The sequence below is a fragment of the Paraburkholderia kirstenboschensis genome, from assembly GCF_032806925.1.
In the GTDB taxonomy this organism is placed as follows: domain Bacteria; phylum Pseudomonadota; class Gammaproteobacteria; order Burkholderiales; family Burkholderiaceae; genus Paraburkholderia; species Paraburkholderia kirstenboschensis.
This window is the reverse complement of sequence record NZ_CP136512.1, coordinates 2133357-2594729: the sequence shown is the minus strand read 5'-3', so window position 1 is coordinate 2594729 and position 461373 is coordinate 2133357. Positions and strand designations below refer to the sequence as shown.

Below are 461373 nucleotides of genomic sequence, written 5' to 3'. Positions count from 1 at the left end.
TGCTGTCGGAGAACAGCACGCGCCCGTTCAACATTACCTCCGATATCGGCGTGAAGGTGCCGATTCCGTGGACAGCGACGGGGCGCCTGTTGCTCGGACATCTGACGGATGACGACGTCCATGCGCTGATTCCAGACGAAGACTACGTACTGGATGACGGTCGCCGCATTGCATGCGACGACTTCATACGCGACGTTCGCGACGCGGCAGCGCGAGGCTATTGCTGCACGGAGGGTCTTTCGATGTCGTTCCGGCTTTGCATGGCCGCGCCTGTGCGCGATCGCACCGGCCTGCCCATCGCCGCGCTGTGCTTCATGACGGGGCGCGACACCGATCCCGGCAAGCGTGCCGCAATGCTCGACGATCTGATTACCTCCGCAAGATCGTTGTCGCAGCCATCCATGCGCACCTGAATCCGTCCGTCGGATCGGGTCCCTCAACGTCCCTCTCCGACACGTGCTCGATGAACTGAGCAAGGGTCTCGACGTGTTCCCATCACGCGCAGTGGTTTCACAGGCAGCTCCACTGAAGGCACCACCCTTCGTCAGCGAGTGCACTGGAAGCTCGCCGCAGCGTTCACATCGCCGCCGATGTACTTCGGCCACAGTGGATACCGGCACAATGGGCGCGTCCTCCCGAGCGTTGCCGCGTTAAGGTCGCTCATGGCCAGCGTTTCAGGCGCCTTGCCACTGCCGACCCATTGATCGAGTGCGGAGAGCGAATCGATGGCGGGGTGAAACGGCCCCGTGCCATGGCCGACGCCCGGCATCAGATAAAACCGCACGAAGCCGTCGACCGTTCCTTGCCCGAAACGTTGCACCAGGCCGATGTAATAGTCGGTGCTTGAATCGGTGCTCACGATCTCGTCGGCAAGACCGTGCGTCATGATCAGCTTGCCTCCTTTCGCGACATAGGCGCTCAGATCGGTGCTCGTTGCATCGGTCAGCGCCGACACCGCCTGCACGCGCGACTCATACGTACCAGGATTGACTGGATCGAACGTCAACGAGTCGAACGTGGGCACACGCGTGACAAAGTACTTGACCCATTGATCGCCCGTCACCCACTGGTTCGCGTCCCTCTTGCCCGCAGGATTCGCAGGCACTTTAGACTCGCCGAGATCCCGTGTCGTGTACGGCCCCGCGAACACCGAACCCGCGAGGATGTTGTACCCAGCGTAATGCGTCACGCCGTTCGCAAGCGGATAGGGCAACTGCAACGGTGCTGCGATGGTCTGAACAGTCGCGATCTGCGCATCCGACAGACACGTGTCGCCCGAGTCCGCACCGTTCGCGCAACGCACGGACGCCAGCACCGTCGCCGATTGCGCCTTGCACGCCGCCACGTTCGAAACGATGCCGTCGGCCACGCCGTCGAGCGCATCACACGCGCTCATCACGGCGTTCTGCAGCAGCACCGTTTTTGCAACGTCGAGCCACCCCGCACCGCTGTTCAGGTAAAGCGCGCGGCCCAGCACGACATTGCTCAAACGCAAGCCCGTATAGTTGAGCGCCGGGCGATTCACGACGATGCCGTCATAGTCCGCGGGCCAGCGTTGCGCTTCGCTCAATCCGTCGCGACCGCCTGTCGAACTGCCGAAGAAATAGGTCTTGTCGGGCGCGCTCGCGTAACGCTTCCTGATGAGCGCCATCGCGACGTCGTGCGTCTTCTTCAGGCTCAGGCCGCCGTAGTTCGCGAGCGATTCGTCGTTCGCCGCGAACTTACCGTCAGTGATGCTGGAACTCTGATGCCCGGAATCGTCGCCGAACGTCGCGTAGCCGCTGGCAAGGGGCGTCGGCGTGCCGGTTGGGGCCATGTCGAGCGGATCGACGCCGGTAATCAGGGCGCCGTCGAAACCGCCGCCGCCATAATGCAGCGCCTTGTGGTTCCAGTTGGTCGGCAGATTGACCTGGAACCTGATCGATGGGGCCGCTGGATCGACGGGTGCGATGGCGCCATTCACCTGGCAATATTCACCGCTGGTCTCCGCCAGCGTCGTGCTGGCGATCGTGGCGCCGCCGGTCGGCTCGGCAATCGAAGATGCCGGAATCGACAGGCCGTTCAATGCCGCGCATTGCGTGGCCGCTGATGGCGGGGGCGGCGAGCTTGCCGAAGCGCCGCCGCCCGAACCATTGCCGCCGCAGGCGCTGATGCAAAAGCTGAGGGCGAGCGCCCACCACAACGGTCTGTTGTTCATCGTCGTCTCCTGGTTGGATTGATTGCTATTCGAGTGCGCCGCCTTGCTGCTCGACGCGACATTCGGCGAGCCGCACGGCGGGGCCAAACAATGCGCGCACGCCGGCCTGCGACACGAACATCGCGTCGCCACTGTGCGCCGCGCCTTGAACTTCATGTAGCTCATGCCGCAACTGCGGATGCCGTGCGCGCAGATACGCGTAGTAGGCCCGGCCGCGCGCGAGGCGGTGCGGACCTTGCATCATTGCCTCGCACGAGCGGTCGAGAGCCGGATGCGCCGGATCGTTGTCGTGCGTGCCGAGCAGATAGGTCACGTCGTGATCCACATAACGACGTTCGAGCGATTGCGCGTCGAGTCCGTCGGCATAACGAGGAAGTTGTTCGGTGCCGTATTTCCATTCATTGAATCGGGCGCATGCAGCTTGATCAAACGCGCCCGGCATGTCCTCACGATGCGGCCGCCAGGCGTCGAAGTACACATACGACGAAGGATTCGCAATGACATAACGCACCTTCACACCGCGCGCGCGACTGGCTGCTGCGGCGTCGCTGAGTATCGCGTGCCGATGCGCGACCTGCGCACCGCCGGAATGCCCTGCAATCACAATCTCCCGCAACTTCGGATAGCGGCCGCCCTGCTCGTTCTGCACGTAATGTTGGATGAGCGCATCGAGCACATCGAATGAGCTGAGCGGCGCGGGACCGATTGCGTCGAGTCCGCCCATCCACGCGGTCCATTCCCAATGCAGACAGTCGTCCGCCAACCGATGACGCTCGACGTCTGCCGTTGCGAGAAACTGCGGCACGGCAAGTATCACGTTGTTCGCATCGAGTGTGGACGAATTGAGCGCACGCTGCGTCGACCGGAGGTAAGCGTCGGCGTCCCGCAGTCTGCCGTGCAGCATCACGACGACCTGCGTCGCCTCCGCCGGCTCCGCGCTGCCGCCCGTGAACAGCGGCACTTTTGCTTTGCCGCGTGACGTGGAAACGGTAAACCGCTCACTGGCCACAATCTTCACAGGCACTTCGTTACGTGGCCGCACCTCATGATTCGAGGAAAGATTCATCGCGGCACTCACGCTCCGTCACCCGGCCACAACTCGGGTTCGCGGCACAAGCGCCGCCCGGACGCCGTCAACCCGACCAGCAGCAAGGAGACGATGCCGGCAAAGATCAGATACCACGCCGGCACCATGCGCGAGCCAGTGACGTCGATCAATGTCGAAACCGTGAGCGGCGCGAGGCCACCGAACAGCGTGACGGCCGCGTTGTACGACAGCGCCACACCCATCGAACGCGTGACCGTCGGAAACAGCTGCGTGAGCATGCCGGGGTGCGCACCTGACATGAAGCTGAGCACGACAGTCGCGATCATCTGCGCGGCGACGACGCGTTCGGGCGTCGGTGCTGCAAGCACCCATGCGAAGAGCGGATACGCAGCGCATACCCAGACGATCGTCACTGGAAAGAACAATCGATATGCGCCGAAACGGTCGGCGAGACGCCCTGCCAACGGATAACCGACAATGCCGATCAATCCGGAGATGGCCGTGCCGAACAGCGCATTCCTGAGCGGCAGGTGCAGCTGGTGCTCGACATATAGCGGCATGTACGAATGCCACAAATAATTGGTTGCGGCTCCAACAACGATGACGCCCATCGCGCACAGCGCCGCATCGCCACGCTCGCGAATGAACGTCCGCAGCGACTGGCGTGGCGCATGCCCGAGCCGCTCCCGTAGCTGCACGAATTCCGGCGACTCCCCGACTTTGTGCCGGATGTAGAAACCCACTGGCCCGACCAGCGCGCCGAGCAGAAACGGCACGCGCCAGCCCCACGACACGAGCGACTCGTGCGGCAGACGCGTGGTGAGCACAAACGAGCATAGGGACGACAGAAGCAGCGCGACGGCCTGCGACGTCATCTGAAAACTGCCGAAGAACATTTTGCGTCCGGGCGGCGCGTATTCCGTCAGCATCGCGGCCGCGGTCGCGAACTCGCCGCCGACTGAGAGCCCTTGCAGAATGCGCGCGCCGATCACCAGAAGCGGCGCCGCAATGCCGATAGCCGCGTAGCCAGGAGTCAGTCCCATCATCAGAGTACTTGCTGCCATTAGAAGAATCAGCAGCGACAACGTCTTGCGCCGCCCATAGCGATCCGCGCATGCACCGATGATGACGCCGCCCACCGGCCTCACCACGAAGCCGACGGCAAATGTCGCGAGCGTCAGCGTGATCGACACAAAGCCGTTGCCGACAGGAAAAAACACCTGTGCGATGGTCCTCGCAAAGTAGCCGTAGATGAGAAAGTCGAACCACTCGAGGCCATTACCGATGACCGACGCAAGCACCGCGCGGCGCATTTGCGAACGGCTCAGCGGCGTTGCAGTCGAGGCGGGCATGGCGGATTGCAGCATGGATTGCATGTGTCTCCTTTGGTCGTCTTCTGCCTTTTGGAGGAAGCGTACGTGCCGGTCCGGCAAATGTAAAATACATGTGAGACACGGCCGCCATATCCATTACATATACCAGAGAGACGATGGAACTCAGACATCTACGCTATTTTCTTGCCGTCGCCGAGGAAGGCCAGTTCACGCGCGCCGCCGCGCGGCTGCACATCCAGCAGCCGCCGTTGTCGCAACAGATTCAGGAACTCGAACAGGAACTGGGCTTCGCGCTTTTCATGCGGCAGCCGCGCGGCGTCGTGTTGACGGCGCCCGGCGAGACGTTCGCCGCGCGCGCGCGTTCGGTACTGCTCGAACTGGACAACGCCGTCGTCCATGCGCGCCGGGTGGCACAAGGTCAGATCGGCACGGTGCGAGTTGCGCTTACGAGTTCGGCGGCGTTTCACCCGCTCACGCCTACCGCTATTCGCAATTTTCGCAACATGTACCCAGAGGTCGCGATCGAGATGAACGAGGTAAATGCGGCGGAGATCATCGAAATGATGTTGAACGGGCGCGCGGATGCAGCCATTCTCCGCAAACCGGTCGAAACGCCTACCGGGTTGCGCTTCGAACTGCTCACCGAAGAACGCATGTTGCTGGTGCTGCCCGTGGGGCACCGGCTGGTCAGCAGCCGTGCTGTGCCGCTCAAGCAGCTCGCGAACGAGTCATTCATCTTCGTGCGCCGGCCCGGCGCGCCCGGCATGTACGCGGATTTCATCCGGGCTTGCCAGTCGAAGGGATTCGAGCCGAACGTCGTGGAAGAGGTGCCGCGCATGGTGACGGCGATCAATCTTGTGGCAGCGGGCGGCGGCGTATCGCTCGTTCCCGCGTCGATGCATCGTTACCATCAGGAAAGCGTGCGCTACTGCCGGGTTACCGGCGATCAGGCATTCCACGCGCCGTTGCATCTCGTCACCCGGCATGATTTGCAAAGCCCTGCTGCGTCGCACTTCCGTGAAGCGTTGTTGACGTTCGTCCACCAGCACCCGTATCGCGAGTGATTATGAGTTGGGCAAGCACCTGTCGATCCCGTGGCAGTCGCCCAATGGATCGCCATTCGTTAAGCGCGCCGGCCTGCATTTTGAATGGGCGGCGACCATGCTTGCCGCGCGCCACTGCATCTCGTCACCCGTTGTAACTCGCAGAGCTCGGCGGCTTCGCACTTCCGCCAGACGCTGCTCACTTCGTGCATCAGCATCCGAACCGCGATTGTGTGTTGGGCTGAGTCTCAGCGAAATCATTTCCGGGGCCACGGGTTAACGGGCTCGACTCCGTCAGGGCTCGGGTCCCCAGGCGGTACCGGTGGGTAGTCGCCTGGGTCGTGAAAGGGCCCGCGATATTTGTGCATGTCAGTTGCGCCGATAGCGAAGCGCCTCGACGACGAGCGAAAGTGCCGGCGACGATCGACGCTGACTGGCGAAAACCGACCTGCTTCCCGTTTTCGATGTCCACGGCGAAGAATGTTTCCTTAATACGCCCGGCATGAGCGCGGTCCCCGTGAACGTTCCCGGCAAGTGCATCGGTTCCTTTTCAGATCGACGTGGGGCCATTCTCCCGGCGCTCGACCGGATCTTCGGCCATACTGAGCGATAACAGGGCGGCTTGGTGCCTTGGTGCGAAAGGGACGACCCTCGTATCAGCGAATCAACCTCAAACCTCCAGGCGTTAATCTCGCTGTTGCGCTTCACCCTTGAAACCGCCCCGGGAAAACCGCGATCGGAGATGCGATGCAATTTGACAAGCAACAGGAGAGGCTCGGGCAGAGTGGCGCAACTATGCGTCCTGGTCCGCGGAGCTTATTGGCGAAGGCACTAGCCGTGGTGATAGGCGCTGCGCTGCTGGTCGTGGGGTTCGCCGTTTCGCTTGTGATGCTGGCAGTGGTGCTTGGGGCAGGGGTTGTGATCGGCGCTTTCGTCTGGTGGAAAACACGCGATCTGCGCAAACAACTTCGTGAGCAGGCAATGCGCGCACAGCAGATGCACGAACAACAGGTGCGCGAGCGCACGGGCCAGCGCATGGATAACGGCGACGTGATCGAGGATGTCGAGTTCCACGACGAGACTCGACAGAAATAAGCGCTGCATCGTGGCTTCGCATGCGCCGCCGCGTTACCGCCCGCGAGAGGGGCCGGAATCTGGCTGCGGCGCAAACTATCGATCGGGGGCGAGCGAAGTGTTGTCAGCCTATGCGTCACGATTGCAACGCTGGTGGCCCACTTCTGGCTCGAGCCGCGGCCCGGCGACGCCCGGATCCTCAGGACCTCGCCAGAGAGCCGATCACGATCGAACGCTCGCTACGCACGTTTTCGGCGTCCATTCGGGCCCGAAGTCGATATTGATCCTGATTTCGGTGCGTCGTAATCCTCTGACCTCATTCACGCCGAAGCCGCGCCGCTGCCTGCCAACGGGCCAATCGACAGCCAGTTCGAAGGCTGGCGTTATTCACCCCTACGGATCAGGGTTGGCGTTTGCCTCGACCATTAGCTGGTCTGCCAGCCGGCTTACGCGAAGCCGCAGTTGGTTTGCTGGCTGGTTTGCTGGCTGGTTTGCTGGCTGGTTTGCTGCGTGGCTTTTGCACGCTGAACGGACTAGCGCTGGACACGCTTGTGCCTTTACCCCCGGCCACAGCGCGCTGCGCCGCAGACTTGCGTTTGTTCTCGCCACTTTGCGGGCGCGGTTTTTTGCTGGCCACCTGCATGGCGCCCGACGCAGCTTGCGACACTTTGGGCTTCTTAGGCTTCTTGGGTTTTTTGATGATCTCGCCCGTCGCGCTAGTTTGCGGCACGCGGTGTTCGGCTTCAAAGCCAGGCTCTTCTTCACGGGGCAGCGTTCGCCGGATCAGCGCTTCAATCGCGGCCAGTTGCGGCGCTTCATCGGCACACACAAGGGACACCGCCACGCCGCTCGCGCCCGCGCGGCCGGTACGGCCAATACGGTGCACATAGTCTTGCGGCGCGAGCGGCAGATCAACGTTGATCACCAGCGGCAGGTCGTCGATATCCAGCCCGCGTGCAGCCACATCGGTGGCTACCAGCATATTTACTTCGCGCTTCTTGAAGCGCTCTAGCGCACGAAGGCGCGCGGGTTGCGGTTTGTCGCCATGGATGGTGTCGACCGCATAGCCCGCTTCATCCAGCATGGCGGCCAGGTAATCCACGCCATTGCGGGTTTTGACGAAAACCAGCGCGTGCTCCCATTTGTTCTCAGCCACAAGATGCATGAAGAGGTCAGGTTTGTTCTTTTTATCCACCGGCACCACCCACTGCTTGATCTTGCTAGCCGTGGCATTGGGCGGGCTGACGCTGATATTCACCGGGTCGCGCAGAATGTTCGCCACCATCGCGCGAATATCATCGGTAAAAGTGGCAGAGAACAGCAGAGTCTGGCGCTGAGCGGGCAAGGCAGCAAAGACGGCGTTGAGTTCGCGCTCAAAGCCCAGATCCAGCATGCGGTCGGCTTCATCCAGCACCAGCGTTTGCACCTGATCGAACTGCACGGCGTTCTGACGGTTGAGATCGAGCAAACGGCCCGGCGTGGCAACGAGCACATCCACGCCTTTGCGCAACTTCATCATCTGCGCGTTGATACTCACACCGCCATAGGCGGCCAGGAATCGTAAGTCCAGGCCTTTGCCGTACTCGATAAAGCCTTGCAGCACCTGCTCAGCCAGTTCACGCGTGGGCACCAGCACCAGAACACGCGCGCGGTTGCTGGACACCGCCGGGCCGCGTTGCACCAGCCGTTGCAACAGCGGCAGCGCAAAACCCGCCGTTTTGCCAGTGCCGGTCTGTGCCGCAGCCATAACGTCCTTGCCACTGAGCACAGCGGGAATCGCCTTGGCCTGCACCGGCGTGGGTGTCTGGTAATTGAGGTCCTGCACATTACGCAGCAAGGGATCGATCAGGCCAAGCGAGGCAAAAGACATTGGCGTACTCCGGGATAAAACCGCAATTCTAGCGGTTGGAGTTGGACGGAAATGGAGGTGTTGATCCCGGGCGTTGGGTGACCACCGTCGGTCGATGGATCGCGGTCGGAATCCAGCGTGCAACGAATGAGTGTTGTCGATCCCATGCGCTCGCCCGAAACCGACCCATCAGGGACAGTCGCCCCGCAAAGCGGCCGTCCGGATAGGCTCCACCGGGCGCTTCGCCAACGAAATGCCTGCCGCATTCCCTGCCCGACGATGAGGCCTCCACATGCACGGTCGATCCAGGCCTTCGCGCGACGATATCTGTGTATGCAATTCCAGTACCCGCAGCACGGATTGCCGCCGCGGCCTATTAGCGTCCCGGGCTCACTCGCCTGGTGGCGACCAAGCCTCAACCACGGAGCGCCACAGTAACCACAACGAGAGCCGAGAAGATCAGCGCCGGGGCGAGATGCCCGAACGGCTCGCGCTTGCGTATCAACGTGAAGAGCGCGCCGATCATGATGGCACCGGCCAGCGTCAGGCCTGAGCCCCGGGTTTGTTGCCCAGCAAGAAGTGCCGCACTCAACAGTTCGAGAGCGCCACAGAGCAAACGAAACCACGCCGGGTAACCCCAGCGTGCGAAGTCGCGCTTCACCGCGCCGCGTCCCGCGAGGTTGACCACCCCGGCAACCGTGAACAGAACCGCCACGATCGTCGCGAGTACCGGTTCGAAAGATGCAATGTTCAAGGCCATCGTCATGCTCTGTCGCTTTGCTGAAAGTGCTTCTGCACAGAGAGGTCCGCAATCAGGCCAGGGCCCCGGGGTTCCCAAGCAAGAACTCGCCGGGCATGCTGGCCGCTTACCGTCTGGTCGAGCGCCAGTGCGTCAGCAAATGGCCCAAGCGATTGGCGAGCATCGTCGAGCGGCCAGAGTTCGACGCGATCGGCACCAACCGAGGCCCGAATCGCTTCGCCCATTTCGGCGACGGCAACGGCATCTTCCGCGACCACGTTGAGGATCTTTCCCGTGACTTGATCGTCCCCGCTCGCCAGCCGCTCCACCGCGCTCAGATACGCAACGGCGAGATCATCGACATGCACGGCAGGCCAGTGGTTGCGACCATCGCCGACGACTCTCACATTGCCGGTCTGACGGGCCATGCCAGCAAGCATGCCGAAGACGCCGCCGCCGTAGCCGTGCACCATCGCCGGCCTGAGGATCACTGCGGCAATCGAGCGGCGTGCTGCGAGCGCCAACACGTGCTGTTCCACTGCGGGCCGCCACACGACGAGGGGTGTCGGGTTCAACGCCGATGTTTCAGTTGCGGGCTCGTCATTCGTATTGCCGTAGACCCAGGTGCCCGATGTATAGACAAACGCCGCGCCCGGACGCAAATGCGAGAGCATCGCCTCAACTGCGGCCTCGTCAGCAGCGGCGGCGGAGGCATCGTTGGTCGACGCGGCGTGCACCACGCCATCAGCGGCACCGGCAGTCGCAGCGAAAGACCGCGGCTCACGCAGGTCGCCGCCATGCAGTTTCACGCCGAGGCGCGCAAGCGCGCTGGCGCCCGCGGACCTGTCGTCGCGCACCAGCGCCCTCACCTGATGGCCGAGGCTGATTGCCTTGCGTGCGATTGCTTGCCCGATGTAGCCCGTGCCACCTGTCATGAACAGTTCCATAGCGTTTCCCTCGATGAATGTCTGCGAAGTCGATAAAGTCACACATACGAGACTGGTCAGTCTCGTTCGCGCAAATCTAAACGAGACTGGCCAGTCTTGTCAACCGCCCGGCGATCTGTTATTTATCGGGGGATGAACACGCCCTCTCTCCCCGATCTGAGCCCGCTGCAACGCCGTAAGCGGTCTGCCATCCTCGACGGCGCGAGAACCGTGTTTTTACGCCAGGGTTTCGGGCTCGCAACGATGGACGACGTCGCCGCGGCTGCGGGCGTCGGCAAACAGACGGTCTATCGCCACTTCAAGTCGAAAGAGGCGCTCTTCGTTGGTCTGGTGAGTTCGATGTGCGCTCAGGTGGGTGGAATTCTTGTCAGCGCTCAGAACGAGCAATCCGATGGCTCGCCCGACGTCGAGTTGCGCGCCTTGGGACGGGTGTTGGCACGAATCCTTATCGAGCCGGACTATCTGCGGCTTTACCGGGCCATTGTTGCTGAGGCCGAGCGTCTTCCGGAACTCGGCCAGGTGTTTTACGACAACGGCGCAAAGGTCGTGCGCGCCTTCGCGGCAAAAATTCTGCGAAAGAGATTTGATGAATCGACTGCTGCATTGCGGGCAGCGACTTTCGTTCAACTGGTGCTAGGCGACGCGTATCTGGAACTGTCGATTGGATACACGGTGCCCGATGTCGAAGCGCGCTTTGCGCTGCAGATTGACGAGGCGGTGACGGCTGCACTTCGCTAGGAGCGCTGGTATGCGCGCGCGCCCTCGGCGCATGCACGAATCGATGCACGACCTGGTGTTCATTTGTGCGCGTCAACTTCAGTCGCGCGTATTTGAACTAGACTTGGAAAACATGATTCGTGCAGGTATTTCGCCGGGCACACGGTCATGGGCGCTCGCCATATGGGCGAGGCGAAATCTGGAACGGAGTGTTAGCCATGAGTGCACCGTGCATTATCTCCGTTGCGATTACTGGCTCAGTTCCGCGCAAGAAGGACAATCCGGCTGTGCCGATCACGATCGCCGAGCAGGTTGAAAGCACCCAGGAAGCGTACGAAGCCGGGGCATCGCTCGTTCATCTGCACGTGCGTGACGAACAGGAGAACTCCAGTTCCGACCGGTCGAGTTTCGCCGCTCTTCAGGAAGGCATCCGGAAGCACTGTCCTGACATCATCGTTCAGTTTTCGACAGGCGGTCGCGGCCGTTCGTTCGAGCAACGCGGCGCGATGCTTGATCTGCGCCCTGATATGGCCTCGCTCGCAACGGGTTCTGTCAATTTCCCGACCACCGTCTATGAAAATCCGCCGGACTTTGTGCGTGCGCTTGCGCAAATGATGCTCGACTACGATGTCAAACCGGAAATCGAGATCTTTGATCTGGCGATGCTGTACAGCACAGTGGATCTCGTCCAGCAAGGACTTCTGAAACCTCCGGTGCACGTTCAGTTCGTGATGGGTGTAAAAAATGCGCTGCCTGCGCGTCGCGAAATTCTCGAGTTCGAGGTCCGACAATTGAAGGCGCTATTGCCGGATGCAACCTGGACCGCCGCTGGTATTGGACGGCATCAGTTGGAAGTCAATCATTGGACTCTCGAAATGGGTGGACACTGCCGCACGGGTCTCGAAGACAATGTGCGCTGGGACAAGGACACGCTGGCGAAGAGCAATGCGCAACTGGTGGCACGGGTGGCTTCATTGTGTGGCGAATATGGCCGGCCGGTGGCAAGCGCTGCCAAAGCGCGTGAAATGCTAGGTCTTCCGCTACCAAAGCCTAAGAAACTGCACCCTTGATAACTGGAGCTATCGGGGTGGCTTCCTAGAACGTGTGCCGAATGCCGACGGCAAATGTGTTGCCGATGGGATGGTCGCTCAGCTTGTCCATCGAGTAAATCGCGTAAATGTCCGTCTCTTTCGAAATAGTCCGACGCCCAAAAACGGTGACGAGTATCTGGTTGAGGCGGCGACTTACCTGGTCGGCGCAGAGGGCGATCCTTTGTTAAAGCAGTCCACGATTGCTTTTTCAAAGCTCGATGGGATTCCACTGGTCTCTTTCTGCCGCCCCAACAGCTGGCGCGATCGACTCGAGCAAATTGCCGGTGAACATCGGATCTCCCTCAACTTCGCGGCAGAAGCGGACTCTTTGAGTCTGCAGGCGCATATCGTGGCCGATGGCGGAATCTATGCGTTGCTCGGACCTTACGCCATCGCCAATCTTAAGAAGGAATGCCGGCTGCAGGCATCGATGGTGGTCGACCCTCCAGTGCCTCGCTTCATTGCGCTTGCCATGTCTCCACACGGCGAACTGACGCTCGCTTGCCGCACGGTCATGCAGCTCACCAAGGAGATAGCGCGTTCGCGAAGGTAGTGCCGATCAAGCGCGGATCAGACGCTTGCCCACGGGGAGAAAGTCGCTTCATGAACCGACCACTTTCTCAAAGCGCGACTCGTCTACGATAACAGCGGCGTGCCCGGACGGCTCCATGTCATGGGCGCGCAAGTGATTACTTGCATGTTCCGTGGGGCCTACCCATGTCGAATCGGTTACTTGCCTGCACCGGTGGACGGAACGCAGGTTAGCACGAGAATTCCGCCGTCATCATTCGCGGCAGATCTGACCGCTGCTTGATGAAACTCTCCCGACCCGCAAGACCATTCGGCAACGAAATCGGCTTTGCAAGCATTTCGACTACGAAAGCCCGCCGGCAACGAAACCGGATAGCGGCAGGTATCGACGGCGTTACAGTGTCGGGCCAACGCACGAGTCGAATTGCCATGATGAGCGCCACAATTCGCGCCATAGGTGCCAGATTCAATTCGTATAGGGTCAGCCAACGTGTTCATGCTCGCTCCGAAAAGACCAGCAAGCGAAAGAAGTGTGCAGATTGCTCGGATCATGATTGCCTCCAGGAGTCACAGTTGCTCCGCGAAGACGGGCCGCTAGCTGAGCGCTCGCCGGCGACGACCTGCGTCCCGCAGGAAGCACGTCGCCGAGCGCGCCATTCAAGTCTAGGTTGAAAATGGATTCCACACACTGGCGGCCGCATCGCTGTTCGGCCGATGAGAATCTTCTGTTAAGGCTTTTTGGATAACTGCCCGCGCGCGCTGTCCATCGCTCACCATCTCGCGGTCAAAGGCAAATATGAAATGAGCAATATGACGATGACGCATTGGCCGCCTCGGACCGGTCATTCGCGACCACCGACGTAGAAAGACCAGAACGCGGCGTTTGGGCGCCTGACAAAAACCCATAGCTGGACTTGCGTCATTGCGGCCACCGAGCCACGTGGCAATCGCAGCCGAATGCCTGCCACACGCCTTGTCTGCGCCCCGCGCGAGGATTCTTCCGGTTAGTGCCACAATAAGCTGGCACCAGCGTGCAGGCCAATTCTGGTTACGGAGGCGGACGTGATTCACATCGCAAACGCAGCGGCTTCGGCGACGCTGAAGGAAATCCGCGAGTCCCGGTTCTTCCGGAATTTTGCGTCGGTTCTTGTTGGCGCGATGTTAGCAATAGGTTCAGTGCAGGCTCAGTCCATTTCGTTCGACTCGTTTGCCCTCCCCTCCGGCAGCGCACCGCACGATGTCGCGCCAGAGCCTGGCGGCGCCGTCTGGTACACCGCGCAGGCGCAAGGCGCAGTCGGAAGGCTGGACCCGCGCAGCGGCAAGACTGAGCGGGTCCCGCTCGGCAACGGATCGGCGCCGCACGGCGTGATCGTCGGTCCGGATGGAGCAGCATGGATTACCGATGGCGGGCTGAACGCGATCGTACGCGTCGATTCGAAGACACTCGCTGTCACGCGCTTCCCGTTGCCCAAAGACCGACAGAACGCCAACCTGAACACGGCCGTTTTCGACAAACGCGGGCACCTGTGGTTTACCGGACAAGGCGGCATCTATGGTGAGCTCGACCCAGGAAGCGGCAGCATGCGCGTGTTCAATGCGCCGCGCGGGCCGGGTGCCTATGGAATCTGCGTCACCCCCGACGGCAGCCTGTACTTCGCTTCACTGGCTGGCAGCTACCTCGGCCGCATCGATCCGGTGAGCGGTGCGGCGCAAGTCATCGAGCCGCCGACACCGGAACAGGGAGCGCGCCGGGTGTGGTCCGATTCAAAAGGACGCGTCTGGATCAGCGAGTGGAACGCAGGAAAGGTGGGCGTGTTCGACCCGGCGGCGCATCGGTGGCGCGAATGGAAACTGCCGGGCTCCGATCCGCATGTATATGCGATATTCGTCGACGACAAAGACATCGTCTGGCTCAGCGAATGGAGCGCTAACGCGCTAGTGCGCTTCGACCCACAAACGGAACGATTCGAGACCTTTGCGCTGCCGCGCCCACACGCGAACGTACGCCAGATGATGGGCCGGCCGGGGGAAGTCTGGCTGTCCGAGTCCGGTACGGATCACTTGCTGCGCTACCGGTCCGGCGCAGCGGTTGTCGGCAACAAGTGACGCCCCAGCGACCGTTACAGTCTCCAGGCAACTCCATGACAAAGGATTCCGATCGCGATCCCGATTCCGATCCCGACAAACTGAAGGGCCCTGGTGGCATGACGCTGCGGCAGATCCACGAACAGGTGCGGAAATCCGTCAAGCGGGACCGTGAGGCCCGGGCCACGCACAACTTGCCCGCGCCTAAAACTCGATGGCAGCGGTGGATACGATACGTATGGGGCCGCAGCGGCAGACGCTAGCTGCTGATGTGAGAAGCGCCCAGAGAGCTTGTCCGCGCGTGAGTGCCAGTGATGGGCGGCGCGCGACCCCATGCGGCCGTTTATAAGCGCAAAACTTAGGTGGCCGCCAAGGGATGCTTCCCGGTCGCAACGTCGTTGCGAAGCTCAAGCGCTTATTGCAGCACGCAGTCTGCACCCACGGAAGCACTGGTCACGCTTTCAAGGTCGCCTCATGCCCTCGTGCTGCCGAGCGGGCGCATGCTGTACGTACGACAGTCCACGGCCTTTCAACTGCGCAACACCTGTCCACCTCCTTACCATCTAGAGCAGCGCCACCTGCGTTCGGTTGAGAGAACTATCGATAGGACAGTCGGTGAGATCGTGATCTGATTGAGGGAAAATACATATGTAGCTAAATTTTTTTATATGGCAACATATGTATCACTCACATCGACCGGAACAATCATGAAAGAAAAGCCGCTGTTCAGATCAGCTTGCGCGCTCGCTGCGCTTTCGCTCGTCGCGGGGGGCGAGCTACGGCCAGGGAAGCCAGCCGACGCTTGCCAAGATTCAAAGCACTAATCTGATCGCGATCGGCCATCGAGAAACATCCGTGCCGTTTTCGTATGTCGATACCAATAACAATGTCGTCGGTTTTTCGCAGGACTTGTGCAACAAGGTGATCGACGCGGTAAAAGCGAAGACGCAGCATTCTGATTTGCGCGTTCGCTTCATTCCGGTGACGTCGCAGAACCGCATCTCACTCGTGCAGAACGGCACGGTCGATCTCGAATGTGGCGTGACGACGAATCTCATGGCGCGGCAGAATCAGGTCGCGTTTTCGGACACGTTCTTCGTCGCGACGACGCGTCTGCTTACGAAGAAGGATTCCGGCATCAAGGACTTTCCCGATCTCGCGGGCAAGACCGTCGTGACCAATCAGGGCACGACGTCCGAGCGCATTCTTCGCAAGATGAACGAAGAAAAGAAGATGAACATGAGCATCATCAGCGCGAAGGACTACGGCGAAGGACGCGTGACGCTCGAAACCGGCCGTGCGGCGGCCTACATGATGGACGACGTGTTGCTCGCAGGCGCGCGCGCTCTGACGGCGAAGCCGGCGGACTGGGTGCTGGTCGGCACGCCGCAGTCGTCGGAGGCGTACGGCTTTATGATGCGCCGCGACGACCCGGAGTTCAAAAAGCTCGTCGACGAAACGATGAGCCAGGTCATGAAGAGCCCGGAGATCAGGACAATGTACGACAAGTGGTTCGCGAAGCCCGTGCCGCCGAAGAATATCAATTTCGAGTTTCCGATGAGCGAAACGGTGCAGAAGCTCTACGCCGCCCCGAACGACAAGGCGTTCGAATAACAGGTCGGCGAAATCGCTTCATTCCGCGAAGGGCAGATCCGTCTGCCCTTCGGCGCGCATTTCGAACGTGTTAAGCGTCATCGCGACGAGCGCGTAATAGCCCAGCAATCCCACGAGATTCACGACGACCGTATGACCAAAACGCGCGACGGCGGCGTCATACGTCGCATTGCTTACGCGTTTCATGTCGTAAAGCTCGGTAGCGAAATCGAAAACGACCTTGTCGTCGGCATCGGCGAATATCGGCGTTTGTCCTGTGCGCAGCGCTTCCGCCAGATCGGCGGGCAGGCCGGCGTCAAGCGCGATCGGATGATGAATGTGCCATTCCGCCTGCGAGCGCCAGCGCGCCGCGGTGACGAGAATCGCGAGCTCGGAAAGGCGCAAAGGCAGGCCCGTGTTGTAGCGGCAGAACGCGCCGAGCTTCTGCGCGTTTTGCGCGAGTTCGGGGCTGAAGATCCAGCCGAGGAACGGTCCGTTGAGATTGCCGCGCGGGCCGCTCAGGATGTCCTGCAAGACGGCCTTCTGTTCGTCGGACGCGGTAGCGATCTGGAAGTCGGGAAGTCGTTTGTTCATGATTCGATTGATGTCCGTGAGTTATTCGTGAGGCCTCGTCCACCCACGCTTTTAGCGCAGCGGCGCGCATGCCGCCTTCACGCCGATGACGCCGAGCGCGCCGTCGATTGCATCGGCAAGGCGCTCGACGATCGTCTCGATCTGCTCGCTCGACGTAATGAAGGGCGGCGCGATAAGCACGTGATCGCCGATGCGGCCATCGACGGTGCCGCCCATCGGATACACCATGAGGCCGCGCTTCATCGCCTCGCTCTTGATAACCGCGTGCAGCTTGTGCTTCGGATCTAACGGCGCCTTGCTCGCGCGATCCCGCACGAGTTCAACGCCGGTGAAGAGGCCGCGACCGCGCACGTCGCCGATGAACGGATGATTCGCATGCCGCTCGCGCAGCAACGCACGCAGTTGCTCGCCGCGCGCCTTCACGTTGTCGAGCAGCTTGTCTTCCGCGATTACCTTCTGCACTTCGAGCGCCGCCGCGCACGCCGTCGCGTGTCCGATATACGTGTGACCGTGCTGAAAGAATCCGGAACCGCCGACGATCGTTTCAAAAATCTCATTGCTGACAAGCGTCGCGCCGATCGGTTGATAGCCCGCGCCCAGACCTTTCGCGATCGCGAGGATGTCGGGCGACACGCCGTCTTCCTCACATGCGAACATGTGACCCGTGCGGCCCATGCCGGACATCACTTCGTCGAGAATCAGCAGCACGCCGTACTTGTCGCAGACCGCCCGGATCTTGCGGAAGTATTCGCGCACCGGCGGCACGGCGCCCGCAGTCGCGCCGACGACGGTCTCCGCGACGAACGCCGCGACCGATTCCGCGCCGAGTTCAAGAATCTTCGCTTCCAGTTCGTCGGCGAGACGTTGCGCAAAGGCTTCGTCGGTTTCGCCCGCTCGCTGCTCGCGATACGCGAAACAGGGCGTGACGTGATGCGCTTCGATGAGAATCGGCAGGAACGGCTCCCGACGCCATGCGTTGCCGCCGATCGCGAGCGCGCCGAGCGTGTTGCCGTGATAGCTCTGCCGGCGCGCGATGAAGTGCCGCCGCTCGGGCTGACCTTTCTCGACGAAGTACTGGCGCGCGAGCTTGAGCGCGGCTTCCATCGCTTCCGAGCCGCCCGACACGAAGTAGACGTGGCCGATATTTTTCGGCGCGGCTTCGATGAGCAGATCGGCGAGTGCTTCGGCGGGCTCGGTCGTGAAGAACGACGTGTGCGCATAGGGCAACTGCTGCACTTGTCGCTGGATGGCTTCGATCACGCGCGGATGGGAGTGCCCGAGACACGAGACAGCCGCGCCGCCGCAAGCGTCGATGTAGCGCTTGCCGGTTGAATCGACGATCTCGATGCCGTCACCGCGCACGGCGACGGGCAGCGTGGCGCGCGGCGCGCGATGAAATACCATGGTCATGGTTCCTGCCTTTCGGTGCGAATTCGGTGCGAATTGGGTATTAAGTAAGTGCGCAACATGTGATCCATAACTCCAAGATTAACACAACATATGTTGTCGCATGCGGCATATCGGAGAACGCGGTCTGGTTTCGCGTCGCGAGCGTCGCGATGGAGACAATGTCCCACGCGGTCAGCGAACCGCCGGGGCACGTGCGCACGCCGATGCGCTTCACGAGATATGCGACGGGCACCTGAAGCAGCAGGTAGCCAATGAAGAAGAGCCCCGCGCCGACGCCGTGCGCCGCTTCGGTGAGGCTCAGATCGCTCATCATCTGAAGCTTGGCGAAGCCGACACATCTCGTGCGTCGTCGCGCTCGTCGTTGCAGGGCTCGGCTGCGCGATCGTGCCACCGCTCGCGGTATCGGCGCACTTCGCGCCGAACACTCGGGCGGTGCCGAGCGGCATCGTGATGCATCGACACGTGTCGATGTGGTCCATCGCTGCCGATCTTTGCGAACTGCTGCGGGCGTCGATCGGCTAGCTTGCCGCGTAGGCGCCCTGCGAGTGCAGCTCCACTTCGGCCTGCCCCAGATTGGTAATCGCGTTCTTGCCTTCGAGCGCGAGCAGATGCGCGACGAGCATCTCGGCGAGCGCCGATGCCGCGACGAGCGATGGAAAGAACGACGGCGATTCGTGCGAGAAGATCAATGTGTGATCGGCGTTCAGCGCGATCGGGGATACGGCGCTATCGGTCAGCGCGATCAGTTTCGCTGCGCGTTCAATCGCCGCTTGCGCGACGCGAACCGCTTCGACGGAATACGGCGCGAAGCTGACGACCACCACGGCGTGCTTTTTCTCGATGCCGCGCAACTGCATTTCGAGCGTGCCGGCTTCCCCGCTGAGGAGATTCACCGATGGGCGAAAGAGGCGATATCCATAAAGCAGGCCGAACGCAACCGGATAACACGACCGAAAACCCGCGACGTGCACATGCGGCGCCTTTTTCAACGTCTTCGCCGTTTCGACGACGCTGTCGGCGTTCTGCGTCAACGCGATCTCGAGGTTGTGTGATTGCGCCTGCGCAAGATCGCGACTGAGACGGGTGTCGGAGCCGCCTTTGACCATCGAGCGGGCGCGCGTGGTTAGTGGCTCCGCCAATGCAGGACGCGCGACCAGTCATCTTCGGTAACTGGGCCGCCCTCTTCTATAAGCCCCACCTCAGCGCCGGCGTATGCACCGCGCTGTCCCAATGCTTTGTCATTTGTTCGTCGAGCATGCAAAGCGTGATCGAAGCGCCAGCCATCTCGAGAGACGTGGTCAGCGCCCCCACCTGCACACGGGCAATTTTCAGATCGCGCTTTTCGAGCCAAGCGCGCGTCGAGTTGAAGAGCAGGTAAAGCTCGCCAAGCGGCGTGCCGCCAAGGCCGTTCACCAGCACCAGCAAGCCCGCCCCCGCAGGCGGCTTCAGATCGTCGACTATCGCGGTGAGCAACTCCGCTGCAATCGTATCGGCCGATGCAAATTTCGCGCGCCGCCTGCCCGGCTCGCCATGTATGCCGACGCCGACTTCGATTTCATCGTCGCCGATCTTGAACGTCAGCGTGCCGGCTGCCGGCACCGTGCAACTGGAGAACGCGACACCCATCGAAGCCGTGCGTTTGTTGATGCGATCGCCAAACGCCTTGCATTCGTCGAGGCTCGCTCCGCTTTCCGCGAGGCTGCCCACCAGCTTCTCGACGATGACCGCGCCCGCGACCCCACGGCGCCCGGTCGTATAGCTGGAGTTCTCCACCGCGACGTCGTCGTTGATCAGGACCATCGCATTGGGCACCTCGGACATCTCCGAGGCCATTTCGAAGTTCATCAGATCGCCCGAATAGTTCTTCACGATGAACAGCACGCCCGAGCCGGTATCGACGGCCTTGGCGGCCGCCATCATCTGGTCGGGTGTCGGCGATGTGAAGATCTGGCCCGGGCACGCGGCGTCGAGCATGCCGTGGCCGACAAATCCCGAATGCAGCGGTTCGTGCCCCGAGCCGCCGCCCGAGATAAGCGCGACCTTGCCGGGCTTCAGGTCCTTGCGCCGCACGAACACCGGTTCGCGATTGAGTACGACCAGGTCGCCATGCGCCGCGGCGAATCCCGCCAGGCTCTCGGCGAGAAAATCGTCCACATGATTGATGAATTTTTTCACCGTCACGCTCCTTGTCCATTGTGTTGCGCGAGCCGCGCGCATACCGAGGCAATCATGATCTGACTGGAGCGCGCGCCCGGATCGATATGCCCGCGCGAGCGCTCGCCGAGAAACGAGGCGCGTCCCTTGGTTGCCAGCATGTCGCGCGTTGCGAGCATGTTTTCCTCGGCGACTCGCGGCAAGGTGTCGAGCACCGCTTGCGCCGCTGCGCTTTCTGCCGCCAGCTGCTCGAAGCGCTGCGCGACCGGTATCAACACGTCCATCATCGTCTTGCTGCCGACGCCGGTCTTGCCTCGTTGTCCAACGGCCTCGACTCCCGCCGCAAAGACGCGGGCGAAGCCAGCCACATCCATTGCATTGTTCGCTGACGCTTTCGCCATCCCGTTGAGCAACGAGAAGAACAATGGACCCGACGATCCGCCCACCGTGGACAGCACTTTGGCAGCCGCGATCTCGAGCGCGGGGCCGAACGCTTGCGCCTCGATCTCCGCGCGCACCGCAAGGAGCGCTTCCATGCCGCGCAGCAGATTGAAAATGTGATCTCCATCGCCGATCTGCTGGTCGAGCGAAGCGATCTCGTCGGTATGCTCCTTCAACGCCGCATACGCGGCGTCGATGCACGTCATGACCGTTTTGCCGTTCATGTCGGGATCCTCCTGCCGTCGGCATGGAAATATAAAAGGCTGCGTGGGGGCAGCGACACGCCGACCCGTTGCCCCGGCGAGAAACTGCGCTCCGTGACTGTCGTCGCGACCACGGCGGTTCCGGCGCGATCGAGAATCAGCAGATGACGCAGCGGCGAATATTCGAGCACCGTCAGATCGAGTGCATCCTGTGCGCCGCTCGCGTGGCCTTCAGACGGGTCGTGCAGCACGATGTCCTCGGGACGGATCGCGACGGTCGCCGTGCCCGCCGGCATGTGAACCGAGTCGAACAGTGCGGGCGGCAGCAGGTTGATCGGCGGGGAGCCGAGCCGTTGCGCGGCGCTGAGCGACACCGGATTGCCGTACACCTCGCGCGGCGTGCCGAGTTGCACGAGACGCCCATGATCGAGAATGCCGATGCGATCCGCGAGCGTGGTCGCTTCGACCTGGTCGTGCGTGACATAGACGATGGTCGCACCGATCGTACGATGCAGGCGCTTCAGTTCGATGCGCAACTCTTCACGCAGCTTCGCATCGAGCGACGACAGCGGCTCGTCCATCAGAAACACCTTGGGCTGCCGCACGAGCGCGCGCCCAATCGCCACACGCTGCATCTCACCGCCGGACAGATGCGTGGCCATGTTGTCGAGTTTCGCTTCCATATGCAGCATTTCGGCGACCGCGTGAACACGCGCACGCACGTCCGCCTCGCTGCTGCGCCGTCTCGGCGAGCGCAGCGGAAACGCCAGGTTGCCGAACACGGTCAGATGCGGATACAGCGAGTATTGCTGGAAGATAAATGCGACGTCGCGGTCGGATGGATGCACGCCGGTCGCGATCGCCCCGTCGATGAGCACGTCGCCCGCGTCGGGCCGTTCGAGCCCGGCGATCAGACGCAGGGTCGTGGTCTTGCCTGCGCCGCTCGGTCCGAGCAGCACGACGAACTCGCCGTCGGCCACGTCGATCGAAATATCGTCCACCGCGGCGATTTCGCCGAACCGCTTCGACACATTGCGCAACTGGATTTCAGCCATGAGCTTCTCCCTGTGCAGGAATCGTGCGAGCGGCGCCCGGCAGCAGCCGGCCGCTCTGCGCGTCGTAAAGCAGCGTGCGGTCCTTGCGAAACGACAAACCGACCGGTGACCCGGCCGGCAGGCCATCGTCTTTGCCGACCCGCACCCGCACTACGCCCAGCGCGGTCTCGACCACCAGCACCTGATGCGAGCCAAGGTATTCATCGGCGATGACCTTGCCGCGCAGCGGGCCGTGCTGATCGACCGTCACATGCTCGGGACGAATGCCCAGCAGCACGCGTTCAGCACCAGCGTGAGAGCGCGGCACCGGCACTGCTGCGCCGTGCAAATGGACTTGTTCGTCGCCGGCGTCCACCCCGCCATCTGCCGCGAGGAAATTCATTGGCGGACTGCCGATGAAATTGCCGACGAACACCGTCGCCGGAAAGTGATAGATCTCCTGCGGCGGACCGGCTTGCAGCAACTCGCCCTTGTTCATCACGACGATGTCGTCGGCCATCGCCATCGCTTCGCTCTGATCGTGCGTGACATAAACGGTCGTGGCGGCAAGTGCATTATGTAGCTTCCGCAACTCGAGACACATCAGCTCGCGGAAATCCGCATCGAGCGTGCCGAGCGGTTCGTCCATCAGGAACGCCTTCGGCTGCCGAACGATCGCGCGGCCCAGCGCCACGCGCTGCCGGTCGCCGCCGGACAGGCCGCCCGTCTTGCGATCGAGAATGTTCTCGATGCGCAGCATGTGGGCGGCGGCGTCCACGCGCGCCGCGATCTCCTTGCGCGACACATGCTCGTTCCTGAGCGGAAAGGCTATGTTGTTGCGCACGGTCATATGCGGATAGAGCGCGAACATCTGGAACACGAATGCGATGTCGCGCTGACGTGCGCGCAATTGCGTCACGTCCTCACCGTCTATCAGGATCTGGCCGGAGGTGGGCAATTCAAGGCCGGCTATCATGCGCAGCGTCGTGGTTTTGCCGCAGCCCGACGGACCGAGCAACACGACGAAGCGGCCCGCGCCAATAGTCAAACTGGTGTCGCGCACCGCGACGAAGTCGTCGAAACGCTTGTGAAGGTTGGCAAGAACGATCGTCGACATGGCGTCAGTCCGGGAAATGACTGGTCACGACAAACGCCAGCGCACCGACGAGGACCACCGGAAACGACCACGTGAACAGTGTCAGCGAAAACGGCTGCACCAGCATTGCCATGCCAAGACCGATCAGTGCGGTCGACACTGCTTCGCTGTAGCCGCGGCGCAGATAATGTCTTTGCGGCAAAACGGAGTCTCGTTTCATTTGCGCACCGCTCCGAAGGTGATGCCGCGCAACAGATGTTTGCGCAACACGACAGTGAAGATGAGGATAGGCAGCACGAAAAGCGTCGTCGCGGCCGCGACTGCCGGCCAGTCCTGCCCGCCCTCGCCAATAATGAACGGAATGAACGGCGGCATTGTTTGCGCATCGCCGCTCGTCAGCAGGGACGCGAATGCATACTCGTTCCACGCGAAGATCAGGCAGAAAATCGCAGTCGCAGCAATGCCGGTGATGGCCTGCGGCAGCACTACCTTGACGAAAGCCTGGAGCCGCGTGTAGCCGTCCACCAGCGCGGCCTCTTCGTACTCGCGTGGAATTTCGTCCATGAAGCCCTTCAGAAGCCAGACCGCCAGCGATACATTGACCGCTGTATAGAGCACGATCATGCCGACATAGCTGTCGCTCAGACCGAGCGCCCGATACATCAGGTAAATCGGAATGGCGACTGCAATCGGCGGCATCATGCGCGTCGACAGAATGAAGAACAGAAGGTCGTCGGCGAGCGGCACCTTGAAGCGCGAAAACGCATAGGCCGCCAATGTGCCGAGAAATACCGCGAGAAAGGTCGAGCCAAAACCGATCACGAGCGAATTCACGAAGCGCGGCAAAACTTTGGACGGACCGGCAATCACCATGTTTCGCTTGCGTACATCGCGCTCATACCAGGTCCGCGCGGGCGGCAGACTGGCGATGAACTCCGGCGTTTGCCGCGAACGGATCGTGAACAGGTTCACATAACCTTCCATCGACGGTTGAAACAACACGACAGGTGGATAGGCGATGGCATCTTCCTGCGTCTTGAAGCTGGTCAGGCAGATCCACAGCATCGGCAAGGTCGCGAGCAATGCGTATGTGATGACAACCGCGGCGGCAAAACGCTTGCCGCGTGGCGAAGAAGCCACCACCGAATGTTGTGCGGTAGTCGGTCTCATCGCTGTTTCACCCGGTTGAGCGCCTTGACGTAGATATTCGCCGCACCGAATACCGTCACGAACAGAATGATTGCCAGTGCGGAAGAGTAGCCTGTCTGCCATTTCTCGAAAGCGGCGCGCTTCAGCGTGATCGATACGGTTTCGGTCACCGAACCGGGGCCACCCGAAGTCAGCAGGTTCACCATGTCGAACATCTTGAAGTTCTCGATGCCGCGAAACAGCACGGCGAGCATCAGGAACGGCAACGTCATGGGCAACGTGATCGACCAGAACTGCCGCCACGGTGTGGCGCGATCCACCTCGGCGGCTTCGTAGATATAGTCGGGAATCGAGCGCAGGCCCGCGAGACAGATGAGCATCACGTACGGCGTCCACATCCACGTATCGACCATCACGATGGTCCACGGCGCGAGCGACACGTCGCCGATCATCTGAAACGAGCCGGGCGCAATGCCGGTGAAGAAACCGACAATATCGTTGAACAACCCCGTTTGCGGTTGCAGCAGAAAGGTCCAGAAGTTGCCAACCACCGCGGGCGACAGCATCATCGGCAGCAGGATCAGCGTGGTCCAGAAGCTATGGCCGCGGAACTGCCGGTTGATCAGCAACGCGAGGCCGAAACCCAATAGCACTTCGAGACCGACCGACCAGAACACGAAGCGCGCCGTTACCTGCATCGCGTACCAGATGTCTTCGTCGGTGAGAATGTCGACGTAGTTGTCGATTCCGACAAAGCGCGCCGGCACACTCGGCATATTCGACTTGAAGTTAGTGAACGACAGACGCAACGCCCAGATCAACGGAAAGATGTTGATCGCGAGCAGCAGCAGAATTGTTGGAAGGATGAACAGCCACGCAATGCTTCTGTCCGACAATCCGGTCAGACGCGTGTGCGCGCGCGCCGCCGCCGGGGACTTCAGCCCCGCCGACGAAAAAGGCTTGTTTGCCAGCATGCCTCGCTCCTTTAAAGGCATCGGCGGCGTCCGTGCAGGCGCCGCCGGTCCCGTCCTCGATACGCGCTAGTTCTTGCCTTCGGCCTTGAAGACCTTGTTCCAGTCTTTGACCAGCAAGTCCAGCGCTTCCTTGGCCGTGCCCTTGTCGGCCACCACGTAGTCATGCACGCGCTTTTGCATGTCGAGCAACAGTTCCGCATAGGTAGGTTCAGCCCAGAAGTCTTTGACGATCGACATCGACTTCAGGAACGCCGGCGCAAAGGGTGCGCTCTTCGGAAAGTCAGGCGCGTCGACCACTGACTTCGCCGCCGAATAGCCGCCAAGCTGCCACCACTTCTTCTGGACGTCTGGCTGCGCGAACCACTTGATGTACTCGAGTGCATCGTCTTTATGATCCGAATAAGCGACGACAGAAATGCCCTGTCCGCCAAGCTGCGTGTACTGCTTCGTTTCGCGCGGGTTGACGAAGAAACCGATCTTGTCGCCGCCGACATTCGGGTCTTTGTAGAGTCCGGGGAAAAATGCAAACCAGTTCATCTGCATTGCCACCTGGCCGGACTTGAAGGCGTCCAGTCCTTCCTGCATGTACGCGTTGGTCATACCGGGCGCCGTGCAGCACTTGTAAAGCGCCTTGTAGTACTCCAGTCCCTTGACCGCGCCGGGCGAGTTGACAAAGCCGTCCAGGTGATACGGCTTCTTGGGGTCCTGATACTCGAAACCGAAGTTGTAAAGCGCGTTGGTCACGCCCATTGTGATGCCTTCAGAACCGCGCTCTGTGAAGATATAGACACCGTAGACCGTCTTGCCGTCGATCTTGCGGCCCTGAAAGAACTCCGCGGTTTGCTTGAGTTCGTCCAGTGTGGTGGGCGGTTCGAGTTCGCGTTTATATTTCTGCTTGAATTCCGCGCGCAATTCCGGACGAGCGAACCAGTCCTTGCGATACGTCCAGCCCACTGCGTCCGCCATGGCCGGCAACGCCCAGTAGTTAGGCGTATTCTTCGGCCACTCCGCATATCCCACCACAGTCGCCGGCACGAAGTCGTTCATCGAAATCTTGTTCTTCGCAAAGAAATCGTTGAGCTTCACATAGTGCCCGTTGACTGCCGCGCCGCCGATCCACTGGCTGTCGCCGATGATCAGGTCACATAGTTTGCCATGCGAATTAAGTTCGTTGATGAAGCGATCCGCGTAACTCGTCCACGGCACGAACTCGAACTTCATTTTAATACCGGTTTTCGTGGTGAAATCTTTCGACAATTCAACGAGTGCATTGGCCGGGTCCCATGCTGCCCAGCATAACGTCAACTGCTTGTCCTGTGCCCGCGCGCCGGTTGCCATACCGAGTCCGAACGCGATCATGCCCGCCGCTATTACCCTTGCTGACGTAAGACGTAACATTTGTCTTCTCCTTGTCTTTCCCGGGTCTCCAACCTGCTATGGAACAGCGCCCATGCGCCGGGTGCTGTGTTTGAGCTCAGCGGATTCGGACTGCAATCCGCGTGTCGCGAGCTTCAGGCATGCGCATTCTCACGAAGATAAATTCTGGTTTCCGGCGTTGGAATGGCGAGCGCGCCACGTACGTCGTTAAGACAATTGACCGCGACGAGGCCCGACCAGTGGACGATGCCGCGCACGTCCTGGTCGAGGATCACGTCGATAGCGCGCTCGGATAACTGCGTGCGGGTCGCCGCGGTGCATTCATGGCCGATCAGAACGAGACGAGACTTGTCGCCGGATTCCTGCAATGCTTTCGCGATGCCTGAAATGCCGCCACCGGTCGCATACACGCCGACCAGATCCGGGTGACGCGCAATGAGACCCTGCGCGGCGAGACCTGCGCCGTCGTCGTCTTCAGTGAAGTCCGGTTCGGCGATCCAGCGCAGATTGCGGAAGTCTTCTTCGAGCACCTGTGAAAACCCGGTGCGCCGTTCCAGTTGATCGTGCAGGCGTGATGAGCCCGACAGGACCGCCACCGTGCCGAGCCGCGCACCGAGAAAGCGGCCCATCAACGCTCCTGCGGTGCGTCCTGCAATCCGGTTATCCACTCCGACATAGGCTGCGCGGCGACTGGCAGGCAAATCGGAGAACACAGTGACGACGGGCACCCCTGCATCGCTCGTGTCTTCGATCAGACGTTCGACCGCGGGGTAGTCGAGCGGCACGAGTACCAGCGCGTCGTAGTCGATGGCCTGCTGCGCGAAAACAATGGTGTCGCGATGAGAAGCGAAGTCGCACCGGTAGAAAGAAGGAATGATGCGGTGCTCGCGAAAGAAGCTCGCGGACAGCGCGATGTCGCGCTCGACATGATCGAGAAAGCGCGAATTGACCTGAGGAAGAACGAAGGCGACGCGATACGTGTTGATCTTAGCCGGGCGACCGCGACTCGCTCGGTCGTCGCGCAACGCCGAGAGTGCAAGATGCACACGCTCTGCCGTTTCGGGACGCACGGCCTGGTCGTCGCGCAACACACGATCGACCGTGGCAACGCTCACGCCCGCGCGACGCGCAATCATCATACGTGTAGCCGGCATGTGTCCCCTCCGCTGCCGAGCCCGAACTGCTTTGTTTAATCAAGGTAGTTTTCCCCGCGCGAAATGCAAGTTTTTTTGCAGTGGTAAACGCATCATTTTTGACGGCATCAATGATGCTGCGAGTGAGCACACGTGGCATGAAGAAATGGATTGGCTTTACCGCGCGCGAAGGCGCGGTAAAGCAGCGGATTGCAATGGAGCGGCAGTCAAGCCGGAAGACCCAACACCGTCAGTACGAACCGAAGACCGAAGAAGCACGCCGACGAGCACAGTGGCAACGCAACCATCACCGAACCGTGCCGCAGACCGATCAGGCAAGCGATCGACCAGAGGCGCGAGGCGGATCCGAGCAGGACGGCGACGCTGCGCCCGACGCCGTTCATGATCGTTCCACCACTACTTCGAGGTACTCGCTCGGCAGCACGAGCGTCGCGTCGCCGGACCGGTTGCGGCTTTTTATCAATGTCATCAGATCGTCGAGAAGCGCCGCTTGCCGCTCGCCTTCGAGTGCCCCAAATGCCTTGTTCACCGGCCCATAAAACGTGCGGAAAACTTCCACGAAATGTTCGGGCGAGCGGTAACGGAACGTGAAATGGCGGCTGTTCGCGACGATCTTCCGGGTCTTTCCTTCGAACAGTGTTTCCAGCCGCGCCTTCGTTCCCCACAGCGCCGGCGATGCCACGCCCGCAGATGGCGGAATGTGCTTGGCAATTGTCTTGAACACCTGTCCGATGAAGCTATCCGGCGTCCAGTTCGCGAGGCCGATCCGCCCGCCCGGCTTGCACACACGAGCCAGTTCAGCCGCTGCCTTCGCTTGATCCGGAGTGAACATCACACCGAACGTCGACATGACGATGTCAAACGAGGCGTCCGCGTACGGCAGCGCTTCCGCGTCCGCTTCCTGAAATTTGACGGAAAGACCTTCCGCTTGTGCGCGGGCACGGCCGGCGTCCAGCAGTGACGCGACATAATCAGTGGAAGTGACATCGCACCAACGGCGCGCGGCTGCCAACGTTGCATTGCCGTTGCCGGCTGCAACGTCGAGCACGCTCGAGCCGGCGCGCAGGTCAAGCGCTTCGCACAGAGTTTCTCCGACGATCTGCAGCGTCGTGCCGACGACAGCATAGTTGCCGGTCGACCACGCGGCCTGTTGACGGACCTTGACGGCAGCGAAGTCTGCGACGGGCGAAAAAGAAGAATCGACTGCGGACATAAACGACTCCTGAGAACCGAGGGCAGCAATGAGTCAATGCTCGGAGTTGCTGCCATTCAGATGACGCCGCGAACTTGCACTGCGAGAAGGCCCGCGCGACGATCGGGCGAATCGAACCGGAACCGCGAGATGCAATGGCTATTCGGCGACGCTGATACCCGAGCCGCCCATTTCCGCCGGCAGATCCTTCTGCTTGGGCAGACCGTCTTTCATTCGAAGGCGCGACTCCGGGTAATGAACGTGCACGCCGGGCTCATATGGGAAGTCGGCGATGACCGCGGCGTACACGTCGATCAGTTCGAGCCCGGGATGCTCGGTGAAGAGATGTCCGCCACACGACTTGCACCACTTGCGGTAGCTATGAGGCGTCTTGTTGTAAGTGCCGATATCATCGGCGCCGCGAGTAACGTGCAGTGCCTCCGGCTTCCACAGCGTGAACGCATTGACGGGCGCTCCCGACCATCTGCGGCACGATTCACAATGGCAATAGCCCATACCCGCGGGTTCTCCGCTTACCGTGAATTGCACTGCGCCGCAAAAGCATTGACCGCGATAAGTCTCTGGGTAACTCATGTCGTTCTCCTGATGGTGTAATCCGGCGCTCTACCGTTCGTTGTTGCGGATTCGCGTGAGTGCTAGTATCGGGACGCAAGCCGTATCGGTGAATGACCGGCCGTCCAGATGTTTTGCGCAGGACGCCGAAACTGATGGACGACGCCATGGATGCTCTTTCCGACGTACTTCGCCTCGTGCATCTCAGTGGAGCGGTGTATCTAAGCGCCGACTTCACTGCACCCTGGTGTGTTTTCGGCGAGGCGACCCGGGAGTTGTGCGTCTCGTTTCTGCCGCGCGCGGAGCGCATCGTCTCCTATCACCTCATCACGGAAGGAAGCTGCCGCGCACGACTCGTCGACGACCCCTCTTCCGCCATATGCGTCGATGCCGGTGAACTTCTCGTCGTGCCGCAAGGTGAAGCGCATCTAATGGGCAGTTCGCTCGAACTCGAACCGGCGCCCTCCCACGAAATGCTGTCGCAGTATCTGGAAACCACGCCGGGCGATGTGATCAGGTTGAGCTACGGTGGGGGCGGCGTGAAAACGCGCCTCATTTGCGGCTTTCTCGCCTGCGACGACACGCTGACCAATCCGGTACTGTCGGCATTGCCTCGCATGTTCAAGATCGACATGCGCAACGACGCGAGATCCGCGTGGCTGGAGTCATCGTTGAAACTCGCGGCTGTCGAAGCAGCCGAATGGCGCGTAGGAAGCGCGATTGTGCTCGGCCGTTTGTCCGAGCTGCTTTTCGTGGAAGCGGTACGGCGTTGTGTCGATGCGCTGCCTGCGGATCGCAAAGGATGGCTGGCTGGCGTCAGCGATCGTTTCGTGGGGCGATCGCTCGCATTAATGCACGCGCAACCGGCGCATGGATGGACGGTCGACGAACTTGCGCGCAAAGCGGGCCTTTCGCGTTCGGCGCTTGCACAGCGCTTCACTCAATTGCTTGGCCAGCCACCGATGCAATACCTGGCGCGCTGGCGTCTGCAAATTGCGGCACAGGCGTTACGTGACGGAGCGCAGCCGCTTACGGCTATCGCGGAACGGGTCGGCTATGAGTCGGAGGCGGCGTTCAATCGCGCATTCAAGCGGGAATTCGGCTTGCCGCCCGCGAGTTGGCGACGCAGCCACTCGACGACGGACGGCCACGATTCGTTGTCCGATACTGCCGATGCCCGTTTTCTCGCAGGCGAATGTTCGGCCGACGTCGGCGGCAAGGCCGGAGTCAGCGGAATCTCTCCTCTATGAGGCGGTTCCGGGTGCGGCGCAAGAAGCTCGTCCGGCCAATATCGAACGCCTCATGAAGCACATGCAGAGCGAGGGGATCGCGAGAATCGCCAGTTCTTTCAGCCGTTCAAGCGACCTTGCGGCGCAGCCGGCGTGCATGGAGCCACAACCCGGAAACCAGATAATAGATTGCGCCGACTGCGGCGTAACCCGCCACGCGTGAGACAGCCGGGGGCATCGACACACCGGCTTGCATGACGAAGTACGCACCTGCCAGCGCCGATTGTCCGCCGCTCAGAACCATTGCCCATTGCGCGGAGGAGCGCTTCCAGCGGCGCAGCGCAGTTCCGAGTTGCAAGAGCCCGGACAGTATCGCCCACACCCCGAAGACGCCAAGCACCCAGCTCATACTGGTTCTCAATGCCACAATGACTGCGATCGCCGTGATGACGCTGACAACAATGTTGATTGCCTGCGTGCGGCTTTCCGCCATGCCGCCGCTACGCGACATGTCGAAGTAATTGGCCAGCGCGTCCCATGCGGGATAGACGAAAAGCAGCGCCGCTGTCGCCTCCGGCGAGTGTAGCCCGACCGAAAAAGCAAGTGCGACCCAGACCGCGGAAAACGCGGTCCGCACGAAGTAGTAGCGCGTTAGCCAGCGTTCTTCGCGAACGCTATCGGCATCCATGGGGTGTTCATTCATTGCAACTCCTTTTCTGACCTTCGCTGCCGTGGCGGCTTGTCGGCGGTCATGATAGATAGCGCTCGTTCGACAGTCCGACTCACATTGGAGGCGCCAGCCCGTCCTTCTCCACGACAACCTGCAGCCCTTTGTAGGCGGCGCCTGAGCCGTGCGTTGCGACGACGAACACCTGCTTGCCCGTGGTCAGTTCGTCGCGTGTAGCGGGAATGAGCGTCACGACCGGCGCGTTCGCGGGCACCGTGACGGTGTTACTGCCGCCCTTGTACGAAAGCTTGAGGTCGCGACCGCTGGTACCCTGCACTACCGTATCGACGTTCGCGTTTGTCATCGAGCTATTCGCGCCCAGGTCCCATGAATAGTGACCCTCCGCAGTTCCGCGCGCGGCTTCGGGAAACACGAGGACTTCCTTCGCCACGAGTTTGCCGTCGGCGCCCGGCATCGCGGCGGCCCCGACGTAGGCACCAGGCTTGATATCCGAAAGCTGTACGGCTTTCACGGCATTCAGGCCCGTTGCATTGTCTACTGCAATGCTGACCGTTTCGCCGCTGCGCCGGTGTACCTGTAGCATGCCGCCTGAATACGACTGGATGGTGCCCCTGATCCGCTCAGGTTTGTCCGCATTGGGTTGAGCGAACGAGGCGTTAGCGAGCGTGAGGACAATCGCCGAAATGACGAGTTGGAACCGGAAGGACATGAATGCTCCGTATATGGTCGGGTCTGGTCGGTGGTAAAGATCGCATGTCAGGATCGCATCCCGCCGTCTTCGGCGGCATCGGTCAGATGACCGACCCTCCCCAAAACGCGGGATCGCATATGGTTATCAGTCGTTCCCAAAAGTGATTGTTCACGTGATCCCAATGATCGACGACGATGCTAGCCACACGCCGCTGCGTGTGTTCGACTCGGTGAAGGCGCTCGCCTTCATCGGCGATCTGAGCATGGGCCAGCCAACCGACCATTCGCTGCGCACTGGATGGCTCGCGGCGCGCCTCGCGCAAGCCGCCGGCATCGACGCGACAGCATGCGACACCGTCCGCGAGGCGTCGATGCTGCGCTGGTCAGGCTGCACGGCGAACGCCGCGGGCTTCGCCGACGTTTTCGGCGACGACATCGCAAGCCGCGTTGCGATGCTCGAAGGCCGCGTTGACTGGATCGAGCCGCTCGAGGCGCTAGGCGGCGTCGCCGCTGTGCTCGCGCCGCTCGCACAGATTCACTGCGAGGTGTCGGGCGAAATCGCGCGCATGCTGGGCCTCGCACGGGCGACCGAAACCGCGTTGCGCCACATCTTCGAAACGTGGGACGGCAGCGGGCTCCCCGCACGTCTCGAAGGAGTGGCAGTGCCGGTTCCCGTTTACGTGGTCGCCCTCGCGGGCGATCTGGAGGTCTTCTCCCGCACGTATGGTATGGAACGGGCGCTCGGATTGATTGCACAACGCGCCGACGCCCGCTACCCGGCGCGGCTCGTCGACACCGCCGCGCGCCAAGCGCCCTCGTGGCTGACGGAACTGGATCAGCTGTCCGCTGCGGATCTCGACGCCGCGCTGACGACGTCTCGAATGCAACAGACGACGTCGGCCGAATTGATCGCCGACGTCATCGATCTGAAGCTGCCGTGGATGACCGGCTTCTCCCGCGCAGTGGGCGCGACGGCAGCTGCAGGTTATGCGCGGCTCACACAAGATGACGCGGCGCAACGGCGCGTCTATCGCGCGGGTCTGATTCACGGTATCGGCCGCGCGGCGGTTCCCAACAATGTGTGGAACATGGCGAGAGGCTTGCCCCCGAGCGCCTGGGAAAAAGTGCGCCTCGTCCCTTATTGGACCTGGCGCGCGGGCCAGCAGGCCGGGGCGCTCGGCGAAGCAGCCGAACTTGCGTCGCATGCATACGAACGTCTGGACGGTTCGGGCTATTTTCGTGCGGCGCGCGATCCTGCGTTATCGCTCGAGGCCCGTGTGCTGGCGGCGTCGGTGGCGTGGGTCGCGTTGCGCTCGGCGCGCCCGTGGCGCGCGGCACTCTCCGCCGAAGCAGCCGCGAAGCAGTTGCGTGACGAGGCGGCAAGCGGCCGGCTGGATGCCCACGCGGTGGAGGCGCTGCTTGGTGACGGCACGGCCGTGGCTAGACGCGCAACGAGCAGGACGCCTCAAGGCGCACGCCTCTCTGCACGGGAGATCGACGTGCTGCGCGCCATTTCGCGGGGCGCGAGCAACAAGGAAGTCGCACAGGAGTTGGCGCTCAGTCCGAGCACGGTTCGCACGCACGTGGAGAGCGTGTTTCGCAAGCTCGAATGCTCAACGCGCGCGGTAGCCACGCTGAGGGCATCGGCAAAGGGCTTGCTATGATCGCTCGACTCGTGCAGCGGCTCCGGCGCTCAGGCAGGAGCCACGGCTAGCACGATATCCGGCGCGCCTCCCGCCTGTACCATGATGTAGACCACGTCTTCTTCCGTCTCGTTCTTGACGTGATGAACGACGCCCGGATCGACATTGTGAAAGTCACGCACTCTTGTGCTCTTGACGAGCCCGTCGATTTTCGTCTCCACAGTCAGCACTCCGCGGACTACGAGAAAGCGATCACTGACATGGCTGTGATGATGCCATTGTGTCTCGCCACCCGCGCGGACAGTCGTTTTAGCGACGGTGTAGCCGCTCTCCCGGAGCAAGGTTTGATATTCAACCTTGCTATTGGCAAGAGGAATGTCCTTGTCGTCCATCCTGATGATCCCGCTGAAGAGTTAGAAGAGAAAAGTCAGCACGGTGGCACAGCCCCGCCTGTTAGTCCGGCAGCGCGGATCGAGTCGCGGTGCCTACCCATGCGGGATGTGTAGTCGCCCAGCTAGCTACAAACAACCTTGTTTCAGGGCAATTGCGAAAGCCCGTTCGCGAGTGGCTTGAAGAAAAGGATCTCATGTCGGCGGCCGCAACGGTACCGGTCAAACGACCATATGCGAACCATGCTCGGCTTGTCTCTGCCGACAACAATGCGATGTTGTATTCCCGACTTCTCGCCCCGCGTGGTTACACAGCGTCTCGCCATACCACTTCGCGGCTTACAGCGGCACACTTCGCGTGCAATTCCCGCATCGCCGTTTCGCTGACCTTCGGGCACGGACAGCCGCCCTTCTAGCCCGGCGTCGGCCACTTTTCTTCAGCCGCGGCAAAAAGCTGGTTGAGTTCGTTGCCGCTCGCCGCATCTTTCGTGTAATCGAAGGTGCCGTGATCGCGTATCTCATGCGCGGCGCGCAGGAACGCGCCAAGCGCCGCGCGCGCCAGCGAGCCGCCGACACTCACGCGCCGCACGCCCATCGCGCGCAATTCGTCGACGCTGAGAAGGACGCCCTGCAAGCCCATCAACACGTTGACGGGACGCTTGAGCGCGCCGACCACGGCGGCAATTTCCTCACGCGTCTTGAGGCCTGGCGCGTACAGCACGTCGGCGCCGGCGTCCTGAAAGGCCTGCAGGCGGCGAATCGTGTCGTCGAGATCCGGACGGCCAACGAGGTAGTTCTCCGCGCGCGCGGTCAGGGTGAAAGGAAACGGCTGGGCGCGGGCCGCTTCGACGGCGGCGCGCACGCGTTCGACAGCGGCCTGGAATGGGTAGATAGGTTCGTCGGCGCGGCCGGTCGCGTCTTCGATCGAGCCGCCCACCACGCCCGCCCGAGCCGCCTGGCGGATGGTTTCCGCGCAGTCGTCAGGCGCGTCGCCGAAACCGTTTTCCAGATCGGCGCTGACCGGCAAATCGGTCGCGGCCGCGATTTCGGCGAGGTGGATCATCATCTGCGCGCGGCCCACGGTGCTATCCGGCAAGCCACGCGAAAACGCGTAGCCGGCGCTGCTGGTCGCGAGCGCCTTGAAGCCGGCCAGCGCGAGCAACCGCGCCGAGCCGATGTCCCACGGGTTAGGAATAACGAACGCGTCCTGCGCTGTATGCAGCGCCTGGAATTGAGCTGCTTTTTCGGCTTGGGTTGTCATCGCGGTGCCATTGGAGAAGCGCCGCGCCGGCACACGATGCTGGCCCTGCGGTGTGGGTTGCGCGGAAGTTTCAATGCGCGGCGAACGATGCAGGGCAGCATCGCGCGCCGCCAGTTGCCGATGCCCCGCTCAGGTTTCGAGCTTCGCATCCATTGTGATAGTGGCGTTCAGCACCTTCGACACCGGACAACCGGCCTTGGCGTCCGCGGTGGCTTTGTCGAACGCCGCCTTGTCGCCGCCAGGAATTTTGACCGCTACGTCCAGATGCACGGCGGTGATCGTGAAGCCGCCGCCGTCTTTGTCGAGGGTGACCGTTGCAGTGGTGCCGATGCGTTCCGGCGAGATTCCCGCCTTGCCCAGTTCCGCCGACAGCGCCATCGAAAAGCAGCCCGCGTGCGCAGCCGCGATCAGCTCTTCCGGATTCGTGCCGATGCCGTCCGCGAAACGCGTGGAAAACGAATATTGAGTTTCCTTGAGGACGCCGCTGTCGGTGGAAATGGAGCCCTTGCCGTCCTGCAGACCGCCTTGCCAGACTGCTGATGCCTTGCGCTTCATCGTTCTCTCCTGTTTTGCCCTGCTTCACGCGCTGCACGCCTGATAGCGATGCCCGCCGCAACGGTCCAGCCCGAATGTTCCGCGGCTTTGGCATGGGTCGCGAGTGCGGCGCTGTGTGACAGGCGCGGACCTGGACCGACCTTCATCATAGGCGCTTCCGTGTGCCAATGCCGTGACGGTGACATACGCCGCCTTGCCGCGACCGTTGCAGGTTGCTCGACGAACGGCAAGCTTTGCTGGCCGACGGCGCGCATGCCGAACACGTTCAGCGTCATCGCGACGAGCGCGTAATAGCCGGGAAGCCCAACGAGGTTGATCACCACCTTGTGCCCGAAACGCTCGACCGCCTTTGCCGAGAAACCGTCCGTTCAGATTGCCGCACGGACCGGACAAAATCTCGTCGAGAACGGCCTTCTGTTCGGGCGTGGCAGCGCCGACATCGAATGGGGGCAAACGCTCGGTCAGTGTCGGTCTCGCAAGTCGAGGGTGACTGGCTGAGACGGTCGACGGTGGATAGCGCCATGCGCTCGCTACCACTGGCGATTTCACAAAGGGCTTACATCAAGGCACGTACGCGCCTTTCGCATGCATCGACTGCTCGGCAATGCTCAACTGTTCGACGGCGTCCGCGCCTTCCAGTGCGAGCAGATGCGCAACGAGCGATTCTGCGATCGCCGTGGCCGCGACCAGCGATGGGAAGAAAGACGGGCTCTCGTGCGAGAAGATCAGCACCTTGTCCGCGTTCAGTGCGATCGGCGAAACGGCGCTGTCGGTAATGGCAACGAGCTTGCTGCCTTTTTCGAGCGCGGCTTCCGCGACGCGCACGGCTTCGACGGAATATGGCGCGAAGCTGATGACAATGGTGGCGCTATCGCGCTCCACCGTGCGAAGTTGCATTTCGAGCGTGCCGGCCTCGCCGTTGAGCAGCGAAGCTGACGAGCGGAACAACCGGTAACCGTACAGGAGCCCAAACGCGACCGGGTAGCACGAGCGGAACCCCGCCACATGAACATGCGGCGCGCGCCGCAGCAGTCGCGCCGCCTCCACGATCACGCGGCCATTGTGTGCCGCGGTGACTTCCAGATTGTGCTGCTGTGCGACGAGAAGATCGTTGGCCAGCGCGTCCTTCGACTTGACTAGCGAGCGAGCCCGGTTCGTGAGCGGTTCGGGCCGAGTGCGCACGCGCGCGACGAACAGGTTGCGCAGTTCGTTCCAGCCGGGAAAGCCGAGTTGCTGTGACAGACGCACGAGCGACGCTGGTTGCACTTGCGCACGCTCGGCAACCTTGCGCATCGACGAAACCGCGACCTCGTCCGGGTGGTCAAGCAGGAATCCCGCGCCCATCTGGAATTGCGGACTCAGTTCGGAGAACCGCGCCCGGATCAGGGCGGCGAGCTGGTCGAAACTGTCTGGCATGCGATGGCCCCGAGCAGGGTTGAGAGAATGGGAGGCGTGACAACAAATGTTACCACTGGGTGGGCCGGTTTTCGTTGTGCGCGAGAGATCACCCCGAGGTTGCAGTCGTCCATCGATTAATGCGTCACAGCATAAGACCATGCCAGTTTTGCTATCTAGTCGCATGAATGGCGAGGCGCTAGATTACGATTAGCCGCATGACGCATGCATCGAACAACCTGATTGGAAGAATGTTATGGAACTGAAACGCGCGGGCTCGCAGCCCTCTATGAAAGGCCCCGAAGAATGGTTCACGGGCACGGTGCGGATCGACCCGCTGAACGCTCCGCCTCCTCCGGCGCGAGTGTCCTGTGCAAGCGTCACCTTCGAGCCCGGCGCGCGCACCGCATGGCACACGCACCCGCTCGGCCAGACGCTGCTTGTGACGGCGGGCTGCGGCTGGACCCAATGCGAGGGCGAAACGCGCGTTGAGATCCGCGCGGGCGACGTTGTCTGGTGCCCGCCAGGCCACAAGCATTGGCACGGCGCGACATCGACGACTTCGATGACGCACATCGCCATTCAGGAAGCGCTCGACGGCAAGAACGTCAACTGGCTCGAACATGTCACCGATGAGCAATACAGCAACCCGTAACAACAGAATCCGCCAACTGTCGCAGCACATTGCCGCGGCAGGTCTCGCGATTCTTGCATCCGGCTGCGCATAAACGCAAAGGACTCAAACCATGCAACCGCCGTCCCTCGCCGACTTGAAGTCGGTTTCTCCCGCCTTCGAGCGCTATACGAACCGCGCGATGGACAATGGGCTGAGCCAACATGAAGCGTCCGAAGTGCTGACGCAATCGGCGTTCTACGCGGGATGGCCGAACGTCTTTTCGGCGATGCCGGTGTTCAAGGACGTGTTTTCAAAGCGTCCGGCATGAGGCAGCGGTGCAGCGCGTGATCCACATTGAACGGTTCTGACCGGTGAGTGCCGGCTGGACGACAGCTCAACGGCGCACCATTTTGCGTCCCCGCTTGCGCTCCCGGTGACGTTGAAGGACTTTGGCAAAACGCACCCGTTTCTGAAAAAGTGACGGCCGCCGGTATCCAGGCGATACGCGTCAATGCTGTCCGGCGTTCAGTAGCATCCAGATCTGTCTCGTCGGCGGACCGGCGAGGATTCGCGCAAACACACCGCGACACCGAAGGCACGTGTAGTGTTCCTCGGCTCGCGCATCTTTAACGGCGCCCGCACCGTTGAGCGTAAGGTCTTGATGCGGGGGTTCGGTCGCCGGCATCCCGTAGAGGTCGGCGCACCGTGCACAGGGTTGAATCCAAAGGTCCATTTGTAAGTTGTCGGTGATTTGCGAGGAGTCGCGCGGGCCGCCCATGCTCGTGGCAAAGGCTGTTCTCGCCTTGAGAAGGCGAAGCTGCGCATCCGCAAGCTTACTCGGGTGTCGAGGCTCGCGGCTTTATGTCGGTTTCCTGGCAACGGTTTCTCAGTGACGCTTCGGCGAGCCACCACTTCGCTTGCGGCGGATGACGAAGGCGCCAAGTGTTGCCGCAATGAGGACGAGCACCGTCAATGCGGTTGCTAACCCTGTCGCACTCCGAGGTTCGTGAGCGCCAGTGACAACCGCAGCGGCCGCCGGCGACGACGCCTGGCTCGCGACAGGTTGCGGAAGCGCTACGCCGGCCGCACTGCCTTGACGCACCAGAGATGCCTCGGACGTCGGCGATGCCTGCGACGCTGGCAAAGTGCCTCCGGCCGGCGGGAAAGCACCTGCATCAGATGCCGGTCCGACAGGAGCAAAATCCGTTGACGAAGCCACAGCCGGAGCAGCCACGGCGTCCGCCGCAATGGACTTCGCCATCGTTTTCCATTGCGCGAACACCGTGTCGATGCAGTGCACGTCGGTGCAAGCATTCCGTGCTTGCCGCCATTGCGCGAGTTGCCCGGATGATAGCTTTCCGCTGCTGAGCAGAGCTTGCTGCTGAGCGGCGATATCGTCGTACTCGTTATTCAGAATGGCGTGGTCGCATATGACGCGCTCTGCCGGCTGCCGGGTTGCAGCGCATTGGATGTCACTCGCCCACGCTCGCGTCGAACCGAGGGCTGCCACGAACAGCAGCAGGCCAACATACTGTCTCGAACGCACCAATCCTCCTTTAACCGATCAGGCGCATGGCGCCATTGAAACGATAACAAAGCGTTCCAGCTCGATGGCAATGAGCAACGTCATTCGGTTGAAAAGACAACCGCCGCCATGCCGTCGACCTCGGTGAAACTGCGTGCGAAGCGATACGTTTGACCGTCGATTTGCATGAGATTCACCCCTGAAGAAGTCGACTCGAGCATCTCATTGGCAAGCGCCGTGGATATCGCGCCGATCTGCTTGAGTTCTTCGCGCGGGCCCTCGGGATTACCCAGATAAACGGTGCAGAGCTCGTTCGTGTGCCGGATCATGACGACGCTGCTAGCTCCGTCAAGAGACCGTTCCAGGTATCCAGCGAGTGTCTGGAGCGCTTCCGGTTCCTGCGCTGACCGGTCGCCCAACAGGTTGTCGTCGTTCGTCACTTTTTGCCTCCCTTGCCCGATTGCCATGTGACCGTCTTGCGCCTTCTCTCCTGCTGCCATCATGGCACATCGGCGGGGGAAAGTTGTGGCGCCGTGACGTTACATTGCAACAAGCTTCTGCGACGTGGGCCGGCAGTGATGATCTGCGCGTAATGCCGTGTTACCAATCTCGCACAGCCGTTGCACCTGTGTCTGGCGGCGTCTCCTACACTTCGAGCCATGTTCACCGACACGGCACGCAACGCGTGCAAGGAGTAGCGAAAATGAATAAGAAGATTTTCGGCGTAGTACTCGGTCTGACTGCATTGGCAGCGTCAACGGCCGCGTCGGCTCACGTGGACATCGGCGTTGGGATTGGCATCCCGGTCGGAGGCTATGCGCCGGCTGAACCGGTGTACGCACCGCCGCCTCCCGTCGTGTATGCTCCCGCCCCTGTCGCCGTCGCCTACGGGGACTATGACGGCTGGAGAGCGCGTGAATGGCGTGAGCGTCGCCAATGGCGTGAACGTGAATGGCGCCGCCACGAATGGCGTGCGCACGAATGGCGCGAGCGTCATGATTGGCGCGGGTATTGAAACCGCGGAAACGGCGCCCGAAGGCGCCCGATCCGGAACATCCAACCTTTGAGTATCTTCGAATGAAAGCTAGCCCGATAAGAATCGCCCTCATTGCAACCACGCTGATCTTCGCGACCGCAGGCACGGCAAACGCCGCGGGCTGCCTCAAGGGTGCGGTAGTGGGCGGCGTCGCTGGACATTACGCGGGGCACCATGCGGTCGTCGGCGCGGTCGGCGGCTGCATGGTTGGCAGGCACCTCGCCAAACAGCACGCACAACAGCAGGCCCAACAGCAGGCCGCGCAACGTCAGGCCACCCAGGCGCAATAAGGCGTCGTCGGCTTCGTGCGCCCGCGCGAAGCCGCTTAAAGCGCGCCCCGGGAAGCCAGATTGCGATAAAGCGCGCGCACGCCGAAAGTCCATGGCGCGATCTCCGTGCTCAATCGCACGGTATTGATTAGCGCACCGAGTTCAGGTGTCGAAATGGTCACCTTGTCGCCGAGGTGATGCGTGAAGCCGCCGCCCTTCGTATCGCGGTCCTTGATCGGGGAGAACATCGTGCCGAGGAACAGCATGAAACCATCCGGATACTGGTGATGACGCCCCCATGTCTGCGCGACGAGGTCAGCCGGATCCCGACTGATTTCGCTCATGTGGCTGACGCCTTCCAGGACGAAGCCATCGTCCGCGCCTTCCACGCGCAGGGAAACGCTGGCCTTGCGAACGGAGTCGAGGTCAAACGAGTCGTCGAACAGACGCACGAAAGGACCAATGGAGCATGACGCGTTGTTGTCCTTGCATTTGCCCAGCAGCAAAGCCGAGCGCCCTTCTATGTCGCGCAGATTGACGTCGTTGCCTAGTGTCGCGCCGACAACCTCGCCACGGCTGTTCACCGCAAGGACGATTTCAGGCTCCGGGTTGTTCCACTTCGACGCCGCCAGCAGGCCGACGTCCGCCGCGAAACCCACTGCGGACATCGGCTGCGACTTCGAGAAAACTTCGGCGTCGGGCCCGATGCCGACTTCCATGTACTGGGACCATGCGCCGCGTCGTTCGAGTTCTGCCTTGAGTTTCATCGCTGCTTCCGAACCCGGCTTGATTTTCGACAGGTCGGTGCCGATGGTGGCGGCGATGGTTCCTCGAACCTCTTCGGCTTTAGCGGGGTCTCCGCCCGCCTGCTCTTCGATCACCCGCTCGATCAGGCTAACTGCGAACGTGACGCCACACGCCTTGATTGCCTGAACGTCGTTCGGTGCAAGCAAACGGGGCGCGTGCTCTTGCACTGCGCCCAGGTTTGCTTCGACCAGCTTCTCAACCGAGCCAAGCGCCTCACCCGCAACCGTCCGGGCAAACTGAGCGACGTCTTCACGGTCGAACAGGTCGGCAGTTGTCGGCACATTCGCGGTTATATCCAGCACCTCGCCGTTGCGGACTACTACGACCGACGGCCCTTCGTAAGCGGCCGTTTTGCGCCAGACGCGACCGACAAGCAGCGCCCGCTGCAAATCGTCAGGTAGATAGCGGGTGGGGTTTTGTGAAGTCATGATGAGGGTTGTCTCCGGTTCACACAGGCAGATCGAGTTGGCCGGACTGGCATCACCAATTGAATGCCAGCGCTGCCGGTTTAGTGGGAATGTCGCGGGTTGCCGCGTTCTGCTATGACTTTCAGATAGAGCGTTGCGGGCTCGAGGCATCCGCCCGTGGACAACTGACCGACAGTCTGCCGATATAGCTCTTGCCACGGTGTCTGCGCCGGCGGAATCTCGAAGCTTACTGTCTCACGACGGCGTGCAAGCTCGTCTTCATCGACCAGCACATTCACAGTCCGCGTATTCAGATCGACGCGGATGCGGTCTCCCGTTTGCAGAAGCGCAAGCCCACCGCCAATGGCCGCCTCCGGCGACATGTTCAGAATCGACGGACTTGCCGACGTTCCGCTTTGCCGGCCGTCGCCCATTGTGGGCAGCGACGTTATACCTTGACGCACAAGCTCGGCAGGAGGAGCCATGTTGACGACCTCGGCACTGCCTGGATAGCCCACGGTGCCTGCACCCCGAATGACCAGAATGCAGTGCTGGTCGATGTTGAGCGACGGATCATTGATGCGGGAATGATAGTCCTCGGGACCGTCGAATACGATTGCCCTTGTTTCAAAGGTGTTTTCTGCACCGGGTTCACTCAGATACGTGTTTCTGAATGCATCACCGACCACGGACATCTTCATGATGGCGCTGTCGAAGAAGTTTCCGGACAGCACGATGAATCCAGCGCCGTGCTTCAACGGCTCGTCGGTCGTCTTGATGACCTCGCGGTCGGGTTGAGCCGCATTGTCAGCAATAGCGCCGATGACCTCGCCCGATACGGTCAAGCAGTCACGATGCACGAGCCCGGCGCGGTCAAGCTCGCGAAGCACCGCCGGAACACCACCCGCGCGATGGAAGCTCTCGCCCAGATACTCGCCGGCCGGCATGCAATTCACGATGAGCGGCACCTTTTCGCCGACGCGCTGCCAGTCATCGAGGCTCAACTCCACGCCCATATGACGAGCAATCGCGATGAGGTGCGGCGGGCAATTGGTCGATGCGCCGAGCGCCGAAGCCACGACAATCGCGTTCTCAAACGCCGCCTTCGTCATGATTTTCGACGGCCGCACGTCGTCTCGCACAAGGTCGACGACACGCTTGCCGGTCGCATACGCCATCTGTCCTCGCTCCCTGTACGCGGCCGGAATGCTTGCACAACCCGGAAGCGACATACCCAGCGCCTCGGCGAGACTGTTCATCGACAACGCGGTTCCCATCGTATTGCAATGCCCAATGGACGGAGACGACGCGGTAACGAGTTCCATGAACCCCTCGTAGTCGATCTCGCCCGCCGCGAGCAGATTGCGCGCGTGCCAGATGACCGTTCCCGATCCCACCCGCTTGCCTTGATGCCAACCGTCCAGCATCGGACCGCCTGACAACACGATGGCCGGCATATCGACCGTTGCAGCGGCCATCAGGCAGGCGGGCGTCGTCTTGTCACAGCCTGTTGTCAGCACGACGCCATCCAGAGGAAATCCATGCAGGATTTCAACAAGCCCGAGATAAGCGAGATTGCGGTCAAGTGCGGCGGTGGGACGGCGGCTTTGTTCCGCAAGCGGGTGAACCGGAAACTCCATCGGAATGCCGCCTGCGTCCCGAATGCCGGCCTTGGTACGCGCCGCTAGTTCAATATGGTGACGGTTACAAGGCGCCAGGTCGCTGCCCGTCTGCGCAATACCGATGATGGGCCGCCCGGACTGCAGTTCCTCCCGCGTGAGGCCATAGTTCATGAAGCGCTCTACGTAAAGCGCGGTCATGTCCGCATTGGCAGGGTCGTCAAACCATTCCTGGCTGCGCAAGCGCCTGGCATTGAGCTGAGTCATGCGTTGTACTCCGTCGTGTCCATGTCGTGGCGATGTGGTGCAATCTGTCAGCGACTATCGCCATTGCTGCGACAGCGTTAGCGCCTCCGGGGCGTTCGCTGCGGTTTCCGTGCAGAGAGATCCGGTGAATCTGTTATCGGTAACATCCATTGATGTTATCACGCTGCGCCCACGCTGTGCACCAGGAAAGGTTACGCGCTTTCGCGCGAAATCACCGTGTAATCGATAGTGAACTTACGGCGCTCGGGTACCGCGCGCGGTGTGCCCGACGCGACCGACGACAGCAATAGCTGCCCCGCGCGTGAGCCGATACCGTAGGCGTCGACCGACACGGTCGTAATCGTCGGGTTACAGCAGATGGATACTTCGAAATTCCCAAAACCCGCCACTGCAATATCTGCGGGAACGCGAAGTCCGCGACGGTGGCATTGCATGATGGCGCCAAACGCGGACATGTCACTCACGCACATGACAGCATTGGTATCGGGCCATCGTCCGAGAAGAGCATCGAGCGCGGGAGCGCCGTGACTCATGGTGATAGGCGATTCGCCAAAGCGAATCACCCGGGGCTCGCCGAGCCCTTGTGCTTTCATCTCTTGCTGGTAGCCCTTCAGGCGTTCGAGACCGCGTCGATCGAGGTCGCTCGCGCCGGCCAGAAAACCGATCTTCCGGTAACCGCGGTCCTTGAGATATCGCACCATCTCACGCGCTGCCCGGGAGTTCGAAAAGCCGACCGCCATGTCGATCGGATTGGCTGGCAGGTCCCACATTTCCACCACGGGGATGCGCGAGCGCTCAAGTACTTGCCGGGTTCCTTCAGTATGCTGCGACCCGGTCAGCGCGATGCAGCGAGGCTGATATCTGAGCATCGAGCGAACCAGTCGCTCTTCGCGAGCGAGGTCGTAGTCGGTATCTCCCAGAAGAATTTGCAGCCCATGAGGCTCCAGCGCGGCGGATAGCCCACGCACGGTATCCGAGAAGTTCGAGCTCGCGAGAGACGGGACAAGCACGGCGACGAATTCCGACTTCCCGGACGACAGCGCGCCTGCCGCGGCGTCGGCCACGTAGCCGAGGTCGTCGATTGCCTGCTGCACGCGCTCCCGAGTTGCTGGCGCCACGCTGTGCCCCGCCAGTACGCGAGACACTGTCATCTTCGAAACGCCCGCGATACGCGCAACGTCCGACATGCGAGGTGGACCGGCATGCGGGTCGCTGACGATACGGTCGTTGATGCGGGTATTGCCCATCGGTCTCTGGGTGGTTTGCTTTCATGAGCGAGTCGGCGCGAACGCGGCATGACCGACTCGCAACGACTCAGCATGATACGGCAGTCGGTATGGCGCGCCTAGGTAGATTCCCCTGGCTTGCCGTTGGAGCGCGCATCATGCTACCTTCGTTACCGATAACATTTTCCCGTGCGGGAAAGTTTTGCCCGCCGATGTTATCGGTAACAGCGAGCCCGGCATTTCTCGCAGAGGACATACCAAAAGGAGACAGTCCCATGCCAACCCTTACTCAGGCAGCGGCGGCGCCCGCCGCAGCCAGCGAGGCCGAAGAACAGTTGTACCGGAAGGTATTGAAGCGCATCCTGCCGCTGCTGCTTCTATGCTACGTGGTCGCGTACCTCGACCGTGTCAACGTGGGATTTGCGAAACTACAGATGCTCGACGCACTGGGCTTTAGTGACAGCATTTACGCCGTGGGCGCCAGCATCTTCTTCTGGGGGTATTTCCTCTTTGAAATGCCCAGCAATCTTCTTCTTCACAAATACGGTGCGCGGTTCTGGATTGCACGCATTATGGTGACGTGGGGCATCGTCTCCTCGTCACTGGCATTCATCTCCCCTCTTTCGCATTTCTTCCATGTCGAGACCTCGACGATGTTCTACATTCTCCGGTTCCTGCTGGGAGTGTGCGAGGCCGGGTTCTTCCCTGGGATCATCCTGTATATGAACTACTGGTTCCCCGCCAGGCGCCAAAGCGTGGCCATGTCGGGATTCCTGATCGCTATCCCGGTCAGCCTGACGCTCGGTGGCGTCATCTCGGGCTGGTTGATGGAAAACACGCACGGTCTGCTCGGCATGGGAGGCTGGCAATGGATGCTCCTGCTAGAGGGCATTCCTTCTATTCTGGTCGCTTTCGTCGTGCTTTTCCGCATGGGGAATGGGATTCAATCGGCGACCTGGCTGACGGCTTCTGAGAAAGCTCTGCTGCAAAGGAATCTTGAACAGGAAAGCTCCAGGAAGACCCACAGCGTTGCAGCTGCGCTGAAGAGCCCGCGTGTCTGGTTGTTGACCTTTATTCTTCTCACGTTCAACACTGGCTTCTACGGCTTGGCCTTCTGGCTGCCTTCTATCGTCAAGGCTTCGGGTGTGAAGAGCACTTTGAACATCGGCCTGTTGACCGCTATTCCGTACCTCAGCGCGGTTGTGGCGATGATCTGGAACGCCTGGCACTCGCGCAAGACCGGGGAGCGCAGATTGCACGCGGCTATTCCCGCCTTTATTGGCGGCGTCGGCCTGATCCTGAGTGCGGCGTTCGCGAACAACGTTGCTCTGTCCATTGTGTTTCTGACGATTGCCACGTGCGCAATTCTTGGTCTGATGCCGATTTACTGGACGTTCCCGGGACAGATTCTTTCGGGCACCGCCGCTGCTGCCGGCATTGCACTCATCAATTCCGTTGGAAACCTGTCGGGCTTCACCGGTTCGATGATTACCAGCGTAGCGAAAGACCTGACCGGCAATATCAACAATGGCACTTATGCTCTTGGCGCGTGCTTACTCGTCAGTTGCGTCCTTATTCTGTCGATTCCGCGAAGCATGCTGAACAAGGATTCAGTCGAGCGCGCGTGAGGAAACCGTAGCGAGTGCGGTTGCGAACAAACTGACGCAGTTCACCGCCAGCGGCCCACCATACGGTGGGCCGCTCTTTTTCTGCAAGGCGTCGGAGCCACGAACCTGCGCGGGCGACGCTAATGGCCGCTCACTGCGCGCTTGAGGCTGCCGTATCGGACGCGCCCTTGCCCTGCGCGCCCTTTTGCGGCTTGCGCGTAGGCGCCATTGTCGATTGGGAACCCTTTGACGAGGACTTCGCTCCCCCGCTCCCACCCGCATTGGGCGCACTCATCCCTCCACCACCTTGGCCTGCCCCGTTCGCGCCACCTACGCCAGAACCGCCTGCCCCTACACTGGTGCCCCCGGTGCCGCCACCGCTGCCGCCACCGTCACCGCCACTCCCACCGCCACCCGCGCCCTGCGCGAACGCGGTGCCGATAGAAGCTGCCACCAGTACTGAACAGAGCATTGCTTTCTTCATTGCTTCCATGATTACCTCCCTGAGTATCGCGAACGTCCGAACCAGTCTCCAGGTCGGCGCTCCTTTCACGCACGTGAGATAGCGCCGTCGGTGCAACCCCGACATCGCGCGTCGTCGACCCATTGGCCGCGGTCGTACTTCGAATGGCCCGGCATGCACCACGTCGCATGGGCCGTAAGCGATACGCAACCGCTATGCCCGCCATGGAAAGCGGTGCGATGGCGCCGGAGTTGTGGCGGGCATGTGCAATCGCGGAGAGAAGCGCCCGAGGTCTGCAAGACGTTTGCGAGCGAGGCACGGGCGTGTCGCATCGAAAAAGCAACTGGTCGGCGCAGGTACGCCGCTTGCGCACGCTAACCGATAGGGTGGCGTGGCAACGGCGGGGCTGAGTTGCCTCACCGCTACCTTGGATATGCGGTCTCATCGACTGTTGGAATAGATCTGAAGCCCGGTTTTGCGAAGAAATAACCTTGCATGAGACTGACGCCATGGGCGATGAAAAAGTCACGCTCTCCCTTGGTCTCAATCCCCTCCGCGACCACGCGAATGCCTAAATCCTCACATATCGACAGGACGCCCCGCACAATGCGCTGACGCACGTGGTCAGTGTCGATGCCGCGTAAAAGCCCCATGTCGAGCTTGATGATGTCAGGCTGGAAATCGACCAACAACGAGAGTCCCGAATAGCCGGCTCCGAAATCATCTATTGCCGTCAGGAAGCCGAACTCCTTGTACGTCCGGAAAATGTCGACGAGATGAGAGCGATCAGTCAAATGCTCACCTTCCACCGTCTCGAAGATGATTCTCTCGATGAGAAAGCCATGGGTTCGCGCTGCATCAAGGGTGCTCCTGATGCAGACCTCTGGCTTATAGACCGCGTTGGGCATGAAATTGATGGACAGAAATGCGTCGAGACCCAGCGCGGCCGCACTGGCAATGGCGACCTGCCGGCAGCGCTGGTCAAACTGATATTTGTTTGCATCGTCGACTTGCGACAGCACCGAATAGGCAGATTCGCCATTTGGACCGCGCACGAGCGCCTCGCACGCGAACATGGTGCTGGCGCTTACGTCTACGATGGGCTGAAACGCGAACTCGATCTCGATGGGCGGGCGCGTCATGTCCCGGCACCCGGAACATTTTTGCGGCTGCTCGGCCGGGTGGTCGTGGATCTTGAGAGAGGTCATTTCGTATTTACCGTCATTGTCTGCTTCGGCGTCGAGCCGATAACGCCAGAAGGCACTGCATCTCGCCGCTCGGCGTTGAGCTTCGCTCGTTCGCTTATCCGCACGGCTTTGGACTCGTTGTCATTCTCAACCCATGCACGCACTCATGCATCTTATCGGCGGCCGGTTACCGATCTGTAGAGCGGCGTTTCAACAAAGCTGGGGCACCTCGGCAGCCCCGGCAAGTTGCCGGGATACTTGCCTCCGGTTGCGCGCTACAACCGGCACAACGGCACGCGCTCAACGCGCCCCGACGAAGAACCGCCCGTTCCCCGCCGCGCCGCCATTAAAGATTCGTGCAAATGGACCGTAATAGTAAAGACGTAGTGGCACGCGGCGTTCGAGCGGTCACGCGAACACGTAGTCGGAGAACAGCGTGAGATTCAAAGCGCCATGGCGCCCTAAACATTCCAATTTCGATCGGTCGGGGGGCGATGCTCACGCAAGCGCCACTCGCTCGTCGGCCCGCAACCAGCAGTTCCTTTCTTATTTTCTTGGTCAGTACGGTCAACGCAGCACTATACCGCTGGCAAGTTTCCTCATTGCTGTCGCCGCTGGTGTCGGCATAGGAACGCTGGTGCATCGCGCCGCCAGTGAAGCGGCGACTACCTTGCGTCTTGCACTGGCACTGGCCGCAGGCGTCGCCGGGCTCGTGGCTATTGGTCGAAAGCTCGCTTCTGACCACGCCCGGCAGCGCGCCGCCATTGCACTGGCGAGCGGGCTTCTGAATGCGAATCGCGACTGCCTGAAGGTGCTCGATACCGATGCAAAAATGCTGCGCGTGTCCGAGCATGGGGCCGCGTTGATGGAAGCGGACTCTCCAGAACAACTCGCCGGCGCGGACTGGCTCAATTTCTGGAGCGGGGACGAGCGCACCGCAGCCGAGGACGCCTGGCGCGCTGCTCTTGCGGGAACGAGCACGTCTTTCACTGGAAGTTGCCCCACGACGAAGGGACGCACCAAGTGGTGGAATTCGACGCTCTCAGCCGTTACTGATGAGAACGGCGCAGTGGTCGCGCTTCTGTGTGCTTCAGAAGACGTCACCCAGCAGTGCGAGTTGCTCAAAGCACTCCGCGAGCGCGATCAGCTCATGCATGAGATGGAGTCGCATGTTCGGCTCGTGTTCTACTCATATAGCGCGCATTTCGAACACTTTCATCATGTGAGTGCGGGCGCTGAGCCCGTGTTCGGCATTAAGGCTCACGAGCTCATCACGAGGCCCTCGGCGTGGCTCGATCTGGTATTGCCTGAAGACCTGGAGCCGTTGCTGGCGGAGATGCATCGCATCGCGTCTGCAGGGGTCGAAGGCCGCTCTGAATACCGCATCCGGCGCCCTGATGGTTGCCTGCGCTGGATCAGAAGCACGGCCTATCCCGTCCGCGATGAGTCCGGAAACGTGGTGCGCATTATCGGCGTTAGCGAGGACATCACGTCTGAACAGGAACGCCTCGCGGCGCTCGACCGTTTAGCCCACACCGATGGACTTACCGGTCTGGCGAACCGCAGCGCCCTCGTTCGGCGGATGAAAACACTTTGCACGCAGAACGTCCCGTTCGGCCTCATGTTTATTGACCTGGACCGATTCAAGGTGCTTAACGATACGTTGGGCCATACGGCCGCCGACCGTTTATTGCAGGACATCGCGAATACCATTCAGCAGGCACTGCCTTCCGACGCATGCATTGCGCGCCTCGGAGGAGACGAGTTCGCGGTCATCATCAGCGGGGAGACTGACAAGGTTGCGTTGGCAACGTTGGCGCAGTCTCTTCTCAACGTCTTTTCGTGCGACGTTCGGAAAGACAACGCTGCGCCATTCGTCACGGCATCTATCGGCATCTCTCTCTTTCCAGAGCATGGCCGGGACCACGAGGCGCTCCTCACAAGCGCGGACATCGCAATGTATGCGGCGAAAAAGGGCGGCCGCAACGGCTTCCGCTTTGCCGACAAAGCGTCGAGCGATGTACTTGGCGATTTCGAACTGGAGCGCAGCCTGCCTATGGCCCTTGCGTCCGAGCAGTTCGTCCTTCATTTCCAGGGCATTCATGAGCCCGCTTCATTGGCGGTGAAAGGCGTTGAAGCACTTGTCCGGTGGAATCATCCAACGCGAGGAATGGTCGGACCGGGAAGTTTCATCCCGATACTGGAAGAAAGCGGATTCATTGTTGAAGTCGGGGCGTGGGTCATGGATGCAGCCCTCGCGCAACTGGCAATCTGGCGCGCTGCCGGACGAAGGGGGCTTTGCATGTCGGTGAATGTGTCAGCGCGTCAACTCAGGGACGACACGATAGTCGCCGTTGTCGACCACGCGCTGCGCAAGCATGCATTGCCGCCACGTTGTCTCGAGATCGAGTTGACCGAAAGCGCATTGATGGAAAACCCGTCGCTCGCGCAGCAAACGCTCATGGCGCTCAAGCGCCTTGGCGTGCGCATCGCCATTGACGATTTTGGAACCGGTTACTCCAGCCTGCGCTATCTTGCCGATTTCTCGCCCGATACGGTGAAGATCGACCGCTCGTTTACGGCGGGGCTGGGTCGCGACGCTGCCACCGCGTCGATTATCCGGGGCATCATTCAGATGTCGCATGAACTAGGCATGCAAGTGACGGCCGAGGGTGTCGAAACGGAGGAGCAGCTACGCACCCTGCGCGACGCAAGCTGCGACCACGTCCAGGGGTATTTCCTGACGAAGCCGATGGATGCGGAACACCTTGTGGATGCCTGTCGTTCGCTGGTGATGCGTTACGGGCCAAGCTCCCTATCTCTGCTCGCGACGCAACGCAGCGACTAACCGTGGCAACTCGTTGCGTAGCCAATGACGTGAGTAACTGGTCAACGCACCTTCGACGGGAACGAGTCAGACCACTTTACGTTTGCAAGCCCACAGAACCGCGAGCGCGGCCCTCGGGCAATTCCCCATAAAGAACCGCTGTCCCCCGCCGTTAAGACAGGGAATGCAGCTCCGCCCCGCACTGACCCCAGCGGCACCATGGCAGTAAATTTTTCCGCTTCAAAGTCGATTCTCGCGGCTCCGCCCGAACTTGGCGCAGCCGTATCGCCGTCTATCCGTGCCCGGCTATTGTCGACGCTTTTCGACAACAGGTGGCCTCTGCTCATGTCAGTGGTTGCCAGCGCTTTCGTCGCCGCGGTGGCCTACGCGCGCCTGCATCAGCCGTGGGCGATTCTCTGGCTGCTCGCGGATGCGTGGATTTTGCTAGGACGCCTGAGCATCATCCACGCGTACACATCGCATAACCGGAACAACCCGCTCAATCCGCGTCCATGGGCCGCGGCGTACGCTCCGTTGTGCCTCGCTACGAGCCTCATGCTCGGACTGGGGACGATGGGATGCGTCGGCACCGCCGACACCACTCTGGCATCGCTCGCCATCATGGTCGCATCGGGCATTCTCGGGGGAGTCGCATCGAGGAACGCTGCGGTACCGCGCCTCGCCATCGCTCAGATATGCCTCGTGTCGATACCAATCGGGTTGGGCGCACTGCTCTCGCCTATCGACGGTTCCTGGATTCTCGTGCCCCCTCTGCTGCTCTACGTCGGCGCCATGATGTCTATCGTGCAGCGCCACTACAGGGGGCTCGTCGCCCTCATGATCGCGGAGCAGAATCACGCCGAACTCGCAGTGCGCTTCGATGCCGCGCTCACTCACATGCCGCATGGGCTTTGCACCATCGACCGGTTGGGAAAGGTGGCCATTGCGAATAGCCGCACCGCCCAGTTGTTCGGCGCGACGCTCGACACGCTGAAGCTGAACGTGCCGCTACCGGAGTTCATCGGCCATCTCGGCTTTGCGCAGTTCGGCGAACGGCTGCGTCAGCAGCTCACGGAAAAATGCACCGCGTGGCTGCATGAGAAACGGCACCCCCTCGCACTGGCGCTGCCCAACGGCCGCCAGTTGGAATTGACGCGAAATCCTGTCCCGGACGGCAGCGCCGTCGTGATCATCGAAGATGTGACCGAGCGCAGGCACAGCGAAGCCAAAGTGCTGTATCTGGCTCGCCACGACTCGCTTACCGGGCTTGCAAACCGGCGCGAGCTGCGCGAGCGTCTTGAGAAGATTCTTTCGAGCGCGCGCCGCGGCAGCGAGACGCGGACCGCCGTGCTGTACATCGACCTGGACGGCTTCATGCAGGTCAACGACAGGCACGGCCACACCGCCGGCGACGAAGTTCTGGAAACAGTGGCGACGCGCCTTACGCAAACGCTGCGGCATGGCGAATTTGCCGCGCGCCTCGGCGGTGACGAGTTTGCCGTGATCGTCGAAAATGCCGCGCTGCACCCGGTCGTTGCAATCGCGCAGCGAGTGATCCGTGAAATAGCGAAGCCGTACGCTCTAACGGCGGGCGGCACCATCGTTATCGGCACGAGCATTGGCATTGCGTTGGCCGAGACGCAAGAACCCGTCGACGACCTGATCAGGCGCGCCGACGAGGCAATGTACAGCGCAAAAAAGGCGGGCAAAGGCACCTACCGGATCTCGCGCGCGGATTGCGAGCCGGAACCGGACGCAGATCGGGATGCGAGCGTCGATACGGCTTGAGCGCGCACGACGCGTTGATACGGGCTCGCGTGACGGTCTCCGCCATTCAAACAGAGGCTAATGCCGTCCGTGTCGAAAACCTGGCGTCCGCAGCGCTCGCAACTCCGCAATCCGCATGCCGCTGCGCGGGCGCAACGTGCCGGGGCCTGCCGGCTGTGCCCTGCGGCGTGCAATCAAAACGGAGTATTTCCCCCTGATTGACCCACCCTTTGGGCTGGGCTATGAATTCGATATGCATATCCGGCGATGCACATGCGTACCGCCGTGCGCTATCGCCACATTCAGACGGAGGAAGCCGTCATGTCCACGAGACTCGTCGCAATCGCGGCATTGGCGCTCGCGTTCGCAGGGACAGGACATGCGCAGGGCGGCACCGCGGGCTCAGGGACCAGCCGCCCCCGCGCGGACACAAGCTCGGCGGGCGCCGCGAAGCCACAAGCGCCCGCGTCCGCGCCGGCGACCGGCAGCACGTCGCTGCCTGTCGGCTCGGGCATTATCGTTGCCCCAGACGAAGGCGCCCGGCCGCCGCGTCCCGAGGCATCGCCCGGCACGCCTGCCAATCCAAGCGGTCTGAAGAAGCCCGATTGAGCCGAGGCCGGTCAGCGGACGGAGTCAGAGGGCAATGCCAGATGACGACCGGCGACGGGCCGTAGCGCCGCGAACGGGGCGCGAACGGGCACGAACGGCGCAGGCGACGTCACAGAAGCGCCACGACCCGGACATCGCCCTGTTCGGCGGAGGCCACCACCTTCTCGCCGATGCGGCGGAATGTGATTGACACCGACGCCTCACCGACCCGAAGATCGCCAACTTCCAGCCAGTCGATGCCTTCAGGCAGCATGGGCTGCTCGATCAGCACTTCGCGGCGTTCGGCGTCGATCGTGATGCCGAGGCACGCCTCCAGCATCATGAACGGCGAACCCGCTGCCCACGCCTGCGGCAGGCAGGCGACCGGATAGGCGGTGGGCGGCTCGCCGCGTCGGCGTGGGAACCCGCAGAACAGCTCGGGCAGGCGCATGTCGAAATTGACCGCCGCCTGGAACAGCGCCTGCAACAGTCGCACCGCCGCTGCCTTGCCGCCGTAATGCGAGAGCCCGCGCGCGCAGATTGCGTTGTCATGCGGCCAGACCGAGCCGTTGTGATACGCCATGGGATTGAAACGCGACTGGCTCGCGGCCAACGTGCGCACGCCCCAGCCCGTGTGAAACAGCGTGGAGTCGAGCGCGCGCACCACCGCTTCGCCACGCTCACGCGAAGGCAAACCGAAAGCCAGCAAGTGGCCCGCATTCGACGCCATCACACGGCACAGCTCGCCGTGACCGTCGAGCGCGATGCCGTAGAAGCCGGACTCTTCCATCCAGTACTTTTCTTCGACGCACTCGCGCAGTCTCTTCGAACGCGCCTTGTATTGCGCGGCTGCGTCGTGCAGGCCGCGCAGCTTTGCATGGTGGGCCATGGTGTCAAATGCGGCGCTCGCATAAGCCTGCACTTCGACGAGCGCGATCGGACCATCGGGGAAGCGGCCGTCGGCATGAAACACGGAATCGTGACTGTCCTTCCAGCCCTGGTTCGCGAGGCCGCCGTCCGACTCGCGCTGATAGTCGAGCAGCCCATAACGATTCTTGTCGCATACACCCGCGACCCAGCCGGCCGCGCGTTCCAGCGCCGGCCACAGTTCGTCGATCAGCGCAATGTCGCCCGTGCGAGCCGCATAAGCGCCGGCCAGTACGATAAAGAGCGGCGTGGTGTCGACGCCGCCGTAATACAGTGCGAACGGCACTTCGCCGGTGGCCGCCATTTCGCCCTTGCGCATCTCATGCATGATCTTGCCCGGCGCGGCGTCGCGAAACGGCGAGTTTTCGCGTGCCTGATGCTCGGCAAGAAAACGCAGCACGCCGGCCGCGAGTTGCGGCTGCAACCAGAGCGTCTGCAACGACGTGATCACGGCATCGCGCCCGAACGGCGTGGAGAACCATGGAATGCCCGCATACGGATACGGCCCGGTCGCGAGGTCGGTGGTCAGCAAGCCGAGGTCGGCAAGCGAGCGGTCGATCCACGCGTTGAAAAGCGGATTGCTCGAACGCACGCGCGCGGTCACGCGCCGCCGTTCGCGCATGACGAGGTGCGCATCGACCAGCGCGGCGCGCACCGCGGCGCGGCCGACGCGCGGCCGCTCCGTGTCGATCTGCGACATATGCGCTTCGCTCAGCGGATGAGTCGGCGACGACACGCCGGCGCTCGGCGCGTCCGGCGTTTGTGCGACCACCTGAACCGCGATCGACAGATAGATCGACACACACGCCTGGGCCGGCAGTTTGACCGTGTAGTCGGCGCGGTCGGCGAACAGCTTGTCGGGCTGCGGCGCGAAAGCGATCTGCACATTGCGCGCCACGTCGTCGAGGCCGACGTAACCGAGCAACACTTCGTCGTTCTCGACGCGCGGCGTCTCGACGCGCCCCTGCTTCACGCGCTTCAGGCCGCGCACCTCGAACATGTCGCGAAAGTCACTGCCGAAGGAAATGGACAGCGGCACGATCGCATCGCTCGCGCCGTAGTTGGTGAGTTCGATAGCTTCGTTGAGCACCGTGCCCGACAGCACGCGCACGCGCTCGACGTGGATCACGCCCTCAGGCGTGCTGTCGCCGCCGAGCGGGGGCAACGGACGGTTGGTCAGATGCGCGGTAAACGACGTGTTGTCGCTGCTGACGCTGCCCGACAGCAGCGACGGCGCGCGGCCTCCGAACGTGAGGCGCAGTTGAGAGAGCACGCGGGTATCGTTGACGAACAGGCCGTCGTCGTGTCCGGTGATATCGCCGAGGGGATCGTTGACGATGAAGGTGTCGCCCGACTTCAGCACGTGCTGCGTAGCGCTCGCAACGTTGAGGTTTTCCGTCGGGATGAATACGCCGTCTGGCTCGGGTTCGCGGTGATCGATTCCGCCCGAGTGGGACAGGCCGCCGAGGGCTTCAGGCTGCTGCATCAGGGTCGCTCCTATGGTTCGCTGCTGCGTTTCGCTTCACTTGCGGTTGCGGCGGGTGGTGCCCGGTCGCTTCCGATTGTAGAAGGTCTGGTCTCCTCAGACGAACTTCTCGCGGGGGAGTTTCGCTTTTTTTCGATGGCACAGGACGTGCAGAGAACTCCGCGTTCGGGCGCGCGTTGCCCACACGTTGTACCCGCAACCTCGCACTCGCATGAGCTTCATGAGTCGCTGCCTTGGGACGCTAACAGCAACAATGTTTTGCTTTGGCCGGACTGAGTGCGCAGCGGCGCTTCTGCGATACTGAATTCGTGTCCTGCTTGCCCGGCGGACACATCGCTGTGCTGGCCCGCCGCGCTTAGGCGGGCCTTTTTAATCAGCTGGAAGAACAGGAAGAACCCGAATGAACGCCTCTCTTGAAACGCTTTTTCCGGACCACGTCCATAGCGAAGACAGCGCCGTCAGTGCGCTGAACCATCAGGACATCGTCGTCGCGCTGTCGGCGGCTTTGAAGACGCAGGACGTCGCGGTGCTGCACATGCTTTATCCACGCACCGACGCGCGCACGCATCGCAGCCTCGACGCGCTCGTGGATGTATTGCATGGGCACGGCCTGCACGAAGTCGCCGATCTGATCGCGCATGAAGCGCACTACCTGCTGTTCAAGGATCCGGCCAAAGCGTGGAAAGCCTTTCACGAAATCCGCAACGACTCGCTCGCGATCGGCGTGCATCTCTATTATCACGGTCTTGTTGGCGAAGCGGCGGAACGCGCGCTCGACAAGGACGCGCATCGCAAGGCGTAAGCAATCCGTTTGAAAGATCCGCCGGTCATCTGGCGTTCGTCGCGCGAATGAATTCGTCGATGTAACGATTGAAGGCCGATGGATGCGCGAGATTCATGCCGTGCGACGCGCCGCGCACCGTTTCGCGGCGTGCGTCGGGCAACCACGATTGCAGCGCGGCCGTAGTGCGCCGAAACATCTCCGGGCTTTTTTCGCCGTCTATCAGCAGCACGGGGCAACGCACCTCGGCGGCTTCCTGCGGGACGTAAGCCGGCAACGGGTCGCGCAGTTGCAGCGGCAGCGTGGCCGCGTTGTCGGTTGCCATGCGTCGAAAAGCCGGCGTGCTCATCGCCCAGAAACCGGGGCGGCTCACGGAATCCACGAACAGTTGCAGGCCCGCCTCCACGTCACCGGTTTCGATTAACTGCGCCGCCCGCGCTCGCAACGCATTCACCGTTTCCGGCACGCTTGCGGGCGGGCGTCCGGCTATCTGCAACGGCCCGCCCGGATCGGCGAGGGTCAAGGTGCGTACGTGCTGCGGGTGGCGGCGCGCGGAATGAAACGCGACGCAGCCGCCGCGCGAATGACCGACCACGTGGGCCGCTCCCATACCGAAACGCTCGATGAACTGCGCGACCTGATCCGCATGCGCGCTCCAGCTGAACGGCGCGCCAGGCTCGGTATCGGTCATCGGCCAATAGTGCGTGAGACTCACCGCTACGCAACGGTAATGCTTCGAAAGGCCGGCGAGTTGCGGCTGCCAGTAACGGTAATCGCACAGGGAGCCGTGCACGAACAGCAGCAATTCGCCCTCGCCAGCCTCGACATAGGGCATGCGCAAACCGCTTTGCAGTTCGATGAAGGCAGCCGAAGCAACGGAGGAAGCAGAAACGGATCGATTCACGGATGGTTCGCGACCGCGCCGCAACGCCGGTCGGATGAATTGAGTAGGCGGATCGAGCGCTTGCAGGAATCTGCAAGCGCAACGCGACATGTATTGTCACATAGCCGCATCATGCGCGTGCCGGTCGATACGTTCGCGGCTGGCGTGCTGCGGGAAACGCGCTGCATTGCGCGAAAGAACGCGGCAGGCTACGGTCAACTCACTCGTAAGCGAACTCTTCCAGCAAGCCGGCGGCGGCTGCCGCGCCCGCGCCGCGCACCGCGCACGTGAGCGGCTCGTCGGCCACGCGCACTTCGAGGCCGATCTCGTTCGAGAGGCGCCGCTCCAGATTGGCGAGCAGCGCGCCGCCGCCCGTGAGCACGATGCCGTTGTGCGCGATGTCGGTGGCGAGTTCGGCCGGCGCCATTTCCAGCCCGCGCTTCACGGCGCCGATCACCTGTCGCAGCGGCGCTTCTATCGCGTCGGCAATATCGTGATTGCTCAGTTGCACCGTGCGCGGCAAACCGTCGTCGACGCTGCGCCCGGTCGCGTTCATGTGCTCGGCCGGCACATCGCGCACAGCCGAACCGATGTTCCTCTTCACATACTCGGCGGTTTGCTCGCCGAGCAGCACGCCATACAGATTGCGCACGTAACTGATGATCGCCATGTCGAAGGTGTCGCCGCCCACGCGGATCGAGCCGCTATACGCGGTGCCGCCGAGCGTGATCACGCCGACTTCCGTGGTGCCGCCGCCGATATCGACGACCATCGAGCCGGTCGCATCGGACACCGGCAAACCCGCGCCGACAGCTGACGCCAGCGATTCGCCGATCAGACTCACCTTCCACGCGCCGGCCGCGACAGCCGCTTCCTTGATCGCGCGACGTTCGACCTGAGTCGCGCTCGCCGGCACGCACAGCGTGAATGCTGCGCGCCGGCTGAACAATTGCCGCGGACGTGCCATATCGACGAACTGCCGGATCATGTGCTCCGCGGCTGAGAAGTTGGCGATCACGCCATGACGCATGGGCCTTACGGCTTCCAGATTGCGCGGCGCCCGGCCCAGAAGCTGGCGCGCCTCGGCACCCACCGCCGTGACGCGTTTTGGGCCGGTTGAGTGATCTTTCTCGAAGCAGACAACGGACGGCTGATTCAGCACGATGCCGCCGTCGTCGGTGTAAATGAGGGTATTGGCCGTGCCGAGGTCTACCGTCACGGCCTGGCGGAACAGTCGGTCGAAAAGCGGGTGATGCGGCGTCGGTCTGGCCATAAGAAGGCTCTGTTGTGTCGCTCAGTAGCGTCGCCTGGTGGCGTCGCTCAGTTGCGTCGCTTGTTTGCGTCGTTAGCGCCCATGCACGACAGCGTGAAAAGTGCGCCCCCGGTCACCCCTGCCGTGAGCACTGCGCAGTCCCGCGGCCGGCGTGATTTTCGTGCTATGAGCAGTTAACGGCAAACAGATCGATATCTTTAGGGCCGCTTTTCAAACGAGCCGTATTATTCGCGCGACAAAGCGCCCAGCGTGCGCTCCAGCGCCTGCTCGCCGAGCGCGACGCCGTCCGCGCTGATCGTGTGGCCGACGCCTGGCAACGCATACGCGTCGACGGTGTAGCCGGCCGCGCTGAACGCGTCGGCGGCGTATTCGAGCTCCTGCACTGGGATCACCTCGTCTTCCTCGCCGTGAATCAACGTGAGCGGTGTGCCGTTATTCGCGGCGATGGGCGAAGCAAGCCGCCCCGAGTAGGCGACGACACATGCGGCCCCCTCCGCGCTCGTCGCCGCATGATGCAGCGCCATGATGGAACCTTGCGAAAAGCCGACGAGTGCAAGCCGTCCGAAAGCAAGCTGCCGATGCGCGAGTTCCGCTTCGAGCACGCGGCGCAGGGCTGCGTAGGCTGTCGCGGCACGCGCTTCGCGGTTGCCTTCGCTAATGTCACGCAAACTGAACCACTGACGGCCGCCGAAGCCGCCGTCGAAAGGATCGGTGCCGTCGAGCGACGTGAAGGCCACATCGGGCAAACGCTCGCTCCAAATATCTGCGAGCGGCATCAGATCGCGCGCATTGCTGCCCACGCCGTGCATCAGCACTACCAGTCCCTTGGCAGGCGCAGTCAGCGGCGCGCGCCGCCAGCCGTGTTCGAATTGCTCCCAGGCCATATTGCGTTCCTTTGCTCTCTTTGAATTGCGGTTGATGGCGGCCGCCTGCTACATCGCAAACTGCAGCAATATGCAGTCCGGTTCGGCCCTAGCCGCGAGCATACGCTGTCGGCTTTGCTCGTGCCGCGTCGGCTTGCGCGCGTCGGCGACGTCGAAAGATGAATACAGGTATCCTTTTGCGAGCATCCAGCGGGCCTGCGTCACTGTGTGCCGTTGCTTGTCGCATGTCGCATGAGCGGCACATTGGCGGCGCATTGACGACACGTTAGCGACACAAAATCGACGCATGCCCACGCAGCAGCGCAGGCGTACCGGGCGCGCCAGGTCCGTGGCACATCGATCCGGGAGAATGTCTTGAGCCAACCACCGTCCGCAGCGTCTTCAGCGCCTGCGTCCGCTCCACCCGCCCCTCCGCCGCCGCTGCAAGGCGGGCAACTGGTGCTCGCGACCATTGCCGTCGCGCTCGCCACATTCATGAACGTGCTCGACACGTCGATTGCGAACGTCGCCATTCCGACCATTTCGGGCAACCTGGGCGTTTCCGTCGACGAGGGGACATGGGTCATCACCGTGTTCGCCGCGGCCAATGCCGTTTCGATTCCGCTCACCGGCTGGCTCACGCAGCGCATCGGCCAGGTGAAGCTGTTTGTCGGCGCGATCCTGATGTTCGTGCTTGCCTCGTGGCTGTGCGGCATTGCGCCGACGCTGCCGATACTTCTGCTCGCTCGGGTTTTCCAGGGCGCGGTGGCCGGCCCGCTGATTCCGCTGTCGCAAGCAATCCTGCTCGGCTCGTATCCAAAGGAGAAAGCGTCGACCGCGCTCGCGCTATGGGCGATGACCGCCACCGTCGGTCCGATTGCGGGCCCGGCGCTCGGCGGCTGGATCACCGACAGCTACAGCTGGTCATGGATTTTCTACATCAACATTCCAGTGGGCCTGTTCGCCGCCGGCGTCACGTGGATGATCTATCGCACTCGCGAGTCGCCCACCCGCAAGCCGCCAATCGACGTGGTCGGGCTCGGCCTGCTGATCACGTGGGTGGCTTCGCTGCAGATCATGCTCGACAAGGGTAAGGATCTCGACTGGTTCGCGTCGCCGGTCATCGTGATCCTCGGCATTACCGCGCTTATCAGCTTCGCATTCTTTCTCGTGTGGGAACTGACAGAAGAAAACCCGATCGTCGACTTGCGGCTTTTTCAGCAGCGCAACTTTCTCGGCGGCACGATTGCGATTTCGGTTGCGTATGGCGTCTTTTTCGGCAATCTCGTGCTGTTGCCCCAGTGGATGCAGGAGTACCTGAATTACCGTTCCGTGGACGCCGGTCTCGTCACCGCGCCGCTCGGGATTTTCGCCGTGATTCTCGCGCCGGTAATGGGCCGCGTGCTGCCGCGCTCAGACGCGCGCATCATCGCGACAATGGCTTTCGTCGGCTTCGCTATCGTCTTCTATATGCGCTCGAAGTACGTGATCGAAATCGACACCTGGCACCTCGTGATACCGACGCTATTGCAAGGCATTCCAATGGCGCTCTTCTTCGTGCCGCTGACGTCGATCATTCTCTCCGGCCAGCCGCCCAGCAAGATTCCGGCGGCGGCCGGCCTGTCGAACTTCGCTCGCGTGTTTTGCGGCGCAGTGGGCACTTCGGTTGCGGGCAATGCCTGGAACAACCGCACGGTGCTGCATCATGAAAGGCTCACCGAACGCGCTTCCGTGAACAACCCGGTGTTCAACCAGCAGATCGATTCGACGCAGTCGCTGCTGCATATGAACACGCAATCGGCGCACGCACTATTCGATTTCACCGTGAATACGCAGGCGGCGATGATGGGCCTGAACGACATCTTCTTCGTATCGGCGGTCATCTTCATTCTGATCATTCCGCTGATCTGGATTACTCGGCCCGCGAAGGGCGGCAGTCAGGACGCAGCCGGCGCGCATTGACGGCAGCCCGGGCGCCGCAGCGGCTCTCGAAGCTCCGCGCGGCGCCGGCGTCAACACATTGCGGATGCTTGCCAGTAGAATCGCGGCTCCACAGGGTTGAGCCTCATGAACTACGCATCCATCCTCGAACAGATCCATCGCGACTTGCGGCCTTTCCTCGGCACCGGCAAAGTCGCCGATTACATTCCGCAACTTGCGACGGTCCCCGCCGACAGCTTCGGCATGGCGATCGTCACGGCATCCGGCGAAGTATTCACCACCGGCGAAGCGGACACGCGTTTTTCCATTCAAAGCATTTCGAAGCTGTTCGCCTGCACAATGGCGTTCCGGCTGCTCGGCGACGAGTTGTGGCAGCGAGTCGGTCGCGAACCGTCGGGCAACGCCTTTAATTCGCTGGTTCAACTCGAAGCGGAGCACGGCAAGCCGCGCAATCCGTTCATCAATGCGGGCGCATTGATCGTCACCGACGTGCTGTGCCGGCGCTTTGTGCAGGCGGAAACCGCGCTCGTCGAATTCATGCGGCGCTTAACAGGCGAAACGAGCATCGACTACGATTTGAGCGTCGCCCAATCGGAGTTGCAGCACGCGCACCGCAATCGCGCGATGGCGCATTTCATGGCGAGCTTCGGCAACATGGAAATGCCGCCGGAGGTCGTGGTCGATGCGTATTGCCGCCAATGCGCGATTTCCATGAGCTGCGTTGAACTCGCGAAAGCGGCACTGTTCCTGACCAATCATGGCGTGGCGCCGTCCACTGGCGAGCGCATTCTCGACACCAGTTCCGCGAAACGTCTTTCCGCGCTGATGCTAACGTGCGGCACTTACGACGCAGCCGGCGATTTCGTTTACCGTGTCGGCTTGCCGGCTAAGAGCGGCGTGGGCGGCGGAATCGTCGCGGTGTTGCCCGGAGAAATGGCAGTGTGCGTGTGGTCGCCCGGGCTCGATGCAAATGGCAATTCACTGGCCGGAGTTCTCGCACTCGAATGGTTGACGACCTACACGGGCCAGTCAATTTTCTGATTGCGAATGAGCGGCAGCGCACAGACATTCATGGTGAATTAACGCATTGCGAATAGCGCGTCACCTCTTGCTTTAAAACATTGCGCCGCGCTATTCGCTTTTTGCGTTTGCATCTTCCTGAACCGATCAGCCAGCGCGCTTGATGAGTTCGGTCAGCACTGTCTCATAGGCTGTCTTGCCGACCACATGCTCGTTGACGCCCGGTTCGAAATCGATCCAGCCCGAGTTGAAGCCGTCGATCATTTCAATGCGTGGCGCGGGCCACGCCGTGCCTTGCGCCCGAAACAGCGCCTCCCATTGATCGCGTGGCACCGCTTGCGCCTTCACGTCACGCTTTAGCACCCGCCCAAGCAGCGCCGCGATTTCGTGCTGTGTGTAGCGCTGCGGACCCTCGATCTCGATCACGCGCCGCCCCTGCCACGACTGGGCAAGCGTATCTGCAATGACACGACCGATATCGGCCGTCGCGACCATCGGATACGCGCGTTCGAGCGGCTGAAGAAAACTCGACATGATGCCGGTGTCGCGCGCCGGCGCGATGTCCCACAACGAGTTCTCCATGAACCAGGCGGGACGCATGATGGCGGTGGGCAACGGCAGGTCTGCGAGTGCCTCTTCGAGAATATGTACCTGCGTGATGAGCCCAAGGCCCGACCCACGCTGGCCGCCAACCGAAGACAACGCCGCAACGCGCTCAGGCCGCGCCTGAGTCAGCGCTTCTTTCAGTACCGCGGCTGCGGCGTGTGCGTTTGGATAACCACGCTGCGGCGCGAAGTTCGGCGCAATCATCACGAACACGCCTGCGGTGCCGCGAAAGGCTGCGGCGAGCGCATCGGCGTCTTCAAATGAGGCAATCGCCACATCGGCGCCACGCTCCTTCCACTGGGCGGCCTTCTTCTCGTCGCGCAACACAGCGCGCACTTCATGTCCCGCAGCTAACAAAGCGCGTGCCGCCGCGCCACCAACCTGCCCTGTCACACCCGTAATCGCATACATGTTCGATCGATCCTTAAATGGTAAATGCGGTAGTGCGACGCATTCTCACTGTTTAATACGCATTGCGCGATAGCATCAATATCATTTGCTCAATGACAGAACGGCATGAATATGTTTCATGGTTGTTGCGCCCGAAAACTGCATGCCTATTTACCGGACAACGGTTCAACGTTTCGCGCCGCGCTCGGCGCGGTTCGCATTGCGGTGTCTATGCTTGGTTGCAATGCAACAGAACTGATACTTCAGTCCGTTGGCATTTGAACCGCTGCGAATAAGGGGGCTTCCATGTGCGGAATCGTAGGAGCAGTGGATCGGCGCGATGTCACTTCGATGTTGACCGAAGGATTGCGGCGGCTCGAATATCGCGGCTACGACTCGTGCGGCATCGCCGTTCTTCAGCAAGGCGCGCTGCGGCGAGTACGTAGTGTCGCGCGCGTTGCGAATCTCGCCACCGAAGTTGCGCAAGCAAACTTATCCGGAATGATCGGTATCGCACATACAAGATGGGCCACTCATGGTGCGCCTGTCGCAAGGAATGCCCATCCGATCTTTTCCAGCGGCGAAATCGCCATCGTCCATAACGGCATTATCGAAAACCACGAGTCGTTGCGCGAAGAACTGAAAGTACTGGGCTACCTGTTCGAATCCGAAACGGATACAGAAGTCGTCGCTCACCTGATTCATCATGCGTGGCAAAAGGAGGCCTCGGGCGACCTGCTTTCTGCCGTGCGGCATGCCCTTGCACGGCTGCAGGGCGCTTACGCCATTGCGGTATTCGCGAGGAATGACCCGCACCGCGTTATCGGCGCTCGGGCGGGCTCGCCGCTCGTCGTCGGTCTCGGCGACCAGGGCAACTATCTGGCGTCGGACGCAATGGCGCTCGCCGGTACTGTCGAGAAGTTCATTTATCTGGAAGAAGGCGACATGGCGGAATTGACGCTGGACGGCGTGCGAGTCGTCGATCAGCGCGGCAATACCGTCGAGCGCGAAGTCAAGCTGCAACACTCGAACACCCACGCGGTGGAGCTCGGCCCCTACCGGCATTACATGCATAAGGAGATCTTCGAGCAGCCCAGCGTGATTGCCGACGCGATCGAGGCGGTGCATTCGATCTCGGCTGACTTATTCGGACTTGGCGCAAGGCACGCCTTCCGCGAAATCGACTCGCTGCTGATCGTCGCGTGCGGCACGAGTTATTACGCGGGCATGACCGCAAAGTACTGGTTCGAATCGCTTGCCAAAGTACCGACGCAGGTAGAAGTCGCCAGCGAATACCGGTATCGCAGCAGTGTCGCAAATCCTCATGCGCTAGTGGTGGTCGTCTCGCAGTCCGGCGAAACGGCCGACACCCTCGCGGCTCTGAAACATGCTCAATCGCAGGGTCACCGGCACACGCTGGCTATCTGCAACGTCGCAAGCAGCACGATGATGCGCCAGGCGCAATTCCAGCATCTAACGAGTGCGGGACCTGAAATCGGCGTTGCGTCGACGAAAGCCTTTACGACACAGCTAGTCGCATTGTTCCTGCTGGCGCTTACCCTCAGCAAGCAGCGCGGGCGCCTTCCGGCGGCGCAGGAGGCCGAGTATCTGGACCAACTGCATCACTTGCCGGCACGCCTGAACAGCGTACTCGCGCTGGAAGCACAAATCATTGCCTGGGCTGAAGCGTTCGCGCGCACCGAGCATGCGCTCTTTCTCGGGCGCGGCCTGCATTATCCGATTGCTCTGGAAGGCGCATTGAAGCTGAAGGAAATCTCATACGTACATGCCGAAGCCTATCCGGCCGGCGAGTTGAAGCACGGACCGCTCGCGCTGGTGACAAGCCAGATGCCCGTTGTGGCGATCGCCCCTAACGACGCACTGCTCGACAAGCTGAAATCGAACATACAGGAAGTGCGGGCGCGCAGCGGCCAATTGTATGTATTCGCAGACGAAGATTCGCGGATTGCGAGCGACGATGGCCTTCGGGTAATCCGCATGCCGAAGCACTACGGCTGTTTGTCGCCGATTCTCCACGTGGTGCCGATGCAGCTGCTTGCGTATCACACGGCCTGCGCGCGCGGCACCGATGTCGACAAGCCGCGCAATCTGGCGAAGTCAGTCACTGTCGAATGAGGCGTAGCGCACAGATGCACCGACAGTTTGTGTGTACAAGCAAACGGATGCATGACAACGATCGTGCATCGCAAATGCAACTGGGAATTGATTAAGCCAGCCACTACCGGCTTGATAGCGCGAGGAAGCGAGCATGCAGATTTATCCGATCAATCCGAGCTTCACTGCTGGAGCGTGCTTCGAACTCGCCGTGCAGCCGAACACGCGTTTTAGCGTCGCCATCTATCAGCAACAGGACGACGACTCGCTCACGAGTCTGTGTGGCGTGGTCGTCGCTGGCAAGAACGGTGTGACGGCAACGTTGAAGGACGGCAAGTACTTATTCGAGTCCGCGGGCAATAACGTGCGGATGCGCTTCGACGAGGACTGGAACTGGCCGACAATCACAATCCGGCCGAACATGACCGACTTGCAGACCGGCGCATATGTGGCGATCGCCTATGAAGTCGACGCCGACGGCAAGCCGGCTCACGAGCTCGGGCAGGCGTGCGCCGCGCATCGGCCGATATTCGCGGCACGTCCCTACAGCGACAGCATGGCGCTCGTGATCGCTCGTCCGCGCACTCCGACAGCGGCACTTGCGTATATCGTTCCGACGGCCACTTATCACGCTTATAACTCGACGGGCGGCGCCAGCTTCTATGACGATCGCGTCCATCGCTATCGGGCAGCGAACAAAGTCAGCCTGCGTCGCCCCGGCGGCGGGCTAGGTGCACGCCTGGGCGAACCGGTCGATCCGTACGACACGCGCTCGACCCGTCAACAGTTCGCACATTGGGACGCCAAGTTCATTCGATGGCTGCGCAAGGAAGGCATTGCTTGCGACTTCTACACGGATCTCGACCTGCACAGTGCGACTGCCCTCGACCTCACACACTACCGCTGCATGCTGAGCGTGGGTCATCACGAGTACTGGAGCGAAGAAATGCGCGCACACGTCGCGTATTTCGTCACGCAGGGCGGAAACGTCGCTGTTTTCAGTGGCAATACGTGTTACCGACCAGTGAGGTTCATCGGCTCGGAGCCGGGTCAGCTCACCGAGATGCGCAAGCTCTCGGACAACTGGGACGTACTCAAAGAGCGGATCGACCTCGATCCGCGAGTAAGCGGCAATGAAAGCAATTTGATAGGACTGACTTATAAGCACGGCGGCGGCCACTGGGGCACGTGGTCGCGCTGGCGTCGCCGATGGGTCAAATGCGAGCGTCGGGCAGTCGGCTTTACGGTCAAGCGGCCAGAACATTGGGCATTCGCCGGTACTCAGTTGCAAAAGGACGAGACGTTTGGCGCGGAAGATCGGCTCGTCGGATATGAAGTCGACGGCATGCCGCCCGAATGGACTGATGATGCGTTTGAAACGCTAGCGGTTACAGATCGGCTCGTTGGCTGGGAGATGGGCGGAGCGGGCGCGATCGGTATATTCCGTCCGCTGCTTCGTGACGGCCGCCGCAGCGAGGGAGAAGTCTTTAACGTAGGCACGACCGACTGGGCCCGCGCGCTAATGGATAGCGCAGCGAAGAGCAATGGCGTAGTCCAGCAGATCACCCGCAACGTGATCCGGAAATACGCAGGACTCGAAGCATCAAACGCGTTGCAGCGGCACTCTTCGCTGAACGAGACGCCCAGCTCCACAAAGGAGGCGGCATTGCACACCGACGCCGGTTGAGCGGTAGCGTGTGCGGAATGAAAGTACTGACCGATACACACCCGATGTTGTCGGACGGTGACACGATCGGGTAATACCTGGGCTAACTGATGCAGGGTGGACATTTATTTCGTTTTCCTACTCATATTTCTTTACGATTTATGGATGACGCTGTCTTCCCCCGCTTTTGCAGCGGATTTAGGGGCTTTTTCAGGGTAATCAAGTTGAACTTTCAACGCCTCGGCGTTCGCTCTCCCGCACTGAGCGGCACGCTATAACGCATGTCTGCGTTGTCAGCCAAGGTTGGCTGTTTGAGGCTGAATTTAGGTGAGCACGCAACCAGCCATACAGCGTATCCTTTCAATCAACTCCAACGAAGAAAGATTGCGTAAGCATCGTCCTCGACGCTTCTTCGCCCACGTCCCTATAAAGCACTGTCATACCTGACCGGCATTCAACCAATAAATCGTTAGACCTTGAACACCAGGAGACAGCATGAATAAAGTCGGCCCCGCTAGTTGCCTCCTACCAATGGATAATGCGGCACAAGTGCTTCGTCTAATTAATATGAATGCACATATAGATATCGTTTCCAGCCGTGATCTTGAAGCCGGCTTCGACGAAACGAATCTCGAAAGAGTCGCTGCCGGAAGTACTGCGCCTATTCGCCGTCGCGTACAGGGCGGCACCGATCAGCTGCAGATGCTTATTGCGCCGGATACGGATGCAACGCTTGCATCTATCGTCAGGTCCAGTCTGGATTGTCAAGACTTAATTGCGCCGGTATGGATCCTTGACCACACAGATCATGGCGCAGTGATTGCCCGACCTGCGGAAATACGCATCAGCTTTTTTCCGTACGTAAGTCCCCGAAGTTCTGCGCAGTCGGGAAAGCCGAAAAGGGAAGACGAGAAAATCCACGCTTCCGCGCAATGGCTCACCGAAAACTGTGAGCACGACATCTCGATCGCTGAGGTCGCTCAAGCCGCTGCTATGAGCGAGCGGACTTTTCTGCGCAGATTCCGGCAACAGATAGGCACGACACCCTCGGAGTATTTGCTGAGGGCTCGCCTTGAGCGCTCGTGCCGGCTGCTGGCCGAGTGCGACCTGCCCGTCGACAAGATTGCTCGCCGCAGCGGCATGGGCAACGGATCGCAACTCGCGAAGCTATTTCGCAAACGTTTCAAGGTCTCGCCAACGGAATTCCGCCGCCGCGCACGCACAGGTTCCGCCTGAGCGGGAGCGACCATGCAAGAAGGCGGTCCGTATGGCAATTGGCGTGACCTGCCGTTGGCATCGCGTGCCGAAAGGTTCGCGTTCACGTCGATATTGATTGGGTTTGCAACTGTTTATGTTTTGGCTGTGATCGTCGTTTTCGTCGCCGTGGCGATCGCATTGATTCCGCTGCGGATCGTCTCGACGATTGCAGCAGCTGTCAGGGCCGCAATGCGGCGTGAATGACGGCGTTTGAGAGGGCCGCGTATTGGCGATACGCGACAAGCAATTGGCGGCTGTACTGCCGATCAAGCGGAAGTTTGCCCAATCCGCTGTTACTACAATGCAGCTATCGCCCGACCGGCTATGTGCATTTGATAAATACATTGGGAGCCCTAATCGTGATGGATCTTGTTGAATTCTCAAGTCTGCGCGTCAATGAGAAACTCGACTACTCACAACCGTCGAAACACATTGGCCTTCTGGTGTCCCAGAACTTCTTCACGGCGACCGCGGGCGCCATTGGGGACGCTTTCCGCCTGGCTAACGCGGCGGAACTCGCCCGGGGCAAACAGGCGCCCTACCGTCTGACCGTATTGTCGGACCAGGGGGGCCTCGTCACCAGCTCCTGCGGCATCTCGATTGGCACGGAACAACTTAACCACTACAGCATCAGCGACTTTCATGCGTTCTTCGTGGCGTGCCGCGACACGACGGTGACAGCGGAGCCGACCGATCGCCTTCATTCGTGGATTACCCGTCAGGGGGCCATTGCATCGCTTCGCATCACGCAGGGCTCCAAACTCGCGGTGGTTTATAAAAACGCCTCGCGGCTGGCAGTACCCGTCGTTCTGTTCGACGACGAGGTTGCGGGCCCTCGCGCGAGCGGCGCCACACCGGCTGAATTGGCCGTCGCCCAGATAGAGCGCGATCTCGGTCCGCAGACTGCGCGCAAGGTCGCCATCGACCTGCAGACGAATGTGGTCAAGCCCACGAGGCCCCGCGAAGGCGACGCGAAATCGCTCACAACGACGAGCAAGGTTCGAGAGTCAGCGCGCTGGATAAAAGAAAACTACAGCAAGCCGATTTCCGTTGCACAGGCAGCGGATTCCGCGGCAATGAGCAAGCGCAATTTCCGGCGTCGTTTCAAACAGGAGTTCGGCATGACGCCGTTGGAGTACCTGCTGCGCACGCGGTTTGAAGTTGTCCGAACAATGCTGAGTTCCACCAACATTCCTATCGGAAAGATTGCACGGCGGTGCGGAATGGGCGACGGCAACCGCCTGGGCCGTCTTTTCAAGGAAAGGTATGGCATGTCGCCCACTGAATTCCGCGCGCAGCGGCACCTGATCCTGTAGAGCGGCTCACTCATAAGGAAAGCCACATCGCATCAGACCAATTTTTATGACTACTCCGATTCGTAAGACGCTGCTTTATCTCATTCTTATCCAGGGCGGCAACTATATCGTACCGTTGCTGATGTTGCCGTACCTGGGCCATGTACTCGGTGCAAGAGAGTTCGGTGTACTGGCCTATTGTCAGGCGGTTGCGCAATACATGGTCTTATTGACCGATTACGGCTTCAACTTCACGGCAACGAGGCTCGTCTCTGTCAGTCGTGGCGACCCTCGCGCACTGGGCGATGTCTACACGAGTACGTCGGCTGCGCGGCTCGTGCTCGTTGTGGGAGCACTTCTGCTGATCGTTGCAGGCGTGTTGTTCGTGCCGGACCTGCGAGAGCATGCGGACGTGCTGGCCGCGCTGTTTCTCGGCATCGTCGCCAACGCCGTCACACCGATATGGCTGTTTCAAGGCCTCGAACGCATGCGCGCGTTAGTCTTGCCGACGTTTCTTTCACGGCTCGTCGGCCTCGCTTTCGTGTATCTCGCCGTAAGAGGTCCTGGCGACGCGGCGCTCGCAGCACTTGGCGTGAGTCTCGGCAACGTGCTGCTCGCGATTTGTGCGCTGTGGATTCTCCATCGCAATCGACTGGTGAAACTCGTCGGTACCTCCACGAGAAAGATTGTCGACGCGTTGAAGGACGGGTTTCCACTGTTTCTCTCTTTTGTATTGATCAGCTTTTATGTGAACTTCAATTCCATCTTGCTGAATTACTTTCACGGACCGGAAGTAGTAGGCCAGTTCGCAATGGCGGACAAGATCCGCGTGGCTGCGCAAGCCATGTTCATGGTGATCAGCCAGGCTTTCTATCCGCGCATCAGCCAATACCATGCGACCGATCCACAAGCCGCGCAGCGTCTGATGCGTATGGCAATGATTGCCGTGTTTTCGACCTCGATCAGCCTTTTTATCGGTATCGAGTTGCTCGCGGCGTGGGGCATCGAAACGTGGATTGGGCCGCAGTTTCACGCGTCGATTCCTCTGCTGAGACTCGAGGCCGTGTTGCCGCCGATCATCAGCGTGGCAGTCGTATTCGGTGATCTGGGACTGCTCGCGCAAGGACGGGCGCGTTCACTTACCAATGTGTTTGTCGGCGCAACGGTTCTGCATCTTCTCTATGTCGTCCCGCTCACCCGCTACGGCGGCGCCAAGGGGACGATCGTGGCCGTGATCCTGACCGAAGTGGTCGGTGCGGTGGCCTTCGTGTGGCTGTACTTTCGCGGCGCCGCTCCCGCTTCGCGGGGTGCGGGTCTCTTACCGGTGGCGTCGCCAGCGGGTCAGGAGCCACGCGGCGCGGATGCGGGTTGAGTGCGGTTCTGGTTCATCAAACAGTCAAGGTGCCCTATGTCAGCTTTTTCCATTATCGTGCCGGCTTACAACGTGCAGAACTATCTCGACGATGCTCTCGCGAGCATCGCCGGCCAGTCCTTCACGGATTTCGAAACGATCATCGTGGATGACGGCTCCACGGATGGCACCGCCGCGATTGCGCAACGCTATTGCGATAGCGACCCGCGTTTCACCTATGTCTATCAGCCCAACCGCGGGCAATCCGCGGCGCGCAATTTGGGCACCTCGCTCGCGACCGGCACCTATGTGTACTACATGGACAGCGACGACATTATCGACACCGACACGCTGAGCGTGTGCCATCGGGAATTCAGCAATCCCGGGATCGACGCAGTCATGTTCGAGGCTGCTGTGTTCCCGAACGACGCGCCCATGTACAAGCAGGAAGTGAATGGTTATCGGCGTCCACTGGGAACAGCGACGTTGTGGTCGGAAGAGTTCGTCGTCGAGTCGTTGCGGCAAGGACGTTATTTCGTATCGCCATGCTGCTTCATTGCGCGGCGTTCGGCGATCGGAAATCTGCGCTTCCTCGAAGGAATCGTGTACGAAGACAATCACTTCTTCGCCGCGTTGCTGCTTCAGCAAAGGCTCAAGCTGGCCGTGCTGAACCAGGCGTTATTCAAAAGACGCCTGCGAATGGATTCGACGATGTTCACGACGAAAACGCTGCACCATTACAACAGCATGTACCGGCTGCTTCACGAGATGTCGGAACTGTCGTTCATTGCGCTCGATCCGCCGGCGCGCGCGAGGATCAAGCAGGAGATCATCGGCAAGACGCTGGGCGACCTGCATTTTGCAAGCGCGCTGGTCGGCCCCGATCTCAAGCTGCGAAGCATGAACGTCGCAGCGACGTGGTACGTCGCCACGCACATCTCGCCGCGTCTCTTTTCCGGGAAGCGTCTGCTGCTTGCACTCGTGCCGGAGCTATATCGGCTGAAACCGGAACTTTGATCGCTCGTGGATATGCGAGCGCCGCATTGCCACTACGGCGCATAACCAGGTGCGCCGTAAAACTTTTTGATGCCTCTTGTTGGCGAATGCGCGGACCGGGAAGCCCCGAAAGAGGTCGTGTGGACTCCGCGTGCCATCGTTAAAGTCTGAATCGTTGCCGCAGCGTCGTTGCGAGCAGTTCCATTGCGTCCGTCGTGCGGCCCCTGTCGCCGCGCATCAAAACCACATCATGGTCCTCAATGTGCGGCAGGCCGTCGAGCACCCGCATATCGCCGCTGACCCGTGCACGGTCGAGAAGCGTCACGGCCAGACCGGATTCGACACAAGCTTTGATCACCTGCGTCGATCCGCTGTCCAGGATGACCCGCCATTTCCGTCCCGCTGACTGCAATGCGCTCGTCATCGCTGCACGGTAAGGACATGGCTCCGCGTAAAGCGCCAACGGAAGCGGACGGCTGTCATCGATCACAAAGCTGGGGCTGCCGACCCAAACCGGCGTTGTCACGGTCAGTACATCCGCAGACCTGCTTTCCTTTGCTGGCTGAACGACTATCGCCAGATCGAGCTTGCCGCGACCGAGCTGGTCGCGAAGTTTGAAGCTTGGCGCCGTCTTTACTTCGAGAACTACGTTGGGCCAACTGGTTGCGAAGCCCGGCAAGATGTCGCGGATCACATGCGCAGCGTATTCGTCCGGTATGCCGAATATGACCCGACCGGCCAATCTCTTTCCCTTGATTTCTTCCACAACGCGATCGTGCGCCGCAAGCACCTCGCCCGTACTGGACAGAAGCCGTTTGCCGAGTGCCGTCAACGTGACCGATTGATTGTCGCGCTCGAGGAGCCTGCCGCCCGCGATAGCCTCTAGGCGCTGGATGTGAATGCTCACCGCCGCGGGGCTCTTGTTGACCAGCTCGGCCGCCGCGCGGAAGCGTCCTAGCCGCGCGACAGCGTGAAAGGTCCGCAGCAGATCAATGTCGAGAACGGTGCTCATTGTTTAATGGCGTTAAATGACTACGTCAGTATATTTCAATTTTCGAATGTACATCGGCGGACTAATCTGCATGGATGGCAAGAACATCGACACACAATGCAAGCTTAAAGCCCGATTTGCTCGACGCAGATCGCGTGCCGCTGCCCATGCTCGAGGCGGGGATGGTCCTGACATGGAGTTCCGGCTTTGTTGGAATGCGGTTTTCGGCGGATTACGCGCCCGTACTTCTGGTGTTGCTATGGCGGTTCATAACGCTTTCGGTCTGTCTCTTTCCCTTCGTCGCTCGGGAGATTCGAAGTGCGCCCTGGCCCGTTTTGATTCGGCAGTCGATCATCGGCGTATTCGCGACGGCAGGCTATCTCGCTGGCGTCGCGAGAGGAATCGAGCTCGGGGTTCCGACCGGTCTCGCTGCCCTCATTGCAGATTTGCTACCACTTGGCGTAGTAGTTATTTCGACCTGCGTCTTCCGTGAGCACAGCCCAAGGAGTGTGTGGGCCGGATTAGCGCTTGGCCTTGCAGGGATGCTCATTGTCTGTCGCGATGCAGTCGCGCTCGGAACAGCGCCGGCATGGGCATACGCACTACCGGTTGCCGGTATGATTTCGCTCGCAGCGGCTACGGTTTGGCAGCAACGATCAACGGCTCACGCAGGAAGTTTGAGCCCACCGGGCATGCTTTGGCTGCAAAGTGCCGTCTCCTGCCCGATCTTTCTATGGCTGCAGGCAGCGCACGGCAACGTCATGCCGATCGCAACCGTGGGGTTCGCTGCCAGCGTCGCGTGGACTGCCATTCTGGCGACGCTTGGCGGATGGGGCCTTTACTGGGCGTGTCTACGGCGGTCTTCGTCTGCTCGTGTCACGAGCGTTCTCTTTCTGAGTCCTCCGATCACGCTAATCTGGGCATGGGCGATGTTTGGCGAACCACTCTCATGGCCCATGGCCATCGGAACGGGAATTTCCGGCCTTGGGGTCCTGCTCGTTGTGCGACCCGATCGTGCGAGAGGCAGGCAGGCTGTTTGACGACGGACTTCGGTGAACCATGCTCAGCCGAAAAGCTGGCACCCCGGATGCCGATGCGATTGGGCGTCCACCTCCGGGCGAGCCTGCAAATTGGAAATCGCTCGACGCCAATCGTCGATTTGCTGCCACGCGTTAATGTCTTGCCGTGGCAGAGTTCGCCAAGTAACCGGGCGAGCTCAAGTTCCGCTTCCCGCGTCTGGAAGCCACGCGTCACAGCCGCAGAAAATCGCGCAATGCGACGCGAGGTAGGCATTCAGTTCCCTCACTGTCGCTCAGGTAAACGAAACAGTAAGGCGATCGATGGTTCACCAGTCAATTTCGCTGCTTCCTCACGGTACTCCTTCACCTTGGTCACGTCGACGTGGGAGATGAAGTAGTCGGGATCGGCACTCCGAAACACAAGGACCTTCGTAATGTCGTCGGCTTCGGCATTTCGGATCAGGGTAACCCGATCACGTACAAGCGCGGGGCCGAGCAGATTCATGGGTGGTGCGACGATTTCAATAGACAGAACAGCGCCCTCGCGGTTCACTTGAGCATTTTGAACATCATGGATGACTTCCTAAGGGCAAGATCGACTTGCAATTGACTCGGGGCCGAACGGCTGACACCTTTACACCAGTGTGACAGGCAGGACGTTTACTCACCCGTCGTCGGATTAGCGGCGTTCGAGGCACCCTCGCTCACGCAACGCTCCAAGGCGCTGATTGCTTCCTCGGCTGCCGCTACTATTTCTGTGCACTCCCCATAATGTCGAGTGTGCTCCAGGCTTTTGCACCCTCCATACCTTTTGACTTGCGCCAGATCGGTGCGAGCCTTCTTCAGGGCCGCAGCCGGTGACCCGCTGTCCTCAACCAGTTTTGCGATATCGAAGATCGTGCCTGACTGCAGTTCCACGTAGGTGGGACAAACCGGTTTCGATTGACCCTCCAGCACTAATCCGCCACAAACAGCGAAGGCGAGCAATCGTGCGACCTCACCAGTCAACTTGCACATAGCAACCTCCCGCCGCCCCATGCGCCAATGAGCCGACATTCGCACTCCTGGCGTTGAGAGTAAACAGAATCTGCGAAGCGCCAGGATGCATCACTACATCCCAGAATAGCTGGCTTAGGGCCAGTTTCCAGAGTACTTAGCCGATCGAAATACAACCGCTCGAATCCATAGACGACTTGTTATCGCAGACATGCCGAGCGCTGATGAATGGCTTCGCGCTGACGTGGGGCATCCACCGACACTCCCGCTGGCACGCCGAACTCAATTCGCCTTTTCGAGCATTCCCTGCCCGGTTTCAACACCTCGCCGTGATAAAAAGAGATCTACCGATTGCTCCGGTGGGCGCGAAAGCGGACGGAGTATAGGGAGCCGAAGCGGTCATCTATCCGGGTGCGCATCGCGGACTTTCGTGCCTCAAGCTGGATCGGGTTCGCCGGGCTGAGGCTAACCAGCTTCGTCGCTGCGCTGAATATCACGCGATCTCCATGCAGTTTGTCGACTTGGCGAGGCTAACGTCACCCAGATAAACGCTTTCGCCCAATTCACACTTGCGCCATGCGTTGCCGAGGGCGTGATGGATCTCGACCCGGTAGCCGCCACTGTCCTTTGCGAGACCGTCGAACCGGAAATCGCCGAAGTGGTCTGACACGGTTTCGCCTATCTTCTGATCGCCGACGTAAAGTGCGACGACCGCATCCGTGACGCATTCGACCACGTCTCCCAGCCGAGCGCTGACGCTGCCACCGATGAAGCAGGTTTCCCAACGCTCGATGCCGCTGTACCACACGCGTGGCTTCGTGCCCAGATTTGGCCGCAGTACCTTGAGTCCCTCTCGCTGAGCCTCATCGGCCATCGCTGCGTCATCGAGCCTGACGGTCTCGAAGACGTCGGTGGGACATGACTGCCGGCAAGGCGGCTGGGGCCAGCCCCGGTCGAGCAGATGGGCATCGAAAATCCAGGTCTGCGGCAGTTGCAGCTCATCGTTCCAGACAATCGCCTTGTACGGGCAGGACTTCACGATGTCCTTGCGGCCCCGCGCCTTGTCCGGATCGATGATGACGATGCCGTCGGCGCGTTTGCGAACGGCATCGCCGCCCACCCGCATGCAAGGGGCTTCGTCGCAGTGGTTGCACATGACCGGTAGATACGTGGTCTCGACCATATGCGAGTCGCCTTGAACGCGGCGCAGGATGCGCACTGGCCGCGGCGGGCGCGGCATAACCGGGGAAGTCGTTGCCGACGTGCTCGTCCCGAGCGGCGATGACGCAGTTCTGGCAGTTCTCGCAACGCCCGACTTTGATAATCAGGTTCAACTTGCTCATTCTGTAGTCCTTACGCTGCGCGACCGAGCAAGAACGCCTCGGCGCTTCGCCACTTCTCGACCTGCACCAGGCAGGAGTTGGGACTCATGCTGCTCGTGCCGGCGGTTTGCGGCCGGTCGGGGGTAAGCACGTTCATGCAACCGCCTATTTCGACTCGCTCGCCATCTATTTCAATCATCTGAAACTCGGCGCTCGCCTCGTACGACTTGACCACTCCCGGAGTGACCAGCGCCGAGACGTCAGCCGCGCAGATCACAGCGCCGCGGTCGTTGTACACCTTGACGAGGTCGCGATGTTCAATGCCTCGAATGGCCGCATCGGCCGGACCGAGCCTCAGTAGCCAGAAGCGGTACCCGCCAATCAGCGCGCGATGGTCCTCGACGCTGTTGACCGAGGAATTCTTGCCGTCACAGTGGGTATGGAAACTGTAACGACTGTGGGTGGCAATCAACTGCAACGGATAACGCTGAGCCAGCTCCGAGCGCAAACCCTCCCACGAGGGGATATACCGGTTGAGCGGCGGCCGCTCGGGATTGTCCGCAGTGTGTCGCTTCAGCAGCTCGGGTATGAACTCCAGCTTGCCACTCGGCGTCTGCAGGCCCATGCCGAATTTTTCGGCGAACTGGGACGGCAGCGGATGCGGCTCCTGCAGGTCCTTGCGCCGCCCCTCCGCGAACCAACGCATGTCCACCGGATGGCGCAGCTCGGGCTTCTCGGGCGGCACGACGAAATAGCCCTTGCGGCAAAACTCGCGCCACTAAATGTGATTGGGCAGATCCGACGAGTCGAAGACCCGCCTGACCCAGTCCAGTTCGCTGCACCTCTCGGTGAACACCCCGCCAAGACCCAGCCGGGTATGATGGCAGCGAAGATGTCGTAGTCGGGACGGGACTCGCCCAAGGGCTCAATGCACTTGTGCTGCAGCGTCATCACGCGATGATTGACCGTGCTAAAGCGGTAGATCATGTGGATCGGCGAATACCCGGGCATGGGATAGCTGAACGGCGCGAACTGCGTTCGGCGGGGCGATTGCCACGTCGCTGGTGACCTCCGCGTGGGAGGACAAGACCAAATACGATCGCTCGGAATTGTCGGGTCTGGTCGATCAGGCCGGCCACTATGCGACCACGCTGACGAACTCCGGATGGAGCATGACCGGAGCTTGATGACGGCAAAGGTCCGGGCGTTCGTCGACTACGCGACGTCGCATTTTGAAGCGCGCACGCCGCGGGAGTTAAACGCTCGTGGCTAGTTTTCGGGGCAACGGCGGGAACAGACCGGCGCCGGGGCGCCAGCATGAAGCGGCCTCCACGCGCGGGGCAACTCGGCCTGATTGTCTGGCACGGATGCGGACTGGGGTCGCTGGGCGATGGGCGAACGTGCCCGCCTCTACCGGCTGGTCGAAATGGTCGGCTATTGGTCGGCTATTGGTCGGCTATTGGTCGGCTATTGGTCGGCTATTGGTCGGCTATTGGTCGGCTATTGGTCAGCTATCGGTCGGCCATCGGTCGATGCGAGCGGGAGGTGCTGCACGCAACACCTCCCCACGCCGATCGCGCTGTCTCAGTGCTTACACATTCGGCGTCGCGCTTTGCGGGTCCGTCGGTGTGGCGGGATCGGGACTCTGAAGCGGCGGTGCGTAGAGGATCACGTTGGGCAGCCGCGGGTTGGCAGTGTCGGTGCTATCCCGCACGCGCGACTGGATCGTCGTGTTATCCGTCACGCCCCAGAAGTTGTTGGCGAAGTCGAGCGAATGAACCGTGGAAGCGTTGTAAGTGCCGTGAGACTCGATCACAAGGCGATTAGCATTCGGTGAATCCTTCTTGAAGAGAAACGAGTTCCGTTGCGCGACGCCGGAAGGCGCCTGTCCATTGGCCGGGAACGCGTCGATCAGCACGAGCGGGTCGACCATGTTGATGAACAGGTTGTTTTGCACGAAGACCGACGGATCGAAAGCGAAGGCCGCGGAGTCGACGAACGTATTGCCCTTCACGATCGCGGACTTGCTCAAGCGAGGGTAGCCGTTCGTGCCTGCTTCATAAGTCGTCACCCCACTGCGAACGATCGGCGTCACGTTCAGGTGCGTGGCCTGGCTGTATGTCATCGAAAACGGTGCGGCGTCGTTGATCTGCACGAACGCGTCCTGCAACACCGTATGCGTGATGCTGACCGTGCCGCCACCCGCGTCTTGCGTCAACGACGTGTTGGCAGCGGTCACGCCCAGCAGTTGGACCGGACCCTGGCTTCCCACGTTGAGCGTGCCCGCCACGTTGATGATGCCTTTAGTCGGAATCGTACCCACGCAATCGGCCGTGCAGGGCACTGAGCGGTAAGTCTCCACGACCGTATTGTCGGGTATCGTCAACGTGACGCCCGGCGCGACCCGCACCGTGCCGGCGAGCAGATATGGAGAGCCGCTCGCCGCCCACGTGGTGTCCGCGGTGATAACGGTTCCGTCAGGAATGACCGTCTTCGGCTGCACATAGACATATGCCGTGACGAGATTGCCGCTCGCGTCGGTGCAGACTTTTGTAGCGTCCGTCGTGTACGGGCCGTCTGTACATGCCTTGGGACTGGTGGACGAAGGTGCAGACGATGCCGTGGTGGCGTTGCTGCCGCCGCCTCCGCCGCCGCCACAGGCCGCGAGCAAAAGGGCGAAGAGTAAACCTGGATATTTTTTCATTTGGAGGTCCCCGTACCGCGCTTATGTTTTTGAACGTCGCTGGTGTGTACCGCGTCAGCGATTCGTGCGACGGATCTTCACACGCCGCGCCCGCGCGAACTGCGGTCTGGGACACAAAAGATCGCGATTGGCGATGTCGCTGCCTGACAGCCTCGCGCGACCTTCAGGCATTGCGTGTGCTCTCTTTTGCCTGCGGCGCGGTGACGGTCGCTTCGCCCCAGCGAGGGGGTCAACTATCCAGGGAGCAAAACATGCGAGGCATTCAATCGATGCTTGTACTTCTGGCCGCATTGGCCGTTTCCGGTACGGCGAGCGCTCAAGCGGGCGGCAACGGCAACGGCGGATCGGGCGGCGGCAACGCACACGGCGCGGCGACGGCGGCCCCGACTGCCGGCGGAGACAACACGTCCGCGCCGACCAGTACCCACTCGAGCCATCATCGTTCACACAAGCACGGCAAGCATCAGAAGCAGCCAGACTCGCAGTAATGGAAGGCTCAGCGGGCGTGGCCACGACCGCATTCCGACGCCCGCCCCAGCCCATCGCGACTGTTCATCTTAAGACCTGGTGACGCGGGGTGCGTGCGATTTCAGCGCGGATCCGGGGGGCGTTCTACAACCGATACTTCGGCGGCGGTAAGACTTATATTCCTGCCCCATGGTGAAGGCGCAACGTTCTACCAACGGTTGCGGTCGAAGCTTTTCGCGTCCGGTCAGCCGCGCGAACGGATTGACCATTGGCGCTCGTATCCCGGTTAAGACGTCGTACACATTTCCGCTCAATGGAGCGCCGTGCAACGGATGCGAGTTCGGGTGGCGCTATGTCTGGCTGGGCAGTCTGTCTGCCAGGCTAATGGAGTATCGCTCCTTCAGGTGCGGCGAGCATACGGGAACCGTCCTCTGCCGCCGCCAGCTCCAGTTTTAGCCGAGCCACGGCCAGCACGCGCAGAACATCCGTGTTGACCATCAGCTCGTCCACCGCAGTAAGCATCAAGTCGGGATAATCGCGGAACTGTGCGAGCCTCGTCAGTTGCCCTAGCATGTCAGCGCAGAGCTGCGTCACTTCGTCTGCAATGCTCTCGGACGAGACCGGCGCCCCCGGGGACATGCAATCCTCGAATCCCTCACTAGCCAAAATTTCCAGAAGGACCGTCTGATATCTGCTCATTGTTGATTTGCCTCGCTGCAAGTGCATCAACTGTAGCTTGGAGCTGCGCAAGCAATTGCCGGAACAGGAGCGCTGAACCCGCCTAATTCACCAACGCATGACCATCCGTTTGAAGTAGATGCCACGTCAGGTTGGCATTGAATGGCCGGTATGCTCGACAAACGGTCGGATTTTTGGCGCGCCTCTGAACGTCTGCAATGGCAGACACGGGTGCGCCGAAAAACAACGGGTTTTGGCGCAGATCCGCCGGCCGAACGGTCAACCGAGTGCTGATGGAATTTGTCGGGCGGCGACACGTATCTCCTGGTCGGCACGCCGCCTTTCAGTCTGCTATCACGTGGCGCCTGAAGATGTCGCGCAAGTGAAGCCTGAAGCTGTGCCGCGCCTCACTTAGCGGCGAATACCGACACCCCGCCATTGACGAACCCGTTTGCCGCGCAACCCGGACACCCTGCCGGCGATGTCGCGGAAGAGTATGGAACGAAGATAAGCCCGGTCGCCGGGTCAATCGCAATTGAATGCGCGTTATTGCCCGTATTGAGGCGGGCGACGACGCTGCGGTTGCCGGCGTCGACGATAGTCAACACGGGCGTGCATGGCGACGCGGCCGAGCAGGCGCCGTTGGTCGATGCATTGCCAGAAGAGGTCCACCGGCTCGCCGCGTTGTAGTAGCGATTGGTGGGCGCATCATATTCGAGCTGATCGCCGCCGCCTGCGTTCAGGGACGCCACGAGCGCACCGTTCGACCGGTTGAAAATCTGCATGAGCAACGGCGCGCCAGTCGTACCTTCCCGGCATCCAACCGCGATATCGCTTCCGGGCCCCAGTGCCAGCCCGGTAGGATCACAATTGCCTTCGGGGTACATCGCGACGCCCGAAAGGGTTGTGTAATTCTGCGTGCCACCGTTCGGTATGGCGCGAATCGACGCCCCCGGCAATTTCACCAGTTCACCATGAGGATTCGCCGTGCTTCCGTCAACGTTCACATAGAAGTTGTCGCTCGCGGCGTCGTACCGGCACGCTTCGAGGCCCGCGGTGGGCTTGCCTGCGAGGTCCGTGAACGTCACCTTGGCGACGACGGTCTGCGTGGACGTGTTGATGAATGTGGCGAACGGGGGCGTCTCTTCCGGGCTGGAGATCATGAAGATGCCATGCGTGGGATCCAGACAACCTTCATCTGCGCGCACGCCCGTCGCGCTAACCGTGATTTTGCTCGTCACGGCGCCCACCGCGGGATCGACCACCTTCACAGTGTTCACGTCGCCCACGTAGATGAAGTTGCCGACAGCCGTCGCGCCGTCCGGGCCCGCCTGCGAATTCGGCCCAGGGCCAAGTCCCGTGAACGCGAGAGGCCCGGTTCCCTGGATGGCCTTGACGAAGGTCTTCGACGGTATGTCGATTTGATCCAGAGATGCGTTATTCCTGTCGGTGAAAAAGTATCGGCTACCTGAAACGACTCCGATGTCGAATGAGAAGTTTACGCCTGCCTTAATGTTGGGGACCGCGATATCCGATACGTAATGCGGCCCGCTAATGTTGAGTTGATCCCCCCCACAACCTGCAATCGCGATAGCCGCAGATGCCAACAATGCATTCGTCCACATGTGCTTCGGCATCGTACACCTCCCATCATCGTCGTCGGAATCGACCTACCTCAACCGCGCGCCGGAAGAAAAAATATACGCTGTTATAGCTTAGGCACTTCTTTAAGCAGCTATCCTTATCGTTTTCCCAGGTAGTAGGTGTTGTGCTTCAGATTTCCATAAGGTTTGATAGCTCACCCTGCGCATACCCAACGTTCATGCTCGACACTGCGTGCTTCGCACACATCGCCGAATGCCACGAGGCAAAGCGGATCGGGGCCGATGATTGACGCACAGCAGTCGCTCGAATGCCGCTGTCTCGACGATGGTGAACGGCAGCGTCTGACCGACTCCGGTCGAGCGGTCAGTGCCGAAAGCGCCCTTCCGTTATAACTACGGCTACAACAGGTGATTTGCAGCCTTCGGGGATGCGGCCTCGAACACCACTGTCAATATGCCGAGTCGACCTTCGAGGAGATTTCGCCCGAGGTTGGCGGCAAGCTGGGCGAAGTCCAGTCCCATCACCACGTTTAGATTGGGCGAGGGCGGCGGCCCTGAGGCACGCAGCTGGACAAACCATGCCTTTGCGGTCTCGGTGTCGTCTTGCAATGCCAGTGTGTGGAAGCCAGCGGCCCCTTCATCGCCCATGACTTTCCCACCATGCTCGGTGCCGCAGTGGAAGGTTTAGGCCTTGCCCAGCTACCGGAGCCGATGGTCGCCGAAGGACTGCGAACCGGAAAACTCGTAGAAGTGCTGGAGCCGTTCGCGCCGGTGATACCGGGTGTGTTTCTCTACTATCCGAGCCGCCGGCAGATCATGCCGAAGCTGCGCGCGTTCATCGACCATGTGAAGAGCCGCCCTGCAGGTCAGGGCGAAGCCTCGCGTACAAGATAGCGACCGGCATTCCGGGTTGCGAAATAGAGAGTGATGTTTTCCTTTGTCCGAAGGTCATTCGGGCGAAGGCCCCTTCTGGTATGTTGCAAGTTCCGGTGTCCTTGCGTACGTCGTTGTGAGGCGAAAGCACGTCGACAGCGAACGCAGTAAAATCTCCATAACGGACTTGCAGCGCTTGCGGCAGCGCAAGACCGGAGCGCTGAGGCACACTCAACGCGCTTACTGCGCTTTAGCAGATGATCCCGACTCCCGCTTCCGCCGCACGCGTCAGTGCCGCGAGGAAAACACCGTCGGGCGTCGCGACAATCGGAATGCCGATCAGCGCTGCCGTGTAACCCGCGAGAACAAAGCCGTACCACCTCACATGCCGATACCGCACCGCCGCCGCGATGCACGCGCTCATCCAGGCGATCATGCCGAGCATGTGCAGCCCGGTCTGCTGGACGAAAAGCGCGCCGGGCACCACCCCTGCTACTGCCCCCACCGCAGTTCCGAGACTCCGGTAGAAACTCTTGACGAGCACCATCCCACTGAACGGTTGCATGAGCACAAAAACGGTGGTCATGGCGATGCGCTCGCGCAGACACCGGCAGGCAAGGCGCCGCATGTAGGGGCATACCATGCGGGCATTATGTGGACGTCTTGGGAACCTCTCTTTCAGATCGAACAACAATGAGCCGATCAGTCGAGCGGACAATGCGGCCTTTGCCGTGAAATAGAAGGATCGATGGATACCTTACAAAACATGCGCGTATTCGCGCGCGTAGTGGAGGCCGGCAGTTTCACCGCCGCCGCTCAGTCTTTCAATTCGACGACCGGCGCCATGTCACGCGCAGTGTCCGAACTCGAGGCTCATCTACGCACGCGCTTGCTGAATCGCTCCACGCGCCGTCTCGCGCTCACTACCGCAGGCGAGCGTTATCTCAAGCGATGTCAACAAATCCTTGCGGACGTCGACACAGCGGAGGAAGAAGCAAGTCGCGCCCACGAACGCCCGAGCGGTGCGCTCCGCATGCATAGTTTTGCGAGCATTGGCCAGCATTATGTGTTGCCGGCGATCTCACGCTACCGCAAGCTTTATCCGGAAGTGACTGTGGAGCTGACGTTGTCGCAGCGCATGCCCGATCTCTTCGAAGGCAGCGCGGATGTCGCGGTGATTGGAGCGTTGGCGCTACCCAATTCCGACCTCGTGTCGCTTCCGCTTGGGACGACGTTCAGCATACTGTGCGCGTCGCCCGCGTATATAAGAGCGCACGGTGCGCCGCAGCGGCCGGCGGATCTCGCCGACCATGAGTGCCTGATTCTGCAAACGCCCGCGTTCGCGCCGCACGAGTGGGTACTCGACGGGCCCAACGGCAGCGAGGCGATGCAGATCGACGGTCCGGTACAGGTGAATATCGCGGAGTCGCTAGTCGTCGCGATCCGGGAAGGGATGGGCATTGGCATGGTGCCGCTTTACGCGGCAATCGCCGGATTGAGAGACGGTACCTTGGTGCGCGTATTGCCGGACTACACGCTGCAGAAGATGAACGTTTATGCGCTGTATCCGTCGCGGAAGTTTATCGACGCAAAGACGAGGACATGGGTCGAGTTTTTGCGCACGCATTTGCCAAAGGTGATTGCCCGCGATGAGGCGTTGCTGGCAGAGATTGGCCGAACCGATAGCGGCAGCGATGTGCTGCCGTGAGGACAGCGTGCGGCGATATCCGCAGGAAGCCTCAAGGCAAGGGTTTACCCAAATCCAAGAACAATCTTCTGCAGAGAGGCCCCTTAATTTTAAGCGTCTGCTTATCTAGACTGTCATCACTGGTTTACGAACAGGGCTGTTCGTAGCAGGACCAACAAAGTCTGGAGGTAGATCTCATGAAGTCCCTTATTCAAGCCGTTGTCGTTGCCGCTGCCCTTGCAGCTCCGGTCATGTCGTTCGCGCAATCGAGTGGGTCTGTCACGCGTGCACAGGTACGCGCCGAACTGATCCAGTTGGAACAGGCGGGCTATCACGTTGGTGACGGCGACAACGCACACTATCCTGAAGCAATTCAGGCTGCTGAAGCCAAGGTTGCTGCGCAGAACGGCGCGGCAAGCGGTTACGGCGGTGAGGTGAAGGGTTCGTCGGAAGCAGGACGCCCGTCAGTGACGAAGGCGGACTGGGACGCGATGTACAGCCACCCGTAATGCATTGATTTCGGATGTGCGGGGCAAGATGCCAAAAGTATCTGGCCTGAGCATGCAGTTCGGGTGCGCAGTACCCCTGCGCACCCGAACTGCGACAGTCGGAGTTGGTGGCGTGGTCCAAAGTAGCCTGCTCGCCAGCAGGCTATCTTCGTCTTTTCCGCATCCGGCGCAGGCGCGCGCGAGATCATCTGCGCGCGCGATACTGGCCTGGCGCAAGCGGTGTCACCACCACCATCGAAGCAACGCACCGCCATCTTTGCGATCGGTGCGATCACCGGGGCGCCCCGCATCGCGGCCGTCGCGGTCCTCATCGCGTTCTTCGCAGCGGTGCCTGGCTTTCGGCAGGCCGCTTATCTTGCGAATGTACCCGGAGCTCCCCCCGGGTTCGGCAAAGAACAGATCGCCCTGCGGTCCGAACGCGAGCCCCCTGGGACCACCTATGCCAGTTTGAGTGGCAAGGCCGCCATCGCCGCCGTAAGAGTCCTGCCCGTTGCCGGCAATGGTCGTGATGATGCCGGTTTGCCTATTCACCTGGCGTACGCGGAAGTGGAAGGTATCGCTGATCGTCAGGTTACCCGCGCAGTCGAACGTGATATGTGTGGGGAAGTTCAAAAACGCGTCGGTCGCCAGGATGCCATCTCCGTTGTAACACGCCGAGCTGCCAGGCTGCGGCGCACAGCCCCCCGCGCCGGCTACTTTGGTGACAACCCCAGTCCTTGCGTCAAATCGGACGACATCTGGCGGGACGGGATCGGCCACGTACAGGTTGCCGTGCGGGTCGAAGGCCATGGTCACGATGTAGGTGTTGCCCAGGTCGACGACGGTCGAGATAATTCCTGTCCGATGGTCCACGCGCCGGATGCGGCCGACCGCCGAATCGGCAATGTACAGATCGCCTTCCCGGTTCACGGCGACATCGTTTGCATACATCGTTGCTTGCGTGGCCGGGCCACCGTCACCGCGGTTGGGCACGTCGGGAGTACCCGGGCCAGCCACCGTGGTAATGACGCCGGTGTCCCGATCGACCCTTCGCACTACATGGGCGAACGGTTCGGCAATGAATACGTTACCTGCCCGGTCGAGCGCAACCCCTGTCGGATTGTCGAGCATGGCCTGCGTCGCGGGGCCGCCGTCGCCGCTATAGCCTGCTTGCCCGGTGCCGGCAATGATAGTCACCGTTCCGGTTTCGCGATCGATGCGTCGAACAACGCGATATGTCGGTTCGGCGGTATATATGTTTCCCCATCGGTCCGCCGCGATGGCTTCGGCCTGGATTCCGGGCGCGCCTACGCCGCCGAGACCGGGGCCGGCGAAGGTGCTGATGATCTGCGCTGCGGCGGGCTGCACTACCGCGATCAGCACGAGTGCGTAAAGGGCCCGCAACATGACAGCGATGCGCGGACAGACCTGTGTTCCCTGCGACATACATCCTCCTCTTCGGTGTCACCGAATGGTCACGACTATTCAAGGAAAAGTCGTTGTCGCGAAAACCGTCGAGGCGATGCTTGCCACAATCGACGAGGCCGATCCGCCGCAGCGTCTCGTGCTCGGCAAGTCCGCCTACGAGCACATTCGTGACGCATTGACGAGGCGCCTCGCAAGCGTCGAGGCGCAGAAGGCGATCGCATTGTCTGTGATGGAAGACGCGTAACCGAGCAGCCCCGCAATATCCGCTCCTTCGAGATATTGCGGATGCCTGCTCACGCGTGGCGGGCCTTCGGGAATTTTATGCCTTTGCGTGAGACGGAGCGCTGGCCGGCATCCTTCGAGAAGCGATGACGGTCGCCAAGGAGCTCGACCAGCCGTGTCTCGCATTCCGAAATCGAGTATCCGCGCCGCTGCGAAATCATGAAGGTAAGCGGACTCATGTGCCATGCGCGCCGTTGGAGTTCGACAAGTGCTCCATTCGCGATGTCGTCCGCAACCAGATGAAGCGGCATGTGCCCCCAGCACAAGCTTCCCCTCAGCAGATCGTGCTTCGCGCCGAGGTCATTCACCAGCCACTGGCGTTCGCTGGCGACCCCCTGCTGGGTCTTTTCCGCATCGGGCTGATTGTCGGTAACGACGAGCTGGATGTGCCGGCCAAATTCCTCTCGCGGGATGGACCCCGTGATTGCGGCCAGCGGATGCGATGGCGCACAGACGGTCACCATTCGCGCTTCGCACAAATGCTGCCTTTCAATGGTACCGGGGCTCAGCTCCGGCACGTCCGTGATCGTCACCGCCAATGCGCACATACCTTCGAGAACCAGACGCTCGCCGCCCTGCATGGTCGTCATGCGCAGATTGATTGCAACCGTTGGAAAGTCCGCCTGCAAGGTGCGCAGGCATTCGATCAGGTGCGTTCGCGGGAAATACGTATCGACGGCAATCGACACTTGCGGGACCCCGGCTTCAGCAATCGAAACCGCGCGCATCTTCATTTCCTCGGTGCGCGAGATTACCCCGCGAGCGTCCGGCAGGAGGCTGCGGCCCGCGGCCGTCAGTGTCGCTCTGTGAGTGTTGCGCTCGAACAGCACCACATCAAAGGCACTCTCAAGCGCGCTGATCGCGTGACTGATCGCCGACTGTGCACGTCTCAACTCCCGTGCGGCTCCTGAAAAGCTCCCCTGGTCACAGACGGCGACAAAGGCCCGGAGTTGATTGATCGTGACGTTGTCGAGCATGGTTATCTAAAAAGTAGATGGACTGTATAGATATTTAGTCAATTGTCTTCATGAGTCAAGAGCCGGAGAATGGTCTCCTTCATGAACACATCCACGCAAGGAAATCAGATGGGACAATCGCTTAAAGGAAAAACCGCCCTCGTTACGGGGGCATCGCGAGGCATTGGCCGCGCTATCGCCGAACGTCTTGCAAAGGATGGCGCGACGGTCGCGCTGACATACAACGCCAGCAGATCTGGCGCAGACGAGGCGGTCGTGGCCATCGAACAAGCTGGAGGCACTGCGTTCGCGATCCACGCGGACCTCGTCGATGCGGCGGCCGTCCCGGCCCTGTTCGAGAAACTCGACGACGAGTTCACCAAGCGCAACGGAAGCAGAGCCCTCGACATTCTGGTCAACAACGCCGGCAACTCCGGCTGGCTCGGCTTCAACGACGCGACGCCGGACAGTTGGGATACCTTAATGGCGGTGTATGCCCGCGCGCCCTTCTTCATTGTTCAAGCCGCTCTGGACCGTCTCGCCGATGGCGGACGCATCATCAACATATCTTCCGCTGCGGCCACCAAGCCCGTGACAGCTGCGCCCGTCTACTCGATGGCCAAGGCGGCCATCAACAACCTGACGCATGCGCTCGCAGCCGAACTGGGACCGCGCGGAATTACCGCGAACGCCGTAGCGCCGGGCTACACGCGAACGGACGCGAACGCCGCCTTACGGGAGAATCCCGAACTCGTAAAGGCGGCCGAGGCCGCAATCGCGCTGGGACGCTTTGGCGAGCCTTCGGAAATCGCCGCCGTCGTGGCGTTCCTCGCTTCCGATGAAGGCCACTGGGTGACCGGCCAGACAATCGAGGCAAGCGGCGGCTACAAGCTCTGACCGCGCCGGAAACCCAAGGAGGAAGATATATGAGCTACGCAATTATCGGCTTCGGCAAAATCGGTCACGCTCTTGCCCGGGCGTTTGCCCGAAGTGGCATCGATGTATCCGTTGCAACCACGCGCGACCCGGAGAGCTTTGCCTCCGATGCGGCGTCGATCGGACCCACGATCATCCCCCGGACACTGGCGGACGCCGTCATGGCAGACACGATATTTCTGGCGATCCGTTTTGAGTCGCACCCGGAGGTCGCCAAGGCGCTTCCCTCCTGGAAGGGAAAGACCATCGTCGATGTGACCAATGCCTACGGCGTGCCCCCTGAGGCCCTGGGAGATCTGCCTTCTTCCAAGGCCGTCGCGCGAGCCTTCCCGGGCAGTCGACTGGTTAAGGGCTTTAATCACTTGCCTGCAGCCGTCCTTGACCAGGACCCGGCCGTAAATGGTGGAAGGAGAGTCGTGTTCCTCGCGAGCGACGATGACGGCGCCGCAGCGGAGGTCGGCGCGCTTGCGGGAAAGCTCGGTTTCTCGCCGATCACCCTCGGCGGGCTTTCGGACGGAGGGCTGCTAGTCCAGGCGCGCGGAAATAGTTGGGGTCAACTGATCTTTAAAAACCTCGTCACGTTCGACTGATGAATCGTGACGCAAACTTGATGCAATCCTGCCTCGTGGGCAAAGGGCTGACACAGTTCGACTGAAACGGCGGCGACGCCGGCAGTCGGCCGGTCGGCCGCGCCCCCCGGCAGGTCCGGATGCGCAGCGGACCGCCACCGAACTCCCCGCCCGCGTGCATGTGTGATGTATTGGAACCGGAGAAATTTCGATGAGCATTGAAGAGAATGTCCAGATCGTGAAAGCCTTCTTTGCAGCAATCGGCCGCGGCGATGAGCAACGTCTGCTGGAGTTGTCTGCCGAAGATATCGAGTGGATCATTCCGGGCGACAACTGGCCGCTGGCCGGTACGCGCCGCGGGCACGCAGGACTGGCGGATCTGCTTCAGACGCAATCCGAAACGGTGGAAACTTCGTTGACGCAGCCCAATGAATTCGTCGCGCAGGGAGACCGGGTTATGGTCATCGGGTTCGCCAAGGGAAGAATCATAGCCACGGGCCGAACGTTCGAGGACGATTGGGTCTTCGCCATTACCGTTCAAAACGGCAAAGTGTCGAAGATCCGGGAATATATCGACACACAAGCATTGGCGCGGGCCTCCGGGACTGAGAAGAGCGCCAAGCGCTGACCAACCGGGACCACCAAAACGTTTCGCAATGTTGATTGAAGACATTGGGCAGCGGTGACAACTTTGCCGAAGCGCGAGCTCGTTCCAACGATCTCCAGTGCTAACGGTCGGCCGTTGTCCCCGCGCAGCTTCAAGTCGCGATCACTGCCCTGAGCGGAGCGGCGTTTTAGCGACGCGACCGTGAAGCGGCGTCGTCTGAATGACTGAGTGGCGGACGATATGAATATTGGCCGTTCCCGGAAGATCCCGCCGTCACCTGGCTCGACGGCGCGGGGGCCCACAGCCACACTCAGTTCGACGTCTTCGGCGTTAGTGGTTCGAGCCCGGTCCCCTCAATCGCGGGAGCCGCGTCCGGCGATGACAGAAAACGGATCAGGGCCGCTGCGCCCGCTGGATTTTTGGCATTGGCGGAGATGCCCCCGGAAAACACCGTGTACCTTTGGACCTCCGCGGGCAAATTGCCGACCACCGTCACCCCGTCCACCGGCAACAGTTCGACGATCTGCTGAAATCCGATCTCCGCCTCGCCGTTCGCGACGACATTGGCGACCCGCTCGGATGGGATCATGCGGCTCCTGTTCGCCATCTGTTCCTGAATACCGAGACGCCGGAATAGTTCGCTGCCGATATAGACTCCGTTGGCGTCGTCCGGATAGACGATCGACTTCGCGCCGAGCAGCGTGCGCCGCAGTGCGTCAACCGAGCTGATATCCGGCTTCGGCGCCCCCTCGCGAGCCGCGATGCCAATTGCCGAGCGTGCGAAGTCCACCTTGCTGCCAGACACGACCTTGCCAGCGTTGACCTGATCGTCGAGTGCATAGCCGATCACGATCAGCACGTCTGCCCATTCGCCGCGCGCGAGTCGCACAGGGATGGCATTCGCGGCCGTGCCCACCGCAGGCCCCCAGACAGTGACCAGCGTCTCGCCGGCCGCCTGCTCGAATTGTGGACCCAGTGCGCGATAGGCTGACGCAAACGCGCCCGAAATCATCACCTTGACTTCATCTGCCGAGGCCGCGACGCTGCCCAACAATGCGCCCGTGACGCAGAATACGAGTACGTGAACCCTCAGCTTGCGGCAAATCACGGCCCGCTCCATGTCGATCGGATGACCAAGCCCAGACATGCATCAAGTCTGGACGCCACTGAAGATGTCCGCCGGCAGCGCGGCATCGCGCGCAGCACCGATGCCCCGTCAATCGGAAGTCCCTCGAGGCCGCCGTTTGCGCAATGGCCGCCGCGCACAACCATCCCTATGTGCGACGGGCTTCGTCGACGTCGCCTTCAGCGCTTTCAAGCGGGTACGAGGATTACTTCGAATAGACAGCGTCAAGCATGGCGCACGGGCGGAATTCATAGTTGACGTTATCCGCTACATATTAGCCCGTTAGCGCTATGAGCAACTTTGATTCGGCCGAGTGACAGCGCTCAGATATTGCTTGGCACGACGGTCGGCACGCGGCCCACAGCCGCCCTTCAATCCTCCGCAGTCTGATCGGCTGCTCACAGCGTGTATCTGCGCGATGACCGTCTCGTCGCTCGACCTGAGTTGCACTTGACGTTTAGATCTGAGTGAGGAGTCAGCGCAAGAGGTGTCGTCAATCGGCCCGGCTACCTCACGACTCGACAGTTGCATCTTGCTAGCGCCGCGCCGCGATCGCCAAGCTGACTTCAGGTTGTGCCGCCGGAAGGTGTGCTGCTTGACACAGGTCAACGCCACCCCGTCGGCCTCGGGTCATTCTGGAACTGGCGGCGTCGTCCCGGCAACGCAACTGGCGGTGGCTATGCCGTGCAGAAGCGCACTCGCGCGATCCATTCCGCAGACGACCGGTACTGACCGTGCGGACACGAGGCTCGTTTCTCTTTGTGCAACACCCCGCCGGTTACTATGGGATCTCGGCAAAAGCGAATCAGGCCTTGCTAACCAGAAAAATCATGGCGCCTTCCCGCGGCGAAATTGAATCGCGCCTTTACTGGGACGAGGCGGATGGTTCTGGAGCCGCGCGGCTCTGTAGAGGCTGTCCGGGTATGGGCCGCCCCTGAGCGGCACACGGCGCGCATGAGCAGGCGACAACAGAATGGAAACTGATCACGTCAATCGCAATGCGGATCTTGCGCGCGGCACGGAGCCGACATGGTCGCGGCCGCAGTCCCGTAGCGGGCTGGGGCTCTCGAGCGCCGAAGTGCAAACGCAGCGCGCCCGCTTCGGCCGTAACATTGTTGACTCGACGCAACGGCGCACCTGGCTGCAGACGCTTTGGGAGGTGCTTCGTGAACCCATGTTCATCCTGCTGCTCGCAGCAAGCTGTATCTACTTTCTGGTCGGCGACGTTTCGGAAGCGCTAACGCTGCTCGCGTTCGTGACGGCAATTGTTCTCCTCACGGTTTTCCAGAGTCATCGCACCGCACGGGTTCTCGACTCTCTTCGTGAACTGTCCGCCCCCAGAGCGCAGGTGCTTCGGGACGGGCAACGGCAACTCGTCTCGGCAGCGGAACTGGTCCCCGGCGACGTGGTTTTCGTCGATGAAGGCGCCCGCGTCCCTGCTGACGGCACGGTGACGGAAGCACATGAACTCAGCGTCGACGAGTCTCTGTTAACCGGCGAGTCGGTCCCGGTGAGTAAGGCCGCTGCACCACCCGGTCGTCCCGACACGGGCGACTCCAGCGCAATGCTTTTCTTTGGATCGATGGTAGTCCAGGGTCAAGGACGGATGGTGGTGACCGCCACGGCGCTCAACACTACGCTCGGGCGCATTGGCAGGTCGCTCACCGGGATCGCCGAAGCGCGGTCGCCGTTGCAACTGGAAACGAGAGCATTCGTCAATCGTTTCGCGTTGGCTGCAGTCGCGCTATGTCTGCTGCTGATCATGGCCTATCGTTGGCGCTACGGAGAATGGATCCCGGGTGTGCTAGCGGCGATCACGCTGGCAATGGGCATCCTTCCCGAAGAGGTCCCGGTGATACTCACCGTGTTCATGGCACTGGGCGCGCGCCGTATCGCCAACGAAGGCGTACTGACCCGGCGTATGAGCGCCATCGAGACCCTTGGCCAGACATCGGTGCTCTGTGTCGACAAGACCGGCACGCTGACGCAGAACCGGATGTCGGTTCGGGTCCTCTTCGCGCGCGGAAAACGGCAGACTGTGGATCAGGCGACGCAGCGGATCGACGAGGCGTATCACGAACTCATCGAGTATCTCGTGCTCGCGAGCGAGATCGAACCGGTCGATCCAATGGAGCTCGCGTTTCACGAGGCGGCTCGCGCCGGACTCGCCGGCACAGGACGGATTCACAACGACTGGTCGCTGGTCCATGAGTATGCCCTGACGCCCGGACTGCCGGCCATGTCCCACGCGTGGCGTACACCCGGACTCGACCATCACCCAGTCGCTTGCAAAGGCGCGCCAGAGGCGGTCTGCACCTTATGTCGCCTCAGCGATCAGGATAGACAGATGATCCTCGATCAGGCCGGGGAAATGGCGTCGGGTGGCCTGAGGGTGCTTGGCGTCGCGAAGGCGCGCCACTCACACACTGTCTGGCCGGACAAGCAGCACGACTTCGAGTTCACCTTTGTGGGATTGGTCGGTCTGCTGGATCCGGTCCGGCCGGAAATCGCAAGCGCTATCGCCCAGTGTCAGGCAGCGGGCATCCGGGTTGTGATGATCACAGGGGACTACCCGTCCACGGCACGGGCCATCGCGTCCGAGGTCGGGATCGGCACCGGGCGTATGGTGACCGGCGACGAGATCGCTGCTCTCGACGACATTCAACTTCGCGATGTCACGAAGGCGGCCGACACGTTCGCACGCGTGAAACCGGAGCAGAAGTTACGGCTCGTCAACGCCTTCCTCGAAAACGGCCACGTCGTCGCGATGACGGGCGATGGCGTGAACGACGCGCCGGCACTCAAGGCCGCGCACATCGGCATTGCGATGGGGCTGCGCGGCGCGGAAGTGGCGCGTGAAGTGGCGTCTCTCGTACTCCTTCGCGACGACTTTGCGCCAATCGTGTCCGCGATCCGCCTGGGAAGGCGCATTTACGCCAATCTGGTACAGGCACTCAGCTATACCGTTGCGGTACACATTCCAATGATCGCCGCAACGCTGATTCCGGTCCTGGCAGGCTGGCCGCCGATGCTCGCACCGGTCCATATCGTCTTTTTGCAACTTATCATCGATCCGGTTTGCTCAGTGGTGTTCGAGAACGAACCGGAGAGCGAGAATTTAATGCACTTGCCGCCGCGCCCCACCGGCACGCGGCTTCTGTCGAATCGGGCTCTCGCTCGGGCAGCCGCGGCAGGCACCATCGTTGCCGCGCTCGTCATCGGGCTTTATATGATCCTGCTGGGGCATGGTTACCAATATGTCATAGCTCGCACAATCTCTTTTGTGTCACTGGTAGCAGGCAATGTTGCATTGATCTTTGTAGTCCGCGTCTTGCCGCTGTCCAAAAGCCGTGATCGCATGCGTGTGCGCAACCGCTATCTCTGGATTGTCCTGAGTGCGTCGGCAATAGCGTTGCTGCTTCTGTTGACGATCCCCACACTGTCCCAACTTTTCGGACTGGTTGCGTTGCTCAGTCCCTGAGCGCGTAGCGTCAAAACTGACCGTCGGGAGTTCTCCTGTGACCACAATGACAGTGCTCGCCCTGGCTGTTTTCTTGCTGAACCTTATTCCGGCCTTTGCGCCTCCAACGTGGATGGCGATGTCGTGGATCGGTTTCAATCACCCCGAGCAGAATCCACTCGTGCTCGCCATTTGCGGCAAGTGCCGCCACTGCCGGACGCCTGGTTCTTGCGCAATGCTCGGGGTGGTTGGTACGCGGGCATCTGATGCGCGAGTCGGACCGGCTGAACGTCGATGTGGTCAAGGCGTGGCTCGAAAGAAGGAAAGCCGTCACGGCAGGGATATTGCTGCTCTATGCATTCAGTCCCTTTCCGTCGAACTATCTTTTCATTGCATATGGGCTGACCAGGCTACGCCTATGGCTGATCGGCGTACCCTTTTTCTCCGGTCGTCTTGCAAGCTATGCTGTCTGGACGCGGCTCGCTCAGTTAACGCACGCCTATGTAGATCCGGAGACTGACCTCGAAGGCGGCTATCTCGGCGCCTATTTCGTCGCATCACAACTGGCACTGTTGGGCATGGTTTGGGTCTTTACGAAGCTCGACTGGGCGCTCCTCCTGAACGAGCATAAGCTCCGCTTCGGCCGCGGGCATCAAGAAACCGGTGGTATGAATCTGAGCGTTGAACGTGCGCGCCGCTTGATCGCGAGCGGGCCTTTACCGCCGATGCCGCGCATGAACTGAAGTCACCTCTTGCGGCGATCAAGGCTCAGGCTCAGGTGGCACTTAACACGCAGGACCCTGAGAAGAAACGCCTCGCGATGCAGCGGGTAGTCGAGGCGGTGGGTCGGCCGCCCGCTTTGCTTCGATGCGCGACCTGCACTGCGCCGGTTGACGTACATCAACCGGCGTCGGCGCGGCGCGCTCAAAATAAGTCCTTCACCGACGGGCGGACGTCACGCTCAAATGGAGGCTGGATCATGAGCCCGACTCAGATGCAAAGCAACGCAACATCCAAAGTCAAACGGATACTTGTCGCCGTGGACGCTTCGCCGCAGTCGGCGCGCGCGGCCGAATACGTGCGCCGCATGACGCTGCCCGGCGCACAGATTCGCATAGTCAGCGTCGCTGAAAACCCCCGCACCCTCTTGCCGGTCGGCCCCATGGCGGATGCGGAGCTCCAGCTGGCGCGTGCGGAGCTGGCCCGCGATGCGGGAAATGCCGTGGCGCGGGCAAGAAGCGTATTTGCGGACGCCGGCATTAACGTCGAGTCGGACGTCATCGAAATTTCGAGGCAAGGCGGTTATACGGCCAACGCGCTGATCGATGCCGCTACCCAGTGGAACGCGGATCTGCTCGTCGTCGGTGCGCGTCAGCATCACGGCATGCTGCGCTGGATCGAAGGAACGGTATCGGAATTCATCACTGCCGAGGCGCCTTGTTCGATCCTCATCGTGCCCGCCGGCTACGAAGCGGATATCGGGCCGTCTCCACAACGGATTCTGTTCGCGCTCGACGGCAGCGCTGCATCGCTGGACGCATTGCACTTCGGGCTGCGGCTCGCCAGACCTGAATCCCGCCTTCGCGCAATTTACGTCGTCGACCGCGCAGTACGGCTGACCGACTTCGTGCCAATCCACGTTCTGCAGCAGGCGTTTATCGAAGAGGGGCATGCGGCGCTCGTGTCAGCCGCGAGCGCCTTTGCGGAACTGTCCAACCACGTCGAGACTGCGCTCGTCAAAACGGAACCGGTCAGTGATGACGTGCCGCATACCATCGTACGTGAGGCCGAACGCTGGCATGCGGACCTGCTTGTCGTCGGTACGCACGGACGGCGGGGCGTCGCGCGCTGGTTCCTCGGCAGTGTCGCCGCTCGCACCGCACGCCTCGCTCGGACGCCGTTGCTGCTCGCGCGACCAAAGTAGCGCAAACGAGCAAGGCGGTGACAATATGACCGCGCAGGAGAATGCATCACGACAGAGGCGGCCGCAGGTAACTCTTCGCCCGGTGGCCGCTTGGCGGGATATGCGCGGTCGGGAGTCAAGTTACCTGCTCGATCCCGCTTATGCAAACCGGTCCTGGTCGCCGCGCAGGAAATCGGTTTCCATAGATCGACAGAGCGGCCGAGGCAAACGTGCCCAAGGCAGCGATTGATTGTCTCTAGCCTGCACTCGAGGAAGCGGCTCTTGTATTGGGCCTTGGCCGAATACCCTTTTTGCGCTCGCGCGATGCTTTTGTCTGTTCATGGCCCCCACCTTCGTAGGCGCTCTCTTGCATTCACCGCTGGAGTGGGGCCCGCGCCGCCACCGCCACGTCACAGCGCCCGCATCGCCGCATCGTAATTCAATCCGGCTGGCAGCAAGTCGCCCCGGCTACAGCGCACAAGCGCGAATGCACGCATGCGGGGCGGATCGCCCGGCAGGTGTGCGACGTCGAATTCGATCCGATGACTACGGGGCGTCTCCTTGTCTTGCACCACGTTCATATGGTCGATCGACACCTGTTTTTTCGTCACATACAGGTGAGACGGTGGATCGGACAGCACTGCGCAGACACGACCAAGTTCCAGTTCGAGCAAGTCCGTCGGCACCCGCAGCGCCGCAAGACGGCTAGCGTTTTCCTGGATACTCGTCTCCACGCGCGCTAATTCACTAGCATCGTCTGACGGCTTGAGTCCGACGATAGCACCGACTCCGCTCCCGTTGCGCTGCAGCAGGGCGAGACGTTCCTCCAGCAGTTCCCGGCCTTTTTCCACCAGTTTGCGACGATCCGTGGCAAGCATCTCCAGTCCCGCGAGTGCAAGCTGATCGATGAGCCGCCTGCCGATTTCTTCGCGAAGTGTTTCCTCCGTGTTCCCACACATCCTCGTGCGATGGTCGCTGAAGCACAGCGTGGTCTGCGCAACGTCGTTGCGCATTGTCTCGCCCTCGAGCGCCACGCCGAGAACGTGGCGCATCGTTAATGCCATGCCCAGAACGGCATGGGCATGCTCCGAACCGGGATGATGATCGAAGTGCGCGCGCAGTTCGACAGAGCGGCTTAATGCGCGAGGAATATCAGAGGGAGTCGCAAAGAATGCGCGGATGCAGGGATCCGACGACCAGGCCTTTTCATTCGCCTCGTGCGGCGCGGGCAATGACCTGACAAGGTTGTCGACATAATCGGCTGCAATCGTCACCGCACCGGCAAGGCGCTCGCCGTAGCGCTCTGCCAGCCGTAACCGCGGATTGATCGCCAGAACGCGCTCGGCCGCTGCGTCGATCCGCTCGCGTCGCTGCCGCCCACTCTCTTCCACGCCCGGCCGAAACAACCTGTCAAAGAGGCTCATATGCTGTGCCGATCATTCACCGGAACCGAAGGTACGATCCGTCAAGATCTTGCGATCCGCGGCAGAACATGTCGTGCATGCGAGGCCGCAGGCGGCGCAGCAATTCAGCACCGACGCCGTTCAAGGTGTGCGCCACTGAGGGCCGAACGTCGTCGCCCGGGAAGTGTTTGATGCTGTCGAACTGCGGGAAGCCGTACTTGATGAGAACCGCGTTGTTACCCTCATCCGCCGGATCCGGATCCACGTTTCCACCACATAGATCTGCCATGATGACCGCCCTCAGTGAGCAATCCCCAAAGGCCAATGGCGCTCGGGGCTCGCCCAGCGGAATCCATGATGCCAGCGCGCCTCCATGCGGAAATCGGACCTTAGGCCTACAACACAAAAAGCGCCCATCGCATGGCCCGTGCGCTGTGAACAGACCGGCATCAAGAGTTTTATGACGAGTCACGCGGACGCGGTCTAGGAGCGCGGACTCGGGCCGCAAAGCGCGGAGAAGGCGACAACATGACTTCTTTCGATCCGGGACCGGCTTGGAGAAGGCACAAACACACGCCGACTGAACATGCTGACATGTGTTCACTGCGCAGTGCGGTTACCGCGGAGCCTCCTTCTTCTTTTCAGGTAAACCCGGGAGCGAAATCAGGTTGGAAGCGACAACCGTGATTACAACACCAATCAGAATTGCAAGTGCGCCATAACGAAACTCCGGGCTACGGTCATAAAGCAATCCGACGATGACGAAGTAGAGTCCGCCAAGCCAGATGGCGACTCCTACCAACGCGAACGCAACGCGTCTGTCCGATTTGTCCATCGCGATCTCCAACATGGGGCCCGCCGCCGTATTTCATATTAGTGCATCAGCCTTTGAAATGAAATTCGTCGGGTGAACTCATCACCAACAACGGGGCCGAATCGGGCACCGTTCGGACCGGTGCCTGGGCCGGTGTGGACACTTTCACGCCGATGTCTGCTGGAAGGCCCCGACTACATCCCCACCGAGACGTCCCGGCCTCGTGACTCGCTTACAGCAGACAGCAGCACGGCATCGCGTTGCGCCGCGGCAATGTGATCAATCAACGGCGACCATAAAATGCGTTGAGTCATGATGCCTCCGATCATGCATGCCGAACGGCCGGCTTGCCCGCAACCTGCTAGATGCCCGGCATCATCTGATACGGCTCGGTATGGTCCTCCACACCCTTGACACCTGGTACGTTCTGCGCCGCCACGCGAACGGCATTGATTGCCTCCGCCGACTGGAAGACGCCCCACAGGTGCACAACGCCATCGGTAACAACCATATTGCGACCAGCAAAGCCCCATTTGCGCCCCGCCAGTTCGCCCATCAGGACGGCGCGGATTTCGGCGTCCGAGAGCGTGGCGTCCGACACCGGTTCATCCGGCACGCTCGCGAGCGCCTGCACGAGATTGGCACGGCTAACGATGCCGACCACCCGCCCCCCTTCGGTCACGGGCACACGTTTGATGTGCCGTGCCTCGAGAATGCCGGCAACTTCGCCAAGCGGCGTGTCGGGCCGCACGGTCACCACCTCGGTGGTCATTACGTCGCTTACCTTGGTCGCGTGGGTCTTGACGTAATCGCGCGCCTCGTGATTCGCAGACCAGAAATCGAGCCACGACGCGCGCTTGCGCTCGTCGGTTCCGATCTCGTCGCGGCGAAGCAGATCACCTTCGCTGATCATGCCGGCAAGGCTGCCGTCCGCATCCAGCACCGGCGCACCGCTGATGCCGTTGTCGACAAAAATTTTGGCAACCTGACGAATGGTCGTGTCGGGCGTAACCGAAATGACTGTGGTGGTCATGACATCGGATGCACGCATGGGAAGCCTCCTGGAAAATGAACCGTTGAATTGAGGGGCAGACGGCGCACATGTGAATCCCTGGACGCCGGCACGCCTCTGCGCGATTTCAGATTAGGCCTGCACGACGCCCTTCCGTTTGACGTGGATCATCCCGGCGAGGCTTGCGTGCACCAGCATCTGTTCACGGTTGAATGACCCAGGTCAATTTCGTTGGATGGATGAAGCCGATACTGGACGCCACGCAACCATCGTGAGGAGAAAGGTCATGGCCCAACTTATGAAAGCTGCTATCGTCCACGAATTCGGTGCGCCTCTGCGCATCGAGGAAGTCCCCGTCCCGAAACCTGGGCGCGGACAGATTCTGGTCAACGTGAAGGCGTCGGGCGTCTGTCATACGGACCTGCACGCCGCTGACGGCGACTGGCCGGTCAAGCCGGTACTGCCGTTCATTCCGGGCCATGAAGGCGTCGGGTATGTCGCGGCGGTCGGTGATGGCGTCACCCACGTCAAGGAAGGCGATCGCGTCGGCGTGCCATGGCTCTACACGGCGTGCGGTCACTGCGAGCATTGCCTGGGCGGTTGGGAAACGCTGTGCCACCAGCAACAGAACACGGGCTACTCCGTCAACGGTGCTTACGCCGAGTACGTGCTGGCTGATCCGAACTATGTCGGGCATCTGCCTGCGTCCGTCGCGTTCGAAGACATCGCGCCCATTCTGTGTGCCGGCGTGACCGTGTACAAAGGCATTCGCGTGACGGACACGCGGCCGGGCCAATGGATCACGATCTCCGGAATCGGCGGGCTCGGCCACGTTGCGGTTCAATATGCGATTGCGATGGGCCTGCGCGTAGCGGCCGTCGACATCGCGGACGACAAACTGGCTCTCGCCCGCGAGCTCGGCGCGGAGCTGACGTTCAACGCTCTCGAGTGCGACCCCGCAGCCGCTATCCAGAAGGAAATTGGCGGGACGCACGGCGTGCTCGTGACCGCCGTCTCACGCAGCGCTTTCGCACAGGCGCTCGGCATGGTGCGCCGTGGCGGCACCGTGGCGCTGAATGGATTGCCGCCGGGCGATTTTCCTCTGCCGATCTTTTCCACGGTGCTCAACGGCATCACGGTGCGCGGCTCGATTGTCGGCACTCGAAAGGACTTGCAGGAATCGCTCGACTTCGCCGCGCAAGGTCGCGTGCGCGCGCGGATTCACCTCGACCGGCTGGAAAACATCAATCACGTTTTCGCGGAGCTGAAGAGCGGTAAGGTAGATGGCCGCATCGTGCTGAAGCTCGACTGAGCGGCGCAACTGAGCGCAATGTGGGCGGCCAGGAGAAGAGATCACTCCGGCCGACCTGGACACTGGCCAGCGTGAACGGAAAGCGTGTTCGACATCTTGAGCCAGACACAGTCCATCCCTTCGCTCAGACCCGCCAGTATCGCTTCGCGCTCCATGGGAAAAATCCTGCTGTGCATGAACTGGTGCTCGTCACATCGAAGAAACTTATCACTGGCGCTGCGAGGTGCCGGCCTACCTTCAAACGGTGGAATTGAGCGCGATCGCGGACGAGGTCGCTGCGGCCTCTCGCATGAAACCCGCTGGTTGCACGCCCGCTGATCCAGATCAATCCGCGTAGGGGCGGAGCTGACACAGTGGCAATATGGATTCGTGCAGGAGACCACGAGATGACCGCACTTCCGCAGACGGACGCCTGGTCCGTCGACGAACATCAACTGGACAGCACCGCGAGCACCGGCGAAAAGCTGCGGTTCGCGCTGCGCTATGCAGTGCTGGCGCCGTCCAATCACAACACGCAGCCTTGGCATTTCATCTTGGATGGCGACAGCGCGACGCTCTGCGCCGACCGGCTGCGGGCATTGCCGGTCGTCGATCCGTTCGATCGTGAGCTGATCATCGGTTGCGGCGCGGCGCTCTTCAACCTACGGGTGGCGCTCAGCCACTTCAGGCTCGCTTACGCTATCACGCTGTTTCCGTCGGGCCTGGATCCGGATGCGCTGGCGCATGTGCAGATCGTCCCAGATGGTCATTGTGACGCGGCACTTGCGCCGCTGCTCCCCGCGATTCTCAAGCGCGTCACGACTCGCGAAATTTTTAGGGACGAGCCGCTCCCGCTAGGTGCACTTCAACAGCTCGTCGACGCCGCCGAGGCGGAGGGTGCTGACGCCGTCTGTGTTTCGAGCGCACCGATGCGCGAAAAGCTCGCCGAACTCGTCGCGGAGGCCGATCGCATCCAGTTCGACGACCCGCGCTTTCGTCGCGAACTGGCGAGCTGGATTCACCCGCGACGCCGCGAGGACGGCATGCCCGCACTGTCGGACCGCATAACCGCGGTTCTCGATCTCGCCGCGCCGCTGTTTGCCTCAGTCATTCGCACGTTCGATCTGGGCGGGGGTCTTGCGGCTGCTCATCATGCGCTCGTTGAGGGGTCGCCACTTCTCATCTGCCTCGCTACGTCGACGGACGACGCAGCTGCGTGGCTCTCAGCCGGCCAGGCGCTCGAGCGGCTGCTGCTGGTCGCCGCAAATGCCGGCATCACGGCGTCGTATCTGAATCAGCCGACCGAGCTGAGCGCGCTGCGAGAGCGGCTGCGCACCACGCTAATGATGGACACAGTGCCGCAACTGCTGTTGCGCGTCGGCCGCGGCCGTCCGGCGGCCCATTCGCCGCGCCGGCCGCTTCCCGAGGTCGTGTCCTGAAGGGCCAACGCCTGTCCGATGAGGCTGCTATGAAGCATTTTTTCAGACTTGGCACTACCACGCCCAGTTCGACGGGTGCACGCCCTGCGAATGGCGAGGCCACACCGCGGATCGCCTTGCCGCCGCCCATGTTGAGCGGCGGCATGCCTATCATGGACGTTTTCTCGAAACGGCGCACGACTCGCCGCTTCGCCGCAACCAGTCTTGACGACGCGACGCTCGGCCAACTGCTGTGGGCCGCCAACGGCGTGAACCGAAGAGACTCCGACGGCAACGACAGACGCAGGCTCCTTCCGGTCTGGCACTCCACGAAATTGACGTCTACAAACCGCATCGCGGTTCAAGAACGTGGCGGCCATCTGTCTGCAAGGAACCAATTGCAAAGCCTTGATCTGTCCTCGAATTACCCGCCAAGCGCCATGACGCTTCCGATCAATACAACGCCTAACCCAGCCATGACCGCACCGGTCAAGAACGGTCGGCCATGGCCCGCATAGCGCCCCAGTGCCCAACCAGCGATGAACAAAAGAATGACCGCCGTGACGCGGGATGCATGCACCGCGATCTGAGTATCGCGCGTCAACAAGAAAGGTAAGACCAACGGGAATGTGGCGATGACAACAAGCAGGAAAATTGCGGCCGCAGCAGCGATGTCTTGCAGTTTGAGTATGCGGTGACCGTCGAAACTCAACGCCATCACTCTGCGCCGCATGCCGGCGAGTTCCTGCGGGCCCGTGATTGCGGCGACGTAAGCCGGCAGCGACTCTTTGATCAATGTCAGCCCGAGATCGCTGTCGGCTCCCACGATCTGTGCGGCTAGCGAGCGATTATGCATGCGTTCTGTGGTGGTTCTGACGAGGTACATCACCGCATCGACCAGGCCCCATGCCACGTTGCACCCGAGTGCCGCCGCCGTCGCAGCCCGCGCTTGTTCGTGTCCGCCCGTTCCAATCGATAGGGAACCAACAATAGTGATCGCCATAATCAGGCCGAAAAGCACCTCCGAGACTCGATCAATGGGGTCGAGCAGCCTGCTCAGCTTCAAGCTTGACATTAGATCCTCCGGCTTTACGTTGCACATCGTCGCACTAACGTGACATGCCGGTCGTGCGCCATCGGCCGGTCGCCAGGTCCGGCTGTGCCGAACACCATCCCCCCATCCCGTGTTTACGCATAACCGCAGACGGTGGTTGACGTGGGTCAGGCGAACAGATTCATGTTTCGGCGACATATGTGAATGAAGTGACCACTGCGATGAATTGCATTAAAAGCGGACGTTTTCACTGGCTTTCAAGATGACCTGAATCAAACGAATTGTCACGCGATCTCCTGGAGTAATCGTCAACGCCTGACGGAGTACCGGTGTGCATGACGAGATGTCCGTTGGCATGCCGTTACGAAGCGCTCACGCCTCGGGGAACTGACATCGCAAATCAAGCGCGAGCGACACGACGCCCCAGAAACCGCTCAGCGGCGTCGAAGGCTGCCCGCACCGCTTCATCTGCATCGGAGCTTTGCCGATGCTCGATGGGAATGAGTTCTCCGGTGCGCAGCACGAGGTCGAGGCGTGCGTCGAACAGGCGTTGGTTCGGAACGTTATCGGACATGTCAGGGCGCGCGCCCGGTACGTCGTACCCTGCATGTCCGCGGATGGCTTCCAGCGCCAGATGGCACCCGGAGATGCATCTGCCGAACCGCTCGAGACGCACCAGTTGCGCAGCCGCCTCAGACTCGATTTGCGCAGACCCCGCAAATCCGAGGTAGACGATCTGCATATCGATTCCCATACCGCCTCCGCGCGAACTGTACTTTCTGTCGACCGTTGCGGCAGCGAAAGCCACGTGGATCAGCGAGTCGATGAAACGATCATGGGCGCGTATCCATACCCGACGATTGACCTGCGTCAACGAGGTCACGGGGCCGCGCCACCGTGCGCCCCGTTGATCCAGCGCAACGCGCGTCCCCACTTCGCGGGTATGGTCTAAACGTTCACGGCCATTACATCGCGGGACCATCAAATGAATAAATCCGACTATGCCGACGTGACTGCGCTCACGCATCAGCCTCGCGACGAAGCGATTGATTTCGGCCATTTCTATCTTGTCGGCGGCGGCATTGCGTCGCTTGCGGCCGCGGCGTTTCTGATCCGCGACGCCGATGTGCCCGGCTGCCGCATCACGATTCTCGAAGCACTCGGCAAGGCGGGCGGCAGCCTCGACGGCGCGGGCACCCCGCAGGACGGTTACGTCGTGCGTGGCGGCCGCATGCTGGAAAGCAAGTATCTGTGCACGTACGATCTGTTCGACTCGATCCCCACGCTCGACGGCCGCAGCAGCGTGACCAAGGAAATCTTCGACTGGAACGAGACGATCCGCACGTCATCGAAAGCCCGGCTCGTGCGAAACGGACAGCGCGAAGACACCCCGGTCTATGGACTTGCCGAAACGCATCTGCTCACGCTCGGTCGCCTTTCGCTCGAACCGGAAGCACTGCTCGGCGATAGCCGCATATCGGAGCACTTCCAGCCGGATTTCTTCGAGACCAACTTCTGGATCATGTGGTGCACCACGTTCGCCTTTCAGCCCTGGCACAGCGCTGCCGAGTTCCGCCGCTACCTGCTGCGCTTCGCGCATATGACGCCGGGCTTCAACCAGTTGCACGGCATCATGCGCACTGTCTACAACCAGTACGACTCGATGGTGCGGCCGCTGCGCAAATGGCTAGACGAACGCGGCGTGGAATTTCGCACTGGCACGCAAGTGGTCGATCTACGGTATGACGAAAGCGGCGAACTGAACCGCGTTGCCGGTATCGTCTGCGAACGTGGTAACGGTCGCACGCAAATTCCCGTTGGCGAGCAGGACAAGGTCATCGTCACGCTCGGTTCCATGACGGCAGGGTCGAGCCTCGGCGCCACGAATCGCGCGGCGGTGTTCGATCACGACGACAGCAGCGGCGCATGGGCGCTCTGGAAGACCATCGCGGCCGGACGCAGCGAATTCGGTCATCCTTCGGTATTCGCCGATCACGTCGACGAGTCCCGGTGGCTCTCCTTTACCGCGACGCTGCATGACCCTACGCTGTTCCGCCTGATCCGCGATCTGACCGGCAACGTGCCCGGCGAAGGCGGTCTGATTACGTTCCCGCAGTCGAACTGGCTCGCGTCAATCGTGCTGCCGCATCAGCCGCATTTCATCGGTCAGCCGAAGAACGTCGAAGTGTTCTGGGGCTACGGGCTCTTCGTCGATAGGCCTGGCAACTTCGTCGCCAGGCCGATGGTCGAATGCACGGGCCGCGAAATCATGACGGAGCTTCTCGGCCATTTGCACATCGAGGCGCAGGCTCAGCGCATTCTCGACGACGCAATCTGCATCCCGTGCCTGATGCCATTCGTCACGAGTCAGTTCCTGCCACGCAAGCGCGGCGACCGGCCGCAAGTCGTGCCCGAGGGCTGGGCGAACCTCGCGTTCATCGGGCAGTTTTGCGAGTTGCCGAACGACGTCGTGTTCACCGTCGAATATTCGGTTCGCTCCGCTCAGACCGCTGTCTACACACTGCTTGGCTTAAACCGGGCCGCTCCGGCTGTGTATAAAGGTCAGCACGATCCGTACGTGGTGTACGGCGCGGCTTCCGCGCTGCGCAACCACTAACGCAACGATGTTGGTGCACCGGGCGCCGGGTCCATGACTCTCGACGAAGCACGCGCCTGCTTAAGGGGAACGCCGTGGAACTCGATGCGACAGCGCTGAAAAGTATTCGCGACACTGCTCTTGCAGGTCTTCGTGCCCTGGACAAGCCGGCGAATCAGCAAGCCCACTCCAGCGCCTTGTAATGCGCGAGATGACGTTCCAATCCGCCGACGAACAATTCGAGCGACGCCGTCGCCACGCCGCGCTGCACCTCGGCAGCCCGCACCTTGCATTGCGCGACCGGCGCCTTGCCCGCGAGCGCGCGCATTTCGTCGAAAGCGGCTTGGGCGCCGAGGCCGCCCAGGGTGCAGAAGAACCCGACGTGGCGGAACTTCGCGCGGTTCTGCAGCAGGTACGCGCGGACCGGCGCCGACACCGCGCCCGCCCAGACCGGCGTGCCCACGAGCACGAGGTCGTACCGTGACGGATCGAGCCGCGCTGGGACGATGTCGGCCGGCCGCTTGCGCCATGAGTCGACAACACAGCGCAGATATCCCAACGCTCCGCGACGCTCGCTGAAATCGCAGATTTCCTCGACGTCGGCGGACAGGGCGCGTGCAAGAGTGGTAGCAAGCATGCGCGTGGTACCGGTACGCGAGAAAAAGACGATAAGAACGCGTGGCTCGGACATGACTCGCTCCTTTGATCGAAAGCGCACTGCGCGCACTCGCGCCATGCATGTCCCGAGCATAGATGGCGACGCACGGCTGCACATGACCCAGGTCAAACCGCGCCGCGCCTGTGCCGCCGTTGATCTGTATCAACGGGACAGGCGCCATCGTTCCTAGACTCAAGCTCACCTGTCCTTGCGTCATGTTCATTCTCCCGGAGCGACCGCCATGAGCTACAAGACCATCGTTGTTCACCTCGACACGAGCCCGAACGCCCATCCGCGGCTTGAAACCGCACTGTCTCTCGCAAAACAGTTCGGCGCGCATCTGACCGGCGTATTCGCGGCGTTCTCGCCCGACCCGCGGTCCTTGTATGTGATGGCCGGTACCGCCGAGTACTACCGCGAGCATGCGGAGCGACGAGCGGAACGGCGCGCGGCACTCCAGCGGCTGTTCCATGCGGAACTTCGGCGTGCCGAGGTAGAAGGCGAATGGATCGCCGTCGACGAGTCCGCGAGCATTGCCGTGCCGCGACCTGGCCGCTGCGCCGATCTGATCGTGGCCGGCCAGGACAATCCAGGCGACGCCGAATCGTATGTCGGCGACCACTTTCCGGAGAACCTGATTCTTTCGAGCGGCCGTCCGGTGCTGCTCGTGCCGTATGCGCGCAGCGAACGGACGACGGGGAGCCGGATCCTGGTGGCGTGGGACGGCAGCCGGGAAGCCGCGCGCGCGGTGCATGACGCGCTGCCGTTCATGCGCGCGGCAAAAAACACCACGATTCTCACCGTCAACGGCATGCAAGAAGGCGCGAGCACACGGATTCCCGGCGCGGATATCGCCACCGTGATCGCGCGGCATGGCGTGCATGTTGAATTGGTCGACATTGAAACAGGAGCGGATGGCTCGGTCGGCGAGGTGCTGCTCTCGCAGGTGGCCGACGGAGGTGCCGACCTGCTGGTGATGGGCGGATACGGTCACGCACGCTGGCGCGAACTTGTGATGGGCGGCGCGACGCGCACGATTCTCAAGTCGATGACCGTGCCGGTACTGATGTCGCACTGAGCGCCGCGCCTCTTATTTCAAGGAGTGGTCGTCATGTACAAAAAAATTCTGGTTGCCGTCGACGGCAGCGAAACTTCGTCGCGGGCGCTCGCCGCCGCCGTGGATCTGGCGCGCGAGTCGGGCGCGAGGCTGCAGCCGCTTTTTGTAGTAGATGTGCCGCTGCTGACCTACGACGTGCCCGGCTACGATCCCTCGTATGTGCGCAATGCGCTCGTCGAGGAAGGCAAGCATGTGCTCGCCGACGCGGCTGCACTGATGGCCGCGTCGGGCGTCGAAGGACCGCCACGCCTCGTCGAAACCGAGTTCGCCGGCGACGACATCGCGCGTCGCATCCAGCTCGCCGCACAGGAGTTCGACGCGGACGTCGTCGTGATGGGCACGCATGGCCGGCGCGGTGTACAGCGGCTGATGCTCGGCAGCGTCGCCGAGCGCTTCCTGCGCATTGCCACCTCGCCCGTATTGCTGATTTCCGCTCGCTGCGCACCGTCCGCCAGCGCCGCCATGACCGCGGGCGACACGGTCAAGGAGCCGTCATGAACTGCGAATCCCGCTAAGACATCTCGAAGACAGCGGACACACGCGCTTCGTCTGGTGACGGGCGCCCATGGTCACACGCGTGCACAGGAACGCGTCCTCGGCGGTGTCACGCGCACCATGTTTCAGTCGATGACCACACCAGTATGAATGTCGCATTGAGCTGCACCATCCGCTGGCGCCGGTGCTGGCGGCTCGGCACTGGCATGAATCGGTCGTTTCGCCGACAATGAGCGCAACTATCGGCTTTGCGCGCGGGAGTCCACGGTCCACGTCGACTGCGGCTCCGCTCTCAACCGAAGCGCCTGCCTGTAGCGCCGCCGTGGCGGCGACGTCTTGCAGCGCAACAGATCCTTGTCTGCAGTCGTTCCAAAGAGGCGCGCATGCCCGTCAACGGTAAGACGCCCACGCCGCACACTGCGGTGGCGCACGAGCGGTTGAGCTGGTTTGCGGCGCGGCCCGCACTCGCGGCAGCCGCCGCCTTCGTCGCCGCACTGGCAGTGATGCTGGCCGCGCGGCGCTGGTTCGATCCGGTGCTGCTCATCTGCGTCGCTGCCGCGTTACTCGTTGCCACGAGCGCATTCATGCTCATGCGCGCGCGCCGGGAAGCCTCTAGCGCGCACAGCGAGGCAAGCGCCGCGATCAGTCAGTCCGGCGTGAACGAAGCGCGCATGATGGCGATCATCCGTTCGTCGATGGAAGCGATCATCACCATCGACGAACAACAGCGGGTCGTGCTCTTCAATCCAATGGCCGAACAGGTTTTCGGCTGCTCGGCAATGGATGCGATCGGCGCACCGCTTGAACGCTTCATCCCCGAGCGGTTTCGCGCGGCGCACGCCCGGCATGTCGAACAGTTCGGCGTGACGGGCGTCTCCGATAGGCAGATGGGCCGGCAACGCGTGCTCTCGGGCTTGCGCGCAAACGGCGAAGAATTCCCGATCGAGGCCTCCATCTCGCAGATTCGCGACGGCGGCGCGAGGCTTTACACCGTGATGCTGCGTGATGTCACGGAACGCGTCAGAGCCGAGGAGGCCCAGCAGCGGGCGCGCGAGGAACTGCGCGAACTGTCCGCCAATCTGCAGAAGATCCGCGAAGAGGAAAAGACGCGCATCGCACGGGAACTGCACGACGACCTCGGTCAGCAACTGACCGCCCTGAAAATGGACATCTCATCGGTCGAAGAAGCGCTGGACGGGTCCGCGAGTGAGCTGGTGCGCGACCATTTGCAGGGCATGCGCCGTCTGATCGACGTGACCGTGGCGTCGGTTCGCCGAATCGCCGCCGATCTGCGGCCGGTGATGCTCGACGACCTCGGACTGATCCCCGCAGTCGAATGGCTCGCGAACGACTTCACGAACCGCTACGGCATCGACGTCGAGCGCGACATCGAAACCGGCGACGCACGCTTCAGCCCTGCAGGCGCGACCGCGCTCTTCCGGATCGTGCAGGAAGCGCTGACGAACGTTGCGCGCCACGCCGACGCCACGCGCGTCACCCTCAGCCTGCGCGCTGGCGACGAGGGCGTCGTGCTGCGCATCGCCGACAACGGCCAGGGCGTGCGTCGTGACGGCGAACCGGCGGGCAAGTCGTTTGGTCTGCTCGGCATTCGCGAACGCGCCCACATGCTCGGAGGCGCCGTCGACATTCATTCCGCACAAGGCAACGGTTTTGCATTGAGCGTCATCATTCCAGCGGAGGCGGTGAAGATGCAGGAGTTGCAATCATGACCCGGGTCTTGCTCGCCGACGATCATGCACTCGTGCGCGACGGTCTGCGTCATATTCTCAAGGGCGCAAGCGGCTTCGAAGTGGTGGGCGAAGCAAGCGACAGCGCGAGCACCGTCGCGCTGATTCGCGCATGCGCCGCCGATGTGCTGGTGCTCGACCTGTCGATGCCGGGCCGCAACGGCGTCGAGCTGATCAAACAGATCAAGGACGAAAAGCCGGCGCTGCGTATCCTCGTGCTGACGATGCACGCCGAGCAGCAATACGCGGTGCGCGCGTTCAAGGCCGGCGCGTCCGGCTATCTGACGAAGGAAAGCGCGAGCGCCGAGCTTGTGGCGGCGGTGACAAAGGTGGCCGCGGGCGGCGTCTACGTGAGCCTTGCGATGGCCGAGCGATTCGCGCAGAGCTTGAACCAGCCAACCGACCTGATGCCGCATCAGCGTCTGTCCGATCGTGAATTCGACGTCCTCAAGCGCATTGCCGCCGGTCAGACCATCACGGAGATCGCGGCGGAGCTGTGCGTCAGCGCCAAGACCGTCAGCACCTACAAGACGCGCATTCTCGAAAAAATGCAGATGCCGCACGAAGCCGCGCTGGTGCGCTATGCAATGCGTCACAAACTGGTCAGCGACGAAGAGGACGATATCTGACCGCATTCGCAGCCCCGCTCACGGGCTAGGACGCCTGATGTAGGAAACGCCCTACAGCCCTTCTTCCCTGCCTACTCCAAGTTCGCTGCGCGCCGATTTTATTTTGAGATGGCGCAGCCGATACTTCGAGGCATGAACTCAAGCCTCAACCACCCCGCCCTGCGTGTTTTTCTCGTCGACGATGCATTCCCGGTACGGCGCCGTGTGGCCGCGCTGCTCGGCGCACTCGACGGCGTGGAAATCGTCGGTGAAGCCGAGGAGCCCGGTGCCGCCGTCGCGGGCATCGAGGCCGGCGCAGCCGATCTCGTGGTGACGGAGTTGCATCTGAACGGCGGGAGCGGCATGGAGTTACTGGCCCTGCTCGCGCAACGCATGCCGCACGTCATCGCGATGGTGCTGACGAACCGTTCCGGCGCCTGGTTCCGGCGCGCGTGCCTGACGAGCGGCGCGCAGTACTTTTTCGACAAGACTCGCGAATTCGAACTTGCGCGAAGCACGATCCAGCGGATTGCCAGTGAACATCATGCACGCGCCCTTCTTCAATCAGGAGCACATCATGTCTGACGTTGCCGCTGATCCGGTCAGCTCTCGCACATTCGTCGCGCTGCAAGTTGCACCGGCGCCGGCACAGGGAGCCGCCACCGACCGCGCGCCGCGCAAGGACGGGACGCGCTGCTCGTCGTGCTCGATGCGCCCGATGTGCATGCCGCAAGGCCTGACGCCCGAGGAATTGCAGAGAATCGAAGCGCTGATCTGCACGTCGCGGACCATCAGGCAGGGTGAGACGATCTTCCGCGCGAACAATCCGTTTCAGAGCATCTACGCGGTGCGCGCGGGGTCGTTCAAGACCGTCGTGATGCACCGCGACGGCCGTGAGCAAGTGACGGGCTTTCATCTCGCCGGCGATTCGCTCGGGCTCGACGGCGTGTGCTCCGGTCACCATAGCTGCGATGCGGTCGCGCTAGAAGACAGCAAGGTCTGCATCATCCCGTTCAATCTGCTCGAGACGATGTGTCGCGAAGTGAAGGCCGTTCAGCAGCACGTGCACCGCATGATGGGCAGCGAGATCGTGCGCGAATCGTCGCAGATGATGCTGCTCGGCACGATGTCGGCGGAACAACGCGTGGCCACGTTCCTGCTGAATCTGTCGGAGCGCCTCCGAAAGCGCGGCTATTCGCCGGCGGAATTCCACCTGCGTATGACGCGCGAGGAAATTGGCAGCTATCTGGGCATCAAACTCGAAACGGTGAGCCGGATGCTGTCCCGGTTCCAGCGCGACGGGTTACTTGACGCGCACGGCAAGGACATCCGGATCCTCGATCACGACGGCCTTACTCGGGTTTGATGGCGAGCACGGCTGCGCCCGTCAGACGGCCATCACGCAGATCGGCGAGCGCGCGATTGGCATCCTCCAACGCGTAAGTCGTGGTTTCGAGCGTAAGCCGCGTCTCGCCCGCGATGCGCATGAAAGCCAGCCCATCGTCGCGGGTCAGATTCGCGACTGACAACAGGCGCCGTTCGCCCCACAGCAACGAATAGGGAAACGACGGAATATCACTCATGTGAATTCCTCCGCAAACCACCACGCCGCCTTTCACGACCGCCTGCAAAGCCTGTGGAACGAGCGCGCCGACCGGGGCGAACAGCAAGGCCGCATCCAGCTCGTCGGGCGGCGCCTCGTCGCTGGCGCCAGCCCACGCCGCGCCCAGCCGTAGCGCGAGTTGCTGCGCCGCCTGATCGTCGGGCCGTGTGAATGCGTACACCGTGCGCTGTTGATGACGCGCCACCTGCGCGACGATATGCGCCGCGGCACCGAAACCGTAAATGCCGATGCGCCGCGCGTCGCCCGCCATGCTCAAGGTGCGATAGCCGATAAGACCTGCGCATAGCAACGGTGCCGCCTCGACATCGGAGTACTGTGCTGGCAGATGAAAGCAGTACCGGCTGTCGGCCACAGTGCGTTCGGCGTAACCGCCGTCGATCGTATAACCGGTGAAGCGGGCCTCATCGCAGAGATTCTCCCGAGCCGACAGGCAGTACCGGCAAACCCTGCACGTGTGGCCGACCCACGGCACGCCCACGCGATCGCCGACGGCGAAACCTCTGACGCCCGCGCCCAGTTCCGCTACCGTGCCGACGATTTCATGGCCAGGAATAACAGGCCGTTTGGGACGATCAAGGTCGCGATCGACCAGGTGAAGGTCGGTGCGGCACACGCCGCACGCGTGAACATCGATCAGCATCTGCCCAATGCCGGGCGTAGGGTCCCGCACGTCGTCTTCACGTAGGATCGGCGAGTCACCGTCGAAAACCATCGCGCGCATAGGAATTCCCCTTGTACTTCACCAGCCCTTGTTCGGCCTGGAAGGCCCCCGTGGGCTTCAGTCGCAAAAGCGAAAGTAACCACTGTGCATGAGCACCGGCTTTGCGCCGATCTCGTTGAGCAGGTTCCTCGCGGCGTGTTCGATGCGACGCCAATTCAGTTCGAACGCGGCGAGCAGATCTTCTTCGCGCAGTGAAGCGGCTCCGAAGTGATCCTCCAGCGCCTCGGCGGCAATTGCGCACTGCACGCGAGTGCCATCCACTTCCGCGGGGAACACGACGACGAAATCGCGCGCGCAGTACTCAGGGCACTCCTTGGGAAAATGAATCTTCATGACATCCGCCTGCTTGTAGGGCGTGTGCGGTCTGTGCGCCGCGCGCCTGTCATTAGCATAGGATCTATCCGCGGTGGGTCAAATTCGCGCGCCGTGCTCCGGTTGATCGAGGTCAATGGCAGCGCAACGCCCCACCGTAGACTGAACTCATTCCGTCGCACAGGGGCGCGCCATGAACGCCTTACCCCGCAGCTGGCGTCTGGCATGTGCCACGTTCGCGCTGTTTGCCGCCGCCACGCAGGCCGAGCCCGAGCCGGCCGCGCTGGTGGATCAGCATCACTGCTTGTTCTGCCACACGCGCGATGCGCCGTTCCTCGCGCCGTCGTTCGAACAGATCGCCGCTCGCTACCGCGATGTGCCCAACGCGCAGTTCATGCTTGAGCACAAGCTACGGCTGGGAGGTAAAGCCCATTGGGGAGACATGGCGATGCCGCTGCCGGCCGACCGCGGCGGGCCAATATCGGCGAAAGATGCACACACGCTGGTGCAATGGGTACTCAGCCAATGATCGCCCTGAAGAAAACCGCGCTTCCCGTAGTCCGGGTTAGTTGACGGCAGTTACGTTCGGAGATTGTCATGCGCCTTACAGTTCATCTCGACACATTTGATCGCGCGCATCCGATGGCTTTTGCCATCCTCTGGCTCGACAAGGACTCGCGGCAATGGTCGCGCGAGGGTCATCTCGGGCTGGAACTGCCGGAATGGGGTTCGTTGCACATGGATTGCGGCAATACGCTCGTGTGCGGCCCCAACGACGCAACACCTGTATGCGTTCTTGAAGGGTTGGATCTCAACGGTTGCGACGGTCCCTTTGAAGGCGAGACCGGTCGCGCCCAATGGTGCGCGAAGCGCGGTCGCACGCTCATGGCCGGGCACTGGCATGTCCAATGTATTGATCACGAGCAGGCAGCGCCCGAGCATGGTCTCTTCGCCGGCGGCGACGACGTTTGAATCGCTGAGCCGACCGATATCCCGCCCCTCCAATACATTACTCTGGACAACGAGAACCTGCTTTATCGCCGGCTTCTCGTGATCAATTCGTGCGAACTCGATTGGACGTTGATACGCTTGACAGGCTCGTGCGAAGCGACACTACTCACTGCCAGTCCGGCTTCTTGACACGACGTCGAATCCGCCTATCGCACTGTATTTCGCTTGCGAGGGAAACTTCCAAAGAACGAAGGCGGCGTTCATGCGCCCGCGTTGGAATCGGCGGACTCTGGCCGAGCTAACGCGCGCTCAGACAGGCGGTCCATCGGTATCGCCGGGCTCCACGCTCGGCTGCACCAGCCGATGCGTCCAACCCGTGCGGTCGTTGATCGCATCCATCACGAGTTCCGCGATGATGTGCCCCGTGGACTGACCCGTACGCTGCACGACGGCCGTGACAGTGTGAGGAAACGCCACATCCGGCGGCAGGCCGTCGTACACGATCAGCGAAGCAAGTGGCACTGACCCAGCCAGGCGCGAGCAAGGCACTCCAGGAAATCGAGACCACCTTCGGCACCACCCTCTTCAACCGCACGAACCGAGGGCTCGTTCCGAACGAGATCGGTCACTGTGTCATCCGATACGCGCGCCTCATCCATACCGATCTCTCGCATCTGCGCGAGGAGATCGTCGGCATAATGAGAGGCCATGGAGGCCGCGTCGCGGTTGGCTCCATCATGGGCGCAGTGCCGCTCGTCACGGAGGCGATCTCCTCACTGGTGGAACGGCATCCGGGAATGTCCGTCGAGATCGTTGAAGATACGAGCGCGACCCTGCTGAGCATGATCGATGCTGGAAGACTCGATCTGGCTATCTGCCGCACGACGATCAGTCAGACTCCTCACTTATACGACAGCATCGATCTTCAGGAAGAAACATTGGCTGTCGTCGCTAACGTTCAGCATCCGCTCGCCCGCGCGAAGAAACTGACACTGCGCGACCTGTCGGGATATCGTTGGGTGGTGTACCGGGCAAACATGCCGATGCGACTGTTACTGGAGCGCGAGTTTCGCGACGCCCGGATCCGCTTCCCCGTCCATCTGCTGGAAACGACCTCGATTCTGGCCACGCTCACGCTGTTGCAACTCAATCCCTCGTTCGTTGCACTGGTATCGATCGACGTCGCCCGGTTTTTCGCCGGTCAAGGCATGACGCGAAGTCTTCCGCTCGTGTTCGCTTCGCAGAGTGAACCGTATGAACTCGTTACCCGGAAAGGTGCACCCGTGTCGGCCGGGGCGCGCCTGTTAATTGACGAACTGATCGGCGCGCGTGCCGGGAAAGCATAAACAGGCAGAAAGCTTCGTGTTTAGCGGCTGAGTGCCGCGGGGCAAGTGGCGGCCCATGACGGCTCTGCTTGTGTTCAAACCTCAGTCTGGAATGCACGTCATTATCGGCCGAGCCGATTTGACGACTGGAATGGCGTCAAGTGCAGCGTCGCCGGGAATAACCTAACCTCTATGAGGCGGGCGCTCACAACCAGGCAAACAGTTTGTCGTTTCCTGGGCATTCGCGGCTTATCCGTTGGACGCCGCGGCGGTAGACTAGGAATCATGGCTTCTGAAGGGGGACGTCATGCGTCTCGTCGACTGGAACATCCAGTGGGGACGCGGTGTAGACGGCCGCGTCGACCTCGCCCGCATTGTGCGCGAGGCAAGAGCGCTGTGCGATTTCGACATCCTGTGTCTTCAGGAGGTCACGCGCGGCTTTCATGAGGGACAGGCGCAGGGCGGATTGGCAGGCGGCCCCTCTGCCGATCAGTTCGCCGAACTCGCCGCGTTGCTGCCGGGCGCGACTGTGGTCGATGCGATCGGTTCCGATCTTCCGCCTATCGGGGCCGCACGACAGCGGCGTCATTTCGGCAATGCAATCGTGAGCCGACTGCCTGTCAAGCAGGTGCTGCGTCATTCGCTCCCGTGGCCGGCCGACCCCGCCAAGCCGTCGATGCTGCGTGTCGCTCTCGAAGCGGTGATCGAAACCGATATTGGCCCGCTGCGCATCTTCAGCACTCATCTTGAGTTCTACTCCGAAGCACAACGGCTGGCGCAAGTGACGAGGTTGCACGAATTGCATAAGGAAGCGTGCGACCATGCCCGCCGTCCCGCAAAAGCGGAAAAACTGGACAGTCCGTTCGCCGACACTGCACGTCCGATGACTGCCATCGTGTGCGGTGATTTCAACAGCGCTTTCGAAAGTTCTGCTTATTGCAGGATGCTGGAGCCGATTCCCGGCGCGCCCGCCTTCGCCGACGCATGGACCTGCGCGCACCCCGGTGCCCGGCGGGCCGCGACAGTCGGTCTATATGATCACGAGCAATGGCCCGACGGACCGTTCGCATGCGATTTTGTTTTTGTCACAGAGGATTTGAAGCCGCGCATCGTGGGTTGTGACGTGGACCAGAATAGCCGCTCGTCCGATCATCAGCCGCTGTGGCTCGAATTGCGCTGATCCACGATCACGGATATGGGCAAGCCATGGCTACCGCGACCAGGGCAACAAGCGCCGAACCCCGCGGCAACCTCTCTGCAAGACGCGCGCCGGGCCTCACGTATGCAGCCAGATGACCGCTTTGCCGGAGGCGCGAGAGGGCCATACGTCTTTGGCGGGCTACGCAGGCGCTAGCTGGAGCGCAAACAAGCGCCAGCTAGCGGCGTTCAGCGTCCGGACATTGTCAAAAGACCTCGTGGTCTACACCCCGGGAACACTGATTCCTTGTAATGGGTGGCCCATTCCTACCAGACATGCGGGATGAGACGATACCGCACCCGGCTTGCGTATTCGTTGTAGCCGTAAAGATCGCGGCGCAAGATCTTTTCCTCATCAAGAAGCCTCCAGAAAAGCACCGGCAGAACTAGCGGGACGAGACAGATCGTGAGCCAGGAGCCGAGTGCAAGCGGCATGCCGATGAAAAGACAGAGCGCGCCAGCGTACATCGGATGACGAACATACGCGTAGGGGCCCGTGTCGATCACTTTGTGATCATCCGCAATACTAACGTTGGCGGCTGCATAACTGTTGACCTTCAGTACCCAGAAAATAAAGAGGAATGACAATACGATCACCATTTCCCCCACAAAGGACAGGTAAGCAGGTACAGGTGAAAGTCCGACGCGATAGTCGAGCGGAGGTAGGATGAGGAAGACAAAAAAGGCCAGGATGATGAGCGACACGATGATCTTCTGCGACCATTCTTTCTCATGCTGTGGTCCGGCATTCATGCGGCGCTCGAGAAGCGGCCTGTCGTAGAGGGCGAGATAGACGGTGAAGCCAATGGTCGAGACGGAAAAGATTGCGATAAAGAGCCATCCTTGCCAGTAGCGCCACGAACCCGCAGGCAAGAAAATGAAGGCGACGAATACAGCCATTCCCACTACTCCTCGGGCGATGGCTTTTTTGTAGAGCGGATCCATGACATGAATCGTATGCCCACCGCTTCACCCCTGCAATGCGCGGCCGCTCCCCGCATCCAACAGGAAGCGTAGCAGCCAGTAAGCCGCGTCTCTGCGAACCGGGCCTCGGCGGGACGTCATTGACCGCGTGGTAATCGAGAGCCGCCTCGCGGAAGCTCACTGTTTCTGACTGCCTGGTCATGGCTGCGGTACTCGGATCAGGACTGACTGGACCGTCAATGAGTGTGAGGGCGAGGTGTGACGTCGTTCGAAGGCGTGGGAGCAGTCGGTGCCACATCGAACGACTCCAGTGCATCAATGCTCGTATCGGTGCGATCGAGCATCGCGCGGGCCTTGTTCATATCAAGCGCCCCTTCCCATCGGGCTACCACGATGGTGGCGACGCCATTGCCGATCAGGTTCGTAACTGCCCGAGCCTCATTGAGGAAACGGTCGACGCCGAGCAATAGCACCAGTCCGGACACAGGGATTTTGTGCATGGTGGCCAGCGTTGCTGCCAGCGCGACGAACCCTGCTCCTGCTACACCGGCAGATCCCTTGGACGTCAGCAACATCACGCCAAGCAGCAGCAACTGGTCCCAGATCGTCAGGTGGATGTTCATCGCCTGAGCTATGAACAGCGCGGCCATGGTCAGGTAGATCGCCGTACCATCGGCATTGAAGGTGTAACCAGTAGGCAACACCATCCCGACGACAGGTCGTGAGCACCCGAGCTTCTCCATCTTGATGAGCATTTGCGGCAGGACCGCTTCCGTTGAAGCCGTACCGAGGGTAATGAAAATTTCGTCCTTGATGTAGCGGAGGAACTTCCACAGCGACAGCCCGCTCAGCCGCATCACAAGTCCAAGGAAGACAACCACGAAGATGGCACACGTCAGATAGAGGCAAGCCATCAATTGCCCGAACGACGCCAGCGTGCCGATCCCGTATTTGGCAATAGTGAATGCCATGCCGCCAAAGGCGCCGATTGGGGCCACATACATGACGATCCGAACAACGCCAAACATGCCGTGAAGGAACATGTCGAGCATGTCGACGAACGGCGCCGTGCGGGGACCGAGCTTGGCGAACGCGATTGCAAGCAGCACCGAGAAGAAGATGATCGGCAAGGTATCTCCATTCGCAAATGCTCCGACAATGCTGTTCGGAACGATGCTCATGAAGAACTCGAGCAATCCATGCTGACTTGCCGCATGGGTGTACGTTGCAATGGATGAGCTGTCGATATGAGCGGGATCAATGTTCATCCCACTGCCGGGCCTGACGATGTTTACGACGACGAGACCCACTATCAGCGCAATCGTCGATGCGACTTCGAAGTAAACGACTGCCTTGACGCCCACCCGGCCCGCCTCATGAAGGTCAGTCATTCGCGCGATACCGACTACGACAGAGGCGAAAATGATCGGGGCAAGCAGCATCCTGATCAGTTTGATGAACAGATCGCCGAGCGGTTTGAGTTGAGAACCGATGTCAGGATAGAAGTGGCCGACGAGGATGCCGGCGATAATGCCTATCAGGACCTGAACGTAAAGCCTGGAAAGAGATTTTCCGATCTTTGAAACCCGCATGACTGTCTCCTATGCGTGGCGTCTTTTGATGAAAGTCAGGTTGATACACTCCGCAGCGTTGGTTACCGCCGCGGAGTGTGCGAACCGATTTCGCCTGCGTTCCCTATGCCTATTTTTATGAACGCCACGCCGACTCTTTTGTCGGCGCGTTTTGCCGCGAGTTAGCCTGTTAGTGGCTTATGCGGACAGCTTTTTCATTTCGGCGTAGAGATCGGCCTTTCCTTCGAAGCCGATGCCAGGCAGATCGGGCATCGTGATGTAGCCGTTTTCCACCTCTACGCCGTCGGGGAATCCGCCGAACGGCTGGAACAGGTCCGGATAGGATTCGTTGCCGCCCAAACCGAGGCCGGCCGCGATATTCAGCGACATCTGGTGGCCACCGTGCGGAATGCAGCGGCTCGGCGACCAGCCGTGTTGATGCAACATATCGAGCGTGCGCAGATATTCCACGAGGCCATAGCTCAGCGCGCAGTCGAATTGCAACCAGTCACGATCCGGGCGCATGCCGCCGTAACGGATCAGGTTGCGCGCATCCTGCATCGAGAACAGGTCTTCGCCGGTCGCCATCGGTTTGTCGTAATAGTTGCGCAGCGTTGCCTGTAATTCGTAGTCGAGCGGGTCGCCTGGTTCTTCGTACCAGAACAGGTCGTATTGCGAGAGCGCTTTTGCATACTGGATTGCCGTGTCGAGGTCGAAGCGGCCGTTGGCGTCGACGGCAAGTTTCTGTCCGTCGCCCAGCACGCTCAGAATTGAGTCGATGCGGCGCAGGTCTTCGTCGAGCGAAGCGCCGCCGATCTTCTTCTTCACGACCGTATAGCCGCGATCGATGTAGCTGCGCATCTCGTCTTTCAGCTTCTCGTGGTCCTGCCCCGGGTAGTAGTAACCGCCCGCCGCGTACACGAAAATCTTGCGATCTGGCTGGCCGTTACCGTAACGGTCAGCCAGCAACTGGAACAGCGGCTTGCCTTCGATCTTCGCCACCGCATCCCAGATTGCCATGTCGATCGTGCCGATTGCGACCGAGCGCTCGCCGTGACCACCCGGCTTCTCGTTCATGAACATGGTCGCCCAGATCTTGTGCGGATCGAGGTTGTCGCCGGCGTCGTTGACGAGCGTGGCGGGATCGGCTTCGAGAATGCGCGGAATGAAACGCTCGCGCATCAGCTTGCCCTGGCCATAGCGGCCGTTCGAATTGAAGCCGTAACCGACTACCGGTTTTCCGTCCCGGATGACATCCGTCACGACGGCGACGAGACTCAGCGTCATCTTGCTGAAGTCAATGTAGGCATTGCGGATCGGGGAGCTAATCGGAATGGTCTTTTCGCGGATTTCAACGATTCTCATGACACGGTCTCCTGAGTTTGGGCACGTATCGGATGCATCTGGCTGCAATGGAAGCTAGGTTATCCGCGAAATCAGGCGTTAGAATTCGCTTGGATTCATTTCATTTTTTACTTTCGGTGAATAATCGAAATGGCAACTTACGCGGCATCCGATTTCGAGTTTTTCATCCTCCTCGCCAGGCTAAAAAGCATGTCGGGAGCGGCGCGTGCGCTCGACCTCACCCCGCCAGCGGCGACCAAACGCCTGGGGCTGATCGAACAGAAGCTAGGGGCGCGGCTGATCAACAGGACAACGCGAAGTGTCAGCCTCACGCCGGAAGGTGAGACCTACCTGCGCTACGCGACGCAGATCGTCGGACAGGTCCGGCAGATGGAAGATGAAATATCTGGGGCTAGGTCGGACCCTCATGGTCTTTTGCGGGTCAACGCAACGCTCGGCTTCGGACGCACGACCATCGCGCCGCTGGTATCTGACTTCGCGAAGCGCTATCCCAATGTCGAAATCCAGTTTGAAGTGACTGACCGGCCCATCGATCTCGTTGAGGAAGCGTTCGATGTGGCCATCCGTTTCGGCGAGCTTCCCGACAGCCGGCTTAGCGCCCGGCGCATCATGAGCAACCGTCGTTTCCTCTGCGCGTCTCCAAAGTACCTTGAGCGTTTCGGGACACCGGAGCGCGTGGAGGACCTGGTTCGGCACCGCTGCATCATTCATCGCCAGAACGACGACGCCTACGGCGTCTGGAGGTACATACAGGGCGATCACACCGAAGCGCTGAAAGTAAAAGGCGCGCTTTCCAGCAACGATGGCGATATCGCGCTGCGTTGGGCGCTCGACGGGCACGGGATATTGATCCGTTCCGAATGGGATCTGGCTAAGTACCTTCAGAGCGGCCGGTTAAAACTGGTGTTGGCGGATACACTACTGCCGTCCGCCGACCTGTTTGTCTACTATCCCAGCCAGCGAAACCAGACTGCACGCGCGCGAGCCTTCATTGATTTTCTGATCGACCATTTTCAGGCGCCGTTCATCCCGGTTGAAACGGGCGCTTTGATTTACGCTCAAAAAAAGAGAGCGCCCCGCAAGCCATAAGCCGTCCCTCGCGGTATGCGCGACGGTCCGTTATACGAAGAAGGATCTAAGCGCGATTCGTCATCAACAGTAGCGTTTCGCCATCCTGCACGACGTTGCCAAGTTGATTCAGCACGCTCAGCCTCAGCGTCGCGATCCCCCGGTCAATGCGTTTTGTCACGCGTTTGCCGACGACCTCGACATCGACCTGAATTCGGTCGCCAATAAGAAGCGGCGCGCGAAACGACCAGTTCCAGCTCAATGTCGCAAGTGCGCTCATGCGGACCGGCGAGCGCGTCTTCAGGCCATCGGTGAGTGCCAGGCCAAGCAGTCCGTGCGCGATCCGGCCGGAGAATCCCGCCTGCTGCGCGGCGACGTCGTCCAGATGGATGTCGTACATGTCGCCCGAGACGCCGGCGAAATTTACGATATGCGTTTCTGTCACCGTCATGCCGGACGTGACGAAATGGTCTCCTATCTCGATGTCATTCAGGTCATACATCCCCGGCGTGAGCAAACGCCCTCGCTGTACGGAGTCTCTTTCGTTCCGGGATTGTGTCATGTCTCTCTCCTTGTACGATCTGGTTTCGGTGTGCGCGCCGAGGCTGCAAAGTTTGTTGGGAGTGGGTGAATCAAGAGAGGCGATGCAACCTGTTCTCCATCAATTTCGATTCGAGATTCTCGCTCATCGATCATAGTCCGAGCGTTTGCATGACGAGCCGCATGCGCTGAACCGCGAGAGCGGGATCGCGCAGCAGGCGGGCTGCATCCGCGAGACGGAACACGTCCGCGAGATAGAGCGGTGGACGCGCCCCGTGATGACCGCCGAGCATGAAGAAATGCGGCTGAAACCCGTTCAGATAGGCGAGAAAGACGACACCCGTTTTGTAGTACTGCGTCGGCGCGCAGAATATGCGGCGCGAGAGCGCAACCGTCGGTTCAAAGATGCGCTCGTAACGGATCCCGCTGGCGTCGAAAAGCGCGTTCATCAATTGCGGCGTCTTCACCTGCGTCACCGGACTGCCGACGATGCCAAAGAGCCGTGTCGATCCGTCGATCTGAAGAGCTTGCAACTCGCGCTTCACCGCTGGCGCTCCGCGAACTCTGCAAGACGCGGATGGCATGGCCAGCACTGCGACGCCATATCGGCATCGAGACCCATCGGCTCCGGACGGAACAGGCGCTCGTCCATCAGCTTGAGATCCGGCGAGATGACAGGACGGAACGCCATATGCGCGAGCACGTCGCGTTCGAGATCGATGCCGGGTGCGATCTCGATGAGTTGCAGCGCGCCGTCGACGGCGCGAAACACCGCGCGCTCGGTGACGAAGAGCGTCGTCTGCTTGCGCTCCTGCGCAAACGGCCCGCTATACGACACCTGCTGCAGCTTCGACACGAACTTGCGATGCGCGCCTTCCTTGAGTATCTGCAGCTTGCCGCCTTCGCACGACACTTGCAGATTGCCCGCCGTGAACGTGCCGCCGAAGACCATCTTGCGCGCGTTCTGGCTGATGTTGATGAAGCCGCCCACGCCGATCAGCTTGTTCGCGAAGCGGCTGATATTGACGCTGCCCTGCGCGTCGATCTCGACCGCGGAGAGAAACGCAATGTCGATGCCGCCGCCATCGTAGAAATCGAACTGATACGGCATGTCGACGATCGCGCTGTAGTTGCGCGCGGCGCCGGCATCGAGTCCCGCCGCGGGTGCGCCGCCGATCAGCCCTTGCTCGTTGGTGAGCACGATGTGATGCAGCACGTCCTCCTCCGCCGCGACCAACCCGATGCCCGTGCACACGCCCGAACCGACGTTGCACACCGCGCCCGGGCTCAGTTCCATCGCGAGACGCCGCGCGATGATCTTGCGTTCGTCGAGCGGCAGGCGCGGAAAGCCACCGAGCGGAATGCGCATCTCGCCGGTGAACGACGGATCGTAGGCCGTCTGATACGTCACCGGCTGATCGGCTTCGACGACGACTGCATCGACGAGCATGCCGGGAATCTTCACCGTCTTCGCGGGCAAGGTTCCGCGCTTCGCAAGCCGCTTGACCTGCACGATCACGAGGCCACCGTTGCGCCTGGTCGCCTGCGCCATCGAGAGCATGTCGCCGAACACGGCCTCGTGCTCCATCGACACGTTGCCGTCCTCGTCCGACGTCGTGCCGCGCAGGAACGCGACGTCGACCTCGAACGGCTTGTAGAACAGCCACTCGCGGCCTTCCAGTTCGATCAGGCTCACGAGCTTGTCGTCGCTCGGCGCGCCCTGCAGACCGCCGTCGTTACGCGGATCGACGAAAGTATGCAGTCCGACATGACTGATGAGCCCTGGCCGGCCCGCAGCCATCTCGCGCGTGAGCTGCGAGAGCGCGCCCTGCGGCAGCGTCCACGCTTCGACCTCTTTGTTCAGCGCCATTTGCGCGAGCGCCGGCGAATCGACCAGCGTGCCGCACACCACGCGTTTGAGCAAGCCCGCATGTGCGAGACGGGACGCGCCGCGCTCACCGCGATCGCCGAGACCGACCGGATGCACCGACGTGATCCGGCGCGGCTCGCCTTGCGCGAGGAAGCGCCGTTCGAGCGCCTCGATCAGCGCTTCCGGCACGGCGTGTCCGCTTCCCGATCCGCCGATCATCAACGTATCTCCATCCTTCAACAACGATGCAGCCTGGTCGGCGCTCAAAATTTGCATGTTCTTTACTCCGTTTCAGTCTGTTTATGCATGCGCGATGCGCCCCTTCGACGCATCCCGATCTTTCAGGCTCTCAAACTGCCGGGCGCGATTCCTGGAACACGGGATGATCGTCCCGATGTCGCGAGAGGTGTTTGCCGAGCAGCGCGGCGATCAGCGTGAGCACGCAGAAGACGGCGAGGAACACCATCACGTAGGTCGGCTTGCCGTTCGCGTATGCGACGAGCGCAGTCGCGATGAAAGGCGTCGGTCCGCCGATGAGCGCGCCGGAAAATTCCCGGCACATCGCGATGCCGGAGAATCGATACTGCGTCGGAAACAGATTCGACAGGAACGCGCCCTGCGCGCCGCACGTGCAACCCCAGCTGATGCCGTAGACGGCACTCATCGCGATTGTGGCGCGCACGACGTCCTTCGAATCGATCGCATGAAACAGCGGCCACACGAGCGCGAGCGCGATCATCGCGCCGGCCGCGAATACGTTGCCGCTGCCGTACTTGTCCGCGAGCATGCCGCCGACGGGCGCGCAGAACAACGAGAAGCCCAGCGCGATGATCAGCACGACAAGGCTGTCCGACCTGGCCATGCCGACGGTGTTCGTCATGTAGCTCAGCGCGAATGTGTTGAGCACGTAGCTGAGCGCCTGATGGCCGCCCATCGCGAAGAAACCGCACACCAGCTCGCGACGGCTGTTGCGGAACAGGTCCGCGACCGGCACTTTCTCCGCTTTGGCCTTCGCGCTCGCCTTTTCCATCGCGGCGACGTATTCGGGCGTCTCATCGAGCTTCGAGCGGATGTAGATCGCGACGCCGAACAGCGCGAGCGACAGGAGGAACGGCACGCGCCACGCCCACGTGAACAGGATGTTCTCCGGCACGTACGAGATCAACAGGAAGGTGGCGATCGCGATCATCACGCCGAAGTTGGTGGCCGCGTTCGGAATCGACGTGAAGAACGCGCGCCGGTTCGGCGGCGTGTACTCCGCGATCAGCGTGATCGCGCCGGCTAGCTCGGCGCCCGCGCCGAAGCCCTGCATCATGCGCAGCAGCACCAGCAGGATGGGCGCGATCACGCCCGCCTGCTGCCAGGTGGGCAATATCCCTAGCCCAACCGTGGCCGCGCCCATGATCGTCACGCAGAGCACGAGCGCCGGCTTGCGGCCGTATTTATCGCCGATATGCGAAATGACGATGCCGCCGAGCGGCCGGATGATGAACCCGACTGCGAACGTCGCGAACGCGGCGAGCGTGCCGGCCAGCGAAGACAATTGCGGAAAGAACAGCTTGTTGATGATGAGGCCCGATGCCGCTGCATAAAGCCCATAGTCGTACCACTCGATGATGGTGCCGAGCGTCGACGCGAACACGGCGCGCCGGATGTTCCTGCGGTCTGCTTTCTGCGCATGTGCTGCTTGCATGGCGCTGTCTCCTGCTTCTCTTTGGTTTTGTGCGACGCCGCGCTGTTACGGCGTTCGTTGACGCATTGCGTTGCGGATCAGGATCGGCCCGAACGGCGGTCGAATGCGTCGGCGCCCTCCTCGTAGTTGCCCGAGGCGAAGCAGAGCGACGTCAGCTCGTTCTCGTAGCGAACGCCCTGTTCGACGCTCATCGAAAGCGATGCGCGCACGGCCGCCTTCACCGACTGGGTCGCGATCGGGCTGAACTCGGCCATCTTGCGGCACAGCGCCATCGCGGTATCGACGACGGCCGCATCGGCGACCACCATCTCGACGAGACCGATGCCGCGCGCTTCGTTCGCATCGATGGTGTCGCCGGTCAAGAGAAGGCGCATGGCCTGCCCGTAGCCGACGAGACGCGGCAGCATTTGCGACGCGCCGCCGCCGCCCACCCAGCCGCGCACGACTTCGGGTGCGCCGAACTTCGCGCTCTGTCCCGCGACGCGGACATCGGCGCCGAGCATCATCTCGAGTCCGCCGCCGAGCACCCAGCCCTTCAGCGCGGCGACGACGGGCTTGGTGAAGTCGCGGATCACCATCGCGTAATCGGTGCGGGCGCGAAATTCCCATGCCGTGCGATACGTCTTGAGCGAATGCAGATCGCTGCCCGCGCTGAATGCGCGCTCGCCTTCGCCGCGCAGCAGTACCGCGTGGATCGCGTCGTCGCGCTCGATGTCCTGCCGGATGGCGACCAGCGTCTGCGTCATTTCGGGCGTGATCGCGTTCATCTTCTCCGGTCGATTGATGACGATCTCGGCAACCGCGTCGTGCCGGCGCACCACGATTCGATCCTGCATCCTGCCTCCTTTTTCGACTGTCGTAGCAGTCATGTCTCATTCGAGTTTTCCCTTATACTTACTTACTAGTAAGTACTGGTCAAGCGACATTAACATCATTGCCGAACGGTAGGCAACGAAATTTTCGAGGAGAAGGAACATGGCGCGCGCGCAGTCGTTTGCGGAAGGGGCCGAAGGGGCGATCGATAACCGGCGTCGTGTAAAATCAGCCGCGCTTTCCGCATCATCCAGGTCCAATGCTTCGCCCCGCATGAGGCCAAATCCATACCCCAATCCTCGCCGAGGTGAACCGTTGAGTCAGAACGACAAATCGAACTCCGCATCGAGAAAGTCCCCGATGTACGACAGCATCAAGGACCTGGCGAAGAAGCTCCTGATCGCGCACGGCTATCACAAGACGACGTTTGGCGTGATCGCCAAGGAACTCGGCATCACCACGACCAACATCCACTATCACTTCGGCAACAAGAACAGTCTCGTCGAGGAAGTGGTGAAGGAATACGTGGCGGGCGCCATCGAAGGACAGAAGAAGATCTGGCTCGACGAAACCCTGTCGCTGCAAGAAAAAGTGCAGGCCGAAGTCGCCTATAACCGCAACCTGTTCCGCAAATACAATCCCGGCGGCAGAACGCGCAAGCCGTGGAGCCTGATTGGACGTCTGCGTCTGGAAAGCGATGTCCTGACCGACGAGGCGCGCGCGGCGCTCGCTGGCTTCACGACCGAAATCCACCGGGCCGTCGAAAGCGCCGTCGAGCATGCGAGCCGCACCGGCGAGCTGAAGCGCGACACGCCGAAGGAAGACCTGATCTTTCTGCTGACCCATCTGGTCGACAGCCTGTCGGTGTTCGCGCAGGACGCGGGCGGCTTCGAGCGCGTCGAACAGTTCATGAACTCTTTCTCCATCGTGGTGCTCGCGAAGTACACCAAGTGATTTTGCTCCGCCGACGTGCATCGGCGGCTGGACAATTAGATCGATCTACCTTATTGTCCTCCAACGGAGACGAAAAATGAACGAGACCGGCTTCAATATCGCCGTGGTGGGCGCGGGCATGGCATCCGCGCCGCATCTGGCGAGCCTTCTGGCATTGCAGGATCGCGCGACCGTACGCCATGTCGTCGCGCGTTCGGAGGAGCGCGCAGGCGCGTTCGCGCGTCAGTTGCCGCACGCGCGCGTGACGCTCGATCTCGACACCGCCCTCGCCGACGAACACGTCGATGGCGTACTGCTGCTGACGCCGCCGAACACGCATCTCGAACTCGGCGCCAGGATTGCGGCGGCCGGCAAGCATCTGCTGGTCGAGAAGCCGATCGATGTCACCACGTCCCGCGCGCGCGAACTGGTCGCGCTATGCGAAGCACGCGGCATCGTCGCGGCGGCGGTGCTGCAACATCGCACGCGCGACGCATCGCGCAAGCTGCGTGAACTGCTCGACGCACGCGCGCTCGGCGAGATTCACAGCGCGAGCATCGCCGTGCCGTGGTGGCGTCCGCAGTCGTATTACGACGAAGCGGGACGCGGCACGCTGGCCCGCGACGGCGGCGGCGTGCTGATGACGCAAGCCATTCACACGCTCGATCTTCTCCTCTGGCTGGCCGGCGTTCCGGACGAAGTCTTCTCCTACGCGATCACCAGCCGTGCGCACCGCATGGAATGCGAAGACACCGTGGCGGGCGTCATGAAGTATCGAAACGGCTGCGTCGCGTCGCTGCACGCAAGCACGGCCATCTTTCCCGGCTTCCCCGAACGCATCGAAATCGCCGGCAGCAATGGCAGCGCCACCCTCGCCGGCGGCAGGCTCATCGTGCAGTTCATGGACGGCGCCGTGCTCGAAGAAGGCGAAACGGCTTCCCTCGGTTCCGGCGCGAACCCGATGGCTTTCTCGCATCACGGGCATCAGGCCGTCATCGCCAATTTCATCGACGCTGCCGCGCACGGAGCCGAACCGGTCGCCTCGCTGCGCAGCGCGCTCAACGTCCACCTGCTGATCGATGCGCTAATCGCGTCGTCGGCCGATCATCGACCCATGTCCGTCAACCCAGGCTCATCATCATGACTTCCGCACTGAATGCCGCCGTCGCCGGAGACACGCGCCTTTTCGCCATCGTCGGCGATCCGATCGCGCAGGCCCGCTCGCCGCTCGTCTTCAACGAGATTTTCCAGCGCATGGGCGTGAATGCCGTGCTCGTGCCGATGCAGATTCCGGCCGCGTCGCTCTCGACGGCCATCGCCGGGCTGAAGACGATCGGCAATCTCGATGGCATCGTCGTCACGGTGCCGCACAAGATCTCGATGACCGGCCTCGTCGACCGGCTGCTGCCGATCGCGCAGAAAGTGGGTGCGATCAACTGCATGCGCCGCACGGAAACAGGCGAATGGGCCGGAGAGATGTACGACGGCGAAGGCTTCACACGCGGGCTGCGCAAACAGGGCCACGAGCCGCGCGGCATGTCGGTGTTTCAGGCGGGCGCGGGCGGAGCCGGCAAGGCGCTGGCGCATGCGCTCGCGAGCGCGGGCGTGAAATCGCTGCAATTGATCGACGTGGATCGCGCAAAGCAGGACGCGCTGATCGCGGAACTGGCGCAGGCCTATCCGGCGCTGACCGTCTCGGCCGGAAGCGCCGCACCCGAAGATGTGGATATGGTCGTCAACGCGACGCCCTGCGGCATGGCGGCGGGCGATCCGCTGCCGTTCGACGTCGCCCGGCTGGACCGCCGCGTACTGGTGGCCGACATCATCATGAAGCCGGAACGGACTCGACTGCTGCATCAGGCCGAAGAGCGCGGCCATCGCATTCATCTCGGTCGGCACCTGCTGGAGAATCAGGCGGAAATCGTCGCCGGGTTTTTCGGCTTGAAGCGCGCTGAGCACGCGTAAGCATGACCGACCGGAAACGGGGCCTTGCGGCCGATTCAGATACACTCCGGGCATACGACTCATCGACCGTTCCAATGTCCCGAGGCAAACCAGGTTCTCCCGTCACACTGCTGGATATCGCCAACGATCTCGGCCTGTCCAGAGCAACGGTCTCGCTCGTGCTGCGCAACAGCCCGCGCATTTCCGAAGCCACGCGCGAGCGCGTGCTGGAAGCGTTCAAGCGGAAGGGCTACGTCTACAACCGCCACGCGGCGGGCATGCGCAGCAATCAGACGAACACGGTCGGCGTCGTCGTCAACGATCTCGCCAATCCCTACTTCACGATGCTGGTCCGCTCCATCGAGGCCAGCCTGAGCACGCAGGGATTCATGACGCTGCTCGGCAATACCGACGAATCGCTCGAACGGCAAAGCCGCTTTCTGGACACCGTGCGGCAGCACAACATCGACGGCCTCATCGTCTGTCCGACCGAATCGACCACGGCCGCCCAGATGCGCCAGGTGCTGGCGTGGGGCATTCCGTGCGTCTTCGCTTCGCGCTACGTCGCCGGACTTCAGACCGATTACGTCGGCGCGGACAATCGCCGCGGCATGGCGCTCGCAACCTCGCATCTGATTTCGCTTGGGCATAAACGCATCGCGATGATCGGCGGCGTCATGCGCGCCTCCACCGGCAGCGACCGCGCCGAGGGCTATCGCGACGCGCTGCGCGACGCGAAGATCAAGCTCGACGAACGACTGCTCGTGCCGTCGCCGCTGACGCGTCACGACGGCAAGCGCATCATCACCGAACTGCTCGCGCTTAAGAATCCGCCCACAGCGGCGGTGTGCGGCAACGACATCGTCGCGTTCGGCGTGATGCTTGGCCTGCGCGCACACGGCATCGAACCGGGCGCCGACTTCGGCGTCGTGGGCTTCGACGACGTGCCCGAAGCCGAGCTCTGGGAGCCGCCGCTCACCACGGTCCAGGTCTTGCAGGACGACATCGGCCGCGCCGCCGCCGATCTGCTGCTCAAGCGCATGACGGAGCCGTCGCGCACGCCTACGCGCATCGTCTCGGAGCCGGTTCTCGTCATCCGCGGAACCTGCGGCGCTCGCAAATAAGCGTTCGCGTCCCGAACGCGCGCCGTTCGGGTTTCCCTTAGAAAAATCCGCTTGCACCGTCTCCGCACAACTTTTACCCTGTAGTAGATCGATCTAACACGCTCTCGCAGTCGTGCGCAGCAGTGTCTTCGGTGCCGCCTTCGTCGCAGTTCAATATGGATATCAGAACCATAGGAATCCGATATATGCGTGACTACCTTCTCTCTCGCCGCAAACTGTTGATGCTCACGGCGGCGTCCGCGGCCGCGGGCTGCCTGCCGCGCTTTGCCAGTGCGGACAACCAGACGATCCGCATCGGCGATGTCGTCGACCGCCACAATCCGGAAGTCATCACCGAGAATCTGATGGCCAAGCGTCTGAAGGAAACGACCGGCTTCGACGCGCGCGTGTTTCCGGACGGCGTGCTCGGTTCGCACACGCGCATGAACGAGCAGTTGCGCAACGGCACGCTCGAAGTCACGGTCACGAACGTGGCCGATCTCGAAGGCTACGACAAGCGTCTCGGCCTGTTCGCGATGCCGTTCGCGTTCCCCGACCGCAAATCGCTCTTCGCGGCGCAGGACGGCGCGCTCGGCAAGGCCTACGCGGGCATTCTCGACAATCTCGGCTTCGTGCTGCTCGGCTGGTTCGACTCCGGCCTGCGCAGCGTCTACAACCGCACGCGCCCGATCAACGAACCCGGCGATCTGAAAGGCCTGAAGATCCGCACGCAAGGCAACCAGATCATGATCGCGACGTTCAACCAGCTCGGCGCGCAGGCCACGCCGCTCGACACGACGCAGATCTATTCCGCGCTGCAGCAGGGTGTCGTCGATGGCGCCGAGAACTCGGTCACATTCTTCGTGCAGCAGCACCACAGCGAAGTGGCGAAGTACTACTCGTACACGAACCACTTCTTCTCGATCGATCCGATGCTCGCCAGCAAGAAGTGGTTTGATTCGCTCGACCCGAAGAAGCAGGACGCTGTGAAAGAAGCCGCCGCGCAGGCGCAGCAGCACGAGCGCGACCTGTGGCTGGCTTCGGATGCGAAATATCTCGCCGAAGCCAGGAAGAACGGCGTCGCGTTCAACGACGCGAACCTTCCCGCATTCCAGGCAGCGGTCAAGCCGATCTACACGAAGTACCGCGCGAACTTCGCCGAACTGGGCAGCTACCTGCCCGCCCTCGGATAACTCCAGCCAGAGGTTCCCCGACATGAAACCCGATTCACGTTCGCGCGTTTCCCGGGACAGCATCAACAACACTGCGGCGTTGTGCGTGCTCGCAACCGTCGAAGACATGCTGATAGCGGTCCTGGTTTTCGCAGTCTTCTGCGTCGTGCTGGCGGGCATCCTGTCCCGCTTCGTCTTCCACGTCTCGCTGTCGTGGAACATCGAGGTCAGCGTCACGCTGATGATCTGGATGACCTTCATCGGTATCGCGGTCGGCGTGCGCGACAAGGTGCATGTCGCCTTCGAACTTTTCGAAGACAAGCTGAGGGGCCGCTGGCTCGTGCTCGCCTCCTTTGTCCAGATGCTTCTGATGGGCTTCCTGCTGGTCTCGCTCGCCTGGGGCGGCTGGCAATTCATGCAGCTCGGGCTCAATCAGATGACGCCGAGCGGCATCCCGCAGTGGCTTTCGTTCGCCGCGATCCCGGCTGGCAGCGCGCTGGGCCTGCTGCACCTGCTGGCGCACGCATGGGACCTGGCCGTCAATGTCGATCTGGATACCCGGGCGCAGCACGGCCACGGCCACGGTCCTACCGAGACGAGGGCGCAATGATTCTTACCGTCGGACTACTCGCGCTGTTCGTCGTCGCCGGCGCGCCGATCATCGCGTCGCTGGGCGCGGTCGGCACCATCGACGGCCTGATGCAAGGCCTGCCGCTGACCAACATCGCCCAGGCGATGTATCACGGCGTCGATTCGTTCACGCTGCTCGCCGTGCCGCTGTTCATCCTCGCTGGCGAGATTCTCTTTCACTCGGGCTCGGCGGCCCGCCTCGTCAACTTCATGAACCTGCTGGTGGGCCGCGTGCCGGGCGGGCTGGGCGTCTCCGCCGTCGCCTCGACGATGGTTTTCTCCGGCCTGAGCGGTTCGGTCAACGCCGATGCCGCCGCGATCAGCTCCGCCATGCTGCCGTCGATGGAAAAAGCCGGCTACCGCAAGGAATGGTCGTCCGCGATCATCGCGGCGGCGGCCGGGACCGGCATTCTGATTCCGCCGTCGATCACGATCATCGTGCTGGCGACCGTCGCGAACATGTCGGTGACGAAGCTGTTTCTCGCGGCGACGCTGCCCGCGATTCTCGTCGGCGTCACGAAGATGTGCATCATCATGTACCGCGCGCGCTCGGAGCCGCCGGTGGCGCCTGTGCATTTCAGCGTGCCGGAGCTCGGCCGCGCCTTCGTGCTCGCGATTCCCGCGCTGGGCGCGCCGATCATCATCCTCGGCGGCATCTTCATGGGCTTCTTCACTGCGACCGAATCGGCGGCGGCGGCGGTGGCCTACGTGACGATCATCACGCTTGTGCAGCGCTCGATTCCGTCTCGCGCGTGGCTCGGGATTCTGATCAAGGCCGGCCGCACGAGCGCGATCGTGCTGTCGCTGGTCGGCGTCGCGCAGATCCTCGGCTACATGCTCGCGTACAACTCGGTGGGCGAGCAGGTGGCCGAGTTCGCGTCGCATCTGACCGGCAACAAGATCGTTTTCACAGTGTTCATCATGGTGGTGTTCTGGCTGCTGGGCGCCCTCCTCGACGGCATCCCCGCGCTCATCCTGCTGATTCCACTGTTTCTGCCGATCGCGCAGGAGGCCGGCTTCAGCGACATCCACTTCGCGATTCTCGCCATCGCCATCGTCGGCATCTCGCTCGTCACGCCGCCGATCGGCACGGCCTGTTTCATCGTTACCGGCGTCGCCAACATCAAAATGGTGAATCTGGTGCGGCCCATGCTGCCATTCATGGCCATCATGTTCGTGACCATCCTGCTACTGGCTTTCGTGCCGGCGTTCTCCGAATGGCTACCTCATCTCCTGTATTGACGCCGCGCCGCGAACGGCCGCTGGCGCTCGTCACGGGCGCGCGCCGGGGCATCGGCGCAAGCATCGCGGCCGAGCTGGCGCAGCGCGGCTTCGACCTCGCATTGATCGACATCGACGACGACGGCGCGAACAAAACACTTGCGGCCGTCGAATCGCACGGCGCCCGCGCGCGCTTCTACCAGCACGATCTGGCCGATAGCGCCGCCCATCGCGCGCTGGTCGAACGGATCGTTTCGGGCTGCGGGCCAATCGCCTGTCTGGTCAACAACGCGGGCGTGTCCGCCGATCAGCGCGGCGATCTGCTGGAACTCGGCGAGCGGTCCTACGACCGGGTCGTCGATATCAACATGCGCGGCACGTTCTTTCTCACGCAGGCGGTGGCGCGCCACATGGCCGCGAGCGCGACCGCCGACGCGCGCAGCATCGTCACGGTGTCGTCGGTCAGCGCCGAACTGGCATCGACGGAGCGCGGCGAGTATTGCATGTCGAAGGCCGGGCTGGGCATGCTCACCAAACTGTTCGCGCTGCGCCTCGCTCCGCTTTCCATCGGCGTGTTCGAAGTGCGGCCCGGCATCATCCGCACGCCGATGACGGAAGGCGTCGCGGCGCGCTACGACGAACGCATCGCCGACGGCATCGTGCCGATGCGGCGCTGGGGCGTGCCGCAGGACGTCGCTTCGGCCGTGGCGGCGCTGGCCTCGGGACAGATGGCGTTCGCCACGGGCAGCGTGCTCAACATCGACGGCGCGCTGTCCATTCCGCGCCTCTGAGTCTCCCCGCACTCTCACGTTCAAACCAATCCAATCATCGCGACATGCACACCATCCAACTGCCGACGCCTGCGGGCGCGCTGGAACGCTACACGCTCACGGGCACCCCGCTTCAGGACATCCGCCCCGCCGCTCCCTTCAATCGCATGGCGCTGTCGGCCGCGCACGTCGTCGCCGATCCGTTCGCGGACGTCGATCCGTCCAGTGGCGGCAAGATCGACTGGGACAAGACACTCGACTATCGCCGCTATCTGGCCGGCCTCGGGCTGGGCATCGCCGAGGCGATGGACACCGCGCAGCGCGGCATGGGCCTGAGCTGGCAAGAATCGCTGCAACTGATCCGCCGCACGCGCGCCGAGCTCGCCGACAGCCGCGTGCCCATCTTCAACGGCTGCGGCACGGATCATCTCGATCCCGCATCGGTCGATTCTCTCGACGCCGTCGTCGATGCCTATCTGCAGCAGGTCGACGCGATCCAGACCGCGGGCGGCCGTCTGATTCTGATGGCCAGCCGGGCGCTTGCGCGCGTGGCCCGTTCGCCCGACGACTATGTTTCGGTGTATCGCCGCGTGCTCGCGCAAGTGGATCAGCCGGTCATCCTGCACTGGCTGGGCGACATGTTCGATCCCGCGCTCGCCCGCTACTGGGGCACCGACGATCTGAGGGCCGCGCGCGACGTGGCTTTGCAGGTCATCACGGAGTCCGCGGCCAAGGTGGACGGAATCAAGGTCTCGCTGCTCGACAAGCAACGCGAGATCGACATGCGCCGTCTCCTGCCGGCCGGAGTGAAGATGTACACCGGCGACGACTTCAACTATCCCGAGCTGATCGCCGGCGACGAGCAAGGCTATTCGCACGCGCTGCTCGGCATCTTCGACGGCATCGCGCCTGCCGCTTCCGCCGCCCTGAGCGAACTGGCGGCGGGACGGCGCGAGCGCTTCCTCGAGATTCTCGCGCCAACCGTGCCGCTGTCGCGCCACATCTTCCGCGCGCCGACCCGCTTCTACAAGACTGGCATCGTGTTCCTCGCCTTCCTGAACGGGCATCAATCGCACATGACGATGCTGGCCGGACATCAGGCGATGCGTCCGCTTCCGTATTTCGTCGATCTGTTCAGGCTCGCCGATGCGGCGGGTCTGCTGCGGCAGCCCGAACTCGCGATCGCGCGCATGAAGACGTTCCTCGCCTGCTACGGCGTAGTGCAGGACTGAGGAGACATTGATGGGACAGATTCTTTCGCGCCGCGACGACGCCGTGCTCACGCTGGAGCTCAGTAATCCAGGCAAGGCCAACGCGCTCGACTTCGCGATGCTGGCCGCGCTCGACGAGCACATCGCGCAAATCGATCACGACGACACCGTCCGCGCGGTCGTGCTGCGCGGCACCGCGGGCGGCATCTTCTCTTCCGGCGCCGATATCCGCGAATGGTCGGCGCTGGACCCGCAAGCATTCGCGACCGAATGGATCGGCGAAGGCAACGCGGTGTTCCGGCGCTTCGAGCGGCTGCGCTGCCCGACCGTGGCCGTCATCGAAGGACTGTGCTTCGGCGGCGGCCTGGAGCTCGCGCTGTGCTGCGATCTGCGGCTGGCGGGCACCGGCGCGCGGTTGCGCTTTCCGGAAGTCGCCATCGGCGCGATTCCCGGCTGGGAGGGCGGCGACCGCTTGCAGCGCATCGCGGGCCGAGGGCGCGCGCTCGAAGCGGTGCTGCTCTCGCGCGAAATAGACCCGTCGACGGCGTTGCAGTGGGGCATCGTCAATGCCGTGTGCGCGCCGCAGGACATCGAAGCGCAATTGCAGGAATGGACCGCGCGCCTGTGCGGAATATCGCCGCGCGCCGCCGCGCTCGCCAAATCCCTGATCGTCGATGAGAACAAGGATCCGCACGCGGCCTATCCCGCGGCCGCGCTCGCGGTCCGCACCAGTCCCGACGCGGAGCTCGGCATCCGCGCCTTTTTCGCGAAGACGGCCGCCGTCTTCTGACTCCACACCGCCATGAACATACTTTTCCAACGCACCCATCAACGCGCTTTCGGCACCTGGCCGCTGAACGGCCAGCAACTGAAGGACGCGCTGCGCGACGCGGTCGAGACCGGCTATCGCGCGATCGACACCGCGCAGCTCTACGACAACGAAATCGGCGTCGGCTCCGCGCTGCGCGCGATCGGCATTCCGCGCGACGAGTTGTGCATCATCACCAAGATCGCGCCCGCCAACGATTCCGACGAACGTTTCATGCCGTCGCTGCGCGAAAGCCTCGACAAGCTGAAGATCGATCAGGTCGACGTGCTGCTGCTGCACTGGCCGCCCGCGGACGGCGATGTCGCGCCTTCGGTGCGCCGCCTCGAAGAAGCGGCGCGCGCGGGCCTGACGCGCCATATCGGCATCAGCAACTTCAACGCCGCGATGATGCGCACCGCGAAAGCCGCGACCGCGCTGCCGCTCGTCACCAATCAGGTCGAGTTTCATCCGCTCCTGAACCAGCGCGTGCTGCTGGAGACCGCCATCGAAACGGGCATTCCGCTTTCGTCCTACTGCTCGGTCGCGCGCGGCGAGATCTTCAAATATCCGCTCTTCGACGAGATCGGCGCGCGCTACGGCAAGTCGGCCGCGCAGGTGGCGCTGCGCTGGATCGTTCAGAAAGGCGTCACGATCAACACCATGTCGACGCAGCGCCGGAACATCGAGGCCAACTTCGACGTGATGGACTTCACGCTGTCCAGCATCGACATGCATCGCATCGACGCGCTGAACGCAACGAATTACCGCATCGTCAATCGCGAACGGGTTCCGCAAGCGCCCGCGTTCGACTGATAAGGACAAGCTCATGAGCCATCCCCTGCTCTTCGACCAGATCGAACCCGGCCTCGCCTTCACGACGTCGGGCATCGTCGTCACCGAGAGCCACGTCGTGCAGTTCGCCGGCATCTCAGGCGACTTCTTCGATGTCCACATGGACGACGAATTCGCGCGCGGCGTCGGCTTTCCCGGCCGCGTCGCGCATGGTCTCTTGTGCCTCGCGATGGTCGACGGCCTCAAGAACCGCGCAACGACGCTCTTCGCCGCGATCGCGACGCTGGAGTGGACGTATCGCTTTCACAAGCCGGTGCTGATCGGCGACAGGATTCAGGGCCGCATCCGCGTGCTGGACAAGCGCGCCACGCGCCGCTCCGATCGCGGCATCGTGCGTCTGCAGGTCGAAGTGCACAACCAGGACGGCGTGCTGATCCAGGACGGCATCAACGTGCTGATGGTCCGCGCGGGTGCACGGACGGGCAACGAGGAAAAATGAGATGAAGTGTGCAAACCTGACTGATGCGGATTTCATGGCGGCGGCGATCTTCGATGGCGCGACCGTCGTGCTGAGCGGCTCGGGTGGCGGACTGGTCGAAGCCGATCACATCACCGAGGCCATCGAGCGGCGCTTTCTGGCGACGGGTCATCCGCGCGATCTCACGCTGATCCACGCGCTCGGGATCGGCGACGGCGTGAAGAGCGGCATCAGCCGTTTCGCGCACGAAGGCATGGTGAAGCGCGTCATCGGCGGTCACTGGACCTGGTCAAAGCCGATGCAGAAGCTCGCGCGCGAGGAACGCATCGAGGCTTATACCCTCCCCGCCGGCGTGATCCAGACGCTGATCCGCGAAGCCGGCGCGGGCCGTCACGGTCTCGTCACGCACATCGGCCTCGATACCTTCGCCGATCCGCGCCACGGCGGCGGCCGCGTCAACGCCCGTGCGCGCGAGGATCTCGTCGAAGTCGTCACGCTGGGCGGCAAGGAACTGCTCTGGTACAAGCCGTTCGCGATCGACTTCGCGATCGTGCGCGGCACCACGGCGGATATGCAGGGCAACCTGACATCGCGTGAAGAACCCGCCGATATCGACGCGTTCGCCGCCGCGCTCGCCGCGCACAACAGCGGCGGCCGCGTGTTCGCGCAGGTGCGCGACGTCTCAGCCACGCCGATCACGCCGGCGCGCGCGGTCACCGTGCCGGGCGTGCTCGTCGACGATATCTGCGTGTACGCCGATCAGAAGCAGACCACTGCCGCGGGCTACGACCCGACCATCAGCGGCGAGCTGCCCGCGCCCGAGACGCGCACGCAGCCGCCGCTGCCCACGGGCATCCGCTACATCATCGCGAAGCGCGCCGCGCAGGAGCTGGAGCCCGGCGCGTGCGTCAACTTCGGCTATGGCGTGCCCGACGGCATTCCCGCCGTGGCGCACGAAGAAGGGGTGGACATCAGCTGGACCGTGATCGAACAGGGATCGCACAACGGCGAACTGCTCGGCGGCGACCTGTTCGGCGCCACGCGCCACGCGAGCGCGATCCTCAAGTCCAACGACCAGTTCGATCTGTTCAGCGGCGGCGGCATCGATATCGCCTTCCTCGGCATGGGCGAGCTGGACGCGCAAGGCAACGTCAACGTCTCGTGGCTCGGCGAGAACATCGTCGGCCCCGGCGGTTTCGTCGATATCACGCAGCGCACGCGCAAGGTCGTCTTCTGCGGCACCTTCGAGGCGAAAGGGCTGGAAGTCGAGCTGGAAGACGGCGAAGTGCGCATCCGGCGTCACGGCGCGGTGCCGAAGCTGGTTAAGCAAGTGCGCCATATCACGTTCAGCGGCAAGCGCGCCCGCGCGGACGGCCAGCACGTGATCTATGTGACCGAACGCGCCGTCTTCGAACTGACGGCCGACGGCTTGCAACTGATCGAGTTGGCGCCGGGCGTGGATCTCGTGCGCGACGTGCTCGAACGCATGCCCTTCGAAGTCGCGCTGCATCCGTCGCTGCGTGTCGCTGCGGCCAGCGCCGGCTAAACGCAAATCGGAGAGATCGATGGACTTCACGCTCAGCGACACGCAGAAGATGATGATCGAGACGGCGCGCCGCTTCGTGCGCACCGAGTTGCAGCCGCTCGAACAACAAGTGGAAGACGAAGGCGCCCTCGCGCCCGAGATCGCGCGCGGCTTGCAGACGCGCGCCCGGGCGCTGGGCCTGTATGCGGTGAACATGCCCGCCGAACTCGGCGGCGGCGGATTGAGCACGGTCGACTCGATGTTGTGCGAGGAGCAGTTCGGCCACAGTTCCGACATTCTGGTGCGGCGCGCCTTCGGCAACGTCTACGACGCGCTCCTGGCGTGCGAGGGCGAGCAGATCGAACGCTGGCTCAAACCCGCGATTGCCGGCGAGCGCACCTGCGGCCTTGCGATCACCGAAACCGGCGCGGGCTCGGACGCTCAGGGCATCAAGACTACGGCGCGCAAAACCGGGCGTGGCTGGATGCTGAACGGCAGCAAGCACTTCATCAGCGATGCGCAATGGAGCGACTTCTTCCTGGTCTCGGCACGCACCGGCGAGAAAGAAATCTCGCTGTTCGCGGTCGACAAGAACCTGCCCGGCTTCGCGCTCGGCCGCGACCAGCAGATGATGGGCCTGCGCGGCACGCCCCACCACGAGCTCATTTTCGACGACGTTCCGCTGGACCCGATGACCCTGATCGGGCGCCAGGGCGAAGGATTCAAACTGGCGATGAACATGCTGGGCCGCGTGCGCCTCGCGCTGATCGGCGCGCGCGGCATCGGCAAGGCTGCGCATGTGCTTGAAATGATGATCGAGTACGCGGGCGAGCGGCGCCAGTTCGGCACGCGCATCGGCGATTTCCAGATGATCCAGCAGGTCATCGCGGACAGCGTGATGGAGATCAACGCGGCGCGGCTGATGCTGCTCAACGCCGCCAGCATGATGGACGCGGGACAGGACGCGCGCGACTGGGTTTCGATGGTCAAGGTGCAGGCCTCCGAGACGCTCGGCCGCGTGGTCGACCGCGCGGTCCAGGTCTTCGGCGGCATGGGCTTCTGCAAGGAGCTGGCCATCGAACGCTATTACCGCGATGCCCGCGTCTATCGCATCTTCGACGGCACGTCCGAGATCCATCGCGGCATCATCGCGCGCAATGCGATGAAACGCGGCGCGGCGCTGTTCGACCTTCATCGCTAAAACGGGAATCCTTCATGAGCAAAGTCATCACGGCGGACGCGGCGGCGCGACTGGTGCGTACCGGCGATGTCGTCAGCATCAGTTCCTCAAGCGCGCTCGGCTGCCCCGACAAGGTTCTCGCGGCCATCGGCGAGCGCTTCGAGCGCGAGGGACAGCCGCGAGATCTCACCACGCTGAACCCGATCGCCGCGGGCGACATGTACGGCGTCAAGGGTATCGACCATCTCGCCCGGCCGGGCCTGCTCGCGCGCACGCTGGCGGGCTCGTATCCGAGCGGCCCGTCGTCGCTGCCGATGCCCAACGTTTGGCGCATGATCGTCGACAACGAAATCGAGGCCTACAACATTCCGAGCGGCATCCTGTTCGACATGCACCGCGACGCCGCCGCGAAGCGTCCCGGCGTGCTGACCAAGGTCGGCATGGGCACGTTCGTCGATCCCGACTTCCAGGGTTGCGCGATGAACGCCGCCGCCGCCGCGCGGCCGGTCGTGCGCAAGGTGTCCTTCGACGGCGATCACTGGCTCTACTTCCCTGCCATCGCGCCACGCGTGGCGATCATTCGCGCGACCACCGCCGACGAAGCGGGCAACCTCGCCTACGAGCACGAAGGCGCGCTGCTGGGCGGCATCGATCAGGCACTGGCCGCGCGCAACAACGGCGGCATCGTGATCGCGCAGGTCAAGCGCGTGGTGAAAGCCGGCACGCTGCGGCCGCACGACGTGCGCGTGCCGTGCAATCTGGTCGATTACGTCGTCGTCGATCCGGACCAGTGGCAGACCACGCTGACGCCTTACGATCCGTCCATCAGCGGCGAAATCACGCTGCCGATGGATGCGTTCGCGCCAACGGCGTGGGGACCGGAGAAGGTCATCGCCCGACGCGCCGCGATGGAACTCGCGCATGGCTACGCGGCCAATCTGGGCTTCGGCATTTCCGCCAACGTGCCGCGCATCCTGCTGGAAGAAGGCCTGCACGGCGAAGTGACGTGGGCCATCGAACAGGGCGCGGTGGGCGGCATGCCGCTGCTCGGCTTCGCGTTCGGCTGCGCATCGAATGCGGATGCGATAGTCGCGTCGCCGAATCAGTTCACCTATTTTCAGGGCGGCGGCTTCGACGTCGCGCTGCTGTCCTTCCTGCAAGTCGATGCCGACGGCAGCGTGAACGTCTCGCGGCTCGCATCGAAACCGTATCTGACAGCGGGCTGCGGCGGTTTCGTCGATATCACCGCGCACGCGCGCCGAATCGTGTTCTCGGGCTTTTTCACCGCCGGCGCGCAGCTGGAAGTCGGCGGCGGCAGGCTCCGCATCGTGAAGGAAGGCCGCACGCGCAAGTTCGTCCGGACGGCCGAACAGATCACGTTCAGCGGGCGTGTCGGGCGCGAGCGCGGCCAGCGCGTGACGTATGTCACCGAGCGCTGCGTCGTCGATCTGCTCGACGACGGCCTGACGGTGCGCGAGATCGCGCCCGGCGTCGATTTGCAGCGCGACATTCTCGATCAGGCCGAGGTCGCGCTGAAGGTCGCACCGGATCTGCGCCAGATGGATGCGGCGCTTTTCATCGACGCGCCCTTCGGACTCCGGCTCAAACCCCGCGAAAATCGCCATGACTGATCGCTTCGTTTCCATCGTCCGCGATGCAGCCGTCGCCACCGTCACGGTGGACCGGCCATCCAAACTCAACGCGCTGACGCCCTGCATGCTGGACCAACTCGAAGACGCAGCCCGCGAACTCGAGGCCGACAATGAAACGCGCGTCGTCATCCTGACGGGCGGCGGCACGAAGGCATTCTGCGTCGGTGCCGACATCAACGAATGGGCCGCGCTCAAGCCGCTCGACATGTGGCGCCATTGGGTGCGCCGGGGCCATCAGGTCTTCGACCAGTGGGCGCGGCTGCGCCAGCCTGTGATCGCGGCGATCAACGGTCATGCCTTCGGAGGCGGGCTGGAACTGGCGATCACCGCCGACGTGCGCATCGCGTCCGAAGCGGCCGCTTTCGCGTTGCCTGAAGCGTCGATCGCAACCTGTCCGGGCTGGTCCGGCACGCAGCGGCTCGTGCGGATCATCGGCGCGGGCCAGGCGAAATATCTGGCCCTGAGCGGCGAGCGCGTGACGGCCGCCGATGCACAGGCGTGCGGCCTCGTGCATGAAGTCGTGCCGCACGCGCGCGTGCTGGAACGCGCGCATTGGCTGGCGCTGGCGATGGCTTCGCGCGCGCCGATATCGCTGCAACTGACCAAGCAGTTGATCAACGCGGCGAGCGGCGAGGAAACCGGCTCGACACTGGAAGCGATGGCGGGCGCGCTCGCGGCCAGCACCGAGGACGCGGCCGAAGGCATCCGCAGCTTTCAGGACAAGCGAGCGCCGATCTACGTCGGACGTTGAGAGGTAGCGTAAATCAGCAGCACTCGAACAGGCGCTCGCGGCAGATGCGCAAGGTTTCATCGGCGGGGCGCGCCCACCAGTCGAGCTTCGAGAAAATCTCCACTTCGACGGGGCCGTCATAGCCGATGGCTTCTACCGCCGTGCGCAGTCGCTTGAGATCGATGACGCCATCGCCCATCATCCCGCGATCCTGCAACGGGTCGCGGGTTTCGACGAGCCAGTCGCACACGTGCAGCGCGAGGATGCGTTCGGCGGCGCGGGTGAGGGCCGGCATCAGCGCCGGATCCCACCAGACGTGGTAAGCATCGATAGCCACGCCGAAATGCCCCTCGCGCGACGGGTCGAGCCGGTCGCACCAGTCCAGCGCCTGATCGAGCGTGTTGAGCAAGCTGCGATCGGCGGCGTAGACCGGATGCAGCGGTTCGAGCGCGATGCGCACGCCGGTCTCTTTCATCGTCGGTCGTAAGGCGGCGAGGCCATCGAGAATCTGCTCGCGGGCATCGTCGATGTCGCGCGAACCGGGCGGCAATCCGCCGACGACCGCGACCAGCACCGGCGCACCAAGCACGGCGGCGGTCTCCAGCGCTCGACGGTTGGAATCGATCGCGGCGCGGCGGCCGGCGGCGTCGTTCGCCGCGAAATAGGCCGTGCGGCAATACGCATTGACCTTCAGGCCCGCCGCGCGGATCGCGCCGGCGGCGGCCTGCGGCCTGTTCTCGTCGATTTCCTGACGCCACGGCGTGATCCAGCCGAAACCCTGGTCGGCGATGCGGCCGGCCGTCACCTCGATCGGCTCGCGATAGCCGAGCGTGCCCGTGTTGATGCAGCAGAGATCGCCGCGTCCGTTCAAGTCGCGCATGGTGTTCCTCAAAAGCGTTGGATCATCAGGCCGCCGTCGACGCGCACTTCCTGCGCCACGGTATAGGGCAGGAGGCCCGCCGCCATCGTGCGGATCACGCGCGCCACGTCTTCCGGCTGGCCCCAGCGCGGCGTCGCTGTCATGCCTTCGCCGATGAGCTTGTCGTACTTGGCCTTCGACGGCGCCGTCATCTCGGTCAGGATCAGGCCCGGCTGCACCTCGAACACGCCGATATCGTGAGGAGCGAGGCGCAGCGCGAACAGGCGCGCCGCCATCGACAGTGCGCTCTTCGACATGCAGTATTCGCCGCGCTCGATGGTGGCGACCACCGCGTTCGACGACGTCACGAAAACGATGCTGCGCGCACCCTCGCCCGCCGGCTTCTGCGCCACCATCCGCCGGGCCACGGCCTGCGTCAGAAAGAAGGTGCCGCGCGTGTTGATGTCGAGGCAGCGGTCGTAGCTTTGCGCGCTCACGTCGAGCAGATCGCCGCGGCTGAGCACCGAAACGCCGGCATTGTTGACGAGACAGTCGACGCCGCCGAAGCGTTCGACGATCGCGTTCAGGACGCTCGCGTGTTTATCGATATCGCCGATATCGAGATCGAAGCTCACGCAGACGCGGCCCAGCGCTTCGACTTCGGCCGTAAGCGTATGAAGCCGCTCTTCATCGTCGAGCGCGATGGCGGCGATGTCGAAGCCTTCGGCGGCAAGCGCCAGCGCGGCGGAACGCCCGATCCCGCGCGACGCGCCCGTTACCACGGCAGTCCTTGTCATGTTCATGTCTTCAGCAGTTGGCGCGCGATGATGACCCGCTGGATCTGATTCGTGCCTTCGTAGATCTGCGTGATCTTGGCGTCGCGGTACAGGCGTTCAACTTCGTAGCCGCGGATATAACCGCTGCCGCCGAAGATCTGGATCGCATTGCTGGTGTGCTGGACGGCCGCATCGCCGGCGAAGCACTTGGCCATCGACGCCGCGGCGGTCGCCTCGATGCCCGCGTCCAGCTTCGACGCGGCGGAGCGCACGAGCAGCCGGGCCGCTTCGGTGTCCTTGGCCATGTCGGCCAGCATGAACTGGATCGCCTGAAACTCGGCGATCGCCTGGCCGAACTGCTTGCGCATCCTGGCCTGTTCGACGCTCGCTTCCAGCGCAGCCTGCATGATGCCCACAGCGAGCGCCCCGATGCCGACGCGTCCTTTCTCGAGCACGCTCATCATCATGTGAAAGCCGCGGCCTTCGGTGCCGAGCAGCGCGTCCGCCGGCAGTTTCACGTCGTCGAAATGCAGTTCGCCGACCTGCGACGCGCGCTGGCCCAGCTTGTGTTCCTTGGACCCGCGCGACACGCCCCGGGACGCGCAATCGACGATGAAGATGCTCATTCCGCGCTTGCCCGCGGCGGGATCGGTGCGCGCCAGCACGAGCGCGACGTCGGCGACCGGCGCATTGTGTATCCATAGCTTCGAGCCGCTGAGCGACCAACCGTCGCCATCGCGCACGGCAGTCGTCTTCACGCCGGATACGTCGCTTCCCGCGCCCGCCTCGGTGATGCAATACGCGCCCTTTAACTCGGCGCGCACGAGCGGCCCGATCCAGCGGTCGATCTGCGCCGGCGTGCCGTGCTTGCCCAGCAAGGTGCCGAGCAACTCGACGAGACCGCACTGGTCCGCGACGGACGAATAGCCGCGGCTGATCTCCTCCATCACGATCGAATATGCGAGGCAATCCAGCCCCGCGCCACCCATGGATTCCGGCACCGTGATGCCAAACAGCCCGGTCTCGCCCATCTGCCGATAGATGTCCGCCGGAAAGCTCTCGTCGCGGTCGAGCGCCTCGACCTGCGGCCGGATGACCTCGTTGGAAAAGCGGCGAGCCATGTCGGCCACTTGCTGGTGCTCGGTGGACAGAATCAACTCGTCTCTCCATGGCGGCAGCGTTTCGAAGCCGCGATACGGTTATGGCAACGCCGGCGCATCAGCCTCGATGGATCGCCGACCCGGTCACGAAACTTTAAGCTAGTTAGATCGATCTAGCAAGTGTCCGTCAACGGCGTTACGATTGGGGGGCAAGGCTTCATCGGGCTCTACCGTCCGTACGAAGACGCGGCAAACCACCGGCCAAGGATTCACGACTGTTATGCAACCCTCTGACAGCCGGCGCGGCCTCATTAGGTGGAGACGGAAAGAGTCTCCGCCTGACGCCATTGATAACCGTCGTGTGGCCCGAGATTTGTAACGAATGGCATCCGCAGGTCAACAATCTCGTGGATGCCCGTACGCGGCCAATATTTTGGTTTCGGCAGCAGTCAGCCGATAGCCATTGGCCGTCGCGCAGGCTCCGGAGCACGCCCGCCCTCCTACAGAGCTTGATGGCGGTCGTCCGATGGCTTGTGCAAGCGGTTTCTCACAGGAAGCAAATGCGACAGTCGGCCGGCCGCCGCGCTCGCACTGCGCGCGTGAACCAAAACGTGAAGCCCGAAGCGCAAAGAAAGCGGCGACCATGACTGGCCACCGCTGTGCTTTAACGTCGTGACAACATCGAACTTACGTACCGCCGATCATGCGATCGAACGGCAATTCCTCGACCGCCAGGTTCGGCTTCTGGAACGAGACGCTCATGCCGCGCCGCTCGCGGTCCGAATGAAATCCAGCACTCGCGGCCACGGCGCTTCCTTCGCGTGCAGCTACTAACGAGCTTGAGCACATAGCGTGGAGTCCTGTCATTTTTGCGGTTGCCTGCGAACGGAGGGATCGGCGGCGACACGTTCCGCCGCAACGCGTTTGAGCGTGGTTCGATCGACCTTGCTGGTCGACGCGAGCGGAATCGCGTCGACCAACCACACGTGACGCGGATGTTGATATGCAGGCGCGTGCCGGAGCGTAAAGCGCTTGACGTCCTCGGCGGCGAGCGAAGCGCCCGCCTTCAGCACGACAAACGCGACGGGTTTGGTCCCTTTGATATCGTCGGCGACGGGCACGACGCAAGCCTGCTGGATCGACGGATGACGTTCGAGCACGGCCTCGACTTCGCCTGGAAAGATGTTCTCGCCACCCGATACGAACATGTCGTCGCGCCGGCCGACGAACGTGTAGAAGCCGTCGGCGTCGCGTTGAAACACATCGCCGGTCCGGTAGAAGCCGTCCGGCGTGAACGGCCGCACGAGTTCCGGGCGGTTGTGATACCCGTTCATCAGGCCAGGGCTACGCATCTGCAATTCGCCCTCCTCGCCGGCCGGTGCGCCGTTTTCGTCGGCGAGCCGCAGATCGACGAGCGGATGCGCAAAGCCCACCGCGCGCGGCGGCGTCGGCAAACCGCCCGGATGCGGGCCGAACACCACCGGACCGCCTTCGGTCGTCCCATAGGCGTTGATGACTTTGGCGTTCGGCAGCAACTCGTGGATCTGCTCCAGCAGCGCGTCGCTGACCGGCGCCGAGCCCATCCGCACATAGCGCACCGACGAGAGGTCGGTCTGCGCGAGCAGCGCGCGCTCCTGCAGCATCATGGCGATCATCGGCGGTACGGACGTGAGCCACGTACAGCGCCACGCATCGATCGCCTGGATGTAGTGACGCGCGTTGAACTGCGGCAGCAACACGGTCGTCGCGCGCGCGGCCAGCGCCAGAAACCCGAGCGCCAGCGCATTCATGTGGAACAGCGGCGCGGCAATCAGCAGGCGCTCGTCGTGCAGCGATTGCGCGGCGAGCCGCGTCTCTACGACCCACAGATGGCTCCGATGCGAGAGCACCACGCCCTTCGGACGACCGGTCGAACCCGACGTGTACAGAATCAGCGCGGCTTCGTCCGCTGTTGGAATGTGGGCGTCGAACGGCACGGCAGGCTGCGTGTCGCGGTAGCCGGTGAACGCGGAGAACGTGACGGCGTCGTCGGGCAACGGTGTTCGCTGCGGGTAGTCGAACACCACGCGTTGCAGTCCGGGCGGCACGTCCGCTGCGCGCGGCGGATCGGAGAACACGACGCGCGCGCCGCTATCGGCGATCACGTCCGCGATCAACGCGCGGGGAAACTTGAAATTCACCGGCACCGCGACCAGCCCCGCTCGCATGACACCGAGCACGGTCGCGATGTATTGGGCAGAATTCGCGGCCAGCACCGCAATGCGCTCACCGTGCGAATACGCCGCACTGAGACTGCGCGCGACGGCGTCGGCCATCGCATCGAGTTCGCCGAAGCTGTAGTGAAGCGGCGGCTGCCCTTCCTCGAGGTCGATCAGCGCGAGCGCGTGCGGGTCCCGATCGCGATCGATCAACGCGCCGAGATTGAGCGGAAAAGTCATCGAACGAATTCCAGCAACGTGTCGAAGCGTGGAAGCGCCACCAGCGTGCGACTCGATTGCGTCGACGTCGGCAAACCGGCCGCCACCGCACGCTCGCCGATCTCATGCCATTGCGGCGTGCGAACCGTGATCGCCGCATAGCGCGGCTCGCGCTTCACCACATGCCCGGCGAGCGGAGCAAACCGCGCGTCGAACTCATCACGCGTGTGGAAGACTAGTTCGAAGCCCGGCGCGAGTGCGCCTAAACGCGCGTACGTGTCCGCCGTTGCGCCGGTCAGATGCAGGCGTTCCAGCGCGTACGCGCCGTTCGGATGCGCGCGCCACTCGTCGCGAAACACGAGTTCGGGCGTCAGATGCTGGCAGAAGTACACGCGGCCGCCGGGCAACTGGCCCGGCGTGAGCCGAACTGTCGTGAACCGCGCGTCGCCGAACGGCGGCACGGGGCGCGAGAAGGTCTGCGGCGGCGTGGCTTCGAGACCGGCGTCGCGCAACGCGGCGAAGGTCGCGTCGGGATCGTCGATACGAAACACGAGACCGTCCGCCCCGAGCGGGCTCAACACGATTTCTTCGCGGATCGTCTTGCCGTGCGCCGGCAGCCCGATCAGTTCCAGGTAGTGGTCGTCGGGGTCGCCGAACACGAGCGCGTGATTCAGCGAGCCGAGCGTGTGATAACCGCGCGGCGTCAGCGTAAAACCGAGCTGCTCGAATAGAGTCTGAGCCGCGTCGGTATCGAAGCGCGTGTTGACGACGAGATGATCGAGCTTCAGCATCAGCTTTTCGCTGGCTGCGGCGCTGCGGTTGCCGTGGTGGAATACACGCCGCGACCGCTCGCGACGAGCTTGCCCTCGGCGTCGTACACATGGGCTTCGGCCGTCGACACCTGGGAGCCGAATTTGATGAGCTTGCCCTTCACGCGCAAATCGCCCGGCAGCGCCGCGCGATGATAGTCGACGCGCAGATCGATCGTCGGCACGCCGCGGCCGGTCTTCGACACCAGCGCCCAGTCCGCCGCCAGATCGACGAGCGCTGCAAGAATGCCGCCGTGCGTGTAGCGCTTGTCCGGATTCACGACCCACTCTTCGCGCCACGTCGCGCCCAGTTCGATCTCGCCCTCGGCCACCGCGATCACCTTCAGGCCCAGCCACTCATGAAAAGGCGCGCGGCGCAGACGCGCCTCGATCTCGTGCGGCGCCGGCAATGTCGTTTCGCTCATAGTGTTTCCTTCGGATTCGGACGATGTTCAGGGATTGACGACGACCTTGCCGAGCACTTCGCGGTCGCGAATCAGGCGCAGGCCTTCGGCGGCTTCTTCGAGCGGCAGCACGCGATCGATCGACGGCTTGAGCTCGCCCCTCGCGATCTGGTCGAGCAACGCGCGCAGGTTGTCGTCGTAGAAACTGTTCGAGCCGAGCACCTTCAGCTCGAAGCTCCAGATGTAACGCAAATCTTCGGCGGGCGCGTGGCCCGCGGTCGCGCCGCACACCAGCAGCGTGCCGCCGCGTTTCAGGCATTTCAGCGACGGCACCCACGTTTCGCCGCCGGTGAAATTCACCACCGCGTCGACACCGCCTTCGTAGCTGCGGCGCTGCGGCTTGCCGTACTGGCCGACGGCCCACTTCGAGAAATCGGTGGTCTTGTAGTTGACGACATGGTCCGCGCCCAGCACCTTCAGTTGCGCGGTTTTTTCGTCGCTGCCCGCGCACGCGATCACTTCCGCGCCGAGTTGCTTCGCGAGCAGCAGCGATGCCGTGCCCACGCCCCCGCTCGCGCCGAGAATCAGCACGCGGTCGCCGGCCTTCACCGTGTTGTGCGTGATCAGCATCCGGTGCGCAGTGCCGTAGGCGACCGGCAACGCGGAGGCGTCGTCGAAGCTCACCGCGTCGGGCAACGCGATCAGCTGTTCGGCCGACACCGCGCAGTACTGCGCCATCCCACCGTCGAGCATTTCGCCCATCAGCCCTTTTTCGCGATCCAACGGATTCACGAGCACGCGATCGCCCGTTTTCCAGCCATCGACGCCCGCGCCGACCTCCACGATCTCGCCGGCCATATCGAGGCCGACCACGACCGGCAGCGGCACCTTGATGCCCGGCATACCCTTGACGGTGAAGACGTCGTGATAGTTGAACGACGACGCCCGCACGCGAATCACGACGCCGCCGGTCGCCGCGCCGGGCACGGCCTTATCGGTAACGACGCGCAGTTGGTCGAGATCGCCGTGCTCGTTTAGCACGAGTGCTTTCATCGTCGAAGGGATGGGTGAGGCCATGATCTGCTCCAATGGGTTCTACTGAATAGTTATTGAATCGATTTCGATGCGATGTACGGTCCGGTGATGAACAGATCGTCGGGCAGCCTGCCTTTGATCACACCGCCGTCGACGAAAATCTGATGCTCGCGCTTCAGCGTATCGAGATCGATCGGCTCGAAGGTCACGCGATTGATGTCCGACCAGCGCACGGCGTAAGCCTGCGCGTCGTTGGCCGGCAGATTCGCGCTCTTCTGCAGGATCGCCGCCACGTCGTTCTGATGCGTCGCGCCCCACTGCAACGCGCTGCGCAAGCCGGCGATCAACTTCGCAACGTCTTGCGGATGCTTGTCCAGATAGTCGGCGCGGATCGCGCTCACGCCGATATACGGTGTCGCGTCGGACTTCGTCAGCTTCTTCCATTGATCGCTGAAACTGCCGAGCCGGCGAACCTTCAGCTCCTGCAATTGCGCGATCGTCACCGAGCGCAACGCGGCCGCGTCCACCTGCTTCTGCACGAGGAATTGCGCGAGGCGGCTTTCGTTGCCCGGCACGAGCGAGAAATCGCCGCTCCTGATGCCGTCGTTGCCTTGCAGCACTGCGGTCGCGATGGCCGCGACCGAACTGCCCGCCGGCGACATCCCGACCTTCTTGCCGCGTAGCTCCGCAAGCGTCCTGATCGGCGAATCGTCCGGCACGACGAAATCCACATCGGCGGGTTGCGTGGCCAGCACGATCTTCAGCGGCACGCCTTCGGCCGCCGTGCTGAAGACCGCCGCCGCCGGCGCGGCGAACGCAAAATCGATCGCATTCGCGGCGAGCGCGCGGTTCGGCGCATTCACATCGGCAAAGCGCACGAACTGCACGTCGAGGCCGCGTTGCTGCAGGAATTTCTGCGCTTCGAGCACCGCGCCGAAGCCGAGGCTCACGCCGCTCGTCCAGTAGCCGACGCGGATCGGCTCCGCCTGCGCTGTTTGCGCCGTTTGCGCGGCCCCGAGCACTGCGCCCGCTGTGAGCGCCGCCGACAGCACCGCACGTTTCAGCAAAGGAATACGTTTCATGGTCTATGCCCCGTCATGGTTAAGCTGTTTTTTTCCAGCGGAAGAGCCGCCGTTCGAGCGGTTTGAGCACGCCCGCTTCGAGTGCGAGCATCAGCACGACGAGCGTCACGGTCCAGGCGAACACCTGGTCGGTCTGCACGAGATCCGCCGCCTGACGCAAGCGGTAGCCGATTCCGTTCGACGAGCCGATCGTCTCCGCGACCAGCGACACGCGCCAGCCGAATCCGAACGCGAGCCGCGCGCCGGCGAAGAAGTGCGGCAGGATGGTCGGCAGAAAAATCTTGCGCATGATCTGCGCGGACGTCATCCGGAAACTGCGCGCCAGTTCGACGTGCTGACGATCCACCGTCAGCGCGCCTTGCCAGACGTTGGTCAGGATCAGCGGCATGGCGGTCATGAACACGACGAAGATCGTCGTCGCGTTGGAGATGCCGAACCAGATGATCGCGAATACCGCCCAGATCGCCGAGGACACCGTATTCACGATCGACAGCAACGGCTCGAAAAAACGCGCCGCGCGCGGACTCGAACCGAGCACGATGCCGAGCGGCGCACCGACGATCGCGGCCAGCACGAAACCCGCGAGCACCCGGTACAACGTGATGCCGAGATCCTCGAAGAAGGTCCCGCTATGAAGTAGCGCGATGAACGCGGTGCCGACCTTCGCGGGTCCGGGCAGCACGAATTGAGGCATCCGCAACGACGCGAGCCACCACGCGGCGAGCAGCAGCGCGACCAGCACGGCGCGCTGGGCGACGAGCGCAGCGAAAGAACGGGACAACAAGCCAGACGACGCAGTGGACATGGTTCAGATCAGCAGACGGAGTTGGCGGATCGCCTCGGCGACGGCGGGATCGGTGGCGACGCGCGGCCGCGGCAGATCCACCTCGACGATGTCACGCACGCGGCCGGGCCGCGGCGCGAGTACGACCACACGATCGGCCAGCACAACCGCCTCTTCCACGTCGTGCGTGACGAACAGCACGGTCATTTGCTGCAAATCGCGGATGCGCAGCAGTTCGTGGTGCATCTGCTCGCGCGTCTGCGGATCGAGTTTGGAAAACGGTTCGTCCATCAACAGGATGCGCGGCTCGGTGACCAGACTGCGCGCCAGCGCGACACGGCTGCGCATCCCGCCGGACAGTTGATGCGGATGCGCGTCGCCGAATGCGCCGAGGCCGACCAGTTCAAGCGCGGCATTGGCACGCGCGTGGCGTTCGCGCTTCGGCACCGGCGGCTGTTGAGCTTCGAGGCCGAACGCCGCGTTCGCACGGGCGGTGCGCCACGGCAGCAGCCGGTCCTCCTGAAACATATAGGCGAGTGCATGGCGCTCCCGCGCGCCCTCCGCGCGCCGGCCGTCGATCCACAGTTCGCCCGCGTCCGGATCGACGAGACCCGCGACGATGTTCAACAGCGTGCTCTTGCCGCAACCGGACGTGCCGAGCAAGGCGACGGTTTCCCCTTGCGCGACGTCGAACGCGACCTGCTCCAGCACCGGCAGCGCGCCGTAGTGCTTGTTCACACCGCGCAATGAAATGGCCTGCGCCGTCATCGGCGCAGCTCCGCCACGCTGAAGACCGGCAGCGACGCGCCGGCGCTCGACAGGCTCGCATAGACCTTCTCCATGGTCATCGCCTGGAAGGTTTCGATATGCCGGCGTGCGATCGTTTCGGCGCGGCGGCCATCGCCGGCTTCGAACGCGTCGATCATCGCGTTGTGGTCGTGCTTGATCTCGGGCTTGGTGCCCTGCACGCCGAAGCCGAGTGCAACCAGCCGGGACATTTCGTCCATCAGGCTCGCGAGCGTCCGGTGCAGCCGATCGTTGCCGCTAGCGGCCGCGATGGCGAGGTGGAAATGGCGGTTAGCGTCGAGGAAGACACCGATCTGATCGGACAGCGCGCGCTCCGGATGCGGCACCCGGCACGCGGCTTCGAGACGCCGCAGCAGCGCGATGTCGACCCGCCCGCATGCGAGCCGCGCGGCAAGCGGTTCGAGCTGCACGCGCAGCGCGAACACTTCTTCGACGTCGCGCAGCGTCACCGGCGCCAGACGGTAGCCCTGGCGCGGAATCGAGCGGATGAAGCCTTCCTGCACCAGACGCACCAGCGCGATACGGCAGCTGTTCTTGCCGATCGCGTAGGTTTCCATCAGCTGGCTCTCGCTGACGGTCGAGCCCGGCATGAAGCGGCACGACAGAATGTCGCGGCGGATTTGCGCGTAAGCGTCGTCGCCGCGCGACAGTGCCGCGCGACCGTCCGCTTCGGTGAGATTCGCTTGTGGGTCTTCGTGGATCATCGACGATGGCATTCGTGAGCTGCTCACGACGTTCCCTTGAAACACTCAAGCGGCCATCGTAGGTGTTCTTTCCCGAATATGTAACGAACAAAACACGCTATGGATGTTATGCATTTTGCTAGCCTGAGCCGCCCAGCGGCGAGCGCGCGCGGGTTCGCCTTTCAGAGGCTCAACGGCGAGAGGATCACAGCGCGCAGTGTCGCGGCGGCGGCGGACATCGCGTGATCGTCGGCACACCGGAACATATCGCCGACGATATCGAACACTGGTTCAAAGGCGGGGCCGCCGACGGTTTCAATCTGATGCCGGAGGTGCTGCCTGGCGGCTTGCGGATTTCGCCGACGGCGTGGTGCCGCTTCTGCAACAGCGCGGCATTCTCCGCACCGGATACGAAGGGCGAACGTTGCGTGAGCACTTCGGTTTGCCGCGACCTGTGAGCCGCCACCTGGAAGCACGGGAAGCCGCGGCTGAGTGAACGCCGCGCGACGCCTCGTGCAGGCAGCGGCGGCACGGCGGCGCGGCTTCGAATTCAGCCCGTGGCCGACTCCACCACCCGAGCCGCGGCGGCTGCGCACCTGGCTCGCCGCAGCGACGGCGAAGCAGCCATCAATTCACGCGTATAGGCGTGCTCCGGCGAGTCGAAAACACCTTGCGCGTCGCCGGCTTCCACCACCCGTCCGTTGCTGAACACGAGCACGCGATCGCTGACATGACGCACGACATCCAGGTCGTGTGAAATGAACAGCAAGGACATGTCGAGCCGGGACTGCAACGCGGCGAGCAGATCGAGCACCTGAGCCTGCACATAGACGTCGAGCGCGGAGACCGGCTCGTCGCACACGATCAATGCCGGCTCCGGTGCGATGGCCCGCGCAATGGCGACGCGCTGACGCTGCCCGCCCGACAGCGTGGCAGGCCGCCGTCCGAGATAGGTGGCATCGAGTCCAACCTGTTCGAGCAGTTCGACGCTGCGATCGAGCAGCGCGCGCTTTTCCAGCCGCGTCGAAAACAGTCCTTCTTGCAGCAACTGCTGCACGGTATGGCGTGGATCGAATGAACTGAGCGGGTCTTGCGGGATATATTGCAATCGCGGCCGCAGCGCACGCCGCGAGCTTTCGTTCACGTTCGCGCCGTTCCAGTGCGTGCCGAGAAAGGTCACGTCGCCCGTCGACGGCGTGACGAGTCCAAGCACGACGTTTGCGCACGTGCTCTTGCCGGAACCCGATTCGCCGACGATGCCGACCACTTCGCCTCTGTGTACGCTGAACGATACGTCGTCTAGCGCGGTGAACGTGTCGTTGCGGTTGGCTCGACCCGCGCCGCGCTTTGCATAGCGCTTGCCGATCGCGGCGGCTTGCAGCACCACTTGATCCGACCGTGTCGCCCGCAACGGCAGAGGTTCGCGCACGATCGACAGTTCCCCGCGGCCGCTCAAGCGATCCACATCGGGCACCATGCGCGCCGAACTGAGCTTATGGCCGCGCGAGAGCGCGGACGGCTGCGCCGCGAGCAGTTGCCGCGTATACGCATGCGACGGATTGTTCAGCACGCTTTCGGTCGTCCCGCTATCGACGACTTCGCCTTCATGCATCACCAGCACGCGGTCGGCGATATCCGCGACCACCGCGAGATCGTGGGAGATCAGCAGCACGCCGACGCCTTCGCGCAAACGGGCCGCGAGCACGGCGAGAATCTGCGCCTGCACGGTCACGTCGAGCGCCGTGGTCGGCTCGTCGGCGATCACGAGCGCCGGCCCCGCCGCGATTGCCGACGCGATCAACGCGCGCTGCCGCAATCCGCCCGACAACTCGTGCGCATATTGATCCGCGCGCCGCCCGGGCTCGGGAATGCCGACGTCGCTCATCACCTCGCGCACCCTGGCCGCCCGCCCGGCGCGCGAGCGCAGCTTCGCGTGCAACCCGACCGCCTCGCCGATCTCCGCGCCGACGGTGCGCAGCGGATCCAGCGACACGAGCGCGTCCTGCATCACGAGCCCTGCGAACGCGCCGCGCAGCGCGCGCCAATCGCGCTCACCGAAGCCGAGCGCGGAGCGACCGTCGATCTCGAAACGCTGCGCGTCGATCCGCGCGCCCTGACCGGCGAGACCGATCAGGCTGCGCGCGGTGAGGCTCTTGCCCGATCCCGATTCGCCGACCAGCGCGACGCACTCGCCCGCACGGATCGTCAGGTCGACACCGCGCACCAGCGGACGGCCTTCGTTTGCGTGCAGGAAACGGATGCTCAGCCCGCGGATATCGACGAGCGGCCGCGGCAACGGCAGATCTTTTTTCATCGTGCGCACACTCCATAGACACGGGACAGGAATTTGCCGATCAGCGAGAACGCCATCACGGTCAGCGTGAGCGCCATGCCGGGAAACACGCTCGGCCACCACGCGACGCGCAACACGTCTCGCCCTTCGGCCAGCATCACGCCCCACTCGGGTGTCGGCGGCTGCGGTCCGAGACCGAGAAAGCTCAAGCCGGACACGGCGATGATCGCGCTGCCGATGTCGATCGTCGCGATCACCGGCACCGCGGCAAGCACGTTCGGCAGGATGTGCCTGAAAAACACGTGGCGGCGCCACAAGCCGAAGGTCACCGCATGCGTCACGTAGTCCGCGCGCCGCACCACCAGCGTCTGCGAGCGCAGCACACGGCCGAACTTCGGAATACCCGCGATGCCCACCGCAACCGCGATGTTCACGATCCCCTGGCCGAGAAAGGTCACCACGAACAGCGACAGCAGGATCGGCGGAAACGCGGACAGCACGTCGAACACGCGCGATGCGCCCTCGTCCACCGAGCGGCGGCCGAGGCCCGCCGTCACACCGATCACGAGGCCGATCAACAGACTCACGAGCATGCTCGACAGGCCGATCAGCAGCGAATAGCGCGCGCCGTAGATCACTCGCGCGAACACGTCGCGGCCGATCCGGTCGGTGCCGAACCAGTGGTTCGAGTCGGGCGGCTGCATCGCGTGCGCGACGTCGCTGACGAGCGGGTCGTACGGTGTCGCGACGCGCGGAAAGGCCAGCGCGAACGCGAGCACCAGCAGGAACGCGGCGGCCAGCAACACCGGCAGCGGAATGCGCGAAACCGCTCGGGCTCGCGCGGGGGACGAAGCGGGAGAAACAGGAGAAAGCGGAAGGTCGCTCATTGGCTGCGCAGTCGGGGATCGATGAAGAGATAGGCGACATCGAGCAGCGTCGACATGACCACGTGGACAAACGCCGCCAGCAGGACGACGGCGAGCACCACCGGGACGTCCTGCGACGTGACCGCCGTCAGCGTGACGCTGCCGATGCCGGGCCGGCCGAACATCTTCTCGGTGATCACCGCGCCGCCGAGCAGGCTGCCGATCAGCCAGCCGCCCAGCGTGACGACGGGCAGCAGCGCGTGACGCAATACATGCCGCACGCGCAGCGCGGCTTCCGACACGCCGCGGGCCCGCACAGTCACCACGAACGGTTTGTCGAGCGTCGTTTCCAGCGCCTCGCGCATCACCTGCGACAGAATCCCCGCCGTCGGCAGCGCCAGCGTCACGGCCGGCAGCACGAGCGAGCGCCAGCCCGCCGCGCCGGACACCGGAAACAGCCGCCAGTGAAACGAGAACGCGATCAGCAGCAGCATGCCGAGCCAGAACACGGGCGTCGACGTGAACGCGAGTTCGAGCGTCGACGCGAAGCGGGCCGCCCACGCGCCGCGGCCGACGCTGAAACCCGCCGTCGAGGTCGCGACGACGAGCGCGAGTACGATCGCCAGCAAGCCGGCCGCGCCCGCCAGTTGCACGGTCGGCCACAACTGGCTGCCGAGCACCGCGAGCACCGGCTGCTGCATCACGAACGAAGTACCGAGGTCCGCGTGAGCTAGACGCAGCAGAAACTGCCCGTATTGCCACAGCAGGCTATGGTCGAGTCCCCACTGGGCGGCGATCGCCTCGCGCAAGCCGGGATACGACAGGTCGCCGGCCAGCACATCCTCGATGCGACCCGGCAGCGCGTGAATCGCGACGAACGCCGCGCTCGCCGCGAGCCACAGCACGAGCATGCCGGTCAAAAGCCGCGTGACGATTTTTCTCAGCACGTCAGCCTCCCTGCTTGTCGACCCAGATGTCGTACGAACTGGCCGGACCGTCGAGCTGCGGCTCGAAGCCGATCCCATGCACCGACGACCTGGCCGCCAGGTGATAGGCCGGCGCGAACAGCGGCACGATGTAAGCCTGATCGACCGCGCGCTTCTGCACATCGGCGAGCAACTGGCGCCGCGCGTCGCCGACCGGCAACAGACGCGCGCGGTTGATCGCGTTGGTGATCGTCGGGTCCGGGTTCCTGATCGCGTTGTACAGAAAGCCCTGGTCGCCGAGCATGTCCCACAGTTCCATCGCGACGTCGGACGGGTTGTCCGTGTTCGGATAGATGGTCCAGTTGCCGGTCGCCTTCTGGTTAGTGAAGTCGCCCGCCGTAGTAATGCGCAGGCCGAGATCGAGACCGACGTTCTGGCGCAACGCCGACTGGATCGCGCGAATCAGCACGTCGCGGCTGTCGCGCACGTACGGCTGCGGATAGCCCACCTCGATCGACAGACGCTTGCCGTCTTTCGTGCGGAAGCCTTCGCTGTCGCGCTGGGTCCAGCCCGCATCGTCGAGCAGTTTGTTCGCCGCGGCGACGTTGTTGCCCCACGAACCTTTGAGCGCGGCGTTGTAGTCGGCATTGTCGGGACCGATGTTCGACCAGGCGCGCTGCACCGTGCCGAGATACACGCTCTTGACGATCGCATCGAGATCGAAGCCGTCGCGCAGCGCGCGCCGCACCCGCACGTCGCTCGCCGGCGCGACCGTGTAGTTGATGTTCAGCGTGAACGAGGTAGTGGCCGACGGACCGCTCAGGTACTGGAAACCGTCGACCTTGTCGAACAGGCTCGCATCCGTCGGCTGAACCCCTTCGATCAGATCGACCTGGCCCGAACTCAGCGCGCCGGTGCGCACCGCGGCCTCGGGCAGGAAGCGGTACGTCACCCGGTCCAGATACGCAGCGCCCTGGTGGCGTGCATTGCCGGGCGCCCACTTATACGCGGCATTGCGCTCGAACGTGACCGATTGGCCGCGTTGATACGCGCTGAAAACGAACGGGCCGGTGCCGACGATTCCGGGCCCGCCGCCGCACAGGTCCTTGTTCTGAGCGAGCGCCTTCGGCGAAATGAAGCCGAGCTTCACGCTCGACAGCGATTCGAGCGTGGTCGAATCGGCTTGCTTCATCACGATACGCACCACGTACGGCGACACGACTTCGATGTGGTCGTAGTGAACCAGCAACGACGCGGACGCAGACGTCGTGCTGACGTTGTTCAGGATGTAGTCGAAGTTGGCCTTCACGGCATCCGCATTGAACGGCGTGCCGTCGGTGAAATGCACGTCGTCGCGCAGGTTGAACGTGTAGCTCCTGCCGTCGTCGGCCACGCTCCACGACTTCGCGAGCCACGGCGCGTAGGTGCCGTCGGTCTTCTTGCTGATCAGCGAATCGATGTAATTGCGGATCACCCAGAACGCGTTCTGTTGCGACGACCGGTGCGGGTCGAAGCAGGCCGGCTCGGTCGTTACGCCCCAGGTGAGCGTGCCGCCGGTGGCAGGTTTCGATGCATGCGCCGACTGCGCGGCTTGCGCCGGATCGGTCTTATCGCAGCCGGCGAGTGCCACGACGGTCACCGCGGTCACGACAGCCAGGCCGGTCAGGGAAATCTGGAGCGTCTTCATTTAATGGACGACCTCGGCAGAACGTTGCGTGCGGCGTCGTGCGTGAGGGTCACCGAGTTATGGGTCGAGCCGGTGCGCTCGGAGGTCGCCGCGCCGACCGTCTCGCCGTTCGCGACGCGTTCGAGCCAGCGCCGGCGCAACGCTTCGTCGTTGCCTTCGAGCCGGTATTCGATGAAGCCGAAATGCGCGCGCAGAATCTGCGGCAGGTTCGAGTCGGCGGCGCCGAGTCTGGTCAACTGGCGGAAAAACTGCGGCAGCGTAATACCGCCGCCACCATAAGCGCGCGGCACGCGCAGCGCGGTAAAACCGGACTCCTTGAGCCACTTCACCGCGTCGTGCGCGAGTTCGCGATTCCGCTCGCGTGCGATGCTGCCCTCCGCGATACGGTCGAAAATCGGCACATAACGCTCGTCGAGTTGCACGTCGCTCAAAATAGCTCCGGTCATAGGTACGGTATCCTGAAGAGTTAATCTTCGAGGATACGGGGCACCTGATGCCGCACGCAACGAAGCAAACTTGCTTTGTATATCTTGACGTGTCTGTGAAGGTTCGAGCGGGGCGCGAAGCGCCGGCTCATAGGCTGCGAATCAGAAAAACAGCAGTGTGCGCAATTCGATGCTGCGTCGTGGCGGCGCGTCGGCGGGGGCGGTCGGATCGTCGAACGCGGTGTGCGCGGTCAGCCTCGCGATCCCGTCGCCGGCAGAATCGTAAATCTTCAGCAGCAGAAATTCATCGGGCGTCATGTTGGGGAAGTAGTACCAACGGTGGCGAGGATTGAACACCAGGGCGTACGTTTCGCCCACCTTGTCCGGATAGACGAGGTCCGACGCGACCAGATCGTTGAGCGCGATACTGCGCGAATCGCACAGCGCGAGCGGCGACGACTGCGCGGGCACGCCGATTGGCCGCCACAGGTTGACGATCGCGACACGCCCTTGCAGCAACTGCTCGGCCTCACCCGTAGGCATATGATCGCGCACGCGGCGTGGGCCCGACACGAAGGTCTGATCGTTATGAATGTATTTGACCGGTTCGCGCACGCCGTCGGCACGGCCGGTGTTGCCGTCGCGCAGCGTGTGATCGAACACGACCACGCGGCGCGCGCCCGTGACCTGCTTCAGCAATTGCTCGGCTTCATGGTAATAGACGGATTCGATCTGCGCCGGATCGGAGAAGTCGCTCAATGCGCTAACGTGCCGATGCAGTTCGAAGCCGTTGCGATCGAGCGATAACGCGCCGGGCGGCGGCGCGACGCGCGCATTCGACACGCTCACCCGGTACGGCCGGTACACCCCGCTGCGCTTCGGCACGCCGGGCGGCGGCTCGTACTGGTATGACACCGGTCTTTCGCCGTTGAATTCAAGGTAGTTGAGTTCCGCGTCGACCGCCGTGACGGCAACGGGTTTGTCGATGACGATATCGCTCATGGTCACGCCCTCATCACGTCAAAACGATTCGTTGAACGGCCGCAGATCGATTTCCTGCGACCATGCACTGCGGCCCTGCTGATGCAGATGCCAGTAAGCGTCGGCGATATGGTCCGGATTCAGCAGGCCGTCCGGTCCACGTTCGGCGACCCGTTGCGGCGACGAACTGCGCAGGCGTTCGCCGTCGATGCCGCCGTCCACCACCACATGCGCGACATGGATATTGCGGGGCCCGAACTCGCGCGCGAGGCTCTGCGCAAGCGAGCGCAAGCCGGCTTTCGCGGACGCAAACGCGGCAAACGGCGGACGGCCGCGCAGCGAGGCCGTCGCACCGGTGAACAACAGCGAGCCGCGCCCGGCCGCCAGCAACGGCTGCAACGCCGCCCTCGCGAACAGAAAGCCGCCTAGCGTGGTGACGCGCCACGCCGCCTCGAACTGCTCGGCACTCAGTTCGAGCGTCGGGGCGCGCGTGGCACCGGCGGCGTTGAAAATCGCGACTTCGAGCGTGCCGTGTTCCGCGAGTTGCCGCGCAATTGCGTTCAGATCGCTTTCGCTCGTGACGTCGCCAGATAAAGCGAGCGCATGGCCGCCTGTCGCGCGAATTTCCGCGACGACCGCATCGAGCCGCTCGCGCGAGCGTCCGGTTACCGCGACGCTGAACCCTTCGCTCGCGAAACGGCGGGCGAGCGCCGCGCCGAGCCCCGCGCTCGCGCCAACGCCTGCAATCCACGCGAGCCGCGTGCCGCTTTCCGTGCCGGTTTGTTTACTGCCGACTGCTTCGGTCATGACTTTCTCCATGGCATCTGGTCAGCGTAGGCGAGCGTCGCCACCGAGGGAAATAACGAATCATGGAAACTTAAGCGTCGGATATATGGTTTTCATCATTCGTTGGTTGGCCGGCGCGCGAACACGCCATAGCGGACCAGCACGCCGACATGTCCTCAACGGCATGCCGACGTGCGCCGCTTGTTCGCCATCGCCGCTATTGCGCGCTGTGTGATTTGATTGTCAGCTTTTATTGGTTCGCTTGCGCTCGCGCGGTGATTACATTGAACGGTCATAACGGAACAATTTCCAGGACCATATTCAATGACATTTTCCCGGGGTGCAGCGTCCAAGCCAGTCTTTCAGAAGCCGCGCCGTCTGCTGGCCGGACTGTCCGCTTTTCTCGCGTCGGCGGCGGCCACGCTCGCCATCCTGACTCCTCAAGCGGCACAAGCTGCGGCACCCGCCGAACTGAGACTCGACTACGCGTACTATTCGCCCGAAAGCCTGGTGATCAAGCGCAATGGCTGGCTCGAACAGGAACTTGCGCCGGACCATACGCAGGTCAAATGGGTGTTGAGTCTCGGCAGCAATCGCGCGCTCGAATATCTGAACAGCGGCGCCATCGACATCGGCTCGACGGCGGGACTCGCCGCGGTACTCGGCAAGGCGAACGGCAACCCGATTCGCGCCGTGTATATCTTTTCCCGGCCTGAATGGACGGCGCTGGTCGTCCGCAAAGATTCGCCGATCAAAACGCTCGCCGATCTGAAAGGCAAGAAGATCGCTGCAACCAAGGGTACCGATCCCTTCCTCTTCACGTTGCGTGCGCTGCACACCGCGGGTCTGTCGCGCGACGACGTCGAAATCGTCAACCTGCAGCATCCGGACGGGCGCGTCGCGCTGGCGAACGGTCAGGTGGACGCATGGGCAGGTCTCGATCCGCATATGGCTGCCGCGCAGCTCGACGACGGGGCCCGCCTGCTATACAGGAATGTGGACTTCAACACGTGGGGCTTCCTGAATGCGCGGCAAGACTTCATCAGCGCGCATCCCGATACGCTGGCACACGTGCTGAAGGTGTACGAGAAAGCACGCCTGTGGATCGCCGCCCATCCTGACGAGACGGCAAAGATCGTCGCTGACGAATCGAAGCTGTCGCTGCCGGTCGCGAGACTGCAATTGAGCCGCAACGACTTCAGCCAACCTCAGCCCGGTGAACGGCAACTGGCAGCACTGAAAGCGGCCGCCCCGCTGCTCGTGCAGGAGCAGTTGGTCAAGGCCGGCACCGATCTGAACGCGGTCATCGACGCATTGATCGACGTACAGTCAGCGCAGCCGGTCATCGCGGCGAACGGCGGCAAGTAACGATACATGAGCCGCACAGTCCGTCAGATCGGCATAGCCGCCGACGATTCGCTCGCGCTTCCCAACCGCGGTTCGACAGAACCCATTCGTCGTGGCCTCGCGCGCCCGCGCGATCCGCTCAGGCATTGGCGCATCGCAGGCGTCGCTTTGCCGTTCGCGTTCCTTGCCTGTGTCGAAGTACTGGTTCGCCTGTCGGTGCTGCCGGAACATCTGGTACCGGCGCCGAGCACCATCGCGCAGACACTGTGGGAACTCGGCGGCGCCCGCCTCGGTCGTCATGTTGGGGCAAGTTGTGTGCGCGTGCTCACGGGCTTCGGCCTCGGCGCGATGCTCGCGTTGTTGCTCGGTGCGGCGATGGGTTTGAGCCGGCGTCTCGACGCGTTGCTCGATCCGGCGTTTCAGGCACTGCGCGCGATTCCGTCGCTTGCATGGGTGCCGATTCTCCTTTTGTGGATGGGTATCGACGAAGCGCCGAAAATCACGCTGATCGCGATCGGCGCGTTTTTTCCGGTGCAGTTGAGCGTCGTGGCGGGCATTCGCGACGTCGACAGAAAACTGATCGAACTCGGTGAAGTGCATCGATTGGATCAGCGGGCGCTTTTCATACGCATCCTGCTGCCCGCCTCGCTTCCCCAGATCTTCACCGGACTGCGCACGGGCTTGAGTCTTGCGTGGATGTTCATGGTCGCGGCGGAACTGATCGCGGCCACCCGCGGACTCGGCTACCTGCTCAGCGATGGGCGCGAGACCGGGCGTCCCGACCTCGTGTTCGGCGCGATCCTGCTGCTCGCATTGCTGGGCAAACTCAGCGACAGCGTCCTTAAGGCGATCGAGGCGCATACGCTGTCGTGGCGCGATACGGCAACCGATCAACGTTCTTCGCGGAGCGTGCGCTGATGCAGCCGAACGCACCCTCTCTCCTCGAGGTTCGCGCGGTCGGCAAGGACTACGAAGGGCACGCCGTACTCGAACACGTCACTTTCGCGATCGGACGCGGCGAAATCGTGAGCCTTGTCGGGCCCAGCGGCTGCGGCAAGAGCACCCTGCTGCGCGCGATCGCAGGTCTCGACCGCAACTTCGATGGCGAGATCCTGCTCGACGGCGTGCCGCAACGCGGACCATCGGCGAGGGTTGGCGTGGTTTTCCAGGAGCCTCGCCTGTTGCCATGGCTGAACGTCGGCGATAATGTCGCGTTTTCCGCCCGGCCGCAACGAGGCACCCATCCCCGCGTGGCGGAACTGCTCGGCGAGGTGGGTCTCGCCGGTCTCGAGAACACGTTGCCCAAGCAGCTTTCCGGCGGCATGGCGCAGCGCGTCGCACTTGCGCGCGGCCTGTTCGCACAGCCCGATCTGCTGCTGCTCGACGAACCGTTCAGCGCCGTCGATGCGATCACACGGACACGCCTGCAGGATCTATTGTTATCGCTCACGCGGGCGCACGGAACCGCGGCGCTGCTCGTCACGCACGATCTCGACGAAGCGCTGTACTTGTCGGATCGCGTGCTGTTGCTCGCGCCATCCGGCAGGAACGGCGCGGGCTGCCTCGCGCGAGACGTCGAGATTGCCGCGCCACGGCCGCGCGACCGGCGCGACGCATCGCTAGCCCGTGTGCGGGACGAAGTGCTGGCAGGTATCGGTGCGGCGCTGCCCGCGGCTTGAGCCGCCGACTTCGTGAAACACGCTTTCGAGCCGGGCACTCGTCCAAGCAGTGCAATGTCAGGGCTCGTGACAAACGCTGGCTTGCGAAACGCTCATGGCTCAACCGCAACATCTTGGTCGTCGCCCATCCCATGATAGCCGGCCACGATGCCCGCGCCGCAAGTCGAATTTCATGTCCCTATCGCTTCGCCCGTTTTTGATATTGATGAGACGCAAACGAAACGTCTCATGCAAGTGGCGGGCATCCACGAGTCTTTCAGAGTAGGGAGCGAGCGCCTGATGAGGCTCCCACCGCAAACTGTCGTGAAACTCGCCCGCGTATTCAACACTGAGCCAATGGCATTCCTAAATGCATGGGAGAATCGACAGCAATGGGTGTTGGTGACGGCTGTGGAGACGTTTAAGGACGTTGTATTAGGAGCGACGGCGTTTGAGTTTGCTCCCAGCTTCGGCGCCAATCCCCCAGCACACTCCGTTTTGGTCGAGGCAAAAGACTTGAGCCGAAGAATTATGTTCGAATCGCAACACGGACTGGCGGCCCCGTGGTCAGAGACAATCAGAGAGGCGGTCTTTGACCTCATCGCCAAGGCGGACGAGGCGGACATTCTCCTGTTGATGTCGCGCAAAACCTTGTTTTCGACTTCGGAGGGAAGCGGGTCCACTAAGAGGCGTTAACAGAATGACTTTTGCAGATGTCGCCAGCATATGATGCAGCAGGCGATTTTCATGAAGGCTTCGTGGATGAAAGCGAGGCGCTCGAAGCGAATACGCAGTCGGCGAAAGTTGTGAAGCCACGAAATAGTCCGCTCCACGACCCAGCGTGTTTTGCCTAGACCGCTACCATGAGGCTGACCGCGCCGAGCGATTTCGGTTGCAATGCCGGCAGCATGCAGTGGACGTCGATATTTGTCGTGGTCGTAGCCTCTGTCGCCCTGAACGACCCGAGGCTTCGATAGTGGTCTGCCGCGCTTGCCGCTGATGGGCCGGATAGCCTCAACCAGCGTATGGAGTTGAGTGACGTCATTACGGTTGGCGCCGGTGAGTATCACCGCGAGCGGGATGCCTTGCGCCTCGGTGATGAGATGGTGCTTTGAACCGGGTCGCGCGCGGTCTGTGGGATTCGGTCCTGTTTTTGACCTGAGCCCACAGCGCGGATTGAAGAGGAATCGACGATGACGCGAGACCAATTGATTTGGTCGGCTGCGCGCAATCGCGCGAGCAGCACCTCGTGCAACTGGTCCCAAACGCCAGCGGCCTGCCAGTCACGCAAACGACGCCAGCAACTCATGCCGCTGCCGCACCCCATCTCGCGAGGCAGTAGGTCCCAACGCAGGCCCGTCTGTAAGACGAAGAGGATGCCCGTGAGCACCGCACGATTGTCGAGCGGCTTGCGCCCTGGAAAACGGGTTCGCCGTAGCTTGGGAGGGGGCAGCAACGGTTCGATGAGTGCCCAAAGGTCGTCGTCGAGTATCGGCTTGGCCATATCCTTTTCGTCGTCGAAACAATGAAAAGGTTAACAGCATTCGTCGCGGGTTAACAGCCCCTTCGTTCATTTTGTTAAGGGTTCTAAGGGTCGAGGATACGAAAACGTTGTGTATTTCGACGCAAAGCCTTGCTGACGACCAACGACACCTCGGCAGACCAGCCCGCGTCGGGCGGAGCCGAGCCCGAAGCAGGCCCGGTCTTCTGCCATGCCCGCCTCCTCGCGTTGAAGCGTGGCGAGTCGAGCGTAGCGCTCCGCCCGGAAGAACTATTGTTTACCGCTTCTAACGTCGGCGTCGCGCCGACCGCCGTTTCAAATTGACGGGCGACAGACAAGCAGTCGGAGCCGAGCGGGTCGCATGAGACGGGTAAGAGGCATCCCATGTGCCGGTTTCAGAGGTCGACCATGCTTAGAGACCTTGTGAACAATTGAACCGGTTCGATAATTCACAGGCGGAAGGGTGTCTTACGACCGGGCTTTCCCTAGGAGCTTGAACACTAGAAATCCGACCGCACTCTGAGCGTCGACGGACTCCCGCCGATGTTCCTGAGCCATGTTTCGTCGCGGCTGATGGCACCTGTTTGACTTCGTCAACAACACGTGCGCAGCCGGCGGCGACGTCGTTCCGCGTACAACAAAGAGGCTTGAGGCCAACCCGACGGCGCGGCGCATCGCCACGGTGATTCTTGCCAGGTGCGCCAGTATCCTTCTTATGGGTCTGCGCCGAGCGACCGTTCCTGTACAGCATTAATCCAACGAGCGCACGCTCAGATGGCGTCTTCGGTCTGGCGACCTGGACGAGGTTTACGGCAGAAGGATTTTGAACGGTTGGCTGTCTGTTGCGCGGTGAACAGGTCAAGGTGCCACGTTCAACGCTAGTACCGCGAGGGAGTACGTCCGAATGCGGCACCGACTTGATGCGCACGGCGTCGGTCGTTTTCGTGCAGGTACGTCGAGGTCGTTGCAATCGAAGCGTGCCGAAGATTGTCGCGCACAGTAACAAGCTGGACGCCAGCTTTAAGCGCATGCGTGGCGTGAGTATGTCGCAGCCAGTGGGGACTTACTCGCAGCAGTCTCGCGGCGAGCCACGGATTACGCGCTTCGATATGCTTTGCAGCATCCTGGAAAAAATCACCCACCATTTGTCTCAGCCGTGCCGCACTAATGCTTCGCTGACCCGACGCATCAAACGTAGGTTTCCATCGTGAGCGGACTTAACGCCATCGCTCATGCGGCTGAGGGTCGTTATGCCAAGGATGGCAATCCCGTTATGTCGCTTATGGCGGAGGAAGGCATTCGCTCGCTTGCCACCGGACTGCGTGGCTTGAACAAGAACAGTAAGGACAAGGCAGCGCGAAGTGAATGTCTTTACGGCGCGTGGCTTTGTGGGATGGTGCTGGCTACGTTCTCCGGCCTAATGGGAACAATGCAGAGGTCTTTGTTGATGGCGGCCGCACGCTCATTACTCGAAAGAGGGGGCTTGTCGCCAGCGCTTACATCCGCCACTGACGAAGAAGACGCACTACCACATGGCCGACAAAAGGGTTCGTTGGCCGTTCCTGAAGCCCGCGAGGAAGTCAACCTTGCGGCTCTGCACCTATCCGGCATCGTCATCCAAAAGGGAATTACTCCTTCCCCCTCAATTCGGGATGCCACTCACTATTCTGGTGAGATTGGCTTCGACATACCCTGTGTGATAGTCACCCGAGCGGACGCCTTCGTCATCGAGCAACGCAAGGTGTAGTGCCTTCGTCGACTTGAGCCCTTCGAAGCTCAACTCGTGCAATGCCCTTTTCATGCGCTCAATCGCTTCTGACCGGCAGGAATCCCAAACGATGACCTTAGCAAGGAGGGAGTCATAAAATGGAGGCACCGAATAGCCGTCGTAAAGATGCGTATCTACCCGAACACCGGGACCCGCCGGCAACCGGAGCGCACTGACCTTCCCGGGCGATGGCATGAAATTCTTTTGTGCATCTTCCGCGTTGATACGGCATTCAATCGCCGCTCCACGCAACACGACGTCCGACTGGATATGTTTCAGAGGCTCACCCGAGGCGAGACGCAGCGACTCGCGGACGATGTCGATGCCCGTAATCATTTCTGTAATCGGGTGTTCAACCTGGACGCGGGTATTCATCTCGATGAAAAAAAATTCCGACGTCTTCGGCTCGTACAGGTATTCGATGGTCCCCACTCCGCGGTAACCGACCGATTCCGCGAGAGCAACGGCCGAAGCGCACATTCTCTGGCGCACATCGCTGTCCAGCGATGGAGAAGGTGCCTCCTCGACCAGCTTCTGGCGGCGCCGCTGAAGCGAGCACTCGCGCTCGTACAGATGAATCGCGCGCTCGCCGTCACCGATAATCTGAACGTCCACGTGGCGTGCCAATGCGACGAACCGCTCAAGATAGAGGCCTCCATAGCCGAATGCGCTCTGTGCCTCGCGCGTTGCTATGGCGTACTGCGCCTCAAGCTCCGCCGCATCTGTCGCGACACGAATGCCGCGCCCGCCTCCGCCTGCCGCAGCCTTGAGCATGACCGGGTAACCCACCTGTTCGGCGGCCACGAGCGCCGCGGCTACGTTCTCGACGACACCGTCACTACCGGGCACGGTCGGCACGCCTGCCTTCATGGCGCAGGCGCGAGCTTGCGCCTTATCCCCCATCAAGGTGATGGCCCGTGGTGACGGACCGACGAATACAAGACCGGCGTCCACGACTGCCTGTGCAAACTCTGCGTTTTCCGACAGAAAGCCATAGCCCGGGTGCACGGCATCGGCGCTGACGCCCTTCGCCGCTGCCACGACCGCGCCAATGTCGAGATAACTCCTCGCCGCCGCGGCCGGCCCGACCGTCACAACCTCGTCAGCCATTCTCGCTGCAAGGCTGTCGACATCGGCGGCACTACAGCCCAGCACTGTCTGCATGCCAAGCTCGCGGGCAGCCCGGACGATGCGCACTGCAATCTCGCCACGATTTGCTACAAACACCTTCCTGATGCCTTGTCGCATGTCAATCCTCGTCTGCGGAAATGATGGCAAGCACAGCATCAGAATCGACCGCCTCACCGTCGGCAGCAACGAAAGACGTGAGCGTCCCAGCGGCTCCCGCGTAAATCTCGTTGAACTGTTTCATCAACTCTATGTTGCCAATCACCGTCTCCGCGGTGACTTTCCGGCCTTCGCTAACAAACGGCGGCTCACCGGGAGCCGGACTGCGATAGAAGGTGCCGGGCACCGGACTCGTAACTTCGATGTCTGCCATGTGTTCACTCCGTGTTTAGGCTTCGACGCGGTCAACTTCGACCAGCGACTGACTGCTGCAAAGCTTGTCAAGCTTGCGCCGTCCCTCATTTGCTTCTTCGAGTGTCACGCGGCGAAAACGGAGTTTTGCGTTCGGCCGGGCCTGACCAAGGCGCCACAGGTCGAAGCGCGGAATCGTGAAAGGCACGAAAAAGCCACCGGCGCTCGGGGAATCGTTGATGAAGACAATCGGTGTCTGACCGGCAATGCTGATTCCGCCAACCGGGTAGCCGTGGTCGAGAATGTTGGACGGCTCGCTGCCGTGCTCCGCAGGTTTCGCGTAAGCGTACTCTGAAAAACTGAACGTTGGCCCCGAAAGTCGGAGACCTGTGCGGTTGCTGTGAGTGCTCACAGTCCACTCGCTATCGAAAAACATCATGACGGACTTTTCGTCCAGCCAGGTGTCGTTCGGCCCAAGCATCGCAGCTATGCGAGCGTCCGGAAAGGCCAGGTTCGTCGCCGGAGCGATAGGAGGCCGGGCGGTCTCAGGCACCTTCATGATTTTGCGTAGTAGCCGGGCATCTCCAAGTGGGACCTGCTCCCGTGCCTTGAGCGAGCCGCCGCTCACACCACCGATTCCGGCCATGTGGAACGTAGCGCGGGAGCCGAGCACGCTGGGAGTCGAAACTCCTCCAGAGATGGCGATGTAGCCTCTTGCGCCTGTTTTTGCCGCAGGACATGCCAGCAGTTGGCCGGCACGCACATAAACCGTCTGCCACATTGGGACAACCGCATCGTCGAGTTTGGCTACCACCTCAGCGCCGGTCAACGCGATTTCGCAGTCACGATGAAAGCGCAACGTCGGGCCGATAAACTGCCACTCCAGCGCTGCTGTGTCCCGGTGGTTACCCACCAGCAGATTGGCTAGCCGGAAGGACCACGCGTCGGCAGGACCGGAGGGCGGGAAGCCCTGCTCCCAGAAGCCGATTCTGCCGGGCAATTCCTGCACGGTTGTCTCAAGCCCATGCTTTACAACTTCCAGCATCGCCTTACTCCTTATCGAGGTCGCGTAGCCAGTCGCGATATCGGGCCACCGAGAAAACCTGGTAATCAATCGAGGGATGTTGATACGTTCCTTCGTCCACGCTCGCGCCGATGAAGTCGTACTCATCTTTCCCAATTGGAGTGAAACGGACCCGGTCACCCGGACGGAACAGAGCTAGACTGTCTTTGAATGCCGACAGGCGCTGGTCTTTATCCCAGCTCGGCATCGGCGTGCGCGCGAATATCTGGTAGCCACCCGGTGTGCGGTCAGGATATATGCATGTCAGCCCACCGCCCAATCCGATGGTTCCCCTGGGTGTCCAGCCTCGCGGCGGGTTGTACTTCGGCGCAGTCATTCTGCAGCGGGGGTCAAGCGGCATGAGTGAGCACAGCCCCGGCCAGAATCCTAGCGCCGCCACCCAGTACTCCGTGCCCGTATGCATGCGTTGCAAGGCTGCACGGTCAGCCAGGCCATTGGCCTGACAAAGCAGTTCCGGGTCGGGGACTTTGTCAGGGTAAGTTTTCCGATACTCCTCCACACATTCTTCCGTCCACGGGTCGAAGTAGTGAACCGGTACGTAGAAGAGACGGCTCGGCACCTCGGATACACCTTCGCCCGATTGCTGTGCAAAGATGCTCTTAATCTCCATTACAGCGTCGTCGTAGCTGATACGGTCAGGGTCGTACGACACGAGCAAAGAGGCCAGTTCGGGTACCAGTTCGATGACGCCGTCAATGCGCGCTTCGCGGATGGAATGAGCGAGCGCCTGAACCTTGACGTTGAGGTCGAAGCTCATCTCATTGCCAAGCTCGACCTCGATAAAGGAGTCGCCTGCCGGGCTAAATCGCGGCTCTGCGTGATGCATAAGTTGCCTCAAATGAAGATTTGGACAATGTCAGTTCTTGTCCATGCGGACGAAGAGCACCCAGAACAGCGCGGCGAGCGAGGGCAGCACAACCGCCAGCACAATCGTCTCGAGACAAAAAATCACCGGGACCTGTGACTGCTGCGACGAGGCCATCATCCAGTTCCAGATGGGCATCGTCTCTGCCGTACCGCGGAGGAAAATCGAGCGCTGTACTTCATTGAAGGAAATCAGAAACCCGAAAGTGCCTGCTCCAACAATGCCCGGTCGCAGTATCGGCATCTCGATATCCCAGAACGTGCGCCAACCGGACGCGCCCAGGTCTGCAGCAGCCTCGACGAGGCGACTGTCAAAGCGTGTCGTAAGCACGAGGACAATTAGTAACGAGAACGGGAACGCCCAGACGACATGCCCGAGAAAAATCGACCAGTAGCCCAGCGTCAGTCCCATCATCGGGCGCAGGAAGATGAACTGGGCCGCGCCCATCGACATGCCGGGGATGAAGAGCGGCAACACTGCGAGCAGTACGAGCGTGCCGGCGCGTTTCGAATGCGGCAACACGCGGCCAACGAGCGTCGCAGTCACCGCTGTTACGGCGCCCACCAGGAGCGCAATCAGCAGGCTGATACCGAATGGAGCAAGCCAGTCGCCGGACTGGAACAGCGCAACGTAGTTCGCCCCTGAAAATGGGAGGGGAAGCCCTGATAGTGGCTGCGCACTAACTGACATCAGCGCAAGCCACAGCAATGGGAAGTAGATGAATGCCAGCGCGCCGAACGCAATAACCTTCGCGACTAGCGGCCACCCTGTCCAATAACTCCAGGCACTTCCCTGGGCTTGCCGGTTCATGGTCGATGCCGGCATATCAATGATTGACTGGTTCAACTTTGCAGGCTCCGGAAAGACATGGACAGGTCGGCAAACCGGCGCGTCAAGAACATGAGCACCGCGAAAATCACGCCAATCATGAGAACGACAAAGCTCGACAGCGCGGCCACGACCGGATACCGCAGCGCACCGTATGCACTATCAACGGAATTGCTCAGCATGTTGACGAATCCTCCACCAAGCAGATTCGGCTCGACCCACGACGCCAGCGCTGGCCCGAGGGTAAAGATGACGCCTGCAAGCACACCGGGAAGCGAAAGTGGAAGGATGACGTCCACGACAATGCGTGCTGGGGTCGCCCCGAGGTCTGCGGCCGCAGATATCAACGTGTCGTCGATAACGTTGATGGCCAAATAAATCGGCAAAATCATCATGGGGAAATACGACACCACCATGCCGAAATGAACAGCTGCTTCCGTGTACAGCATTCCCTTGATGGGAGATTGAATGACATGCAGTATCATCAGGACATGGTTAATCATCCCGGTCTCATCCAGAATCCCGCGCCATACGATGATGCGGGATGACTGGTCAAGGAAGAACGGAATGGTCAGCAAAGCCAGAACGACTGCCCGGGTCGTCTTCGTGCAGTTGCCTTTCGCCAGCCACAGCGCGGACGGGAATGCGAGCAGCAGTTCGATGAGCGTGACGGTCAATGCAATCCGCAGGGTTCGCACCGTCACCTCGAAGCGGCCCGATGTGAAGATGCTTTCCCACGTCTTGAACGACGGCTCATAGACCATCATGAAGTTGCGGCTGTCGAAAAAGCTATAAGCAACGAGCACCACAAGGGGGGCGATTACGACGAACAACCATATGCATAGAAAGCTGCGAAGCAGCCACGGTGAGCGCTCAAGCGGTGTTCGCATGCTGGCGCGACTCGAGAACTTCTGAATCAGGTTGCTCATGATGTCGTCCTTCGCTCCCCTAGGGGTTACGCATTGAGAAACCGCTGCCACTCTTCTTCAATCCCGTCCGAGTGTGAAGGCGTGGTAGTGCTGACGAACGGCTTGGCAAACTTCCTATCCACCTTTTGCTGAGTGGCCTTGAGATTCTGAATCTGGTCGGCCGACCAGCTATGCGCGGTCGCGTATTCGACAGCAAGGTCCATGTTAGGGCCTGCATAGCCGCGGTCACGAGCCTGCAAGGCGCGGTACTCCCCGTCGAGGAAGTAATTCAGCATTTTGTAGACGGTGTCGAGATTGCCGCGGCCTTTCGCTTGCGCGGCAATATACGCACCGTGCCCCCATTTGTAATATCCCTCCAGGGTGTATGCGTATCGCGTCTTGCCGTCGCCGAGCTTCAGGTTCGCCTCGCGCACAGCCGGCTCCCAGCAATTCAGCACATCAACCTCGTGATTCGAAAGCAATTGAATCTGCTGCTCGAACGAGCTGACCAGCGTACGGAACTGCCCTGCCTTTTTGCGTGCAACGAGGAAGTCCACGACTGTTTTGGCTTCCGCGGGAGTCAGGTCGGCAGGGTCCCCAATTTTCGCCTTCCCCGTGGACTTGAGATAAAGCGCAGCAACGCCAATCGAGTAATTCCAGGTGTTGTCGTAACCGACACGACCGCGTGTACGGTCGTCTTCGAAGACCGTTTTCCAAGAAAGGTCCGCTGTGCCGTCAGCCTTCACTCCGAGCTTGTCGGGGAAGTAGCCGAAGCTGTCAGCGTTGCCGATAACGGGTACCCCGTACTGCTTGCCATCCTTGCCAACGACAACCGCCGAGCGTTTCCATACATCAGGCGTGCGCTGCCAAAGCTTGAGGTTCGGATTCTTCTCATCGATGACGAGATACGCCCCCTGCGGCCCGAGGATGTTCTGTGTGCCACCTTCGAAGATGAAAATATCTGCCTTGTTACCCATCTGGGAGGCGAGGATGTCGCGCATGAAAACGCCGACATCGTTGTTGGAACCGACATACTGCATCTTGAGTCCCGTGGACTTCTGCAACGCCGACCAGTCCTTGAGTTGCGCGGTCGTCACCCCGTACGCGCTCACCGTTTGCGAATCCGCTGCTGCAGCGACGCGGCTCAGGCCCAACGTACCGGTGATTGCTAACGCTCCGGTAGCGGCAAGGCCCTTCAACATGTCGCGCCGGGTCAGGTCCAGCTGCGAGGTGGTGGAATGGCGGTCTTTCATGGTCAATCCTCTCTTTTGACTACCGGATAAGTTAATGAGGAAGAATCACGCAGTCCTGCCCGCGGCAGGTCACTGCATCGAATTCGCCTGGTGTTGCGCTTTGGTCCCAGCTACGAATCTTCAGCCGCGCAGAGTCAGGGGTCAGTGCCGTCTGGTCTGTGTACTTGCCGCGATAAACGTGTTCGGCCGGCGCGCATGCGATGACGTTGCTGCCGCTGACTGGCCCCGTTCTCGTAATGGGTGTCAACCGTTCGGCCCGAACTGCAAACAGTGCTGTATCGCCCTGCCGCAGATGTGACCCGGAGGCGCATACGCCACGAAGAGTCGCTCCATTGAAGTCGACAGTCGCTTCACCCCCCTCGGTGATGGCCTGGACCGTGCACGGAAGCACGTTGTCGAAACCCATGAACTCCGCCGCGAAGCGGCTTGACGGCCGGTCGAAAAGGTCTTCCGGCGTACCACACTGTTCGATGCGACCACGCCGCATCAGAATGATGCGGTCGCTCATCGTCAATGCTTCTTCCTGGCTGTGGGTAATGTAGATGAAGGTCATGCCCAACGCGCGATGTATGTCGACCAGTTCGGCCTGCATGTCGTATCGCAGCTTTTCGTCCAATGCGCCCAAAGGTTCGTCGAGAAGCAGGACGGCCGGTCGCGTCACAATGGCTCTGGCCAGCGCGACACGCTGGCGCTCGCCACCTGAAAGCTGGCCGATGCGCCGGGTATCCTTTCCAGCCAAACGAACCATTGACAGTGCGTCTTTCGCCTGACGCTTGGCTTCATCCTTGCCGACGCCGCGCAATTTCAAGCCATAGCAGACGTTTTCCTCAACCGACATGTGTGGAAAGAGCGCATAGCTCTGGAACACAGTTGTGCAGTTCCGCTTCGCAGCCGGCACGTCGCGGACATCAACGCCGTCAAGCGTAAGTTGCGCTGCATGCGACACCTTCTCGAGGCCCGATATCACACGCAACATCGTTGTCTTTCCTGAGCCACTCTCCCCGAGAATCGTCAGAAACTCGCCGCGCCTGACATCGAGGGATACGTGGTCAAGCGCAGTTACAGGACCATACTGATGAACCAGGTCGACCGCCCGCAGGATATAATCGTCTTGTCCTTTAGCACGCTCGGGGGCCTCGCGGGCGTCCTGTCTCACGTCGGCTGACATACCCATAGAAGAAACCAGAGTCTGAGCGTACCCGGCTTGTTCGCTGCTCACTCTTAACATATCAAAACCTCGACAGTCAGCATGGTTGCAGCAACCGAAATCGCATGCTGCAGGATGGCAAGGGTGGTCGACAGAGGGTCAACCGTCCGATACTTGAATTCAGATTCGACGATGCTGCCGCCAGCATTACCGGCCAGTTGCACGGCCACCGCACGGCAGCCAGCGGCAATGCAGTCGAGTGCCGCACGGCGTACGTCACCAGCGCTGTCCGCCTTCAACTTTATGAGTGATGCGGCCACTGAGAGAAGTGCCTGGCCGCCCCCCTCGACAACACCGGAAGCTCTCGAAGCAGCCAGCGCCGCGAGCGCAGCGCGAGCGCTTCCGGCCCGTTGCTCCGCCTCCCAGTGCGTACGACCGCCTATTCGCAGAACGGCCCAGTTGCCCGCGAGTCGTGCAGCACGTCTTTGAAGTTTTTCCCGGTCCAACGCCAGGTACCGCTGGGACGCAGCCTGAGCAGACAACAATGCACGTCGCGCATGAATTGCATTCACGTCGCCGTTGGGCTCCGAAAATATGGCGCGACCGCGCTCCAGAATCAGCCGCGAAGTGCGACCCAACATTGATGGACGAACATTTGCCATCGACGTCCCAGTCTCTTCGCTAATGACTGTGGCGCCAGTGGCCGCGCAAAGGTCGTCGAGCAGATGCATTGCCTGTTCACCTACCTCGGCCGGAATCAATCCGAGGACATGCATCCGAAGCGCGGCGCGGTTAGCCGTCAGCGTGCTGTGCGCTACACCCTCGAAACCTCGTGCGACGATGACCAGAGACTTGGAGTGCAATGCAAACTGCTCGAGAACTCGGGCGAGCGGGCCGAAGTCACTGAGTATTTCGTTGACGACCAGCACATGCGCCGAGTCCATCTCAACACGCAGGCCTTGTTCTTCTGTTGAAAGGCCCGCGGCTTCGGGTACCACATCGAGACAGTAACCCGAATAGCGCTCAAGCCTGATGTCGGAACCAGTTCCTTGCTGGATATCGATGGCGCCCTTCTCCGACGATGCGGAGTAGGCGTCACTGAGGGTGCGCGCGATGTCTTCGTCGGCGCAAGCGCTACGAGCTACGTCGAAACCGTCAGCGGCCTCGCATCGCTGCGCTTCGACGAGAGCAGGCATCTCGCTTTGCAACTGCTGGATTTCCTTGCAGAGCAGCGCTGGCCCGGTCCCATGCGCAACGTGTTTTGCCGCCTCCGCGTAGAGGGCTACTGCGATACATGCGGTACGCGCGGTTCCGTCTTCGAGGTCGCGCTGAACATCCCAAAGGGCATCCCTCAGGATACGGAGCGCGACGGTGCCGGCACCCGACTCTTCCGTCACACGACGTGCAATATCAAGCCCCGATGAACTGTGTTGCGGACCACCTGAACCGCCGTCATACATCAGGCCTCGACCGTATGGGCCGAGCGACGAGCCGATTGCACGCGCCCCCATGGAGAGGGCCCGCAGTACTAACACGCGCGCTTTCGCTCCGGTAACGATTGTCGATGTGCTCACGGCTTGCATGGTCGCGATTCCGTATCGGTTTAGAGACGGTCCGCGACCGCTTCATAAACCGCCTTCGCGAGAGGCAAAGCACCCGGAGTGTCGCTATGAACGCATATCGAATCGATAGCTACGGGCACAGATACACCATTGATGGAGTTGGCGGTCTTCTCCCGCAGCGCTCGCATGACCTTGGCAACTGCGTCTTCTGGCGCAACCGCCTCGTGAATCATTGTGATGATTTGACGACCTTCGTCGTCGTATTCGAGGTCTGCATAGAACTCGCACGAGTACTCGACGCCACGCTGGTCGAACACGCGCGTCATTTCACTGTCCGTGCACGCGATAACGGGAAGCTCGAGTGCCAACGCAGCGTCAGCAATGCCTTCCGCCACGGCGTTGTACTTCATTGCCATGCCCATCAACGCGCCGTGGGGCTTGATATGCGAAAGTGTCATTTGCTCTGCATCGAGAAATGCTCTCAGCGCTCCGGTCTGGTACAAAACGAGCGCAGCCGTCTCGCTGCGCGAGAACTTCATTTCGCGACGCCCGAACCCCTCCCGGTCCGGCAGGCCTGGGTGCGAGCCGACCTTGACGTCATGCTGCTTCGCAGCGCGGACCGTCCGCCACATGACGTTTGGGTCAGAAGCATGAAAACCACATGCGACGTTCGCATGCGTGACGTAAGGCATCACCGCGGCGTCGTCACCCAACTGGTAGATGCCATACGCCTCGCCCATGTCACAGTTGATGGTAAGACCTTTCATCGAATGTCCTTTTGACGGGAGAGGCCGTCAGTGCCCACAATTCGTCGCGGCGCGACGTACGCCATGCCACCGGAGCGACCTGGCGGAGACCACACCTTCGCCGCTCACCCGAGCCACCCAATCCACGGCAGCCATGCGAGATATGATATATCTCATTGGCCGGGAAAAAAATAAAAAATCGACGTCTTTTTTGACGAATTTCTTCGTCGAAAACCCTTATGGTCCATGACGAGGAAAATTCTCAACACATCGCCAAACCCTCTACAGATAAGGGTTACAGGACGATTGGCTCGCCGCCCCCCCGTTCCGCACACCGCGAGCATCCGAAAAAACCACGCATCCACGTGTTGCATCATATATCATGTCTCGGCGATTTAAACGCGCACTTTACTGTGTCCGGAGATACCATGGTCGATGTACAAACCAATGCGGAAGCTCAGACAGACAAGCTCGGGGGCAGCATCCTGAGCGTCGCTGCTGAAGAGATTTCGCTTGCTGAGGCGGAGGAACTGGCGTCACGCCATTTCGGAATTGACGGTCCTGCATCACGCCTGACGAGCGAGCGCGACCAGAACTTCAGAATCGTCGCGGGCGATGGACGGGAATTCGCGCTCCGGATTAGCAACCACGCGGAAGACCCCGCTATAAACGACTTCCAGGTGTCTGCCCTGCTACACATCGCGCAGGTCGACCCGCGCATTCCCGTGCAACGCGTTTTTCGTGCGTTGAACGGGCAGCCGCATCTTCGGCTGCCTTTTGAGCAAGGCCGGCTCCGGGCCGTACGACTTCTGTCATATCTTCCCGGTGTGCCGCTCAATACGGTGCAGCGGACGCCGGCGCACCGGCGAGAGCTCGGAACGCATCTGGCAAAGCTGGACCTGGCGCTAGGGGACTTTTCTCATCCCGCTGCTGGTCATGAACTCGCCTGGGACATCCAGCACGCGGCCGGTATACGCCCTTTGATTGCACACATTCCGGACATCGCCCGACGGCAGCTTGCGGAGGATTTTCTGACTGCGTTTGAGACCAATGCGAAGCCGGTACTGTCCAAACTCCGCGCGCAGGTCATTCACAACGACCTGAACTTCTACAACGTGCTGGTCGACCCAATTGACAATGACCGACTAGCGGGCATTCTCGATTTTGGCGACATGGTTCTCAGCCCGCTCGCCGTCGACGTAGCAGTAGGAGCGTCGTATCACATGAACACTACAGACGACCCATGGGACGCGGTAGCAGAGTTTGTGTCCGCATATCACGCTGTGTTGCCGCTTGAGCGCGACGAGGTGGACCTGCTCTATTACCTGATTGCCGCCCGCTTCGTGGTCACCGTGGCGATTACCGGCTGGCGCGCCGAACGCTATCCGCAAAACAGCGCTTACATCCTCAAGAACAACGCCAGCGCCTGGCAGGGACTGGCACACCTCTCAACCCTAAAACGCGACATAGCGCAGCGTAGGCTTCGAGTCGCTTGCAACATGGAGTAGTGAGTTATGGTTAAGCCATTGATGGTCAACGCTTTTAACCCTGCGAATGCCGAAAATCTGGATGCGGGGCTGCGCGCGCTTCTCGCCCGCAGACAAAAGGTCCTCGGCCCCTCGTACAAGCTCTTCTACGAGGAACCTGTCCACCTGGTTCGCGCAGAAGGCGTCTATATGTTCGATGCGCAAGGAAATCGATATCTGGACGTCTATAACAACGTGCCGTCAGTGGGGCATTGCCATCCGCACGTAGTCGAAGCAATCACAAAGCAGGTCGCCACGCTCAACACACACACGCGCTACCTCCATGAACTGATTCTGACATACGCGGAAAAGCTGATTGGCACATTCCCGCCGGAACTGTCCAATGTGATGTTCACGTGCACCGGAAGCGAAACCTCGGACCTTGCGCTACGCGTCGCGCGCAATTTTACGGGCGCCACAGGCATCATCGTGACGGAGACGGCTTATCACGGCATTACCTCCGCCGTTTCGGAAATCTCCCCCTCTCTGGGGGAGCACGTACCCTTGGGGCAGCATGTGCGCACCGTTCCCGCGCCGGACTCTTTGCGCGGCGAAGGCGCAGATGTCGGCGAGACCTTCGCGAGGAACGTGCAGGCCGCCATCGACGACCTGAAGCGGCATGGAGTGAAAGTCGCCGCGCTTATTGTTGACACAATTTTTTCCAGCGACGGCGTGTATGCCGACCCCGCAGGCTTTCTCGCTCCGGCGGTTGATGCAATCCGTCGAGCGGGCGGAGTCTTCATTGCGGATGAAGTGCAGCCGGGATTCGGTCGTACAGGCGATGCAATGTGGGGCTTTCAGCGGCACGGCGTCGTGCCGGACCTGGTCATCATGGGTAAGCCAATGGGCAACGGGCTGCCTATCGCAGGCATGATTGCGAAACCTGAAGTGCTGCAGGACTTTGCGCTTCGCGCACGCTACTTCAACACGTTTGGCGGCAACCCTGTGTGTTGTGCCGCAGGTCTTGCCGTGCTGGAAGTCATGGAGAACGAGCAGTTGATGCAGAACGCCAAGTCCGTGGGCAGTTACATGAAGCAAGGTCTTGCGGAACTGGCGCGTCAGTACACGTCTATCGGCCAGGTGCGCGGCGCCGGTTTCTTCATCGGAGTTGACCTGGTCAAGGACCAGGAAAGCCACGAGCCGGACCCGGATTTTGCCATCCGGCTTGTGAACGGCCTGCGCAAGCGCTTTATTCTGATTGGCGCGTCCGGCCCCGAAGGGCATGTACTCAAGATTCGGCCGCCTCTGCCGTTTTCGCGTCAAAACGCAGAACATTTCCTGAGCGCAATGGAAGACGCGCTTCGGGAAGAGAGTGCGCGGCAGTAAAGCAAAAAGGGGTAGCCTGATGCTGCTACCCCTTACTCACACCTATTGCTGAACTGTAAGCGCGCGCATCTACTTGCGCGCCACCCTACGAGGCGCACCAGGCTGTACTGGCTGTCGGGCTGACGCCACAGCACGCTTCCGGGCGGGTGCCTCCAGTTCATTTTCGCCTTGAAAAGGCAGGCGCGCCTCGACGCCCTCAGCAACAAGCGTCTGCAACCGGGGCATCAGCGCATCTTCCGCGGCGACCAGGTCTTCGACAAGTTTCTCTCTCACGACGTCAGCGTCACCCGATTCGATTGCTTTAACCAGTTCGTGGTGGTGAACATTGGCGTGCTCTCCGCCATAGTCGGGGTCCTCAAGCAGACCGTAGAAAACCGGCCCGACCTGGCCCCACAAGCCCTGAATCATCTCAAGCAGACGCGGGGAGTTGGCCTTCTCATAGATAGCGAAGTGAAATTTCTCGTTGAGCTCACGGTATGCCGTCCTGTCGCCGCGCTCGATAGCCCCATCCATGGCGAGGAGCGTTTTTTTGAGGCGTGCGATATCCGAAACCTTGAAGAGATGCGTGGCCATCTGCGCTGCCAGGCCCTCAAGCTCGTATCGGATTCGATAAATCTCGCCGAAAGCTGACGGCGAAAGGGTTGGAACGACAATGGAGCGGTTCGGCAACATTACCAGCAGACGTTCAGCGACGAGACGCTGGAGCGCTTCGCGCACTGGCGTCGTCGAAATCCCATAGCGCTCAGCGAGCGAGCGAATAATGAACACCTGACCAGGATGGAAACTGCCTGATATCAGGCCACCCTTCAAGAGTGCATAGGTGCGGTCGTTCAGGTTCTGGTGTTGGAGTTTATCTTGCAGCATGTCGACCATCTCTTTGGCCCTCGTTGATAGTCTCGCTGATATAGGGCGAAGACAGCGAAAGGGTTCGGCTTTTAGCGTCTGCAAGGTAATGCCGACGCAACGCTAGGGCCCTTTAAATAACGTTTCCGTAGCCCATCCCAACGCCTGACCGATGGTGACCTGCAGCATTCGGAAAGGGCGAAGAAACCGGTTTCGTGTTGTATCATATATCATCGACGGTCGCAATTCCATGCCAGTCAATCCGTACGGAAGATGTGGCGTATGCCATCGTCGTGGCAATGGAACCCCTCCTAAAAGAAGGACCGCGAACGAGTGACCTCACCGGCAATGCGAATACCGCCGAAGCGGGCAACGCAATCGCGGCACGCATCGGCCTACCTAACAAGGAGTAAATGCAATGACCATCAGCCTTTCAAAAGGCGAGCTCATTCGCGAGAATAATTTTATCGGTGGCCTGTGGGTTCCGGCGACAGATGGTGCACAGTTTACGGTAACTAACCCTGCCACAGGCGAGGTCGTTACAAATGTCGCGAACAGTGGCCCGGCGGATGCGCGCGCGGCGACAAACGCTGCAGCCCAAGCGTTTCCTATGTGGCGCGACACGTTGCCCAAGGAGCGCGCCGCCGTGCTGCGTCGGTGGCATGCGTTGATTCTGGAGAATGCGAATTCGCTCGGCGAACTCATCTCGCTGGAACAGGGAAAACCTCTCGCCGAAGGCCGCGGTGAAGTTGCCTACGGCGCCTCTTATGTTGCCTGGTTTGCCGACGAAGCGACGCGCATCTACGGCGACATCATCCCGCAGCAGCAACGCGGAAAGCGCATGACAGCAGTGAAAGAACCCGTCGGCATCGTTGCAGCCATTACGCCCTGGAATTTCCCGCTTGCCATGATTGCCCGCAAGATTGCGCCCGCGCTCGCAGCTGGGTGCACCGTCGTGGCGAAGCCTGCTGAAGACACCCCGTTGACCGCGTTGGCGCTCGCGCTGCTTGCCCATGAGGCAGGCGTGCCGGCGGGAGTTCTGAACGTAATCAGTGCTTCGCGTGACCACGCAGTGGCAACTGTCGCCGACTGGCTCGAAGACAGTCGGGTACGCAAGATTACTTTCACCGGGTCGACGCCCGTTGGGAAATATCTCGCGCGCGAGTCGGCATCGACGCTCAAGAAGCTCTCGCTCGAACTGGGTGGTAACGCGCCGTTCATCGTTTTCGACGACGCCGACCTCGACGCGGCTGTAACTGGGCTTCTCGCTGCGAAGTTTCGAAACGGCGGCCAGACATGTGTCTGCCCGAATCGCGTGTATGTGCAAGATGGCGTCTACGAACGCTTCGCCGCTTTGCTGAGTGAACGCGTAGCTGAGCTCAAGGTTGCTCCCGCCACTGACCCTGCTGCCCAGATAGGCCCAATGATTAACGTGCGCGCGCTGGAGAAGATTGCCCGCCATGTCGACGACGCCGTGAGACACGGTGCACGGGTGCTAACGGGCGGCAATCGTCTGCCTGAGCTTGGCCCGCACTACTTCGCGCCTACTGTACTGGCCGACGCCACCCCGGACATGGCGTTGTGCTGCGAAGAAACGTTCGGGCCGGTAGTACCGCTTTTCCGCTTTTCGGACGAAGCCGAGGCCGTGCAGGCAGCCAACGACACACCGTTTGGTCTTGCGAGTTACTTCTACAGTCAGGACGTCAGGCGCATCAACCGCGTTGGCCGTCAGCTTGAGGCCGGCATCGTTGGCATCAACGAGGGTGCGCTCGCGAGCGAAGCCGCACCCTTTGGCGGCGTCAAGGAATCAGGCTACGGGCGTGAAGGCTCAAAGTATGGTCTGGATGACTACCTATCAATCAAATATCTTTGCCAAGGCGGCCTGGACTGAACGATAAGTGTTGACGTTGCCTGCGTTGCCTAATCCGACGAGAAACGCCGCCTACACCACCCTAGCTGGGAATACGATGCATCGCAGACTTCGAGGCAGGTGTCGTTCATGCGGAAGACCGAGCAGGCATCAGCCATATCATCAGCCACCGGCTTATGCACTTCAATGCGCCTTGTAGCTTCCTTCTTGGTTATGGAACAGTTGAGTGCAACTCTCGTCAGTTACTCATACGCCGGTACTTTCGCATCCGTAGTATTTCCGCGGAGAGGCAGGCGGGTAGGAAAGACGTCGTCATGTCAAATGTGCCGCGAGCGGATTGCGGGGGAACCGAGCTTTTACATCCGTCAGGTGCTAAGCCGACGATAGACACTTTAGTGACGCACGAGGTCTTACTTGTCACCCCGCCTGCCCCTCAACAAACCGAGGTTGTGGTGCGCGTTTGCGTAAAGCGGCGTACTGTGCTCACGCCAACACGACATTGACCCACACCAATCATGAAATTACTTCAAGCGGTCGTTATAGTTGTCGCGCTGGCCGCACCGCTGTTCTCTTTCGCCCAGCAGTCGAACGGGCCGGTCAGAAAACCCATAACTTTGCGTTTGACAGGTTAGGCGTACGCGTACCGGCCATCGTCGTCTCACCATTCGTTCCTGCTGGCACCATAGACCATTCGGTGTACGACCACAGCTCAATTCTAAAAACAACGGATACGCTGTTTGGGCTCAACGGAGCCCTCAACTTGACGGCGCGCGTGCGCGCAGCGGACAGCTTCTCGGAAGATGTTGAGTCTTTCTACGCCTCGCTCCGATATCCCGCAATGCCCGTCGCCCGTCGCTGCGAGCGGTGACTCGCGGCCCACGAGCGAAGGCGCTCCGCGGTCGAAGGACCCCTTTCTGCCCCTGTATGCGCATCGCTAGAACCGGCGGCTCACGCCATGACATCCGGTGCCCGACAAGCCACGAGTCCTTTGCAGCCAGAGGCCCGGAGTCTATTCAGTTGCCATCGAGCAAATTGCGTTAGGCAGAGGGAAAGATGATTTGTACGCAAAACCATCAAGCGGCGCTATGCCGCAAGCCGATGCTCATAGTACGGCCGGTCCCTGTCATCAAGTATTGCGTACATTGCCTCCAGGTTCTGTGGGTCGGGGTTGAGCCATGCATCTATGTTTTCCGGCTTGATAGGAATGATGCACCGGTCATGACCCGCTGCGGCGACTTCTGGAGGAGGCTCATCTGTGATGGCCGCGAACGACAGGAGGTCCGGCTCCCCCGGCACGGTCCATCGCGACCACAGACAGGCAACATGCATCAGTTCCCCGTTGCTCGGACGGAACTCGAGAACGACGTTCTCATCACGCTCATGAGTCTCAAGTAGTGTGTTTTCGAACTTTGCCTTGCTCACATTCTCGTAGAAAACTTCGACAAGCAGGACGGCATGCGTGTACCCAAAGCATGGTGCCCAAAAGCCTTCGAGGCTGTCCCGACGCGCATTGTAAGTGCCGGGATATTTGACATCGTAAGACGCAGGCTTTCCAGCGACGCGGCACTGGTAACGCATGGGTTTGACTACTCGTTGTCCGTTTTCCATCACCATCACGGGCGCGTAGTTGCCCGGAAAGATTCGCGCGTCGCGCGGTTGTGACTCGGTTCGCTGCAGGTCCTCTAGCTTGCCCTTGGCCCAGGCAATTTTGTCGGTGGCGATTCGCTGACTTTCCGTTGCCGCCTTCGTGACTTTCGTTTGCAACGTGCGTTCGGCATCGGCCAACCGCTTCCGTTGTTTGAACAGCTCCTGCTCGAGTTTGGTAGCCTGCGCCGAAGCGTACCTGGCGATGAGAGCATTGATTTCGCGCTCTGCGTCATCCTGCGGTTCGGAGAAGGCGTCTTCCATGGCTTTGGGTATCCTGGATTTGCTGATGCCCTCCGCGCGCTTGAAGAACAGGCGCGCGAACTCGTGTATGTCCATGATGGCGCCAAATGTGCGCACAAACTTCCGGTAATCCGCTACGACCTGAGCCGAGTAGCACATGAATGCCTCCGTTTCATGCGGTCATGATAAACACTTCTCACTATCGCCACTTTTCCCAACGTGATGTTGCCAAGGACGGAGCCGAAACTCTTCGCTCGAGTCGGCACTACCCTTCAAATCTCTACCTGCGCTCCCAGTTCGATGACCCGATTGGGCGGAATCTTGAAGTAATCAGCCGCGTCGCGAGCGTTGCGAGACATCGCGGAATACAAGGCCTCCCGCCATAGCGCCATGCCGGCTTTCGGCGTGGCGAGGACTGTCTGGCGGGCGATAAAGAAGGAGGTTTGCATCGGGTCAATCGAGAGTCCAGCATGCCGACCTTCTTGCAAAGCGCGCGGGATGTCGCGCTCATCCGAGAACCCATAGTAGACGTTGACTTGATAGCAGTTGTGTCCATGCGGGACCACCTTGATGCGTTCCCTATCCGGAACTCTGGGGATGTCGGTGGCGTACACAGTCAAAAATATCGTTCGTTCATGCAGCACCTGGTTATGCAGTAGGTTATGCAACAGCGCATGGGGTACGCCGTCACCTTCTGCACGGAAGAATACGGCCGTACCAGGCACGCGCAGTGGTGGATTGATGAAGAGCGACTGGAGGAAGTCGTCGAGAGGGATGAGTTGGCGTTGGAGGCTTTGGAATACCAGTTCGCGCCCCCTTCGCCACGTCAGCATGAGCATGACCATCAGCGCACTGATTGTTAGCGTAAACCAGCCGCCGCTAATGATTTTCAAACTCGTGGAAGAGAACAAAGCGACGTCAATCGTCAAAAAGAATCCGGTCGCTGCGACCGACAGCAACAGCGGAAATTTCCAGCCGAAACGAACAACGAAGAAAGTCAGCAGCGTCGTCGTCAACATCGTAGCGGTCGCGGCAATGCCATAGGCCGAAGCCAGATTGGAAGACGAGCCGAATCCCACAACGGCCAATATGACAGCCGTGAGCTGGAGCCAATTGACGAGTGGGATGTAGATTTGCCCCTTTTGACTTTCAGAGGTCTGGAGGATACGCATACGGGGCAGGACGCCCAGCGCAATAGCTTGCTGAGTCACTGAAAATGCACCAGAGATTGTCGCCTGCGATGCGATAACCGTCGCCATCGTCGAGAGCACTACGAGCGGATAGACGCTCCAAGGGCCAAGTTGCAGAAAGAAAGGATTCGAAACCGCTGCCGGATTCGATAACAACAAGGCGCCTTGCCCGAGGTAATTGAGTGCCAGCGCGGGAGCGACGATAGAGAACCAGGCCAAGCGAACTGTCTTCTTGCCAAAATGGCCCATATCAGCATACAGCGCTTCCGCACCGGTGAGCGCCAGGACAACCGCACCGAGGGCGACGAAGGCCAACCACCCGTTGTGGATGAGAAAGCCGAGGGCGTGGAGCGGATTGAAGGCAATCAGAATGACCGGGTTCTTCGCGATATTAGCAACGCCCATCGCAGCAAGCGTAATGAACCAGACCAGTACAATCGGGCCGAACCATTTTCCGATACCGGCTGTGCCCCTGCGCTGCAACAAGTACAGTGCAACCAGAACGGCCAATGTCACAGGGATAACATACGGCTTAAGAGCAGGCGCGGCCACTTCCAACCCTTCAATGGCCGACAAGACTGAAATGGCTGGCGTAATTACACCGTCGCCGAAAAACAGCCCTGCGCCGACCATGCCAAGCAGCATCACCGGATAATACCAACGGGATTTCTGGGTGACCGACGATAGCGCTAACGCGGTCATCGCCATAATGCCGCCTTCCCCCCGGTTGTCCGCCCGCAAAACAAGAGTTACGTACTTAAGCGAAATCACGATTATGAGGCCCCACAAAATCAGCGAGACCACCCCCAGCACATTGACAGGGACAGGCGAAAGACCGTGATGTTTCGCGAATACCTCCTTCATTGTGTAAAGCGGACTGGTTCCAATGTCGCCATACACAATTCCAATGGCAGCCAGCGTCAGCGCAGCAATGCTACTTTTATTGGAGTCTGTAGTCACGACGCCGCCTCATTGTTGAGCCTCGAAGCATGTAACTGCCGAGCGAACTGCTGCTCCAGCCCACTACAACTTCTGCAATCGTCGCATCGCATCCGACCGCAACCGACTACAAGCCATTGCAGACACTGCCACGTCGCTGTGCTCTACGGATTCCGGTATTAACTTCTCGTCGTCTTGGGCTGACTACATCGAATGGCACAGAACGCGTGGGACATAACAATTGAATTGTTAACGTCAGTCCGGAATCAAGTCGCCGAGGCAACAGGATGATGGCCCGTCCATTTCCCAGTTACCACGCATCGGCGGTCACGGCGACTCAGTGCAGCGACGCGATTCCGGCCGCGCCCACAGCGGGCAGGCCCAACAGAGGAAAGCAGCGACGCATGCGGTGAAGAGGATTCCGCCTTGACCGTGCCCGCGCATGAATGGGTTCAACCCGCCATACCAGGCCTCTACAAAGACAATGAAGAAGGCAACCACAGTTGTTAGGATTCTTGCCCGTCGGGAGCCAAAAACGGTCGCCGCTCGCAGAAGCTTCGTCCGCATGAACAGGTAAACGGCAAGTGCCGCAAGCAGCCCCTCCATGGTCCAGAACGCCTGGTCCCTTCCTCTGATGAGATAGTCGACTCCATCGTACCAACCGATGAACAATGTAATCGCGAAGGCGCCGATTGCAGCCAAACCAATGATGACGTGAGCTTTCACAGGGCTGTCTCCATTCTGTTCAAGGCAGAACAACGTCCCGGCGAGTATATCTCGCGCAGTGAATGACTGGGAGTCCGGGCGGAGCCAGCATGTGTCGACCGCTATGGACAATGGTGAGGTCAGACAAGCACTTCTTTCCGATGACTCCGAGTGGCAACTTCAACCGCGGACTAGCGGGAAAGACGCGCATGCCGCGACAGCAGAACGGGAGTAGGTTGAAGCGCAATCGAAAGGGGCTCCGTGCACGACGGGCCGCGCCGTTTGACAATGTCGACCGTTAGACCCTCGGAAGATGGCTTGAGCGCCAGCCGCAACAGCGCTCGTGATGCGTCTTGTGCGGCGGCGAGCGGTCGCACCATGATGAAAAGCGTCTCTGATGACTGCGCGGCCAGATGCAGACGCCGCAACGATGAAGCTTGCGCGTACTGGTTCCAGAAAACGAGCGCCCCGCAACTTCCTGCCCGCAGTATCTGTTCTACCGACCAAAGCGCGCGCCGGACTTCGGTCAGGAGCTTGAGGCGATTGACGCAGCTTTAAAGACGGCTGGAATCGACGTCACACGCCTTCGGCAGTAGGACGATACCGCATGCAGAGGTCAAGTGATGCAAGCCGACGAGCTTCGTGGATACGCGCTATGGGGGCATGCGATAGAAGCGGATGAAAACATCCGCCTAGCATGGGCGCGAGCCTGAATTGACAGCCACGCATAGCGATGCGCGAGCAAGACCGATTTAGCCGACGATAAGCGCTGAGATGCCGTACGAGCCCTTGTTTGTCCGACGCACACTACGCGGGCGACTGTGCCCATCTTGCCGCTCGAAGAGACGCGCCTTGAACATCTTCTCCGTTTCCTGAAGGAGCTTGGTCGGGCCAGCTTGCGTTATGTTTTCGGAACAGCCCGACGCATCGCGTGTGGGGACTACTCTTTTGCCCCGTCCTGTAAGCCCTTCATCGCGTCCGGGACGATGCAGAGCATGCGAAGCGTGTCCTGTATGAGGTCGACCTCAGCCTGCATGCGCTCCTTGGAGCCAACAGGAAGGTCCTCTGGCATCGTCTTCCCTTGCGCTTTCCGAATGGCATCGACCGTCACGCAGAATGCGAAGGCTGCTAGATAATCGTTGTCCTCCACGTCTTGTCTCTGTCAATAACTACAACAATCTAAATATCGACCGAATTCCATCTTTCTTGATGGCACTGGAACGTCTATTCGAAGAGGTTTGGGCAATGGCCGAGTGATTTCGACTAGGAGAAGGCGATTGACGCGGCTTTAAAACGGCATTTGAGGCCGCGCAGGAACCAGAGAAGCTGGACTAACATGGCCCCGCGCCTGGATTGACCGCCACCGAGTACGACTGGCGCGCAAACCCGCTCAGCCAACCAGCCGGCGATAGGCGTTGAGGTGCCGCACCAGGCCTTGCTCGTCGCCGCGAATCTCGCTCAGTCTCGCGAGGTTGAAATGAGCGTCGGCATGCGTTGGGTCTAGTTCTATGCATCGCTGATAGGCCGCTTCCGCAGCGTCGTAGCGTTTCAGTTCTTCGAGAACGACTGCCCGGTTGAAGTGCAGTAGCGCGTCATCGGGGAAGTGCTGTAAAGCCCCGTCGAAAATGGACAACGCCTCGCCGCAGCGCGTCTCAGCCTCGCATAGCAATACTCCCAAGTTGGTGTATGCGTCGTAGTGCGGTGATGGCGAGAGCTCAAGCACTTTCCGGTAGGCCTGCTCCGCACCGACAGCATCGGTTTCGGCCAGCTGTTCGGCCAGTGCGAACCATTCTTCCGCCTGTTCTTCACGGCTCTCCTGGTTTCGCGGCACCGAGTCAAGAAACGCCACGTCCCCCCGGATAGGCGCGACCTCGAAGTCAAGCAGATGCTGGCCCGAATCAGCGTCCCATTGCGCCGGTCCCGACTTCACGGCCACGGTCTGACCCACAGACGTGATTCGAATTCCAGACAATGGAAGCTCGTCAGGGAGTTCGGCTTTCAGCTTGGCAAGCGCCCTCAGGATTTTACGCGCGGACACTTTCGCCGATTGCAGCTGGAACGCAGTGCGCAGAAGCACGACATCCTGGAACGAAAATCGCAGCTCGTTCCGTCGGCCACGCGACGGGTGGACAAATCCGGCGTCAATCAGCCCGGAAAGGACCCGACGCGACACGCCAAGCAGCGATTGAAGGCTGCGCAGCGAGTAATCGTTAGACTGGCTCCGTCGTGTCACTTGCGTGCCCGGACCTTTGCTGGTGGCGCCTCTTTGACGTCCGCTTTCGGTGTCGCGCGCTTGACAGGCCGACGCGGTTTGGCGGCGAGTACCTCGACCTCAGCGGGTGAAGTCTTTTTCGTCGCCGGCGTCTTCGTCGCTGCCGTCCTAACCGGCGCCTCACGTTTCTCCTTGCTGGCGCTGAGACTGGCGCGAAGTGCTTCCAGCAGGTCAATCACCTGACCGCCTGACTCTTCCGCCGGTGCCTCAGGCGAAACAATCTGTTTGCCTGCAATCTTCCGGTCAATGGCTTCCAGAATCCGCTTCTTCTCTTCGTCTTCGTAAGCCGTCGGGTCATAGGCGTCTTCTGACACCTGGTCGATGATTTGCAGCGCGAGTTTGAGCTCGGTATCGCTCACAGTCACCTGTTCGATATGCAAATCGCTCAGCGCGCGCACCTCATCGGCGAACAGCAGTTGCTGGAAGACCATCCCGTCTTCGGCAGGCCGTATCTGGACGATTCGGGTCTTGCCCTTGTACGACCATTTTGCCAGCGCGCAGCGTTCGCTTTCTCGCATGGCCAGCTGAAGCAGGCTGTAGGGTTTGCCGCCGCGTTTGTCGGGAGCGATGAAGTACGCCTTGTCGTAGTACAGCGGGTCCACTGACTTCTCAGGAACGAACGACACAATCTCCACGACGTGGCTCGCGCCTTCTTCCAGCGCTTTCAGTTCTTCCGGAGCGAAGACGACGAACTGCCCTTTCTCGAACTCGTACCCCTTCTTCATGTCAGCGCGCGCCACCACGGCGCCCGTGGCCTCGGAGATGTACTGCTGCTTTACGCGGCCACCCTCCGGCGTCAGAAGATTGAAGCCCACACCCGCGGCGCTATCCGTCGCCGAATACAGTTTCACCGGAATGGACACAAGACCGAAGGACAGTGTCAGCGATGCGATGGAACGAGCCGCCATGTGAGCCTCCTGTGAGCGGACGCGGTGATTTATCAGCGCTGCATGATTCAGAGTCCGCAGGACCGATTGCACGCGACAGAGCACGTCTTGTGCCGGTGAGAGGTAGGTCCCGCACCGAAGACTAAATCACGGGCACGTCAGCGCCTGCCGCGCTTGAACAAACCTTTCGCCCGTAGCCCCTATTCCTGCCGGCGCCCGCCGTTGCAACGCAGGAACTTCATCGCAGGCGCTTTATCGCGGACGCCAACGACTGTTTCGCCCACCAGTACGCTTCCCAAGGGTCTCGCGTGTGAAAGCTAAGATACTCCCTCGCCGTTTGCACCGTCCACTGTGCACCGCTTTTGAGGTCAGACAGTTGTTCCCATGACACGGGCATCGAGACGCCCATTCCTGGCCGCGCCCGCGCGGAGAAGGCGGCGGCAGTGGTTTGCGCCTTGCCATTACGCAGATAGTCGACATAGATTTTGCCGATTCGATTCGCTGCTCCTGATGTTGAGGAGAAGCGGTCGGGAATCGTTTTCGCCAGATGTCTGACGAACGCCTGCGAGAACGACTTGACGGATTTGTAGTCGAGTCTGGGCGCGAGCGGAACGACGACGTGCAGCCCTTTACCGCCGCTCGTCTTCAACCACGCTTGCAGGTCAAGCTCTTCAAGCAACGCTCGCGTAAGAAGCGCGGCCTCCTGAACCTGCTTCCACTTCACTCCTTCGCCAGGGTCGAGGTCGAAGATGACCCTGTCCGGAGTATCAATGTGCTGCGACGTCGAGTTCCACGTGTGAAACTCCACAACATTCATTTGGGCCGCAGACAGCAATGCGTCCGCCGTATCGACGGTCAGCAGCGGCGGATGATTCATCCACAGATTGCGGTCGTGTGCCTTCAGACCAGGCATTCCGGTCTTCTCAGCGTGCTTCTGAAAAAACGTCTCACCGGTTATACCTGTCGGCGCGCGGACCATTGCAATTGGCCGGTCTACAAGGTGCGGCAGCATCCATTCGGCAACGCTTTCGTAATACCGAACAAGTTCGAGTTTGCTGACGCCGCTCGTAGGGTCAACGACCCGCTCCGGATGCGTGACCTTTACCTGCGAGGGAGGAGCGGGCTTCAGCGCTTCCCCGGTTTCACGGACTACGCGGTGCGCGGACTTATCAGCACGCAAGCCCTTGAAGGAAGCCTGTCGGACAACGCCTTCGTCTGTCCACTCCGCAAATTCAATCTCGGCAACCAGCTCTGGATGTACCCAACGTTCAGCGCCGGCGGCACGCTTGGACCAGCGGCTCGGCTTCGATACCGCAACGTCGAATGGGCTCGCATCGCGTTCCAGGGGAAGCAGGCGCTGCCAGAGGTCCCGGCCTGTTCGAGCGTTCCAGCCAGTGCCCACGCTACCCGCGTCGTGGAGCTTTTTGCCTACGTAGTAGCCGAGCAGCAAACTGCCCACTTCGCCATCCTTGCCGCCCCTGGCGGTGAATCCACAGACAACAAGCTCCTGCCTCAACCGGCATTTCGCTTTCAGCCATGTCTGCGTCCGTCCGGACTCATATCGGGCGTCGCGGCGCTTCAGCATCAGCCCCTCGAGTCCCAGTCCCGCTGCGGCTTCAAACATCTGCACGATTGGAGCGTCAAAATCCTGGCTGAAGCGTATGCGGTCGCTATCCTTCTCAAGAAGCTGCGCCAGTCGCGCGCGCCTCGCCGATAATGGGACGTTAGTCAGGTCACTCCCGTCGCAGTACGGAAGGTCGAACAGGAAATAGACGATTTCGTCATTGGCTGTTCCATCTATCGCTGTCTGCAAAGCGCCGAAATCCGGCAGCCCGTCTCTGAGGACCACTATCTCACCATCGAGCCATCCACTCGAGAGGGGTAGCTTCGCAACCTCAGTGGCCAGCGTCGCGAGTTTCTTCGTCCAGTCGTGGCCACCGCTCGTGAACAGCCGTACGCGCCCCTTGTCGACCCGAGCCAGCATCCGGTAACCGTCCAGCTTCGATTCGACTATCCAGTCGCCGGTCGTCGGTAGCGACGAGGCCGTGGTCGCGCGCTGAGGTTCGAGTTTTGCAGGCAGTGGCGCGCTGACCGCGGCCGATAGCTCCATCGCCGACACATCGCCGTGCACGGGCCGGACCACCTTCGGCTCACGCTCTTCGACGAGACCTAGTGGGTTTCTGGTGACGCTGTCGGGAAGCGCCTTGATAACGTCGTACTCGGCTAGCGGCTGCGCCCACTCGTCGCGCTTTTTGAACAACATCCACTGGTCCTGGCTGTCTTCTGGCTTGGATATGCGGACCAGTTCCCAGAGACCCGCGAGCTTTTCGCCATGGAGTTGGAAGACCAGCTTGCCAGCCTTCATTGCCTTACGAGGGTCCCCGACGGGCTCCCACGTCCCGCGGTCCCACACAATGACCGTCCCGGCCCCGTACTGCTTCCGTGGAATCGTTCCTTCGAACGCCGAATATTCGACCGGATGGTCTTCCACGTGGACGGCCATCCTCTTTTCCTTGGGGTCGTAGGAAGGGCCCTTCGGAACCGCCCAGGAGAGCAGCACACCATCGAGTTCCAGACGAAAGTCGTAATGCAGGCGGCTAGCCCAATGCTTTTGAACGACGAAGCTCAGAGGCGCGGGCTCGCGTGTGACTGGCTTGGCAGGCGCCGGTTCAGGCGTGACAGTAAAGTCCCGCTTTCTCCGATACCGGCCAAGTGATGGAGTCGAAGGTTCGCGGGCGGTTACCATAGTTCCAGCCGGCAAAGGACGGTGTAATGCCGGACGATGGCGTCGGCACTGCAGTTCAAAATCCAGCTCCGGCGCCAACGACCTGCAAGCGGCCCAATTCCTGTAGCCGCAGCAGCAATCGAGGCAGGTTGTAGGTCCGCCACAAGGTGGCCTTCGGATTATGCCGGTAGCGGACTAGCTTCTGGCTTCTATACCTTTAAGCTCGCCGTGTTTGTGCGAATGGGTCGCGGCATACTTAAGCTCGAAATGCGCGCCCTTGCCGCTACGCGTTGGCGGGAAGTGTTCGCCCTCGACGCATGTCACCTCGAACGTGTCTTTGCCATCGTCATGCACGACCGAGTAAATGCCGGACACCTTGACGATTTCGCCCGGCTTGTAAGAGTTGTCGCCTGCCATTTTTCTCTCCCTCTTTCGCTTTGTGGAAACAAAGTGGGAGCAAGACACGTACCGCTTCGTGAAAAGGTTGTGCGACTGGAGTTTCTCGGGAAGAACAAGACTCCGAAATTTTTTGCGTGCGCAAATCTTCCACGCACGTGGCCAGATTTCGGCGCGCAGAGTGTCCGATTCGAAATCATCAACCCTGTCGCGCGGTATACCGGCGAACTCCCATGCCCAAAAAGAATAGTGGCCCAATCAGCCGAATCAAAGGGTGCGTTGAAAGCGGCGCAAGGTGGACGCAGGTGCTCACAGGTTGAGGCGAGCCGGGCGCATTCAGGCAGGCAGGCAGGCAGGCAGGCAGGCGCGAGCTTAACCGGCGAGCATCGGGATATAGCTTATTTCGACGGCGACGTCCGTGGCGACCGCTTCTGCGTGGTTAGCGTAATGGTCAACGGCTTCGCGAGTGCGCCTGGCAGAGCGATATTCTACAAGCGGTGTGCGACGCGCATAATGGCGGCGTCACCAGAGCTTTCCACTGCAAAGATGGAGCAGCCGACAATGAACGAATCCAAAGTGAAAAGAGACCCCGAGGGCACGCGCCGGCGCATTCTTGAAGCCGCGACGCAACAGTTCTCAACGCTCGGGCTCGCCGGGGCGCGCGTTGACGCAATTGCCACCGCCGCCGGCACGAACGAGCGGATGCTCTACTACTACTTCGAAAGCAAGGAAGGGCTGTACGTCGCCGTCCTTGAGGCCATGTACGTGGAGTTCGCGAATCATGAAGTGAGCCAGGACCTGTCGGGGCTGCAACCCGCAGACGCCATTCGAGCGCTCGCACTCTCCATATGGGATTACCTGAGGTCAAACCCACAGTGGCTGAACCTCATCAACAACGAAAATCTGCACGGAGGGCAATATCTCGAGCGCTCGCCAAAACTGCGAGAGGCCATTTCGCCGGTGATTAGCCTGTTAAGCGCAACCTTGGCGCGTGGCGCAGCGGCCGGCGACTTCCGCGCCGATGTAGACGCGCTGGATTTCTATGTCACCCTGGTCGCAATGGGCTATTACGTGGTGTCCAACCGGTTCACGCTAAAAGCGTTCATCGGGCGGGACTACTCGGAGCCGTCTGCTATCGAGGCAGTGTCCGCAATGCATGTCGAGATGCTGCTTTCGTTTTTGAGGCCAGCATCGGCTGCCGCATCACTCTATCCTGCGAGCGCTGGCGCTGCTGCACGGGAAGACGGGGCGAGAATGAACTGACGGAGATTGCCGTCACCGTCTGTCATCCTATCGTTGCCGTGCCGTTCGAGCTTTCGCCGCCTTCGGCTTCCATCTCGTTTATCGAGCTCCCCTGGCGGAACATACTGGACGAATACGACGGTGACGACCTTAGCCTCGACTTCGAGGGCCTGGTCACCGTCGACCAGGACGAAGACCGCGCCTGCTACGGGCACGAAGTCGACGTGCGCGCTTCCCTGACAGGTGTGTTAGAGAGGGCGCTGCTCGAAAACGACGGGAGGCATCGGCGCTTCATTCACGTGCAGCCGAAAGACGTCAGAGCGCGCGTAATGCCCGGCAACGTCGAAGTCATACTTGGCTCTGGCCAGGTCTCCCAAGTCCAGTTCTTGCACAAGGATGGCGTCTGTATCGAACACTGGACCTGCGAGGATTTCGCCCAGAGCACTGACAATACAACTGCCGCCGCGCATCAGCACGGTATCCGGTTCGTTTCCCTGAATGGCAGCATAGTGTTCAGGCGCGTCCTTTCTTCGCAGATGCTGACAGGCCGATAGCACGAAGCAACGCCCTTCGAGCGCAATGTGCTGCATTGAGGGAGCCCAGGTGGGCCGGCTGTCCGCCGTCGGGGCGCAATAAATCTGTATGCCTTTCGCGTACATTGCCATCCGCAGCAGCGGCATGTAATTTTCCCAGCAAATCACCGCCCCCAGACGGCCGAAGGGCGTGTCGAAGACTGGCAGTGTTGACCCGTCGCCAAATCCCCAGACCAGCCGCTCAGCGCCGGTGGGCATGAGCTTCCTGTGCTTGCCGAGCAGCGCACCCTCCGGGCCGAAGAAGAGCGCCGTACAGTAGAGTGTCGCGCCACCTCGCTCGACGACGCCGATAACCATGTACTGTTGCAGGTCGCCGGCCATCTGGCCAAGAAGGTCGGTGTGCACGGAGGGCACTTCGATGGCGCTGTCGAAGTACCGGCGGTACTCTTCCCGTCCTTCCGGCGTCCGGCCGCCAATGGTGGACCCGAAGTCGAGCCCCTTCGGATAGGCCGACACAAAGGCCTCCGGGAAGACCACCAGTTGCGCGTCCTGTTTCGATGCCGAGGACGCGCCCAGCTCGACCTTGTCGAGGGTGCGTGCCACATCGAACACGGCTGCTCCGGTTTGAACTACTGCGGCACGCAAGGACTTTTCCACGTCGACCTCCAGACAGGCTCGTTCATCGAACACTAGGCTGGCGCAAGGCGAGCTGCAACCTGAGAATGAGGGTGCGGGGGCGCGCCGAGGCTTTCCTTACAACGTCTGTTAGCACAGGAGCATTGATACCAAGCCCTCAATCGCGCACGACCAGGTCACGCTGAAACTGCTTCTGGATTTTACGCAGGTGCGTTCGAATCAGCCGAATCCGGACGCCATCAGATGGGTTTTTCGCAATCGCCTGCTGGTTTCCGCCATCGTCCGATTTGGTGAAGATGTGAGTCGTAGCCTTGAGGCTAAACGGCATGACCTCCGCACCTCGCTGCGCGACTTCTGCCTGACGCTCACATCCACCGCGAACGATTCAATCGGCGCTGGGACCAAGCAAAAGGACGTTGGACAGCCATCGGTACCTCATCGAGGTAAGTGGGCACGCAGAGGTTGGCGCTCTCAAAGAATTTTTACGACAGAGCCCTCAGGTTCGAATACTGTGCTCAGGGCAACACTGACCGTCATAAGCTTCACCCGACTGACACCGGTCTGCGGGCGCGACCGCCTCCTGCTCGGTCGACCGGCCGAGTTGCGCAGTCACTCTGGAAGTCGCTTGCTGCACTATAGGGACGCAAGAAGCGAGATTTTTGCTTCCCTATATTGAAGTAAACCGCTTCGACGCTCATCTTCTCGCAGCTCACCATCAGCCATTCCGAAATTTTTTGCAGGCAAATCTCCCTTGCTCGTAGCCAGATTTTCGAGCATGTCCGTCCCATGCGAAATCATCACCCCAGTTGCGCGATATACATAGAGCTGCCCGTTCCGCGGAGCAGCCGCGCGACTGGTCGGACGTCAACGGCAGCGGTCGCGGGATAGCCGGTACTGTGGGATAGCCTTGAGATACCTGACAGGGTGGCGAAGTTAGCGCCCTGAGGCGAACGGCTGACGGGCGACGCTGGCTCCGAGGGGCATCTCGACGATGCTTTGGAACGTGTCTGAAGGCCTCGCTCAGGATAAGGCGGGGCTCCTCTCCACCAAGGGGCATTCACAAAAACAAGAGATGTATGAGGTTGACCCGGTTTGACGGACAGATTTGTAGTCAGCGATTCGATTTGGTCTAGCCTCCGTTAAGGGTTGACTCGCGGGTTGTCCACGGCCGGGCGGCGGGTCGCTTCTCTCGACCCTGACGCTGCCCGGCGGTGGGCAACCCGCGCTGTGGTGAGGGCTGATGCGGCGCATGCAGGTTTTCGAATTCGAGCGGCGAGCAATACCCGATGCTGCTGTGCAGGCGGCGTACGTTGTACCAACCTTCCAGGAACGAGAACACGCGCCGACGCGCCTGCTCATGAGTTGCAAGGTGTTCGCGCGATAGCAGCTCTGCCTCGAGCGTGCCGAAGAACGACTCACACATCGCGTTGACGCTCCTATGTCAAGCGAAGGCTTTGGAATCCGCTAGATCGGCGAGAATGAGAGGATAGAGTTCTCTGACTATGTACCGCTTCAAGCAGCGGTGAATTTCTTTCTTCGACATACCCTGATGGGTGCGACGTTGCACGTACGCTTTGGTTCTCGGGTCACTGCGCATGCGGACCATCGCTATTGTCCATAGCGCGTTGTTTGCAGAACGGTTTCCCCCGCGATTCAGTCGATGCCGTACTGTTTTACCAGATGACGCCTGGAGAGGGCTCGTTCCGCAAAGCGCTGCGAGAGACGCTTCATTTTTTAGTCGTTCAGGGTTGTCGCCCGCAACAGTAACGAGTATCGCGGCGGTGTGAGGTCCGACACCGAAGCGCCCCCTAAGCCGACGAGCGTACTGGTTGGTAAGCTTCTCCAACATTGCATCAAGCGCCTTCAGTTCATCCTCCAAAGCCATCCACCGCTTCGCCAGCAAGCGAAGCGTGATGGCCAGAGTCTGCAACATAGGAGTGTTGCCCAGCGACCTGACGCGAGCGCAGTTCGCAACGCATTCGGCGATCTTTGTGCTCGAAAGGCGCTCGCGAATGTCTTGAGGTGCGCTGACGAGCAAGCTTCTCAGCTGATTGATGGCTTGGGTTTTCGCCTTAACAGCACTTCGCCGTGAGACGGTGACAGCGCGCATAGCCTCAGCAGCGCCCGATTTGTCTTTTGGGATCGCTGCGGCCTTGCCTGAAAGCACGGCGCGTGCAGCGCTTTCGGCGTCGGTGGTATCGGATTTGCCTCGAAACCTGCGATCCGCGCGGTCCGGCCGATTTACCTCCCGGACTTCAATCTCATGATCCAGCAGGACGCGCGTCAGCCCGGCGCCATACGTGCCGGTCCCTTCTACGCCGGCGCGACGAAGCACGCCGAACGATTGCGCCCAGATGAGCAGATCCAGGTATCCGCTTGCACTTGCCGAAACAGTGAGGGTTCCGAGCAGTTTTCCCGTCTGATTGATGACGGCTCCAACATGAACATCCAGATGGGTATCAACGCCTAAAATCACTTCCACTTGTTCCATTCGTGTCTTCCTTGTGGGTGAACGCATCGCCAACCCCAATCGCAGGACAGGACACTCACGGCGCAATACGAAGCTCCTATCAGGTCACAGACGCTGGGCCCGGCAACGCTCGGGGAACGTCGAATCCAATCGACAGGTCAACGCGAAGGCAGCGCGGCCAATCATAGGCTGGGTCAGATCGGAACGACGTTCAAGGCGTATTTTGGACTGAGTGTCATAGGCGTCGCCGGCGGTCCCCATTGACGGTTGCACGCCGGCCTCGCGACAACGTCGGCCGAAGGCAATGGACGTGTACTGACAGCCCTGGACGCCCTTCTAAAGATCAAGCGGTAATTTGAGCCTGCGTGATCTGGCGGTTGCGTTGCTGGATTACGTAGTAGACCTCCCGCGCGATATAGCGCTTGAGGCAGCGGATTGCTTCAAGTTTCGAATGCCCCTCGCCGACACGTTTGGCGACGTAGGCCTTTGTGCGAGCGTCGGTTCTCAAGCGACCGATGGCAATGATGTGCAAGGCGCTGTTGGCTGCGCGATCCCCACCGCGATTTAACCGATGTCGCGTCACCTTACCGGAGGACGCCGGGACGGGGCTCACGCCACAAAGGGCGGCGAAGCTGGCCTCTGACTGAAGCCGGTCGCTGTTATCGCCTGCGGTCAATAACAGTTGCGAAGCCGACGCGTAACCAATCGAATTTCGCGAGACAAGATCGGGGGCGAGTTCGTCCACGAGCGTTGCGATCATGACGTCGAGGTCGGCAATCTCGTCGTGCAACTCCAGATACCGACGTCCCAGTGACTTCAGTGCAATTCGGCAAGCAGAGGTCAGGTTCCGATAGTCCGACAGATCCGGACGCCACGCAGCCAATGTTCGGATGAGCTGCATTCGTGTCATCGCGCGTAGTGATTCACGTAATTCATCGGGCGCGCTGATGATGGTACTGTGGATCAGCTGTAAAGCGACGCGACGCGCCGAAATGGCCGTCTTCCGGCAGACTTTCAGAACGCGTAGCGACTCAATCATGCCATCGCGCGTCTTGGGCGTGACGGTACGCACGCCGGCGAAGGCAGCGTGAGCCGCGTTGTAGGCGTCCAGCGTGTCGTCCTTGCCACGTTTGCGCCGGTCGCTCTTATCCGGTGCGGTGACCTCCAGCACGGTTACATGGGCCTGCTGCAGGTAGCGCAGTAAGCCCGCGCCGTAGCTCCCGGTGCACTCGACGCCGACCCGGACAAGCTCACCGAATGAGCGCATCCAAAGCAACATCTGCTTGTAGCCGTGCCGCGTGGTTGGGAAGCATTCGCTGCCGAGAAGGCGATCAAGTTCGTCAACCACAGCCGCGAAATGCAGATCCTTATGCGTATCAACGCCGCCTACGATGCTGCGACGGCCAGCAGTAGCCTGTTCTTCTTTCATACAGCCTCGCTCCGGTTGCCGATAGGATATGGGCGATCTCACCGGCATCGAGTACCTGGACAAGACAGTAAAGTGACAGGGCGTCAGGCCCTTCTTGAGTCACACGTATCGACGAGGTGAAACCTCGCCGTTCGGCAGTTCCAGAGGACCGACGGGTCCAGGGAAAGACATTGAGTCGATCGGAATGTGGGTCAGGTCGCCCGGAACGCTCTACGGCACCAGACCTCTCCCGAAAGCCCCTCTTTCGAAACGGTGACTGCCCGGAAACATCTGGTACCCGTATTCTTACTGTCCGAATGCAGAATCACCCCATCGTGGTGGCGCTGCTGCAATGCCATGTCCAGCGCTCGCAGCATCAGTTCCGTATACAGATGATTGGACATCGCCCAGCCAACGATGCGCCGGCTGAACACGTCGAGCACCACGGCCAGATACAGAAAGCCCTCGTCAGTCGGGATGTAGGTGGCATCTGCAACCCACAGCACGTTCATCGCATCAGCGCTGAAGTGCCGGCGTACCAGGTCGGGTGCGCGCCGTGCCCCCGCACGTTGCCGCGTGGTTCGTGGCCAGCGCCGCCGGCTGGCCCCACACAACCCTGCGATGCGCATGAGCCGCGCCACCCGCTTGCGTCCCACGTGCATGCCTTCGCGTGCGAGCTGCGCGTGGATACGTGGCGCGCCATACGTCCCGCGCGAGCTCGCATGCAGCGTACGGATGCGCGCCAGCAGCAGCGCATCGCTGGATGCTTGCTGCGATGGCTCGCGTACCAGCCACGCGTAGAAACCGCTCGTCGAGACCCCGAGCAGCCGTGCCATCCTGGCAATGGGCCAGCGGGCCCGGTTCGCTTTCATGAATCCGTACCCTTCGGTGGCACGGCTCCCGTCTCTCTCGCGAACCAGGCCGCAGCCTGCGAGAGAATGTCGCGCTCCATTTTTAACTGGCGATTCTCACGGCGCAGACGCGTCAGTTCCTGCCGTTCAGCCGTGGTCAGCCCGTCATGCCGTACGCCAGCATCACGCTCAGCCTGCGCGCACCAGTTGACGATGGTCTGTGCCGTCGGTTCGAACTCCAGCGCGAGCTCCTGCGGTGTACGCCCGGCCTTGACCAATTCCACCATATGCGCCCGGAACTCCGCCGGGTACGGTGTACGAGTCTTGCCCATTTCGACACCTCCTCTTCAAAAAGAATAGGTGTCCGTTTTCACGGGTCAACTTCAGTACGCTAGAGAATGCGCAAACGTAGGAAGGTGAAACAAGGGGCTTAGGGGATTGGAGCGCCTGCGGCGCGACGTTCCGCCGTGAACGCTGGTGCACGTCAGATTGCGCGCCGGCGAGGCGCCACCAAGCCGCGCATCCCATTAGCTTCGCTGTGTGGTCAGTTCCTGCTTCTGGAAAGCAGAGATAGCGTCGTATGGCTCCGGTCTTTCCAACAGATAGCCCTGGATTTCATCGCAGTCCGCTGAACGCAAAATCTCAAGTTGCGATTCGGTCTCCACGCCCTCAGCGACTACGAGAATGCCTAGCTTGTGCGCGAACTCGATGACTGCCTCGACCACTGTCCTGGCCGCGCAGTCTGTCGCAATCCCGTCAACAAACGATTTGTCGAGCTTCACGATGTGCGGCTGAAATGTCGTGAGGTAGCTCAAGCTTGAATAACCGGTACCAAAATCGCCGATGGCAATACGTACGCCCAGGAGCCGGAACTGCGCAAGGACCGCTTGCGCATGTTCAAGACTTTCCATCAGTGTGGACTCAGTGATTTCGACGACAACCCGCGAACCCTTCATGTCGTGCTTTTTCAGCGCGCTCGGATTGCTTCAGCAAGACCACTGTCCCGAAACTGTCTCGCTGACACGTTGATGGACATGCAAGCGCATTGCGGCCCCACCTTATCGAGGTCATGCAGTGCGCCGATAGCTTGCTGGATTGACCAGTACCCGACTTCGATGATGAACCCGGTCTCTTCCAGCACCGAAATGAAGTCTCCTGGAGATACGAGTCCGCGGCTGGGGTGGTTCCACCGAATCAGAGCCTCGGGGCAGTAAGCCGCCCCGACTTTGCGCAATACTGCGGTTGATAGAAAAGCGTGAACTGATTTTTCTGTACCGACTCATGCAAGCGGCGGTAGCCCGCTCTCGCCCGCGTTCAGGTCGCCGGCAAATCCCGCCATGGCGGGAAGCGACTCGCCCTGTGGCTCGTCGCTATGGACGTTTACCGTTTCGGCTGAAATCCGCCGGACATCACAGCCGACACAATTCTCAAGCTTATGCCCGAACGGTCAGGCCACCAGAATCACGGCATTGTTGGAAAACGCGATGCATTTCGTCGACATGTCTCTCTCCATGCGAAGGCGCGCGATGCGCATGGGAACGTTGCCGGGGCAACGTTGAGAGTGTAGGCGGCGAAAGCGCGAGTTTTAAGGCGAGAAGATGACAGCGTGGGGAGCGCGCAATCGATAAGAGGTAGCGGGCGCCGCCGGTTTCTTGTCAATCAGGAGAGAAATAAGACTGTCATGTTTGCGCGCTCGTTTTGGCGAAACGGCCGGAAGCTCAGCGTGGGTCTTTTGCGGCTAAGACAAGAAGCTAATCCGCAAAAGACCCACCACTTTCAAACGCTTGATTTAGTGGCCGCCGTAAACGTTGCATTGAGGCTGATGACCACAGGTGACCCATCCCGAGTGGGTCATACTTCCGCTCGCACTGGCGTTCCCGGATACACCACCATATCCGGACGTGCCGGGAGCCGCACTGGTCGATGTGCCCGGAGAGGCACTCGTAGAGGTCGATGCAGATTGCGCATTTTGTTGCCCGGAATTGTCCTGAGCCTGCGCGCTCGCGAGCGAGAGTGCTCCCAGGAGCCCTGCAGACATGAGAAACGTCGTCTTCATGGCTTACTCCTTTTACGACGAAATCAGGGTTACAGTTTTTGCAGCCGCTATGACATAGCAGCGGGCGAAGGAGGCGGCGTGCGCGCACAAACAGGCGACGCCAGCGATTCCACCTGGTGCCGGAACCCGGTTGCGGCAACTGTGTTTCTGGCTTGGGCCTTCGACCGGGTACGGGGGAGAAACAGGTAACGCGGCAATTCCGCGATTGGCATTCGAGGCAACAGGAGCACCTGAAGAACTGCCAGAGGGCCGGTAAGCCCGGTGCGCAAAAAGGAGGGCGCAGTGCTAACCATAGTCGTATTTTTGAAAAAAGAAAATAAGCATTTTGTAATATGCCGCCCCGACCTACACACTGGATGAACGGTTCGACGGCTTCCGGAAACAAGACGTATCGAATTGCAGGAGACCTATCATGAAGCACTCACTGAAGGTTGCCCTGGCCTGTGCGACCGTCGCTGCATGCTGTGCGAGAGGGCCGCGTTTGCGGAGGGTGGTGGAAATGGCAATGGTGGGAGTGGCGGAGGCAACGCGCATGGCGCGGCGACCGCCGGCATGACCTACCACGGAGACCCTGTCTCGAGCGCACTGGATACGATGCACGGCGAAATGAACAACAACACGTCCGGGTATGGCGGCGTGTCCGACAGCTCCAGCGCAAGTGGTAGCTTGACCCCATCTGGATTACCTACCTGCGGTCATTTGCCACGATGCAACGCCGACAGCGGCCACTAAACAAACGAGTCGAAAAAACGGTGGGGCTTTCGCGGAATCGACTTGCCTCACCTTCGGGCGGCCATCTGTCGCATGGAAGCTGCATCAGTCGCTCAAGCGACAGCACTTTGATGGATGCTCGCCTCGTGGTCGAGGCCGGTTCCACTATTAGCGACACGTACCAGCACAGCCTGTTCTAACCGCGTGATGCGCATTCGTCTCGGTCTGCTGCTGCAGCGTAGACCGATGCCGCCGCGCCCGCAGCGTCCATCTACGATTGCTTGGCACCGCCAAACGCGGCTCGCGCCAAATTGCCTGCTTCTCTCTTCGAATATAGCCTTATGGGATTCTGAATCGTCTTCATCACAAGGGCGACGTTTCTCGTGAGCTGGACGTGATGCTACCACTGGTCCACAAAGTATCTGTCGGTATCCAACCTCGAAGCCGCGACTACAATTCCGATAGTCGAAGCGCACCGCAAGCGGTCGCGTCAACCTTCCCAATCAAGGAGGTTTTATGAACACGGTGCTGAATGATGACGGGCTCAATCTTCTCTTCTGTGAAGCTCGCACACATGCTACGTGGCTGAACCAAGCCGTGGTTGATGAAACACTGCGTCAGCTATATGACCTTTTGAAGTGGGCACCCACGAGCGCCAACTGCAATCCTGCAAGAATCGTCTTCCTTCGCACCCGGGAAGCCAAGGAACGGCTGGTACCAGCGCTCTCCCCTGGAAACGTGGACAAGGTAAGGAACGCTCCCGTGACCGCCATCATCGCCTACGACCTGAAGTTCTATGAAAAGCTGCCCAAGCTTTTTCCACACAACCCCGGCATGCGCGACCACTTCGCAAGCACACCGGAACTGGTCGATACAACTGCGAGGCGCAACTCCTCTCTCCAAGGGGCCTATCTGATTCTCGCCGCTCGCGCATTGGGCCTTGATTGCGGACCGATGTCAGGATTCGACAACGCCAAGGTCGACGAGGAGTTCTTTGGCGCTGGAAAAAGCGACCAAGACACCGACGAAGAGTTCTTCCCGGAGGGCCACATCAAATCCAACTTCCTGTGCAACCTAGGGTACGGTGATGCTTCCGGACTTCATCCACGCGGGCCGCGCCTTGATTTCGACCAGGCGTGCACGCTTTTGTGAACAGGTCCGTCTTCAGAGCGCCCGATGAACCCGCAAAACGACGGGCTAGCCGGTAGCCGGCCCGTTGCTTTTGCTTTTCTATCAGAAGGCAAGGCCAGTCAGCTGCTAGACCAGACTTGTGCATACTCCGCCTTCGCAGTTGGCCTAGGCGACACGCAGCATGGCCCGAGCCATCCAAAAGTCTTGCAGCCAGCTGCCTGACCAGAGCTGGACCGTGAGCGAGATTGTATTCATCACGGGTGACGTATCAGCGGACTCCATGTCGGGGCTCGATGGTATCCGAAGCTCGTCATCACCGACTGGGAAATGCCGGAAATGGATGGTGCAGAGCTTTGCCGCCGCCTCACATGCCAGCCGGCGTTCCCGAAACACCGGTGCTTATGTTGTCAGCCAGGCCAGAGCCCGCGTATGTGACTCGTTGTTGGACTGCATTCCTTCGCAAGCCGGCTGCGATGGAAGAGCTGCGGCGCACCATCGATGCGTTCCTGGTTGAACGCTTGGCGGACGCGTGCGGGGGACTTGCGCTTCCGAGTACCTGGGACCGTCCCGCTGGCGCGTGGACAAGGCAACCGCATCCAACGCCTGTGACGCGTCGTCGAATTGCCCCGCGACCAATGTCGAAAGTCCGACGTTGTGAGACTTCATAACTGCGAGGACGACGCTCGAGTGCATCCTTGGCTGCGTTCCAAAGGCTTGTCCAGAACATGTAAAAGTCAGGCCTCGCCGTGGCACGCGCGTTGCGCGCCGAAGGGCACTAGCTTCAAGGAGACGACCATGACAACTCTTGACCCCAAAACACAAGCGCAGACAGGCAGCACCGGCGCGAACATTGTCGGCAGTGGCGTTGGCGATGGGCCGGGGCCAGACGTGATGGCCGCGGCGACTCTGGATGACACAAAGGTGATATCGCCTGACGGAGCACACGTCGGCAAGATATCCGACATCATGCTCGACGTGCGTAGCGGCCGCATCGCCTACGCCGTTCTTGCCGAGGGTGGCTTTCTCGGAATGGGCAGCCAACTGCACGCGATTCCCTGGAGCGCGCTGACGCTGGATACTGACGAGAAGTGCTTTTTCGTCGATATAACCGCGGAACAAATCAGGAACGAGCCGGGGTTCGACAAGGACCACTGGCCCTCCATGGCGGATGCGCAGTGGGGCACGACCGTACATCAGTACTACAACCGCGACCCGTACTGGTCTGCCACCCGTGATGTCAGCAGAAGCGACGTTACGGACATTTGACGGCTCATTCGGGCAGGCAGCATACACGGTGGCTGCCGCCTGCCCCACATACATGCGCGGCAGTGCGTGCGATTTTTTGGGCAATGGACCGCTACTTCGGTCAAGGAGCACACCAATGGCGAAACATCGAAAGGAGCAGGGTCACAAGGTTGGCCCCGAAGACGACGCCGACAGGCAGCCGGCGAACGCGCCGGCCACCAGCGACGGTTCAGACGCATCTGGGAGCGCGGCTCCTGTCCTGCAGTCAGAGGACGACGAGTTGTTCGACGAGGATGCGCCAGAGTAGGCGCTGCGCGGAAAGACAGTTTCCAGCCACAGAGCGACCGGCTTGTTAAGGACGCTTTGCGCGCTCAACTCACTACAAACGCCGCAGGCTCCTCAAGAGCGCGGTTGTGGGCGGAGTCGCCGGGCATTACGCGGGCACCAGGCTGTCGTTGGTGCGGTGGGTGGCGGTATGGTCGGCAGACATGTCGCGAAGCAGCACGCTCAACAGCAAGCCGCGCAACGCCCGGCACCAAAGTCGCAAGAGAACGTCGTCGGCTTGGTGTGCCGGTGGAAACGGAAAATCGCCGGTCCACCGGGCACCTAACCACTACGTTCAGGTCGTCAACTCGGCGTCAGACTCGACTGTCGCCACCGGAGCGGGCACCGCTACGCTGTGGCGCGGCGCATTTTCCGCCGATGCCGTCTTAGCCCGCACGCTCCCGCCCAGGGCTTTCTTGGGGACCACTTTCTTCACCGCAACCTTTTTCGTCGGTGCGGTCTTTTTCGCCGGCGCTTTCTTTGCCGGCATCTTCGTGCCCACGACCTTCTTGGCAGCATCTTTCCTCGCCGCCGGGGCCTTCTCGACAGCAGCCTTTTGCATCGGCTTCTTTTCGCCCGCCGTAGCGTCACCAATCAGAAACTTGCTGCGGTCCTTCGCATTGGCAATCCACGCCGGCGCGCGGCCACGCCCACTCCACGTCGCGCCGGTCTTGGGGTCACGATAGAGCGCCGGCTGGGAGCCCCTGACATGTTTCCGGCCTTCGCTGACTTTTTGGCAGCAGGAGTGGACGACACTGCGTTACTTTCAACCAAAAACTTAGAACGGTCCTTAGCGCTGGCAATCCAGCCCGGCGCGCGCCCACGACCCGACCAGGTCGCGCCGGTCTTCGGGTCGCGATAGTTAGACGGGTCGGTTGTAAAGGCGCCTTACCCGCTACCAGAACGCGGGACTATGCGGCGTGCACATCAACACCTCTATCGCAACTGCGATTGCCAATTGAGTCTTCCGGGCGCTCTCCGAGGAAGTCAAGTATCTCTGCCTTCGGGGTCGAAAACATCAGAGGTCTCGTTATCATGGACGTCTCCGGAGCCGTAACACCGATGGCAGAGCTGCCACCGCTCTCCGTCACATTTCGGGCACGTGACGGTGTTGGACGTGTGAGACACGTCTGAAACAGTCTCGACTTCGGTTATCTGCACCTTCCCCGTCCCGCCACATTTTTCGCACGTGATTTTTCCTTGGCCACCACATTGCTGACAGGTAGTCATCGTCTCCCCTCCTGGTGGTTAGGCGTACGTGACCATACTACTCCGAGCGCGTGAGAACACAGTCGGCATGGCGCGTGCTGCACGAAGCTCGACAACGACGAGCGTCGAAACACGCGCGAGCCACCCCGTCATGACGCCTCCCTTCTCCATGCGCGCGGCCCAGAAGCGCAGAATGTCGAAGCCCGCATGGGGCTCGGTGCTCCGGTATAGCGCGAGTCGGTGACCGTAGAAGCCCCAGTCAGGCAAGGGCATGCGCCACATTGCCGACGGCTACGCAATCTCTTCGAAGCTCATACCGGCAAGCTTCACGGCCGGGTACGCGCAGAATCCCACCGTACCGCGAAAGTCCGGTAGCCCCGAGTCGACACCCATCCCGACGCCAGCGGTAAAGCGTCCTTCCCGATGCCAAGGCAAATCCGCAAGTTCTGATGTCAGACCTCCAACCTTGACAAAACACGGTCGGCAAAGCTCCATGTTTGCGAACGAGAACCCGGGTGGCAACGCTTGGTTCGCGTCGCCTCGGACAGTAGTACGATATTCATTCGTCTCTGCGCCACGTTCGATGCGTCGCTCCGCGCTGGCGCGACCCTTCCGGATAAGGAGGACCTATGCGCGTGCTGATAGTTGGCGCAACCGGACTAATCGGCAAGGAAATCGTTCGACTGCTCTCGCCTGAACACCAGGTCATTGGCGCGAGCCGCAATGGCCCAGACCAGTTCGTGGACCTCACAGACAGAGCGTCCATCATCTCAATGTACCGGCAGCTCGGAACCGTTGATGCCGTGATTTGCGCTGCGGGCGCGGCGAAATTCGCACCGCTTGAAGCGCTGACGGATGAAGATTTTGCGTTCAGCCTGGCCAACAAGCTGATGGGGCAGGTCAATCTGGTCCGTTGTTCGGGCGGCCACGTTACCCAAGGTGGGTCCTTGACGCTCACCAGCGGCATTCTCTCCCTGCATCCGGTCACAGGGAGTGCCGTAGTGGGCATCGTGAATGCAGGGGTCGAGGCGTTCGTCCGGTCCGCAGCTCTCGAATTGCGGGGCAAAGCAGGGGTTAATGCCGTCAGCCCAGGCTGGGTTTCAGAAACGCTTGCCGCGATGGGACAGGCCTATTCCGCAGGTACCCCCGCCGCGGTGGTGGCCCAGGCGTACGACCGAAGTCTGGTCGAGGACATCACAGGACAGGTTATTCCAGTTAAGAAGTCGTGAAAGCAGCGCAGCCGTCCAGTAACGGCGGTTGGCTTCAGTCGTTCTGTTTTGACTCGCAGCAACGCCGCTTTTTGTACGTAACCAGGTACCAGGGCAAGTATGAAGGAGACGACCATGAACCTCGCCAGCAAGACGATATTCATGTCAGGTGGCAGTCGCGGTATCGGACTTGCCATTGCACTCCGGGCGGCACGTGACGGTGCGAACGTCGTGATTGCAGCGAAGACGGCCAACCCGGACCCACGGCTTGAGGGCACTGTACATACGGCGGCGGCGGCCGTGGAAGCTGCTGGCGGAAAGGCGCTTGCGCTGGTCGTCGACATTCGCGATGAGGAACGCGTAAAGGGCGCGGTTGCGAGGGCCGTCGAAGTGTTCGGAGGCATCGATATACTCGTGAACAATGCCAGCGCCATCCGGCTGACGGGAACGCTGGATACGCCCGTCAAGCGGTATGACCTGATGCACGGGGTGAACGGGAGAGGCACGTTTGTCTGTGCTCAAGCCTGCCTGCCTCACCTCCTCAATTCGCCGAATCCACATATCCTGACGCTGTCGCCACCGCTGGTCACCGATGCAAAGTGGTTCAAAGACTTCCCTGCATACGCCATCGCCAAATACACGATGAGCCTCTTCACGCTGGCGCTAGCCGGCGAATTCAGGGAGCATGGCGTCGCCGTGAATTCGCTGTGGCCGAGAACTGCGATTGCGACGGCCGCGGTGCGAAACGAGATTGGTGGTGCGGAGATGATGGCTGCGTGCCGCAAGCCGGAAATAGTTGCCGACGCGGCCCACTATATCTTGACCCGCCCATCCAGGGAGTGCTCGGGAAATTTCTTTCTCGATGACGAGGTGCTCCTGGCGGCTGGTGTCCGGGACTTCTCGCAATACGACGTTAAGGCTGGCGCAGCATTACAGGCAGATTTCTTCGTTGAGGCCTTGCCAGGCATGCTAGGGGCGGACAATATGATAAAGCCTGCGAATCGCTCATGAGATTGAGCGGACCACACAGCTGTCCCCGTCAACCTGATACGGCAAACCGCGCGCCCCGCGAGAACCGCCCATGGCCACGCTGCAATGAGCCAGAAGACAGCATTGACTTGCAGGCACTATAAACGCGTAGGAGGCAAGGATTCATTTCTCCAGGAGACGGTCCAGTTCTCGGCGGTCGTGGGTCGCACCTCACGCAAAAGAACGGATAAGCCAACGGTCAACTCTGTTGCCTACATCTGTGCGAGAAATGGTGGACGCAGGTCGATGCGTGTCACTTGGGCAGTCCCCACCCGACCGGCACTTTTACTTGGTCTACAGCAAAGGGGACGACCGCTGTTTCGTCGTCGTGCAGGACATCGGAACTGCGCTGTCGTTACCGTTCTTCCGCTCTGGATGTGGAACAACGGCGCCCTGTCCGAAAGCTCGTCGCTGGCACACGAAGCTCGAAGGCTGGCGCTCGAGCCACGGTCCCGCCAGCAAACGGCAAAATCCCGGGTATCAGTCGAGACGCCGTGCCAGTGTGTTCCGCCGGAGGCGATGAGCCAGCTGAGAGCGTACTGCCGCTTGCTAACGCCGCCGCAGTGAAATGCAGGACTGCATGACCCGCGCCGCTGTGTATTAGTTGTCCCGACTCATCGATGGTATTGCTACGTGCCGTGGTCGTCGTCTTGGCTGTGGCGGCAGGCGACGTCCTCAGCTTCATCGCTCGAACTTACATCTTCTCGAGCATGATTTAAACGCGACGGCATGGGCTTGCACCTCAAGCAAGGAAACCACGACATCAAACCTGAACCACCGCGAGAAGCGCTGGCACGTCGTCGATGACACGGCTCTGATGCCCCTTGCCCGTCGTGTCCTCAAGCAGTATCGCGCCTCCTGCCGCGACGCGACGTCGTTCACCGTCACTGGCCTCAAACTCAACTTCCCCGCTGAGAACAAATACCCACATGCACATGGGCGAAGGATGAAGGTCGCCGACCCATCCGCTGGGCGCGCGCAAAAATCCGAAGCGGGTCGCTGCCGCGAAATCCGACACGTCAAAGGGTTTAGCGGGGGGCGCGAAGTTGCGGGTTGCCAGCTGCAGGTTTACTGACCCAAAATGACTTTCGCCAATCGCGTCTGAAAACAGTTGTGAAAATGTCAGCGCAAACGCCATGGGTTTCCCCTTTCACGGCCTATGTTCCAGTCGGCATTCGACGTGCCACGTCAGAGTGGCTCAGAGGTCTGTGCTACTCAGCCCCGCGCGAGACGTCGGCCGCACAACGACTCGTGTTGAGTGTCCCGCCCGCCGGCCCGGGCGTCAAGGCACGGTGACGTAATGCGACGGCAACGCGCCAGCAACGGCGAACTGGGTCGCAGAGGTGTGCTGTCCGCTTCGCCGGACTATTTCTGCCCGTCGATGCTCATAGCTAGAGCTATAAGCTGCACTGCGTTGCAGCACTGCGTTAAGCCGGGCCAAGGTGGTTCCCTCTTTCCCTGCGCATGAGGCTTCCTTCGAGCATCCGCAGGATGCGGTTACCCGCCCTAAAAAGAGTCCCATCCATTGAATGGCTTTAATGTCTAAGAGACTCTTGGATGATACGAATGAGTAAAGACATATCTAGCGAATGAGGTTTTAACTTTTTCTAACGGCCACTTTAGATGGACGCGCGTGTCTTTGCGGGCGGATTGTTAGATGCGCCGCTGGTCGCGCCGGGACATCGTTTAGCGGAAGCCTCCAAGAGTGGTTTGTTGCCGCGATGTACTGCTCTCCGCAGCCCAACGGGCATCCGCGTCTGGCTCTGAAGCGAATCGCGGCATTAGAAGGCGGGTACCGAAGGAACCACCACGCCCCGGTTCGGGTCCACGAACACGGTCGGATTGCTGCCGCTCCCACTGAAGTCAAAGAGGCCCAGGATGCTACCGGCTGTTGCATCAAAGGAGCCACCGCCAAGCCGTTGGCTGCCGAGCCAGTTGTCTTCTATGAAGCGAACCACCGATGCCTGCGTAATCGGCGTGTGGTCGACGTAGTTCACCTTCGCCCAAGGCGAAATCACGATAAACGGAATACGTGTACCGGGGCCGCATCGGCCGTTCACCCTTGCGCCGTTTACACCTGCCTGAGCCGCACCCGCACCGCATTTTCCGGGGCCATTCAGTTGGTCAGCCTCAGGGTCGAACGACGAGTTCGTAGGATTCGCATAAGCATGGTCGTACCAGCCATCGGAGTCGTCCCACGCGACGATAACCGCCGTGCTCTTCCAGTGGGGCTGTTGCTGCAGGAAGTTGACTACCTTGACTGTGAACGCCTGTTCGTCAAGCGGGTCCGAATAACCAGCATGGCCGTCCTGGTACGCTGGTGCCTTGATGAAGCTCACCGATGGATAGTTCCCGGCCTTCACAGCGGCGAAGAAATCGTCAGAGTCGTACTGGTGATTTGCCGGGTCAACCGTCTTGCCGTCGGACTGCAGCGTGTAGCCGATGGCTGCCGTGGAGCTAGGACGCAAATGCTTCGGATTCGACGTCGATGCGTAGTACTGGAACCAGTTGTGGTGGGCGATGTAATCGGCTGTTGTGTGGCCGACCGCGGGCGTGACTGTGCTGCGCTCACAACCAGACGTGCCGTTGCGGTTGGACGTTGACAGGTTGAAGCCGCCCATAAAGCCACCCCAGGTTATGTTCTTCGCGTTGAGCAGGTCGCCAATGTTCTTGCCGAACATCAGAACCTGGTCGCTCCTGCTCGAGCAAAGGTCATTCGCCGGGTCGACATCATTGATGAGCGTAACGCCGCCATGGCCGTCGTTGACGTAGTACGAATCGGGGGCGGACCTCCGATTGAACGGCTGCTGGCTGGTCTTGACCAGTTGCACACCGTTAGTCTGGCCGGAGATAACCTCCAGCGCACCGGGCGTCGACGGACCGTACGTATCCGTGTATGCATTGTCGCTCATCGCAAAATGCTGAGCGTAGTTCCACATTGCAGTCACGGTGTTGCCGTCGAAGTAGCCCATAACCTGCCCGGTCGTGCGGGATGCGCCTACACCTCCGCGTGACCCTTTACCGGCGTACAACGGGAACAGGTCCGCCGCGCCATTGTTATAGGCCTGCTGCTCTGCCGTATAGGCGTGGTCCTGGTCGGCTGTGGCAGCCTGCATGCGGTCCAGCCGGAACGGATTCGCTGCGCCCGCACCGTTGAGCTTATTGATGAAATTTGGATTGTTAGTCAGCAGTGTGCCGCTCAGACCGTTAACCGCCGGAGTTCCCGCTGCAGCCCTAAAGATAGGTTCCCCCGACGGATTGGTTGCATTTGGGTAGGTGGCAAAGTAGTGGTCGAAAGAGACGTTCTCGTTGTAAATCACAACGAGGTGCTTCACGGGTGTGGTGGTCGGAAGCTGGTCTTGTGTCGACGCCGCGGCCAACGCGTTTCTGCTACCGCCCCATGCACATAGCGACAGGGTGAGAGAGATGCATGCAACGCCTCGCAGAACGGTTCTGAAAAACATTGGCCAACTCCCAAGAAGGTCTTTTGGCTAAATCTTACCTGTCTGATTTCCCAATGCTGCAATTAAAGTGCGGATTCGCACCTGCGCCCGCGACGACAGCTCATTTGGCCGCTAGTCTGAGGAAGAACAAAGCGCCCGCTCCGGCCATGGAAGACGTCTCGACGCCACGTAGCGTCGCGCGCCCGTTCTCGTCTGTCTCAACGATGACGGCAACTGGTACGTATTCCCGCAACCTGCCAACGGCGGAGTTCGACCACCGAGCATCCTCTCAGGCGGGGAGGGACCCAGCCCTCTGACGGCGGTCGCGGCTTCGCCGCAGTAAATCGTAGCGCTCACAATTCAGCGCCGGGCGCGGGCGAGCGCTTTGGCGCGATGCGCTGATAGCGGAATAACGCAACGGGCACTCGCGTAGCGTGTGTATTGTCATTGCGTTTTCGGGAAGCCAGCATATAAATAAACCAGTTCCTTGCGTCTAACAGTAGGTGGCACGAGGTCGAACTGACAGTGGTGGCCCGAGTGCCTTCTGTGTTGGCTTGCCGCCACCATGAAAGAGCACGGGCAATAGAACTCTGGGGTGACCTATGGCAGCGATACATCACGTTTTCGTTCTGATGCTTGAGAATCGTTCTTACGACAGCGTGTTTGGATGGTCAAACCTGACTGGGGTCACACCGGGAGGTGAGACCACAATCGCCAACGGACTGCCGGCGACGCCCATAGTCAATTTCGGACGGTCGGGGACGGCTTATCAGCTCGGAAAGGGTGCGCCCTACGCGCTCGGCTTTGACCCGGGGCACGAATTTACCGACGCCTGTGTCCAGCTGTGCGGGCTACAGGTCGCCAGTGGAGATACCGTGCGTAATGACTCCCTGGTTGTCGGTCCGAACGGCTATCCACCATTTGCGACGGACACTTCGACGATGGGCTTTGCCGCGACGTACGAGGACCATTCCGACGTAGTAGCCGACGCTTTTAACGCCTTTACACCGGACCAGCTCCCGGTACTTAACTTTTTGGCCCGCCAGTACGGTGTGTGCGATAACTGGTTCGCGTCGATGCCGGGACCAACGTGGCCGAATCGTTTCTTTGCCGTTGCGGGCACCTCGTCCGGGCTTGACCATTCTCCGAGTGACGCGCAAGTTGTTGAAGCGGTGTTCTTCAACGCGCCACTCTTCACTTTTCCGAATGGGACCGTTTTCTCAAAGCTTCAGGACTCCGACTGGCTTATCGTGCAAGGCGACGTTGCACAGGCCCGCGGTATTCACGGGATGCAAAATCTGCTCAGTCGTTTCGTTCGAATGGATGCGCTGCTTGCCCGGCTTGCTGATAATTCATTGACCGAAAAATTTATCTTTATCGAGCCAACGTACGATGCGAAGAATGACTTCCGGAACGGCAATTCGATGCATCCGGCTGGCGACGTTCGAAAAGGGGAAGCGTTAGTCAAGCAAGCGTACGATGCCATCAGTCGCAGCAAACTATGGTCAAGCAGTGTCCTGCTCATCGTCTTCGATGAGCATGGCGGCTTCTTTGACCATGTGACACCTCCGAATGCGGAGCCGCCGGGCTCGCCGGAAAATGGCCGCCTGAAAACCCATAACTTTGCGTTTGACAGGTTAGGCGTACGCGTACCGGCCATCGTCGTCTCACCATTCGTTCCTGCTGGCACCATAGACCATTCGGTGTACGACCACAGCTCAATTCTAAAAACAACGGATACGCTGCTTGGGCTCAACGGAGCGCTCAACTTGACGGCGCGCGGGCGCGCAGCGGACAGCTTCTCGAAGATGTTGAGCCTTTCTACCCCTCGCTCCGATATCCCGCAATGCCCGTCGCCCGTCGCTGCGAGCGGTGACTCGCGGCCCACGAGCGAAGGCGCTCCGCGGTCGAAGGACCCCTTTCTGCCCCTGTATGCGCATCGCTAGAACCGGCGGCTCACGCCAAGGGGCACCGGCGCCGGCAGACCGCAAGTTCCCATGGCAGCAGACGTTGTCAACGATTGATGTGGCACGAATGTCCGAGTACCACCGCACCCCGCTCGACTTAAACGAACGCCTGTGTTGTGTAGTCTCGATGGCTCATGCGGCCAATCGATGCTCATAGTACGGCCGGTCCCTGTCATCAAGAATCGCGTACATCGCGTCCAGATTCTTCGGGTCAGGGTTGAGCCACGCATCTACGTTTTCCGGCTTGATAGGGATGATGCACCGGTCATGCCCGGCAGCTTGAATCTCAGGAGGAGGCTCATCCGTGATGGCGGCGAATGAAAGCAGGTCCGGTTCCCCCGGCACGCTCCATCGTGACCACAGACAGGCAACATGCATCAGCTCCCCGTTGCTCGGACGGAACTCGAGAACGACGTTCTCATCACGCTTGTGAGTCTCTAAGTAGTGTGTTTTCGAACTTTGCCTTGCTCACATTCTCGTAGAAAACTTCGACAAGCAGGACGGCATGGGTATGCCCAAAGCAAGGTGCCCAGAAACCTTCGAGGCTATCCCGGCGCGCGTTGTAAGTGCCGGGAAACTTGAGGTCGTAAGACGCGGGCTTTCCAGCGATGCGGCAATGATAGCGCATGGGCTTGACGACTCGTTGCCCGTTCTCCATCACCATCACGGGCGCATAGTTGCCCGGAAAGATGCGCGCGTCGCGCGGTTGTGGCTCGGTTCGCTGCAGGTCCTCTAGCTTGCCCTTCGCCCAGGCAATCTTGTCGGTCGCGATTCGCTGGCTTTCCGTTGCAGCCTTAGTGAGCTTCGTCTGCAACGTGCGTTCGGCGTCGGCGAGCCGCTTGCGCTGTTTGAACAGCTCCTGTTCGAACTTTGTCGCCTGCATTGAAGCAAACCTGGCGATGAGCGCATGGACTTCGCGCCCTGCCTCATCATGCGGTTCGGCGAACGCGTCTTCCATGGCCTTGGGCATCGTCACTTTGCTGACGCCCTCCGCGCGCTCAAAGAACAGACGCGCGAACTCCTGAATGTCCATCACGCGCCAAACGTGCGCACAAACTTCCGATAATCCGCGACGACCTGAGCCGAGTAGCACATGAAAACCTCCGTTCTTTGCGAGCGTGATAAGCACTTACTGGGCCGCGGCCCTGCAACGCAACGTTCATGCACGACACTACCGTAATGAGTTCAGGCAAGCACTTCTTTCCGCTGACTTCCAGTCGCAACTTCGGCAGGCGACCCGCGCGAGAGACGCGCATGCCGCGACAGCAGAACCGGAGTAGGTTGAAGGGCAACCGCCAAGGGCTCCGCGCATGAGGGTCCTCGTCGTTTCACAATGTCGACGGTCAAACCGTCGGCTGATGGTCTTAAAGCGAGCCGCAACCGAGCGGGCGATGAATCCTGTGCCGCTGCCAGAGGCCGGACCATCACGAAGAGTGTTTCGGATGACTGCGCCGCTAAATGCAGGCGCCGCAGCGATGAGGCCTGCGCGTATTGCGCCCAGAAGACGAGCGCACCGCAACTGCCTGTCCGCAGAATCTGCTCAGCCGACCAAAGCGCATCTGCGGTCTTCTGCCCTCAGCAACTGTGCGATGTATCAAGCCAATTCATCAGCAAGTACCCAAAGCAGATACAGAAGAAGGTCAAATCGGAGACGTCCGCGGTAGGTCCGGTTCTGAGGGCACTACAGGTGGAGCAGCGCTCAGAATTACCTGATGGTATTGACATGTATCTCGCGCAGCTTCATCAAGAGCTCAGCGCCGATGTGGCGCCGCGCGGCCGTGATGGCAAGGTGACGGTCTTTGTTGTGGGCCGCTCCAAGAAAGACGCGTCCTGCATACCGTCGAACTGGCAGGCTCGCTATGGTCGACTTATATCGCTCGAATTCAGGACGATGCATCGCTCAAAGGGTGCCGAGGCTGATTATGTCTCCCAGCTCCTCCTGCGTAGCCAGATGAAATGAAGGCCCGTGTGTCTCGGGGATAGAAGCAAAAAAAAGCCCCTCAGACTTCCGTCGCGAGGGGCGCTTCCTTTCCAGCAGCGCGGTTTAGAGAGCGGCGTCCTTCAGCTTCTTCAGCGGGCGCACTTTCAAACGCACCGAAGCGGGCTTCGCGGCAAACCACTTGTCTTCACCCGTGAACGGGTCCTTGCCGAAGCGCTTCTTCTTTGCCGGCACGTCCTGAGCAACAACCTTCAGCAGACCGGGCAGCGTGAACTCCTTCGCGCCCTTCTTGTGGACCGACGCGAGCACCGTTTCTTCCAATGCGGCCATCAATGCCTTCGCCGCTTTCGGCTCGACACCTGCGCGCTCGGCAAGATGAATCGTGAGCGAAGATTTCGTGAACGAATCCTTGATGGGCTTCAGCGGCGTCGCCGCGACCGCCTTCTTCGTGGCGGGGGCCGCAGCCTTCTTCACCGTCGACGTCTTCGCCTTTTTCGCGACCGGGGTCACCGCTTTCTTCGAAGCCGGCTTTGCTGCAGCTTTCGTTGCACTCGTCGTTGCCATAAATTCCTCGTCATTGGTCAAAGGTTGGCCTGAGACCTTTGCCTTTGCATAGTCACCGACAATACGCAAAGGTCCAAATCCTCAGGCTGGCGCTAGCGTAGCAACCCGAACTTGAATCTGCAACGGGCGAACCCCTAAAACAAGGGGTTTGGCGCCGCGGGAACGCAAAAACAACGACCTGTACCCCTCCGGAGAAGGCTGCATTCACGAAGACGGCTATGCGAACGGGTTTGAAGCACATGCAAGAGTAGCAAACCCCTTGCACGAGTCCAGCGTCGGATGAGTGTGACGTTTATGACTTGTTCGTAATCTCGCGTCCATCCGTGCGCCATGGACACCCGCAACGCACCGCTGCTCTGTCGATGTTGTAAACCACATCGAAGGCTCGTAAACATGCGACGCATGTCCCAATCTGCGCCGCTTCCCACCACCGTCGCGCAGCTCCAGGCTCTGGTGCTCGAGCAGCAGGCGTCGATCGAGAACATGGTGCGGGAGATCGCCGCACGGGACGACGAAATCGAACGCCTGAAGGCGCAGATCGACAAGCTCAGGCGGATGTACTTCGGGAGCAGGTCCGAGAAACTGGCCCGGCAGATCGATAAACTCGAGGCGCAGCTGGAAGACTTGACGGCCGGTCAGGGCGCTGCGGAGACGCGGCGGCACCGAGACAAGACGTCGACGGCGCCGCCCGGTCGAGCGCCCACGCGAGAGCCGCTGCCGCCGCACTTGCCACGCGATGAAATCGAACTTACACCGAAGCCGGCTTGCCCCAGGTGTGCGACAACGATGCAGCGACTCGGCGAGGATGTTTCCGAGCAGCTCGCGCGCGTAGCGGCTGCGTTCAAAGTGATCCGCACGATCCGTTACAAGCTGTGCTGTCCTGACTGCGGCCACATCGAACAGCCCGCGATGCCTAGCCTGCCCATCGAGCACAGCATCGCGCATCCGAGCCTGCTGGCCGACATTGCGGTATCGAAGTTCGCCGATCACCAACCGCTGTACCGCCAATCGGAGATTGCGGCACGCGACGGCGTGACGCTGGATCGCGCCAGCATGGGCCGCTGGATCGGGCAGATCGCCGAGCTCTGCGGGCCGCTTGTTGAAGCAATCCAGCGCTACGTGCTGGTCCCCGCCAAGGTACACGTCGACGACACACCGGTTGCGGTGCTCGCGCCAGGCAACGGAAAGACGGTGACCGGTCGCTTCTGGGTCTACGTGCGTGACGATCACCGCTCGGGCTCGACTGAGCCGGCTGCGGTATGGTTCGACTTCTCCTCGAATCGCAAAGGCGTCCACCCTCAGACCCGGCTCGCCGCATTCCGCGGCATCCTGCAGGCCGATGCTTACGCCGGTTTCGATCAACTGTATGCGAGCGGCGAGATCCACGAAGCGGCATGCTGGGATCACGCGAGGAGGTACATCTTCGATGTTCACGCGCGCACACCGACTCCAGATACCCAGCAACTGCTCGAGATGATCGGCGAACTCTACAGCATCGAAGCCGACATCCGCGGCAAGGCGCCTGACGAGCGTCTGCGCTTCAGGCAGGAAAAGAGCAAGCCGTTGCTCGCGAAGCTCGAAGCGACGATCAGGGTGAAACCCGCGACGCTATCGACGAAGTCCGCGCTCGCAAAAGCAATCAACTACTCGCTGAACCACTGGGCGGCGCTCGTGTTCTATTGCGAGGACGGTCGAGTCGAGATCAGCAACGTGCTTGCCGAGAATGCGCTGCGCTGTGTCGCGCTCGGACGCAAAAACTATCTGTTCGTCGGCTCCGACAGCGGGGGCGAGCGAGCCGCCGCGATGTATAGCTTGATCGTGTCGGCAAAGCTCAACGGGATCAACCCGCGCGCCTATCTCGCATACGTCCTGACCCATATCGCTGGTCACAAGATCTCACGCATCGACGAATTGCTGCCCTGGAACGTGGCCGACAAACTGAAGCCGGCCACTCCGCCTACACCCTTAACCGGGTAGATCTGGATATTTGCGTGGATCGTGTCCACGATCGACGATCATGGACACGATCCCCCATGATCTATACGAATTCCACCACGACAGCACCATCATGCCTCACGCGCGCGCGACTGAGGAACTGGCCCAGCCGAGTCGCTTACGAAGAAGCAGCACTCAGGAAGAAAGCGAAAGCCGCTGAGGTCGTCGACAAGTCGAACAATCCGCAAGACGTCAGCAAGATCATTGATGACCAGTTGAGTGCTGCCCGCAAGCTCGCTGCCTCGGAGGCACGCGCCGCGGGCGCCGCGCGAGCGCGATCGACAGCAACCTCGCCGAATGCCGGAAATTCGGCGCCGGCGTTGACGGCCGACGGATTCATCAACGACGAACAGACCCGAAAAATCAAGGCTGAGTCCGACACGGCGAAGCGGCGAACCTGTGCGAGGCAACGATCCTCGTTTCTCGTCATGCCACTGCCTGGTTCATCTGCTTGCTTCCTGACATGAAACGCTTGGCCATTCTTCGCAGGTTTTGCGCAGTCGCCGCCATCAGGAATTCATCATGGGCGCCGCTTGGACCCCGCAGGCGCAGACGGTCCAACTTCAGAATGCGTTTGAGATGGGCAAAGAGCATTTCCACCTTCTTTCGCTCACGGCAAGATCGCTTGTATTCAGGCGTTTTCGCAATATGCCTCGTTTCGTCACGCGCAGCTTCATGGATGCTGCGGGCGATCTTGCGGAATGGTGTATTCGGACAGCAGCGATCCTTCATCGAACAGCTTTCGCAGTCGAACTGGCTTGCCCGATAGATGATCGTGCCAGCCTTCGTGACGCGCGAGCGCGGATTTCTGAACTTGCGCCGATCACTGCGTAGGGTGTGACCGGTGGGACAGCGATATTCATTGGCCAGTTCATCCCATTGGAACTCGTTGTTGGACAATGTGTTGTCCTTGCGCGTCGTTTTGTCCCAGACCGGAACATGTGGTGCAATTTCCTTCTCGTCGATCATCCAGGCAAGCATCGCTGCCGAGCCATACGCGGTGTCGCCTGCAAGACGTCGGGGTTTGAGATCGTGCCGCCGCTCAACGCGATCAATCATCGTCCTGGTTGATTCCACTTCGTGCGAGCGGTTCGCGGGCGTCGCCTCGACGTCAACGATGATCCCTGCCTGCAGGTCAATCAGATAATTGGTCGAGTAGGCGAAGAACGCCGGGCTACCCTTGGCGGCTGTCCAGCTCGCAGCGGGATCGGTCAGGGATATTCTCTTTGGAGGTGTCGATGTCTCTGCCTCCTCGACCGCGTCTGCGCCGGCCGGATTCGCTTCCTCTAATACCTTTAGATATTCCCGTACTGCGCGGCTCTGGTCCTTGACGCAACCCCAGTTGATGGGCTCAGTACCTGGGACACCGCGTGCAGGGCTTGCATCGGCCCTGATGATGCTTGCGTCAATCGCGAAACCTTCACCCTTTACGACCCCCTCGGACATGCAGCGACCCAGCACCGACTCGAACACATGGCGTAACACATCGCTATCGCGGAAGCGACCGTGGCGGTTCTTGGAGAAGGTCGAGTGTTCGGGTACGACGTCCTCCAGACCCAGTCGACAGAACCACCGATATGCAAGTTCAAATGGACCTCCTCGCATAACCTGCGTTCGGACCTGATGCCGAAGCAGTAGTCCACAATCAACATGCGGATCATGAGCTCCGGATCAATCGACGGCCGTCCCATTGGACTGTAGAACGGCGCGAGATGCTGGCGCAGATCGCGAAGGTCGAGGAAGTGATCAATGCCTCTCAACAGGTGTTCGCGAGGGACGTGACTATCAAGGTTGAACGAATAGAAGAGTTTGTCCTGTCCACTGCCCAGTTGACCCATCATGACGAATCACCCCCGTCGATCGATGTCTTCCAGGATACCGAACATTCCGAACCACGGGCGACTTTTTCAACACAATCCGGAGGCCAACCGCCGTTCGAAAGTGGATGGACCTACAGTGGCGACTGTCCCTTCCTGGCCGACCCCAGCCCGATGCCGAACCTCGCCAGTTATCCGATTGTCGTCCCTACGACGGCGTTCTCCGCGAATGCTGCCGCTCAATTGTGGCCGAACTCAATCCGCCTTAACCTATCACCTGGCCCCGAACCAAAAACCGCGCGATGCAAGCACATCCGTTGCGTCTCTTTCCCGGTGACGATCTGCGTGTCGCCCTCGAAGACGTGCTGCGCCAAGCCAAGGTGCCGGCGGCCTTCGTGATCCAGGGCATCGGGAGCCTCAGCGTTGCCCAATTGCGATTTGCCGGGAACGAAGATCCTACGGAGCTGCGCGACGATCTTGAAATCCTGACGCTCGCTGGGTCCATATCATTTGATGGAGCGCATCTGCACATGTCGGTTGCCGACCCGCGCGGTCGAGTATTCGGTGGTCATGTGGGACGCGGTTGCACGGTCCGTACAACCGCGGAGATATTGCTGGCCCTTCTTCCCGAACACCACTTCTCCAGGGAGCGTGACTTAAGTTCAGGGTTCATAGAACTCGTGATACGAAATGGGCCACCCATGGAGTAGGCTAAACGTATTCGTCCGGACAGCGTTGACGAATGTGGCCTTTCGACCCACTCGGGCCCCTCAACCCGGCGTACTCCCAACGGCGGCTTCCAAGATTCTTCGGTCGTTCAGGTCCGCACGGCGCGCAACGAGTAATCTCCTTTCGAGGCAACCGGCCGGCCCGACATCATGGATGGCCGCCGCTCATTGGCAAAACCGGACGCTAACGCAGCCGAGCTAGCGTTCGGACCATCCTGCCTCGCTTGCCCAAAAAAGCAGGATCTAAAAAGACATCTCAGCGAATGCAAACAGACCTAGGGGACGCCAAGTGCCGCGACTGGGCACTTTTTTAACGTTCGGCCGTCAATAGTGCGTGTATTTCGGACACTACGGCAGCGCCTTCCCCGACGGCGGACGCAACGCGTTTAATCGACGTCGAGCGCACATCGCCGATTGCAAAAACGCCTGAAACATTCGTCTGGAAGGCGAAGCGAGCGGCCGCTGACCCCGTCGAACCAGTGCAGCCGGTTATAACGAAACCTTTGTCATCAACCTCCACTCCGCATCCACGTAACCAGCCAGTGGCAGGGTCAGCGCCGGTAAAAAGGAAGAGGTGGCGAGTCGGGATTCGTGTACGACTCCCAGCCGAACAGAAATGAACCTCCGTCAGACTGTCCTCGTCGGACACGACAGATTCGATGGCAGAATTGCCATGAATTGTCACGTTGGCGAACGAGCTCACGCGATCGATCAGATATCTTGACATTGTTTCGTGCAAGCTCTCGCGTCGAATCAGCACGTGTACGTGTGCCGCATAGCTCGCCAGGAAGACGATTGCCTGTCCAGCAGAATTTCCCCCTCCCACCAGTACGATTTCCGAGCCTTGACAGAGACGACCCTCGATCGAGGACGCCCAATAGTAGACGCCACGAATCTCAGGCTCATTGAGGCCCCTGATCTGAGGGCGACGATAGGAGGCGCCGGATGCTATAACGACCGTCTTCGCATGAGCGCACCGACCATCCAGAAGTTCGACCTTGAAGGGCGATTCCGTGCAATGCAGTTTCGCCACTTCGGTAGGTATGACTATTTCCGCTCCGAATTTAACTGCCTGCTCAAATGCGCGGCTAACCAGAACGTGACCGGAGATGCCAGTTGGAAACCCGAGATAATTCTCGATCCTGGTGCTTGCGCCGGCCTGTCCGCCAAATCCCTTTGAATCGAAAACAAGCACTGATAGTCCTTCCGACGCGGCATACACGGCCGCACCAAGTCCGGCTGGTCCAGCGCCAACAATTACGGCGTCGTACGTGTCCGATTCATCGAAGCCGCAGAGAAGACCAAGCTTCGACGCGAGGAGTGTTTCATCGGGGTTGTGCAGGATAGAGCCATCAACCATCACGGCTAGCGGCATCTGTCTTTCTACGCACTGTGTTTTCGAAAGGAAATCGCGAGCCTCATCGTCCGTGGCCGGATCAAGGATCCGATGCGGATGATTCATGCGCCTTAGCAGATCTGCAAGGACGACGAGTCTCGGGTCGGTTGAAGATCCGACCAGGATCGGACCACTACCATCCTGAATCAATCCGACGCGTCGGAGAATGAACGCTCGCATGATCTCTGAGCCGAGCTGAGCTTCCGCGATCAGAAGCGCCCGGAGCTGCTCAGGCGCGATGAGGAACGCGTCAACGTCAGTGATGGCAATCGCATCAACGAGGTATGGTTTGCCGCTGAGGGTTGCTGTCTCGCCGAGAAAGTGCCCAGCACCGACCTCCTGAAAAAGGCGAGACTGCCCGAATCCGTTTCGTACGATCAAATGTACCGTTCCACGAGTCAAAATCCTCATGCCTTCGCCCTGCTCTCCGGCACGAAACATGAGGTCTCCGGCTTTCCAGTGTTCCGTCGTCCCCAAGCGAGCCGCCTTGGCTATCCGCGTTTCAGTCAAACGGGGATACATCTGATACCGACGCCGCTCGATCTGGGTGCGCTGCGCTGCCTCGACGGTTTCGTAGCCTTCGGGCGCTACACGGCCACCAGGTAATACATCGTCTTTCAACGTCATGGGAGTTTCTTTGCACATGGTCGACGTAATTTCGCTAGTTCACTACTCAACGACAAATCCGTTGGTTGGATCACCAAGTGTGAGGGGGCGCAGCAGCTCCAGATTGCCATTAGAGCGCCGGCACAACGCCGTCTTTCTCTATCAGAACCACGTGCGCTTCAAAGACCCCTTGCTGATCAGGAGTCACGACCACGATCACCTTCTTGCCCGATGTGAGGTCGGCTCGGGTCGCCGGTGCAAAGGTCACGACGGGCACGTTTTCCGGCACTGTCACCGTATTGCTGCCGCCCTTATACGAGAGCTGGAGTTCGCGACCGCTGGCAGCTGTAACAAGACTGTCCACGTTGGCATTCGTCATGGTGCTGTTGGGGCCAAAATCATAGGCAAAATGTCCTTCCTGTGTCCCACGCGCGGCTTCCGGAAAGAGCAGAACTGACGTAGCAGTCAGCTTTCCGTCCGGACCCGCAATTGCCGGCGTCCCGACATACGATCCCACTTTGACGTCGGAGAGTTTGACCGCCTTGAGAGCCGTTACGGCAACGTCTCGCTTGATTTCGATCGAAACAGTGTCACCGCTTTGGCGATGCACTGTCAGAACATCGCCACGAAGCGACACAATATCCCCGCGGATACGTTCGCGCTTGACGTCGGACGTCTGCGCGAACGAGACGCAGGTCAATGTAAGAGTGGCGAGAAAAACACACAGCTTCCTGTGCATTGACATATGAATTCTCCAGATATGCTGGGTGTCTTGCAGACAGTTAATCTGGCTCGGGATACACCGAACCAGTTGCCGGTGAGTGCGGCGTCGAACTGCACATGGCAAGCGACTCGCTGCGCGATACGTCGTATGTTGCAAACTAACCGGCCTCGCTCAAGATCTGTCGGCTGGTTTCTTGGCAACGGGCGCATCCTGCTACTTTGTCTGCCGCGCTGCCGAGATGATTGCAGCTGCGACCTCTTCAGGCTTCGACAGCATCGGTACATGACTCGCCTCTACGTTGACGACCGTAGCGCCGATGTGTTTCGCCATCTTCATCTGGAAGGCGGGACCGACCATCTGGTCTTTCGTCGTGAGGACATACCAGGACGGCTTGTCATGCCATGCTGCGTGACCGATATTTTCGGCGAGACAGCCTGAAAACCACGGCTCCTGTGTCGCCGCGAGCAGACGCGCTTGCGCCCGCGAAACATCGGGCGCGAAATCTTCCGCGATCGCCTTATCGGACAGCGTCAGGAAACCCGCTGCGTCCTTGTGAATCTCGGCTGCCCATGACGGTGCCGGCAGGTCTTTTTGGATGTCGTTAGCCGATTGTCCGTTGTCGGGAGCGAATGCTGCGACATACACGAGTGCCTTGACCTTGTCGTCGTTGCCCGCCTGCGTGATGACAGAGCCCGCCCACGAATGGCCTACCAGCACCACTGGACCGTTTTGCCTGTCAATCGCACGGGTCGTTGCCGAAACGTCATCACCAAGAGACGTCAGCGGATTTTGCACGGCCGTCACATGGAGGCCTTTTGCTTCGAGGAGCGGAATGACCTTATCCCAGCTCGATCCGTCCGAGAAGGCGCCATGTACCAATACGACGTTCTTGCCTGCGAGGTCCGGGTCGGATGCGGCGTGCGCAGTGGCGGCGGATAACAGACAACCCGCGACGGCAAGCGACAACGACCATTTCTTTGTCAGCGTGTTCAAAGCAGTACCTCAGTAAAAATGTAGGAATGGGAGCGGCGATATCGCACACGCACGTCATTAATTTCAGCGGGCTCGATCTGCGCCGTCAATACGGTACGGAATCCAATCAATAATGTTAAAAGAGCGACCCCTTTGTTCGATCTGTAACCACGGAAAGGGTGTCGGAGGAGCAAACCGTCGCGCTCCGCGTTAGTCACTTGGGATAATTCAGCTACCGACCGAAACGGAGGCCGCTCCCACCAGCGCCACTGCCCGCTCGCGTGCAGCCTGTCTCGCCGCGTGATCGATTTCGGAGCCCAACAGCGTTTTCTCGACGACAACCGATTCGATGTCGGTGACGCCGACGAAGCGCAGCCACGTTTCCATAAACGGCCGCTGAAAATCGAACGAATGGGCAGGTGTGCTCGAGTCGATCGAATAGTCGAGGCCTCTTGCATAAATCACCACCGCTTTCTTGTCTTTCAGCAAGCCCTGGAGCCCACGCTCATCGAAGGAGAACACGATGTTTCGCTGCGACACTACGTCGATGAAATGCTTGAGCTTGTACGGAATGGAAAAATTCCACAGTGGCACGGAGAACAGCAACGTATCCGCCTCGTGCAGCCGCTGCGCGAGGTGCCTGATCCCCGCCCACGCCTGCTGCTGGGCTTCGCTGAGCGGCGTGCCGCTCAGGTCCGCGTACTTGGCATCGAGCGCGTCGCCGTTGAATTCCGGCAATTCGGTCGCCCACAGGTCGAGCACCTCGATCGGATGATCCGGATGAGCGCCACGATAGGCCTCCAGATAGGCACGCGCTACGTCCAGCGACGCAGACCGCGTCTTGCGTGGCGACGACTCGATATGCAGCAAGGTCGGCATGGGGATACTCCAAGTGGGTTGACTGCCGCCATCACAACATATTTCGCTTCGAAATATAAACGAAGTATCATCGTCCTATTCAGTTGAATTCGCACTGTATTGGAAAGGACTATCCCATGTTCGATACCGTTCTGCTGCGCTCTTTTGTGGCCGTCGTCCAGGAAGGAGGGTTCACGCACGCCGCAGCCCGTCTCAATCTGACGCAGTCCGCGGTTAGCGCGCATCTGCGGCGTCTGGAGAAACAGACCGGCCGCGACCTACTCGCGCGCACCACGCGCTCCGTTACGCTCACCGCGGACGGCGAACTGCTGCTGGGTTACGCGCGTGCCATCCTCGCGCTCAACCATGACGCACAAGCACAACTGCTTCGCGGACCCAGCGAGGGTGCGATCCGGGTCGGCCTGTCCGAAGACCTCGCCAACGTCAGGTTGATGAATGTCATGCAGGCGTTTGCGGTGCGCTATCCTCGCATCGCGTTCAGCGTCAGGGTCGGCATCCCTGCCCAGCTGCTGCAGGCGATGGATCAGGGCGAATTTGACCTGGTGATCGGCGGACGCTGCCACGATGCTCGCCTGGGACACGTACTGTGGCGCGAGCCGCTCGTCTGGGCCAGCGGAACGATGGCCTCGCCCGCGCCTGGTGTGCCGGTTCCGCTCGCGCTTCTACCAGAACCGTGCCCGTATCGCGAGGCTGCACTGGCCGCGCTCGCTCACGCAGGCCGCGAATACCGGATCGTGCTGGTGTGCTCCAGCGGCGCTGGTCTGTGTGCCGCCGCGCAAGCGGGCTTTGCGGTGACGCCGATCGCGCAGTCGCAACTCGCGCATGGCTTGCATGCGGTCGCGCCGGATGCCGGCCTACCGGTACTGCCCGATATCGAGTTCACGATGTTCGCACAGCCGGGCGCGTCGGCGAGCGTAGCCGACGAGCTGGGCAACGCGATAATGCTGGCATTCGCGCAGAGGATGACGCCGAGCGGGCGCAAGGGGGGCGCCAAAGAGATGGAATCGAGACCTCGTTCGATCCGTGCTGGCACGTGAATCATCGAGCCACGATTCGATTTGTTCCGCTCGCGCACAACTGTTTGTCCATGGTGGGTGTTTGTTTGGAGCATCTATAGGCCTAGATTTGGCGCCTATCGGAGCCGCTGACCCGGTCGGCAAGCGAGCCGTATTCAATATTCGAGGTTTTCCATGCACACGTCGCGAAAGGTCGTAGTCTTTACTTGTGCATCGCAAGGTATTGGCGCAGAAACGGTCAAAGCATTCCATGCGCTCAACTATCGTATCGTCGCAAAAGCACGCGGCATCAAGCGACATCGTCAACGCAATCCTGTATCTCGATGACGCCATTCGTGACGGGCCAAATCCTGCATGTCGACGGCGGCCAGTGCGCCGGTCACTGAAGCATTACCGGGCGCCACAGGTTGCGCCCCTTATCTGAATCATCAATAAGGAGCTGACAATGTCGATCGAAAACGTTCTCTACCGTGCGCACGCCGAGGCTACCGGAGGCCGGGAAGGCCGAGCTGTGGCACCGGAAGGCGGACTGGACCTGAAGCTGACGAGGCCGAAGGGATTGGGTGGAAAGGGCGAGAAAGGCACAAACCCCGAAGAGCTTTTTGCCGCCGGTTACAGCGCGTGCTTTATCGGTGCAATGCAATTCGTTGCTGCGCGCGACAAAATCGCTATCGCCGCTGATGTTTCGGTCAACGGAACCGTGGGCATCGGTGCCGTTCCCAATGGATTCGGCATCGAAGTCGAGTTGAAGATATCGTTGCCGGGCATGGGACGCGAAGCGGCTCAGGACCTCATAGACAAGGCCCATATTGTGTGTCCCTATTCGAACGCAACGCGGAACAACATAGACGTGACACTTACGCTCGTCTAAGTCACAAGCCATCTCGAACCAGTCGATTGATCAGGCGCGTCACCGCAGCGAGGTCGACGTAGCACTCGCGCGAGATCTCGGCCGCGTGCGAGAGCCCGTGCCTTTCCACCAGGTACAGAAGGCGCCCTTGTGCGGCAGTGACGTTCAGATCATGCTGAGTGCGCTGCGAGATTGAATGCGCCAGAACAGCATTGACACGAAAAACCAGGTAGCCGAAAACGCTCTCGAGTTCGGTCTTGTCTGTCGATATCGGTAGACACTATCGTATAGGGAGGTGTCATTTCTGGCGCTCGATGGGATGCATAAGTGACTTTTGGGCTTTGCTGCATCGATCGGTGCTCCGTGCACGTGGTCGATGCCTGAGCGCGTTGTCACACTCGTTTTTCTGGTGCTTGTGCCGCTCCGGAATATCCCCGTGAATGAGTGAATGACTCGAAACCTGCTCGGCGATCTTCGGAGACGATGACCCCTTACGGCCTTTACGGAGGTTTTCCATGATGAAAGTCGTCTTGCTGGCGGAGCTAAAGGCAAAGCCAGGAAAGGAGGACGCACTAGCAGCGCTCCTCATTGAGTCGCAACCGATCGCTGTGCCGCCGCGCAGCGAGCTGCCACTGCCCCCAACTAGAAGCAAACCTGGAGTACACAGATGAGCGAGCTTGCCCATGTAGATGGGGTTTGTCCCTTCCCGGCCGACTTCCGCAGCTCGCAGGTGGTGAACGCCGACGCGACGATCAACGTCCGCGTCGGTGGCCACGGGTCCGCGGTCGTGCTGATCCACGGCTTCAGCGAGACCGGCGACATGTGGTCGCCGATGGCCGCCGAGCTCGAGAAGGACCACACCGTCGTCGTGCCGGACCTGCGCGGGATGGGCCTGTCCTCGCACCCCGCCGGCGGCTACGACAAGTGGACGCAGGCCGGCGACATCCGCGCCGTCCTCGACAAGCTCGGCATCGACCGCGCCGACATCGTGGGCCACGACATCGGCGTGATGGTCGCGTATGCCTACGCGGCGCGCTATCCGGACAAGACAAGCCGCCTGGTCGTGATAGATTCGCCGATACCCGGCATTCCGCCGTGGAACCAGATCGTACGCATGCCCGCGTTGTGGCACTTCAACTTCGGCGGCCCAGACGCCGAGCGCCTGGTCGCCGGCCGCGAGCGCATCTACCTCGACCGCTTCTGGAACGAGTTCGCCGGCGACCCGTCGAAGATCGACGAAGCGACCCGCCGCCACTACGCCGTGATCTACGCCAGACCCGGCGCGATGCATTCCGCGTTTGCCCAGTTCCTCGCGATCGACCAGAAGGACGAGGCCGACAACCTCAAGGCGACGGAGACGAAGCTGACGATGCCGGTGCTCGCCATCGGTTCCGAGAAGGCCTTCGGCGCCAACGTGGCGATCGTCATGCGCAACGCGGCGACGAACGTGCAGGAAGTCATCGTGCCGAACGCCGGCCACTGGCTGATGGAGGAAGCACCCGCGGCGACGATCGCCGCGGTGCAGAATTTCCTCGCAGCGCAGTGAGTCCGGTGGCCGCTCCTTCGCTCAGGTCACAGCCCCTTTCGGGGGGCTGTCCGTGACACTCCGCGAACTGGGGCGCGCATCTAGTGTTGTGTTCTGTTTGGAACTTAAGCGACTGTTCGCGCGAATGACCTCTTGCAGCATGTCGGGCGCGCTCTTGGAAGAGTGGAGCCTGTGATTTATCACAGGTTCCACCGGAGTTTACTGACTTCGTCACCAAGAACGGTCGATGACGCCCGGTCGATTTGCTCGGCGGCGGCCATCAGTGAAAGGTTGCCTTGGGCAAGCGCGAATGACCGGAAAGCTCGACGACGCGACTGACATCATTCACGCCAGAAGGTCCGTTCTATGGGGCGGACGTTCGAACGTCCGCGTGAAGGCGTGGGTCAACGTCCGTAGATGGCACTGAGCCAGATGATGACCGTCGCAAGTCGACCCCATCCTGCCATTCGAAATAAATCGACGAACGACTCTGATCGGCCCAAAACCGGACGCTCGGCTAACGACGCCCCGGCGCAGCACGCTCCGCCGCGCTGGCAACGCAGCAATTTTTCGGGCCACTGCCTATCTCTTCAGGGTTTCGGCGAGATGCAGACCTGGCCTGCGTTGCGGAATTTCGCAGCGCCGGCCGCCTTGACGACGAGCGTCACGTCGGCATCTTCAGCGACGATTACCGGCGCGTGACCGCCCAGTTCCATCGTCGCGCGCTTCATGTGCGCGCCGGCCAGCGCCGCGAGGTGCTTGCCGACCGGCGTCGAGCCGGTGAACGTGACCTTGCGGATCACCGGATGCGGGATCAGGTAGCTCGAAATTTCGGCCGGGTCGCTGAACACGAGGCCGACCGTACCGGCCGGCACGCCCGCTCCGACGAACGCCGGCGACAGCGCAGCCGGCGACGCCGGGGTCTTCTTCCGGCGCCTTGACGAGGAACGAACAGCCGCTCGCGAGCGCCGCGCTCAGCTTGCGCACGATCTGGTTGACCGGGAAATTCCATGGCGTGAATTCCGCGACCCGGCCGATCGGCTCCTTGAGCACCAGTTGCTGCGCGGCGAGGTTGCGCGACGGCACGATCCGGCCATACACGCGGCGTCGATTCGTCGGCGAACCATTCGATGATGTCCGCGGCGGCCAGCAGTTCGCCGCGCGCTTCGGCGAACGGCTTGCCCTGTTCCTGCGTCATCAAACGGCCGATGTCGGAGGCCCGCTCGCGCACCAGCGCGACGGCCCTACGCATGGTCGTGGCGCGTTCGTTGGACGGAATCTTGCGCCATGCGTCGAAGCCGCGTTGCGCGGCCTCGAGCGCGCGGTCGAGATGGGCGATGCCGGCGTGGGCCACTTTGCCGATGGCCTGGCCGGTGACCGGTGGCCGGGTTGACGACGTCGAGCGTCTTGCCGCTGGCGGCGTCGCACCATTCCCCGTTGATCAGAAGACGGGGATCGTCATAGGCTTAGGGGGGCCATGCTTGCTTGGTGTAGGTGGCAAAACAATAGACCGCCATTCGCGCGCAAGCGGCGTCGATGGTCTGCCGAAAAAGACGAGTTGATCCACGTACACGCTCATGCGCCGCCCGCGACGGGCGCGCTGCGCCGTTTCTGGAGCCCGTATGGGCAATCAGGCGACTGCATGCCCAGGTCCACCATTCGTCGCCCTTTGCCTGATGGATCAAGTCTCGCGTAGAGTCAGTTCGACATGCTTGAGGCGCCGTGTAATTCGCTCGACGAACTCCAACGTCACGTGCGGCAAAGCACGCTGATTCGGGACGATGATGCCGACAGTGAGCGCGTTCGCGTTTGCATCGTCGAGCGGACGCCAAACCACGTCGCCGCGCGACAGTTCGTCGAGGAAAGCCAGTTTGGAAAAAAACGAAATGCCGCGGCCGGATGAGATCAGCCGCTTGAGGAGTGTCGTCGAGTTGCAGGTCACGCTGGGCTGCAACGTTTCCCAGTACTCGGGGAAGTCGGTCGTGACAACGCCCTGGATCGGCGAGCGGCCTTCGAGTCGTAAAAACGCATGGTTGCGGCACTCGTCGAAGCTGATTCGCTCCTTCTTCGCGAGCGGATGCGAAGACGCCATCACCACGCCCGGCGGTAGCGGCACTTGCGCCACGACATCGAGGCCCGCGGGCAGCTTTGTGATGTACGAAATGCCGATGTCGTACTCGCCGCTCACGAGCCTCGGCGGCACATCGTGCGGAGGCACCGCAACGATCGAATAGGTCACGGCCGGAAAGACGTCCGAGAATTCCTCGACCGTGGCTGGCAGAAAGTCCACGAACAGCGAGTCCATCGCAGCGACAGACACGTGTCCCTTGCGTTCGCCCTTCAGATCGTCGAGTTCGCTGCGCATCAGATGGAAATCGTTCAGCGTCGCGCGAATGTGCTGCAGCACGCGTTCGCCGGCCGCGTTAAGGCGAATGCCGTTCGGCAGCCGGTCGAACAGTTCAGTCCCCATCTCGGCTTCGAGCTTCAGGATCTGGCGGTTCACCGCGCTGGACGCGACGTAAAGGTTCTGTGCCGCCTTGCGGATCGAACTGCACCGCGCCACTTCGACAAAATATTTCAGGACGTTCGCATGCATCGTGTTGCCTCAATTCGTGACCCGCACCGGCCACGCCGCGACCTCGGGATGATCGCAGGCTACCTTACCGACGTCGCACGCGCCACCCGGTGAACCGAGGGCACTCACCCCGGCGCCGAAGAACTCGCGGTTCACGGCGGCGAATGCTGCCTCCGCGGGCGGGAGTTCTTCGTCGTGATAGATGGCCTCGGTCGGGCACACTGACACGCACACCCCGCAATTGATACATTCCTCGGGATGAATGTAGAGCGTACGCTCGCCTTCGTAGATGCAGTCGACCGGGCAGCATTTCACGCATGCGCCGTCTTTCACGTCGATGCAGGGCGAGGTGATGACGTAGGCCATCAGCTTCCGCTCCAGCAAGGCTTGCGCTTTTGCTGGAAGGCGCGCACGCCTTCGTGCGCGTCCTCAGATTGAAGCGCGGCAACCAGCGCGGGCAGCCGCAGCGCCTGCGCTTCCGCCGCTGACAGCGTGGCGGTGCGCCTGACCACCTGCTTGATTGCCTGCAACGACAGAGGCGCGCATGCAAGCACGGCGTCGACCCATCGCTGGACAGCGGCATCGAGTTCGGCGCGCGGCACGACCTCGTTGACGAGGCCCATGTCGAGCGCCTCGCGTGCGGAGACCCTCCGGCCGGTCAAAAGCATCGCCATCGCCTGACGGTACGGAATCTGACGTTGCAGCAATGTCATGCCGCCGTCGAGCGGCATACGGCCGACAAGCGCCTCGGGCAAGCCGAAACTCGCCTCGTCGCACGCAATCACGAGATCGCACCCCAGCACCATTTCGAAGCCGCCGCCGAGCGCATAGCCGTTGACACGCGCGATCACCGGCACGTTCAGGGTCTCGCGCAGCGCAATGCCACCGAACCCGCCGGGACGCGGCGCGGCCCAGTATTCAAGGCCGCTCGTCGACGGATTCTTCAGGTCCGCGCCGACGCAGAACGCACGCTCGCCCTCGCCGGTCAGAACCACGACGCGCACGTCGCGGTTATGCTCCAGCTCGGTCCAGATGCGTTGCAGTTCGGCTTCGGTCGCGAGGTCGACGGCGTTGAGAGCATCGGGCCGCATGAGCGTCACAGTGGCAACATGCTGATCGATCACAAGACGGACGCTCATGCCGCCTCCGTGGCGATGCCGCCGCGCAATTGCTGAAGCACTTCCTCGGTATGCTGTCCGAGCTTCGGCGGGGCGCGCAGCAAGCCAACCGGCGCAAGCGACAACTCGATCGGACTGCCGATGAAACGCACGGGCTGCCCTTCGCCTTCACCTTCGATGATCAACTGGTTATGCACCGTTTGCGGATCGACGAGCGCTTCGCGCAGATCGCGTACCGGTGCGCACAGCAGATCCTGCTCTTCGAGCCGCGCCAGCCAGAAGGCGCGCGTGTTGCTCGCGAAGCGCTCGCGGAAAATGCCTTGCAGCACCGCCTTGTGGACGAACTGCTGCTCGAGGCTGCAAAAGCGCGGATCGGTGGACAGGTCGTCGATTTGCAGCGCTGCGCAGATGTCGCGCAACGGGTTCGCCTTGAAGGCGCCGACCAGAACGAGCGCACCGTCCTGCGTATCGAACACGCCAGAGAGCGGCATCGCGGCCCAGTTCACTTCCGAGTCGGCCATCATGATCATCGCAGCTTCCTGCATCTGCATCGCGAGCATCGAGTTGTAAAGCGAGACGTTGACCTTTTGCCCTTCGCCGGTGCGCTCGCGATGCAGCAACGCAAACAGGATGCCCTGCACCATGTGCATGCCGGCCGAATAGTCGGCGAGCGCCGTCGGGTACACGGAGATGGGCAGCGAGTCGTCGGCGCGACGCGCCATCACTCCGCTCATCGCCTGCGCGAGCACGTCCTGTCCACCCTTGTGCGCATACGGGCCGGTTTCACCGAAGCCCGAGCCCGCCGCGTAGATGATCCGCGAGTTGAGGCGGCGGCAATCTTCGTAGCCGATACCCATGCGGTCCATGACGCCTGCGCGAAAATTGCTGACGACCACATCGGCCTCTGCAATCATGGTCTTGAGCGCCGCCATCGACCCAGCGTCGCGTAGATCGAGCGCCACGCTGCGCTTGTTGCGGTTCAGACTGCAGAAGATGGGGTTGTCCGCACCGGCCACCGGCTCGAACGTCGAGCGGCTCAGGTCGCCCGCGCCCTTTCTCTCGATCTTGATCACATCCGCGCCGTAGTCCGCGAGCATCTGGGTGCAGACCGGGCCCATCATGACCTGCGTCAGATCGATGACGCGCACGCCGGAGAGCGGCAAGTCGTGGGTCTTGTTCGTGTTATGCGCGACGCTCATGCTGCCTCCCTCGCATCGACGTGAACGGCAAGCGGCGGGACGTCGGCGTTGCGGCCGATCTGGTCACCGGGATCCGCGCCCTGCGTGCGCAGTGTTTTCTGCAGCGCGCGCACATCGACGTTGCGCACTGATACGCCCGCACCGAGCGCAAGCGCGGCGGCAACGCCGGCGGCTTCACCCATGGCCATGCACGGTGGAATCTCGCGCGACATTTTTTGTGCCTGCGACGTCGCCGAGTAGTGCCGGCCCGCGACCAGCAAATTGTCGATCTGCTTCGGCAGCAGCACACGATACGGCATGTAATAGTCGCGTCCGCGTGCAATGCTGTCATCGAAACGGGTGCGCTGCGCGAGATCTTCCTTGGTCATCACATATTCGCCTTCGAGCAGGCGCGTCTGGCGCACGCCCGTCTGCGGCGCGACGTCGATCACGTAAGCCTGCTCGAAGCCGGGCAGCTTCTCACGCACGAAATCGACGACCGCGTGAATATGCTTGCGGCCCTGCACTTCCGCACGCGTCAAGTCCTCGGGCTTGAGGCCGTCGAGACCGGCCATGTGCGGGCAGTTGCACCACACGACGCCCGGCAGCGGCGTCTTGAGCCACCAGTAACCCCACGAGCCGCCGAGAATGCGCTTGATCTGGCGATCGAGCGCCGCAAACGCTTCCGGCTCCTCGGCTTCAAAGCGCTCGGCCGCCTCGGTGTCCACGCCGCCGAGACGGAACACAGTTGTCGTGATATAGGTGCCACCCACATGCGGCACACCGGCCGACGCCGCGACATCGAGGTCGCCGGTCGCGTCGATCACGATATCCGCGAGGATGGCTTCACGGCCGCTTTTCGTATCGCAGATGACACCCTTCACCTGGCCGTCTTCGACTAGCGTGCGCGAGAACCACGAGTGCAAACGCAACTGAATGCCAAGCGACTCCACCATTTCAAGCGCGACGCGCTTCATTGCATCGGGATCGAACGCAGCCGCGAAGCACACGGGATGCGGCGTCTTCTGGCTGTGAAAATCGAACGTGCCCCAACGCCCCCACTGGCGATACGCGGCGGGATCCTCGCCCCATTCGTGCGAACGAGGGAACGTCGCGAGCTTGCGCGCCGCCATGCGCTCAATGAAGGTCATGCAGGTGCCGCGCACCGAAATTTCCTGAAGGTGGTTGTCCCACATGTCGTCGAGCACCAACACCATGCCGCCCGAAGCAAGGCCGCCGAGGTGGTTGTAGCGCTCCAGCAGGATCACCTGCGCGCCGTTGCGCGCCGCGCCGATCGCCGCCGACAGGCCCGCGGGGCCACCGCCGACCACGACGACGTTTGCTTTTGCCGCCACGCGCACATCGCGCGCGGGTTCCTGAATCCACTCGCTGATCATATTCACTTCGTCTCCTATCGGAATGGGGTGTGTCGCTCGTTATCAAATGGCGCCGTCGGGCTGCCACCGGATGAGCCAGCGCTCGAGCACGGCGATTACGAGGAAAAAGAGGCCAGACAGGGCGGCGCTCATGATGATCGCCGTGTACAGCAAAGCCGAATCGAAGCTGTAAGTCGCCTGAATGATCATCGCGCCGATACCTTGCGTCGCGCCGATCCATTCGCCGACCACCGCACCGATCACGGACATGGATGCGGCGATGCGCAGCGCGGAGAACATGTAAGGCAATGAGGCGTACAAGCGCAGCTTGAAGAAGATCTCCCGCTTGCTTGCCGACAGGATCTGCATCAGTTCCATCGCCTGCGGATTCACCGCCTGTAGTCCGCGGACCATGTTCACGAGCGTCGGAAAGAAGCAGACGATTGCAGCAATCGTGATCTTCGGCTCCAGACCGTTGCCCATGATCAGCACGAGGATCGGGGCTTTTGCGACCACTGGGATCGAGTTGATCATCACCGCGACCGGGTAGAAGATGTCCTGCAATGTCTTGTTGTGCACGAAGACCGTAGCAAGCAGGATCGCCGCGAAATTGCCGATCAGGAAGCCCCCGGCCGCCTCGATGGCGGTCGGCACCAGGTTCTGAAGCAGCACGTCGCTCTTACCGAAAAGCGTTTGCAGCACGAGCAGCGGTGAGGGTGCGATAAACGGCTTGACATGAAAGCCCGCCACGATCCCCCACCACGCGAACAGCAACCCCGCGACACCGATCGCCGGCAGGATGCGGGCGCGCCACACTTGCTGACGACGGCGCGCGAGCCAGGCCTGTGCTTCAGGATCGGCCGTCTGGGAGGACAGGTTCAATTGCATTTCGGACGTGGCCATCAGCAGGTCTCCAGTACGCGCCGCAGATAGGCGGCGAGTTCGACGAATTCGCGGCTCTCGCGAATATCGAGCGTGCGGTCTTCGGGCAGCTTCACCGGCACGATCTCCTTCACACGGCCGGGGTTGGCCGCCAGCATCAGCACGCGCTGACCGAGAAACGCCGCTTCATAAATGCTGTGCGTGACGAAGAGCGTCGTGAGGTCCATCTCCTTCCACACCCGACGCAGTTCTTCGTTCAGCCGGTCGCGCGTGATTTCGTCGAGCGCGCCGAACGGCTCGTCCATCAGCAGCACTTTCGGATCGCTAACGAGCGCGCGCGCAATCGCAACGCGCTGCCGCATGCCACCCGACATCTCATGCGGGTAAGCGTCCTCGCGACCCTTGAGACCAACGAGTTCGAGCAGTTCGCGCGGCGTCGCGCGGCCCGAACGAGCCTTGCCGCCCGCAACTTCAAGGGGCAATTGCACGTTCTGGATGGCCGTGCGCCACGGCAGCAGCGCAGCATCCTGAAACACAAAACCGATGTCGCGGCGCTCGCGTGCCATTTGCGGCGCGGCGCCGAGCACACTGATCTCGCCACGGCTCGGCTTGATGAGGTCGGCGACCACCCGCAGGAACGTCGACTTCCCGCAGCCCGAAGGACCCAGCAAGGTAAGGAATTCGCCCGCGGCGACGTCGAGGCTCAACCCTGCGATCGCCGTCACGCTGCGCCGCTCGGTGAAGAAGCGCACGTTGATGTTGCGGCAACTGATCGACAGTCCCGCCTCTGGCGACACGCCGAAGGGCGAACCGGACTGCTCCGCGCGCGGCGGATTCATAGTGGCAGCATGCATGGATTACACCGTGAGGCGAGAAGATTGGGTGGCGTTGAGCACGTCCATCGTCATCACGTCCTCGACCTTCGGCTGATGAGCACGGAATTGTCCTAGTTGCCCAAACATCGTGATCTGTTCCTCCCAGACCTTCGTGTCCATCGTGCCCCACCCTTGGGTCTTGGTGGTCTGGTTGAACGCATAGCTCATCAGCGAATCGATGGCGACCCGTTCGTCGGCACGGTTCAGATTCGGGTATTCCTGGATGAGCAGATCGACGGCCTCGTCGCGGTGCGCATTCGCGTAGTTCCAGCCGCGCGCCGTTGCCCGCAGAAAGCGCGCGACAGTGTCGGGATGATCCTTGAGCGTATCGGTTCTCGCATAGTACGGCAGCGCATAGAGGCGCACACCCGTATCCCACAGCCGCAAGTCGACACGTTCCGCCCCAAGCGGCTTGAGCGCCGTTGTGTTGGTTTGCCAGCCTGTCACCGCATCCACCTGACCGCTCAGCAGCGGCATCATGTCGGCGCCGATCGGCACGATGTTGACCTGGCTTTCCTGGATCCTGTTCTTCGCCAGCAGCGCCTTTAGGAGCACCATGCCAGTGGACTGGATGCCGATACGCTTGCCGATCATGTCATGCGGCGTACGTATCGGATTCTTCGCGAGCGAAAAGAAGCTGTAAGGATGCTGCTGAAGCCCGACCGCGATGCACTTGATCGGCAGGCCCTCGGAGACCGCCAGCATGATCGACGGGCTTGATGAAATCTCGCCGGCCTCGAAACGACCCGAGGCAACGATCGCGACGCCATCGATGTTCGGGCCGCCCGGCTGGATATGGAAATCGATCCGCTCCTGCTCGAAATAGCCGAGCCGCTTTGCCACCACTTCGCCAACCTGGTTGCCGCCCGGCACCCAGCCGAGCTGCATGTTGACTGTTGTCCTGTCGCCGGCAAACGCCCGCACCGAAAGAAGTGCGCCCGTTGCAGCCATGCCGCCCGCCGCAAGTGTCATGCACAGCAAACGCCGGCGAGCGGCATTCTCGATTGTTGACATCTTTACCTCCGATGGTCCTTCAGGGGTTCAAGAATCTGGCCTTTTCGTCCGCGGTGTTGCGGTTGAACCCATTCTCAGCAGCCAAAAGTGTCCCCGCAAGCATCAATTTTGACGCCCAGTGATGCCAAAATTAGAGCGCCAGTCCGCCGCGGAGTTTGTGCGATAGGTGCGCGACCGTGCGCGATTCGTGCACCTTCGGCGCACAGACGCGCGAAAAATTAGTTCACCCGGAGTCAAATTCAGTGCTAGGCGGCGCGAATTTTGTTCCGCAAGAATCTGCTCGAAGACGGTGGAAGCGCTGATTTCGGCCCGCGAGTTGCAAGCCGCGTTCACATTCAAGCCGCAGTGACTCAGGCGTGCAGCGGAGCAGGATGAAGTTCGCAGAAGCGTCTTTCAGTCAGCCACTCACTTCGCCATCCTAACTAAGTGGTTCACATCCTAATTTTCACGTTTGCATGCAAACACCCAGGGGAATCATGAATCGACGTGTCTTTGTTGCCGCCGTAGCCGCACTTGCCTGCCAGGTCGCATCCGCCCAAAGCAGCGTGACGCTGTATGGCCTGATCTCTACCGGCATCGTCTATGCGAACAATCAGAAGGGAACCGACAAGCAGGGGCACGCCACGTGGCAGTTTGCGAGCGGGCCGATGCAGACGCCTCGCTGGGGCATGAAAGGCGTGGAAGATCTCGGCGGCGGCCTGAAGGCGATCTTCACGCTGGAAGGCGGCTACAACGTGGGCAACGGCACCCTGTCGCAGGGCGGCCGGCTATTCGGCCGGCAGGCTTTCGTCGGTTTATCGTCGAACGCGTTTGGCACGGTGACGTTCGGCCGCCAATACGACGAAGCCGTCACGCTATGTGTGTTCTCATCGGCCTGCCAGTTTGCCGCTTACGGCGCGCCTATCGGCGACAGCGACAACGTGTTCGACACCTTCCGCATCAACAACGCAGTGCAGTACAAGAGCGTCGAATACCGTGGCCTCCAGTTCGAAGGGCTGTACGGTTTCTCGAACAAGGCGGGCGGCTTCTCGGACAACAGCGCGTACAGCGCAGCCGCGCAGTATAAGAACGGACCGCTGTCGCTTGGGGTGGCCTACCTTCAGGTCGACATGCCGAATGACCCCAACAATCCCAACGGCGCGGTGGTCGGCGATTACGGGTTCTCATCACCGTTCGTCACGAATCCTGCTACCGCTGCCGGCGTAAGCAAGCAACGGATGTTCGGCGCGGGCGGCGCATGGGCGTTTGGATCAGCGAACCTTTCGCTGCTCTATACCAATGTGCGATTCGAATATCTCGATGCCTCCCGCCTCACGCTTCAGAACGCTCAGATTTCATTGACCGATTACGTGCGTCCCGATCTGATGCTCGGCGCCGCGTACATCTTCACGACTGGACAATATCATCCGCAGGACAATAGTCCGAAGTGGCATCAGGTGAACGCCGGTGTGGACTACCTGCTAAGCAAGAGGACCGATTTGTTCCTTGTCGGCATTTACCAGAAGGCAGCCGGAGACGCGCAACACGCGCAGATCTACACGCTGTCGCCGTCCACCACCAAGACGCAGGTTTCGGCGGTAATCGGCATGAGGCATAAGTGGTGAGCTTCGGACCAAACGGAAGAGCGAGCCACTGCGCCCCTCCCCCGCGAACCGCGCCATTTTAAAATCATCTTTAAAGGAAATTGAATGATCGATGCGCGATTGGCACGCCTGGTTGGTGTGCTTGCCTCTGTCGTGACAGCTTTCGCATGAATCTGGATGCGAACGTCGGCGAGTTTGTGTGTCACTGCAAAGGGCTAGTGGAAAAAGGAGCGGTCTCGCGATCTCCGGCACCAACTCCCAAGCGAACTCCCTTACCGTTGCGGAGCGGATCCGGTTGACTGACGCGTTACTGGATGCGGGCCTGCCCGCGTCTTCGATGATACCCGGAACCGGGACACCGTCGCTCGTCGACACCGTACTCCTTACACGGCACCCAGTCGATGCCGGCGCGGCGGCGTGTCAGTGCCGCCGCCCTTGTTCAATAAGAAAATCAGTGACCACGGACTGTTTGCCCACTACGCTAAATTGATCGAACGAGTCAGGACGCGTCCCTGTCGCTTTTGGCCGTACAACATACACGCGCTATCCGGCGTGCCCATCACGCCTGAACTGATTGAACGACTTTCCATCCGCTATCCGAATACCGTTGCTGGATGAAGGACTCGTCCTGCGATTGGAGCAACCAAAGGAGCGATGATCGGCGTCTTCGCAAAAGAAGGCCTCGAAATCTGCCCTCCGAGCGAGGTGCTGCTGAGCGCAGTATTGCCGCTTGGCGCAGCGGGATGCATCAGCGCGACGGCAAACGTTAATTCAGGGAACATCGCGCAACTCTGCGAACGCTGGCAAGACGAACATGCGTCGTCATTCCGGGAAATGGTGACCCACATACGAAAAACTGTTCGAAGCGTTCCGATGATTCCCGGACGTTGCGGAGCAGTGGCGCAGCAATATCAAAGGGCAGTTCGTCCCACTTGAGCGGACGTTCGCGGACAAGTCGCGAATGACCCTTCATGGCGGGGGATTCAACCGGTCGATGCAACGATTTGGTTAAATCGCTCAGCTGGCGTATCGAAGTTGAGTGTTTTTCGGGGACGTTCGTTGAGCCGCCTGGCTACGGCATCCAGCCTGGTCTGTGAGTAGGCAGATAGATCAGTACCCTTAGGGAAGTATTGCCTCAGAAGCCCATTCGTGTTTTCGTTCGAACCGCGTTGCCAGGGATGCTGTGGGTCGCAGAAATAGACCTCAATGTCGGTAGCGACAGTAAAGCGGTTGTGGTCGGCCATTTCCGAACCCCTGTCCCACGTCAGCGATTTATATAGTTCCCGAGGTAACTTGCTGGCGTGTCGTATCAGCGCGTCAACCACAGCCTCAGAATCCTTGCTGGCGACTTTTACCAGCATCACGAATCGACTTTGACGTTCGACGAGAGTTGCAATCTGGCTCGTAGCGTTGCCATACAGCAAGTCACCTTCCCAGTGCCCGGGTATTGCGCGATCCTCCGCCGTAGCGGGGCGTTCACTGATCGATACGGCGTCGCGAATGTTCGTGCGTCCCTCAGTTTTCAGTGTGGGATGACGGGACCGGCGCATGGTTCGAGAGCGTCGCAAGTGCTCAAGCAATTCCTTTTTCAGGGCACCACGAGCTTGAATATAGAGGCTCCGATAGATTGTCTCGTGCGACACCAGGTAGTCCTTGTTGACCGCATAAGCATGTCTGAGCCAACCTGCAATCTGCTCAGGGGACCACTGCAGCTTCAGCTTTGCAGCGACAACTCGCGCCAGCGTCTGGTTTTGCACCAATTTGCAAACCTTCGGCCGACGTGCCCTCTCCCAGGCGATCACATCCGCCTGGCTTGCTCGATAGCCCTGGCTGCCCCCGTTGCGCTGCAACTCGCGACTTATAGTGGACGCAGCCCGTCCCAGCCTGGCTGCTATCGCCCGAATCGATAATCCGGACACCAGGGAGCGGGATATCTCCTCGCGCTCCGCGAGCGTCAATGCCCGTGGCGCGCGGTGCCTTTGCAGCGGCTGGATGCCGCCGGTCTCCGATAGTATCCGCTGAATCGAAGAATGGCCTCGATCGAACAGTTTGGCAATCTGATGAATCGTATCGCCCTTGCGCCATCGGTCCCACATCAGCGCCTTCTGGGTCTCGGAGTAGTAACTTCTCGGTCGCTGCTTCATTTGCAACACCTCCGCTGCTCTCAGATTCTAGGTGTTGCACCGACCGGTTGAATCCGCCGCCGTCTTCCGCCATTACGCGTCTCCTCATATAGGTTGATGCGAGTCCATGATGTCAGCTGCGATCTACATTGAGATGAGTGTGTGATCGAGGCAGACGTTTGCCCTGACGTCCTCGACAAACTCCGTTCATCGAGCTCGAGGCGCTCGATGGAGGGGGAGATTGTCGCGCCCCATCCGGCCGATCCGCTGGGTCGCCCGCTCGCGAAGCGACGGAGGGGCCGCACGTCGTAACCATTCGTGTGCGAGCGTGCCGGGCTTCCCGAATGCGGATTGCGCCGCAGCACGATCATCGATCAGAACTGGACCATGTCAGAGCGCGTCACATTCATATTCTTCGCAAGGCTGGCCGGTGCGTTTAACAGAATCCATGTCGCGGACAGTTCGGCGAACGGGTCCGGGGCCGAGAGCGTGTCGACCGGCACCACCGCTTTGAAGCCGCGCAATGATGCGGCGCTTGCGGTGTAAAGAACCGCGCCGTGTGCGACGGTTCCAGTGACGATTACGGTATGGATGTGTTTCGCCTTCAATGCAGCTTCCAGGTTGGTGCCGAGAAACTTGTCGACGCCCGAGCGCACTACCGTCTCCTCACCCCTGGGCGCAAGCACCGGAGGCACCGACTTGATCGACCCAGTCGGTGTCGTGCTGTAGACGACCATCATCTTGTGCCGACGCGCAGCGTCGAGCAATGCGGCGACCTTCGGTAACGAGGCGAAACAAGTCGGTCGCTGCGTCGTCGTGCAATTACCAGTGTCGAAATCGAGCACGAGCAGCGCGGTATGGGCGGGATCGACCGTTACCGAGGTCAGAGGCGGCGACGGCGGCAGATGCACCGAACTCCAGGATGTAACAATGTCATTCGCCTGTGCCAGGCCGCCGAACAGCGGGACAAGCGCGACTGCATAGCGCAGGATACGAGAGCAACGCATGGAACCTCCTTCTATATGAGCCAAAACGATGGTGGCTCAGTTTCCGTTGAAACGAAGCAACGACGATGCTGGATACTACGACGAACCCGATCGAAAAAGACCATCGCATCTCGGAATATCCGATGCGGCCGCTTGCGAAGGCTGAACATGAGCTGGTCGAAAGAATCCGGATAGTTTTGAGCTTGAGAATTTCCGGCGACACTCGTGCCCAAGGAGGGCCGCTGGTCATGAAGAAGTCAAAGTCACCGAAAGGCAGATCGCGTTCGCGCTGCACCAAGCCGACATCGGGGTGTAGGTCGACGGGCACTGACCGACCCATTGCAGCCCCTCGACCCAGCGCGACATCTATGGCGGCTTTCAAGGGATACTGTTGAAAAAGTCGCTGGTCGTCTATTTCATGAGGTTTTCAGGGGTCCTCTTACCCTTGGGCGGCATGTGCGAGCGGCTTATACGCCGATCTGAGAGGTCAATATTCGCGCAGAACAACTGCTAAAACCTCCTCGGCGACTTTTTCAACAGTATCAAGGTGCAACGGCCGTTCGTCGACACGCATAGGGAGACGGGAGTTCGGCCGTTGCGGTCGTTCAGATGTCAACCGTTCGTAAGGCAGCTTCAGGTTGCTCTTCAGCCATCCGCACCCGCGCGACCACGAATGTCAGCTATCACTTCTCGGGAATGGCTAGTCTCGTCTCGACCCGTGGCGGTCGTCAGGCCATCAAAGATGCGCGTGTTCAGCGAGGCGTCGTAAGCACTTGGCATTTGCGTCGCCACCCTGCTCGCCACCGATCGGTGCCGCCAACATCACGCGCGGCATGGCGCTCTGATTTGTCCGCCTCGGCGCGGTGTCGAACGGGGATAGGTGCCTCGACACAAACGCATCTAAGCTACCGACTCCAGCCGCGACGCCTTGTAGTGACAGACCAGAAAATCGATGGGTACAGGTTGCTATATCCGCAAATATCTCTATGTTTTATAGGTTGACTGCCCGGCAGCGTCCACGGCTCTGAGGATCCGCTTGATTGAAGTGCGGTGATGCGTCTTTGTTTGCGACAGCGCTCTTCGTCACTGATGCATGACGCGATGTGATAGCCACAGGAGGTCATACGATGGAAGTCAAGTCAATCGTCGCGTATCAAGGCCCCAGCATTCACGCTCGTTTCCCGGTCATCCGATATACCGTCGATCTGGGCGTGCTGGAGCAATGGCCGACCGGGCGCCTCGGTCGGGGATTCATCGATGGTTTGCTCGGCTGTCTGCCGGGCCTCGCACAGCATGGCTGCTCGTATCAATCCCCCGGCGGATTTGTGCGGCGCATGACAGAAGGCGATGGCACGTGGCTCGGCCATGTCGTGGAGCATGTAGCCATTGAACTGCAGAAGATGGCGGGTTCGGACGTCACTTTTGGCAAGACGCGAGCCGCGGGTCCGGATGGACACTACGACATCGTCTACGAATATCATGATGAATACGTGGGCCGGCAGGCCGGAGATCTGGCATTAGCGCTGATCGAGCATTTCTTGCCTGTCGAACTGAAGTCGACGTCTGATTCCAGGACGAACCTCGACTTCGAACAGCAGATCCACGATTTTCTCCGTGCTGCGCGCAATCGCGAGGTGGGGCCGAGCACGGCGGCACTGATGAAGGCCGCGGTGGACAGGGCGATTCCGTGTACGCGGACGAACGCCGACAGCCTGATACGCCTAGGCTATGGGCGCTTTCAGAAACGGATCAAAGCCACGCTTACCAGCGAGACGCGTCAGCTCGCGGTGGACATTGCCTCGGACAAGAGAGAGACGAACCGGACGCTGCGGGACGCCGGCTTGCCGGTGCCACGCCAGCGCAAGGTCTATCACGCCTGCGATGCGCTCGCTAGCGCGGAACAGCTCGGCTATCCGGTTGTCGTCAAACCCCTCGACTGCAATCATGGACAGGGCGTATCGATCAAGCTCACCACGTCGGAGCAGGTGAAACTCGCGTTCGAGCGGGCACGAAAGTATAGTCGTGCAGTGCTCGTCGAAAGCTATATCCCGGGGTGCGACTATCGAATGCTGGTGGTCAACGATCAATTGGTCGCAGCGGCCATGCGCGTGCCAGCCCATGTCGTCGGTGACGGCTTGCACACTGTCACGCAGTTGGTGGAAGAGGCCAATCGAGATCCGCGGCGCGGGGAAGGTCATGAAAGCGTGCTCACCCGCATCGAACTCGGTGAGATGGCGCAAAGCGTACTGGCCGCCGCGGGATATGACTTCGAGACCGTGCCGGCTAGGGGTGAGACCGTCTACTTGTGCGCGACCGCCAATCTTTCCACGGGCGGCACGTCCATCGACGTCACCGATCGCGTGCACCCGGACAACCGCGAGATGGCCGTTCGTGCCGTCAAGGCCATCGGCCTCGATGTCGCCGGCGTCGATTTCATCACCACGGATATCGCCTCCTCGTATCGCGACGCCGGCGGGGCGATGTGCGAGTTGAACGCGTCGCCGGGTCTTAGGATGCATCTCGCGCCGAGCGAGGGTGCGGCGAGGGACGTGGCCGGCCCCATTATCGACATGCTGTTTCCGTCGGGTGCCCCGAAGACGATCCCCATTGCGAGCATCACCGGCACCAACGGCAAGACGACCACTTCGCGCATGCTGGCCCATATCATGAAGCTCGCGGGCTACACAGTCGGCCTCGGTACCACGGACGGCGTGTATATCGACGGACGGATGACACTCACGGGTGATATGACCGGCGTGACATCCGCCCGCATGATCCTCTCGGATTTCACGGTCGACGCCGCCGTGCTGGAAACGGCCCGCGGCGGCCTGCTGCGCCGCGGGCTCGGATACCCCGAATGCAATGTGGCGGCGTGCCTCAACGTGAGCGCCGATCACCTTGGGCTGAGCGGCATCGAGACCCTGGAGCAGATGGCGGAGGTCAAGCGCATCGTCATCGAAGTGGCTAAGGACATGGCAGTGCTCAACGCCGACGATCCGTTGTGCCTGAAGATGGCGGATCATACGCATGCAAGCCGGTTGTGCTACGTCACGATGAACGCTGCGCACCCGTTGGTCGGCGAGCATATTCGCGCGGGCGGCGCGGCGCTCGTGCTGGAGGAAGAAGCCGGCGGTCACATGATCGTGCTGTGCGATATGGGCCGCCGCGTTCCGTTGTTGTGGACCTGTCTGATTCCCGCCACTGTGCAAGGTGTCGCGCTGCACAATGTGCAGAACGCGATGTTTGCCGCGGCGCTTGCCCACGGCCTCGGAATCGACGACGAGGGCATTCGGCTCGGGCTGCGCACGTTCGGTAATTCGTTCGCCCAGACCCCGGGGCGCATGAACATCTACGACGATCATCCGTTCAGGGTCATATTGGACTATGCGCACAATCCGGCAGCCGTGCATACCATGTGTTCGCTGGTGGACCGGCTTGGCGCCGAGCAGCGGAAAATCGTTTCACTGACGGTTCCGGGCGATCGCCGCAACGAGGACATTATGGCGATCGGGCGCATTGCGGCCCGGAGCTTCGACCGGTTCATCTGCCATCGGGACAGCGACTCGCGCGGGCGCGATCACCTCGAGGTGCCGGAAATGTTGCGCGATGCACTGTGCAGCGCGGGCGTCCGGCCGCAGCAGATCCAGGTCGTCGCGGAGGAGCAATCGGCCACTCAGTTAGCGCTCGAGATGGCGTGTCCTGGCGACTTGCTTCTGTTGCTCAGTGAAGATTACGCGAGGGCATGGGAACAGATCGTGCAATTCAAGCCGGAGATATCGCGCACGCAGGCAGCGAGAAAGAAGCCGATTCCGATCAAGATACGGCTGGACGATCTGGGCGGGTTGGAGTGGACCGGGAACATGGAACTCGTCCGCGATGCCCGGGGCGTGAGGCTCGCAAGAGAACTGGAGGACTGAACCAGTACTGCGATCATCATTCAATGAACTTCAACCCAACCCGGACAAAAAATGGACGACAAATTGCTTTTCTACAATAACAGTGAACCCACGTTCGACGCCGCTCAAGCATTGGCGCGCAAAGAGCCGTAACTGTTCAGACGCATCGCGCGCACCGGCGGTGCGCTTCGCTCATTGAAACGATTGGGGGGACCTATGGTCACCGCGATAAGACCGCTCTTTTCAAAAAACATCAGCTCGATCGATAGCAATGAGGAGAACGCGATCTTTGTCTTGGACACCGAGCTCGGCTGGCTTGGCAGGATCGACGTCCGCACGGGCCTCTTTCGGGGCCTGGTCAATTTCAAGCACTTCAATGAGTTCAAAGGAGCGGCGGCAATATGCATGCGGCCCGACGGCACGATCCACTATTGCCGTTCCAATCGAATCCACACGGTCAGCATAGAAAACGGCTCGGTACGTGCCGCAACGAGTCCGATCACGATCGATGCTGCGCAAAGCATCGTTGGGTTGTGCTGGAAGGACGGCCGATATTACGTGGCCGATGTGAGGGGCACCCTGCTCGTTGTCGAGAACAGCGAGCTGATACGGACAGTCCGCATTGGAAACGGCATCAACGACATGACGCTGCACGGCGATCGGCTCCTGGTACTCTGTGGAGTCAACCGTGCCGCCCATATCCTGGGCCTTGATGGAACGCATTTCGCATCCGCGACGATACCGCATGACGGCGCGGTGGGTATAGCCGCTGTGAAGATTTCCGATGAGAGAGAGCCCTGCGTCTATGTTTATTACAACCAGCGCAATTGGGACGTCATTGACGACGCGAGCTCGGATCTGACGTCAAACGGCGGCGCCAATATCAAGCTCAGGTACGAGGCCTGCGATGGATTTATCGAGCGGCTCGACTATAAGGTCATGGATCTCGGTCGGGGAAACAATTTTTGCCTGTCGGGAGGTTATGAAATTGAGTTCACCTATGCCGAGATACTCGAACCTGTTTGCGATATCCTCGAGCAGCTGGAAGGCATCAAAATGTGTGTCAGACTGTCGATACCCGTCGACACACCGAGGCAAAAAGTCAAGTTGCTCGAGACCATCGGTGATATTCCCGCAGCCGTTACAAAGGACGGGGACGGTAATGCGATTATCGAGTTTGACCTGACCGGGACACGGCTGGACAAGGAGCGCCGAACTTTTGGCTATCACGCGATCATCGAGGCTTACGGTATCAGGTACAAGCTGACCGACGCGAATACGGACGACTATCCTGCCGATATCAGGCAGCGTTTTCTCAAAGACGAGCCCCGATATGACATGGCCAGGCAAGAATTAAAGGATATTGCGGAGAGCCTGCTTGCACGTATTCCCTCACAAGAGCGTGGCAATGTGATCGTAATCGCCAAAGCCGTACGCGAATATGTCTATAGCAGGCTCGGGTACCGTTACCACAACAGATATACAAGCCCCGTCGAGACCTTGCAGCTCGGCGAGGGAACATGCCGCATGTACATGGAGCTGATGATCGGGCTGATGAGGCTTTGCGGCGTCGCTTGCCGACCCGTCGGCGACTTCAAGGTACCCGAGTACAAGCTGAGGTATGTGCCGGTCGGCTCGGTATGCACGCCCGATTACGACCACGCGTGGGTGGAGTTCTATGTGCCGGAGGTCGGATGGATTCCGATGGAGAGCTCGTCGGACGGCGTTCCGAATAAGCACGACCGATTCTTCGGTGCGCTATCGTGGATCTATATAGAAAACAGTAGGACGGACAAGATGTGCAAAATATGCAAGCCTGGCTCGTGGGAAAAGATCGATGAGAGCTTGCGGTATTCGGAGTTATTTTTCCCGGAGATCCAGATCAAAATCCTCAAAGAGGTCAGGCCGTCATTCGATCCGTCACACTAGCGCTCGATGCTGGCCAGATGCGCAGACATGTCATAGACGTTGCCTTCAACCAGAATGTCGAGGTGCAGGCCGATCATGCTGACAGGCGCATGGCGGCGATCGGGATGAATGGCGGAGTGCCGGAGTTGGGACGTATCGACGACGGTGATGCCACCCGTACCCACGACTTGCAGCTTCTGATCCGGACCGATGAATGCAGCCGTGTCTGGATCAAGCCCGATGCCGACGGCATGCGGGTTGTAGGTCAAGGCCATCAGCATACGCCCGAGCCGGTCCTGGTGGCGAAAATGTTGATCGATCACCAAGTGGTCGATCAGGCATAAGCCTGGCGCTAATTCGACAATATCCGCGCGAGGCGTCGTGCCGCTTTTACCGGCTGCGATCATTTGCCTTGGCAGAAACGCTGCGCCGGCCGAGACGCCGGCAACGTGCATACCCCTTGCATTCCGGCGGCCTATTTGCTGAGCGACGGGCGTGGCGCTGAGCGTCTCGGAGAGGCGGACCGGATCGCTTCCGATAAGGAAAACCCCATCGACGCCACCGAGTGAGTCGTCCCTTGCCGTTTCGCAATCCGCTCGATTCTCGAAATTGGATGTGCTGACGCGATTGACGCCGAAATCGCGGAAGGCTCGTTCATAACCAGCGCCAAGGTCCTCGTCATCGGAGCCTGCCGAGATAATGGCGATGTGCGCGCGGGAGCCGCCGCAAAGCTCAGCGAAGCGGCGCAGGATAGCGGCCTTCGGGGCCGCTTTGCCGTCACCGCCTATGGCGACGATAAAACCTCTTGCCCCGACCGCGGGCGCTTTTGAACGATGCAAACTTTCACCCCGTAACTCAGAATTGGCAGTCGTCATACCGCGACGACGGGATTACAGAAGAAAGCGCGACGCCATTCCAGGCCGGCGCGAGGGGCACCGGCGCTTTGTGATGAACGGATCAAGGCCGTCGGTCGGCGGATGTTTCTAACGATCACGTCAACGCGGCGGCGTTCGAGCCGACAGTGCCGTGGCTCTTCGCAGCAAGCCCCGAGTGCAGCAGTGTATGGTTTCCCAAGTTGTACAGGTTGCCTTCGGTGAGGATATGAAGGCGTACCCCGGTCAACCCCACCGGTTCGCCATGGCGGGTCAAATCGGCGGGGGAGTTGCGCAGATTCGACCCATCAATGATGGTGACGCTGCCGCTTCCGACCACCTCGAGCGTGTCGTCCGGACCGATGAACGCAGCCGTATCTTCGTCGAGCCCAATCCCGGCTCCGAAGGGAATTGACGCGACAGCGGTGAGGAGGCGCCCGAGCCGGTCACGCTGGCTGAAATGCTGGTCGATCACAAAGCGGCTGACAAGCCCCAAGCCCATTGCGAGGTCGACCATGCCGGCACGAGGGGTGGCGCCGCTCGTGCCGCTGGCGATCATCGCGCTCGACATCGCCGAAGCCCCCGCGGATGTGCCGGCAATATGCATGCCATGCATATTGCGACCGCAAAGCCTTTGCGCGGCCGACGTGTCGATCAGCATCTCGGCGAGGCGTACCTGATCGCCCCCCGTCATGAAGACGCCATCGACGCGATCGAGCACCTCCAGGTATTTCGGCGACTCGCAGTCCGCCCTGCTCTTAAATGGCAGGATAGTGATTCGTCCAGCACCGAGACCGCTGAACACGGATTCGTACCGATCGCCGATATCGTCCAATGAGGAAGCCGTCGGAATGACCGCAATGTGCGCCCGCGCCCCGCCGCAAACCTTGACGAAGCGACGCAGTATGACGGGATTCTGAACCCGATTCTCGGCCCCGCCGATCGGCACGATAAAACCTCGTGTGGCGTTTTTTCTTCCGGGACGCATCATTCTCTCCTTGCAAAGCCTCGATCGGCACCGTCGGTGCAATATGCAGACAATCCGCGCCTCGCACATCGCGACAGATCGATATTTTCCAATCCGTCCGCCGTCGCTGGTCAACGCCATCGCTGTCAAAAATACAAAGCGAGAAATGTTCCATCTGCGCCGCGACCGAACACCCCTCTCGCGGACCCGCGTCGAGCCGAGACGGCAAAATTCCCAGCGCACGGCGCGAACGAGAGGCAAGCCTTAGTCACATTATGGTGCAAGAAACACACCAATGTAGTGCAGACCGGCTGTGTCGCTGAAAGCCTTGGCGTTCCTCGCTGCCGCGTCGCAACAAGCGTCCGATGTGCACTCGAAAGCAGCCGGTTTCAGTGTGGGGATCGAACGGCGGCAGTGGGTCGAAAGTGTGAGTTCACTGATGCAGGAAGCTGACGCCGGGCCGCTCGATACTGCCATCGTCTGCAGTCCGCCACATTGCTGCCGTGAAACTTTGACTGACCGAGTGTCGGCAAAGGCCGACAATCGGCCAGTTGTTATCGCGCCGTCGCACCGACGACCTTAGGCAAACAAAGTCCGAGCACCGCGCAGCCTCCCTACTCGCAGTACGCAGCGGCATTCTGGCGCCCCGGCCGGCCCGCTTTTTCGACAAGACGACGTGTGCAAGCTACCTTTCAGCAAGACTACGGCCTTATCTGGTGATCGCGCATTGAAGTAAGATCAAAAACACAGCACAAAAAGGGAAGAATCAGCACTTATCTTCTGCCCAAGTTAAAGATTTATGCTTCCCGGACCAGCGCCGGCCGGCTTCGCCACTGCGGTGTCGGCGTATTCGTGGTGCTCGGGCCTGTCCGGACTTTTCGCGGCCACCTACATCGACCGCTTCGACAGGCGGCGTCTACTGCTTACCATGTATGCGCTGTTCGCGATGTCGAATCTCGCGTGCGCGCTGGCGGGCAGCTTCGCGTTGCTGCTGGCGGCGCGGGCCTTTGCGGGGATAACGGGGGGCGTGCTGGCATCGGTGATCATGGCGATCGTCGCCGACGTGATTCCCGTGCAACGACGTGGCGCCGCAACCGGCACGATCATGACGGCCTTCTCTCTCGCGGCCATCGCCGGTGTGCCGGCCGGCGTGATGCTAGGCGCGCATTTCAGTTGGGCCGCGCCATTCTTCCTGCTGGTCGCGCTGTCGCTCGCCGCGTGGGTGGCGGGCTGGCAACTGGTGCCGTCGCTGGCCGGACATCTGAGCCGGCGCCAACCGCCGCTCGCCGAGATACTGCCCGATCTGATGCGACTCCTCGGCAACCCGCGGCATATGGCGGCCTTTGCACTGACCTTCGTGATGATGGTCGCGCATATGCTCGTCATCCCGTTCATTTCGCCGGTGCTGGTTGCCAACCACGGCGTGTCGCCCGAGCAACTGTCGTGGCTTTATATGGCCGGTGGAGCAGCAACGTTCTTTACCTCGCGCCGGGTGGGCAAGCTATCCGACCGGTTCGGCGCGCGGCGCGTCTTCAGGATCGCGGCACTGCTTGCCTGTCTGCCCGTACTCTTCGTCACCACCTGCCGGACCTGCCGTTCTACGCACTGCTTCTGTTCTTCCCGGTTTTCATGGTGCTGATGTCCGGGCGCATGGTGCCGATGCAGGCGTTGCTGACCACCGTGCCGCAACCCAATCGACGCGGCGCGTTTCTCAGCGCGAATAGCGCGCTTCAGGCGCTGGGCACAGGATGCGGCGCGTGGATCGGCGGTCTCATACTCGGCAGTTCGTCGGCCGGCCAGATCGTCGGCTATGGAACCGTTGGATGGGTGTCGGTCGCGGTCGCGCTCAGCGGCGTTCTGTGGGTTTCGCGGGTGCGAGGCGTTCAGAGCGATAGCGCTGTACCGGCGCCCGCGGTCCTGCATGGTGAGGCCGTCGGCGAAAGCTGAGCCTCACTGTCCCCACCGCACAGCCTCGTCGCGACCATCAGACCGGCTCAGCGCCGAGGTCCGCCAACGGATGCGCCTCCTGCTTCCACGGCGAAGTCAGAAAGTGCCTGACACGCTCGGGCCGCACCTCGGCGAGCGTGGCGGGCGCCCAGCGTCCTTTGCGATCTTTATCGATCAACTGCGCGCGCACGCCTTCGCAGAAGTCGCCCTCCTCGATCGCGCGCTTCACGATGCCTAGTTCCATCCGGAAACACTCGGCGAGCGTCATCTGCCGGCCACGCAACAACGCCTCACGTGTGACGTAAAGCATGGTGGGCGAATGCGCGGCGAGCGCATCGTAAGTGGACTGCAGCCACTGCCTGACTTCGCGCGGCACGTCGCGTTCGAGATCGTGCCGCAACGTCGCCATGATTCTGTCGACGCCGGAACGCCGGTCGAAGTGCCGCTGGATCAATTGCGTGAATGGCGTGATCGCGGCGTGCGGCACGATGTTGCACGGCGGCTCGACCACCCCGCGCAATGCGCTCATGAGATCGCCCTCGTGCGACATACGCTGCAATCGCTCTTCGGAAGAAGCCAGCCAATCGGCCGGCACACATTGATCGGCCAGTTGCAGCCGCAACGCATCGGCGCCGGACAATGTCGCGCCTGTCAGGCCCACGTACAACTCGAGCTCCGCGGGCATCACGCTCAGAAAGCGCGTTGCGCCGACGTCCGGCAGGAAGCCGATGCGCGTCTCCGGCATCGCGATCCTGCTGCGCTCGGTGACGATGCGCAAACGCGCCGCCTGCCCGAGGCCCATGCCGCCGCCCATCGCGATACCGTCGAGTACTGCCACCACCGGCTTCGGAAACGTGTGCAATGCGTAATCGAGCCGGTATTCGTCGACGAAAAACGCGAGCCAGCGGCTGTCGCCGTTTTTGGCGAGCCGGTACACTTCGCGCACATCGCCGCCCGCGCAAAAGCCCTTGTTTCCAGCCCCTTTCAACACGAGCGCGACGATGCTGTCGTCGTTGCGGCAATGCTCGACGAGCATGGCCAGCTCGCGAATCATCGCGTGCGACAACGCATTGAGCGCTGCCGGCCGGTTCAGCGTGATGACCGCGACGCGGTTGATCACGCGAAACAGAATTTCTCGTTGTGCTTCGCCGCCTGGATCGGACGCGTTCTCGGGCACGACGCTTTGCAAGGCGCTCATCGTTGCGTCTCCCCGTGAGCGTGTGCTGCGGGCGTCGAACTCGCGGCTTGTTCGCCTTGCTCGATCTGCCAGCGCGGCGCGCGCTTTTCGAGGAACGCATTGACGCCCTCGCGCTGATCGGTGCCGTCGAACAGATCGACAAAGCGCTCGCGTTCCAGTGCAAGCGCGGCTGAGCGCGGCACGCCATTGCGCGCCTGGTGAATCAGCGTCTTACTGAAGCCGACTGCCTGCGGACTCAGTGTCGCAACGCGCGCCGCCATGCTCAACGCCGCCTCGCGCGCGGCGCCCTTCTCCACGACTTCCTCGACGAGACCGATGCGCAGCGCGGTTGCCGCATCCACGCGTTCGCCGGTGAGAATCATGCGCTTCGCCCAGCCTTCGCCGATGAGCCACGGCAGCGTTTGCGTTCCGCAACCGCACGGCAGCAAGCCAACTGCGGTTTCGGGCAGCGCCATCACCGCGTGCTGTTCAGCGATCCGGATGTCGCATGCCAACGCGCATTCCAGGCCGCCGCCCATCGCATAGCCGTTGATCGCAGCGATCACGACGGGCCGCGCATTCTGCAACGCTTCAAAGGCCGCGCCGAAGCGCGCCGCCGCGACGCGCGCCACTTCGCGATTGCCGTCGGCGAAAGCGTTGAGGTCCGCGCCCGCACTGAAGAACTTCGGACCTTCGCCGGTAATGACTATTGCGCGGACACGAGGCTCGTCGTTCAGACGCTCCACCATCTGCTGCAATTGCAACAGGCCGTCAGGCGTGAATGCATTCGCGGGTGGGCGCTTCAGCGTGAGTTGCGCGACGGCGCCCCCATGTGCGTAGTCGAGTTCGATCATCGCGCATCTCCATTGCTGGTGTCTTTGGCGGTGTCTTTGGCGGTGTCTTTTGGGGTCTCGCTACGATAGAGCTTGATGACTGCGGAAAAGTCCAGACGTCCCGCGCCTTTCGCGCTCATCGTTTGATAAAGCTGCTGCGCGAGTGCGCCGAGATAGACGGGTTGACGCGCGAACCTGGCGGCGTCGGTGGCGAGCCCGAGATCTTTCAGCATCAGATCCGTGCCGAAGCCGCCGCTATATTCGCGCGACGACGGCGCACTATCCATTACGCCCGGCATCGGGTTATACGCGTCGGAACTCCAGCAGCGCCCCGTCGACGTATTGATGATGCCGGCCAGCACTTTCACGTCGATGCCGAGCGCTTCACCCAGCGACATGGCTTCCGCCACGCCCGCCATCGTGATGCCGAGCACGAGGTTGTTGCAGATCTTCGCGACCTGGCCGGTGCCGGTATCGCCGCAATGCACGATGTTCCTGCCCATCGCCGACAACACCGGCTTGACCTTCTCGTACGCACTGGCACTGCCGCCGACCATGAACGTCAAGGTGCCCGCAGCCGCGCCGCCGGTTCCGCCCGACACGGGCGCATCGATAAACGTGTTGCCCCGTTGCTGCGCAAGTTCGGCAAACGCCTTTACGCTTGCCGGATCGATCGTGCTCGAATCAACGATGCTCACGCCCGGCGCGATGCCGGCCAACACGCCGTCATCCGCGGTCAGCACGCTGCGCACATGCGCTGCCGCAGGCAGCATCGTGATCACGCATTCGACGTCGGCCACCGCCGCTTTCGGCGAAGCGGCAGCCTTTGCGCCCGCGTCGACGAGCGCCTGCACCGCTTGCGCACTGAGGTCGAATACATTGACCGCGTGGCCCGCCTTCAACAGGTTGTGCGCCATGGGCGCGCCCATGTTGCCGAGTCCAATAAAGCCTATTTTCATGATCTCGTCTCCGTTCTCGCGGCCTCGTTCAGCGCAGGCTGATGGTCGTGTTCACGCCGTCGTTGACCGTGTCGTCGTCGAACCAGCGCGCGGTAACCGTCTTGGTTTGCGTGTAGAACTGCACGACCTGCTTGCCATATGGGCCGAGATCGCCGAGCTTCGAGCCGCGCGAACCCGTAAAGCTGAAGAACGGCACGGGCACCGGAATCGGAATGTTGATGCCGACCTGGCCCACGTCGATTTCGCTCTGGAATTTGCGCGCCGCCGCGCCGCTCTGCGTGAAGAGGCCGACGCCGTTGCCGAACGGATTGCGGTTGACGAGCGCGATTGCGTCGTCGAGCGTCGCCGCGTTCAGCACGAGCAGTACCGGCCCGAAAATCTCCGTGCGATAGATTTCCATCTCCGTGCCGACATCCGCGAAAATCGTCGGGCCAATAAAATTGCCTTGCTCGTAGCCGGGCACCGTCACGTCGCGGCCGTCGAGTGCGAGCGTGGCGCCTTCTTTCACGCCCGCTTCGATCAAGCCGAGAATGCGCTGCTTCGCCGCGCGCGAAACAACCGGGCCGATATCGGTGTTCAGCTCGTTGCCCGCGTTCACCTTCAGCGTCTTCGCCTTGGCGACGATGTCCGGCAGCCATTGCTGCGCGGCGCCCACCAGCACCACCACCGAAGTCGCCATGCAGCGCTGCCCCGCCGCGCCAAAGCCGGCACCCGCAAGCGCGTTCAAGGTCTGCTCGCGGTTTGCGTCGGGCAGCACGACGGCATGATTCTTTGCGCCCATCATCGATTGCACGCGTTTGCCGTGCTCGCTGCCGAGGCGGTACACATGCGTGCCGACCGCCGTCGAGCCGACGAACGAGATCGCTTTCACCAGTTCGTGCGTGCAGAGTGTATCGACCACGTCCTTGCCGCCGTGCACCACGTTCAGCACGCCTTTCGGCACGCCCGCCTCCAGCGCGAGTTCGACAAGTTGCATTGTCGACAAGGGATCCTGCTCAGAAGGCTTCAGCACGAACGTATTGCCGCATACGATCGCCATCGGGAACATCCATAGCGGGATCATCGCGGGGAAGTTGAACGGCGTGATGCCGGCACACACGCCGAGCGGCTGGCGCAGCGTGTAGGTGTCGACTCCACCCGCGACGTTTTCCGCGAATTCGCCTTGTTGCAACGTGCCGATCGAACATGCATGTTCGACCACTTCGAGTCCGCGGAAGATGTCGCCTTCTGCGTCGGGAATCGTCTTGCCCTGCTCCGCGCTCAGCGTCTTCGCGATACGCGGCATATGTTCGCGAATCAACGCCTGGTACTTGAGCATGATGCGCATGCGTGCACCGATCGGCGTGTCCTTCCAGGTTTTTAACGCGGCATGCGCCGAGCGGATTGCTTCATTGACTTCGTCGGCGGTGGCGAACGGCACACGCGCCAGCACCTGTTGCGTCGCCGGGTTGACGATGTCGCGCCATTCAGTGGTCTTGGATTCGACGAACTCGCCGTTGATCAGCAGCTTGACGGTATTCGAAGCGATTGCGCTCATGCTGAAACTCCTGTGCGTTGGCCGCGTGACGGCCGGACAGTGACTGAAAACAGAAAATGTTCGATAACGCCCTGCGTGACTCAGCGCAGGTCCGGGAAATCTTCTTCCCAGTACTCGTCCGGCAAGCGTGCCGGTTCCGCCTGGCGCTCCATTTCACGGCGCCGCAACTCGACGCGGCGTATCTTTCCGGAGATGGTCTTCGGCAACTCGCTGAACTGAAGACGGCGAATACGCTTATACGGTGCGAGTTTTTCGCGCGAGAACGCGAACACGGCGCGCGCGAGCTCGGGCCCCGCCTGATAGCCGTGGCGCACCGTGACGAATGCCTTGGGCACCGACAGGCGCAGCGCATCGGCGCTCGGCACGACGGCGGCCTCGCCTATGGCCTCGTGTTCGATCAGCACGCTTTCGAGTTCAAACGGGCTAAGCCGGTAATCGGATGATTTGAAAACGTCGTCTGCCCGACCGACATACACGTAGTAGCCGTCCTCGCGGCGCAGCGCCACATCTGACGTGCGGTAAAAGCCGTTGCGCATGGCTTGCGCGGTCGCCTGCTCGCTGTTCGCATAGCCCGTCATCAGACCCAGCGGCCGCTGCTTGCCATCGGGTCCAATCGGCAACGCGATCTCGCCTTCGGTCACCGGGTGATCGTCGGCATCGAGCAGCTCGATTCTGTAGCCCGGCAACGGTCGGCCCATCGACCCCGCAACGACCGGTTGGCCCGGCGAATTGCCGATCTGGCAAGTGGTCTCGGTCTGCCCGAAACCGTCGCGAATCGTAATGCCCCAAGCGTGCTTCACGCGCTCGATGATCTCCGGGTTCAACGGCTCGCCCGCGCCGACGATCTCGCGCAGCTTCACCGGATAATCGGTGAGACGCTCCTGCACGAGCATGCGCCACACAGTCGGCGGCGCGCAGACCGTGGTGACGTTGAAGCGCACCAGCACATCCAGCGTGTCTTTCGGCACGAAGCGCGCAAAGTTGAAAACGAACACACAGGCCTGCGCATTCCATGGCGCGAAGAAGCAGCTCCACGCATGCTTGGCCCAGCCGGGCGAACTGATATTCCAATGGATGTCGTTCGGTTGCAGGCCGATCCAGTACATCGTCGACAAGTGGCCGACCGGATAGCTTTGATGCGTATGCTCGACGAGCTTCGGCTTGGAGGTCGTGCCGGACGTGAAGTAAAGCAGCAGCGGATCGGTGGCGCGCGTCACACCGTCAGGCGTGAATTGCGGCGATGCGTCATACGCCGCTGCAAGATCGGTCCAGCCATCGCGCGGCGTGCCCACTGAAAGACGCGTCAACGGCACGTCGAGCGAATCGAATTTGGATAGCTCCGCGCTGTCGACCACTACGAAGTTCGCGCCGCCGATCTGCACGCGGTCTCGCACATCGTCCGCGGAAAGCTGGGTCGTGGCCGGCAGCACGATTGCGCCGAGCTTCATTGCGGCGAGCATCACGTCCCACAGTTCGACGCGATTCGGCAGCATCAGCAGCACGCGGTCGCCGCGTTTCACGCCCACGCTGCGCAGAAAGTTCGCCATGCGCGCGGAGCGCTCCGACATCTGCGCATACGATAGACGCAGCCCCTCGCCGGCCGGGTCGTCGACGATCCATAACGCGGTGTTGTCGTTGCCGCGCGCAATCACGTCGAAGTAGTCGAGTGCCCAGTTGAACTCGTCCAACGCAGGCCATGCGAACTCACGGTAAGCGCGCTCGTAATCGGTTCGATGGCGCAATAACAGGTCACGCGCGTCGAAAAAGGCTTTCGCTGCAGTCATGGTCGTCTCCTGATGGGCGCGGTATGAATCCGCGTTTGCTCGGTTTGGTTTTATCCGCAAGCTATTTTGCGCTCAAACGCGGCTCGCGCAGCGTTCAAACGTGACGCGCGATCACCATGCGCTGCACTTCGCTGGTTCCTTCGTAAATCTGCGTGATGCGGGCGTCGCGGTAGTGGCGCTCCACGGCGTAGTCCTCCAGATAGCCATAGCCGCCGTGAATCTGGATCGCGTTCGAGCAGATCTCTTCGGCGGCCTCGGACGCGAACAGTTTCGCCTGCGATGCCTCCGACAAGCACGGCTCGCCCGCCGAGCGCAGGCGCGCCGCATGATGCACGAGCAGGCGCGCGGCGTTCAGGCGCGTGGCCATGTCGGCGAGCATGTTGGCGATGGTCTGGTGGTCCTTCAACGCCTTGCCGAATTGCATGCGCTCGCTCGCATAGGCGCGCGCGGCGTCGAACGCGGCTCGCGCAATGCCCACGGCTTGCGCGGCGATGCCGATGCGCCCGCCTTCGAGATTCGACAGTGCGATGCGCAAGCCCTCGCCCGCTTCGCCGAGCAGATTCGCTTGCGGCACCGCGCAGTCGTCGAGTGAAATCGGACAGGTGTCCGAGGCGCGAATGCCGAGCTTGTGTTCGGGCTTGCCGACGTTGAAGCCCGGCGTATCCGTCGGCACGATGAACGCGGACAGGCCACGCTTGCCGCGGTCGGGATCCGTGACCGCGAACAGGATCGCGATGTCTGCTCGCGCGCCGTTGGTCACGAACTGCTTGCTGCCGTTGAGTATCCACTTGCCGTCGCGCAGAACGGCACGCGTGCGCAGATTGTTCGCCTCGGAGCCCGCTTGCGGCTCGGTCAGGCAGAACGCGCCGATGCGCCGCCCCGTCGCAAGGTCGTGCAAATAGCGGTCTTTTTGTGCGTCGCTGCCGAAGTTCAGGATCGGCCCGCAGCCGACCGAGTTATGCACGCTCATCAGCGTCGCGCACGCGGCACAGCCCGCGGCGATCTCCTCCAGCGCGAGCGCGTAGGCCACGTAGTCGGTGTACGAGCCGCCCCACTGCGGCGGCACGATCATGCCGAGAAAGCCCAGATCGCCCATTTGCCTGACCACGTCCGCTGGCAGTTGCGCGTCGCGGTCCCATTGGGCAGCGTTCGGCGCGAGGCGCTCGGTCGCGAAGTCGCGCGCGGCGTCGCGGATCATGCGTTGTTCTTCAGTGTAGAAGCTGTCCATGGGTCCGAGTCCTTTCCTTGCGTTCGAGGCCCAGTGTAGGCAAGCCGCTCGCCGGCTTCGAGCTCAGCCCGATCATTGTGTGTGAGCGCATTTGCCATACTGGTACGATGCAATGCGGCCAATTGGCCCATTTAGCCGGGTTACGACGATTCACATAGGGAAAACGTTGAGCGCGATTGCCACCCTAACCACACCTGCGAACAAACGCCGATGAAGACCGATAAAGGCACGATCTCCGTGAGTCTCGTCGAGGAAACACTCGCGCTCGCCAAGGCACGCGGTTTCGATGCGCTCCCGCTCGCCGAAGCCGCCGGCATCGCTGCGCCCATGCTGGCGTCGCCGAAAAGCCGCGTGTCGTCCGCGCAATACGGCGCGCTGTGGGCCGGCATAGCACGCGCGCTCGACGACGAGTTCTTCGGTCAGGACTCGCATCGCATGAAATGCGGCAGCTTCATCGCGATGACGCAGACGGCGCTCACGGCGCGCAACGGCGCGCAGGCGCTAGCGCGTGCGGTTGGCTTCATGCGGCTCGTGCTGGACGACCTGGGCGCGTGCATCGAGACAGATGCGCAGCGCGTGCGGCTGCGTTTTGTCGAACGCAAAGGCGCAAAGCCGCCGGCGATGTTCGCTTACGCGACGTATTTCATCGTCGTCTACGGGCTGTTGTGCTGGCTCGTCGGACGCCGCATACCGTTGATCGAGGCGCGCTTTCGCTGCGCGGAGCCTCCTGCCGCGCACGAGTACCGGCTCATGTTCTGCGACGACATGACGTTCGGGCAACCGGAGTCGTACGTGGATCTCTCACCGGTGTTTCTCGAGCTGCCGGTGATCCAGACAGCGAGGTCGGCCAAGCCGTTCCTGCGCGACGCGCCGGCGAATTTCATCGTCAAATACCGCAATCCCGGCTCGTTCGCCGCGCGCGTTCGCAAGACGCTTCGCGCGCTGCCCATGATGAACTGGCCCGCGGCTGACCAGATGGCCGCGCGCCTGCACGTCGCCGAGGCGACCATGCGGCGGCGGCTGAAACAGGAGGGTCATACGTATCAGTCGATCAAGGACGACCTGCGGCGCGACATTGCTATCGGCGAACTGCAGCAATCCGGGCGCACGATCGCGGACATCGCCGCCTCGGTGGGTTTCGCCGAGCCGAGCGCATTTCATCGCGCATTCCGCAAATGGACAGGCATGCGGCCAACCGACTACCGGCCGGTGCGTGCGGACCTCACGCGGCGCGTGGAATCGGACTAAGCTGTAAGAAGCAGGCCAGTCCTACTGGAGTGTCGGCCCGCGCCGATCGACACCCGTCGACGGCGCGCGGCGCCCCTAGCGATGAGCACGTATCCGCGTCGCCCGTTCCGGCAATCTGGCGCGCACCGGCCGTTTATCCACGGCGGTGTTGTGCGCCGGCTCATGCGCGGCATGACCGCGTGCGGGATGCTTTTGGCGTTTGACTTCGGGGTCGCGGTCGCGTTCGTGCTCACGTTCCTGTTCGCGTCGTGCGAATACCTGATGGCGCCTGCGGTTCAGGCGGCGCCCGTCACTACACAGGCGGCCACTGGGCATGCGCCCAACAGCGTCGTCGTGATTCCGGTGAGCGGCGCGATCGGTCCTGCAAGCGCCGACTTCATCGTGCGCAGCCTGCAGCGCGCCGCCGACGACCACGCCCAGCTCGCGGTACTGCAACTGGATACGCCGGGCGGGCTCGATACGTCCATGCGGCAGATCATCAAGGCAATTCTCGGCTCGCCGGTTCCGGTCGCGACCTTCATCGCCCCGAGCGGCGCGCGGGCGGCGAGCGCGGGCACGTACATCGTCTATGCGAGCCACATCGCGGCGATGGCGCCGGGCACCAATCTCGGCGCGGCGACGCCGATCCAGATGGGCATCGGCGGCGCGGAGCCGCCAGGCCGCGGCAAGCCGGGCCTGCCCGGCATGCCCGGCACCGACGACCGGGAGCCGCAGACGCCGGCCGGTCCAGCGGGTGGCGGGGGCGCTGCTTCCGGGGCTGCTTCCGGGGCTGCTTCCGGGGCTGCTTCCGGCGGTGCTTCGAGCAGCGCTTCAGGCAGCGCTTCAGGCAGCGCTTCGCGCGGCGCGGCAAGTGACGCCGCTGCCAGCGCTGCAAGCGCGCTGCCGCTCGACACTCAATCGACCGAACTGCGCAAGCAGGTCCACGACGCCGCCGCCTATATCCGCGGCCTCGCGCAAATGCGCGGGCGCAACGCCGACTGGGCCGAACGCGCGGTGCGCGAAGCGGTGAGCCTGAGCGCCAGCGACGCGCTCGCGCAACATGTCGTCGATCTGAACGCGCGCGACGTGCCGGACCTGCTGCGCCAGCTCAACGGCCGCACGGTCACGACGAGCACGGGCAGCGTCACGCTGACGACAGCGCAGGCCCCCGTCGTCATGCTCGAAGCCGACTGGCGCAGCCATTTTCTCGCGGTCATCACCGATCCGAACGTCGCGCTGATGTTGCTGATGCTGGGCATGTACGGCCTCTTCTTCGAGTTTGCCAATCCTGGCTTCGTGCTGCCGGGCGTAGTCGGCGCGATCAGTTTGCTGATCGGCCTGTTTGCAATGCAGATGCTGCCGATCAGCTACGTCGGCCTCAGTTTGATCTTTCTCGGCATTGCGTTCCTGATCGGCGAGGCGTTCCTGCCGACGTTCGGTTCGCTCGGCTTCGGCGGCATCGTCGCGTTCGTGATCGGCGCGTTGATGCTGATGGACACCGATGTGCCCGGTTACGGCATCCCGTTGCCGATGATCGCCGCCGTCGCCGTATTCAGCGTGCTGTTCGTGCTGGGCGTGTCGAGGCTCGCGCTGCGCGCGCGGCGCCGGCCGGTCGTGACCGGTTCGGAAGGGTTGATCGGCAGCGTGGGTGTGGTGCTCGATGACGGTCTGCTTACCGGCGGCGCCGCAACCAACGGCATGCCCGCCGGCTGGGCGCAGGTGAAGGGCGAGCGCTGGCAGGTGTCGAGCGCTGTCCCCGTCGCGGCGGGCCAGGCGGTGCGCGTTACCGCGCGCAACGGGCTGACGCTCACGGTGGTGCCCGTGGCGCCAGTCGAGGGCGCGGTGCAGCAAGGGGCTCGCATGGGATCGGGGTGATGCGTTGAAGCGCGAATTTTGGGTGAGCGCTTTGGAGGGGATTGGAGTAACGGGCTGAGGCGTCGGCTGTGGTCGACCGCCTTGCATGGGACCGCTCTGCATGGGACCAGAGTAAGCGCTGAAGCGCCAACTCTGGTCGACCGCTCTGCATGGGACCAGAGTAAGCGCTGAAGCGCCAACTCTGGTCGACAGGAGACATTCATGATTGGGTTTACTTTTGGGTTCACCAGCATTCTGATCCTGATGGCGGCCGCGCTGATCGCTTCGTCGATAAGGATCTTTCGGGAGTACGAACGCGGCGTCGTGTTCATGCTCGGGCGCTTCTGGAAGGTCAAGGGGCCGGGGCTCGTGCTTATCATTCCGATCGTCCAGCAGGCTGTGCGCATGGATCTGCGCACCATCGTGTTCGACGTGCCGCCGCAGGATGTCATCACGCGCGACAACGTCTCGGTGAAAGTCAATGCCGTGGTGTACTTCCGCGTCGTCGATCCGGAAAAAGCCGTGATCCAGGTGGCGCGCTATTTCGAGGCGACCAGCCAGCTATCGCAAACGACGCTGCGCGCAGTGCTCGGCAAACACGAACTCGATGAACTGCTCGCGGAGCGCGAGCAACTGAACGCCGACATTCAGAAAGTGCTCGACGCGCAGACCGATGCCTGGGGCATCAAGGTCGCGATCGTCGAAATCAAACATGTCGACATCAACGAAACCATGATCCGCGCGATTGCCCGTCAGGCCGAAGCGGAGCGCGAACGGCGCGCCAAGGTGATTCACGCGGAAGGCGAATTGCAGGCGTCGCAGCAACTGCTGCAAGCGGCGCAGACGCTCGCGCGCGAGCCGCAAGCGATGCAGCTGCGCTATCTGCAAACCCTCACGACCATTGCCGCCGACAAGAATTCGACCATCGTATTTCCGCTACCGGTCGACCTGCTCAACGCGGTGGTCGAGCGTCTCAACAGACCGCCGGCGCCTTGATCGCGACGCCTTGGTCCCCTCGCCCTGCTTTCGCTCACCGCATGAAACGGTGCATTGCCTCGCAGCGCCTCATTCCAGATGCGTGCGAAATCTAAAATGTTTGAGTCGTCTATCACCGCTCCCAGGGAGCCCGTCATGAAAGTGTTCTTTCGAATTGGATTCGGCGCGCTATTGGCCGCCGCCAGCATGAGCGCCGCGTTTGCGCAGTCGTCAACGCGGCCCTACGATCCCTCCGCGCCGAAAACACGCGCCGAGGTCAAGGCCGATCTGGTCGAGTGGCGCGCCGCCGGCTACGATCCGCTCGACTGGCTCAGTTACCCGAACAACGCGCAGCTCGCCGCGCGCATCGTCGCCGAACGGCGCGCGCAGCAGCCGGCGCCGACCGTCACGCATTAAGCATCGTGCTGCTGAACGGCAGGCCGCGCTGCCCGCACCCGCAATTGCAACGGTCGCGAGCGGCGAGCGACTCGAGCGTGTTCTGCCGCTCTTCTTTTCCCTCCGGCTTCGGTCATCCCGGCGCGACATCGTAAATTCGCTTGCGGCTGCGGCGGGGGCGCTGGCAAGGTATCATCTCGCCCCTACGACGAGAGACCCGCCATATGGATTCCATAAAACGCTACTTTGGCCTCGACGCGGCCGGCACAAACCTGCGCACAGAAGTGCTGGCCGGCCTGACGACTTTCCTGACGATGGCCTATATCATTTTCGTCAACCCGGCAATTCTGGGCGACGCGGGGATGCCGAAAGACGCCGTGTTCGTCGCGACCTGTCTCGTCGCGGCGCTGGCCTCGCTGATCATGGGCCTTTATGCGAACTACCCGATTGCGCTCGCGCCCGGCATGGGCCTGAACGCGTACTTCGCGTACACCGTGGTCAAGGGCATGGGTTTCACGTGGCAAGCCGCGCTCGGCGCGGTGTTCATTTCCGGCTGCCTGTTCCTCGTGGTCACGCTGTTTCGCGTGCGCGAAGTGATCGTCACCGGCATTCCGCACTCCATACGCATTGCCATTACCGGCGGCATCGGCCTCTTTCTCGCGATCATTTCGCTGAAGACGGCGGGCGTGGTGGTCGGCAATCCGGCCACGCTCGTCACGCTCGGCGATCTGCATAACCCGCATGTGGTGCTCGCGGTGATCGGCTTCTTTGCCATCGTCACGCTCGACTATCTGCGCGTGCGCGGCGCAATTCTGATCGGTATTGTCGGCGTGACCGTGCTGAGCTTTTTCTTTGGCGGCAACGAGTTTCACGGCATCGTCTCAGCGCCGCCGTCAATTTCGCCGACACTTTTTCAGCTCGACATTCGCGGCGCATTGTCGACGGGTGTGCTGAACGTGATTCTGGTGTTCTTCCTCGTCGAACTGTTCGATGCAACCGGCACGCTGATGGGCGTGGCCAATCGCGCGGGGCTGCTGGTGGAAGGCAAGATGCACCGCCTGAACCGCGCGCTGCTCGCCGACAGCACCGCCATTCTGGCCGGCTCGATGCTGGGCACATCGTCGACCACCGCTTATATCGAGAGCGCGTCCGGCGTCCAGGCAGGCGGGCGCACCGGCGTGACCGCCATCACCGTGGCCGTGCTGTTCCTCGCCGCGCTCTTTTTCGCGCCGCTCGCGGGCGTGGTGCCAGGTTACGCGACGGCGCCAGCCCTGCTCTATGTGTCGTGCCTGATGCTGCGCGAGATGGTCGACCTGCCGTGGGACGACGCAACCGAAGTCGTACCGGCCGCGCTAACCGCACTGCTGATGCCGTTCACCTACTCCATCGCCAACGGCGTCGCGTTCGGTTTCATCTCGTATGCGGGGCTGAAGCTGCTCACGGGCCGCGCGCGCCAGGTGAAGCTGGTGGTGTGGATCATCGCCGCGATTTTTCTGTTCCGCTATTTCTATCTCGGCAGCGAGTAAGTTCACACCGGGCCCGGCGTGCCGCTCTCCTCAGGCGCGCCAGTTCGCTTCATAAAAGCGCACATAGCCGCTTCGCAGCACGACGCACTGCGCGCTCGTCTCCGACAAGAGGCGCCGCGTGGCTGCCTCGATACGCTCGCGGTGCGTGTCGAACGCGCCCACCATGTCTTCGAGGCGCGGCGAGGCGGCGCCAAAGTGATCTTCCAGCGCTTCCGCGGTGATCATGCACTCGACCCTCTGCCCATCGATCAGCGCCGGGAACGCCAGGGTGAGTTCGCGCCCAGAATATTCAGGACTTTCGTTCGGGAAAAGGATCTGCATGGGAGTCACCTGGAAGTTGGGCACTGCGCATGATTCGCTTGGGTAATGCGCACGCCGGTTGCAGCTGGTCGCGCCTGCAGCTTCTTCCTCCTTGTCCAATGCTGGCGACGCGGGCTCGTCATCCGTCGCATGCGGACGCAGTTCGCGCCTCGCGAGGATGATTTGATTCACTTTAGACGAGTTCGCGCGCGGCGCAAGTTTTCATTTTTGTTTGCCTGATCGCGGTGCGGCGCGCGCACAGATTGTGCACGGTGCAACGTGCCGCCGCGGTGTTTTCCCTGCCGCGCGCAACGGTTTGGGTCCTGTACTATCGGTGTTGGGCCGCAAGCGTGCATGCTGCGCTGCGGCATCGAAAGGCGGGCAATGTACCCGCCCTGTCCGATTACCGGAGACATGCCTTGAGCCATCGCTCTGCAACGCCGCCCACCATGGGCCGGCCTGATGTCATCGCGCAAGCTCACGCGCGCTCGGTCGAACTCGGGCTGCGCGCATCGGAAACGCCGGATTTTCATCCACTGGGCCGGCCTGCGCTGCGCGAACTGGTCGATCGCAATCAGTCGCTTTATACGCACGCGTTGCCGGTCATGGAGACGCTGCACGCGCAGATCGTCGATACGCAAAGCATGGTGCTGCTCACCGACAGTCACGGCGTGATCCTGCACAGTCTCGGCGACAGCGACTTCGTCGAAAAGGCGAACCGCGTCGCGCTGTGTCCGGGTGTGTCATGGGCCGAGGCGGATCGCGGCACGAATGCTATCGGCACTGCGCTTGTCGACGCACAGCCGACCGTCGTTCACGCAGACGAACATTTTCTGCACGCTAACCGTATTCTCACCTGTTCATGCGCGCCGATTGCGGATCCGTTCGGGCACACCATCGGCGCACTCGACGTCAGCGGCGACACACGCGGCTTTCACAAACACACACTCGCGCTCGTGCGCATGTCCGCGCAGATGATCGAGAATCATCTGTTCTCCAATCAATTCGCCGATGCGGTTCGCGTGCACTTTCACGCGCGCGCCGAATTCATCGGTACGCTCTTCGAAGGACTCGCCGCGTTCGGCGCGGACGGTACATTCCTCTCGGCAAATCGGAGCGCGCTGTTCCAGTTCGGCCAGCCGCTCGTCGCTTTGCAGAGACAACCGTTCCATGCGCTTTTCGGCGTCGCATTCGCCAACGTGCTGCAGCGGATCGCTCGCGCGCCGGGCGAGAACATCGTGCTCACGTTGCCGAGCGGCGTGCGGGTCGTCGCGCGCGGAGAATATTCGGCGCAGCGTTATGTGGCGCCTTCGATGGGCGAGGCGGAAAAGTCGCGCAGCGTTGCGTCGAAAGCTGTGCGTCATGTGCCGCATACCGCCGATCCGGCGCCGCTCGCCACGTTCGAAACGCTCGACACCGGCGACGCGCAAATGTCCGCGATTCTGGCGCGCGTGGCCAAGGTTCGCGGCCGCGACATTCCGATTCTGATCCTCGGGAAAACGGGAACCGGCAAGGAGTGGCTCGCGCGCGCGATCCATCACGATTCGCCGCGGCGCGCGGCGCCGTTCGTCGCGTTGAATTGCGCATCGCTGCCCGATACGTTAATCGAAGCGGAGTTGTTCGGCTATGAGGACGGCGCGTTCACCGGCGCTAAAAAGCGGGGCAGCGTCGGCAAGATCGTGCAGGCCGACGGCGGTACGCTGTTTCTCGATGAAATCGGCGATATGCCGCTCGCACAGCAAGTGCGGCTGATGCGCGTGCTGCAGGAACGCACGGTGGCGCCGCTCGGCGGTACTCGCGCGATTCCGGTGGACCTGCGGATTGTCTGCGCGACCCACCGCAATCTGCGCGCGATGATCGCAGAAGGCACCTTCCGCGAAGATCTGTACTACCGGATCAATGGACTCGTGGTGACCTTGCCCGCGCTGCGCGAGCGCACGGATCTCGCCGCGCTGGTCGAGCGGATGCTCGAACTCCAACGCGAGGGCGACAGCTTGCCGCGCCGCGTTTCCGCGGCGGTGCTCGAACGCTTCATGCAATGCCGCTGGCCCGGCAATCTGCGGCAACTGGCAAATGTACTGCGCACCGCAAGCATCATGGCCGAGGGTACGGATCAGATCGAACTCGACGATTTGCCCGAAGACTTTCTGCACGATTGCGTCGATGCCGATGCCGCTGCCGATGCCGTTGCCGCTGCCGTCGCCGTTGCCGATGACAACGCGCCGTCAGCCCTCGAGGCCGTCGATGATGCGACAGGCAACGAAGGCAGTGCGCAAACACCCAAGCCGTCGCGAATGGACGACTGGCAAGCCGCGCTAATCGCGCAGACGCTGGCGCGCCTCGACGGCAACGTGTCGGCCGCGGCACGAGAACTAGGGCTCGCGCGCAATACGGTGTATCGCTATTTGCGGCGCGGCGGCGTGACTCATTAGCGTTGCCACCCGCCTATTCGCCCCGCGCGTTGTCCATCCGCCGTGTAAAGTGTGACGCGTCCAGCCACACATTCACACGATGTCCGATCCAAACCGCCCGCCTCTCGTTCGCGTGGAGCCGCTCGGCTGCAGCTTCGAAGCACCCGATTCGCTGACGATTCTCGAAGCCGCCGGCTTTGCGAACCTGCGTCTGCCCCGCTCGTGCCGCAACGGCACTTGCCGCACGTGTCTGTGCAAAATGACGGCCGGACGCGTGCGCTATACGATCGAATGGCCCGGCCTCAGCCGTGAGGAAAAACAGGAAGGCTACATCTTGCCGTGCGTTGCGATTGCCGAAACCGACGTAGTGATCGAAGCGCCGGAAGCCATCGAATTGCGGCCGTCACGCTAAACGCCGCGACGTGTATCCCCGACGCCAGTCCGTCCGGCTTGCGCGTTCACTCTATCGCAGCAAAGCGCGGCACCTTAGCGCCTTCATGCTCCACGAAGAACCACCGATGCCGGGCGAGTCCAGATCGTGCCGTTGGCCGCCTTGTAGACGATCATCGTGATAGCCGGATCCGACTCCAGCGTCGCCTCGCATATCAGTTCGTAAATACCGCCCTTGTAATGCCGGTAACGTGTGGTCTGCACCATTGAATTGTCCTTGTCTGGAAGCGCCAGGCTCAGCCGCCCTCTTTCATCTGCTTCAGAATTTTATAGACGGTCGCGCGCCCCATCGTCAGTACGGCGGCTACGTAGTTCGCCGAACTGCGTCCGCGAAACGCGCCCTGCGCATGCAGCGCCTCGACGATTTCGCGCTTATGCTCGCGCGTGAGCGCGTTGATGCCGATTTGCCGCTCGCGCAGCCACGTGTGGAGATAAGTGTTGATCCGGTCCTGCCAGTCGTCGCGAAACAGGTCTTCTGCAGGTGCGTCGGTCAGATTGCCGCCTCTGATAAAGAGATCGAGCGTGGAGCGCACGTCCTCGAACACCGCGATATTGAAGTTGATGCACAGCATGCCGGCGGGCTTGCCGTTGTCGTCGAACAGGATGTTGCTCACGCAACGCATGCGCCGGCCGTCCCAATTGAGCTTCTCGTAAGGGCCGATGGTGCGGCCGCGCGCCGCATAGTGCACTTCGTCCAGCACCGAGGGGCCGCCTACTTCGAGCTTCGACAGATTGTTCACGAGGTAGGCGATGGTCTGATCCCGCAAGTCGTGAATCACGACCTCCGCGCACGGATAGAAAAGCGCAGCGATGCCGTCGGCGATGGGAGCGTAACGCTCCAGCAGCAGGTCTTTCACAGGAGACACGATTGTCTGGCGCATTGAGAATGGCAGTGTTCGAGGGCGCTGTGTTGGAGGCGCAATGATCGGAAAATCGGGCAGCGCAGTGGTGCGTGCCCCGCCCGGCAACTCGCCATTGTAGCCACCCGGCATGGCCGCCGGAGCGCGGCGAATTTTGTCCGCGTGGCAAGCGCTATTTTTTCGTGCGATAAAAGGCGATCTACTTCACGGAGCAGCAGATGGCAACGCTCGAAGCATTTCGCGCCGTGCTCGACGACAAGAGAACGCCGGAAATCATTCGCAACCACATCATTGATTCGCTGCAATACGCGCTGCGAAATCACGGACAGATTTTTACGTCGAAGGAAGTCGAATGGCTCGCCTCGTGGGACGACGCGCGCATCCCGCTGGCGGCGTCCCGCGAATTACAGAAGCGCATTGCCGAAACGTCGGGCTAACCGCGTTCTACGCTCTTTTCCACTAGTTCGCGCTTTGTGACGTCCCGCCGAAGGCCCGCCGGCCGGGCGGTCTGTCCGTGCGGGGAACTTTTTGCTATCCAATTAGCCCTATTTAGTGCATCATATTGCAATAGTCGTATTCCGCATTTGCAGCACTGGCAGTCTCAACCCGGCATTTTCGCGGCATCTCCGCAACACCCCCGACTGTTCGGGCGCCGCCCGCCGGCGATCCCGTCACTCCGGCAATGCGCCGCCTGCATTAGCCGTCGCGAGTTGTGCAGCTGAGTTGTTTGGCGGGTTTCCGCTTACCCGCCCGCTGTCCGCGCGACATCAGCGTGTTTTTCTCCATCGAATCCGCGACTTTGCGCGGCGCGCTCAAGCCCTTCGTATTGGGCCTGTGCCAACCTTTTTCCATGGCGGCGCGCCTCAAGGTGCTGCGCTGCCGGGCCAGTCGTGCCGCGCGTAACACGCGTGACACACCGGCCACGTAATACAGGATACTTATATGCTTATGAACTCAGCAGTCAAGACGTACAAGGGTTATGAGATTCACCCGCTCGTCTATCCGCGCCGTCCCACAGACGGTCAGACGAGCCGCAACCCGGACGCAGGCTACGACGCGTCGGTGCGCATCTGCCGTGTGGGCGCCAATGCGGCGGCCGAGGGCCGGGTGTTCCGCCTGCAGTATCTGTTTCCGTTCGACGGCACGGGCAAGGCGCGCATCGCGTGCATGGCTCACGCCGAACAACTGATCGACGGCCGCGTGGACGGCCAGTCGGTCGCCGATCTTTGAGCGGCACGAGCCGCCGCAGCATGCGCGGCACTAGGATCTGCGCATAAATCGGCGCATAAGCCGGTGCCGCAAACAGCGGGCTCGGAGCCCGCTGGCAACCGTATTTGATGCAGCGCCGCCCGCAAGGCGTCGCGCACCCCTTATCCCATCGACCAGGAGTTATGCATGGCGAAAGAAGAACTGCTTGAACTTGACGGTATCGTCGACGAAGTACTTCCGGACAGTCGTTACCGCGTGACGCTCGACAACGGCGTCGTAGTTGGCGCTTACGCGTCCGGACGCATGCGCAAGAACCATATTCGTATTCTCGCGGGCGACCGCGTGACGCTGGAACTGTCGGTCTACGACCTGACCAAAGGACGGATCAACTTCCGTCACAAAGACGAGCGCGCAGGCGGTGGCGGCGCTGCCCGTAGCAACTCGCAATTCCGTCGCCGTTAAGGCGAACGGCACGCGGGCCCCTGCGGCCCAGCTGGCGTGCCCTTGCAGCAACGTTGTTGGCGAAGCCTTTCGCGCGCCTTCTCCGGTTCGGCTCGACTCGAATCTGAGCGGCGCGCAGCGGCGGCGCTTTGTCTCAGAAGTTCATCGCGACGCTCGTTGCGATGTCAATTGCGCATCATGCGCTCCTGCGGTTCCGTCGTCCCAGATGCTTGCTTCCCGCGGCGCCGCTTCGGTGCATCGGCCAGGCATGCCCTTTCATGGTGCAGACTTCCCGCGCAAAGCTTGCCTTGCGTATTTGAGTTGCCCGTAGGCAAAGGCTTTGCAGCGGCTGGCATTGAAGTTGCTTTAACGATGGTCAGCCGTCGACTGTCACTACTCCATGCTGCGTGTTCTTCTCGTCACCGATACCGATAAGCCGATAGGCGACCTGCGTGACGCGCTCGCCCGCCTCGGCTACGAGATGCTCGCCAGCACCGCGACGCCGCACGCGTTGCATAGCGCGGTTCAGAGTGAACGGCCGGACGTCATCATCATCGATACGGACTCGCCTTCGCGCGATACGCTCGAACAGCTCGCGGTCATGAACGCGACGGCGCCGCGCCCGGTCCTGATGTTCAGTCACGACGCCAACCAGCAGCTGATCCGCGACGCCGTCGGCGCGGGCGTCACCGCCTATCTCGTCGAAGGGCTCGAAACCGAACGGCTTGCGCCGATTCTCGAAGTCGCGCTAGCGCGGTTCGCGCAAGAATCGCAGTTGCGCGAACGCCTTGCGCAAGTCGAGAACGAACTCGCCGAGCGCAAGCTGATCGACCGCGCCAAACGCCTGCTGATGGATCAGCAGAAAATCACCGAGCACGCCGCCTACGCCACGCTGCGCAAACGCGCGATGAATCAGGGCGTCAAGCTCGCCGAGGTCGCGCGCGCGGTCGTCGCGTCGGCTGAATCGCTCAAGTGAAGCCCGTCCATGAACACTGCTAGTCACCTCGCATCGTCAGTATCAGGGCCGTTGGAGCAGACCCACTTGCGGCTCGGCTTCGTGGCGCTCGCCGATGCGGCGCCGCTCGTCGCCGCGAAGCTGCTCGAATTCGGTCACGCGCACGGCCTCACGCTCGAACTGTCGCGCCAGCCTTCGTGGGCTACCGTGCGCGACAAGCTGCTATCCGGCGATCTCGACGCGGCGCACACGCTCTACGGTCTCGTCTACGGGGTGCAACTCGGGCTGGGCGGTCCGCAAACCGACATGGCCGTGTTGATGGTGCTCAACCGCAACGGCCAGGCCGTCACACTGTCGAGCCGTCTCGCGGATGCACTCGCCGAACATGGCAACTTGCCCAAAGCCCTCGCTACGCTCGGGCGCAAGCCGGTATTCGCGCAGACGTTCCCGACCGGCACGCACGCGATGTGGCTGTATTACTGGCTCGCTGCCCAAGGCGTGCACCCGCTGCGCGACATCGAAAGCGTGGTGATTCCGCCGCCGCAGATGGTCGCGGCGCTCGCCGAAGAAAAGCTCGACGGCCTGTGCGTCGGCGAGCCGTGGAACGCGATGGCCGAAGCCGAAGGCGTCGGCAGAACGGTCGCCTATACGAGCGAAGTGTGGCACGACCATCCCGAGAAAGTGCTCGCGTGCCGGCGCGATTTTGTGAGCGCGAATCCGAATACGGCGCGCGCCCTCGTACAGACGATGCTCGAAGCGTGCCGCTGGCTCGACGGCCCCGGTCATCGCAATGAAATCGCGCGCTGGCTTGCGCGGCCGGACTATATCGGCATCGACGACGCCCTGATCGCCGCGCGCTTCGGCGACGCGATTCCCGCTTCCGTGCCGCGCGGTTTGCCGGTGCGCTTCTTCGACACCGGAGAGGTCAACTATCCGCACCCGTTCGAGGGCGCGTGGTTCCTGACACAGTTCGAGCGCTGGGGCATGATCGACGCGCGCAGCGATTACACGCAAATCGCGGCAAGCATCAACCAGACGCAGCTTTATCGTGAAGCCGCCGCGCAGGTGAAGGTGGCGGTGCCCGCGCAGGAGAACGCGCGAACGTTCATGGACGGCAAGGTGTGGGACAGCGCGACGCCATCTGCTGATTTTGCGCGTGGGTTCGCGCTTCGGCGGTAGGTCGCGCGCCGGGGGTGAGCATCGCCCTGGCAAGGTAAAGGCATGGACGCGGATACTCAGGCCGGTGTCATCGAGAACAGCGCGGGGCGCATCAGCGGTTGATCGCCCTGCGCACCTCGCTCTACTCCCTGAACGCCGCGCCCAGGCGCGCAGCGCCCGCCCTCAAAAATTAAACTTGTCGATATTGCTCGCATCGAAGGTTGTCGGCGGTCCGAGAATGATTTCGCCTTGCGGACCGATGGTGCGCTTGCCGAGCTTGCCCGCATCGAACGATTCGCCTTCCTTACCGTTGATCGTTCCCGACGCAAGCGCCGCCGCCGCGTAGCCGGCGAGATAGCCCAACTCGTTCGGATCCCACAACTGGAATGCCTTCACCGTGCCGTTCTTCACGAACGCGCGCATCTGGTTCGGCGTGCCGAGACCCGTCACCGCGACCTTGCCCTTGCTCGACGACGACGAGATATAACGCGCCGCCGCCGCAATGCCGACTGTGGTGGGCGCGACAATCGCCTTCAGGTTCGGATAGGCCTGCAACAAACCCTGCGTTTCGACGAATGACTTCTGATCGTCGTCGTTGCCGTAAGCGATTTTCACCAGTTTGACCTTCGCGTACTCGGGCTTCTTCAACTCCTCCTGCATCCACTTGATCCACGTGTTCTGATTGGTCGCGTTCGGCGTCGCGGACAGCACCGCGAATTCGCCCTCGCCGCCCATCAGCTTCGACACGAGTTGAATCTGACCACGGCCGATGCCTTCCGCGTTCGCCTGATTCACGAACAGTTGCCGACCTTCGGGTGCGGTGTCCGAATCGAACGTGACGACCTTGATGCCTTGCGACATCGCCTTCTTCAGATACGGCACGACCGCGTTGGCGTCGTTGGCGGCGATCACGATTGCATCCTGACGCTGGGTGATCAGCGTGTTGATGTACTGCACCTGCGACGACGCCCCCGCATCCGACGGCCCCACGACTTTGCCGACGCCGCCGAATTCCTTGATTGCGGCGAGGCCCCCGTCGTCGGCAATCACTTCGTATGGGTTGTTGATCTGCTTCGGCACGAATGCGATCTTCAGGCCGTTTTTCAGGCCCGCGGCGGGCGCCGCGCAACTGATCGCGAGCAACGCAACGCAGAGCGCCGCCGCGCCGGTGTGACGTAGTGGTTTGAACATGAAGTGTCTCCTGCCGTGTTCTGGACGTTGGGCTGTCCGGGTTTGATGATGACGTTATAGAGAAGAAGCGGACCTCGCGATGAAGCGCCGGTCGCGCGCCGCGCGCCAGCGCGCGACCAGATTGGGTATCAACACCGATGCAAGCAGCAACACGCCGGTGACGATGGTGAGCGTCTCGCTCGAAACGTCGTCGAGTGTCAATGCGTTCTTGAGCACACCGATAATCAGCAGAGACAGCAGCACGCCGATCATCGAGCCGCGTCCGCCGAAAATGCTCACGCCGCCGAACAGTACCGCTGCGATTACCGACAACTCGAAGCCCTCGCCGTTGTCGCCGCGCGCGCTGGTGAAACGCAGCGTGTAGACCACGCCGGCGAGCGCGCTCATCAAACCGGACAATACGAAAAGACGCAACCTGATCTTCGTGACTTCGATGCCGGAGAACGCGGCGGCGGTCGGATTGGCGCCGATCGCGTACAGGCTGCGGCCAAACGCGGTGGATTGCAGCAACACGGTGAACAGCACTGCGCCGACGATCACGATCGCAAACGGCAACGGAATGAAAGTCCCGCCGAGCGTATCCATGCCGAACGCCGTGTAAGCCGCGGGGAAATCGGCGACGGCCTGGTCGCCGAGAAGCACGTAAGCGAGCCCGCGAAAGAGCGCGAGCGTGCCGATGGTGACCGCCAGCGAAGGCAAGTTCAGCTTGACGATCACGAGCCCGTTCAGCAGGCCCGCCAACGCGCCGGCGACCAGTACGAGCGCGATCACAACGGGCATCGGCAAGCCCATGTGCCACAGCACGCCCATCAATGCACTGGCTGCGCCGAGCACCGAAGCGACCGACAGATCGATTTCAGCGGCAACGATAATCAACGTCATCGGCAGTGCCATCAACGCGATCTCAGTGAGATCCGCCAACACGTTGCTGAGATTCGCGCCGGTCAGAAAGACCGGCGACAGCACCCGCCCGAGCGCGAGAGACAGAATCAGCACGATCACGAGCAATACTTCCCATTGCAGCGGCGTTTCTCGTTTGCGCGTGAGCAGCGCGGAATCGGGTTTAGCCATGATCGCGTTTCCTCATCATGCGTTTGGCGACGGAGCGGGCGAGCAACGTATCGGCGGTAATGGCCGCGACGATCAGCGCGCCTTCAATCGCCTGCTCCCAGAATGGAGAGACGTGCAGCACGACCAGCGCAATGCTGATCACGCCCAGCACGAGCGCGCCGAGCGTCGCGCCGAGTATCGTGCCGACGCCGCCCGTGATCGCGACGCTGCCTACGACGGCAGCCGCGACGACCTGTAGTTCGATGCCCTTCGCGGTGCTGGCGTCGACGGTGCCGAAACGCGCGAGCCACAGTGCGCCCGCGAAGCCCGCAATCGCACCGGACAGCAGAAAGCCCGCCATCACGCGCCGTTCGACGTTGACGCCCGCGAGACGCGCCGCCTCGGGATTCGAGCCGATCGCATAGTGCTCACGGCCGCCGCGGAACTGCTTCAGGTAAATAGCGAGAGCAAGCAGCACGACGAGCGCGATGAGCGCGAGCGTCGGTATGCCGAGGAACGTGCCTGTCGCAAGGCGCGAAAACGCATCGGGCAGACTGGTGGCGTTGATCTGTCTGCCGTGCACCCACGCGTAATCTGCACCCCGAAATATGTAGAGCGTGGACAGCGTCGCAACGAGCGACGGCACGCGCCCCACCGCCACGAGCAGCGCATTGATGCCGCCCGCCACGAGACCGATGCCGAGCCCCGCCGCGAGCGCGACGACCACCGGCATCTGCGGAAACGCGACGTACAGGCTGCCCACTGCATAGGCGCTGATGCCGACCGTCGAGCCCACCGACAGATCGATATGACGCATCAGAATCACCACCGTCATGCCCGCGGTTAGCAGGCTGATGATCGACACATTGAGCAGAACGTCACGCAGGTTCTGCAGATTCAGGAACTGCGGCCTCGCGAGAGCGGTGCCCACGATCAATAGAATCAGCACGACGAAAAGCGTCGTCTCGCGGCTCTTTGCGAGGCTCGCTGCGAAGCCGCCCGGTGTGGCCGACGGGCGCTTCGAAGGCGGCGGCGCCTGGACCGGCGCGGGATGAGTCGAAGAATGGCGCATCATGCCGCGTTCCCTAACGGTGGAATCGGTTGTCCTAGCGCCGCGGCCATGATGCGTTCTTCGTCGGCCTCGGCACGTGCAATGTCCGCACTGATACGCCCCTCGTGCATGACCAGCACGCGGTCTGCCATGCCGAGCACTTCCGGCAATTCGCTCGAAATCATCAGCACCGCCATGCCGTCGCGCACGAGTTCGGCGAGCGCGCTGTACACCTCGGCTTTCGCGCCGACGTCGATACCGCGAGTGGGTTCGTCGATGATCAGGACTTTCGGGTTCGTGGCAAGCCACTTGCCCAGCACGACTTTCTGCTGATTGCCGCCCGACAGCGTGCCGACCGGCGCGTCGGGATCGCCCGCTTTCAGACGTAGGCGTGTGCCCCATTGGTTGGCGAGCTGCGTCTCGCTGCGCGTCGTGATGAGACCGTGTCTGACGAGACGGCCTAGCACTGTCATCGACGCGTTGCGCGCGATGCTCAACTCCAGCGCGAGCCCTTGCTGTCGCCGGTCTTCCGGCACGAGCGCGAGGCCTGCGCGCACGGCGGCGGCAGGACTGCCGGCCGCGAGTGGTTTGCCGCCTATCTGGATGTGACCGGCATCGAGCGGGTCGATGCCGAAGATCGCACGCGCCACTTCGCTGCGACCCGCGCCGACCAGCCCCGCTAGCGCCACGATTTCGCCTGCCCGCACGTCGAAAGAAACGTCTTTGAAAACGCCCACGCGCGTGAGCCCTCGCACCGACAGGCGCACTTCGCCAGGCGGCCTCTCCGCTTTCGGATAAAACGTCTCCAGATCGCGGCCGACCATTTTTGCCACGATGGCGTCGGTGTTCAGATCGGCGGTCAAACCGTCGAACACCTTCGCGCCGTCGCGCATGATGGTGACGCGTTGCGTCAGCGCGAAGACTTCGTCGAGCCGGTGCGTGATGAAGAGAATCGCCACGTCGCGCTCGCGCAGCTTGCGCACGATTGCAAAGAGACGTTCCACTTCCGTCAGCGACAAAGCCGCTGTCGGCTCGTCCATGATCAGCACATTCGCATTCAGCGACAACGCCTTCGCGATTTCGATCACTTGCTGATCCGCAATGGACAAGCCGCGTACCAGTTGATCCGCGCGCAGATCGACGCCGAGCGAGGCGAGCAGTCCGTCCACCTCGCGGCGCATCGCGTCGTATTGAATGCGCGCGATCCGGTCGACCGGCTGCCGTCCCATGAAAATGTTCTCCGCGATCGACAGATCGAAGAACAGCGTCGGTTCCTGATAGATCACCGCGAGCCCGGCATCGCGCGCTTGAGCGGGCGTGGCGAAACGGCGCGCCACGCCGTCCACCAGCAGTTCGCCGCTATCCGGCTGATGGACGCCCGCAAGAATCTTCACGAGCGTCGACTTGCCCGCGCCGTTCTCGCCGAGCAGCGCATGCACTTCACCCGGCCACAGCGAGAGATCGCCGTCCGATAGCGCGCGGACCCGGCCGAATGATTTGCTCGCATGCCGCAATTCGAGCCTCGGCACGGCGGATAAAGGTTGCTGCACTGCGTGTCTCCTTCTTTTACATCATGACGTGCGCGGCTTGCTCGAGTCCACGCGGCCCGCTTCAGATGCGATAGAAACGCTCCGCGTTACTGCAAAAGAGCGCCTCTTCCTCCGCAGCGCTCGCACCTTCGACAATCGTTGCGTACGCGTGCCACAAACCCGCGTAGGAGCCGAACAAACGATCGACAGGAAAGTTCGACGCGAACATTGCGCGCTCAACTCCAAACGTGTCGATCGTTTCGAGCACGTAGGGCCGCAAGCTTTCCACTGTCCACTGATGATCGAACATCGCAAGTCCGCTGATCTTCACGCAGACGTTCCGGCAACCCGCCAGCATGCGCATGCCGTCGCGCCATGCCCGATAACCGGCGACGCTGTCGCGATCCACGAACATGCCAGCATGATTGACGGCGAACAGCGTGTCGCCGTGCGCGCGCGCCAACGCCGCGGCCTCTTCCATTTGCGACGGGTACAGCTGCAGGTCGAACGACATGTCGTAACGGCGCAGCAATGCGAAGTTCTCACGCCATTGCGGCTCGCGCATGAAATGGCGGCCCACATAATCGAACAGCCTGTTCTCGTGCACGTTGAGAATCTGCCGGACACCACGCGTATTCGCGAACGACGCATGCGCTTCGAGCAACGCGGGCGCATCCGCTGAAGACAGATCCACCGCGGCGACAATCGCGTTCGGCATGCCGCGCGATTCATGACGATCCGCAACGGACTGCAGCCAGCGCGTTTCCTCAACGGGGTCGGCGGGATCGTGATTCGCTTCCACATGCACGACTTTCTTCACATCGATATCCCCGGCTTCGCCGAGCAGATCGGCGAGCAGATAGTCGTGCTTCAGCTCGCGCGCATCGCCAACGAACGACACGCCAGGGTTTTGCAGCCACGGATAGCGATGCGTCTTCAGGTCCCACAAGTGAATATGCGAATCGACAACCTGCATGCGATGCCTCCGTCGTTTCAGGCGTGAAAGTCGGCGTGAACGTCAGCCGAGCGAACTCAGACGAAACACCTGTTCGAGCGGTTGCTGATGCGGCGTGTGGTCCGGCGCTGTATGCATGATGTCGGCCATGTAATCCCACCATTTGCGCATGACTTCGAGTTCAGGGAGCGCGTCCATCGTGTGATGCGTGGTTCGCGTGAGCACGGCGAACAGGTGGTCGGTGCCGGGATCGAAGAAGATTCGGTACTCGCGGATGCCGGCGTTGTGCAGCGCGTCAACGAGTTCTGGCCAGATCTCTGCGTGACGGCGCTCGTACTCCTCGCGCATGCCGGGGTTGAGCACCATCCGGAAAGCGATTGTCTCCATGGCGGCTGTCTCGTCGTTATTGGCGCCTTCGCGGCGAGGCGCCTTCAAAGACTATAATTCGTGCGTCGATAGCATCTCAATCCGTTGTTGGGATTGGGCGATCCACAAACCGAATCGCACCGGAACCATGAGCCAACTCTCAGCAACCGTCGCACTCGTCAATCGGCTCAAGTTCAAGCACCTCGCGCTGCTCGTCGCGCTAGACGATGCACGCAATCTCCACCAGGCCGCTGAAGCGGTGAACGTCGCGCAGCCGAGCGCAAGCCGCATGCTGGGCGATATCGAAGAAGCGTTCGGCTTTCTGCTGTTCGAGCGCAACGCGCGCGGCATGACGCCCACGCCGCTCGGCGTCGTCACGCTGGCCTACGCACGGCGTGCGCTCGCCGAACTGACGCGTTTCGCCGAAGACCTCGAAGTCAAACGACGCGGCGGGCATGGGCAATTGACCGTTGGCGCGATCATGGGCGCGGCGCCCGATCTGATGGCAATGGCAGTCGCCGCGCTGAAAACCGAAAGCCCCCTGCTGAACGTGCGCATTCTCGGCGAGACCAGCGACCAGGTCGTGCAGTTGCTGCATCGCCGCGAAGTCGACCTTGCGCTTGGACGCCTGACGAGTCCGTTGCAGCACAACGATTTCAGTTTCGAACCGCTCGCGCGCGAGACCTTGCTGCTCGTCGTGCGCTCGGTGCATCCGCTTGCGAGCCGCACGCGCATGACGCTGCGCGAACTGATCGACTGGCCTTGGGTTGCGCAGCCGGTGAGCAGTCCGGCCCGCGTGCTGTTCGAGGAAGAACTCGCGCGTGCGGGACTCGCCACGCCGGTCAACCTCACCGAATGCGCGTCGATCTTCGCCACACTGCAGTTGCTGGAAAACTACGATGCGGTGGCGATGCTGCCGGAGTCGGTAGTGCGCGATCATTTGCGCGGCAAGCTGCTCGTCGCGCTGCCGCTCGAAATCGGCAAGAGCCTTGCGGGCTTCGGCATTCTCACGCGCAAGGAAGAAGCGCTCGCCGAACCCGCGCTGCGCTTCATCGAACTGCTGCGTGGCTTTTCGCGGCTTTTCGCACGCGAGGACACCGCTGCGTCCACGCCAGCCGCTGTTGCTTCCGCACAGGTCAGTTGAATTGCGCATCGCGCGTCATTGCAGATTGACGAACAGGCCGCCGTCGACCAGCAGCGCCGCGCCCGTCACATAGCGAGCGCGGTCGGACGCGAGGAACACCACGCATTCGGCCACGTCTTCTGGACGGCCCAGCCGGCCCAGTGGAATGCGCTTCTCGAAGTAGGCCTTCTTTGATTCGTCGGCCAGATCTTCGGCGTTCAGATCTGTCGCGATCGTGCCGGGCATGACCGAATTGCAGCGGATGCCGTACGGTCCCAACGCAACCGCGCATGACTGCATCAGCGAATGAACGCCTGCTTTGGTCGGCGTGTAATGCGTCTGCATGCCGCCGCCCACTAGCGCGCTGATCGAACTGGTCGCCACGATCGCCCCGCCCGTGCCTTGCGCTTTCATCTGCTGCGCGGCCGCTTGCGTGACGTAGAACGCGCCGTTCAGATTGACAGCGACTGTCGACTCCAGCACTTCGGCCGGCATGTCGAGAAACGCATGGAACGGACAGATACCCGCGTTGCTCGCAAGCACGTCGACCTTGCCGAAGGCTTCGACAGTGTAGCGCACCAGTTGTTGACCCGTTTCGCGCGCGGCAACGTCGCCTTCAATTGCGATCACGCGCCGCCCGAGCGCCTGGATCTCCTCGACCACTTCGCCGACCGCGGAGCGGCGTCCGTACGACGCGTCGTTATCGCCCCAGTAGTTGATCGCCACATCCGCGCCTTCCGTTGCACACGCGACGGCTATCGCGCGGCCAATGCCGCGCGAGCCGCCGGTGACGATCACGACCTTGTCCTTGAGCAGCACGTGATTCTCCTTGGCTGAGTAATCCGGAATACGGCGACCATCAACGCGGATAAGGCCGCACCAGCGCACATTCCGGATTGAGCCGCACGCCGAAGCCCGGTGTGTCCGGCACCTTCATTCGCCCATTCACGGGCACCGGTTCGTCGAGCAGAAGCGGCGTGAACATCGGCACCACTTCGTCGGCCTTGGCCGCCATCATCAGGAACTCGGAGAAAGGCGAGTTATGACGCGTGACGACAAAATGGTAGCTATACACCGACGAGCCATGCGGCACGACCATCACGTTATGAGCATCCGCAAGTGCCGAGATCTTGATCAACTCGGTAATGCCGCCACACCAGCCCACGTCCGGTTGAATCAGATCGCAGCATTGCATTTCGAGCAGCATGCGAAAGCCCCAACGCGTCGCCTCATGTTCGCCCGTGGACACCATCATGCCGCGCGGCACGTTGCGGCGCAGTTCGGCGTAACCCCAGTAGTCGTCCGGCGACAGGCACTCTTCGATCCATTTGAGTCCGTACTCGTGCGCGGCCTGCGCAAGGCGCGTTGCATACGGCACGTCGAGACTCATCCAGCAGTCGTACATCAGCCAGAAGTCGTCGCCCACGCGGCTGCGCATGTCCGCGAGCTTTTCGAGGTTGAGTTTGAGCCCGGCTTCCCCTTCTGCCGGGCTATGCTGCAACGGCAGTTTTCCGCCGATAAAACCCATCTCCTTCGCAAGATCGGGACGTGCGCCGGTCGCATAGAACACGAGTTCGTCGCGCACGGGACCGCCCAATAGCTGATACACAGGCTCCTTGCGCACCTTCGCGAGCAGATCCCACAAGGCGAGATCGACGCCGGAAATCGTATTAAGAACCACGCCTTTGCGCCCGTAGTAAAGCGTGGCGTAATACATCTGATCCCACATCTTCTCGATGTCGGTCACGAGCTGACCTTCAAGGAAACGCGCGAGGTGTTTCTCAACGATGAACGCGCCTATTTCGCCGCCCGTCGTCACCGCGAAGCCGACCGTGCCGTCGCTTGCTTCTATTTCGACCACCAGCGTGCCGAGCACGTTGATGCCGAACGACTGGCGGCTCTGGCGATACTCGGGATAGCGCGCCATCGGCGTGGAGATGTGATCGTCGATCCAGTGTCCGCCGGGCTGATCGTGATAGTCGGCTCCGCCGCCGCGGACGATGAAGGCACGCACGTGCCGGATAGTAGGCATGGCCATGAGAGAGGGGCTCCGTGATAGGCGTCGAACGTGTCGCCGGAAATGCGCCCTTAGCGGGCGCGGTGCAGCAAGTCGTGGATTTTGCCGGGCGCCTGTGCGCCGTCGCGACGCAGCAGCGTGCCGATCAGGAGCGCGGCGATCAAACTGGACGCGCCCAGCACGACCAGTCCCGCAGATGTCGAGGAAAACGCGCGTTCAGCCGCCGTGCGCAAGCTGGGCGCGATAAACCCGCCAAGGCTGCCGAGCGAGTTGATCAGCGCGATGCCGCCCGCGGCGGCCGCACCGGTTAGCAGGCGTGTCGGGAAGGTCCAGAAAAGCGGTTGCGCCGCGATGAAGCCGCTTGCCGCGCAACACAACGCAATGAGCCCAATCGCAGGGATATGAGCAAGGCCCGACACGCCGATGCCAAGACCTGCGACGACGAGCAATGCCGACGCCCAGAGCCGGTGTCCGCCCGTGCGATCCGCGCGGCGCGGCACATACCAGGTCACCACGAGCGCGCACAGCCACGGCAATGCGGCGACGAGACCGACATGAAATCCCACCGTCGTGCCGAGCAGAGCAGCGACTTGTTGCGGCAGATAAAAGATCACGCCGTACACGCTCATTTGAATCAGCAGATAGATCAGCGAGAGCAGCAGCACGCGACGATCCACCAATGCGGCGAGAAGGCGATGCGGCCCATGAGCGGACGCCGCGCGCGCGTCTTCGTCCAGAGCCGAGCGCAGGCTCGCGCGTTCCTGAGCGTTGAGCCAGCGGGCGTTTTCCGGACGATTGTCGAGATACCAGAACGCCCACACGCCGACGAGCGTTGCCAGAATGCCTTCGACGAGAAAAAGCCACTGCCAGCCTGTAAGGCCGAGCGCCCCATTCAGTTCGAGCAGCGAGCCCGACAACGGACTGCCGAAAATAAACGCCAACGGTGCGCCGAAATAAAACATGCCGACGGCCCGCGCGCGCGCACGCTGAGGAAACCAGTGCGTCAGGTAATAGATGACGCCGGGGAAAAAGCCGGCTTCGGCAACGCCCAGCAAGAAGCGCAGCGTGTAGAACGTCGTGGCGGTGTGAGCGAGACACATTGCTGCGGATACGAGTCCCCATGTGACCATGATGCGGCACATCCAGGCACGCGCGCCGACGCGATGCAGCAGCAGATTACTTGGCACTTCGAACAATGCATAGCCGACAAAGAACACGCCCGCGCCGAATGCGAACGCTGCGTTCGAGAGCCCCGTGTCGTGTTGCAGCGCTTTTTGCGCGAAGCCGATGTTCGCGCGGTCGAGAAACGCCAGCACGTACATCAGCAGCAGGAACGGCAACAGCCGGCGCATTACCTTGCTGTTGATCGCTTCCAGTGAAGCGCTCGCATGCGGGTCCATGTCGTCTCCTTCGCGTAGCTCGCGTTGGCGGCTACGCGGTTCTTGTGTATCGTGCTGCTTGCGGCCCGGATGTTCCGGGCGTCGTACAGGCAGGCGACGCCCCGCGCGAATGCTCAATAAGTCGCGCGTCCGCCCGACAGGTCGAATACCGAACCCGTGCTGAACGCGCAGTCCTCGGATGCAAGCCAAAGAATCAGCGACGCCGCTTCCTCGGGCAGCAGGAAGCGGTTCATCGGAATCTTCGAGAGCATGTAGTCGATGTGCTGCTGCGACATCGAATCGAAAATCTCGGTCTTGGCGGCAGCGGGCGTGACCGCGTTGACGAGAATGTTCTTCGTCGCGAGTTCCTTGCCGAGCGATTTTGTGAGGCCGATAAGCCCCGCCTTCGACGCGCTGTAATGCGAGGCGTTCGGGTTGCCCTCCTTGCCCGCCACCGACGCGATGTTCACGATCCGTCCATAGCCCTGCTTCAGCATCTGCGGAACGACCGCGCGGCACGTGAGGTACGGGCCGATCAGGTTCACGTCGATCACGCGGCGCCATACGTCCGGATCCAGCTCCCATGTGGTGCCGTTGCCGCCGGTGATGCCCGCGCAGTTGACCAGTACGTCGATCGCGCCGTGATCGGCGACGGTCTGCTCGACAGCCTGCGCCACAGCCGCTTCCTGCGTGAGTTCGACCGTCACCGCTGTCACTTTGCCGAGTTCGCTGAGCTCACGCTGACTGCGCGCGAGACGTTCGGCATCGACATCCCATAGCGCGACCGACGCGCAAGATTGCAGCGCCCGTTGCGCCACCGCGTAGCCGATGCCGCGAGCGCCGCCCGTAATGGCGACAACGCGTCCTTCCAGATCAATTCGATTCATTTGTGTCTCCTGTCGCACGGTTGACGCGCGCCCAAGTTGTTGTAGCCGTTAGCGTCCGTGTTGCGCTTCACGCCAATATACGAGCGACGCGATGCCTCAACAATCCGAGAATTGGAAAGGTCGATAACAAAAGCGGATCGAGATGTGGCGGCGGACAGGCAAGCGCCAAGGGAACGACTTCTGGGGAACGGAATGCGAGAAGGGTTGCTGCAACTGCGATGCCTGGCCGCGACGGGCGTCGCGACCCTACATCAATAAGGCCACATCAGAGCGCTTCCTGGCAAAGCGCCATCATTCGCTGAACCATTGTGCTCGCTTCGTTCAGTTCCATTTCGCTCGTGAAGAGCGCCTGCACATTCGACAGTCGGACGGCCACGCCCGCGTCCTTCAGGTCCCGGCTCGCGATCTTCAAAGCGAGTTGCCCGATCCTCACGCGCTCGAGCCAGTGCATGCTCATGTCGTTTTTCGTGAGCCACTGGCGGCAGCATTGGACGACGTGATCCACGCGCCATTCGGCACTCAGTGCATAAGAGGCCGCTGCGATCGCTACCAGGAAGCACAGCAGTTCCGCGCGCGTGGCAGAGGGTTGTGTCGATTCGGTGTTTGTCATCCGCTTGTCTTTGCCTGCGTGAGGCCTGGCTTTCGCTTGCTTTTGGCTTGTGCTTCATTCGTCAGCACTCGCCGGGCATGTCAGGCGTATGGATAGTCAGCAAACGAAACTGCGGGCGCGCGCTTGAAAATCAATACCCGCGTCGACGCCCGCCGATCCGGATGCGTGACTAGTCGCCACACGCCGCACTGCACTCCGCGCAAGCTACCGCTTTCGGCGCGAGTTTGCCCGCGCTGCTTCTGCCGAAGCTCACGAGCGCCGCCAGGCCAAGCAACGCCAGCCCGCTGCCGAATAAAAAGTCGGTGGAAATGCCCACCTGGTCGACCACGATACCGCCAATCAGCGAGCCCACCGCGATCGCCACCTGAATGATGCTCACGAACAGCGCGGAGCCGGCTTCCGGTGAGTCGGGCGTCGCTTGCTGAATCCAGATGCTGAAGCATAGCGGCAACGCACCGAAAGAAACGCCCCACGCGAGTACGAGCGCGACGACGCCAATCGACGAATGCTGCAACATGGGCAGCAGAATGAGCGCGAACATCAGCAGCGAGATCATTGCGCCGAGCGAGACTTTCAGGCTGCGCGTGACCGTCGACGAAACCGCGAAGTTCGAGAAGAACCCGATGATGCCGAAGCCGAGCAACAGCCAGGTAACGGTCGCCATCGTCAGATTTGCATTGCGCAGCAGGAACGGCGTGATGTACGTGTACGACGAGAAATGCGCGCCGAACACGAGTCCAACCATCATCATGCTCCTGCGCGGATAGGGCCTGCGCAGCAGCGAAACCAGGTCGTGCAGACGCAATGCGGCGCTCGACGGCAAGGACGGCACGAACACGAACTGCGCGATGAGCGCAGCCGCGACGAGGCCGCCCGTTGCCATGAACGACGCGCGCCACGACGCGAAGCTGGCAATGAAGGTTCCGAGCGGCACGCCGATCACCGTTGCACAGGTGACGCCGGTGAGAATGGTGGCCATTGCGCGGGCCGAATCTTTCGGCAGCACGAGACGCCCGGACGCCGCAGTCGCGAGTGTCCAGAAACCGCCCAGCGCGGCGCCGAGCAATGCGCGGCCCACCAGCATCAAACCGAAGTTCGGCGCAAACGCGGAAATCAGATTCGACGCGAGCAATAAGGCTGTGAGTAACAGAAACACGAGCCGCCGATCCATGCGGCCGGCGACCAGCATCAAGCCAGGCGCCGAGATCGCGGCAATGACGCCGGGCACGGTGACCATTAAGCCGGCCGTGCCGGGAGACACGCCGAGATCCGCCGCGATGCGTGGCAACAGGCCGACCGGCAAAAATTCCGTGGTCACGAACGCAAAGGCGCCGATTGCAACGGCCACGACTGCGAGCCACGAACGTAGCGACGACGATGGCGCATCGTCGGGCGCGACGGCGCTCGTCGGCAGATTATCTTCTCTTAACATAGTATTGTTTGCGAGTTATTAACAACGAATGGGATTGGAGCGGCTGCACAATGCCAATCACCCTCGAGGATCGACTCGAGGCTGTACGGCATGAGTAAAAAAGCAGGCCGTATTGGCCTGCTCTCGAATTCGATCGACGAAGCGGTGGGGGCATGCTGAACGGAACACACCTTAACATCGTATTAAATCGTTCGCTGGACACTGCGAAAAATTGCAGTCGTTGGTGGGGGTATTCAGCATCGTTGCGCGTTCAACCTTCATACGACGCGCGACGCATGGAAACGTGGGCATGGTGCTTGCTGAAAACGCGGACAGCACCCAGTGCACTCATCGCTCACTCAAAGGACTTCGAACATGGTTAGCACCCGCCCCTGCACCGCGACCTGCGTCATCGACGGCATGCCAGTCACCCTGACCTTCTATCCCGACAACGGCGTACTGCGGATCGCCGATCCGTCGGGTACATGCATCAAGGAAACGCGCTGGCATTCGTCGTGGCGTTCGTTGCTGGACGAATTCCGCCGCTTTGGGGAACGCGCCGCGATGCAGGGGCCGGGGGCAGAGGCAATGGTGAGCCGCATCGTCGAAAGCTCCGAGAACACGACCGCGCAACCCGCGCTGGCATGAACGCAAGCGCGAGGCGGTGCGGCACTAAGCGCATCGCCTCGACGTACCCGAAGCCTTACTGACCGAAGTAAATCCTGCATTGCGGCCCGCTGGAACAGGGCATATTTTGCCGCCCTCCCGCTTCGGACCGCCCCGCCGCTGTGCCGCCATAAGAGACGTTCTGAACCGGCTGCGAGGCTGTTGCGGCAGGTTCAATCAGCGACATGTCGGTCGTTGCCTGTGCCGATTCGTTCGCATGCTGCATCAGCCTGTGGCCGGCGGATGAGCCCGTGCCCGGCTGATTTGCCGCGTCGTCGGCGCTCGCGGCTCGCGGCGCGAGGAAAAGAACGGCGCTTACCAACGCCATCAATAAACGTAGTTTCATGGTCCAGACTCCTTGAATCCGGCGCAGCAGTATCGTCCCTCCCCAATAATCTATCTGCGTAAAAAGCCATCCGGCCGATGGAGGCCGACGCAAGTGCCAGTGTGACGCGGGCCTGCTGCGTCGACTCGTAGAATGCAACCAGCAACGAGTCTCCCGCGCCCTGGCCGGCGCCGGATGCGCTAGTACATTGCCGGATCAGGCGCCTCAGGCTGGAAAACACGGATTGTTCTCTCCGCTATTCTTTTATAGTTCGGCCGCCACGGAATTCAAACTGACCGGCAGAACCGCTGAACAATACTGGGGGCGGAGCGGACAACCTCCGCATGAGCGTTCAAATGCGACAAAATCAGTTAAAACGGTGCGTGCATTGCGCGCGCAGTGCGTTATGATGCTGTCACAACCACAAGAAAGGGCCGCGCGCAAAACGCCGTCGTAAGACAGTGCGTGGACGCGAGACCAGCCGCCCAAATCAGTGCATCGTCATCATCGTTTTTTCCAATTTCGATTAATAACCTCACCGCGGACCGGCGCCATTTAAATGGACTCGAAGCTCTCGCGGGTTTTCCTCGCAATCTGCATTTGACAGAACGCTGGACGCTTTAGAAGGACTAATATCTTATGGACGAAAGGAAGCGAGATAGCATGATTGCGTATCTCCGCCATCGCATGGAAGAGTTTGGCATCAGACCCGAAGACCTTGCCGCCCTGCTAGCATCCGAACCTGCCGCGCAAAAGAGCGCACGCTACCGCAGCGCGACAGGAGACAGCTGGGACGGCCAGGGGGAAATGCCTCAGTGGCTCAAGCAGGCAATCAGCGCAGGCCAATCAATCGACCATTTTGAATTATCGGCTCCGCCCGCACCCGCGCCGCAGCCGAAAAAGCGCGTCGACTGGAAAAACGATCCATTTGCAGGCAGTCCGCTCGCGCGCCCGAACGACCACTGAGCGGCCAGCGCCGCGCTATCGCCACACATTACAGGTTGGGCAAATTGGCCGGTGCACGAGGGCGCGCACCGCGGGCCGACGTCGCTCGCGACAGCAGCGCATCTTGCGGCGCTTCAATAAAGGCGCTTAACTGACGCACGATTTGCCAGAACACCTTTTGAAATAGCCGAACGCGCTCTGACTCGGATATACCGTCGGCGAGCGGATCGGCGAAATGCCAGGCAGAGAGCTCGGGATCTCCCGGAAAGGCCGGCGCATGCGGAGGCGCAACGCTCGCGTCGAGCGCGACCACGAGGTCCATGCGGGGCGCCCATTCGCCGGTAAATTCAAGCCAGCTTTTCGGGCATAGCACGCCAAGGTCCGAAACGCCGGGCCGCAATTGCGCCACCGTCAATGGATGGATCCGCAGGGCCGGTTCCGGACCCGCGCTGAATGCCTCGAACCGGTGCCCAGCCAGTTCCCGCAGCAAAGCTTCTGCCATGATGCTGCGTGCTGAATTCTCGCGGCAGAGAAACAGCACTTTATATTTCCTGGTCACGCTTACCCCGTACTCTGTTTTTGTATCTTCTATGCGCGATTGTGCCCGCTGAGTCTTGCGCCCCCGTGACACTACGATGTCTTTATTCCGCGCGCTACGGGAATTGCCCTGGAAGCGCTCCCAAAAGACGACGAGCAAGGCCGCATAGTCAGAACTTCAGCCCATTGAGAAACTGAAACCACAGCCCGCCCAAGCCGCCGGCTGTATTCGTTTCGCCTGCGGCTTCCTCGCGTTTGCCGTGAGCTGCGCGAGCGGCATGCGCGTCGCGATTGGCAGTTTCTTCCCTATGAAGGCCCGCCGCTGCCGGTTCAAATGACCTGTCGGCGCTCGCTTCGGCGGGCGCGGCCTCGGCAGTCGTTCCATTTGCAGCGGTCTCGCGCCGCGAAGCCTGTAACGCCGCTACGCTGTCCGCAATCTGCGCGGCCCGCGCCGGATCGCATTCTCGCCCGAGCAGTACGCCGAACAGAACATCGCGGTTATGACCTTCGTCGGCGAAACGCATTGCTAGTGCAACCATCCTGGCGTAAGCCGCCTCGTTCGCCGCGCGCGCCGCCGCCTCGCGCTCTGCTTGCGCCTGTTGATGGCGCGCGCGCTGCGCCTCCCATTCCCGCATCTGCTCGGCGTAGACGGCGTCGTACACCTTGCGCTGCTGGGCGTCGGAGAGAATCGCATAGGCGTCGCGGATCTCCTGGAAGGTGGCGCGCGCAACTTCTTCGCAACCCACGTTACGGTCGGGATGCCACTTCATCGCGGCCTTGCGGTACGCGCGCTTGATTTCTTCGCCGGTGGCGTGCATGGGCACGCCGAGGGTGTCATAAAGGGTTGCCATTTGCCTGCTCGACCTCGCCGGATATCGTGTCGCGGACCATCGTAGCACGCGAGAAACGGGCGGAACGTGAACACGCGGCGTCTACACGCGGCGCGAAACCGGCGGACAAAAAAAAACCCCGCCACCAAAGTGGCGAGGCCGAGTCCCATGTCAAGGAGTGTCATGGAGGAGACGCTTCGATCATAACGGCCACCACTTGCGCTTCCAAACAATTGTTCGCCATATGCTTATCGGGGACGCTCACGTGCGCGCAATCCAGTGCAATCGACGCAATCAACCCGCGCGGCGCCCCGCGCTCACGCCTCGCGGTTATATGGTTAGAACAAAAAGTCGCTTCGCGCGGGGCGCCGCGCTCATTAAGATGGTGCTTCAAAGTCCGGTTTAGCCGGGCCCGCCTCAGCGCGGACTCGCGCGAGAGCGCGGTGATCCGCTACCGAAGGAGCATTTCGTTGACCAGTTTCGACCATAACCGCCGGCCGCTCGTTGTCGGCATTGGCGGCACGACGCGGGCGGCCTCGTCGACCGAGCGCGCGCTCGGCTTTGCGTTGCGCGGCGCCCAGGCGGCGGGTGCCACCACCCGGCTGTTCGGCGGCACGTTCCTGCATAGCCTGCCGCATTACGCGCCGGAACACAGCGAACGCACCGACGAACAGCTCGAACTGATCGAAGCCGTGCGCCACGCCGACGCGCTGATCATCGCGACGCCGGGCTATCACGGCGGCGTCTCGGGTCTCGTCAAGAACGCGCTCGACACGCTGGAAGAACTACGCGCCGACGAGCGTCCGTACCTGGATGGCCGCGCGGTCGGCTGCCTCGTTACCGCCTATGGCTGGCAGGCCGCGGGTTCCGTGCTGACTTCTCTGCGCTCGATCGTGCACGCGTTGCGCGGCTGGCCGACGCCATTCGGCGCCGGCATCAACACGCTCGAAACGCGCTTTGACAGTGTCGACACCTGTTCCGACGCAAAGGTGGTCGATCAACTCGCCACCGTCGGCCAGCAAGCCGCGCAATTCGCGCTGGCGTTCAACGCGCATCGCGCGGCAAGCCCGAATGCATCGGGCACCTCCCTGCAGCAAGTGCAACCCGCGCGTCTGCTGCACGCGGTTTAAAACCCTTGTCTACGACGCCCCCGGGCCGCATTCGCGGATCCGGGGCGCTCGCGCTCGCACGAACCGTGCGCCACATAACAGACTAATAACGCTGCGCGCGCGATAGTGTGTCCGAACCCGGCAGACATGCCGTTACCCGATCTTTCGACAAGCGTTCCGGGCATCCGCTGATTTGCTTCCGACGAATGATTGGTTCACGGGCCCTTCAGTGCGGCCTACGCTTGAGCCTGCCCGCCGACTCATCCGCCGCCTGATGCCTACTCGAACGCGTGGCGTCATATTCACCGGCTCCTTGCAACACACGCGGGCATCTTCACTGCCACCACTATGAATTCACATATCCGCTACAAGGGCTACGAAGTCGCACCGGCCGTGCAACGTTTGCCCAATGGGCTGTTCGCCGCCAACCTGACCATCGAAAAAGCCAGCGCGAGCCGTAGCCAGGCGTATTGTTTCGATGCGCTCGACTATTTCTTCGACGAAGAACACGCGCTTGCCTACGCGTTTCGCTGGGGACGCATGTGGGTCGATAATCAGCAGTGACCTTGCGGTGACGCACGATGAGTTGCCGTCGGCGGTGCAGTCAAGCGCTGTATCTCGGGGCAATGTGACAGAATAGGCGACACATCGAGTTCGCTCTCTGTACGCTTGCCATGTCCGACACATTGATAGATGTAGCCGACGACCACAACCTGCGCCACTGGGCCTTCACCGGCACCGCCCGCGTGAAGGTCGGCTCCGAGACGCACAAGCACATGTTCTGCCGCATGTTGCTCGAGACTCACGACCCCTACAAACCCGCCGTGATCAACTGGCCTGCGCTGTCGCCGGATGCGCTCGAACGGCTCTGCTCGCTGCCCATCTGGGACATCGCGGTGCAGACCGAAGGCCGCGCGTCGATCGACGTTCACACCTACGCCGCGCAACTGAGCGACCCGCTGCTGCGCGAAGCCATCACGATGGACGGCGACGAAGAGGCCCGTCACAAACGCGTGCTCGCAAAGCTGATTGCGGCATACGGCATCGAGATCGCGCCCGAGCCGCACTACCCGCCGCCGCGCGATCCCGAATGGGCATGGATGCGCACGGGCTACAGCGAGTGCATCGACAGTTTCTTCGCGTTCGGCCTCTTCCGCGCCGCGCAGCAGTCAGGCTATTTTCCCGAAGCGCTCGTCGAAACTTTCGAGCCCGTGATTCAGGAAGAAGCACGCCACATTCTGTTTTTCGTCAACTGGGTCGCGTGGCATCGACATAACATGCCGCTATGGCGCAGGCCGTGGCATGCGTTGCGCGTGGCCGCGATATGGGCCGTGCTGATCTGGGAGCGCGTGGCGATCGCGAGAGGCATCGACGCGAACGGCGTCGCGCACGACTCGAACTTCCTGCCCGCGAACAGCAGCGTGATCGGCAAAGGGCTCGAAACACCCGAGCTGATCGAACTATGCCTCGCGGAAAACGACCGCCGCATGAGCGGCTACGACGTGCGGCTGCTGCGTCCGCGGCTCGTGCCCGCGCTCGCGCGATTCGCGTTGCGCTTCATCAAACGTTCGCGCCGAACGGGCACTGCATGACAAGGAGCGCGTCCATGACCTGGACCGTCGATGAACAGCTTGCGTTGAGTGCAACCGACGCCGTCGCAGCGATCCAGTCGGGCGGGCTCAAAGCAACGGACTACGTCGCGACACTTCTCGCGCGAGCGGCGTCGCTCGGCACGCTCAACGCGCTGACCGTGATCGATCTCGACGGCGCGCTCGCCGCCGGCCGGCGCATCGACGCGCTGCCCGCAGCGGCCAGGGCGCAACTGCCGCTTGCCGGATTGCCGATCGTCGTCAAGGACAACATCAATACCGTGGGACTGCAGACGTCGGCAGGCACGCCCGCCCTGGAAGGTTTTGTGCCGAACACCAACGCGCCTTCGGTGCAGCGGCTCATCGACGCCGGGGCGATCATTCTCGGCAAGGCCAACATGCACGAGCTCGCGTTCGGCATCACGAGTACCAATCTCGCGACGCATGCGCGGCCGGTGCGCAATCCGTACGATCCCGCGCTGATTCCGGGAGGCTCGTCGGGCGGCACGGCGGTGGCGATTGCTGCGCGCATCGCGCCCGCGGGCCTCGGCACTGATACCGGCGGTTCCACACGCATTCCCGCCGCGCTGACCGGCACCGCGGGCTTTCGTCCGTCGGTTGGCAATGGCGGCGGCGAGCGGCGCTATCACGACCCCGATGCCGTGGTGCCGATCAGCCATACCCGCGACACCGTCGGGCCGATGGCGCGCAGCGTAGCCGATATCGCGCTGCTCGACGGCGTGATTACCGGCGCGGGTCCGTTGCCCGCCGTCGCGCTGAACGGCTTGCGCATCGGCTTGCCGGCGCCGCTGTGGGACGGTCTGGAGCGGCAGGTCGAGGACGTTGCACGCGCCGCGCTGAAACGGCTCGAAGCAGCGGGCGTTGTGTTCGTGCCGGTGGCGATGAGCGAACTCAACCACCTGAACGGCATGGTCAGCGGCCCAATCGCTATTCACGAAGCGCGCGGCGATGTGAACGCCTGGCTCGCCGCCAACCAGGCGCCGGTGCAGTCCGTCGGCGAACTGGCGGCTCGCATCGCGAGCCCCGATGTCCGTGCGATTTACGACGCGGTGCTCGCGGGCTCGCTCGACTCGCACTATGAGGCGGCGCTCAATCACTGGCGGCCGTTGCTGCAGGCCTATATCGCCGCGACTTTCGCCGACGAACGTCTCGATGCGCTGCTGTTCCCCACCACACGGCTCGCTGCGGTGCCGATCGACGAGATCAACGGTTCGTCGACGGTCTCGATCGACGGCGCGCCGCCCGTCGATACGATGGAGGCGTTCCTGCGCAACACCGATCCGGCCAGCACGTCCGGCATTCCCGGACTGTCGTTGCCCGCGGGAATGAGCGCATACGGTTTGCCGGTCGGTCTCGAACTGGATGGGCCGCTTGGCAGCGACAGACGCCTGCTCGCAATCGGCGTGGCGTTCGAACAATTATTGGGCGCATTGCCGCCGCCTGTGCTTTAAGACAGATAAAACATGCCGATAGAAATGACCCGGGCTCACGCTCATGATCATGCGCGTGCTCACGCGCCGATAAAAACACCTGAAAATACGCATCGAGTCTTCGGATCTGACGGTCGCCGACCAACGGAGAATCGCACGAGTTCCTTCCGGCGCGTCGTCGCGGCGCTGGGCATCGCGCTTGCCGCCGCCGGATGCGCGCGTCTTGCGGCCGTCGATTCGAATGCGTTATGGAAGATCGTGGATATGCGCTGCGTGCCTTCGCAACAGGCGACCGGCACGCCCGGTCAATGCACGTTGGTGGATCTCGACAAACGCTATGCAATCCTGAAGGATATCGTCGGCCGCTCGCAGTATCTGCTGATCCCGACAGACCGTGTCAGCGGCATTGAAAGTCCGCTCGTGCTCGCGCCACATGCGCCGAGCTATTGGGCCGACGCGTGGGCCTCACGCGACTACGTGAATCGCTCGGTCAAGCGGACGCTGCGCGACGATCAGTTGGGGCTCGAAATCAACTCCCAATTCCGCCGAACGCAAAACCAGTTGCATATTCATATTGACTGCATGCGCCGCGATATCAGCGACGCGCTCGCGCGCCACGCGAAAGATGCGCCCGGCGAATGGCATTGGGACACGCTCGACGGCAGCCGTTACCGGATCATGCGAATCACCGCGCTGAGCGGCACGAGCGATCCGTTTCGTCTTGTTTCGCGCGACAACCGTAACGCCGACGCAATGGCGATGCAAACCATCCTTGTGACCGGTGCGGGACCATCGGCCGACAAAGACGGCTGGCTGGTCGTGAATAGCGGCCTCGACGCGGACAATGGCAGCGGGTCCGCCGAAGGTCTTCTCGATCACTCATGCCACGTCGCCGACGCTTCATAGCAGCAACCAGGTCTCGACACGCGCTGCGTCAGAAGCGACCGCGTCATTGAAGATTGGCCGCGGGTTCGAGAGGACATCTCGTGCATGCGCATAGGCATCGGCGGTCCCTGTGGCGGAACAGCTCCGGCAAGGCCATAGACGGAGCGCTGTTACAGCACTTCCCGCACGCCGAGCATGCAAGCGAGAACGCGCTCACCATGGCCGGCGCACCGAGTCCTGATAGCGCGTCAGAATGAAATGCGCGACATCGTTCGAGTGATAAGCCGACACCAGTTGCGCGACCCACGGCTCGCCCCGCTCGGCCTCGCGCACCGCCAGCACGCCGGCGTACGGTGAACGGGCGTCTTCGATGCCGATGCTGTCGCGTGCCGGATAAAGTCCCGCCCGTTGCGCGCTCCCGCTGTCCATCACGACGATCGTCGCCGCGTTCAACGCCGCGACGAGCCGCTTGCGCGGCAGCGCACGCAGCGTCAGATTCAGGCGGTTGCCGGTCACATCCCGCAACGTCGCGTGAAGGCCGGCGCGGTCGTCGAAGCTTAGCAGTGTGTAGTTTTGCAGCAGGACCAGCGCGCGCGCCATGCCTTCTGGGTCGTCAGGAATGACGATGCTCGCGCCTCGCCGGATTTGCGCGAGGCTCTTCAGCTGGCGCGAATAGAGCGCCATTGGCAGCGTGACCGTCGTCGCCGCTTCATAAAGCGGGTAGCCGTGTTTTCTGCGCGACGCTTCAAAACTCGGGCCGTCTTCGAAACTCGCGGCGTCGATTCGATGCGCGGCAAGCGCCGCGTCGATCTGCGCGCCGCTATCGAACGTCACCACCTCGATATCGAGTCCGCGAGCGGTTGCGACGCGCCGCACTTCGTCCATGATTTCGGCATGCGTGCCGCGCGTGACGCCGACTTTCACAGCCGACTGCGCGACATGCGCGAAAACTGCTGCTCCCCACATAGCCGCCGCGCCAATCAATGAAGCGCTAATCGCTGCGTTCATAAGGCGTCGCAGTTTCATCCTTTGATGTCCCGCAAGATGGTCCTGAAACCGATATGCGATGCCGGCAGATCCGCTTCCTGCTGCTCGCGCGACGACGCGCGGTAGCGCACGCAGTAATCTCGCGAGCACAGGAAGGAGCCGCCCTTGATGACCATCGGCGTGTCGTGTCTGCGCGTGGGCGGTGCGATTGCCGCGGTATCGCCATTCGTATGCGACTGATGCTCGCCCGTGTAGATGTCTTTGGTCCACTCCCATGCATTGCCGATCATGTCGTACAGCTTGAACCCGTTGGCCGCATAACAGCCGACGGGCGACAGACCCGCATGCTTGTCCTCGTTGGTATTGAGAACGGGGAACACGCCTTGCCAGTAATTCGCGGCGGGCTTGCCATGCGCATCGCGCGGTGCCGTGTCGAGGTCCACGCCCTCCTGCCCGGCCTTCGCCGCCTATTCCCATTCAGCTTCTGTCGGCAAGTCGCGGCCGAGCCAGCGCGCATACGCGAACGCATCGGCTTGCGTGACGAGCGTCACCGGTTGGCTCATTTGCCCGTCGATGCTGCTGCGCTCGCCCGTCGGATGCCGCCATGACGCGCCCTTGACCCAGGTCCACCACGCAAGGTCCCGCGCATTCATTTCTTCCCGCGTCGGAGAGTGGAAGACGGCCGCGCCGCCCTGCTTTTCGGCGTCGGTGACATAGCCGGTCGCGTGGACGAACGCGGCGAATTGCGCATTCGTCACATCGGTCTGATCGATCCAGAAACCGCCGACGCGCGTGCGGCCGTCGCCCGCCGGCCGCTCGTTTTCATAACCGCGTGTGCTGCCGAGCACGAAGGTGCCGCCGTGAAGATGCACCATGCCGGCCTTCGGGTCGTCGCGCCAGCCTGCGGGCAAACCGGCGTAGCGCTCGCACTGCGCTTCCGAGCCGAGCGGCGCGAACGGGCGCGTGCGGTTCAGATCGTCGAAGCCGGCCGTTCGTGCGGGCCACGCCGCGACCGCGAAAGCCGCGCAGAAAACGGCGGCGAACAGGCCGCCAAACCCGGCAAGCGTTCTTGCTCTGATGCTCATGACAGTGGCAAGCCCGCTCAGTAGTAGCCGCGCGGCCGCAAGGGTTCGACGCCGCCGACAGCGGACATGTATGCGTTCCACTGCTGCACGAGTCCGTCGATGATTGACGGATTCTGCGCCGCCACGTCCGTGGTCTCGCCCCTGTCCGACGTCATGTCGTACAGCTGCCAGTGGCCATCGACGGGCCCGAGCGGCGGCTCGGTCCACAACGCCTTCCATTTGCCGTCAGCGCTGCGCAGATAGCCGCGGCCGTATGCTTCATCGCCGAACGACGCGGTATGCACGTCGGCGTTCGACTGGTCATTCAGAAGCGCCAGCAACGATTGCCCGGTAACCGGATACACATAGCGATTGTTGTAGACCACCTTGCCCTTGTTCTGATCGACACCTGTCAGCGAGTTGATCAGCGACGGCGCCGGCTGCGTCGGGGGCGTGACGCCCGCGACGGCGAGGAACGTGGCCGTGTTGTCGGTGACATGCGTGAATACACGCAAGGTCGGTTTTTGCGTGGTCTGGCCGGGCAAATGCACGATCAACGGCGTGGATACGCCGCCCTCGCCGGAATAGCCCTTGGTCAGGCGGAACGGCGCCGCACTGACTTCGGCCCAGCGCAAGCCGTACTGCAAGCGCTTCGCGTTCTGCAGCCCGTTGTCGGTGCCGAGCGTCGAATAGACCGGCTCCGCCGCGGTCGCCGTATCGGTCGCCGTCGGGTCCGCGCCGGAGTCGATCGGCCAGCCTTCGGCCCCGTTGTCCGACTGGAACATGATGAACGTGTTGTCGTACTCGCCGATGTCCTTCAGATGCTGGATCAAAAGGCCGATGTTGTGATCGAGGTTGTCGACCATACCGGCATAGATCTCCATGTAGCGCGCCTGTGCTTTCTTTTCATCGGCTGACAAATTGGCCCACGACTTGTTCACATTGCCAGGACCGTAGTCGCTATAACCTTGCGCGGCGCTATGTACGGCGCTGACGTATTTCGCGTTGACGGTGCCGTTGCCGGCGGTTGCGGGCGTAGCCGCCAGCGTTTCGGGAGCGCCCGCATACGGGTTGAAATCGGCGGGAATGATGCCGAGCGCCTTTTGCCGCGCGATGCGTGCCGCCCGGACCACGTCGTAGCCGGCGCCGTATTTGCCGGCATACTTGTGCAGGTACGGTTCAGGCACCTGCAACGGCCAATGCGGCGACGTGTACGCCGCATACGCAAAAAACGGCTTGCCGTCGCTCCTGTTCGAATCGATGTACGAGATCAGTCTTTGTGTATAGAAATCGGTCGAATAGAACACAGCCGGACTGCCGCCCGCGCCGCCCGGTTGTCCCGGTTGACCGGGCTGAACGTACTGCCCGTCTTCGGTATAGTTTTTCGAGCCGGCGGGCTCGTGTGCGAAGTGATTCGTCGCCGCGCCGCCGAGCAGCGCATAACTATGCTCGAAGCCCCATTGGTCCGGCGTCTGTCCACTGCCCGTCGCGCTGCCCACAATGCCCGAGCCGATATGCCACTTGCCCGCCATGTACGTGTGATAGCCGGCGTCCTTGAGCAGTTGTGCGACCGACAACGCGCGGTCGTTCAGATAGCCTTCGTAGCCGGGCAGACCTTTGCGTTCGTCGGTCGGCACACCCATCGTGCCTTCGCCGACCAGGTGGTGGTCGGTGCCGGAAATCAGCATCGCTCGCGTGATCGCGCAGACGGTGCCTGTGTGATGGTTCGTCAGGATGCGCCCGGATTGCACGAGCGCATCGAGATTCGGCGTGTCGATGTCGCCGCCGAACGCGTGAATATCCGAGTAGCCCAGATCGTCCGCCATGATGTACAGAATGTTCGGGCGTTTCGCGGCCACCGGTGTGGCAGCCGGCGGTGTTGGAGAAACCCCGCCGGAACACGATGCAAGCGCAACCACACTGGCGACCGCGGCACCGAGTGCCCGCAGCCTGAGAATGGTTGGGAACGCCGCCGGATGCGATCTCGAACTTTTCATCGTTGTATTGGCCGTGGTTGTCTGAGCGCGAGATGGTAGCAACCGGTAATTCGCCGTCCAACCAAGGTTTGGTGAGAAGCGAGAGAAGTTCTGTGCTAAAGGGTCGCTGTGTTTGCGGCTGTGTGTTTGCGGCTGTGTGTTTGCGGCTGTGCTGTTTGCGGCTGTGGCGTATCAGTGGTACGTAGTCGTGGACGACTGTAGCTTCGTCAGCACGCCGCGTCTGAACGCGAACCAGCCTTGCGAACCTTGCATCACGACTTCGTCTCCTTGCCAGAACACGCGCTTGACCGTCATGCGCGCGCCAACGCGCTGCACAAGTGGAGGACGGTGGCGGAAGTCGTATAGCACCGGGCCCGAAGCGGTCTGCACGAGCGTGCGTCTGACCGCGTCATTTGCGTTGCCCACGTCGTCGAAATGCGTGAGCGTGTTGGCGCCGAAGCGATCGAACACTTCGTTGTCGAGCATCGCCGTGAAATCATGCCCTGCGTGCACGAATTGCAGTTTGCCCAAGGGCGTATCGAGCGGGCCCGACTCGTTGCTTTGCGCATGAACGCAAGTGGCGAAAGAGGTGGCTGCGAGCGCAGCAACTAGTAGTCGTCTCATGTTGCCTTTGTCCAGAGTGCCAGCAATCATAGGTCGGCCCAAATAGCCAACCGCGCTATCACCGCTGCGGATGTTCAAGAAAGAAGCGCAGCATTTCCGCGCTCGCGTCGGGACCCGCTGGATCCGTATAGCTGCCCCGCGCATTGCCGCCGGCCCATGCGTGCGGGGCGCCGTGAATGGTCCACAGTTCTGCGTCGATACCGTCCGCTGAAACGAGCCGCGAGACGGTACAGGCACGTCCGCCGGCATCGGCCCGACGCTGTTCGCCGTCCTCATGCGGCCGCGCGGAGAAACCGTCGACGAGTTGCGCGGCATTGCGGATGCTCACCGTGGCGTCGGCGTCACCGTGAAAGACGATCACAGGCCGCTTCGGTAACGAGGCGGTATCGTGCGTGGGGCGCCGTGCCCGTACCGGACGCTTGCCGCCTTTCATCGCTGCGAGCGCGGACGGAAGATCGTGCGCGCATCGTGCCGGAAGACCTGAATGCACGCCGGCCGCCGCATAGAGTTCGGGATATGCGGCAATCATGATCGCCGCCATTGCGCCACCGGCCGAGAGTCCCGCGACGTACACGCGTGCGGGATCGACGTTCTGCTCTGCGATGATTTCGCGAGTGATGCCGGCGATCAACGACGGCTCGCCGCGTTCGCAATGCTGGTCGCCAGGCTTGAACCAGTTCCAGCATTTCGACGGATTCGCCTGCTGCGGCTGCTCCGGATAAGCGACCAGAAATCGATGCCGCTCGGCAAGCGCGTTCATCTGTGTGCCCGCGGCGAAATCGTCGGCGTTCTGTGTGCAGCCGTGCAGCATTACGATCAACGGAAGCGGCTCGCCTTCGCTTGCCGCCGGCACGTACAGCCGATATTGCCGGCGACCGGCGGCGTTCGAATACGTGTGCGTGCTGAAGTGTCCGCGGTCCTGAATATCACCGCGGGCTTCTCGCGCATTGAACGTCTCCGCGTGCTTTGTCGCCGGCCGCTCGAAAGGAACGGTGAACGCTTCCGGCATGGAATGCGAGGACGCTGTGCCATGCATAGAGCCATCGGCGTTGCCGCCCAGCGCACGTTGTATTGCTTCAGTAGCTTCGGCGGGGCCACGGGTGCGCAGCAAGGTCATTGCTTCGCGCATCGAGGTCAAAAAACCTTCATCGAGTTTCATCGTGTTTGTCCGGTAAATGGGTTAAGTGTCGTGCGTCGGCCAGTTAGCGGATTCTGCTGGCGAGCGCCGTCTTGACAGCAGCGGATGCGTGAAACGCTCCGAGCACCACAACGCTGTCAATGGTTGCGAGCGCGAGTTCCGGGGTGACGTCGGCAGCAATGCTGGCCAGTCCGAGCACCTGGATCGTGAGACGCTGATTCGCGGCACGAACCGCCTCCAGATCCTCTCGCGAGAAATGCTGTAGCCCGAGCACAAGCGCGCGGCGGCTCACAGTCTCCTGAACAACCTGTGCGTGCAGCGCAAGCTGGTTGCGGATAGCGGTGCGGATCAAATCGGTCCGGTTCGAATAGAAGCCTTCCTGCACCAGCAGGTCGATTTGCCCCAGGTCAACCGGGCCGAGGTTGATAGTGATTTTTTCCGACTCGCCGCCTTTCGGGCGACTTGCGGCGTTCGCTACAGGGTTTTCCATTTTTCCATCCGCTCACCATCCAATGGGATGGTTATAGGCTTATTTGCAGTGCGGTGCAACATGAAATTTTGGGGCCATTACGTATGTGAGCTGTTAGGAGCGGTGCGATGGCGGAGTTTGAGGAGCGAACCCGTCAGCATCCAGCTTGCGCAGCGGGCGTTTTCGACTCGGTTTATCAGACACCCGTACTGCGCCCGTTCGAAGCGCTCGCGCAACGACGCCTCCCCGTTCGCACGCACCATTCCCGGAAGCGTGCGTGCCCGGTCGAAACAAGAGAGGTTTTCTCGTGCAAAAAGCCATTGCAGGGCAAGGTCGCCCTCGTTACAGGAGGCTCGTGCGGCCTCGGTGCGGAAGTTCGACAGGCGGCATGCCGGTCGCGGTGTGCGGGCTGCGTCGGTGATGCCAGGCAATAGTCTCAGTGATCTCCCACGTCATTTCTCGCAGGAAGAGTTGCAGGGGCTCTTCGAGACCGTGGGCAACGCTCGCGCCGAAGCGGGCCTGCCTCCTGCGGAGCTCAAGGAAATTGCGCAGGCAGCGGCTACGTCGGTGTGGGCGGCAGTCGTGGCTGATCAAGCCGGGATCGGCGGGCAGTACCTGGAAGATTGCGCAGTCGCGCCGGTCAACGATACGCCCAATCCATTTGCCGATGGCGTAAGGTCGTATGCACTCGACGCCGACAAGGCCGAGCAGCTTTGGGCGAAAAGCGAGGCATTGATAGACGCCGTGTTTTGGTGATCCCAAGCATTTGATCTGTTTCGTCGCTGCCATCACGTAGAACGCGCAACCACCCGCCGCGACTGACATGATCGACTGACGCGACATGCACGAGCAACTGCGCCTTGAGTGTGTCGGCGTTGCCGCGCAAGTCGTGTCGGCGCTGGGCGCCGCCACGGACACGCCCTATTAGCTGCCACACACTCGCACCCGGCCAGATCAAAGCAGCGTGCACTGTTCAATCTCCCCCGCCACGCCAAGATTTTCGTAGATCAGGAAGGAGACGCCATGGAAAGCTTTGGTACCGGCACTCGCTTCGGTGGCTCGATCGCCAAGCTCTATGGCAGTCATCTTGTTCCGCTGATCTTCGAGCCCTACGCTGCGGATCTCGCGAGGAGAGTGGCTGCGCAGCAACCGTCACGCGTGCTGGAGACTGCACAGGCTATCCAAAAACCCGAGCCCACGCAGCCCGGATGCGCCGCCCGCGATCTTCGAAGAGATATGAGCCGGCCAGCGCGAATAGACCCGAAATGATACCCGTCAACACGTGCTCGACGACCGGGATGCGGTAGTGACTCGTATGCGAATAGGCATCGCCTAACGCAGTCAGGCAGCCGACGACCAGTGCATTGCCGTATCGGTGCGCATAGAGCTTCCTCGCCGGTGTGAAAGTCAGCAGTACGGCCAGCACGCCGGTGAACAGTCCCGTCTGCAGTGCAATCGCCCAATGCCCAAGGCTGAACAGATTGCCCCAACTTCCGGGCATGCACGTCATGCATGCGCTGGTCGGCTGCCAGAAACGCCGGGCAAAGAGCCTGATTCGGTGCTTCCATTCGACTACCATGATGTGTTTCCGATCGATGCCCCGTCGTGGACGCCAGCTGCGTATCATCGGCACTCTCTTCACACGTTTGGTCCCGCCGATTCGCCGGTTGAGCAGCAGGCCCGCGTACTCCTCGTGGCGAACCGCTTGCCTGCCGCCGAACTCACACATTAACGAAAATACGGTCGAAAGAATATGCCGGGAGGCGTGGGTTCGGTGGCGCGCGCGTGTTCATCACATAACGATATGCGCTGTACGACCGGTTCACTGACGCGTTGCGCGCCTGTGCGCTTTTCGACCGTTCCGCCGCCGCGCCCCGTCACCCGCCGCCTACTCCGACTAATCGGACTGCTCTGCCTGCTCCGACTAATCCGACTACTGGCTCAATCCAAGCATCTCGTGCACCGAATCACGATAGGTCCGCAACGGCCGCCCCAGCATCTTCGTGAGGACATTCACTGCATCGTCAACGGGACGCATGCCATGGCTCTGGATGCCGGCCATCATCAGGCGCATGTCGTAGGCCAGCCAGTCCGGCCCATCATACGCCGCCAGTTGCTGCTCGAAACCATCCAGGTCGTCGCCTGCGTAGCGGATTTCGCGCTGAAGCGCTTCGCTCCAGATGCGAGCGACGGACTCGCCGGTCAACGCTTCCGGTCCGACCACGTCGAGCGTGCGGCCGGGCAATGCATTGGGTGCCCGGTGCCGTGCCAACAGTTCGGCCGCTGCAACGTCGGCAATGTCCCGCACGTCGACCATGTTCGCGCCAGCCTGGCCGATAGGCATCGGATAAATGCCGTAGCTCTCGACGACGGATTTGATCCGTTCGTCGTTCTGGATGAAGTAGGCCGGCCGCAGGATGGTCGCAGGCATCTCGAGGCTTTCGATCATCCGCTCGACGGTGTGCTTGCCTGTGAAGTGAGGCACGTTGGTATAGAGGTCGGCGTGGATCACGGACAGATAGACGATGCGCTCGATACCCGCATCTCGCGCCAGATTCAACGTGACCAGTGCCTGGGTGACTTCATCCGGGATGACCGCGTTGAGCAGAAACAGCGTGCGCACCGAAGACAAGGCCGCGCGCGTCGAGTTCGCACTGCTCATGTCCCCGACTACTTCCGTCACGCCCGAGGGAAGCGCCGTTTTACCCGGCGCTCGAACCAGCGCTTTCACTTCGACGCCACTGGAAGCGAAGCGCTGGACGATCTGCATACCTACGGTGCCCGATGCACCGGTAACAAGAATGCTCATGGTTTGCTCCATTTTTGGAAAGTCGATTTAGAGGAAGAAGTTCGCAACGGTCTTGCCGACCTGCGGCTGGGTCCGATTGCGTTCGATCGCCGTGGGCAGTTCGTCGAAGCGCACGACGGCGTCGACCTTGGACTGCAAGCGTCCGTGCGCCACGTCGTCGGCGATCTCTTGCAGCCGCGCGGCGTCTGGCGTGTTCACGAACCACAAGCCGCGACGCCCGGCAGGGGCGCTCGCCAGAATGTCCGGCGAGGCGGTGCTGACGACGACGCCATCTGCGGAAAGCACAGACCACGAGCGGGTCAGCACGTCGCCACCAACGTAGTCGAGAACGAGGTCTATGCTGCTTACCGAGGCTTCGAACTTCTGCTGGTCGTAGGCGATTACGTGGTCCGCGCCGAGACTGCGGACATAGTCGGCGTGACTGCCGAGTGCGGTGGCAAACACCTCGGCGCCGGCCTGATGCGCGTACTGCACCGCGAATCCGCCCAGACCGCCGGCCGCGCCCTGGATCAGGATGCGCTGTCCGGCACGTATCGGTCCGGCGAAGTGAAGGCTTTGCCATGCAGCCACAGCTGCGACGGGCAACGCTGCCGCCTCCACGAAACTCATCGAGCCGGGCACCGTGGCGAGGTTGGCCGCGCTCACCGCCACGAGATCGGCGTAGGCGCCCAGTGCGCCTGGCGCACCCATCACGCGGTCGCCTTTGCGCAACCGGGTGACCCCGGGCCCAACCGCTTCCACGACGCCGGCCAGTTCGATGCCGAGAACGGTCGGCAACTGCAGCGGAAAGGCGTCCCTCACGTAACCCTCCCGGACCTTCCAATCCAGTCCATTGACACCGGCGGCATGCACACGGACGAGAACCTGGCCAGCTCCTGCCAACGGTGCGGCGACGGAAGAAATCGTGACGGCGTCGGAGCCGCCGTACTCGGTAAGCAGCACTGCACGAACGTTGTTCATAAGAAACTCCTTTGAGCGTTTGGTTGGGTACGCCCCCACAATAAGGAGTTTCACAATCAAAACAACGACTCTAAAATGGAGACGTTCCGTTTCATTAATGAGACACCATGGATTTGAACGCCCTTGACGACTTTCAACTGGTGGCCGCTCACGGAGGTTTTGGGAAAGCGAGCCGCGCGAGCGGCCGGTCCAAAGCCACCCTGTCGCGCCGCGTCGCCGATCTCGAAGAAGCGTTGGGCGTTCGGCTCATCGAGCGGGGCACTCATCGCCTGGAACTGACCGAAGCCGGCCAACTGCTGCTGACCCGAACCGAAGGACCGATGCACGAAGTGGCCGAAGCGGTTGCGGCGGCACGAGACGGGCTTGCCACGCCGCGAGGCCGTCTGCGTGTCGCGGCACCGCTCCTGTTTTCCCAGTTGGCGCTGGGGCGGCTCGCCGCCCAGTTCCTCGCGAGCTATCCCGAAGTGCAGCTCGAAGTGGTCGCGGACGATCGCCCCGTCGATCTCGTCGACGAGCATTTCGACGTCGCCATCCGCATTAACCCGCGCAGCGACAGCACATTGGTCGGCCGGTGCTTCGCCAGGGACCGGCTGATACTTGCCGCCGCACCATCGGTTCAAATGCCGCAAGGGCGCGGCGATAAGCCTGTCCCGGTTCCGGCCGTCGTCATGCCGAGCTATCGCGACGGAGATGTATGGTCTGTCCGCGATGGTGAGTTCACTATCGAACCGCAACCTGTTCTACGCTTGTCTTCGCTGTTGATGGTCCGCGACGCCATTGCTGCCGGCGCAGGGGCGGCGATGCTGCCGGAGTCGATCATCGGCGGTCTGCTTGAGAACGGCGAACTGGTGACATGGGGCATCGCGGGCAACGACGTTGAACTCTGGGTACTGCACACGTCCCGTCGTTTGCAAAGCCCCAAAGTGCGGGCCTTCGTGGAGTTCATGTGCAGCCAGTATCCAGACGGATCGTTCACCATTCCGGCACGGTGAATTTGCCCGGGCCGTTATCCCATCGCAGTTTGGCCGGATTTTGGCCGCCCTTACCCGTCGCGGCGAAAATGCAATCCTGAACAAATTGGTTCGGGCGCGGCGCATGGCTCGGTAGGATCGCTTCAAACATGCATCCGACCGATTCAGCCGATGGCGATCTACCTCGACGACAAGCAGCGCAAAGCCATCGCAGGCCTGGCAACGAGTTGGACATGGCGCACGCAATGGCCGACGTGGCTACTGATCGTCGCGATCTACGGCGGCTGGTTCGGCGTTGCAACCCATGCGCGCGTGCTCGGCCTGCCGCTGACCGCGGCGCTGCTCGCGTTCTTCAGCGCGTGGTACATGTCGTTGCAACACGAACTGCTCCACGGCCACCCTACAAGCTCACCGCGCTTGAATGCATTGCTTGGCTTCGCGCCGCTAGCCGTGTGGTTTCCGTACCGCGTCTACCGCGAGTCGCATCTTCAGCATCACGACGACGCGCACTTGACGCAGCCCGGGCGCGATCCGGAAAGCTATTTCGTCGATGCTCGTGTGTGGGAACGCGCCGGTTGGGCGATGCGCGCGCTGCTCACGTGGCGCAATACGTTTGTGGGCCGTCTGGTGGTGGGACCGGCGTTTGCGATTGCGGCGACCGGCGTCGATGCATTGCGTAAAGTGAAGCTCGGCGACTGGCGTGACCTGCCCGCCTGGCTCGCGCACTTCATCGCATTGGCCGCGCTCACCGCGTGGCTGCAATACGTGTGCTCTATCCCGGCGTGGGTATTCATCGTCGGCGTGGGGTATGGGTCGATGTCGCTCGGCTCGATTCGTTCATTCCGCGAGCATCGCGCCGCAGACGATTGCGAGCATCGCACGGTTGTGAATGAGGCGGCCCTGTTCTGGCGGCTGCTCTTTTTGAATAACAATTTTCATCTGGTTCATCATGACCTGCCGCACGTGCCGTGGTTCGCGCTGAAGACAGTCTATCAAGCGTCCCGCGAGCAATACATCGAGCGATCCGGAGGTTTTCTGGTCGCCGGTTATGGCGAATGGCTCAGGCTCTACGCGTTCGCGCCGGCCGAGAACCCGGTGCATGACGGACCGCGCCGCTTCGAGCCCGTATCGACGGAAGCTGAACTCACGTAGGCAACGCGCGGTTCGTCAACGCGCGGCGCGAGCAATTTGAAAGCTGCTAGGGGTCAACTCGCGCGCAGACCGCTGCCCACGAAAATCCGGTCCAACACCCGCTTTTACCAGGCAGGACGAAAAAACGGCTGCGCAGGCAACAAGGCATCAACATCGCCAAGGGTCTGTATAAGCGGCGGCGCCGGCACCATTTCTTTCAGGGCGCGATTTCCTCGAGACTTCGTTCGCGCGTCTCGGTCATCTTCAATGCACAGATCGCGCCGACCACCGCTACCACCGCGAACATGACGAAGACCGAGCCGATACCCTTCTTGTGCAGAAGCAATCCGGCAAGCGAAGGACCGACTGCGGACGCAAGCCGCAGCCATGACGTGGCGAGCCCCGTGCTGGTCGCGCGCATTCTGGTCGGATACACCTCGGGCGTGTACAGGTACAGCACCGCGGCAATCGAACCGATCAATCCATAACTCAGCGTGCCGAGCACCATGGCGCTCCACACGTCGTGCGCGGCAAAGAGTCCGAGGCATGCAAACAGAACTGCGGCTAGACAGAAAGCGGACACCGTCCAGTTTCGGCGCCCTACGCGATCGATCACATAAGCGCAGACAAGCAGTAGCGCCACCTGCGCGACGTTAGTCATCGACGCAGCGCGTAGCGCCGTTTGCAGCGGCAGGTGATAAACGGATCGATACAGCGTCGGCAGCCAGTTGTTCAGACTGTTCGCGATGAAAAACGCAGTGGCCCACAACACCCACACGACGAGCGTACGGCCGCGATAGAACGGTGACAGCAGTTCGCGCCAGCCCGCGCGCGCATTCACCACGCCTTTGTTGGGCTGCTGGTGCCGGCCGGGTTCGATGCGGCGGTCGGTGCTCGCTTCCATGTCCTGCACGACGATTTCCGCTTCGCTCAAGCGCCCTTTCGAAATTAGCCAGCGCGGCGATTCGGGCAGACGTGCGATAAGCAGCGCGACGACAAGGCCGGGCACCGCACCGATCCAGAACATGATCTTCCAGCCGATGACAGGCACGAGCCACGCGCCGATCTGTCCGGTCGCCATCAAACCGACCGGAAAGATCAACTCATACAGCAGAAAGTATTTGCCGCGACCATGCGCGTTGGAAAGCTCGCTGATATAGGTCGCCGCGACCGGCATCTCGCCGCCCACGCCAATTCCCTGAATGAATCTGCACACGAGCAGCATCGCGAAACTGCCGCTTAGCGCACAGCCCATGCTCATCACCGACATGATCGCAATGGCGATGGTCGCGCTGCGAATCCGCCCGCGCCGCTCCGCATACCAGCCGAACGTAAGCGCTCCGATGAACTGTCCCACGTAGCTCGCGCCGATCAGCACGCCGATTTCAAGGGGCTCGATATGCCACAAGCCGATCAGCACCGGAAGCACGAACGCGATCGAAAGAGCGTCGAATGCGTCGAAAAACGTCGCGCTGCCGACGATGATCCGCGCCTTCGTATGCCAGCGCGAAAACGGCACGCTCTCTATGCGACGAATGAGCGCCGCGCTTGCGGCATCCACTGCCGCATCCACGGCTACCGTTTGCGTTTCGTCGCATCTCACCGCACCCTGCAGCGCATTGCCTTCCTGCATCGTCGTCTCCAGTTGCGAGTGCACTGTGCAGCGTTCGGGCGGTGACGCCCAACGCCTTGCTACAGCACCCCGTCGTTGTTATCAATGCAATGCGTACACTGCGATCAGCGCAAGGACCACCACCACACCGAGCGCCCATGTCCAGTTTTTTGCGCCCGCGACAGACGCGGCAGGTGCGGCTCCTTGGGTGGCCGCGCGAGTGTCGCTCGACGTTGTGGCCGCGTTCGGTTCCGCATCTTGGGCTAGCGGCGCGGCGCTGGTCGCCGCTGCGGGCTGCGGTCCGACGACAGCAACCGTGAAGCGCCCGAAGAAGTCTTCCGCCATTTTCCGCGCGACGCCGTCGATCAACCTCGCGCCCACCTGCGCGAGACGTCCGCCCACCTGCGCATGCGACCGGTACACGAGCCGGGTCCCGCCGCTATCGGTGAGCAGGTCGACGTGCGCACCGCCCTTGCCGAATCCGGCCGCGCCGCCCGATCCTTCGAAGGTCATCGAATACGACTGCGGCGGCTGCAAATCGGTGAGCACCATCTTGCCCTTGAAGCGTGCTTTGATCGGGCCGACCGACGCGGCCATCACCATCTGAAACTGATTGTCGTCGACGCGTTCGAACGACTCGCAACCGGGTACCGAGGCCTTGAGGATTTCGGGGTCGTTCAATGCTGCCCACACGCGTTCGCGCGGCAGCGGCAGAATCTGTTCGCCTGTCAGTTCCATGTGCAAATCTCCTTCGCCAGCCTTCACCGTTGCACTCGACTGCGCCCGGTCATGAACGGCGGCTTGCATGATGTTTATCGGGCTGCCACGTCGCATTGCATCGCAAGCGCGTCAGCCGAGAATGTGTTCCCATTTCGCACGCGTTTTATCCTGCAGTTCCTTGCTCGCCTCGGCGACCTGCGGAAACTCCGCGAGGAAATCGAACGGACGGCACGCGTCGATAATGGCCTTCGAGTTGAACGGCGCCTTGTACGGATTCGCGATGGACATAGGGTCGTTCTTCGAACCCATGCCGCGCTTGACAATGTCGATATCGATGTCCGGGTCTGTACGCGTCGCGACCGCCCACATGACTTCTTGCAGATTGGCGGGATCGATGTCGTCGTCGACCACGATCGAATAGCGCGACATGTAGGCACCCACGCCGCACTGGCTGAGAATATGTGCAGCCTGCCGCGCGTGACCCGCATAGCGCTGGCGGATCGACACGACATTGAACATGCGCGCGCCGCCGATCTCGTGTGCCCACACGCCGGCAACATCCGGCACGCCGGCTGCCTGCAGCGCATCGACGAGGAGCGCCGAGCGCATCACGGCCTTCGAATACGAGTAGTCGTTTGGCGGCTTTGCCGGCGGGCTGCCCATGATGATGGGGTTGTTGCGGTAGTAGATTCGCTCGATCGTCACGACCGGCGCCGTCTCCGCCTTGCCCGGGTAATAGCCGTGGAATTCGCCGAACGGTCCTTCGATCCTCACATCGCCCGGATGCGCATAGCCTTCGATCACGATCTCCGACGCGCCCGGAAACGGCAGTCCGGTCAATTGTCCCTTCACCACTGACACAGGCTTCTTCAGGATCGCGCCGATGTAGTTGTACTCGCACATGCCGAACGGCACTTCGATACCTGAGATCAGATAGCCGAGCGGATCGCAGCCGATCACGATCGCGACCGGAAACGGCTTGCCCGCTTTCATGTGTTTGTCGTACTGGATCGCGCCGTGCTTGCCCGGAATCATGTCGAGGCCAACGTGGTTGCGATCGTGGATCATCACGCGGTAAGTGCCGACATTGATCCAGTCGGAGTCGAGGTCCTTCGTCACCACCATGCAGCCGGTGCCGATATATCGACCGCCATCCTTTTCGTGCCACAGCGGTGCGGGAAACGAGAAAAGATCGACGTCCTCGCCGGACTGCAAGTTATCGAACACAGGGCCGCTCGCAGCGGGCACGGGATCATATTCGGGCGCGTGCGCCTGCCATTGCTTCGGCCTGCCACGCAGTGTTTCGACGAGCGCGCGATGCGTTGCCTGATGCCCCACGCGCAGGATCGACGACAGTCGCGCGGGGCTCGCGGTGCTGCACGTCAACACGCGATGCCCCTTCGGATAGCCCGGGATATCGTCGAAGAGCAGCGCCGAGGGCCGCTCCTTCTTCACGTTCAGCTCGCTGATCGCGCCGAGTTCCAGATTCCAGTCTGCGCCCGATACATCGGTCAATTCGCCGAGCGCACGCGCCTCGTCGAGCCATGCTCGAAGATCGAGCGGATGGGAAGTCGAACTCTCTGTCACGTCGTGTATCTCCGATAGTTTCTTAATTCTTTGCTCGTGTTCGCACTGGTATGCCGGGCTGTGCGTCGTCGTCGCGCGCTACCCGCGTACTCGTTGATCGCCACATTGAGGCAACAGTGCACCGCGTGCAAGCGACCATCGTTCATGACAGGGATGAGAACGATTCATGAGACCGCCCAGATGCGGACGTCATGACGCGAACGCACGATGCACACCCGGCATGTCAATCGAGTTCGCCAGGCGTGGCACCAGACGGCTCACGCCGGCCATAACCGCCCGCATACTTGAAAGTGCCCTGCGCGGTGGCGATCAGCGTCTTCGAATCGATCCACGCCTCGCCGCGCGCGAAATACACCGACCTGCCCTTACGCTCGAGAAAGCCCTTGCCGATCAGCGTGTCGCCCACTCCCTTGTCGAGGAAGTTCAGCGTCAACGACAACGTCACCGCGTGTATCGGCCGCTGCGGATCGGCGCTATAAAGGCCTGCGTAGCCGCACTCCGCGTCGAGCAACGTCGCTACCACTCCGCCTTGCAGCACCCGCTGCCGGTTCAGCAATCCGGGCTGCAAGTGCAGGCGGAACTCCGCATAGCCATCGCGCCACGCCGTGCGCGACATGCCGAGGCTGGCGAGAAACGGATTTTCCAGCACATCGATATCCACTGTTGTTCTCTCCCTTGCGCGCGTGAGCGGGCCGTACTGCCCCGCACTTTCCGTGATTCACGCACGGCCCGGCTTATTCGCGTTCCGGGTTTGTAACGATTGATTAATGTCCGCCGATAGACGACGCTTCGCTCGACTGGACCAAGAGTGCATGAGCGCTTTCGACGCGCGCAAACTAACTTTTCTCATGCCGGCATGAAAAAGTTTCATTTCCTCGGGGTCCGTAACCAGCCGATCATCCAAGCATTCGTGCAGCTTTCCGCCTGGGCCGCCGACAAGTACCCCGCGCGCCTGTGCCAGGCGCCGCACGCGCCGATGAGAACCGCTACGACCACTACCAGGCGTCCTTGCATTGCGCTGACATCAGATGAGACCCTACATTCCCTCGCTTCAAAGCCTGCTCGCATTCGAAGCCGCCTCGCGGCATCTGAGCTTCACCCGCGCGGCACAAGAACTCGAGTTGACGCAAACGGCCATCAGCCACCAGATCAAGACACTGGAAGACCGGCTCGAGGTGAAGCTCTTCGTGCGCCGTCGCAACGTGCTCACGCTGACCCCGGCCGCGCGCGAGTACCTGGATTCCGTGCACGAGGCGATCAATCTGCTGTCCATCGCCACTGCGCATGCACGCAAGAAAAAACCGAGTACCGTGCTCACGGTGACTTGCCTGCCCACTTACGCGGTCAAATGCCTGATTCCCGCGCTGCCGGAATTCCAGCGCGCGCACCCTGACATCACGGTGCATCTTGCAACCAGTTCGACATTCAACGAGTTTGACCGCAACAGTTACGACGTCGCGATCCGTTATGGCTCGGGGCGCTGGGCGTCCGCGCGCTCTGACCGGCTGCATGGCGAGGAATTCTTCCCCGTGTGCTCGCCCGCGGTGCTCGCGGAAGCCGGCAGGTTCGAATCGGTAGGAGAAGCGCTTTCGCGCATGCGGCAGATACGCACGTACTTTTATTCGATGTATCAGGACGACTGGCCTGCATGGCTCGAAGCTGCCGTACACGAGCCCGTCGAGTTCGCCGGCGAGTCCGTTTTCCATCTGCAGCTCACGTCGCTCGCGGCGGCTGTCGACGGGGTTGGCATTGCGATCGGCCGCACGCCTCTCGTGAACGGCGATCTGGCGAGCGGCAGACTCGTTGCGCCGTTCGACGTGCGCGTGCCGTCGAACTCCGCGTATTTCGTTTCGTCGCCTATCGACAAGGCACGCACGAAAAAAGTCGAAGCGTTTCGCGAGTGGGCGCTCGCGCGGCTCGGCGAAGACCTGAATCTGAATCGCCACAGCGACGCGGCGCAATTCGAGGTGGCCTCGCCTTCCGTGCCCGAGCCCTGCTGAGTTCATGTCCAGCACTCATCAGCCCACCAACGATCCGCCTTTTCGCAGCGTCGCTGCCCTGCTCGACCAGCACCGCAGGGCAACGCCTGATAAACCCGCAATCGTCGATGTGGAACAGCGGGTGAGCATGAGCTTCGAAGAACTGGCGCACGCGGTCGACGCGATCGCCAGGCAGTTCGCGCGGCGCGGCGTGACCCGACGCACACGTGTCGTGATCGCCGACTGCGATGCGCCCGACAAGCTGCTGCTGTGGCTCGGCGCGTGGCGGCTCGGTGCGATCGTGTGTCCGCTCGACGTGCCTTTCGTCGGCAAAGAGATCGCGCGCACGCTACTCGACACGATCCGGCCAACGCTGATAGTGTTCTCCGCCGATTCTGCCGACACCTCCGTCGCGGGACCGAACGTGCGGGTCGTGCGCTTCGTTTCGTGGGCCTGCGCCGCTCACGAGCACGCCGACGTTGGCGGCGACACGATCTCATTGCAGGACAAAACGCACGACGCCGCGCCGCTACCCGAGGGCGAAACCCTGTGCACGCCCGACGACGTTGCGTCGATGTGCTGCACCTCCGGCACGACGGGCATTCCGAAGATCGTCGTCTACGACCACAGGTCATATTGGCTCAACGGCCTCGACAGCATCCACCTGCTCGGTTCGAGCCGCGACGACCGCATGCTCGAGTATCGTTCGTTCGACTGGTATTCGGCGCAAATACTCAGTTTCATTCCGTTCCTGCAACTCGGTTCGACGCTGTGCGTCGCGCGCCGCTTCTCGCGCAGCCAGTTCGGCGAATGGATTCGCGAGCAGCGCATCACCGTGTGCGCAGGCGTGCCGACTGTTCTGAACATGCTGCTGGAAGCACCGCTCGATGTGAGCGCCGACACCTTCGCGTCGCTGCGCGCGATGACATGCAGCACCGCGCCGCTATCGCCTGTTCAATGGATGCGTTTCGAAAAACTGTATGGCATCCGTATCCTGAACCTGTATGGATCGTCGGAAGCGGGACGGATGTGCGGCAACCGGCTGCAACATCGCAAGCTCGGAACGGTCGGTTATCCGGCGCCGCATATCCACTTCGATATCGTCGACGCGAACGGCATGCCGTGCGCTGCGGACGTCGAAGGACAGGTCGTCGTGGATGGTGAAAAGCTCGCACTGGGCGTGCTGCAGCGGGACGACTCGCTGCTGCCGATTCGCGGCGCGCCGCTCTTCACGCGCGACATCGCTTCACGCGACAGCGACGGCTTCGTGCGCATGGCAGCCCGCATGGACGACCTCATCATTCGAGGCGGCGTGAAAATCGTGCCGCAGGAAATCGAAGACGTGATGCGCACGCATGAGCATGTGCAGGACGTCGCGGCGCTCGGCGTGCCCGACCCGGTGTACGGGCAGGAGACAGTCTGTTTCGTGGTCCTGCAGCCGGGCATGGTGTCCAACCTGGACGCATTGCGCGTGCACTGCCGCCGGCAACTGCCGCGCGAAAAAATGCCGAAGGACATCTATCCGGTTCCAGCACTGCCGCGCAGCGCGCGCGGCAAGATTCTGCGCGACGTGCTGCGTCAGCAGTGGTGGGGAATCGTCAACGCGCGGCGGGATGTGTCGGAGCCGGAGCAGGAGTAGAGACGCGCGCCTATTGGGCGCGATAGGGGACCATCTGCAACTCGACGAGGAAGCCGTGGTGCAACTCAGGCACCGGCACAACTGCGCGCGAGGGCTTATGCGTGCCGAAATGCTCCGCGTAGAGCCGGTTGAACTCCGGCCAGTTCTTCACGTCGACGATATATGCGGTGCACTGCACGACGTCAGTCAGCGCGCAGCCTGCTTGGTCCAACACCCGTTCGCAATGGGCGAGCGTCGCGCGCACCTGGCGTTCGAAGTTGTCCGGGCCCTCGGTGGCCACGCCCGGGCCCGGCAGCATGCCGGACACGAACGTGAAGGCGCCCGCCTGCACGGCCTGCGAATAGTGTCCGCCGGGAGCCGGCACCTTGTCGGTAAAGATGAAATTCATGGTTCAGATCTCTTCAGGTAAAGGTTGGCCGCGCGTTTCCGGTAGCCACGGCGCAAGCGCAAGGCCCACCAGATAGATGAAACCGACCGTGACCGCCGCATGACCGTAGCCGCCGAAGCGGGTGATCAGCGTGCCGGCGACGAGCGGCCCCGTCCATGCAAGAAAGCGCGGAACGTTGAAGCACAGCGCGATGGCGGTGCCGCGCACGCGCGTCGGATAAAGCTCGGGCAGCCATGTCGGCATCCACGTATATTGCCCCAGGCTGAAAAAACCGGCCACGCAGGCCACCGCGAGCAGCAGGCCGACATTGTGCGTCCACATGAAGAGCACCGGCGTCAGCACGAACGCCATCGCGAAGAAAAGACACGTGATGCGCTTGCGGCCATACGCGTCGGCGAGAAAACCCAGACCGATATAGCCGCTGATCGCGCCGACGTTATACGCCATGCCCGCGAAGCTCGCCCAGGAGGCCGCGTGAAGTCCCGCATGCGCGGCGACCGAGCCGATGTAGGGCGGCACCCATGTGGAGATGCCCCACCAGCCGAGCGTCGTGCTGAGCGACATCAGCACAGCGATCCACGTGCGGCGGCGCAGTTTCGGATCAGCCAGCAGATCGACGAGGGTAAAGCGTGCAAGCGCCTGTTCGCGCTCGTCGAGCGCCGCCCCTGACTTCCTGCGCGCGAGCGTCGCCTTACGCTGTTTGTTCACGCGCTGCCATTGCTCCGACTCGGGAATGCCCGCGCGCATCCACAACGTCGCGAGGCCCGGCAGCACGCCGATCAGATACATGTAGCGCCACGCATGCTCTCCTGCGCCACTCATGAAAAGCCATATCAGCGAAGCGACGAAAAAGCCCGTACCGAGCCCGCATTGCATGAGCCCCGCACCCTTGCCGCGATGCCGGTCGGGCCAGATCTCGGCGGTCATTGCCGTGCCCGTCGCCCACTCGGAACCCATCGCCAGACCGACGACAAAGCGCAGCGCCGCGAACGAAGCCCAGTTCCATGAAAGCGCGCTCAAGCCCGTGGTCAGCGAATACGCGAGAATCGCGAACATCATCATCCGCTTGCGGCCTATATAGTCGGTCAGAATGCCGCCAATCAATCCGCCGATGCCCCAGCCGAGCAACGTCAACGCGATCACGAGCCCCGCGTAGAACGGAATCTGCGCGTGCTCGGACGGCGCGAGCAACTGGCCGAGTGCGCCGCCCACGGTGAGAACCAGTGCATAGGTTTCGTATCCGTCGAAGAACCAGCCGAGGTTGGACGCAATAAGCGCGCTCCACTGCTGCCGGTTGATCGAGCGATACCATACTGTTTCCGTTGCGGCGTCTGCGGCGACGCGAGCGTCCGCACGCAAGCCGCGTGTGCCGCCGCCGGGTCCCTCCTCCAGAGGTTGCTGCATCGCCTGTCTCCTCGCTGTCATGGCGTGCGCCATGCCGTCTGTTGTTATGCGGACGCGCGTTACTGCGCGTTGCCGTGCGTTACTGCGTAAGCGCCTCGTTGTTCGCGCTTTACGCTACGCGGGAACGCCAGGCGTTGCCGACTTACGCATTTGCGCGGCGAGCTTCACCGCCTCGATGATCTCCGGATAGGCGGCGCAGCGGCATAAATTGCCCGACAGGAAATGCCGGATCTCCGCTTCGCTCGGATCGGGATTGCGCTCGAGCAACTCGCGGCTCATCAGTATGAAGCCTGACGTGCAAAAGCCGCACTGAAACGCGCCGCACTCGATGAACGCCTGCTGCACCACGTCGAGTTCGCCGTCGGCTTCCAGGTTCTCTACGGTGCTGACCTCGCCGCCGTCGACCATCGCGGCGAGATAAAGACAGCCCGACACGCTTTCACCGTTGACGATCACGGTGCAGCACCCGCACAGCCCCTGACCGCAGCTTTCACGGGCGCCGTACAGCGCAAATTGCTGACGCAACACTTCGAGAATCGTGTGATGCGGCTCGACGTCGGCGCTGACGCGCTCACCGTTCAGCGTGAAATCAATCTTGATGGAAGTGGCGCTCATGATCATTCCTCGGATAGCGGTTCATTGCGCGCGGCGCACAGTGCGCGGTAGACACTCTCGGGCGTGAGCGGCAGCGACTTCAGACGCACGCCGACCGCGTCTTCGATGGCTTCCGCGATTGCCGACGCGACGCCGAACGTCGAACTCTCGCCAACGCCTTTCGCGCCAAACGGTCCGTTGTTCTGCACGGAGTCCACGGTCTCGCGCCCGATATTCGGCGGAATGTCGTGGATGCCCGGAATCTTGTACTCCGCGAACGACGCATTGCGTAGCTGCCCGACCTCGTCGAACTCCATGCGCTCGAAGAGCGTAATGCCGAGCTGCATGATGGCCGCGCCGGAAATCTGCGTATCGACTACTTTCGGATTGATCGGCGTGCCGCAATCGACCACATGCTCGAAGCGCAATAGCTTGAAGTGGCCCGTCTCCGTATCCACTTCGACTTCGACGCCGCAGCCGCCCACCATCCAGTTCGGCGTGATGTTGTCCGACTGCCCCGTCTCGTGTTCCGGCGACTTGTACGAAGGAATGAAGCTGCCGATACCCACGATGTTGCCCGCCTGCATGCCATACTTGCGCCGCAGCAGTTCACCCGCGCGGCTCGCGGGCGCGGCCGGCACGCCCAGTTCGTCGGCGAGTTCGGCGAGCTTGCGGTTCACGTCCTCGGCGGCGAGACGCACCGCGTGGCCCATGTGGAACGTCGAGCGCGAGCCGAGCGTCGCCATGTCGTAAGGCGTTATGTCGGTGTCCGGCCGCATCACCCGGATGCGTTCGGCGGGAATGCCCAGTACTTCGCCGGCCATCAATGCGATTGCGGTTTCCGACGCCTGCCCCATGTCCACCGTGCTCGAATAGACCGTGCAGCTGCCGTCGCCCGCGAGGCTCACCATTGCCATCGACGTCGTCGGCGCAACCAGCGCCTTGAAGCCGACGCCAATGCCTCGCCCACGCCTCAGTGCGCCTCTGCCGCGCTCGAACGGGGCAGCCCAGTTCAACCGCTCGGCAACCCGTTCGAGCACCAGGTCGATCGCCGCGTCATGCATCGGCGTGCCGGTTGCATGCGGACGCCCTTCGCGCAAGATGTTGCGGCGGCGGAATTCGAGCGGATCGATGCGCAGCGCGCGTGAAATCATGTCGGCATGGCTCTCGTATGCCCACACCATCTGCGGAATGCCAAAGCCGCGAAACGCGCCTGCGGGCGGCAGATTCGTGTACACCTGATACGAATCGATCCACACGTTCTCGATATCGTACGGGCCCGAAGCGGTGAAGCCCGACTTCTGCGTAACGCGCGGGCCTATATCCGCATATGCGCCGCCGTTCCACCACACCTCGCATTTGCGCGCCGTAATGCGGCCTTCTTCGTTCACGGCGCTTTTCATGCGGAACGTGGTCGCATGCTTGGTGATCGTGAAGAACTGCTCTTCCATGGTCAGCGAAATCTTCACGCTGCGCCGGGACAGCAACGCAAGCGCGACGACGAGCGCTTCCAGCTTGATATAGAGCTTCGCGCCGAAACCGCCGCCGAGCAATGCCGACTTCACGCGCACACGGTTTTCGTCCCAGCCGAGCAGACGCGCAATCTCGATACGCACGAAAGACGGGCTCTGCGAAGCCGTGTGCACGGTGAGCATTCCGCTGCCCAGATCCGGCTCGGCAAGCGACACCATCGGCTCGAGCGGCGTGTGCATGACCTGCTGGGTCGTGAACGTGTCGTCGAATACATGCGCGGCGGTCGCAAATGCCGCCTCCACGTCGCCACGACGCAACTGGAAGTCGAGCGCCACGTTCGTGCCCTTGCGCCCCGCCAGATGCTTCAGATCGGGGAACGTACCAGCCGGGCGCAAGAACTCGTGGACCAGAACATCCGATTGCGCGGCCTCCACTTCGTTGAACACGGCTGGCAATTCGTCGTACTCGGCCATGATCAGATGCGTCGCCTTTTCTGCAACGTGCGGGTCGGCGGCAAGCACGACGGCTACCGGCTCGCCGATATAGCGCACTTTGTCCAGCGCGAGGATCGGCTGATCGTGAAACGCGGGGCCATAGTACGGCTCGGGAATCATCTTACGGATATCTTCTCCGGTGTACACCGCGAACACGCCTTCCATTTCGCGGGCCGCGCTCGTGTCGATATTGACGATCTTGCCGTGCGCCACCGTGCTGCGAAAAATCTTGCCGTACAGCATGCGCGGCAGCACGAGGTTGTGAATGTACTCGGCGCGGCCCGTCACTTTCGAACGCGCTTCGAGGCGGTTCAATGCGCGGCCCACCTGCTTGCCGGCCGGCTGTTCTTCGAGCGTCTTGTCGATCTTCATTACGCGTGCCCCCCGAATTGAGCGGCGCGGCCACTCGCGGTGGCCAGCGCCGTGCGCACCGCGCGGCCCAGATAGACCTTCAGCAGTTGTTTCTTGTAGCTGGCAGACCCATGAGGATCGCCGACGATGTCGAGCTGCGCCGCGCCGGCCTCACCCGCTTCGCGCAGGATCGCGTTGTCGGGCAATGCGCCGCAAAGCAGCGCCTCGGCCTGCGTGAGCCGTGTCGGCCGATCGGTCGCGGCGCCGACGATCACGCTCGCGCGATCAATGCGCTCGCCCTGCATATCGAGCACCACCGCGACACCGAGCGCGGGCCAGTCGTGCGCCGCGCGTGTCGTCACCTTCATGTACGCAGCCGGCCGCCCTGCTTGCTGCGGCACGATCACTTCGGAAATCAGTTCATCGCGAGCGAGCACGGTCTCGTAGTAACCCGTGCACAAGTCCTCCATGGGCACCGTCCGTTCGCCGTGCGGACCCGCGATCGTCACGCGTGCGCCGAGCGACGTGAGCACCGGCGGCATGTCCATATGAGGATCGGCGTGACCGAGATTGCCGCCGATGGTCGCGACATTGCGCACGCGCACATTCGACAGCGTGCGCAATGTGCGGGCGATAAGCGGCCAGCCTTCCCTCACGAGCGGCGAATGTTCGAGTGTCGCAAGTCGCGTCAATCCGCCGATGCGCAACTCGCCGTTTTCGCCGGCACGAACCTGCGCATAATGCGGCTCGATGTCGCGCAAACTGACGAGGCGCGTTGGCCGTAGCACGCCGGCCTTCATCATCAGCATGACCGCTGTGCCGCCGCCCATCGGACGGATATCCGGGTCGTCCGGGTTCAGCAACGCGATCGCTTCTTTCAGCGACCGCGGCCTCGCGAGTTCGAACGGAATCATCTAAAGCACTCCTTGTTGCGCGTGTGTCTGCATGTCTCTGCGCGTTTGTCTATCGATCTAGCGGGCACAGCCTGCGCGATCGAGCAGCGCGTGAAGTTCGCGAGCGACGATGTCCGGCGTCTCCAGCGGCGTGAGGTGCCGCGCTTTCGGGATTTCCGTCAGCGTCGAACCGGCAATGCCAGCATGGAGCGCGCGCGCCATCGCGGGCGTCGCCGCATAGTCCTCTTCGCCGACGATCACACAGGTCGGCACCTTGACTGCCGCCATCAACGCGCGGCCCGAGAACTTGCAGTCCATGATCGATCACACGCTTGGACGCGTTCTCGATCTGTTCGATATCGACGCGGGCACGGTCAAGCGCTGGACCGGCGAAGGGAGTCAGAAGCTTGTCAGCGTGGCGAACGGTTGAACAGGGTGCCTGAAGGGGAATCTCTTCAAACCCCCACTCGCTGCTTCGCCCGCCCGCGGGCCGCGCCGCTGCGCGCCGGCGGCACAACCTCCGCGAGCAGTTCGTCATGCAGTCCACGCAAGACTTCAACGAACGCCGACGCGAGCCGCTCCCGCGGCCTGTGCGGCGGAAACAGCAGATAGGTCTGAAAGCGCGTAGCCGGCACGAACGGGCGAATGGCGATGTCCGGCCCCGCATAGTCGCGCGCGACGATTGGATGCGCGAGCGTCACGCCCATGCCGTGACGAACCATCTCGCAGCACATTGCCGTGTATTGCGCCTCGATTGCCAGCACGCGCTGCACGCCCGCGCGCAGAAACACTTCGTCCATCAACGCGCGCGTGCCGTCACCGTGACACAGCGAAATGAACGACTCGCCCTCCAGGTCCTCAGGCTTGATGCTGCGTTTCGCCGCGAGCCGATGTGCAGCGGGCATCACGCAAACGGCGGCCACGTCCGATAGCTGCTCGACCTCGCAATCGGATGCCTCGCTCACGTACACCGCCACGCCCAGGTCGCAAAACTGCGAAGCCGTCCAATGATTGACCGTGGCCGACGTGTTCACATGAAGCGACACGGTCACATCCGGAAATAGCTCGACGAAGCGTTTGATCGCATGCGGCACCAGCGTCATGCCAGCCGAAGGCATGGCCGCGATGCGCAAACGCCCGCTGCCGAGGTTGCGAATCTGCGCGGCCGCATTCGCCAACCCTTGCAAGCCGACGAAAGCGCGGTCGACCTCGCGAAAGAACGCCTCGCCCTCGCTCGTCGGAATCAGGCGCACGCCGCTGCGCTGAAAAAGTTGCAAGCCGGTATCGCGCTCCAGTTGCGCGATGAGGCGGCTCACATTCGGCTGCGACGTGAAGAGAGCCTTGGCGGCGGCGGTCATCGACCCCGACACCATCACCGCGCGAAACGCCTCGATGTGCTTGAGATTCATGCGTGTTTTCCCCAGGCTAATGCCTTCCAATCCATATCATCCATGCATAGATAGGTATTTTATTCGTATTGGACGACATGACCAGCCGGCGCGACACTGCTTTTCACCGACGGGCAGCGAAGCCCGCCCCCACACATCGGAACTGGAGATCGTCGTCATGAAAAGAGCGTTGCATCGCCGTCTGTCCGCCCCGTCCCACACCGCAATCGCGGCCGTTTCATTCGCCTTGAGCCTCGCCGCGCCGCTTCTCGCGCAAGCCGAGACCACACTCTATGTCGCCAACGTAGGCGGTTCGAACGAGCAGGTCTACCGGCAAAAAATCATTCCGCCGTTCGAAAAGGCGCATAACGTCAAGATCGTCTACGTCGCGGGAAATTCAAGCGATACGCTCGCCAAGCTCCAGGCGCAGAAAGGCCACCAACAGATCAACGTCGCGGTAATGGACGACGGCCCCATGTATCAGGCGATGCAACTGAACCTGTGCGCGAAACTCGACGACGCGCCCGTGATGCAGGACGTCTACCCGCTCGCGAGGCTCGGCCCCACTGCGATAGGCGTCGGCATGGTCGCAACCGGCATTGGCTACAACGAGGAAGCGTTCAAAAAGGCCGGCCTGCCGCCGCCCGATTCGTGGAAGTCGCTTACGGACAGCCGCATCAAAGGCAAGCTCGGCGTGCCGCCGATCACCAACACGTACGGCCTGCACACGCTCGTGATGCTCGCGCGTCTGTCCGGCGGCGGCGAGAAAAACATCGATCCGGGTTTTACCGCAATGACAAAACAGGTCGCGCCGAACGTGCTGTCCTGGGCGCCGACGCCCGGCGAGATGGACGGCCACATGCAATCCGGCGACGTGATCCTGGCGCCGTATGGCAGCGGCCGCGCGGTGGCACTGCAGAACACCGGCTTTCCGCTGAAGTTCATTTACCCGAAAGAAGGTGCGGTCGCGTTGCAGGTGGCCGCGTGCGTGGTCGCGGAAAACGCGCAGCCGCAGCTCTCGCAGCAGTTCGTGCAGTACCTGCTGACTCCGGAAGTGCAAACGTTGCAGGCGCAAGGCATCGGTCTCGGTCCGGTCAACAAGACGGTGAAGCTGACGCCCGAAATCGCTGCCCGCGTGCCCTACGGTCCCGATCAGATCTCGAAGCTGACCGCGATGGACTGGGCGACGATCAACCAGCATCGCACCGAATGGACGGAGCGCTGGAACCGTTCGGTCGAGCGCTGATCCGCGGCACCGGCAAGTCCCTCGCGCGGGGCGCGATCTGATGAAGGAGCAAGGCGTATGGCCTTCCTGACTCTGCAAGGCATTTCGAAACGCTACGGCGATTTCACCGCGATCGAGCACATCGATCTGGACGTCGAACGCGGCGAGCTGCTTGCGCTGCTCGGCCCGTCCGGCTGCGGCAAGACCACCACTCTGCAGATGGTCGCCGGTTTCGTCTCGCCGACCACCGGCCGCATTCTGCTCGATGGCCGCGACATCACGAACGAGCGTCCCGAGAAGCGCGGCATCGGCGTCGTGTTCCAGAGCTACGCGCTGTTTCCGCACATGACAGTTGCAGGCAACGTCGGCTTCGGGCTGGAGATGCGCAAGGTCAGGCGCAAGGAGCGCGAAGAGCGTGTTGCCGAAGCGCTGTCTCTCGTGCGCCTCAAGGGCCTCGGGCATCGCTATCCAAAGGAACTGTCGGGGGGCCAGCGGCAGCGCGTGGCGATTGCACGCGCCATTGCCATGGAACCCGAACTGCTGCTGCTCGACGAGCCGATGTCCAACCTCGACGCCAAGCTGCGCGAAGAGATGCACATCGAACTGCGCGCGATCCAGAAGCGCCTCGGCATCACGACGGTTCTGGTCACGCACGACCAGGTCGAGGCAATGACCATGAGCGATCGCATCGCCGTCATGCATCGCGGCGTCATTGCGCAACTGAGCACGCCCTACGACGCCTACGAGCGCCCCGCCACGCCGTTCGCGTCCACGTTTCTCGGTCGGACCAACGCATTCTCCGGCGAGGTGTTGCGCCGTAATCCACGTTGCGCGGAGGTCGCCGTCGCGGGCACGACACTGCATGTGCCGCACGAAGGCCGCCATGTGGACGGCGCAGTGCATGTGTATATCCGGCCGGAGAAAGTGCACCTTGCCAACGGCGATGCCCGGCTGCGCGGGCGCATCGCGACGCGTGTGTTCGTCGGCAATCAATGGCTGCTCGAGGTAGACACAGAACTCGGCAAGCTGCGCGTCGCGCAGCCGAACCACGGTGCGCCGCCGCCCGAGGAAGGCCATGAAGTCGGCCTCGCATGGACCGACGACGACCTGCGCGTGCTGACGCAAGACAGTCCGGAGGGCGCTCATGGCCACGCTTGACGACGACCGCCCCGGCGCTGCGCCGTGGTTGCTGTCGGGGCCGGCGCTGCTGCTCTTTGTCGGTCTCTTACTGGTGCCGCTGCTGCTCACGCTGATGCTGTCGTTCCGCGTGTTCAGCGATACGGCCGGCGTCACGGCTGCCTATACGCTCACTAACTACTGGGCGGTAGTCAGCGACCCGTATTACGGCACGATCTTCCTGCGCACCGCAGGTCTGGCCTTCGCCGTCACGCTGCTGTCCATCGTGCTCGGCGTGCCCGAGACCATCGTGCTCGCGCGGATGAGGCGTCCGTGGCAGTCGCTGTGTCTGCTGGTGGTGCTGGGGCCCCTGCTTATTTCGGTGGTGGTGCGCACGCTCGGCTGGCAGATTCTGCTCGGCAACAACGGTGTGCTCAACAATGTGCTCCAGTCGCTGCATGTCACCAACGAACCCATCCGTCTGGTATTCACGATGACGGGCATGATCATCGCGCTCACCCACGTGCTGGTGCCCTTCATGGTGATGTCGGTCTGGGCGACCATGCAGAAGCTCGATCCGCAAGTGGAATGGGCCGGCCGCTCGCTCGGCGGCTCGCCGTTCGCAGTGTTTCGCCGCGTGGTGCTGCCGCAGATCATGCCGGGCGTGCTGTCGGGCTCGATCATCGTGTTCGCACTGTCGGCGTCCGCTTTCGCCACGCCCGCGCTGATCGGCGGACGACGCCTGAAGGTGGTCGCCACCGCCGCCTACGACGAATTCCTCGGCACGCTCAACTGGCCGCTCGGCGCGAGCATCGCCGTGCTGCTGCTGATCGCCAACGTGGCGATCGTGATGGGCTGCAGCCGACTCGCCGAACGCCGTTTCCGGCACATCTTCGATTGAGCGAAGGAGATCGATCATGAAACAGAACGGCATTCTCGGGCTCGTCTACAACGCGTTTTTCCTGAGCTTCATCCTTGCGCCCCTCGTAGTGGTGATGCTCGTCGCTTTTACCGACAAGGGCTTTATCTCGATGCCTTTCGATGGCGCGTCGCTGCGCTGGTTTCGCGCGATCATCGAAAACGGCGACATTGTCTCGGCCTTCTGGCTGTCGGTGCGGCTTGCGTTCGCGGCAGCGACCATCGGCGTGCTGCTCGCGGTGCCCGCCGCGCTCGCCATTGCGCGCTATCGCTTTCCGGGCCGCGCCGCGCTCACGAGCTTCTTTCTCTCGCCGATGATGATTCCCGCCGTCGTGCTCGGCATCGCGTTTCTGCGCTTTCTGTCGCTGCTGCATCTGTCGGGCTCGTTCTGGTCGCTGGTGTGCGCGCATGTGGTCATCGTGCTGCCGTATGCGCTGCGTCTCGCGCTGTCGTCGGCAGTCGGGCTCGACCGCGATGCGCAACGCGCCGCGCTCTCCTGCGGCGCGAGCCGCTTCACCGCGTTTCGCCGCGTGGTTCTGCCGATGATCCGCACCGGCGTAGCCGGCGGCTGGGTCCTCTCATTCATCCAGAGCTTCGACGAACTGACGATGACCATCTTCGTCGCAACACCCGGCACGACCACGCTGCCCGTCGCCATGTACAACCAGATCGCGCAGACGATCGATCCGCTCGTCGCTTCGGTGTCGGCGGTGCTGATCGTGGGCACGGTCCTGCTGATGGTCCTGCTCGACCGCATGGTCGGACTCGACCGCATTCTGATCGGAGAAGCGCAATGACATTGACAAGCACCGCCGCGAGTCCCGATATGCTCGCGGACGTGGTAGTCGTAGGCGGCGGCCTCGTGGGTTCGGCCGTGGCCTACGGACTCGCCCGCGAAGGCGCGCGCGTAACCGTGCTCGACGAGGACGACGGCGGCTTTCGCGCGTCACGCGGCAATTTCGGCCTCGTCTGGATTCAGGGCAAGGGCTATGGCCTGTCTCCATACGCACGCTGGTCGCGCAGTTCGGCCACGCGCTGGCCGCAACTCGCGCAGGCGCTGCTGCAGGAGAGCGGCATAGACGTGGCGTTGAAGCAGCCGGGCGGCTTCCACTTCTGCTTCAACGACGACGAACTCGCCGAACGCGACAAGCGCCTCTCTACCCTGCAAGCCGAACTGGGCGATTACCCGTATCAGATGCTCGATGCCGCCGAAGTTCGCGCGCGCATTCCGCAAATCGGGCCCGCGGTAATCGGCGCGAGTTACACGCCGATGGACGGCCACGTGAATCCGCTCAAGCTGCTGCGCGCGCTGCATACCGCGATGCAGGCTCGCGGCGTGCGGCTCGTGTCGAGCGAGCGGGCGCAGCGCATCGAACCGCAAGCGCACGGCTTCGTCGTGCATGGGAAACGCGGGACCTATCGCGCTGCAAAGATCGTGCTTGCCGCGGGACTCGGCAACCGCGCGCTCGCGCCGTTCGTCGGGCTCGACGCGCCGGTCGCGCCCAATCGCGGTCAGGTGCTGGTGAGCGAGCGCGTTGCGCCGTTTCTCCACTATCCGACGCTCAACGTGCGCCAGACCGACGAGGGCAGTCTGCAGTTCGGCGATTCGATGGAAGAAGTCGGCTTCGACGATTTCACGACTACGCATGTGCTTGCCGACATCGCCCGGCGTGGCGTGCGTGCATTCCCGATGCTGCAACACGTGCGGCTTGTGCGCATGTGGGCCGCGTTGCGCGTCTACAGTCCCGACGGCTTTCCGATCTACGACCAGTCCGAGGCTCACCCCGGCGCGTTCGTCGTCACTTGCCATAGCGGCGTGACGCTGGCGGCCGCGCATGCGCTGCGGGTCGCGCCGTGGATCGTCGGCGCGCCGATGCCCGACGAACTGCCCACCTTCTCCGCGCGGCGCTTCGAGCACGCAAGAGAACTGACTCCCGCACACTGAATTCGACATGACTACTCAATCGACTCATACGCCGACTCACGCCCTTTTCAGGCCGCTGCCCAGCGCACAAGGTGCGGCCGCCACGCAGGTCGCAATCTGGTTCAACGATCAGCCGCTGACCGTGCCGGATGGCCGCTCCGTCGCGGCAGCACTGCTTGCCGCGGGCGTCTCGCGGTTTCGCGCGACGCCGGTTTCAGGCGCACCGCGCGCGCCTTTCTGCATGATGGGCGCGTGCTTCGAATGCCTCGTCGAGATCGACGGCGTGCCGAGCCGCCAGGCCTGCATGGTCGAGGTCAAGGCCGGCATGCGAATCCGCTCGCAGGAAGGCGCGCGCGATCTGCCGCCCGCGCACCTGACGGATGCATCTATGGAGAACGCCCATGGCCGCTGATTTCGTTTCCGAAGCCGTCGACGTCGTCGTGATCGGCGCCGGTCCCGCGGGCATGAGCGCGGCCACGCGCACGGCGCGCGCCGGGCTGAAGACCGTGCTGATCGACGAACAGGACGCCGTTGGCGGCCAGATCTATCGCGGCATCGGCCGCGCCGATGCGCGCCGCAAGGAGATCCTCGGACCCGACTACGCGGCGGGCGCGGCGATCGCCGATGCGTTCGCCGCCTCCGGCGCACGCCACCTGACCAATGCAACCGTGTGGCAAGTCACGCGCGAGCGCGGCGTCAATTATCTGAAAGACGGCAAGATCGGCAGCTTCGACGCACAGCGCGTGATCCTCGCGAGCGGCGCGCTCGAGCGGCCGTTTCCGATTCCCGGCTGGACGCTGCCCGGTGTGCTGACGGCGGGCGCGGCGCAGATCCTGCTGAAGAGCGCGGGCGAAGTGCCTGCCGCACCGCCGGTACTGGCGGGCTGCGGACCGCTCCTGTATCTGCTCGGCTGGCAATACGTTCGCGCCGGGGTGCCGATCCGCGCGCTCGTCGATACCACGCGCCATGAAGACCGCTGGCGCGCGAAGCGTCACATGCTTGCGGCGCTGCGCGCGTGGCCGTTCCTGAGCAAAGGCCTGCAACTGATCCGCACGCTGCGCGACGCGGGCGTGCCCATTTTCGAGGCGGCCGACGACTTGCGCGTGGAAGCGCGCGTCGGCGCCGATCATGTGGAACGCGCCGCGGCGCTTCACTTCACGACCCAGGGCAGCGCGCATCGTCTCGAAGCCGATGTGATTCTTCTGCATCAGGGCGTGGTGCCGAACACGCAATTCACGCAGGCGCTGCGAGCGTCGCACCGCTGGGACAACGAGCAACTTTGCTTCACCCCGAAAGTCGATGCGTGGGGCGAGCTGGACGTGCCCGGCATTTTCGTGGCCGGCGACGGCGCGGGCATCGGCGGCGCGCAGGCGGCGGCCTTGCAGGGCGCGCTCGCCGGCCTCGCGGTGGCCGCACAACTCGGCGCGATCACCGCCGCCGCACGCGACGCGCAAGCCGTCGAGCATCGCCGCGAACTCGCGGGCGTCATGCGTATCCGGCCGTTTCTCGACAGCCTGTACCGCCCTCGCGACATCAACCGCATTCCGCGAGACGAGACGATCGTGTGCCGTTGCGAGGAAGTCACCGCGGGCGAGTTGCGCAAGTTCGTCGAGTTGGGTTGCGTCGGGCCGAATCAGGCAAAGTCGTTCGGACGCTGCGGCATGGGTCCGTGCCAGGGGCGCATGTGCGGTCTGACGGTGACGGAGGTGATCGCCGATGCGCGCCGCGTCTCGCCCGCCGAAGTCGGCTACTACCGCATCCGTCCGCCGATCAAGCCGCTCACGCTCGGAGAACTGGCCGGTGAATGACACGACCGTCATCCAGGAAGCCGATGTGCTCGTGGTCGGCGGCGGCTTGCATGGCACGAGCAGCGCGCTTCATCTCGCGCGTCGCGGCGCGAAGGTGATCGTGCTCGAAGCCGATTACGTCGCGCGTCATTCGTCGGGCGTCAACGCGGGCGGCGTGCGCACGCTGGGCCGCCCGTTGCCCGAAATTCCGCTTGCGCTGATGTCGCGCGAAATCTGGCACGGCATGACCGATCTGCTCGGCGAGGATGGCGGCTTCGTGCCTTCAGGTCAGTTGAAAATCGCCGAGACCGATGACGAACTGCAAGCATGCCGCGAGCGCGTCGCGCTGCTCGAATCGCATGGATTCACGCACGAGAAAGTGATCGACCGCGACACCGTGCTGGAACTCGAACCGGCGCTCGCGCAGCACGTCACGGGCGGAATCTGGGTCGAGCGCGACGGCTATGCACTGCCGTTTCGAACCACCACGGCTTTCCGCCTCGCTGCCCAGCGCCTCGGCGCGCGCTTTCTGGAAGGCACGGCCGTGCACCGCATCGAACAACGCGGCACGCGCTGGTTCGCCATCACGCCGCGCGGCACCTTCAGCGCGGACAAGCTGCTCGTCACCGCGGGTGCGTGGTCGGGCGAGCTGGCGAAGCAGGTGGGCGAGCCCGTGCCAGTGCACCCGGAAGGTCTGATGCTGATGGTCACGCATCGTGTCGCGCCGTTCTGTCGCGCCACGCTCGGCGCAACCGGCCGGCCGCTGTCCTTCAAGCAGTTCGACAACGGTACCGTGGTGATCGGCGGAAAGCTGATCGGTCTGGCCGATCTGACGAGCCGTCACGGCGAAGTCGATTTCGTGCGGCTCGTGCGCAGCGCACGGACGGTGACCGACCTGTTTCCTCATCTGCGCAATCTCGGCGTGAACCGTGCGTGGGCCGGCGTCGAGGCCTTCACCGAAGACGAACTGCCGGTGATCTCCGCGAGCCGCAAGGCGTCGAATCTGTACTACTCGTTCGGCTATTGCGGCAGCGGCTTTCAGCTCGGACCCGGTTGCGGCAAGCTCGTGTCCGAACTGATGCTCGACGGCACGCCGTCCATTTCGCTGGATGCGTTCCGGATCGACCGGTTCGAGCGCAGCGCGTCGTCTTCCTCTGCGAGCGCCGCGCATCTCGTTACGCAATAAGCGGCTGTTTTTTTGCTCCGTCGCGCCTTCGATGAACGCGCGCGACGGCTTCGTTCGACCTCAACTAGAGACATTGTCATGACCGATATCGTTCGCATCGAAACCAATCAACGTATGAGCCGCGTCGTCAAGGCTGCCGGCCTCGTATTCATCGGCGGCCAGACTTCCGCCGATCAGACGCCGGACGTGAAAGTGCAGACCGCGAAGGTGCTGGAGAAGATCGACGGCTTCCTGGAGAAGGCCGGCATCGACAAGACGAGACTGGTTTCCGCCCAGGTATGGCTCGCGGATATTGCGCGCGACTTCGGCGGCATGAACGAGGTATGGGACGCGTGGGTCCCGCAAGGCTGCGCGCCCACGCGCGCGACAGTGCAAGCACAGCTTGCCGCGCCGGAATTGCTGGTGGAAATCGCCGTGGTGGCGCTCGGCTGAATCTGCTCGCGACGCGGCGCGTGAGCGCGACTGCCGCATCGTTCACGCGCTGGCGTCCCGATCCTGCCGGGGTTCTCCTGGAGCCGCCCCGGCGTTTGAGCCTGTCGCGCGCAAGACAGATCGTCCATGGCAATATGCGGTTGCTGGCCCGCTCTTCGAGCGAGGCGTGTATCAACGCAACAGGAAACTTGCCCATGGACGACGACGCCTGTGCCTTCAACGGCCTGCGCCCGCGCTTGCAGAAAATCGCTTATCGGATGCTCGGCTCGCTAGCGGAAGCCGAAGATATCGTGCAAGACGTCTGGCTGCGCTGGCATGCGGCCGCCCGCGAAAATATCGACAACGCGGAAGCATGGCTCGTCGCGGTCACAACCCGCGTGTCCATCGACCGTTTGCGCGCCGCTAAAACGCAGCGCGAACACTATACGGGCATCTGGTTGCCCGAACCGCAAATGACCGGCTCGCCCGCCACGCCCGAGGAGGCGGTCGAACGCAGCGACGACGTTTCCGTCGCGTTCCTGATGCTGCTGGAACGGCTGACGCCCGAAGCGCGCGCCGCCTTCCTGTTACGCGAAGTTTTCGATGCCGATTACGACGAAGTGGCCCGCGCAATCGGCAAGAGCGAGGCGGCCTGCCGCCAGCTCGTGAGCCGCGCCAAAGGGCAACTTCGCGATGAGCGTGCCCGTAATGCCGTGCCGCAGGAGACGCATCATCGTCTTCTGCGGATGTTCGCGCAGGCCGTCGAGCGCGGCGACTTCCCCGCGATCAACGCGTTGCTCGCCGAAGACGCCATGCTGATCGGCGACGGCGGCGGCAAAGTGCCGAGCGCGCCCCAGCCGATGCTCGGCGGCCGGAGAATCGCGCAACTGTTCTATGCGTCGTCGCGGCGCCATGGCAGCGAACTCAGCGTCAGGCTCGTGGTGCTCAACGGTCAGTGGGCGCTGCTGCGCTTTATCGAAGGCAAGCTCGAATCGGCACAATCGGTCGAAACGGACAATGAGCGTATTGTCCGCATCCTCGTGCAGCGCAATCCCGAGAAGCTCGCGCGCATTGCCGCGGCCTATTCGAACGGTTGAATCCCTATGCGACGCGCGGCGCCGGCACTGGCGCCGGCGCCGCAAAACCGCGGGCAATGTCACAAACGGCGGGACTGATACGTCTAGCCGGTTTTAGACTTCACGAGTCGCGCCCGCATGTCAGATTACCGATCACCTCGCCCTGTCACCGCCAGCCAGGACCCGTTCGCGAGCAGCTTCGCGACCACCTATGCCGGCGTCGTTTCATTCCTGGCCGTCGCCAATGAAGGCAGCTTCGCCCGCGCGGGCGATCGCCTCGGCATCGGCCGCTCCTCGGTTAGCCGCAATGTGCAAAAGCTCGAGGCGCAACTCGAAGTGCGCCTGTTCCTGCGCACTACTCGCAGCACGTCGCTCACACGTGAGGGCGAACTCTTCTACGAGAGTTGCCAGCCCGGCATCGAGCGCATCGTGGCGGCGCTCGACGGCATGCGCGATCTACGCAGCGGGCCGCCGCGCGGGCATTTGCGCATCGCGTCGACGTCGGGCTTCGGCCGCAAGATCGTCGCGCCGCTATTGCGAGGCTTTCACTCCCGCTATCCCGGCATCACGCTCGAATTGCTGCTGAACGACCGCCCCGCCGACTTCACCGCCGACCGCGTCGACGTCTCGTTTCGCGACGGGCGCATGGAAGACAGCGGGATCGTCGCGCGGCAGCTCATTGCGATGCAGATGATCGTCTGTGCATCGCCCGCCTATGCGCGCCTGCACGGTCTGCCGCGCCACGTCGACGAGCTTGCGGATCATCGCTGCATCAACCTGCGCAGCGCCTCCGGTCGCGTCAAGGACTGGCAGTTCAAGGTGGACGGCCGGCCCCAGCGGCATCAGCCCACCGCGCAGCACACGTTCAACGACCCGGACCTGATCCTGCAGGCGGTGCTCGACGGTCTCGGCATCGCACAATTGCCTGCTTATCAGGTGCGTGACCTGCTCGGCGAGCGGCAGTTGCTGAGTTGCCTCGCGCAGCATGCCCCCGACGACGAAGGTCACTACATCTGCTATCTGAGCCGCCAGCACCTTCCGGCCCGCATCCGTGTGTTCGTCGACTATATGACCGAGCAGACGCGGGCAATGAATCCACAATGCGGGACGACGGTCGAGGCGCCGCCGGCTTTAGCGACCGTCGAGTGAACCGCGAGTTCGTCAGAGAAACGCACGCAGCGCCGGATCGCGATTGGTGCGGCAAGGACAACACCGCGTGTGCCTGCACGTGCCTAGCGCCATGCCCGGCGTCCGCCTACCATGAGCTTATGCGGCGTCGTGCCGCTAACTACCCGAGGGTCTCGATCATGAAGATCGTTGTTATCGGCGGCACCGGCCTGATCGGCTCGAAGACCGTCGCGATTCTGCGCGGCGCCGGTCACGACGTGCTCGCTGCGTCGCCCAGAAGCGGTATCAACACTCTCACCGGCGAAGGGCTTCAGGAGGCGCTCGCGGGCGCGCAAGTGGTAGTCGACCTGGCCAATTCGCCGTCGTTCGAAGACAGCGCGGTGCTCGAATTCTTCGAGACTTCCGGCCGCAACCTTCACGCAGCGGAGGCCGCTGCCGGTGTCGGCCATCATGTCGCGCTGTCTATCGTGGGAACCGACAGGACGCCGGAGAACGGCTATTTCCGTGCCAAGGTCGCGCAGGAGAAGCTGATCGAGGCCTCGGGCATTCCGTACACCATCATTCGCTCGACGCAGTTCATGGAGTTTCTGGGCGGCATTGCCGCGTCGGGCGCCGAGGGCAACACGGTCAGGCTTTCGCCCGGACTCTTCCAGCCCATTGCAGCCGACGACGTCGCGGCCATCGTTGCCGACGTCGCGCTTGCTGCGCCGCGCGACGGCATTGTCGAGATCGCGGGTCCGCAACGAGCCTCGTTCGACGAGATCATCGCGCGCTACCTGAAGGCGATCGGAGATCCGCGCGAAGTGGTGCGCGATCCGGAGGCGCGTTACTTCGGCGGCCGCGTCGAGGAGCTTTCGCTCGTGCCATTAGGCGAAGCGCGCCTCGGCCGCATCGGGCTCGAAGAATGGCTCAGCCGGTCAAATGCGGCAAGCTGATCGGGCGTCGGTGGAGCGGCGCGGCGGCATGGGTTTCGCGAATGCCGCCGGCAGCGACAGCGCAATTTCTATTTAACCACTCTCAGGCGCGCGGCATTCTGTGTCGATACGAGCCGGTTTCCGCCCAGCGATTTGGCGCGGTATAGCGCCTCGTCGGCTGCGGCTAGCAACTCGGCGAGCGATTGCCCCGCGTCGCTGGAATGCGCAAGGCCAATGCTGACGGTCGCCTGAATGTCGACACTGTCCACGCTGTGCGAGACGGTCTGTGCAAACCGCTCGACAATAGCCTCGCCAACCTCTTGCGCGTGGCGTTCGTCATGGCGCGGCAACAGCACAGCGAACTCTTCTCCGCCGATTCTGGCAAGCACCGCCTCGTGCCCGACCACGCTGCGGGCAACTTCCGCGAACGACTTGAGCACTTCGTCGCCGGTCTTGTGACCGTAGCGATCGTTGAGCTTCTTGAAGTGGTCGAGGTCGAGAGCAAGCAGCGACACGGGACCGCTTTCATGACCCTCACCAAGGACACGCGTCCCTTCCTCGAAGAACCATCTGCGATTCCCGAGACGGGTCAGGTAATCGGTTTGCGATTCGTGCAGGAGTTGGCCATGCGTTTCCTCGCGGATCATCTTCAGCACGGTCATCGGCAGAATGACCGAGTACAGGACACCCTCGTACATCGTGATTGCGCCGATGGTGGGCAGCAGGCCCATTCCGTACCGCGTCACGAGCCAGGGCAAAACGAGAGCCCGAAAGGCATAGAAAAGCGCGTGGATAGCCGTCACCGCCACCGCGATACGCCGTGACTGGAAGGCTTTGAAGTCGTCGCTTCGAAGGAACTCGCGGGACGTCATGCCGCTCGCCACCGCGATTGGGATCGCGCTCACGTACGCCCACACGGTGCTCTCCCACCGCGCACCGCCCACTGCCCATGTCAGCGCCATGAGAAGGAGCAGCCCGAACGAACCGGCCGGGTAGCGCCGGCCGCTTAACAACGCGACACCGTGCAGGACCAGCAGGTAGCCGGTCAGAATAACCAGATTGCTCAGCGCGGAGCCCCACGGGCCGGGCAGATTGTGACGAAACACGGCCGCCGCGCAACCGGTTGCGAGCGTCGCATAGCCCGCTGCCAGTACTCTCAGCTCCCGGCTTCGCCGGGGATGGCTTTGGTGCTCCCAAAGCGTCATTCCGGAACTGGCGAAAAGCGTTCCGATTAAAAGCAGGTAAAGGGTGAGGAGATCGACATGCATCGCTGACGGAAGAGTTCCACGCCGGCAGGATGCGGCGACTGCGGCATTTTACTTGTATCGGCACGATATGCCCCGTTAACGGATGCATGCCCCCTTTCTCCGACCTTGGCGAACGACTCAATGCGCCATTGACCACTGCGCCTATAAAGCACTCGACGAAGTGCCGCTGAACCATAAGTGCATTTCCATTGAATCGCATCGACGCTCGTCCGACACCCCTAAATGCGACAGAAATAGTCGCAAAACGTTGTGATTCATTGAGTTCGTTTCTGAACCGCATCTGCTACCCTGAACCTGCCGATTTCGTGCGGGCTCGCGCGCATGCGCCGGCTTCGGCGCGGCATTCCTTTGCAGCCCGTCTACGCAGCGAAGCGACTCCGCGAGGTCTGCGCGAAATCTGCTTCTACGTATTCATCTTCAATCACCGCATGGAGTACGCGATGTTGGAACGGCTGGGCTCACGGTTTGTCGCCATTGGTGTTTTACTGATCGTCGCGGGCTGCGGCGGCGGAGGCGGTGGGGGCGCCACGAACTCGGGAGCCGCCGCCCCGGCAGCCGGCGCATCGGGCACGAGCGCGACCACACCGACGCTGGCCGCCGCTACGCCCGTGATCGACGGCACGACGCTTGGCGATGCAAACTGGCCCACAGGCTCCACATCGTCCGGCGGACTCGGCCAGCCTGTCGGCGGGCTGAACTGCGGGTTGCGCAGCAATGCCTATACCTATACACATTTGTCGATCTATCAGAACGGCCGCCTGCTCACGGTGCCCGCCAACATCGGCACGGTCGGGCCGACCATGACGGCGCAGACAGGTTGCGCGTATCCGCTGCATACCGTCGACGCAAGCGGCAAAATCCGCATGGATACGACCACCGGCGCGTCGTACACACTCGGCCAGTTCTTTGCGATATGGGGCGAAACGCTCGGTGCGTCGAACGTCGCGGGCCTGAGCGAGTCACCCGTTACGATCTATGTGAACGATGGCGGCGCGCTTTCGCAATACAAGGGCGATCCCGCGAGTCTCGTGCTTCCGCCGCATGGTGAAGTCACCATCATGACCGGCACGCCGTTGACTCAGATCCCGACCTACACATGGACCGATCCGCCGCCCTTCGATCCGAATCCGATCACACTCGCCTATCTGGGCGTGGTGGGCACCTCGTACTGGCCGAACGGCAATACGGCGACGGGCGGGACCGGTGCTACGGTCGACGGTTTGATCTGTGCCGCCGGGATGAGCGAGTTGTACCACGTGCATGCGCATCTCGCGATCATCAAGGACGGCCAATGGCTCGCTCTGCCGGCGAACGTGGGCATTCTCTCCCAGTGCAACTATGAAATGCACACGCACGACCAGACCGGCATCATCCATATCGAAACGCCGAACCTCAAGACGTTTACGCTGGGTCAGTTCTTCGACATCTGGGGCCAGCCGCTCTCCAGCACGAACGTCGCGGGCATCAGCGGAAATGTGGTGGCGTATATCAACGACAACGGCGATTCGCGCCGTTACATGGGCGACCTGCGCAACATCGAGTTGACTTCGCTGCGCGACGTCACATTGCAGATCGGCACGCCGCCGATCAGCACGCTTGCGACTTACTCATGGTATGAGCAGCAGTAACTGGAAAGTTTGCGGCACGCGCGAGGTCTGAAGGATAGCGGCGACGGCGTGACGCTCAACGCGTCCAGCCGACGCCGCAAGATCGCAAACATCATTACTGTTGCCACCGGCAACGGGCCCCGAAACCGGGGCATGTCGCCGACATACGTTAGGCAAGCAGCGGCTCACGCAAGCATCAACTACACGAAAAACTCGTCGCCGAATTCAAATCGCCGCCTTTATAGCGCGCCACTTTCGGATACGGACACAGCGGCCGTGTGCGCCCCGCGCCCCACTGCGCGGGTACTTCGCTATTCGGTATCGCGTTGCTTGCATCGCGTGCGGTCGCGATGACGCTATCCGGTGCCTTGCCCTGCTCGACCCACGCGATCATCGGCGTCAGCATGTCGAACTGATCGGCTGCGGGGCCGCCCGAGCAATGGTTCATTCCCGCGACTGTGAAAAGCCGCGCGAAGTTGCTTGCATCGCCGCCGTTGGCCGCCATCACCCGTTGATACCAGTCCGTCGTATCGTTCGACGAAAACACCGGGTCGCTCGTGCCGTGATACACCATCAACTTCGCACCGCGTTGCCTGAGCGCGCTGAGATTGGCCTCGCCGGGCGGCGTCATGAAGGACCACGACGATTCCGTGTACGCGCCGCCCGTCGCAAAGATTTTCGGCGCATCGGTGTCCATGCTGAAGTTGAGTGCATACGACGACAACTGGCTCAGCAACGAAGCGCTTTGCGGTGGCGTCGTGAATGTAAATGCAGCGGCGGCGGGGTCGAGCGTGATGGAGTTGCTCTGCTTCCATGCCGCCCAGCCCGCGCCGCTCACGCCCGCATCGTATGGAAAACTCGCGTACAACGCGGTGCCCGCGCTATTGCGTGCGCCCGAGAACACGTTGCCGACCGCTTCTTTTTGCGCGGTAGTGAGGCACGTTCCGTCGCGCACATTGCCCGAGCAGGTCGGCACATCCGCGGCCAGGCTGAAATTCGCCTGGCATGCCTTAATGTCCTGCACCATGCCGTCGGCGGCGCCGTCCAGTGCATCGCACTTCGCGATGATCCGCGACGCCACCAGTTGCCGTTCAGCGGCAGTAAAGCCGGTCTTGATGTCGGGCAAGCCATTCGGGGTTGTCGCAGTCGCGACCTTTGCGAATTGCTGCGCGCCCCACATTTCGCCGATGGCCGCCTTCGGCAAATGAAAGCCCGGATCGCCCGCAATGATCCCGTCGTACTCGGCCGACGATCTCGCCGCCGCCGCCATCGCGTGGCGCCCGCCGTTCGAGCAACCGTCGAAATAGCTGCGATCCGGCGCCTTGCCGTAGGCGGTGCGGATCACCTGCTTGGCCATCGGCGTGAGGGTCGCCACCGCGTTATAGCCGTAGTCGATACGGGCCTGCGGATCGAGACCGAACAGCGGATTCTGCGACGACGAGTGTCCGGCGTCGGAACTGATCACGGCAAACCCCATGTTCAGCGCATCGTTAAGCGGACCGCCCCCGCCGATCTCGCCGGTTGCCGTCACCACGTTGCCGTCGAGCCCGCCGTTGGCCTGATAGAAGAACCGGCCGTTCCATGCAACGGGCAGACGCATCTCGAAGCCGATCGCGTAGGTCTTTCCGTCAACAGCGCTCACGCGCTGATTCATCTGCCCCTGAACGACACAGTGCTCGGCAATAGGCTTGCCCGCCACTATCAGCGTTCCGGCCGGTACGTCCTGCACGGAACTGAATGTGGTGTTCGCGAAGGCCAATTTACTCGCCAGCGCCGCGCAGCTTCCCACGAGCGTGGCCGGTGTTGCCGCGCTCAGGTGCGGCAACGTCAATGTGTTATCGGAAGAGCCGCCGCATGCTCCAAGCGTCGCGCACACGGCTACCGCAATCACAGATTTTTTCATTCAATGTCTCCTAGAACGCGTGCTTGATACCGACCATCACACCTGTCTGTCCGATGCCGGCGGCGGGCGTCGTGCCGCCACCGCCGCCGCTCACCGAATAGCGCGCCTTCGCACTGTTGGCGAGATAGGCGGCCTGCGCATACACAGACGAGCGCTTGCTCAACAGATACGTGGTGCGCAGCGCGCCCATCGTCGCGCGCGAGTCGTGCGCACTGTTGACGATGCGGAACACTTCTCCGTCGACCAGAAACGCGGGCGTCACGAAGTACGACGCGCCGACGAAGAACAGATCCGAGCGCACGTTCGGCACCGCCGGCGAGTCCGTCACGACGCGCCGGCCAAGCCAGCCTGCGCCGAGCTTCGCGCCCGCATACTGCGCATAGGCGCTCACATGCGTGCGAGCATCCTTGTCGGCGGCATTGCCGAGCGGCGTGGGAGCGACGCCGTCGAAGAAATTCGCCTGCGCATTGGTGCCGCCGCGTTGCTCCTCATATGAAGCGGCAACGCCGAAGTTCGGCGCGTCGTATTTGAGCATCACCGACCAGTCGCGGCATTCGGTCGGATGACCCGCCACCGAACCCGCGCATGTGCCCTGCCCCGGCGAATTGCCGGTGCCGGCCGAATCGCGGCCAAACGAATAGCCGGCGCCGAGCGTAAAGCCCTTGTACGTGCCCATGTACGTAGCCGAATTGTCGGCGCGCGCATTGGGCACGTATGCGTCGAGCGAACCCATGCCGTAGATGTCCGGGCCGATGATGTCGGCGCCTTGCAGCGCGAGGTACGTCATCGTGTATTGCCGGCCGAACGCCACGGTCCCGTATGGACCCTTGAGGCCGACGAATGCCTGCCGCCCGAACAGGCGCCCACCCTGGCCGGAACTGCCGTCGCGAACGTTGAATCCGCTTTCCAGTGTGAAGACGGCGCTATAGCCGCCGCCGAGATCCTCGGCACCGCGCAGGCCCCAACGCGAAGGCAGCTCGCCCGTTACTGCCGGCATGCGAAACACATGGCCGCCTGCGGCGTTCGCATGCGATACGTATTCGACTCCGGTGTCGATAATCCCGTACAGCGTGACGCTCGACTGCGCGAGCGCGGTGGTACTCAGCGCGCACAGCGCGCTGGATATCAGAATGCGGGTCGTGACTGTTGGCATCGTTGTTGTCTCCAAACGTTGTGTTTTCTTTTTCAGATTTTTTGCTAAGGATGACTGATCAGTCGTTCGCGCGTGGACGGCGGATCAGCATCAGAGCCGCCGCCGCGGCAATCAGCGTGACGGGAATGCTCGCGCCGATCACCGTCGACGAACTGCGGCCCATCGCCAGCAACTGGCCGGCCGCAAGCGGGCCGACCACCGAACCGACGCGGCCCACCGCGACCGCTGCGCCAACGCCCGTGCCTCGCATCGCTGTCGGATAGAACGCAGCAGAGAGTGCATACAGCACCGATTGGCCGCCGATCACGAACATCCCCGCGAAGAACGCGGATACCGTCAGCGCCGCGAAACCAGGCGCAATCGACAGCGCCGCAAGCGACGCGATAATGCCGATGTACATGCCGGACACCACCACACCGCCGCGCAAACGGTCCATCAACATGCCGATAAAAAGCGCGCCCAGGCCGCCGCCGATGTTGAAGAAGATCTGCACATAGCCGACTTCCGCGCGCGCGAGTCCGCGTGCCGCCATCAACGACGGCAACCAGTTCAGCAGGAAGTACAGAACGATCAGCGTGCAAAAATAGCTGATCCAGATTTGCAGTGTGGAGAGCCCCCGGCTCGCGCCGAACAGCACTTCGCCGACGGGCGCGGGCTTCGTGCTCATGCCGTGCGACGCGCGCCGAAACGCGGAGGACTCAGGCAGGAATGCGAGCAGAAGCGGCACCAGAACGAGTGGGCCCGCGCCGCCCACATAGAAGATATGACGCCATTCCGTATCGCCGATACTGACAATGCCGACAATCGAGGCGATCACTCCGCCGAAGGGAATGCCGCAATACATCACGCTAACGGCGGTATTGCGCGACTTCGGCGAGACCGCCTCCGACGATAGCGCGATCAGGTTCGGCAAAGCGCCGCCCAGCCCGATCCCCGTCAACACACGCACGTAAACCAGCATGCCGAAGCTGCTGACGAACGCAGTCGCGATAGACAGCAGGCCAAACAGACACGCGCATAGAATCAGTATCCGCTTGCGGCCGATACGGTCCGCGAGCCGTCCGCCCAACATCGCGCCGGGCAAAAGCCCGAACGTGCCCGCGCTGAACGCGAGCCCCATTTGCGCGACGCTCAGGCCGAATTCGCGCGCCATGCGTGGCGCCGCGACGCCCACCGATTGAAGGTCGAGCCCCTCGAGCAGGGCAACCGCAAAACACAGACTCAACGTGATGACGGCGCCCGTTCGCGCGGTGTCTTGCGCCATGCCGTCTGCCGGCAGTGCTGTTCTGGTGGATTTCATGTCTGTCTCCTGTCGGCCGGAGCCGGCGCCGGCGCTTTGGCGCCTTACTCCGGTCACCGCAAGTTGATTGCTGTTTATTGTCTCGATGGCCGTCGATGCATCGGTATCGCCCCCTTATATCAGGCTACCTGACATAATGGATGAACAAAAGCGCGTTCATGAGAACGCGCCGGGTCAGTCGCGATGGAGCATATTAAATATCAGGCGACCTGACAAAACAAGGTACGCGTCTTTGGTGAATACCCCAGGTGCATCCAACGCAAGGGTTTTCACCGATCACGTGGCGATTGTGTCCAAAGCTGCTTGATAATAGACTTGTATCAGGCTACCTGATACAACGTGTGCATTGAAGCTTTAACGCAAACGCTATTGGGTGCTCGCACATCACGACAAACATCGATACGCGCGCAGGCGCGCTGGAGCTACGAAAATGGCAAGTTATGAGGGTCGCTGGAAGACGGTGGACGTGAAGGTCCAGGAAGGCATCGCATGGGTGACGTTCAATCGCCCCGAGAAACGCAATGCAATGAGTCCCACGCTCAACAGCGAAATGATCCAGGTACTGGAGACGCTGGAACTGGACGCGGACGCGAAAGTACTGGTGCTGACAGGCGCAGGCGACGCATGGACGGCGGGCATGGATTTGAAGGAGTACTTCCGCGAAGTCGATGCCGGCCCGGAAATACTGCAGGAAAAGATTCGCCGCGACGCGTGCCAATGGCAATGGAAGCTGCTTCGCATGTACTCGAAGCCGACCATCGCCATGGTCAACGGCTGGTGTTTCGGCGGCGGCTTTTCTCCGCTCGTCGCGTGCGACCTGGCCATCGCGGCAGACGAAGCGGTGTTCGGCCTCTCCGAAATCAACTGGGGCATTCCGCCGGGCAATCTGGTCAGCAAGGCAATGGCCGATACGGTCGGGCATCGTCAGGCGCTGTACTACATCATGACGGGCGACACGTTCGACGGCAAGCAAGCCGCTGCAATGGGACTCGTCAACAGCAGCGTGCCGCGCGAACAATTGCGTGCGGAAACGGTCGCGTTGGCCGCGAAGCTGCTTGAGAAAAATCCTGTCGTTCTGCGCGCCGCCAAACATGGATTCAAACGCTCGCGCGAACTGACGTGGGAGCAGAACGAAGACTATCTGTATGCGAAGCTCGACCAGGCGCAATTGCGCGATCCGGAGAAAGGTCGAGAAGAAGGATTGCGGCAATTCCTCGACCAGAAGTCGATCAAGCCGGGCCTTCAGACGTATAAGCGCACTGAGTGAAGATCAGGTGAACATTAATCCCGTGCTGCCCGCACATGCGCGAAGCACGGGAAAAAGCATGCAAAGGAGACAGCCATCGTGAACGAAGTAAGTATGTTGATCGGGGGCAAGGACTGTCCGGCCTCGGGCGGCGCCATCTTCGAGCGGATTGATCCCGTCACTGGCGGCGTGGCTTCGCGCGCGCCTGCCGCCACGCTAGCCGACGCGGATGCCGCCGTCGAAGCCGCCGCCGCCGCGTTTCCCGCGTGGTCCGCGCTACGGCCTACGGAGCGCGGTAACACCGTCGTGCTGAAGGCATCGGAAGCTTGTCCGGCCGTACACAGAATGATTGGCAGCGTGCTGCATGATGCGGGACTCGGCGACGGCGTCATCAACGTGGTGACGAACGCACCGGACGACGCGCCCGCCATCGTCGAACGGTTGATCGCGCACCCCACCGTGCGTCGCGTGAACTTCACGGGTTCGACGCACGTGGGCCGCATCATCGCGATGCACGCGGCCAGGCATCTCAAGCCCGCGTTGCTTGAGCTCGGCGGCGAGGCACCCGTTCTCGTGCTCGAAGACGCGGATCTCGACGCGGCCGTGGACGCCATCGCGTTCGGCGCCTTCTTCAATCAAGGGCAGATCTGCATGTCGACGGAACGCGTGATCGCACATCGCAGCGTGGCAGATGCGCTCGTCGACAAGCTCGCCGGGAAAGCGCGCACACTGGTTGCCGGCGCACCCACCGCGCAGGGCGCCGCGCTCGGCGCGATGGTCAGCGCACAAGCCGCGCAACGCGCAACGGCGCTCGTGCAGGACGCCCGCGAACACGGCGCGAAAATATTGGGCGGCGGCACGCTGGCTGGCGCGATCATGCAGCCGACCATCGTCGACGGCGTTCTCCCGGTTATGAAGCTTTACGCCGAAGAATCGTTCGCGCCGGTGGTGACGGTGCTGCGCGTGGACACCGACGACGAAGCCGTGAAAGTGGCCAACGACAGCGAGTTCGGCTTGTCCGCCGCTGTCTTCAGCCGCGATATCGCACGCGCGATGAGCGTCGCGAAACGTGTGGAGTCGGGCATATTCCACATCAATGGACCGACCGTTCACGATGAAGCGCAGATGCCGTTCGGAGGCGTGAAGGGTAGCGGCTACGGCCGTTTCGGCAGCAAGGCGTCGATTGCCGAGTTCACGGACCTGCGTTGGATTACGATCCAGACGGGTCCGCGTCACTATCCGATCTAGACCCCTCGATCTGGACGCCTCGATCTGGACGCCTCGATCCGGATTCCCCGGTCAGGACGCTTCGATCAGGACGGTTCGATCAGAAACGCCCCCATCTGACACGCACGCCGTTTGAGCGGCATCATTCGAATCTCGCATGCTTCGCAGCAGACGAAGACGGCAGGAAGGAGACAATAAGTGAATTCGCAGCCGACGCAATCCAGTGTCGATAGAGAGACGCCCGTGCGCTATCGCGATGTGCGGATCGGTTCGGCGCCCGCACGCGTTCGCCGTGACGGCGACGTGTGGTACATGGAGTCCGTCCCGGTGCCCGGCGCCTATCCGAAGCGCCTGACCGACCGGCTCGCGAGCGGCGCGCGTGCGCATCCGGACCGCTGGCTCGTCGCGCGCCGCGGCGCGGACGGGGAATGGCAAGGCATCAGCTACGCGCAAATGCTGCAGCATGCGCGTGCCATCGGCCAGGCGCTGCTCGGACGCAAGCTGTCGGCCGAGCGGCCCGTTGCGATCCTCTCCGGCAACGATCTCGAACACATGATGATCGCGCTCGGCGCAATGTGGGCCGGCGTACCCTATGCGCCCATTTCGCCGGCGTATTCGCTCATTTCCAGCGATTTTGGCAAGCTGCGGCATGCGCTCGATGTGCTCACGCCCGGTCTGGTCTTCGCGACCGATGCCGCTGCATTCGCCGCTGCAATCGACACGACCGTCGCGGCCGATGTGGAAGTCGTGACGTCCACGGGCTCCTGTGCGCGCGCTGTGACGAACCTGTCGGCGCTGCTCGACACCACGCCCACAACGGTCGATGCCGCGCACGAAGCGATCGACACGGACAGCATAGCCAAATTCCTCTTCACGTCAGGCTCCACCACGCTGCCCAAGGCCGTGCCGACGACGCATCGCATGCTATGCAGCAATCAGCAGATGCTGCGCGAAACGTTTCCCGAGTTCGCCGACGAGCCGCCGGTACTCGTCGACTGGCTGCCGTGGAATCACACGTTCGGCGGCAGTCACAACGCGGGCATCGCGCTGTATAACGGCGGCACGCTTTATATCGACGACGGCAAGCCAGTCGGCAAGAAGTTCGAAGAGACACTGCGCAATCTTCGCGAGATCGCCCCGACGATCTACTTCAATGTGCCCAAGGGCTGGGAAGAACTGACGAGCGCGCTTGAAACCGACGTAAAGCTGCGCGAAACGTTTTTCTCACGCGTGAAGGTGTATTTCTTTGCGGGAGCCGGACTCTCGCAAGCCGCGTGGGATCGCCTGCAGCAGGTTACGGAGTGCTTTTGCGGCGAGCGTATTCGCATCATGGCGGGTCTCGGCATGACGGAGACTTCGCCGTCGTGTCTCTTCACGACGCTGCCCGCAATGACCGCGGGTTATGTAGGCGTGCCCGCGCCCGGCTGCGAAGTGAAGCTCGTGCCCATTGCGGACAAGCTGGAGGCGCGCTTTCGCGGCCCCCACGTCATGCGCGGCTATTGGCGAATGGACGGCGCAAGCACCGCGAAATCGTTCGACGACGAAGGCTATTACTGCAGCGGCGACGCACTGAAATTCGTCGACCCGCAGCAGCCCGAACTGGGCTTGATGTTCGACGGCCGCATTGCCGAAGACTTCAAGCTCAGCTCCGGCACTTTTGTCAGCGTGGGGCCGATGCGCGCGCGTGTCATTTCGGCCGGCGCGCCGTATGTGCAGGATGTGGTCGTCTCCGGCCTGAATTGCGACGACGTGGGCTTGCTCGTGTTCCCGCGACTCGACGACTGCCGGCGGCTCGCGCAACTGCCTTCGTCGGCGAGCGCGTCGGAAGTCGTGAGCGCGCCCGCCGTGCGGCAGTTCTTCGTCGAATTGCTCGATCGGCTCAATCGCGAATCGACGGGCGGCGCGACCACGATCGCGCGGATGCGACTGCTCGACGTCGCGCCGTCGCTCGATCTCGGTGAAATAACCGACAAAGGCTCGATCAATCAGCGCGCCGTGCTCACGCATCGCGCTGAACTCGTGCAAGCGCTGCATGACCCGATCCAGCGGGATCCGGCCGTGATTTACGCGCCGCATGTCCGGACCTGAAGCCTGGCAACGCGATGCGCGGGCCGCAACAAGCGGCCTGAGCGCTTACTTGCGGGCGGGCACGGGCGCGAGAACCTCGTGCGATCCGGCCGCGCGCTGCGCCGACTTGTGGACCATCGTGTACGCGTAGTCGACGCCCATGCCGTACGCGCCGGAATGCTCCTTGACGATGCCCATGACTGCGTCGTACGTCTCTTTGTGAGCCCAGTCGCGTTGCCATTCGAGCAGCACCTGTTGCCACGTCACCGGAACGACGCCGGCCTGGATCATGCGCTGCATCGAATACTCGTGCGCTTCCTTCGAGGTGCCGCCCGACGCGTCCGCCACCATGTAAATCTCGTAGTCGCCTTCGTCCATTGCGCAGAGCGAGAAGGTGTTGTTGCAGACCTCGGTCCACAGACCCGCCACCACCACTTTCTTGCGACCGTTGGCGGCGAGTGAGTCGCGAACCTTCTGGTCGTCCCACGAATTCATCGACGTGCGTTCAAGCACCTTGTGACCGGGAAACACGTCCAGCAACTCCGGGTACGTATAACCGGAGAAGCTTTCCGATTCCACCGTCGTGATGGTGGTGGGAATGTTGAACACGCGTGCGGCCTTGGCAAGGCCGACCACGTTGTTCTTCAGCACCTGGCGGTCGATCGACTGGACGCCGAAAGCCATTTGCGGCTGGTGATCGATAAAGATGATCTGCGAGTTCGCAGGCGTGAGGACTTGCAGTTTCGGATTAGCCATGGCTTTGTACATCCTAAGGGTCGATAAGGGTTTGCTGAACAGGGCAGGCATGCCGCACTCGCTTCAGAAGCGAGAAAAACTGGAATGCAGTCTATCGGCAGGCTTGCGCCGAGTCCTTGTCCTGGTCCTTAATCGTTCTTAAAAATAACAAACCGAAAGGATTCGACCTTAAGGACAAGCGCGCCTCAAGTTGCCGGCTTCCATTCGGCCACATCCTTTCGATCCGAGACGTTCAAGCCCACGGCGGCGTTTCGCAGACGTCGCGATGCCCAGTGAATAGCGGCGGGTAACCCTCCCGACAAACAACCGCCTTCATGGGATTGGGCCAAAACACCTTCGTTTAGCGACGCTGCCGCTTACCGCGACTTCCGTACGTTAACCTCGCATTGTGATACATCGGGACGCCTGGCCAGGCCCCCGATGTAGCGCGAATAACTTACGGGAATTCGAAAAAATGACAACGACCGATTCAGTCCAGTTTCCGGGTGAATCCGGCGCCTCCGTGCCGCAACAGGAAGCGCCATCGCGCAGAAGTACTGCCCCACTGCGCCGGCAATCCACAATTCGCAAGATAAAAGAAGCGTCCAAGTCACTATTACCGGCGCCGCTGTTCCTGAGCCTGCTGCATCATAAGGAAATCGGCCGCTATCCGAACTTGCTGCGCCCTACTACCTTCAATGAGAAGATTTTGCGGAAGAGCCTGCGGCCCGATCCGTGGTTCGCAGAGTTGACCGATAAGCTTACGGTCAGAGACTATGTTGCGAGAAAGCTGGGAGACGAGCACGTCATACCGCTCCTCGCAGCGCCGGACACTTTTTCGAAAGAAGTATTCGATGCCCTGCCGGACTCGTTCGTGATGAAAGCCAATCACGGCAGCAGCTACGTCGAGGTGGTGAGAGACAAGTCCACGCGCTCTTTCGAAGAACTGCGAGAACTCGCCGATCACTGGTTGACACTCGACTTCTACAAGATCGCGCGCGAAAAGCACTATCGCCAGATCAAGCCAAGCATTTTCTTCGAGCATCTGTTGCTCGACAAGAGCGGCCAGATTCCCGCCGACTACAAACTGCACTGCTTCGGCGGCCGAAGTGGAAGACCTGTCATTTACATTCTGGTGATCTCGGACAGGTTCGGCTCGAACACGCATGGCGACATATACGACGCGAACTGGAACCATCTGGACATGGCGATTGGTGCTTACAAACCGAGTGAAGAGCCGTCGCCCCGTCCAGAGAACCTGGAAGCCATTCTGGACGCTGCCACGAAGCTATGCAGCGATTTCGACTATGTTCGCGTGGACCTGTATGCGCCAGATAACCAGATCTACTTCGGCGAATTGACGTTTACGCCGGGTGCGGGCGTACTGCCTTTCACGCCTGACAGTGTCGACTACGAGTGGGGAAAACTCGTGCCAGACGCGTTCCTTTCCGCAAGACCGCCTTTACCGAAACCGCCGACGCAACCCGCGTAACGTTTGCCGATTTCTTTCGGCAAGTTTGTCGCGTGACGCGCGCCGCACGAGGGCATGTTCCCGCTTTACCGAAGCCCAGGTGAGCCGCGTCGAGTTGTGTTATCGACCGCACATATCGCATTACGGTCCGTTGGCGGGGCAACGAACGGAAAGGTAAATTGCTTTGTGCTGGCTCCAGAGAGGCCAACGCGAGCGGAACACAAGGCGGACGTTGTCGCCGGTACGCTGCGCTCCCGGTTCATGACAGGTGGTGAATAAATATGCAAAACGTGACGATCGTTATCTGCAATTACAACTATGGCCGCTTCCTCGCCAAGGCAATCGACTCAGCCCTCGAGCAGGATTATCCGGCCACTCAGGTCCTCGTGATCGACGACGGATCAACAGACGGTTCACGCGAAATCATAGAAAGTTACGGCGGTCGCGTCAAAGCGCTTTACAAGCAGAACGGCGGCCAGGTTTCCGCCTATAACGATGCGGTGAACATGCTGGAGACGGAATTCGTCATCCTGCTCGATTCCGACGATCTGCTGTATGGTCACGCGGTGTCGAACGTCATGCGTGTGTTCGAAAGCGGCAACTTCGTCAAGGTTCAGTTCCGGCTCGACGTCATAGATCCCGCGGGCAAGCCTTCGGGCACGTACGTACCGCACTCTGCCGCTCCCAGTGACTGCGGCAGCCCTTTGCGCCAGGGCTGGTTGTATCCGTCGCCGCCGGCGTCGGGCAACGCTTACCGGACAAGCGCATTAAAGAAGATATTTCCCGTTCCGGAGGCCGACATCAATCGTTACGGGGCGGACTTCTATGCGATCTACGGGGTCGCCTTGTTAGGAGCCGTCGCAACGATTCCGGAATCGCTCGGCGCTTACCGCGTGCACCGCACCGAAAACTCGGGAATCGATTTCGCAAACTCTGAAAGCAATGACAAAGCTCCCAAGGCGCTGACCAAACGCTGGGCCATTCTGCGGCAAATGGCGCGCGCGCGTTTGGGCATCGAACTTCCGCTGTCGTTTCATGACTTCTCGCTTGAGAAGGCCCACTTCTGTTCTGCCGTTTATCAGGCGCCGTTCACAAAACGCTGGCGGTGGGTCAGCCGGCAATCGCACAGTTACTTTCGCTCTATCGTGGGGAACCCGTTCTGGAGCTACAAGAAAAAGATCGGCACGCTCGCTTTGTCGAGTCTCTGTTTGTTGCCTTTCTCGGCGCTCTCGGATTTCGCAGTTCGTTACATTGCAAATCCTCTTGCCCGGCGTCGCTTTTAGTGATCCGAAGCAAGTTGAACCGTCGTTTGTAGTTCGTTTCAGTCTTTAAAGTGTGCTCGGTGCCTCGCATCAAATGCCAGCGCAACAATCTTGCATGGACGTGATGATGAACAAGTTCGTTGGCCTGGATGTGCTGCGTTTCGCTTTGGCCGTGTATCTGATGGTGTTTCACTCGATACATCAGTATCCGCAGTACGTGACGCTTCCGTTCGTTGAGTTGGTCAACCTGGGCGGGTTTGCCACCAGTTCGTTCTTCATCCTGTCGGGCTTCATTCTGGCGCACGTCTACTTCGGGCGGACCACCGAGTTGCGAGGCGGCACGCGTGAGTTCTTCGTGAAGCGCCTTTCCAATCTTTACCCAGTGCACCTGGTCGCGCTTGTACTGTTGCTTCTCGTTTCGGCGGCAGGCACCCGCGGATATAACCATTTCGCGCTCATGTCCCTCGACGACGCCGAGCAGTTAGTCACGCTCGGCCCCACCGAGACCGCAATCCATTTCGTGATGAACCTGTTCCTTGTGCAGGTATGGTATCCGCTATACGGGTCGGTTAATCCGGCCTCGTGGTCGCTTGCCACATTGTTGTTCTTCTATCTCGCGTTTCCGTTCTTCGCACCGCGGCTTCTGAAGGCACGGAACAAATACCGGCTTTTGCTGATCTTGTGGGTGCTTTACCTCATCCCGCCTGCGCTTGCCACGGCGATGCACTGGTACGGTCCCGCCGCGGTCGGAATCGTCACTCGCAATCCGCTGCTGCGACTGCCCGAATTCCTGGTTGGTATCGTCGTGTATGGACTGTTTCGCGAGGGACATCTGAACCAGATTCAACGCAGCGGCATGAAGCTCGCCGCGGCGTTGTTCGTATTCGCAAGCTCGTTCGTAGCCGCTGCTTGGCTCGAGTCGCATGGGTCAATCGAAACCCGCTATCTCGTTCATAACGGCGCATTGATGCCTGCGGAGGTGCTGCTCGTCGCTGTATTCGCCGGCATCTCGATTCCTTCCAGGTTCGCGGCGCTATCTACCCGCCTCGGCAACTCGGCGCTCTCGCTCTTTGCCATTCATGGGCCGATCTTCCTCATCATGATAAAGGTGCTGAAACTGCTTTCCATCGGGAAATCGCCCCTATGGTGCGCTTCACACTTTTCCGAGTGCGTCGCGGCTTCGAAAGAAGTCATTCCCAGTATGGCGACTTATCCGCTCTATCTGATCGCAACGGTGATTGCGGCCGTGTATTTTCAGGAGCGGCTGGTCGCTCCGTTGAGGGACTGGATTCGCGGCCGGTTCCTCAGAGCGAGGACGAGGGCGCCTGCAGCAGAGCCGGGAAGTGTTTGAGGATTTACGCCGCCGTGAGGCGGCTCAGCGCAAGGCAGTCGCCTTCAGAAGCACGTTTAGAAGCTCGCAAACGAATGCACGAGCCGATTGAAGGCCCCGGCGTTCGACACATTCATTCCGTGCGACGCGCCCGCAATGGTCTGCCTGTCCGCGTAATCGATCCAGTCCGCGAGTTTCTCGACGTTGTTGCGAAACATGCGAGGGCTGCGTTGCCCTTCGATCAGCAACGTTCGGCATTTCAGACCGCGTGCCACGTCGCGTGAATACGCAGGCAACGGATCGCGTAGCTGTTTCGGCAAGGTGGCCGCGTTGTCCGTGGCCATCGTTCGAAAGGCAGTAGAACTCTTGCGCCATGAACCCGGCGCGCTGACCGAGTCGACGAACAGTTCAAGACCCGCGTCGATCTCGCCTGCTTCTATCAACTCGGCAACGCGCGCGCGCAGCGCGTTCGTCGCTGTCGGCAGCGACGCGTCAGGCATGCCGTCTATCTGTAACGGACCGCCCGGGTCCGCAAGCGTAAGCGTCTTCACGAGTCGCGGGTACTCGCGCGCCACGTTGAATGCGACGCAACCGCCGCGCGAATGGCCAACCAGATGCACAGGCGCGATGTCGAGCGCCTCGATGAATTCGGCCAGTTCGGCAACATGCGTCTGCCAGCCGAACTCGCCCTGTATGCACGCCTCGGCTGCTGGCCAATAGTGGCTCAGGCTCACCGAGATGCAGCGGAAATGCTCGGAAAGCGCCGCTGTCTGCGCACTCCAGTAGCGGTAGTCGCAGAGCGACCCATGCACGAAGACGAGCGGCTCACCCGTTCCGCACTCGACGTACGGCACGCAAATGCCCGATGCGATAGTCGCAAACGAGAGTTCGGGCACGGCAAGCAGGGAGAAATCGGTTCGGGCGTTCATACACTGGCTCCTTTGCCTGCACTATGCCGCACGTCAACATTTAAGAAAATCGCGTAATATTGATGGGATCCATCTGATTTTCTGATACCAGACCTTGAAAGCACTCGACCTCGATGTGATGACGATGATCGTCGCCGTGGCGGACGCCGGCAATATCAGCCGCGCGGCGGAAGTCGTGCACCGCTCGCAGTCGGCGGTGAGCATGCAGATCAAAACGCTCGAAACCGCGCTCGGCAAGCCGCTTTTCGTGCGCAAGCCGAGAAACGTCGTACCGACACAAGACGGCGAAGTGCTGCTCGCTTACGCGCGGCGCATGCTGGCGTTGCGCGACGAAGCCTGGGCCGCCGTGGTTCGGCCCGACGTGACGGGCCGCGTGAGTATCGGCGTGCCGGACGACTACGCGTCCTCGCTGCTGCCGCCGATCCTCAAAAAATTCTCCGCAACTTATCCCAAGGTCGAGATCCGGGTGGTCGGTCTGCCGAGCGTCGCGCTCGCGCCCATGGTGAAGGACGGCTCGGTCGATCTCGTGTGCGCGACGCGGGTCAAGGGATTGTCAGGCGAGTTTTTGCGGCTCGAGCCGATGGTCTGGGCGGCGTCGCCGAGCGCACACGACATCTGGCGAGAAAGGCCGTTGCCGATAGCCGTGTTTTTGCCCGGTAGCGTCGCGCGTGAGAATGCGATCCGAAGCCTCGAACACGCGAAGATCGGCTACCGGACCTCGTATGAAAGCCCGAGTCTGATGGGCCTCGTGTCTATGGCCGAGGCCGGCCTTGCCATCGTTCCGCTCGCACAATGCGCCGTACCCGCGCATTTCGCGCTGCTCGGTCATGCGCAGGGGTTGCCCGAAATCGCGGCGCTCGAAGTCGTGCTCGCGCGAAGCACGGCATCGAAACGCCCGCCATGCGATTTTCTCGCGGAGAAGATCATTGCAGAACTGAGGCGCTAGATCGCGGCCCAGAACGGCGAAAGGTGGGGACCTTCATCGGGCGAGATATGTCGGCTGAGTGTATAAAGGAAGCTACATGTCGTGCGAACAGGTCTCGCCTCTTTCGATGAACACGTCCCTTTCCGGGTCATCCGGCGCCTTATGGCCGGCCATCGTGCGCCGAACCGCGCATGCGCTCGATTGCGGCGCGCTGCTTCCGATACAAACGAGCCGCACTACCATCGATGACGGCGGCGTGCGTTTCGTGGTCCGGCAAATCTCGAGCCTCGCGCGCAAAGAAAAGGACAAGCAGCAGCGCAAAGCCGGATCGTCCAGCGCTCGCGCGTCCAACCCTTTCCTGCCCTATGACCCGGATCTGTTCGTCGCCGACATCTCCGACACGCATCTCGTCCTGCTCAATAAATTCAACGTTATCGATCACCATGTTCTGATCGTTACGCGTCGCTTCGAGCTACAGCAAGCCCTGTTGAATCTCGCGGACTTCCGCGCGCTATTCGCTTGCATGACTCAGTTCGAGAGCCTCGGTTTTTACAACGGCGGCCCGGAAGCCGGCGCGAGTCAGCCTCATAGACATTTGCAGGTCGCGCCGTTGCCGCTCGATGACAGTGCGCCACAACTGCCGATAGAACCGCTCATTGCGGCGGCACGCATGGACGGCTCCGTCGGCACAGTGCCGGGGCTCGCCTTTGCGCATGCGTTTGTGGGCTTCGATCAGGCGCTTGCAACGCGTCCGTTGGAACTGGCGCGCAGTGCATTCGAGCGGTACATGTCTCTGCTCGCTGCGGTCGGTTTGCACGCTGTCGATGCGGACGGTGAACCGTTGCAATCGGCGCCCTATAACCTGCTCGTCACTACGCGATGGATGATGCTCGTGCCTCGCTGCGCCGAACGCACCGAGGGCATTTCGATCAACGCGTTGGGGTTTGCCGGATCGCTTTTCGTGCGTAACGAAACACAGATGGACACCATCAGGAAGCTCGGTCCGATGAGCGTGCTGCAACGAGTCGCGGGGACGATGGGAAGCGCATCCGCGGCCGGAAGCGACTAGCGTTGCCGAACGCGGCGCACCTGTCATGGATACGTTGTGACTGATCCCTCGCTCCGGGTGGCCTCTGTTCGCGCGTTGCCAGCAAGAGGTGGCCCATCTGCGCGAGCGCGTCGCGCCGAACGAAACAGGCGCGCGCCCAGGCGCATCGACGCGGAAACCACGTCAGTATCCGGCATGAAGCGCCAGACGAGTAGCAGCAGCGCGAGCACTGCGGGACACCAGCGCAAATCGGTCGGCACTCTTTCACGGTGAGCGAGCCGCGCATCGAGCAGCGCGTCGCGCAACGACGCGGTGTCGACGAGGCGCCCATAGCCGAAACCGACTTGCCCGGCCACCGAGCTCAGATAGTGCCCTTGCAACGCCGACAATTCCTCGTGACTAGCCGCATGAGTCGCGGACGCATGCATCTGCGGGACCTGTACGACCTGGTCCGCCTGCCAGTAGCCGATGCGGTTTCCGCGGGCATCGCTGCGCGGAATGGGCGCTGGTTGATCGCCGCCGACGCCGATCAACCAGCCCTTCACGTGCGCGGGATTGATATCCTGCTTGAGCGCATCGGAGGGCAGCAGCGGCGGCGCCTCCTGGCCATCGGTCACGAACACGACGGCCGTGCTGTCGCCGATCTCCTGCGCCACGCGAACCGCCGAATACACACCGCCTTCGGCAATACGGCTGTAGTTCGTCCACCGCATGTGCCAGTCGATCCGGTCGAGCGACGACAGCAGCGCGTCATAGCTGCCGCAGACTTCGACGGGCGCCATCAGCAGAAAACTCCGTTGTCCGGTGAACGCGCTCCAGCCGACTTTCGAGCCGCACGGCAATTGACCGAGTGCATCGCGCATCGCCGCGCGCGCGAACGCGAGACGGCTCACCGGCGCGCCGTTCAGCACGACGTCCTCGACATACATGCTCTGCGTGATATCGAACGTGACAACATAGCTCGACGTGTCGCGCGGCAACGCCACCGGCGGCAAAGCGAGCGCGAGAATCAGCAGCGCGAGCGCGGCTGGCGTCATCCAGTGTCGGCCTGCGAGAAAACCACGCGTTTGTGCACCCAAGCTCACGGCAAATCCTTGCTTTCAGGATCGCGCACCTTGACGTCGTGCTGCTCCTTGACGTCAGGCGCGCCTGACGCGGAACGCGCTTCGGGGGCGAGCCACAACGCCCGTTCCAGGTTGTAGCGCGCATCCCAATCGTCCGGCGCGATGCGCAGCAGGCTGCGGTAGCGCGCCTTGGCTTCGTCGACCATTGCAAGCGATTCGATCGCGCCGGAAGGGCTATGACCGATTCCCTGGCGCAGGTACAGGTTGCCAAGATCGAACAGCGCCGCCCGTCCGACTTCGCTCTCGGGCTGCTCTCGAATCAGCGACTCGAAGAGCGGCCCCGCCGCGTCGTAAGCGCCGTCTTTCGACAACGCGATTGCACGCGCGAGCCTGACTTGGGGTGCATCGTCGGTACTGGCAACGCCGCGCTGCGCATCTTTGGGCGCCGCTTTGTTCGCAACGACAGTAGCCGCAACCGTCCGATTCACCTGCTCCGCACGCTGCAATTCGATCCAGTCATAAGCCGCTACCGCCGCGCAGCACAGCGCCACAGCCCCAAAGACAATATGTACCGAGGCGCGCTTCACGACCACACCCGCACCTGAAAGAGCCGCAACGTCATCAGCAGCACGCAACTTGCGAGCGCGACGGCGAAGCAGTACGGACTGAAGTCCTCGCGCGGCAAACGCTCCATGAACGTAGTCAGCGCATTTTGCTGCCGGTTGATCTCGGCCATCGCGTCCCTCATTGCTTTTGCGTTACCGGTCTGGAACAAACGATAAGGCGTCTTAAGCGACAGGAAATAACGGTGCAGTTCAGCTTCGGCGGAAGATTCGCTCGCAGGTACGGCCGCATTGAGATCGGGGCTGTAAACGCTGCTGCGCAAATAGATGAAGTAAAGCGCAATCTGGTTGTGCAGCAGGCCGTTCTCGATCAACTGCCGCTCGCGCGCGTCGAGCTTCGCGCCGCCGTCCGAGACGAGCACGATCGCGCGGCGGCTCGACGAATGCTGCTGATTGAATTCGCCGATTGCCGTGAGCAGCCCGAGATCGAGTTGCGTATCGGGCATGCCGCGGCCTACCGCAGTACCGGCGATAGCCGCGTCGATCGCGCGATGGTCGTAGGTGAACGGCATTGCAAGCAACGGACTCGTGCCGAACATCATGAATGCGAGCCGGTCGTTCGGCCTTTGAGCGACGAACTGCGTCAACGAAGCGCGCGCCACCCTGTTCTTCGATTCGCCCGCGCTCACCTCGACACCTTTGCTGTTCATCGGCTCGTCCATGCTGGCACTGCGATCCATGAGAATCAGAATCTGCGCGCCACTGCCCGTGCGCACTACCTGCCGAGGCGAGCGCCCAGGACCGGCCAGACCGACGACGATCGCGAGCATCGCCAGCATCGCACTGCCCTGCGCGACGGCGCCGATCCATCGACCGGCGCGATCGTCGGGCAGCCATGCGATCCACGAGAACGCGAGCGTGTCGGCGCGGCGGGGCAACAGCGGCAGCAATACGAGCGGCAGCAACGCAAGCAGCCACGGGTGAGCGAAGTCGAGCGCCATATCGTTCATCGCTGATGGCGTTGCTCCGCGCGATACAGTGCCTCGCACAGAGTCCGCACCGGATAGGCGTCGCCCGAAGACGCGGGCGTGAAAAAGCGCTCGGCCGATTGCCGGTAGAACTGCTCCAGTTGCGCGCGCAACGGTAGCAGATACGGCGCTCGAACGAAGAGGCCCGACAGCGCGCCCGCATGCACCACGTGGCCTGCCGTTTCGTTCAGCGCGCGATGCAGGCAAAGCCATGCCTGCGCAGATGCGTCCGCGGACGGCTCGCTCGCTCGCGGCTTGGGCTGCATGCGCCGCAACTCCCGCCAGGCGCGCGCAAACGGCAGACGCGCCGACTCGCGCGCGTTGCGCCACAACCACCAGCCGGCCCACGACAGCAAGCTCAGCATGAGCAAGCCAAGCGCGAAGCCCGCCTGTCGCCGCAGCGGCGCTGTAGGCACCGCAGGAGCCTGCCGGTCCGGACGCACCGCTTGCAGGTCGCCGGCATTGAACGGGTTCGCGGGCGTCGCCGGACCGATGCTGAGCGGCCATTCTCCAACCTGAAGCGTCGCGCCCGAGGACGACGTCAGCGACAACGCGGGCAACGCAATCTGCATGAGCGTCGTCGGCACGTTGACGACCTGGTAGTCGATCGCCATCCACCTGCGACCGTCGGCGTCGGTTTCGCTACGAACCCGCCGGCGTTCGAGCCACGCATCGGTGCGGCCGAGCGAAGGCGGCGTTACTGTGCCGATATCGTAGCCGCCATCTTTCACGAGAATGCGTTGCGTGAGGACGTCGCCGAGCAGATAGCCGAATGCGCGCGGCTCCTGAACCGTCGGCTGAAAAGCCGCGCCGCTCGCCGCTGCGATGTTGGTCGACGGCATCAGCGCCGGCATCAGCGAAACAGCGAGCATGAGGGCGGCCGGGATGCGGCGCGTCAAACCATCTGCTCTCATGCGACCGCCTCCAGAAAATAGCGTGACATCGCTTCCGGATCGAAGGCGCCTTCGATATAGAACGGCTGGATCGCGCGCTTGCCGAACATCCGCGAGAGTTCCGTGCGGCGTCGCGCAACGCCTTCATGCCAACGTTCGCGCGCGCCGGCGCTCAACCAGAGCGTGCGCCGCGCACCCGACTCGGCGTCCCTCACGGCAAGCAGCGGACCGCCCGCAGGCGGCGCAATCTCGGCAGCATCCCACACGACGATGGGCACCACGTACGCATGCACCAGCAGATCGAGTACCGCCGGCAACGCTGCAAGCGGCCAATGGAAATCGGAGACGAGAAAAACCAGCGCCTGACGGCCCGCGAGCGTCGACGCAACGCGCCGCAACGCTTCGGCGCTGCCGCTGCCCGAGCCCTTGGCCGCGCCTATGCCCGTGCTGGCGCCTGTGCCCGCGCCCGCGCCTGTGCTGTCGCGCAGCATCGTGGCGAGCAGATTGCCGATGCCGCGCCCGGAGCGCGGCGGCATGAAGAGGTCGTCGCGCGCGCGGCTATCGAACGCAAGCATCCCCAACGGATCGCAGACGCGAAAAGCGCTGTACCCCAATGCCTCGACGAAGTCCGCAGCCACCTGCAACTTGTTCTGGCGCCCGCCGAAGCGCATCGACGCCGACACATCGACAAGCACCTGCACGGGCACCGCGGCGCGCTGCAAATGCACCCGCACGAGCCACTCGGAACGGGCCGCGCGCACGCTTGCCCGCAGATCGATGCGACGCGGATCCGGATAGTCGAACAGGCGGCCATGCATTGCGAATTCCTGGCCAGCACCAAAGCTCGACCCGCGATGCGAGCCGGGACGAAACCCCGACGAACGCATCGGCAAACGGTAATGAAATTCCGCGATTTCTTTCATGGCTCAGGGCACTGCAAGCCTGTCGACGATCTGCGCGGTCAGCGCCTCCGCGAGTTCCTGACGGCGCAATTCGTAGATCGGCGTGAAGAACACGCGGTGCCCGAGCGCCGGCAGCAACACCGCATGAATGTCCTCGGGAATCAGGTGCGAGCGGCCCGCGAGCCACGCGACCACGCGCGCCGCGCGCAACAGCGCGCTCATGCCGCGCGGGCTCGCGCCTGCCAGAATGAGCCGCTCCATATCCACGCCGTCGAGCGCGATACCAAAGCGCTGCGGCGTTTCGGTTGCCTGCCAGATGTCCAGCACATAACGCTCGATGGTCTCGCTGGACTGCACGCTGTGCTGAATGGCCGCGCCAACCTGGTTCAGCTGTTCCCACGGAACGATAGCCGCAGAAAGCCGTGCGAGCAGCCGGTCGACGTCGTGATAATCCGCATCGAACACCAGCGCGCGCCGCACGTCGGTGTCGTCGGGTGTCGGCATGCCCAGTTCGAACAGGAAACGGTCGCGCGCCGCCGAGGCGAGCTCGAAGGTTTCCTCCTTCTCGACCTTGTTGCGATCCGCGAACACCGTCATGTGCGGGAAGCGGTATTCGCGATCGAACGCCCAGACGGAGCGCTCGGCCATCGCGCGCAACAGCAGCGACTGAACCTGCGGACGCGCGCGATTGATTTCGTTGAAGAAGAATGTCGTGAGGCCCTCGCCGTGCCGCAGAAGCGGACCCGGATCGATACGCGGCCTGCCCTCGGCATCGACATACGTGTGATAGACGAGGTCGCCCGGCATCAGATCGATCGTGCCTTCGACGCGCTCGAACTCGCCGCCCACGACACGCGCAAACGCACGCAGCACCGTCGTCTTGCCGACGCCGACGCCGCCTTCGAGCAGCACATGCCCGCGCGCGAACAACGCGACGGTGATCAGCCGGATCACCTGCGCCTGGCCTATCACGGCGCTCGCGACTTCCTCCTCGATCTGCAGCGCATGCAGACGCCAGTCCTGAAGCTGTTCGCTGGAACCCATCGGTGCAATCTCCTATGGCTGGCACACACTGCGCCGCCAGCAAAAATGCGAGTCACGCAGAAGCATCGTCGACTGCCGGCACGAGGACCTTCGGCTTGCCGGGCGGCCGTACGAACACCGCATACTCGCGCTCCAGATAAGCCGCGGCCTGCTCCAGCAGAAACTGCCGGAAAATCATGCAGGTCGGCGAAAGCTGCTTGGCGCGCAAATGCACGATCTGCCATGTGCGCTCGATCGGCGTGCCGTTCACATCGAGCAATGCGAGCTCTCTCGTACGCAATTCGAGCAGCAGCGTATGCAGCGAAATGAGGCTCACGCCCATCCCGGCAATCACCGCCTGCTTGATCGTTTCATTGCTGCCGAGCGTGACGACTTTCGCGGGCGTGAAAAGATGCTGCCGGAACATTTCCTCCGCGGCCATGCGGGTGCCCGAGCCGGGTTCTCGTAGAAGAAACGTGTCGCCGCGCAACTCCTGCAAGTCGAAGCGCCGCGCGCCCGCAAGCGGATGATCAACCGGCGCGATCACCACTTGCGGATGCCATGCGAGCGGCTCCGTTGTCGTATCCAGTTCCGGCGGCGGGCGGCCCATGATCGCGAGGTCGATCGCGTTGTCCTGAAGCAGGCGCAACAACGCATCCCGGTTGCCCACCGAGAAGTGCACGTCGACCTTCGGGTAGAGATGCGAATACATCGCGAGCAGCTTCGGCGCGAAATACGTCGCGGAACTGACGATGCCCACCGCGATAGAGCCGCTATCGGCCTGCTTGAGCGAACTCATCGCGTCTTCCGCGTCCTTGATCTCGCCTAGAATCCGGCTCGCGTGATGGCTGAACTTCTCACCGGCCTCGGTCAACGCGAGCTTGCGCGCAATCCGCTCGAAGAGGCGCAGGCCGACTGCCTCCTCCAGCTGATGAATCTGCATCGACACCGCGGGCTGCGTCAGATGCAATTCTTCGGCGGCTCGCGCAAAACTCGAATAGCGGCTCGCCACGACGAAGATCTGCAATTGACGCAGCGTGAGCGAGCGGATGAAGTTCACGGCCGCGCGTCCGCTACCGGCTCGCGCGCGGCGCGTTCGTCGACGGCTTGACGGGCGCGTTCGGCGAATGCGGCGCGTTAGGTGTGTTCGGTGTGTTCGGTACGTTCGGAGCATTCCCCGGCGCCGGTAGCTTGCGCAACGCAGCCTGGAAGCTGAGGGTGCGGCTATGCAGCGGATGCGCGAAGTCGTTGTTCGCGCCGGGCACCTCCGTGCGAATCAGCGCGACCTCGCCCGGCACGGTAGGCGCGATCAGAAACGTGTAGCGCTTCGCGATATATTGCGCGAAACGTTCGGCATTGGGATCGTCCAGATACGGCTGCACGACGATCTGCTGAGCCTTCACCGGCTTGCCGTCGATCTGGCTCGTCACCGTTTCGATCTTCGGGCCGGCGGCAAGCGCGAGCCGCAACCGCTGCTGGAAATAGCGCCGTTGCCCGCCCGTCAACTGCTCCATCTCGGCGATGTCGCGCTCGAGGAAATAGATGATCACCGGGTTGCACTGCAAGCCGCCGTTCGGCAACGGCACGGCTCCGCTGTGATCGGACACCTGGGCGTCGCCCTTCGCGTTGTCCGGGCTCGTTACCAGCACCTTGACGATGTCGGTCCCGCGCGCGGGCGGGTCGGAACTGAGCAGCGCGTAGTCGAGTTCGGTTTGCTGCGCGACGCCATGCAGATGATCGGTCGTGAAGATAAGCCGCTCGGCGGATGAAATCCCGCCGCTGCCCGCGGCGGGCGCGGCCGCGTGCACGTCGCCGATGAAACACGCGAAACACGTCAAGCATGCGATGCTCGCGGCGCACGCCGCGAGCTTGCGCCGCCATTCACGTCGCACACCGGCTCGCACCGCCGTCATGGCGATGCGTCCGCGGGCTTGCCGGACGGCGCATCGACGGGCTTTAGAAGCGGCACTTCATAACTGGTGAGGATGCTGTCGATCTTGTCGTGGTTCGCGCCGATCCATTGATCGACCTTGTCCTTCCACGCCTTCTCGCCGTAGCGCACGCCCATCGAGATCGTATAGTCGAAACGGATGCCCGGCGTGGCCGGAAACGGTACGAGCTTCACCGAATCGCCGGAGCGTTTCGCGAAGTACCCCGCAATCGGCCCCCACAGAAACACCACGTCGACGTTGCCCGCCTGCAGGTCCTTTTCGATCATCTGGCCAGGATATTCCTGCGGGTCGCCGCTTTGCACCTGGTACGACACCGCCTGATCGATCAGGTTATGACCGAGCAGCCAGTCGACCGCAGGCGTCTGCGAAAAGATACCGAAGCGCAGCTTGTGCAACTGATCCGGCGGCAGCTTGAGCAGATCGTCCGGCGTGTTGATGCCGGCCAGCTCGGGCCGCTTCTTGAACACCATTGCATAGGTGGAGCGCAGATAGGGCTGCGTCGTCGAAGTCATGTCGTAGCCTTTCGGCACGCCGATGATCAGATCGCATTTGTAGCGCTCGCTGTCGGCCACCTTCTCGCGCAGCGTGTGGCGAACGAACCCCATGCGCTGCGGAAAATACGTGTATTCGAGCTTGTAGCCGAAGTCGCTCGCCATCTGGCTCGCGATGCGGTTCTCGTAACCCTCGCCCTTGTTGTTCGACAGGGGCATGTTGTTCGGGTCCGCGCACACTCGCAGAACGCCGTCGGCGCCGTCGTTGTTCGGCAGCGCGGCCTCGCCCTGCGCGCGTACCGCGCCGCTTGCGAGCGCCGCATAGCAAAGCGCGCCTGCCACGAGCGCGGCGTGCGCGTGCATGAGTTTGCGATGACGCATCGATCACCTCCTGAAGTTGTGCCGCCGGCGTTATTTCGCGTCGATGGCCTGCAGATCGCCGGGCTTGATCTGCCCGTCGGAGCGCCCTTTCAGATAGGCGTAAAGGTTCTCCCAGTTCTTTTGCATCATCTGGCTGGAACTGAAGTCAGGCATGCCCTTGTCGACCCGCCCACCGAACACCGTGCGGTGAAACTCGTTCTTGTCGAGCGTCTTGAACGCTTCGACGAGCGAGGGTCCCACCATGCCCTGCTGCTGCGCGCCGTGGCAGCGTTCGCATGCAAGCGCGCGCCAGGTCTTCCATCCTTGCAACGTATTGGTGTCCACCTTGCTGCCGTCGACCACCTTGTACGCCACCTGGGCAATCGCGGGATTGGTCTGGGCGTACGTGACAGGCAGCACGACGAAAACGACGGGCAGTGCCGCCCGCAACAAGATTGATCGGCGTTTCATATACAGATGTCTCCTGATGATAGAGCCGCGCCTCGATGCATTTCATCGATGCATCGCTGCATCTCCTGCAAGCACGCGGACCCGGTAACTCGTATGCAACTCGTGGTTGAACCCGCATTGAACTGGCTTGACCGAACCCGCGCCGCCGGCTGCCCCGGTGCTTCACCAGGAGCGAACCGGCCGCGCGATTCGAACCGCGCTGCGCTCAGCTGTTGCCGCCAGGAATGGCGAACACGAAGAGCGTGCCGCCGAGCGCCGTGTACTTCGCGAGCTCGCGATAACCGCCCACCGCGCCGAGACCTTCCGTCGACTTTTCGAGTCCGGCCGCCATGCCGATGCCGGCCCAGCCGCCAATGCCCGAGTAGACGCCGACGTACTGCTTGCCCTGATACTGGTACGTAAACACGTTGCCGATGATCCCCGACGGGGTCTTGAAGCGCCACAACTCCTTGCCGTCCTTGATGCGAACCGCCTTGAGGTAGCCTTCCAGCGTGCCGTAGAACGCAATGCCGCCGGCGGTAGCGAGCGCGCCCGACCACACCGAGAACTTCTCCGGCTTGGACCAGACGATCTTGCCCTTCGCTGCATCCCACGCAATGAAATTGCCCATCGCGTTGTTCTCGTTCGGACCCGGATACATCGACAGCGTCGCGCCCACATACGGCTGACCCGACACGTAGTCGACATCGAACGGTTCGTAGTCCATGCAAACGTGATTCGTCGGCACGAGGAAGAGGCTGGAGTTCGGGTCATATGCTGCGGGCTGCTGGTCCTTCGAGCCGAGCGCTGCAGGACAGATGCCCTTCACGTTGTGGTCCGAGCCCGCTGCCTGCGTCGAATACGCCGCGTTACGAATCGGCTTGCCGCTCTTGAGGTCGACGCTGTCGGCCCAGTTCACAGCCGGATCGAACTTCTGCGCGACGAGCAGTTGGCCGCTCTCGCGGTTCAACGTATAGCCGAAGCCGTTGCGATCGAAGTGAACGATGGCGGGCACCTTCTTGCCGTCGATCGTCAGATCCGACAGGATCATTTCATTGACGCCGTCGTAGTCCCACTCGTCGTGAGGCGTCATCTGATAGACCCACTTCGCCATGCCGGTATTCAGATCGCGGGCCATGATCGACATCGACCACTTGTTGTCGCCCGGACGTTGCGTCGGGTTCCATGTGCCGGGATTGCCTGTGCCGTAGTAGACAAGGTTGAGCTTCGGATCCCACGCATACCAGCCCCACGTGGTGCCGCCGCCCAGCTTCCACTGATCGCCCTTCCAGGATTTCAGCGACGAGTCCGCGCCCACCGGCACCATCTTGCCGTCGGCGTAGGTCATCGTTTTGTCGGGGTCCATCAGCATGTCCTTGTCCGGACCCGTGCTGTACGCGGTCCAGGCCGGTTTGCCGGTCTTGATGTCATACGCGATCAGACGTCCGCGCACGCCGAACTCGCCGCCCGAGATGCCCGTCAGCACCTTGTCGCCGAAAACGTGCGGCGCGTTGGTGTTCGTTTCGCCGGCTTTCGAGTTGCCGTTCTGCGCGGTCCAGACCACGTCGCCCGTTTTGGCGTTCAACGCGACGAGCTTGGTATCGGCCTGTTGCAGGAAGATCTTGCCGTCGCCATAGGCGAGCCCGCGATTGACTGTGTCACAGCACATCACGGAGACAACCGAATCGTCCTGCTTCGGCTGGTACTGCCAGAGGAATGTTTGATCCTTCAGGTTGATCGCAATAACCTTGTTAGGGAACGGCGAGTGGATATACATGGTGTCGCCGATCACGAGCGGCGCGCCTTCATGGCCGCGCAGCACGCCGGTCGACATGGTCCACGCGACCTGTAGTTTGCCGACGTTGTTCTCGTTGATCTGCTTGAGAGGGCTGTAGCGGTGATTCGCATAATCGCCTGCCTGCGCCGCCCAGTTCGACGGACTTTTGATGAGCCCGTCGAGCTGCGAATCGGCCTGTGCAACGATAGAGCTCATGGCTGCCGACGCGAGGATCGCGAGCCCAAGAACCGTGGTGCGTAAGTTCATGTCTCCTCCAGAATGGTCTTGCTGTTCAACTCACGAATGACCCACGCTACCTCGTCGCACCGGGCGCGCCCTCCACGGATGCAGGGTAACGATCAGCGCCATTCCCAATCGTTGTCGGGTTTGCGGCGCATGACGGCCAACGCATATTCCATGCCGGTTTCGCAGCGGCACGGACCGCATTCGCCGCCGCAAGCCGGTCCCCAAACGCCGCGCGTGCACACCGCATCAAGCCGCGCGCCGTGCCTCGGGCACCGTTGGCTTCGCGGTGTGGAGGCTGTATGAAACGGCAATGGCGTGAGATACGGTTAAGTGGTGTCACGCCGTCACACCACTTAATCGGGCCATGTGGCACATACTGTGTCATTGCCCGATACGAAGCGTGTCCGTCGCGTCGCAGGCCGCGGAGGAAGCGCTTCGCAGGGCGCTGCATCGGGTTCGCGCGCCGCAGGGCGCGTCCGGTGGAGCGTCCGGTGGGCGTCCGGTGGTGGGTCATTTGCAGCGCAACATGAGTGTTATCGATCGAACCAACATCCGCGGAGAAGCGATCATGGCAAACACCGAAAAGGTCTATTCCGACGAGGAGATCCAGCAACGGCTCGTCGGCCCTCTTCAGCACTGGTACGTGGAAGACGGCTGGCTGCGGCGCAAATACCGCACCGAGGGCTGGAAGGGAACGTTGATGGTGGTGAACGCAGTGGGTCATCTCGCGGAAGCCGCGTGGCATCACCCTGATCTGACGGTCTCCTATGCATTCGTGATCGTGAAGCTGAAGACGCACTCGGCGAAAGGCATCACCGACAAGGACTTCGCGCTCGCGAGCAAGATCGAGTCGTTCATCCAGTGGCAGCCTGCCACCGAAGGCGGCCCGCTGGAAGGCACGCCGAGCGGCGACCAGCGCTTCCGCTACATCAAGTACGACGCGCCGAAAGCGGAGGGAGCAGCCGAGGGCGGCTGAAGCGCGTCCGGCGAAAGCGAGAGTGGCTGGTGCGTCTGAAAGCGGACGTCCCCGCATGTCCCTGGTACGGCTTTCGCTTAACGTCGTGCGCCGGCCGCCGCGCGACGGCACGTGCCGTCGCCATGGCGGCGTGTGCGGCTCGCCCTGCTCGATCCGCACCGGATCATGCCCGAACAAGGACACTTGCGATGCAGCTTCACGTTCGCCGCCTTCCACCTGACGCCACCGTGACGGTCGACGCCCCCGCGCGGTTGCATCTGGGCTTTCTCGACCCGAACGCGTCGCTCGGACGCGCGTTCGGCAGTGTCGGACTCGTGATCGACGGTGGCGGGACTCGCGTCGAAGCGCGGCTCGCAGAACGCAACCGCATCGACGGTGCGGTGTCGGAGGCCGAACGCGAGCGCATCGCGGTATGTCTTGAACGGCTGCATTCCGCGTACGACCCGACGCCCGTCGCGATCGACGTCAGGCAGACGCCGCGCGCGCACACCGGCCTCGGATCGGGGACGCAACTGGCGCTCGCCGTCGGCATGGCGTTTGTCCGGCTGCTCGGCCACGTCGCGCCAAGCGCCGAACTGGCGAGCCTGCTCGGACGCGGCGCGCGCTCGGGCATCGGCGTGCTCGGCTTCGATTCGGGCGGCCTGCTGGTGGACGGCGGACCGTCGGGCGATCTGCATCCGGGCGTGCCGCCGCTGCTCGCACGCCAGCCGTTTCCCGAGGACTGGCGCATCTTGCTCGTCAGCGACAATGCGCGCGAAGGTCTGCACGGCGCCGACGAACGGCGCGGGCTTGCCGCGCTCGCGCCGTTCCCGCAGAAACTTGCCGCGCACCTGTGCCACCTCGTGCTAATGAAGATCCTGCCGGGCGCCGCCGAGCGCAACATCGTGCCGTTCGCACATGGGTTGACCGAGATGCAGCAGACCATCGGCGAATACTTCGCGCCCGTGCAGGGCGGCGTGTTCGCGAGCCCCGGCGTCGAGCGTGCGCTGCGCGCCGTGGCCGCGCAGCGCACCGCCGGAATTGGCCAGAGTTCGTGGGGCCCGACAGGTTTTGCGATCCTCGGCAGCGCGCGCGACGCCGAAGGCGCGCTCGCCGCAGCGCGCGAAGCCACGCGCGGCATGCCGCATATCGAATGCACGATCGTCGCGGGGCGCAATCGCGGCGCGACGGTGCGCTCCGCCGAAGCGCGGCAGCACCGGCGCATCGACGCCGCATGATGTGCCTTTATTCGGCGCTGCGAGCTACGTACCGGGCGGCCAGCGAACTGGCGTCTGAAAATGCAGCGCCCACGAATACACGACCTATGAATGGCCGGCTCGCGAAAGCGCCGCGCACGCCCACGCGACGCACGCGGCCCACGCGGCACATGCAACAGGCGCCGCACACGCGACACCAATCCGACACGCACCCGCTATGCCCATGCGCCCACGCGCGGCAACCCGTTAGCCCTTGCGTTGCGCAGCCATGACATCGCCACTGAAACGAGCCCCCTGCCATGTCCGACACCACTGAAAAACCCGCTGAAAGGCCCTACATCCTGCACATGTTCACGGCCACGCCGCAGATGAGTCCGTTCGACGTCAACATGGCCGCCGACGCCGGCTATCAGATCATCGTGCCGTATTGCAACGTCGACGCCGCAATGGTCGCCAACCTCACACAGGACGCGATCTTTTCGCGCGGCCCGAAAGGCGTGGCACGCACCGGCATCTTCATCGGCGGACGCGATGTGATGCTCGCCGCCGACATGCTCGACATTGCGCGCAAAGCCATGGTCCCCCCGTTCGAGGTGTCCGTGTTCGCCGATCCGAGCGGCGCGTACACGACCGCCGCCGCGCTGGTCGCGCTGGCCGAGCGGCATCTGGGCAAGGCGTACGGGATGGAACTGGGCGGCAAGCGCGTGCTGATTCTCGGCGGCACCGGCGCCGTCGGGCGCGTGGCGGCGGCGATGGCGGCTTCGCTCGGCGCGGACGTGTCGATCGGGAGCCACAGCGACCAGGCGCGCGCGGTGCGGGTCAGCGACGATCTGAATCAGCGCTTCGGCATCGTGACCAAAGGCGTGGGCACGGCGACGCCCGCCGAACTGCGCGCGGTGCTCGGCGAGGCCGAGATCGTACTGGCCACGGCGGTTGCCGGCGTGCAGGTGGTGACCCGCGAAGACCTCGAACATGCGCGCCATCTGCTTATCGCCGCCGATGTCAACGCGGTGCCGCCCGAAGGCATTGCCGGCGTCAACGTAATGAACGACGGCAAGCCGATCGAAGGCGTGCCCACCGCGGGCGGCGCGATCGGCATCGGCGCACTGGCGATCGGCAACGTCAAATATCAGGTAGAACACCGGCTTTTCACGCGGATGCGCACGGGCGGCAAACCCGTCTACCTGAGCTTCCCGCAAGCGTTCGACGAGGCGCGCGCCGTCGCGGCCGGTCTTGGCTGAGCGGCAAACCGTACGGGAGCATCAGCCATGATCACGCGTCCATCTCCAGCGCGTGCGCCGTTCGTCGCGGTGGCGGGCCTGTCCGCGCGGATGCTCGCGCAGTCTGCCGCGCGTGCGGGCTTTCGGGTCGTCGCCCTCGACGTGTTCGGCGACCGCGATACGCGCGAGGCCTCCGAACTGTGGTTCGATATCGGCGGCGGCCCGTTGTCGATCGACGCCGCGCGGCTCACCGACGCGCTTGAGCGCAGCGCGCGCCTGCCGGGGATGATCGGCTGGATCGACGGCAGCGGGCTGGAGCCATTCGTCGCGCAGTTGTGCAGCGCGCCGGGCCTGCCGCGCTTCATCGGCAATTCCGTCGACGCCAGCGCCGCCGTGCGCGAGCCGCGGCGCTTCTTTGCGCTGCTCGACGAACTCGGCATTCCGCATCCGCCCGTCGCCTTCACGCGCCCCGCCGTGCCGCAGGGCTGGCTCGTAAAACGCGCGGACGGCTGCGGGGGAACGCACGTCGAGCCGCTCGCCACGCTCGAAGCGGTTGCCCGCACACGCGTTCCCGCGCAAGTCTATTTCCAGCGCCAAAGCCGAGGCCGTGCGATGTCGGCGCTCTTCATCGGCGCGCGCGGCAGCGCACGGGTGATCGGCTTCGCGCAACAGCTCACGTGTGCGATGGGCAGCTTGCCGTTCGTGCATGCGGGGTCCATCGGCCCAATCGATCTGCCGCCCGATGTCGAGGTGCGCGTGCGGGCGGCGATCGCCGCGTTATGCGCGCGCGTCGGGCTTACCGGCATCAATAGCTGCGACTTTTTGCTCGACGGCGATTCGTTCGAACTGCTCGAAATCAACACACGCCCTTCATCGACGATGACGCTTTACGAAACGGCCTCGCCCGATGCGTGGGCGCGCGGCCTCGTCGCGAGTCATATCGACGCCTGCCGTCACGGCCGTCTGCCCGCGGAGCCCGCGCGTGCGACGTGGCGCGCCGGTCAACACGTGCTGTTCGCGCCGCATCCGTTCACTGTCTCGCATGCGTTCAGCGATGCATGCATGCGCGATCCGCGTTGCCGCGACGTGCCGATGCCCGGCACATGGGTCGAAGCCGGCCAGCCCGTCTGTACGCTCATCGTGCGCGCCGCTTCGGTGGACGCGGTGCGGCACGCGCTCGACGCACAGCACACGCTGGTGCTTCAACGAATCGAAACCTGCCATGAGGCCTGCTATGAGCCCGACCCTGCCTTCGTCCACTGCCACCCCTGACGAACCCAGGCCGCCGCTCGCGGATGCCGCCGCGCTCAGCGTCAACGCGCTCAGCGAACGTCTCGTCGCTCGTCTCGTCGACGACGCCCCGCGTTTCGGCGCCGCGATCAGCCGCACCGCGAACGGCACGGTGCTCGTCGACGCGGGCGTGGCTGCGCCCGGCAGCGTCGCGGCAGGCGTGCTGATCGCGCGCATCTGCATGGGCGGCCTCGGCCACGTGACCGTGCGCGAGAGCCTGGATGCGAGGCCGCTGTGGCCGAGCACGATCGAAGTGCGCACATCATGGCCGGTGCTCGCCTGCCTCGCCAGTCAATATGCGGGATGGAGCCTCGCCGCAACCAAGGAGCAGACCGGCGGCAAGAAGTTCTTTTCCCTAGGCTCGGGCCCGGCGCGCGCGCTTGCGGTGAAGGAGCCGCTCTTCGCCGAACTCGGTTATCGCGATCGTCACGAGCGCGGCGTGCTCGTGCTCGAAGTGGACCGCTTGCCGCCGCAGGTCGTCATCGACAAGGTGCTGCACGACTGCGGCCTCGCGCCCGAGCGGTTGACACTTGTCACCACGCCGACACAGTCTGTCGCGGGAACGGTGCAGGTGGTGGCGCGGGTCGTCGAGGTTGCGTTGCACAAAACGCATGTACTCGGCGTCGCACTGGACGAGGTGGTGGAAGCCGGCGGCTCCGCGCCCTTGCCGCCGCCCGCGCCGGACGGCATTCAGGCGATGGGCCGCACCAACGATGCCATCCTGTACGGCGGCCGCGTGCATCTCACCGTGAAGCACGACGCGGTGGCACGGCGGCTCGCCGCTGAACTGCCCGCGTCGACTTCGCGCGATCACGGGCGGCCGTTCGCGGATATCTTCACATCGTTCAACTACGACTTCTACCAGATCGACCCCGCGCTGTTCGCGCCGGCCGAAGTGTGGGTGAGCAGCCTCGAAAGCGGCGCGACCTATCACGGCGGCGCCGTCGACGCGGATCTGCTGCACGGTGAATGGAGCGGCAAACCATGAGTCTGCCTTTGCCCAGCGCCTGCGCGGCCACGGACGCCAATGTGGACACCGGCACGGACACGCGCGGCGCGCCAGCGCCGCTGCGCATCGCGATCATGACGGACGAAACCGGCTGGCACACCGGGCGCCTGAAAAAAGCGTTTCGCGCGCGCAGGGTGGAGGCACGCTGCATCGACCTCGCCGATTGCCGCATCGACACGACATGGGAGCCGCATGGGCTCGTGCTGCCGGGGTTCGGCCATGGGCTGCCCGACGCGGTTTTCGTGCGCGGCATCGCGGGCGGCACTTTTGAGCAGGTGACGTTGCGGCTCGGCATCCTGCATGCGCTGCGCGAATCCGGCGTGCCGGTGTACAACGACGCGCGCGCGATCGAACGCAGCGTCGACAAATCGATGACGAGCTTTTTGCTGCATCGCCACGGCGTGCCCACGCCCGCGACGTGGGCCGGCGAATCGGCGGCATTCGCGCAGCGTGTGCTGATGCGCGAGGCCGCGGCCGGGCGCCAGGTCGTTCTCAAGCCGCTGTTCGGCTCGCAAGGCCATGGGCTCAAACGGCTCGGCTCACGCAGCACGCCGCCGCGGCCGCTGGCGCCGCTGCCTTCGCTGAAGCCATACAGCCAGGTGGCGTATTTGCAGCGTTTTATCGACGGCGGCCGGCCTGGCTTCGACTGGCGCGTGCTCGTGATCGGCGGACGCGCGGTGGCGGCGATGCGGCGCATCGGCGGCAAAGGCTGGATTCATAACTTCGCGCAGGGCGCGACGTGCGAGGCGGCGGAGCTGGATGCCGCGCTCGCACAAACGGCGGTGCGCGCCACCGAGGCGCTCGGGCTCGACTACGCAGGCGTCGACCTGATTCCGGATCCTCGCGATGCCGCCCGGCCGCTAGTGCTGGAGGTCAACGGCGTGGCGGCATGGCGCGGCCTGCAGTCGGTGACGTCTATCGACGTTGCAGCGGCGCTCGCCGACGATCTGCTGTTCCGCAAGCTGCCCGCGCAGCGCGGCGAGGCGGCGGTGGTCGCGCTGCATGGACGCCATGGCTGAGCGACTGTCCGGTTTTCTCCGCACGACGGGCCCGAGCGGCTACATGTGCGCGGCGAATTCGAGCGGTTCGGGCGGCCCCGCGGACATAAACACTGCCCGATCCACCACCGACTCCGCGCAGGCTCGCGCGGCTTTCCTGACAGCCTGCCGGCTGGACGTCGAAACGCCGAAGCCAGGCAACGTCAGCGTGGATAGCGAAGGCCACGGCATGAGTGCCGCGCAGTTCATCGCGAGCGCCGACGCAGCCGCCGAGGCGCTGTGCGCGCGCGGCATGCCGGTCGGTCAGCGCCTGCTCGATGCTGTAACGCGCACGCGCGCCACGGTCGGTTGCAATACGAACCTGGGCATACTGCTGCTGGTCGCGCCTCTCGCCGCAGCGCTCGAAGAAACCGCGCGCCCGCTGTCTGCCCAGGCGTGGCACGCGGCGACCGAGCGTGTGCTCGCGCGCCTCGACATCGACGACTCCCGCCTCGCGTACCGAGCGATCGCGCTCGCGAATCCGGGCGGTCTCGGCGAGGCACCCGAGCAATCGGTGCACGACGCGCCGACGGTCGCCCTGCGCGCTGCAATGGCGCTCGCCGCCGCGCGCGACAGCATCGCGCGCCAATATGCCGAGGGCTTTCGCGACATCTTCGAAACCGGCCTCGCCGCGTGGCGCGAAGTTCCGGCCGATGATCCGCGCATCGCCACGCTGAACGTGTTTCTCACGTTCCTGAGCACGTGGCCCGACTCGCACATTGTGCGTAAGCAGGGGCTCGGCGTGGCGCAGAGTGTCACGCGAACGGCACGCGAACGGCACGCGCAATGGCGCCGTACGCTCACGCAAGCGAGCACGGTCGCGGGCAGCCAGCAACTCGATGCATGGGATGCCGAAATGAAAGCCGCCGCCATCAATCCCGGCACCAGCGCGGACCTGACGGTGGCTACGCTGTTCGTCGCGCTTTGCCTCGAAGAGCCCGGTACCGCAAGCTGCGCGCCATGCGAGGCTGACGCGCCGCGCACTGGCACGGATTCTGTTAGTTAGTGCCACCGTGCATCAACCGCTGCCAAGCGATCGCGGACCAGGAGCGTTCAGGCGGCGTGTCAGTCAGTCGGCAAGTCCCCATTCCACTCATCGGAGGAACAGCATGGCCAAGATCAACCGCGTCCTGATAGGCGAGTCGCTCGTCGGCGACGGCAACGAGGTCGCACACATCGACTTGCTGATGGGACCGCGAGGTTCCGCTGCGGAAACCGCATTCTGTAATGCGCTAACCAACAATAAGGACGGCTTCACATCGCTGCTCGCGGTCGTCGCGCCGAACCTGCTCACCAAGCCGAACACGATCCTTTTCAATAAGGTGACGATCAAGGGCGCGAAGCAGGCGGTGCAGATGTTCGGGCCGGCGCAGCATGCGGTCGCGCTCGCTGTCGCCGACAGCGTCGAGGACGGCACGATCCCGCAGGACGAGGCGGACGACCTGTTCCTGTGCGTCGGCGTCTTCATTCACTGGCAGGCGGAGGACGACAAGAAGATTCAGGAGTACAACTACAAGGCGACGCGCGAGGCGATCCAGCGCGCGGTCAAAGGCGAACCGAGCGCCGCGGAGGTCGTGTCGAAGAAGAGCAGCGTCGCGCATCCGTTTGCCCCGAACTGATGGCTCGCGGCCCGCGCGGAGACAGCCGCAAGACGGGGCGGCGCGGGCCTTGCATGATGCCATCGTGCAATTGCTCTCACAGAGGCATGAGATGACCCTACGATGTCGCGCGCTGGCGGCCTGTGCCTGCATTGCGCTTGCCGCGCCCCTCGCCTGGGCGGACGGCGATACGCAACAGACGCCGGCGCCGGCCGCAGGCTACAACTACCCGACCCAGGGACGCGTCGAATACGTGCTCTCCTGCATGGACGACAACGGGCACGATTTCGCGAACGTTTATAAATGCTCGTGCGTGATCGACAAAATGGCGACGGCGCTCCCCTACGACGAGTTCGTCGATCAGTCGACCTTCGCGAAGTATGCGACGCTCGGCGGCGAAGGCGGCTCGGAGTTCCGCGTCGACCACGCGAAAGCGCAGACGAAGAAATTCCGCGCGTTGCAGACGGACGCCTACCGGAGTTGCGGACTCGGCAACGATAAAACCGCGGCATCGAAATAGCGGACGTAGGCTGTAAGCGGCGCGGCGCGGCGCATGCCGTACCGCCGCCGGCAGACTTGTCGTTTCGCCCGGACGATGCATGGTCCGGGCCTCGCGGGTTCAGTCCGGAATCAGCCCCTCGCCAAGCGACGCATAACTCGCGAGGCCACCAGCTATTGGCATATCGCTGCGCTGCCGCTCGATTTGCACGCCGACCGCCGCGACGTCGTCGAATTTGGCCGGCTTGGCGAGCGACACACGCACCCAGTGCGCGCCGAAATCGGTAATCAGCAGGCGGGCTACCGCTTCAGCAAGCGCTTCGAGTAGCCGCACGCCGTGCGACTCCAGCAACGCATGCAACGCGCTGCGCACCGCTGCGTAGTTGATGGTGTCCTCGATGCGATCCGTCGTACAGGCGCGAATCGCGGGCACGCCGATCGCGAGGTTCATCCGCACGGGCTGCGGCACATGCAACTCGCTGCTGTCGATACCTATAATCGTCTGACCGATAAAGTTTTCGATGAAAACGATGTCCATGCGCTTCGGCAGCGTGCCGGCGGATGGCCCTTCTGAAGACGCACCCCAGGGCATACCCGCGAGAGGCGTCCCCGCATCGGCGGCGGCGCAGAAACTGGCGAGGCGAACGGTATCGATACGGTCCATGGTGTACTCCGCCGCGTAGCGGCAACAAGTTAAGAGACGCAACCCGGGTAAACACAAAGCAGCATGCAATGAGTTGCCCGCGAAGCGCTCTGCGCCGCCAAGCGTGTCGGCAGGCCCCGGCAGGGCATGCCGACATTAAAAGCAAAAACCGGGCACACCTTGTACTATTGATGCGACTTCTTATTGAACGAGAACGACATCGGGCGTAGAGTTTTAAGCCAACGCCTGACAGTAACCCGAAACAGCGGGCGTATTACTCAGTGCGCATACGGACAGAGAAAGACCGAGAAGCCGCGGCGCCAGGGGATGACATTATCGATAAAGCGGCACTCGTGACGCGCCAAGCGAAGCCCAGGCGAATGCAACACTACGCCAGGCAACGTCCGGCGCGCGTGAAGTTGCCGCAACGGAGACGAACCCCATGTCGTTGCTTGCTGACAGCTCCATGCACGTCCGTGAAATTCTCAACGTCGTCAATCATCAATTGGCGACACGTCCGACGAGCGAGCCAGTCGCTCAATCGTGGGCGCGTTGCGTCAACGAATTCCAGCTCGACCCTTCCCGCTTTGTCACGCCGCCCATCCTGACGGACTACGAATTAAGCTCGCGCCGTGAGGCCATGGGCGATCTGATCGCGTGTTCGAAGCTGGAAATGACCACGCTCTATCAACAGCTGGCCGATCCCGAACTTGCCGTGGTGCTGGTCGACTCGGGCGGCGTGATCGTCCATCAGGTTTCGTCGGTGCCTTTCGCCGAAGCGGTCGCATCCGACGGCTTCCGCGTCGGCGCGTTGTGGAGCGAGCGCGAAGCGGGCACCAACGGAATGGGCACGTGCCTCGCCGAACGCGACTGCATCGCCGTGTGCCAGCACGAGCATTTCTATCCGCGCTACACGTCGCTCACCTGCTCTGCCGCGCCGATCTTCGACGACAGCGGCGAGATTGCCGGCGTACTCGACGTCACGAGCCGCTCGAAGCTGCTGCAGCAACACTCGCTGGTGCTCGTCGGCATGTCGCGCCAGATGATCGAAAACCGTTTGCTCGATGCGCGCTACCGTCACGCGAACATGATCCACTTTCACAGCCGCCCGGAATTCGTCGGCACGCTGCATGGCGGAAAGCTTGCGGTAGCGGACGACAGCACCGTGCTGGCGGCGAACCGCAGCGCACTCTTCCAACTCGGCTTCCGCTCGCTTAGCGAACTGCGCGGACGGCGTATCGAGGAGGCGTTCAACGCATCGCTCGAAGACATGATCGCGCGCAGCATTCGCGGCTCGTTTCATCCGGTCACCGTGTACAGCGCCAACGCGACGAATCGCTTCTTCCTCGTCGCGCAGACCGCGCAAAATGCGGCGGCACGCGTCACGCGTGTCGCCGTGACTGCGCCCGCGCCGCGCACGAGCGCACCCGAAAAGCGTCCACCGCCGGCCCGGCTCGATGAAATCGCGCATCTGGAGTTCGGCGATCCGCGCATGGCCTCGCAGATTCAGCTAGGCGTGCGCGTGGTTCAGCGCAAGATCCCGATCATCCTCAGGGGACAAACCGGCACCGGCAAGGAAGTCTTCGCGCAGGCGTTGCATAGCATCAGCCCTCATTCGTCGGGGCCGTTCGTGCCGGTGAATTGCGCGTCGTTGCCGGAGAACCTGATCGAAAGCGAACTGTTCGGCTATCGTGCGGGCGCATTTACCGGCGCACAGCGCGAAGGACGCCGCGGCAAGATCGTGCAGGCCAACGGCGGCACGCTGTTTCTGGACGAGATCGGCGACATGCCGCTCGCATTGCAAGCGCGGCTACTGCGCGTGATCGAGGAGCACGAGGTCACGCCGCTCGGCGCCGAGACCACCGTCAAGGTCAACTTCCAGCTGATCAGCGCGAGCCACCGCAACCTGCTCGAACTGGTGCACGGCGGGCAGTTCCGCGAGGATCTGTATTACCGGCTGAAGGGCGTCGAACTGAATCTGCCGCCGCTCGCCGAGCGCGTCGACAAGCTGCCGCTGATTCACCATCTGCTCGAGGCGGAAACCGATAACGATCCACCGGAGCTCACGAAAGAAGCCGAGCACGCGTTGCTGAGCTATGCATGGCCTGGCAACATTCGTCAGTTGCGACATGTGTTGCAGATGGCGATTGCGCTATGCGACGGACAACCGATCCGCTGCGAAGATCTTCCCGTGGAAGTCACGCAACGCGACCCGCTAGTTGCGACGCCCGCCGTGTCGCACCCAGTTGCGCAGCCGGCGCCGCATCCGGACGACGACCCCGATCTTTCCGCGCTGAACGCTATCCAGTTGAATGAACGTGAGACCGTTCTTGCGATGCTCGAGGAAAATCGCTGGAACGTCAGTAACGTGGCAAAGGCGCTGGGCATCAGCCGCAATACGCTGTATCGCAAGATGCGCCGGCTGCAAATCCGTCTGTCGCACGACGGCTCGGGGCACGACGGCGCCGAGCCCGACGACGCGGCCGATGAACCGGCCTTCGACGGTGCGCCGCCCGACGGTGCACCGCCCGACGGATCGCCGCACGCTCATAGCGCATGACCCAGGCGCCCGCTCGCAAACTCGCGGATTTCAAGCCGGACGCGCGCTTCGCGTGGTGCGTGACCGGCTCGGGCCATCTGCTCGAAGAGTCGATCGAACTCGCGCTGGCGTTGCCGCGCACCGACCTTTTTCTCTCCGCCGCAGCCGAAGAAGTACTGCCGCTTTACGGGTGGAATCTGCCCAGACTGCGTGAGCGCTTCAACGTGTTCCGCGACAAGAGCGCGAGCGGCGTGCCGGTCGGCATGCTGTATCACGGCATGTATCACACTGTCATCATCGCGCCGGCCACCAGCAATACGGTGGCCAAATGCGCGTTCGGCATCTCCGACACGCTGCCGACCAACATGTACGCGCAGGCCGGCAAGCAGTGCATTCCGGGCATCGTCTTTGCATGCGACACGGAACCGACCGTCGTCACTCAAAGCCCGAACGAATGGGTCGAACTACGACCGCGCGCGATCGAACTCGACAATGTGGAGCGCCTGTCGCGCTTCGAATACACGACGGTCGTGCGCTCGCTGGATGAACTGAAGACGGCGCTCGATCAACGCCTCGCGACGCTCGACCTGGTATGACACGGCCCCCCGGCGCGTACTGACATGGACCACATCGTCTTCCTGACCGGCCGGCTCGCCGAAAAGAGCCTGCTCCGCGTGCTCGAAAGCATGGCGCCGACGCCGTTCAGTTGGGAGATCCGTGAAATCGGTCTGCAAGTCGCCGCGCTGATGACCGCCGACATGATCCGACGCCGCGTGCCCGCGCCGCTCGCGGCGCAGCGCGTGATCGTGCCCGGGCGATGCCGTGGCGATCTCGCGGCGCTGACCGAACACTACGGCGTGCCGTTCGAACGCGGCCCGGAAGAAGTGAAAGACCTGCCGCAGTTCTTCGGCCGCGAGGCGAAGCCGGTGGACCTCTCGCGCTACGAGACCGAGATTTTTGCGGAGATCGTCGACGCGCCGCGCCTCGACCTCGACGGCATTGCCGCGCGTGCTCGCGACTTTGCCGCGCAGGGCGCAAATGTGATCGACATAGGCTGTTTGCCGGAAACACCGTTCCCGCATCTCGAAGACGCGGTACGCCGGCTGAAGGCCGAAGGCTATCGCGTGAGCGTCGATTCGATGCACACCGACGAGCTACTGCGCGGCGGCCGCGCGGGCGCCGACTATCTGATGAGCCTGAACGTCGACACGCTATGGATCGCGGACGAAGTGCCGTCCACGCCGATCCTCGTCGCACGCGACCCGCGCGACCCCGCATCGCTCGATGCCGCCATCGAGCTGTTCGCCGCGCGCGACCGCGCGTTTCTTGCCGACCCGATTCTCGATCCGATCCCGTTCGGTCTCGCCACGTCGATCGCGCGTTACGTGAGGCTGCGCGAACGCTATCCGGACGTGGCCATCATGATGGGCATCGGCAACGTGACCGAGCTGACCGAAGCGGACACGAGCGGCATCAACGCAGTGTTGCTCGGCATGGCGGCGGAGCTTCGTGTGAGCGCGGTGCTTACCACGTCCGTCAGCCTGCACGCGCGGCGGGCCGTGCGCGAAGCCGACGTCGCGCGCCGCGTGATGCATGCCGCCCGCGAGGCGCAGGTGCTGCCCAAGGGCATCGACGGCGATCTTGCGACCGTCCATGCAAAGCGTCCATTTCCATACAGTCCCGCCGAGATCGACGAATTCGCCCGAGACGTGCGCGACCCTAACTTTCGCGTGCAGGTGAGCGCCGAGGCCATTCATGTCTACAACCGCGACGGACATCTCCGTGGCGGCGATCCATTCGAGTTCTATCCCGACCTTCATCTTGAAGCAGACGGCGGCCACGCGTTCTATATGGGCGTGCAGCTCGCACGCGCCGAAATTGCGTGGCGACTCGGCAAGCGCTTCGACCAGGACCAGCCGCTCGACTGGGGCTGCGCCGTCGAGCGGCCCGAGCAGGACCTGTCGGTCTGGTGCGCGCCCGGCGAGACGATGAAAAAACGTTGAGCACGCACGCAGCCGCAACCGTTCAGCGCGCTTCCACCAGCGCTTCGTCCGCTTCGCTCATCGGCGCGAGTGCGCCACGCAGCGCGCCCATGGCCTGCGCATAGTCGTCGGCGCCGAAGACCGCCGAGCCGGCCACGAACACGTCGGCACCCGCCGCCGCGATCGGCGCGATGTTCGACGCCTTCACGCCGCCATCCACTTCGATCAGCAACGGCCGTCCCGTGCGCTGCATGGTTGCGTCGACGCGTTCGCGCAATACGCGTAGCTTTTCCAGCGTCTCGGGAATAAAGGCCTGGCCGCCGAAGCCGGGATTCACCGACATCACCAGCACCACGTCGAGCCGCTCGATCACATGGTCGAGCACCGCGAGCGGCGTGGCGGGATTGAGCGCGAGTCCGACGCGCGCGCCGTGCGTCTTGATCAGTTCGATGGTCCGATGCACGTGCAGCGACGCTTCCGGATGAAAGCTGATCGTGTTCGCGCCCGCTTCGGCAAAGCCGATCACGAGCGGATCGACCGGCATGGTCATCAGATGCACGTCGATCGGCACGCGCTTATGCGGCCGGATCGCCGCACAAACGAGCGGCCCGACCGTGAGATTCGGCACGTAATGGTTGTCCATCACGTCGAGATGAATCCAGTCGGCGCCGGCTGCGGTGACGTCGCGAATCTCTTCGGCGAGACGCGCAAAGTCGGCGGACAGCAGCGAAGGAGCAATCAGAAAATCACGCATGCCCGTCTCCTTGCTCAGTGATAACGGCGCGCCATCGCCTCGAGCGGCAATGGCTTGATGCGCGGCGCCTGCCCTGCGCAGCCGAACGCCTCGAAACGCTCGACGCAGACAGCGCGCGCGGCCGCCGTTGCGGCCTTCAACGCGGCGCGCGGGTCGAACTCGGCACGCGCATTCGCCAGCGACTTGCGCATTGCGCCGCTCATTGCGAGCCGGACGTCGGTGTCGATATTCACCTTGCGGACACCGTGCGCAATGCCGCGCCGGATTTGCTCGACCGGCACACCGTAAGTGGTGGGAATCTCGCCGCCGTATTCGCGGATTATCGCGAGCCATTCCTGCGGCACCGACGACGAACCGTGCATCACGAGATGCGTGTTCGGAATCCGCTCGTGAATCTCCACGATCCGGTCGATGGCGAGAATATCGCCGGTCGGCTGGCGGCTGAATTTATAGGCGCCATGCGACGTGCCGATCGCAATCGCCAATGCGTCGACGCCAGTGGATTCCACGAAGATCTGCGCCTCGCGCGGATCAGTCAGCAGATCGTCGCGCGTGAGCTGTCCCTGCGCGCCGACGCCGTCTTCCTCGCCGGCCATGCCGGTTTCCAGCGACCCGAGACAACCGAGTTCCCCTTCGACGGAAACACCCACCGCATGCGCTGCGTCCACCACGCGGCGGCTCACGTCGACGTTGTAGTCATATGTTGCGGGCGTTTTCTGATCGGGCAGCAACGAGCCGTCCATCATCACCGATGTAAAGCCCGAACGGATTGCCTGCTGACACACCGCCGGACTCGCGCCGTGGTCCTGATGCAGCACGAGCGGAATGTCCGGATGCGCTTCGAGCGCGGCTAGCACGAGATGGCGCAGATACGGCTCGCCCGCATACTTTCGCGCGCCCGCCGACGCCTGCAATATCACCGGGCTCGCGGTTTCTTCCGCGGCCTGCATGATCGCGTGAATCTGCTCCATGTTGTTGACGTTGAACGCGGGCACGCCGTAACCGTGCTCGGCCGCGTGATCCAATAGTTGACGCAGTGCTATGAAGGCCATTGCAAACTCCTCGAAGACGAATCGGATTCTGTTCACTTAGCGTGCAGCACGACGCGACGGGCTTCGTCCACCACAGCCTGTGCGGTCAACTGGAAATGGTCGAACAGATCGGCGGCCGGCGCGGATTCGCCAAAGGTGTCGATACCTACCACGCCCCCTTCCAGACCCACGTACTGACGCCAGAACGCGCGCACGCCCGCTTCCACTGCGACGCGCGGCACGCCGGGCGGCAACACTGCATCTCGCCATGTGTCGGGCTGCCGGTCGAACACGCTCGTCGACGGCATCGACACGACGCGCGCAGCGATACCAAGGGCGGCGAGCGGCGCGAGCGCATCGAGTGCGAGCGAAACTTCGGATCCCGTAGCGATCAGTATTACCCGCTGTATTGCCCGAGATTCCATGTGTGGATGCGTGAACTCCGACGCATCGCGCCAGTCCCGCAGCACATAACCGCCCCGCTCGATTGCGTCGATCTGCTCGCCGTCCCGCGCGACAAACGGCAGGTTCTGGCGGCTCAGCAGCAGGCACGACGGCCCCTCGCGCTCAATCGCGCTGGCCCACGCGCGCGCGGTTTCCACCGTGTCGCACGGACGCCAGACGTCGAGTCCGGGAATCAGCCGCAAGCTCGCTGCGTGTTCAATCGACTGATGAGTCGGCCCGTCTTCTCCAAGGCCGATCGAGTCGTGCGTGAACACGAAGATCGAGCGGGTCTTCATCAGCGCGGCCATGCGCAGCGCGTTGCGCGAGTAGTCGGAAAATGTGAGGAATGTGCCGCCAAACGCGATATGCCCGCGATGCAGCGCGATACCGTTGATCACCGCGCTCATGCCGAACTCGCGCACGCCGTAGTGCAGATAGTTGCCGTCTTGCAGGCCGGCTTCGTCGGCGTGAATATCCACGGCGGCTTGCCAGTTGGTGAGATTCGAGCCGGTCAGATCGGCCGAGCCGCCCAGCAATTCCGGCAACGCGCGGGCGAGCACGGCGATGCTCTGCTGCGACGCCTTGCGCGTCGCGATGGATTGAGCGGCGCTGTCCGCGTCGCGCAGCATCGCGCGAACCGTATCGCACCAATGCGCGGGGAGCGCGCCTCGCGTTCTGCGCTCGAATTCGGCAGCCTCGTGCGGATAGTGCTCGCGATATGCTTCGAAGCGGCGCTTCCAGTCCGCCTCCGCGGCCTCGCCGCGCCCGCTCGCATCCCACTGCGCGCGGATCTCTTGCGCAACCGCAAAGGGCGGATGCGGCCAGCCGAGTGCGCGCCGCGTTTTCGCGACCTCCTCGGCGCCGAGCGGTGCGCCGTGCACGTCGTGCGTACCCGCTTTCGATGGGGACCCTTTGCCGATCACCGTGCGACAGCAGATCAATGTGGGCTTGCCAACCGCGCGCGCGTTCTGCAGCGCGAGGTCGACAGCGTCGACGTCGTGGCCGTCCACGTCGCGCACCACGTGCCAGCCGTATGCGGCGAAACGCGCGGGCGTATCGTCGTTGAACCACTGCGCGACATGGCCGTCGATGGAGATGCCGTTATCGTCATAGAGCACCGTGAGCTTGCCGAGCTTCAGCGTGCCCGCGAGCGACGCCGCTTCGTGCGAGATACCTTCCATCAGGCAGCCGTCGCCGGCAAACACATACGTGCGATGATCGACGATCGCATGACCCGGCCGGTTGAATTCGCGCGCGAGCAGCGCCTCGGCGAGCGCCATGCCGACCGCGTTGGCGAGACCCTGTCCGAGCGGGCCAGTCGTCGTCTCGACCCCCGGCGTCACGCCGACCTCCGGGTGCCCCGGCGTCCTGCTATGCAATTGACGGAAGCGCTTGAGCTCGTCAATAGGAAGATCGTAGCCCGTGAGATGCAGCAGCCCGTACAACAGCATCGAGCCATGTCCGTTCGACAGCACGAAGCGGTCGCGATCGGCCCACGCCGGATTGCGCGGATTGTGTTTCAGATGCCGGTCCCACAGCGCGACGGCGATCTCGGCCATGCCGAGCGGCATGCCGGGGTGGCCTGACTTCGCCGCTTCGACGGCGTCGATCGCGAGCATGCGCAGCGCGTTGGCCATCACGCGGGTTTCAGGAAATGCAATGGATTCTGCGACGGCACTCATCGAATGTCTCCTTCAAAACCTGCACTGGATGTCTCGCTTCAAAGCCGGAGCGTTGAAGGCTCAGGCCCTTGAGCGCCGGTCGATCAATTGCAGAATCATCGGCGTGAAGATGAGCTGCATGGCGAGCCCCATCTTGCCGCCCGGCACGACGATCACGTTGGGGCGCGACATGAAGGAGTCATGCAGCATCGTCAACAGGTACTGGAAGTCGATGCCTTTGGGCCGCGCGAAGCGGATCACGACAAAGCTCTCGTCGGGCTGAGGAATTTCGCGCGCGATAAACGGGTTCGATGTATCCACGGTCGGCACCCGCTGAAAATTCACATGCGTGCGGGAAAACTGCGGACAGATGTAGTTCACGTAGTCGGGCATACGCCGCAGGATCGTATCGACCACCGCCTCGTGCGAGTAACCGCGCATGGTCTGATCGCGATGCAGCTTCTGAATCCATTCCAGGTTGATGATCGGCACGACGCCGATGAGCAGATCCGCGTGCCGCGCGATGTCGATACGATCGGTCACTGCCGCGCCGTGCAGGCCCTCGTAGAACATCAGGTTCGTGCCGGGCTGCACGTCTTCCCACGGTGTGAACGTCCCGGCATCCTGCTTGTAGAGCCGCACTTCAGTTTCGTCGTGCACGTAGTGGCGAAACTTGCCGGTGCCGTTCTCGCCATAGCTCGCGAACAGCGCCTCCAGTTCTTCGAGTAAATTCGCTTCTGGTCCGAAATGGCTGAAGTTCGGTACGCCGTCGCGCTCGTGCTGCTTCATCGCTTCGCGCATGCCGTTGCGGTCGTAACGATGAAAGGCGTCACCTTCCACGATCTGCGCGTTGATCTTCTCGCGCCGGAAAATATGGGTGAAGCTCTTCATCACGGTCGTGGTGCCGGCGCCGCTCGAACCGGTCACCGCGATGATCGGGTGTTTGACTGACATGCGCTTGTCTCCGGATAGTAGTGTCGTGTTCGGCCGCTTTTCGCGAGCTTGGGCTTCTTGCCCTCAGGCTGTGAAACCCGGCAGAAAAAGCGAGCGCCGGCCAAAGAGCGGCGACGTGAACGGTCGATCCTCGCCACGGTCGTATTCGCCGTGATAGCGGCCAATGCGCTCAACTTCGTTGCGCGAGCCGAGAATCACCGGCACGCGTCCATGCAACGCATGCGGCACCACGTCCAGAATGCGCTCGCGGCCCGTGATGGAAAGGCCGCCGGCCTGTTCGACCAGAAAGCTCATCGGGTTGGCTTCATACAGAAGCCGCAGGCGCCCTTCCATGACCGGCGTTTTCGAGTCGCGCGGATACATGAACACGCCGCCGCGCATCAGGATGCGATGCACCTCCGCGACCATCGAGGCAATCCAGCGCATGTTGAAGTCCTCGGTACGGCAGCCCGTGCGGCCGTCCTTGCATTCCTGCACGTAGCGGCGCACGGGCGGCTCCCAGAAGCGTTCGTTCGACGCGTTGATCGCGAACTCGGCGGTGTTCTCCGGAATACGAATGTTCGAATGCGTGAGCACGAAATTGCCGATCTCGCGCTCGAGCGTGAAGCCATGCGTGCCGCTACCCACCGAGAGTACGAGCATCGTCGAAGGACCATAAATCGCGTAGCCCGCCGCAACCTGCTCGCGACCCGGTCTGAGAAACGCGGATTCGCCGACCGGTCGATCCGTGTCAGCGGAACGGTCATCCACATTGCGCAGCACCGAAAAGATCGAACCGACCACGCCGTTGATGTCGATGTTCGACGAGCCGTCGAGCGGATCGAACGCGAGCAGATAGTCGCCGCGCGGGTAACCTTGCGGAATCGTGTAGACGCTCTCCATTTCCTCGGAGGCCATCGCGGCCAGCAGCCCGTCCCACTCGCACTGCTGCACGAAGATTTCGTTGGTGGCGACATCGAGCTTCTTCTGCTCCTCACCATGCGTGTTGATGCTTTGCGCCGACCCGTAATTGCCGCCGAGCGCGCCCTTGGTGAGCATCGCCGAGATCGACTTGATGGCCGCGGCTACGTCGATCAGCAGCGCGGATAGCCCCGCGTTCTGCGCCGTTCCCGCCGCGCAAGGCTGGCGGTCGAGCGTGTCGATGAGAAACTTCGAAAGGGTCGTGCGTCCGTCTTGCATGGCGATCTCCTGAGGTTGTTCTGTTCAGCCTGGCGGCGCCGTCACGGCGCGCGGCGCAGCGGCGCCCGGCGCAGCGGCGCCCGACGCATCTGCGCCCGACGCAAGAAAGGACGTGGACGGCTCGGCGTTTTGCGCGAGCGGCTCGGCGAATACGCGGCTTGCGCGAATGTCTTCGGTGGTGATGAGTGTCAACGCGGCCGCGTCGATCGGCGCGCCGCCCTGCATCGCCGCGGCGAATAGACGATTCGCCTGGCGCAGCCGCGAGCGGTCGAGCGCGTTGCGCACCGAGCGCGCATTGGCGAAATTCGGCTGGCGGGTGCGTCGCGCGAGGTAATCCGCGAAAGCGCGCCGTGATTCGGCGTCGAAGCGGTAATTCAACGTCGCGAGCATGCGCTCGGCAATGTCGAACAGTTCCGCGTCGCCGTAATCGGGAAACGTGATGTGATGCGCGATGCGCGAGCGAAAACCCGGATTGCTTTCGAAGAACACTTCCATCCGCGACGCGTAACCGGCGAGGATCACCACCAGATCGTCACGCTGGTTTTCCATTGTCTGCAGCAGGATTTCTATGGCTTCCTGCCCGTAGTCCCGTTCGTTTTCCGGGCGATACAGGTAATACGCTTCGTCGATGAACAGCACGCCGCCCATTGCGCGCTTGAGCACATCGCGCGTTTTAGGCGCGGTATGGCCAATGTACTGGCCGACCAGATCGTCGCGCGTGACGGAGACGAGATGATTGCGGCGAATGTAGCCAAGCCGATGCAGCACCTCGGCCATGCGTAATGCCACCGTCGTCTTGCCGGTGCCGGGGTTGCCGGAGAAACACATATGCAGCGTCGGCGCGCCGCTCGCGAGACCGAGCGATTCGCGCGCCCGCTCGACGAGCAGATGCGCGGCGATCTCGCGAATGCGCGTTTTTACCGGCGCGAGGCCGACGAGATCGCGGTCGAGTTCCGCCAGCACGTCGCCGATGCCGGAATCGCGATAAAGCGCGGCGAGGTCGATATGCGGCGGCAGCGCGCGGCTCGCGTGCTTTGCCGCGCTGTCGTTCCGTGGGCCGTCCCCGGCTGCGGACGACGGTGCGTCGGCGTCAATAGCGGCAGCTTCGGTCATGCTTTCTCCCTCCGTTGATCACGCTTTCGTCGCGCTTGCGCGGGACCTCATTACGCTCTCGTCGCCACTATCAGCGCGTCGAACCGTAGCGCTCGCCCGATGGCTTCTCGCTCGCGTAGCCCGACAATCCATATCGCTGCACGCGTCCGGGTCCATCACCACGCGTAAGCCGGAAGCCGGGCTCGTCATCCGGCCGGTTGACGATGAACGACAGCCGCATCGTCTCGAATCCGCGCACCGAGTCGAACGCGTTGACCTTGATGTAGTGCTGCGGCCGTGCGGCGCGGCACGCCTTAACTTCCTGCAGCACGCCGGCCGCATCGTGCAGGTCGAACATCGGCAGACCCCACATTTCCCAGTACGTGTTGCGCGGATGCGGGTCGTCGGTGAATTCGACGGAGCAGGCCCAGCCCTGGCCGAGCGCGTAGACGATCTGCAAACCGATCTCTTCGTCCGTGAGTTCCGGCAAGAAGGAAAACGTGCCTTGTGTAATGCGCATGACGTACCTCGTGATTGATTGACTGCAACGTTCAAACGGCGCACACGGTCTCCCGCGCAGTGCGTCGGCACTGCTGCGAACCTGCACCGGGAATCTTTCGATGCGCCGCTTATGCCGCGGTCGGCGTGGCGGCGAAATCCGGCGAATCGGTCGACGCGTAGTTGAAGCTCACGTCGCGCCAGGTATCGAGCGCCTGCTTCAGCGGCCCGCACCAGCGCGCCGCGGCTTCCAGAATGTCCGGTCCTTCGTGACGAATGTCGCGTCCTTCGTTGCGCGCCTTCACCATCGCCTCGAGCGCGACGCGATTGGCCACGGCGCCCGCCTGAATGCCACCCGGATGGCCGATGGTGCCGCCGCCGAACTGCAGGATCGCGTCGTCGCCGAACAGGTCGAGCAGTTGATGCATCTGTCCCGCGTGAATGCCGCCCGAGGCCACCGGCATTACCTTGCGCAGGCCCGCCCACGGCTGCTCGAAGAAAATGCCGCGCGACAGGTCGACTTCGTTGCGCGCCTCGCGGCACACGTTGTAAAAGCCCTGCACGGTCAGCGGATCGCCTTCGAGCTTGCCCACCGCCGTGCCCGCATGCGCGTGATCGACACCCGCCATGCGCAGCCACTTCGCGATCACGCGAAACGAGATGCCGTGATTGCGCTGACGCGTGTACGTGCTGTGCCCCGCGCGATGCAGGTGCAGAATCATGTCGTTCCTGCGAGCCCAGCGCGCCATCGACTGAATCGCGGTCCAACCGATCACGAGGTCGATCATCACGATGCATGAACCCAATTCCTTCGCAAATTCGGCGCGCTCATACATCTCCTCCATCGTGCCCGCCGTCACGTTCAGGTAATGGCCTTTGACCTCGCCGGTCTGCGCTTGCGCGCGATTCACCGCCTCCATGGAAAACAGAAAACGGTCGCGCCAGTGCATGAAAGCCTGCGAGTTGATGTTCTCGTCGTCCTTCAGAAAATCGAGGCCGCCGCGCAATCCTTCGTACACGACGCGGCCGTAGTTCTTGCCGGATAAACCCAGCTTGGGCTTGACGGTGGCGCCCAGCAACGGGCGGCCATACTTGTCGAGCCGCTCGCGTTCGACGACGATTCCGGTCGGCGGTCCCTGGAAGGTCTTCAGATAAGCAACAGGTATGCGCATGTCTTCGAGGCGCAGCGCTTTCAGCGGTTTGAAGCCGAATACGTTGCCGATGATCGACGCCGTCAGGTTCGCGATCGAGCCTTCTTCGAAGAGATCGAGTTCATAGGCGATGTAGGCGAAGTACTGCGGCTCGGCCGCGTTCGACGCGGGCACCGGATCAACGCGGTACGCTTTTGCGCGGTACATGTCGCACGCGGTCAGCCGGTCGGTCCACACCACGGTCCATGTTGCTGTCGACGATTCGCCGGCCACGGCCGCCGCAGCTTCTTCCGGCTCGACGCCCGGTTGCGGCGTGATGCGAAAGAGCGCGATCACGTCCGTGTCTTTCGGCGTGTAATCCGGCTGCCAGTAGCCCATCTCGCGATACTTCATCACGCCGGCGGCATAGCGTTCGCGCGCATTGCCCGCATCGCGCGGCTTGTGGAGGGACTCGATCACCGGTTGAGTGAAATCGTTCATGACGTATCCTCGATTGTGGACAGGCGCGCTGCCGGAAGAACGAAGCGCTTGTGTGCACTGTAGGCAAGGACGTCATTGTTGAGAATTCACGATTTTATTTGGCAGACTTAATCGATCCGTTATCGATCGCATATCGCGGAGCGCGCTTTCGGCAAGTGCGAAGAAGGAAGCTGTCGTTCATTCGTGCGCAAATTGCTTCAATGAAATCGCGGCGTAAGCATGAGGCCGAGTATGGCTCCTGCACGCGAACCGAAAGTATCGAGCTGCATGCGCGCCGTAAGTGACACGCGTATCAGGGTCTTTCGTGCGCAGTGGAACACTTTGCTGCATTATCGGAACAGTGCGCCGCGCAAGAAGCTCATGCGGCGTCCATGCCGCGCGGGCCTGCCTGCCGCCGTTATTCGGCGAACGCTGTATTGCGGCGCGGCATAGGCTGCTCCAGTCTTCGTTGCCCGGTCCGGCACGGAGCTTGCGTAGTCGATTACGCCAATGCAGCCCGGCAATGTGCCGGGCCGACGGCACAACGCTGTATCAACCAATGGAGGAAGCACCGTATGCAATGGACGACTCCGAGCTACACCGATATGCGTTTTGGTTTCGAAATCACGATGTATATCGCTACGCGTTAAAGCCCGCATGGGCCGCGTAATGCGGCCCCTCTGCGGATCGATTGTTAATAGCTAGCTGAACGGGCGGCCTAGAGCGCTGCCAGGACACGCGTTCCCATCCATGATTCACGAAACGATCGTCACTACGGCAGCGTGCGATGGCCGTCCTCATGTCGCGCCGATGGGAGCCCGTTACGAGGGCGAGTTCGTCATTCTCTCGCCGTTCCGTCCGTCCGTGACGCTCGACAATATCGTCGCCTCACGCGCGGCGGTCCTCAATTTCACTACCGATGTCCGCGTTTTCGCCGGCTGCGTCACGCATTGCGCGACCGATTGGCCGACGCTCGCGGCCAGCCATGTGGCGAGCGTGCGGCTCGCCGAGTCGCTCGCGCATGCCGAGCTCGAACTCGATGAGTTGCGCGACGACAATGAGCGCCCGGTACTGCGCATGAGATGCGTGCACCGGGAAACGCATGCGCCGTTCGCCGGTTTCAACCGTGCGCAGGCCGCAGTGGTGGAAGGCGCAATTCTCGTGAGCCGGCTCTTCATGCTGCCGGCCGACAAAGTGGATCGCGAGATGGCCTATCTGCAGATCGCCATCGACAAAACAGCGGGCGACGCCGAGCGCACTGCGTGGGGCTGGCTCACCGCCGCGATCGCGCGGCACCGCGAACGTCTTGCATCGCCGGGTGGCCAGGCCGCCTGACCTGTATCAGTTGCGTACTACTCGCGTTTTTCCTGCTTTTTTCGGAGAACACCGATGACCGCATTGCTTGCGAGCGTCCGCTCGCACGACGAAGCATTGGATGCCGCCCGCGCCGGCGCCGACCTGATCGACCTGAAGGAACCGAATGCGGGCGCGTTGGGCGGGCTCGCGATCGGCGACATCGCGCGGATCGTGCGCGAGCTTCGCGCCCGTTATCCCGTCAAGCCGATTAGCGCGACAATCGGCGATTTGCCCGCGGATGCGCTGGATGAAATCGCCGCACGCGTGATCGAAGTGAGCGACACGGGCGTCGATTATGTGAAAGTGGGCGTGACGCCTGGACCGGCCGCCCGCCGTTGCCTCGAACAACTGGCGAATCTGCCGGCTGCCGTGGTGCCGGTCTTGCTGTGCGATGGAGGCATGGACGGCGAGCTCGCCGCTTTCGCCGCGTCGCTCGGCTTTGTCGGCGTGATGTTCGACACTTCGGCCAAGGACGGCAGCACGCTGTTCGATCATGTGGACAGCGAGACGCTCGCGCGATGGCTGCGGCTCACGCGTGAACGAGGCGGAATGTGCGGCGTTGCCGGCTCACTCGGCTGGGCGCAGCTGGAGCAGATTCGTGCGCTCGCGCCTGATGTGGCGGGTTTGCGGACTGCGTTGTGCGTCGATGGCCGGCGCTCGCGGGTCGATCCGCAGCGCGTCGCGCAATGGGCGGACGCACTGCATCGCGGCTCAGGCGACGTTGGCGCTGCCGGTATGGCGGCGGACCTGGTTGCAGCCGGCGCGGTCCGCGTGTAGCGCGACGCATGCGGCGCAAAGCCGTGGGTCGCGGCGCTGCATGGGCTGCGTGGCTCAATGCGCTATCTCGGCTATCGGCTAGATCGGCAACCTCAGCCGCATCTGCCAGGCCGCGCAGTCAGATGACCGGCGTATTCAGCAACCGGTCGCGCATCAGTTCGACATTGTCCTTATTGAAGAGCTCGACGACGTAGTTCGCCTCGTTCACATATTCGACAAAGCTGCGGTCCACCACGCCCGCGGCTGCAAGCGTGTCGAGCCGTTCGTTTCCCGAGATCGGACATGACTTCACGACGATCAGCCGCTCGGCGTTGAGCATCGTCGAAAGCCAGGCGGCCAGGCTGTCGGAGGTCGTGTCCCAGTTGCTCATCGCGTCGGGCGTGTCGCGCATCAGCGCAGTCGGCACCCACACGGCGACGTGGCCGTCGCGCAGCGCGCGGCGAATCTTCGCCTCACTCGATGCGAGCACGAGTTCGGGCAAGACTCCTTGCATGAGGAGCGCGTATTGCGTCATCGCGAGCAGACACATGTTGTGAGCGGCGAGGTCGTCGAAGCTCCACTCACTTTGATACTGCCGCACCTTGTCCGCGAAATCGCCGCCGCCGGGAACGATGACGACGCGCCCGCCCCCCACTTCGCATAGCTCGATGAGCCATTGGCGCAGCGCCGGCTCGTGACTCAGGCTGCCCCCGATCTTGACCACCCACATGATCGTTGTCCTCGTTTGCGATTAACCTCGTTTGCTTGTCCGCTTGCCTGCTGGCCCGGCTGTCTGCTCGTTGCGCCCGCCTCCTTCGGATGTCTTGCGTGGTTCACGCGGCCCGTGTAGCCGCATCGACGCTTGGAACGCTGTCGCCGGCCTGCGCATAACGCGTCGCCGCGAGCAGCCCCACCGCCACGCTCGGCGCACAAGTCGCCGCCCAGTCGGACAGATCGGCCGCGCCTCCCGCCAGCGTGCCGAAATCCATGTAACCGCGCGCCTCTTCACGCGCGAGCGCCGCCACCAGAAAGCGTCCGCAGCCGGCGCCTACGAGCGGCGCGGTCGCAAGCTCGGGATGGGCCGCCGTCACGCGCGTCAGGTTGGCGCCGATCTCGCGCAGTTGCAGCTCGCGCCAGCGCTGCGCGAACGCGCGCCATTCGGCGGGGCTCGCTTCGTGCGCGTCGCGGCCGATCATCCGCGCGAGCCGCCTTCTGCTCGCGAGTTCGTTTTTCGGGCCGTTGTCGGCGCTCGGGTAAAGGTCGTATTGCGGCGCGAGTTCGCCCGTGAGCCGGTACACGTCCGCCGTGGTCGCGAACCATTCGTTCATCACGTTGACCGCCGCGCCGCCGAAGTCGATGCGCTGCGCGATGCCGCACAGCGGCGTGCGCACGACTCCCTGATAGACGAGCTCACCGGTCGCGAGCCGCCCGGCATCCGTCGATGCACGCGCAACGACCCGCCCGTTCGCAAGCGGAATGATGTCGGTCGTCGTGCTGCCGATGTCGATCAGCAGCGCATTGGCTACGCGCGTCGCTATCCAGCGAGCGGTTGCCAGCCAGTTCGCCGACGCGACGCTGCGCCAGCCGGCCGCGCAGGTCTGCGCCGTCAACCAGCCGGTCTCGCCCGCATAGAACGCGACGCGCGGCCCGAGCCGCTGCGCGAGCGCCGCGGCGATCGCCCGCACGCCTTGCGCGCGGTCCTCGAAAAGATCGACCATCTCGCCCGTCATCGTCACGGCGTGCCGCGCCGCGTAGGTTTTCGCGACCGGCCAGCGTTCGAACACGAGGTCGATGGTGCGCTCCAGATGTTCGAGCCCTTGCCACAACGGGCAGGCCCACTGCGCGACCTCGAGCACGACGCCGCTCGCATCGCTCATCGACACTTTGACGTGCGCGCCGCCGACGTCCCAGCCAAACACCGGCGCACCGCCCACGGAGTTCATGCGCGGCGCGTTCATGGCCGAACTCCGCAAAGAGACCGGGCGTCGTACGCGCGCGCCGCCGCGGCCGTAGATCGGCTCGCTGTCGCCGATCCGCCCGATCCGCCCGATGCGCCCGACCCGCGCGATGCACCTGACCGGCCTGTTTCACCTGTTCCGCCCGCTCGAACCCGCACGCCATGCGCCGCCAGCAACGCCGCCGCGAGATTGCCGCCAAGTGCGGCGGAAAGGCCTGCATAAGCCACGGTCAGGCGCGGATTCACTTCGATGACAACCGGCCCACGCGACGGATGCCACACCACGTCGACGCCCGCAAAGCCGCGCAGTCCCGGCATCGCCGTCGCGACGCGTTTCGCAAGCTCGCGCAGCGTCTCGCCCGGCTCGCTCGTCGTGTCGATCTGATTGACCGCCACGCCGTCGAATTCGACGATGCGCGCATGCTGCCCAGGCGCCTTGCCTTCGCTCAAGCCAATCTGCTGCCGGTTGATGCTCACCAGTTCGACGCGCTCGCCATCGCAGATCAGAGAAAGACTAAGCGGCTCGCCGTCGACCCACTCCTGCAACACCGGATTGCGCCCCTGCGCCGCGCGTGCGTCGAATTCGGCGCAAGCTTGCGCGAAATCGTCGAACAGGAATGTGTCGAGTCCGCCCGCGCCGTCGTCGGGTTTGACGACCCATTTGTTGCCCGTGTGGGTCACCGCCTGGCCGGGTTCAATGGCCGGCGTGGCCGCGATGCCGTGCGCCGCGAGACAGGCCGCCGTCGCGCTCTTGCTAGACGCGACGCGAATCGCCTCTTTCGCGCAGCCGAGCCAGCGCGCCGCACCGACTGCGTCGTACAGATGCAGCAGCAAGCCGTCGCATTCCGGCGCGACGACGCATGCGTAGTCATGCTCGCGGGCCGCGCGCGCGACGAAGGCCGTCATCGATTCGCCGGGCGCGGCCATACAATGAGCAAGCGCGGGATCGACGGTCTCGAAGCGCGAGCTCGCAAAGCTGACCTGCACGCCGTCGAGCTCGCGCAGGTCCGCGACTAGCGCGTCGCGCATCACGCGGCCTTCGACGATCAGCGCGCTCAGGTCGGCGAGGCTGCCCGCGCCGGCAAGCGCGGGGTCGATGCCGCCGCCGGTGAGATACTCGAAGACAAAGATCTTGGTCAAAGGATGCGCCCCTATGCAGGTGATACCGGTTCTCGATCTGCTCGACGGCCACGTCGTTCGCGCGGTGCGCGGCGAACGGACTGCCTATCTGCCGATACGCTCGTCGCTGGCAGCCACCAGCGAGCCGCTTGCCATCGCCCGTGCGCTGCTTGCCGCGAGCGGCGCGCGCACGCTCTATATCGCCGACCTCGGCGCCATCCTTCAACAGGGCGCTCACGTTCAAACGCTCGCCGCTTTGCGTGCCGCGCTGCCCGGCATCGACATCTGGCTCGACGCTGGCTACGTCGACTACGCATCGATGCTCGCGCTCTTCGATCGTATCGACGCAGGCAACCGGCCCGCGACCCACGATCTGGCGACGCTCGTGCCGGTGTTCGGCACCGAATCGCTGCAAGACCCGCAAGCCCTGCGCGCCGCCGAAACCGCCGGGTTCTCGCCGCTCCTCTCACTCGACCATCGCGCCGGTCAACTGCTCACAGCCACAACACCTTGCGAAATCTCGAAGCTCACGCCCGCCTGGTGGCCGCGCAGAGTCATCGTGATGACGCTCGATCAGGTTGGCAGCTACGACGGCCCTGATCTCGCCACCTTCGAGCAGATTCGCGCCAATGCTCCCGCCCATACGGACGTGATCGGCGCGGGCGGGATTCGCCATCGCGACGACATCGAGGCGGCGGCTCGCACCGGCGCAAGCGCGTGGCTCGTGGCGTCGGCGCTGCACGACGGCCGCGTCGGCATGCCGCTCGCCGCGTCGACGTAGGCGAGCAAAACAAGTTCCATGCCAATCGGCGAACGAGGTGTCGTGGTAAACAAACGGCAAGCTTTGCCGAGCTTTAGCGAGCCGCGCGTGACACTCTGCTCCAGAACGACACACAACCTGTGCGCTGCGTCAGACTTGCGCGACGCCGTCGCGATGCGTCGACGCAAGACGCGCGTCGCCCGGTCTCCGCGATCCTTCAAGCGAGACGTTGCATAGGCCGCGGGGGCGCTCCCTGCAGCCGCTCACGCTGCGCACCTCAACGCATCGGCATGGAGCTTGCTAAATGTCGCCCCATGCACCTCTCGCCCACTGACCCGTCGACGACCATGCCATCAGGCGCGGCCCACGTGCCCGCCGCGTCGATCACACGCGACTGGACCTGCCCGTTCTGTCCGCTGCTATGCGATGACCTCGCGATCGAATCGCGTGGCGACGCGACGCTCGTCGCACAGAACACCGACTGCCCTCGCCTTTTGCAAGCGCTCACGTGCTACGGCGCGGCGGATGCGCAATGCCGTGCGAGCGTCGACGGACACGACGTGGAACTCGACGCAGCGCTCACCCGTGCGGCGCAGATTCTGTCGTCGGCACGGCGTCCGCTGTTCGGCGCATTGACGACCGACGTGGCCGGCGCGCGCGCGCTGTACACGCTGGCTGCAAGCTGCGGCGCGATCCTCGATCATCAGCATGGCGATGCGATGAGCGCGGCCACGCTCGCCTTGCAGGACCGCGGCTCGTTTTTCACGACGCTTTCCGAAGTGCGCTCCCGCGCCGATCTGCTGGTATTTTTCGGCTGTCAGCCGTCGCGCCGCTATCCGCGCTTCTTCGCCCGCACAATTGAAGGAACCGAGACGGCGCGCGAACTGGTGTTCGTCGGCTGCGAGCCCGATCCGGCGGCAAGCCGCCTCGCGAACACGCGGATCGAGTCGATCCTGCCGGACGCCGATCCGTTCGATACGCTCGCGCTGTGGTCCACCATCAGCGATGCGCGCTCGCCAAACGCATTCCCTGAAGACATTGCAGACGCACAAGACTCGAAGCAGTCACTCGCCCTGTTGCAGGCGCTTCAGGCTCGCATTGCGGCGGCGCGCTACACCGTGTTCGTCTATGAGCCCGCTTCGTTGCCCGCCCCGCATGCGGCACTGCTGATCGAAGCGCTCAACCGGATCGTCAAGGCGTCGAATCTGACCTCGCGCGCAGGCGGCCTCGCGCTCGGCGGCGATGACGGCGCGCTGAGCGTCAACCAGACTGTCACCTGGCTCTCCGGGCTGCCGCTTCGCACGCGCGTGTCGACGCCGGCACGCACCGCGGGCACCGCGCCGCTCGATCACGACCCGTATCGCTATCGCACCGAAAAACTGCTCGCCGATGGCGAAATCGACGCGCTGCTGTGGGTCGCGAGTTTCGCGCCGCCCGCGTGGCCGCAAGCACTGCCTCAAAACCTGCCGACGATCGTGCTCGGCCACCCCGCTCTCGCGCAGACCGCGGCGGCGCGTGGCGAGGGCACCGTGTTCATTCCTGTAGCCACGCCTGGCGTCGATAGCGGCGGGCATCTGTTCCGGGTGGACAGCTCGGTGGTGATGCCGCTCGCCGCCGCGCGCGGCGCGGCGCTTGCCACGGTCGCGACCGTCGCGGCGCAGCTTGCCGCGCGTATGCCCACACCTTTCTCCGCACCTTTCTCCGCGTCTTTCTCGACACCATCGTCCGCGCCTTCCTTCGGGCAGCCCGCCGCACAGGTGCGGCCATGACGCTCATCCGGCTCAAGGGAGGCACGGTTTTCGATCCGGCCAACGGCGTCGACGGCGAGCGCCGCGACCTGGCCATTCGCGACGGCCGCATCGTCGATGTCCCTGCCAACGTTCCAGCCGACAGCGAATACGACGCCACCGGCATGATCGTGATGGCGGGCGGCATCGACATGCATTCGCATATTGGCGGCGGCAAGACCAATCTGTCGCGCCTTCTGCTGCCCGAGGATCATCGCGACGACCCTGCGCGCGATGCAGCCTATGAGTCCGTGCAGGACGCAAACGGCCGCTATCTGAGGCTGCCTTCGTGCGGCGTCTGCGCGCCTGGCACGCTGGCAACCGGCTACCGCTACGCGGAAATGGGCTACACCGCAGCGTTCGAGCCGGCAATGATGCCGTCCAACGCGCGGCACACGCACCTGGAGATGGGCGACACGCCGATCATCGATCACGGCGCCTACGTGATGCTCGGCAACGACGAACTCTTCCTGCAAATGCTCGCCGCGCGCGACGACTTCGAGCGCCTGCGCGACTATGTCGGCTGGACGATCCATGCGAGCAAGGCGCTCGGCGTGAAGGTCGTGAATCCGGGTGGCATTTCCGCCTTCAAGTTCAACCAGCGCGCGTTGAATGTCGACGAGCCGCACGTGCATTACGGCATCACGCCGCGCGACGTGCTGCACACGTTGACGCGCGCGCTGACGGAGTTGCGCGTGCCGCATCCGCTGCATGTTCATGCGAGCAATCTCGGTGTGCCAGGCAACATCGATTCGACCATCGCGACGATGGATGCCGCCGACGGTCTCCCCGTGCACCTCACGCATATTCAGTTTCACAGCTATGGAGTGGAAGGACCGCTGAAATTCTCGTCGGGCGCGCGCCGGATCGCGGAAGCCGTGAACGCGCGGCCGAACGTGTCGATCGACGTCGGCCAGATCATCTTCGGCCAGACCGTGACGGCCTCCGGCGACACGATGATGCAGTTCCGCAACGCGCCGTTCGCCCGGCCGCATAAGTGGGTGGTGGGCGATATCGAATGCGATGCGGGCTGCGGCGTGGTGCCGTTCCGCTATCGCGAGCAGAGCTATGTGAATGCGTTGCAGTGGATTATCGGGCTGGAGATTTTTCTTCTCGTGGACGACCCGTGGCGCGTCGCCATGACCACCGATCATCCCAACGGCGGCCCGTTCACGAGCTATCCGCATCTGATTCGTCTTTTGATGGACAAATCGTTTCGCGACGAGCAGTTGGCGAAGCTCCATGCCGACGCGCAAGTGGCGAGTGCCTTACCGCAATTGACACGCGAGTTCTCGCTGTACGAGATCGCGATCATCACACGTGCGGGACCGGCGCGCCTGCTCGGCTTGCGCGACCGCGGCCACCTGGGCGTGGGCGCGGCGGCAGACATCGCCGTGTATCGCGACGATCCGGATCGCGAGCGGATGTTCACGTCGCCCGCTTACGTGTTCAAGGACGGCGAGCTGGTCGCGCGCGACGGCACGCTCGTCGCGACGCCGACGGGCGGCATTCACTTCGTGTCGCCCGAATTCGACCGCGGCATCGAGAAGCGGATACGCGCCTACAGCGAAAAAAATCTCGCGAGCAACTTCGCGCATGCCGCGATCAGCGACGACGAAATCTGCAACTGCTGCCGCGGCGGCAAGCTGCTGCCCGTCGAATGCTTTGCGCACGGTTGACATGGCTGACCCGAACGGCGACCCGCACACGATGAGCGACACGGCGACCCTGCAGATCAACGGCACCACGATCGACGCCACCTTCGCGGAAGCATTTCCGATGAAGGCGACGCGGCTCGTCATCACCGCGCATACGCCGGTATGGGCGATGAACGCGGCGCGCTCGCTGACGGGTTTTGCGACATCGGTAATCGGTTGCGGCTGCGAGGCCGGCATCGAACGCACACTGGAAGGCGACGAAACACCAGATGGACGGCCGGGAGCCGCCGTGCTGCTGTTCGCGGTGTCGTCGAAGGAGTTGGCAAAGCAGATCGAACGGCGCGTCGGGCAATGCGTGCTCACGTGCCCGACCACCGCCGTGTATCGCGGCATCGACCCGCAAACGAGCCGCGCGCCGCTTTCCGATCTCGCACCGCTCGGCAAAAACCTGCGCTTTTTCGGCGACGGCTGGCAGATCTCGAAGATGCTGGGCGACACGCGCTACTGGCGAGTGCCGGTGATGGACGGCGAATTCGTCTGTGAGGAAACCGCGCCCACCGTGAAGGCCGTGGGCGGCGGCAATCTGATTCTTCTCGCACGCGATATCGACGCGGCGCTAGCCGCTGCCGAAGCGGCCGTCGCCGCGATGCGCATGCTGCCGAACGTGATCATGCCGTTTCCGGGCGGCGTCGTGCGTTCGGGTTCGAAGGTCGGCTCGAAATACAAAGGCGCCACCGCGTCCACGAACGACGCGTTCTGTCCGACGCTCGCGGGCCTGTCGGCGCGCAGCGAACTGAGCGCGGAAGTGGGCTGCGTGCTGGAAATCGTGATCGACGGGCTCACCGAAGCGGACGTCGGCGCGGCGATGACGGCGGGCATCGTCGCAGCCGCCGGACTGGGACGCGCGGCGGGCCTGCTGCGGATTTCGGCGGGCAATTACGGCGGCAAGCTCGGTCCCTACCACTTCCATCTTCACCAACTTGCGGCCGGTCTCGGCGGGAGCGGCGCATGAGTGTCGTGACCACGTTGCGCGTCAAGACGGCGCCGGGTTTTCGCGTCGACGCCTCTGCGTTGCTGCCGGCGTCGCTCGCGACGCTCTCCATCGCGGACGTCGAGCGCATCGTGCTGCCCGCGGGCAACGACAGCTGCGCGGTCGGCGATGTATTCGACGTCTTGCGCAGCGGCGATGCGGCGGCGCCGGAAGAAGCGGATCAGGGCGGCGCCGACGCGGCACTCGTGATCGAAGACGCCGTACCGTGGCTCGACCGCATCGGTGCGCGAATGACGCAAGGCCACCTGATCGTGGGCGGTTCGGTGGGCGATCAATGCGGCTTGCAGATGGCCGGCGGCGCGTTGCGGATCGACGGCGACGCGGGCCACTTCACCGCCTGCGAAATGCGCGGCGGACGGCTGACGGTGGCGGGCAATTGCGGCGATTTCGCGGCGGGCGCGCTCGCCGGCGACATGGAAGGCATGACGGGTGGCACGCTGACGATTCACGGTAACGCGGGCGCGCGGCTCGCCGACCGGATGCGCCGCGGGCTCGTGCTGGTCGGCGGCAATGCGGGCGACTTCGCGGCGTCGCGGCTCGTGGCGGGCACCATCGGCATCGCCGGTCAACTGGGCGCACATTATGCGTATGGGATGAGGCGCGGAACCCTGCTGCTCGCACAGCGTCCCACCAGTGTGCCGCCTACCTTCACCGAAGGCGGCCGAGGTTTCGACGTTTTCTGGGCGCTGCTCGTGCGCAGTCTCGCGGGCGAAATCGCGCCGTTCTCACAGTGGCGCGCGGCCGGGTTGCCGCGCCGCTACGCAGGCGACGTCGCCGTCGACGGACGGGGCGAAATACTCGTGGTGGGCTAACCGAAGGAGACTGACATGACGACCGCGCATTCTTCTTCCGCGCCCTCTCGCGCCAGCCCAACGCCGCGCTATGCCGGCTCGATGATCGCGCTGCATTGGCTGATCGCCTTCGGCATCATCGGCCTGCTCGCACTCGGGCTGTATATGGTCGGACTGCCGAAGGGCCTGCCCGTCAAGGCGACGCTCCTGAACCTTCACAAGTCCATCGGACTCACGGTTTTCCTGCTGGTGCTTCTACGCATCGTGGCGCGTGTGGCCTTTCACCGGCCGCCCCTGCCGCCGATGCGACCGTGGCAACGCGCCGCCGCGCGCACTACGCAGGGCCTTTTATACGTGGCAATGGTGGCAATGCCCGTGTCGGGCTATCTGGGCTCGTCGTTCAACCGCTATGGAACGCGCTTCTGGGGTATCCCGCTGCCCAAGTGGGGCTGGGACGACGCGGGGCTGCGCGAACTGTTCTTCGGCATTCACGAAGCGACCGCCTATGTGCTGATCGCGCTGATCGCGTTGCATGTGGCGGGTGCGCTCAAGCATCAATGGATCGACCGGGACAATCTGCTCGCGAGGATGTTGCCATGAGGCGCGCCCGCTCAGCCACGCAAATGCACACACGTATGCGCCCGCAGCACGGCTCGCCGCAAGCGCCGCCGACTGTGCACGCGCTGCGCACGCGCGACGCTCAGCGCGTGTCGTTCACGGTTGCCGGAGCCGCCGACGGCGTGCCGGTCGTCGTATTGCACGGTGGTCCCGGCAGCGGTAGCCAGCCCGACGCAGCGCGGCTCTTCGACTTGACGCGCTTCAGAGTCGTGCTGATCGATCAGCGCGGCACCGGACGCTCGACGCCGCGCGGCGGCGTGCGCCAAAACCGCACCGACCGGCTGATCGAAGACATTGAAGCGGTGCGCGCACGGCTCGGCATAGAACGGTGGGGCGTGCTGGGCGGCTCGTGGGGCGCCGCTCTCGCGCTTGCGTATGGGGGGCGGCATCCGCAATCGGTGACGGGCGTGGTGCTGCGCGGCCTCTTTCTCACTTCGGCGCGCGAGGTTCGCGGCCTGTTCGTCACGTCGCGCAAGCGCGCTCCGCATGCATGGGCGAAGCTGTGTGCCGCCGCGCGTTGCACGCTGCCTGCCGGATTGCTCGCGCGCTGCGCCGCGCGCTTGCAACACGGCGGCGCGAGTGACGCGCAGCAGCGGGCGCTCGCGCTCGCGTGGCGCGGCTATGAAAACGCGGTGCTTGCCAGTGCTGGCGCGCGACGCAAGCTCGTGCCAGCCAGAAGTTCACACAAGGAGAGCCGCAAGCTGGTCGACAAATACCGCATTCAGGCTCATTACCTGACGCATCGCTGCTGGCTTGGAGAGACGCGGCTGCTGTCGCTCGCGCGCCTCGCCGCCGGGTCCGGTGTGCCGCTTGCCGCCGTGCACGGCTCGCGCGATCCGGTGTGTCCGCCGGTCAATCTGCGGCGGCTCACGCGGGCCGTGCCCGCCGCACACGTCGAATGCGTGCGTGCGGGGCACCTGGCAAGCGATCCCGCATTGCGCGAACGCGTGGCCCATGCGCTCGCGGCAATGTTCCTTCCATCTACTCACGAGGGGCGCACGTTGCGCCGCGCGGCATGAAAATCAAGGTACTGGGCTCATCGGCGGGTGGCGGCTTTCCGCAGTGGAACTGCAACTGCCGCAATTGCGACGGCGTGCGGCGCGGCACGCTGAAGGCAACGCGCCGCACTCAATCGTCGATTGCGATCAGCGCGAACGGCGAGGACTGGCTGCTCGTCAATGCGTCGCCCGATCTGCTCGCGCAAATTGCCGCAAACCCCGAACTTCAACCGGCTCGACGCGCGCGCGACAGCGGCATTGCCGCGGTGCTCGTCATCGACGCGCAGATCGATCACGTCACCGGCCTGTTGATGCTGCGCGAGCGCGACACGCCGCTGCCGCTCTACGCGACCGATGCCGTCTGGCAAGACCTGACGAGCGGCTTTCCGATCGCGCCGATGCTCTCGCACTACTGCGGCGTCGAACATTGCCGCATCGCTTTGGACGGCGCGCCGCTCGCCGTCGACGCGCTACCCGGCCTGGAGATCCACGCGTTGCCGCTCTCCAGCAAGGCGCCGCCCTACTCGCCGCATCGCAACGCGCCGGAGCGCGGCGACAACATCGGGCTCGTCATCACCAACCGGCAAACAGGCAAGCGCGTGTTCTACGCACCGGGCCTCGGCGCGATCGAAACACACGTGCTCGATGCGATGCGCGACGCGAATCTGCTGCTCGTCGACGGCACGCTGTGGACCGCCGATGAAATGATCCGCCTCGGCCTCTCGAAGAAAACCGCGGCGGATATGGGTCATCTGCAGCAATCCGGCCCCGGTGGCATGATCGAAGTACTGGGCTCGCTTGGCGAGCAGCAGGTCCGCAAGGTACTCATCCACATCAACAATACGAATCCGATTCTCGTCGAGGACGGCGCCGAGCGCCGCATCCTCACGGAGCACGGCATTGAAGTTGCGTACGACGGCATGACGTTCGAACTATGAAGCGCGAGCACGAAGCACTGACGGCGCACGAACCGGAGATCGCATGAACGCGAAAGACACCTTGAGCACAGCACCGCGCAACGCCGCCCAGAGCGGCGAAAAGCACGGCGGCGAAAAGCCCGGCGACGAAGCCTGGACGCGCGAGGAATTCGAAGCGCAGCTACGCGCGAAGGGCACGGCGTATCACATTCACCATCCGTTCAATGTGAAGATGAATAGCGGCGGCTGCTCGCGCGAACAGATCCGCGGCTGGGTCGCGAACCGCTTCTATTACCAGATCAATATTCCGCTGAAAGACGCGGCGGTACTGTCCAACTGTCCGGATCGCGAGACGCGCCGCCGCTGGGTGCTGCGCATTCTCGATCACGACGGCTACGGCGGCGAGGAAGGCGGCATAGAAACATGGGCGCGTCTTGGCGACGCGGTCGGCCTGTCGCGCGACGAACTGTGGTCGCTCAAGCATGTGACGCCAGGTGTGCGCTTTGCCGTCGACGCGTACGTGAATTTCGCGCGCCGTGCGCCATGGCAGGAATCGGTGTGTTCGTCGCTGACGGAAATGTTCGCGCCGCAGGTGCATCGCGACCGGCTCGCAAGCTGGCCCGAGCACTATCCGTGGATCGAAGCTTCCGGCCTCGCGTATTTCCGCTCACGCATCACGCTCGCGCAGCGCGACGTGGAGCACGGTCTCGAAGTCACGCTCGATCATTTCACGCGTCGCGAACAGCAGGAACGTGCGATCGAGATTCTGCAATTCAAGCTCGACATTCTGTGGACCATGCTGGACTCGATCGAAAAGGCTTTTCCGCAATGAACGACATGTCCAACGCGGAACGTCCCGCGCTCAACAAGCTGTTTCGCCTGCAATGGGAACCGGCGCAAGACGCTCACGTGCTGCTCTATCCGGAAGGGATGGTGAAGCTCAACCAGAGCGCGGCGGAGATTCTCAAACGGTGCGACGGCACGCGCGACATGAATGCGCTGATTGCCGATCTGGAGCAGGCGTTCAACGCCACCGGACTCGGTCCCGAAGTGCGCGCATTCGTCGCCGAAGCGCATTCACGTGGATGGCTGGAGTAGCGCGATGACCGACCTTTCGCAACCCGTTGCCGACGCACGGTCTCAAGCCGTGCCGGACGGCGTCGCGCCGCCGCTGTGGCTGCTCGCGGAGTTGACCTACCGCTGTCCGCTGCATTGCGCGTTCTGCTACAACCCGGTCGACTACACCGATCACAGTCGCGAACTCAGCACCGGGCAATGGCTCGGCGTGCTGCGCGACGCGCGCGCGCTCGGCGCCGCGCAACTCGGGTTTTCGGGCGGCGAACCGCTGGTGCGCGACGATCTCGAAGTGCTCGTCGAAGAAGCACGGCGGCTCGGGTTCTACACGAATCTGATCACGTCCGGCGTCGGTTTGACTGACAAGCGCCTCGGCGATCTGAAGGCAGCCGGCCTCGATCACATCCAGTTGTCGTTTCAGGATTCGACACAGGAACTCAACGACTTTCTGAGCAGCACGCGCACGTTCGATCTCAAACAGCGGGTTGCCGCGTCGATCAAGCGGCACGGCTTTCCGATGGTGCTGAACTGCGTGCTGCATCGCTACAACCTTCCGCACGTCGACAAGATCATCGACATGGCGCTCGCGATGGGCGCCGAGTATCTGGAGCTCGCGAATACGCAGTACTACGGCTGGGCGCATCACAATCAGGCTCAACTGATGCCGACGCGCGAGCAGCTCGAAGAAGCGGAAGCCGTGGTGGAACGTTATCGACGCACGCATGGCGACCGGTGCAAAATCTTCTTCGTCGTGCCTGACTACTTCGAACGACGCCCAAAGCGCTGCATGAACGGCTGGGGCGCGGTGTTCCTCGGCGTCGCGCCCGACGGCGCAGCGCTGCCGTGTCACGCCGCGCGTGGTCTGCCCGGACTCGTGCTGCCGAACGTCAAAGAGACGCCGCTGCGCGAGATCTGGTACCACAGCGACGCGTTCAACCGCTTTCGCGGTCTGCAGTGGATGAAGGAGCCGTGCCGCAGCTGCGAGGAGAAGGAGCGCGATCTCGGCGGCTGCCGCTGCCAGGCGTATCTGCTCACCGGCGACGCAGCCAATGCCGACCCGGTTTGCGACAAGTCGCCGTCGCATGAAAAAGTGGTGAACGTGACGCGCCTGGCGGCAACGGCAAGCGCGCCGCGCGAGCAACCGATCCTGTTTCGTAACGACGCGAACTCGCGCAAGCTTCTGGCGGCGCAAGCGACGGATAAGCCGCAAGACGGCGGCGATTGCAAGTAAGTTGCAGGAGACGGTGCTGCAGGGAACCGGAGTTACGCGCTGAAGTGCGAACTCTGATCGACCGCGTTGCATGGAGGCTGAGCATGGCAGGGGCGGACATTTCAGTGTTGCTCGTCGACGATCACGCCGTGGTGCGCGAAGGCTACCGGCGTCTGCTCGAAGTGAATGCCGACGTGCACGTGTGCGGCGAGGCGGCCGACGCCGCGCTCGCCTATCAGCGCTTCTGTGCGCTGCGGCCCGATGTCGTCGTGATGGACGTGTCGCTGCCGGGAGCAAGCGGCATCGAGGCGATGCGGCGCATGCTCGCGCGCGAGCCCGATGCCCGGGTGCTGATTTTCAGCGTGCATGAAGAAGCGATTTTCGTGCGCCGCGCACTCGACGCCGGCGCGCTCGGCTATGTGACCAAGGCCAGCGCGCCCGATGTGCTCGTGGAAGCGGTTCGCACGATCGCGAGGCGCGCGAGCTACCTGAGCCCCGACATCTCGCAGGCGCTCGCGCTGCGCAACGCATTCAGCGAAGGCCCGCCCGGGCGGCAGTTATCCGCGCGCGAATTCGAGGTGCTGCGCCTGCTCGTACAGGGTTACACGCTGCCGAGCATCGCCGAAAAACTCGGTCTTAGCCAGAAGACGGTGGCCAATCATCAGTCCGTAATCCGGCAGAAGTTCGGCGCCGACAACGGTGTTCAACTCGCGCAAATGGCAAGCCGCCTCGGTCTTCAGTTCACCGGTTCCGCAAGCCCCGCCTGAGCGGGCACGCGAGCGCAAAACAGGAAGCCGCCTTCGGGCTTGCTCGCCACATGAAACTCGCCGCCGAGCGCCTCGACGCGCTCGCGCATGCCGATCAGGCCCAGCCCGTCGCGCGGTGCATCGAGATCGACGCCGGGGCCGTCGTCGGCCATGGTCACGACGATTTCGTCGATCGGTTCGTTCGCCTCTGCAGTCGCTTCTGATATGTGCGTGTGCGCCTCGCGCGGCGCGCGCACCATGAACACCTCCACGCGCGAGTTGCGTGCAAACTTCGAGACGTTCGTCAGCCCTTCCTGCACGAGCCGGTAAAGCGTGATCGTCAACGCGTCACTGAGCCTCGCGTAGTCGCCTTCTATCGTCAGCGAGAACGACGCATCGGGCAGCCGCTCGCGCCAGCCGTCGATGCAATGTTCGAGCGCGCTCGGCAAACCGAATTCGTCGAGACCGATGGGCCGCAGCCGCCGGATCATGCCGCCGATCTGCCGGTACACATGGCTAGCGCTCTGCATCAGACCGAGCGATATCCGATGAACCTCCGGCTCGCGCGCCGCAGACAGATCGCGGATGCGCGCCGCGTCGAGTGAAATTGCGTTCAGGTACTGGCCGAGTTCATCGTGCAGTTCCCGCGCGAGATGGCGGCGCTCGATCTCCTGCGCCTGCAACGCCTGATTGGCGAGACGCCGGTTATCGGCCAGCAGGCGTTCGGCCTGTTCCTCGAGCGCGCGTCGATACGCAAGCTCGCGGCGCGTCTCGCGATAGCGCCGCCACGCGAACCAGGCGAGGCCCATAGCAAGCACGCACAGCGTGCCCGGCAATTCGTCGAGCTGGAAGCGCTCCAGACCCCGCGTCCAGCGATAGGCGCGCTCGCTTGCATCGAACACCGAGCTGAGCACCGCAGCCAGCGTGGTCAGCGCGAGCACACATGCGAGATCGCGCGGAACCGTCGAATGCGGAGGATCGCGGCGCGCTGAGGAAGGTTTCGGGGAATCGCTCGACATCACGTTTGCATTCTACTCAGGCCGGTCGGATACGAAGTCTGGTTGCAACGAGTTAGGGAACGCTTCCTCGCGATTTCGGGAAAAGCTCCCGAGCTTCCGCGCGATGGCGCATGCGAAGCTTTGCACACCTTGAAAGAAAGCGCTACGCATGCCGCAACGCGGCTGCGCCACGAAGAAAGCGTCGCCCCGGCAGGAGACTGAATAATGAATATCGCATCACGCGTGCGCAGCGCCAATACCGTGCTTAACCTGCGGCGGCGTGCCGGCCTTACGCTTGGATTCGGCAGCGCGCTTGCGAGCATTTCAGTCGGCGCGTGGGCTGACGCGCAACCGGCGGTGGGGGCTTCGGCTTCGGCTTCGGCTTCGGCGGAAGTTGCCGAGACGGCTGCGGACGGCCCGACAATCACGCTCGCGCCCGTCGTGGTGGTCGGCACCACGCCGCTTCTTGGGATCGGCACGCCGCTCGCGCAGGTGCCGGCCAATGTGCAAACGGTCCACGCGCAAGACATCGCGCAGCAGCACCGCAGCACGCTCACCGATTACTTCGCGAAGAATCTGCCGAGCGTCGATATCGCCGACGCGCAAGGCAATCCGTATCAGATGAACGTCAACTATCGCGGCTTCACTGCGTCGCCATTGCTGGGCACACCGCAAGGCATTTCGGTGTTCGTCGACGGCGTGCGCGTGAACGAGCCGTTCGGCGACGTGGTCAACTGGGACGTGCTGCCACAGCAAGCCATCGACACGATTCAACTGATCCCGGGTTCCAATCCGACCTATGGCCTGAACACGCTCGGCGGCGCGCTTGCGATCTCCACGAAGAACGGCAAGACGAGCCCCGGCGGGGAGGCCGAAGTGGCGCTCGGCTCCTGGGGCCGCAAGAGCGCGCAGATCGAACAAGGCGGCACGATCGGGCAGAACCTCGACTACTACGTGACCGGCAACGTGGCCAACGACAACGGCTGGGCCGAACAGAATGCAAGCCGCGTGCGCCAGATCTTCGGCAAGCTACGTTATACCGATGCGGACACCACGCTGTCACTGTCGGCGGGCGGCGCGGACAACGATCTGCACGGCACGCAGACCATTCCGCGTTCGTTTCTTGGCAACCCGAAGCAGCCTTACACGTATCCCGACCAGAACCTGAACACGGCGGGCTACCTGACGCTCTCCGGCGAACACTACTTCAGCGACAACGTGGAACTGAGCGGCAATGCGTACTACCGGCATTTCCGCAACAGCAACCTGAGCAGCAACACCAATCCGAACTTCGGCTCCATCGAAGACGACGGCGACGTCGACACCACACAGGCGACCAACGAAAAATCAGTGGTCTCGACCGAGAGCTACGGCGCGAGCCTGCAGCTCACGCTGCTCGGCAAACTCGGCGGCATGGAGAACCAGTTCGTGGCCGGCGTGTCGGCGGACATCGCGAATTCGCGCTACACGGAATCATCGCAAGACGCGGTGTTCACCGACTCACGCGCGACGCTCGGCATCGGCGATTTCACGCAGCAGACCGCGGCGAAAACGCATAACGGCAACTACGGCATCTACATGCAAGACACGTTGTCGGTGACGAAGCAATGGTCGCTGACGCTTGCGGGACGCTACAACTGGGCCGATGCCACCATCGGCGACTCAAGCGGTCTTCAGCCGCAACTGAACGGACACCACACGTTTTCCCGTTTCAATCCGGCGGTCGGCATCAACTGGAATCCGACCTCGACATTCACGGCCTATGCCACCTATAACGAAGGAATGCGCTCGCCCACCGCGATCGAACTTGCCTGCGCGGACCCCGCCGCGCCCTGCTCGCTGCCGAACGACTTCGTGTCCGACCCGGCGCTGCAACCGGTGATCTCGAAGACCTTCGAGTTCGGCGCGCGCGGACGGGTCGGTCAGGCGACGACATGGAGCGCCGCCGTCTATAGAACGACGCTCGACAACGACATAGAGTTCATCAGCAGCAACGGCGCGGCGAGCAATCGGGGCTTCTTCCAGAACGTCGGCCGCACACGCCGGCAAGGCTTCGAGCTATCCGGGCGCAGCCAGTTGGGTCCGCTCGCCGTGACGGCGAGCTACAGCTATATCGACGCAACCTACCGGTCGGCCTGGACCGAGAGCAGCCCAAGCAATTCGAGCGCGGACGCGAACGGCAACATCGACGTGAAGCCGGGCGACCATCTTCCCGGAATTCCGGCGAACACGGTCAAGCTGCAGCTCGACTATGCAGCCACCGCGAAGTGGAAGGTTGGCGCGAACCTCACGTGGCGCGGCGGCATCTATGCACAGGGCGACGAAAACAACCAGGACGTGAACGGCAAGATCGCCGGCTATCTGCTGATCGATCTGGATACGTCGTACCAGGTGACCAAACAGTTGCAGGTCTTCGCGAACATCACGAACCTGCTCGACAAGCGCTATGCGAGCTTCGGCACGCTAGGCGAGAACTTCTTCAACGGCCCCAACCATACATTCGACGGCTCGAACCCGAGCAACGAGCAGTTCGTCGGCCCGGGCGCGCCGCGCGGGTTCTGGGTCGGCCTGCGCTATGCGTGGAAATGACAGGATGGATACGCGAGGCGATGACGCATGATGGACTCGTCATCGCCTTGCGCATGAACGACAGTCAGCGCGATTCGATCGAGCCGTCGCTATGCGGATAGGTCACGATGCCCCATGCGAGCGGCAACTGGCCGATCTGCGTAATCGGCTGATAGCTGCGCGCATCGAGCACGTAGACCGCGTCCGAGCGCCCGCAGGCCACCAGCAGTTTCGCGCCGTCCGGCGTAAAGCTGAAGTGCCAGCAGCGTTGCCCAACGGGAACGTCGGCGAGATGCTCGTAGCTGTGGCCTTCGAACACCTGGACCGTCTTGTCGCGCGCCGCGGCGACGAAGAGCCTCTTGCCCTCCGGACCGTACGCCACGCCGTATGGACCGAGCTTGGTATCCACGGTCCGGACGACCTTGAACGTGTGCGCGTCGATTACGACGAGCTTGCTCAACGACTCGAGCGTGACCACGTATTCCTTGCCATCCGGCGACAAGCGGATGCCGCGCGGACGCCCGCCTGCCGCGAGCTTCACGGTCCTGAGCGGCGCCCCCGTGCGCGCGTGATAGACGGAGACCGTGTCGTCGCCTTCGTTCGTGACGAGCATGCTCTTGCCGTCGCGTGAAAACTCGATGCCCTCGGTTTCGTGACCGCTCGTCACCGAACGCACCACGCGCCAGGTCTTCATATCGACGATCGCGATCTCGGCGGGCGGCTTGTTCGCATCGTCATCGTCGTCGGCGTGGGGTTTGTTGGCTGGTTCGTTAGCCGGCTTGCCGGGCTGCGCGTTGGCGGCGGGCGGGCCGCCGTCTTCGCCCGGCTCGTATGTGACGTACGCATAGCCGTTGTGCACGCGCACAAACTCCGGATTCTTGCCGATTTTGACGCGCTGCACGACTTCGCCCGAAGCCGTATCGATCACGGCGAGGTCGCCGGTATTCTTGTTGGCCACCAGCAGGCGCGAGCCGTCCGCATTCAGGCTCAGTCCGCGCGGGCCGCCCTCACCGACAGGAAATGTCCTCGTTAGCGTCATCTTGTCGAGGTCGATCACACCGACACCGGCCTTCTCGCTCGTCACATAAGCCGTTGGCGCCGCAGCTTGCGCCGAGGCCGCCGCGAGTGCGGCAAAGACAGCCGCGGTAGCCGCGGCTGAAACAATGGGACGTCCCCCTGTTGCTCTACGAACGCGTGTCTCCAGCATATTTTTGTACTCCGTTGTGAAAGCGCTGTGCCGCGCAAGCCCGGCATTCAAGCAAAGTAGTTCATTAAGGGAACGTTTGACAACGCAGAGCGGGCAGGAGATTTTCCCGAATTGACTCAGCAACCGCAGTAGCCGTTCTAAAACGCCGCCCAGCAGCGGAGAATGAACGCGCAGACTCGACGATGCGGCGCACGTCGGCTGCTTGTAGCCTGCTTTTCGCCTGCTTTTCGCCTCTCATGCGGCGCGAGTTGAAGGAAACGGTATGCAGCACTATGGTGTCGCGAATGTCTGGCAGAGCGGCGATCTCGTCACGCGCTCGATCCTCGGCACGCTTTTCATCATGTCCATCCTGTCGTGGACGGTCATCGTCGTCAAGCTGTGGCATGTCATGCGCATCAAGCGTGTGACCGGCCGCACCGACGCATTGTTCTGGCAAGCGGACAGCTTCGAGCACGGGCTGAGGGACCTGGGTGGCCTCGAGGGCGACGGTGGCGACGCATCGGCGGCGGTCTTGCGCGACAATCCGCTTCTGGCGCTTGCTGTCGCCGCTGCGGAGGCCGCGGATCATCATCGGCAAAACAGGCCGCATCTGCAAGACCGCATCGGCGTGTCCGACTGGATCGCGCGCCGCTTGCAGGGCACCATCGACGACATCATCGCCCATATGCAAAGTGGTCTCGCGGTGCTGGCGTCGATCGGCAGCACCGCGCCGTTCGTCGGCCTCTTCGGCACGGTGTGGGGCATTTATCATGCGCTGATCGTGATCGGCGAAACGGGACAGGCATCGATTGATCATGTCGCCGGACCGGTCGGCGAGTCGCTCATCATGACCGCGTTCGGGCTCTTTGTCGCGATACCCGCGGTGCTCGGGTACAACGGCCTGACGCGCGCGAACAAGTCGATCGTCACCCGGCTCAAGCGCTTCGCGCATGGACTTCACGCGTACTTCGTCACCGGCCTGCAACTGCCGCGTGCGTGACGCGATAGCGCGCTGCCTATGCTCATGCGGCACGCCCGTGGCGCTGAGGACCGTTAAAGGATCTGTTATCGAGGTCCAAAGAAACTCTGAGTTCAATTCACCGTCCCGCTCCGCTATCGTGACTGCACACCGGCGACATGCATGACGCCGCTCTGCAAACATGAAGAGGACTGGCCCATGCAAGCCCTGATCTTCGATGTCGACGGCACGCTTGCCGATACCGAAAGCGCGCACCTGCACGCGTTCAATGCGGCATTCGCGGAAGCCGGTCTCGACTGGCACTGGGACGAAGCGCTCTACGCGCGTCTTCTCAAGGTAGCGGGCGGCAAGGAGCGTCTGTTGCATTACTGGCGCATCGCCGATCCGCAGGAAGCCGAGGCCTCGGGCGTGAGCGGCGTCATCGACACAGTTCACGCGATCAAGACCCGTCATTACGCGGCACGCGTGCGCAACGGCGGATTGCCGTTGCGGCCCGGCATTGCGCGGCTGATCGACGAAGCCGCCGAGGCCTCCATTCCCGTGGCAATCGCAACGACCACCACGCCGGCGAATCTCGACGCGCTTCTACAGGGCCCTTTCGGCCCCGAATGGCGCAGCCGTTTCGCTGCGATCTGCGACGCGGGCACCACGCAGACCAAGAAGCCTGCGCCCGATGTCTACCTCGACGTGCTTCGGCAACTCGGTCTGCAAGGCGCGGATTGCATGGCGTTCGAGGACTCCGCCAACGGTCTGCGGGCGGCGCGCGCGGCGCTCGTACCCACTGTCGTGACACCGACCGCATACACAACGGAGGATTCTTTCGACGGAGCGTTAGCCGTGTTGCCTCATCTCGGCGATCCGCATGCGCCGATTCCATCCACCACGACAGGCCAGTGGCCCGCATGGGTGGATCTCGACGCATTGCGCCGCTGGCACCGCAATGCGTTGAACGAGGCCGCTGCCGTATGAGCAAGCAGCCGGTTTTCTCGCCGCAAGCGCTAACGCGAACGCATGCCGTGCTGATCGACCTCGACGGCACCATGGTTCACACCGCGCCGGATATCGTCGAAGCGGTGAGCCGCATGCTCGCCGACTTCGGTCAGGCGCCGTTGCCGTTCGACACGGTCAGCAGCTTTATCGGCAAAGGTGTTCCGAACCTCGTTCGACGCACGCTCGAAGCGGCGGCGCTCGACCGGCAAGTAGATATGAGCGACGCGTTGGCGATCTTTCATCGGCACTATGAACAGACCAATGGCAACTATGGCCATGTGTTCACGCACGTCGCTGCGGGTCTGCGAGAACTTCGACGGCTCGGCTACCGGCTTGCATGCGTTACCAACAAACCGGAGGCGCTGGCCGCGTCACTGTTGCTGATGACAGGGCTCGCGAATGATCTCGACCTGCTGGTTGCAGGCGATTCGATCGAGCGCATGAAGCCCGATCCCGAACCGCTATGGCACGCTTGCCGATCGCTCGGCGTGGATGTGGAGTGCAGCGTGCTGGTCGGCGATTCGCCGGTCGACCTAAGCGCGGCGCGAGCAGCCGGTATGCCGGTGTTCATCGTGAGCTATGGGTATGGCGGGCCGGATGGTCCAGCGGCGTTGCAATGCGATGCGATGATCGATTCCTTTGCGCAACTGCCCGCTCTGCTTGCGTCGCGCGAAGAGCGCTTGCGTGCCGACGCCGGGTCTTAGTTCTGGATGGCCTCGCGCGCTTTCGCAGCGCAACACAAAAGACCCGGCTGCGAAGTGACCGGGTCGTCAATTGATTTGTCGCCGACGAGCCGCCGAAGCGGCATGCCGCTGGCTACAACAGAATCAGCCGCATTAGAACTTATGACGGATACCGACAATCGCGAGCGCTTGCGAATCGGTGCCGTTGTAGCCATATGAGCCGATCGAAGCTTGCGCGTCCTGCGTCGTGCCGTCCGCGAGACGCTGCGTGCCGTTCGCGTGCTGGTAGGCCGCGACCGCGTAGAAGTCCGTGCGCTTCGAGATGTTGTAGTCCGCGCCAATGCTGACCTGATGGTAATGCGCCGACGTGTCACCCGATGCAGCGGTGTACGCATAACCCACACCCGCGACGAGTGCCGGGGTCGCCTGATAGGCAACGAAGGCCTTGCCGCTGTTGTACTTCTCGGTGCCCGAGAAGGCCGACGAGGCATCGCTCTTCAACTGCGTGTTGCTATAAGAAGCGCCCAGCGTGACCGGGCCTACTACGTATTGGCCGCCGATCTGCGCGATGCTGATCGACTTCGCCGACACGTATCCGTCGTTGATATGGCTGTCGAAGATGGAATCGGTCGTGCTGCTCGCCCAACTCGTGCGCCCGGCGGTCGCCGATGCGTTGGTCGCGCGCAGATATCCGCCAGCCAGCGAGAACGGGCCGTTCGAATACGACACGGCGCCGCTGTACGTATACCCCTGGCCCGCCTGGCCCGCGACGCCGCTGAATGCATACAGGCCTTCGAACTGCAGGCCGCCGTAGTTCGGCGACACGTATTTGACCGCGTTCGACACGCGAGCGCTGTTGTCGTTGTTGTCGACGTCGCCCGGCGTTGCAAACGCGGAGCCGAAGAAGTTGTCGGCGGTGACGCCCTGCACCATGTCCACGATCGGATCGTACTGGCGGCCGGCGGTCACCGTGCCCCAAGTGGCGCCGGTCAGCCCGACAAATGCCTGGCGGCCGAACTCGCGCGAGCCCTGACCGAGCTTGCCCGTACCGACGTCAAAGCCGTTTTCCAACGTGAAGATCGCCTTCAGACCGCCACCGAGTTCTTCCTGCCCCTTCAGGCCCCAGCGGTCGCCGCTCAGATTGCCGTTGATCATGCCCGCGAGGTTGCTGCCTGAATCGGCGTTATGCACATAGCCGATGCCCGCGTCGATCACGCCGTACAACGTCACGCTGTTCTGTGCATGCGCGGACCCCGCCGCGACGAGCAATGCGAGAGACGCCGAAGTCAATGCTGTCTTTTTCATCCTTGTTCCTTTATTCACGTTCTAGAAAAGCATTACGGACGCGCAGCATACATCGACTAAATAAAAATTCAATAAACGTGTTTGCAAATTACCAAGCCATTAGCATTACAAACTAATGCACAAATAATTAATGGCTATGTGACAACACATAGGCCCGAGTCCGGCGCAACGGCCTTCCCTGCGTGGAGACCTGGAGAAAGACCCGAACGTTGCGTAATCTAATGAGCGAATCGGGCGAAGTCAATCCATCGCAAAGAAGAGTTACTTTCTTAATCTTTTTCCGCTGAACCAGCGCACCGATTTTATTTCAATTAATTAATTTTCCTTTCCGTTTAATATGCTTCAAACGGGTCGACTTATTGAACCGGTCTACTTCGACTGCGTCAATGGCAGCCTATCGCGCAACCCAGCAGACTGAACGCGCCGACAATGCCGACGCCCGCGCCCAGTCCGAACGTCTCCAGCGAAGTCGCGCATCCTTGCAGAGTGAAGACCATCGCGATGGCGGTAGCCAGCACGAGTTGCCGTATTCTGCGTCGTCCCGCTTCGCTTGACTGACTGGTATCCATCATCTCTGTCCTCGTCCCGATAGCTCTGAATGAGGCGAGTGTAGCCATCCCGCCACCGGGCGAACGCTCGAACAGCGGGGAGAAGAATCGCACCGGTTACAAAACGTTGCGCGCTGCAAAATACGGCTTCAGCCGCGCGTGTGTCCGCACCGCTGGCCGATTTCACCGCGAATGCTGGCTCTCCCACATACCGGCGCCTTACAGCTTGTCATGCTGACAACTCAGGCGCGCGCGCGAAAGGAGGTCGCCATGTCGGTTTATGTGGATGAGGGATTCCGGCCCTGTGTCACGGAGTGCGCGACGGTCGCGTTCAGGGTGTGCTGCGACGACCGGGCGCAGATTTTCGAAGTGAGCGCGGATGCCTTGATCGCCTATTGCGGCGCGGCAAGCGCGCGAAAAAGGGACTTACTGCTCGCATTCGAAGGCGCCCAACGCGAGATTCTCACCGTGGCCGCGCAAAGGTGGACGTTCACGCCGAGCGAACCCGTGCGGCTGGGTGTCGACGAATTCCGTATGATCATGCATTAGTCAGCAAATAGGTACACAAGACTCGTGTCATGACCTGGATCGCCGCCCTGCCGATGTACAACGTCACGCCGTCGCTCGAAACCGAGTGGCGCGGGTGGCTCTCCGACGTGCTGCGCATGGTCAAACCCGCGTGCCGCATCGTCGAACCCGACGAAGAATTGCACGGCTTCTGGCGCCGGCCCAATCTGTTGATGTCGCAAACCTGCGGCTATCCGTTGATGCACGGCTTGCACCAACATGTGCAGTTGATCGCCACGCCGCGCTTCGACGCGCCTGGTTGCGAAGGCGCGCATTACGCGAGCGTGCTCGTCACGCGCCCGGATGCGCCGTTCGATACGCTGGCGTCGTGCCGCGGTGCGCGCGTCGCCTACAACCAGGACGATTCGAATAGCGGCATGAATGCGCTACGTCACGCGGTCGCGCCGCACTCCCATGAGGGTGCATTCTTCCGCGCTGCGGTGCGCACCGGTTCGCACGTCGGCTCGCTGCGGGCCGTCGCGGAGAATCGCGCGGACGTCGCTGCGATAGATTGTGTGACGTTCGCTTTCGTCTGCGATGAAATGCCCGAACTCGCACGGCGGGTCAGGCGCATCGGCATGACGGCGGCCTCGCCGGGACTGCCTCTCATTGCGTCGGACACGGTGCCCGCCGCGACGGTGGAAGCGCTGCGCGAGGCGCTTGACGAAGCGCTCGCACTGCGGCCCGATCGCGCACGACGCTTGCGTTTGAAGGGCTTTTCCACGCTGCCGCTCGACGACTACGAACGCATTGCGCAACTGGAAAACGAGGCGCGCGCGGCGGGATATACGCGCCTCGGCTGAGGCTTCGTGCTGCTTTTTCGCAGCAGGAAAGATCGCGCTTATTGCACGTCCAGCACCAGAAGCTGCGCACCGTCGGCGACCTGATCGCCAACCGCATACAGCACCTCGGACACTGTGCCCGCTGCCGGTGCACCGATCGTGTGCTCCATCTTCATCGCTTCCATCACGATAAGCGGCGTGCCTTTCTCCACCACCGCGCCCGGCTCCACCAGCACCGCGATGACCTTGCCGGGCATCGGCGCGGTCAAGCGGCCTTCGCCATGTTCGGCATCCGCGGCATGTGCGAGCAGGTTCTGCCACTCGAACGCCAGCGCGTGACCGAGACAGAACACATGGAACGTATCGCCGTCGATAAACACACGACCCGTGGCGCGCGCATCGCCTATCGTCGCGCGGTATTCATGCAAGCCCGCGCCGCTGGACCACGAGAAAGCTTCGCGCACGCCGTCGTGTTCGAGCGTTTGTGTCGCGCCGTCGCGTGCAAAAGCGACTGTGAACGCGTTGCCGCTTTCCCCGCTGCTTTCGATAGCGAGCCAGCCTAGCGTTTGCGTAAAGCCGCCGTTCAGGCGCCAGTGCGATAACGCGTCCCACGGCGACGCGCCGTGCGCGGTGCCGCCTTCGCGCGTGAGCAGTGCGGCGCACGCGAGCGCGAGCGCTTCCTTGAACGGCTTCTTTACAGGCGCGAACAACGCCTCGTGATGCCGCTCGATCAGGCCCGTATCGAGATCGCCCGTTACGAACGGCTCGCTCTCGACAATGCGCTGCAAAAACTCGACATTGGTATGCGGACCGACCACCTCGCACGCGTGCAGCGCACGGCTCATTCGCGCGAGCGCTTCCTCTCGCGTCGCGCCGTGTACGATCAGCTTAGCGATCATCGGATCGTAGTACGGCGTGATCGTGTCGCCCTCGCGCACGCCGCTGTCGATGCGCACGGGCGCCTTGCGGCCCTCGCCCGCGGCCGCATGGATCGCGAATTCCACGCCTTCAGGCATGCGTAAATGCTTGAGCGTGCCGGTCGAAGGCAGGAATCCGCGCGCCGGATGTTCGGCATAAATGCGCGCCTCGATAGCGTGGCCGTCAATCTTCAACTGATCCTGCGTGAGAGGCAGCGGTTGGCCCGCGGCTACACGCAGTTGCCATTCCACCAGGTCCTGACCCGTGATCATTTCCGTGACCGGGTGCTCGACCTGCAAGCGCGTGTTCATCTCCATGAAATAGAAATCGCCCGTGGCCGTCATGATGAATTCCACGGTACCGGCACCGACGTAGTTCACCGCGCGCGCGGCGGCCACTGCAGCCTCGCCCATTTCGCGCTTGATTTCCGCGGGCAATCCCGGCGCGGGCGCTTCTTCCAGCACCTTCTGATGACGCCGCTGCACCGAGCAATCGCGGTCAAACAGATAAACCGCGCCGCCGTGACGATCCGCGAAGACCTGCACTTCCACGTGACGCGGCCTCGTCAGATACTTTTCGATCAGCACTCGATCGTTGCCGAAGCTGCTCGCCGCCTCGCGCTTGCACGAAGCGAGCGCCGCGAGGAAGTCTTCGCTGCGCTCGACCACACGCATGCCCTTGCCGCCACCACCCGCGCTGGCTTTCAGAAGTACCGGATAGCCGATCGCATCCGCCTCGCTATGCAATAGTTCGGGGTTCTGATCATCTCCGTGATAACCGGGAACGAGCGGCACCGCCGCCGCGTGCATCAACGCCTTGGCTGCGGCCTTCGAGCCCATCGCCGCGATCGCTTCAACCGGCGGTCCAATGAACACGATGCCGGCGGCTTCGCATGCATGCGCGAAGTCTTCGTTCTCCGACAGGAAGCCATAGCCGGGATGCACGGCTTGCGCGCCGGTTGCGCGCGCCGCCTCGATAATGCGCGCCACGCGCAGATAGCTTTCCGCCGCGGTCGCTCCGCCGATATGTACGGCTTCATCGCAGGCGCTCACGTGCTTTGCATCGGCGTCCGCGTCTGAATAAACGGCCACGCTTGCAATGCCGAGCCGCTTGCAGGTTGCCGCGACGCGGCACGCAATTTCGCCCCGGTTGGCAATCAGGATCTTGTTGAACATGAGTTGTCTCGATCTCGGAATATTCTTCTGGTGAAGGCCTGCGAGCGCCTCGGAATGTCAGTGAGCCGCGCTTCAATCACGCCAGGCCGGCGTGCGCTTTTCGAGGAACGATGCGACGCCTTCGCGGCCTTCCGCGCCGGCTCGCGTGCGCGCGATACGCGCGGCCGTATCTTCGATCAATGCATCGTTCAACTCGCGGCCGGCCATGTCCTGCACGAGCTGCTTGCAATTGCGCACCGCTTGCGGACCGTTCGCGCACAGCGTTTGCGCGATCTGTTGCACGGTGGCATCCAATTGCCCGGCGCTGACCGCTTCGCCGACGAACCCAAGGCGCAGCGCCGTCCCACAGTCGAACTGCTCGGCGGTGATGAAATAGCGGCGCGACGCCTGCTCGCCCAACGCGCGAACGACGTACGGCGCGATAGTCGCCGGGATCAGACCGAGACGCGCCTCCGACAGACAGAAGCGCGCATTTTCCACCGCAACCACGATGTCGCACGCCGAGATGAGCCCCATGCCGCCCGCGTATGCGTCGCCGTTCACGCGAGCGATCACCGGCTTGCTGCAGCGATAGATGGACGACAGCATGTTCGCGAGCAGCATCGCGTCGGCGCGGTTCTCCTCGTCGGAGTAGGCGGCCATCTTCTTCATCCAGTTCAGATCGGCGCCCGCGCAAAAAGCCTTGCCGTTCGCGGCCAGCACGACCGCGCGCACGTCGTCGCGTGTGTTCAATGCCGTGAAGGCCGACGTGAGTTCCGCGATCATCGTTTCATTGAACGCGTTGCGCACATCCGGGCGATTCAGCGTAACGGTTGCAACGTACCCGGCGAATTCGACATTCAGTGTTTCATAGTGCATCGTGGCCGCTCCCATGCGTGGTGCTGCGTCACATCCGGAACACGCCGAAGCGCGTATCTTCGATCGGCGCATTCATCGCTGCCGACAGACCGAGACCGAGTACGTCGCGTGTCTGCGCCGGATCGATAACGCCGTCGTCCCACAGACGCGCGCTCGCATAGTACGGATGGCCCTGATGCTCGTATTGCTCGCGAATCGGCTGTTTGAAGGCCTCTTCTTCGTCGGCGCTCCATGAACCGCCTCTGCTTTCAATACCGTCGCGTCTGACCGTGGCCAGGACCGACGCTGCCTGTTCGCCGCCCATCACCGAAATGCGCGCGTTCGGCCACATCCACAGAAAGCGCGGCGAGAACGCGCGGCCGCACATGCCGTAATTGCCCGCGCCGAAAGAGCCGCCGATGATCACCGTGAACTTCGGCACCTTCGCCGTGGCCACCGCCGTTACCATCTTTGCGCCGTTACGTGCGATGCCTTCGTTCTCGTACTTGCGGCCCACCATGAAGCCCGTGATGTTCTGCAGAAACACGAGCGGGATCTTGCGCTGGCAGCACAGTTCGATAAAGTGCGTGCCCTTCAGCGCGGACTCCGAAAACAGAATGCCGTTGTTTGCAATGATGCCGACCGGATGCCCCCAGATATGCGCGAAGCCGCACACAAGCGTGGTGCCGTAGCGTGCCTTGAATTCGTCGAATGCGGAGTCGTCGACGATGCGCGCGATCACCTCGCGAATATCGAACGGCTTTCTCGTATCCACCGGAATCACGCCGTACATGCTCTTCACGTCGTAGCGCGGCGGCTTCGGCTCCTGCAACATGAGCGCCACATGCTTCGTGCGGTTCAGGTTGCCGACGATGCTGCGCGCAATCGCCAATGCATGCGCGTCGTTCTGCGCGAGGTGATCGACCACGCCCGACAGACGCGTATGCACGTCGCCGCCGCCGAGGTCTTCCGCGCTGACCACTTCGCCGGTTGCGGCTTTCACGAGCGGCGGACCGCCGAGAAAGATGGTCCCCTGATTCTTCACGATGATCGATTCATCGCTCATGGCCGGCACATATGCGCCGCCAGCGGTGCATGAGCCCATTACGACGGCAATCTGCGGAATACCCGCTGCAGACAGAGTCGCCTGGTTGTAGAAGATGCGGCCAAAGTGGTCGCGGTCGGGAAATACATCGTCCTGATTCGGCAGGTTCGCGCCGCCCGAGTCGACGAGATACACGCACGGCAAGCGGTTTTCGGCGGCGATTTCCTGCGCGCGCACGTGCTTCTTGACCGTGACCGGATAGTACGTGCCGCCTTTGACCGTCGCATCGTTGCAGACAATCACGCACTCGTGGCCCGCAATCCGTCCGATACCGGTGATCACGCCCGCGCCCGGCGCGTCGTCGTTATACATGCCGTAGGCTGCGAGTTGCGAGAACTCGAGAAACGGCGTGCCCGGATCGAGCAGCTTCTCGATGCGCTCGCGCGGCAGCAATTTGCCGCGCCCGGTGTGTTTTTCGCGTGCTGCCTGCCCGCCGCCCAGCGCGAGCTTCTCGACCTTCGCACGAAGATCGGCGACCAGCGCCTCGAGCGCCGCCGCGTTCGCGCGGAAGTCGTCGGAGCGCGGGTTCAGCTTGGATTCGATGATCGGCATTGCGTGGCTTCTCCTGTGTCGATCGGAGAATCGGAGTCGGCGCTCTAGCGCTTACTGCGATCCCATGCCGCTTGTCTGGAAGTTGGCGCGTGAGCGCTTACGCAGTCTCGGCAAACAGCTCGCGGCCAATCAGCATGCGGCGGATTTCGCTCGTGCCCGCGCCGATTTCATACAGCTTCGCATCGCGCCACAAGCGCCCGACCGGATATTCGTTGATATAGCCGTTGCCGCCGAGAATCTGGATTGCTTCGCCCGCCATCCATGTAGCTTTTTCGGCCGTGTACAGAATCACGCCCGCGCAATCCTTGCGGACCTGGCGCACGTGCCCGGTGCCGAGCGTGTCCAGTTGACGGCCGACCGCGTAGAGATACGCGCGGCACGCCTGCAACGTGGTGTAGAGATCGGCAACCTTGCCTTGAATCAGCTGGAATTCGCCGATCGACTGACCGAACTGCTTGCGGTCGTGAATGTACGGCACTACCGCGTCCATCACCGCGACCATGATGCCGGTGGGGCCGCCGGCGAGCACCGCGCGCTCATAGTCGAGGCCGCTCATCAGTACTTTAGCGCCGCCGTTCAATTGCCCGAGAATGTTCTCCTGCGGCACTTCCACGTCCTGGAACACGAGCTCGCCCGTGTGCGAGCCGCGCATGCCGAGCTTGTCGAGCTTCTGCGCCACCGAGAAACCCTTCATGCCTTTCTCAACGATAAACGCGGTAATGCCACGCGAATTCGCTTCGACATCGGTCTTCGCGTAGACGACCAGCGTGTCGCAGTCCGGGCCGTTGGTAATCCACATCTTCGTGCCGTTGAGCACATAGTGGTCGCCCTTCTTGTCGGCGCGCAGCTTCATGCTGACCACATCCGAACCCGCATTCGGCTCGCTCATTGCAAGCGCGCCGACGTGTTCGCCAGACACGAGTTTCGGCAAGTACTTCTGCTTTTGCGCCTCGGTGCCGTTGCGATGAATCTGGTTCACGCACAGATTCGAATGCGCGCCGTATGAGAGACCGACCGAAGCGGACGCGCGCGAAATCTCCTCCATCGCGACCATATGCGCGGTGTAGCCCATGTTGGCGCCGCCATATTCCTCCGAGACCGTCATGCCGAGCACACCGAGATCGCCGAATTTACGCCACAGGTCCATCGGGAACTGGTCCGTGCGATCGATCTCCGCCGCGCGCGGCGCGATTTCTTTCGCAGCGAATCCCGCGATGCTGTCACGCAGCATTTCGATTTCTTCGCCGAGCGGGAATTGCAATCCGGGCAGGTTGCTCATTGCGGTGTCTCCAGAGTTCATTGGCGGCCGGACAATGATGCCGGCGAATTCGAGTGCGGCCGGGCGGACGGCGGCGGCCAGATGGGCCGCATCTCTCACCGTACCCGAGGCGCGCGACGTTCAAGGCGAATTTCACGCTAGATTTACGTAAGCGTCAATAGGTATTTCTGAGTGCGACTCAGAAACCGATTCGATTGGTTCATGGGCACGGATGCTGTGATAGCATCGGTTCAATCGGGTTTTTTCATTCGAACCCTTCCAGAAACTTGACTTCCACTCATATGACGGTTGCTCTCAAGGCCGAATTGCCCGCGTCGCGCCGCCAGCCCGCCGGGCGCAAGTCGCAGCAGCGGGTGAAAGAGATTCTCCAGGCGGGCCGCGACGTGTTCTCCGAAAAGGGCTATGAACGCGCAACGACCGCCGAGATCGCTCAACGCCTGGGCGTTTCCGAGGCGACCGTCTTCAGCTATTTTCGCGGCAAGCGCGAGTTGTGCGCGCGGGTTATCGGCGATTGGTACGACGAGATCATCGACGCGATCGAATCCGGGCTGCCGCGCGACGGCACCGTGCGCCAGCAGTTCGCGTTTATCGTGCGGACGCATTTGCGGCTGATGCTCGTGAACGGCACCGACCTTTGCGCGCTGGTGTTGTCGGAAGGACGCGCGCGTCACCACGAGTTGAGCGAGGCGCTGACCGAATTGCAGCGCCGCTACACCGCGCCGCTAATGCGCGTATTGGCTCAAGGCCAGGAAAGCGGCCAGATTCGCGCGGACATGCCTTTGCGTTTATTACGCTCGATGGTGTTCGGGCCAATGGAACATGTGTTGTGGGACGCGACGCTCGCGAACCGGCATACCGACATCGAAGCAACCGCGGATCAGTTGATCGACGTACTGTGGGCCGCGTTGACGCCTCCCGATCTCGCGGTGAATGCGTTGCAACAGTTCAGAGCGGAAGTGGCCGAAGCGAACCGTCGTTTCGAGGAAGCCACGCGTGAGGCCGCTGCGCGCAATGCCGATCCGGCAAGCGGCGAATAGCGTCGGGCGTTTTTCTTTTCTACTCATTCCGGTTCTCGCGAGTTCTGTCTGGCGGCGAAAAAAACGCTAATCTACTGGTCTCATGGTAGATGAAGCGCAGCCAAAAGGAGAACATCAGGTGGCAGATCTCAAGCCCGCGAAAGCCGCAAAATCTTCAACGAGCGCAAAGGCCGCGAAGTCCAGCAACATCAGGATCGGCATAGGGGGTTGGACCTATGCACCGTGGCGCGGCACGTTCTACCCTGAAGATCTCACGCAAAGCCGCGAACTCGAGTACGCGAGCCGGCATCTCAGTTCAATCGAAATCAACGGCACCTTTTACGGTTTGCAAAAGCCGGCGAGCTATGAAAAGTGGTATCAGGAAACGCCAGACGACTTCGTCTTTTCGCTGAAGGCGCCGCGCTACTCGACCAATCGTAAAGTACTCGCGGAGGCCGGCGAGACCATCGAACGTTTCTTTGCAAGCGGCGTGTTGCTGCTCAAACAGAAGCTCGGCCCCATCAACTGGCAGTTCGCGCCGACCAAGAAGTTCGACAGCGAAGACTTCGAGGCCTTTCTGAAACTCCTGCCGGCGAGCATCGAAGGTATAAAGCTTAGGCATGCAATCGAAGTGCGCAACGACAGCTTCAAGACACCGGAATTCATCGCACTTGCGCGCAAATACAAGGTCGCAGTCGTGCTGGCCGGCGACAGCGACTACCCGCAAATCGCGGACATCACCGCGCCGTTCGTCTACGCGCGCATCATGGGCACGACCGATAAACAGGTCAAGGGTTACGCGACGAAAGCACTCGACGCATGGGTCGACCGCGCGCGCCAACTGGCTGCGGGCACGACGCCCGGCGATCTGGAAACGTGCGCGGAACCGCCCGCAAAAGCAGCCGCGCGCGATGTTTACCTCTACGTGATCAGCGGATTCAAGGAACGCAATCCGGCCGCTGCAATGGCGTTGATCGAGCGGCTTTGATCGGTGCCGTTTCGGCGGCGGCATGCGAGTGTCATAATCCCGGCAGCGAACCACACGCAACGACACCCATATTCAGGGCCGCGAGGCCAACTCACATCGAAAGTCCGGGAGAATACCTTGAGCGCCATCGACAATCCTCTGCACGACCGGGAAGTCGGCTCGGCCGACGCCACGCAGGACACTACGCGCATTGACGACGTTCGCATCGGCGCGGTCCGCCCGCTGATTTCCCCTGCTCTATTGCAGGACGAATTGCCCGTGCCCGCCACGGTGCAATCGCTCGTGGAAAAGACACGCGCGGAAATCGCCGACGTCCTGCACGAACGCGACGACCGGCTGGTGATGATCGTCGGACCCTGCTCGATCCACGACCATGATCAGGCGATCGAATACGCACATAAGCTGAAGGCCGCGGCCGATGCGTACAAAGACGACCTGCTGATCATCATGCGCGTGTACTTCGAAAAGCCGCGCACCACGGTGGGCTGGAAGGGCTATATCAACGATCCGCGTCTGGACGGCAGCTTCCGTATCAACGAAGGCCTGCATCTCGCGCGGCAATTGCTGCTCGACATCAACGGTCTGGGTTTGCCCACTGCCACCGAATTCCTCGATCTGTTGAGTCCGCAGTACATCGCCGATCTGATCGCGTGGGGCGCAATCGGTGCGCGCACAACGGAAAGCCAGAGTCATCGGCAACTGGCTTCGGGGCTCAGCTGTCCGATCGGTTTCAAGAACGGCACAGACGGCGGCGTACAGATCGCCGCTGACGCGATCGTGGCCGCGCGCGCCAGCCACGCATTCATGGGCATGACCAAGATGGGGATGGCGGCCATCTTCGAAACGCGCGGCAACGACGACGCCCATGTGATTCTGCGCGGCGGCAAGAAAGGACCGAACTACGACAGCGCATCGGTCGCCGCGAGCTGTGCCGCGCTCAAATCAGCGGGTCTGCGCGAACAGGTGATGATCGACTGCTCGCATGCGAACTCGGGCAAATCGCATTTGCGTCAACTGGACGTAGTGCAGGATGTAGCGCAACAACTTTCCGCGCAGGAGCGCCGCATTATCGGCGTCATGCTTGAAAGTCATCTGGAAGAAGGCCGTCAGGATCTGAAGGCCGGAGAGCCGCTGCGTTACGGCGTGTCGATTACGGACGCTTGCGTAAGCTGGGCGCAAACCGAACCGGTGCTCGAGGCACTTGCCGACGCGACCCGCAAACGCCGCGCGGGCTGATCGCGGACACGCTCAATACAACTGCGAGGTAAGCCAAGCCGGCACACGCGCCGCGCCATCCGCCGATGGATTCGTCCTACCGGGGCTGGGCAGCGCGTGATTCCTCACACCCGAGGCATCGCTCGCGCCGCGCCATGACAGCGCATTGCGGATGCTCCGGCGTGAAGCGCGTTGCATTACGACGCGTTGACGGCTTCCTTGAACGCCTTGCCTGCGGTGAACTTCACCGTCTTGGCTGCGGCGATCTGGATCTCGGCACCCGTCGACGGATTGCGGCCCACGCGTGCTGCGCGCGCGCCGGTCGAGAAAGAACCGAAACCGACCAGTTGCACCGTATCGCCACCAACAACGGCTTTGGTCACCGCTTCAACGATAGCGTCGATGGTTTGGCCGGTGGCCGCTTTGCTTTCGCCCGTTGCTGCGGCGACTGCATCAATCAGTTCCTGTTTGTTCATAGCACTTCCCGTATGGTAATCATGGAACCGGCGCTACATCTGTCGCGCCGGGACCGACACACTAACGCATAGGCGCGCTTTCGCGCAAACCCTGCGTGTAAGCCTTGTATCACCCGCCCACAGCCGATTTGACGATTTTGTTCGGCAAAGTGCCCTAAGAATCGCGTGCTTACGTGTATCTCCCGCTTGACCGGCATAGGTCGCGTATCACAATCCGTTGCAATTTCAGTGCTTTAGCGCGAGCCAAAAGGGTCGTGGACAAATTTTTACTCTGTCAGACTGCTCGACCGGCAACCGTCGTTCGGCCAGCGCCGCGCGAGTTTGAATCAGCAATTGGGAGAAAGAAAAAGATGAATATTCGCCATATAGCAACATGTGCGCTCGTCGGCGCGCTCTCATGCACGACCGCCTCAGCCGATGAAAACGCCTGCGCGACGTTAGCAGGAACGACGAATTCCACCGCACTCCAGGCGTTCCAGGTGCGCGACGGCGAGCCTGTCGACCTGATTAGCGGCGCGAAAACGGTGCACGGCAAGCTGCTTGTGTTTGGCGAAAACGGCGTTTTTCGCGCTTACTGGCAACCCGAAAACAGCGCCGAAAAATATGTGCTGGCGAATGCCGGCGACAATGCCGTGCGCCTGATATCCACTCCTCCCCAAGGCAGCCCGGCCGCGCACGGCGAACCGGGCACGACGCTTGGCCCGTTGCGCGTGCTGTCCTGCCCCAAGCTTTGAAAGCCCGCCCGAAGGTCATAGTTACCCATCAAGACCCCGAAGCGCATTGCCACGTCCCTCCGGCAGGTGTTAATTACCGGACCGCGGCCAATGCGAGACAACCATCTAACGGACTCAAGGTCTGATCGGCATATGCCGATATACCAGGCTGCGTATGCGGCGCAAACGTTAAGGGACAGGAATGGTTGGAATAGCCAGATTGAGGCAAGCGTTGTCCGGGGCGGCAAGAGACCCCGATCTAGTGCGTTCGCAGCTCCAGGCGGTGGGCCGCCAGATTCCGCTTCTTTACTTCATCCTGTTCGTCAACACGCTGGCGGTCACCGTCACGCACCTGCACAGTGCGCCGGCATGGCTTTCGATCTACGCGCCGGGCGCGCTGTGCACGTTGTGCGTCGTGCGATGCATACGGTGGTGGCGCGCCCGGCATCGCGTGTTGACGCAAGATAAGGCCGTGCCCGAGGTACGCAAGCTCGTGTGGCTCTCCAGCACGTTCGGCATTGCCTTCACCACCTGGTCGCTGATGCTGCTGCCGTACGGCACCGCGTACGAACAGGCGCAGGTTGCGTTCTACATGGCGACTACCGTGGTCGGCTGCGTGTTCTGCCTGATGCACCTGCGCGTGGCCGCATTGCTGCTTCTGTCCATAGTGATCCTAAGTTTTTCGACGTTCCTCGTCTTTACGGGCTCACCGGTGTTCATCGCGATGGCGATCGACATGACGCTCGTCGGACTCGCGCTGGCTTTCATCATCGAGCTGTATCACCGGACGTTCTCCGGCGTCGTGTATGCGCAGCGCGAATTGCAGGCAAGTCAGGAGAAAACCCAAAGGCTTAGCGACGAAAATTTTCGCCTCGCGAGCATCGACAGCCTGACCGACCTGCCCAACCGCCGCAGCTTCTTCGCGTCGCTGCGGGCGCTGTCCGAACAGGCGCTTGCCACCGGCGGCGGATTCAATGTCGGCCTCATCGATCTCGACGGCTTCAAACAGGTCAACGACATTTACGGCCATGCAAGCGGCGACCTCGTGCTGCAGGAAGTCGGCTTGCGGCTGCTCGCGCTGGCCGAGCCCGGCATTTTCTTCGCGCGGCTCGGCGGCGACGAATTCGGCGTGCTCGCCCAACACACGCAGTCGAACGAGACGCTATTCGAACTGGGCCAGCGCATTTGCGACTCGCTGAGTCAACCGTATGACGTGGCAGGCAATATTGCGGAACTGTCGGGCACGATTGGCTGGGCAGCGTTCCCGGATGCGGGCACAACCGTTACGCAAGTATTCGAGCGCGCGGACGCGGCGCTCTACGTCGGCAAGGAAAGCCGGCGCGGCACGGCGGTGATCTTCTCGACCGAGCACGAAACACGCATTCGACGTTCGAGCCTCGTCACGCAGGAGTTGCGTCACGCCGAACTGGAATCGGAACTCTTTCTGGAGTTTCAACCGATTTCCGATGTCGTCACCATGCGCACGATCGGTCTCGAAGCACTCGGGCGATGGCACAACCCGAGGCTCGGCGCTGTGAAGCCGGAGGAGTTCATCCGGATCGCTGAACGAACCGAAATCATTCTGCGCATAACCGAAGTGCTCTTACACAAGGCGCTCGCCGAAGTGCCGCACTGGCCGAGCGAGCTCTATCTGTCGTTCAATCTCTCCGCAATCGACATTTCGACGTCCGCGCGCGCGCGCCGCCTGATCGACATTGTCGCGGCGAGCGGCGTGCCGCCACATCGCGTGTCGTTCGAGATCACCGAAACTGCGCTCACCCGCGACTTCGAGCAGGCTCGCTCGGCCCTCACGATGATCAAGCAGGCCGGCTGCCGCGTTTCTCTCGACGACTTCGGCACCGGCTATTCGAGCCTCAGTTACGTGCACCGTCTGCCGTTCGATTCGATCAAGATCGACCGCAGTTTCATGACCGACGTGGATTCGAACAGCGCATCGAAGAAGATCGTCAAATCGGTGCTCGACCTGTGCAAGAACCTCGGACTCGAATGCGTGGTCGAAGGACTCGAAACATCGTCGCAGGCGGAAGTAGTCAAGGCACTGGGCGCTCGCGCGGTGCAAGGCTACCTGTTCAGCCGGCCCATGCGTTCGGGCGCCGTCTCGAGCTATTTGCAGGCAGCGCAGGAGCAAAGCCGCATGGAAGACGCGCCCCGGTGATCACAACGGCCGCAAAGAGGCGCCGCGCAAGCAGCGCTAACGCGGCGCTGCGTTGTACTCGAGTTTTGGATACCAGTCGCTGCCACGACCGCCGGGCGTCATGTCCAGCACGGTCCACAGAGGCATCACGTCGGGCGCACCGCGCGGGTCCTGCCCGGGGTCGGCAGTCCACGGACCCATCTCTTCTGCCCAGAAGTGCCGTACCGTACCGCCGGATCGCGTGAAAACGTTGAACGCGGGAACGTCGTCGCCATCCGGATCTTCGCCTGCATAGTCGCGATTGAACGTATTGTCCGCCGACGAATACAACTGCAAGTGGCGCCAACCCCGCTCTTTCGCGAAGGCGACGAGCTTCTCTATCGGCGAGCGGCCGATCACCGCGAACGCCACACGCTGCAGCATGTCGGGCATTTCGCCGTCGTAGGCGCTCAGGAGCGACGTGCACATCGGGCAAGACCGCTCGCGCCTGGGACCGAACATCCAGTTATACGTGACGAGCGTATCGTGCTTGCCGAACATTTCGGAAAGCGTGACGGGGCCGCTCTCACCTTGAAAACGGTAGTCTTCCGGTACGATGCCACCAGGCGGCAGCGCGCGACGCTGCGCGGCAACGCGTTCGATATGGCGGCGCAGTTCTATTTCTTCAGCGAGCAGATCATTGCGCGCGCGGCGATATTCGGCGCTTTCGCCGGGAAAGCGCCGCGGCGAGTCCGCAAGTTCGCGGGCCGGCTTCAGGGCCGGTGCTGCTTCGTTCGATTCGGTCATGTGCAATCTCCTGTCGAGGAAAAGGACTAATGAGTGGCGCGCGCTCTGCACCCCGCCACCACATAAATACACGACGATCGAGGCCGCGAAGAATCGACAGCGCGCCAGAACATTTTCCGCACTGCGTCCGCGCAGGCCTTTGCGCACCGCAACGCAAACCACGCGTTATGACCGGCGCGACGCGGTATGCTGTCGCGAAACAGCAGCCACGTGGCCCCGCGCGCGCTGCGCCGCCAGGGGAGATGCGACATGCCGCTTCGTCTACCGCCTTTGCCTGCGCTTCGCTTTTTCGAAGCAGCCGGCAGGCATCAAAGTTTCAAGCTCGCCGCCGCCGAACTGAATGTTACGCCGAGTGCGGTCAGTCACGGAATCGTCGGTCTGGAGAAGATGCTAGGCGTTGAACTCTTCGTGCGCGAGCCTCGCGGCATTTCGCTGACCGCCAGCGGCGCGGACTATCTGTCATACGTTTCGGAGGCATTTTCGCTGATTGTTATCGGCACGCAGCGTCTGCCGAACCATCGCGCGAACCGCCCCATTGCCCTGAGTTGCGCCCCGACGTTTGCGTCCCGCTGGCTGCTGCCACGCCTGCAGAATTTCAGGGCGCGCTGGCCACACGTCAACGTGACTGTCGATACATCGCACCGCCAGGTGGGCTTTCCGGTGGACGGATTCGATTTCGCGGTCCGCATGAGCCGTGCACCTGTCGCCGGCACTGCGTGGACCCGGCTCTTTGGAGAACAACTCGTCCCGGTATGCAGCCCCGCCTATCTGGAGTCGCTGCGTGACACGCACGGCACACCGCTATTGCGCAAGGCCACGTTGATTCACGTGAATGCCGCGAGCGAAGACTGGCAGGCGTGGCTCGAAGCCACCGGCATGGAGGGAGTCGATCCCGGCGACGGCTTGCGTGTCGACACCATCCAGCTCGCCTTCGAAGCTGCAAGCATGGGCCTCGGCGTTGCGCTCGGTCGCAGGCCGTTGGTGGATCGCGACCTCACGAGCGGCGCGCTCGTCGAAGCGGCTTCCAGTACGATCGCTTCGTCCACTGCCTACTGGCTCGTTAGCGCGGAGGACGCGCAACGTCGGCCGGAACTATTCGACTTCAGGCAATGGATGCTCGCAGAGGCCGGGCAGTTTTCCTGCGACTCAAGCGTTGGCGCGCACGCACCGCAATAGAGGCTATTGACATCGCCTGATCTCGCCGATTGGCGCACACAAGCTTTTACTCCGCTTCGGGGTCGTTAAACCCGCTACCGATAAGTACCAGAAGTTTCTGGTTCAGATCGGCACGTCGTTCCAAGCTTGAAAGCACATCGTTCCCGGCGCCCGGTCGATCGCACAGGTGAGCGGCGCTCACCTGTCGTCAAAAACTTTTCTTTTGCGGCTTCCGATGCTCGCTGCGACCATTGTGTCGAGGGAGATCAGAACCATGTCGACCGCCAACAGCAAACGCTTTGCGCCCGCGTTCAATCACACGACGCTCGTCATTCTCGCCGCCGCGCTCATTCTCAGCGCGGCAATGGGAATCCGGCAAACGTTCGGGCTATTCATAGGACCGTTTTCTTTCGATCGAGGTTTGCCCGTCACGCTCATCGCGTTCGCAATTGCGCTGCACAATCTGGTGTGGGGCTTCGCGCAACCGTTCGCGGGCGCGGCTGCGGACCGCTATGGCTCCGCGCCGGTGGTCGCATTCGGCGCGACGACTTTCGCGGCGGGCCTCGGCCTCGCGGCCGTCGCGCCGAGCGGGCCGATGTTGATCGTCGGCATGGGCCTGCTGGTGGGCATCGGCGTGAGTTGCACCACATTCGGCGTCGTGTTGCCGGCGGTCGGCCGCGTGGCATCGGCGGAAAAACGCAGCATGGCGATGGGGCTTGTCAGCGCAGGAGGTTCCGCCGGTCAGGTACTGATGGTCCCGCTCGTTCAAGGCATCAGGCTCAACGCGGGCATTGCCACGTCGCTATTCGTGCTGGCTTTCCTGATGTTGATGGTTGCCCCGCTCGGCATCGTATTGGACCGGCGCGCACGAACCGGAGCACCGCTTTCAGAGCCGCCGCTGGCGCCACTACGCAGCGTGCTTGCTCAAGCCGCCCAGCATCGCGGATACCGGTTGCTCACACTCGGCTTCTTTACCTGTGGATTTCAACTTGCGTTCATCGCCACGCATTTGCCAGGCTATCTGTCGCTATGCCATATGCCCATCGGACTCGGCGCGACCGCTCTTGCATTGATCGGCTTGTTCAACATGATCGGCAGTTGGGCCTGCGGATGGTTAGGCGGCCGGTTCCGGCAGCATTACGTGCTTGGCTGGCTCTACCTGATTCGCAGCGTGACGATCGGCGCATTCTTTATGCTACCGAAAAGTGCCCTGACGGTAGTCGTATTTGCGGCCGTCATGGGCCTCACCTGGCTCGGCACCGTTCCGCTGACGAGCGGCCTCGTTGCGAAAGTATTCGGAACACGCCATCTCGGGAGCCTGTTCGGCGTCTGCTTTCTGAGCCATCAGATCGGATCGTTTCTCGGCGCGTGGCTCGGCGGCGTGGTCTTCGACCTGACGGGCTCGTATTCTCTGCTGTGGCAAGCGACAGTAGCGAGCGGTCTCGTCGCCGCACTGCTGCACTTTCCAATCGACGACACCGCACTGCACACGCCCGCACTTCGTTCAGAACCGGCGAGCGCATGAGTACTGCATAAGCAGGCAGAGGTTTATTTCTGCGGCGAATCGGAAGCGGCTTTCGGCACGCGCCCCATCAAATAGAACTCGTCGTTGGGGCGCATCGAAATGACATTGGCCATGCGGTTCGACAAGCCGAAAAACGCTGTAATCGCGGCAATGTCCCAGAGGTCTTCGTCCGCGAATCCATGTTCTCGCAACGTCTGGAAGTCGGCATCGTCGACGCAGCCGGATTCGCGGCATACCTTCAACGCAAAGTCGAGCATGGCTTTCTGCCGCGCGGTGATGTCCGCCTTGCGATGGTTCACGGCCACCTGATCCGCGAGCAGCGGCGCCTTTTCGTAAATGCGCAGAATCGCGCCGTGTGCGACCACACAATAGAGGCAATCGTTCACCGCGCTGGTGGCGACCACGATCATCTCGCGTTCGCCTTTGGTGAGGCCGCCTTCTTTCAGCATCAATGCATCGTGATACGCAAAGAACGCACGAAATTCGTCGGGCCGATGCGCAAGTGTCAGAAATACATTCGGCACGAACCCGGCTTTTTGCTGTACTTCGAGAATGCGTGCGCTGATGTCATCGGGCCATTCGCTCGGATCGGGCACCGGGTAGCGGCTGATTGGTTGAAGATTGGCCATGCTGTGTCTCCGTTATAGCGCTATATGTCATGACGATTGTAGCGCTCGCCAGCATTTCACGAGTACAGCGCGAGCCCGTTTCGCATAGACGCGTCCGCGCTCTTCCAGGAGTCGCTGCAATCCGGTATTTTCCATCGATTCATACTCGATGAGCGCGCGGATTCATGGACCGTCTTGAAGCAATGTCGATTCTGGTAGCCGCGGCTGAAACCGGCAGTTTCTCCGCTGCGAGCCGCAAGCTGCATATGCCGCTGCCCACCGTCAGCCGCAAAGTCGCGGAACTGGAGGCGCATCTGAACGCGCGTCTACTTGTACGCTCGACGCGCAAGCTCACGCTGACCGAAGCGGGCGTAGCTTACCTCGCCGCGTGCAAGCAGATTCTCGAGCAGGTTAGCGAAGCGGAAAGCGCCGCGGCTGGCGAGTACAGCACGCCGCGCGGCGAACTTGTCGTGACGGCGCCTATCGTATTCGGGCGGCTGCATATGCTGCCCATCGTCAGCGACTTTCTCGCGACCTTTGCCGAGATAACCGTGCGGCTCGTGCTCGCCGACCGCAACCTGCATCTGCTGGACGAACATATCGAGGTCGCGCTGCGCATCGGCAAGCTTCCCGACAGCAGCATGGTCGCGACTCAGGTCGGCACGGTGAACCGCGTGGTTTGCGCGAGTCCGCACTACCTCGCGCAAGCGGGCGAGCCCGAAACACCTGCCGATCTCGTGCGCTTTTCGTGCGTCAATTTCGATTCGCTGCCTTCGGGCGCCGTGTGGAACTTCGCCACAAGCACGGGCACGCACGAAGCCGTTCCGATTCATGCGCGGCTGTCGGTGAATACGGCGGAGGCGGCTATCGACGCCGCCATCGCCGGTGTCGGTTTGACCACCGTGCTGTCGTACCAGGCGGCGCGAGCCGTCGACGAAGGCAAGCTGAAACTGGTGCTGCGCGACTTCGAACCCGAGCCCATACCAGTGAGCATCATGCATACGGGGCAAGGAAAATTGCCGCTGAAAACACGCAGTTTTATTGATTTCGCAGTGCCGCGTTTGCGCGCGGCGTTGGCGCGAGACACGGACATGCTGAGTGCGAAAGCCACGCCGCGCGGCAGGCAGAAACGCGCATCGCCGACTTGATTGCTGCTCCGCTCCGGGTTCGAAAGCGGCGCATCTATCGTCTAGACTTGCTTCACAACGCGGACAACGACGAACCTTACCGTTGCAAAGGAGCCGCCATGTCAAACGTTTTGCACGACGCACAGCGAACGGTCGTCAGGGTTCGCCCGGACGAGGCGATCACGACAAGCCAGCGCTTGCCGTATTTCGTCGGCATTTCACGAGGCACGGCTCAAGCCGCTGGTTTGTCGATGTACCTGGTCGTAGTACCGCCCGGCGGCCATGCGGAACCGCATTCTCACGCCGACTATGAGACGGCGATTTACATGCTCGAAGGGCGAGTCGAGACACGCTACGGTCCCGGCTTGCGCGAGTCGGTGATTACCGAAGCCGGCGACTTCCTTTTTATTCCTCCGGGTGTGCCGCATCAGCCGTTCAATCTGGACGACACGGTCGCAGCAAGAGCGATAGTCGCGCGCAATCAGCCGGACGAACACGAACGCGTCGTGCCTTATGATCCTGCCGGAGATGCATGGCGCGCGCCCGTTCCGCCAGATGCATGACGGCGTGGCCATCGGCGCGGTGAACGCGCCATCGGGCACACGCCGCCCTTAGATAAGGTCGCACCGAAATGCCCGGATATCGCGAAGCGAATGCTTGCGGCGCCGGCTTACTGGCTCGCGGCCGATGCACCGCCCATAGGTGCCGCCGGGCCGCTGCTCATGGCAGCCGGCCCGCCCGTGCCCGCGGTCCCGGCCGTATCATTCGAGCCCGAGCGCTTGCACCCCACGGTGCCGCCTGCCAGCGCCGCGATCAACACGGCGGTCATTATCTTCCTCAGCACTGGTTCCATCATCATCTCCTCACTGGTCGGGAGCGTCGCACTTCTCGTCGACGGCAAAGCGCAACCGCTTCGACAAATCGTGCGGGCGTCGGTCACTGCAAGCGCGAACGACATCCGCGCGCGAACGCAACACGCGTCATGAAACGCGGCTGTCTTCTGTCCTGGTACAACTTGCAATCCCATGTAAAAAACGGGCAACGATCAAGCGGCATGCGTCTCGCTGTAACCATCCGTCTCACTGCGCGATTGCCCGTGCATCTTCGCGCAGGCTGTCACATTGCTTAGGAGTTCGCATTTCAGGGTAAAGACGGCCACGCATACTCGTCACGCACGCATGACTTGCGCCCGTTCTGAAGAGTTGCAGACGCCGTTCGAGGACAGCCGGAAACGCATTCTTCAAGCGGATCGGCATTCACGCATAGCGCGCGAGGAACATATCGGCTGTCGAGTCCGCGATTGCCTGCTGTTCGGCCTTGCTAAGCGGCGACTGCCCCATCGTCACCTGCGGCCAGAAAGCGAATGCCTTCACGAGCCCCTGCAATTGATGCGCGGCAAACACGGGATCGGAAATCCGCAGACGTTTATCCGCAGCGGCCGCGCGGATCCACACGGTCAGGTCTTCCTCGCGTTCGCCGAGTCGCGCCACCATATCGCGCGCGCGTTCGGGCGAATGAATACCCGCGGCAATAGCCACGCGCGCCAGCGCCACAAACGCCTCGTCGTTCATCAGCCTGAGCTTGCGCATCAACAGTTCGATCAGTTGCTCGCGCAAGGGCGCAGCCGCCCGGTAAGCGAACGCCTCGCCCGAATGACTCGCGTCCCACAACTGCCGCAATATCTCTGCGAATAGCGCTTCCTTGCTCGGGAAATGGTTGTAGACGGTGCGCTTCGAGACATTTGCGCGCGCGGCGATGCGGTCCATGCTGGTGGCGTCGAAGCCCGCCGCAAGGAATTCTTCGATAGCCGCGGAAATCACGGCGACGCGCTTGCGGTCGGTCAGGCGTTGATGAGTGAGGCTTGGGTCCATCCGGAAATTTTACACTGGGCGGTTTACTTTTCCAGATTATAAATTACACTACCCAGTCTACTTTCCAGGTCAGGAAGTCACACATGACAGCGCTCATCCATTCCATCGGCCGTGCACTCGGTTTCACTGCGGCGAAGCGCGGGCGCGAGCTGTCCGGTTTGTCGGCGCAGCACGACGGCGAGCGCTTTCGCAACGTCAAGCCGCGTCCCGTCGAAGGATTCGGCAAAACCTTGCGCATCGCGTGGGATATGCTGCTCAACAAGCCGCAGGGAACCGTTCCGGCCGGCGCACTGCCCGTCGACACGTTGACGCGGGAGCAGCTTGATGCAGCGCCCGACCGCAGCCTGTACCGGCTCGGCCATTCAACGGTGCTGCTGAAGCTGCGCGGTCGATTCTGGCTGACCGATCCGGTATTCGCCGAACGTGCATCGCCATTCCAGCGTCTCGGCCCGAAGCGTTTTCATGCGCCGCCCATCGCGCTTGCCGATTTGCCGCCGCTTGCCGGCGTGATTCTTTCGCACGATCACTACGATCACCTGGATCGGGAAACGGTGCTCGCGCTTGCCGCTACGACGAAAGTGTTTGTCACGCCGCTCGGCGTGGGCGACCGGCTGATCGACTGGGGCATTGACGCGAGCAAGGTGCGCCAGCTCGACTGGTGGCAAAGCGTTGAAATTGACGGCATGGCATTGACGGCGACGCCCGCCCAGCATTTCTCGGGACGCAGCCTGTTCGACGGCAACAGCACGCTGTGGGCGTCGTGGGTCATCGTCGACGACGATCTGCGGGTGTTTTTCAGCGGCGATACCGGCTACTTCGACGGCTTCAGGACCATCGGCGAACGCCTGGGGCCATTCGACGTGACGCTCGTCGAAACCGGCGCGTACGACGCGCAATGGCCGTATGTCCACATGCAGCCGGACGATACCGTACAGGCGCATATCGACTTGCGTGGCCGCTTGCTTGTGCCGATTCATAACGGCACGTTCGATCTGGCGATGCACAGATGGTACGAGCCGTTCGAGCGAGTGCTAGGGCTCGCCGCCGCTCGTGGCATCGCGCTTTCGACCCCGCGCATGGGCGAGCGGCTCGACCTCGCGGCGCCGCATCGAGGCGAGCGCTGGTGGCGCAATGTCGTCGAGCCGGTAAAGGCACCGCTGCCATCGCGTGGCTTCATCACACGTTCGTTCGCACGCCTGTTCTCATGCAACGGCGCAGGCCGTGCCAACTCCTGAAGCAGCGTGACGCGGAACTCCACTTAGCGGAGTTCCGCAGCCCATCTAGAAGGTATGCTGGATGCCCACGCCGTACGTGCTGCCGGAAGGATTGGCCGTGAGCTTGTCGTATGAATACACCGTGTACACGTAGGTGCGTTTAGAAAGAATGTATTCGTAGGCGAGACTCGCCGTATTGCGCACATTGCTGCGGTCTAGCGGCGCGCTGTGTTTGGTGCGCGCCCACTCGGCGAGAATCACATTGGACGGCGTGAGCGGAACGGAAAGGCCCAGTTCATAAGTGTGAGAGCCGGTTTCAACGTTGTTGTTACTCGTCATTTGCGCGGCGCCGTAGACCTTCATGAACTTCGCGTCGTACGCGGCGCCGGCGAGGTAAAGGTACTGTCCCGTCGACGGCGCGACCGCCGCGGTCCGCACGCGCTGCGCAGAGAACACCGCCGTCAGCGGTCCGTTCGCATACGTCAAATGCAGGCCGACGTTGTCGCGCCCCTGATGCCCCGTCGTGCTGCTCACGCTATAAATCGCGGTGCCCGTCAGCCCGCCGTAGTTCGGCGATACGTACTCGATTGCGTTCTGCCAGACGGTATCGCCAAATCACCGTATTGTTGTAGCTCGCCGTGTACGACTGCACGATCAATGGCGAGAAGACCACGGAAGAGCCAAACGGATTGACGAGTTGCTGGTTGATATACGTCGGGTTGGTTTGCTCGCCAAACTTGAACGTGCCGTATGCGCCGGTGAGTCCAACGTAGGCGTTGCGCGAAAAAAGTCCGTCGGTCGTGTTGCGTCCCATCTGTCCGGTGTTCGGCCGGAAAAAACTTTCGAGGCTGAAGATCACCGCGTTACCGCCGCCAATATCCTCACGGCCGCGGATGCCCCAGAACGATGTGGTCATTCCGCCCCCGCCCATTTGCACTGTGCTTGCGCGCGTTGTACTGAGTTTCGCGCTGTCGATATACATGCCGATCAAGCCGTACATCTGGACCGACGAAGTCGATAACGACGCAGCGCCGGCCGCGGCTTGCGAAGAGTCGGCGTTCGCCGTGCCGCTTACTAACGCGAGCAGGGCCGTTGCAATGCTCGTTGCGTTAAAGCGTGCCCCGTGGCGCATGCCGTTTGTTTTTATGCACATGGATTGTGTCTCCAGACCAGTTTGTATTTTTTGAGCGCAAGCTGCCCCTGCCGCGTGCGCGTATGCGCACGCAGTCAGAACGATCTCTAGTGTTTTACAGCGGCTATATGGTCAGTTCATGCGGTCAATCCGCCCGTCGGCGCGACATGCCTGCATTCAGCTTCGAACGGTCGAGTTCGTGTTCCCACGCGGAAACTACGAGCGTGGCAACGCCGTTGCCGATCGTGTTCGCAATCGCGAGACCTGTACCCATGAAACGGTGAATGCCGAGAATCAGCACCATGCCCGACACCGGAATCAGCGGAAAAACCAGCAGCGTGGAAGTGAGCATCACGAACGCAGCACCCGCCACGCCGCTTGCTCCTTTCGACGTCAGCATCGCCACGCCCACGAGCGTCAACTGTTGCGTCAGGCTGAGTTCGATGTTGAACGCCTGAGCAATGAACAGCACGGCCATCGTCAGATAGATGTTCGTACCGCCGAGGTTGAACGAATAGCCCGCCGGAATAACGAGTCCAACAACCGACTTCGAGCAGCCGAGGCGCTCGAGCTTCTCAAGCATCTGCGGAAGCGCGGCCTCTGAAGAACTCGTGCCGAGCACGATCAGAATCTCTTCACGTATATAGCTCATGAAACGCAGAATACTGAAACCGAGCAGCCGCGAAATTGCACCGAGCACCACGATCACAAACACGGCGAGCGTCGCGTAGAACGCGCCAATCAGCTTCAGCAACGGCACAACCGCGCCGATTCCATAGGTGTCGATCGTGAACGCAATGGAGCCGAACGCGCCGAGCGCCGCCACTTTCATAATGATGTGAACGATGCCAAAAAACGTATGGGCGAAGTAGTCGATCATCGCGATCAGCGGCCGTCCGCGCTGTCCGGTCGCGGCAAGCGCTGCGCCGAACAGCACTGAAATGAGCAGGATCTGCAGCACATTGCCCGACGCAAAGGCGCCTGTGACGGTGTCGGGAATGATGTGCATCAGAAACTCCACCGTATTTTGCTGATGTGCGGCAGTCGTGTAACCGGTCAGCGCTTTCGTGTCGATGGTGGCCGGATTCAGATTGAAGCCGCTGCCGGGGTGAAAAATGTGCCCTGCTACAAGCCCTATCACGAGCGAGAGCGTCGACACGATCTCGAAGTACAGCAGCGCCTTGCCGCCCACTCGCCCCACCTTCTTCATGTCGCCCATTCCGGCAATGCCGGTCACCACAGTACAGAAGATGATCGGGCCAATGACCATCTTGATGAGCTTGATGAACGCGTCGCCGAGCGGCTTCATCTTCACGGCGAGCGAGGGCGCGAAATGCCCGAGCAGCACGCCGATAATGATCGCGACGAACACATGGAAATAGAGCGTTCTGTAAAACGGCTTCTTCGCGCCCGGCGCGGACGAGGTCATGACGGCACTCTCGCTCATGAAGCCGCTCCGAATCGGCAAATGCGGGAATCGGTTATGGTCATCTTTGTCTCCATCGAAATTGATTAGCGGAAAGTCGATAAGTGTCGCTCTCCGCATGCCTGCCGTCTCACGCGGCAGTTCAGGACATGTTGCAGCTGCAACTACACGTTGAAGCCGTAAAGCCGCGCGGGGTTCGTGACCAGCAGTTTTTCACGCAATGCCTTGTCTGGGCAGAAGCGTAATAGCAGATCGACCAGTTCGCCGTCGTTCGGCATGTCCTTGCTGATGTTCGGATGAGGCCAGTCCGTGCCCCACAGCACACGGTCGGGCGCGGCTTCGATCAGCGTTTGGGCGAACGGAATCGCATCGTCGAACGGTCGGCGGCCTGCGGATACGCGCTCCGAACCGCAGACCTTGACCCATGCGAGCGGATGGCGCATCAGCTCGAGAAGTTGCCGGAACGGCTCCTGATCGAGGCCTGCTTCAGCGCGCACGCGGCCCATGTGGTCGATCACGAACGGCACCTTGATGCGCGCGATCCGCTCGGCGTACTGAAGGATATCCTGCGCATCCAGATGCAGCACCACATGCCAGCCAAGCCGCTCGATCCGCTGCAGTACCCGGTCAAACACGTCGAGATCCGGCGCGCCGCCGAGATGCGCGACGAAGTTAAAGCGCACGCCCCGCACGCCGCGTGTGTCGAGCTCGGCGAGTTGTGCGTCGGTCACATCGCCGTCGACTATCGCGACACCGCGATAGCGGCCGTTGCCACGCGCTATCGCATCGAGCATCGCGGTATTGTCGGTGCCGTGACAGCTCGCCTGTACGATCACGCCGCGGCTCACGCCGAGAAAATCATGCAACGCGACCAGTTGCTCGAAAGGCGCGTCGGGCGGCGTGTAGCTGCGATCGGGCGCATACGGGAATACCCCGGCGGGACCGAAAACATGGCAATGCGCGTCGCAGGCGCCGGCGGGCAATTGCTGTGCGGGCCGGACAGGATGGGGATCGGGCGGCAAACAGGATTTCATGGAAGCGTCGTCTCTATCAGGGTGGCCTCGCGGCGCGGCCCTCTATGTAACTTGGTAGGTAAGCTGGGGTAAGCCGATTGTGGCGGGGAGCGCCGCTCGATACAATCTCTATACCGAACTAGCTGATATGTGAATTACACATACCTCCCGTCATGGACCTCAAGCAGTTGGAAGCGTTTGTGCATGTGGCCGAACTCGGCAGCTTCACGCGCGCCGCGATTACGCTCGACACCAACCAGCCCGCGCTGAGCAGGCTCGTGCGGCAACTCGAAGTGGAATTGCGTCACACGCTGCTCGAGCGAAATGGCCGCGGCGTCGCGCTCACGCCCGCCGGTCAGCGAAGCTGGCTCATTCAAAAGGGATCCTCTCGCAGGTTCAGCGCGCGTCGCAGGATCTGGACGAGTTGCGCGGCACCGTCGGCGGGCATTTTTGCATTGGCATCACGCCGAGCTTCGCGAAGGTCGCGACCAACGAACTGGTGCGCAGCTTTCGCACGTCGTTTCCCGGCGCGACCATTTCCGTTGCGGAAGGTCTGTCGACCTACCTGATCGAATGGCTGATGATGGGTCGTGTCGACGCCGCAGTTCTTTACGACACGTTCGATACACCGCTGATCGACAAACGCACCGTATTCACAGAAGAGCTCTTTCTGATCGGTGCTGACGACAGTAAAGCGCAAGCGGAATTCGCACCCGAGCCGGTGGAGGCAATCGCATTGCGCGACATTCCACGTTATCCGCTGGTGATTCCCGGGCGCATGCATGCGATTCGGCGCATGCTCGAATCGGTCGCGGCCGAGCAAGGAGTAAGGCTCAACATCGAACTGGAAGTGGATGCCGTGTCGTCGATTCTCGATCTGGTCAGCGAAGGCATCGGCTACGCAGTGCTGCCGCTCAACGCAACCGTGAGCGACGCGCTCAAACGGCGCTTTCGCGTGATCCGCATTACCGAGCCGACTTTATTCAGCCGCCTTGCTATTGCGACGAGCAGCAAGCATACGCTGTCGCAACTGGCGGTCCAGGCGATTGCAATGCTCGAAGAGCGGGCATTGCCTCTCTACAGTGCTGTGCGCAGCAAGTAAGAAGGCAATAGAGCCGGAGGTCTTAGCCATTGCGCTTGCAGTACTTTTAAATCGCTAATCTGTAATCACCACGGCAACGGCTTTTGCATGGGTCAATTCGAATGTGCTGAGCCGGCCCGCGCGAACGTTGAGTACCAAGCGCTCGAGAAACTCGACTTCGCGTTGGAGTTGCACGCCGCCGCTGGTTGCGGCCGCAATCCTGTCGAGACACATGCGCCGGCGTGCCAGCAGGAAATTGACGGCACTAATACGCCGCATAAAGAACTGCTCCATCTTCGTGTGGTCAGCGCATTGCTTATTTTGGAAAGCGACCATAGCACGCGCATACGGAGTAAAAGAGCGGCGCAAAGGACTCGAAAGGAACTCCCCTTGCCTGTCCGTTTCGGCTCTCGCCCCTCCCGGTACGCGTTAGAAATTTTTAAGCGCAGCTTTAGTAGAAATTGCCTTCCGTTCGCGCCTGCAAATGCCAACATCGGCCAACATTGCGCCATTCCGTCCGCTGCGACGCCATTGCCCGGAGGGCATCGGGCAGCGCGCAACGCTTGCCGCTTTGCTATTGTCGGCCGCCAATACGATACTAGTAGCCTGTTCGTATTCCGCCTTCGAGGAACTGCCGATGACTGCCCTGCTCACTCGCGAATTAGCTTCGAAATTCGCCAACCTTGCGCTCGCCCACCTCACGCGCGAATATCCGAACAAACTCACGCATTCGCTCGCCGGTCCCGAGGACGTGCAAAGCCCCCGTGCATTGCATCCGATTTTTTATGGGAGCTATGACTGGCATTCGTGCGTGCACGGCTACTGGTTGGTTCTTCATCTGATGGAGCGCTTTCCGGACTTGCCGGAAGCAGCACGTATCGTCGCGGTGGTCGACGAGCACTTTACCGCGGCGAACGTGGCCGGCGAGCGCGCTTATCTGGACTTGCCGCACAACCTGGGCTTCGAGCGGCCGTATGGCTGGGCATGGTTGCTCGCGCTCAGCGCGCAGTTGCAATCGTTGAAGCTGTCTGACGCTGCACGGTGGTCGAGAACTTTCGCGCCGCTTACCGAGGTTTTCGTCGAACGCTTCCAGACGTTCCTGCCCAAAGCCACCTATCCGCTACGCGTCGGCACGCATTTCAACATGGCGTTCGCGCTTGCACTCACGCTGGACTTCGCGCGGCAAACGTCGCACAGCCAGCTCGAAGCGCTGATCGTCAGTACCGCGGAGCGCTGGTTTTTGCACGACGTGGGGTGCCAGGCATGGGAGCCCGCGGGCGACGAGTTTCTGTCGCCTTCGCTGACGGAAGCGGAGTTGATGCGGCGTGTTTTGCCGCCCGCTCAATTCGTCGACTGGTTCGGCCGCTTTCTGCCCGAGTTCGGTGCGAAAAAACCCGCGACGCTGTTCGAACCGGTTACCGTGACTGATCGCACCGACGGCAAGATTGCTCACCTCGACGGCCTCAATCTAAGCCGCGCATGGTGTCAACGCTCGCTGGCTCGCGCGCTGCCGGCGGGAGATATACGGCGCGCAGTGCTGTTCGATTCGGCCGAGCGGCATTTGCAAAGCGCGCTGCCTCACGTGGCGGGAGACTACATGGGCGAGCATTGGCTGGGCACGTTCGCTACGCTCGCATTGGAAGCATGATCCGGGTGCAGGCCGGATATGTCCGGCCTGCAATCAGATTCGCGGTGGGCCAACAGATCAGGCCGCAAATCGGGCTCCGAGCCGGACCTCCATTGGAGCCCACGAATCCGCCGCCAGCGGCATCACTGCGTCGACAGTTTCTTCGGCTTGGCCGGTGCCTGAACCTTGTTGTACTGGAATTCCGGCGTTGCCTTCAAGGCTGCCTTCGTCGCGCCCGCCAGATAGAAATTCCCCGAGCGAATGTCGAGTGCTGCAATGGGCACCGCTACGTCATGCGACGCAACGCCGAGGAAGCCGCCCGCAGCGACGATTGCAGCGGAAAGCGAGCCGTCCGGTGCAACCACGAGATCGCGGATCGAGCCGATCTTCTCGTTCTGGTCGTTGTACACAGCTTTGCCGAGAATGCTCTTCTTCACACTCCAGCCGTTCAGCAGCGCATTGGACTGCTCGACGGTGACACTGAGAGGTTGCGTGCCGGCGACTTGCGCCTGCGCGCCGAAGCTCGTTGCAGCTACCGCGACGGCCACCAGAAGTTTGCCCAAAGTCATTCTTTTACTCCGTTTTTTAGAAGATTTGACCGGCGCATAACCGCGCCGAAAGAAACGCTGCCAAAGCATCATACCGGCTACGACGCGCGGCTGCATGCTGGGTGACATAAGCGCGGAGCACGCTGCGCGGACAGGGCGGTAAAATCGCATCGGGCGATAACGGGCCGTTTCCGAGGTGGTGAGTTTGACTGAGCTTGAGCAGGGTTTCATCTTGACGCGGCATTGGCGGGACACACCCGCCGGCACCGAAGTCGATTTCTGGCTGGCAACAGACGGCGGGCCTCGTCATATCCGTCTGCGCCATCAAACATCGGTTGCATTCATTCCCGCTGAACAGCGCGAACGCGCCGAAACCATTCTGCGCCGCGAAGCGCCGCTCGATCTGCGTTCACTGGAATTGCGCGACTTTCACCATCGGCCCGTGATGGGACTGTACTGTCCGCAATATCGTCAGTTGACCGGCTTCGAAAAGCGCCTGAAACAAGGTGGCGTAGATGTCTATGAAGCCGACATCTTTCCGCCCGAGCGCTACATGATGGAGCGTTTCATCACCGCGCCGGTCGCGTTCAGCGGTGACATCGGGCGCGACGCCGCGCTCGTGAATGGCGAGTTGAAACCGGCAGCGGACTATCGTCCTTCATTGAGACTCGTGTCGCTCGACATTGAAACGAGCGTCCACGCCGAACTCTACTCGATCGCACTCGAAGGTTGCGGGCAGCGTCAGGTGTACATGCTCGGGCCGCCGAACGGCGACGCGAGTGAAATCGACTTCGACCTTGAATACTGCGAAACGCGCGCACAGTTGCTTGAAAAACTGAACACGTGGATGGAGCGGCACGATCCCGATGCGATTATCGGGTGGAATCTCGTGCAGTTCGATTTGCGTGTGCTGCAGCAGCATGCCGAACAATACCGCGTGCCGCTTCGGCTCGGACGTGGTGGCGCGGCGATGGAATGGCGCGAACACGGCCTCAAGCAGAACCATTATTTCGCGGGCGCCGCTGGGCGATTGATCATCGACGGCATCGAGGCACTACGCTCCGCGACATGGAGTTTCCCGTCGTTTAGCCTCGAACACGTTTCCCGCGCCGTGCTGGGCGAAGGCAAAGCTATCGACAATCCATATCAGCGCATAGATGAGATCCAGCGCCGCTTCGACGAAGACAAGCCCGCGCTCGCCCGGTACAACCTGAAGGACTGCGAGCTCGTCACGCGTATCTTCGCCAGGACCGAACTGCTGCCGTTTCTGCTGGAACGCGCCACCGTTACCGGCCTGCCTGCCGATCGCAGCGGCGGTTCCGTGGCGGCGTTCACGCATCTGTATATGCCGCGAATGCATCGGCAAGGCTACGTCGCACCTAATCTCGGCGACGTGGCCGGCGCCGCGAGTCCCGGCGGATTCGTCATGGACTCGCGCCCCGGCCTTTACGATTCGGTGCTCGTGCTCGATTACAAGAGCCTGTACCCGTCGATCATTCGTACGTTTCTGATCGACCCCGTCGGGCTGGTAGAAGGCATGCTCAATCCCGGCGAAGATCAATCGGTGCCGGGCTTTCTCGGCGCCCGCTTCTCTCGCACACGCCATTGCCTGCCTTCGATTGTGAGCCAGGTATGGCAAGGCCGCGAGACAGCGAAGCGCGAGCAGAACAAGCCGCTCTCGCAAGCACTGAAGATAATCATGAATGCGTTTTACGGCGTGCTCGGCTCGACCGGTTGCCGCTTTTTCGACCCGCGGCTTGCGTCGTCGATCACGATGCGAGGCCACGAAATCATGCACCGCACGCGCGAGCTGATTCAGGCCGAAGGTTATGAAGTCATCTACGGCGATACGGATTCGACCTTCGTCTGGCTCAAGCACGCGCACGGCGAAGAAGAAGCGAGCCGCATTGGACGAGCGCTTGTCGACCATATCAACGCATGGTGGCAGCAAGATCTGCAACGGCGTTTCGGGCTCGAGAGCGCACTCGAATTGCAGTTCGAGCGGCATTACCGGCGGTTCTTCATGCCGACCATTCGGGGCGCGGAAGAAGGCAGCAAGAAGCGCTATGCAGGGCTCACTGTTTTGCCGGACGGTAGCGAAGAGATCGTCTACAAAGGTCTCGAAACGGTGCGCACTGACTGGACGCCACTTGCGCAGCAGTTTCAGCAGGAGCTCTATCGGCGGATCTTCACACAGCAGCCTTATCAGGACTACGTGCGCGACTATGTGCGCGATACGCTAGCAGGCAAGCTCGACGATCAGCTCGTCTATCGCAAGCGCCTGCGCCGGCCGCTCGGCGACTACGAGCGCAACGTGCCGCCTCACGTGCGCGCAGCGCGCGTCGCCGACGAATTCAACCGCCGGCAAGGACGTCCGCTGCAATATCAGAACGGCGGCTGGATCAGCTACGTGATTACTATTGCCGGACCCGAGCCGCTCGAAACGCTACGCTCGGCCATCGACTACGAGCACTATCTGACGCGTCAATTGCAGCCTGTCGCAGACGCAATCTTGCCGCTGCTGCGCGACGACTTTACGCGGCTGACGTCCGGGCAGAAACAGTTGTTCTGACGCGGCGCCAGCAGCGTAATGTGGGGCAAGCCATGTCATTCAGGCTTACTTCGGCGCCGGAAAGCCGAGCGCGTCCGCTTTGGTTCGCAACTCGGCAAAACGGCCGCCCGGCGCACTGATTGAGGTATTCGGCACGGCCTGGCTCTTGTCGAGTTGCGCGATGCCGCTCGCGCCCGAAGTAGCCGTCGATAGATTTGAGCAGGCCGAGCCGAAGGTGCCTTGCGTCACCGCGATAGCCGGCGCGTCGGTGCGCGGCGCGTCGGTGAAGTCGAGTGCATATGCCATGTTGAAGGTTGTCGAATCGCTCGCGCGCACGCCAAGCGGATCGAGACCGAAGCGCCACGCGAGCAACTGGTGAATCGAACTCGGGTCGAACGGATAGCGCGACACGTAGTTGGCGCGCACACGCGGTCCGAGCAGCACGCAGGGCACGCGAAAACCGAGCCGGCCGTCGTTGCCGAGTGCGGCCTCGGCGGCGGACACCGGCTTCACGGGCGGCGCGACATGCTCCATGAAACCGCCCCACTCGTCATACACGATGATCATCAGCGTCCTGCTCCAGTTGGGGCTGGTGCGTAGCGCATCGTAGATCTGGCCGAGCAGCACCTGGCCGTTGCGCACGTCGGCATGAGGATGGTCGTCGTTCGACGTGCCCTGCGCCTCGCCGCCAAAGCTGGGTTCGACCATGCAGAACGATGGCAAGGTGCCCGCCGCCGCGTCGGAGAGAAAGTCGGCGAAGAGCTTCGAGCGGCCCACGTAGCGCGTACCGTAGAGCGCCGTGAACGGCACGTCGTGGAAGTAGTAGGTGGACGAAACGTTTTTCGCGTCCAGGCGGTCCCAGATGGTCGGCAGCGTCGACGTGGCGAGCGTGTCCGACAAGCGGTCTGTTTCGCCGCTGTGCAGATACAGACGGTTCGGATAAGTGTCGGCCAGAATGCCGCTCATATAGTAGTCGCAGACGGTGTACTGCGGTACCGCGCCGCGATAGAACTCGAGGTCCGCTGCCTGGAAATAGCCAATCGGCAACAGGTCGCCGCGCATGAGGCTCGTGCCGGCCGTGAGCAGAAAGCCGTTCATTGCGCCATTGGCAAGATGAACGCGCCCGGCGTCGTATGAGTGATTCGGGTCGGCGAACGAGCAGGCCTGGAAGCCATAGGCGGGATTCGAGGGGAGCGAGAACGGCGTGTGAGTTTCGCCGAATGCATCTTTGAAGTTTCGACCGCTCTGTGCAGTTTCGGCATTGGGCACCCACCCTAGCAGATGGTCGAACGAGCGATTTTCCATCGTGACGAGCACTACGTGATCGATGCCCGAGGTAGCCGGATCGGGTAGCGCGGTACGCGGCAGATTCGCACGGCCGGGAGGAATCGTGCCGACGGCTGGCGGTCCTCCAGAGCCCGAGCCGCCGTTGCTACCGCCGCCACCGCCTCCTCCACACGCCGACAGTGCGATTGAGCCTGCCAGCGCGGCAAGAACCTTGCGGCGGCCCGCATCGGGCGGATTGGTTGGCCTGGTCGTCATGATCGTCTCCCTTTGTTGGCTGCTTGCTGTTTTCGCGAAAGAATTCGCGTGGCGGATTTTTACCACCGGGCGATTTCGTGCAACGAGGGAGCAATTACCGTTCCGCGAAATAAGGAAGGCCGGGTTGACGATGCAGCCCGGGTTCTCGCACAGCAACCGAGTCAGGTCAGCAATCACAAGCGGTGAACGATGCCCACGCCGCGGCAGACGCGGGAGATGCGGCACGACCGGAACCGCCGGCTGGCCGCAAGCCTTCTCAACGCTGCAAGCTCAGGCCTTATGCATCGGCAACGGGACTGCTGATAAAGCGCAGCGCGAGCCGGTTCATCGCGATCGCAACGGCCGCGATGATCGCGGGCACCGCCAGCACCGAGAACACCACCTGAAAGCTGAACCCGAGCGAAAGCAGCGCACCGCCCACGAGCGAGCCCAGAATCCCGCCCAGGCGCCCGAACCCCAGCATCCAGCTCACGCCGGTCGCCCGTGCCCGCGTCGGATAGCAGCTCGGCGCAAGCGCGTTCAAGCCGGTCTGCGCGCCGCTCATGAAAAAACCCGCACACGTGACGAGAACCGGCAGCAGGCTCGATTTGAGCGTCCCCATGCCGAGCGCGAAGATGAACACGCCGCCCAGCAGATAAGCCGCGCCGATCACGCCGTTGCGGTCCAGACGGTCCATCGCGAAGCCCACCACCACGGCGCCGACAGTGCCGCCCAACTGGAACATGCCGGTGATCGCGGCCGCACGTTCGACGGGCAAGCCGGCGTCCTTGATCAGCGTCGGCAGCCAGCCGGTCAGCAGATAAATGATCAGGAGTCCCATGAAGTAGGTTAGCCACAGCATCAGCGTGCTGAATGCGTAGCCGTCGGCGAACAGCATCCGCACCGGCGCCTTGGCCGCGACCACCGGTTCAGGCGCCGTGAAGCGCACGTCCTTGTTGAACTCGTGGCCGCATACGCGCCCAAGTGTCGCCGCGATACGTTCGGTGGGCATCTTGCGCACCAGCATAAGACGCGCGGATTCAGGCAGCAGCCACAGCAGCAGCGGCACGCTCACAATCGGCAGAATCCCGCCGAACATGAACACCGCGCGCCAGCCGTAGTGCGGAATCAGCGAAGCCGCGACGAAGCCGCCCGCGCCGGAGCCGAAATTGAAGCCCGTGAACATGATCGTGAGCAGCAGCGACCGGTTGCGCGACGGCACATATTCGGAAAGCAGCGTCGTCGAGTTCGGCATGGCGGCACCGAGGCCAAGGCCCGTGAGAAAACGCAGCGCGACAAGCTGCACGGGCGTCTCGGCAAATGCGCAAATCAGGCTGAAAAAGCCGAAGCAGAACACCGAAGCGATCAGCACCTTCTTGCGTCCGATACGATCGGCAACAGGACCCGCAGCCAAAGCGCCGACCGCGAGGCCGACCATTGCAGCGCTCATCACCGGACCGAACGCGGTGCGGCTCACATGCCAGTCATGCATGACGACGGGCGCAACGAAGCCCATCACGGCCGTGTCCAAGCCGTCCATCATGACGATCAGGAAACACAGAACGAGGACGAGCCATTGGTAGGGCGACACCTTTCGTGCGTCGATAAACGCCTTGATGTCGACTGAGTCTGCAGATTTCATGCATGTCTCCGAAGAAAATAGTTTCCCGTCCCGGCTTTGCGTGGAAGCCGGTTTTTTGTTCTGGCATCGAAATGGAGGAGCCGCCAGCGCGCGGCTCAGGTGCTGCGCGCTAGACCGCTTCGGGCACCTGGCGCGTCTTCAGAAACGCTTCGAGGGTTTCGCCTCGCATGCTTGCGTACATGCCCAGGTTGGTGATCTTCACCACGCGCGCGAATTTCTCCAGCACGAAGAAGCACACGCCGTAGCGGATCAGGCCGATCCAGTCGGCGTTGTCGACAAGCGCGCGCTCTTGCGGCGTGAGACCTGCTGCGTCGTAAGCCGCCTGACGATTTTCGAGCCACAGTGCGCGAGCCGGCGCTTCGCGCATCTGCCAGAAGAAGCGGTTCAGGCGCATCGCCTTGATGCTCTGGCGAATATCGAACGGATACGTGCCCGTCAGTTCTTCGACGCCGATCAGTTGCGGATTCATTGCGCCACCTCCTCTTCGTAAATCGTCACGGCCATTGCGGTGCTCGTTGCAAGGTAGTAGTTGCGATGCAACTCGCGGACCTTCGGACCGAGCGCGCCGCGCATGGCGAGCCACATGATCGTTTCGACGCTTTCCGCGCCGCCGAGGCGCACGTAATCGACATGCTTCATCGCGGCAAGACGTTGCGGTTCGTGAACGATCAGGTCGAGGAACTCCATGTCCCACTCCGTGTTGTTAAAGCCGCTGCGCTCGCCGTGAACCTGGTGCGAAAGGCCGCCCGTGCCGACCACCACGACGTCGAGATCGTCTTCATACGATTCGATCGCGCGGCGCAGTGCCTGGCCGAGGCGATAGCAGCGGTTCGCGGTCGGCAGCGGATACTGCAGCACGTTGACTTCGACAGGCACGAGCGCAAGCGGCCAGCCGCCGGCGTGAGGCAGCATCAGCGAAAGAGGCGAATTGCAGCCGTGATCGAGCGCCCGGTCCTGAAAGATGGTGAGGTCGAACTCGTCGTTCACCAGTTGCTCGGCAATGTGGATCGCAAGGTCGGGGTGGCCCGCGATATCCGGAAGCGGACGCCTGCCCGCACCCTCGTCCGCGAATTCATGATTGCCCGACACGCCCAAAGCAAACGTCGGGTAACAGTCGAAGAAGAAGCTGTTCGCATGGTCGTTGTAGAACATCACCATAGCGTCCGGCTTGCGCTCGGCGAGCCAGTTCGCGACCGGCTCGTAGCCCTTGAAAAGCGGCGCCCATGCGGGATCGTCCTGCTTACCCTTGTCGTACGCCATGCCGATAGTCGGCACATGCGAGGTGCCGATGCCGCCAATGATCCTTGCCATTTCGTTTGTCTTCCGTCCTTCGTGCTGCGCGATTGCTGCGCGCCAATCGGATAGGTAGCGGGAAATCTGGAAACCGTCCTCTCAACCCGTCTTGGGATACCAAGATAAGAATTGTGGGGCTTTTTAGGAAGTACGGGTAAACCGCGGTTAGCTCGCAAATAGGCGTCTTACCGAGGGAATTCCTGGCTTTACGTATCTTGCGCTAGTCCGGAAAACCGCACGCTGCCGGGATCACTTGGTATCCCGAGTCGGTCTGCGCCGTATTTTCGCGCGAGTTTTTCACGTGGCTGCCAATAAACAGAACAGATGCCCACGAAACCAACTCGCAAGTCGTTTTTCAAGGCGTGGTGCCGCGGGTTTTGCGTGGCTATACTGGACGACGTCCAATGAGCAGATGACGATGAACGAAACGACACAGCAGGCTATTGTTCAGACCTTACGCGAGAGAATTCTGGCGGGCGAACTGTCGCCCGGCCAACGCCTCGTCGAAGCGCAACTCGCGCAATGGCTCGGTGTATCACGTACGCCGCTGCGTTATGCGCTAAGCGTGCTGTCTTCGGAAGGACTGCTCGATCGCTCCGGCGCGCGCGGCTACGTGGTGCGCCGCTTCAGCGTACGCGACGTGCTGAACGCAATCGACGTGCGCGGCGTACTAGAAGGTCTCGCCGCGCGCTCGGTGGCCGAGAGCGGCGTGGGCACCGCGCTCGCCGCCGCGCTCGACGACTGCCTGCGCGAAGGCGACGCCATCTTTGGCAACGGCCACCTTCAACCCGGGGACGACGTGCGTTATGCGGAGATGAATGGGCGCTTTCACTCGCTCATCATCGAGGCAGCGCAGAACACGGCGGTTAGCGCCGCGTTGAGTTTGAACGACAAGATTCCGTTCGTGTCGCCCTCCACCATCGCATTCGACGAAGCCGCGCGCGAGCGTCAGTTCATGATGCTGATGTATGCGCACCGCCAGCACCACGCGATTGCGGACGCGTTGAAGAAAGGCGAAGGCGCGCGCGTGGAAGCATTGATGAAAGAGCACACGCACATATCGAAGGAAAGCCTGAACCTGTCGCTGCCGGCATTGCATCTGATCGCGGGCGCCGCATGACGCGCGACGCATCGCTCGTTGCCGTTAGAAACCGGGCGCCCGGGCAAGCGCCTGCGAAGGCCACGCCCCCCGCAAGCAGCAAGGAGATGCTCAATCTCGCGCAATTGCGCGCATTCCGCCTTGTCGCGGATAGGGGCAGTGCAACGCGTGCCGCCGCCGCGCTGTTTCGCGCGCAATCGGCGGTCACGCGCTCGGTTCAGGAACTCGAGTCAGCAGTTGGAGAACCCCTATTCGATCGCGGTCCTTCGGGCATGCTGCCCACACCCGTTGGCCGGGCGGTGCTGCTTCGCTGCGAACGGATATTCGCAGAGCTCGAAGAACTCGCACAATGGTGCTCTGCGCGGCAAGCACGCCGCCGCCCTGCTGCCGAAGGCGCATTGCCCGCCTATCTGCTGAACACACGGCGGCTGCAGATTTTCGTCGCGCTGGCACGGCACCGTCATATGCCGAGCGCGGCCAAAGCGTTCGGTATCAGTCAGCCCGCTGTGAGCACCGCGATCCGCGTGCTCGAAAGCGGCTCGGGCCTGAGCCTTTTTCACCGGAGCCCGCGCGGCATTCTGCTCACCGCCGAAGCCGAAACGTTTCTGCTGCATGTGCGGCGCGCGTTGAACGAATTGCGCCACGTACCCGACGATATCGCCGCACTGCGCGGCAATATTCGTGGCGCGGTAACGGTCGGCGCGCTGCCGCTCGGGCGCACGCTGATCCTCCCCAAAGCCATCGCGAAGATGAGCTCGGACAATCCGGGCGTGCGGGTGGTCACCGATGAAAGCGCGTATGAAGCGCTGGTGGCGGGATTGAGAGCGGGCGACATCGACTTCATTCTCGGCGCGCTGCGCGAGAACGACTCGACGAGCGGCCTGAGGAACGAGCGCTTGATGTCGGAAGACATGGTGCTTCTCGTGCGGCGCGATCATCCGCTCACGCGCGCACATGAGCCCAGCATCGCGGATTTGCGTGACGTGCAGTGGATTTTGCCGCGCAGTCACGCGCCCGCGCGGGCGCTATTCGAAGCCCAGTTCAAGCGGATGAAAATCAAACCGCCAATGCCCACGGTTGAAACCGCCGACCTCGCGGTGATTCGCGGCCTGCTGCTAGGCACCGACATGGTGGCGGCGCTGTCCGCGCAGCAGTTGCACTACGAGGTGCAAGCGGGGCAACTCGCTGTGCTCAATGTGCCTCTGCACAACACCCGGCGCGATATCGGGCTGACCATGCGCGCGGCGGGTACGCCCTCTCCGGCGGCCCGGGCGCTGATCGACGCGATTCGTCTGTCGGTGGTCGACGTCACACGCACAGTCAGTGTCGCGTCAAGTTAGCGGCGGCTTGCGGTAACGGCCCCGTGACGGCCTGCGGCGAGGACCGCGGTCAGAGCGTTGCTAGCCCCGCGGCTCCCATACGGAGGGCGGAATGCCGACCACACCGTCAAACAGCCAGCGCGCTGTGCGCAGCAACGCCGCGCTCAGCACCTCGGGCCGATCGGGCTCGCCGCCGAGCGTGAGTTCGACGGTGAACTCGCCGGTCGGATGCTCGACGGAAACCCGTTTGCGCGTGCCCTCAGGTTCCACCTTCGCAATGCCGTCGCACACCGTACCGGGCAACACGGCCGCCGTCGCCACGCTGACCGCGCCAAGCACACCAATCGATGCATGGCAGCGGTGCGGAATAAAACTGCGCGTGGAAATCGTGCCGCCGTTGCGCGGTTCCGCGACGAGGCACATCTTCGGCACCGTGCGCGCGCTGACGTCGCCAAGGTTCATCATCGGACCCACGGCAAGCCGGATCTTTTCGATGCGCGCCTTCAGTTCGTCGTCTGCGTCGAGTTCCTCGCGCGTTTCGTAACCGGTGCGTTGCAGGTCGCGCGCTCGCATCAGCACGAGCGGCATGCCGTTGTCGATGCACGTGAGTTCGACGCCTTCTACCGTGTCCTTCAGTTGCCCCGTCGGCAGCAGCGCGCCGCATGTCGAGCCGGCCGTGTCGCGGAACTCGAGCGGAATCGGCGCGGCGCCGCCCGGCACGCCGTCGATGCGCGCGTCGCCTTCATACGTCACGCGATAGCCCGGCGTGCTGACGGTCGCGACCGCAATCTGCCCGGTGTTGACCATGTGAATGGCAACGCGCGTGCTGCCGTCTTCCGCGTTGACGAGTCCGCGTTCAATCGCGTACGGGCCGACGCCCGCGAGAATGTTGCCGCAGTTCTGGCCAAAATCGACGCGCGCCTCGTTGACGACGACCTGCGCAAACAGATAATTGACGTCGGCGTCCTCGCGCGACGATGGGGAAACGATCGCGACCTTGCTGGTCAGCGGGTCCGCACCGCCGATACCGTCGATCTGCCGCGGGTCGGGCGAACCCATCACGGCGAGCAGCACACGGTCGCGTTCGGCGGGCTCGGCGGGCAAGTCGGACGCCATGAAAAACGCGCCTTTGGACGTGCCGCCTCGAATCAACATGCAGGGAATGCGGATCTGGGTGCGACTGGACATCGCGGGTCTCCATCGCTAATGGGCGGCTCCCATTGTAGTTTTCGACGGCTCCGGCAAAGCACCTAAAGCGGCGCGCAATTCCATCTAATCTGTTTATCGGCTGTGCCTGGCGGCAATCCGCGCCGCGTTGCAAGCGGCCTGGCATGGCGGGAGTCGAATCCCGCGGCAATGCGTTGACGCAGCGCACATCTGAAACCGCTTTCTCCATACAAAAAGCGGGCTTTTGCCCATCGCCGGGGATTGGCTTCAAAACCGCCTTCTATTCGACCAATTGAAGCTCGGCCACCCGGCGCACACTGACATCGTGCCAATTGCGTCAGGAGCTTCAGATGTCTTCCCGTCATCGCCAGAATCGCCCGTTCGACGAAAACCAGCCCGAGCCGGGAACGGCCGAATGGACCAACCCTGCGCCCGACGCCGACGCGCAAACCATGCACGGCCTGCACATTGCTTCGCAGAATGTGTTGCGCCTCGCGACGCAGACGTACAATGCTGCGGCGCGCGGCGACGAAGCAGCGGCACAGGCAGCGCGCGCGTCGCTGGAACAGCAACTGGGTCTGACCACCCGTCTGATCGACGAGCTCGTTTCCGGCGGCGCCGACCAACCTACGATGCACTGACGGCCCGCAATAAAGCAAGGCCAACAGCAATAACCGCAGTTTCCAATCTTCGAGACAAGAAATGAGCGCTTTGACGGTAATTCTCTGCATCTGGGCAATGGTCGCGTTCTGCGCGGTGCTGTTCATCCGCGGCGCCACTGCGCGCGTCGAGCGCCCCAGGAAGTCGGCGCAAAGCCGTCCGGCGCGCTTCTCAATCGCCGAATAAGGGCTCCGCGGGGCGGCTCGATGTATTGCGGTGAACAATCGGCGCACGGCGCCGATTGAGTTCCGTCAATCCCTCGCGGGCCACGGCAACCCTTGCGCCGACCAGTCCAGTTCGACGCCGATCACCGAACGCTCGTCCGCGAACTGTGCAGCGAGCGTCACCGCGATGCACGGCCTACCGCTCGCCAGCGAAAGATACGGATTACTGGCGATCGCGACGCCCGGCAACAGCACTGCATTGCGATAGTACGGCCGATGATCCCAGCGCGCGTCGCGCGGATTCGCCACCGGATGCAGCGAAGCACCTTCCATGCTCCACGCCGGGCCCGGCACTTCGGGACCGAGCTGGCGTCCGGAAGCGTCGAGAATAAAGCAGCTCACGCAACGCTCGAACGTCGCCAGACAAGAGAACGCGCGATCCATGGTCACGCCGGCACGCAACGCGTCCGCGGCCTCGCGCAACGCCACGCGGTACGGCTCGACCACGGATTCGAACAACGCATGCTGATGCGCGCGGCCCTGCGCGATCACGTCGAAGGCATCGTCGATTCGCAGATGCACGGAGCCAGGCGACGCGATCTGCGCTGCCGGCCGCCCAAGCAGATAGCCCTGCGCGAAGTCCACGTTCGACTCGACGGCGAGAATCAGCTCCTCGGTCGTTTCCACGCCTTCCACCACCACCAGCATGCCGGCCTGATGCAACAGCGACACGAGCTTGGGCAAGATCGGCTGTTCGGTGCCGTGCCCCGTCGCGCGTATCAGTTCGCCGTCGAGCTTGACGATATCCGGACGGATGCGCAGCAGCCGGTCGAGGTTCGACTGGCCGGCCCCAAAATCGTCGACGGCAATCAGGAAACCGTGTTCGCGGTACAACGCCGCCGCACGCGACATCTCGCCGACACTGCCGCCGTGCGACTCGAGAATCTCGAGAATCACCTGTTGCGGCGCGAGCCCCACCCTTCGCACGATGGCGGCGAGTTCATCCGCATAGCCGTCGGCGACGAACGTGGCCGGCAGAATGTTGAGGAACAGCCAGCCGTCGGCGGGCAGCGACGCGCGCGCGTTGGCAAGGTGCACCGCGTGGCTCGCGCGGTCGAGCACGCCTTCGTCGTTGGACGGCTTGGGCGCGAACAGCACCGCGGGCGGCAGCAGCGCGCCGTCGTCCAGCTCGCCGCGCAGCAGCGCCTCGAAGCCGACCTGCTTCTGATGCGACAAGCTGAAAAGCGGCTGAAAATACGAGGTAAGGTAATAGTCTTCCCATCTATGCCGTGAGCCGGCCGAGCCCGCCGCCCCGCAGGCGTCCTCGATCAGCGATTGCAGCGGTGCGTCCGGCAGCGGACGCTCCGAGCACACGCGGTTCCGGCCCGAATGCTTGGCGCGCAGCAACGCTTCATCGGCGCGGTCGAGCAGCACCATGATGCTTTCGCCGCTGCGGTGCTCGGCCACACCGAAGCTTGCAGTCAGATTGCCGTCCGGGCGCTCGATCGCGGCAATCGCGCCGCGCAGCCGCTCGGCAAGGCGCAGCGCGCCGGCAAGGTCCTCGCACAGCAATATGGCGAATTCCTCGCCGCCGATCCGGCTCACGCTGTCGGTGCCCGCGGTTCCGTCGAGCAGCACCCGCGCGACCTGGCGCAACGCAAGATCGCCCACCCCATGACCGAACCGGTCGTTCAGCGACTTGAAGTTGTCGATGTCCAGAAAGATCGCGCTGACTTCCCCGCCCTGCGCCACGTCGGCGAGGCGCTGCTCCGCCTGGGCGACGAACGCGCGGCGGTTTTGCAGACCGGTCAGTGGATCGGTGGCCGCCAGTTGAGCCAACTGGTCTTCGAGCAGGAAGTGATTGCGCCGGAACCGGTAGAAGCCGAAATGAAACACGACCGAGGTCGGCATGCCGATCGCCGCGATCCACATCCACATCACGATGTCGACGTCGGCCGTGCGCGGCGCGCCGGGCAGCAGTGCGATTGCCGTCGCATAGAAGAGCGCGCTGCCGACGAAAAAATGCGTTGGCGTGAGCCAGAGCGGCGCGGCGCAAACCGGTATCACGACCATTGCCGGCAGCGTCCACAGCAGCGGCTGTTGCAAGCCCGCAACGTTCAGCGCCAGTCCGCCAATGAGCGCGAGCGAGAATGCCACGCCGATTGCACCGAAGGTGCACGTCGACTTCGCCCGCGGGATGGCCAGCACCAGCAAAGCCAGCACGAGTGCCCAACCAAGGCGGTACGCAAGCGGCGCCGCCGGTCCGCCGATGAACCCGCGCGCCGCCACCAGAGAGAGGAACGCAACGACGGTGAACGCCATTGTCACGGTCGACAGCGGACGCTGATGTTCGAGCGAGCGCCGGTGAAAGCGCTCGCGCAGACTGGCATCGGATGAGTGCGGCGGCGAAGTAAGGAGCATAAGGATTGGCTACAGGGCGGGTCCGGTCACTCTATCCATGTATATCGGCAAACCTCTGACGAATGTTGAGCCTTTCGAAAAATATCTGGAAATAAATACACAGTCGGCGCCCGCAGACTGAGTGCAACGCGGCGATTGAGCCGCACCCCGCTTCGCTCCCGATGCGTCGGACCCCGGCGATCATACCGCAGCCTCGGAAATTAATTCCGACGCGAAATAGTTGGTATGTGCAAAGCGCACGGCGGCAGAAAAAGGATGGAACCAGAGCCTCAATCCAGGGAACGAAGCGGCCGTTAACACGGCCAGGAAGTTGCGATTGAACAGTAATTTGCATGCCACGCATCGCCGGAAGAATGCGGAATGCTTCGTGGTCCTTCCGTATGCAGCAACCGGTTCGCAACTATCGGACAGGTGACCGAAAGTGGCTAAAAGTTAATGTCTTAAGTAGACTGCTTCAAAGTGTGCGGAAGCGCCTGGTCAATGCGGTAAAACTAACCTATGCGGCCCCGCGCGAGTTGCGCGAGCACTGTCCCTGCACCCCGGTCGTCGCGGTCTTTCTTAGCCTTTTTTAGCCAGTCGGCATCGACGTCCATTTTCCAGAAAACATGGTTCCAATCCTCGATTACCTGCTCGAACGCCAGATGTCACCGCAATGGCGGGGCATGCTTTGCGCCTTGGCCTCGGAGTTCGAGGCGCAGATCGGCCGCGATGAATTGCGTCAACTGATGCACCGCGTGGGCAGCCGTTTTGCCGCGGCCCATCCGCTGCCCGCTTGCGACTCGACTACCGACCTCGCGCGGACGCTGAACGAGCGTTGGCAGGAAATCGATTGGGGATATGTCGAACTCGCCGACGAATCCGACTCGTTGCGCATCGTTCACTATTGCGCGCCGCTGCCGGCGTTCGGCAACGACGCGCTCGCCTGGACCCCGGCATTCCTGGAAGGCGCGTACCAGACCTGGTTGAGCGCGCTTGGCGCGCAGGGCTTGTCGGTCGCGCAAACCAGCGAGTATTCACACGACACGGCGCTCGAGTTCCGTCTCGGCCGTCATGCCGCGTGAATGCCATAACAGGCCACGGACGATCTGCGCGCAGCACCGGTGCGCGATCGGCAACATGCAGTCAGGTTGGGCACTGGTTTTGCGCCGCGACCGGAAGCGACGACCGGGCAACGTAAAGCACTAAAAGAATGGCGGCAACATGAGTTCATCAAGCGACATCGAAAAATTATTCGATCACTTCGGCGGCGACGCCAGCGCGTACCAGGAGATCGGCCGCGAGAACGAGGCGCATTCGGCGCGCACGCGCTGGCCGTTGCTAGTGACGCTCGATCTCAGACAGCCGCTGATTCCCCCCATCGGGCAACGCGGGGAAGCTCGGCCCCAACCGGTGGCCGATAAGGCCGCCGCGCTCGCCATCGAGCGTCAGGACCAGGCCGCGCCGAAAGACGCGGCCTCGGTCACGCGCGCAAAGGCACCGCTTTTCACGCGCTCGCATCGGCGCGACATTCCACCAGTTGCCGCGGCTGCGACAGCGCCGGACGCGCCGCGCGGCGCATCGCGCTTCGGTGCGCCTGAAACGAATAGCGAGCTTGCGAAGGCGCCGGCTTCGAAGGCGGCTGATGCCGCGTCGGTGGTGGTTTCGTCGTCGGCTGCGTCGTCGGCTTCGTCCCCGGTTTCACCGGCAACGGGACATGCCGACCCGGTGGCCGCTGTCGTCCCTCCGGCCAGGATCGCATCTGTCGCGCCGCTTGTGCCCATTTCCGCCGTGCCGCCGATTGCCCCAGTTGTTAGCAGCGCGCCGGCCATTGCTGCTAGCAATCCGCCCGCAGCAGCGGCGCGAACGTCCGCCACCGCTCCGGCATGGGCACAAGCGCCGGCGCCTGCTCGTGCCGATCCAGGCGCCACCCGCACGCAACAGGTCACGCCCGCGTCCGCCTCGGCTCGCACGCAGCCCGGCATGTCTACGCCAGCGTCCATGGCGGCCCAACAACCGGCGTCGATCCTCGGCAAACTGTTTGCCTCGCAAGCGGAAGCCGCGCCGCGCCGCCCGGCCACGCCCGTTACGCAAGCCGTCCCGCTGCAATCGCTGTTCGACCGCCTGCGCGGCACGCCGCGCGCAGCCACGGCGTCCGCGGGCGCCGCCGAACCCGCCGAGCCCAACTCGTGGCTCGTCAACGGCCCGCGTCGCTCATGAAAGTCATTGCGGTAGTGTCCGCCAAGGGCGGGGTCGGCAAGACGACCCTCGCCGCGAACCTCGCTTCAGTGCTGGCCGCGAGCGGCCGTCGCGTGATCGCGCTCGACCTCGATCCGCAGAACGCGCTGCGCCTGCACTTCGGCGTGCCGCTCGACAGCATCGACGGCATCTCGCGCGCCACGTTGACCGGCGACGCATGGCAGTCGGTCATGTTCGACGGCGTCGACGGCGTCACCGTGCTGCCCTACGGCGCGGTACTGGAGGACGACCGCCGCCGCTTCGAGGCGCACGTCGACCAGGACCCGCTGTGGCTCGCGCACGCGCTGCGGACCTTGAGGCTCGAAGCATCCGACGTCGTGGTCGTCGACACGCCGCCGGGTTCGTCCGCGTATGTGCGCGCCGCCTTGTGCGCGGCCACCTTCGCGCTGAACGTGGTGCTGGCCGACGCCGCTTCTTACGCGGCGATTCCGCAAATGGAGCGGCTGATCGACACGTACGCGGCACCGCGCGCCGAGTTCGGCGGCGTGGGCTACGTGGTGAATCAGATCGACCAGTCACGCCAGTTGACCAAAGACGTACTCAAGGTTCTGCGTCAGATGCTCGGCGAGAAGCTCTTTCCCGGCGTGATCCATCTCGACGAAGGCGTGAGCGAAGCACTCGCCTGCGACACCACGCTCATTCACTACGATCCGCTTAGCCAGGCCGCCGCCGACTTTCGCGCGTGCGGCACGTGGCTGATGTCGGCGGTCGACGCGATCGCTGTGTCGCCAAGGAATGTTGCATGAGCACGACTCACCCCGAGGGCATTGAAGCGAGCGAACCGTCGCGGTTCGAACGCTTTGTCGACGCGCGCTTCTGGAATAGCCGCATCGTCACCGGTCTCGTCACGCTGTTCGCGCTCGTGATGCTGTACTTCGTTTTCACGGTGCCGCTCGCTTTCTACGAGCAACTGACGTTCGCCACCTGCTGCTTCGTCACCGCGCTGCTGTTCCGCCGCCTGCAAGGCCGTTACGCGACGATGGTGATGATCATGCTCTCAGTGGTCACCTCGGGCCGCTATATGTACTGGCGGCTAACGTCGACGACTTACTGGGAGCATCCTCTCGACGCCGCGTGGGGTCTGCTGCTCGTGTCGGCGGAAGTCTATTCGACGCTCGTGCTGCTGCTCGGCTACTTTCAGACCGCGTGGCCGCTCAAGCGCAAGCCGATGCCGCTGCCCGCCTCGCGCAGCGATTGGCCGACCGTCGACGTCTTCATTCCCACTTATAACGAGCCGCTTTCAGTGGTCAAG

423 protein-coding genes and 27 pseudogenes (2 of these 450 running past the window's edge) are annotated in these 461373 nt (G+C 62.2%); 205 read left to right on the top strand and 245 right to left on the bottom strand.

Annotation, left to right across the window (positions count from 1 at the left end; all coding sequences use genetic code 11):
• Positions 1-413, top strand: partial view of an IclR family transcriptional regulator gene (locus tag RW095_RS20600; RefSeq protein WP_317018006.1) — the 3' portion only. 349 nt of this gene lie to the left of the window's left edge; only the last 413 of its 762 coding nucleotides appear in the window; the start codon falls outside the window, past its left edge; the stop codon is at positions 411-413.
• A 131-nt stretch (positions 414-544) separates the two neighbouring features.
• Here the strand turns inward: RW095_RS20600 and RW095_RS20595 are convergent, their stop codons facing one another.
• From RW095_RS20595 to RW095_RS20585, 3 genes are read right to left on the bottom strand one after another with little or no spacing between them, the layout of a single operon-like run.
• Positions 545-2197, bottom strand: coding sequence for a tannase/feruloyl esterase family alpha/beta hydrolase (locus tag RW095_RS20595; RefSeq protein ID WP_317018005.1), 1653 nt, complete (start codon positions 2195-2197; stop codon positions 545-547).
• Between the two features lie 25 nt (positions 2198-2222).
• On the bottom strand, positions 2223-3263 hold the full coding sequence (locus tag RW095_RS20590; RefSeq protein WP_317018003.1) for a hypothetical protein: 1041 nt from the start codon (positions 3261-3263) through the stop codon (positions 2223-2225).
• Between the two features lie 8 nt (positions 3264-3271).
• On the bottom strand, positions 3272-4621 hold the full coding sequence (locus RW095_RS20585; protein ID WP_317018002.1) for an MFS transporter: 1350 nt from the start codon (positions 4619-4621) through the stop codon (positions 3272-3274).
• 113 nt (positions 4622-4734) lie between these two features.
• Between RW095_RS20585 and RW095_RS20580 the strand changes: the two genes are divergently transcribed.
• The 3 genes from RW095_RS20580 to RW095_RS20575 all read left to right on the top strand — a co-directional run bounded on the left by RW095_RS20580 (position 4735) and on the right by RW095_RS20575 (position 6717).
• Positions 4735-5643 carry a LysR family transcriptional regulator gene (locus RW095_RS20580; RefSeq protein WP_317018000.1) on the top strand — a complete coding sequence of 303 codons (909 nt, stop codon included), beginning with the start codon at positions 4735-4737 and terminating at the stop codon, positions 5641-5643.
• Positions 5644-6055: 412 nt separating this feature from the next.
• Complete coding sequence (locus tag RW095_RS41540) at positions 6056-6235, top strand: CcdB family protein (RefSeq protein ID WP_394365159.1); 180 nt, start codon at positions 6056-6058, stop codon at positions 6233-6235.
• A 134-nt stretch (positions 6236-6369) separates the two neighbouring features.
• Positions 6370-6717 carry a hypothetical protein gene (locus RW095_RS20575; RefSeq protein ID WP_128585198.1) on the top strand — a complete coding sequence of 116 codons (348 nt, stop codon included), beginning with the start codon at positions 6370-6372 and terminating at the stop codon, positions 6715-6717.
• 379 nt (positions 6718-7096) lie between these two features.
• On the opposite strand, the gene RW095_RS20570 is transcribed toward RW095_RS20575, so the two are convergent.
• From RW095_RS20570 to RW095_RS20560, 3 genes are all read right to left on the bottom strand, one after another.
• Complete coding sequence (locus tag RW095_RS20570) at positions 7097-8566, bottom strand: DEAD/DEAH box helicase (protein ID WP_317017998.1); 1470 nt, start codon at positions 8564-8566, stop codon at positions 7097-7099.
• Between the two features lie 394 nt (positions 8567-8960).
• The gene (locus RW095_RS20565) at positions 8961-9305 is read right to left on the bottom strand and encodes a DoxX family protein (RefSeq protein WP_317017996.1); all 345 of its coding nucleotides are present in this window, start codon (positions 9303-9305) and stop codon (positions 8961-8963) included.
• Positions 9306-9307: 2 nt separating this feature from the next.
• On the bottom strand, positions 9308-10231 hold the full coding sequence (locus tag RW095_RS20560; RefSeq protein WP_317017995.1) for an NAD-dependent epimerase/dehydratase family protein: 924 nt from the start codon (positions 10229-10231) through the stop codon (positions 9308-9310).
• Positions 10232-10363: 132 nt separating this feature from the next.
• Here RW095_RS20560 and RW095_RS20555 point away from each other — a divergent pair, with 132 nt between their 5' ends.
• Positions 10364-10969: a TetR/AcrR family transcriptional regulator gene (locus tag RW095_RS20555; protein WP_317017993.1), complete on the top strand. Its 606-nt coding sequence runs from the start codon at positions 10364-10366 to the stop codon at positions 10967-10969.
• Between the two features lie 197 nt (positions 10970-11166).
• Positions 11167-12018 (top strand): BKACE family enzyme, encoded by an 852-nt coding sequence (locus RW095_RS20550; protein WP_317017992.1) that lies wholly within the window; start codon positions 11167-11169, stop codon positions 12016-12018.
• Positions 12019-12043: 25 nt separating this feature from the next.
• On the opposite strand, the pseudogene RW095_RS20545 reads toward RW095_RS20550, so the two are convergent.
• A pseudogene (locus tag RW095_RS20545) lies at positions 12044-12145 on the bottom strand (porin); the annotation flags it as partial.
• A gap of 30 nt (positions 12146-12175) precedes the next feature.
• Between RW095_RS20545 and RW095_RS20540 the strand changes: the two are divergent.
• The 3 genes from RW095_RS20540 to RW095_RS20530 all read left to right on the top strand — a co-directional run bounded on the left by RW095_RS20540 (position 12176) and on the right by RW095_RS20530 (position 16269).
• On the top strand, positions 12176-12592 hold the full coding sequence (locus RW095_RS20540) for a LysR substrate-binding domain-containing protein (protein ID WP_317019909.1): 417 nt from the start codon (positions 12176-12178) through the stop codon (positions 12590-12592).
• Positions 12593-13728: 1136 nt separating this feature from the next.
• Positions 13729-14676, top strand: a complete 948-nt coding sequence (locus tag RW095_RS20535; RefSeq protein WP_317019908.1) for a Vgb family protein — start codon at positions 13729-13731, stop codon at positions 14674-14676.
• Between the two features lie 726 nt (positions 14677-15402).
• On the top strand, positions 15403-16269 hold the full coding sequence (locus RW095_RS20530; protein ID WP_317019907.1) for a glutamate/aspartate ABC transporter substrate-binding protein: 867 nt from the start codon (positions 15403-15405) through the stop codon (positions 16267-16269).
• An 18-nt stretch (positions 16270-16287) separates the two neighbouring features.
• Here RW095_RS20530 and RW095_RS20525 read toward each other — a convergent pair whose 3' ends face one another.
• The 16 genes and pseudogenes from RW095_RS20525 to RW095_RS20450 all read right to left on the bottom strand — a co-directional run bounded on the left by RW095_RS20525 (position 16288) and on the right by RW095_RS20450 (position 29620).
• Positions 16288-16842, bottom strand: coding sequence for a carboxymuconolactone decarboxylase family protein (locus RW095_RS20525; RefSeq protein WP_317017990.1), 555 nt, complete (start codon positions 16840-16842; stop codon positions 16288-16290).
• Between the two features lie 51 nt (positions 16843-16893).
• Positions 16894-18252 carry an aspartate aminotransferase family protein gene (locus RW095_RS20520; RefSeq protein WP_317017989.1) on the bottom strand — a complete coding sequence of 453 codons (1359 nt, stop codon included), beginning with the start codon at positions 18250-18252 and terminating at the stop codon, positions 16894-16896.
• A gap of 40 nt (positions 18253-18292) precedes the next feature.
• Positions 18293-18565, bottom strand: coding sequence for a hypothetical protein (locus RW095_RS20515; protein ID WP_394365108.1), 273 nt, complete (start codon positions 18563-18565; stop codon positions 18293-18295).
• Between the two features lie 205 nt (positions 18566-18770).
• Positions 18771-19385 (bottom strand): annotated as a pseudogene (locus RW095_RS20510) (MurR/RpiR family transcriptional regulator); the annotation flags it as partial.
• Between the two features lie 52 nt (positions 19386-19437).
• Positions 19438-20427, bottom strand: a complete 990-nt coding sequence (gene dhaK, locus RW095_RS20505; RefSeq protein ID WP_317017987.1) for a dihydroxyacetone kinase subunit DhaK — start codon at positions 20425-20427, stop codon at positions 19438-19440.
• A gap of 2 nt (positions 20428-20429) precedes the next feature.
• Positions 20430-21071, bottom strand: a complete 642-nt coding sequence (gene dhaL, locus RW095_RS20500; protein ID WP_128597142.1) for a dihydroxyacetone kinase subunit DhaL — start codon at positions 21069-21071, stop codon at positions 20430-20432.
• A complete protein-coding gene (locus RW095_RS20495; protein ID WP_317017985.1) occupies positions 21068-22105 on the bottom strand; it encodes an ABC transporter ATP-binding protein in 1038 nt (345 codons plus the stop codon). The genes dhaL and RW095_RS20495 overlap by 4 nt, the downstream gene beginning before the upstream one ends.
• The gene (locus tag RW095_RS20490; RefSeq protein WP_317017984.1) at positions 22098-23201 is read right to left on the bottom strand and encodes an ABC transporter ATP-binding protein; all 1104 of its coding nucleotides are present in this window, start codon (positions 23199-23201) and stop codon (positions 22098-22100) included. The genes RW095_RS20495 and RW095_RS20490 overlap by 8 nt, the downstream gene beginning before the upstream one ends.
• A gap of 4 nt (positions 23202-23205) precedes the next feature.
• Positions 23206-23400 (bottom strand): hypothetical protein, encoded by a 195-nt coding sequence (locus RW095_RS20485; protein WP_128585348.1) that lies wholly within the window; start codon positions 23398-23400, stop codon positions 23206-23208.
• Entirely contained in the window at positions 23397-24350 is a 954-nt protein-coding gene (locus RW095_RS20480) for a carbohydrate ABC transporter permease (RefSeq protein ID WP_317017982.1), read from the bottom strand. Before RW095_RS20480 ends, RW095_RS20485 begins: the two co-directional genes overlap by 4 nt.
• Complete coding sequence (locus tag RW095_RS20475) at positions 24347-25303, bottom strand: carbohydrate ABC transporter permease (RefSeq protein ID WP_128585346.1); 957 nt, start codon at positions 25301-25303, stop codon at positions 24347-24349. Before RW095_RS20475 ends, RW095_RS20480 begins: the two co-directional genes overlap by 4 nt.
• 66 nt (positions 25304-25369) lie before the next feature.
• On the bottom strand, positions 25370-26701 hold the full coding sequence (locus RW095_RS20470) for an ABC transporter substrate-binding protein (RefSeq protein WP_128585345.1): 1332 nt from the start codon (positions 26699-26701) through the stop codon (positions 25370-25372).
• A 113-nt stretch (positions 26702-26814) separates the two neighbouring features.
• A complete protein-coding gene (locus tag RW095_RS20465; protein WP_317017979.1) occupies positions 26815-27834 on the bottom strand; it encodes a LacI family DNA-binding transcriptional regulator in 1020 nt (339 codons plus the stop codon).
• Between the two features lie 206 nt (positions 27835-28040).
• The gene (locus RW095_RS20460) at positions 28041-28217 is read right to left on the bottom strand and encodes a hypothetical protein (RefSeq protein WP_164853748.1); all 177 of its coding nucleotides are present in this window, start codon (positions 28215-28217) and stop codon (positions 28041-28043) included.
• The gene (locus RW095_RS20455; protein WP_317017976.1) at positions 28214-29047 is read right to left on the bottom strand and encodes a class I SAM-dependent methyltransferase; all 834 of its coding nucleotides are present in this window, start codon (positions 29045-29047) and stop codon (positions 28214-28216) included. Before RW095_RS20455 ends, RW095_RS20460 begins: the two co-directional genes overlap by 4 nt.
• Before the next feature lie 138 nt (positions 29048-29185).
• Positions 29186-29620, bottom strand: coding sequence for a GFA family protein (locus RW095_RS20450; protein ID WP_317017975.1), 435 nt, complete (start codon positions 29618-29620; stop codon positions 29186-29188).
• 146 nt (positions 29621-29766) lie between these two features.
• Between RW095_RS20450 and RW095_RS20445 the strand changes: the two genes are divergently transcribed.
• Positions 29767-30849 (top strand): AraC family transcriptional regulator, encoded by a 1083-nt coding sequence (locus RW095_RS20445; protein ID WP_317017973.1) that lies wholly within the window; start codon positions 29767-29769, stop codon positions 30847-30849.
• Between the two features lie 106 nt (positions 30850-30955).
• Here RW095_RS20445 and RW095_RS20440 read toward each other — a convergent pair whose 3' ends face one another.
• Positions 30956-31531: a DUF308 domain-containing protein gene (locus RW095_RS20440; RefSeq protein ID WP_317017972.1), complete on the bottom strand. Its 576-nt coding sequence runs from the start codon at positions 31529-31531 to the stop codon at positions 30956-30958.
• A gap of 79 nt (positions 31532-31610) precedes the next feature.
• Positions 31611-32225, bottom strand: a complete 615-nt coding sequence (locus tag RW095_RS20435) for a hypothetical protein (protein WP_317017970.1) — start codon at positions 32223-32225, stop codon at positions 31611-31613.
• Positions 32226-32388: 163 nt separating this feature from the next.
• On the opposite strand from RW095_RS20435, the gene RW095_RS20430 reads away from it, so the two are divergent.
• The gene (locus RW095_RS20430; RefSeq protein ID WP_317017969.1) at positions 32389-33870 is read left to right on the top strand and encodes an HD domain-containing phosphohydrolase; all 1482 of its coding nucleotides are present in this window, start codon (positions 32389-32391) and stop codon (positions 33868-33870) included.
• A 29-nt stretch (positions 33871-33899) separates the two neighbouring features.
• Here RW095_RS20430 and RW095_RS20425 read toward each other — a convergent pair whose 3' ends face one another.
• The 5 genes and pseudogenes from RW095_RS20425 to RW095_RS20405 all read right to left on the bottom strand — a co-directional run bounded on the left by RW095_RS20425 (position 33900) and on the right by RW095_RS20405 (position 37470).
• Positions 33900-34241, bottom strand: a complete 342-nt coding sequence (locus RW095_RS20425; protein WP_317017968.1) for a cupin domain-containing protein — start codon at positions 34239-34241, stop codon at positions 33900-33902.
• Between the two features lie 409 nt (positions 34242-34650).
• A complete protein-coding gene (locus RW095_RS20420; RefSeq protein ID WP_317017966.1) occupies positions 34651-35499 on the bottom strand; it encodes an isocitrate lyase/PEP mutase family protein in 849 nt (282 codons plus the stop codon).
• Between the two features lie 129 nt (positions 35500-35628).
• Positions 35629-36054 (bottom strand): OsmC family protein, encoded by a 426-nt coding sequence (locus tag RW095_RS20415; protein WP_020070885.1) that lies wholly within the window; start codon positions 36052-36054, stop codon positions 35629-35631.
• A gap of 215 nt (positions 36055-36269) precedes the next feature.
• Positions 36270-36410, bottom strand: a pseudogene (locus RW095_RS41770) (carboxymuconolactone decarboxylase family protein); the annotation flags it as partial.
• Between the two features lie 205 nt (positions 36411-36615).
• Entirely contained in the window at positions 36616-37470 is an 855-nt protein-coding gene (locus RW095_RS20405; RefSeq protein WP_317017964.1) for a MurR/RpiR family transcriptional regulator, read from the bottom strand.
• A 235-nt stretch (positions 37471-37705) separates the two neighbouring features.
• On the opposite strand from RW095_RS20405, the gene RW095_RS20400 reads away from it, so the two are divergent.
• On the top strand, positions 37706-38104 hold the full coding sequence (locus tag RW095_RS20400) for a (R)-mandelonitrile lyase (protein WP_317017963.1): 399 nt from the start codon (positions 37706-37708) through the stop codon (positions 38102-38104).
• A gap of 91 nt (positions 38105-38195) precedes the next feature.
• Positions 38196-38393 carry a carboxymuconolactone decarboxylase family protein gene (locus tag RW095_RS20395; RefSeq protein WP_394365107.1) on the top strand — a complete coding sequence of 66 codons (198 nt, stop codon included), beginning with the start codon at positions 38196-38198 and terminating at the stop codon, positions 38391-38393.
• Between the two features lie 1298 nt (positions 38394-39691).
• Here RW095_RS20395 and RW095_RS20390 read toward each other — a convergent pair.
• Positions 39692-40030 (bottom strand): hypothetical protein, encoded by a 339-nt coding sequence (locus RW095_RS20390; protein ID WP_317017961.1) that lies wholly within the window; start codon positions 40028-40030, stop codon positions 39692-39694.
• Positions 40031-40293: 263 nt separating this feature from the next.
• On the opposite strand from RW095_RS20390, the gene RW095_RS20385 reads away from it, so the two are divergent.
• A complete protein-coding gene (locus RW095_RS20385) occupies positions 40294-40605 on the top strand; it encodes a hypothetical protein (RefSeq protein WP_317017960.1) in 312 nt (103 codons plus the stop codon).
• Positions 40606-40667: 62 nt separating this feature from the next.
• Positions 40668-40916 carry a hypothetical protein gene (locus RW095_RS20380; protein WP_128586206.1) on the top strand — a complete coding sequence of 83 codons (249 nt, stop codon included), beginning with the start codon at positions 40668-40670 and terminating at the stop codon, positions 40914-40916.
• A gap of 35 nt (positions 40917-40951) precedes the next feature.
• Here RW095_RS20380 and RW095_RS20375 read toward each other — a convergent pair whose 3' ends face one another.
• The 3 genes from RW095_RS20375 to RW095_RS20365 form a co-directional block, all read right to left on the bottom strand.
• Positions 40952-42130 (bottom strand): fumarylacetoacetate hydrolase family protein, encoded by a 1179-nt coding sequence (locus tag RW095_RS20375; protein ID WP_317017958.1) that lies wholly within the window; start codon positions 42128-42130, stop codon positions 40952-40954.
• 80 nt (positions 42131-42210) lie between these two features.
• Entirely contained in the window at positions 42211-43995 is a 1785-nt protein-coding gene (locus RW095_RS20370) for an IlvD/Edd family dehydratase (protein WP_317017956.1), read from the bottom strand.
• 191 nt (positions 43996-44186) lie between these two features.
• Positions 44187-45242 carry a LacI family DNA-binding transcriptional regulator gene (locus tag RW095_RS20365; RefSeq protein ID WP_317017954.1) on the bottom strand — a complete coding sequence of 352 codons (1056 nt, stop codon included), beginning with the start codon at positions 45240-45242 and terminating at the stop codon, positions 44187-44189.
• Positions 45243-45496: 254 nt separating this feature from the next.
• Here RW095_RS20365 and RW095_RS20360 point away from each other — a divergent pair, with 254 nt between their 5' ends.
• The gene (locus tag RW095_RS20360) at positions 45497-46849 is read left to right on the top strand and encodes an MFS transporter (RefSeq protein WP_317017952.1); all 1353 of its coding nucleotides are present in this window, start codon (positions 45497-45499) and stop codon (positions 46847-46849) included.
• Between the two features lie 864 nt (positions 46850-47713).
• Here the strand turns inward: RW095_RS20360 and RW095_RS20355 are convergent.
• Entirely contained in the window at positions 47714-48499 is a 786-nt protein-coding gene (locus tag RW095_RS20355; RefSeq protein ID WP_317017951.1) for an EAL domain-containing protein, read from the bottom strand.
• A 415-nt stretch (positions 48500-48914) separates the two neighbouring features.
• Between RW095_RS20355 and RW095_RS20350 the strand changes: the two genes are divergently transcribed.
• The 3 genes from RW095_RS20350 (at position 48915) to RW095_RS20340 (ending at position 53681) form a co-directional block, all read left to right on the top strand.
• A complete protein-coding gene (locus RW095_RS20350; RefSeq protein WP_317017949.1) occupies positions 48915-51326 on the top strand; it encodes a putative bifunctional diguanylate cyclase/phosphodiesterase in 2412 nt (803 codons plus the stop codon).
• 198 nt (positions 51327-51524) lie between these two features.
• Entirely contained in the window at positions 51525-53093 is a 1569-nt protein-coding gene (locus RW095_RS20345) for a diguanylate cyclase domain-containing protein (RefSeq protein ID WP_317017948.1), read from the top strand.
• A gap of 300 nt (positions 53094-53393) precedes the next feature.
• Complete coding sequence (locus tag RW095_RS20340; protein ID WP_317017946.1) at positions 53394-53681, top strand: hypothetical protein; 288 nt, start codon at positions 53394-53396, stop codon at positions 53679-53681.
• 109 nt (positions 53682-53790) lie between these two features.
• Here the strand turns inward: RW095_RS20340 and RW095_RS20335 are convergent, their stop codons facing one another.
• A complete protein-coding gene (locus RW095_RS20335) occupies positions 53791-56073 on the bottom strand; it encodes an amylo-alpha-1,6-glucosidase (protein WP_317017945.1) in 2283 nt (760 codons plus the stop codon).
• Positions 56074-56473: 400 nt separating this feature from the next.
• Between RW095_RS20335 and RW095_RS20330 the strand changes: the two genes are divergently transcribed.
• On the top strand, positions 56474-56875 hold the full coding sequence (locus RW095_RS20330) for a hypothetical protein (protein WP_020070910.1): 402 nt from the start codon (positions 56474-56476) through the stop codon (positions 56873-56875).
• 25 nt (positions 56876-56900) lie between these two features.
• On the opposite strand, the gene RW095_RS20325 is transcribed toward RW095_RS20330, so the two are convergent.
• From RW095_RS20325 to RW095_RS20315, 3 genes are all read right to left on the bottom strand, one after another.
• Positions 56901-57689: an alpha/beta fold hydrolase gene (locus RW095_RS20325; protein ID WP_317019906.1), complete on the bottom strand. Its 789-nt coding sequence runs from the start codon at positions 57687-57689 to the stop codon at positions 56901-56903.
• 268 nt (positions 57690-57957) lie between these two features.
• Positions 57958-59010 carry a rod shape-determining protein gene (gene mreB, locus RW095_RS20320; RefSeq protein ID WP_317017943.1) on the bottom strand — a complete coding sequence of 351 codons (1053 nt, stop codon included), beginning with the start codon at positions 59008-59010 and terminating at the stop codon, positions 57958-57960.
• Between the two features lie 224 nt (positions 59011-59234).
• Positions 59235-59894, bottom strand: coding sequence for an alpha/beta hydrolase (locus RW095_RS20315; protein ID WP_317017941.1), 660 nt, complete (start codon positions 59892-59894; stop codon positions 59235-59237).
• A 354-nt stretch (positions 59895-60248) separates the two neighbouring features.
• Here RW095_RS20315 and RW095_RS20310 point away from each other — a divergent pair, with 354 nt between their 5' ends.
• Complete coding sequence (locus RW095_RS20310; protein ID WP_128597093.1) at positions 60249-61835, top strand: DHA2 family efflux MFS transporter permease subunit; 1587 nt, start codon at positions 60249-60251, stop codon at positions 61833-61835.
• A 105-nt stretch (positions 61836-61940) separates the two neighbouring features.
• Positions 61941-62855: a glutaminase gene (locus RW095_RS20305; RefSeq protein ID WP_317017939.1), complete on the top strand. Its 915-nt coding sequence runs from the start codon at positions 61941-61943 to the stop codon at positions 62853-62855.
• A 126-nt stretch (positions 62856-62981) separates the two neighbouring features.
• Here RW095_RS20305 and RW095_RS20300 read toward each other — a convergent pair whose 3' ends face one another.
• Entirely contained in the window at positions 62982-63851 is an 870-nt protein-coding gene (locus RW095_RS20300) for an NmrA family NAD(P)-binding protein (RefSeq protein ID WP_317017938.1), read from the bottom strand.
• A gap of 285 nt (positions 63852-64136) precedes the next feature.
• Here RW095_RS20300 and glmS point away from each other — a divergent pair, with 285 nt between their 5' ends.
• From glmS to RW095_RS20265, 7 genes are all read left to right on the top strand, one after another.
• Positions 64137-65966 (top strand): glutamine--fructose-6-phosphate transaminase (isomerizing), encoded by a 1830-nt coding sequence (glmS, locus tag RW095_RS20295; protein ID WP_317017936.1) that lies wholly within the window; start codon positions 64137-64139, stop codon positions 65964-65966.
• A gap of 133 nt (positions 65967-66099) precedes the next feature.
• The gene (locus tag RW095_RS20290; protein WP_317017934.1) at positions 66100-67632 is read left to right on the top strand and encodes a N,N-dimethylformamidase beta subunit family domain-containing protein; all 1533 of its coding nucleotides are present in this window, start codon (positions 66100-66102) and stop codon (positions 67630-67632) included.
• Positions 67633-68106: 474 nt separating this feature from the next.
• The gene (locus tag RW095_RS20285; protein WP_317017933.1) at positions 68107-68847 is read left to right on the top strand and encodes a helix-turn-helix domain-containing protein; all 741 of its coding nucleotides are present in this window, start codon (positions 68107-68109) and stop codon (positions 68845-68847) included.
• Between the two features lie 12 nt (positions 68848-68859).
• A complete protein-coding gene (locus RW095_RS20280; protein WP_317017931.1) occupies positions 68860-69072 on the top strand; it encodes a hypothetical protein in 213 nt (70 codons plus the stop codon).
• A 158-nt stretch (positions 69073-69230) separates the two neighbouring features.
• The gene (locus tag RW095_RS20275; RefSeq protein ID WP_317019905.1) at positions 69231-70184 is read left to right on the top strand and encodes a GlxA family transcriptional regulator; all 954 of its coding nucleotides are present in this window, start codon (positions 69231-69233) and stop codon (positions 70182-70184) included.
• 46 nt (positions 70185-70230) lie between these two features.
• On the top strand, positions 70231-71535 hold the full coding sequence (locus RW095_RS20270; protein ID WP_317017929.1) for a flippase: 1305 nt from the start codon (positions 70231-70233) through the stop codon (positions 71533-71535).
• 36 nt (positions 71536-71571) lie between these two features.
• Positions 71572-72531 carry a glycosyltransferase family 2 protein gene (locus RW095_RS20265; protein WP_317017928.1) on the top strand — a complete coding sequence of 320 codons (960 nt, stop codon included), beginning with the start codon at positions 71572-71574 and terminating at the stop codon, positions 72529-72531.
• Positions 72532-72670: 139 nt separating this feature from the next.
• Here RW095_RS20265 and RW095_RS20260 read toward each other — a convergent pair whose 3' ends face one another.
• Both RW095_RS20260 and RW095_RS20255 read right to left on the bottom strand, forming a co-directional pair.
• On the bottom strand, positions 72671-73276 hold the full coding sequence (locus RW095_RS20260) for a LysR substrate-binding domain-containing protein (protein WP_317019904.1): 606 nt from the start codon (positions 73274-73276) through the stop codon (positions 72671-72673).
• A 63-nt stretch (positions 73277-73339) separates the two neighbouring features.
• Positions 73340-73522: pseudogene (locus tag RW095_RS20255) on the bottom strand (helix-turn-helix domain-containing protein); the annotation flags it as partial.
• A 74-nt stretch (positions 73523-73596) separates the two neighbouring features.
• Between RW095_RS20255 and RW095_RS20250 the strand changes: the two are divergent.
• Entirely contained in the window at positions 73597-74541 is a 945-nt protein-coding gene (locus RW095_RS20250; RefSeq protein ID WP_317017926.1) for a DMT family transporter, read from the top strand.
• A gap of 262 nt (positions 74542-74803) precedes the next feature.
• Here the strand turns inward: RW095_RS20250 and RW095_RS20245 are convergent, their stop codons facing one another.
• The 4 genes and pseudogenes from RW095_RS20245 to RW095_RS20230 all read right to left on the bottom strand — a co-directional run bounded on the left by RW095_RS20245 (position 74804) and on the right by RW095_RS20230 (position 79542).
• Positions 74804-75025, bottom strand: coding sequence for a hypothetical protein (locus tag RW095_RS20245; protein WP_317017924.1), 222 nt, complete (start codon positions 75023-75025; stop codon positions 74804-74806).
• A gap of 984 nt (positions 75026-76009) precedes the next feature.
• Positions 76010-76859 (bottom strand): annotated as a pseudogene (locus RW095_RS20240) (4Fe-4S dicluster domain-containing protein).
• Between the two features lie 10 nt (positions 76860-76869).
• Positions 76870-77882 (bottom strand): annotated as a pseudogene (locus RW095_RS20235) (molybdopterin dinucleotide binding domain-containing protein); the annotation flags it as partial.
• A 547-nt stretch (positions 77883-78429) separates the two neighbouring features.
• Entirely contained in the window at positions 78430-79542 is a 1113-nt protein-coding gene (locus RW095_RS20230; RefSeq protein WP_317017923.1) for a hypothetical protein, read from the bottom strand.
• Positions 79543-79793: 251 nt separating this feature from the next.
• On the opposite strand from RW095_RS20230, the gene RW095_RS20225 reads away from it, so the two are divergent.
• Positions 79794-80030, top strand: coding sequence for a hypothetical protein (locus tag RW095_RS20225; RefSeq protein ID WP_317017922.1), 237 nt, complete (start codon positions 79794-79796; stop codon positions 80028-80030).
• A gap of 361 nt (positions 80031-80391) precedes the next feature.
• On the opposite strand, the gene RW095_RS20220 is transcribed toward RW095_RS20225, so the two are convergent.
• From RW095_RS20220 to RW095_RS20210, 3 genes are all read right to left on the bottom strand, one after another.
• Positions 80392-80709, bottom strand: a complete 318-nt coding sequence (locus tag RW095_RS20220) for a hypothetical protein (protein ID WP_317017920.1) — start codon at positions 80707-80709, stop codon at positions 80392-80394.
• 386 nt (positions 80710-81095) lie between these two features.
• Positions 81096-82325: a YncE family protein gene (locus RW095_RS20215; protein ID WP_317017919.1), complete on the bottom strand. Its 1230-nt coding sequence runs from the start codon at positions 82323-82325 to the stop codon at positions 81096-81098.
• 366 nt (positions 82326-82691) lie between these two features.
• A complete protein-coding gene (locus RW095_RS20210; protein ID WP_317019933.1) occupies positions 82692-82940 on the bottom strand; it encodes a hypothetical protein in 249 nt (82 codons plus the stop codon).
• Between RW095_RS20210 and RW095_RS20205 the strand changes: the two are divergent.
• Positions 82911-83186 (top strand): annotated as a pseudogene (locus tag RW095_RS20205) (LysR substrate-binding domain-containing protein); the annotation flags it as partial. The gene RW095_RS20210 and the pseudogene RW095_RS20205 overlap by 30 nt on opposite strands.
• Positions 83187-83322: 136 nt before the next feature.
• Here RW095_RS20205 and RW095_RS20200 read toward each other — a convergent pair.
• Positions 83323-83760: pseudogene (locus RW095_RS20200) on the bottom strand (FUSC family protein); the annotation flags it as partial.
• A gap of 153 nt (positions 83761-83913) precedes the next feature.
• Here RW095_RS20200 and RW095_RS20195 point away from each other — a divergent pair.
• On the top strand, positions 83914-84873 hold the full coding sequence (locus tag RW095_RS20195) for a LysR family transcriptional regulator (RefSeq protein WP_317017917.1): 960 nt from the start codon (positions 83914-83916) through the stop codon (positions 84871-84873).
• Positions 84874-85049: 176 nt separating this feature from the next.
• On the top strand, positions 85050-85361 hold the full coding sequence (locus RW095_RS20190; protein ID WP_317017916.1) for a DUF4148 domain-containing protein: 312 nt from the start codon (positions 85050-85052) through the stop codon (positions 85359-85361).
• 222 nt (positions 85362-85583) lie between these two features.
• On the opposite strand, the gene RW095_RS20185 is transcribed toward RW095_RS20190, so the two are convergent.
• Positions 85584-86786, bottom strand: coding sequence for an NHL repeat-containing protein (locus RW095_RS20185; RefSeq protein WP_317017914.1), 1203 nt, complete (start codon positions 86784-86786; stop codon positions 85584-85586).
• Positions 86787-86811: 25 nt separating this feature from the next.
• On the opposite strand from RW095_RS20185, the gene RW095_RS20180 reads away from it, so the two are divergent.
• Positions 86812-87012, top strand: a complete 201-nt coding sequence (locus RW095_RS20180) for a hypothetical protein (protein ID WP_317017913.1) — start codon at positions 86812-86814, stop codon at positions 87010-87012.
• A 49-nt stretch (positions 87013-87061) separates the two neighbouring features.
• On the opposite strand, the gene RW095_RS20175 is transcribed toward RW095_RS20180, so the two are convergent.
• Positions 87062-88027, bottom strand: a complete 966-nt coding sequence (locus tag RW095_RS20175) for a LysR family transcriptional regulator (RefSeq protein WP_317017911.1) — start codon at positions 88025-88027, stop codon at positions 87062-87064.
• 108 nt (positions 88028-88135) lie between these two features.
• Between RW095_RS20175 and RW095_RS20170 the strand changes: the two genes are divergently transcribed.
• The 3 genes from RW095_RS20170 to RW095_RS20160 all read left to right on the top strand — a co-directional run bounded on the left by RW095_RS20170 (position 88136) and on the right by RW095_RS20160 (position 90139).
• Complete coding sequence (locus RW095_RS20170; RefSeq protein ID WP_317017910.1) at positions 88136-88903, top strand: SDR family NAD(P)-dependent oxidoreductase; 768 nt, start codon at positions 88136-88138, stop codon at positions 88901-88903.
• Positions 88904-88932: 29 nt separating this feature from the next.
• Complete coding sequence (locus RW095_RS20165) at positions 88933-89532, top strand: NADPH-dependent F420 reductase (protein WP_317017909.1); 600 nt, start codon at positions 88933-88935, stop codon at positions 89530-89532.
• A 190-nt stretch (positions 89533-89722) separates the two neighbouring features.
• Positions 89723-90139: a nuclear transport factor 2 family protein gene (locus RW095_RS20160; protein ID WP_317017908.1), complete on the top strand. Its 417-nt coding sequence runs from the start codon at positions 89723-89725 to the stop codon at positions 90137-90139.
• Between the two features lie 289 nt (positions 90140-90428).
• Here the strand turns inward: RW095_RS20160 and RW095_RS20155 are convergent, their stop codons facing one another.
• Positions 90429-91265 carry a substrate-binding domain-containing protein gene (locus RW095_RS20155; protein WP_317017907.1) on the bottom strand — a complete coding sequence of 279 codons (837 nt, stop codon included), beginning with the start codon at positions 91263-91265 and terminating at the stop codon, positions 90429-90431.
• Between the two features lie 952 nt (positions 91266-92217).
• Here RW095_RS20155 and RW095_RS20150 point away from each other — a divergent pair.
• The 4 genes and pseudogenes from RW095_RS20150 to RW095_RS20140 all read left to right on the top strand — a co-directional run bounded on the left by RW095_RS20150 (position 92218) and on the right by RW095_RS20140 (position 96628).
• Positions 92218-94725, top strand: a complete 2508-nt coding sequence (locus tag RW095_RS20150) for a cation-translocating P-type ATPase (RefSeq protein WP_317017906.1) — start codon at positions 92218-92220, stop codon at positions 94723-94725.
• Positions 94726-94762: 37 nt separating this feature from the next.
• Positions 94763-95447: pseudogene (locus RW095_RS20145) on the top strand (hypothetical protein).
• Positions 95444-95488: pseudogene (locus tag RW095_RS41535) on the top strand (hypothetical protein); the annotation flags it as partial. The pseudogenes RW095_RS20145 and RW095_RS41535, both read left to right, overlap by 4 nt.
• Positions 95489-95683: 195 nt before the next feature.
• The gene (locus RW095_RS20140) at positions 95684-96628 is read left to right on the top strand and encodes a universal stress protein (protein WP_317017905.1); all 945 of its coding nucleotides are present in this window, start codon (positions 95684-95686) and stop codon (positions 96626-96628) included.
• 389 nt (positions 96629-97017) lie between these two features.
• Here the strand turns inward: RW095_RS20140 and RW095_RS20135 are convergent, their stop codons facing one another.
• The 4 genes from RW095_RS20135 to RW095_RS20120 form a co-directional block, all read right to left on the bottom strand.
• The gene (locus tag RW095_RS20135) at positions 97018-98031 is read right to left on the bottom strand and encodes a hypothetical protein (protein WP_317017904.1); all 1014 of its coding nucleotides are present in this window, start codon (positions 98029-98031) and stop codon (positions 97018-97020) included.
• Between the two features lie 16 nt (positions 98032-98047).
• Positions 98048-98275 carry an RNA-binding protein gene (locus RW095_RS20130; protein WP_317017902.1) on the bottom strand — a complete coding sequence of 76 codons (228 nt, stop codon included), beginning with the start codon at positions 98273-98275 and terminating at the stop codon, positions 98048-98050.
• Positions 98276-98626: 351 nt separating this feature from the next.
• Entirely contained in the window at positions 98627-98845 is a 219-nt protein-coding gene (locus tag RW095_RS20125) for a DUF2964 family protein (protein WP_317017900.1), read from the bottom strand.
• A 340-nt stretch (positions 98846-99185) separates the two neighbouring features.
• A complete protein-coding gene (locus tag RW095_RS20120; protein WP_317017899.1) occupies positions 99186-99875 on the bottom strand; it encodes a CBS domain-containing protein in 690 nt (229 codons plus the stop codon).
• 247 nt (positions 99876-100122) lie between these two features.
• Here RW095_RS20120 and adhP point away from each other — a divergent pair, with 247 nt between their 5' ends.
• Positions 100123-101148: an alcohol dehydrogenase AdhP gene (gene adhP, locus RW095_RS20115; RefSeq protein WP_317017897.1), complete on the top strand. Its 1026-nt coding sequence runs from the start codon at positions 100123-100125 to the stop codon at positions 101146-101148.
• 386 nt (positions 101149-101534) lie between these two features.
• Positions 101535-102566 (top strand): Acg family FMN-binding oxidoreductase, encoded by a 1032-nt coding sequence (locus RW095_RS20110; protein ID WP_317017896.1) that lies wholly within the window; start codon positions 101535-101537, stop codon positions 102564-102566.
• Positions 102567-102969: 403 nt separating this feature from the next.
• On the opposite strand, the gene RW095_RS20105 is transcribed toward RW095_RS20110, so the two are convergent.
• Positions 102970-103620 carry a hypothetical protein gene (locus RW095_RS20105; RefSeq protein ID WP_317017895.1) on the bottom strand — a complete coding sequence of 217 codons (651 nt, stop codon included), beginning with the start codon at positions 103618-103620 and terminating at the stop codon, positions 102970-102972.
• Positions 103621-103999: 379 nt separating this feature from the next.
• On the bottom strand, positions 104000-104353 hold the full coding sequence (locus tag RW095_RS20100) for a hypothetical protein (RefSeq protein ID WP_317017894.1): 354 nt from the start codon (positions 104351-104353) through the stop codon (positions 104000-104002).
• Positions 104354-104584: 231 nt separating this feature from the next.
• Between RW095_RS20100 and RW095_RS20095 the strand changes: the two genes are divergently transcribed.
• The gene (locus RW095_RS20095) at positions 104585-106216 is read left to right on the top strand and encodes an oleate hydratase (RefSeq protein WP_317017893.1); all 1632 of its coding nucleotides are present in this window, start codon (positions 104585-104587) and stop codon (positions 106214-106216) included.
• A 154-nt stretch (positions 106217-106370) separates the two neighbouring features.
• Here the strand turns inward: RW095_RS20095 and RW095_RS20090 are convergent, their stop codons facing one another.
• On the bottom strand, positions 106371-106886 hold the full coding sequence (locus tag RW095_RS20090) for a flavodoxin family protein (RefSeq protein ID WP_317017891.1): 516 nt from the start codon (positions 106884-106886) through the stop codon (positions 106371-106373).
• A 208-nt stretch (positions 106887-107094) separates the two neighbouring features.
• On the opposite strand from RW095_RS20090, the gene RW095_RS20085 reads away from it, so the two are divergent.
• From RW095_RS20085 to fnr, 7 genes and pseudogenes are all read left to right on the top strand, one after another.
• Positions 107095-107931 (top strand): universal stress protein, encoded by an 837-nt coding sequence (locus RW095_RS20085; RefSeq protein ID WP_317017890.1) that lies wholly within the window; start codon positions 107095-107097, stop codon positions 107929-107931.
• A 33-nt stretch (positions 107932-107964) separates the two neighbouring features.
• Entirely contained in the window at positions 107965-108468 is a 504-nt protein-coding gene (locus RW095_RS20080) for a universal stress protein (RefSeq protein ID WP_317017889.1), read from the top strand.
• Between the two features lie 39 nt (positions 108469-108507).
• A pseudogene (locus tag RW095_RS20075) lies at positions 108508-108615 on the top strand (universal stress protein); the annotation flags it as partial.
• Positions 108616-108848: 233 nt separating this feature from the next.
• Positions 108849-110195 (top strand): PAS domain-containing sensor histidine kinase, encoded by a 1347-nt coding sequence (locus tag RW095_RS20070; RefSeq protein WP_317017888.1) that lies wholly within the window; start codon positions 108849-108851, stop codon positions 110193-110195.
• Positions 110192-110842: a response regulator transcription factor gene (locus RW095_RS20065; RefSeq protein WP_317017887.1), complete on the top strand. Its 651-nt coding sequence runs from the start codon at positions 110192-110194 to the stop codon at positions 110840-110842. Before RW095_RS20070 ends, RW095_RS20065 begins: the two co-directional genes overlap by 4 nt.
• Positions 110843-110974: 132 nt before the next feature.
• Complete coding sequence (locus RW095_RS20060) at positions 110975-111406, top strand: response regulator (RefSeq protein ID WP_317017886.1); 432 nt, start codon at positions 110975-110977, stop codon at positions 111404-111406.
• A complete protein-coding gene (gene fnr / locus RW095_RS20055; protein ID WP_317017884.1) occupies positions 111399-112187 on the top strand; it encodes a fumarate/nitrate reduction transcriptional regulator Fnr in 789 nt (262 codons plus the stop codon). Before RW095_RS20060 ends, fnr begins: the two co-directional genes overlap by 8 nt.
• Here the strand turns inward: fnr and RW095_RS20050 are convergent.
• Positions 112174-113166: a zinc-dependent alcohol dehydrogenase family protein gene (locus RW095_RS20050; protein ID WP_317017882.1), complete on the bottom strand. Its 993-nt coding sequence runs from the start codon at positions 113164-113166 to the stop codon at positions 112174-112176. The genes fnr and RW095_RS20050 overlap by 14 nt on opposite strands.
• Positions 113167-113223: 57 nt before the next feature.
• Positions 113224-113499: a DUF1488 family protein gene (locus tag RW095_RS20045; RefSeq protein WP_317017880.1), complete on the bottom strand. Its 276-nt coding sequence runs from the start codon at positions 113497-113499 to the stop codon at positions 113224-113226.
• A 172-nt stretch (positions 113500-113671) separates the two neighbouring features.
• Between RW095_RS20045 and RW095_RS20040 the strand changes: the two genes are divergently transcribed.
• Both RW095_RS20040 and RW095_RS20035 read left to right on the top strand, forming a co-directional pair.
• A complete protein-coding gene (locus RW095_RS20040) occupies positions 113672-114007 on the top strand; it encodes a c-type cytochrome (RefSeq protein ID WP_317017879.1) in 336 nt (111 codons plus the stop codon).
• Between the two features lie 68 nt (positions 114008-114075).
• Positions 114076-114450 carry a DUF3564 domain-containing protein gene (locus tag RW095_RS20035; protein WP_317017877.1) on the top strand — a complete coding sequence of 125 codons (375 nt, stop codon included), beginning with the start codon at positions 114076-114078 and terminating at the stop codon, positions 114448-114450.
• Positions 114451-114738: 288 nt separating this feature from the next.
• Here the strand turns inward: RW095_RS20035 and RW095_RS20030 are convergent, their stop codons facing one another.
• Complete coding sequence (locus tag RW095_RS20030) at positions 114739-114951, bottom strand: hypothetical protein (RefSeq protein WP_317017876.1); 213 nt, start codon at positions 114949-114951, stop codon at positions 114739-114741.
• Between RW095_RS20030 and RW095_RS20025 the strand changes: the two genes are divergently transcribed.
• Positions 114945-115775 carry a LysR substrate-binding domain-containing protein gene (locus RW095_RS20025; protein WP_317017875.1) on the top strand — a complete coding sequence of 277 codons (831 nt, stop codon included), beginning with the start codon at positions 114945-114947 and terminating at the stop codon, positions 115773-115775. The genes RW095_RS20030 and RW095_RS20025 overlap by 7 nt on opposite strands.
• Positions 115776-116061: 286 nt before the next feature.
• Positions 116062-116934 (top strand): endonuclease/exonuclease/phosphatase family protein, encoded by an 873-nt coding sequence (locus RW095_RS20020; RefSeq protein ID WP_317017873.1) that lies wholly within the window; start codon positions 116062-116064, stop codon positions 116932-116934.
• Positions 116935-117218: 284 nt separating this feature from the next.
• Here RW095_RS20020 and RW095_RS20015 read toward each other — a convergent pair whose 3' ends face one another.
• The 3 genes from RW095_RS20015 to RW095_RS20005 form a co-directional block, all read right to left on the bottom strand.
• Positions 117219-117896 (bottom strand): methyltransferase family protein, encoded by a 678-nt coding sequence (locus RW095_RS20015; protein WP_317017871.1) that lies wholly within the window; start codon positions 117894-117896, stop codon positions 117219-117221.
• A gap of 215 nt (positions 117897-118111) precedes the next feature.
• Entirely contained in the window at positions 118112-119467 is a 1356-nt protein-coding gene (gene dctA / locus RW095_RS20010) for a C4-dicarboxylate transporter DctA (protein ID WP_317017869.1), read from the bottom strand.
• A 177-nt stretch (positions 119468-119644) separates the two neighbouring features.
• Positions 119645-120811 (bottom strand): mandelate racemase/muconate lactonizing enzyme family protein, encoded by a 1167-nt coding sequence (locus RW095_RS20005; RefSeq protein ID WP_317017868.1) that lies wholly within the window; start codon positions 120809-120811, stop codon positions 119645-119647.
• Positions 120812-120940: 129 nt separating this feature from the next.
• Here RW095_RS20005 and RW095_RS20000 point away from each other — a divergent pair, with 129 nt between their 5' ends.
• Positions 120941-121900 carry a LysR family transcriptional regulator gene (locus RW095_RS20000; protein ID WP_317017866.1) on the top strand — a complete coding sequence of 320 codons (960 nt, stop codon included), beginning with the start codon at positions 120941-120943 and terminating at the stop codon, positions 121898-121900.
• Between the two features lie 46 nt (positions 121901-121946).
• Here the strand turns inward: RW095_RS20000 and RW095_RS19995 are convergent, their stop codons facing one another.
• The 5 genes from RW095_RS19995 to RW095_RS19975 form a co-directional block, all read right to left on the bottom strand.
• Positions 121947-122441, bottom strand: a complete 495-nt coding sequence (locus tag RW095_RS19995) for a MaoC/PaaZ C-terminal domain-containing protein (RefSeq protein ID WP_317017864.1) — start codon at positions 122439-122441, stop codon at positions 121947-121949.
• Between the two features lie 130 nt (positions 122442-122571).
• On the bottom strand, positions 122572-122964 hold the full coding sequence (locus tag RW095_RS19990) for a DUF993 family protein (RefSeq protein ID WP_394365106.1): 393 nt from the start codon (positions 122962-122964) through the stop codon (positions 122572-122574).
• Complete coding sequence (locus RW095_RS19985) at positions 122961-124565, bottom strand: acyl CoA:acetate/3-ketoacid CoA transferase (RefSeq protein WP_317017861.1); 1605 nt, start codon at positions 124563-124565, stop codon at positions 122961-122963. Before RW095_RS19985 ends, RW095_RS19990 begins: the two co-directional genes overlap by 4 nt.
• A gap of 73 nt (positions 124566-124638) precedes the next feature.
• Positions 124639-125982: an MFS transporter gene (locus RW095_RS19980; protein WP_317017859.1), complete on the bottom strand. Its 1344-nt coding sequence runs from the start codon at positions 125980-125982 to the stop codon at positions 124639-124641.
• Positions 125983-126059: 77 nt separating this feature from the next.
• Positions 126060-126818, bottom strand: a complete 759-nt coding sequence (locus RW095_RS19975; protein ID WP_317017858.1) for an enoyl-CoA hydratase/isomerase family protein — start codon at positions 126816-126818, stop codon at positions 126060-126062.
• Between the two features lie 337 nt (positions 126819-127155).
• On the opposite strand from RW095_RS19975, the gene RW095_RS19970 reads away from it, so the two are divergent.
• From RW095_RS19970 to RW095_RS19895, 16 genes are all read left to right on the top strand, one after another.
• The gene (locus RW095_RS19970; RefSeq protein WP_317017857.1) at positions 127156-127749 is read left to right on the top strand and encodes a TetR/AcrR family transcriptional regulator; all 594 of its coding nucleotides are present in this window, start codon (positions 127156-127158) and stop codon (positions 127747-127749) included.
• A 76-nt stretch (positions 127750-127825) separates the two neighbouring features.
• Positions 127826-128872 (top strand): Gfo/Idh/MocA family protein, encoded by a 1047-nt coding sequence (locus RW095_RS19965; RefSeq protein ID WP_317017856.1) that lies wholly within the window; start codon positions 127826-127828, stop codon positions 128870-128872.
• A complete protein-coding gene (locus RW095_RS19960) occupies positions 128869-129693 on the top strand; it encodes a shikimate dehydrogenase family protein (protein ID WP_317017855.1) in 825 nt (274 codons plus the stop codon). The genes RW095_RS19965 and RW095_RS19960 overlap by 4 nt, the downstream gene beginning before the upstream one ends.
• A 74-nt stretch (positions 129694-129767) precedes the next feature.
• The gene (locus RW095_RS19955; protein WP_317017854.1) at positions 129768-130796 is read left to right on the top strand and encodes a LacI family DNA-binding transcriptional regulator; all 1029 of its coding nucleotides are present in this window, start codon (positions 129768-129770) and stop codon (positions 130794-130796) included.
• 185 nt (positions 130797-130981) lie between these two features.
• On the top strand, positions 130982-131968 hold the full coding sequence (locus RW095_RS19950) for a TRAP transporter substrate-binding protein (protein WP_317017853.1): 987 nt from the start codon (positions 130982-130984) through the stop codon (positions 131966-131968).
• A gap of 85 nt (positions 131969-132053) precedes the next feature.
• Positions 132054-132557 carry a TRAP transporter small permease gene (locus RW095_RS19945; RefSeq protein WP_317017852.1) on the top strand — a complete coding sequence of 168 codons (504 nt, stop codon included), beginning with the start codon at positions 132054-132056 and terminating at the stop codon, positions 132555-132557.
• Positions 132554-133819: a TRAP transporter large permease gene (locus RW095_RS19940; protein WP_317017850.1), complete on the top strand. Its 1266-nt coding sequence runs from the start codon at positions 132554-132556 to the stop codon at positions 133817-133819. The genes RW095_RS19945 and RW095_RS19940 overlap by 4 nt, the downstream gene beginning before the upstream one ends.
• Positions 133795-134589: a 3-ketoacyl-ACP reductase gene (locus tag RW095_RS19935; RefSeq protein ID WP_317017849.1), complete on the top strand. Its 795-nt coding sequence runs from the start codon at positions 133795-133797 to the stop codon at positions 134587-134589. Before RW095_RS19940 ends, RW095_RS19935 begins: the two co-directional genes overlap by 25 nt.
• 44 nt (positions 134590-134633) lie before the next feature.
• A complete protein-coding gene (locus tag RW095_RS19930; RefSeq protein WP_317017848.1) occupies positions 134634-135800 on the top strand; it encodes a dihydrodipicolinate synthase family protein in 1167 nt (388 codons plus the stop codon).
• 43 nt (positions 135801-135843) lie between these two features.
• On the top strand, positions 135844-136569 hold the full coding sequence (locus RW095_RS19925) for an enoyl-CoA hydratase/isomerase family protein (RefSeq protein WP_317017846.1): 726 nt from the start codon (positions 135844-135846) through the stop codon (positions 136567-136569).
• A 12-nt stretch (positions 136570-136581) separates the two neighbouring features.
• Positions 136582-137400: an aldo/keto reductase gene (locus RW095_RS19920; RefSeq protein WP_317017844.1), complete on the top strand. Its 819-nt coding sequence runs from the start codon at positions 136582-136584 to the stop codon at positions 137398-137400.
• A gap of 13 nt (positions 137401-137413) precedes the next feature.
• Positions 137414-137878, top strand: coding sequence for a MaoC family dehydratase (locus RW095_RS19915; RefSeq protein ID WP_128592327.1), 465 nt, complete (start codon positions 137414-137416; stop codon positions 137876-137878).
• A 1-nt stretch (position 137879) separates the two neighbouring features.
• Complete coding sequence (locus RW095_RS19910) at positions 137880-139403, top strand: acyl CoA:acetate/3-ketoacid CoA transferase (RefSeq protein ID WP_317017842.1); 1524 nt, start codon at positions 137880-137882, stop codon at positions 139401-139403.
• Positions 139404-139422: 19 nt separating this feature from the next.
• Positions 139423-140583 (top strand): acyl-CoA dehydrogenase family protein, encoded by a 1161-nt coding sequence (locus tag RW095_RS19905; RefSeq protein WP_317017840.1) that lies wholly within the window; start codon positions 139423-139425, stop codon positions 140581-140583.
• Positions 140584-140597: 14 nt separating this feature from the next.
• Positions 140598-142193, top strand: a complete 1596-nt coding sequence (locus tag RW095_RS19900) for an acyl CoA:acetate/3-ketoacid CoA transferase (RefSeq protein ID WP_317017838.1) — start codon at positions 140598-140600, stop codon at positions 142191-142193.
• Entirely contained in the window at positions 142186-142965 is a 780-nt protein-coding gene (locus RW095_RS19895) for an enoyl-CoA hydratase/isomerase family protein (RefSeq protein WP_317017836.1), read from the top strand. The genes RW095_RS19900 and RW095_RS19895 overlap by 8 nt, the downstream gene beginning before the upstream one ends.
• A gap of 13 nt (positions 142966-142978) precedes the next feature.
• Here RW095_RS19895 and RW095_RS19890 read toward each other — a convergent pair whose 3' ends face one another.
• The 11 genes from RW095_RS19890 to RW095_RS19840 all read right to left on the bottom strand — a co-directional run bounded on the left by RW095_RS19890 (position 142979) and on the right by RW095_RS19840 (position 153748).
• Positions 142979-143824, bottom strand: coding sequence for a sugar phosphate isomerase/epimerase family protein (locus tag RW095_RS19890; RefSeq protein ID WP_317017835.1), 846 nt, complete (start codon positions 143822-143824; stop codon positions 142979-142981).
• 8 nt (positions 143825-143832) lie between these two features.
• A complete protein-coding gene (locus RW095_RS19885) occupies positions 143833-144600 on the bottom strand; it encodes a 3-ketoacyl-ACP reductase (RefSeq protein WP_317017833.1) in 768 nt (255 codons plus the stop codon).
• Positions 144601-144602: 2 nt separating this feature from the next.
• Entirely contained in the window at positions 144603-145736 is a 1134-nt protein-coding gene (locus RW095_RS19880; RefSeq protein ID WP_317017831.1) for an acyl-CoA dehydrogenase family protein, read from the bottom strand.
• Positions 145737-146542: 806 nt separating this feature from the next.
• Positions 146543-148117, bottom strand: a complete 1575-nt coding sequence (locus RW095_RS19875) for a class I adenylate-forming enzyme family protein (RefSeq protein ID WP_317017829.1) — start codon at positions 148115-148117, stop codon at positions 146543-146545.
• Positions 148114-148887, bottom strand: coding sequence for a VOC family protein (locus RW095_RS19870; RefSeq protein WP_317017828.1), 774 nt, complete (start codon positions 148885-148887; stop codon positions 148114-148116). Before RW095_RS19870 ends, RW095_RS19875 begins: the two co-directional genes overlap by 4 nt.
• On the bottom strand, positions 148887-149330 hold the full coding sequence (locus tag RW095_RS19865) for a PaaI family thioesterase (protein ID WP_317017826.1): 444 nt from the start codon (positions 149328-149330) through the stop codon (positions 148887-148889). Before RW095_RS19865 ends, RW095_RS19870 begins: the two co-directional genes overlap by 1 nt.
• Before the next feature lie 27 nt (positions 149331-149357).
• A complete protein-coding gene (locus RW095_RS19860; RefSeq protein WP_317019903.1) occupies positions 149358-150362 on the bottom strand; it encodes a zinc-binding dehydrogenase in 1005 nt (334 codons plus the stop codon).
• 53 nt (positions 150363-150415) lie between these two features.
• The gene (locus RW095_RS19855) at positions 150416-151426 is read right to left on the bottom strand and encodes an ABC transporter substrate-binding protein (RefSeq protein WP_317017824.1); all 1011 of its coding nucleotides are present in this window, start codon (positions 151424-151426) and stop codon (positions 150416-150418) included.
• A gap of 19 nt (positions 151427-151445) precedes the next feature.
• A complete protein-coding gene (locus tag RW095_RS19850; protein ID WP_317017823.1) occupies positions 151446-152231 on the bottom strand; it encodes an ABC transporter permease in 786 nt (261 codons plus the stop codon).
• 3 nt (positions 152232-152234) lie between these two features.
• Entirely contained in the window at positions 152235-152978 is a 744-nt protein-coding gene (locus tag RW095_RS19845; RefSeq protein WP_317017821.1) for an ABC transporter ATP-binding protein, read from the bottom strand.
• A complete protein-coding gene (locus RW095_RS19840; protein ID WP_317017819.1) occupies positions 152975-153748 on the bottom strand; it encodes a GntR family transcriptional regulator in 774 nt (257 codons plus the stop codon). The genes RW095_RS19845 and RW095_RS19840 overlap by 4 nt, the downstream gene beginning before the upstream one ends.
• A 176-nt stretch (positions 153749-153924) precedes the next feature.
• On the opposite strand from RW095_RS19840, the pseudogene RW095_RS19835 reads away from it, so the two are divergent.
• Positions 153925-154196: pseudogene (locus tag RW095_RS19835) on the top strand (LLM class flavin-dependent oxidoreductase); the annotation flags it as partial.
• A 54-nt stretch (positions 154197-154250) separates the two neighbouring features.
• On the opposite strand, the gene RW095_RS19830 reads toward RW095_RS19835, so the two are convergent.
• From RW095_RS19830 to RW095_RS19800, 7 genes are all read right to left on the bottom strand, one after another.
• Positions 154251-156014, bottom strand: coding sequence for an ABC transporter ATP-binding protein (locus tag RW095_RS19830; protein ID WP_317017818.1), 1764 nt, complete (start codon positions 156012-156014; stop codon positions 154251-154253).
• Positions 156011-156880, bottom strand: a complete 870-nt coding sequence (locus RW095_RS19825) for an ABC transporter permease (RefSeq protein WP_317017816.1) — start codon at positions 156878-156880, stop codon at positions 156011-156013. Before RW095_RS19825 ends, RW095_RS19830 begins: the two co-directional genes overlap by 4 nt.
• On the bottom strand, positions 156877-157806 hold the full coding sequence (locus RW095_RS19820) for an ABC transporter permease (protein WP_317017814.1): 930 nt from the start codon (positions 157804-157806) through the stop codon (positions 156877-156879). The genes RW095_RS19825 and RW095_RS19820 overlap by 4 nt, the downstream gene beginning before the upstream one ends.
• A gap of 1 nt (position 157807) precedes the next feature.
• Entirely contained in the window at positions 157808-159472 is a 1665-nt protein-coding gene (locus RW095_RS19815) for an ABC transporter substrate-binding protein (protein ID WP_317017813.1), read from the bottom strand.
• On the bottom strand, positions 159469-159918 hold the full coding sequence (locus RW095_RS19810; protein WP_317017811.1) for an acyl-CoA dehydrogenase family protein: 450 nt from the start codon (positions 159916-159918) through the stop codon (positions 159469-159471). The genes RW095_RS19815 and RW095_RS19810 overlap by 4 nt, the downstream gene beginning before the upstream one ends.
• 141 nt (positions 159919-160059) lie before the next feature.
• Positions 160060-160899: a CmcJ/NvfI family oxidoreductase gene (locus RW095_RS19805; RefSeq protein ID WP_317017809.1), complete on the bottom strand. Its 840-nt coding sequence runs from the start codon at positions 160897-160899 to the stop codon at positions 160060-160062.
• A gap of 18 nt (positions 160900-160917) precedes the next feature.
• A complete protein-coding gene (locus tag RW095_RS19800; protein ID WP_317017808.1) occupies positions 160918-161685 on the bottom strand; it encodes an SDR family NAD(P)-dependent oxidoreductase in 768 nt (255 codons plus the stop codon).
• Between the two features lie 303 nt (positions 161686-161988).
• Here RW095_RS19800 and RW095_RS19795 point away from each other — a divergent pair, with 303 nt between their 5' ends.
• The 4 genes from RW095_RS19795 to RW095_RS19780 all read left to right on the top strand — a co-directional run bounded on the left by RW095_RS19795 (position 161989) and on the right by RW095_RS19780 (position 165365).
• A complete protein-coding gene (locus RW095_RS19795) occupies positions 161989-163032 on the top strand; it encodes an aliphatic sulfonate ABC transporter substrate-binding protein (RefSeq protein ID WP_317017806.1) in 1044 nt (347 codons plus the stop codon).
• Positions 163033-163038: 6 nt separating this feature from the next.
• Complete coding sequence (locus RW095_RS19790) at positions 163039-163929, top strand: ABC transporter permease (protein WP_317017805.1); 891 nt, start codon at positions 163039-163041, stop codon at positions 163927-163929.
• On the top strand, positions 163929-164690 hold the full coding sequence (locus RW095_RS19785; RefSeq protein WP_317017803.1) for an ABC transporter ATP-binding protein: 762 nt from the start codon (positions 163929-163931) through the stop codon (positions 164688-164690). Before RW095_RS19790 ends, RW095_RS19785 begins: the two co-directional genes overlap by 1 nt.
• A gap of 147 nt (positions 164691-164837) precedes the next feature.
• Positions 164838-165365 carry a hypothetical protein gene (locus RW095_RS19780; protein ID WP_317017802.1) on the top strand — a complete coding sequence of 176 codons (528 nt, stop codon included), beginning with the start codon at positions 164838-164840 and terminating at the stop codon, positions 165363-165365.
• Here the strand turns inward: RW095_RS19780 and RW095_RS19775 are convergent.
• Positions 165362-166173, bottom strand: a protein-coding gene (locus RW095_RS19775) for an IS5 family transposase (RefSeq protein ID WP_317017800.1) whose coding sequence is annotated in 2 segments (ribosomal slippage) — positions 165362-165825 and positions 165825-166173 — 813 coding nt in all. Because the reading frame shifts where the segments join, the coding sequence is not laid out codon by codon here. The genes RW095_RS19780 and RW095_RS19775 overlap by 4 nt on opposite strands.
• A gap of 875 nt (positions 166174-167048) precedes the next feature.
• Positions 167049-167315 (bottom strand): site-specific integrase, encoded by a 267-nt coding sequence (locus tag RW095_RS19770; RefSeq protein ID WP_317017798.1) that lies wholly within the window; start codon positions 167313-167315, stop codon positions 167049-167051.
• A 62-nt stretch (positions 167316-167377) separates the two neighbouring features.
• On the opposite strand from RW095_RS19770, the gene RW095_RS41530 reads away from it, so the two are divergent.
• The gene (locus tag RW095_RS41530) at positions 167378-167917 is read left to right on the top strand and encodes an iron-containing alcohol dehydrogenase (RefSeq protein WP_394365105.1); all 540 of its coding nucleotides are present in this window, start codon (positions 167378-167380) and stop codon (positions 167915-167917) included.
• Here RW095_RS41530 and RW095_RS19760 read toward each other — a convergent pair.
• Genes RW095_RS19760 through RW095_RS19715 form a run of 10 tightly spaced genes read right to left on the bottom strand, consistent with a single transcriptional unit; the run spans position 167813 to position 177831 of the window.
• Positions 167813-169186 carry an acetyl-CoA carboxylase biotin carboxylase subunit gene (locus tag RW095_RS19760; protein ID WP_317017796.1) on the bottom strand — a complete coding sequence of 458 codons (1374 nt, stop codon included), beginning with the start codon at positions 169184-169186 and terminating at the stop codon, positions 167813-167815. The two genes, RW095_RS41530 and RW095_RS19760, sit on opposite strands and share 105 nt — an antisense overlap.
• A gap of 1 nt (position 169187) precedes the next feature.
• Positions 169188-169439: an acetyl-CoA carboxylase gene (locus RW095_RS19755; RefSeq protein WP_317017794.1), complete on the bottom strand. Its 252-nt coding sequence runs from the start codon at positions 169437-169439 to the stop codon at positions 169188-169190.
• Positions 169440-169454: 15 nt separating this feature from the next.
• On the bottom strand, positions 169455-170462 hold the full coding sequence (locus RW095_RS19750) for a 5-oxoprolinase subunit C family protein (RefSeq protein ID WP_317017793.1): 1008 nt from the start codon (positions 170460-170462) through the stop codon (positions 169455-169457).
• A gap of 4 nt (positions 170463-170466) precedes the next feature.
• Positions 170467-171327 carry a 5-oxoprolinase subunit B family protein gene (locus RW095_RS19745; protein ID WP_317017791.1) on the bottom strand — a complete coding sequence of 287 codons (861 nt, stop codon included), beginning with the start codon at positions 171325-171327 and terminating at the stop codon, positions 170467-170469.
• Between the two features lie 30 nt (positions 171328-171357).
• On the bottom strand, positions 171358-172212 hold the full coding sequence (locus RW095_RS19740; RefSeq protein ID WP_317017789.1) for an ABC transporter permease: 855 nt from the start codon (positions 172210-172212) through the stop codon (positions 171358-171360).
• Positions 172209-173123, bottom strand: coding sequence for an ABC transporter permease (locus RW095_RS19735; RefSeq protein ID WP_317017788.1), 915 nt, complete (start codon positions 173121-173123; stop codon positions 172209-172211). Before RW095_RS19735 ends, RW095_RS19740 begins: the two co-directional genes overlap by 4 nt.
• Positions 173124-173149: 26 nt before the next feature.
• A complete protein-coding gene (locus RW095_RS19730; protein ID WP_317017786.1) occupies positions 173150-174355 on the bottom strand; it encodes an ABC transporter substrate-binding protein in 1206 nt (401 codons plus the stop codon).
• 31 nt (positions 174356-174386) lie between these two features.
• A complete protein-coding gene (locus RW095_RS19725) occupies positions 174387-175529 on the bottom strand; it encodes an ABC transporter ATP-binding protein (protein ID WP_317017785.1) in 1143 nt (380 codons plus the stop codon).
• A 47-nt stretch (positions 175530-175576) separates the two neighbouring features.
• A complete protein-coding gene (locus RW095_RS19720) occupies positions 175577-177085 on the bottom strand; it encodes a TCP-1/cpn60 chaperonin family protein (protein ID WP_317017783.1) in 1509 nt (502 codons plus the stop codon).
• Between the two features lie 20 nt (positions 177086-177105).
• Entirely contained in the window at positions 177106-177831 is a 726-nt protein-coding gene (locus tag RW095_RS19715) for a 5-oxoprolinase subunit PxpA (RefSeq protein WP_317017781.1), read from the bottom strand.
• A 407-nt stretch (positions 177832-178238) separates the two neighbouring features.
• Here RW095_RS19715 and RW095_RS19710 point away from each other — a divergent pair, with 407 nt between their 5' ends.
• Together RW095_RS19710 and RW095_RS19705 are read left to right on the top strand one after the other, a co-directional pair.
• On the top strand, positions 178239-179318 hold the full coding sequence (locus RW095_RS19710; protein ID WP_317017779.1) for a phosphotransferase: 1080 nt from the start codon (positions 178239-178241) through the stop codon (positions 179316-179318).
• 6 nt (positions 179319-179324) lie between these two features.
• The gene (locus RW095_RS19705; protein ID WP_394365104.1) at positions 179325-180662 is read left to right on the top strand and encodes an aspartate aminotransferase family protein; all 1338 of its coding nucleotides are present in this window, start codon (positions 179325-179327) and stop codon (positions 180660-180662) included.
• A 69-nt stretch (positions 180663-180731) separates the two neighbouring features.
• Here RW095_RS19705 and RW095_RS19700 read toward each other — a convergent pair whose 3' ends face one another.
• Complete coding sequence (locus RW095_RS19700) at positions 180732-181535, bottom strand: GntR family transcriptional regulator (protein WP_317017778.1); 804 nt, start codon at positions 181533-181535, stop codon at positions 180732-180734.
• A 388-nt stretch (positions 181536-181923) separates the two neighbouring features.
• Here RW095_RS19700 and RW095_RS19690 point away from each other — a divergent pair, with 388 nt between their 5' ends.
• A complete protein-coding gene (locus RW095_RS19690; RefSeq protein ID WP_317017776.1) occupies positions 181924-183396 on the top strand; it encodes an NAD-dependent succinate-semialdehyde dehydrogenase in 1473 nt (490 codons plus the stop codon).
• Positions 183397-183835: 439 nt separating this feature from the next.
• Entirely contained in the window at positions 183836-184243 is a 408-nt protein-coding gene (locus RW095_RS19685; RefSeq protein WP_317017775.1) for an alkaline phosphatase family protein, read from the top strand.
• Between the two features lie 215 nt (positions 184244-184458).
• On the opposite strand, the gene RW095_RS19680 is transcribed toward RW095_RS19685, so the two are convergent.
• The 9 genes and pseudogenes from RW095_RS19680 to RW095_RS19640 all read right to left on the bottom strand — a co-directional run bounded on the left by RW095_RS19680 (position 184459) and on the right by RW095_RS19640 (position 194397).
• Positions 184459-185421 (bottom strand): SOS response-associated peptidase family protein, encoded by a 963-nt coding sequence (locus RW095_RS19680; RefSeq protein ID WP_317017773.1) that lies wholly within the window; start codon positions 185419-185421, stop codon positions 184459-184461.
• Positions 185422-185534: 113 nt separating this feature from the next.
• Positions 185535-187412, bottom strand: a complete 1878-nt coding sequence (locus tag RW095_RS19675; protein ID WP_317017771.1) for a potassium transporter Kup — start codon at positions 187410-187412, stop codon at positions 185535-185537.
• A 306-nt stretch (positions 187413-187718) separates the two neighbouring features.
• Positions 187719-188117, bottom strand: a complete 399-nt coding sequence (locus tag RW095_RS19670; RefSeq protein WP_317017769.1) for a hypothetical protein — start codon at positions 188115-188117, stop codon at positions 187719-187721.
• A gap of 170 nt (positions 188118-188287) precedes the next feature.
• A pseudogene (locus RW095_RS19665) lies at positions 188288-188608 on the bottom strand (translesion DNA synthesis-associated protein ImuA); the annotation flags it as partial.
• 428 nt (positions 188609-189036) lie between these two features.
• Positions 189037-189246: a hypothetical protein gene (locus RW095_RS19660; protein ID WP_317017767.1), complete on the bottom strand. Its 210-nt coding sequence runs from the start codon at positions 189244-189246 to the stop codon at positions 189037-189039.
• Between the two features lie 240 nt (positions 189247-189486).
• The gene (locus tag RW095_RS19655; protein WP_317017766.1) at positions 189487-190329 is read right to left on the bottom strand and encodes a tetratricopeptide repeat protein; all 843 of its coding nucleotides are present in this window, start codon (positions 190327-190329) and stop codon (positions 189487-189489) included.
• Complete coding sequence (ku, locus tag RW095_RS19650; RefSeq protein WP_317017764.1) at positions 190326-191276, bottom strand: non-homologous end joining protein Ku; 951 nt, start codon at positions 191274-191276, stop codon at positions 190326-190328. The genes RW095_RS19655 and ku overlap by 4 nt, the downstream gene beginning before the upstream one ends.
• 217 nt (positions 191277-191493) lie before the next feature.
• On the bottom strand, positions 191494-194001 hold the full coding sequence (ligD, locus tag RW095_RS19645; RefSeq protein WP_317017762.1) for a DNA ligase D: 2508 nt from the start codon (positions 193999-194001) through the stop codon (positions 191494-191496).
• Positions 194002-194175: 174 nt separating this feature from the next.
• Positions 194176-194397: a hypothetical protein gene (locus RW095_RS19640; protein WP_317017760.1), complete on the bottom strand. Its 222-nt coding sequence runs from the start codon at positions 194395-194397 to the stop codon at positions 194176-194178.
• Between the two features lie 540 nt (positions 194398-194937).
• Between RW095_RS19640 and RW095_RS19635 the strand changes: the two genes are divergently transcribed.
• Positions 194938-195639: a TetR family transcriptional regulator gene (locus RW095_RS19635; protein WP_317019901.1), complete on the top strand. Its 702-nt coding sequence runs from the start codon at positions 194938-194940 to the stop codon at positions 195637-195639.
• 227 nt (positions 195640-195866) lie between these two features.
• Here RW095_RS19635 and RW095_RS19630 read toward each other — a convergent pair whose 3' ends face one another.
• The 9 genes from RW095_RS19630 to RW095_RS41525 form a co-directional block, all read right to left on the bottom strand.
• On the bottom strand, positions 195867-196808 hold the full coding sequence (locus RW095_RS19630) for a nitrilase-related carbon-nitrogen hydrolase (protein ID WP_394365103.1): 942 nt from the start codon (positions 196806-196808) through the stop codon (positions 195867-195869).
• A 136-nt stretch (positions 196809-196944) separates the two neighbouring features.
• Positions 196945-197115 (bottom strand): hypothetical protein, encoded by a 171-nt coding sequence (locus RW095_RS19625; RefSeq protein WP_317017759.1) that lies wholly within the window; start codon positions 197113-197115, stop codon positions 196945-196947.
• Positions 197116-197916: 801 nt separating this feature from the next.
• The gene (locus RW095_RS19620; protein WP_317014817.1) at positions 197917-198210 is read right to left on the bottom strand and encodes an IS3 family transposase; all 294 of its coding nucleotides are present in this window, start codon (positions 198208-198210) and stop codon (positions 197917-197919) included.
• Between the two features lie 18 nt (positions 198211-198228).
• Positions 198229-199278, bottom strand: coding sequence for an IS110 family RNA-guided transposase (locus RW095_RS19615; protein WP_317014819.1), 1050 nt, complete (start codon positions 199276-199278; stop codon positions 198229-198231).
• Between the two features lie 322 nt (positions 199279-199600).
• Positions 199601-200686: an IS110 family RNA-guided transposase gene (locus tag RW095_RS19610; protein ID WP_317014833.1), complete on the bottom strand. Its 1086-nt coding sequence runs from the start codon at positions 200684-200686 to the stop codon at positions 199601-199603.
• A gap of 191 nt (positions 200687-200877) precedes the next feature.
• A complete protein-coding gene (locus tag RW095_RS19605; protein WP_317017758.1) occupies positions 200878-201537 on the bottom strand; it encodes an IS3 family transposase in 660 nt (219 codons plus the stop codon).
• The gene (locus tag RW095_RS19600; protein ID WP_317016305.1) at positions 201534-201848 is read right to left on the bottom strand and encodes a transposase; all 315 of its coding nucleotides are present in this window, start codon (positions 201846-201848) and stop codon (positions 201534-201536) included. Before RW095_RS19600 ends, RW095_RS19605 begins: the two co-directional genes overlap by 4 nt.
• Positions 201849-202043: 195 nt before the next feature.
• Entirely contained in the window at positions 202044-202487 is a 444-nt protein-coding gene (locus RW095_RS19595) for an EAL domain-containing protein (RefSeq protein ID WP_317019899.1), read from the bottom strand.
• Positions 202484-202750: an EAL domain-containing protein gene (locus RW095_RS41525; RefSeq protein ID WP_394365102.1), complete on the bottom strand. Its 267-nt coding sequence runs from the start codon at positions 202748-202750 to the stop codon at positions 202484-202486. Before RW095_RS41525 ends, RW095_RS19595 begins: the two co-directional genes overlap by 4 nt.
• Positions 202751-204799: 2049 nt before the next feature.
• On the opposite strand from RW095_RS41525, the gene RW095_RS19585 reads away from it, so the two are divergent.
• The 4 genes and pseudogenes from RW095_RS19585 to RW095_RS19570 all read left to right on the top strand — a co-directional run bounded on the left by RW095_RS19585 (position 204800) and on the right by RW095_RS19570 (position 207269).
• Positions 204800-205435 carry a malonic semialdehyde reductase gene (locus RW095_RS19585; RefSeq protein WP_317017757.1) on the top strand — a complete coding sequence of 212 codons (636 nt, stop codon included), beginning with the start codon at positions 204800-204802 and terminating at the stop codon, positions 205433-205435.
• A 774-nt stretch (positions 205436-206209) separates the two neighbouring features.
• Complete coding sequence (locus RW095_RS19580; protein WP_317017756.1) at positions 206210-206680, top strand: PRC-barrel domain-containing protein; 471 nt, start codon at positions 206210-206212, stop codon at positions 206678-206680.
• A 115-nt stretch (positions 206681-206795) separates the two neighbouring features.
• A complete protein-coding gene (locus RW095_RS19575; protein WP_317017754.1) occupies positions 206796-206966 on the top strand; it encodes a hypothetical protein in 171 nt (56 codons plus the stop codon).
• 56 nt (positions 206967-207022) lie between these two features.
• A pseudogene (locus RW095_RS19570) lies at positions 207023-207269 on the top strand (hypothetical protein).
• Positions 207270-207278: 9 nt separating this feature from the next.
• Here the strand turns inward: RW095_RS19570 and RW095_RS41520 are convergent.
• The 3 genes and pseudogenes from RW095_RS41520 to RW095_RS19560 all read right to left on the bottom strand — a co-directional run.
• Positions 207279-207545 (bottom strand): hypothetical protein, encoded by a 267-nt coding sequence (locus RW095_RS41520; RefSeq protein ID WP_394365101.1) that lies wholly within the window; start codon positions 207543-207545, stop codon positions 207279-207281.
• 51 nt (positions 207546-207596) lie between these two features.
• Positions 207597-207850 (bottom strand): annotated as a pseudogene (locus RW095_RS41765) (H-NS family nucleoid-associated regulatory protein); the annotation flags it as partial.
• Positions 207851-208348: 498 nt separating this feature from the next.
• Positions 208349-208648, bottom strand: a pseudogene (locus RW095_RS19560) (hypothetical protein); the annotation flags it as partial.
• Between the two features lie 173 nt (positions 208649-208821).
• Between RW095_RS19560 and RW095_RS19555 the strand changes: the two are divergent.
• On the top strand, positions 208822-209421 hold the full coding sequence (locus RW095_RS19555) for a short chain dehydrogenase (RefSeq protein WP_317017752.1): 600 nt from the start codon (positions 208822-208824) through the stop codon (positions 209419-209421).
• A gap of 114 nt (positions 209422-209535) precedes the next feature.
• Positions 209536-210411: an SDR family oxidoreductase gene (locus RW095_RS19550; protein WP_317017750.1), complete on the top strand. Its 876-nt coding sequence runs from the start codon at positions 209536-209538 to the stop codon at positions 210409-210411.
• Positions 210412-211192: 781 nt separating this feature from the next.
• On the opposite strand, the gene RW095_RS19545 is transcribed toward RW095_RS19550, so the two are convergent.
• On the bottom strand, positions 211193-211567 hold the full coding sequence (locus RW095_RS19545; protein WP_317017749.1) for a cupin domain-containing protein: 375 nt from the start codon (positions 211565-211567) through the stop codon (positions 211193-211195).
• A 643-nt stretch (positions 211568-212210) separates the two neighbouring features.
• Positions 212211-213893, bottom strand: a complete 1683-nt coding sequence (locus tag RW095_RS19540; protein WP_317017747.1) for a phospholipase C — start codon at positions 213891-213893, stop codon at positions 212211-212213.
• A 581-nt stretch (positions 213894-214474) separates the two neighbouring features.
• Between RW095_RS19540 and RW095_RS19535 the strand changes: the two genes are divergently transcribed.
• The gene (locus RW095_RS19535) at positions 214475-215818 is read left to right on the top strand and encodes an alkaline phosphatase family protein (RefSeq protein WP_317017745.1); all 1344 of its coding nucleotides are present in this window, start codon (positions 214475-214477) and stop codon (positions 215816-215818) included.
• Between the two features lie 153 nt (positions 215819-215971).
• On the opposite strand, the pseudogene RW095_RS19530 reads toward RW095_RS19535, so the two are convergent.
• From RW095_RS19530 to RW095_RS19520, 3 genes and pseudogenes are all read right to left on the bottom strand, one after another.
• Positions 215972-216934, bottom strand: a pseudogene (locus tag RW095_RS19530) (SOS response-associated peptidase family protein).
• 90 nt (positions 216935-217024) lie between these two features.
• Positions 217025-217408, bottom strand: a pseudogene (locus tag RW095_RS19525) (translesion DNA synthesis-associated protein ImuA); the annotation flags it as partial.
• 475 nt (positions 217409-217883) lie between these two features.
• On the bottom strand, positions 217884-218342 hold the full coding sequence (locus RW095_RS19520) for an HU family DNA-binding protein (protein WP_317017744.1): 459 nt from the start codon (positions 218340-218342) through the stop codon (positions 217884-217886).
• Between the two features lie 402 nt (positions 218343-218744).
• On the opposite strand from RW095_RS19520, the gene tnpC reads away from it, so the two are divergent.
• Positions 218745-220319, top strand: a complete 1575-nt coding sequence (gene tnpC, locus RW095_RS19515) for an IS66 family transposase (protein WP_317019898.1) — start codon at positions 218745-218747, stop codon at positions 220317-220319.
• Positions 220320-220763: 444 nt separating this feature from the next.
• Here the strand turns inward: tnpC and RW095_RS19510 are convergent.
• Positions 220764-222178, bottom strand: a pseudogene (locus tag RW095_RS19510) (IS1182 family transposase).
• Between the two features lie 278 nt (positions 222179-222456).
• Between RW095_RS19510 and RW095_RS19505 the strand changes: the two are divergent.
• On the top strand, positions 222457-222864 hold the full coding sequence (locus tag RW095_RS19505) for a PPC domain-containing DNA-binding protein (RefSeq protein WP_317017742.1): 408 nt from the start codon (positions 222457-222459) through the stop codon (positions 222862-222864).
• A 328-nt stretch (positions 222865-223192) separates the two neighbouring features.
• Here RW095_RS19505 and RW095_RS19500 read toward each other — a convergent pair whose 3' ends face one another.
• From RW095_RS19500 to RW095_RS19485, 4 genes are all read right to left on the bottom strand, one after another.
• On the bottom strand, positions 223193-224905 hold the full coding sequence (locus RW095_RS19500) for an FAD-dependent oxidoreductase (protein WP_317017741.1): 1713 nt from the start codon (positions 224903-224905) through the stop codon (positions 223193-223195).
• Between the two features lie 109 nt (positions 224906-225014).
• Entirely contained in the window at positions 225015-225629 is a 615-nt protein-coding gene (locus RW095_RS19495; RefSeq protein WP_317017739.1) for a hypothetical protein, read from the bottom strand.
• A gap of 192 nt (positions 225630-225821) precedes the next feature.
• Positions 225822-226601: an alpha/beta fold hydrolase gene (locus RW095_RS19490; RefSeq protein WP_317017737.1), complete on the bottom strand. Its 780-nt coding sequence runs from the start codon at positions 226599-226601 to the stop codon at positions 225822-225824.
• Between the two features lie 207 nt (positions 226602-226808).
• Positions 226809-227459, bottom strand: a complete 651-nt coding sequence (locus RW095_RS19485) for an FMN-dependent NADH-azoreductase (protein ID WP_317017736.1) — start codon at positions 227457-227459, stop codon at positions 226809-226811.
• 116 nt (positions 227460-227575) lie between these two features.
• On the opposite strand from RW095_RS19485, the gene RW095_RS19480 reads away from it, so the two are divergent.
• From RW095_RS19480 to RW095_RS19470, 3 genes and pseudogenes are all read left to right on the top strand, one after another.
• Positions 227576-228496, top strand: coding sequence for a LysR substrate-binding domain-containing protein (locus RW095_RS19480; protein ID WP_317017735.1), 921 nt, complete (start codon positions 227576-227578; stop codon positions 228494-228496).
• 271 nt (positions 228497-228767) lie between these two features.
• Positions 228768-228861: pseudogene (locus RW095_RS41515) on the top strand (3-oxoacyl-ACP reductase); the annotation flags it as partial.
• A gap of 59 nt (positions 228862-228920) precedes the next feature.
• Entirely contained in the window at positions 228921-229346 is a 426-nt protein-coding gene (locus RW095_RS19470) for an organic hydroperoxide resistance protein (RefSeq protein ID WP_317017733.1), read from the top strand.
• A 1-nt stretch (position 229347) separates the two neighbouring features.
• On the opposite strand, the gene RW095_RS41510 is transcribed toward RW095_RS19470, so the two are convergent.
• The gene (locus tag RW095_RS41510; RefSeq protein ID WP_394365158.1) at positions 229348-229494 is read right to left on the bottom strand and encodes a MarR family transcriptional regulator; all 147 of its coding nucleotides are present in this window, start codon (positions 229492-229494) and stop codon (positions 229348-229350) included.
• Between the two features lie 498 nt (positions 229495-229992).
• On the opposite strand from RW095_RS41510, the gene RW095_RS19465 reads away from it, so the two are divergent.
• Complete coding sequence (locus RW095_RS19465) at positions 229993-230871, top strand: alpha/beta fold hydrolase (RefSeq protein ID WP_317017731.1); 879 nt, start codon at positions 229993-229995, stop codon at positions 230869-230871.
• 578 nt (positions 230872-231449) lie between these two features.
• On the opposite strand, the pseudogene RW095_RS19460 reads toward RW095_RS19465, so the two are convergent.
• The 9 genes and pseudogenes from RW095_RS19460 to RW095_RS19420 form a co-directional block, all read right to left on the bottom strand.
• Positions 231450-232295: pseudogene (locus RW095_RS19460) on the bottom strand (aldehyde dehydrogenase family protein); the annotation flags it as partial.
• A gap of 236 nt (positions 232296-232531) precedes the next feature.
• Positions 232532-233446, bottom strand: a complete 915-nt coding sequence (locus RW095_RS19455) for a LysR family transcriptional regulator (protein ID WP_317017730.1) — start codon at positions 233444-233446, stop codon at positions 232532-232534.
• Positions 233447-233455: 9 nt separating this feature from the next.
• The gene (gene fdxA, locus RW095_RS19450) at positions 233456-233791 is read right to left on the bottom strand and encodes a ferredoxin (RefSeq protein WP_176123007.1); all 336 of its coding nucleotides are present in this window, start codon (positions 233789-233791) and stop codon (positions 233456-233458) included.
• Positions 233791-234564: an enoyl-CoA hydratase-related protein gene (locus RW095_RS19445; protein ID WP_317017728.1), complete on the bottom strand. Its 774-nt coding sequence runs from the start codon at positions 234562-234564 to the stop codon at positions 233791-233793. Before RW095_RS19445 ends, fdxA begins: the two co-directional genes overlap by 1 nt.
• Positions 234561-235742, bottom strand: coding sequence for a CaiB/BaiF CoA transferase family protein (locus RW095_RS19440; protein WP_317017726.1), 1182 nt, complete (start codon positions 235740-235742; stop codon positions 234561-234563). Before RW095_RS19440 ends, RW095_RS19445 begins: the two co-directional genes overlap by 4 nt.
• Positions 235739-237124, bottom strand: coding sequence for an FAD-dependent oxidoreductase (locus RW095_RS19435; RefSeq protein ID WP_317017725.1), 1386 nt, complete (start codon positions 237122-237124; stop codon positions 235739-235741). Before RW095_RS19435 ends, RW095_RS19440 begins: the two co-directional genes overlap by 4 nt.
• Before the next feature lie 36 nt (positions 237125-237160).
• Positions 237161-238000, bottom strand: coding sequence for an ABC transporter permease (locus RW095_RS19430; RefSeq protein ID WP_317017723.1), 840 nt, complete (start codon positions 237998-238000; stop codon positions 237161-237163).
• Positions 238000-238833, bottom strand: coding sequence for an ABC transporter ATP-binding protein (locus RW095_RS19425; RefSeq protein ID WP_317017722.1), 834 nt, complete (start codon positions 238831-238833; stop codon positions 238000-238002). Before RW095_RS19425 ends, RW095_RS19430 begins: the two co-directional genes overlap by 1 nt.
• Positions 238834-238836: 3 nt before the next feature.
• Positions 238837-239868 (bottom strand): ABC transporter substrate-binding protein, encoded by a 1032-nt coding sequence (locus RW095_RS19420; RefSeq protein ID WP_317017720.1) that lies wholly within the window; start codon positions 239866-239868, stop codon positions 238837-238839.
• A 476-nt stretch (positions 239869-240344) separates the two neighbouring features.
• Here RW095_RS19420 and RW095_RS19415 point away from each other — a divergent pair, with 476 nt between their 5' ends.
• On the top strand, positions 240345-241472 hold the full coding sequence (locus tag RW095_RS19415) for a porin (protein WP_317017719.1): 1128 nt from the start codon (positions 240345-240347) through the stop codon (positions 241470-241472).
• 633 nt (positions 241473-242105) lie between these two features.
• Positions 242106-242387: a dihydrodipicolinate synthase family protein gene (locus RW095_RS19410; RefSeq protein WP_317017717.1), complete on the top strand. Its 282-nt coding sequence runs from the start codon at positions 242106-242108 to the stop codon at positions 242385-242387.
• Between the two features lie 47 nt (positions 242388-242434).
• Here RW095_RS19410 and RW095_RS19405 read toward each other — a convergent pair whose 3' ends face one another.
• Both RW095_RS19405 and RW095_RS19400 read right to left on the bottom strand, forming a co-directional pair.
• Positions 242435-243595, bottom strand: a complete 1161-nt coding sequence (locus RW095_RS19405; RefSeq protein WP_317017716.1) for an IS30 family transposase — start codon at positions 243593-243595, stop codon at positions 242435-242437.
• A 353-nt stretch (positions 243596-243948) separates the two neighbouring features.
• Positions 243949-244581, bottom strand: a complete 633-nt coding sequence (locus RW095_RS19400; protein ID WP_317017714.1) for an isochorismatase family protein — start codon at positions 244579-244581, stop codon at positions 243949-243951.
• Positions 244582-245687: 1106 nt separating this feature from the next.
• Here RW095_RS19400 and cphA point away from each other — a divergent pair.
• Complete coding sequence (cphA, locus tag RW095_RS19395) at positions 245688-248477, top strand: cyanophycin synthetase (RefSeq protein ID WP_317017712.1); 2790 nt, start codon at positions 245688-245690, stop codon at positions 248475-248477.
• A 195-nt stretch (positions 248478-248672) separates the two neighbouring features.
• Positions 248673-250385 (top strand): transglutaminase family protein, encoded by a 1713-nt coding sequence (locus tag RW095_RS19390; protein ID WP_317017711.1) that lies wholly within the window; start codon positions 248673-248675, stop codon positions 250383-250385.
• On the opposite strand, the gene RW095_RS19385 is transcribed toward RW095_RS19390, so the two are convergent.
• Positions 250382-251239, bottom strand: a complete 858-nt coding sequence (locus RW095_RS19385) for a cyanophycinase (RefSeq protein WP_317017709.1) — start codon at positions 251237-251239, stop codon at positions 250382-250384. The genes RW095_RS19390 and RW095_RS19385 overlap by 4 nt on opposite strands.
• Before the next feature lie 115 nt (positions 251240-251354).
• Positions 251355-252227 (bottom strand): cyanophycinase, encoded by an 873-nt coding sequence (locus RW095_RS19380; RefSeq protein ID WP_317017707.1) that lies wholly within the window; start codon positions 252225-252227, stop codon positions 251355-251357.
• A 790-nt stretch (positions 252228-253017) separates the two neighbouring features.
• Here RW095_RS19380 and RW095_RS19375 point away from each other — a divergent pair.
• Positions 253018-254150: pseudogene (locus RW095_RS19375) on the top strand (MFS transporter); the annotation flags it as partial.
• 37 nt (positions 254151-254187) lie between these two features.
• Here RW095_RS19375 and RW095_RS19370 read toward each other — a convergent pair.
• The 6 genes from RW095_RS19370 to RW095_RS19345 all read right to left on the bottom strand — a co-directional run bounded on the left by RW095_RS19370 (position 254188) and on the right by RW095_RS19345 (position 261668).
• Positions 254188-255348 carry an enoyl-CoA hydratase/isomerase family protein gene (locus tag RW095_RS19370; protein ID WP_317017705.1) on the bottom strand — a complete coding sequence of 387 codons (1161 nt, stop codon included), beginning with the start codon at positions 255346-255348 and terminating at the stop codon, positions 254188-254190.
• Positions 255345-256181, bottom strand: coding sequence for an enoyl-CoA hydratase (locus RW095_RS19365; RefSeq protein ID WP_317017703.1), 837 nt, complete (start codon positions 256179-256181; stop codon positions 255345-255347). The genes RW095_RS19370 and RW095_RS19365 overlap by 4 nt, the downstream gene beginning before the upstream one ends.
• Positions 256178-257119 (bottom strand): 3-hydroxyisobutyrate dehydrogenase, encoded by a 942-nt coding sequence (mmsB, locus tag RW095_RS19360; protein WP_317017701.1) that lies wholly within the window; start codon positions 257117-257119, stop codon positions 256178-256180. Before mmsB ends, RW095_RS19365 begins: the two co-directional genes overlap by 4 nt.
• A gap of 28 nt (positions 257120-257147) precedes the next feature.
• Positions 257148-258656 carry a CoA-acylating methylmalonate-semialdehyde dehydrogenase gene (locus tag RW095_RS19355; protein ID WP_317017700.1) on the bottom strand — a complete coding sequence of 503 codons (1509 nt, stop codon included), beginning with the start codon at positions 258654-258656 and terminating at the stop codon, positions 257148-257150.
• An 80-nt stretch (positions 258657-258736) separates the two neighbouring features.
• Positions 258737-260440 carry an AMP-binding protein gene (locus RW095_RS19350; protein ID WP_317017698.1) on the bottom strand — a complete coding sequence of 568 codons (1704 nt, stop codon included), beginning with the start codon at positions 260438-260440 and terminating at the stop codon, positions 258737-258739.
• Between the two features lie 94 nt (positions 260441-260534).
• Positions 260535-261668, bottom strand: a complete 1134-nt coding sequence (locus RW095_RS19345) for an acyl-CoA dehydrogenase family protein (protein ID WP_317017696.1) — start codon at positions 261666-261668, stop codon at positions 260535-260537.
• A 210-nt stretch (positions 261669-261878) separates the two neighbouring features.
• Here RW095_RS19345 and RW095_RS19340 point away from each other — a divergent pair, with 210 nt between their 5' ends.
• From RW095_RS19340 to RW095_RS19320, 5 genes are all read left to right on the top strand, one after another.
• Complete coding sequence (locus RW095_RS19340; RefSeq protein ID WP_317017695.1) at positions 261879-262916, top strand: AraC family transcriptional regulator; 1038 nt, start codon at positions 261879-261881, stop codon at positions 262914-262916.
• Positions 262917-262997: 81 nt separating this feature from the next.
• Positions 262998-264770 carry an NfeD family protein gene (locus RW095_RS19335; RefSeq protein WP_317017694.1) on the top strand — a complete coding sequence of 591 codons (1773 nt, stop codon included), beginning with the start codon at positions 262998-263000 and terminating at the stop codon, positions 264768-264770.
• Between the two features lie 201 nt (positions 264771-264971).
• Entirely contained in the window at positions 264972-265745 is a 774-nt protein-coding gene (locus RW095_RS19330) for a slipin family protein (protein ID WP_317017692.1), read from the top strand.
• 135 nt (positions 265746-265880) lie between these two features.
• On the top strand, positions 265881-266141 hold the full coding sequence (locus tag RW095_RS19325) for a DUF4148 domain-containing protein (protein ID WP_317017691.1): 261 nt from the start codon (positions 265881-265883) through the stop codon (positions 266139-266141).
• Between the two features lie 203 nt (positions 266142-266344).
• On the top strand, positions 266345-267646 hold the full coding sequence (locus RW095_RS19320) for an NCS2 family permease (protein ID WP_317017689.1): 1302 nt from the start codon (positions 266345-266347) through the stop codon (positions 267644-267646).
• A gap of 30 nt (positions 267647-267676) precedes the next feature.
• Here the strand turns inward: RW095_RS19320 and RW095_RS19315 are convergent, their stop codons facing one another.
• On the bottom strand, positions 267677-267967 hold the full coding sequence (locus RW095_RS19315; protein ID WP_128592544.1) for a DUF1488 family protein: 291 nt from the start codon (positions 267965-267967) through the stop codon (positions 267677-267679).
• Positions 267968-268365: 398 nt separating this feature from the next.
• Here RW095_RS19315 and RW095_RS19310 point away from each other — a divergent pair, with 398 nt between their 5' ends.
• Both RW095_RS19310 and RW095_RS19305 read left to right on the top strand, forming a co-directional pair.
• Positions 268366-270378, top strand: coding sequence for a sigma-54-dependent Fis family transcriptional regulator (locus RW095_RS19310; protein WP_317017687.1), 2013 nt, complete (start codon positions 268366-268368; stop codon positions 270376-270378).
• Positions 270379-270457: 79 nt separating this feature from the next.
• A complete protein-coding gene (locus RW095_RS19305; RefSeq protein ID WP_128585722.1) occupies positions 270458-270769 on the top strand; it encodes a 2Fe-2S iron-sulfur cluster-binding protein in 312 nt (103 codons plus the stop codon).
• Between the two features lie 46 nt (positions 270770-270815).
• Here the strand turns inward: RW095_RS19305 and RW095_RS19300 are convergent.
• Together RW095_RS19300 and RW095_RS19295 are read right to left on the bottom strand one after the other, a co-directional pair.
• Positions 270816-271014: pseudogene (locus RW095_RS19300) on the bottom strand (DUF1653 domain-containing protein).
• A gap of 29 nt (positions 271015-271043) precedes the next feature.
• Positions 271044-271688 carry a helix-turn-helix transcriptional regulator gene (locus RW095_RS19295; protein WP_317017685.1) on the bottom strand — a complete coding sequence of 215 codons (645 nt, stop codon included), beginning with the start codon at positions 271686-271688 and terminating at the stop codon, positions 271044-271046.
• Positions 271689-271885: 197 nt separating this feature from the next.
• On the opposite strand from RW095_RS19295, the gene RW095_RS19290 reads away from it, so the two are divergent.
• The 5 genes from RW095_RS19290 to RW095_RS19270 all read left to right on the top strand — a co-directional run bounded on the left by RW095_RS19290 (position 271886) and on the right by RW095_RS19270 (position 275451).
• A complete protein-coding gene (locus RW095_RS19290; RefSeq protein WP_128585719.1) occupies positions 271886-272104 on the top strand; it encodes a hypothetical protein in 219 nt (72 codons plus the stop codon).
• 511 nt (positions 272105-272615) lie between these two features.
• Complete coding sequence (locus RW095_RS19285) at positions 272616-272897, top strand: hypothetical protein (RefSeq protein WP_027775843.1); 282 nt, start codon at positions 272616-272618, stop codon at positions 272895-272897.
• Positions 272898-273062: 165 nt separating this feature from the next.
• The gene (gene infA / locus RW095_RS19280) at positions 273063-273338 is read left to right on the top strand and encodes a translation initiation factor IF-1 (protein WP_013343004.1); all 276 of its coding nucleotides are present in this window, start codon (positions 273063-273065) and stop codon (positions 273336-273338) included.
• A 379-nt stretch (positions 273339-273717) separates the two neighbouring features.
• Positions 273718-274293, top strand: coding sequence for an ANTAR domain-containing response regulator (locus RW095_RS19275; protein ID WP_128597231.1), 576 nt, complete (start codon positions 273718-273720; stop codon positions 274291-274293).
• Positions 274294-274302: 9 nt separating this feature from the next.
• Entirely contained in the window at positions 274303-275451 is a 1149-nt protein-coding gene (locus tag RW095_RS19270) for a CmpA/NrtA family ABC transporter substrate-binding protein (RefSeq protein ID WP_317017679.1), read from the top strand.
• 162 nt (positions 275452-275613) lie between these two features.
• On the opposite strand, the gene rhaS is transcribed toward RW095_RS19270, so the two are convergent.
• The 6 genes from rhaS to RW095_RS19240 form a co-directional block, all read right to left on the bottom strand.
• Complete coding sequence (gene rhaS, locus RW095_RS19265; RefSeq protein WP_317017677.1) at positions 275614-276621, bottom strand: rhamnose ABC transporter substrate-binding protein; 1008 nt, start codon at positions 276619-276621, stop codon at positions 275614-275616.
• 54 nt (positions 276622-276675) lie between these two features.
• Complete coding sequence (locus RW095_RS19260; protein WP_317017675.1) at positions 276676-277692, bottom strand: ABC transporter permease; 1017 nt, start codon at positions 277690-277692, stop codon at positions 276676-276678.
• The gene (locus RW095_RS19255) at positions 277685-278746 is read right to left on the bottom strand and encodes an ABC transporter permease (RefSeq protein ID WP_317017674.1); all 1062 of its coding nucleotides are present in this window, start codon (positions 278744-278746) and stop codon (positions 277685-277687) included. Before RW095_RS19255 ends, RW095_RS19260 begins: the two co-directional genes overlap by 8 nt.
• Positions 278743-280272 (bottom strand): sugar ABC transporter ATP-binding protein, encoded by a 1530-nt coding sequence (locus RW095_RS19250; protein ID WP_317017672.1) that lies wholly within the window; start codon positions 280270-280272, stop codon positions 278743-278745. The genes RW095_RS19255 and RW095_RS19250 overlap by 4 nt, the downstream gene beginning before the upstream one ends.
• A 61-nt stretch (positions 280273-280333) precedes the next feature.
• Positions 280334-281227 carry an amidohydrolase family protein gene (locus tag RW095_RS19245; RefSeq protein ID WP_317017670.1) on the bottom strand — a complete coding sequence of 298 codons (894 nt, stop codon included), beginning with the start codon at positions 281225-281227 and terminating at the stop codon, positions 280334-280336.
• Positions 281228-281269: 42 nt separating this feature from the next.
• Positions 281270-281593: an L-rhamnose mutarotase gene (locus tag RW095_RS19240; RefSeq protein WP_317017669.1), complete on the bottom strand. Its 324-nt coding sequence runs from the start codon at positions 281591-281593 to the stop codon at positions 281270-281272.
• A 127-nt stretch (positions 281594-281720) separates the two neighbouring features.
• Between RW095_RS19240 and RW095_RS19235 the strand changes: the two genes are divergently transcribed.
• Complete coding sequence (locus RW095_RS19235) at positions 281721-282716, top strand: LysR family transcriptional regulator (RefSeq protein ID WP_317017667.1); 996 nt, start codon at positions 281721-281723, stop codon at positions 282714-282716.
• 15 nt (positions 282717-282731) lie between these two features.
• On the opposite strand, the gene RW095_RS19230 is transcribed toward RW095_RS19235, so the two are convergent.
• From RW095_RS19230 to RW095_RS19205, 6 genes are all read right to left on the bottom strand, one after another.
• Positions 282732-283514, bottom strand: coding sequence for an SDR family NAD(P)-dependent oxidoreductase (locus RW095_RS19230; protein WP_317017666.1), 783 nt, complete (start codon positions 283512-283514; stop codon positions 282732-282734).
• Positions 283515-283554: 40 nt separating this feature from the next.
• Positions 283555-284733, bottom strand: a complete 1179-nt coding sequence (rhmD, locus tag RW095_RS19225; RefSeq protein ID WP_317017664.1) for an L-rhamnonate dehydratase — start codon at positions 284731-284733, stop codon at positions 283555-283557.
• Positions 284734-284783: 50 nt separating this feature from the next.
• On the bottom strand, positions 284784-286112 hold the full coding sequence (locus RW095_RS19220) for an MFS transporter (protein ID WP_317017662.1): 1329 nt from the start codon (positions 286110-286112) through the stop codon (positions 284784-284786).
• 113 nt (positions 286113-286225) lie between these two features.
• Complete coding sequence (locus RW095_RS19215; protein ID WP_317017661.1) at positions 286226-286978, bottom strand: SDR family NAD(P)-dependent oxidoreductase; 753 nt, start codon at positions 286976-286978, stop codon at positions 286226-286228.
• 265 nt (positions 286979-287243) lie between these two features.
• Positions 287244-287588, bottom strand: coding sequence for a hypothetical protein (locus tag RW095_RS19210; protein WP_317017659.1), 345 nt, complete (start codon positions 287586-287588; stop codon positions 287244-287246).
• Between the two features lie 169 nt (positions 287589-287757).
• Positions 287758-289020, bottom strand: coding sequence for an MFS transporter (locus RW095_RS19205; protein ID WP_317017658.1), 1263 nt, complete (start codon positions 289018-289020; stop codon positions 287758-287760).
• Positions 289021-289374: 354 nt separating this feature from the next.
• Here RW095_RS19205 and RW095_RS19200 point away from each other — a divergent pair, with 354 nt between their 5' ends.
• On the top strand, positions 289375-289647 hold the full coding sequence (locus tag RW095_RS19200; protein WP_128585708.1) for a hypothetical protein: 273 nt from the start codon (positions 289375-289377) through the stop codon (positions 289645-289647).
• Positions 289648-289702: 55 nt separating this feature from the next.
• Here RW095_RS19200 and RW095_RS19195 read toward each other — a convergent pair whose 3' ends face one another.
• The gene (locus RW095_RS19195) at positions 289703-290011 is read right to left on the bottom strand and encodes a hypothetical protein (RefSeq protein ID WP_317017655.1); all 309 of its coding nucleotides are present in this window, start codon (positions 290009-290011) and stop codon (positions 289703-289705) included.
• 618 nt (positions 290012-290629) lie between these two features.
• On the opposite strand from RW095_RS19195, the gene RW095_RS19190 reads away from it, so the two are divergent.
• A complete protein-coding gene (locus RW095_RS19190) occupies positions 290630-290956 on the top strand; it encodes an H-NS histone family protein (protein ID WP_317017654.1) in 327 nt (108 codons plus the stop codon).
• 28 nt (positions 290957-290984) lie between these two features.
• Here the strand turns inward: RW095_RS19190 and RW095_RS19185 are convergent, their stop codons facing one another.
• Together RW095_RS19185 and RW095_RS19180 are read right to left on the bottom strand one after the other, a co-directional pair.
• Positions 290985-291632: an arsenate reductase/protein-tyrosine-phosphatase family protein gene (locus RW095_RS19185; RefSeq protein ID WP_394365100.1), complete on the bottom strand. Its 648-nt coding sequence runs from the start codon at positions 291630-291632 to the stop codon at positions 290985-290987.
• Positions 291633-291642: 10 nt separating this feature from the next.
• Positions 291643-292323 carry a J domain-containing protein gene (locus RW095_RS19180; RefSeq protein WP_317017652.1) on the bottom strand — a complete coding sequence of 227 codons (681 nt, stop codon included), beginning with the start codon at positions 292321-292323 and terminating at the stop codon, positions 291643-291645.
• Between the two features lie 449 nt (positions 292324-292772).
• Between RW095_RS19180 and RW095_RS19175 the strand changes: the two genes are divergently transcribed.
• From RW095_RS19175 to RW095_RS19155, 5 genes are all read left to right on the top strand, one after another.
• The gene (locus RW095_RS19175) at positions 292773-293432 is read left to right on the top strand and encodes an NADPH-dependent FMN reductase (protein WP_317017651.1); all 660 of its coding nucleotides are present in this window, start codon (positions 292773-292775) and stop codon (positions 293430-293432) included.
• Between the two features lie 327 nt (positions 293433-293759).
• Positions 293760-293975: a transcriptional regulator gene (locus RW095_RS19170; RefSeq protein WP_128592439.1), complete on the top strand. Its 216-nt coding sequence runs from the start codon at positions 293760-293762 to the stop codon at positions 293973-293975.
• Positions 293976-294085: 110 nt separating this feature from the next.
• Positions 294086-295003 (top strand): ferritin-like domain-containing protein, encoded by a 918-nt coding sequence (locus tag RW095_RS19165; protein ID WP_317017649.1) that lies wholly within the window; start codon positions 294086-294088, stop codon positions 295001-295003.
• Between the two features lie 14 nt (positions 295004-295017).
• Positions 295018-296472, top strand: coding sequence for an indoleacetamide hydrolase (gene iaaH, locus RW095_RS19160; protein ID WP_317017648.1), 1455 nt, complete (start codon positions 295018-295020; stop codon positions 296470-296472).
• A 165-nt stretch (positions 296473-296637) separates the two neighbouring features.
• Positions 296638-297357 carry a CDP-diacylglycerol diphosphatase gene (locus RW095_RS19155; protein WP_317019896.1) on the top strand — a complete coding sequence of 240 codons (720 nt, stop codon included), beginning with the start codon at positions 296638-296640 and terminating at the stop codon, positions 297355-297357.
• Positions 297358-297549: 192 nt separating this feature from the next.
• On the opposite strand, the gene RW095_RS19150 is transcribed toward RW095_RS19155, so the two are convergent.
• From RW095_RS19150 to RW095_RS19125, 6 genes and pseudogenes are all read right to left on the bottom strand, one after another.
• A complete protein-coding gene (locus tag RW095_RS19150) occupies positions 297550-298362 on the bottom strand; it encodes a MetQ/NlpA family lipoprotein (protein ID WP_394365099.1) in 813 nt (270 codons plus the stop codon).
• Positions 298359-299408 (bottom strand): annotated as a pseudogene (locus tag RW095_RS19145) (SUMF1/EgtB/PvdO family nonheme iron enzyme). The gene RW095_RS19150 and the pseudogene RW095_RS19145 overlap by 4 nt, the downstream one beginning before the upstream one ends.
• A gap of 17 nt (positions 299409-299425) precedes the next feature.
• Positions 299426-301384: an arylsulfatase gene (locus RW095_RS19140; RefSeq protein ID WP_317017646.1), complete on the bottom strand. Its 1959-nt coding sequence runs from the start codon at positions 301382-301384 to the stop codon at positions 299426-299428.
• A 171-nt stretch (positions 301385-301555) separates the two neighbouring features.
• Entirely contained in the window at positions 301556-301987 is a 432-nt protein-coding gene (locus RW095_RS19135) for a hypothetical protein (RefSeq protein WP_317017645.1), read from the bottom strand.
• Positions 301988-302045: 58 nt separating this feature from the next.
• On the bottom strand, positions 302046-303146 hold the full coding sequence (locus tag RW095_RS19130) for an extracellular catalytic domain type 1 short-chain-length polyhydroxyalkanoate depolymerase (protein ID WP_317017643.1): 1101 nt from the start codon (positions 303144-303146) through the stop codon (positions 302046-302048).
• Positions 303147-303189: 43 nt separating this feature from the next.
• On the bottom strand, positions 303190-303615 hold the full coding sequence (locus tag RW095_RS19125; protein ID WP_317017641.1) for a CopG family transcriptional regulator: 426 nt from the start codon (positions 303613-303615) through the stop codon (positions 303190-303192).
• Positions 303616-304014: 399 nt separating this feature from the next.
• Between RW095_RS19125 and RW095_RS19120 the strand changes: the two genes are divergently transcribed.
• Positions 304015-304350 (top strand): SDR family NAD(P)-dependent oxidoreductase, encoded by a 336-nt coding sequence (locus tag RW095_RS19120; RefSeq protein ID WP_317017639.1) that lies wholly within the window; start codon positions 304015-304017, stop codon positions 304348-304350.
• 198 nt (positions 304351-304548) lie between these two features.
• Here the strand turns inward: RW095_RS19120 and RW095_RS41505 are convergent, their stop codons facing one another.
• The 4 genes from RW095_RS41505 to RW095_RS19100 all read right to left on the bottom strand — a co-directional run bounded on the left by RW095_RS41505 (position 304549) and on the right by RW095_RS19100 (position 307363).
• Positions 304549-304743, bottom strand: a complete 195-nt coding sequence (locus RW095_RS41505; RefSeq protein ID WP_394365098.1) for a hypothetical protein — start codon at positions 304741-304743, stop codon at positions 304549-304551.
• A 28-nt stretch (positions 304744-304771) separates the two neighbouring features.
• On the bottom strand, positions 304772-305173 hold the full coding sequence (locus tag RW095_RS19110; RefSeq protein ID WP_317017638.1) for a hypothetical protein: 402 nt from the start codon (positions 305171-305173) through the stop codon (positions 304772-304774).
• 354 nt (positions 305174-305527) lie between these two features.
• Complete coding sequence (locus tag RW095_RS19105) at positions 305528-306403, bottom strand: SDR family oxidoreductase (protein ID WP_317017636.1); 876 nt, start codon at positions 306401-306403, stop codon at positions 305528-305530.
• 27 nt (positions 306404-306430) lie between these two features.
• Positions 306431-307363, bottom strand: a complete 933-nt coding sequence (locus tag RW095_RS19100) for an NADP-dependent oxidoreductase (RefSeq protein WP_317017635.1) — start codon at positions 307361-307363, stop codon at positions 306431-306433.
• Positions 307364-307470: 107 nt separating this feature from the next.
• Between RW095_RS19100 and RW095_RS19095 the strand changes: the two genes are divergently transcribed.
• Positions 307471-308355 carry a LysR family transcriptional regulator gene (locus RW095_RS19095; protein WP_317017633.1) on the top strand — a complete coding sequence of 295 codons (885 nt, stop codon included), beginning with the start codon at positions 307471-307473 and terminating at the stop codon, positions 308353-308355.
• Here the strand turns inward: RW095_RS19095 and RW095_RS19090 are convergent.
• Entirely contained in the window at positions 308336-308485 is a 150-nt protein-coding gene (locus RW095_RS19090) for a hypothetical protein (RefSeq protein ID WP_317017631.1), read from the bottom strand. The two genes, RW095_RS19095 and RW095_RS19090, sit on opposite strands and share 20 nt — an antisense overlap.
• A gap of 20 nt (positions 308486-308505) precedes the next feature.
• On the opposite strand from RW095_RS19090, the gene RW095_RS19085 reads away from it, so the two are divergent.
• The gene (locus RW095_RS19085) at positions 308506-309486 is read left to right on the top strand and encodes a fatty acid desaturase (RefSeq protein WP_317017630.1); all 981 of its coding nucleotides are present in this window, start codon (positions 308506-308508) and stop codon (positions 309484-309486) included.
• A gap of 196 nt (positions 309487-309682) precedes the next feature.
• Here the strand turns inward: RW095_RS19085 and RW095_RS19080 are convergent, their stop codons facing one another.
• The 4 genes from RW095_RS19080 to RW095_RS19065 all read right to left on the bottom strand — a co-directional run bounded on the left by RW095_RS19080 (position 309683) and on the right by RW095_RS19065 (position 314045).
• Complete coding sequence (locus RW095_RS19080) at positions 309683-311098, bottom strand: MFS transporter (RefSeq protein ID WP_317017628.1); 1416 nt, start codon at positions 311096-311098, stop codon at positions 309683-309685.
• 81 nt (positions 311099-311179) lie between these two features.
• Positions 311180-311815: an SRPBCC family protein gene (locus RW095_RS19075; protein WP_317017626.1), complete on the bottom strand. Its 636-nt coding sequence runs from the start codon at positions 311813-311815 to the stop codon at positions 311180-311182.
• A 111-nt stretch (positions 311816-311926) separates the two neighbouring features.
• Positions 311927-313384: a UbiD family decarboxylase gene (locus tag RW095_RS19070; protein WP_317017624.1), complete on the bottom strand. Its 1458-nt coding sequence runs from the start codon at positions 313382-313384 to the stop codon at positions 311927-311929.
• 223 nt (positions 313385-313607) lie between these two features.
• Positions 313608-314045, bottom strand: a complete 438-nt coding sequence (locus RW095_RS19065; RefSeq protein ID WP_317017623.1) for a PaaI family thioesterase — start codon at positions 314043-314045, stop codon at positions 313608-313610.
• A 367-nt stretch (positions 314046-314412) separates the two neighbouring features.
• Between RW095_RS19065 and RW095_RS19060 the strand changes: the two genes are divergently transcribed.
• Together RW095_RS19060 and RW095_RS19055 are read left to right on the top strand one after the other, a co-directional pair.
• Positions 314413-315384 (top strand): LysR substrate-binding domain-containing protein, encoded by a 972-nt coding sequence (locus tag RW095_RS19060; protein ID WP_317017621.1) that lies wholly within the window; start codon positions 314413-314415, stop codon positions 315382-315384.
• A gap of 4 nt (positions 315385-315388) precedes the next feature.
• A complete protein-coding gene (locus tag RW095_RS19055; protein ID WP_317017619.1) occupies positions 315389-317002 on the top strand; it encodes a class I adenylate-forming enzyme family protein in 1614 nt (537 codons plus the stop codon).
• Positions 317003-317012: 10 nt separating this feature from the next.
• Here RW095_RS19055 and RW095_RS19050 read toward each other — a convergent pair whose 3' ends face one another.
• The 6 genes from RW095_RS19050 to RW095_RS19025 form a co-directional block, all read right to left on the bottom strand.
• Positions 317013-317390, bottom strand: a complete 378-nt coding sequence (locus RW095_RS19050; RefSeq protein WP_317017618.1) for a RidA family protein — start codon at positions 317388-317390, stop codon at positions 317013-317015.
• Between the two features lie 3 nt (positions 317391-317393).
• Positions 317394-318794, bottom strand: coding sequence for an MFS transporter (locus RW095_RS19045; protein WP_317017616.1), 1401 nt, complete (start codon positions 318792-318794; stop codon positions 317394-317396).
• Positions 318795-318908: 114 nt separating this feature from the next.
• Positions 318909-319409: a (2Fe-2S)-binding protein gene (locus RW095_RS19040; RefSeq protein WP_317017615.1), complete on the bottom strand. Its 501-nt coding sequence runs from the start codon at positions 319407-319409 to the stop codon at positions 318909-318911.
• A 2-nt stretch (positions 319410-319411) separates the two neighbouring features.
• The gene (locus RW095_RS19035; RefSeq protein ID WP_317017613.1) at positions 319412-321727 is read right to left on the bottom strand and encodes a xanthine dehydrogenase family protein molybdopterin-binding subunit; all 2316 of its coding nucleotides are present in this window, start codon (positions 321725-321727) and stop codon (positions 319412-319414) included.
• Positions 321727-322620 carry an FAD binding domain-containing protein gene (locus tag RW095_RS19030; protein WP_317017612.1) on the bottom strand — a complete coding sequence of 298 codons (894 nt, stop codon included), beginning with the start codon at positions 322618-322620 and terminating at the stop codon, positions 321727-321729. The genes RW095_RS19035 and RW095_RS19030 overlap by 1 nt, the downstream gene beginning before the upstream one ends.
• 57 nt (positions 322621-322677) lie before the next feature.
• Entirely contained in the window at positions 322678-322917 is a 240-nt protein-coding gene (locus RW095_RS19025; RefSeq protein ID WP_317017610.1) for an alpha/beta fold hydrolase, read from the bottom strand.
• On the opposite strand from RW095_RS19025, the pseudogene RW095_RS41500 reads away from it, so the two are divergent.
• A pseudogene (locus tag RW095_RS41500) lies at positions 322883-323029 on the top strand (UbiX family flavin prenyltransferase); the annotation flags it as partial. The gene RW095_RS19025 and the pseudogene RW095_RS41500 overlap by 35 nt on opposite strands.
• A gap of 25 nt (positions 323030-323054) precedes the next feature.
• On the opposite strand, the gene RW095_RS19020 reads toward RW095_RS41500, so the two are convergent.
• Positions 323055-324008: a LysR substrate-binding domain-containing protein gene (locus RW095_RS19020; RefSeq protein ID WP_317017608.1), complete on the bottom strand. Its 954-nt coding sequence runs from the start codon at positions 324006-324008 to the stop codon at positions 323055-323057.
• Between the two features lie 157 nt (positions 324009-324165).
• Between RW095_RS19020 and RW095_RS19015 the strand changes: the two genes are divergently transcribed.
• The 12 genes from RW095_RS19015 (at position 324166) to RW095_RS18960 (ending at position 335693) form a co-directional block, all read left to right on the top strand.
• Positions 324166-325233: an ABC transporter substrate-binding protein gene (locus RW095_RS19015; RefSeq protein ID WP_201702383.1), complete on the top strand. Its 1068-nt coding sequence runs from the start codon at positions 324166-324168 to the stop codon at positions 325231-325233.
• A gap of 57 nt (positions 325234-325290) precedes the next feature.
• A complete protein-coding gene (locus RW095_RS19010; protein ID WP_317017606.1) occupies positions 325291-326370 on the top strand; it encodes an ABC transporter ATP-binding protein in 1080 nt (359 codons plus the stop codon).
• A complete protein-coding gene (locus tag RW095_RS19005) occupies positions 326357-327229 on the top strand; it encodes an ABC transporter permease (RefSeq protein ID WP_317017605.1) in 873 nt (290 codons plus the stop codon). The genes RW095_RS19010 and RW095_RS19005 overlap by 14 nt, the downstream gene beginning before the upstream one ends.
• Before the next feature lie 16 nt (positions 327230-327245).
• A complete protein-coding gene (locus tag RW095_RS19000) occupies positions 327246-328043 on the top strand; it encodes an ABC transporter permease (RefSeq protein WP_020066286.1) in 798 nt (265 codons plus the stop codon).
• Positions 328040-329191, top strand: coding sequence for an NAD(P)/FAD-dependent oxidoreductase (locus RW095_RS18995; protein WP_317017602.1), 1152 nt, complete (start codon positions 328040-328042; stop codon positions 329189-329191). The genes RW095_RS19000 and RW095_RS18995 overlap by 4 nt, the downstream gene beginning before the upstream one ends.
• A 7-nt stretch (positions 329192-329198) precedes the next feature.
• Positions 329199-329582: a (2Fe-2S)-binding protein gene (locus RW095_RS18990; RefSeq protein WP_317017601.1), complete on the top strand. Its 384-nt coding sequence runs from the start codon at positions 329199-329201 to the stop codon at positions 329580-329582.
• On the top strand, positions 329572-330978 hold the full coding sequence (locus RW095_RS18985) for an FAD/NAD(P)-binding oxidoreductase (protein ID WP_317017599.1): 1407 nt from the start codon (positions 329572-329574) through the stop codon (positions 330976-330978). Before RW095_RS18990 ends, RW095_RS18985 begins: the two co-directional genes overlap by 11 nt.
• Positions 330971-332143, top strand: a complete 1173-nt coding sequence (locus tag RW095_RS18980; RefSeq protein WP_317017597.1) for an NAD(P)/FAD-dependent oxidoreductase — start codon at positions 330971-330973, stop codon at positions 332141-332143. The genes RW095_RS18985 and RW095_RS18980 overlap by 8 nt, the downstream gene beginning before the upstream one ends.
• A 78-nt stretch (positions 332144-332221) precedes the next feature.
• Positions 332222-332575 (top strand): RidA family protein, encoded by a 354-nt coding sequence (locus RW095_RS18975; RefSeq protein ID WP_317017595.1) that lies wholly within the window; start codon positions 332222-332224, stop codon positions 332573-332575.
• 194 nt (positions 332576-332769) lie between these two features.
• Positions 332770-333651 carry an RNA polymerase sigma-70 factor gene (locus RW095_RS18970; RefSeq protein WP_317017594.1) on the top strand — a complete coding sequence of 294 codons (882 nt, stop codon included), beginning with the start codon at positions 332770-332772 and terminating at the stop codon, positions 333649-333651.
• A gap of 117 nt (positions 333652-333768) precedes the next feature.
• Positions 333769-334779, top strand: a complete 1011-nt coding sequence (locus RW095_RS18965) for a LysR family transcriptional regulator (RefSeq protein WP_317017592.1) — start codon at positions 333769-333771, stop codon at positions 334777-334779.
• A gap of 158 nt (positions 334780-334937) precedes the next feature.
• Entirely contained in the window at positions 334938-335693 is a 756-nt protein-coding gene (locus RW095_RS18960) for an SDR family oxidoreductase (protein ID WP_317017591.1), read from the top strand.
• 68 nt (positions 335694-335761) lie between these two features.
• Here the strand turns inward: RW095_RS18960 and RW095_RS18955 are convergent, their stop codons facing one another.
• Positions 335762-336940 carry a GGDEF domain-containing protein gene (locus RW095_RS18955; protein WP_317017589.1) on the bottom strand — a complete coding sequence of 393 codons (1179 nt, stop codon included), beginning with the start codon at positions 336938-336940 and terminating at the stop codon, positions 335762-335764.
• A gap of 440 nt (positions 336941-337380) precedes the next feature.
• Between RW095_RS18955 and RW095_RS18950 the strand changes: the two genes are divergently transcribed.
• Positions 337381-338568 carry a hypothetical protein gene (locus RW095_RS18950; protein ID WP_317017588.1) on the top strand — a complete coding sequence of 396 codons (1188 nt, stop codon included), beginning with the start codon at positions 337381-337383 and terminating at the stop codon, positions 338566-338568.
• Positions 338569-338743: 175 nt separating this feature from the next.
• Here RW095_RS18950 and RW095_RS18945 read toward each other — a convergent pair whose 3' ends face one another.
• The 3 genes from RW095_RS18945 to mhpT are packed head-to-tail and all read right to left on the bottom strand — an operon-like array spanning position 338744 to position 342867.
• Positions 338744-340450: a tannase/feruloyl esterase family alpha/beta hydrolase gene (locus RW095_RS18945; RefSeq protein WP_317017586.1), complete on the bottom strand. Its 1707-nt coding sequence runs from the start codon at positions 340448-340450 to the stop codon at positions 338744-338746.
• 10 nt (positions 340451-340460) lie between these two features.
• Positions 340461-341603, bottom strand: a complete 1143-nt coding sequence (locus RW095_RS18940; RefSeq protein ID WP_317017585.1) for a porin — start codon at positions 341601-341603, stop codon at positions 340461-340463.
• 58 nt (positions 341604-341661) lie between these two features.
• Positions 341662-342867 carry a 3-(3-hydroxy-phenyl)propionate transporter MhpT gene (gene mhpT, locus RW095_RS18935; RefSeq protein WP_317019894.1) on the bottom strand — a complete coding sequence of 402 codons (1206 nt, stop codon included), beginning with the start codon at positions 342865-342867 and terminating at the stop codon, positions 341662-341664.
• 466 nt (positions 342868-343333) lie between these two features.
• On the opposite strand from mhpT, the gene RW095_RS18930 reads away from it, so the two are divergent.
• The 3 genes from RW095_RS18930 to RW095_RS18920 all read left to right on the top strand — a co-directional run bounded on the left by RW095_RS18930 (position 343334) and on the right by RW095_RS18920 (position 347464).
• The gene (locus RW095_RS18930) at positions 343334-344170 is read left to right on the top strand and encodes a p-hydroxycinnamoyl CoA hydratase/lyase (RefSeq protein WP_317017583.1); all 837 of its coding nucleotides are present in this window, start codon (positions 343334-343336) and stop codon (positions 344168-344170) included.
• A gap of 78 nt (positions 344171-344248) precedes the next feature.
• Complete coding sequence (locus RW095_RS18925) at positions 344249-345397, top strand: aldehyde dehydrogenase family protein (protein ID WP_317017582.1); 1149 nt, start codon at positions 344249-344251, stop codon at positions 345395-345397.
• Between the two features lie 177 nt (positions 345398-345574).
• Positions 345575-347464 carry a feruloyl-CoA synthase gene (locus RW095_RS18920; protein ID WP_317017580.1) on the top strand — a complete coding sequence of 630 codons (1890 nt, stop codon included), beginning with the start codon at positions 345575-345577 and terminating at the stop codon, positions 347462-347464.
• A gap of 45 nt (positions 347465-347509) precedes the next feature.
• Here the strand turns inward: RW095_RS18920 and RW095_RS18915 are convergent, their stop codons facing one another.
• Positions 347510-348199 carry a hydrolase gene (locus RW095_RS18915; RefSeq protein ID WP_128589578.1) on the bottom strand — a complete coding sequence of 230 codons (690 nt, stop codon included), beginning with the start codon at positions 348197-348199 and terminating at the stop codon, positions 347510-347512.
• A gap of 454 nt (positions 348200-348653) precedes the next feature.
• Here RW095_RS18915 and RW095_RS18910 point away from each other — a divergent pair, with 454 nt between their 5' ends.
• The 3 genes from RW095_RS18910 (at position 348654) to RW095_RS18900 (ending at position 352262) form a co-directional block, all read left to right on the top strand.
• Complete coding sequence (locus tag RW095_RS18910; RefSeq protein ID WP_317017578.1) at positions 348654-349670, top strand: ATP-grasp fold amidoligase family protein; 1017 nt, start codon at positions 348654-348656, stop codon at positions 349668-349670.
• Between the two features lie 260 nt (positions 349671-349930).
• Entirely contained in the window at positions 349931-350932 is a 1002-nt protein-coding gene (locus RW095_RS18905; RefSeq protein ID WP_317017577.1) for a glycosyltransferase family 2 protein, read from the top strand.
• 106 nt (positions 350933-351038) lie between these two features.
• Complete coding sequence (locus RW095_RS18900; protein ID WP_317017575.1) at positions 351039-352262, top strand: acyltransferase family protein; 1224 nt, start codon at positions 351039-351041, stop codon at positions 352260-352262.
• A 56-nt stretch (positions 352263-352318) separates the two neighbouring features.
• On the opposite strand, the gene RW095_RS18895 is transcribed toward RW095_RS18900, so the two are convergent.
• Positions 352319-353170 (bottom strand): alpha/beta fold hydrolase, encoded by an 852-nt coding sequence (locus tag RW095_RS18895; protein ID WP_317017574.1) that lies wholly within the window; start codon positions 353168-353170, stop codon positions 352319-352321.
• Between the two features lie 124 nt (positions 353171-353294).
• On the opposite strand from RW095_RS18895, the gene RW095_RS18890 reads away from it, so the two are divergent.
• Positions 353295-354116: a LysR substrate-binding domain-containing protein gene (locus RW095_RS18890; RefSeq protein WP_317019893.1), complete on the top strand. Its 822-nt coding sequence runs from the start codon at positions 353295-353297 to the stop codon at positions 354114-354116.
• A gap of 76 nt (positions 354117-354192) precedes the next feature.
• On the top strand, positions 354193-355164 hold the full coding sequence (locus tag RW095_RS18885; RefSeq protein ID WP_317017572.1) for an ATP adenylyltransferase family protein: 972 nt from the start codon (positions 354193-354195) through the stop codon (positions 355162-355164).
• A 23-nt stretch (positions 355165-355187) separates the two neighbouring features.
• On the opposite strand, the gene RW095_RS18880 is transcribed toward RW095_RS18885, so the two are convergent.
• The 11 genes from RW095_RS18880 to RW095_RS18830 all read right to left on the bottom strand — a co-directional run bounded on the left by RW095_RS18880 (position 355188) and on the right by RW095_RS18830 (position 365862).
• A complete protein-coding gene (locus tag RW095_RS18880) occupies positions 355188-356180 on the bottom strand; it encodes a vWA domain-containing protein (RefSeq protein WP_317019892.1) in 993 nt (330 codons plus the stop codon).
• A gap of 44 nt (positions 356181-356224) precedes the next feature.
• Positions 356225-356794 carry a tetratricopeptide repeat protein gene (locus RW095_RS18875; protein ID WP_317017571.1) on the bottom strand — a complete coding sequence of 190 codons (570 nt, stop codon included), beginning with the start codon at positions 356792-356794 and terminating at the stop codon, positions 356225-356227.
• Positions 356791-357780, bottom strand: a complete 990-nt coding sequence (locus RW095_RS18870; RefSeq protein WP_317017569.1) for a vWA domain-containing protein — start codon at positions 357778-357780, stop codon at positions 356791-356793. Before RW095_RS18870 ends, RW095_RS18875 begins: the two co-directional genes overlap by 4 nt.
• Positions 357777-358712: a calcium incorporation protein MxaA gene (locus tag RW095_RS18865; RefSeq protein ID WP_317017568.1), complete on the bottom strand. Its 936-nt coding sequence runs from the start codon at positions 358710-358712 to the stop codon at positions 357777-357779. Before RW095_RS18865 ends, RW095_RS18870 begins: the two co-directional genes overlap by 4 nt.
• Positions 358709-359614, bottom strand: a complete 906-nt coding sequence (locus RW095_RS18860) for a DUF58 domain-containing protein (protein ID WP_317017566.1) — start codon at positions 359612-359614, stop codon at positions 358709-358711. Before RW095_RS18860 ends, RW095_RS18865 begins: the two co-directional genes overlap by 4 nt.
• Before the next feature lie 3 nt (positions 359615-359617).
• Positions 359618-360637: an AAA family ATPase gene (locus tag RW095_RS18855; RefSeq protein ID WP_317017565.1), complete on the bottom strand. Its 1020-nt coding sequence runs from the start codon at positions 360635-360637 to the stop codon at positions 359618-359620.
• A 52-nt stretch (positions 360638-360689) separates the two neighbouring features.
• Positions 360690-361676 carry a LysR family transcriptional regulator gene (locus RW095_RS18850; RefSeq protein WP_317017563.1) on the bottom strand — a complete coding sequence of 329 codons (987 nt, stop codon included), beginning with the start codon at positions 361674-361676 and terminating at the stop codon, positions 360690-360692.
• 13 nt (positions 361677-361689) lie between these two features.
• Positions 361690-362529, bottom strand: coding sequence for a hypothetical protein (locus RW095_RS18845; protein WP_317017562.1), 840 nt, complete (start codon positions 362527-362529; stop codon positions 361690-361692).
• Complete coding sequence (locus RW095_RS18840; RefSeq protein ID WP_020066319.1) at positions 362526-363440, bottom strand: substrate-binding domain-containing protein; 915 nt, start codon at positions 363438-363440, stop codon at positions 362526-362528. Before RW095_RS18840 ends, RW095_RS18845 begins: the two co-directional genes overlap by 4 nt.
• Positions 363441-363470: 30 nt before the next feature.
• Complete coding sequence (locus RW095_RS18835; protein ID WP_128587234.1) at positions 363471-363890, bottom strand: c-type cytochrome; 420 nt, start codon at positions 363888-363890, stop codon at positions 363471-363473.
• Positions 363891-364095: 205 nt separating this feature from the next.
• Positions 364096-365862, bottom strand: a complete 1767-nt coding sequence (locus RW095_RS18830; RefSeq protein ID WP_394365157.1) for a methanol/ethanol family PQQ-dependent dehydrogenase — start codon at positions 365860-365862, stop codon at positions 364096-364098.
• A 598-nt stretch (positions 365863-366460) separates the two neighbouring features.
• Between RW095_RS18830 and RW095_RS18825 the strand changes: the two genes are divergently transcribed.
• The 9 genes from RW095_RS18825 (at position 366461) to RW095_RS18785 (ending at position 374738) form a co-directional block, all read left to right on the top strand.
• Positions 366461-366868, top strand: coding sequence for a 4a-hydroxytetrahydrobiopterin dehydratase (locus RW095_RS18825; protein ID WP_128587233.1), 408 nt, complete (start codon positions 366461-366463; stop codon positions 366866-366868).
• A gap of 188 nt (positions 366869-367056) precedes the next feature.
• A complete protein-coding gene (locus tag RW095_RS18820) occupies positions 367057-368085 on the top strand; it encodes a beta-ribofuranosylaminobenzene 5'-phosphate synthase family protein (protein WP_317017558.1) in 1029 nt (342 codons plus the stop codon).
• Between the two features lie 278 nt (positions 368086-368363).
• On the top strand, positions 368364-369305 hold the full coding sequence (locus tag RW095_RS18815) for an NAD(P)-dependent methylenetetrahydromethanopterin dehydrogenase (protein ID WP_317017557.1): 942 nt from the start codon (positions 368364-368366) through the stop codon (positions 369303-369305).
• A 27-nt stretch (positions 369306-369332) separates the two neighbouring features.
• On the top strand, positions 369333-370556 hold the full coding sequence (locus RW095_RS18810; RefSeq protein WP_317017555.1) for an ATP-grasp domain-containing protein: 1224 nt from the start codon (positions 369333-369335) through the stop codon (positions 370554-370556).
• Positions 370519-371562, top strand: a complete 1044-nt coding sequence (gene mch / locus RW095_RS18805) for a methenyltetrahydromethanopterin cyclohydrolase (protein ID WP_317017554.1) — start codon at positions 370519-370521, stop codon at positions 371560-371562. The genes RW095_RS18810 and mch overlap by 38 nt, the downstream gene beginning before the upstream one ends.
• Complete coding sequence (locus RW095_RS18800) at positions 371559-372602, top strand: ATP-grasp domain-containing protein (protein WP_317017552.1); 1044 nt, start codon at positions 371559-371561, stop codon at positions 372600-372602. Before mch ends, RW095_RS18800 begins: the two co-directional genes overlap by 4 nt.
• On the top strand, positions 372586-373626 hold the full coding sequence (locus RW095_RS18795; protein ID WP_394365096.1) for a triphosphoribosyl-dephospho-CoA synthase: 1041 nt from the start codon (positions 372586-372588) through the stop codon (positions 373624-373626). Before RW095_RS18800 ends, RW095_RS18795 begins: the two co-directional genes overlap by 17 nt.
• A 103-nt stretch (positions 373627-373729) precedes the next feature.
• Positions 373730-374239, top strand: a complete 510-nt coding sequence (gene fae, locus RW095_RS18790) for a formaldehyde-activating enzyme (RefSeq protein ID WP_128592084.1) — start codon at positions 373730-373732, stop codon at positions 374237-374239.
• A gap of 91 nt (positions 374240-374330) precedes the next feature.
• Entirely contained in the window at positions 374331-374738 is a 408-nt protein-coding gene (locus RW095_RS18785; protein WP_317017550.1) for a hypothetical protein, read from the top strand.
• 99 nt (positions 374739-374837) lie between these two features.
• Here the strand turns inward: RW095_RS18785 and RW095_RS18780 are convergent, their stop codons facing one another.
• On the bottom strand, positions 374838-375380 hold the full coding sequence (locus tag RW095_RS18780; RefSeq protein ID WP_317017549.1) for a dihydroneopterin aldolase: 543 nt from the start codon (positions 375378-375380) through the stop codon (positions 374838-374840).
• Between the two features lie 421 nt (positions 375381-375801).
• Here RW095_RS18780 and RW095_RS18775 point away from each other — a divergent pair, with 421 nt between their 5' ends.
• The 3 genes from RW095_RS18775 to RW095_RS18765 are packed head-to-tail and all read left to right on the top strand — an operon-like array spanning position 375802 to position 379901.
• A complete protein-coding gene (locus tag RW095_RS18775) occupies positions 375802-377919 on the top strand; it encodes a sigma-54-dependent Fis family transcriptional regulator (protein WP_317017547.1) in 2118 nt (705 codons plus the stop codon).
• Positions 377916-378494 (top strand): flavoprotein, encoded by a 579-nt coding sequence (locus tag RW095_RS18770; RefSeq protein WP_128590952.1) that lies wholly within the window; start codon positions 377916-377918, stop codon positions 378492-378494. Before RW095_RS18775 ends, RW095_RS18770 begins: the two co-directional genes overlap by 4 nt.
• Positions 378495-378518: 24 nt before the next feature.
• On the top strand, positions 378519-379901 hold the full coding sequence (locus RW095_RS18765) for a DUF6513 domain-containing protein (protein ID WP_317017545.1): 1383 nt from the start codon (positions 378519-378521) through the stop codon (positions 379899-379901).
• A 22-nt stretch (positions 379902-379923) separates the two neighbouring features.
• Here RW095_RS18765 and rpe read toward each other — a convergent pair whose 3' ends face one another.
• The 8 genes from rpe to RW095_RS18725 all read right to left on the bottom strand — a co-directional run bounded on the left by rpe (position 379924) and on the right by RW095_RS18725 (position 389124).
• Entirely contained in the window at positions 379924-380634 is a 711-nt protein-coding gene (gene rpe, locus RW095_RS18760; protein ID WP_317017544.1) for a ribulose-phosphate 3-epimerase, read from the bottom strand.
• Positions 380635-380648: 14 nt separating this feature from the next.
• Positions 380649-381686 carry a class II fructose-bisphosphate aldolase gene (fba, locus tag RW095_RS18755; protein ID WP_317017542.1) on the bottom strand — a complete coding sequence of 346 codons (1038 nt, stop codon included), beginning with the start codon at positions 381684-381686 and terminating at the stop codon, positions 380649-380651.
• Positions 381687-381718: 32 nt separating this feature from the next.
• Positions 381719-383791, bottom strand: a complete 2073-nt coding sequence (tkt, locus tag RW095_RS18750; RefSeq protein ID WP_317017541.1) for a transketolase — start codon at positions 383789-383791, stop codon at positions 381719-381721.
• Positions 383792-383851: 60 nt separating this feature from the next.
• Positions 383852-384724, bottom strand: a complete 873-nt coding sequence (locus RW095_RS18745; protein WP_020066339.1) for a phosphoribulokinase — start codon at positions 384722-384724, stop codon at positions 383852-383854.
• 63 nt (positions 384725-384787) lie between these two features.
• Entirely contained in the window at positions 384788-385903 is a 1116-nt protein-coding gene (locus tag RW095_RS18740) for a class 1 fructose-bisphosphatase (RefSeq protein ID WP_317017539.1), read from the bottom strand.
• Between the two features lie 24 nt (positions 385904-385927).
• Positions 385928-387016 carry a CbbX protein gene (cbbX, locus tag RW095_RS18735; RefSeq protein ID WP_317017537.1) on the bottom strand — a complete coding sequence of 363 codons (1089 nt, stop codon included), beginning with the start codon at positions 387014-387016 and terminating at the stop codon, positions 385928-385930.
• A 70-nt stretch (positions 387017-387086) separates the two neighbouring features.
• On the bottom strand, positions 387087-387515 hold the full coding sequence (locus RW095_RS18730; protein WP_317017536.1) for a ribulose bisphosphate carboxylase small subunit: 429 nt from the start codon (positions 387513-387515) through the stop codon (positions 387087-387089).
• Between the two features lie 109 nt (positions 387516-387624).
• Positions 387625-389124 (bottom strand): ribulose-bisphosphate carboxylase large subunit, encoded by a 1500-nt coding sequence (locus RW095_RS18725; protein WP_317017534.1) that lies wholly within the window; start codon positions 389122-389124, stop codon positions 387625-387627.
• Positions 389125-389678: 554 nt separating this feature from the next.
• On the opposite strand from RW095_RS18725, the gene pqqA reads away from it, so the two are divergent.
• The 3 genes from pqqA (at position 389679) to RW095_RS18710 (ending at position 391236) form a co-directional block, all read left to right on the top strand.
• Complete coding sequence (gene pqqA, locus RW095_RS18720) at positions 389679-389753, top strand: pyrroloquinoline quinone precursor peptide PqqA (RefSeq protein WP_013342881.1); 75 nt, start codon at positions 389679-389681, stop codon at positions 389751-389753.
• 100 nt (positions 389754-389853) lie between these two features.
• On the top strand, positions 389854-390438 hold the full coding sequence (locus tag RW095_RS18715) for a DUF447 domain-containing protein (RefSeq protein WP_317017533.1): 585 nt from the start codon (positions 389854-389856) through the stop codon (positions 390436-390438).
• A 54-nt stretch (positions 390439-390492) separates the two neighbouring features.
• Entirely contained in the window at positions 390493-391236 is a 744-nt protein-coding gene (locus RW095_RS18710; protein WP_317017531.1) for a (5-formylfuran-3-yl)methyl phosphate synthase, read from the top strand.
• Positions 391237-391354: 118 nt separating this feature from the next.
• On the opposite strand, the gene RW095_RS18705 is transcribed toward RW095_RS18710, so the two are convergent.
• From RW095_RS18705 to RW095_RS18695, 3 genes are all read right to left on the bottom strand, one after another.
• Entirely contained in the window at positions 391355-391945 is a 591-nt protein-coding gene (locus RW095_RS18705; protein WP_317017530.1) for an amino acid kinase family protein, read from the bottom strand.
• A gap of 103 nt (positions 391946-392048) precedes the next feature.
• Positions 392049-393173: a hydantoinase/oxoprolinase family protein gene (locus RW095_RS18700; protein WP_317017528.1), complete on the bottom strand. Its 1125-nt coding sequence runs from the start codon at positions 393171-393173 to the stop codon at positions 392049-392051.
• A complete protein-coding gene (locus tag RW095_RS18695; RefSeq protein WP_317017527.1) occupies positions 393170-394312 on the bottom strand; it encodes an ATP-grasp domain-containing protein in 1143 nt (380 codons plus the stop codon). Before RW095_RS18695 ends, RW095_RS18700 begins: the two co-directional genes overlap by 4 nt.
• A gap of 13 nt (positions 394313-394325) precedes the next feature.
• Between RW095_RS18695 and RW095_RS18690 the strand changes: the two genes are divergently transcribed.
• From RW095_RS18690 to RW095_RS18635, 12 genes are all read left to right on the top strand, one after another.
• Entirely contained in the window at positions 394326-395072 is a 747-nt protein-coding gene (locus RW095_RS18690; protein ID WP_317017525.1) for a HisA/HisF-related TIM barrel protein, read from the top strand.
• 293 nt (positions 395073-395365) lie between these two features.
• Positions 395366-396820: a molybdopterin-binding domain-containing protein gene (locus RW095_RS18685; protein ID WP_317019890.1), complete on the top strand. Its 1455-nt coding sequence runs from the start codon at positions 395366-395368 to the stop codon at positions 396818-396820.
• Positions 396817-398517, top strand: coding sequence for a formylmethanofuran dehydrogenase subunit A (locus tag RW095_RS18680; protein ID WP_317017524.1), 1701 nt, complete (start codon positions 396817-396819; stop codon positions 398515-398517). The genes RW095_RS18685 and RW095_RS18680 overlap by 4 nt, the downstream gene beginning before the upstream one ends.
• Positions 398518-398548: 31 nt before the next feature.
• Positions 398549-399508, top strand: a complete 960-nt coding sequence (gene fhcD / locus RW095_RS18675; protein WP_317019889.1) for a formylmethanofuran--tetrahydromethanopterin N-formyltransferase — start codon at positions 398549-398551, stop codon at positions 399506-399508.
• On the top strand, positions 399505-400359 hold the full coding sequence (locus RW095_RS18670) for a formylmethanofuran dehydrogenase subunit C (RefSeq protein ID WP_317017523.1): 855 nt from the start codon (positions 399505-399507) through the stop codon (positions 400357-400359). The genes fhcD and RW095_RS18670 overlap by 4 nt, the downstream gene beginning before the upstream one ends.
• 15 nt (positions 400360-400374) lie before the next feature.
• Entirely contained in the window at positions 400375-400938 is a 564-nt protein-coding gene (locus RW095_RS18665) for a cytochrome b (RefSeq protein ID WP_317017521.1), read from the top strand.
• 23 nt (positions 400939-400961) lie between these two features.
• Positions 400962-401975 carry an alpha/beta fold hydrolase gene (locus RW095_RS18660; protein ID WP_394365156.1) on the top strand — a complete coding sequence of 338 codons (1014 nt, stop codon included), beginning with the start codon at positions 400962-400964 and terminating at the stop codon, positions 401973-401975.
• On the top strand, positions 401972-402892 hold the full coding sequence (gene pqqB / locus RW095_RS18655; protein WP_317017520.1) for a pyrroloquinoline quinone biosynthesis protein PqqB: 921 nt from the start codon (positions 401972-401974) through the stop codon (positions 402890-402892). Before RW095_RS18660 ends, pqqB begins: the two co-directional genes overlap by 4 nt.
• 43 nt (positions 402893-402935) lie before the next feature.
• Positions 402936-403703 (top strand): pyrroloquinoline-quinone synthase PqqC, encoded by a 768-nt coding sequence (gene pqqC / locus RW095_RS18650; protein ID WP_317017518.1) that lies wholly within the window; start codon positions 402936-402938, stop codon positions 403701-403703.
• The gene (gene pqqD, locus RW095_RS18645) at positions 403700-403969 is read left to right on the top strand and encodes a pyrroloquinoline quinone biosynthesis peptide chaperone PqqD (RefSeq protein ID WP_020066358.1); all 270 of its coding nucleotides are present in this window, start codon (positions 403700-403702) and stop codon (positions 403967-403969) included. Before pqqC ends, pqqD begins: the two co-directional genes overlap by 4 nt.
• A 4-nt stretch (positions 403970-403973) precedes the next feature.
• On the top strand, positions 403974-405176 hold the full coding sequence (pqqE, locus tag RW095_RS18640) for a pyrroloquinoline quinone biosynthesis protein PqqE (RefSeq protein WP_317017516.1): 1203 nt from the start codon (positions 403974-403976) through the stop codon (positions 405174-405176).
• An 83-nt stretch (positions 405177-405259) separates the two neighbouring features.
• Positions 405260-405922, top strand: coding sequence for a response regulator transcription factor (locus RW095_RS18635; protein ID WP_317017514.1), 663 nt, complete (start codon positions 405260-405262; stop codon positions 405920-405922).
• On the opposite strand, the gene RW095_RS18630 is transcribed toward RW095_RS18635, so the two are convergent.
• Positions 405892-406920, bottom strand: a complete 1029-nt coding sequence (locus RW095_RS18630; protein WP_317017513.1) for a histidine kinase — start codon at positions 406918-406920, stop codon at positions 405892-405894. The genes RW095_RS18635 and RW095_RS18630 overlap by 31 nt on opposite strands.
• A 204-nt stretch (positions 406921-407124) precedes the next feature.
• On the opposite strand from RW095_RS18630, the gene RW095_RS18625 reads away from it, so the two are divergent.
• Positions 407125-409488: a TonB-dependent receptor gene (locus RW095_RS18625; RefSeq protein WP_317017511.1), complete on the top strand. Its 2364-nt coding sequence runs from the start codon at positions 407125-407127 to the stop codon at positions 409486-409488.
• Positions 409489-409552: 64 nt separating this feature from the next.
• Here RW095_RS18625 and RW095_RS18620 read toward each other — a convergent pair whose 3' ends face one another.
• A complete protein-coding gene (locus tag RW095_RS18620; protein ID WP_317017509.1) occupies positions 409553-410674 on the bottom strand; it encodes a YVTN family beta-propeller repeat protein in 1122 nt (373 codons plus the stop codon).
• Positions 410675-410936: 262 nt separating this feature from the next.
• Here RW095_RS18620 and RW095_RS18615 point away from each other — a divergent pair, with 262 nt between their 5' ends.
• The 3 genes from RW095_RS18615 to gph all read left to right on the top strand — a co-directional run bounded on the left by RW095_RS18615 (position 410937) and on the right by gph (position 413326).
• Positions 410937-411653 (top strand): MotA/TolQ/ExbB proton channel family protein, encoded by a 717-nt coding sequence (locus RW095_RS18615; RefSeq protein ID WP_317017507.1) that lies wholly within the window; start codon positions 410937-410939, stop codon positions 411651-411653.
• Positions 411654-411830: 177 nt separating this feature from the next.
• Complete coding sequence (locus RW095_RS18610; protein ID WP_317017506.1) at positions 411831-412601, top strand: HAD family hydrolase; 771 nt, start codon at positions 411831-411833, stop codon at positions 412599-412601.
• Entirely contained in the window at positions 412598-413326 is a 729-nt protein-coding gene (gph, locus tag RW095_RS18605) for a phosphoglycolate phosphatase (RefSeq protein WP_317017504.1), read from the top strand. The genes RW095_RS18610 and gph overlap by 4 nt, the downstream gene beginning before the upstream one ends.
• A gap of 132 nt (positions 413327-413458) precedes the next feature.
• Here gph and RW095_RS18600 read toward each other — a convergent pair whose 3' ends face one another.
• On the bottom strand, positions 413459-414610 hold the full coding sequence (locus RW095_RS18600) for a porin (RefSeq protein ID WP_128585909.1): 1152 nt from the start codon (positions 414608-414610) through the stop codon (positions 413459-413461).
• A gap of 383 nt (positions 414611-414993) precedes the next feature.
• Positions 414994-415182 (bottom strand): hypothetical protein, encoded by a 189-nt coding sequence (locus tag RW095_RS18595; protein WP_317017502.1) that lies wholly within the window; start codon positions 415180-415182, stop codon positions 414994-414996.
• A gap of 246 nt (positions 415183-415428) precedes the next feature.
• Here RW095_RS18595 and RW095_RS18590 point away from each other — a divergent pair, with 246 nt between their 5' ends.
• Both RW095_RS18590 and RW095_RS18585 read left to right on the top strand, forming a co-directional pair.
• Positions 415429-415707, top strand: coding sequence for a hypothetical protein (locus RW095_RS18590; protein WP_317017501.1), 279 nt, complete (start codon positions 415429-415431; stop codon positions 415705-415707).
• 29 nt (positions 415708-415736) lie between these two features.
• On the top strand, positions 415737-416528 hold the full coding sequence (locus tag RW095_RS18585; RefSeq protein WP_317017499.1) for a phosphate/phosphite/phosphonate ABC transporter substrate-binding protein: 792 nt from the start codon (positions 415737-415739) through the stop codon (positions 416526-416528).
• 38 nt (positions 416529-416566) lie between these two features.
• On the opposite strand, the gene RW095_RS18580 is transcribed toward RW095_RS18585, so the two are convergent.
• From RW095_RS18580 to RW095_RS18565, 4 genes are all read right to left on the bottom strand, one after another.
• A complete protein-coding gene (locus tag RW095_RS18580) occupies positions 416567-418600 on the bottom strand; it encodes an acetyl/propionyl/methylcrotonyl-CoA carboxylase subunit alpha (protein WP_317017497.1) in 2034 nt (677 codons plus the stop codon).
• A 72-nt stretch (positions 418601-418672) separates the two neighbouring features.
• Entirely contained in the window at positions 418673-419458 is a 786-nt protein-coding gene (locus RW095_RS18575) for an enoyl-CoA hydratase/isomerase family protein (RefSeq protein ID WP_317017496.1), read from the bottom strand.
• 28 nt (positions 419459-419486) lie between these two features.
• Positions 419487-421094 carry a carboxyl transferase domain-containing protein gene (locus RW095_RS18570; protein ID WP_317017494.1) on the bottom strand — a complete coding sequence of 536 codons (1608 nt, stop codon included), beginning with the start codon at positions 421092-421094 and terminating at the stop codon, positions 419487-419489.
• A 97-nt stretch (positions 421095-421191) separates the two neighbouring features.
• Positions 421192-422373, bottom strand: coding sequence for an isovaleryl-CoA dehydrogenase (locus tag RW095_RS18565; RefSeq protein ID WP_317017493.1), 1182 nt, complete (start codon positions 422371-422373; stop codon positions 421192-421194).
• 281 nt (positions 422374-422654) lie between these two features.
• On the opposite strand from RW095_RS18565, the gene RW095_RS18560 reads away from it, so the two are divergent.
• The 3 genes from RW095_RS18560 (at position 422655) to RW095_RS18550 (ending at position 425613) form a co-directional block, all read left to right on the top strand.
• Complete coding sequence (locus tag RW095_RS18560; RefSeq protein ID WP_128596560.1) at positions 422655-423410, top strand: TetR/AcrR family transcriptional regulator; 756 nt, start codon at positions 422655-422657, stop codon at positions 423408-423410.
• Between the two features lie 118 nt (positions 423411-423528).
• A complete protein-coding gene (locus RW095_RS18555; protein WP_317017491.1) occupies positions 423529-424377 on the top strand; it encodes a DUF72 domain-containing protein in 849 nt (282 codons plus the stop codon).
• Positions 424378-424494: 117 nt separating this feature from the next.
• Positions 424495-425613 carry a 3-deoxy-7-phosphoheptulonate synthase gene (locus RW095_RS18550; protein ID WP_317017489.1) on the top strand — a complete coding sequence of 373 codons (1119 nt, stop codon included), beginning with the start codon at positions 424495-424497 and terminating at the stop codon, positions 425611-425613.
• 176 nt (positions 425614-425789) lie between these two features.
• Here the strand turns inward: RW095_RS18550 and RW095_RS18545 are convergent, their stop codons facing one another.
• On the bottom strand, positions 425790-426068 hold the full coding sequence (locus RW095_RS18545) for an HU family DNA-binding protein (protein ID WP_006049832.1): 279 nt from the start codon (positions 426066-426068) through the stop codon (positions 425790-425792).
• 350 nt (positions 426069-426418) lie between these two features.
• Here RW095_RS18545 and RW095_RS18540 point away from each other — a divergent pair, with 350 nt between their 5' ends.
• Both RW095_RS18540 and RW095_RS18535 read left to right on the top strand, forming a co-directional pair.
• Positions 426419-426802, top strand: coding sequence for a hypothetical protein (locus RW095_RS18540; RefSeq protein ID WP_317019887.1), 384 nt, complete (start codon positions 426419-426421; stop codon positions 426800-426802).
• Between the two features lie 181 nt (positions 426803-426983).
• The gene (locus tag RW095_RS18535; protein WP_317017467.1) at positions 426984-428957 is read left to right on the top strand and encodes a putative bifunctional diguanylate cyclase/phosphodiesterase; all 1974 of its coding nucleotides are present in this window, start codon (positions 426984-426986) and stop codon (positions 428955-428957) included.
• A 36-nt stretch (positions 428958-428993) separates the two neighbouring features.
• Here the strand turns inward: RW095_RS18535 and RW095_RS18530 are convergent, their stop codons facing one another.
• Entirely contained in the window at positions 428994-429722 is a 729-nt protein-coding gene (locus RW095_RS18530; RefSeq protein ID WP_317017465.1) for a DUF899 family protein, read from the bottom strand.
• A 249-nt stretch (positions 429723-429971) separates the two neighbouring features.
• On the opposite strand from RW095_RS18530, the gene RW095_RS18525 reads away from it, so the two are divergent.
• Together RW095_RS18525 and RW095_RS18520 are read left to right on the top strand one after the other, a co-directional pair.
• Positions 429972-430898 (top strand): LysR substrate-binding domain-containing protein, encoded by a 927-nt coding sequence (locus tag RW095_RS18525; RefSeq protein ID WP_317017463.1) that lies wholly within the window; start codon positions 429972-429974, stop codon positions 430896-430898.
• A gap of 253 nt (positions 430899-431151) precedes the next feature.
• Entirely contained in the window at positions 431152-432402 is a 1251-nt protein-coding gene (locus RW095_RS18520) for an MFS transporter (protein ID WP_317017462.1), read from the top strand.
• 23 nt (positions 432403-432425) lie between these two features.
• On the opposite strand, the gene RW095_RS18515 is transcribed toward RW095_RS18520, so the two are convergent.
• A complete protein-coding gene (locus RW095_RS18515; protein ID WP_317017460.1) occupies positions 432426-433031 on the bottom strand; it encodes a peroxidase-related enzyme in 606 nt (201 codons plus the stop codon).
• Positions 433032-433195: 164 nt separating this feature from the next.
• Here RW095_RS18515 and RW095_RS18510 point away from each other — a divergent pair, with 164 nt between their 5' ends.
• The 3 genes from RW095_RS18510 (at position 433196) to RW095_RS18500 (ending at position 435123) form a co-directional block, all read left to right on the top strand.
• On the top strand, positions 433196-434158 hold the full coding sequence (locus RW095_RS18510; protein ID WP_317017458.1) for a LysR family transcriptional regulator: 963 nt from the start codon (positions 433196-433198) through the stop codon (positions 434156-434158).
• 98 nt (positions 434159-434256) lie between these two features.
• The gene (locus RW095_RS18505) at positions 434257-434700 is read left to right on the top strand and encodes a cupin domain-containing protein (protein WP_317017456.1); all 444 of its coding nucleotides are present in this window, start codon (positions 434257-434259) and stop codon (positions 434698-434700) included.
• A 90-nt stretch (positions 434701-434790) separates the two neighbouring features.
• Positions 434791-435123, top strand: a complete 333-nt coding sequence (locus RW095_RS18500; protein WP_317017455.1) for a hypothetical protein — start codon at positions 434791-434793, stop codon at positions 435121-435123.
• A gap of 270 nt (positions 435124-435393) precedes the next feature.
• Here RW095_RS18500 and RW095_RS18495 read toward each other — a convergent pair whose 3' ends face one another.
• Positions 435394-436008 carry a TetR/AcrR family transcriptional regulator gene (locus RW095_RS18495; protein WP_317017454.1) on the bottom strand — a complete coding sequence of 205 codons (615 nt, stop codon included), beginning with the start codon at positions 436006-436008 and terminating at the stop codon, positions 435394-435396.
• 83 nt (positions 436009-436091) lie between these two features.
• Here RW095_RS18495 and RW095_RS18490 point away from each other — a divergent pair, with 83 nt between their 5' ends.
• Complete coding sequence (locus tag RW095_RS18490) at positions 436092-437243, top strand: MBL fold metallo-hydrolase (protein ID WP_317017452.1); 1152 nt, start codon at positions 436092-436094, stop codon at positions 437241-437243.
• A gap of 45 nt (positions 437244-437288) precedes the next feature.
• Here RW095_RS18490 and RW095_RS18485 read toward each other — a convergent pair.
• The 3 genes and pseudogenes from RW095_RS18485 to RW095_RS18475 all read right to left on the bottom strand — a co-directional run bounded on the left by RW095_RS18485 (position 437289) and on the right by RW095_RS18475 (position 440814).
• Positions 437289-438375, bottom strand: a pseudogene (locus RW095_RS18485) (porin).
• 124 nt (positions 438376-438499) lie between these two features.
• The gene (locus tag RW095_RS18480) at positions 438500-439801 is read right to left on the bottom strand and encodes a dicarboxylate/amino acid:cation symporter (RefSeq protein ID WP_317017450.1); all 1302 of its coding nucleotides are present in this window, start codon (positions 439799-439801) and stop codon (positions 438500-438502) included.
• A gap of 143 nt (positions 439802-439944) precedes the next feature.
• Positions 439945-440814, bottom strand: a complete 870-nt coding sequence (locus RW095_RS18475) for an amidohydrolase family protein (protein WP_317017448.1) — start codon at positions 440812-440814, stop codon at positions 439945-439947.
• Positions 440815-440966: 152 nt separating this feature from the next.
• Between RW095_RS18475 and RW095_RS18470 the strand changes: the two are divergent.
• A pseudogene (locus tag RW095_RS18470) lies at positions 440967-441092 on the top strand (LysR family transcriptional regulator); the annotation flags it as partial.
• A 125-nt stretch (positions 441093-441217) separates the two neighbouring features.
• On the top strand, positions 441218-441895 hold the full coding sequence (locus RW095_RS18465; protein WP_317017447.1) for a LysR substrate-binding domain-containing protein: 678 nt from the start codon (positions 441218-441220) through the stop codon (positions 441893-441895).
• 54 nt (positions 441896-441949) lie between these two features.
• Here RW095_RS18465 and RW095_RS18460 read toward each other — a convergent pair whose 3' ends face one another.
• Complete coding sequence (locus RW095_RS18460; RefSeq protein ID WP_317017445.1) at positions 441950-442153, bottom strand: hypothetical protein; 204 nt, start codon at positions 442151-442153, stop codon at positions 441950-441952.
• Between the two features lie 358 nt (positions 442154-442511).
• On the opposite strand from RW095_RS18460, the gene RW095_RS18455 reads away from it, so the two are divergent.
• Positions 442512-443522: a DUF2891 domain-containing protein gene (locus tag RW095_RS18455; RefSeq protein WP_317017443.1), complete on the top strand. Its 1011-nt coding sequence runs from the start codon at positions 442512-442514 to the stop codon at positions 443520-443522.
• 122 nt (positions 443523-443644) lie between these two features.
• On the opposite strand, the gene RW095_RS18450 is transcribed toward RW095_RS18455, so the two are convergent.
• Positions 443645-444070, bottom strand: a complete 426-nt coding sequence (locus tag RW095_RS18450; RefSeq protein WP_020066394.1) for a PRC-barrel domain-containing protein — start codon at positions 444068-444070, stop codon at positions 443645-443647.
• 184 nt (positions 444071-444254) lie between these two features.
• Here RW095_RS18450 and RW095_RS18445 point away from each other — a divergent pair, with 184 nt between their 5' ends.
• Positions 444255-446621: a DNA polymerase II gene (locus RW095_RS18445; RefSeq protein ID WP_317017441.1), complete on the top strand. Its 2367-nt coding sequence runs from the start codon at positions 444255-444257 to the stop codon at positions 446619-446621.
• 45 nt (positions 446622-446666) lie between these two features.
• On the opposite strand, the gene RW095_RS18440 is transcribed toward RW095_RS18445, so the two are convergent.
• The 4 genes from RW095_RS18440 to RW095_RS18425 form a co-directional block, all read right to left on the bottom strand.
• Positions 446667-448142, bottom strand: coding sequence for an alkaline phosphatase family protein (locus RW095_RS18440; protein WP_317017440.1), 1476 nt, complete (start codon positions 448140-448142; stop codon positions 446667-446669).
• A gap of 277 nt (positions 448143-448419) precedes the next feature.
• A complete protein-coding gene (locus RW095_RS18435; RefSeq protein WP_317017439.1) occupies positions 448420-449763 on the bottom strand; it encodes an MFS transporter in 1344 nt (447 codons plus the stop codon).
• Positions 449764-449872: 109 nt separating this feature from the next.
• Positions 449873-450232, bottom strand: coding sequence for a protocatechuate 3,4-dioxygenase (locus tag RW095_RS18430; protein ID WP_128584976.1), 360 nt, complete (start codon positions 450230-450232; stop codon positions 449873-449875).
• Positions 450229-451074 carry a gallate dioxygenase gene (locus tag RW095_RS18425; RefSeq protein ID WP_317017438.1) on the bottom strand — a complete coding sequence of 282 codons (846 nt, stop codon included), beginning with the start codon at positions 451072-451074 and terminating at the stop codon, positions 450229-450231. The genes RW095_RS18430 and RW095_RS18425 overlap by 4 nt, the downstream gene beginning before the upstream one ends.
• 400 nt (positions 451075-451474) lie before the next feature.
• On the opposite strand from RW095_RS18425, the gene RW095_RS18420 reads away from it, so the two are divergent.
• Both RW095_RS18420 and RW095_RS18415 read left to right on the top strand, forming a co-directional pair.
• Positions 451475-452176 (top strand): GntR family transcriptional regulator, encoded by a 702-nt coding sequence (locus RW095_RS18420; RefSeq protein ID WP_317017436.1) that lies wholly within the window; start codon positions 451475-451477, stop codon positions 452174-452176.
• Positions 452173-453495, top strand: coding sequence for a LysR family transcriptional regulator (locus RW095_RS18415; RefSeq protein ID WP_317017435.1), 1323 nt, complete (start codon positions 452173-452175; stop codon positions 453493-453495). The genes RW095_RS18420 and RW095_RS18415 overlap by 4 nt, the downstream gene beginning before the upstream one ends.
• Before the next feature lie 60 nt (positions 453496-453555).
• On the opposite strand, the gene RW095_RS18410 is transcribed toward RW095_RS18415, so the two are convergent.
• The gene (locus tag RW095_RS18410) at positions 453556-454662 is read right to left on the bottom strand and encodes a 4-oxalomesaconate tautomerase (RefSeq protein ID WP_317017434.1); all 1107 of its coding nucleotides are present in this window, start codon (positions 454660-454662) and stop codon (positions 453556-453558) included.
• 329 nt (positions 454663-454991) lie between these two features.
• Between RW095_RS18410 and RW095_RS18405 the strand changes: the two genes are divergently transcribed.
• Together RW095_RS18405 and RW095_RS18400 are read left to right on the top strand one after the other, a co-directional pair.
• The gene (locus RW095_RS18405; protein WP_317017432.1) at positions 454992-455282 is read left to right on the top strand and encodes a hypothetical protein; all 291 of its coding nucleotides are present in this window, start codon (positions 454992-454994) and stop codon (positions 455280-455282) included.
• Positions 455283-455343: 61 nt separating this feature from the next.
• Positions 455344-455487: a hypothetical protein gene (locus RW095_RS18400; RefSeq protein WP_317017431.1), complete on the top strand. Its 144-nt coding sequence runs from the start codon at positions 455344-455346 to the stop codon at positions 455485-455487.
• Between the two features lie 65 nt (positions 455488-455552).
• Here RW095_RS18400 and RW095_RS18395 read toward each other — a convergent pair whose 3' ends face one another.
• Positions 455553-457886: a bifunctional diguanylate cyclase/phosphodiesterase gene (locus RW095_RS18395; RefSeq protein ID WP_317017429.1), complete on the bottom strand. Its 2334-nt coding sequence runs from the start codon at positions 457884-457886 to the stop codon at positions 455553-455555.
• Positions 457887-458491: 605 nt separating this feature from the next.
• Between RW095_RS18395 and bcsD the strand changes: the two genes are divergently transcribed.
• From bcsD to bcsA, 4 genes are all read left to right on the top strand, one after another.
• Entirely contained in the window at positions 458492-458947 is a 456-nt protein-coding gene (gene bcsD, locus RW095_RS18390) for a cellulose biosynthesis protein BcsD (protein WP_317017428.1), read from the top strand.
• A 139-nt stretch (positions 458948-459086) separates the two neighbouring features.
• Positions 459087-460082 (top strand): cellulose biosynthesis protein BcsP, encoded by a 996-nt coding sequence (gene bcsP / locus RW095_RS18385; RefSeq protein ID WP_317017426.1) that lies wholly within the window; start codon positions 459087-459089, stop codon positions 460080-460082.
• On the top strand, positions 460079-460867 hold the full coding sequence (bcsQ, locus tag RW095_RS18380; RefSeq protein WP_128590147.1) for a cellulose biosynthesis protein BcsQ: 789 nt from the start codon (positions 460079-460081) through the stop codon (positions 460865-460867). Before bcsP ends, bcsQ begins: the two co-directional genes overlap by 4 nt.
• Positions 460864-461373, top strand: partial view of a UDP-forming cellulose synthase catalytic subunit gene (gene bcsA, locus RW095_RS18375; protein WP_317017424.1) — the beginning only. 1695 nt of this gene lie beyond the right edge of the window; 510 of the gene's 2205 nt are visible here — the first part of the coding sequence; it begins with the start codon at positions 460864-460866; its stop codon lies off the right edge, out of view. Before bcsQ ends, bcsA begins: the two co-directional genes overlap by 4 nt.

Excerpts from the sequence above, each read along its gene's own strand:
- RW095_RS20595 (WP_317018005.1), bottom strand. The coding sequence starts at position 2,197 with ATGAACAACAGACCGTTGTGGTGGGCGCTCGCCCTCAGCTTTTGCATC.
- RW095_RS20590 (WP_317018003.1), bottom strand. The coding sequence starts at position 3,263 with ATGAATCTTTCCTCGAATCATGAGGTGCGGCCACGTAACGAAGTGCCT.
- RW095_RS20585 (WP_317018002.1), bottom strand. The coding sequence starts at position 4,621 with ATGCAATCCATGCTGCAATCCGCCATGCCCGCCTCGACTGCAACGCCG.
- RW095_RS20580 (WP_317018000.1), top strand. The coding sequence starts at position 4,735 with ATGGAACTCAGACATCTACGCTATTTTCTTGCCGTCGCCGAGGAAGGC.
- RW095_RS20575 (WP_128585198.1), top strand. The coding sequence starts at position 6,370 with ATGCAATTTGACAAGCAACAGGAGAGGCTCGGGCAGAGTGGCGCAACT.
- RW095_RS20570 (WP_317017998.1), bottom strand. The coding sequence starts at position 8,566 with ATGTCTTTTGCCTCGCTTGGCCTGATCGATCCCTTGCTGCGTAATGTG.
- RW095_RS20565 (WP_317017996.1), bottom strand. The coding sequence starts at position 9,305 with ATGGCCTTGAACATTGCATCTTTCGAACCGGTACTCGCGACGATCGTG.
- RW095_RS20560 (WP_317017995.1), bottom strand. The coding sequence starts at position 10,231 with ATGGAACTGTTCATGACAGGTGGCACGGGCTACATCGGGCAAGCAATC.
- RW095_RS20555 (WP_317017993.1), top strand. The coding sequence starts at position 10,364 with ATGAACACGCCCTCTCTCCCCGATCTGAGCCCGCTGCAACGCCGTAAG.
- RW095_RS20550 (WP_317017992.1), top strand. The coding sequence starts at position 11,167 with ATGAGTGCACCGTGCATTATCTCCGTTGCGATTACTGGCTCAGTTCCG.
- RW095_RS20535 (WP_317019908.1), top strand. The coding sequence starts at position 13,729 with ATGTTAGCAATAGGTTCAGTGCAGGCTCAGTCCATTTCGTTCGACTCG.
- RW095_RS20525 (WP_317017990.1), bottom strand. The coding sequence starts at position 16,842 with ATGAACAAACGACTTCCCGACTTCCAGATCGCTACCGCGTCCGACGAA.
- RW095_RS20520 (WP_317017989.1), bottom strand. The coding sequence starts at position 18,252 with ATGACCATGGTATTTCATCGCGCGCCGCGCGCCACGCTGCCCGTCGCC.
- RW095_RS20515 (WP_394365108.1), bottom strand. The coding sequence starts at position 18,565 with ATGATGAGCGATCTGAGCCTCACCGAAGCGGCGCACGGCGTCGGCGCG.
- dhaL (WP_128597142.1), bottom strand. The coding sequence starts at position 21,071 with ATGAACGGCAAAACGGTCATGACGTGCATCGACGCCGCGTATGCGGCG.
- RW095_RS20495 (WP_317017985.1), bottom strand. The coding sequence starts at position 22,105 with ATGGCTGAAATCCAGTTGCGCAATGTGTCGAAGCGGTTCGGCGAAATC.
- RW095_RS20490 (WP_317017984.1), bottom strand. The coding sequence starts at position 23,201 with ATGTCGACGATCGTTCTTGCCAACCTTCACAAGCGTTTCGACGACTTC.
- RW095_RS20485 (WP_128585348.1), bottom strand. The coding sequence starts at position 23,400 with ATGAAACGAGACTCCGTTTTGCCGCAAAGACATTATCTGCGCCGCGGC.
- RW095_RS20480 (WP_317017982.1), bottom strand. The coding sequence starts at position 24,350 with ATGAGACCGACTACCGCACAACATTCGGTGGTGGCTTCTTCGCCACGC.
- RW095_RS20475 (WP_128585346.1), bottom strand. The coding sequence starts at position 25,303 with ATGCTGGCAAACAAGCCTTTTTCGTCGGCGGGGCTGAAGTCCCCGGCG.
- RW095_RS20470 (WP_128585345.1), bottom strand. The coding sequence starts at position 26,701 with ATGTTACGTCTTACGTCAGCAAGGGTAATAGCGGCGGGCATGATCGCG.
- RW095_RS20465 (WP_317017979.1), bottom strand. The coding sequence starts at position 27,834 with ATGCCGGCTACACGTATGATGATTGCGCGTCGCGCGGGCGTGAGCGTT.
- RW095_RS20460 (WP_164853748.1), bottom strand. The coding sequence starts at position 28,217 with ATGAACGGCGTCGGGCGCAGCGTCGCCGTCCTGCTCGGATCCGCCTCG.
- RW095_RS20455 (WP_317017976.1), bottom strand. The coding sequence starts at position 29,047 with ATGTCCGCAGTCGATTCTTCTTTTTCGCCCGTCGCAGACTTCGCTGCC.
- RW095_RS20450 (WP_317017975.1), bottom strand. The coding sequence starts at position 29,620 with ATGAGTTACCCAGAGACTTATCGCGGTCAATGCTTTTGCGGCGCAGTG.
- RW095_RS20445 (WP_317017973.1), top strand. The coding sequence starts at position 29,767 with ATGGATGCTCTTTCCGACGTACTTCGCCTCGTGCATCTCAGTGGAGCG.
- RW095_RS20440 (WP_317017972.1), bottom strand. The coding sequence starts at position 31,531 with ATGAATGAACACCCCATGGATGCCGATAGCGTTCGCGAAGAACGCTGG.
- RW095_RS20435 (WP_317017970.1), bottom strand. The coding sequence starts at position 32,225 with ATGTCCTTCCGGTTCCAACTCGTCATTTCGGCGATTGTCCTCACGCTC.
- RW095_RS20430 (WP_317017969.1), top strand. The coding sequence starts at position 32,389 with ATGATCGACGACGATGCTAGCCACACGCCGCTGCGTGTGTTCGACTCG.
- RW095_RS20425 (WP_317017968.1), bottom strand. The coding sequence starts at position 34,241 with ATGGACGACAAGGACATTCCTCTTGCCAATAGCAAGGTTGAATATCAA.
- RW095_RS20420 (WP_317017966.1), bottom strand. The coding sequence starts at position 35,499 with ATGACAACCCAAGCCGAAAAAGCAGCTCAATTCCAGGCGCTGCATACA.
- RW095_RS20415 (WP_020070885.1), bottom strand. The coding sequence starts at position 36,054 with ATGAAGCGCAAGGCATCAGCAGTCTGGCAAGGCGGTCTGCAGGACGGC.
- RW095_RS20405 (WP_317017964.1), bottom strand. The coding sequence starts at position 37,470 with ATGCCAGACAGTTTCGACCAGCTCGCCGCCCTGATCCGGGCGCGGTTC.
- RW095_RS20400 (WP_317017963.1), top strand. The coding sequence starts at position 37,706 with ATGGAACTGAAACGCGCGGGCTCGCAGCCCTCTATGAAAGGCCCCGAA.
- RW095_RS20395 (WP_394365107.1), top strand. The coding sequence starts at position 38,196 with ATGCAACCGCCGTCCCTCGCCGACTTGAAGTCGGTTTCTCCCGCCTTC.
- RW095_RS20385 (WP_317017960.1), top strand. The coding sequence starts at position 40,294 with ATGAATAAGAAGATTTTCGGCGTAGTACTCGGTCTGACTGCATTGGCA.
- RW095_RS20380 (WP_128586206.1), top strand. The coding sequence starts at position 40,668 with ATGAAAGCTAGCCCGATAAGAATCGCCCTCATTGCAACCACGCTGATC.
- RW095_RS20375 (WP_317017958.1), bottom strand. The coding sequence starts at position 42,130 with ATGACTTCACAAAACCCCACCCGCTATCTACCTGACGATTTGCAGCGG.
- RW095_RS20370 (WP_317017956.1), bottom strand. The coding sequence starts at position 43,995 with ATGACTCAGCTCAATGCCAGGCGCTTGCGCAGCCAGGAATGGTTTGAC.
- RW095_RS20365 (WP_317017954.1), bottom strand. The coding sequence starts at position 45,242 with ATGGGCAATACCCGCATCAACGACCGTATCGTCAGCGACCCGCATGCC.
- RW095_RS20360 (WP_317017952.1), top strand. The coding sequence starts at position 45,497 with ATGCCAACCCTTACTCAGGCAGCGGCGGCGCCCGCCGCAGCCAGCGAG.
- RW095_RS20355 (WP_317017951.1), bottom strand. The coding sequence starts at position 48,499 with ATGACCTCTCTCAAGATCCACGACCACCCGGCCGAGCAGCCGCAAAAA.
- RW095_RS20345 (WP_317017948.1), top strand. The coding sequence starts at position 51,525 with ATGGCAGTAAATTTTTCCGCTTCAAAGTCGATTCTCGCGGCTCCGCCC.
- RW095_RS20340 (WP_317017946.1), top strand. The coding sequence starts at position 53,394 with ATGTCCACGAGACTCGTCGCAATCGCGGCATTGGCGCTCGCGTTCGCA.
- RW095_RS20335 (WP_317017945.1), bottom strand. The coding sequence starts at position 56,073 with ATGCAGCAGCCTGAAGCCCTCGGCGGCCTGTCCCACTCGGGCGGAATC.
- RW095_RS20330 (WP_020070910.1), top strand. The coding sequence starts at position 56,474 with ATGAACGCCTCTCTTGAAACGCTTTTTCCGGACCACGTCCATAGCGAA.
- RW095_RS20325 (WP_317019906.1), bottom strand. The coding sequence starts at position 57,689 with ATGCCCTATGTCGAGGCTGGCGAGGGCGAATTGCTGCTGTTCGTGCAC.
- mreB (WP_317017943.1), bottom strand. The coding sequence starts at position 59,010 with ATGGCCAGACCGACGCCGCATCACCCGCTTTTCGACCGACTGTTCCGC.
- RW095_RS20315 (WP_317017941.1), bottom strand. The coding sequence starts at position 59,894 with ATGGCCTGGGAGCAATTCGAACACGGCTGGCGGCGCGCGCCGCTGACT.
- RW095_RS20305 (WP_317017939.1), top strand. The coding sequence starts at position 61,941 with ATGAACTACGCATCCATCCTCGAACAGATCCATCGCGACTTGCGGCCT.
- RW095_RS20300 (WP_317017938.1), bottom strand. The coding sequence starts at position 63,851 with ATGTATGCGATTACGGGTGTGACAGGGCAGGTTGGTGGCGCGGCGGCA.
- glmS (WP_317017936.1), top strand. The coding sequence starts at position 64,137 with ATGTGCGGAATCGTAGGAGCAGTGGATCGGCGCGATGTCACTTCGATG.
- RW095_RS20290 (WP_317017934.1), top strand. The coding sequence starts at position 66,100 with ATGCAGATTTATCCGATCAATCCGAGCTTCACTGCTGGAGCGTGCTTC.
- RW095_RS20285 (WP_317017933.1), top strand. The coding sequence starts at position 68,107 with ATGAATAAAGTCGGCCCCGCTAGTTGCCTCCTACCAATGGATAATGCG.
- RW095_RS20280 (WP_317017931.1), top strand. The coding sequence starts at position 68,860 with ATGCAAGAAGGCGGTCCGTATGGCAATTGGCGTGACCTGCCGTTGGCA.
- RW095_RS20275 (WP_317019905.1), top strand. The coding sequence starts at position 69,231 with ATGGATCTTGTTGAATTCTCAAGTCTGCGCGTCAATGAGAAACTCGAC.
- RW095_RS20270 (WP_317017929.1), top strand. The coding sequence starts at position 70,231 with ATGACTACTCCGATTCGTAAGACGCTGCTTTATCTCATTCTTATCCAG.
- RW095_RS20265 (WP_317017928.1), top strand. The coding sequence starts at position 71,572 with ATGTCAGCTTTTTCCATTATCGTGCCGGCTTACAACGTGCAGAACTAT.
- RW095_RS20250 (WP_317017926.1), top strand. The coding sequence starts at position 73,597 with ATGGCAAGAACATCGACACACAATGCAAGCTTAAAGCCCGATTTGCTC.
- RW095_RS20245 (WP_317017924.1), bottom strand. The coding sequence starts at position 75,025 with ATGAATCTGCTCGGCCCCGCGCTTGTACGTGATCGGGTTACCCTGATC.
- RW095_RS20230 (WP_317017923.1), bottom strand. The coding sequence starts at position 79,542 with ATGAAAAAATATCCAGGTTTACTCTTCGCCCTTTTGCTCGCGGCCTGT.
- RW095_RS20225 (WP_317017922.1), top strand. The coding sequence starts at position 79,794 with ATGCGAGGCATTCAATCGATGCTTGTACTTCTGGCCGCATTGGCCGTT.
- RW095_RS20220 (WP_317017920.1), bottom strand. The coding sequence starts at position 80,709 with ATGAGCAGATATCAGACGGTCCTTCTGGAAATTTTGGCTAGTGAGGGA.
- RW095_RS20215 (WP_317017919.1), bottom strand. The coding sequence starts at position 82,325 with ATGCCGAAGCACATGTGGACGAATGCATTGTTGGCATCTGCGGCTATC.
- RW095_RS20210 (WP_317019933.1), bottom strand. The coding sequence starts at position 82,940 with ATGGGCGATGAAGGGGCCGCTGGCTTCCACACACTGGCATTGCAAGAC.
- RW095_RS20195 (WP_317017917.1), top strand. The coding sequence starts at position 83,914 with ATGGATACCTTACAAAACATGCGCGTATTCGCGCGCGTAGTGGAGGCC.
- RW095_RS20190 (WP_317017916.1), top strand. The coding sequence starts at position 85,050 with ATGAAGTCCCTTATTCAAGCCGTTGTCGTTGCCGCTGCCCTTGCAGCT.
- RW095_RS20185 (WP_317017914.1), bottom strand. The coding sequence starts at position 86,786 with ATGTCGCAGGGAACACAGGTCTGTCCGCGCATCGCTGTCATGTTGCGG.
- RW095_RS20180 (WP_317017913.1), top strand. The coding sequence starts at position 86,812 with ATGGTCACGACTATTCAAGGAAAAGTCGTTGTCGCGAAAACCGTCGAG.
- RW095_RS20175 (WP_317017911.1), bottom strand. The coding sequence starts at position 88,027 with ATGCTCGACAACGTCACGATCAATCAACTCCGGGCCTTTGTCGCCGTC.
- RW095_RS20170 (WP_317017910.1), top strand. The coding sequence starts at position 88,136 with ATGGGACAATCGCTTAAAGGAAAAACCGCCCTCGTTACGGGGGCATCG.
- RW095_RS20165 (WP_317017909.1), top strand. The coding sequence starts at position 88,933 with ATGAGCTACGCAATTATCGGCTTCGGCAAAATCGGTCACGCTCTTGCC.
- RW095_RS20160 (WP_317017908.1), top strand. The coding sequence starts at position 89,723 with ATGAGCATTGAAGAGAATGTCCAGATCGTGAAAGCCTTCTTTGCAGCA.
- RW095_RS20155 (WP_317017907.1), bottom strand. The coding sequence starts at position 91,265 with ATGTCTGGGCTTGGTCATCCGATCGACATGGAGCGGGCCGTGATTTGC.
- RW095_RS20150 (WP_317017906.1), top strand. The coding sequence starts at position 92,218 with ATGGAAACTGATCACGTCAATCGCAATGCGGATCTTGCGCGCGGCACG.
- RW095_RS20140 (WP_317017905.1), top strand. The coding sequence starts at position 95,684 with ATGAGCCCGACTCAGATGCAAAGCAACGCAACATCCAAAGTCAAACGG.
- RW095_RS20135 (WP_317017904.1), bottom strand. The coding sequence starts at position 98,031 with ATGAGCCTCTTTGACAGGTTGTTTCGGCCGGGCGTGGAAGAGAGTGGG.
- RW095_RS20125 (WP_317017900.1), bottom strand. The coding sequence starts at position 98,845 with ATGGACAAATCGGACAGACGCGTTGCGTTCGCGTTGGTAGGAGTCGCC.
- RW095_RS20120 (WP_317017899.1), bottom strand. The coding sequence starts at position 99,875 with ATGCGTGCATCCGATGTCATGACCACCACAGTCATTTCGGTTACGCCC.
- adhP (WP_317017897.1), top strand. The coding sequence starts at position 100,123 with ATGGCCCAACTTATGAAAGCTGCTATCGTCCACGAATTCGGTGCGCCT.
- RW095_RS20110 (WP_317017896.1), top strand. The coding sequence starts at position 101,535 with ATGACCGCACTTCCGCAGACGGACGCCTGGTCCGTCGACGAACATCAA.
- RW095_RS20105 (WP_317017895.1), bottom strand. The coding sequence starts at position 103,620 with ATGTCAAGCTTGAAGCTGAGCAGGCTGCTCGACCCCATTGATCGAGTC.
- RW095_RS20100 (WP_317017894.1), bottom strand. The coding sequence starts at position 104,353 with ATGGGAATCGATATGCAGATCGTCTACCTCGGATTTGCGGGGTCTGCG.
- RW095_RS20095 (WP_317017893.1), top strand. The coding sequence starts at position 104,585 with ATGAATAAATCCGACTATGCCGACGTGACTGCGCTCACGCATCAGCCT.
- RW095_RS20090 (WP_317017891.1), bottom strand. The coding sequence starts at position 106,886 with ATGTCCGAGCCACGCGTTCTTATCGTCTTTTTCTCGCGTACCGGTACC.
- RW095_RS20085 (WP_317017890.1), top strand. The coding sequence starts at position 107,095 with ATGAGCTACAAGACCATCGTTGTTCACCTCGACACGAGCCCGAACGCC.
- RW095_RS20080 (WP_317017889.1), top strand. The coding sequence starts at position 107,965 with ATGTACAAAAAAATTCTGGTTGCCGTCGACGGCAGCGAAACTTCGTCG.
- RW095_RS20070 (WP_317017888.1), top strand. The coding sequence starts at position 108,849 with ATGCCCGTCAACGGTAAGACGCCCACGCCGCACACTGCGGTGGCGCAC.
- RW095_RS20065 (WP_317017887.1), top strand. The coding sequence starts at position 110,192 with ATGACCCGGGTCTTGCTCGCCGACGATCATGCACTCGTGCGCGACGGT.
- RW095_RS20060 (WP_317017886.1), top strand. The coding sequence starts at position 110,975 with ATGAACTCAAGCCTCAACCACCCCGCCCTGCGTGTTTTTCTCGTCGAC.
- fnr (WP_317017884.1), top strand. The coding sequence starts at position 111,399 with ATGTCTGACGTTGCCGCTGATCCGGTCAGCTCTCGCACATTCGTCGCG.
- RW095_RS20050 (WP_317017882.1), bottom strand. The coding sequence starts at position 113,166 with ATGCGCGCGATGGTTTTCGACGGTGACTCGCCGATCCTACGTGAAGAC.
- RW095_RS20045 (WP_317017880.1), bottom strand. The coding sequence starts at position 113,499 with ATGAAGATTCATTTTCCCAAGGAGTGCCCTGAGTACTGCGCGCGCGAT.
- RW095_RS20040 (WP_317017879.1), top strand. The coding sequence starts at position 113,672 with ATGAACGCCTTACCCCGCAGCTGGCGTCTGGCATGTGCCACGTTCGCG.
- RW095_RS20035 (WP_317017877.1), top strand. The coding sequence starts at position 114,076 with ATGCGCCTTACAGTTCATCTCGACACATTTGATCGCGCGCATCCGATG.
- RW095_RS20020 (WP_317017873.1), top strand. The coding sequence starts at position 116,062 with ATGCGTCTCGTCGACTGGAACATCCAGTGGGGACGCGGTGTAGACGGC.
- RW095_RS20015 (WP_317017871.1), bottom strand. The coding sequence starts at position 117,896 with ATGGATCCGCTCTACAAAAAAGCCATCGCCCGAGGAGTAGTGGGAATG.
- dctA (WP_317017869.1), bottom strand. The coding sequence starts at position 119,467 with ATGCGGGTTTCAAAGATCGGAAAATCTCTTTCCAGGCTTTACGTTCAG.
- RW095_RS20005 (WP_317017868.1), bottom strand. The coding sequence starts at position 120,811 with ATGAGAATCGTTGAAATCCGCGAAAAGACCATTCCGATTAGCTCCCCG.
- RW095_RS20000 (WP_317017866.1), top strand. The coding sequence starts at position 120,941 with ATGGCAACTTACGCGGCATCCGATTTCGAGTTTTTCATCCTCCTCGCC.
- RW095_RS19995 (WP_317017864.1), bottom strand. The coding sequence starts at position 122,441 with ATGACACAATCCCGGAACGAAAGAGACTCCGTACAGCGAGGGCGTTTG.
- RW095_RS19985 (WP_317017861.1), bottom strand. The coding sequence starts at position 124,565 with ATGCAAATTTTGAGCGCCGACCAGGCTGCATCGTTGTTGAAGGATGGA.
- RW095_RS19980 (WP_317017859.1), bottom strand. The coding sequence starts at position 125,982 with ATGCAAGCAGCACATGCGCAGAAAGCAGACCGCAGGAACATCCGGCGC.
- RW095_RS19975 (WP_317017858.1), bottom strand. The coding sequence starts at position 126,818 with ATGCAGGATCGAATCGTGGTGCGCCGGCACGACGCGGTTGCCGAGATC.
- RW095_RS19970 (WP_317017857.1), top strand. The coding sequence starts at position 127,156 with ATGTACGACAGCATCAAGGACCTGGCGAAGAAGCTCCTGATCGCGCAC.
- RW095_RS19965 (WP_317017856.1), top strand. The coding sequence starts at position 127,826 with ATGAACGAGACCGGCTTCAATATCGCCGTGGTGGGCGCGGGCATGGCA.
- RW095_RS19960 (WP_317017855.1), top strand. The coding sequence starts at position 128,869 with ATGACTTCCGCACTGAATGCCGCCGTCGCCGGAGACACGCGCCTTTTC.
- RW095_RS19955 (WP_317017854.1), top strand. The coding sequence starts at position 129,768 with ATGTCCCGAGGCAAACCAGGTTCTCCCGTCACACTGCTGGATATCGCC.
- RW095_RS19950 (WP_317017853.1), top strand. The coding sequence starts at position 130,982 with ATGCGTGACTACCTTCTCTCTCGCCGCAAACTGTTGATGCTCACGGCG.
- RW095_RS19940 (WP_317017850.1), top strand. The coding sequence starts at position 132,554 with ATGATTCTTACCGTCGGACTACTCGCGCTGTTCGTCGTCGCCGGCGCG.
- RW095_RS19935 (WP_317017849.1), top strand. The coding sequence starts at position 133,795 with ATGGCTACCTCATCTCCTGTATTGACGCCGCGCCGCGAACGGCCGCTG.
- RW095_RS19930 (WP_317017848.1), top strand. The coding sequence starts at position 134,634 with ATGCACACCATCCAACTGCCGACGCCTGCGGGCGCGCTGGAACGCTAC.
- RW095_RS19920 (WP_317017844.1), top strand. The coding sequence starts at position 136,582 with ATGAACATACTTTTCCAACGCACCCATCAACGCGCTTTCGGCACCTGG.
- RW095_RS19915 (WP_128592327.1), top strand. The coding sequence starts at position 137,414 with ATGAGCCATCCCCTGCTCTTCGACCAGATCGAACCCGGCCTCGCCTTC.
- RW095_RS19910 (WP_317017842.1), top strand. The coding sequence starts at position 137,880 with ATGAAGTGTGCAAACCTGACTGATGCGGATTTCATGGCGGCGGCGATC.
- RW095_RS19905 (WP_317017840.1), top strand. The coding sequence starts at position 139,423 with ATGGACTTCACGCTCAGCGACACGCAGAAGATGATGATCGAGACGGCG.
- RW095_RS19900 (WP_317017838.1), top strand. The coding sequence starts at position 140,598 with ATGAGCAAAGTCATCACGGCGGACGCGGCGGCGCGACTGGTGCGTACC.
- RW095_RS19895 (WP_317017836.1), top strand. The coding sequence starts at position 142,186 with ATGACTGATCGCTTCGTTTCCATCGTCCGCGATGCAGCCGTCGCCACC.
- RW095_RS19890 (WP_317017835.1), bottom strand. The coding sequence starts at position 143,824 with ATGCGCGACTTGAACGGACGCGGCGATCTCTGCTGCATCAACACGGGC.
- RW095_RS19885 (WP_317017833.1), bottom strand. The coding sequence starts at position 144,600 with ATGACAAGGACTGCCGTGGTAACGGGCGCGTCGCGCGGGATCGGGCGT.
- RW095_RS19875 (WP_317017829.1), bottom strand. The coding sequence starts at position 148,117 with ATGACTTTTCCGCTCAATCTCGGCGCGTTGATCGATCGCGATCGGGAC.
- RW095_RS19870 (WP_317017828.1), bottom strand. The coding sequence starts at position 148,887 with ATGCTGAAGCTCGATCATCTCGTCGTCAACACGCGCTTCGATACCGAC.
- RW095_RS19865 (WP_317017826.1), bottom strand. The coding sequence starts at position 149,330 with ATGAGCGAAACGACATTGCCGGCGCCGCACGAGATCGAGGCGCGTCTG.
- RW095_RS19860 (WP_317019903.1), bottom strand. The coding sequence starts at position 150,362 with ATGAAAGCACTCGTGCTAAACGAGCACGGCGATCTCGACCAACTGCGC.
- RW095_RS19855 (WP_317017824.1), bottom strand. The coding sequence starts at position 151,426 with ATGAAACGTATTCCTTTGCTGAAACGTGCGGTGCTGTCGGCGGCGCTC.
- RW095_RS19850 (WP_317017823.1), bottom strand. The coding sequence starts at position 152,231 with ATGTCCACTGCGTCGTCTGGCTTGTTGTCCCGTTCTTTCGCTGCGCTC.
- RW095_RS19845 (WP_317017821.1), bottom strand. The coding sequence starts at position 152,978 with ATGACGGCGCAGGCCATTTCATTGCGCGGTGTGAACAAGCACTACGGC.
- RW095_RS19830 (WP_317017818.1), bottom strand. The coding sequence starts at position 156,014 with ATGAAAAAAGATCTGCCGTTGCCGCGGCCGCTCGTCGATATCCGCGGG.
- RW095_RS19825 (WP_317017816.1), bottom strand. The coding sequence starts at position 156,880 with ATGAGCGACCTTCCGCTTTCTCCTGTTTCTCCCGCTTCGTCCCCCGCG.
- RW095_RS19815 (WP_317017813.1), bottom strand. The coding sequence starts at position 159,472 with ATGAAGACGCTCCAGATTTCCCTGACCGGCCTGGCTGTCGTGACCGCG.
- RW095_RS19810 (WP_317017811.1), bottom strand. The coding sequence starts at position 159,918 with ATGACCGGAGCTATTTTGAGCGACGTGCAACTCGACGAGCGTTATGTG.
- RW095_RS19805 (WP_317017809.1), bottom strand. The coding sequence starts at position 160,899 with ATGAGCGATATCGTCATCGACAAACCCGTTGCCGTCACGGCGGTCGAC.
- RW095_RS19800 (WP_317017808.1), bottom strand. The coding sequence starts at position 161,685 with ATGACCGAAGCAGTCGGCAGTAAACAAACCGGCACGGAAAGCGGCACG.
- RW095_RS19795 (WP_317017806.1), top strand. The coding sequence starts at position 161,989 with ATGACATTTTCCCGGGGTGCAGCGTCCAAGCCAGTCTTTCAGAAGCCG.
- RW095_RS19790 (WP_317017805.1), top strand. The coding sequence starts at position 163,039 with ATGAGCCGCACAGTCCGTCAGATCGGCATAGCCGCCGACGATTCGCTC.
- RW095_RS19785 (WP_317017803.1), top strand. The coding sequence starts at position 163,929 with ATGCAGCCGAACGCACCCTCTCTCCTCGAGGTTCGCGCGGTCGGCAAG.
- RW095_RS19780 (WP_317017802.1), top strand. The coding sequence starts at position 164,838 with ATGCCCGCGCCGCAAGTCGAATTTCATGTCCCTATCGCTTCGCCCGTT.
- RW095_RS19770 (WP_317017798.1), bottom strand. The coding sequence starts at position 167,315 with ATGGTGGGTGATTTTTTCCAGGATGCTGCAAAGCATATCGAAGCGCGT.
- RW095_RS19760 (WP_317017796.1), bottom strand. The coding sequence starts at position 169,186 with ATGCGACAAGGCATCAGGAAGGTGTTTGTAGCAAATCGTGGCGAGATT.
- RW095_RS19755 (WP_317017794.1), bottom strand. The coding sequence starts at position 169,439 with ATGGCAGACATCGAAGTTACGAGTCCGGTGCCCGGCACCTTCTATCGC.
- RW095_RS19750 (WP_317017793.1), bottom strand. The coding sequence starts at position 170,462 with ATGCTGGAAGTTGTAAAGCATGGGCTTGAGACAACCGTGCAGGAATTG.
- RW095_RS19745 (WP_317017791.1), bottom strand. The coding sequence starts at position 171,327 with ATGCATCACGCAGAGCCGCGATTTAGCCCGGCAGGCGACTCCTTTATC.
- RW095_RS19735 (WP_317017788.1), bottom strand. The coding sequence starts at position 173,123 with ATGAGCAACCTGATTCAGAAGTTCTCGAGTCGCGCCAGCATGCGAACA.
- RW095_RS19730 (WP_317017786.1), bottom strand. The coding sequence starts at position 174,355 with ATGAAAGACCGCCATTCCACCACCTCGCAGCTGGACCTGACCCGGCGC.
- RW095_RS19725 (WP_317017785.1), bottom strand. The coding sequence starts at position 175,529 with ATGGGTATGTCAGCCGACGTGAGACAGGACGCCCGCGAGGCCCCCGAG.
- RW095_RS19720 (WP_317017783.1), bottom strand. The coding sequence starts at position 177,085 with ATGCAAGCCGTGAGCACATCGACAATCGTTACCGGAGCGAAAGCGCGC.
- RW095_RS19715 (WP_317017781.1), bottom strand. The coding sequence starts at position 177,831 with ATGAAAGGTCTTACCATCAACTGTGACATGGGCGAGGCGTATGGCATC.
- RW095_RS19710 (WP_317017779.1), top strand. The coding sequence starts at position 178,239 with ATGGTCGATGTACAAACCAATGCGGAAGCTCAGACAGACAAGCTCGGG.
- RW095_RS19705 (WP_394365104.1), top strand. The coding sequence starts at position 179,325 with ATGGTTAAGCCATTGATGGTCAACGCTTTTAACCCTGCGAATGCCGAA.
- RW095_RS19700 (WP_317017778.1), bottom strand. The coding sequence starts at position 181,535 with ATGGTCGACATGCTGCAAGATAAACTCCAACACCAGAACCTGAACGAC.
- RW095_RS19690 (WP_317017776.1), top strand. The coding sequence starts at position 181,924 with ATGACCATCAGCCTTTCAAAAGGCGAGCTCATTCGCGAGAATAATTTT.
- RW095_RS19680 (WP_317017773.1), bottom strand. The coding sequence starts at position 185,421 with ATGTGCTACTCGGCTCAGGTCGTAGCGGATTACCGGAAGTTTGTGCGC.
- ku (WP_317017764.1), bottom strand. The coding sequence starts at position 191,276 with ATGGCGGCTCGTTCCATCGCATCGCTGACACTGTCCTTCGGTCTTGTG.
- ligD (WP_317017762.1), bottom strand. The coding sequence starts at position 194,001 with ATGGTAACCGCCCGCGAACCTTCGACTCCATCACTTGGCCGGTATCGG.
- RW095_RS19640 (WP_317017760.1), bottom strand. The coding sequence starts at position 194,397 with ATGGCAGGCGACAACTCTTACAAGCCGGGCGAAATCGTCAAGGTGTCC.
- RW095_RS19635 (WP_317019901.1), top strand. The coding sequence starts at position 194,938 with ATGAACGAATCCAAAGTGAAAAGAGACCCCGAGGGCACGCGCCGGCGC.
- RW095_RS19625 (WP_317017759.1), bottom strand. The coding sequence starts at position 197,115 with ATGCCGTTTAGCCTCAAGGCTACGACTCACATCTTCACCAAATCGGAC.
- RW095_RS19620 (WP_317014817.1), bottom strand. The coding sequence starts at position 198,210 with ATGTGTGAGTCGTTCTTCGGCACGCTCGAGGCAGAGCTGCTATCGCGC.
- RW095_RS19615 (WP_317014819.1), bottom strand. The coding sequence starts at position 199,278 with ATGGAACAAGTGGAAGTGATTTTAGGCGTTGATACCCATCTGGATGTT.
- RW095_RS19610 (WP_317014833.1), bottom strand. The coding sequence starts at position 200,686 with ATGAAAGAAGAACAGGCTACTGCTGGCCGTCGCAGCATCGTAGGCGGC.
- RW095_RS19605 (WP_317017758.1), bottom strand. The coding sequence starts at position 201,537 with ATGAAAGCGAACCGGGCCCGCTGGCCCATTGCCAGGATGGCACGGCTG.
- RW095_RS19600 (WP_317016305.1), bottom strand. The coding sequence starts at position 201,848 with ATGGGCAAGACTCGTACACCGTACCCGGCGGAGTTCCGGGCGCATATG.
- RW095_RS19585 (WP_317017757.1), top strand. The coding sequence starts at position 204,800 with ATGAACACGGTGCTGAATGATGACGGGCTCAATCTTCTCTTCTGTGAA.
- RW095_RS19580 (WP_317017756.1), top strand. The coding sequence starts at position 206,210 with ATGACAACTCTTGACCCCAAAACACAAGCGCAGACAGGCAGCACCGGC.
- RW095_RS19575 (WP_317017754.1), top strand. The coding sequence starts at position 206,796 with ATGGCGAAACATCGAAAGGAGCAGGGTCACAAGGTTGGCCCCGAAGAC.
- RW095_RS41520 (WP_394365101.1), bottom strand. The coding sequence starts at position 207,545 with ATGCAAAAGGCTGCTGTCGAGAAGGCCCCGGCGGCGAGGAAAGATGCT.
- RW095_RS19555 (WP_317017752.1), top strand. The coding sequence starts at position 208,822 with ATGCGCGTGCTGATAGTTGGCGCAACCGGACTAATCGGCAAGGAAATC.
- RW095_RS19550 (WP_317017750.1), top strand. The coding sequence starts at position 209,536 with ATGAACCTCGCCAGCAAGACGATATTCATGTCAGGTGGCAGTCGCGGT.
- RW095_RS19545 (WP_317017749.1), bottom strand. The coding sequence starts at position 211,567 with ATGGCGTTTGCGCTGACATTTTCACAACTGTTTTCAGACGCGATTGGC.
- RW095_RS19540 (WP_317017747.1), bottom strand. The coding sequence starts at position 213,893 with ATGTTTTTCAGAACCGTTCTGCGAGGCGTTGCATGCATCTCTCTCACC.
- RW095_RS19535 (WP_317017745.1), top strand. The coding sequence starts at position 214,475 with ATGGCAGCGATACATCACGTTTTCGTTCTGATGCTTGAGAATCGTTCT.
- RW095_RS19520 (WP_317017744.1), bottom strand. The coding sequence starts at position 218,342 with ATGGCAACGACGAGTGCAACGAAAGCTGCAGCAAAGCCGGCTTCGAAG.
- tnpC (WP_317019898.1), top strand. The coding sequence starts at position 218,745 with ATGTCCCAATCTGCGCCGCTTCCCACCACCGTCGCGCAGCTCCAGGCT.
- RW095_RS19505 (WP_317017742.1), top strand. The coding sequence starts at position 222,457 with ATGCAAGCACATCCGTTGCGTCTCTTTCCCGGTGACGATCTGCGTGTC.
- RW095_RS19500 (WP_317017741.1), bottom strand. The coding sequence starts at position 224,905 with ATGACGTTGAAAGACGATGTATTACCTGGTGGCCGTGTAGCGCCCGAA.
- RW095_RS19495 (WP_317017739.1), bottom strand. The coding sequence starts at position 225,629 with ATGTCAATGCACAGGAAGCTGTGTGTTTTTCTCGCCACTCTTACATTG.
- RW095_RS19485 (WP_317017736.1), bottom strand. The coding sequence starts at position 227,459 with ATGCCGACCTTGCTGCATATCGAGTCGTCGCCACGCAAGACGCGGTCT.
- RW095_RS19480 (WP_317017735.1), top strand. The coding sequence starts at position 227,576 with ATGTTCGATACCGTTCTGCTGCGCTCTTTTGTGGCCGTCGTCCAGGAA.
- RW095_RS19470 (WP_317017733.1), top strand. The coding sequence starts at position 228,921 with ATGTCGATCGAAAACGTTCTCTACCGTGCGCACGCCGAGGCTACCGGA.
- RW095_RS19465 (WP_317017731.1), top strand. The coding sequence starts at position 229,993 with ATGAGCGAGCTTGCCCATGTAGATGGGGTTTGTCCCTTCCCGGCCGAC.
- RW095_RS19455 (WP_317017730.1), bottom strand. The coding sequence starts at position 233,446 with ATGCATGCGAACGTCCTGAAATATTTTGTCGAAGTGGCGCGGTGCAGT.
- fdxA (WP_176123007.1), bottom strand. The coding sequence starts at position 233,791 with ATGGCCTACGTCATCACCTCGCCCTGCATCGACGTGAAAGACGGCGCA.
- RW095_RS19445 (WP_317017728.1), bottom strand. The coding sequence starts at position 234,564 with ATGAGCGTCCGTCTTGTGATCGATCAGCATGTTGCCACTGTGACGCTC.
- RW095_RS19440 (WP_317017726.1), bottom strand. The coding sequence starts at position 235,742 with ATGAGCGTCGCGCATAACACGAACAAGACCCACGACTTGCCGCTCTCC.
- RW095_RS19430 (WP_317017723.1), bottom strand. The coding sequence starts at position 238,000 with ATGGCCACGTCCGAAATGCAATTGAACCTGTCCTCCCAGACGGCCGAT.
- RW095_RS19425 (WP_317017722.1), bottom strand. The coding sequence starts at position 238,833 with ATGCATGCTGCCACTATGAATCCGCCGCGCGCGGAGCAGTCCGGTTCG.
- RW095_RS19420 (WP_317017720.1), bottom strand. The coding sequence starts at position 239,868 with ATGTCAACAATCGAGAATGCCGCTCGCCGGCGTTTGCTGTGCATGACA.
- RW095_RS19415 (WP_317017719.1), top strand. The coding sequence starts at position 240,345 with ATGAATCGACGTGTCTTTGTTGCCGCCGTAGCCGCACTTGCCTGCCAG.
- RW095_RS19410 (WP_317017717.1), top strand. The coding sequence starts at position 242,106 with ATGATCGGCGTCTTCGCAAAAGAAGGCCTCGAAATCTGCCCTCCGAGC.
- RW095_RS19405 (WP_317017716.1), bottom strand. The coding sequence starts at position 243,595 with ATGAAGCAGCGACCGAGAAGTTACTACTCCGAGACCCAGAAGGCGCTG.
- RW095_RS19400 (WP_317017714.1), bottom strand. The coding sequence starts at position 244,581 with ATGCGTTGCTCTCGTATCCTGCGCTATGCAGTCGCGCTTGTCCCGCTG.
- cphA (WP_317017712.1), top strand. The coding sequence starts at position 245,688 with ATGGAAGTCAAGTCAATCGTCGCGTATCAAGGCCCCAGCATTCACGCT.
- RW095_RS19390 (WP_317017711.1), top strand. The coding sequence starts at position 248,673 with ATGGTCACCGCGATAAGACCGCTCTTTTCAAAAAACATCAGCTCGATC.
- RW095_RS19385 (WP_317017709.1), bottom strand. The coding sequence starts at position 251,239 with ATGACGACTGCCAATTCTGAGTTACGGGGTGAAAGTTTGCATCGTTCA.
- RW095_RS19380 (WP_317017707.1), bottom strand. The coding sequence starts at position 252,227 with ATGATGCGTCCCGGAAGAAAAAACGCCACACGAGGTTTTATCGTGCCG.
- RW095_RS19370 (WP_317017705.1), bottom strand. The coding sequence starts at position 255,348 with ATGAGCGCCTTGCAAAGCGTCGTGCCCGAGAACGCGTCCGATCCAGGC.
- RW095_RS19365 (WP_317017703.1), bottom strand. The coding sequence starts at position 256,181 with ATGATCGAACTCGACTACGCACATGGGGGCGCCGTCGCGCAACTCACG.
- mmsB (WP_317017701.1), bottom strand. The coding sequence starts at position 257,119 with ATGAAAATAGGCTTTATTGGACTCGGCAACATGGGCGCGCCCATGGCG.
- RW095_RS19355 (WP_317017700.1), bottom strand. The coding sequence starts at position 258,656 with ATGAGCGCAATCGCTTCGAATACCGTCAAGCTGCTGATCAACGGCGAG.
- RW095_RS19350 (WP_317017698.1), bottom strand. The coding sequence starts at position 260,440 with ATGACTGCAGCGAAAGCCTTTTTCGACGCGCGTGACCTGTTATTGCGC.
- RW095_RS19345 (WP_317017696.1), bottom strand. The coding sequence starts at position 261,668 with ATGGACAGCTTCTACACTGAAGAACAACGCATGATCCGCGACGCCGCG.
- RW095_RS19340 (WP_317017695.1), top strand. The coding sequence starts at position 261,879 with ATGAAGACCGATAAAGGCACGATCTCCGTGAGTCTCGTCGAGGAAACA.
- RW095_RS19335 (WP_317017694.1), top strand. The coding sequence starts at position 262,998 with ATGAGCACGTATCCGCGTCGCCCGTTCCGGCAATCTGGCGCGCACCGG.
- RW095_RS19330 (WP_317017692.1), top strand. The coding sequence starts at position 264,972 with ATGATTGGGTTTACTTTTGGGTTCACCAGCATTCTGATCCTGATGGCG.
- RW095_RS19325 (WP_317017691.1), top strand. The coding sequence starts at position 265,881 with ATGAAAGTGTTCTTTCGAATTGGATTCGGCGCGCTATTGGCCGCCGCC.
- RW095_RS19320 (WP_317017689.1), top strand. The coding sequence starts at position 266,345 with ATGGATTCCATAAAACGCTACTTTGGCCTCGACGCGGCCGGCACAAAC.
- RW095_RS19315 (WP_128592544.1), bottom strand. The coding sequence starts at position 267,967 with ATGCAGATCCTTTTCCCGAACGAAAGTCCTGAATATTCTGGGCGCGAA.
- RW095_RS19305 (WP_128585722.1), top strand. The coding sequence starts at position 270,458 with ATGTCCGATCCAAACCGCCCGCCTCTCGTTCGCGTGGAGCCGCTCGGC.
- RW095_RS19295 (WP_317017685.1), bottom strand. The coding sequence starts at position 271,688 with ATGCGCCAGACAATCGTGTCTCCTGTGAAAGACCTGCTGCTGGAGCGT.
- RW095_RS19290 (WP_128585719.1), top strand. The coding sequence starts at position 271,886 with ATGGCAACGCTCGAAGCATTTCGCGCCGTGCTCGACGACAAGAGAACG.
- RW095_RS19285 (WP_027775843.1), top strand. The coding sequence starts at position 272,616 with ATGAACTCAGCAGTCAAGACGTACAAGGGTTATGAGATTCACCCGCTC.
- infA (WP_013343004.1), top strand. The coding sequence starts at position 273,063 with ATGGCGAAAGAAGAACTGCTTGAACTTGACGGTATCGTCGACGAAGTA.
- RW095_RS19275 (WP_128597231.1), top strand. The coding sequence starts at position 273,718 with ATGCTGCGTGTTCTTCTCGTCACCGATACCGATAAGCCGATAGGCGAC.
- RW095_RS19270 (WP_317017679.1), top strand. The coding sequence starts at position 274,303 with ATGAACACTGCTAGTCACCTCGCATCGTCAGTATCAGGGCCGTTGGAG.
- rhaS (WP_317017677.1), bottom strand. The coding sequence starts at position 276,621 with ATGTTCAAACCACTACGTCACACCGGCGCGGCGGCGCTCTGCGTTGCG.
- RW095_RS19260 (WP_317017675.1), bottom strand. The coding sequence starts at position 277,692 with ATGGCTAAACCCGATTCCGCGCTGCTCACGCGCAAACGAGAAACGCCG.
- RW095_RS19255 (WP_317017674.1), bottom strand. The coding sequence starts at position 278,746 with ATGATGCGCCATTCTTCGACTCATCCCGCGCCGGTCCAGGCGCCGCCG.
- RW095_RS19245 (WP_317017670.1), bottom strand. The coding sequence starts at position 281,227 with ATGCAGGTTGTCGATTCGCATATTCACTTGTGGGACCTGAAGACGCAT.
- RW095_RS19240 (WP_317017669.1), bottom strand. The coding sequence starts at position 281,593 with ATGGAGACAATCGCTTTCCGGATGGTGCTCAACCCCGGCATGCGCGAG.
- RW095_RS19235 (WP_317017667.1), top strand. The coding sequence starts at position 281,721 with ATGAGCCAACTCTCAGCAACCGTCGCACTCGTCAATCGGCTCAAGTTC.
- rhmD (WP_317017664.1), bottom strand. The coding sequence starts at position 284,733 with ATGGCCATGCCTACTATCCGGCACGTGCGTGCCTTCATCGTCCGCGGC.
- RW095_RS19220 (WP_317017662.1), bottom strand. The coding sequence starts at position 286,112 with ATGGACCCGCATGCGAGCGCTTCACTGGAAGCGATCAACAGCAAGGTA.
- RW095_RS19215 (WP_317017661.1), bottom strand. The coding sequence starts at position 286,978 with ATGAATCGAATTGATCTGGAAGGACGCGTTGTCGCCATTACGGGCGGC.
- RW095_RS19210 (WP_317017659.1), bottom strand. The coding sequence starts at position 287,588 with ATGACAAACACCGAATCGACACAACCCTCTGCCACGCGCGCGGAACTG.
- RW095_RS19205 (WP_317017658.1), bottom strand. The coding sequence starts at position 289,020 with ATGTTAAGAGAAGATAATCTGCCGACGAGCGCCGTCGCGCCCGACGAT.
- RW095_RS19200 (WP_128585708.1), top strand. The coding sequence starts at position 289,375 with ATGGTTAGCACCCGCCCCTGCACCGCGACCTGCGTCATCGACGGCATG.
- RW095_RS19195 (WP_317017655.1), bottom strand. The coding sequence starts at position 290,011 with ATGAAACTACGTTTATTGATGGCGTTGGTAAGCGCCGTTCTTTTCCTC.
- RW095_RS19190 (WP_317017654.1), top strand. The coding sequence starts at position 290,630 with ATGGACGAAAGGAAGCGAGATAGCATGATTGCGTATCTCCGCCATCGC.
- RW095_RS19180 (WP_317017652.1), bottom strand. The coding sequence starts at position 292,323 with ATGGCAACCCTTTATGACACCCTCGGCGTGCCCATGCACGCCACCGGC.
- RW095_RS19170 (WP_128592439.1), top strand. The coding sequence starts at position 293,760 with ATGAATTCACATATCCGCTACAAGGGCTACGAAGTCGCACCGGCCGTG.
- RW095_RS19165 (WP_317017649.1), top strand. The coding sequence starts at position 294,086 with ATGTCCGACACATTGATAGATGTAGCCGACGACCACAACCTGCGCCAC.
- iaaH (WP_317017648.1), top strand. The coding sequence starts at position 295,018 with ATGACCTGGACCGTCGATGAACAGCTTGCGTTGAGTGCAACCGACGCC.
- RW095_RS19150 (WP_394365099.1), bottom strand. The coding sequence starts at position 298,362 with ATGAAACTGCGACGCCTTATGAACGCAGCGATTAGCGCTTCATTGATT.
- RW095_RS19140 (WP_317017646.1), bottom strand. The coding sequence starts at position 301,384 with ATGAAAAGTTCGAGATCGCATCCGGCGGCGTTCCCAACCATTCTCAGG.
- RW095_RS19135 (WP_317017645.1), bottom strand. The coding sequence starts at position 301,987 with ATGAGACGACTACTAGTTGCTGCGCTCGCAGCCACCTCTTTCGCCACT.
- RW095_RS19130 (WP_317017643.1), bottom strand. The coding sequence starts at position 303,146 with ATGAAACTCGATGAAGGTTTTTTGACCTCGATGCGCGAAGCAATGACC.
- RW095_RS19125 (WP_317017641.1), bottom strand. The coding sequence starts at position 303,615 with ATGGAAAACCCTGTAGCGAACGCCGCAAGTCGCCCGAAAGGCGGCGAG.
- RW095_RS19120 (WP_317017639.1), top strand. The coding sequence starts at position 304,015 with ATGCCAGGCAATAGTCTCAGTGATCTCCCACGTCATTTCTCGCAGGAA.
- RW095_RS19110 (WP_317017638.1), bottom strand. The coding sequence starts at position 305,173 with ATGGTAGTCGAATGGAAGCACCGAATCAGGCTCTTTGCCCGGCGTTTC.
- RW095_RS19105 (WP_317017636.1), bottom strand. The coding sequence starts at position 306,403 with ATGAGCATTCTTGTTACCGGTGCATCGGGCACCGTAGGTATGCAGATC.
- RW095_RS19100 (WP_317017635.1), bottom strand. The coding sequence starts at position 307,363 with ATGAACAACGTTCGTGCAGTGCTGCTTACCGAGTACGGCGGCTCCGAC.
- RW095_RS19095 (WP_317017633.1), top strand. The coding sequence starts at position 307,471 with ATGGATTTGAACGCCCTTGACGACTTTCAACTGGTGGCCGCTCACGGA.
- RW095_RS19090 (WP_317017631.1), bottom strand. The coding sequence starts at position 308,485 with ATGTTTGAAGCGATCCTACCGAGCCATGCGCCGCGCCCGAACCAATTT.
- RW095_RS19085 (WP_317017630.1), top strand. The coding sequence starts at position 308,506 with ATGGCGATCTACCTCGACGACAAGCAGCGCAAAGCCATCGCAGGCCTG.
- RW095_RS19080 (WP_317017628.1), bottom strand. The coding sequence starts at position 311,098 with ATGCAGGAAGGCAATGCGCTGCAGGGTGCGGTGAGATGCGACGAAACG.
- RW095_RS19075 (WP_317017626.1), bottom strand. The coding sequence starts at position 311,815 with ATGGAACTGACAGGCGAACAGATTCTGCCGCTGCCGCGCGAACGCGTG.
- RW095_RS19060 (WP_317017621.1), top strand. The coding sequence starts at position 314,413 with ATGAGACCCTACATTCCCTCGCTTCAAAGCCTGCTCGCATTCGAAGCC.
- RW095_RS19055 (WP_317017619.1), top strand. The coding sequence starts at position 315,389 with ATGTCCAGCACTCATCAGCCCACCAACGATCCGCCTTTTCGCAGCGTC.
- RW095_RS19050 (WP_317017618.1), bottom strand. The coding sequence starts at position 317,390 with ATGAATTTCATCTTTACCGACAAGGTGCCGGCTCCCGGCGGACACTAT.
- RW095_RS19045 (WP_317017616.1), bottom strand. The coding sequence starts at position 318,794 with ATGCAGCAACCTCTGGAGGAGGGACCCGGCGGCGGCACACGCGGCTTG.
- RW095_RS19040 (WP_317017615.1), bottom strand. The coding sequence starts at position 319,409 with ATGAGCGCCACTTCCATCAAGATTGATTTCACGCTGAACGGTGAGCGC.
- RW095_RS19035 (WP_317017613.1), bottom strand. The coding sequence starts at position 321,727 with ATGAAGATCGACAAGACGCTCGAAGAACAGCCGGCCGGCAAGCAGGTG.
- RW095_RS19030 (WP_317017612.1), bottom strand. The coding sequence starts at position 322,620 with ATGATTCCGTTCGAACTCGCGAGGCCGCGGTCGCTGAAAGAAGCGATC.
- RW095_RS19025 (WP_317017610.1), bottom strand. The coding sequence starts at position 322,917 with ATGGACTGCAAGTTCTCGGGCCGCGCGTTGATGGCGGCAGTCAAGGTG.
- RW095_RS19020 (WP_317017608.1), bottom strand. The coding sequence starts at position 324,008 with ATGAATCTCAAGCACATCGAGGCGTTTCGCGCGGTGATGGTGTCGGGG.
- RW095_RS19015 (WP_201702383.1), top strand. The coding sequence starts at position 324,166 with ATGAAAAGAGCGTTGCATCGCCGTCTGTCCGCCCCGTCCCACACCGCA.
- RW095_RS19010 (WP_317017606.1), top strand. The coding sequence starts at position 325,291 with ATGGCCTTCCTGACTCTGCAAGGCATTTCGAAACGCTACGGCGATTTC.
- RW095_RS19005 (WP_317017605.1), top strand. The coding sequence starts at position 326,357 with ATGGCCACGCTTGACGACGACCGCCCCGGCGCTGCGCCGTGGTTGCTG.
- RW095_RS19000 (WP_020066286.1), top strand. The coding sequence starts at position 327,246 with ATGAAACAGAACGGCATTCTCGGGCTCGTCTACAACGCGTTTTTCCTG.
- RW095_RS18995 (WP_317017602.1), top strand. The coding sequence starts at position 328,040 with ATGACATTGACAAGCACCGCCGCGAGTCCCGATATGCTCGCGGACGTG.
- RW095_RS18990 (WP_317017601.1), top strand. The coding sequence starts at position 329,199 with ATGACTACTCAATCGACTCATACGCCGACTCACGCCCTTTTCAGGCCG.
- RW095_RS18985 (WP_317017599.1), top strand. The coding sequence starts at position 329,572 with ATGGCCGCTGATTTCGTTTCCGAAGCCGTCGACGTCGTCGTGATCGGC.
- RW095_RS18975 (WP_317017595.1), top strand. The coding sequence starts at position 332,222 with ATGACCGATATCGTTCGCATCGAAACCAATCAACGTATGAGCCGCGTC.
- RW095_RS18970 (WP_317017594.1), top strand. The coding sequence starts at position 332,770 with ATGGACGACGACGCCTGTGCCTTCAACGGCCTGCGCCCGCGCTTGCAG.
- RW095_RS18965 (WP_317017592.1), top strand. The coding sequence starts at position 333,769 with ATGTCAGATTACCGATCACCTCGCCCTGTCACCGCCAGCCAGGACCCG.
- RW095_RS18960 (WP_317017591.1), top strand. The coding sequence starts at position 334,938 with ATGAAGATCGTTGTTATCGGCGGCACCGGCCTGATCGGCTCGAAGACC.
- RW095_RS18955 (WP_317017589.1), bottom strand. The coding sequence starts at position 336,940 with ATGCATGTCGATCTCCTCACCCTTTACCTGCTTTTAATCGGAACGCTT.
- RW095_RS18950 (WP_317017588.1), top strand. The coding sequence starts at position 337,381 with ATGTTGGAACGGCTGGGCTCACGGTTTGTCGCCATTGGTGTTTTACTG.
- RW095_RS18945 (WP_317017586.1), bottom strand. The coding sequence starts at position 340,450 with ATGAAAAAATCTGTGATTGCGGTAGCCGTGTGCGCGACGCTTGGAGCA.
- RW095_RS18940 (WP_317017585.1), bottom strand. The coding sequence starts at position 341,603 with ATGCCAACAGTCACGACCCGCATTCTGATATCCAGCGCGCTGTGCGCG.
- mhpT (WP_317019894.1), bottom strand. The coding sequence starts at position 342,867 with ATGGCGCAAGACACCGCGCGAACGGGCGCCGTCATCACGTTGAGTCTG.
- RW095_RS18930 (WP_317017583.1), top strand. The coding sequence starts at position 343,334 with ATGGCAAGTTATGAGGGTCGCTGGAAGACGGTGGACGTGAAGGTCCAG.
- RW095_RS18915 (WP_128589578.1), bottom strand. The coding sequence starts at position 348,199 with ATGGCTAATCCGAAACTGCAAGTCCTCACGCCTGCGAACTCGCAGATC.
- RW095_RS18910 (WP_317017578.1), top strand. The coding sequence starts at position 348,654 with ATGACAACGACCGATTCAGTCCAGTTTCCGGGTGAATCCGGCGCCTCC.
- RW095_RS18905 (WP_317017577.1), top strand. The coding sequence starts at position 349,931 with ATGCAAAACGTGACGATCGTTATCTGCAATTACAACTATGGCCGCTTC.
- RW095_RS18900 (WP_317017575.1), top strand. The coding sequence starts at position 351,039 with ATGAACAAGTTCGTTGGCCTGGATGTGCTGCGTTTCGCTTTGGCCGTG.
- RW095_RS18895 (WP_317017574.1), bottom strand. The coding sequence starts at position 353,170 with ATGAACGCCCGAACCGATTTCTCCCTGCTTGCCGTGCCCGAACTCTCG.
- RW095_RS18890 (WP_317019893.1), top strand. The coding sequence starts at position 353,295 with ATGATCGTCGCCGTGGCGGACGCCGGCAATATCAGCCGCGCGGCGGAA.
- RW095_RS18885 (WP_317017572.1), top strand. The coding sequence starts at position 354,193 with ATGTCGTGCGAACAGGTCTCGCCTCTTTCGATGAACACGTCCCTTTCC.
- RW095_RS18880 (WP_317019892.1), bottom strand. The coding sequence starts at position 356,180 with ATGACGCCAGCCGCGCTCGCGCTGCTGATTCTCGCGCTCGCTTTGCCG.
- RW095_RS18870 (WP_317017569.1), bottom strand. The coding sequence starts at position 357,780 with ATGAACGATATGGCGCTCGACTTCGCTCACCCGTGGCTGCTTGCGTTG.
- RW095_RS18865 (WP_317017568.1), bottom strand. The coding sequence starts at position 358,712 with ATGAGAGCAGATGGTTTGACGCGCCGCATCCCGGCCGCCCTCATGCTC.
- RW095_RS18860 (WP_317017566.1), bottom strand. The coding sequence starts at position 359,614 with ATGAAAGAAATCGCGGAATTTCATTACCGTTTGCCGATGCGTTCGTCG.
- RW095_RS18855 (WP_317017565.1), bottom strand. The coding sequence starts at position 360,637 with ATGGGTTCCAGCGAACAGCTTCAGGACTGGCGTCTGCATGCGCTGCAG.
- RW095_RS18845 (WP_317017562.1), bottom strand. The coding sequence starts at position 362,529 with ATGACGGCGGTGCGAGCCGGTGTGCGACGTGAATGGCGGCGCAAGCTC.
- RW095_RS18840 (WP_020066319.1), bottom strand. The coding sequence starts at position 363,440 with ATGCGTCATCGCAAACTCATGCACGCGCACGCCGCGCTCGTGGCAGGC.
- RW095_RS18835 (WP_128587234.1), bottom strand. The coding sequence starts at position 363,890 with ATGAAACGCCGATCAATCTTGTTGCGGGCGGCACTGCCCGTCGTTTTC.
- RW095_RS18830 (WP_394365157.1), bottom strand. The coding sequence starts at position 365,862 with ATGAGCTCTATCGTTGCACAGGCCGATTCGCAGCTCGACGGGCTCATC.
- RW095_RS18825 (WP_128587233.1), top strand. The coding sequence starts at position 366,461 with ATGGCAAACACCGAAAAGGTCTATTCCGACGAGGAGATCCAGCAACGG.
- RW095_RS18820 (WP_317017558.1), top strand. The coding sequence starts at position 367,057 with ATGCAGCTTCACGTTCGCCGCCTTCCACCTGACGCCACCGTGACGGTC.
- RW095_RS18815 (WP_317017557.1), top strand. The coding sequence starts at position 368,364 with ATGTCCGACACCACTGAAAAACCCGCTGAAAGGCCCTACATCCTGCAC.
- RW095_RS18810 (WP_317017555.1), top strand. The coding sequence starts at position 369,333 with ATGATCACGCGTCCATCTCCAGCGCGTGCGCCGTTCGTCGCGGTGGCG.
- mch (WP_317017554.1), top strand. The coding sequence starts at position 370,519 with ATGAGCCCGACCCTGCCTTCGTCCACTGCCACCCCTGACGAACCCAGG.
- RW095_RS18800 (WP_317017552.1), top strand. The coding sequence starts at position 371,559 with ATGAGTCTGCCTTTGCCCAGCGCCTGCGCGGCCACGGACGCCAATGTG.
- RW095_RS18795 (WP_394365096.1), top strand. The coding sequence starts at position 372,586 with ATGGACGCCATGGCTGAGCGACTGTCCGGTTTTCTCCGCACGACGGGC.
- fae (WP_128592084.1), top strand. The coding sequence starts at position 373,730 with ATGGCCAAGATCAACCGCGTCCTGATAGGCGAGTCGCTCGTCGGCGAC.
- RW095_RS18785 (WP_317017550.1), top strand. The coding sequence starts at position 374,331 with ATGACCCTACGATGTCGCGCGCTGGCGGCCTGTGCCTGCATTGCGCTT.
- RW095_RS18780 (WP_317017549.1), bottom strand. The coding sequence starts at position 375,380 with ATGGACCGTATCGATACCGTTCGCCTCGCCAGTTTCTGCGCCGCCGCC.
- RW095_RS18775 (WP_317017547.1), top strand. The coding sequence starts at position 375,802 with ATGTCGTTGCTTGCTGACAGCTCCATGCACGTCCGTGAAATTCTCAAC.
- RW095_RS18770 (WP_128590952.1), top strand. The coding sequence starts at position 377,916 with ATGACCCAGGCGCCCGCTCGCAAACTCGCGGATTTCAAGCCGGACGCG.
- RW095_RS18765 (WP_317017545.1), top strand. The coding sequence starts at position 378,519 with ATGGACCACATCGTCTTCCTGACCGGCCGGCTCGCCGAAAAGAGCCTG.
- rpe (WP_317017544.1), bottom strand. The coding sequence starts at position 380,634 with ATGCGTGATTTTCTGATTGCTCCTTCGCTGCTGTCCGCCGACTTTGCG.
- fba (WP_317017542.1), bottom strand. The coding sequence starts at position 381,686 with ATGGCCTTCATAGCACTGCGTCAACTATTGGATCACGCGGCCGAGCAC.
- tkt (WP_317017541.1), bottom strand. The coding sequence starts at position 383,791 with ATGAGTGCCGTCGCAGAATCCATTGCATTTCCTGAAACCCGCGTGATG.
- RW095_RS18745 (WP_020066339.1), bottom strand. The coding sequence starts at position 384,724 with ATGTCAGTCAAACACCCGATCATCGCGGTGACCGGTTCGAGCGGCGCC.
- RW095_RS18740 (WP_317017539.1), bottom strand. The coding sequence starts at position 385,903 with ATGCAAGACGGACGCACGACCCTTTCGAAGTTTCTCATCGACACGCTC.
- cbbX (WP_317017537.1), bottom strand. The coding sequence starts at position 387,016 with ATGACCGAAGCTGCCGCTATTGACGCCGACGCACCGTCGTCCGCAGCC.
- RW095_RS18730 (WP_317017536.1), bottom strand. The coding sequence starts at position 387,515 with ATGCGCATTACACAAGGCACGTTTTCCTTCTTGCCGGAACTCACGGAC.
- RW095_RS18725 (WP_317017534.1), bottom strand. The coding sequence starts at position 389,124 with ATGAACGATTTCACTCAACCGGTGATCGAGTCCCTCCACAAGCCGCGC.
- RW095_RS18715 (WP_317017533.1), top strand. The coding sequence starts at position 389,854 with ATGATTCACGAAACGATCGTCACTACGGCAGCGTGCGATGGCCGTCCT.
- RW095_RS18710 (WP_317017531.1), top strand. The coding sequence starts at position 390,493 with ATGACCGCATTGCTTGCGAGCGTCCGCTCGCACGACGAAGCATTGGAT.
- RW095_RS18705 (WP_317017530.1), bottom strand. The coding sequence starts at position 391,945 with ATGTGGGTGGTCAAGATCGGGGGCAGCCTGAGTCACGAGCCGGCGCTG.
- RW095_RS18700 (WP_317017528.1), bottom strand. The coding sequence starts at position 393,173 with ATGAACGCGCCGCGCATGAACTCCGTGGGCGGTGCGCCGGTGTTTGGC.
- RW095_RS18690 (WP_317017525.1), top strand. The coding sequence starts at position 394,326 with ATGCAGGTGATACCGGTTCTCGATCTGCTCGACGGCCACGTCGTTCGC.
- RW095_RS18685 (WP_317019890.1), top strand. The coding sequence starts at position 395,366 with ATGCACCTCTCGCCCACTGACCCGTCGACGACCATGCCATCAGGCGCG.
- RW095_RS18680 (WP_317017524.1), top strand. The coding sequence starts at position 396,817 with ATGACGCTCATCCGGCTCAAGGGAGGCACGGTTTTCGATCCGGCCAAC.
- fhcD (WP_317019889.1), top strand. The coding sequence starts at position 398,549 with ATGAGCGACACGGCGACCCTGCAGATCAACGGCACCACGATCGACGCC.
- RW095_RS18670 (WP_317017523.1), top strand. The coding sequence starts at position 399,505 with ATGAGTGTCGTGACCACGTTGCGCGTCAAGACGGCGCCGGGTTTTCGC.
- RW095_RS18665 (WP_317017521.1), top strand. The coding sequence starts at position 400,375 with ATGACGACCGCGCATTCTTCTTCCGCGCCCTCTCGCGCCAGCCCAACG.
- RW095_RS18660 (WP_394365156.1), top strand. The coding sequence starts at position 400,962 with ATGCACACACGTATGCGCCCGCAGCACGGCTCGCCGCAAGCGCCGCCG.
- pqqB (WP_317017520.1), top strand. The coding sequence starts at position 401,972 with ATGAAAATCAAGGTACTGGGCTCATCGGCGGGTGGCGGCTTTCCGCAG.
- pqqC (WP_317017518.1), top strand. The coding sequence starts at position 402,936 with ATGAACGCGAAAGACACCTTGAGCACAGCACCGCGCAACGCCGCCCAG.
- pqqD (WP_020066358.1), top strand. The coding sequence starts at position 403,700 with ATGAACGACATGTCCAACGCGGAACGTCCCGCGCTCAACAAGCTGTTT.
- pqqE (WP_317017516.1), top strand. The coding sequence starts at position 403,974 with ATGACCGACCTTTCGCAACCCGTTGCCGACGCACGGTCTCAAGCCGTG.
- RW095_RS18635 (WP_317017514.1), top strand. The coding sequence starts at position 405,260 with ATGGCAGGGGCGGACATTTCAGTGTTGCTCGTCGACGATCACGCCGTG.
- RW095_RS18630 (WP_317017513.1), bottom strand. The coding sequence starts at position 406,920 with ATGTCGAGCGATTCCCCGAAACCTTCCTCAGCGCGCCGCGATCCTCCG.
- RW095_RS18625 (WP_317017511.1), top strand. The coding sequence starts at position 407,125 with ATGAATATCGCATCACGCGTGCGCAGCGCCAATACCGTGCTTAACCTG.
- RW095_RS18620 (WP_317017509.1), bottom strand. The coding sequence starts at position 410,674 with ATGCTGGAGACACGCGTTCGTAGAGCAACAGGGGGACGTCCCATTGTT.
- RW095_RS18615 (WP_317017507.1), top strand. The coding sequence starts at position 410,937 with ATGCAGCACTATGGTGTCGCGAATGTCTGGCAGAGCGGCGATCTCGTC.
- RW095_RS18610 (WP_317017506.1), top strand. The coding sequence starts at position 411,831 with ATGCAAGCCCTGATCTTCGATGTCGACGGCACGCTTGCCGATACCGAA.
- gph (WP_317017504.1), top strand. The coding sequence starts at position 412,598 with ATGAGCAAGCAGCCGGTTTTCTCGCCGCAAGCGCTAACGCGAACGCAT.
- RW095_RS18600 (WP_128585909.1), bottom strand. The coding sequence starts at position 414,610 with ATGAAAAAGACAGCATTGACTTCGGCGTCTCTCGCATTGCTCGTCGCG.
- RW095_RS18595 (WP_317017502.1), bottom strand. The coding sequence starts at position 415,182 with ATGATGGATACCAGTCAGTCAAGCGAAGCGGGACGACGCAGAATACGG.
- RW095_RS18590 (WP_317017501.1), top strand. The coding sequence starts at position 415,429 with ATGTCGGTTTATGTGGATGAGGGATTCCGGCCCTGTGTCACGGAGTGC.
- RW095_RS18585 (WP_317017499.1), top strand. The coding sequence starts at position 415,737 with ATGACCTGGATCGCCGCCCTGCCGATGTACAACGTCACGCCGTCGCTC.
- RW095_RS18580 (WP_317017497.1), bottom strand. The coding sequence starts at position 418,600 with ATGTTCAACAAGATCCTGATTGCCAACCGGGGCGAAATTGCGTGCCGC.
- RW095_RS18575 (WP_317017496.1), bottom strand. The coding sequence starts at position 419,458 with ATGCACTATGAAACACTGAATGTCGAATTCGCCGGGTACGTTGCAACC.
- RW095_RS18570 (WP_317017494.1), bottom strand. The coding sequence starts at position 421,094 with ATGCCGATCATCGAATCCAAGCTGAACCCGCGCTCCGACGACTTCCGC.
- RW095_RS18565 (WP_317017493.1), bottom strand. The coding sequence starts at position 422,373 with ATGAGCAACCTGCCCGGATTGCAATTCCCGCTCGGCGAAGAAATCGAA.
- RW095_RS18560 (WP_128596560.1), top strand. The coding sequence starts at position 422,655 with ATGACGGTTGCTCTCAAGGCCGAATTGCCCGCGTCGCGCCGCCAGCCC.
- RW095_RS18545 (WP_006049832.1), bottom strand. The coding sequence starts at position 426,068 with ATGAACAAACAGGAACTGATTGATGCAGTCGCCGCAGCAACGGGCGAA.
- RW095_RS18540 (WP_317019887.1), top strand. The coding sequence starts at position 426,419 with ATGAATATTCGCCATATAGCAACATGTGCGCTCGTCGGCGCGCTCTCA.
- RW095_RS18535 (WP_317017467.1), top strand. The coding sequence starts at position 426,984 with ATGGTTGGAATAGCCAGATTGAGGCAAGCGTTGTCCGGGGCGGCAAGA.
- RW095_RS18530 (WP_317017465.1), bottom strand. The coding sequence starts at position 429,722 with ATGACCGAATCGAACGAAGCAGCACCGGCCCTGAAGCCGGCCCGCGAA.
- RW095_RS18525 (WP_317017463.1), top strand. The coding sequence starts at position 429,972 with ATGCCGCTTCGTCTACCGCCTTTGCCTGCGCTTCGCTTTTTCGAAGCA.
- RW095_RS18520 (WP_317017462.1), top strand. The coding sequence starts at position 431,152 with ATGTCGACCGCCAACAGCAAACGCTTTGCGCCCGCGTTCAATCACACG.
- RW095_RS18515 (WP_317017460.1), bottom strand. The coding sequence starts at position 433,031 with ATGGCCAATCTTCAACCAATCAGCCGCTACCCGGTGCCCGATCCGAGC.
- RW095_RS18510 (WP_317017458.1), top strand. The coding sequence starts at position 433,196 with ATGGACCGTCTTGAAGCAATGTCGATTCTGGTAGCCGCGGCTGAAACC.
- RW095_RS18505 (WP_317017456.1), top strand. The coding sequence starts at position 434,257 with ATGTCAAACGTTTTGCACGACGCACAGCGAACGGTCGTCAGGGTTCGC.
- RW095_RS18500 (WP_317017455.1), top strand. The coding sequence starts at position 434,791 with ATGCTTGCGGCGCCGGCTTACTGGCTCGCGGCCGATGCACCGCCCATA.
- RW095_RS18495 (WP_317017454.1), bottom strand. The coding sequence starts at position 436,008 with ATGGACCCAAGCCTCACTCATCAACGCCTGACCGACCGCAAGCGCGTC.
- RW095_RS18490 (WP_317017452.1), top strand. The coding sequence starts at position 436,092 with ATGACAGCGCTCATCCATTCCATCGGCCGTGCACTCGGTTTCACTGCG.
- RW095_RS18480 (WP_317017450.1), bottom strand. The coding sequence starts at position 439,801 with ATGAGCGAGAGTGCCGTCATGACCTCGTCCGCGCCGGGCGCGAAGAAG.
- RW095_RS18475 (WP_317017448.1), bottom strand. The coding sequence starts at position 440,814 with ATGAAATCCTGTTTGCCGCCCGATCCCCATCCTGTCCGGCCCGCACAG.
- RW095_RS18460 (WP_317017445.1), bottom strand. The coding sequence starts at position 442,153 with ATGCGGCGTATTAGTGCCGTCAATTTCCTGCTGGCACGCCGGCGCATG.
- RW095_RS18455 (WP_317017443.1), top strand. The coding sequence starts at position 442,512 with ATGACTGCCCTGCTCACTCGCGAATTAGCTTCGAAATTCGCCAACCTT.
- RW095_RS18450 (WP_020066394.1), bottom strand. The coding sequence starts at position 444,070 with ATGACTTTGGGCAAACTTCTGGTGGCCGTCGCGGTAGCTGCAACGAGC.
- RW095_RS18440 (WP_317017440.1), bottom strand. The coding sequence starts at position 448,142 with ATGACGACCAGGCCAACCAATCCGCCCGATGCGGGCCGCCGCAAGGTT.
- RW095_RS18435 (WP_317017439.1), bottom strand. The coding sequence starts at position 449,763 with ATGAAATCTGCAGACTCAGTCGACATCAAGGCGTTTATCGACGCACGA.
- RW095_RS18430 (WP_128584976.1), bottom strand. The coding sequence starts at position 450,232 with ATGAATCCGCAACTGATCGGCGTCGAAGAACTGACGGGCACGTATCCG.
- RW095_RS18425 (WP_317017438.1), bottom strand. The coding sequence starts at position 451,074 with ATGGCAAGGATCATTGGCGGCATCGGCACCTCGCATGTGCCGACTATC.
- RW095_RS18420 (WP_317017436.1), top strand. The coding sequence starts at position 451,475 with ATGAACGAAACGACACAGCAGGCTATTGTTCAGACCTTACGCGAGAGA.
- RW095_RS18415 (WP_317017435.1), top strand. The coding sequence starts at position 452,173 with ATGACGCGCGACGCATCGCTCGTTGCCGTTAGAAACCGGGCGCCCGGG.
- RW095_RS18410 (WP_317017434.1), bottom strand. The coding sequence starts at position 454,662 with ATGTCCAGTCGCACCCAGATCCGCATTCCCTGCATGTTGATTCGAGGC.
- RW095_RS18405 (WP_317017432.1), top strand. The coding sequence starts at position 454,992 with ATGTCTTCCCGTCATCGCCAGAATCGCCCGTTCGACGAAAACCAGCCC.
- RW095_RS18400 (WP_317017431.1), top strand. The coding sequence starts at position 455,344 with ATGAGCGCTTTGACGGTAATTCTCTGCATCTGGGCAATGGTCGCGTTC.
- RW095_RS18395 (WP_317017429.1), bottom strand. The coding sequence starts at position 457,886 with ATGCTCCTTACTTCGCCGCCGCACTCATCCGATGCCAGTCTGCGCGAG.
- bcsD (WP_317017428.1), top strand. The coding sequence starts at position 458,492 with ATGGTTCCAATCCTCGATTACCTGCTCGAACGCCAGATGTCACCGCAA.
- bcsP (WP_317017426.1), top strand. The coding sequence starts at position 459,087 with ATGAGTTCATCAAGCGACATCGAAAAATTATTCGATCACTTCGGCGGC.
- bcsQ (WP_128590147.1), top strand. The coding sequence starts at position 460,079 with ATGAAAGTCATTGCGGTAGTGTCCGCCAAGGGCGGGGTCGGCAAGACG.